This window comes from Labrys monachus (genome assembly GCF_030814655.1).
Taxonomy (GTDB): Bacteria; Pseudomonadota; Alphaproteobacteria; order Rhizobiales; family Labraceae; genus Labrys; species Labrys monacha.
Genome location: NZ_JAUSVK010000001.1, coordinates 3068738 through 3522053, shown reverse-complemented (window position 1 = coordinate 3522053; position 453316 = coordinate 3068738). Strand labels below are relative to the sequence as shown.

The following is a 453316-nucleotide window of genomic DNA, read 5'->3' as shown; positions in this document are numbered from 1 at the left end:
CCAGGGCGGTGTAATCCTCACCCGCGTCCGGCGCCCGCGCCGCGACATAGACGAGAGCCGAGACCTTGGGATGCATGCCTGCCTCGGTGACGATCATGCCGGAGAAGGAATGCCCGACCAGCACCGTCGGGCCGTCCTGCCGATCGAGCACGCGCTGGGCCGAGGCGACGGCTTCCGGCAGCGTCGTCAGAGGATTCTGCACCGCGGTGGCGTTGAGCCCCGCCGCCTGAAGACGCATGATCACCTCGGACCAGCAGGAGCCATCGGCGAACAGCCCATGCACGAGGACGATGTTGCGCGCCTTGACCGGCGCAGGGATGGCCGCTCTGCCGCGGGTGGAGATCAGGGAGGCGGCCGCGCCCGCAACGAGGGCGGTCGAGAAAACGCGTCTGTTCAACATCATGATATGTCTTCCTCGGTTTCCGATGGGGTGGGTCGATCTGCCCGCGAATCGTGATGTGCAGATGTCGACGTGCTGGCGGCTTCGCAATTGGATCCTTGTCCTCATGCAAAAACCCGGATCGCGCGCGGCGATGACCGCGCGAGATGTGGAGCGCCGTTCCCGGACGGACTTTTTCGAGAGCGCCATCCGGGAACGGGCATCATCGCTATTTCGCGGTTTCTGCCGCAGCCTGTTCGATGAGCTCGGCGACAATGCCCGGATGGGAGACCATCACGACATGGGAGGCGCCCTTCACGACGATTGCCTCGCGTGCCCCCGCCCGCTGCGCCATGAAGGCGTGCACGGCCGGCGGGATGACCTTGTCGGCGCTCCCGTAGACGAACCACGACGGGATGGTCTTCCAGGCCGGTGCCCCCGAGGCCTCCTTGAGCGCGACATCCGTCACCGGGCGCTGGGTAGCGCCCATGAGCCGGGTTTGCCTTTCCGGAACATCCGCCGCGAATACGGGTCGGAACTTGGCCTGCTGGACGTAGAGATCGTGGGCACCGCCCGCCAGGGCGATCGGCGGCGCCAGCGCGGCGGGAAGGATGCTTCCCGGGAATTTGCCGGTGAGATCGAAGGCGCTCTCGCCGTCGTCCGGAGCATAGGCCGCGACATAGACCAGGGCCTTGACGTTGTCGGCGCCCGTCGCGGCGTTGGTGATGATCGAACCTCCATAGGAGTGGCCGACCAGGACCACCGGCCCCCCGACGTTCTTGACGATGCCCGAGACATAATCCGAATCGCTCTTGAGGCTGCGAAGCGGATCGGCAGCGGCGACGACGACATATCCGTCGGCCTGGAGCCTGGCGATGACGCCGTTCCAGCTCGAGGAATCGGCGAGCGCTCCGTGGACCAGGACAATGGTGGCCTTCGCCGATGCGGGCGCGGCGGCCGAAGCCGTACCCGCCGCCATGCTCGACATGCCGGCGGCACCGAGCGCCAGAAGGACGACGGAAGCCGCCCGTCCCAAGTAAGCCGTGAGTTTCATCGAAATCTCTCTTTCCGTTGGTTGGAGGGGGAAATCAAAGCCGGCGTTCACGGGCGATGGCCCTGCTCGCCAGCTCGCCGACGATGACGCTGGGCGCCATGGTGTTGGCGAGGGGGACCCGCGGCATCACCGAGGCGTCGGCGATGCGCAGGCGGTCGACGCCGTAGACTTTGAGCTGGCTGTCCACGACCGACATGGCGTCCCGCCCCATCTTGGCGGTGCAGCTCTGGTGCCAGATGGTCGTCACGCCATCGCGGATGAAATCGTCCATGGCGGCGGGCGGGAGCGCCGTCGGCATGACTTCCCGCTTCACGAAGCCGCGAAGCGCCTGCGCATTGCCCACCTCCCGCGCGAGTTCGACGCATCGCCGCAAGGCGACCAGGTCGGCCGGATCGGAGAGGATCTGCGAATCGATCTCGATCGGATCTTCCGGTCCGGCGCCGGTGAGGCGCAGACGGCCGACGCTGTGCGGACGCAGCAGCGCCGGAAAGATCCCCCAGGATCCGCCTGGTATCGCGTGGCGCGCCGCGAGCTCGGCGGTCGGAACCGGAAACTGGATCTGGAGCAATTGGATATCGGGACTGTCCAGCTCCGGCGCGCTCTTGGCGAAGATGGTGGCCTCGCCGCCATTGCCGTGCGGGGGAATCGGCTCCGGATATTCCCAGATGCAACTCGAGACCATGATGTGGTCCTGGAAGTTGGCGCCGACCCCCGGCAGGTGCTCGACCATCGGGATGCCCAGCGATGTCAGCATCGCCGCGTCGCCGATACCGGACTGCATCAGCACCTTCGGGGTGTTGATGGCGCCCAGGGACAGGATCACCTCCTGCGAGGCGAGGAAGCGGTGGCTCCGGCCGTCGAGAATGCACGCCACGCCGATCGCCGCTCCGCCTTCGACGAGGACCTGCGTGACCAGGGTGCCGGGCAGCACCGTCAGGTTCGGCCGGTTCGTCAGCGGGTAGGTGTAGGATCGAAAAATCGACTGCCGCCGGCCGTCGCGAATGCGCAGGTTGAAGTAGGAGGCGCCCCCCGGGCCTTCCATCATGGCGCCGTTCACATCGTCGAAGACGGGGATGCCGAGTTCGACGGCGGCGTCGAGCATGGCGGCTGCGACGGGGTGGGGCTCGATCGGAGGCGTGATGTAGAGGAGACCGTCCTGCCCGCGCCGGGCAGGATCGGGCGTTCCCTGCCAGTTTTCGATCTCGCGGTAGATGTCCAGAACCGATGCATAGCTCCAGGCGGGATCGCCGGCCTGGGCGGCGAAATAATCCCAGTCGCTCTTGTGGCCGCGGGCCCAGAGCATGACGTTGATGCTCGATCCTCCGCCCAGCACCTTGCCCATGCTCATGGGAATGGCGCGTCCGTTGAGATGCGGGTTGGGCAGGGCTGAGAAGCCCCAGTCGCGCACGCTTCCCAGATTGAGCGGCCAGGCCGCCGCCATCTCGACCTCCGGCGTATGGTCGCTGCCGCCGGCTTCGATCAGCAGGACCGAAACGTCCGGGTTCTCGGCCAGCCGCCGCGCCACGACCGAACCGGAGGAGCCGGATCCGCAGACGATGAAGTCGTAGGTGGTCCGCAGGGCGCCGCGAAGTCGCAGCTGGTTTTCTTCGGCCTCGCGGGCGAATTCCGCGTCGAGACCCTCAGGAATTGATATTTCGCTCATCTGATACCCCAGAAAGGGAATTCCCCGTCAATGTGGACGGTGCGGCCCGGCCGCTCGGCGGCTGGGCCGAGGCGATGGTGATCGCGGCTAGGCGTCGAGGAAGGTGCGGACGTGGCTCACGAAGAGAGCGTGGTGCTGGAAGAGGGCGCCGTGGCCGGAGTCGGGATAGAGGACCAGCTGGGCGTCGCTCAGAACCTTGAACATCGCGTAGGCGTTCTCCGCCGGCAGCATGGTGTCATTGCTGCCGCTGACCACGAGCGCAGGCTGGGTGATGGCGCGCAGGGTGGCGTGCTCGGGATCGGGCGTCGCGCACCAGGTGATCAGCGCCTTGGCCTGCGGATTGGTCACGTCGCTGCCGCTGTCGGTGTCCCGATCTTCGGTGCGGGCCTTTGCCCGCTTCAGGAACGCCTGGCCCGCGGCCTGGCTGACGGAGGACGGCGTGAAGAACAGCGGCAGGCGCACGTCCGGCGCCTGCTTGTCGGCGAAGGCCTCCTGAAGAACCGCCATCAGATGTTCTTCGCCCCCTTGCGGGGCGGTGCCGACGAGGATCACCTTGCGGACCAGACGTCCGTGCCGGGCCGCGATCAACTGGGCGAGGAAGCCGCCGAGGGAAAAGCCCAGCAGGTCGACTTCGGACAAACCGAGCAGGTTGATGAAGGTCACCGCATCGTCGGCCATCGCCGCGACATTGTCGGGGGTCTGGCCGGTCGAGCGGCCGACGCCGGCATTGTCGAAGACGATCACCGTACGGTCGGCGGCCAAGGCGTTGACGACGGCGGGGTCCCAGGCGTCGATGTTGCCGGAAAAATGCTGCAGCAGGACCAGCGGCGTTCCGTTCGACGGGCCGAGCCGGCGATAGGCGAACCGGATGCCGCCGCCTTCGACGTAACGGGTGGGGGCCGTCTCCAGCGTGGTACCCTCGCAGGCTGCGGCGTTGAGTTCAGTCATGTCATCCTCCAGGTTGCCTGAGTAAATCGCTGGTTCAGGGCGATGAGGCGAAGGATGACAGAGCGATTGTTGGATGGCGTGTTATGTAGCGTAAGCGGATGTAAAGTCCTGTCATCGAGCAGATTTGATGAGAAATTTCCTGATGAACTCTTCCGAAGCAGGAAATGCATCTTCAGCTTGCTGTGGATGGAGCGTTGTTTCTGCCGACATCGGCTCGGCCGATCCATTCCTGCCGGAAGATGCCATTCACGTAATGAAGGAATTTGGGGGAGCATGGCTCGCGGACTTTGCGCTCGCCCCGCCTCGCGCCCGACGCCCGACGGGCCTGCGGCGTGCTCGGGCGTGGATCCCGATGGCCGAACGACGAGACGCGGCGCCCGTCGCGGCCTCTCGCCGCGATCTCGAAATCTTGCATCGCCAGGGCGCCGCGCATGCGCTTCGCGCGTGACGGGGGCAAGCCCGGCAGGACTTTCGGTACCGGCCCGAGCGGGACACGCTAGATGCCGGATTGATTGCGCAGGATGATCAGCTGAACGATCTTGTCGTCGTGAGATGAAAAATAAAACGCGAGCACGAGGGGATCGGGCAGGCCGCGCTTGTCGAACGAGCCGTCGACATGGGCGGTCACGATCGAATGCCCATAATGCTGCACCGTCTTGACGACCTCCAGCGTCAAGCGCTCGCCGATGATATCGCGGGCCGCCCAGGCTGCGATGGCCTGCTTGCCCCAGTAGTCGACAAGCTGGTCATTGACGAGGGCGTCGTCGACGAATGTCGCCAGCAAGGCGTCGAGATCGCCCGCATTCGTGGCGTGGACATAGGCGGCCACGGATGAAGGCAGCGTCGCGATCGACGTGCCCGGAGGCGCAGGCTGCGTCCCGGGCTCCCGCTGCTTATCGAAGTGAGACATGTCAACAAACGCCCCGTCCTGCATTGGCTCGAGCCAATAGTGCCGGAGGAGGCGCGGGGGGGCATGTTATCCGATGTTAAACGGCGTTATCGTCCGAGGTCTGCGAGGAGCTGACGCGCATATTTCAGGTCCTTTGTCTGGCCTCCCTCGCCAAATCGCCGATGGACGCCTTCCAGCAGGTCGGCGGCCTCGGCCGATCGGCCGAGGCTGGACCACTGCCGCGCGAGCCCGATCGCCGATCGCAGTTCGAGGCTGAGGGCCGATTGCTCCTCGGCTTGCTGCAGGGAGAGCCGGAAAGCCCGCTCCGCGCCAGCCGGGTCGGCCGGCACGGTCTGGAGCAATACCTCCCCACGGAGCCTCAGCAGTTCCGGCACGTTCAAGGTTTCGCCGAACGCCTCGCTCAGGGCCAGGCCGGCGTCGACCACCGCCGCGGCCTCCTCAGCCTCTCCCGCCTTCATCAGGCCTTCGGCCAGGGCCCCATGGAGGGCCGGCGTCAAAGCGTGATGCTTCTGCAGGTGCAACACGCCGAGAGAGCGCCGCAGGAGTGCCGCGCCCTCCGCCGGATCGCCGCGGGCAACGGCGAGTTCGCCGCTCAGCGCCATGCCGAGCGTGTGGTAGGGGCCAAGGGAATGCCGCGCCGCATGACCAAGAAGGCGTCGAACGAGCCGTTCCGCCTCGTCGAGGTCGCCTCGCCACAGGAACACGGTCGTCGTGAAGATCAGAGTCATGCACAGATTGACCGGGTCGTCGCGGTGGGTCGCCAGGTCGATCACGCGCCTCGCGGTCTCGGCGGCACGATCCGGAAGCCCGATCAGCCAGTAGCAGCGCGCGAGCGCGATCAGGGCGCGGACCTCATGATCATAGCCGAAGAAGGCCACTTGCCCGGCGCCGGCAGCCTCGGCGATCGCCAGGCCGCGTTCGCAGTGCCGCCGGGTGCCCAGCTGATCTCCAACCAGGTGGCAGGCGACTCCCAGCACCGACTCTGCCGTCGCGACGATGCCGGGCGAGGCGGTCGCCTCCGCGACGGCCATGCCGCGTCTGGCGACCCTGAGCGCGCCCTGGAAATCGCCGATGCGGGTGAGGAAGATGCCGAGGCCGACCAGGAGGTGCATTTGATACACGCGGTCGCCGCGTGTCTCGGCCAAGTTCAGAGCGGCCTCGACGGCTCTCCCCACATCGTCGCCATTGCCTCGGGTGAACATCGCTGCGGCGGGGAGGAAGGCCTGCAGCGTCAGGTGGGTAGCGCTCCCTTCTTCGTCCGCGGGCAAAGCCGCCAGGCCCTGCTCGCACCAGCGGCCGCATTCGATGAACAAGGTGAGATCGAACAGCAACGGGACCGCCGCGGCTGCCAGCTCCACGCCGATCGCCGCTTCGCCGGCAGGCGAAAAGCTCCATTCCAAGGCCGCGCGGATATTGCCCAGATACGGGGCGGCGAATGCCACGTCTTCGATGGTGATCGCCACGCCCTCGCCCGCACCGCTCGACAGTCGATGGGCGTAATAGAGGGCATGCCGTCTGGCGACGGCGTTCGCCTCTTCGGCCTGCGCGAGTTTTTCGGCCGCGAAGGCCAGCGTCGAATCGAGCAACCGATGATGGGTGATCCCATCGAACGGGGCGATCCAGACGAGCGATTTGTCGATCAGGCTGGCAATCGTTTCGACGACATCGCCCGCATCGATCTGGTCGTCGGCCGCGACGGCCTGAGCGGCCTCCAGCGTGAACACGCCGACGAAGATCGAGAGGCGGCGGAGCACGCGCCGTTCCCGGTCGGACAAGAGGTTGAAGCTCCAGTCCAGCATCGCCGCGAGGGTCTTATGACGGGGCGGGGCGCTTCGGCGCCCTTGCCACAGCAGCTTGAAGCGATTGCTGAGCAGGTCGGCCGTGCCCTGCAGCCCATAGGCGCCGACCCGGCTGCCCGCGAGTTCGATCGCGAGCGCGATGCCGTCCAGTCGGCTGCAGATGGCCGCCACGGTCGGCGCATCGGCGTCCGTCAGCGCACCGCTATGGCCGCTGGCGAATGCACGCTCCATGAACAACTGCACCGCGGGTGTGGCCAGGGCTTCGGCCGCGGTCAGGTCTTCCCGCACGGGCGGATGACCCAGCGGCGTCAGGAAGTGGACGTGCTCCCCCTCCGCCCGCAGCGCCTCCCGGCTCGTGGCGAGGATATGCACCCCGGGGGCATCGTTGTAGAGACGCTCCGTCAGCGAAGCCGCGGCGTCGATGACATGCTCGCAATTGTCGAGGACCAGCAGGATCCGACGCCCCGCCAGGAATGCCACGAGGCCGGGAAGAGGATCGTGCGCCTGTACGGAACTGCCCAGGGCGGTTGCGACAGCGCTCAAGACGACGGCTGCGTCGGTGACGGCACCGAGATCGACAAAATAGACGGCGTTGCCGAACGCATCGAGCAGGGCGTGGGCGACGGAGACGGCCACCGTGGTCTTGCCCATGCCGCCCGGGCCGACGACGCTGACGAAGCGCCGGGAGGCGAGCAGCATCGACAACGCCTCGACGGCGTCGTCACGCCCGACCATACGAGGCAGACGGGGAGGAAGCTTGAGCTTCGGCACGGAACGAGCCTCGGGGAGGGGGGGCAGCGGCGCCGATGCCGATGGCTGAGCGGCTGCACGATCAACCGGCGCGACGAAACAATATCCGCGCCCCGTCACATTGGCGACGTACCGCGCCCCGTCCTCGCCGTCGCCGAGCGCCTTGCGCAGACTGGCGATCGTCACTCTCAGGCTGCCGTCGCCCACCATCACGCCGGGCCATGCCCGGGCAATCAAGTCGCGCTGACTGACGACCTCGCCCGCCGTTTCAACGAGCGCGACGAGGACATCGAGCACGCGATTGCCGACGCCGACGGCCTCTCCGTCCCTCAACAGCAGGCGCTCCTCCGGTATGAGCCGGAAGGGGCCGAAGGAAATGACGTCGCCAGCAGCCATGGAGCCTCGACACGATAGCCATTGAAAAGCGCGAGACACCGGGTCTCACAGACTCTCCGCTATCCTTCCTGTCCGTTCGAACGATTCTTCCCTTCGCGACCCGCGCGGCACGGCCCCTCCGCCGCCATCAGGCGAGCGCTCCGGTCGCGAGTTCCGCGATATTGCCGAACTCGGCCTCGAAACGGGTGACGACGTCTTCAAGGGAGCGCTGGCTGACATGCTCGCAATGCTGGACGGTAAAGCTCTCGATCATGGCTGGCTGTCCGTCCGCGGCTGAATTCGGCTGATGGCCCAGAAGGTGTCGGATACGTCGATTTGACATGAGCGCATATACGCCCTTATATGCGCAGTTACCCTTATCTCCTCGGGGCTGTCAAGGTTGCCATGCGGCCCACGTCGCCGGAGCTCTGCACCTGCCTGGCGATCCGCCAAGCCGCACGGCACGTCAGCCAATATTATGACCAGCATTTGGCGCCGTCGGGACTGCGCATCACGCAGTTCTCGATCCTCGCCAAGTTGAAGGCGCGCGGGCCGTTGACGATCAACGGTCTTGCCGACGTCATGGTCATGGACCGGACAACCCTTGGCCGGAATATCCTTCCGCTGAGGCGCGATGGCCTCATCGCGATCGTTCAGGGCGCGGCGGACCGCCGGAGCAAGGACCTTCACCTGACGGACCTCGGTCGGGAACGGCTCGACGCGGCCCGGCCCTATTGGGCGGCCGCCCAGGCCGGGTTCGACGCCGCCTTCGGCAGCCATCAGGGTTCGGAGCTCAGGGCTCTGATGCGAGCCGTGACGTCGACGGATCTCGTGGTCGAAACGACGGAGCCGTGAGCAGGCTGTCGGCTGACGGAAGCGCCGCCGGGACAGTTCCCTCCCCGCGCGAGCAGGGTCGCGGCCTCCCTGAATCGGCTCCAGGCCGCGAGACGTCGGGCCGGCTGCGGGATGCCCCGTCAATTGTCGAAGATCCCGGTTTCGGTCGCGACGCGCCGATAGGCCGCCCCGGCGGTGAAGCCGCCATCGATGACGAAATCCTCGCCGGTGATGAAGCCCGAGGCATCGGAGGCGAGGAAGAGGACCAGTTCGGCGATTTCTTCCGGCTTGCCGCTGCGTTTCATCGGCGTCATCGCGATCATCGGCTTCAGATGCGGGCTCGCGGCGTTGAGGCCGGTGACCACGAGGCCGGGACAGACGGCGTTGACGCGGATGTGCTTGGAGGCCAGTTCCATCGCGGCGCTGCGGGTGAGGCCGCGCAGGCCCCATTTGCTCGCCGTATAGGCCGGATCGTAATGGCCGGAAAAGGCGCTGTTCGAGGAGATGTTGACGATCGAGCCGCCGGTTTCGGCCATCAGGGGGCTCGCCGCGCGGATGCCGAGAAAGGCGCCGGTGAGGTTGACCTTCAGGACCTTCTCCCAGGCGTCGAGCTCGGTGCCCGCGACCGTCGAGCGGTTGATGATGCCGGCATTGTTGACGAGGATGTCGAGCCGGCCCTTCCATTCCCGCGCCTGCGCCACCGTGCCGTCCCAGCTCTCGGGGTCGGTGACGTCGAGATGCACGAAGCGCGCCTCGCCCCCCTCGCTGCGGATGGCTTCGGCGAGCGCGCGTCCTTCCTCGGCGAGGACGTCGGCGATGAGGACGGCGGCGCCGTGCCGCACCAGAAGGCGGGCTTCGGCCTCGCCCTGGCCGCGGGCGCCGCCGGTGACGATGGCCAGCCGGCCCGTGAGATCCGCCATGCTCAATCCCTCCCTACGATGGCGGCCCGGCGCTGGGCGCCGGGGCCGGCGAGACCGGCGAGCAGGCCGGAGAGGACGCGGACGGTGCCGTCCGCGTCGCAAAGGGCGGGCCTTTCGGCGCCCGCCCGGCCGTGGCGCAGGCGTTTCATCAGGCGCGCCTGTAGCCGGCGAGGGTGGAATCGTCGACGTCCGGCAGGTTGACGACGATATTGTCCGGGGTGCGCGTGGTCAGCCAGACGAGTTCTTCCGTCGTCGACATGTTGACCTCGACATGCGGCCAGTTCGGCGGGACGAACACGAAGTCGCCTTCCTCCATGTCGAGATATTCCGAATAGCCCTCGCCGAAATAGATGCGGCCCTTGCCCTTCAGCACGTAGCCGCCCGTTTCCGCCTCGCCGTGATGATGCGGCAGGGAGCGGTAGCCGGGCTCGTTCGACACCTTGCCGAACCAGATCTTGGTGGCAGGGGTGTGCTGCGGGCCGACGCCGCTGATCCTGACGCAGCCGCCGGACTGGCCGGTCTGCCTGTCCTCCTGGCCTTTGCGGGTGACGACGGCTCTGACCGTTGTGTTCATGGTTTCCTCCTCGGGGCATGATATTCGTGGGGCCGGCGGCCTGACGGCCGCCGAGCCCTGGCATTGCGTTCAATCGGGTACGACGGCCAGCGCCTGGATCTCGACGCGGGCGCGGTCTTCCATCAGCGCCACGACCTGGACGGCCGCCATCGGCGGGAAATGCCGGCCGATGATCTCGCGATAGACCGCACCGATGTCCTTCATGCGCGCCTTGTAGGCCGCGCGGTCGGTGAAGTACCAGGTCATCTGGATCAGGTGCTCGGGGCGTGCATCGGCCGCCTTCAGCACGCCGACGACGTTCAGCAGGGTCTGGCGCACCTGGTCGACGAAATCGTCGGAATGGAACCGGCAGTTTTCGTCCCAGCCGATCTGCCCGCCGACCTGTACGATCCGTCCGCGGGCGCTGATCCCGTTCGAATAGCCGACCGGCTTGGCCCAGCCCTCCGGCTGGATGATTTCATGCATCATGATGAGGTTCCAAATAACGCGAGAGGCCGGCCCTGATATCGTCGGGCCAGGGATGGGACTTGTGGTCGGCGAGCGAGGTGAGGACGATCCGCTGGCGCACCGTCCAGATGATGGCGCCGCGGACCGTGACCACGGTTTCGAGATCGAGCGAGGCGCGGCCGATGGCCCGCACATGCACGGCGAAATCGAGCACGTCGCCATAGACGGCCGGCGCCTTGAATTCGAGATGGAGGGTGACGGTCGGCAGGCCGAGCCGGCGCTCGAACATGATCTCCTTCCAGGTGATGCCGAAGGAGGCGAACATCGCCTCGTTGACATCGACGAGCATGGAAAGATAGGCCGGGTGATAGGCGATCCCGGTGAGGTCGCAATCGCCGAACCGCATCGGCTTCGAAAGGGTGAAGGGCATTCGGGCTTTCCTCGCCGTGTTGTTCTCGTCGCAGCCGTTCATCCGGCCATTATTTCGCCGCCCGCGACGGCGATCGCCTGCCCGGTGACCGCTCCCGCAGACGGCGAAGCGAGCCAGGCGACGGTGTCGGCCACTTCCTCCGGCAGCACGAGGCGGCCCTGGGGATTGAAGGCGGTGAATTCGGCAAGCGCCTCCTCCGTCGTCCGTCCGGTCTTCTCGGCGATCGCGGCGATCGAGCGGGCGATGATCGGCGTATCGGTGAAGCCGGGGCAGACGGCGTTGACCGTCACGCCCTTGCCGGCGAGTTCCAGCGCCAAGGCGCGGGTGAGGCCGACGACGCCATGCTTGGCCGCGCAATAGGCGGAAACATAGGCATAGCCCGTCAGCCCCGCCGTCGAGGCGATATTGACGATGCGCGCGCCCGGCCCGTGCGCCTTGAGGTCGGCGAGCACGGCCTGCGTCACGTTGAAGACGCCGGTGAGATCGACCGACAGCACCCTCGACCACATTTCGAGGCTGGTCTTCTCGAAGGACGCGCTCGGGGCCTCGCCGGCATTGTTGACGAGGATCGAGACGGGGCCGAGCGCTGCGCGCGCCGCGGCGAGCCCGGCGGCGATGGCGGCCGGCTCGGTGACGTCGAAGCCGGCAGCGACGAAGACGGCCTCCCGGCCCAACTCGCCCGCCAGCGCCTCGAGCGGCTCCCCGCGCCGGCCCGCCAGCGTCAGGCGGGCGCCTTCTGCCGAGAGCCGCCGGGCGATCGCGGTGCCGATGCCGCTGCCGGCCCCGGTGACGAGCGCGTGGCGATCGCGAAGACGGACGGTCACCACGCCCTCACTTCGCCGCTGCCGCGGCACGGGCGAGGTTCGCCTCGTACTGGTATTTGCCGGACATGTATTGCTTGGGCCACGGCACTGACTTCAACCCGATGCCGGCGGCCTCGTGCAGCACCCAGGCCGGATCGGCCAGATGCGGCCGGGCGACGGCGCAGAGGTCCGCGCGGCCGGCGGCGATGATCGAATTGACGTGATCCGCCTCCGAGATGGCACCCACCGCGATGGTCGGGATCAGGATCTCGTTGCGGATCTTGTCTGAGAAGGGGACCTGGAACAGGCGGCCATAGACCGGCTTTTCCTCCTTCCAGACCTGCCCGGACGAGCAGTCGATGAGATCGGCGCCGGCGGCCTTGAACATCTCGGCGAAGATCGCCGCATCCTCGGGCGTGTTGCCGCCCTCCATCCAGTCGTGGCAGGACAGGCGCACCGAAATCGGCCTGTCGTCCGGCCAGGCGGCGCGGATCGCATGGAAGACTTCGAGGGGATAGCGCATCCGGTTCTCGTGGCTGCCGCCATACGCGTCCTCGCGCCGGTTGGTGAGCGGCGAGAGGAAGCTCGACAGAAGGTAGCCATGGGCGCAATGCAGCTCCAGCCAGTCGGCACCCGCATCCGCTGCCCGCTGGGCGGCCGCGACGAAATCGGCGGTCACCCGGTCCATGTCGGCCCGGTCCATGGCTTTCGGCACCGGGCCATGTCCGAGATAGGGCAGGGCGGAAGCCGACAGCAGCGGCCAGTTGCCGTTTTCCAGCGGCTGGTCGATGCCGTCCCAGGCGCGCTTGGTCGCCCCCTTGCGACCGGCATGGCCGAGCTGGACGCCGACCTTGGCGCCGGTCTCGCCGTGGATGAACTGCACGAGCCGGCGCCAGCCTTCGGTCTGCTCGTCGTTCCAGAGCCCGAGGCAGCCCGGGGTGATGCGGGCGTCGGGCGAGACGCAGGTCATTTCCGCGAAGACGAGCCCGGCGCCGCCGAGCGCGCGGCTGCCGAGATGCACGACATGGAAATCGCTGATATGCCCGTCGATCGCCGAATACATCGCCATGGGCGAGACGACGATGCGGTTGGGAAGCGTCACGCCGCGTACCGTGTAGGGGGTGAACATCGGCGGCATGCAGCGCTCGCCGTCGGCCACGTCGAGGCCCTGCCTGCGGGCGAACCAGCGCTCATAGCCTTCGAGCCAGGCCTTGTCGCGCAGTCTCAGGTTCTCGTGGCTGATGCGCTGCGAGCGCGTCAGCATGGAATACATGAACTGCTCGGGCTCCATCGTGTCGGCATAGCGCCGGCCGACGACCTCGAACCATTCCATGGCGTTGCGGGCGGCGTTCTGGATGCGCGCGACGTCGACGCGGCGGATCTCCTCATAGGCGGAGAGCACCGCGGGGATCGCCTCCCCGCCGTGGCCGAGCCTTTCGAACTGGTTGGTCAGCTCGATCGCATCGTCGATGGCCAGCTTGGTGCCGGAGCCGATGGCGAAGTGCGCGGTGTGGGCGGCGTCCCCCATCAGCACCACGTGCGACTTGCCGTTGAAATGGCTCCAGTGGCCGCAGATCAGGCGGTTGAAATTGAGCCAGGCCGAGCCGCGCAGGTGGCCGGCATTGGTCATCAGCGAGGCGCCTTCCAGCACGTCGGCGAAGACGGTCTCGCAGAAGTCGATCGAGCCCTGCTGGTCCATGCGGTCGAGCCCGTGGGCGAGATAGGCCTCCTCGGTCGTCTCGACGATGAAGGTCGAGGTCTTGTCGTCGAACTTGTAGATATGCGCCTGGAACCAGCCGTGCTCGGTCTTGCGGAAGTCGAAGGTGAAGGCATCGAAAAGCTTGTTGGTGCCGAGCCAGATATAGCGATTGGGCCGGACGACGAGATCGGGCGCGAAGGCTTCGGCATAGCGGTTGCGGATCTTGGAGTTGAGCCCGTCCGATGCGATGACGAGGTCGGCATCGGGAAAGTCGAGATCGCTGTCCACGTCGGTCTCGAAAACGAGTTCGACGCCGAGCGCCTCGCACCGCGCCTGCAGGATGTTCAGCAGCTTCTTGCGGCCGATGCCCACGAAGCCATGGCCGGTGGTGCGCTGGCGCGTCCCCTTGAAGAGAATCTCGATGTCGTCCCAGTGATTGAAGGCGTCCTCGATTTCGGCGGCGCTCTGCGGATCCCAGGCGCGCATGGACTGCATGGTGGCGTCGGAAAACACCACGCCCCAGCCGAACGTGTCATAGGGGCGGTTGCGCTCGACCACGGCGATGTGATGCTCGGGGTGAAGCTTCTTCATGAGAAGGCTGAAATAGAGGCCTGCCGGGCCTCCGCCGATGCAGACGATGCGCATTGTCGTTCCCTTCGCGGTGCCCGGCTTAACCCACCATATATTCTAAGCTTAAAATATATGGCCGGCTGTTGGCCCGTCAAGCCGAAATTCGGCCGATCTTCCATCGGCAGGGGCGGAGAAACCCCGCGCGGGTTCGCCGCGCGGGGGGCGTCCGAGCGCTCAGGCGGCGTCCCTGGCGGCGGCCACGGGGCGGCGGATGCCGCTGGCTTCCAGGATCGGCAGCACGTTGTCGCGGAAATAGGGGAACTCCTCGGCATAGTCGACGAAGGAGAGCGTCGTGCCGCTGAAGCCCGCCTCATGCAAAGCGAGGATGCCTTCGGCCACCTGCTCCGGCGTGCCGACCAGCGGAAAGCCGCCATGCCCGGCGGCCATGCGGTCGCGGATCAGCGCCAGGAGATCGTGGGGGAAGGAGTGGGCATGGGCGAATTGCAGGCGGACGAGGTTGTCGACGGCCTCCCAGTCGGCATTGTCCTTGCCGAAATAGGCGAGATAGTCGAGGGCCTCCTTCTCGGTGGGGCGGCAGACCACATGCGAGAAGGTGAGGACGCCGAGGTTCCGGCCGGCCGCGCTGCCCTGCTGCCTGAGTTCGGCGATCTCGGCCTTGGAGCGTGAAAGGTCGATTGCCGGCGTGAACAGGAAGTCGGCATTGCGCGCGGCGAAGGCCCGGCCCTGGGCGGAGCCCGCAGCGTTCAGGATCGGCACTTTCCGCGACGGCCGCGGGTCGCCAAGCACCTGTTTCAAATGGAAGAACCGGCCCTCATGATCGAAGGCTTCCGTGTTCCGCCACAGCGCCTTCACCACCTCGAACCACTCTTCCGCATAGGCGTAGCGCGACTCGTGATCGGACGGCAATGCGAGGCCGAGCGCGTCATATTCCGGCTGGTTCCAGCCCGCCACGATGTTGAGACCGATGCGGCCTCTGCTGATCTGGTCGATGGTGGCGATCTGCTTGGCGACGACGACCGGGTGGTTGGCCGCGGTGTGGATGGTCGCGAAGACATTGATGGCGCGGGTGCTGGCCAGCAGGCCCGCCGCCCAGGTCATGGTTTCCAGGACGCCGCCGTGGAAGTTGGTCTCGCCGCCATAGCCGATCCAGCGCGCGATCGGCAGCATGAAGTCGATCCCGGCATCGTCCAGGAGCCTTGCGAGCCGCAGATTGTTGTCCCAGGAATTCACCCAGCGTTCCCGCACCTTGGTGACGGACATGCCGCCGGAGCAGTTGGATGCGAAGGTGCCGAGCAAAAACTGCCCGTCGGTGAACATGGAGTTCTCCGTCATGATGGTTCCCCGATTTTATGTTAGAAATTACGATAGAAAATTTATTTGAAATCTAAAGCTTGTCAATTGGAATCCGCCGCGCGACCTTTGCGGCGCTGGAAATGAGGAAGAGCCGATGGGCGCGCACGACGGGGACGCCGACGAGGCGGAGAGGGGGCTGGACCGGCATTGGCATCTTGCCAGGACCGTGCCGGAAATCGACGTGGCGGAGCTCGAATATGCCCTGATGCGCGCTTTCGAGGCGTTCGGGCGGTGGCAGGCCGAATGCCTGGCCACCGTGATCGATCTCGCCGCGAGCGGCCCCGAAAACGCCATGCTGCACATCATCCGCATGAACGACCGGCCGAAGACCATCAAGGATCTGGCGCGGCTGTCGAACCGGGAAGACATTCCCAACATCCAGTACAGCCTGCGCAAGCTCATCGGCGCCGGGCTCGTCGAGCGCCGGGGGAGCGGACGGTCGGGCGTCACCTATTCGGTGACCGAGAGGGGGCGGCAGGTGACCGACCGTTATGCGCAGGTGCGCGCCTCGCTGCTGATCGAGGCCCTGAGCTCCCTGCCCGACTTCGGCGCCAGGCTGCAGGAGGCGACGAAGACCCTCGAGCTGATGACGGGGATCTACGAGCAGGTGGCCCGCACCGCCGCCACCCATCGGCGCGGCTTTCGCTGAGCGGATCGCCGCGGCCGGGCAGGCGGGCCGGCCGTGCGGGGCGGCGGTTCAGGCGGGCTTGCAGGGATGCCAGAGCAGGATCTCGGCTTCCCGCTCATAGGCCATGCCGTCGGGATAGCTGATCGCCTCCAATTGCAGGCCCCAGGGAGCCTGGAAATACAGGATGGTCTGCCCGGCGATCGGCCCGTCGGCGATCGGGATGGGGCCGAGGCGGGTCGCGATGCCTTCCGCGTCCAGATAGGCCTTGGCGGCGGCGATATCCCGGACATAGAGGCACAGATGAAAGGCGCCGATATCGCTGTTCTTCTGCGCCAGCACCTTCTGGTCGGGCGAGGAATATTCGAACAGCTCGAGATTGGAGCCGCTGCCGGTGCGGACCATCGCGACACGCTCGATGCGGGCGCGGGGATGGACCCCGAGCGCATCGGTCATGAAGGACCCCTCGTCATCGGCGATCGGCCCGAAGCCCAGCACCTTGGGGCAGCCGAGCACGCCCGAGAAGAAGGCGACGGCGGCATCGAGATCCGGCACCGTCAGGCCCACATGGTCGAGGCCGACCAGCCCCGGCAGGCGTTTTTCGGTCGATGGAGCGGTCGTCATGCGCAGGTCTCCTTTGGAACGGGCGGCGGGGCAACGGCATCGGCGGTGCCGGGAAACAGCCAGTGCGGATCGACCTCCGGCAGCGGGATCGCATCCAGCAGCAGGCGCGTGTAGTCGGACTGCGGATGGTCGAACACCTGCGCGCAGGGGCCTTCCTCCACCACCTCGCCGAAGCGCATCACATAGACCCGATCGCAGATGGCGCGGATGACGGAGAGGTCGTGGCTGATGAAGGCCATGGCGAGGCCCATGTCGCGGGAGAGTTCCTTGAGCAGGCGCAGCACGAGCGCCTGGGTCGAGACATCGAGGCCGGAGACGATTTCGTCGGCCAGCACGAAATCCGGCCTCAGCAGCGCGGCGCGGGCAATGCCGACGCGCTGGCGCTGGCCACCGGAAAGCTCGTGCGGGCTGCGGTCCAGCACGGCGGCGGGAAGCGAGACGCGGTTCAGCATCGCCCGGATCTGTACTTCGGCCTCGCGGCGATTGCCGGCCACGCCATGCAGGAGGAGCGGTTCGCCCAGGATCCGGCGGATCGAATGGCGGGGGTTGAGCGAGGCCATCGGGTCCTGGAAGATCATCTGCATGCGCCGGCGCAGGGGCCGCATCTCGGCGCCGCCCAGGCGGGTGATGTCCCGGCCGTCGAGGCGGATGGTGCCGGCCGAGACCGGCACCAGGCGCAGCAGCGCCCGGCCCAGCGTCGTCTTGCCGGAACCGGATTCGCCGACGATGCCGACGGTCTCGCCCCGGCCGATGGTGACGTTCACGCCGTGCAGCACTCGAATGCCCGGCTGCTTCGGCCCGAACAGGGGCCTGCCGCCGCCATAGGTGACCTCGACGCCTCTCGCCTCGACCAGCGCCGTCGCTTCGGTGCCGCTCATCTCAGGCCCCCCTTGTCCGCGGCGCCGACGGCGCCGCGCAATTGCTCGAAGACGGCCTCCGGGACCGGATGAAGCCCGGCATCCGGCCGGTCGTAGCGCGGGCTCGCGGCGATCAGCGCCCTCGTATAGGCGTGCTTGGGGCGCTCGATCAGGTCCGCGGTCGGCCCGGCCTCGATCACCTTGCCTGCATAGAGGAGCGTGACGCTGTCGCAGATCTTCGCGACCACGCCGAGATCGTGGGTGACGAAGATGACGGCGGTGCCGTGCGCTGCCTGCATGCGGCGGATGAGGCGCAGGATTTCCTTCTGGACGGTGACGTCGAGCGCCGTCGTCGGCTCGTCGGCGACCACCAGCTTCGGGCCGGGCGCGAAGGCCGAGGCGATCAGGATGCGCTGGCGCATGCCGCCCGAGAGCTGGTGCGGATAGGAAGCCATCACGCGCGCGGGGTCGCGGATCTGCACCTCCTCCAGCAGTTCCAGCGCCCGGGCATGCGCTGCCTTCGCCGAGAAGCCGAGCTTCAGCCGCAGCCCGTCGGTGAGCTGGGCCTCGATCCGGCGGGACGGGTTGAGCGCGGTCTGCGGATCCTGCGGGATCAGCGTGATGTCGCGCCCCATGATGTCGCGCAGCGCCCGCGGCTTCATCGCGAGAAGGTCGCGGCCCTCGAAGCGCACCCAGCCGCCGGTGATCTCGACGGTGCGCGGCAGAATACCGAGCAGGGCCTTGGCGATGGTCGACTTGCCCGCGCCGGATTCGCCGACGAGGCCGCGCACCTCGCCGCGCTCCAGCGTCAGGCTGACGTCGCGCAGGATCGGCTGGCCGGCATCGCGGGTGGAGGCCGCGCTCAGCGCCTCGACGCAAAGCAGGGGAGCGGTCATCGGCGCATCACCGGATCGAGCGCGTTGCGCAGCCCGTTGCCGAGCTGGTTGAAGGCGAGCACGGTGGCGAACAGCGCGAGGAGAGGGAAGACGAGCACCCACCAGGCCTGGTGCACGATTTCGCGGCCCGCCGCGATCATGCCGCCCCATGTGGGCGTGTCGGAGGAGAGCGACAGTCCGACGAAGGAGAGGATCGCCTCGACGATGACGGCGATGCCCATTTCGAGGCTGACGAGCGCCAGCAGCACCGGGGCGACATTGGGCAGGATTTCCTTGAACAGGATCTGAAGGCGGGAGAAGCCCAGCGCCTGCGCCGCCGTGACATAATCGAGCTTGGCCTGGGTCAGCGTCTCGGCCCGCACGACCCGGCAGAAGCGCGTCCAGTCGATGATGACGATCGCCGCGATCACCGAATGCAGGCCGGGGCCGAGCACGGCGACGAGCAGCACCGACAGCAGCACCGGCGGAAAGGCCATCCAGATGTCGACCAGCCTCGAGACGAGCCGGTCGGTCCAGCCGCCATACCAGCCGGCGGCAAGCCCGAGCAGCGTGCCGATGACCGCCGACAGGCCGGCCGCCGTGAAGGCGACGGTGAGGGCGATCCGCGTGCCGAAGATGACCCGCGAGAGCACGTCGCGGCCGAGATCGTCGGTGCCGAGGAAACAGCCGGGCGCGGCATCGGGGGAGGTCATCGGCGGCATGGTGGCGAGCATGAGATCCTGTTCGAGCGGGTCCTTCGGCGCGATCTGAGGCGCGAACAGGGCGAGGATGACGAGCACGAGCAGGAAGCCGCCGGCGATGACCACGCGGGGCTCGCGCAGCAGCGCGCGCAGCGTCCTCGCGGCGGGGCGCGCGGCCGGGAGGAAAAAGGCTGCGTCAGCCATGGGCCTGCCTCGGATTGAGAAGGGCGGCGATGAAATCCACCAGGATGTTGACGGCGATGAAGAGCGCGCCGAAGACGAGGACGATACCCTGGATCAGCGGCAGGTCGCGATTGATCACCGCGTCGATCGCCATGTTGCCGAGCCCCGGATAGGAAAAGATGCGCTCGACGATGACGGTGCCGCCGATCATGAAGGTGAACTGCACCCCGGTCAGCGTCAGCGTCGGGCCGACGGCGTTGCGTAGCGCCTCCTGCAGCACCAGCCGCAGCGACGACATGCCCTTCAGCCGGGCCAGAAGCACGTAGTCCTGCAGCATGGCCTCGACCAGCGCCTCCTTCAGCGTGCGCACGATCACCGCCGCCAGCGGCAGGCCGAGCGCCAGGACCGGCATCGCCATATGCGCGAGCAGGTCTCCCAGAGCGGCCGGATCGAGCGTCGCGACGCTTTCGACGAGATAGAAGGGCGTCCTGAAATGGGTGGCGACCGCGGGATCGAGGCGGCCGGAGATCGGCAGCACGGGCAGGAACACCCCCAGGACCAGCACCAGCGCCAACGCCCAGACGAAATCGGGCACGGCGAGGAACAGGCCGTTGAGAAAATCGAGAACCGGCTCCAGCGGCGTGCGGCGGGCGAGCGTGCCGATGACGGCGATGATCCCGCCGACGAGAACGCCGAAGACGAGGGCCGCGAAGGTCAGTTCCAGCGTCGCCGGCAGGCGTTCGCCGATCACCTCCATCACATTGCGGCGCAGCGAGATCGAGGTGCCGAAATCGCCCTCCGCCACGGCGCGCAGCCAGAGGACGAATTGCTGCGGCAGGCCGAGGTCGAGCCCGTAATGGGCGCGCAGCGCGGCGATGTCGGCGGGGGTGGCGCTCGGCGAGATCATCATGGCGATCGGATCGCCGGGCACGACGCGCAGCAGGCAGAAGATGATGACGCCGACGCCGAACAGCGTGACGAGCGCCATCAGGAGGCGGTTGAAGATCGAGGAGACAGCCACGGTCCGGCCTGCTTTCATCTGTCCGGGCAGCGTCGTTGCCGCCGGGGGCAGGTTTCGCGATCGACGCATCGCCGGGCCGGACGGTCTGGCCGCCCGGCCCGGACGACGTCAGCTTTCGGCGACGTCAGCTCTTGGCGATCAGCGTCGGCTGCAAGGCGCTCGAGACGTTCGGCGTGACCTTGAGAGCCGCCTTGAAGACGATCGGCTGCACATATTGCAGGAGCGGGATGACGTAGCCTTCCTCCGCGATATATTTGTCGGCAGCCTTCCAGCCGGCGATGCGCTTGGCCTCGTCCTTCTCACCCCAGAGCGGGCCGATCTTCGCATCGACGTCGTCGCTCTTCCAGGCCGAGTGCGGCGATTTGGAGAACATCGCGAAGCCGGTCGAGGTCGTCGGATCGCCGATCGCATCGCCCCAATTGTAGAAGGCTGCCGGCGCCAGCTTGTGGGCGGCGCGCAGCTCGAAATGCTTGGCGATCTCGTAGACCTCGATATCGGCCTCGATGCCGACCTTGCGCCACATGCCGACGATCGCCTGGATCATCTCATAGTCCTTGGGCTTCAGCCCGCGGGTGGTCTGGATCTTGAACTTGACCGGCTTGTCCTTGGAATAGCCGGAGGCGGCGAGCAGGCTCTTGGCCTTGGCCGGATCGTAGCCCACCTTGATCGTGGGGTCGAAGGCGGCATATTGCGGCGCCTCCAGCGTGTCGATCGGCACGCCATAGCCGCGCAGGAGCTTCTTGACGATGCCTTGCTTGTCGATGGCATGGTGGGCGGCGAGGCGCACATTCTTGTCCAGCATCGGCTCGACATTGGTGACGAAGATCATGCCGATGTCGGAGATCGGGGTCGAAACGCCCGAAAGGCCGCTCTTTGCCTTCAGCCGGTCGAACTCCTCATAGGGGATTTCCAGCGTCACGTCGGAGGAGCCGGATTCGATTTCCGCCACGCGGCTCGTCGGGTCGGTCACGAATTTGAAGATCACCGTCTCGAAGGCCGGCTTGCCGCCGAAATAATTGGGATTGGCCTTCAGCCGCAGGAAGGCGTTGCCTTCGTAGGCGTCGACCATATAGGGGCCGCTGCCGATCGGCTTCTTCTCGAAGCCTTCGGCGCCCACCTTCTCATAATAGGCCTTCGGCAGCACATAGCCGGTGAGGAAGGCCATCCATTTGAAGATCGTCGGGTCGAAGCTCTTCACGTCGCCGGTGATGCGCTGGCCGTCGATCTTGAAGTTCCCGATGCCAGCCCATACGCTCTGCACGGGATTGCCGGTCTCGGGCTTTGCCGCTCGCTCCAGCGACCAGACCACGTCCTCGGGCGTGAGAGCCGAGCCGTCATGCCAGGTGACGCCGGCGCGCACGTCCATCCAGACCTTGGTCCGGTCGTCGTTCCAGCCCCAGGCGGTCAGCAGGCCGGGCTTGAAGGACAGGTCCGGTGCCTGGCCGATATATTGGTCGAAGATCGACCGGTATATCGCCTGGATGGCCGGGTTGACGCCCGACAGGCCGACGGTGCCGTCGAAGGAGGGCAGGTTGGCGTTGAAGGCGATGACCAGGGTCGATGCATCGGCGGCCTGCACCGGAATGGTGCCGGCCAGGATCCCGGACAGGAAGGTGCAGGCGCCGAGCCCCAGCACCCGGCGGCGTGTCAGTTCTGTCATGTTCGTGGCTCCGTTGTTCCCTGTACGGATGGTCCGGGCATTGCCGGTCGCTGATTTATTCGAAGCTTAAAATGAAAGAACGGCGTTCTGCAAGCTCGTTTTTTCACGCGGTTGCAAAAAGGCGAGGCAGGGCGGCGCGCTGCGGAACAAATGAGCAGGATGGGACGGGAAGTCGCTGTTATATATGCATGAGCATTAAAAAGAGGCGCTCCATGAGAGTAGAAATCCCATTCCCATAGTTCGAACTTTCTCGATTGACAAAAGTCCCGATATCATAAACATGATTTTGCATATAATGCTGCGACCAACCGATGAAGGGGAACCACCATGGCCGAACGGTCATTCGCACGGGAGGTGGAAGATCTGAAGCTCGGCGCCGGCGAAGTCTTCAGCGGCGAGGGCATCCTCGCCATCACCAAGGCGCTGCTGCAGTCCGGCGTGTCCTATGTCGGCGGCTATCAGGGCTCCCCGATCTCGCATCTGATGGACGTGCTGGCCGACGCCAGGGACGTCATGGAGGATCTCGGCGTCCATTTCGAATCCTCGGCCTCGGAGGCGGCGGCCGCCGCCATGCTGTCGGCCTCGGTGATGTATCCGGTGCGCGGCGCCGTCACCTGGAAATCGACCGCCGGCACCAATGTCGCCTCCGACGCGCTCTCCAATCTCGCCTCGGGAGGGGTGACCGGCGGCGCGCTCATCGTCATCGGCGAGGACTATGGCGAAGGCTCGTCCATCATGCAGGAGCGCAGCCACGCCTTCGCGATGAAATCGCAGATGTGGCTTCTGACGCCGCGCCCGAACCTGCCCTCGATCGTCGATGCGGTGGAGAAGGCCTTCGAGCTCTCGGAAGCCTCCAACACTCCCGTCATGCTGCAGGTCGGCATCCGCAGCTGCCACGTCCACGGCCAGTTCGTCGCCAAGGACAACAAACGGCCGGCCTACACGCTCAGGCAGGCGCTGGAAAACCCGGTCCGTGACGTCAACCGTATCGTGCTTCCGCCGGCTTCCTTCCTGCATGAGCGGGAGAAGCTCGAGCGCCGCTGGCCGGCCGCGGTGGCCTATGTCAAGGCGGCCGGGCTCAACGAATTCTTCGGTCCCGCGGAAGGGCAGGTCGGCCTCATCGTCCAGGGAGGCCTCTACAATTCCACCATGCGCGCCCTCCAGCATCTGGGGCTGGCCGACGTCTACGGCACGAGCCGCGTGCCGATCTACGTCATGAATGTCGCCTATCCGATGATCGACGACGAGGTGATCGCCTTCGCCGCCGGCAAGAGCGCGGTGCTGATGATCGAGGAGGGCGCCCCGGAGTATATCGAGCAGGCGCTGCACACGCTGATGCGCCGGCGCGGCATCGTGACCAAGGTGTCCGGCAAGGACGTGCTGCCGCTCGGCGGCGAATATTCGGCACCCGTGCTCGTCAAGGGCTTGTCGGCCTTCCTGGAGGCGAACGCGCCCGCGCTTCTCGGCAACCGGCCGCCGGTGCCGGACCCGGCGCCGGTGCTGAACGATCCCAGGGTGAAGGCGCTCGCCGAGGTGGTGCCGCCGCGTCCGGCGGGCTTCTGCACCGGCTGCCCCGAGCGGCCGATCTTCGCGGCCATGAAACTGGTGGAGAAGGAACTCGGCGTCCATCACGTCGCGGCGGATATCGGCTGTCACCTGTTCTCCATCCTGCCGCCGTTCAACATCGGCGGCACGACCATGGGCTACGGCCTCGGGCCGGCCTCGGCCTCGGCCTTCAACGTCGAGGCGGGCAAGCGCTCGATCTCGGTGATGGGCGACGGCGGCTTCTGGCACAACGGGCTCGCCACCTCCGTCGGCAATGCCGTCTTCAACAAGCAGGACGGCGTGATCCTCGTCGTCGACAATTTCTATTCCTCCGCGACCGGCGGCCAGGACCTCATGTCCTCCCGCGCCCGGAATCCGCGCCGCAAGACCAACAATTCCATCGTCGATGCGGTGAAGGGCATCGGCGCCACCTGGGTGCGCCAGATCGACCGCACCTATGACGTGGCGAAGATGCGGGACACGCTGAGAGAGGCGCTGACCACCGGCGCGAAAGGCCCGAAGATCATCGTCGCCTCCTCCGAATGCATGCTCAACAAGCAGCGCCGCGTGAAGCCGGAATTCGCCAAGGCGGTGAAGGCCGGCAAGCGCATGGTGAAGGAGCGTTTCGGCGTCGACGAGGATGTGTGCACCGGCGATCACGCCTGCATCCGCCTGTCGGGCTGTCCCTCGCTTTCGGTCAAGCATACGGACGATCCCCTGAAGGACGACCCGGTGGCCGCGATCGACAATTCCTGCGTCGGCTGCGGCAATTGCGGCGAGGTCTCCGAAGCCGCCGTGCTCTGTCCCTCCTTCTACCGCGCCGACGTCATCCACAACCCGACCCGGTGGGACGGTATCCTCCACCGGCTCCGCTCGACGGTGATCGGCTGGCTGCAGGCGCGCCGCGCCGCCCGCCGCATCGTCTTCGCCGATTGAGCAAGGAGCGCACGCCATGGACATGACGGTGACCGCCGACACGACGATCCTGTCCGCCGACAAGCCGCTGACGCTCGCCATCCTCGCCATGGGCGGGCAGGGCGGCGGGGTCCTCGCCGACTGGATCGTGGCGCTGGCGGAGCAGCAGGGCTGGACTGCGCAAACGACCTCCGTGCCGGGCGTCGCCCAGCGCACCGGCGCGACCATCTACTATCTGGAGCTGCTGCAGGCCCGCCGGAGCGCGCGGCCGATCCTGTCGCTGATGCCGACGCCCGGCGACGTGGACGTCGTCATCGCCGCCGAGTTGATGGAAGCGGGCCGCTCGGTCATCCGCGGGCTGGTGACGCCGGACAGGACGCTGCTGATCGCCTCCACCCACCGCTCCTATGCCGTGGGTGAGAAGGAAAGGCCGGGCGACGGCATCGGCAATCCGGTCGTCGTGGTCGACGCCACGGATTTCGCCGCCCGGAAGACCATCGCCTTCGACATGGACACGCTGGCGGCGAAGAACGGCAGCGTCGTCTCCTCCGCGCTGTTCGGCGCGCTCGCCGCCTCGAAGGCGCTGCCTTTCGCCAAGGAGGCTTTCGAGGCGACCATCCGCTCCGGCGGCAAGGGGATCGAGGCGAGCCTTCGGACCTTCGAGGCGGCTTACGGGCGGGCGCTGAAGGGCGAGAACGACAGGCTCTCGGCCACGCCCGCCAAATCGCTGCCGCCACTTCCCGAATCGGCCGGCCATCCGGTGCTCGACGGGCTGGTCTCGCGCATCCGCAGCGGTTTTCCGGTCGAGGCGCATGCCATGCTCTATGCCGGCGTGAGGAAGCTCACCGACTTCCAGGACCCCGCCTATGCCGACGACTATCTCTCCCGCGTCGCCGCGCTCCACGAGGCCGACAGGGCGGCCGGCGGCGCGGAGAACCGCTTCGCCTTCACCGTGCAGGCGGCGAAATACGTCGCCATCGCCATGGCCTATGACGACGTGATCCGGGTCGCCGACCTCAAGACACGCGCCATGCGCTTCGAGCGCGTGCGCAAGGAGGTCGGCGTGAAGAAGGAGCAGATCCTCTACACCACCGAATATATGCATCCGCGCATGGACGAGGTGTGCGGTACGCTGCCCCGCAGGCTCGGCCGGTGGATCGAGGACCGCCCGGCGCTGTTCGCGCGGCTCGACCGCATGGTCAACAAGGGCCGGCGGGTGAAGACCGGCACGCTCTTCTGGTTCACCGGCCTCTATCTGGTCTCGGGGCTGCGCCGGTTCCGGCGGGGCAGCCTTCGCCACCACCGCGAAATGGCGCATCTCGATCGGTGGCTCGCCACGGCGCTCGACGTCCTGCCCGGCCATTATGAGCTGGCGGTCGAGGTGCTCGGCAACCGGCGGCTGGTGAAGGGCTATTCCGACACCCATGCGCGCGGCCTGTCCAAGTTCGACCGGGTCATGTCGGCGCTGCCCATGCTGAAGGACCGGGCGGACGGAGCGGCCTGGATGCGCCGCCTGCGGCAGGCCGCCCTTCTCGACGAACAGGGCGTGGCCCTGGAGGGCGCGCTGAAGACGGTGGCGACGCTTTGAGCGACGCCGCGGGCCGGGCGGCCCGGCATCCGTCGTGATGAGGGAGATGCCGGGGCGAGCTTCCGGCGGCCGGCTGCGCGGCTTACAGATCGTGCCTGCGGATGTTGCGCAGGATCTTGTGAAGCGTCGTCAGGAAGGCCCGGTATTCGTCGTCGTCGATGTCCTTGAACATCTGGCCGAGGCCCTCATACATCGTCGGCCAGACGTCCTCGAACAGGGCGCGGCCGTCCTCCGTGATCGAGACGTCGCGCACCCGCATGTCGCCCGGGCGCGGCGTGCGGCTGATGAAGCCCTGTTCCTCGAGCGAATCCACCGTCCGGCTCATGGTCGATTGCTCCATGACCGCGAAGACGGCGAGTTCGTTGATCGTCAGGGACGGGGAAACGCTCAGCACGGCCAGCGCGCGCATCTTGGCCGTGGTCATGTCGCGCGTCTTCAGTTCTTCGGCGAGGTTGGCGTTCCAGCGCGCCATGACGCGGTTCATGATGTAGGGCGCGAAATTGTTGAGGCCGATTTCGCCGAGGCTCGGCAGGCGACCGCGCGGGCTTCGCGCATTGCCCAGAACCTCACCCGAAAAGCCGTTTTCCATCCTGTGATTTTCCTGCCGCTATTTCAGGGATGTCGCCAGCAGAAAGCCCGATCCGCCGGCAAGGCCGGGACCCGGATGGGTTGATGCCCCGATATGGTGGAGCGCCGGCACGTGCGTGCTGTAGTTAGTGGTGGTTTTGAAGGGGCGCCAGAGGAAAAACTGGTCGAGACCGCAAAAACCGCCATAGGGATCGCCGCCGACGAGGTTCATGTTCAAGGCCTCGAGGTCCGCCGGCGAATAGGCGCGGCGCGCGATCACCGTCTCGTCGAAGCCGTCGACATGGGTCCTGAGGACCGCCTCGACGCGGTCGGCGAAGGCCTCCCGCAGCGCCTCCGTCCATCGCCCATCCGGCGGGCAGGCGATCTCGCCGGCCGCATCGCCCTTGACGAAGCGCGGCGTGTCCGGAAGCTGCAGCCACAGGATGGCGCCGCCTTGCGGTGCGCGGCTCGGGTCGAGTGCCGTCGGCTGCCCGACGCAGATGGTGGGCACCGCCGGGAGCATGCCCCGCTCGGCCTCATTGGCGGAACGGGAGACGCCGTCGAGCCCCGGGGTGAGATGCAGGAGCGCCACCTGCCCCAGTTCGCTGCCATGCTTCCAGCGCGGCGGCGCCTTCAGCGCATAATGCATCTGCATGTTGCCCTTGCCGTAGCGGTAGCGCGCAAGGCCCGTCGTCACCTCCTGCGGCGGGGGGGCCGGCCAATCCTTCAGCAGCCGCCCATAGAGCTGGTCCGGGGTGACGGAGGCGATGACGCCCTGCCGGCAGGCGAACCGCCGCCCGTCGGCGAGCGCCACGCCCGCCGCCCGTCCGCCGGCACCGTCGGGCAGAACCCGCTCGACGTCGGCGCCGGTGAGGATCTCGCCGCCCTGGTCGCGGATGAGGCGTTCGAAAGCGCCGAGGAGGTTTTTCGCGCCGCCCTCGACGACCGGGCAGCCCGCGGCTTCGATGGCAAAGCCGATCACCTTGGTCATCTCGGCCGAATAGCTGCTTTCGGGCCCGAGGCCGCAATGCAGCGCCCAGGGCGCCCACAGCGCGCGGACCTCCTCGGACCGGTAGGTGGTTTCCAGATAGGCGCGTGCCGGCGCGAGCGCCTCGCCGAAGAAGGCGGCGAGGCCCTTGAGGCCGCGCTTCCAGGCTTCGCGCGCCACCAGCTTCAGCGTCGCCGAAGACCACAGGCTGCCGCCGAGCAGCCCGAAGACGAAACCGGCATCGGCGCCGAACCGGCGCATTTCCGCGTCGAAGGTCTTGCCGTCACCGGGCGCCAGCGCGTCGAAGCTGGCGATGTTGCGGTCGCGGTCCATGCTGAGGATCGCATGGGAGCCGTCCGGCCTCAGAACGCCGGTCGGAAGGGGCGAGTGGCAGAAGGCGAGCCCCCGCGCCTCCAGGTGCTTGCCGAGGGCGCGATAGGCCGGCGAGGTGACGAACAGCACCATGGTGGTGGCCATGACGTCATGCGCATAGCCGGGCACGGTAATTTCCTCGGTGCGCAGGCAACCGCCGATGCGGTCGCTGCGCTCCAGCACCAGCACCCTGTGGCCCTTCTTGCCGAGAAGGGCGGCGGCGACCAGGGCGTTGATGCCACTTCCGACGATGATGTAACGAAAGTCGCTCATGGGGCTCGCGCTCCGGCTGGTGTCGCGCGGCTCCCGCCCGGCCAGCGGGAGGCCGCGTCAGCCCTGCATCAGGCGATCAGGGCCAGGGCACGCACCGGAGAGCCGGTGCCCTTGACGAATTTCAGCGGTGCGGCGATCAGGATCGCCCCCTTGGCGGGCAGCTGATCGAGATGGCACAGGCTCGCCAGGCCGTATCGGTTGGCCTTGTGCATGAGATTGTGGGCCGGGAAGGGCGGGGTCATGCCGCCGGCGGCGCCGGCATCGGTGCCGATGGTCTCCTGCCCCCAGCCGATGATGCCCTTGGAGAGCAGATATTCGATCGCCTCGGCGGTCGGCCCGGGCGAATGGGGGCCGTTCTCGTCGGCGTTCAGGAACGTCTCAGTCGAGCCGTTGCGCTTGTACCAGTCGGTGCGCATGAGCACCCAGCTTCCGGCTTCGATCTCGCCGTGCTCGGCTTCCCATTCCCTGATGCTGTCGACGGTGAGCAGGTAATCGGGGTTCTCGGCCGTCTCCTTCGAGCGGTCGATGACGTTGGCCGGCGCCACGAAGTTCCGCGGCGGGATGGTGTCGGTGGTGTTTTCGGGGTTATCCTTGCCGGTGATCCAATGGCAGGGCGCATCGAAATGCGTGCCGGTGTGCTCGCCGAGCTCCAGCCAGTTCCAGGCCCAGAACGGGCCGTCCTGGTCATAGGCGGAGATGGTATGGACCTTCACGTTCGGCGTGTTCTTGCCGAATTGCGGCGGCAGGTAGAGAACAGGCGTGTCCGGGCCGAGGGGCGCCGTCAGGTCGACGATCTTGATCGATCCGCTGAGGAGATTGGCGGCGAGGGTGGAAAGCGCGAGAGTGCCGGTCATGAAGTCCCCCTTCTGGTGGCCATTCCCCCGCACCCACGGCGGAAAGGCATCTTTCGCCCGAGCTTAGATGGCGAATATGAGAATGCAACAATTATTGAGGGGTGTCGGATATTATTTTAATCCTAAACCAAATCGCGGAATGCCGCCTATTCCATCCGAAAAGGGATGGTTTTTGCCGGTTTACATCGACTTCGTCAGCGTGTGAGAATTCTCGCTTGAGTGAATTTCGTGAAAATGTATGCATACAAAAATAAATTCACGACAATGAGGGGAAGTCATGTCCACCTATGATGCGCTGGTCCTGGGCGCGGGCCATAACGGGCTGGCGGCGGCCGTGCATCTGGCCAGCCGCGGCTGGAAGGTCGCGGTGATCGAGGCGGCGGCGACGCCCGGCGGCGCGGTGAAGACGGCGGAACTGATCGAGCCGGGCTTCCGGCACGATCTGTGCGCCATGAATCTGTCGATGTTCGCGGGCTCGGCCTTCCACAAGCGCTACGGGACGGAACTCGCGGCGCAGGGCCTGGCTTTCGCGCCGGTTGCCGATTGCTTCGCCAGCGTCTTTCGCGACGGGACCTGCCTCGGGATCGGCACGGATCCCGCGAAGAACCGCGCCGCGATCGCGGCCCTGTCGGCGGCGGATGCGGAGAGCTGGGACGCGATGAGCGCGCAGTTCGGCGAGACGGCGCCGCATCTGTTCGGATTGCTCGGCGCGGCGATGCCCTCCTTCGACACCGTGAAGACGCTCTGGCGCGCCTGGCGGGCGGGCGGCCTGCCGCTGCTCTACGATCTCGGCCAATTGCTGCTGTCCTCGCCGCGCGAGTTCCTCGACCGCCATTTCCGCAGCGAGAAGCTGAAGGCGACGATGGCCGCCTGGGGCCTTCATCTCGACTTTCCGCCGGATATCGCCGGCGGGGCGCTCTTTCCCTATCTGGAATCCATGGCCAACCAGGCGTTCGGCATGGTGATCGGCGCCGGCGGCGCCGATACGATCGTCAACGCCATGACCAGGCTCGTCACCAGCCGGGGCGGGGAGGTGATGCTCGGCAGCGCCGTCGCCGAGGTGGTCCTCGAAGGCGGCAGGGCGACCGGCGTGGTGCTGGCCGACGGCCGCCGGCTGCAGGCGGGCCGCGCCGTGATCTCCAACATCCACCCCAAGCTGCTTTTCGGATCATTGGTCGGCGCCGCCCGGCTTCCCGAACGTTTCAGCCGCGGCCTGTCGCGCTACCGGTCCGGGCCGGGCACCATGATGATCCACCTGACGATGGAGGATCTGCCCGAATGGACGGCCTCGCCGGATCTGAGGCGCTACGCCTATGTCCATATCGCCCCGGACCTGGCGATGATGAGCCGGGTCTATACGGAGGCGGTGTCCGGGCTTCTGCCGGCGGAACCGGCGCTGGTGGTCGGGCAGCCGACGGCCATCGACCCGTCGCGGGCGCCGGCCGGCAAGCATGTGCTGTGGGTGCAGGTCCGCGTGCTTCCGGCGCAGATCCTGGGCGACGCCAAGGGCGAGATCGCATCGAGGGACTGGGATACGGCCAAGGAGCCCTATGCGGACCGGGTCCTCGACCTGATCGAGACCCATGCGCCGGGCCTGCGCGCGAAGATCCGCGGGCGCCGCGTCGTCTCACCGCTGGACCTGGAACAGGACAATCCCAACCTGATCGGCGGCGACAGCCTGTCGGGATCCCATCATCTCGACCAGAACTTCCTGTTCCGCCCGGTCGCCGGCTATTCGCGCTACAAGACCCCGGTCGAGGGGCTTTATCTGTGTGGTGCCGCCACCTGGCCCGGGGCGGGAACCGGCGCCGGATCGGGCTTCCTGCTGGCACGTCGCCTGGCGGGATGAAGCCCGCCTTCTATTTCAGGATTGAAGGAAATACGCTTGACGAACAGGCCGGTCTCCCGCACTTCAAACGTTTTGCGGTTTGACGGAATCGACCAGAATCGCAAAGACGCGTCGGAACAATGAGTTAGAGTGGAAGCGCGTTTCCGCCGAAACACGTTTTGCTTGAGGCTTCGGGGAGGCATCGCGACATGGGAGCAGCACCGATGATGGACCTGGAATTCGTCGTCAGCGATGCTCGGGAAGGCAAGAAGGAGGAGTTGCGGCTGTGGCTCAGGCTTCTCTCCACCACGAAGCTGATCTCGCAGGAAATTCGCCGGCGCCTGCGGCGCGAGTTCGGAGCCACCCTGCCGCAGTTCGACCTGATGGCGCAGCTCTACCGCGAGGAGGACGGCTTGCGCCTGGGCGAGCTTTCCAGCCGCACCATGGTCACCAACGGCAACATAACCGGCCTGGTCGAGCGGCTGGAGGCCGATGGCATGGTGTTGCGCACGCGGCCCGAGGATGACAGGCGCGTCACCGTCGCCCGCCTGACGGCGAAGGGGCGGGCGATCTTCGAGGTCATGGCGGTGGCGCATGAGAACTGGCTGCGGGAGATGATGGCGGACGTCGATCCGATCATCGTCTCCGGCCTGCTGGTCCATATGGGCAAGGTCAAGGAGTCCGCGCGCCGCCACCTTTCCGAGGATGAGGCGGCTTCGGCCCGCAACTGATCGCTGTTCGCGGCCGCCATGCGGGAAGACCCGGCGCCGCCTGCCGCGGCGCACGAGCCGATTTTCTCAGGGTCGCGCAGCGCGTCAGCCCAGCGTCAGGATCCGCTCGGGCGCCAGCCACAGCGGCGGCAGGTAGAGCGGTATTGCCGAGAGCAGCAGCACGTTCGGCCTGACATCGACGCCGATCTGGTCGCGGACGAAGCCGCGGCGGGCTTCGAAGCGCGCCGCCACCGCCGGATGGCGCGCGGCGATCTCCGCACGCAGCGCCGCATCGGCGAAGGTGACGGCATCCTCGCAATTGAGCGCCTGGCCGGCCGGCATCGGCACCGGGATGATATCGATCTGGAACGGCATGCCGGAGGCGAGGCGCTCGGTCGAGCCCGGGCGGATCGGGGAGTGCATCCATTCGTCGTGGCCGGTGAGGTGTCCCGGATTGAGCGCCGAGCGCAGGCCGCCCGCCGCGAGCGCCGAGACGACCGCATCGTGGATGGCGCCGCCCTCGACGCCGATGTCGGCCGTTTCGTACCAGGCGAGCAGACCCTTGAAATAGGCCGAGGCGACGGCGACGAAATCATCGTCGCCGTCGCTCACCAGGCCGGCCCTCGCCGTGAGGCCGCCCCAGAAGCTCACCGCCGCGGTGATGCCGTCGCCGCGGCCGGGCCGGCGCGCCGTCGGGCTCCTGAGCCCGATCACCGGCCGGTCCGGAGCGCCGGACGCCAGCATCGGATGGCAGTTCATCGGCTCGCCGGCATAGCCCATGCGCGAGGCCGCTGTCAGTTCGTCGTCGCCCAGCCTGAAGCCGCTGATGATACGCCAGACGGCGAGCGAGGCGCGGGTCGCGGCCCATTCGGCCTCGGCGATCTGGTCGGCGTCGACGACCGCCCGCAGCCCGGCGGTCGGATGCATCAGGACGGCGGTCGCATCCGTGAGCGTGCCCGCCGCCCCGACGACGAAGGCCAGGCTGTCGACGACATAGGCCGGCACGAAGAATGTGGGACGGGGTCCATCCCACTCCGCCGCCTCCAGATATTTCCAGCCGGCGAGGCCGATATGGTCGCCCTTGGCGATGCCGGCTTCGCGAAGCACGGCCGGGAGGTTCGGCTTCGCGCTGCGGTCCTGCGCCATCAGGCTGAGCGCCTGGCAGAGCCGCACCTCGATCCCGGGCAGCCCCGCGATCGGCACATAATCGAGATTCTCGTTGCCGGTGACGACGATGCGCTCGCCCTTCGGGCCGAGGAGGAGGAGCGCCTCCTCGAAGCGGGGCTCGAAGCCGGTGAGGAAGACGATGTTGGCGAAATGCTCGCGATCGGCATAGACGACGAGCCAGTCGGCGCCCGCGGCTTCATAGGCGGCCCGTATGCGCGCCTCATAGGTCGCGGCGGGGATTTGCGGACGCTCGACCGGCGTGCCGAAATCGGGAAGGGTGACGGGGCGCAGATGGATCGACATGGGTTCTCGCGGGGCTGGTTGATGGGGTGACGGTCGTCACGGGCAAGGTGGATAGGGCGGGGCGGGCCGGACCTCGGCGGCCGCTTCAGTCCGGCAGGAGGAAACCGATGGCATCGGGCCTGACCCGGCATTGCAGCGCCATGCCGATCGTCACCGCGTCGGCGGCGCCGGCCGGCATGACCAGCACCAGTTCCCCGCCTTCGGCGGTCCGCACCGTGACGCGCTCGGTCGCGCCGATGAAGGAGCGGTCGATCACCGTGACCTCGAAGCTCTCCCGGCCGGCCTCCTCGCCGCCGATGGCGATGTCCTCGGAGCGGATCCAGGCGGAGACGTCGCCGTCGCGGCTGTGGAGGGCGGGGGTGAAATGCGCCGGCGCCGCAAGGCTGCGGCCGAGCAGCGACAACTCGCCCCGCTCGGGGGAAAAGCGCGCACGGATCAGGTTGTTGCCGCCGATGAAGCCGGCGACGAAACGCGAGACCGGCTTTCGATAGATGTCCCTGGGCGAGCCGACCTGGATGATCCGCCCGTTCTGGAAGACCGCGATGCGGTCGGACATCGCATAGGCTTCCTCCTGGTCGTGGGTGACGAAGATGAAGGTGACGCCCGTCTCCCGATGCAGGCGCTTCAGCTCGCGCTGCATGGTTTCGCGCAGCGAGCGGTCGAGCGCCGACAGCGGCTCGTCGAGCAGGAGGAGGCGGGGGCTGTAGACGAGGGCGCGCGCGAGGGCGACGCGCTGCTGCTGCCCGCCGGAAAGCTCGCGCGGCTTGCGCGCGGCGAGCGCCCCCAGGCCGACGAGGTCCAGCATCGCCTCCACCCGCTCGGCGACGGCGCGCTTCTGCCATTTGCGCACCTGGAGCGGGAAGGCGATGTTGTCGCGGACGGTCAGATGCGGAAAAAGGGCGTATCCCTGGAAGACCAGCCCGAAATTCCTGTCTTCCGGCTCCATGTCCGTAACGTCGACGCCGGACAGGACGATCCCGCCGGCGTCCGGCTTGACGAATCCGGCGATCGACATCAGCAGCGTGGTCTTGCCCGAGCCCGATGGGCCGAGGAGGGTGATGAATTCACCCTCCTCGACCGAAAGGTCGATGCCGTCGAGCGCGACCACAGAACCATAGGTCCTGCGCAGCTTGCGTATGTCGAGGAATGCCATGGTCAGGCAGGGTCGCGGGCGAGCGGGCCGGTCGAGCAATGGATGCCGCCGCCGCCGAGCTCGACGCACTCATAGTCGAGCGTCAGCACCTCGATGCCGGCCTTGTCGAGCCGGTCGGCGAGGCGCGGCGTGCGGGTCTCGTGCATCAGCACGCGTCCGGGCGCCAGCGCCAGGCAGTTGAGCGAGAAGGCGTTGTCCTCGGGGGGCAGCTCGATCATCTGGATGCCTCGCTTCACCAGTTCCTGGATGAAGATGTAGGGCAGTTCGTTGATGTTCACGATCGCCTTGTCGTGGTCGATCATGATGAAGCTGCCGTCGATATGGATGCGATAGCCCGGCATCGGCACCTTGATGAGCTCGATGTCGAGGCCGTTGAGGATGCGCTCGACCTGGCGGACGCCCTCGGGATTGCAGGCCACCGAAACCGAGCAGACCGCCGTCTTCTCGTCGATGATCGCGAAACCGCCGCCCTCGAAGACGGCCTCGCCGTGCAGCGTGCCGAGGATCGGGCAGCCGGCCTTGGCGAGCGCCTGCGTCACCGCGAGTTCCTCGCCGCGGCGGACCTTGCGTGCGAGGCGGGTGACGATGGCGCCGCCCTTCACGGAGATGACGCTGTCGCGGCAGTAGATCTGCTTCATCGCGCCGGGCGGCGCCTTGTCGATCAGGATGACGTCGACGCCCTCGGCCCGCAGCACCGCCGTGAGCTTGTCATGGGCGGCCTGCATGGCGGGAAGGTCCGGCAGGGTCTTGCCGATCCAGTACCAGCCCTTCTCCGGATCGCCGAAGCCGCCGATCTCCGCCATCGGCTTGTTCTCGACGATGCCGAGCTCCTCGCCCGGCCGGTGCATCAGCACGGCCCGCAGCTTGCCGACGTCGGTGGTGCAGCCCCAGGGGCGGCCCCAGACGCGGGTCTGCTCGTCCGGATCGTGGAAGGCGGGCGTCGGCACCGAACCGAAGGTCTGGAAGAATTTCGCTTCCTTGTATTCGTGCTCGCTCATCGCGGGGGTATGCGCACTCACTGGCGTTTTCCTTTCACAGCAGGGATTTTCGGGTCGATCGGGCAGGCCGGCCTCTTTCGAAGAACAGCACCCGGACGAGAAGGCCGAGGAGCGTCGCCAGCAGCATCACCGAGGCGATGGCGGCGAGGGTCGGATCGACGGAATCGGCGATGCTCGTCCAGATCCGCCGCGGCAGCGTCACCAGCCGCCGGCTGGTGATGAACAGCGTCACCGTGATCTCGTCCCATGAGGTGATGAAGGCGAGAACGGCGCCGGCCCCGATGCCCGAGGCGAGATTCGGCAGGATGACGCGGGCGAAGATCGTCGGCGGGCGGGCGCCGAGCGAACGGGCGGCCTGCACGATGCGCGGATCGAGATTGGAGAGGCTGGCGCCGATCGCCAGCACCGCGAGCGGGATGGCGAGCATGACATGGACGATGACGACGCCGATCCAGCTGTCGAGCAGGCCGAGGCGCGACCACAGACGCACGATGCCGACCGCATAGATGATGGGCGGCACGATCAGCGGCGACAGCAGGACGACGCGCAGGAAGGACGGCCAGCGGCCGACATAGACCCACGCTCCGATCGCATAGGCGGCGGCGACCGTGGTCGCGGCGAAGCTGGCGGCGAGCGCCGTGGTGAAGCTGGTCAGGATGCTCGGCAGCCAGCCGGCGCTCCAGTCGAGCAGCGGGAGGTAATGGGCGAGCGAGAGGCCGTGCTGCGGCAGGGACAGGTAGTCGCGGTCGGTCAGCGACACCGGGATCACCACCAGCATCGGCGCGAAGAGGAAGGCGAGCAGCAGCCATGCCAGCATCCGCGGCAGGCCGACCTGTATCCGTCGCCGGACCGGGGTCATCTGTGGCCTCCCCCGAAGGCGGCGCGGAATGCCGGATGGCGCATCGCGATCGCGACCAGCAGGCCGACCGCGAGCAGCATGAGCGTCGACAACGCCGTCGCCACGCCCCAGCGCAGGGTGCTGGAGATCTGCACCGAAATATATTCGGCGATCATCAGCACGCGCCCGGCGCCGAGGAGGGCCGGCGTCACGAGGAAGCCGAGCGAGAAGATGAAGGTGAAGAGCGTGGCGATGGAGAGGCCCGGCAGGCTCAGCGGCAGCCAGACACGCCAGAACACCGTGGCCGGCTGCGCGCCGAGGGAGCGGGCGGCCTGGATGATGCGGCGGTCGATGTCGTCGAGATTGGCGACGAGGAGGAGGATGGCGAACGGCATCATGTAGTGGACCATGCCGATGACCACGCCGAGCTGGTTGTAGACGAGGTCAAGCGGTTCCTGGATCGCGCCGGCCTCGACCAGCGCGGAATTGAGGACGCCGTTGCGCCTGAGGATGGTGATCCAGGAGAAGGCGCGCACGAGGACCGAGATCCAGAACGGCACCATGACGAGGAAGAGCGCGACGCGCCGCCGCTCGCGCGGCATGTGCACGATCGCGAAGGCGACGATGTAGCTCAGCACCAGGGTGATCGCCGTCGTCAGCGCCGAGACCACGATCGTCGTGCGCACGACGCGGCCGATGGCGGCGTTGCCGAGAAGGCTGACATAATTGCCGAAGCCGGGCTTCGGCTCGAGGAAGCTCAGCGCCAGGACCTGGACGATCGGAAACACATAGAGGGCGATCGCGAGGACCGCAGCCGGCAAGGTGAGGGCGAGCGCCCAGCGCTGGAAATGGGTCATGGTCTGGTCCGCGGGCCGCTCCGGGCTGCCGGCCGTCGGCGGCCGCCCGGAGCGATCGATCAGCGCGAGATGAAGTCGAGGAAGCGGTTCTGCAGCTCGGCCTCGTTGTCGGCGTAATAGGCCGCCTGGATCTTCAGCGCCGTGGCGACGTTCTGAGGCGCCAGCGGATAGACGGCCTTGTCGTCGTCGTTCATCAGCGCGAGCGCCTTCGGGTTGGACGGACCATTGCCCATCAGGCGCAGCAGCGTGACCTGGCCCTCCGGCTGCAGCGAGGAATTGATGAAGTCGAACACCTTCTTGCCGGCCGGGTTGCCCTTCGGAACCGACCAGGCGCTGGAGAACAGGAGCTGCTGCGACCAGGTCCAGGCGAAGTCGTGGTTCTCCTTGTGCAGGAGATTGGCGCGCGTGTGCCATATATTGCCGAGCGTCACCTCGCCGTCGCGGAAGAGCTGCTGGCTCTGCGCGCCGCCCTCCCAGAAGATGATGTGCGGCAGCAGCGGCTCGAGCTTCTTGAAGGCGCGGTCGACATCGAGCGGATACATCTCTTCCGGCTTGACGCCGTCGGCCAGCAGCACGGATTCGAGCTGGCCCTGGATCCATTTGCACATGGTGCGCTTGCCCGGGAACTTCTCGAGGTCGAAGAAATCGGCCCAGCCGGCGGGCACCTTGCCGCCGGTCTTCTTGGCGTCATAGGCGAGCACATTGGCGAAGGTGTAGTTGCAGATGCCGAATTCAGCCGCCATGTCCGGGCCGACGAGGCTCTTGTCGACGATCGAATAGTCGATCGGCTCGACGAAGCCGCCCTTGCCGAGGACCACGGCATCCACCATGCCGCCGTCGGTGACGTCCCAGGTGACGTTCTTCGATTCGACCATGGCGCGGATGGCGCCGGTGGCGGGGCCGGCGCCGTCGACGACGACGTTGATGCCGGTCGCCGCCTTGAAGGGCGCGCCATAGGCCTTCTGGAACGCTTCCAGCGCGGCGCCTCCCCAGTTGCAGATGACGATCTCGCCCGCTGCCGCGGCAGCGGTGGTCGGCCGGGCCGCGACGGCGAGGCCGAGGCCCGCCATGGCGGTGAGGAAGGCGCGGCGATCGATCCGGCCGGCGCGGAACTTATCGAGCGCGATCTGCGCGGTATCGTCAGTGAAGCGTGTTACCGACATGGTGTTCCCCTGTGTTCTGGTGGTGCTTCTGGTGTGGACGTTCTCCCGGGAAAAGGCGTGGCGGGTTCCCCGTCTCTCGCCTTCCGGCCGTCCCGAGCCCCCTATCGGTGCTCCGGACGGACCGGCCGATTTGCCGACGGCATCGATGCCGATGCCTTTCATCGCCTTTCGGTTCTCCGTTTCAGGGCGGACCGCGGGGCGGTCCGGATTCTTGAATTCACCCGGCCGCCGGAAGAGCGTCTCGCAAAACCGCCCGGCGTTCGGCTTTGCGATGGCTCATCGGGAGTCCTCATGGGTGCGGAAATAGTCGGCATTCAGCGCCTTCAGGTCCATCTGATCGATGTCGACGTTGCGGATATGGGCGGCGAGGCGGGCAGCCGCGAGCACCGCGTCGCCGTCGCGCACCGCCGTCAGCACGCCCCTGTGCTCGCCGACGACCGCCTCGATGTGGTCGCGCCGCATGCCGATCAGGAACTGCACCCGCATCATGTCGGCGCCGACATGCTGGCAGGCGGCCCAGGCCCGTTCGACGCCGAAGGCGCGCATCAGGCCGGAATGGAAGCGCATGTCGGCCCGGTGCAGGGCGGCCATGTCGTTCTTGTCGATGGAATGCTCCTGGTCGCGGAGCAGCATCTCCAGCTCGTCGAGGGTCGCCGCGTCGGGCGTCACATCCGTGCGGGCGACGACCGCGCTCTCCAGCGTCGAGCGGATGAAGACCGCCTCGCGCACGAGCTGCGTGTCGATCCGCGACACCAGCGTGCCGCTCTGCGGCGAGATCTCGATCAGCCCTTCGTCGAAGAGCCGGGCGAAGGCCTCGCGCACCGGCGTCCGGCTGATGCCCATCGACTTGGCGACGCCGGTCTCCGAGACATTGGTTCCCGGCTTGAGCCGCCCGGTGACGATCGCCTCGCGCAGCTCGACGCAGGCCCGCGCGGCAATGGTGTCACGCTTGCCGGATTGGGAGGAAATAACGGGCGAATTGAGCTGCAACATGGCTGTATACTGGGATCCAGACGGTGAGGGAGTCAAGCGGCAACTGCGATCAGGCCGTGTCTCGCGTGGCCGCCGCCGCTCGCACCAGGCCCGGCAGCGGCGCGCCGGCGCGGTAGGCGGCGATGGCGGCGGCGAGCGAGCGGGCGGAGCCGGCGGGGGTCGGCAGGCCGCCGACATGCGGGGTCAGGCGAACCCTGTCATGCGTCCACAGCCAGTGCGAGGAGGGCAGGGGCTCTTCGCCGAAGGCGTCGATCCAGGCGCAGCCGATCCGGCCGCTGTCGAGCGCCCCGCGCAGCGCAAGTTCGTCGAGATGGCCGCCCCGGCCGAGATTGGCGACATAGGCGCCGTCGGCGAGCAGGGAGAAGAGCGGCTCGCCGAGCAGGTCCGCCGTCTGCGGGTGCAGCGGCAGCAGGTTGACGAGCACGTCGGCGCTGCGCACGCAGTCCGGCAGGCCCTCGGCGCCCGCGGATGTGTCGATGCCCTCCAGCCGGCGCGGACGGCGCGACCATGCGCGGACGGCAAAGCCGGTCGCGGCGAGCGCGGTCGCGACGTCCGTCCCGATCGGCCCGAGGCCGAGAACCGCCACCCGGGTCGTCGCCCGCGTGCGCTTGAGCGAGGGGGCGGGGTCCCAGAGATGGCGGCGCTGATCGTCGAGATATTTCTGGTCGTTCTGGAGGCGCGCGAAGGCGACATGGTGGGCATAGTCGACGAGCTGCGCGGCCTGGCCGGCATCGAGCAGCCGCACCACCGGCGGGTGGGCGGGCAGTCGCGGATCGGCCAGGAGGTGGTCCGCGCCGGCTCCGAAGCAGAAGACGAGCTTCACGCTGTCGGACACCACGCCGAAACCATCCGGAAGCCGCCATGCGGCGAGGACATCGTATCGCCCGTCCGCCGGCCCGTCCGGCCATCGATAGGTTTCGACATGCGGAGCCAGCTCGGCGAGAACCGCGTCGAACGCCGCGTCATAGGCAAGCGGATCGGCGAGCAGGATGCGCAACATGCCGGGGTGCCGTCTCAGAACGGCATGTCGGCGAGCCGCCGCAACGCCAGCCATTCGAGTTCGGCGGACCCGTCGGGATCGGCGGCATACTGCCCGGCCGTCCGCGCCTGCACGCTCTCCGGCGGCATGAGGAGCCGCGCGCCCGAGGCCTGTGCCGCCAACTGGATCCGGCAGGCCTGCTCGAGGCCGTACATCAGCGAAAACGCTTCGCCCACGGTCCGTCCCACCGTCAGCAGGCCATGGTTTCGCAGGATCATCGCATTGTTGGCGCCGAGATCCGCCACCAGCCGCGCCTGCTCGTCCCGATCGAGCGCGATGCCCTCGAAGGCGTGGTAGCTCAGCCGTCCGTGGAAGAGCAGCGCCGTCTGGTTGAGCGGCAGCAACCCCTCTTCGAGGCAGCTCACCGCGACGCCCGCCACCGTATGGGTGTGGGCGACGCACATGGCGTCGGGCCGCGCGGCGTGGATCGCCGTATGGATGACGACGCCGGCGGTGTTGACCGGCGCCTGCGTGCCGCGGACCTGGTTGCCGTCATGGTCGATGACGAGCAGCGACTCCGGCGAGACCTCGCGGAAGAGGTCCCCGTAGCGGTTGATGAGCAGCAGGTCGGGCTCGGCGGGAAGGCGCGCCGAGACGTGGGTATGGATGAGATCGTCCATGCCGAACCGCGCAATAAGCCTGTAGGCGGCGGCGAGGTCCTCCCGTGCCGCCTGCTCCGACCCTGCTCCCACGGATTTCATTCCAGTCTCCTCTGTGCATCCTTGTATACAGGCATAGCGGAGGGCGTTTTCGGATGCAACCCCGGGGCCGCGGGCGCGATGCGGCGCTGTCTGGTAGGGTGGAATATTATCGGTTGGGTTCAAGCCACGGTGGGCATTCGAACGCCTTGACGGCGAAGCGTACCGACCGCTCGCCGATCCGGCCCCCGATCGGCAGGCGGCCCCGAAACGGGACCGCCCGCCCGCCGGTCAGAACGACGTCGCGATATATTTGGCCTCCAGGAATTCGAGCACGCCGTGGGCGCCGCCCTCGCGGCCGAGGCCGCTCTGCTTGACGCCGCCGAACGGCGCCGCCGGATCGGAGACGAGGCCGCGATTGAGGGCGATCATGCCGGATTCGATCTCGGAGGCGACGGCGAGCCCGCGCTTGAGATCGCGGGTGAAGATGTAGCTCGCCAGGCCGTATTCGGTGTCGTTGGACCAGGCGATCGCCTGCTCCTGTGTCTCGAAGCGATAGATCGCCGCCACCGGGCCGAAGATCTCCTCGCGTGCCATTTCCGCGTCCGGGGATACGTCGATCAACACCGTCGGCGGATAATAGAAGCCCTTGCCCTCCGGCCGGCGGCCGCCGAGCACGACCTTGGCGCCGCGGGCGACGGCATCGGCGACCAGGCGGTCGATCTTGTCGACGGCCTTGGCGGTGATCATCGGTCCGCAGGCGGTGGAAGGGTCGCTGCCGGGGCCGACCTTGAGCGCGCCCATGCGCCCGACCAGGCCGGCGACGAAATCGTCGTGGATGCCGGCCTGCACATAGAAGCGGTTGGCGGCGGTGCAGGCTTCGCCGGCATTGCGCATCTTGGCGACCATGGCGCCGTCGAGCGCCGCGTCGAGATCGGCATCGTCGAAGACCAGGAAGGGAGCGTTGCCGCCGAGCTCCATCGAGCTGCTCAGCACGGTCTTGGCGGCTTCGGCCAGGAGCTGGCGGCCGACGCCGGTCGAGCCGGTGAAGGAAAGCTTGCGCACGCGCGGATCGCCGAGCATGGCCGCCGTGACCGGGCCGGGCGTCGAGGTGGTGATGACGTTGACGACGCCGGGCGGCACGCCGGCTTCCTCATAGAGGCCGGCGAGGGCATAGGCGGTGAGCGGGGTCTCGCTCGCCGGCTTGAGGATGACGGTGCAGCCGGCGGCGAGCGCCGGCGCGATCTTCCGCGTCGCCATCGCCGCGGGGAAGTTCCAGGGCGTGATCAGCACGGCGATGCCGATCGGCTCGTAATCGACGAGAATGCGGTTGCCGCCGGACGGGGCCCGGCCGAGCTCGCCGGGTATGCGCACCGCCTCCTCGGCGTTCCAGCGGAAGAATTCGGCGGCATAGGCGATCTCGCCGCGCGCGTCGGGCAGGGCCTTGCCGTTCTCCAGCGAGACCAGCCGCGCCAGCATGTCCGAGCGCTCGATCATCAGCCGATAGCAGGTGCGCAGGATTTCCGAGCGCTGGCGCGGCGATGTCAGCCGCCATGCCCTGGCCGCCCCGGCGGCGGCATCGACGGCGCGCCGGGCGTCGTCGACCGTGGCGTCCGCCACCTCCGCCAGCAGATCCTCGGTGGCGGGATCGATGACGGGGATGGTATGCGCCTGCGACGCCTTCTGCCAGCGGCCGTCGATATAGAGCCCCTTCGAAAACGGCCGGCAGTCGAGTGAGGCCGCGGGGTCCGCAATGGCGCCTTCGGCATTGGCGGCTCTTGGCATCGGTGTTGCGCTCATGGTCGGGTTCCTCTGTCGATAGGGTGTCAGTGCAGGGCCTGCCGGTTGCCGGAGAAGGCGGCATTGACCACCTTCGTCATCGCGGCCAGATCGAGGGGGCGCGGATTGTTCTTCACCAGCCGGTCGATGCCGAGCGCCTGCTCGGCGGTCCAGGCCAGATCGCCGGCGGAGAGGCCGAGGGCCTGCAGGGTGGTGGGGATGCCGATCCGCTCGAACAGTTCGGCCAGGGTGCGGATGGCGGCGTCGGCGAGGGCTGCATCGCTGGCGCCGGCGAGGCCGATGGTGCGGGCGATCTGAGCGAACTCGCCGATCGAGCTGTCCCGGTTATAGGCCATGACATAGGGCAGGAGGCAGGCCACGCCGAGGCCGTGCGGGGTGTGGGTCACGGCGCCGACTGGATATTGGATGGCGTGGGCGATGGCGGTGCCGGCGGTGCCGAAGGCGAGGCCCGCGGCGAGCGCGCCCATCATCACATCGGCCCGGGCAGCCTCGTCGCTGCCGTCGGTGCAGGCCTTTTCGAGGCTCCTGGCCAGCAGCCCGATGGCCATCAGGGCATAATGGTCGGTCAGGGCGCTCTTGCCGACGAAGACCCGCTGCTGGGCGAGGTCGGCGCTCGGCTCGCGGCGGATGGCCGTGAAGGCCTCGATGGCGTGGGTCATGGCGTCGGCCCCGGCGATCGCCGTGAGCGAACGCGGGCAGGTGAGCGTGAGGTCGGGATCGCAGATGGCCGCCAGCGGGATCAGATAGGGGCTGGAGATGCCGACCTTGAGGGTGCGGTCGGGGTCGGACAGCACGGCGACCGGCGTCACCTCGGAGCCGGTGCCGGCGGTGGTCGGCACGGCGATCAGCGGCAGGATCGGGCCAGGCACCTTGAACTCGCCATAATAGTCCTGCGGCGCGCCGCCATGGCTGAGGATCAGCGCGGCGCATTTGGCCATGTCGAGGCAGCTGCCGCCGCCGATGCCGATGACGAGGTCGGGCTCGAAGCCGCGGGCCGCCTCGACGCAGACGCGGACGGAGTCGCGGGGCACGTCGGGCTGCACGCTGTCGTCGACATGCACGGCGAGGCCTTCCTCGCGCAGCAGCGCCATCATGTCGAGGAACATCGGGTCACCGGCGAGCCGGGCATCGGTGCACACCAGGGCCCGCTTCCCGAGCCGCCGTGCAACCCTGCCGAGGGCCGCCCGCTGGTTCTTGCCGAAGAGCACCTCGCGGGGCATGCGGATGGCGGAATAGAGGGACATGGGGTTTCCTGTCGGTTGACCGCGGGGAGAGGCGTCGGGCTGGTGCGGAGCGCTGCGAAACGCAGGGCCGGGATCGGCGGTGTTTCGCAGCGTATTTGATTTCAGATCCTATAGGATATTTGATTGAATATCGCGAACCATCGTGCTATCAGCGCTGAAATGTCAAGAGGCAAACATGGCAAAGCAGCGCGCTGAAGTCGCGGGAGGCAGGGAGGGCGGGGGCGATTCGACCCCGCCTCACATTCAGCGCCCGAGCGGTCTGGCCAATGAGGTCTATGAGAATATCTATGCCCAGCTGATGTCGCTCCGGATCGCGCCGGGGTCGCGCATCACCGTCGACAATCTCGTGCGCGAGCTCAACGTCTCGCAGACGCCGATCCGCGAAGCCCTCGGACGCCTGGAAGGCGAGGGGCTGGTGGTGAAGACCCATCTGGTCGGCTACAACGCGGCGCCCCAGATCACCAGGAAGCAGTTCCAGGAGCTCTACAGCCTGCGTCTGCTGCTCGAGCCCGACGGCGCCCGCCGCGCGGCGCTGGCGATGACGGACGAGCAGCTGGCCGAGCTCGCCGACGCCGCCGGCGTGATGTCCCGCCGCAGCGGCAGCGCCGACGAGCGCGTGCGCTATTCGCAGTTCGCCCGCCAGGATGCCATCTTCCACGACATGATCCACAAGATCGGCGGCAATGAGCTGATCCGCGGGACGCTGGCCCATCTCCATACGCATTTCCACATCTTCCGCCTGCTGTTCCACTCCCGCGTGACCGAGGAGGCGCTGGAGGAGCACGAGGCGCTGCTCGGCGCCTTCAAGGCGCGCGACGGAGAAGCGGCTGCCGGCGCCATGTACAGGCATATCGAACGCTCGCGCGACCGCCTGCTGCCGGTGTTCGAATAGATGACGATCGCCCTGCCTTCCGCAATGCACGATGCCCGCGAAGTCGGCTCGCCCGGCCCGTCCCGCTTCATGCGGGTCGAGGGCCTCGGCAAGGCCTATGGCCCCAACACGGTGCTGGCGGATGTGACGCTCGACATCGTGCCCGGCGAGATCCACGCCATCATCGGCGAGAACGGCGCGGGCAAGTCGACCTTCATGCGCCTGCTCTCCGGCCATGTCAGGCCGACGGCCGGGACGATCAGCCTCGACGGCCGTCCGATCGCCTTCTCCGGCCCGCCCGCCGCCGAGGCGGCCGGCATCGTGCTGGTCCACCAGGAGATCCTGCTCGCCGAGGGGCTGACCGTCGCCGAGAACCTCTTCCTGGGGCGCGAACTCACGCGCAGGGGCATGGTCGACGACCGTGCCATGCGGCGCATCGCCAGCGAGAAGCTCGCGGCGATCGGCTGCACCGTATCGCCCGACATGGCGATCAGGAAGCTCGCCATCGCGGACCGCCAGCTCGTCCAGATCGCCCGCGCCCTGCTGGACGACCACCGGCTGGTGATCTTCGACGAGCCGACGGCGGTGCTGACCAACGAGGAGGTCGGGCGGCTGCTCGACGTCATCCGCGGCCTCAGGGCCCGCGGCGTCGCGGTCCTCTACATCTCGCACCGCCTCGACGAGGTCGAGCAGATCGCGGACAAGATCACGGTCCTGCGCGACGGCCGCATGATCGGCAGCTATGTCGGACATACCCTGACGCAGGCCGACATGGCCCGCCTGATGGTTGGCCGCGAATTGTCGATGCTCTACCCGCCCAAGCGCGGCGTCTGCGGCGGCGCGCCGCTGCTGGAAGTCGAGCATGCCCATGTCCCCGGCTTCATCGAGGACGTCTCCTTCACCCTGCGCGCCGGCGAGGTGCTCGGCTTCGGCGGCATGATCGGCGCCGGCCGTTCCGAACTGTTCGAGGCTCTTCTCGGGCTGCGCCCGGGCAAGGCGGGCGCCGTCCGCGTGTCGGGCAAGCCCGTCCGCATCCGCTCGCCCCTGGACGGCATCGAAGCGGGCATCGGCTACCTCACCGAGGACCGCAAAGGCAAGGGCCTGCTCCTGAAGGAGAGGCTCGCCCCGAACCTCACGCTCTCGGCCCTGTCGCGGTTCCACCGGCGGCCCTTCCTGGAGACGCGGCGCGAAGACGCGGCACTCGGCGCGGCCATCGAGCGCTACGACATCCGCCTGCGCAGCCGCCATCTGGTCGCAGGCCAGCTCAGCGGCGGCAACCAGCAGAAGCTGCTGCTCGCCAAGGTGCTGATGACCGATCCGGCCATCGTCATCATCGACGAGCCGACGCGCGGCATCGATATCGGCAACAAGCGCCAGATCTACACCTTCATCCAGGACCTTCTGCAGGCCGGCAAGGGCTGCATCGTGATCTCCTCCGACCTGCAGGAACTGATCGGCCTGTGCGACCGCATCCTGGTGATCCGGGCCGGACGGATCGCCGCCGAACTCAGCGGCGAGGCGATGACGGAGCACAATGTGATCCTCGCGGCGACCGGCAGCCGCGAACCCCTGGCATCCCCGCAGGAGACCCCACGATGAGCGACACCACCGTCCCGGTTCTGCGCGAGGCACGGCGCTGGCGGATCGACTGGGTCGATGCCGGCCCGTTCATCGCGCTGATCGCCCTCGTCCTGATCGGCTTCCTGATCAATCCCGATTTCCTCTCGCTCACCAACATCACCAATGTCGTCACGCGTTCGGCCTTCATCGCCATCATCGCGGTGGGCGCGACCTTCGTGATCTCGTCGGGCGGCCTGGACCTGTCCGTCGGCTCGATGGCGGCCTTCGTGACCGGCATCATGATCATGGCGATGAACCATCTGGCGCCGAGCATGGGCCACGGCGCCATCCTCGCCGGCATGGCGCTGGTGCTCTGCGCCGGCGCCCTGTGCGGGCTCTTCAACGGGCTGATCGTCACCATCGGCCGCATCGACCCGTTCATCGCGACCCTCGGCACCATGGGCATCTTCCGGGCCCTGATCACCTTCCTGGCCGATGGCGGCACCATTCCGCTCGCCCGGGATCTGCGCGACACCTTCCGCCCGGCCTATTTCGGCACCGTGCTGGGCGTGCCGATCCCGATCCTGGTGTCGGCGGCGGTGGCGCTCGCCGGCGCCTTCGTGCTCTATCGCACCAAATATGGGCGCCGCTGCGCCGCCGTCGGCGCCAATGAGGACGTGGCGCGCTTCTCCGGCATCTCGGTGGCGCGCATCCGCACCATCGCCTTCGTCATCCAGGGCGCATGCGTCGCCATCGCCGCCATCTGCTACGTGCCGCGGCTCGGCGCGGCCACGCCGACCACCGGCCTGCTGTGGGAGCTGCAGGTGATCACCTCCGTCGTCATCGGCGGCACGGCGCTCGGCGGCGGCAAGGGGCACATCTGGGGCACCATCGCCGGCGCCGTCATCCTGGAGATGATCGCCAACCTGATGGTCCTGTCCGATTTCATCTCCGAATATCTGGTGGCCGCAGTCCAGGGCGTCATCATCATCATCGCGATGCTCATCCAGAGATTCTCCAGATAACCCGTGCAAGAGCCGCACGGCACCTTACGAAAAGGCTCATTTTGGGAGGACTACATGATTAAAATCAAGAGCTTGGCGATAATGGGCGCCATAGTGGCACTGGCCGCCGCGCCGGCCTTCGCCCAGGACAAGAAGACCATCGCGGTGTCGATCCCCGCCGCCGACCACGGCTGGACCGCCGGCGTCGTCTACCATGCCAAGGCTGCTGCCGATGAGATCAAGAAGGCCTTCCCGAATATCGACGTCATCGTCAAGACGTCGCCCTCGGCCGAGGCGCAGGTCAGCGCCCTCGAGGATCTCTCGGCCTCCCGTCACATCGATGCGCTGGTCATCCTGCCCTATTCCTCGCAGGAACTGACCGAACCGGTGAAGGCGGTCAAGAAGGCGGGGGCCTTCATCACCATCGTCGATCGCGGCCTCACCGACCCCACGGTCCAGGACCTCTATGTCGCTGGCGACAACATCGCCGTGGGCGCCAACACCGCCAAGTTCATGGTCCAGAAGCTCGGCGGCAAGGGCGATGTCGTGGTCATGCGCGGCATCCCCACCGTCATCGACGACGAGCGCATCAAGGGTTTCCAGGACGTGGTGAAGGGCACCGGCGTCAAGGTGCTCGATATCCAGTATGCCAACTGGAACAGCGACGATGCCTTCAAGCTGATGCAGGACTATCTCGCCAAGTTCCCGCACATCGACGCGGTCTGGGCCAATGACGACGACATGCTGATGGGCGCTCTCGAAGCCATCAAGCAGTCCGGCCGCACCGACATCAAGCTCGCCCTCGGCGGCAACGGCATGAAGGAGGTCGTCAAGAAGGTCATCGACGGCGATGCGCTGACGCCGATCGAGACCCCTTATCCGCCCTCGATGATCAAGACCGCCATCTACATGACGGCTGCCCAGTTCAACGGCCAGGCGCCCATCCGCGGCGCGCTCAAGCTCGATGCGCCGCTGATCACCAAGGACAATGCGAAGGAATTCTATTTCCCCGATTCGCCCTTCTGACGACGACCGGAGGCGGCAGGATCGAAGCCTCGCCGCCTTCGGCTGATTTCCCTCCAAGCAGAGAAGAGCCGATGCCCGCCAAGAAAATCCTGATGCTGTGCGGTGAGTTCACCGAGGAATATGAGATCTTCGTCTATCAGCAGGCGATGGAAGCGGTCGGCCATACCGTGCATGTGGTATGCCCCGACAAGAATGCCGGCGACACCATCGCCACCTCGCTGCATGATTTCGAAGGCCACCAGACCTATACGGAAAAGCTCGGCCACAGGGTGCTGATCAACAAGACCTTCTCCGAGATCAAGGTCGAGGACTATCACGCCGTCTATTGCGCCGGTGGCCGCGGGCCGGAATATATCCGCACCGACAAGCGCATCCAGGCGCTGGTGCGCCATTTCCACGAGACCGAAAAGCCGATCTTCACCATCTGCCACGGCGTGCAGATCCTCGTCGCCGTCGACGGCGTGGTGCGCGGCAAGAAGGTGGGCGCGCTCGGGGCCTGCGAGCCGGAAGTGACCCTGGCCGGCGGCACCTATATCGATCTGTCGCCCACCGAAGCCTATGTCGACGGCACCATGGTGTCGGCGAAGGGCTGGACGGCGCTGGCCGCCTTCATCCGCGAATGCCTCAAGGTGCTGGGCACCGAGATCCGGCACAACTGATCCGCTCGCCGCCGGGCTTTCAGCACGAAATCATATCCCGACGCATATAGGCATGCACGCACAAGGCCGGGCAGGGCGCTTTTCTCGGAAAGGCGTCCTGCCCGGCCGCGGTTTGGGATTTCACGCCGATGGCCTGACGCCATCGGGCGCCGGCGTCGCTCCGGACATCTCCGTTGACCGTTTCCGTAGCTGAGGAGAGAATGGCGGACGCCCGGCGTTTTCGCCTGCGGGGGACGGTCCTTCGTTCGTCCCGTCAGCCTTCTCCAGACTCCATGGAATAATGTCATGCTGCCGTCAGGGCGTCCTGCGCCTCGCTCCGGTAAGAAGATCCTGAGCTTCAATCTCCTCGACATGCCGACGGTCAGCCACAACAATTACGGCCTGTGGCGCCACCCGCATAATCGCAAGCGCTACAACGACCTGAAATACTGGACGGACTTCGCCCAGTCCTGCGAGCGGGCCCTGTTCGATACGCTGTTCTTTGCCGATGTCCTCGGCGTGGCGGCGGGCTATGGCGGCAACAACGACATCGCGATCCGCGAAGGCATGCATGTGCCGCTGAACGATCCGCTGATGGCGATTTCCGCCATGGCCGCGGTGACGCGCCATCTCGGCTTTGCCGCGACCGTCTCCACCACCTATGAGGCGCCCTTCGCCCATGCGCGGCGCATGTCGACGCTCGACCACCTGACCGACGGGCGCATCGGCTGGAACGTCGTCACCTCCTACCTGCCGAACGCCAACGAGAATTTCGGCGTCGCGCCCGACAGATACACCCATGACGAGCGATACGATCTCGCCGAGGAATTCATGGCGGTCTGCTACAAGCTGTGGGAGGGCAGCTGGGCGGACGACGCGGTCGTCCGCGACATGACGGCCGGCGTCTATGCCGACCCGGCCCGGGTGCGCCGCATCGACCATCTGGGCCCGTATTTCCAGGTTGCCGGCCCCCATCTGGTCGAGCCTTCGCCCCAGCGCACGCCGGTGATCATCCAGGCCGGGAGTTCCGGCCGCGGCAAGGCGTTTGCAGCCAGGCATGCCGAGGCCGTCTTCATCGGCGGCCGGTCGGCGGAGGCCTACCGGCAGAACGCCGCCGACGTCCGCGCCGAAGTGGTCCGCCAGGGCCGCGCGGCGGCCGACGTCAAGATCCTCGCCGAAATGGGCTTGATCGTCGCGCCGACCCAGGCCGAAGCGGAGGCCAAATTCGCGGATTTCCAGGCGATGAGCAGCGCCGACGGCTATCTGGCCCATCATTTCGGCTCGGGTGCGGACCTCCTGAAATATGATCGCTCGAAGACCATCGAGGAGATCGCGGCCGAAGGCGGTCCCGGCGCCGGCTTCCTCAGCCGCTATACCTATCCGCCGGGCACGACGGTCGGCCGGGTCATCGACCAGGCGACGCGGCTCGACTCGTCCCGGTCCCTGTTCACCTGGGGAACGCCCGAGCGCGTGGCCGACAAGATCGAGGAATGGGCGGAGACGCTCAGCGTCGACGGCTTCCTGATGCGGCAGATGATCTCGCCGCGCTCGGTCGACGATTTCGCCGATCTGCTGGTGCCGGAAATGCAGAAGCGGGGCATTTATCGCGAGCGCTATGAGGCCGGCACGCTGCGCGAGAACATGTTCGGCACGCCGACGCCGCGGGTGCGCCCGAGCCATCCGGCGGCCGCCTTCGCCTTTGCCGCGCCGTGAACGGGGATGGCAGGCCCTTCGGGAAGGGCCTGCCGGAGGGCTTCAGGGCAGCCTCGCCAGGCGCTCCAGGAGCAGGGCGTAGAAGCCGTCATTGTCGAGGTCGCGAAGCACCATGCAGTTCGGCGGCTTCTTGGTGACGTTCCACCAGTCCACCACCGTCATGCCGGCGGTGAGCGGCGAGACCAGGTCGATCGCGACATGGCACATCCGGCCGCCGAAGAGATCGGGGCGGAGGAGATAGCCGATGACGCAGGGATCGTGCAGCGGATAGCTGTCCGTCCCGAATTTCTCGTTGCCGAAACGCTGGTAGAACTCGGCCATCCCGGCAGACTGGATCGCCGTATTGGACCCGACAGTCCGTAATTCGGCGAGCCAGCCCGGGGTCAGGATGGCTTTATAGGTGCAGTCGATCGGCACCATCGCCAGCTTCACGCCGGAAGTGAAGACGACATGGGCGGCATGCGGGTCGACGAAGATGTTGAACTCGGCCGCCGGCGTAGTGTTGCCGCCCTCGAAGAAGCCGCCGCCCATCAGCACGACTTCGGCGATGCGCGGCACGATGGCCGGCTGCTTGACCATCGCCATGGCGAGGTTGGTCATCGGGCCGAGCGTGCACACCGTGACGGTGCCGGGCGGCGCCGCCATCAGGCTGTCGATGATGAAATCGACGCCGTGCTTCTCCCCGAGCGGTGCCGAGGGCGCCGGCAGGTCGCAGCCGTCGAGGCCGGAGTCGCCATGGACATATTCGGCCGTGAAGAGGGAGCGGACCATCGGGCGCTCGCAGCCCGGATAGACGGGGATATCCGCGCGGCCGGCCAGTTCCAGCACCATCTGGGCATTGAGCGTGGTGCGGGCGAGCGGCACGTTGCCGGCGACGGCGGTGACGCCGATCACCTCCAGCTCGTCCGGCGAGCCGAGCGCCAGGAGCATGGCGAAGGCGTCGTCCTGGCCCGGGTCGGTGTCGATGATGATCTTGCGGGGCGTCGCCATCACGGCATGCCCTCGGCGGTGAAGAGCGGCTTGGCGCGCTGCCACACGCTCTCGGCGACGATCTGCGCCTCGCGGATCGCCTCGGCCTCGTCCATGCGGGTGAGGCGCTGGTCGTCCACCAGGCATTCGCCGTCGACGAACACATGCGTCACGTCGCGGCCGCAGGCGTTGTAGACGATGTTGGTGATGAGGTTCTCGACCCGGAGCGGATTCATCCAGGAGGTCGACACGTCGAGCAGCATGACGTCGGCCCGCTTGCCGGGCTCGAGCGAGCCGATCTGGCTTTCGAGGTTGAGGCAGCGGGCGCCGTCGATCGTCGCCATGCGCAGGACATCGCTCGCCACACGTATGCCGACCTCGCCGTAGAGCACGCGCGCGATGACGATCGCCGAGCGCATGACGTTGAACATGTCGTTGGAGAGCCAGTCGGTGCCGAGCGACACCTTCATGCCGGCGTCGTAGATCTTCTTCATCGGCGGGTAATAGGCGCGCTTGCCGACCAGGAAGGCCGTGTGGCTCATGCAGGAGCCGGTGTCGACCATCATGCCGATGTCTTCATCGTCCATGTAGACGCAATGGGCGCCGATGAAATCGGGCCCGAGCATGCCGAGTTCCTGCAGCAACGGGATCGACTTCTTGCCCCACAGCTTCACCATGAACTCGTTCTCGCCGGGAACAGCGCACAGGTGGGTGTGGAGCCCCACGCCGTATTTGCGGGCGAGTTCGCCGAGCCGGCCCATGCTCTCGGGCTTCAGGCGGTCGGGGCCGTCGGGCGCGACGCGGCAGGTGATGCGGCCATTGGCCTTGCCGTGCCAGTTCTCGATAAGATCGATCGCCTCGTCGAAGCCCTTCTCGAGCAGATGCTCGTCCCAATTGCGCTCGAACCGGCCGAAGCCGATCTTCGAGGAATCGACTTCGCGGACCTCAGCCGCCACGATGCCGCGCAACCCGACGGCCTCGATGATGCGTGCCGATTGCGGCTGCTGCCACCAGCATTCGTTGATGGTGGTGGTGCCGGTCTTCAGCATCTCGATGCCGTGCACGATGCCGGGGAGATAGACGTCGTCGAAGGTGATGATGTTCTCGTGCATGCCGAGCGCGATGTTGAACGGGCCGCCGAACGTCGGCACGTCCTCCGTCAGGGCCTTGGTCAGCGCGCCGGCCAGATGGGTGTGCGTGTTGACGAAGCCGGGCAGGATGGCGCGGCCCCTGGCGTCGATCACGCGGTCCGCGGTTTCCTTCTGCGGGGCGAGATCCGCCGCCGGCCCGACCGCCAGGATCCCGGTCTCGTCGAACAGGATGGCACCGTCGCGGATCACGGCGGTTCCGTCGCCGCTCATGGGTATGAGGTAGCCGCCGCCTATATAGGTCTGCATCACTGTCTCCGACGTTGGGGATGGGGGGCGTCCGGGCGCCGGGCGCCGACGCTGCCGTTGAGGAAGAGGGCGTGAAGATGGTCGCGCTCGACCGCGCCGACCGGCATGTCGGCGACGGCCTGGCCGCGCACCATGACGACGACCCGGTCGGCGATCGCCAGGCCGCGCGCGACATTCTGCTCGACCAGCAGGACGGGAATGCCGCGTTCGCGCCGGATGCGCTGGATGGCGGCGAAGACGATGTCGATCATGGCGGGGGCGAGGTCGCTGGACGGCTCGTCCAGCAGCAGGACGCTCGGGTCCGACATCAAAGTGAGGGCGATGGACAGCATGCGCCGCTCGCCGCCGCTGAGCGCGCCCGCCGTGGCGCCGAGCCGCTCGCCGAGGCGGGGGAAGAGGTCGAGGACGGCCGTCTGGGCCGCCGCTCTCCTGGCGGGCTGCAGATAGGCGCCCATGCCGAGATTGTCGCGCACGCTGAGGCCGGAGAACACGTTGGCGTTCTGCGGGACATAGCCGATGCCGGCGGCCGCGCGCCTGTGGGGCGCCCAGCCCGTGATGTCGGCGGTGCCCTTGTACAGCCGGCCGCCGCCGATCGCCGTCAGCCCCATGATCGTCTTGAGGAGCGTCGACTTGCCCGAGCCGTTGGCGCCCAGCACCAGGAGGATCTCGTCCGGACGCAGCTCCAGGGTGACGTCGTCGAGGATGGTGAGCGGGCCGTAGCCGGCCGTCACGGCCTGCAGGCGAAGCGAGGGCGGCGCCGAAGCCGTCGGCAGGGTCGTGCTCACGCCACTTCTCCCAGATAGGACCGCATCACCCGCTCGTCCTGCCGGACGTCGGCGGGGGTACCGCGCGCGATGATGGCGCCGGCATCGAGCACCACGACCTCGTCGCAGACATCGGCGATCATCTCCATATTGTGCTCGATCAGCAGCACGGTGCGCCCTTCGCCGGCCATCGCCTTGAGGAAGACGATCTGCTGCTCGACCAGCACCGGATTGACCCCGGCGGCGGGTTCGTCGAGCAGGATGACGCGCGGTTCGCTCATCAGCGCCATGCCCATGGAGAGGAGCTTCTGCTGCCCTCCCGAAAGGCTGCCGGCGGGGTGGTTGGCCAGATGCGCCAGCCCCAGCCGCTGCAGCATGGCATAAGCGGCCTGCGCGCAGGCCGCTTCGGCCCGGCGGCTGACGCCGGGGCGCAGCAGCAGCGTCATCAGGCTCTCGCCCGGCTGGTTTCGCCGGCCGACCATCATGTTCTGGATGACGGTCAGGCGCCGCGCGAGGCGCGAGATCTGGAACGTCCGCGCCACGCCCCGGGCGGCCACCTGGTCGGGCCGGCCGGCCGGCACCGGCACGCCGTCGATGGTCACCGCGCCGCTGTCGGGCGCGATGGCGCCGGCAATGACGTTGAGAAGCGTCGACTTGCCCGAGCCGTTGGGGCCGATGAGGCCGAGGATCCGGCCGGGCCGGGCTTCCAGGCTGACGCCGTCGAGCGCCCGGACGCCCGAGAAGGCGACGGTAACGTCACGGATCAGCAGCATGGATCGTCACCTTGCGTTCGGGAAAGAGGCCCTCCCGGCGGAACAGGAAGACCAGCACGAGGATGAGGCCGAACACGCCGAGCCGGAGATTGGCGACGAGGTCGAAGGGCAGGCCGCTCCAATCCGCGACGAACCGGGTGGAGACGCTGATGATCTGCACGAAGGCGGTGCCGACGACCGCGCCCACCAGCGATCCGGCTCCCCCGAGGATGAGGGCCGTCCAGACGATGAAGGTCTCGCCCACCGTGAAGGAGGATGGCGCGACATATCCCACGATATGGGCATAGAGAATGCCGGCGAGGGCCGCCATCAGCCAGGAGACCAGCGTGATCACGGCCTGGGCGCGGAACGGATTGCGCCCCAGCGTGGCGGCCAGCAATTCGTCTTCGCGCAGCACCCGCAGGAGCCGTCCGAGCGGGGAGCGGTCGATGCGGCGGGCGAGGAGCAGCATCGCGGCCAGCAAGGCCACGGCGAGCACCATCGCGACCACCGGATCCGATACCCGGGGCACCGCCGTGCCGTCCTGCCCGCCGGCGATCGGCGCGACATTGACCATCAGGAGGCGGAACAGTTCGGCCGCCCCGAGGGAGACCAGCGCCCAGTAATCCTGGGACAGCCGGCCGGCGGGAACGAGGACGACCAGGCCGCCCGCCGCCGCGAGGACGAGCCCGAGCACGATGCCCTCCTCCAGCGAGAAGCCGTGGGCGGCGGCGATGGCCGGCCCGTAGGCGCCCAGCGCGAAGGGGAGGATCTGGCCGAAATTGACGAGGCCCGTCAGGCCGAACTGCAGGTCCAGGCTCAGGGCCACGACCGACCAGATCGAGATCATCGTGACGGCGAAGATGAGGAAATCGAGCATGGTCAGCGCACCAGGCTGCTGCGCCGCTGGCGCGGCTTGAGGCATAGCACGAGCACCATCGCCGCCACGGCGATGGTGTCGCGGAACTGGCTCGGCAGATACCAGGGGGTGCCGGTGAACAGCGATCCGAAATCGATCCCGATCGCGATGTTCTGCACCAGCGACAACACGCAGGCGCCGGCGACGGCGCCCGCGAGGCTGCTCAGTCCGCCGATCGTCACCGCCGCGAAGACCGGAAGCAGGATCTGCAGGTCCATGTCCGGCTGCAGGCGGGTTTCGAGAGCGAACAGCGTTCCGCCGAGCGCCGCGAAGGCGCCGGCGACGAACCACATCAGCGCCGTCAGCCGGTCGGGCGGGATGCCGCGGGTCTGCGCCAGGTCGCGATTGTCGGCCAAGGCGCGCAATCCCGTGCCGAGGCGGGTGCGGTGCAGGAGGAGCTGAAGCACGATCATGGCGGCGACGGTGGTGCCGATCACCGTGAGGTCGAGGCTGGTGACGACCGCGTCTCCCAGCAGATAGCTGTCCGTATCGATGTCGAAGACGCGCGCCGCGCCGCCGAACACGGAGGCGACGGCGGAGCGAAGCAGCAGCGCCACGCCCCAGGATGCGATCATCTTGGCTTCGGGCCGCATCGCGCGGAGCGGATGGAAGACCAGGCGTTCCACGGCGATCGCCATCAGCCCGGTCAGGACGGCGGAAACGGCGGTGGCGACCGGCAGGTCGAAGCCCATGCCGCGGACGGTATAGGTCAGATAGCCGCCGATGACCGCATATTGGATATGGGCGAAATTCGCGAAGCGGACGACCGAATAGGCCAGCGCGACGCCAACCGCGATGATTGCGATCTCGCTCGCATAGATGGCCGAGTTCACTAGGATCTGGAGCAATGGATGAGCCGCAATCGACAAAGGAAGGAGGGGGCCTGCCGCCGGGAGCGGCAGGCCCGTTCTCGGGAAACGGCGCGGCTTATTTCTGGCCGACCGTGACGAACTTGCCGTCCTTGTAGCTGATGATGTCGATCGGCGGATCGATCCGCTGGCCGCGGTCGTCCCAGGTGATGGTGCCGGTCGCGCCGTCATAGCCGACGACGCTCTTGCCCATCGTGGCGGATGACAGCCCGCCGGGCGCGGCGGCCGCCCTGGCGATCAGCATGAGGGCATCATAGCCATAGAAGACGTGGGGCAGGGGCTGTTCGTCCTTGCCGTATTTGGCGGCATATTCCTCGCCGACCTCCTTGGCGACTTTGCCGGTCAGGCCGCCATTGTCGACCCCCGTCAGGCGTCCGTTCATCCACGCCTCGTTCTCGACGGTGAGGATCGAGGGATAGCCGGCATACCAGATCTGCTTGAGGCCGAGGCCGCGCGCATTCTTGAACACGGTGCGGGAATCGTCGCCATAGCCGGTGGTGACGATCGCGTCGGGCTTGGAGGCGACGAGCTGCTGGAGATCGGCGCGATAGTCGGGCTGGCCTTCGCTATAGGCGATCTTGGCGACGATCTTGCCGCCCTTGGCCTGGAAGGCGGCCGCGGATGCGTCCATCAGGCCGGTGCCGAAGGTGTTGTTGGGAACCACGAAGGCGGCGGATTTCACGCCCTGGCTCGCCACCCATTCGCCGAGCGCCTTGCCGACGATGTCGTCGAGCGGCAGCACGGAGTAGACGGTGCCGGCAAAGTCGCCGAGCTTGGCGGAACTCGACGACGTGTTGACGATCATCTTGCCCTTCTGCTTGGCGATCGGGGCCACCGCCAGCTCGATGCTCGACCCGCCGAACATGATGATGGCCGTCACCTTGTCCACGTCGTAGAGCTTGGTGGCGGCGTTGAGGGCCTCCTGCGTCTTGTATTGCGCATCCTCGATGATGAGCTTCACCGGGTGGCCGTCGACGCCGCCGGCCTTGTTCACGGTGTCGGCGGCGATCTGGATGCCGCGCACCATGTCCGTGCTGGTCTTGACGTCCATACCGGTGAGGTTGGCGATCACGCCGACCGGGATTGGCTCCTTCGTCTGCGCCTGCGCCGGCTGGCACCCGATGGCCGTCAACGCCGTCAGGCCGGCGCCGACCATCGCCTTAAAGAAACGCCTCATGGAAGCTCCTGTTCTCATCTGAATGGATACGCTGTGTTTTCGTCAGTCGTTTTCCCCGCCCGCTTCGGAGGGGCGGCTGTGATGTGTGACGCGACGCCGCGCGGACGCGGCGTCAGGCCGACGCCTTGGCGGTGTCGTCCCCGACCTGCGCCACGAGCGTGGCGCGGATCATCTGCCAGGACCGCGTCACGAGGTCCTGTGTCACCGAACTGGCCTGCTCGGGGGCTCGCGACTTGATGGCCGCCAGAAGCGACGCATTGGCTTCCGTGCTGGCGAGGACGAGATCCCGATTGTGGCGATAGCAAAAAAGGCGGTAGCGCAGCGCCTGCTTGTCGAGCCCCGAAAGGATCTGGCGCAGCGTCTCGTTGCCGCATTCGGCATGCAGCTTGTCGGTCAGGGCGACGTTGGCGGCGAAGGCCCTGTCCCTCTCGTCGGCCTCGATCGCCTTGCCCATCTCGGCCACGAGCGCCGCGATCGACGCGATGGTTCGCGGGCTCGCCCGCCGGGCCACGCCCGCCGACGCCATCGCTTCCAGGGAGACCCGGCAGGCATAGACTTCGTCGAGCTTGCGGGCCGTCAGTTCGGTCACGAAGATGCCGACCCGCGGCTGCCGCTCGACCAGGCCGTAGGAGGCCAGGATCTGCAGCGCCTCGCGCACCGGCGAGCGGCTGACCCCGAAGCGGTTGCAGATCTCCTCTTCCACCAGGCGCGCCCCGGGGGCGAAGCGAAGATGGATGATGTCGTCCTCGAGGCGGCGGATCAGATCCTCCCCGAGGAGCCTGGGCCGCCGGAGATGCTCGTTCGCCGAATGATTGGCCGCCATGGGATTCTGTGCCTCCGAGGATGGTTGCAACCGACGGTCCCGGCAGGAAAGGGGCTCCCGCCGGCATGTGCAAGAAGGGACTGGACAAGGGCGGCCCTTCTCTGCTTTCCTGTATACTGTCGACCGTATATTAGAACGAGTCAAGTCCTGTAGGCAGTCGTTTTCCTCACATGCAAGGGTCAGGCCATGGTAGCGACGAGCAAGGATTCAGGGGAGAAGAAAGCCGTGGAGACGCCGGATGACCGGCTTCCGATCGTGGATCTCCGGAATTTCGCCTTCGACGAAGCCGGGGCCGAGAGCATCGCCCGCGAGGTGGATCGCATCTTTTCGGAGACGGGCTTCTGCTATCTGTCGAATACCGGCGTGCCGGACGAACTGATGGTGGAGATCTTCGAGGCCTCCAAGGCCTTCCATGCCCAGCCGCAGGCGGACAAGGAGGCGCTGGCGATCAATGCCTATCATCGCGGCTATATGGCGCCAAAGACGTCACTGATCGTCACCTCGTCGGTGGCGAACGTCACCAAGCCGAACAACAGCGAATCGCTGCTGATCATGCACGAGGTGCCGGAGGACGATCCGCGCTTCGGGCAGGACCTGCAGGGCCCCAACCAGTGGCCGGCGAAGCTGCCCGAGTTCCGCGAGACCGTCACCCGCTATATCGACGCGCTCGAGACGCTGGCGCGCCGGTTCACGCAGATCATCGCCCGGGCCCTCGGGCTGGATCCGCATGCGCTCGACCACCATTTCAACCGTCCCACGACATTCCTGCGCCTGCTCCATTATCCGCCGCAGCCGGACGCCGCCGACGACGAATTCGGCTCGGCGCCGCATACCGACTATGGCTTCATCACCATCCTGCTGCAGGACAATGTCGGCGGCCTCGAAGTGCGCCGCCGCGGCGGCGGCTGGATCCGCGCCGTGCCCGTTCCCGGAACCTTCGTCATCAATGTCGGCGACATCCTGTCCCGCTGGACGAACGGACGCTGGCAGTCGACGCCGCACCGCGTGCAGAACAAGAATGTCGTCGACCGCTATTCGGCGCCGTATTTCTTCGACCCGGACATGGCGGAGACGATCACCTGCCTCCCGGCCTGCGTGCCTGCCGGCGAAGCCCCGCGCTTCGAGCCTGTGCTCTACGGCGACTATCTGATGGAGCGCATCGACAAGAATTATCAATATCGCAAATCGGTTTCGGGCGGCGCCTGATCCGGCGGGCGCCCGAGGGTTCGGCACCGCGCGGCCGCCGAAGGCGGCGCGGCGCTTTCGGCCGTGCCGCTCATTCGCGCTGGGCCTGAACGAGGCCGTGCCGGTGCCGGTGGGCCCAGCCCGCCAGGCCCGTTCCCAGCAAGGCCGGGATGCCGAGGAGGGCGAAGGCATGGACATAGGAGCCCAGCCAGGAATAGACGAGGGCGAACGTCGAGGGCCCGAGCACGACGCCGGCGAAGGTGTAGACGAGCACGTCGCCGGTGAGCGTGCCGGAACCGCCCGCGGCGCTGGACGGGCTCAGCCGCGCCGTCTCGGCGAGCATGACGCCGTTCCAGCCGACCGAGCACAGTCCGGTCACGCAGAGGAAGGCGATCTCGGCGCCGACGGGCATCGACGGACCGAGGGCGAGCGCCACGCAGCACGACGCCGTCGCCGCGCCGAGGAAGGACAGCACCAGAAAGCCGGCGTCGAGGAGGTCGGCGACGATGCCCCATAGAATACGCCCGCCGGCGCCGCACAGCTGCACCGCGGCGGCCATGCCGGCCGCCGAGACCGGCGTCCAGCCCAGTTCCTCGACCAGCATAGTCACCACGAAAGCCGAGACGCAGAGCTGGATGGCCGAATAGAACAGGCCGAGCAGCGACAGCACGACAAGCCCCCGGTGCCGCCAGACGATCGACTGGCCCCGCCAGACGGTCTTGAGGTCCACGGCCGTGGCCGGCTTGCGGTCGTCGTCCCACCATTCGCGCAGAACGAAAAACAGCAGGGCCAGCGCCAGGCTCGGCAGAGCCCCGGCCAGGACCGCCCCCTGCCAGCCCAGTGCCGAGGCGAGGTGAGGAAGGCTGACGGCGGCGAGCATGCCGCCGGCCGGTACGCCCGCCTGCTTGACCGAGAAGATCGCGTTTCTCAGCCGCGCCGGTGTCACCCGGTTCAGCATGTGCGAAGAGCAGGGGTTGTTGAAGGCATAGCCGATGCCCAGCAGCAGCGAAGAAGCCAGCATCAGCCACAGCAGGCCGCTGGCGAGGCCCGCCATGCCGCCTCCGGCGCAGACAAGGGCGACGGCGTTGAGGCGCGCCGCTCCCCAGCGCTTGACGAGGCTGCCGGCGACCGCGGACGCGAAGATGCCGGCGAAATAGATCAGGCTGACCTGATAGCCGATCCAGGAAGGCTCGATGGACAGGCTGGAGGCGACCAGCGGCGCGATGCCGGCGAGGCTGAGGACCGATGCCGTCGCCAGCATCTGCGATGCGGTGCAGATGGCGAGGGTGCGGCCGAGGCCCGGATGGCGGCGTGACGGCGCGCCCGGCTCCCGCCCGGCGGCCGGAAAGAGGGGGGCGGCCGGGGACGCGAGCGTACCGGCCCCGTCGCTGTCGAACTCGTGCATGCCATTCATATGTACGAACTTATGCGAAAGGAATTTCGATGACAATCCTTCGAAAGGGCGTGTGAATGTACATATCGATGGTTGTGGACCTCGCCGCCTCACGCGCTGTCGTCCGCCTCCGGCGGTCCTTCGGAAGCGCTCGGCGCAGGGCGGAAGAGGCGGGTGATCTGCGGCCCGTCTCGCACGAGGGATCGTATCGCGAGCGGCGAGCCTTGCCGCCCCGGTCGTCGGTCTAATCGCGCTTCAGCGACACCGAATAGAAGAAGCGGTCGGACGGCAGGATATTGATGGACATCATCAACAGCCGCCGTCCCGTGCCGAAATAGCGGCGGGTGATCTCGAGCGCCGGCTCCCCCTCCACAGCGGAGAGTTCGGCAGCCATCCTGCCGTCCACGATCGTGGCGCGGATTTCCTGGTGGATTTCCGTCAGCGCCTCGCCCGACTGCTTTTCGACCAGCACGAAGAGCGCCTGGCGGACGACCTTCGGCAATTTGAGGGAGGAGGCGAAGCGCCAGTCGATATAGACGTCGATCCAGGACAGTGGCTGCGGCTCGCCGTCGATGCGCCGCTGGCAGCCGAGATGGAGCCAGCGGTGATTGGCGCGGCAGCCGAGCTCGGTGGCGAGCCGGCCCTTCGCCGCCACGATTTCGGAACTCTGGACCAGCAATTCCGTGCCCTCGGCGATCTCGACGAGATCGGTGGCCGACATCACCGAATAGCTGAAGCGCTTCTGGGTCTGCCGCGCCTCGACGCGCGTGCCGATACCTTTGCGCGCGCTCAGCAGGCCCTGCTGTCGGAGCTGGCCGATGGCCTGGCGTATGGTCTGGCGGCTGACGCCATGTTGCTCGGCCAGCGCCAGCTCGGTGGGCAGGAGCGAGCCGACCGCATATTTGCCGCTGCGGATATCCTCCTGGAGGGCCTTGGCGACCAGCAGATAGAGCGGCGTTCCCGGGCGGGTCCGGGCGTCGGGCAGGGACGCTTCGGAGGCCCGCTCCGTTCCCGCAGCCAGATCGATCATGTTTCGACGCTCCCCTGAAGTTCGGCGGCCGCCGCCCCGTCGACGTCGCCTTCCCCTCGGACTGCTGTGCCGCTGATCGGGAAGCGGCATAAATATTGTGCAGTCGCTCTTTTGGAAACCTCTACCCTGCTTTCTCGCGGGCGGCCACCCTTTAATGTACGGACAAAGACCCGCCTCCATCCCTCGTGGTCATATGGCACGCTCCTTGCTTGATGTTCGGCGCTAGTCCGAACTTATGACAAGGTTGCGGGACTGCCAGGCAGGCAGCGACCTGCTCTTGTCCGGGCGGCACGGCCCTGATCGGAGAGATTCATGTCGCGCAAGTCCACCTTGGTGTCCGTCGTCCTCTCAAGCTGCTTTTTCTCTGTGCTCGCTTATGGGCCGGCCTCCGCCGCCGGCCCGGATCTCGACCATGCCAAGTCGGTCGTCGAGGCGCATTCGCGCATTCCGGACTTCGTGCCGCCCGGCCCGCCGTTCAAGGCCAGGGAATGCATGGCGGGCAAGAAGCTCCTCTCCATTCCCACCTCGAGCGCCATCCCCTTCGTCGACGGCATCGAAAGCTCGATGACGGCGGTGGCCAAGGATGTCGGCTTCACCTTCCAGCAGTGGAAGAACCAGGGACGCCCGACCCAATGGGTCCAGGGCATGGATTTCGGCGCCAACAACAAGTTCGACGGCATCGACCTGATGGGCGGCATCATCCCGTCCTCGCTGGCGCCGCAGGTGGCGGCGGCCAACAAGGCCGGGGTGAAGGTGTTCGCGTCCCATTATTCCGACACCAGCCAGCCGGCGGATCCCGGGGTCGCCGTCACGCTGAAGCTGCCGTTCCACGAGGTCGGCGAAATCATCGGCAACTGGATCACCCTCAAGACCGGCGGCAAGGCCAATGTGCTGATCATCGGCTCGGACGACGTCATCCCGAGCCGGCCCTATTCGGCCAAGCTCGCCGAGACGCTCGATACGGTCTGCGGCGCCGGCTGCAAGCATCGCTACGTCAATGTGACGCTGGCCGACTGGTCGAGCAAGATCCAGACGACGGTGCAGTCGGCGCTGATCGCCGATCCCACGATCAATTACGTCGTGCCGCTCTATGACAGCATGGCCCAGTTCGTCCTGCCCGCCCTCACCATCACCGGCCACAAGAAGGACGTGAAGATCGCCACCTTCAACGGCACCCCCTTCATCGTCGACATGGTGCGCAAGGGCGACGTCGAGATGGATGTCGGCGAGAGCCTGGGCTGGATCGCCCGCTCAACCCTGGACGGGGAGATGCGCAACCTCTGCGGCCTGCCGTCCGGCGATACGCTGAACGTTCCCCTCTACATCTTCAGCAGCGACAACGCCAAGGATGCCGGCGTGCCCGCCACCTTCGACAAGGGCTATGGCGACAAGCATATCGGTGGCTTCGCCAAGCTCTGGGGGCTCGAATGACGGAGCCGCTGCCGCGCCGCTATCCGGGCGAGGCCCCGGCGATCTCGATCCGGCACCTGTCGAAGCGCTTCGGCTCCTCGCTCGTGCTCGACGACGTGGCGCTCGACGTCATGCCGGGGGAGGTCCACGGCCTCCTCGGGCAGAACGGTTCGGGCAAGTCGACGCTGATCAAGATCCTCGCCGGCTTCCACGATCCCGAGCCCGGCGCCGAGCTGCTGATGCATGGCGAGAATGTCGGCCTGCCGCTGCCGCCGGGCGCGGCGCGGCGTCTCGGGCTCGCCTTCGTCCACCAGCATCTCGGCCTCGTCCCGTCGCTGACGGTGCTCGAAAACCTGCTGATCGGCGACATCGCCTCGAAGACGCGCTGGCGGGTCGACTGGCGCCGGGAGGCGGCGAAGGCGCGCGACACCTTCGCCCGCTTCGGCCTGACGATCGATCCGATGGCCAAGATTGGTGACTTGCCGCAGGTCGAGCGGGCGCTGGTGGCGATCGTCCGCGCCTTCGAGGATATCCGCACCTCCGCCAAGGGCGGCCAGGGCGTGCTGGTGCTCGACGAGCCGACACCCTTCCTGCCCAAGGTGGGTGTCGACCAGCTGTTCGCCCTCGTCCGCACCATCGTGAAGGAGGGCGCGGCGGTCATCTTCGTGTCGCACGACATCGACGAGATCCGGGAGATCACCGACAGGGCCACGGTGCTGCGCGACGGCCATCTCGCCGGCACGGTCGTCTCCAGGAACGCGACGGCCGACCGCTTCGTCGAGCTGATCATCGGCCACCGGGTGAGCCTCCACAAGACCGCGACCAAGTCGCTCGCCGGCAGGCCCGCGGCGGTATCGGCCGAAGGGGTGACCGGCGCCATCGTCCGGGATGTCTCGCTCACCGTCCGCCGCGGCGAGATCCTGGGCCTCACGGGCCTGATCGGCTCGGGCTTCGACGAGATACCCTATCTCCTCTACGGCGCGAGGCCGGGGAAGGCCGGCACGCTGGTGATCGACGGCCGGAGGCTGGCCGTCAGCCGGATGTCGCCGCCGGCCGCGCTCGCCGCCCGCCTCGCTTTGCTGCCGTCCGACCGGCTCGGCGCCGCCGGCGTCGGCAGTCTCTCCATCGCCGACAACATGCTGCTGCCCGCCCTTGCCGATTTCATGCGCTGGTTCGGGCTGGACGGGGCGGCGATCGGGCGCCGCGCCTTCGAGCTCGGCAGCGCCTATGACGTGCGTCCGAACCGGCCGGAGCTCACTCTCGTCTCCCTCAGCGGCGGCAACGCCCAGAAGGCCCTGATGGCGAAATGGCTCCAGACCTCGCCGCGCCTGCTGATGCTCGACGAGCCGACGCAGGGCGTCGACGTCGGGGCGCGCCAGCAGCTCTTCGCCGCCCTCGAGCACGCGACCACCCAGGGGACCTCGATCCTCGTCGCCAGCACAGACTACGAGCAGCTCGCCCAGATCTGCGACCGCGTCCTGGTCTTCGCCCGGGGACGCGTCATCCAGACGCTGGAAGGCGCGGCCATCAGCAAGGATGCCATCGCCGAGCAATGCCTGCGCAGCGTGGGCGCGGCCGATGCGGATTCCATATCGGAGGCTACAGCAGCATGACGAACGCATCCGAAACAGCCGGTGCCAAGCATTCGGCATCCGCCCCGCGCGGCAGAGCCGCTGTCGCTGGGGTGAACTGGGCTCGCTTCGCCGAAGCCTATGCACTTCTCGCCGCCACCATCGCGCTCGGCGCCTTGTTCGGCCTTCTGGTGCCCGGCATCTTCCTGTCGTGGAACAACATCTCCACCATGCTCGGCTCCCAGGCGGTCCTGGTTGTCCTCGGCCTCGCCTTGATCATCCCGCTCACCGCCGGGGATTTCGACCTGTCGATCGCCAGCAACCTGACGCTCTCCGCCATGATCGTGGCGGTGCTCAACGCCCAGCTCGGATGGCCTCTGCTGGCCGCCATGGCGGCGGCCCTCGCAGCCGGCGTGGTCGTCGGCATCGTCAACGCCGCCTTCATCCTCTATTTCCGCATCCCCTCGCTGATCGTCACGCTCGGGACCAGCACCTTCATCGGCGGCATCGTGTTGTGGATCAGCGATTCCAACACGATCAGCGGCATCGACAACGATCTCGTCGACTGGGTGGTGGTGCGCCATCTGTTCGGCATTCCGCTCGCCTTCTATTACGCGCTGCTCCTGTGCATCGCGATCTGGTATTTTCTCGGCCATACGACGGCCGGACGCCGGCTCCTCTTCGTCGGCCGCGGCCGCGAGGTGGCGCGCCTGTCGGGGATCCGGGTGGAGCGCGTGCGCTTCCTGTGCCTGATCGCTTCGGGCGTGATCAGTTCGGCAACGGGCATCCTCTATGCGGGGACGATCGGCGCGGCCGACCCGATGTCCGGGCAGACCTTCCTGCTGCCGGCCTTCGCCGCCGCCTTTCTCGGCGCGACAAGCATCACCCCGGGCCGCTTCAACGCGTGGGGCACGCTGATCGCCGTCTATTTCTTGGTGATCGGCATCACCGGCCTGACCATGCTCGGCATCCAGACCTTCGTGCAGAACCTGTTCTATGGCGGCGCGCTGGTTCTCGCCGTCGCGCTGTCCCAGCTCGTGCGCAAGCGCGAGCCGCAGGAGTTCAGCTGAAGCGGGAAGAAGGAGGCCTCGCGGCCTCTATCCCCGCCGCCGCAGCGCTTCGAGATGCAGATCGAAGACATGAGCCGGTTCGAGGAATTTGTCCGCCGTGCGCGGCAGCCGGGCCGTGGTCCGCCGCACGATGGCGGCGATGACGGGGTAGCGGCTCTTCTGCTCGGCGGTGAGGCAGGCCGGCAGGCCGGGAATCTCCGGGGCGGGTTCGGTTTCCTGCATGTCCATCGGTCCTGCCTCAAGTCAGCGTCGGAAAGCGTTCGCGCCAGGGGGTGGCGCTTTCATAGGCGAAGGCGGCCCGCAGCAGCGTCGCCTCCTCGAACCACCGGCCGACGAGCTGGATGTTGGTCGGCATCCCGTCTTCGTCGAAGCCGCTGCACAGCGTCATCGCCGGGTGGCCGCTGATGCTGAAGGGCGTCATCGCGGTGTCGCCGGTGAAGGCCGCGACGCGCTCGAAATCACCGGCCGGCGCGGCGACGTGAAAGGCGCCGGGCATCAGCAGCAGGTCGAGATCCGCCATCAGCCCGGCATTGGCCTGCGCGAGCAGCCGTCTTTCCCGCAGCGCCGCGATGTAGTCGGACGCGCCGACGCTCAGGCCCGCCATCATCTTGTCGCGCAGGGCCTGCCCCATCTCGCCGCCGCGCTCGCGGAAGTCGCGCTCGTGGATGGCGAAGGATTCGGCCCAGTTGATCACCGAGGCGGCGTTGCGGTAGCGGATGACGGGCGCGGGCAGGGCGACCGGCACGATCCTGGCGCCGGCCCGCGCCAGCGTCTCCGCGGCGGCGGCGAGCTGGGCGAGATTGGCGGGGTCCGGATGGACGCCGTCGCAGTCGCAGTCGGCGATCAGACCGATCGTCAGGCCGGCCACGCCGTCTTCAAGCCCGGCGGCATAGTCGCGGGACGTGCCGGCGGAGATCGGATCCATCGCGTCGAAGCCGGCGATGGCCTGCAGCACCACCGCACAGTCCCAAACGTTCCAGCACAACGGCCCGGCGGTGTCGAAAGCCCAGCAATTGGGCAGGATGCCGTGTCGGCTGACGAGGCCGTAGGTCGGTTTCAGGCCCTGCAGGCCGCAGGCCGCGGCCGGCAGGCGCACGGATCCGCCGGTATCGCTGCCGAGCGCGAACATCGCCGTCCTGGCCGGGACGGCGGCACCCGCACCGGTCGAGGATCCTCCGGTGAAGCGGGCGGGGTTCCAGGGATTGCGTGCGGGGGCGTAGGGCAGGTCGTCATAGACCGGTCCCATGCTGGTGCCGTATTCCCAGGTGTTGAGCTTGCCGAGCAGCACGGCGCCCGCATCGGCCAGGCGGGTCAGGGCCGTGGCGCTGAACGAGGGCACATGCTCGATCAGCAGGCGCGAATTGGCGCAGGTCCGCACCCCCTTGCTGAAATAATTGTCCTTCACCGCGAAAGGCAGGCCGTGCAGGGGCCCGCGCCAGCGCCCGGCCGCGATGTCGGCCTCCGCCTCCCGGGCGGCGAGGCGGGCCTGCTCGGCCGTGACCAGGATATAGCTGCCGATGCGGTCATCGACGGCAGTGATCCTGGCGAGACAGGCCTCCACCAGCTCGACCGGCGACAGGCGGCGGCTGCGTATCGCCTGCGAGGCCTCCCGCATGGTGAGATGCAGCAGGTCCGCGGTCCGCGCGGATGGCGCCGTGCCGTCAGACATTCGGGCCCTGCCGGATCTCGTCGGCAATCTTGCGCGGGATGAAGGCGCCGTCCGACAGGTCGCCGTTGAACTGGCCGCCCTCGACCATGACCTTGCCGCGCAGCACCGTCATGCTCGGCCAGACCGAGACGTCCCAGCCGTCCCAGGGCGAGTAATCGGCCGAATGCAGCGCCGTACCGTCGATCTTGTGCGCGAGCTTCGGGTCGAGCAGGACGATGTCGGCATCCGAGCCGACCGCCAGCACGCCCTTGCGCGGATAGAGGCCCATGATCCTGGCGGCGTTGGTGGAGATCAGCTCGACGAAATGCTCCAGCGAATAGCCGCGCTTGTCCACCATCTGGGTGTACATCAGCGAGACGCGCGGCTCGACGCCGGAATTGCCGCCGGTCGTGTCGTCGATGCGGTTGCCGAGCAGCTTGACGTCGAGCGAGCAGCAGACCTCGTCGGTGGCGACGCATTGCAGCGCGCCCGATTCCATCGCGCCCCACAGCGCCTTCTGATCCTCGGGATATTTGAGGGAAGGGTAGGTGTGATAGATCTGGCCGTTGGGCCGCTTATAATCCTCGGCCGTGTAGAGCATGTATTGGTGCAGGGATTCGCCGTAGATCGGGAAGCCCTTGGCGCGCGAGCGGGCGATGGCCTCGACGCCGGTGCGGGCGCTGGTATGGACCATGTACATCGCGGCGCCCGGCACGTTCTGGGCGAGCGCGATCACGCGGTTGAAGGAGAGTTCCTCCGAGAGCACCGTATGCGCCTCGGCGAGATATTCGAAGCCGACCTTGTCCTCGGCGATGAGCTTTTCGTACATGTGCATGACGAGGTCGTTGTCCTCGGCATGGATCAGGGCGAGGCCGCCCTCGCGCGCCAGGATCTTCAGCACCTCCCAGATCTCGCCGAAATGGGTCAGATGCGCCATGCGGCCCGGCGTGATGTCGGTGGTGAACATCTTCACCGTCGGGTAGCCCGCATGGACGAGGTCGGGAATCTCGCCCAGGATCTCGGCCGACATCGGGCTCTCCACCGCCAGATGCAGCGCATAGTCGCTGAAGCATTTGGCGTCGAACAGGGTGCGGCGCGCATCCACCGCCTCGTGCAGCGTGGTGCCGTTCTGCCAGAAGACGAAGTCGCACATCGTCGTGGTGCCGCCGAACAGGCAGGCCTTGCTGATGACCTCCGGGGTGTCGCTGGTCACCGTCAGGCCGCGGGGGCCGGGCATGGTCAGGCCGCAATGGATATGCGGGTCGATGCCGCCGGGGATGACGATCTGGCCGGTCGCGTCGACGATGCGCGCTGCGCCGACGCCCGCCAGGGTGCCTGGCCCGCCGATGGCGGCGATGGTCTGGCCGGAGACGGCGATATCGACGGTGGCCGCGCCGCCGGGGAGCACGGCCAGGCCGTTGGTGAGGACGAGATCGAACATCTTGGCATTCTCCGATGTCAGGCGGCTGCGGTGAGGCTGGATCCGATCTTTGCCGTATCGCCGGGGACGGGTGTCCAGGCGACCGGCGCGAAGGCGGCAAGGCAGGCGAGGATCTCGTCCGGCTCGATGTCGCGGACGATGAAGACGAGGCGGCTGCGCCGGTCGGCATCCGGCCAGGCGTCGAGCCATTGCGGGCGATAGATCGTGTGCTGCACGGCATGGATCACGGCGATCCCGTCAGGCCGGTCCGAGAAGGCGATCAGGCCCTTGGCCCGCAGCAGGTCCTCGCCGCGCCGGGTGGCGAGGCCGCCGAGCGCCCGGGCGAAGTCGAAACGCGTCGGCGGCCGGGTGAGCACGAGGGAGAGGGTGCGGATCCCGGCCGTGTGCGCCGGCCCGCCCTCGGTGACCGGCTGGGCGGCGAAGCGCCGCGCCGCAGTGGATGACAGCCCGTCGAAGAGGAGCGCCGCCGGTTCGTCGCCGCCCGGCAGCATGCGCCGGTCGGCCCAGGCATTGAGGCCGTCGAGCCGGCCGAGCAGGGCGCTTCCGGGCTGGGCGACATCGGTCTTGGTGAGGAGGATGCGGTCGGCGACCGCCACCTGCGCGCTCGCTTCCGGATGGCGCTCGATCGTACCGAGCCCGGCGAGCGCGTCGACCAGCGTCACCACGCCCTGGAAGGCCAGGACATGGCCGAGCATCGGGTCGGCGGCGAGCGTGTAGAGGATGGGGGCGGGGTCGGCGAGGCCGCTGGTCTCGATGACGAGACGGCGAAACATCGCGATTTCGCCGCGGTCGCGCTGCTCGATCAGGCGGCGAATGGTGGTGGCGATATCGAGGCGGCGGATGCAGCACAGGCAGCCGCCCGGCATCTGGAAGGCCTGCTCCTCGACGGCCTCGACGAGGAGGTGGTCGAGCCCCATCTCGCCGGCCTCGTTGATGATCACGGCGGTATCCGCCATGCCGGGCGAGCGCAGCGCCTTCTGCAGCAGCGTGGTCTTGCCGCTGCCGAGGAAGCCGGTCAGCACCGTGACGGCGAGCTTTTCCGGAGCGGCGGACAGCATGGACCCTCTCATGTCACGGTGGGATCGGCGGGAGCCCGCCTGTGATGCTCCGTCACGTCCTGGAACAGGCTGCCCAGGCTCAGACAGAGCGCGTCGTCATAGGGTTTGCCGACGATCTGGATCGCCACCGGCAGGCCCGTCCTTCCCGTGCCGGAAGGCAGCATCAGGGCCGGCAGGCCCGCATAGTCGAAGATCATGGTGTTGCGCGGAATGATCATCTGCAGCGGGTGGCGCGTCCGGTTCACCTCGACCGTCATGTCCTCCAGGAAGGCCGCTTCGCCGCCGAGTCCCGGCGTCACCAGCACGTCGACGCCGTCGAGGGCCTGCAGCATGCGCCGGATCACCAGCGGGCGCCGCCTCAGGGCGCGCAGGTAGTCGGCGGCGGTGAAGACGAGGCCCTGCTCGATGCGGGCGCGCGCGCCGGCGTCGAACTCGGCGATCCTCTCCAGCACCGGCTCCTGCAGGCTGGCGAGTTCCGACATCAGGATGAGGTAGCCGTCGGCATGGGCGGTGGCGATGTCGCCGAGATCGACGGGCACGAGCCGGGCGCCGAGCTTCTCGAAGACGGCGAGCGCCTCGCCCCAGGCCGAGAGCACCGCTTCGTCCTGCATCTCGACCAGCCAGCCCTCGGGCACCCCGATGCGCACGCCGCCGAGGTCGCTCACCGCCCGTTCGGCCGCGTAGCCGCCGGCGGCGGTCGGGTCGACGCCGTCCGGTCCGGCGATGAACGGGATGACGCGCCTGAGATCGTCCACCGACCGGGCCATCGGGCCGATATGGTCGAGCGTCCAGGAGAGCGGGATGACGCCGGTGCGGGGCACGAGGCCGCGCGTCGGCTTCATCCCGCAAATGCCGCAGAAGGCGGAGGGCACGCGGATCGAGCCGCCGGTATCGGTGCCCAGCGCCAGCGGCAGCAGGCGGGCCGCCAGCATCGCGCCCGAGCCGGTCGAGGATCCGCCGGTCCAGCGCGACCGGTCCCACGGATTGAGAACGGCGCCGTAGCGCGGATTATGGGCCGAGCCGCAGGCGAATTCGGTGGTCGCCAGCATGGCGAGCGGGATGGCGCCCTGCGCCCGCAGTCGGGACACGACCAGCGCATCCGACTCGGCGACCCGCTCGCCCGGCAGGAACGAGCCGCCGGTGACGGGCGCGCCCGCGACGTCGATGATGTCCTTGACGCCGAAGGGGATGCCTTCGAGCGGCCGCCCCTGGCCCCTGGCGATGCGTTCGGCGCTCTCCTTCGCGGCGGTCTCGGCACCCGCGATCATCGCCAGCACGGCATTGGCACCGGTCGGATGGGCCTCGATCCGGGCGATCAGGGCCTCGATCGTCGCGACCGGATCGGTGACGCCCTGCGCATAGGCGGCCTGGAGTTCGCCGACGCCGAATTCATGGACCGTCATGCCGTCGGGCACCTGCACGGGGGCGGGGGCCGCGGCTGTCGACGGCGGCGGGGCGAGCGCGAGAAGGTCGCGCTCCGCCCATCCGGGCTCCGGCGTGTCCGACCAGGCCGGCGGCAGTTCGCTCGGCCGCTCCGGCTTCGCCGCGATGGTGCCGGCCAGGATGGTGGCGCGCAGCACCTCCGGCGGGACGGGCCGGTTCATGCGGCGGCACGCTTCTGCATGGCGGTGCGGGACGCCATCAGCGGCTGGACCCTCTCGCCGAACTTGTCGAGGCCGGTGAGGAAATCGTCGAAGGTGAGCATGATGCCCTTGGCGCCGGGAATGGCGGCGACCTCGTCGAGCATGCGGGCGACGCTGGCATAGGAACCGACGATGGTGCCCATGTTGAAGTTCACCGCCCCCTCGGGCAGGTTGATGTGGCGGGCGGTGCCGGTCTCGCCGGCGGCCTTGTCCTTGCCGCCCTGGTCGGCCATCCACGACAGGGCGCCGACGTCGGCGCCGTCGCGGTAGTGCTTCCATTTTGCCAGCGCGAGCTCGTCGGTCTCTTCGGCGATCATCATGAAGAGCAGGTAGGAGCCGACGTCGCGGCCGCTTTTGGCGGAGGCTTCGATGAGGCGCTGCGCGGTCGGCGCGCAGGCGGTGGGCGTGTTGACGCCCACGCCCATGACGAAATTATAGTCGGCATATTCGGCCGCGAATTGCATGCCCCGCCCGCTCTGGCCCGCCGCGACGATCGGGATGTCGGCCGAAGGGGTCGGCTTCATCATGCAGTGGTCCATCTGGAAGAACCGGCCCTTGTGGTTGGATTCGCCGGTGGCCCAGAGCTCCTTCATCACCTGCACATATTCGGTGGAATAGTCGTAGCGCTGGGCGAAGTAGTCGTCGCCCGGCCAAAGCCCCATCTGGTCGTATTCGGCGCTCTGCCAGCCGGAGACGATGTTCACGCCGAAGCGGCCGGGCGCGATGGAATCGATCGTCGTGGCCATGCGGGCGACCAGCGCCGGCGGCAGGGTCAGCACGGCGGTGGAGGCATAGAGCTTGATCCGTTCCGTGACGGCGGCGAGGCCGGCCATCAGGGTGAAGGATTCCAGATTGTAGTCCCAGAATTCGGTCTTGCCGCCGAAGCCGTGCAGCTTGATCATCGAGAGGGCGAATTCGAAGCCATACCCCTCCGCCTTCTGAACGACGGCTTTGTTGAGGGCGAAGCTCGGCTTATATTGCGGCGAGGTTTCGGAGATCAGCCAGCCATTGTTCCCGATCGGTATGAAGACGCCCATATCCATCGTCGCAACTCCATTGCATTGCGCCATCGTGTCCGATGTCGAAGCAAGATCGGTGCCAAGTCGTACGGATAAGTCCGGACATGGAAAGGCATGGGCAAGGCGCGAGTACGACGATCGCCGGACGGATCCCGGCGTGGCTCGCCGCCGCCGAGGCGCGGGGCCTGCCGCGCCTGTGGGCATTTCCCTGATGTCTGATTAGGCATATGTACGAACATATAAGCTTGCATGGCCGCCCCGCGTGCCTATGGTTGCGGACCAGGGCGGTCTGGTCCATGTCGTGAAGAAGGAAGGTATGATGACCCGGATCGGGGATGCGGCGCTCGAAACCCTGTTCACCCGCGCCCGCACGTTCAGCGCCTGGCGGACGGAGCCGGTGTCGGACGATCTATTGCGCGAGCTCTACGGCCTCGTCCGGCTCGGGCCGACATCGGCCAATTGCAGCCCGGCCCGGTTCGTCTTCGTGCGCACGCCGGCCGGCAAGGAAAAGCTGAGGCCGAGCCTGTCCAAGGGCAATCTCGACAAGACGATGGCGGCGCCCGTGACGGTGATCGTCGCCTATGACACGGCGTTCTACGAGCAGTTGCCGAAGCTCTTTCCGCATGGGGATGCGAGATCCTGGTTCACGTCGAGCCCCGAACTCAGCCGGGAGACGGCCTTCCGCAACGGCTCGCTCCAGGGGGCCTATCTCATCGTCGCGGCGCGCGCGCTCGGCCTCGACGCCGGCCCGATGTCCGGCTTCGACAATGCCGCGCTCGACGCGGCCTTCTTCGCGGGAATGACCTGGAAATCGAATTTCCTCATCAATCTCGGCTATGGCGATCCGGCTGGCCAGTTCGGCCGCCTGCCGCGCCTGGAATTCGAGGAGGCCTGCCGCCTGGATTGAGACGTCCAGCCGGCGGAGCGCGGCGGAAGGAGAGTGGGCATGCAGATGCAGCCGGCCAGGAATGCCGCCGGGGAAGGCGTGGTCGAGGATGCGGCGCGCCGCGAATTTCGCGACGGGATGGCGCGCCTCGCCGCGGCGGTCAACATCGTCACCACCGACGGGCCGGCAGGGCGCGCGGGCTTCACCGCCTCGGCGGTATGCAGCGTCTCGGACAGCCCGCCGAGCCTGCTCGTCTGCCTCAACCGCTCCGCCTCCGTCTATCGAACCTTCAAGGCCAACCAGGTCCTTTGCGTCAACACCCTTGCCCACGGCCAGGAGGATCTGGCCCTGCTGTTCGGCGGCAGGACGCCGATGGAGGAACGCTTCGCCGCCGCCTCCTGGTCGTCGCTCGAGACGGGCGCCCCGGCGCTCGCCGGCGCCCTCGCGACGTTCGATTGCCGGATCACCGAGATCGTCGAGAGCGGCACGCATGATGTGATGTTCTGCGAGGTGCTCGCGGTCGGGCTCGGCGAGAGCCTGCCGGGCCTGATCTATTTCGCGCGCCGTTTCCACGGCGTGGCGATCCCCGGCTGAGGACGGCGCGATGGCGAGCGGCTTCGTCGGCGGCGAGGAGGAAGGCGGAGCCTCGTCGCCAGCGGACAAGGTGGATGCCTGCCTGGCGGCGATCGGGCGATACAATCCCGTCATCCGTTCGATGATCACCGTCCTCGGCGAGGAGGCCCGGCGCGCGGCGGCGGCGCGGGGACGCGGCGCCGGAGCGCTCCAGGGCCGGGTCGTGTCGGTGAAGGACAATGTCGACACGGCCGGCATCCGGACCACGCGCGGCTCGGCCTGGTTCGCCGACCGCGTGCCCAATGGCGACGCGACGGTGGTCCGGCGCCTGCGGCGGGCCGGGGCGATCCTGATCGGCAAGGACAATCTGCACGAATTCGCCTTCGGGGCGACTTCGCAGAACCCGCATCACGGCGCCTGCCGCAATCCGTGGAACGTCGAGGCGATTCCCGGCGGATCGAGCGGAGGTTCGGGTGCATCGGTCGCCGCCGGCTTCAGCGAAATATCCCTCGGCAGCGACACGGGCGGATCGATCCGCATCCCGGCGGCGCTGAACGGCGTATCGGGGCTGCGGCCGACCGTCGGCCGCGTTTCCAATCACGGCGTCATGCCGGTGAGCGCCGCCTACGACACCGTGGGGCCGCTCGCCCGGCGCGTCCGCGACGTGGCGGCGGCCTATGAGGTCATCGCGGGCCATGATCCGCAGGATCCGTTCAGCGTCGCCAGGCCGGTCGAGAGCTGGGCGGGGCTCCATGCCCGCGGTCTCGCCGGCCTCAGGATCGGCGTGCCCACGAGCGTGATCGCGGCCGAGGCGGAGGCCGGGGTGGCGGCCCTGGTTCGCGACGCAGTGGACGTTTTCGCCGACCTCGGCATGACGTCGTCTTCCATGGAGATCGACGGCTTCGGCGAGGCGCAGCTCGCGCTGCAGACCTGCGCACAGGTCGATGCCGCCGCGGTGCACCAGGAGCGGATGGCGCAGGATCCCGCACGCTTCGGCGCCGATGTGGCGCGCCGGCTGCGCCTGGCGGCGGCGATCCCAAGCGTCGCCCTCGCGCAGGCCCAGGCCCGCGGGCAGGCCTGGAAGCGCCAGGTCGAGACCCTCTTCGGGCGCGTCGACCTGATCGCCATGCCGACGGTCGGCTTTCCCGCTCCGCTGGCCTCGGACGCTCCCGACATGATCGCCGCCACCTACCGGCTGACGAGGCTGTGCGGTCCCTGGTCGCTCGCCGGCGTGCCGGCGCTGTCGATACCCTGCGGCTTCGAGCGGGGCATGCCGGTCGGCCTGCAGCTGATCGGCCCGCAATGGTCGGAAGCCCTGCTCCTGGCCGCCGGGGTGGCGTTCCAGGAGGTCACGGATTTCCATCGCAAGACGCCGCCTCTCGGCCAGTTGAAGGATGCACCATGAACAGGCAGGCAAGGCCGTTCGCCGCGCTCTCGGCCGTGGAGCTCGCGCAGGCGATCCACGCCGGGGACCTCGATCCGGAGACGCTGGCCCGCGCCTGCCTCGACCGGATCGCCGAGCGCGAGCCGCTCCTGAAGGCCTGGGCATATCTCGACCCCGCCGAGGTCCTGCGCCGGGCGCGCGAACTCGCCAAGCGGCCGAGCCTCGGGCCCCTGCACGGGGTGCCGGTCGCCATCAAGGACGTGATCGACACCGCCGACATGCCGACCGATCACAATTCCCCGCTCTACAACGATCACCGGCCGGGGGCGGACGCGCCCTGCGTCGAAACCCTGCGGGCGGCGGGCGCCCTCATCATCGGCAAGACCGAGACCACCGAATTCGCGGCCGCCGGGCGCAATCCGTGCACGCGCAATCCTCATGACGCCACCCGTACGTCGGGCGGGTCGTCCGCCGGTTCGGCAGCGGCCGTCGCCGACGGCCAGGTGCCCCTGGCGCTCGGCACCCAGACCGGCGGCTCGACCATGCGGCCGGCGTCCTTCTGCGGCGCCTATGCGCTCAAGCCGACATGGGGGACCGTGAGCCGCGAGGGCGTGAAGCTCTATTCCCTGAGCCTCGACACCGTGAGCTGGTATGGCCGGTCGGTCGCCGATCTCGACCTCGTCGCCGCCGTCTTCGGCATCGGCGCGGAGCCGGTGCCGCCGCCGCCCGTCGCGGGCCTGCGCATCGCCCTTTGCCGCTCGCCCGAATGGCAGGTGACCGAGCCCTCGATGCGGGCCGCGTTCGACCGCGCCGGCCGGGCCCTGGGCGAGCTCGGCGCCGGCATCTCCATGCTCGATCTGCCCGACGCGTTCTCGCGCCTGTCGGCGGCGCATAAGGTCATCCTGTTCAGCGAGGGGCGGGCCGCCTTCCTGAACCTCTATCGCAATCGCTACGACCTGCTGCACGAGGACTTCCGGCATCGCGTGGAGAACCGCGACGGCTTCTCGAACGAGGATCTCGTCGCCGCCTACGACCTCTCCGCCCAATGCCGCATGGCCTTCGACGGGATCGCGGCGGACTATGACGCGATCCTCACCCCGAGCGCGCCGGGCGAGGCGCCGGTGGGAACGGGTCCCGGCAATCCCGCGCTCAACCAGATCTGGACGCTGCTGCACGTGCCCTGCGTCAATCTCCCGCTGTGGCGCGGCGAGAGCGGCCTGCCGCTCGGCCTGACGCTGACCGGGCCCCGTTTTGCGGATCGCCGGCTTCTGGGCGTGGCGCGGGCGATTGAAGCCGCGCTGGCGCCGGAAATGTGACGACGGCCTTCCGGCCGTTTCGCCCCATGCGATGAAGGGAGGACGAGGAACGATGGCAGAGGATCTCGATGCCAATTATGCCAGGGCCGGCTATCACCACCGGCTGGGATTCGGCGCGCGGCCGGCCCTCCTGCTCATCGATTTCGTGCAGGCCTATTTCGAACCCTCGTCGCCGCTCTATGCGGGCGTCGACGCCGCCCTGGAACAGGCGCTGCTCGTCCTCGAGGCGGCGCGGCGGCGCGGCATCCTGGTGGTCTTCACCAACGTGACCTATCGGATCGGCGCCGTCGACGGCGGCATTTTCCGGCGCAAGGTGCCGGCGCTGGCCTGCATGGAAGAGGGCAACCCGCTCGGCGGATGGCCCGCCGGCCTCGCGCCGCGGGCGGGCGAACTGGTGCTCTCCAAGCAATACCCCTCCGCCTTCTTCGGCACGTCCCTCGCCTCGACGCTGACGGCGAACCGGATCGACAGCGTGCTGCTCACCGGGCTGACGACGAGCGGCTGCGTCCGCGCGACCTGCGTGGACGCCATGAGCCACGGCTTCATCCCGATCGTGATCGAGGACGCCTGCGGCGATCGCGCCATCGAGCCGCACAAGGCCAACATCTTCGACATGAGCGCCAAATATGCCGACGTGATCGACGCCTGCGCCGCCATCGCGTATCTGGGCGAGCTGTGACGACGGACATGGTCGCCGAGGGGCGCGATGCGCGGTGTTGAAGCGCGGCGCCGGCTGCTCCCCGGCACGAACCATGGCTGCGAAGCCGAATCCGGGCCCTCGATCGGCGCCCGGCCATGATCACGGAAGGAAACCGAATGGAAAAGATCCTCGTCACAGGAGCCGGCGGCCTCGTCGGCCACGCCGTCTGCCGCATGCTGGCGGCGGCCGGGCGGCCGTTCACCGCCATCGACGTCGGCACCGGCGAGGAGGAGGGCTTCCGGATCGCGGCCGTCGACGTGCGCGACGTGCACCGGCTCTATGCCCTGGCCGACCGCGAGGGGCCGTTCGGGGCCGTCATCCATTGCGGCGCCCTGTCGGGCCCGATGCTCGCCCGCGACAACCCCGTCCTCGTGCACGACATCAACGTCACCGGGACGGTCAATCTGCTCGAGTTCGCACGGGTGAAGGCTCTCAGGCGCGTCGTGTTCTGCTCCTCGGTCAGCGCCTATGGCAGCACGCCGCCCGGCCTTTCCCCCGTCACCGAGGATGCGCCGCTGCGCCCCTCGACCGTCTATGGCGCCAGCAAGGCGGCCTGCGAGGCGCTCGCCCATGGCTATGCCCTGCAGCACGGCGTCGATACCGTCAGCCTGCGCATCGGCTGGGTCTACGGCCCGCGCCGCAAGACGGCCTGCGACCTCCACGACATGATCGTGGCCGGGCTCAAGGGCGAGGTCTTCCGCCGTCCCTGCGGCGCGGCGACCATGCGCCAATATGTGCATGTCGACGACATCGCCCGCGCGCTGCTGCTGGCCACGGATGCGGCGGCGACGCCGCGGCGGGCCTATACGATCACCGGCGACAGCTTCCTGTCGCTTCCGGAGGTCGCCGCCATCGTCAGGGATTGCGTGCCGTCCCTCGTCGCCGATATCGGTCCCGGCATCGATCCGCAGGAGGACGTCCAGGCTCGCTTCGACCTGTCGGCCGCCGCGGACGAGCTCGGCTATCGCCCGGCCGTCCCCGTCGAGGAGGGAATCGCGCGCTATGCCGACTGGCTGAGGCGCCGGGAAGAGGGCTGAGGGCCCATCCGCGCCGCCTCTGCGGCCTCGGCATGCCCCCTGTCGGAGCAAGGGAAGGCCGGAAGGCCCTCACGCCTTCCCGGCCGATGCGCTGACGGCGAGCTTCTGGCGGACGAATTTCGCGACCTCGGCGCGCCCGCGATCGAAAGCCGAGAAGATGCTTTCGCCGCCAGCGATGCCCTCGGTGACACCGGCCATGAATCCCAGCCTGATCTCCGTCCCGACATTCAGCTTCTTCATGCCGAGGGCGAACGAGCGCCGGAGGGAAGCCTCGGGAATGCCCGATCCGCCATGCAGCACCAGCGGCGTGCTGGTGATCTTCGTCAACTCGGCGAGAAGGTCGAAATCGAGCTTCGGCTCCGCCTTGTAGACGCCATGGGCGCTGCCGATGGCGACGGCGAGCGCGTCGACTTCGATGCCGGCGATGAATTCCTCCACCGTTCGGACGTCGACCTTGTTGGCCTGGTCCTCGGCGACCGTGACGTCGTCCTCCATGCCGGCGATCCTTCCGAGTTCGGCTTCCACCGAAATGCCGACCGGCGCGCAGAGCGCGATCGCCTGCCGGGTGAGCGCGATGTTGTCGGCCAGGGGCAGGGCCGATCCGTCCACCATGACGCTGCTGAAGCCCGCCCGCACGGCCTGGACGATCTGGCGCGGCTCTTCGGAATGGTCGAGATGCAGCACGATGGGCAGTTTCGAGCGGAAGGCGTAATCGCGCACGACGGCCGCCAGGGCCTCGATCTTGCCGTCCCTCGCGGCGCCCTGGCCGACGCCGAGGATGACAGGCGCTCTTTCCTCCTCGGCGGTACGGAAGACCGCCTGGGCGACCTCCAGGCAGTCGGCATTGAACTGGACGGCCGTGTAGTCGCGCTGCACGGCGTCGTGGAGAAGGTCCCTGAGCGTGACCAGAGGCATGTCTCTTCTTTCTCTCTTCATGGGCACGACCACGGCGCGGCGATCGGTACGGGCGGCGGACGGGCCTCCGAATTTCTTCTAGTTGGCCGGTGGTTGGGCGGAGCCGCCCTTGCCGACGGCGGAGGCCATGAAGCGCAGCACCGCGTCGGTGAAGGGCTGCGGCGCCTCCATGTTGACCAGATGGCCCGCGTCGGGGATCGCGCACAGCTCGGCGCCGGGGACGCCGTCGGCGATGATTTCCGCCAGCTCGCGATACGCATCGATGTCCAGGCCGCCGGAAACGACGAGCACGGGCCGCTCGATCCCGGGCAGGCGCGGCTGGAGCGCCGGGATCCCGGCCTGCGGATCGTCGTGCGTCCAATGCCAGGCGCCGTAATCGGCCGTCATCCGTGCCAGCCGCGCCGCGATTTCAGGGTTTCGCGTGGCGGATCCGAACAGGGAGTGGCCGCTCCAATAGGCCTTGGCCGCCTCGACGCCGGCCGTTCTCGCCAGCCTTCCCGCTTCTTCCCGCGGACGGTCTCCCTGCCAGCGCCAGGGATAGCCGGGCAGGCTGGGCGAGGCGAGAATCAGGCCGAGGGTGCGGTCGGCATGTTCGGTGGCGAAATGCAGGGCGACGTTGGAGCCCAGCGAGAGGCCCGCGACGACGGCCCTTTCGATATCCAGGGCGTCGAGGATCGCCAGCAGGTCGCCGGCGTGGCTGTAGGGCCTCTCGCCCGGTACCGGCGACCGGCCGAAGCCCCTGAGGTCGTAGCGCACCGTGCGGTGCCGCCGGGAAAAGGCGTCGAACTGGTCGTCCCACATTCGGAGGTCGAGCGCGAAGCCGTGCAGCAGGACGAGGGGCGTGCCGGTACCGGCCTCCTCGATGTTGAAGCGGCCATTCGCCGTTTCGCGGAGATGGGCGGCCGAGTCCGTCATGGCTGCACCGCTCCCTTGCCGAGGGCCAGCTTCGCCAGTTCCCGGAAGCGTCCGTAGCGTTCGTCGAGAATGGCGGCCTTGCCGGGGTCGGGACGAAAATCGGCGCGTATGCCGGCGATCGAGGCCGCATCCTCGAAGCCGTCATAGATGCCGACGCCGATGCCGGCGGCCATGGCCGCGCCGAGAGCGCCGGATTCACTGCTGGCCGCCGTCTTGACGTCGATCTGGAGCACGTCCGCGAAGATCTGCGGCCAGGTGCTGCTGCGGGCCGCGCCGCCGGACAGGAAGGCGGTCGACATGGCGGCGCCCGCCGCCCGAAGCTTCTCGACATGGTAGCGGTGCCCGAAGGCGACGCCTTCCATGACGGCATAGATGATATGGGCGCGGCCGTGCCAGCCGGCGATGCCGAAATAGGAGGCGCGGGCTGCGCTGCTTTCCGGCGAACCGTAGAGATAGGGCAGGTAGAGCGGAAGGTCCAAGGCGGGCGTGACCTCGGCCGCCAGGGCGCTGCAGAGCCGGAGCGTCTCGCTCCGGCCGGCGGCAGCCAGGCTGTCGGCCATGAATTCCTTGAGGAACCATTCGAGATTGGTGGCGGAGGTGGCGCTGGCCTCGACCGCCATGAAGCGGTCGGCCCGATAGGTCGAGGACAGGAAGACGCTGGGATCGCAGAGCGGGCTGTCGGTGAGGACCTGGTTGATGCTCCAGGTCCCCGCCACGATCGAGGCGTCGCCGGGCCGCGCGACGCCGGCGCCGATCGCGCTCGCGATGATGTCGACCAGCCCTGCGACGACGGGCGTGCCCTCTGCCAGGCCGGTGCGGCGGGCGGCCTGCGCCGAGACCCGGCCGACCACGTCGGAGGGCTCGGCCAGCGGGCAGAGCTTCGCGCCGCATTCGCGCAGGCCGAGCGCATCGAGCAGCGCTTCGTCGTAGCGGCGCGCCGGCACGTCAAGGATGCCGCCGCAACTCGCATCGGAGTAGTCGCTTGTGTAGCGGCCGGTGAGGAAATGGACGATGACGTCCTTGCAGAACAGGACATGCGCGGCGCGGGCGATCAGATCCGGCTGGTTGCGGCTCAGCCAGGAGAGCAGCGTTCCCGTCTGTGCAGGCCAGGGCTTCTGCAGCGCCAGCGGGTAGAGCGCGTCACCCGTCCCGTCGGCGAGCATCCGCGCCGACAGCGAGGCGGCGCGGGCGTCCAGCGACTGGATGCCGAGGAGGGGGGCATCCTCTCCGTCGAAGAGGTAGATGCCGTTGCCGTGGCCGGTGCAGCCGATCGCGGCGATGTCGGCCGGATCGATGCCGGCCTTGCCGAGGCAGCCGCGGATGGCGTCCGCGGCACATGCCCACATCTCGCCGATGTCGCGCTCGACATGGCCCGGTTCGGGATGACGCGAATTCCCCTCCCTGTGCTCCGACGCGACCTCGGTTCCGTCGGTGCGGAAGAGGACGGCCTTGACCAGGGTGTTTCCGGCGTCGATGCCGAGGAGGAACTGCGTCATCGCTGTGGCTCCGTCGGCGTTCAGGCCGCGCGCTGGTAGATGTCCCATGCCTCATCGGCATCGACATCGTCATGGATGACGGCCATCAGGGCGCGAACGATGCTGCTGGGATTGGCATGCTGGTAGACGTTGCGGCCATAGACCATGCCCTGCACACCCTGCCGCATCAGCTGGACCGACTTGGCCAGCACGTTCTTCAGGTCTTCCTTGCCGCCGCCCCGCACGAGGATCGGACAGCGCGCGGCTTCGACCACCTTGTGGAAATCCTCGGCGTTGGTGGTGGGGTCGGCCTTGATGATGTCGGCGCCGAGTTCCCGCGCCAGCCGCACCAGCGTCGTGATGCGCAACGCATCGCCGTCGACGGCGTAACCCTTGCCGCCGTTGGGGTCGCGCATCACCAGCGGCTCGATCATCAGCGGCATGCCGTATTTCTCGCAATCGTTGCGCACGCGCGCGATGTTCTCGACGCATTGGCGAAAGATGCCGGGTTCGTCCGGGATCATGAACAGGTTGACGACGACGCAGGCCGCATCCATCTGCACCGCCGGCAGGACGGGATCCTGCGCGTTCTGGAGCACCGCCCACATCTCGCGGTGCCGGACGGGATTGTAGGCGTTGCCGAGGTCGAGCCTGAGGACGAGCGCCGGCTTGTCGCGCTCGGGCCGCGCCTGCAGGAGGTCCGCCTGTCCGTAGCTGAGCTGGATGGCATCGGGCCTGGCGGCCACGAGCTGTTCCGTCACGCCGGCGACGTCTTCGAGGCCGACGAGCATCGAGGGCTCGTTCGCCACGCCATGGTCGATGGCGACATCGAGGCAGCGCCCATTGCGGAACAGGCGGTTCATACGGACCTTCTTGGAGTGGAACATCACGCTATCCTATTTCTTTCGACGTCCTGGAGTGATCGGGAAGGAGGAACGAAGCCGTGCCTGGCGCTCAGCGACGCCACGGTGTCGCGCAGCGCCTTCTCGCGCTCCGCCTCGGCCCATCGGCGATCCTCGGCGAGAATACCGGTGACCTCCTCGACGACCGCCAGGGTCAGACGGCCTGCGATCGCCACCGCGGTGCGCCGGACCAGGATGTCCTCGGGCGTCTCGACGTCCTCGTGGCGTATGATGCGGAGGATCTCCCGGCGGCTGTAGTCGGGGAGGGTGGCGAGCGGTGCGTCGGCCCCGGCGGCGATGAAGGCCGCCACCTCGCGCGCGGCGCTTCCGTAGCGCGGAAGGAGCTCTTCGATCCGGTGCGGCGCCAGCCCGGTTTCCTGCGACACCCGCCGGATCCACTCGCCGCGCGCCTCGGGCGTGCGGGGAAACTCCCGCCCGCCGCCGATGGCGAGTTCGCGGGTGCTCCGGCGGCGCGCCATGTCGAGGTCCTTCAGCACCTGGTCCGCCGCCTGTTCGCCGAAGGCGCGGAAGGTCGTCCATTTGCCGCCGATGAGGGAAAGGATGGGGAAGGGGCACTCGGCCGTCGCCGCCCGGCGATGGAAGGAGTGGTCGCGTGAAATGGTGCCGGTGGCGCCGCCTTCGCGATAGGGCAACGGGCGCACGCCGCTATAGGTGTAGAGGATCTGCTCGGGCGCGATGCGGATATTCGGGAAGACGGTACGCACGGATTCCAGCATGTAGGCCTGCTCGTCCGCTTCGCAGCGCACCGTCTCCGGATTGTCGACGCGGATGTCGGTGGAGCCGACGAGCACGTTGCCGAAATGGGCGAACATGATGCAGACGCGGCCTTCCTGGTTCTCGTAATAGACCATGTTGTCGCCGAGCTCGCGCAGCAGGCGCTCGTTGCGCACGACGAGGTGGGAGCCCTTGGTGCCGCCGATCAGCCGCTTCTCGGCCCGCCCCCCCAGCATGCGGCCGTTGACGCCGTCGATCCACGCGCCGGCGGCGTTGACGACATAGGCCGGCGACACGGCGAAGCGCTCTCCCGTCAACATGTCGCGGACGACGACCTTGCCGCCCTCGATGGCTTCGACGCCGGCATAGTTGAGCGCCGAGGCGTCGGGGCAGGCCGAGAGGGTATCCTGGACGAGTTCCAGCCCCAGCCTCTCGGGGTAGCTGATATGCGCGTCGTAATAGGTGGCGGAGCACTTGATCTCCGGCGCGAAGTCCGGCCAGCGCCGCCGCGTCTCGCGGGAACCCGAGAAGCGGTGCGTCGGCATCAGGCGGTTGTGCCGCGTCAGGATGTCGTAGAGCGTGAGGCCGAGCTTGATGACGAGGGCGCCGCGGCGCGCATTGCCTTCCGACAGGCCGACGAAGCGCGCGGCGGCGCCGAGCGCGCCCGAGAGATAATCGAAGATCGGCACCGTGGTCGGCAGGGGCGATACGTAATGGGGCGCATTGGTGAGCAGGCGGTTGCGTTCCAGCAGCGATTCGCGCACCAGCGAGAATTCGCCGTTCTCCAGATAGCGCAGGCCGCCATGGATCATCCGGGACGGTGCGCTGCTGGCGCCCGAGCAGAAGTCGCCCTTCTCCGCCAGCAGGACCTTCACGCCCTGCAGCGCCAGTTCGCGGAAGGTGCCGATGCCGTTGATGCCGCCGCCGACGACCAGCACCTGCGGCGAGGGATCGGCGCGCAGGCGCGCCTTTCGCTGCTCCCGTGTCGATGGCGATCGTCGAAACTCGGTCGAGCCAGTCTGTGTCATGATTTTTCTTGCATGCTGTCCAGGACCGCGGACGCGGTCCGTTCATCGGTGACCAGCGTTTTGAGATAGCCTCCGCGCAGGACGCTGCAGATGGGAGCGACCTTGGCGGGGCCGGCGGCGACGCCGATCGTGCATGGGATCCGCCTGAGATCGTCGGGCGCCAGGCCGACCAGCAGCGCGTTGCGCGGATAGGGGGCGAGGGCGCCGGTCGCATCCAGGAGATTGGCGATGACCTCGCCCTGCGCGCCGGCGTTCGAGATCATGGCCCTATCCTTCGGACTCCAGGTGCGCAGCGCGAAGTCGAGATAGCTCGACCCCGCCGCCAGGACGGACCCGATGCCGACCAGCGCGATCGAAGCCTTTCGCGCACGGTCCAGGACGTCGGCGACCGCGCTCACCCCGCGCAGCATGTCCCGCTGCTCGTCGGAATCGGCGAACATCGGCGCATGGATCTGATAGGCCGTTCCCCCCAGACGGCCGGCGAGTTCGGACGCGACGTGGTTGACGTCGATGTAGTGCCGGCCCTGGACGAGACCGGTGGCGGGCACCACGCTCGCCTTGTAGGAGCGGGTGGTCCTGAGGCCTTCGACCACCGCGGAGACGCCCTTGCCGCCGCTGATGCAGATGGTGTCGCCGTCCTTGAGCCGGGACAGGAGGTAATGGGCCGCGGCCTGCCCCACCGCCCTCAGCACGAGATCCTGGTCGTCGAATTCGGCGGGGACGACGAGCGCCTCCTCCAGGCCGGTCTCCGCCGTGAGGCGCCGTTCCAGTTCATGCTGGAAATCGAACAGGGGCGAGATGGTGATCTCCACCATGCCGGCGTCGCGGCCCTGCTTGATCAGTCGGTTGACCGTCGCGGCGGACTGGCCGATGATCTTGCCGATATCGGCCTGCGTGCGCTGCTCCTGATAATACATCAGCAGGACCTTGTAGATCGTTCGGGCGACCGCATAGTCCAGGGCCCGGGGGGCGGCGTCCTTGCTACCTTCGATGCGCATACGGCTCACGCTTTGCGTTTCTGCATGAAATGATCTGCTGCGACGGCCGCGAGCAGAATGCAGCCGCGGATCATGTCCTGCCAGTAGACGGATACGTCGAGAAGAAGGAGTGAAGAAGAGACGATCGACAGGAGTGCCACGCCCAGGACGGCGCCGAGGATAGAGCCCGATCCGCCGTTGAGGCTCGCGCCGCCGATGACGGCCGCCGCGATGACGTTGAGTTCCATGCCCACCCCGAATGTCGGCGTCGCCGATCCGAAGCGCGCCATGTAGATCACCCCGGCGAGGCCGGCCAAGCCGGAGCAGAGCACCGTCGCGCCGAATTTGACACGCTTGACGTTGATGCCGGAATAGCGGGCGGCCTGTTCGTTGCTCCCCGTATAGAGGAATCGGCGGAACACGGTGGCGCGCCGCAGCAGCACGTCGAAGATCAGCGCGATGACGACGAAGATGACGATGACGAAGGGGACGCCCTCGATGGTGCCCTGGCCGATGAACTTGAACGTCGGGGGCAGCGTGAACAGCGAGAGCGGCGTGCCCTGGGTGATGAGCATGCTCAGGCCGCGGGCGATGACCATGAACGCCAGGGAGGTGATGAAGTAGCTCAGCCCCACCATGGTGACGCACAGGCCCATGCACACGCCGACCAGCGCAGCGGCGGCGATGCCGCCGATGCTCGCCAGCCATGGCGCGGCGCCGGCGAGGAAGAGCGAGCCGCTCACCGTCATCGAAAGACAGACCACCGAACCGACGGAAAGGTCGATGCCGCCGACGATCAGGAGGATCGTCATGCCCACCACGACGATGCCGTCGACCGCAAAGGACAGCATCATCGCCTTCACGTTGCCCCATGTCATGAAGTAGGGCGAAGCGAAGGACATCGCGATGCAGATCGCGAGGATGATGACGATGAGGCCGCCCTCGCGCATGCTGTGCAGGTTCATCCGGCGCGCCTTCGGTTCAGTCGATGTGATGGGCATGTCGCCAACGGCCATGCGCGTATCCTCCTGTCGCATTTCAGGCCGCACGGGCATTCGGGCTCAATCCCGATGCGAGGCGGATGATGGTTTCTTCGGTCATGTCCTCGCCTTCGACCGTGCCGGCGATGCCGCCTTCGTGAACGACGAGGATGCGGTCGCACAGGCCGATCAACTCGGGCAGTTCGGAGGAGATCACGACGACTCCGACGCCGGCATTGCACAGATCGCGCAGGATGCGATGGATTTCCGACTTGGCGCCGACGTCGACGCCCCGCGTCGGCTCGTCGAGAAAGACCAGGGCGGGGTCGACCGACAGCATCTTGGCGATGGCGACCTTCTGCTGGTTGCCGCCGCTGAGCGTCGAGACGGGATCGGAGAGGCTGCCCGCCTTCAGATTGACGCGGCGTCCCAGCAGTCGGGCCTGGTTCGTCTCCTTGCGGAAATCGAGCGCTCCGAGCCGGCTCGACACGCGGCCGAGATCCAGCGCGGAAATATTGGCGGCGATGGACAGATCGAGGAAGACGCCCTCGGTCTTTCGATTCTCCGAGAGATAGACCACGCCTTCGGCCACGGCATCCGCGTAGCCGTGGAACGCAACCGGCTTGCCACGCAGGGTCAACGTGCCGGCGCTGCGCGGATAGAGACCGCAGACAGCCTTGACGATCTCGCTGCGTCCGGCGCCGATGAGGCCGGCAAAACCGACGATCTCCCCGATACCGACATCGAAATCGACGCTTCGGAAGCGGTCGCCGGCCAGGCCGCGCACTTCGAGGAGGGGCGCGCCGGGCGGTGCGGCGGATTTGGGGGGATAGAGGTTCTCGATCTGCCGGCCCACCATGCGGGTGACGACCTGCTCCGGCGTCGTCGAGGCGATGTCCTCCGTGCCGATGTAGCGGCCGTCGCGGAACACAGTGATGCGGTCGCACAACGCGAAGATTTCCGCCATGCGGTGGCTGATATAGATGATCGCCACGCCCTCGGCGCGAAGCTCGCGCAGGATGGCGAAGAGGCTGTCCGTCTCGCGTTCGGTCAGCGCCGCCGTCGGCTCGTCGAGGATGAGAATCCTGCAATCGAGAGTGAGCGCCTTGGCGATTTCGACGAGTTGCTGGTGCGAGATGGGCAGGGAACCCACGAGCGTGTCCACGGGAATGGGAGCGAGCCGGTTCATCGCCTGCCGCGCCCTGGCTTCGAGCGCGCGGTAGTTCATGAACAGGGTCCGCCGGCGCGCGGTCGCGGCCATCAGGATGTTTTCGGCGACGGTGACGTCCGGACACAGGACGATTTCCTGGTGCACGAGGCCGATCCCGAGCGAGAGGGCCTTCGCCGCGCTGTCGAGCACAACCAGTTCGCCGTCGATGCGGATCTCGCCCTCGTCGGGGGTGACGATGCCGCTGATGATCTTCATCAGCGTCGACTTGCCGGCGCCGTTCTCGCCGGCGAGCGCGTGGATCTCGCCGGCCCGCAGGTCGAATTGCACGTCGCTCAGGGCCCTGACGGGCCCATAGGCCTTCGAGAGCGAGCGGATGCTGAGGAGGGAGTCTTGTGGCATGGCTGTCGCCTCGACGGGGAACCGGCATGGGCCGAGGGATACGGCCCATGCCCCGAAGCGTTTTGCGATCCGCCCGAATCGGCGAGAATGGCAAGACGCTTGAAAACAAGGAGTTGGAGCAAGATGCGTCTCCGCGGAAACGCGCTTTGCTCCGGGGAAGGGCTCTATTCCTCGATGCCCTTGGTGCCGCGACGCTTCAGATAGGCGTCCCAGCGGAAGTCATCGGCATTGTCCTTCGTGACGATGGCGAGGCCGTTGTCGATGATCGGCAGGGTGAAGGGATTGACGCCCGTGCGCTTGTAGTCGTTCATCGGGTCGATGAGCTGGGGATGCGCCGCCAGGAACAGCATCATGAAGCCCATATAGCCCTGCACGCCCTGGTTCGGATCGATGGCGCCCAGCATCTGGCCCTGCTTGACGAGGTCGAGGACCTTGGCGTTGACGTCGACGCAGAACACCTTGATCTGGCCGCCGGTCTCCAGGGCCGCCTGTGCCGCGCCGATGGCCGAGCTGGCCTCCGGCATGAAGACGGCCTTCAGATTGGGATGGGCCTGGGCCATGCTCTGGACGGCGGTGTAGGCCTTGGTCGGGTCCTGGTTGGTGGCGGCCCGTGCGACCAGCTTCATCTTCGGATGCTTCTGCGTCATCTCCTCGATGAACGCGGAGACCCGGCGGTCGTGGTTGTCCTGGCCCGGATTCTCCAGCACGGCATATTCGCCCTCCTCGCCCACCGCCGTCGCCACCGTGTCGGCCGCGATATGGCCCTCGCGGAAATTGTCCGACGTCACATAGGCGACACGCTTGCTGTTCGGTGAATCCGCGGCGAAGGTGACCACGGGAATGCCCGCGTCGGCCGCCTGGTTGATGGGTTCGATGAAGGGATCCGGATTCATGGGGTGAAGCAGGATGCCCGCCGGATGGGTGGCCAGCACCTGCTGGAAGCTGGCGAGCTGCTTGGTCACGTCATATTCGGGTGTGCCGGTATAGACCGTCTTGCAGCCCATCTCGTGGGCGGCCTGCTTGAACATCTCATACACCGGAAACCAGTATTCGACGCCGGTCACCATGACGTTCATCACATAGGTCTCGCCCGGCTTGCACCGGAACGCCGACTCCTGCGGTGTGTCCTGGGCCATGGCCTGAGACGCCGAAGCGGCGACGCCGAGCGCCAGCAGCGTACCGCACACGGCATGTCTGGACTTCATTCGCATTGATTCCTCCCTGTTGTTCTTCGGACCGCCGGCTGCCCGGTTCGGCCGTCTTTGCCGGCGGTATCGAGGCCTCCCCGAGGGTCGACCTGAAGGGGACGGCCCCTCCAGTCCGACCGGGTGTGAAATATATTTCAGTACCTGAAATATACACCAAACTTTGGTAGACGGAGCCGTCGGCGCTGTCAACACGAGAAATCGGGGGGCGAGAACGCGCATCGCGGCGCTGTCGGTCCGGGGGGGCGAGGCGCGTTGCTGCAGAGGGCAGGCGCCCCGGCGAGCCGTGCCTGCGACAGGATCAGCATTGCCGTCGATCCGGCGTGCGGTCTCCGGAGCCTCGCAAAACCTCGGTATTCGGGCCTCCGGTCCGGCACGGAACATGCTCGGCTCGGCGAAGCGACGATCGGGGAGGGCGGGGGGGGCGCGCGAATCCCGCGTATACCGTCCGTGGATGCCGGCCCGGCAGCGGTGGGGGCGATTGTCGATCGAAACCGCGGGCTTTTCGGCAGGCTGCCGTTCGGAGCGCCTCGGATGCCGGTTTCAAAGGGTGGAAGGGCGCGATTTTCCGCTTGTTGACAAAGTCGGGCCGATTCCGGGCAGCCTCGATGCACGTCTGGACAGGGAAAAGCCGCGAACGTTCGAAGCTCCGGCCGAACGTGGCGCCGGGGCGGGAACGCCGCTTCTTTACTTGTTCACGTCATGGCCGGGAGGGCCTTGTCGGGACAGGTCTTCGACGGCCCGCGAGGCGCCGAACCCGTCGGACTTCCGCTTGATTGCTCAAGCCATGGAAGCGTAGGCGCCGTTGAGTTGCATGCGCATGAAGAAGACGTCGATCTCGTTCTCGGCGAGCGTGTCGAGCATGCTGTGGAGATCCTCGCAGATCTCGTGCAGTTCCTGGGCGCCGATCAGGTCACGGCGGCCAGCAAAAGCCACGATGTCCTCGGCGATCATGCTGTGCATGGCGGCACGCTGGCGAGCATCTAGCTGAAGCATAGGTCCCGTCTTTCCTTCCGGTATATTCTATCCATCGGCAGGCACCTTGAAGTATACGAAGGTTACACGGTCTCTGGCAAAGATCTGTCGGGCATTCGGCGATTTCGATGCGGCCGGCGTGAAGCGCTGAAAAATCATTTCGTTCACGGCGGACCACAGCGCGAGGAATGACACCTCACTTACCACCGGCCGGGCTGAAACGCCAGAGTGGAAGCACCAGTATAAAGGCTTAATTCTGGAGAAGGGATCGTGGCTTCGAGCATCAATACCGTCCGGTTGCCGCGATCTGTCGCCCGGCCGGTCCGTTCGGCAGTTCGGCCGGGCCGGCGAGCCTCTCCTCGGCAGTCGAGAATCGCGCCGATACTCCACGGGATCATGATTCGACCACCTTCAGGCTGCCGGTCCCGCCTTCGAAGTGGCAGGCGGACGGGATAGATGATCAAGGCTTCGCCGCCGCAGCGGCTCGCGAGAGGATCGGAATAGGGGCCGGAAGCCTGATTGAAAAGCTGCGGAAGATCATTCCATCCCCTCTCCCGTTGGACCCGCGCCGGGTAACGCTACTCTCGGCATGATCGCGGCACAATCAGGATGTGCGGCTTCTGTATGCGAGGCTTGGGCGCGTCCGGCCCTGCCGGCGCGGCGAGCCGGCGGCGATCGACCGCCGGCCCGGCCGCTCGCAGCGCCGTCGACGCATGCCTTGCCCGCTATCGCTCCGGCGCCGTGCGCGCGCGGCCACGCTCGGCGATGATCCTGTCGGCGACGCGCCAGGCATTCGCCATGATGGTGAGCGTCGGATTGGCGCCGGTGCCGGTCGGGAAGGGGGAGCCGTCGACGGCGTAGAGATTGGCGACCTCGTGCGCCCGGCACCACCGGTCGAGAACGGACGCGTCGGGATCCTTGCCCATCCGCGCCGTGCCGTGCTGGTGGGAGCAGTTGCCGGTGACGCGATCGGCATAGACCTTGGTGATGCCCTTGGCTCCGCTGGCCTGGAGGATGTCGGCGCCGCGGTCGATGAGGTAGCGGCCCTGGTCGAGATCGTTCCTGTGCGGCTTCAGCGTCACCCGCGCCACCGGCAGGCCCCAGGCGTCGACGACCTCGTCGTCGAGGTCGACGCGGTTGTCGTGCTGCGGCATGTCGTGCAGCACCATCGCCACGGCGAGCGAATGGCTGAAATAGTCGCGGTCGATCTTCTTGGCCTCGGCGCCCCAGGACGGCGCGCCCGGAAGGTGCCAGTTGATCGGCAGGGGGATGCCGACGCCCGCGACGGCAACATGGCTGCCGCTGACGAAACCGCGGGACTCGTCGTGGCCGTAATGCTGGAACGTCGAGGCGCTGACATAGCCGCCCCCGGCCCAGGCATAGACCGGGTCGTCATAGGTGCCGACGGCGGCCGAATATTCGTGGAACGTCGCGTTGCGGCCGACGAGGTCGCTGCCGTTGGCGAGGCCGTTGGGGAAGCGGCCGGACCGCGACAGCAGCAGCAGCCGCGCCGTCTCCACCGCGCCGCAGGCCAAGATGAAGATGTCGGCCTCCTGCTCGAAGGTCTCGCCCTGCGCATCCTCATAGACGGCGGCCCTGATATTGCCCTGGCCGTCGAGCACCAGTTCCCGCACATAGGAATCAGGCCGCAGGTCGTAATTGCCGGTCGCGACGGCGTCGGGCACGAACACGTTGAGCGCGGAGGAGCGCGTGCCGGTCGGGTCGCCGTGCTGCTGGGCGAAGGCGCTCACAACCGTGGCGCGGCGGCCGTTGAAGGGGCGGGAGAGGGCGGCCTGCGGGGTCGGGAAGGCGTTCCAGCCCAAGGCCGCGCAGCCCTGGTGGAATTTCTGGGCGTAGCGGGACATCGGCATGGGCGGGCAGGGATAGCCGCCCGATCGCGGCCCCTCGAACCGGTTGGCACCGGCCTGGCCGGACACGCCGAAGGCCCATTCGACCTTCAGATAATAGGGCTCGAGCTCGTCATAGGTGATGGGCCAGTCGGCGAGGGTGGCGCCCGGCAGGTCGCCCGCCACGGTGCGCATGCGGAAATCGTCCGGCGTGAAGCGCGGCAGCCAGCCCTGCCAGTGGACGGTGCCGCCGCCCACCATCTGCGGCACCGGGCAGAACAGGTCGACCCGGGCCTCGTCCGAGGTGTCCCGGCGCCAGGTGCGGGGATTGAGCAGCGGATCGGGCCACAGACTGTAGCGGTTGATATTGGCGAGTTCGTCGCCGCCAAAGGATTCCTTCCGGCGCCAGGGGCCCTTTTCGAGGGCGACGACCTTGACGCCGGCCTCGCACAGCACCTTGGCTGCGGCAGCGCCCGAGGCGCCCGCACCGATGATGACGGCGTCGGTTCGCGCCGGCTTGGACATGCGCCGCTCAGAGGCCATCGTGGAACTCCTTCACTTTCTCGGCCTCGCCGTCGGCAAAATAGGGCAGCGTGGTGTAGCGCCCGGCATGCACCTCGGCGAGCGAGGCCGGACCGGGAAAGCCGATGGTCTTCCAGCCGGCCTGGTTGCGGTTGCCGCCATAGATCGGATCCGCATAGAAGCCCTGGCGCGTATGGGTGACGAGCAGCGGCAGGAAGGGCAGCTCGACCTCGGTCGAGGTCTGCTGCAAAGCGGGCTGGTCCGCCGGCGCGGACGGCGCATCGTCGCCGCCGGACGTCTCGATGGCGCGCAGCACCGCATCCTGGCGCTCCGGCGGCAGGGCGATGAAATCGACGCCGTCCATCGCGCGGGCGCGGGCATCGAGTTCTTCGATGCCGGAGCGATAGGTCTGGCGCATGATCGTCACGCGCCGCATCCAGGCTTCGGCGCTGCGGCCTTCGAGGGTCTCGAAGCCCGAGCCGTCGGGCTTGGCGAAGATGTAGCCGAGCCCCGACAGGTAGCGTTCGAGGAAATCGATGCAGCCGGCCTCGCGGGCGCCGGGGGTGTCGTCGGTCGGGATGATCCGCGCCATCGCCGCCTCGACGGTGGCGCGCTGATGCGCATCGAAGAAAGTATCGGGCATGAAGTCGTCCTTGATACGGGAGTGCTGGAGCGGGAGGAGCTCAGGCTGAGGCGCATGATGCGTCGTGCCCTCGCGGGCGGGGCGGAAGGCCGGCCCGCTCGGACGCATCGCCCTAACGCCGCCGGCGCGTCTGGCTCATCGCCACCGCGACGATGATGATGGCCCCGCGCGCGATGAGCTGCTGGCTGAATTCGAGGCCCATGAGCACGAGACCGTTGTTGATGAGGCCGATCATCAGCGCGCCCATGACGGAGCCGACCACGGTGGCCGTGCCGCCGAACAGGCTGGAGCCGCCGAGGACCGCGGCCGCGATCACCGAGAGTTCGTCGCCTTCGCCGAACTGGAAGCGCCCGGAATGGAGGCGGCCGGCATAGAGCATGCCCGCCAGCGCCGCCGCCAGGCTGGAGAGCATCAGCACACGGAACTTCACCGCGGCGGTGTCGACGCCGGAATAGCGGGCCGAGGTCTCGTTGCCGCCGGTGGCCAGCACGCGGCGCCCGAAGGTCGTGCGCCGCAGCGCGACATGGCCGGCGAGGCCGAGCAGCGCCATCCAGATCAGCAGGCTCGGGACCGGACCGAGATTGCCGCCGCCGAAGATCGCCGCAAAGGTCTTGTCGAGGATGGGGATGGCGGCGGTGCCGCTGATCCACATCGCGACGCCGCGGGCGATCCCCATCATCGCGAGGGTGGTGAGGAAGGAGGGGATGCCGAGGCCGGTGGTCAGCCAGCCATTGGCGGCGCCGACGATCAGCCCGGTACCGAGGCCGCAGGCAATCCCGCCCGGCAGGCCGTAATGGTCGATGCCGATGGCGGTGGCGACGGAGGCGAGGCCGGCGACCGCGCCGACCGACAGGTCGATCTCGGCCGTGCCGAGCACGAAGGTCATCGAAACCGCCATCACCGCGATGATGGCGCTCTGCCTGACGATGTTGAGCAGGTTGTTCGGATCGAGGAAGCCGCGCTCCCCGAGCGTCGCCGCGAAGATGACGAAGATCGCGACGAAGCCGATATAGATGATGAAATCGCGCCAGTTGCGCAGCGCCGATGGCATCTTGCGTGCGCCCAGCCCCGTTTCGGTCATGGTTCGTATCCTCCCCGGGCCTGCTGCATGGCTTCGTTCAATCTCTGCTCGGCGTGGAGGAGAGCGTCGGACGTCCCCGCCGTCGCGGGATCGTCGAGGGCGGCCCGCGCGATGTCGCGCAGGATGCGCCCGTCCGACATCACCAGGATGCGGTCGCAGGCGGCGAGCAGTTCCTGCAGTTCCGACGATATCACCAGCACCGCCTTGCCGGTGCGGGCGAGGTCGCGGATCAGCGCCACGATCTCCGATTTGGAGCCGATGTCGATGCCGGCGGTGGGTTCGTCGAGGATCAGGATGTCCGGGTCGGCGGCGAGCCATTTGGCGATCACCACCTTCTGGGCGTTGCCGCCGGAAAGGCTCGACACCGGCGCCTCGCGGCAGGCGGCCTTGATGCGCAGGCGCCCGATCGAGCCCTCGGCCAGGCGGGCGGAGCGGCGGCGGTCGATCCAGCCTCTCCGCGACAGGCGGCCGAGGTTGGGCAGGGCGATATTGGCCTCCACCGAGTGGAAGGCGACGAAGCCCTGGCGGGCGCGGTCTTCCGGCACCAGGGCGATACCCGCCCGGATGGCGTCCTGCGGACCGGCAATCGATACCGGCGCGCCCCTGACGCGAATCTCGCCCGACACCGCCGGCTCGATGCCGCAGAGCAGGCGCGCGAGCGACGAACGCCCGCTGCCCAGCAGCCCGGCCACCCCCACGACCTCGCCGCGATGCAGGGAGAGGTCGACGCCGGCCGGCTTGAAGCGGCCGGAGAGGCCGCGCGCCTCCAGCAGGATCTCGCCTCGCTTGCCGGTGTCGCGCGTGGCCTCCGAGAACCCGCGCGAGCGCCGCCCGATGATATGGGCGATCATCGATTCGAGGGTGAAATCGGCGAGGGGGGCGGTGACGATGTGCCGGCCGTCGCGCAGGATGGTGGCGCGGTCGGCGATGCGGAAGATCTCGTCCATGCGGTGGGAGACATAGATCACGGCCACGCCCCGTTCGCGCAAGTGCCGGACATAATGGAACAGCCGGTCAACTTCGTTCGACGAGAGCGCGGATGTCGGCTCGTCCAGCACGAGCACCTTGCAGGGCTGGGATGTCGCCTTGACGATCTCGGTGAGCTGGCGCTGGCCGGCCGGGATGTCGGCGACCTTCAGGGCGGGATCGATGGCGACGCCCATGGCGGCGAAGAGTTTCCGCGTCTCGGCGATCGCCGCCTTGTCGTCGATGAGGCCGGAAGCGGTCTTGATCTCGCGTTCGAGGAAGACGTTCTGGGCGACGGTGAGCGTCGGCACCAGGCTCATTTCCTGGAAGGCCATGGCGACGCCGGCCGCACGCGAGGCCTCCGGCGTGAAGGCTGCGAGCCGGACGCCGTCGATCTCGACGGTGCCCGCGCTCGGAGGCTGCACGCCGCGCAGGATTTTCAGGATGGTCGACTTGCCGGCCCCGTTCTCGCCGAGCAGGGCATGGATCTCGCCGGCCCTGACTTCGAGGCTCACCCCGTCGAGCGCCCGCACGGCGTCGAAATGCTTGCTGACATTCGTCATGCGGACGGCTTCGGGAGCGGGAACCATGGGCGTCGCGATTTGCTGGTGGTCAGGGGGTGGTGGGCTCGACGCCAGATTGGAGGGTCGATCACCGATCGACCTCTTCCTTTCGGCAGCCATGGTTCCAGGAAGGGCGATCGGTGATCGCCCTTCCATTCGCGCTCGTTCGTCCATCCCCGCCGCGATCACATGCTCTTCTTGATCTTGTCGGTGACGGGCTTGTGGTAGACCTGCTGCCAGGCGTCGGCGAGGTTGGCCTTGGTCACCGGAAGCGCCGGCAACGCCACATAGGCGGGGGCCTGCTTGCCGAGAAGGCCGTATCCCGCCAGCAAAGCCTCGGTCACGCCCTGGTCGTAGGGACGCTGGGCCGACAGGCCCTTGATGACGCCGTCGCTGGCCATATTGATCGCGACATTCTCGCCGAGGTCGCAATTGGTCACCACGAGGTCGTCCCGGCCATTGGTCGCCGCGGCGGCGATCACGCCTTCGGCGGGCACGTCCCAGACGGCCCAGATGCCCTTGATGCTGCGATGCGACACCAGCATCGCGCCGGCGGCCTTCTCGGCATCGCCCGAAAAGTCCGGGCCGCCGATGCCCTGCTCGGCGACGATGTGGATATCGGGATAGTCCTCGGCGAGCGTCTTCTTCATGGCGTCGTAGCGCTGCCTGGTGACGAAGAAGTCGGCGGCATGGAAGACGACGCCGACGTCGCCCTTGCCGCCGAGGGCCTGCGCCAGGAGATGGGCGGTGGCGACGCCGTTGCCGTAATTGTCGGCGGAGACGACGCTGACATAGTCCTTCCCGGCGACGAAATCCTTCGGCACGTTGTCCATGAAGACGAGCTTGACGCCGGCCGCGGCCGCGGCTTTGTATTCGTTGGCGGTGGCGACCGGATCGGTCGGGATCGAGACGATGATGTTAGGCTTCTGCGCCAGCACCGTCTCGATGTCCGATACCTGCTTGTCCGGCTTGAAGCCGGCATCCGTGGTGGCGATCACCTCGATGCCCATCTTGTCGAACTGGGCCTTCAGCCCTTCGATCTGGGCCTGCGACCAGTCATTGCCGGCATAATGCATGACGATGGCGGCCTTGGCGTGCATGGCCTTGATCTTGGCCAGTTCATCGTCGCTGAGCTTGACCACCGATGCCGATTCCGGCTTTTCACCGTTCGGGCCGAGGCTCATGACGCTCTTGCCGATATTGTCGATGGCGGCCTGGGAATCGAAGGCCTGCGCCGTCGTGGCGGCGAGGCCGGCGCCCAGTGCCAGGCAGAACGCCGTGCCGTGAAGCAGTGCGGATATCCGCATGATCGTTTCTCCCTTATATTGTTTTTGTCGTCGATCTCGCGCGGGCGAGGCCGCCCGCATCCGGTATTACGGATCAGTTTTCATCGCCTCGACTTCGACGAAGGCCCGGCTCTGGCGTGCCGCCCCGGCCGGATCGGGCCAGCTGTCGAGTTCGTTGCAGATCCATCCCTCGTAGCCGACATCCCTGAGCGCCCGGATCACCGCGCCATTGTCGCAGTCGCCGAGGCCGACGGGCGTGAAGGCGAACGGCTCGCGCTGCCAGCCCTTCAGGTGGACATAGGAGATGCGGGCGGCGTGCTCGCGAACCATGGCGGCGACATCGCCGCCGGCCGCGGCCAGATGGGCGGTGTCGGGACAAAAGCCGATGCCGGTCTTGGCGAAGATGGTGCGGACCTCGTCGGGAGTCTCGACGATGGTGGACAGATGCGGGTGATAATGGGCGGCGAGGCCGTGCGCCTGGGCGATCGCCATGACCTCGTCGAGGCCTGCGGCGAGCGCGTCGTAATCGCCCGGCCGGGTGCCGTCGAAGCGCCGCGCGCCGCCACCGACCACGAGATGTTCGGCGCCCAGCGCCTCGGCCGCTGCGGCGGCTCGGGTGACGCGCGCGAGTTCCTCGGGCAGGATATCGGCAAAGATGAAATTGCAGCCGCTGTACAGCGCCACGAGCCTCAGCCCGCTCCGGTCGAGAACGCGGCGCATGGCGGCATAGCCGTCGCCTTCGCCGTCCACCACATTGCCGTCGAAGAATTCGATGCCTTCATAGCCGGCCTCGGCGATCTCGCGGGCCGCCTTCTCCATGTCGCCGAAGGTGCGGTAGGCCAATCGCGTGATCGAGGTCACGCCGACGGCGTCGCCGCCGAGGGGACCCCAACAATTGGCATGATAGGCCAATTTCCACCGGGCCATCGCGCGTTCCCTTCCTCGTCGAGCCGAATTTTTCTTTTGTTTTCTTGAGTCGAACTTATGTTGGTAAAAAACATAAGTCAACGCAGATCGGCATTTTTGCACCTGCGAAACCTTGCGTTATAGTCCGCGCCGTCTCGTCGGGACGCGGATGAAAGGCGGATTCACCGTGGCGAAAGCGGAGTTGCGAAGCGGGCTGCGTATCGGTCGGCGCGCGCCGGACGATGCGGGCCCGGCGGTCTCCGGCACGACCGATCGCGTTCGCGCCCTGGAATCCGAGCGGCAGAGCCTGGCGGCCCTCCTCGACATCCTGCGCAAGGCGGAGGCGGCCACCCGGCTCGACCTCGAACGCGAGGCGCGGCTGGGGCGTGCGGTCGTCGCCGACCGGCTGGCGACGCTCGCCCGTTTCGGCCTGGTCGACGAAGGCGGCGTCGGGCGCTCGATCGGCGGCCGCGCCCCGCGCCTCCTGCGCTTCCGTGCGGAGGCGGGCAGGCTCCTGGTCGCCAACATCCATCGCGGCACGATCGGCGTCGGCCTGGCCGACCTGGGCGGCAGGCTGATCACCGAGCATTACGAGGATATCGATCTCGCCATTTCCGCCGATGCGCTGTTCGAGCGGCTGGAGCAGCTCTTCAGCTGGCTCCTGGACCAGGTCGGCATGCCCGATCTGTGGGGCATCGGCCTCGGCATTCCCGGCCCGGTCGAATCCCAGGAGGGGCCGCCGCTGGCGATCCCCAGGCTGGGCGCGACGCCCGAATGGGAGAGCGCGCGGCTGATCGAGCGTCTCGTCTGTCGCTTCGGCGTGCCCGCCTGGGTGCGGGGCGCGGTGCAGATGGAGACCATGGGCGAGCTCGGCACCGTGGCGCCGGAGCTCGGCCGCGACATGGTGTTCGTGGATCTTGGCACCGAGATCAGCGCCGGCGTCGTCTCCAACGGTCGTCTGCATCGCGGGGGGCAGGGGACTGCCGGCCAGATCGGTCACGTCTATGCCGGCGAGGGCCATATGGCGATCTGCGGCTGCGGCAATACGGGCTGCCTGGAAACGGTGGCCGGCTGCGAGGCGGTGGTCGTACAGGGCCTGCAGGCCGCCCGCCGGGGACATAGCCGCGCGCTCGCCGACATCCTCGAACGCAATGGCGGCATCACGGTGGCCGATATCGGCACCGCCGCCCGCCTCGGGGACCCGTTCTCGGCCGATCTCCTGGCGCGATGCGGCCGCCTCGTCGGCACCGTGCTGGCGACGCTGGTGAACCTGCTCAACCCCTCAATGGTCGTCGTCGGCGGCGAACTGGCGCTGACCGGCGACATCTGCATCGCCGCCATCCGCGAAGGCATCTATCGCCACTCGCAACCCTTGCTGACGCGCGATCTCGGCATCGTGCGATCCCGCATGGGCCGCTCCTCCGGGTTGGCCGGCGCCACCAAGGTGGTGGCGGAGGAGATCTTCGCGCCGGCCTTCATGGAGGGGTGGATCACCGCCGGCTCCCCCCTGGCGCATCCCGACGTCCTCCGCCTCCTCGAGGCGGCGCGAAAAGCCTTGACGGCAGGGAGCGGGAGAACGGGGCCGGCGCCGTCCGCGCGGACCTTCCCGATCGGCGCGCCGAGATGACCTTGGCCGCGCATGCATTCCCAAGGATCGAGGTGTCCTCTAGGCTTGCGGCCGAGGCTGTCGCACAGAACGCAGCCAGCACGGGGCGGAACAGCATGCAGGACAAGGGCAGGGACGGGCCGGCGCCATCGCCTTTCGCCGGGGAAAGCCCGTCCGCGCAGCAGGCCCCAGCGGTCGCCGGCCTCGGTCCGCATGGCGAACGGCCGGCCACGCCGGACCAGATCGACCTGTCGCCGGAAGCCCTGGCGCGCGCCCGGACGGGCGGGCTGCGGGTTTCCATCGTGCTTCACACCATAACGTCGGACTGGTCCCGCCGGCAGATCGCCGGGATCGAGGCGGAACTGCGCCGGGTCGGCGCAGTCGTCGACGACGTCGTTGGCTGCTCCTACGATGCGTCGACCCAGGTGGCGGCCATCGAGCGGGTCATCCGCCGGCGGCCCGATGCGGTGATCAGCATCCCCGTCGCCGGTGCCGCCGTTGCGCAGGCCTTCCGCAAGGTGTCGTCGGCCGGCATCCGGCTCATCCTGCTCGACAACGCGCCCTCCGGCCTCCTGCCCGAGATGGATTACGTCACCGTCGTCTCCTGCGACAATTTCGGCCTGGGCCAGATCGCCGCCGGCCTCCTGTCACCCCATGTTCCCCAGGGCGGGGCGGTCTGCGTCCTCGCCTACAAGCTCGATTTCTTCGCGACCGCGCAGCGCGAGATCGCCTTCAATCGATGGATGCGGCGCGAGCGGCCCGACGTCGCGCTGAGCCAGCTGAAGTTCGAGAGGCCGTCGGAGGCCGGGGCCGTGATCGCGCCGCATCTCGACCGGCATCCCGGCCTCGACGGTCTCTTCGTCGTCTGGGACGAGCCGGCGGTGGAATCGCTCGCCGTCCTCGAGGGCAGGCCGCGGCGGCCGGTGATGACGACCGTCGATCTCGGCGCCGGCGTGGCGGCGGCGCTGGCCGCCGGCCGTATCGTCAAGGGCGTCGCTGCCCAGCGTCCCTACGAGCAGGGAAGGGCGGCCGCGACGGCCGCCGTCGCGTCCCTCTGCGGCCACGCCGTGCCGCCCTGGATCGTGCTGCCGGGCCTCGGGGTGACGGCCGGGAACGTCGCGCAGGCCTATGAGATGGTCGGCGGCGCACCGACCTCGCCGGAACGGCTCGCGGTCGGCCGGGAATAGGCCGGCGCAGGGCACCGCGGCGCTTCTGCAGCCGCATCGGACGCCCGGCGTCGCGAGACCGCGTGACCATATCTGGCTCGGAGCCGACGCCACCGATCCTCTCCTCACCCGGCTATCGCAGCATGAGGGCACCATTCGCGGCTGCGTTTGATGCAGATCATTGCGGCTCGCGACGCGCCGTCGTCCCTTCGCGGCTCCGGGAGCTTCCGTGCCGATCGGCTATTGCCGGCTTCCGGATGCACAATGGCAGGAGGATATCATGAAGGCCCTTGTTTACCGTGGTCCCGGATCGAAAGCGCTCGAGGACCGTCCCAAGCCCGAGATCCAGGCGCCGAGCGATGCGATCGTCAGAATGGTGAAGACCACGATCTGCGGCACCGACCTCCACATCCTCAAGGGCGATGTCGCCACCTGCAAGCCCGGGCGCATTCTGGGCCATGAGGGCGTCGGCGTCGTCGAGGCGGTCGGCGCCGGGGTCACGGCCTTCCGGCCGGGAGACCGGGTGCTCCTTTCCTGCATTTCCTCCTGCGGCAAATGCGAATATTGCCGGCGGGGGATGTATTCCCATTGTACGACCGGCGGCTGGATCCTCGGCAACGAGATCGACGGCACGCAGGCCGAATATGTCCGCACGCCCCATGCCGACACCAGCCTCTATCCCATCCCGGAAGGGGCGGACGAAGAGGCGCTGGTCATGCTGAGCGACATCCTGCCCACCGGCTTCGAATGCGGCGTCCTCAACGGCAAGGTGGCGCCGGGCTCGACGGTGGCGATCGTCGGTGCCGGACCGGTGGGCCTGGCCGCGCTGCTGACGGCGCAATTCTATTCGCCGGCGCAGATCATCATGATCGACCTCGACGACAACAGGCTCGGCATCGCCCGCCAGTTCGGCGCGACCCATACCGTCAACAGCGCGGACGGCAAGGCGGCGGAAACCGTCAAGGCGCTGACCGGCGGCAAGGGCGTCGATGCGGCGATCGAGGCCGTCGGCGTGCCCGCGACGTTCCTGATCTGCCAGGACGTGGTCGCGCCCGGCGGTATCATCGCCAATGTCGGCGTGCACGGCCAGAAGGTCGACCTGCATCTGGAGACGCTGTGGTCGCAGAACATCGCCATCACCACCCGGCTGGTCGATACGGTGACCACGCCGATGCTGCTCAAGACGGTCGAAGCCCGGAAGATCGATCCGACGCGGCTGATCACCCACCACTTCAAGCTGGACGAGATACTCGATGCCTACGACACCTTCGGCCGCGCCGCCCAGACGCAGGCGCTGAAGGTGATCATCAGCATGTAGGAGATCGAACCTTCCGAGGCGTGGTCGAGGTGATTGCTGCAAGCGCCTCGACCACGCCTCGTCCGTCATGTGAGATCCGACCGCGGGACATCGATCGGCGGCGAAAGCTTCGGCGAGGCGCCGGCGGAAGTCGTCGCCGCTTCCGGGCGGATGAGGCTGCGGGCGCAAGAAGCATCCCAAGAAGCATCCCCGGTGGCGGCCTTCGTCCTCGAAGGGCGCGCACGGGACCGTCGGCGGAAGCGGCTTCTTCCTCCTCTTCCCGCGGAGGGATCCCGGATCTGCGATGCATCACGCAGGTTGCATCACGCAGGTGCTGCATCGCCTCCGGAATGACCCGTCGTTTCCAAATGCGATTGCCCCGCACCGCCGGGATGCGATGGAACCCAGCCGTCGAGGCGCGCCGAGCCGTAGAGACCCGACCGGGCAGGGGCCTCGACTATTCGCCGGCCTTGGGGTTCGGCGTGATGTCCTGCTCCGGCAGCTCGCGGGTGACGGAGAGCGCATCGCTCGCCGGAAAGGTCTCGTCGAGCCTCGCCTCCACGCGCTCCCTCTCCCTGGCTGCCTCGAGCTTGGCGGCGGCGTTCCGGCGCAGGACGATGATCTGCTCCAGAAGGCCGTCGCGCCAGCGCTCCAGTTCGGCGATCGACTGTCCGTCCGCTTCCTCATCGACGCCTTCCACCAGGCGGCGCTGCAGGTCGTCCGTCATGGTCGGAGAGCCGAGATCCGTCCACCAGCTTTCGACGGCGGGAAGGAGATGACGGAGGAAATGGTTCATGCCGCCGGCGCCGCCGCCGAGATGAAACGTCATATGGGGGCCCATCAGGGCCCAGCGGAGCCCCGGACCTTCGCTGACCGCCGCATCGACGTCCGCCACCGATGCCACGCCCTCCTGGACGAGATAGATCGCTTCCCGCCAGAGAGCCGCCTGGAGCCGGTTGGAGACGTGACCCGGAACCTCCTTGCGGATTTCGATCGGATGCTTGCCGGCCGCCCGATAGAAGGCCATCGCCCTGTCGATCGCCGCGCGGCTCGCCTTCGTCCCGCCGACCACTTCCACGAGGGGAATGAGATGGGGCGGATTGAAGGGATGGCCGATGATGCACCGTTCGGGGAAACGGCATCCTTCCGAGAGCCGGCTGACGAGGAGGCCGGACGAGCTGGATGCGATGACGACGTCCGGCGACAGGACGGCATCGATCAGCGGCAGCAGCTTCTGTTTCACGTCATACCGTTCGGGCGTGCTCTCCTGGACGAAGTCCACGCCGGCGACCGCGGCGGCCGGATCGGCCTCGAAACGCCAGGCCGTCGGGTCGGCGTTCGGCGAGGTGCCGAGCGCCGTCAGCGCCGGCCACGCCTCCGCAATCATTCGCCGCACGCCGTCGGCCGCTCCCGGCGCCGGATCGCTCACCACGACATCCAGCCCCCGTGCCAGGAAGCAGGCGGCCCAACTCGCGCCGATGGTGCCGGCCCCGATCACGGCGACACGCCGAACGTCGGCATTGGATGTACTGTTCATCGCGTATTCCTCGATCCGAGCCCCCCGGGTTGCATCCTCGTTCGAGAGCGTCGCGGCGGCTCTCCGCGTTCCGACGAGCTAGACGCCGCGGCGTGCCGCTCGGCGTTGATTTCCATCAAGGTCCGGTCGCGTTCGATGGGGAAGGGCAGCCGGATCGCTCGAGGAAATCAGAGTGCCCGGAGCGGCATCCGTGCCGAGAGCTCCGCGGATTCCCCGCCTTGACGCAGATCAAGAGAGGACTTCGGGAATCCGGGCATCGTGGCTCGAATTGGGAATATGGAGCCCCGCTCATGACCGATCCCTCCTCCGTCACTGCTTCGTCAGGCTATATTCGCTGGTTCGACAGTCTTCGACTCGAGGATGTTCCGCTGGTCGGGGGGAAGAACGCGTCTCTCGGCGAGCTCTATCGCGAGCTCGCGGCTCGAAATGTCCTCGTGCCGAACGGCTTCACGCTGACCGTCAAAGCCTATTACGACGCGCTCCAGAGCGCGGATGCCTGGCCTGCCCTGCATGCCTTGCTGGACGGACTGGACCTCGGCGACATCGCCCTGCTGGCCAGTCGTGCGGAGGAGGCCCGCCGGATCGTCTATCGGGCGACCGGCAGCGAGGCGCTCCGCGCGCAGATCGCCGCCGCCTATCGCCAGCTCGAGGCGCAGTACGGGCCGGGCGTCGCCGTGGCGGTGCGCAGCTCGGCAACGGCGGAGGACCTCCCGACGGCGAGCTTCGCCGGCCAGCACGAAAGCTTTCTCAACATCTCCGGCGCCGACGACCTGTTCGAGGCTTGCCGCCGCTGCTTCGCCTCGATCTTCACCGACCGGGCGATCGTCTACCGGGTCAACAACCAGTTCGATCACTTCAAGGTCGGCCTTTCGGTCGGCGTGATGAAGATGGTCCGGTCGGACCGGGCGTCGAGCGGCGTCATCTTCACGCTCGATACGGAATCGGGGTTTCGCGACGTCGTCTTCATCACCGGCTCCTACGGTCTCGGCGAGAACGTCGTGCAGGGCAAGGTCGATCCGGACGAGTTCTTCGTCCACAAGCCGACCTTCCGGCAGGGGCATCGCGCCGTGCTGCGCCGCGTTCTCGGCACCAAGCAGCTCACGATGACCTGGAAGCAGGGACATACGGGCTCGACGACGCAGGACGAGCCGACGCCGCCGGAGCGCAGGGAGCGTTTCTGCATCGCCGATGACGACGTCCTCTCCCTGGCGGATTACGCCCTCGCCATCGAGGATCACTATTCCCGCCGCGCGGGCCGCCCGACCCCGATGGACATCGAATGGGCCAAGGATGCCGATGACGGGAAACTCTACATCGTCCAGGCCAGGCCGGAGACGGTCGCCTCGCGCAAGTCCGGCACCGTTCTGGAGACCTACACGCTGACCGGTCAGGGACGGGTCCTGGCGAGCGGGAAGGCGATCGGCGAGAAGATCGGGCAGGGCGTGGTCCGCGTGGTCCGCTCCGCCGCGGACCTCGCATCCTTCCAGCCCGGCGAGATCCTGGTGACCTCGTCCACCAGCCCCGATTGGGAACCGGTGATGAAGATGGCCTCGGCGATCGTCACGGACCGGGGCGGGCGCACCTGCCACGCCGCCATCGTCGCGCGCGAACTGGGGGTGCCGGCCGTGGTCGGAACCGACACCGCGACCGCCGTTCTCCAGACCGGCGCCCGCGTCACCGTATCCTGCGCAGGCGGGGAGGCGGGGGCGGTCTATGAGGGCGATGTCGCGTTCGAGGTCGCGCGGGCGGACATGCGCGATCTCACCCTGCCGCGTACCGGCATCATGGTGAATCTCGGCAATCCCGATCTCGCCTTCCGGACCGCGATGATGCCCAATGCCGGCGTGGGCCTCGCCCGGATGGAGTTCATCATCGGCGAGCATATCGGCGTTCACCCGATGGCGCTGGCGCATCCCGAACGCGTGTCGGCCGACGATCAGGCGCGCATCGCCGCGCGGGCCGTCGCGTTTTCCTCGCCGCGCGACTATTTCGTCCGGACCCTCGCCGAAGGGATCGGCACGATCGCCGCCGCCTTCCACCCCAGGCCCGTGATCGTCCGCCTGTCGGATTTCAAGACGAACGAATATGCCCGCCTCCTCGGCGGTGCGCCGTTCGAGCCGCAGGAGGCCAATCCGATGCTGGGCTTTCGCGGTGCGTCCCGCTATGCCCATCCGGCCTATGCCGACGGCTTCGCGCTCGAATGCGAGGCCCTCAGCCACGTTCGCGAGGTCATGGGGCTGACCAATCTGGTCGTCATGGTGCCGTTCTGCCGCCGCGTGGCGGAAGCCCGCCAGGTGCTGGACGCAATGGCGCGCAATGGCCTCGCGCAGGGGAAGAACGGACTCGAAATCTATGTGATGTGCGAGATTCCGAACAATGTCGTCCAGGTCGACGCCTTCGCCGCCGTGTTCGACGGCTTCTCGATCGGCTCCAACGACCTCACCCAGCTCACGCTCGGCGTCGATCGCGACTCGGACATGCTCGCCTTCGATTTCGACGAGCGCGATCCCGGCATGCTCCAGATGCTGCGCCTTGCCGTCGAGGGGGCCAGGCGCAATCACCGCAAGGTCGGCATTTGCGGGGAGGCGCCCGCCAATTTTCCCGACCTTGTCGGCTTCCTGGTCGAGATCGGCATCGACTCGATCAGCGTCAACCCGTCCAGCCTGCTGCGCACCATCGGCGTCGTGCAGAAGGCGGAGGAAGAGCGCGCCAGGCGGGCGGCATAGGAGCGGGTCTGCGGCGCGCCCGGCCTGTCCCATCGGAGGACGGTGCGGCCCCCGCGCGAGACCGAAAGGCCCTATGCGCCGCCTCCCGGCTGCGGATGATCCGCGCGTGCCTCCGGCTCGGCCTGCAGCCGCCTCCGGAACTCCTGGAGCCGGGCACGATAGCCGTCGGCATCGCCATACTCGAGGAATTCATGGTAGCGCCGGTGCGGATCGGTGATCCGCAGGGCGTGCTTGATCGGGCACCAATATTGCTCTGTGCGGCTGGCGATCTCGCGGATATAGGCGATCAGGCCGTTGACATAGCCGCAATAGAGACAATTCGCGGCCTCGATCCAGTTGAGATAGCGCAGGTGCTGGCGATCGAACGCGATATAATCCGACCGTCTGACCCTCGGGATCCCATAGGCCCTGAAGCAAACCGCCTGATAGAGGCTGACCCACGCGTCGATCACCAGGAACGGCAGGATCAGCGAATAGATGACGGGCGCCGTCAGGATGGTGGCGAGCGAGGATCTCGCCAGGAAGCTCACGATTCCGGTGCGCAGGCGGCGATGCTCGATGGCGACGCCATGTTCGAACTCGACGATCCGTTCCTTCAGCGTCCAGCCGAGCACCTTGCGGCGCCTTTCGATTTCCTGGTCCAGTTCGGCCTGAAGCCGCACGATTTCGCTCGCCAATGCCTGCATGCGGTGTGTCATCGCCCGGCTTCCCCTTTGTGCATCCCAGAGAGGTGCACGGCGAAGGCGCAGGGACATTGATGCCGCGCAAGGCACCGGAGGGAATGGCCGCCGTCACGCGAATCGCCCCCTTGCGATGCATCAAGATGCCGTCCGCGCTTTCATCCAGACTGACGGCACGTCGACCATAATTGCGAGGGATGGGCCATGGACCTGATGGAAGCTTTGAAGACGCGGCGCGCGGTCCGGGACTTCACGGACGAGCCGGTCACTGCCACCGCCATCGAAGGCCTCGTCGCCGCGGCGGTCCTGGCCCCGAGCGCCATGAATCGGCAGCCATGGGCCTTCGCCGTCGTGCAGGGGACGGCGCGGCTGCGCGACCTCTCGGAGCAGGCCCGACGCCACGCGCTCGCGCATGTCGCGCCGGGATCGCCCATGGCCGGCCATCTCGCCGACCATAGTTTCGAGATCTTCCACGGGGCGGCGGCGCTGGTGATCGTGTGCGCCGCCGGCGGCGATCGCCAGTCGGCCGAAGATTGCTGTCTCGCCGGCGAAAGCCTGATGCTGGCGGCGCATGCCGAAGGGCTCGGAACCTGTTGGATCGGCCTGGCGCGCCCGTGGCTCGCGGAGGCTTCCGTCAAGGCGGAACTCGGCATTTCCGCGGATCTGACCCCGGTCGCACCGATCATCGTCGGCCATCCCCGTGCAAGGCCGGCCGCCACGCCCCGCAGGCCGCCCGCCATCACCTGGTGCCGGTGAGGGCGGACGGGCGCACACGAGGCGGGCGGCTCCGTGACGGCCCGTCCCGCCTCTTCCCGGCTGCGTCGCCGTACAGGCGTGGCGGCTGCCGCAGCAAGCCGATTCACGGGCGGATCAAAGCCGGGAGGTTACCGTCATGCAGGAACTGCCGCTGTCCAAGGTGTATCAATGGCTCGAACCGGGGCCAGTGGTGCTGCTGACGACGGCGCGCGGAGGGCGCCGCAACGTCATGACGATGTCCTGGCACATGATGGTGGAATTCACGCCGCCTCTGGTGGCCTGCGTCGTCAGCCAGGGCGACTACAGTTTCGCGGCCCTGCGGGCGACGCGGGAATGCGTCATCGCCATTCCCACGGTCGACCTCGCGGCCAAGGTGGTCGCGGTGGGCAATTGTTCCGGGCGGGACGTCGACAAGTTCGGCACGATCGGGCTCAGCCCGCTTCCCGCCCAGCATGTCGCGGCGCCGCTGATCGCCGAGTGTCTCGCCAATCTCGAATGCCGGGTGGTGGAGACGCGCCTTGTGAACCGATATGATCTGTTCGTGCTCGAGGTGGTGAAGGCCTGGACCGATCCGGCGCGGACCGAGCGCCGCACCATCCATCATCGCGGCTATGGCACCTTCGTCGTCGACGGCGAAACGATCACGCTGAAATCGAAGATGCCGTAGAGCGCTCCGTGCTCTTAAAACAGGCCCATGCGGCGGCCCGGCCCCATCGCTAGCGGCGCCGGTCGCCGGTGAATTTCAGCAGCATGACGAACAGATTGACGAAGTCGAGATAGAGCGTCAGAGCGCCGATCACCGCCTTCTTGCCGGCGACGAGTTCGGAATCGCTTTCGAGATAGACATCCCGGATACGCTGCGTGTCGTAGGCGGTGAGGCCGGTGAACAGAACGACGCCGACGACCGAGATGGCGAACTGGAAAGCCGAGGAGGCGAGAAACAGATTGACGAGGCCGGCCAGGACGATGCCGATCAGCCCCATGAAGAGGAAGGAGCCGAAGCGTGTCAGATCCTGCCCCGTCGTATAGCCGTAGAGGCTCATGGCGCCGAAGGTGGCCGCGGCGATGAAGAAGGTGAACGCGATGCTGGTGCCCGTATAGACCAGGAAGATGCCGGCGAGGGACAGGCCCATCAGAACGGCATAGATCCAGAAGATGGCCTGGGCCGCGCCCAGGCTCAATCGCTCGATGCGGATGGTCAGGAAGAAGATGGCGACAAGCGGGGCGAGCATCACCAGCCAGATGGCGAAGGTGCCGGCGATCTGCTGATAGAAGCCCGTGGCGATCGCGAGAGAGGCGGCGAGCCCGCTCAGGACCAGCCCGGCGACCATGAAATTGTAGACCTGCAGCATGTATTGCCGAAGTCTCTGGTCGCTGCCGGGATCGTGCGAGGCGAAACTGTCGCGAAGAGCCGAACGGTCGGGCGGGTTCTGGAATTGCTGGGACATGCCTTTGCTCCTGACGATTGATCCGCCTCCGACGCCGACGGGGAAAGGTCAGGAAATGAGGCTGCCTGACCTGTCGCGATCGCAGGATGGCAGCCTGCCGGGGCCGGGCATTGATTCCCATCAAGCACGGGAGTTGGACTCCCGGGCTTCGAACCCGGGTCGATGTTTCAGTGCTGAATGGGCATCCGTGCCGCTTTCCGGCCCGCGGGCAGATCGACCCGGGTCCGAACCCCGATCCGTTCTATCCGCCGCGGCCGGGCATGCCGAGAAGCGCGAGCGTCGCCCCGTCCATGCGACCGCCGCACCAGCGATCGAGCGCGGTGGAGAACGGGGCTCGGTCGTCGCCCGTAGCGACGGCGAAGAGCGTCATCGACGAGTGGAACTTGATGTCGTCGGGCGAGCCGAAGATCGCGTTCAGCGACCGCCCGGCTATCCGCAGCGTCGTGTCGGTGGCCAGGTGCAGTCGCGGGCCGAGCAGCGCATGCCCGAGATAGGCTCGGGCCTCGTCGAGCGAGGCGATGCCGTAGAACGTCGCGGTCGGCGATCGGCCGAGGCCGCGCAATTGCGGAAAGACGAACCACATCCAGTGGCTCCGCTTGCGGCCGCCTTTCAGTTCCTCGATCGCCGTATCGAAGACGGAGGCCTGCGCCGTCACGAAGCGTTCGAGATCGAAGGGGTCGCTGTCCGTCATGGGATCGCCTCGCCGCATTGGAGCCTGTCCCGCCTCAACACGCAAGGTGCGTGCCGGGTTCAGCGGGAGGGTGCGCGGCTCAGTCGGCCGGTGCTGCAGGCGCGGCGCCGTCCTGCGGGCGTGCGGGAGCGGTCTCCCGGGCGTCGATCAGGACAAAGGCGAGCAGCGCAGCCGCGACGGCGATGGCACCCGCGGCCAGCAGCACGGTGGCGAAACCCGAGGCGAAGCTCCGGCGCGCGATCTCGGCGATCGCGAGCCGTGCCGGGGCGGCGACCTGCGCCGCCGCGCCTTCGATATCGCCGGCGACGATGCGCGACACCATCGAACGGGCCGCCGCCTTGCCGATATCGGCAAGGCCGGAGGCGGCCGACGCCCGGGCGAACTGCCGCCCGGTCTCGCCCGCGAGCACCGCGCCGAGGCCGGTGATGCCGGTGACGAGGCCGACGAAGCGCAGCGTGCCGCCGATGCCGGAGGCCATGCCGCTGCGTTCCGGCGGTATGACGCTCATCGAGACCTTGGCGGTCTCGCCATTGAGCAGGCCGGCGCCGCACCCGGTCAGCAGCATGCCGGCGGCGATGACGGCATAGGGCAGGTGCATCGCCACCATCGCCGCGGTGGCGAGGTTGCCGGCCGCGACGACGGCGAGGCCGGCCGCCAGCAATGTCCGGCCGGAGACGCGCATCGCCAGCCCGGCGGCGATGCGGGGGCAGAAGAACAAGGGAAGGGCGAAGGGCAGCATGCCGAGCCCCGCAAGGGCCGGGCTGAGCCCGAAGACGTTCTGCAGATAGAGCGGCAGATAGGTCATCATCACCTGCGCGGCCGAGGCGAAGCCGAGCATCGCGACGCTGCTGCCGAGGAAGGTGCGCCGCCGGAACAGCCCGAAATCGACCATCGGCCGCCGCTGGACCGTTTCGGCGACGGCGAAGAGCGCCAGCAGCGCGGCGGCCGCGGCGAGCTTCATCGCCGTGCTCTCGCCGGACCAGCCGTCGGCATTCGCCCCGATCAGGGCCCAGACCAGGCAGAACAGGCCGCTGCCGAGCAGGATGATGCCGGCGATGTCGAGCCGGCGGGCATCGGGATCCTGCGATTCCCCGACCGCGGACGCCGTCAGCGCGACGAGCGCCCCGCCGATCGGTACATTGACGAGGAAGGCCCATCGCCAGCCGAAGGCGGAGGTGATCAGCCCGCCGAGGGGAGGGCCGGCGGCGACCGCCACGCCGATCACCGTGCCCCAGAAGGCGAAGGCTCTGGCCCGTTCCGGGCCGCGGAATTCATGTCCGAGCACGGCCAGCGCCGCGCTGAGCTGGATGGCGGCGCCGACCCCCTGCAAGGCCCGGGCGGCGTTGAGGACGAGGACGGTCGGCGCCAGGCCGCACAGCAGCGAGGCGAGGGTGAAGACCGCGAGCCCGGCGATCAGCAGCCGGCGGCGGCCGAAGCGGTCGGCCAGGGCGCCGGCGGGCATGAGCAGGGCGGCGAAGGTCAGCACATAGGCGCTGACCACCCATTCGATATCGGCGAAGACCGCGCCGAGGTCGCGGGCGATGGCGGGCAGCGACACCGCGACGATGTTGGAATCGAGCATGATCATGAACGACACGCCCGAGGCGCAGAGCAGCACGCGCGCACGGCGTCCCGTCACCCACCGCGCGGATCCGGCACGAACGGCCGCACCGGTGGCGGCATCCTGTTGCGTCATGACAGAGATATCCTGCAAAATGGCCGCCGGGGACGGGTTCTCAAAGCGCCGGCTCCGAGGATTCCCGCCCGGGGAGCGCGAACTCGGTTGCCGCCACGCGATGGAGCTGGGCCCGCAGGGCCGATGCGGTCTGCGCGCCGATCTCGTCCTCGAAAGCCTGCTGCGCCTTGCGCCACGGGCTCCGCGCTTCGGCCAGCAGGCTGCGTCCCGCCTCGGTGAGCGACAATTCGCGGCTTCGGCGGTCCTCGCCCACATCCAGCCGGACAAGCCCGCGCGCTTCGAGGGGGCGCACATTGTGGCCGAGCGTCGCCCGGTCCATCACCAGCACCTCGGCCAGCCGGTTCAGGGCGATCGGGCCGAGCGCCTCGGTCCGGCTGAGAAGCGAATACTGCGTCGCACGCAGGTCGAGCGGTGCCAGCGCCAGGTCGTAGAGCTGGGTCACCCGCCTGGCGGCCTGCCGCAAGGCAAGGCAATTGCACGGCGTTTCCATCGATGGTCTCCTCGGCGCAGCCGACTGCGGCACGATATGCGCTTATATGCCCTTGATGCATCGGCCGGTTTCGCTGCACCCGGCCGAACGCCCCGCAAAGGAGGGGCCGCTCAATGCGCTTATATGCGCATAATTCGACGAGGTCGGTCAAGCATGGCCGGGCTTTCGCCGGGATGGCGTTTCGGTGCGATACGCTCTTCGGTAAAAATCGCCTGCGCTATTCCGTCTGGCTCAGGATGCGCAGCCGCCGCGCGCCGACGAGACCGTTCATGGCGATGGCGAAGAGCAGGGCCGCCGTCGCGATCAGCATGGCGCCTTCGAGCGCCCTGTAGACGAGCACGCCGACAATGCCGCCAGCGAAGAAGGAAAGCACGGTCATGCCGTGAAGCCGGAGTTTGTCCCGGTAGTGGCCGGCGTTCGCCCCCGATTCGCGGCCGCTGGCGATGTCGATCAGCATGCCCAGCTCGATGCCGATATCGGTCGACATGCCCGAGACGTGGGTGGTGCGGACGCGGGCGTCGGATATGCGGGTGACGACCGCGTTCTGCAATCCCATCAGGAAGCTCAAGCCGAGCACCAGGACTGGCGTGCGGTCGCCCACGGGCAGCCAGAGATCGGCACATCCGAGCAGCGCGAGGAGGCCCGCCTCGAGCAGGATGCTGTAGGCATAGATGCCGTTGATTCCCTTGCGCCGGCCGGCGTTGATCAACAGCGTCGACACCGCCGCACCGGCGACGAAGGTCGACACGATCATCAGGAAGAACAGGCCCACGACGATATTGCCGAGGGCCAGATTGTTCGAGAAGGACGAGACGTTGCCGGTCATGTTGGCGGCAAAGAAGCCGACCGCGTAGAAGGCTGCCGTGTTCAGCGCGCCGGCTATCGCCGCCAGGGTACAGGCCAGCTTCTGATCGACGTCGTTGCTGCGCTCCTCGCCTTCGCGGACTAGCATTTCGATTCCGATTTCTCTGCGCAGCACATGACGATTACGGGATCGAAAACCTTTATTCCGCAATGATTTGATTTATCGCTCAACCACGGGCGCCGTCAATGCCCGCTCGGCGATGCCCTGCCATGCGCGAGGGACATCGGGCATTGACGGCGAGCACGTCACGCCGCATGGCCCTTGGCGTCCTCCTCCGGCGCCGGTCCGCTGATGCCGGAATAGGGGTCGACCCAGGTCATGCGGTCGTGCACCGTCTTGACGCCTTCCACATTCTCCGCGAGGACGCGGATCGCGTTGCGCAGCGTCTCGTCGGTGATGATGCCTTGCAGCTCGACGACGCCGTCCTGCACGTCGATCGTCACCGTTCCGACCGGGGCCCAGGGCTCCGCCCGCAGCTCGGCCTCGATCGCCGCCTTGATCTGCCGGTCGCCGACCAGGGAATCCGTGTAGGATTGGCGCACGAAGCTCGCGAGCGCACGCACGAAGTCGGCGCGCGAGATGATGCCGACGACCTTGCCCTCGCGCACGACCGGCAGCCGCTTGACGCCGTGCCCTTCCATCAGGGCGACCGCCTCCTCGAGCCGCATGTCCTCGCCGATCGAGATCGGCTCGCGCGTCATGATCTCTTCGACCACGCGTCCATGGGTATGCGCATAGGCTTCGGCGACCTTTCCCGAGTGGAACAGGCATTCCAGCCAGTGCGCGCGCGGCTTTTGGGTGCCGAGTTCCGGACGGCGCAGGAGATCGCCCTCGCTGAGAATGCCGACGAGCGCACCGCTCGCATCGACGACCGGCAGCCCGCTGACATTCGAGCGCACCATGAGATCCACCGCATCGGCGATGGTCGCCTCGGGCGATATGCCGATGACTTTCCTGGTCATTACATCCCTGACACGCATGAAGCTCTCCATCGCTCGCAATCGTCGGCCACGCGGCCGTTCTGTCATCAAAAGCATGATTGGACGCGGGGGAGTTTGACCTGCCTCAAACCCGCCGTCCCCGCCGCCTTTGACATGATCCAGATCAAAGCGCAGCGGCGGAGCCGGTCCGATAACCGTTGCATGCCGAAGCATTCGCTCACCCGGGACGTATTCATCGTGATCACCATCAAGCTGATGGTCGTGATCGGCGCAGCCATCTTCATATTCGGCCCGGGACAACGTCCGAAGCTCGATGCCGGCAGTATCGAAACGCGGCTGATCGGCACTCCCGATCACGGCCCACAATCGAGGAATATGACGCCGTGACCATCGCCATGGATGTCGTGCAGCTTTCCCGGCTGCAATTCGGCCTCACCGCCATGTACCACTTCCTATTCGTTCCCCTGACGCTCGGGCTTGCCGTCCTTCTCGGCATCATGGAAAGCGTCTACGTCATGACCGGCCGCGACATCTGGCGGCAGATGACGAAATTCTGGGGAGTCCTGTTCGGCATCAACTTCGCCATGGGCGTCGCCACCGGCATCACCATGGAATTCCAGTTCGGCATGAACTGGGCCTATTACAGCCACTATGTCGGCGACGTCTTCGGCGCGCCCCTGGCGATCGAGGGCCTGATGGCCTTCTTCCTCGAGGCGACGTTCATCGGCCTGTTCTTCTTCGGCTGGGATCGGCTGTCGAAGGTCGCCCATCTGGCCGTGACGTGGCTCGTCGCGCTGGGGTCGAACCTCTCGGCCTTGTGGATCCTCATCGCCAATGGCTGGATGCAGCATCCGGTCGGCGCGAGCTTCAATCCGGACACCATGCGCATGGAAGTCACCGACTTCTCGGCGGTGATCTTCAACCCGGTGGCGCAGGCCAAGTTCGTGCATACCGTCAGCGCCGGCTACGTCACCGGCGCGGTGTTCGTCCTGGCCATCTCCGCCTTCTACCTGCTGCGCGGGCGTCACGTCGAGCTCGCCAAGCGCTCGATGACGGTGGCCGCCAGTTTCGGCCTTGCCGCCGCGCTTTCGGTGGTCGTGCTCGGTGACGAGAGCGGCTACACCGCCGGCGAGAACCAGAAGATGAAGATCGCCGCCATCGAATCGATGTGGAACACCGAGCCGGCGCCCGCGTCCTTCACGCTGTTCGGCCTGCCCAACCAGGAGACGCATCGGACCGACTACGAGATCAAGGTGCCGTGGATGCTGGGGCTCATCGCCACCCGCTCGATCAGCACCGAGGTTCCCGGCATCAACGACCTCGTCGCCCGCACGCAGACCCGCATCCGTTCCGGCCTCCTCGCCTATGATGCGCTGGAGAAACTGCATGCCGACCGCACCAGCACCGACGCCCGGACCGCCCTGGCCGCCCATGCCGACGACCTCGGCTATGCCCTGCTGCTGAAGAAGATCCGTCCCGACATCGCGAATGCGACGGATGCCGACGTCCAGCAGGCGGCGTGGAACACCGTGCCGGCGGTATCGCCGCTGTTCTGGAGCTTCCGCCTGATGGTCGGGCTGGGCTTCTTCTTCATCCTGCTCTTCGCCGTCGCCTTCTACCTCGCCTCGAAGCGCCGGCTGCTGTCGTCCCGAGCCTTCCTGTGGGTCGCGCTCTGCACCCTGCCGCTGCCGTGGATCGCGGCCGAGCTCGGCTGGTTCGTCGCCGAAGTCGGCCGCCAGCCCTGGGTCATCGAGGGCGTGCTGCCGACCTTCATGGCGGTGTCCAGCCTGTCGGCGGCCAATGTCCTGACCACGCTCATCGGCTTCATCGCCTTCTATTCGATCCTGCTCGTGGTCGACATCTATCTGATGGTGAAGGCGATCCGTCTCGGCCCGGAGCCCAGCGCCACGAAACCCACGGTCCAGCCGGGACCGTCCGCCATGCCGCTCCCCGCCGAATAGCCTCCTGAAAGGTTCGCACCATGCTCGACTACGAAACGCTGCGCCTGCTGTGGTGGGCGCTCCTGGGAATTCTCCTCATCGGCTTCGCCATCATGGACGGCTTCGACCTCGGCGCCGCCATGCTGCTGCCCTTCGTCGGGCGGACCGACGCCGAACGGCGCGTCGTCATCAACACCGTCGGCCCGGTGTGGGAAGGCAACCAGGTCTGGTTCATCCTCGGGGGAGGAGCGATCTTCGCGGCCTGGCCGCCGCTCTACGCCGTGGCCTTCTCTGGCTTCTACCTCGCCATGTTCCTGGTCCTGTGCGCTCTCATCCTGCGGCCGGTCGCCTTCAAGTTCCGCTCCAAGCTTCCCGGTCCGACCTGGCGGAGCGTGTGGGATTGGCTGCTCTTCGTCGCCGGCCTCGTTCCCTCGCTGATCTTCGGCGTCGCCTTCGGCAATGTCCTGCAGGGCGTGCCGTTCCACTTCGACGACACGCTGCGCATGACCTATGAGGGCACACTGTTCGGCCTGCTCAACCCCTTCGCCCTCCTGTGCGGGCTGGTGAGCGTGGCCATGCTGGCGATGCATGGCGGCACCTATCTGGCGCTCAAGGCCGATGAGCCCGTGGCTGCCCGGGCGGCCTCCGCGACCCGCTGGGCTGCCATCGCCATGGTCATCCTGTTCCTGCTGGCGGGCGTCTGGGTGGCGATCGGCATCGACGGTTACCAGCTGGCCGGCACCGTCGCTCATGACGGCCCGTCGAACCCGCTGCTGAAGACCGTCATACGGGCGCCCGGCGCGTGGTTGGCCAATTACGGCCTCGCTCCCGCGACGATCGCTGCACCGCTGCTCGGGGTGGCTGGGGCGCTCGGGGCCGCGGCCCTGCTCGGCGGACGCCGGTATGTCCTCGCCTTCGTCGCCAGCGCGCTCAGCGTCGCCGGCGTGATCGCGACGGCGGGCCTCAGCGTCTTCCCGTTCCTGCTGCCGTCCTCGCTCGATCCCAATGCCAGCCTCACGGCCTGGGATGCCTCTTCGAGCCGCCTGACGCTGATGATCATGCTGGTCGTGACCGTGATCTTCCTGCCGATCATCCTCGTCTATACCGCATGGGTGTACCGGGTGCTGCGCGGCCGCGTCACCCTGGCGGCCATCGCCGACGTCTCTTCCCACCATTACTGATCAGGAGCACCCGATGTGGTATTTTGCCTGGATACTCGGAGTCGGCTTTGCCGGAGCATTCTCCATCCTCAACGCGATGTGGCTCGAGCTCCACGAGACGACGCTGGTCGAGGTCGACCGTGATGACCGAAGGGTTTGACCTCGCTTCTGCGGCCCGCAGCCTGGCCAGGGGATTTTCCCTGGCCATCGCCGGCGCCGTCAGCCTCCTGCTGCTGGTCTATCCCTATATCCTCGCCGGCATCCCCGCATGGAGCGTCCATGCCGGGCTGCCGCTGATGATGTCGGGCGCGGCGGGCCTCTTCATGCACGGCCTCGGCTTCGAGCCGAGGAACGGCGTGCTTCGCGTCGTCTTCCATCCCGCCAGCGCCTGGCTTCTGTTCCTGGGCGGCCTGGCGGTCCTCGTCGGTGTGCGCTGACGACGGCGGCCGCGTGGTTCATGATGCGGGCGTTTTCAACCGAGGCCGCGCGATGTCCGACCCCACGCTTCCCTTGATGTCCCAACGGGACGAGGATCCGGAGGATCCGAGCCCCGTCGTCGGCCCGACGAGACCCCGGCTGCTCAAGGTGCTGGGCCCCGGCCTCGTTACCGGCGCCTCCGACGACGATCCGAGCGGCATCGCCACCTATTCGCAGGCGGGGGCCCAGTTCGGCTACGGGCTGGCCTGGACGCTGCTGCTGTCCTATCCCTTCATGGCCGCGGTGCAGATGATCAGCGCCCGTATCGGCCGGACGACGGGGCACGGCATCGCCGGCGTGCTTCGCCTGCATTATCCGGGATGGATGCTGCAGATCGTCGTCATGCTGCTGCTCGTCGCCAACATCATCAATCTGGGCGCCGATCTCGGCGCCATGGCCGACGCTTTCAGCCTCGTGCTGCCGGCACCGCATTTCCTCTACATCCTGCTGTTCGCGGCAATCTCGATCTTCATGCAGCTCTTCCTGCAATATACCCGCTACGTCGCGGTGCTGAAGTGGCTGACCCTCGTGCTGTTCGCCTATTTCGTCACGCTGACCGTGGTGCATGTCGATTGGGCCGCGCTCGCCTATCGGCTGGTGGTGCCGCCACTGCGATGGGATTCGGGCTATCTCTTCACCCTCGTCGCCATCTTCGGCACGACGATCAGCCCCTATCTCTTCTTCTGGCAGGCGGCCGAGGAAGTCGAGGACATGCACGTCCATCCTCGCCGGATCGATCTGTTCGATGCTCCCGGCCAGGGCCGCGCCGCCCTTCACCGCATCGAGATCGACACGCTGGTCGGCATGGCCTTCTCCAACATCGTGGCCCTCGCGATCCTCGTGACGACGGCCGCGACGCTGAACGTCGCCGGCATCACCTCGATCGAGACGTCGGCGCAGGCAGCCGAGGCCCTGCGGCCGATCGCGGGGAACTTCGCCTTTCTCACCTTTTCGCTCGGGGTCGTCGGCACGGGGCTGCTGGCGGTGCCCGTCCTCGCGGGATCCGCCGCTTATGCGATCGGGGAGGCGCGCCAATGGCCGACGGGGCTTTCGCGCCGTCCCAAGGAAGCGCAGGCCTTCTATGCGACGCTCGTCCTGGCGACGCTGGTCGGCATGATCCTCAACTTCACGCCGATCGATCCGATTCGGGCCCTCTATGGCAGCGCGGTGATCAACGGCATCGTCGCCGTGCCCGTGATGGCGGTCATGATGCGGATCGCTTCGCGCACCGACATCATGGGGGAATTCGTGCTGCCGCGGTCGCTGACATGGCTCGGCTGGGGCGGCACTCTCCTGATGACGGTCATCGTCGTCGGGATGCTGCTGTCGCTGGTTCCCGGCTGAGCGCATTGCCGGGCATTTCCTTCGGCCCGGCCGCCGTGTTGAGACAGATCAAGGCGACTCGCCCGGCGGGGCAGAGGATCGAACCCAAGGCCGGCAACGATTCCGGCAACCTCTCACGGAGACCGCCATGAACGACATATCCCCGTCCGTCCGCTCTCTGGCCGTCGACGCGCGGCGCCGTGCCGCCGGCTACCGGGACGTGATGGTTCATCTCGACGGCGGCGAGGAGGATGAAAACCGCCTCGCCCATGCCGAGGCGATCGCCGGCCTTTCAGGCGCGCATCTGACCGGCCTCTACACCAACATGCTGCCGGACAGTGCCTTCTATGCGGAGGGAGCGGGAGCCGCGGCCTTTGCGGAAATCACCTGGGATGTCCTCGACCAGGGTGCCGCCACCCAGGCGAGCATGGAGGCCCGGTTCGCCCGCCTGTCGGTCACGGGAGATGTGCGCAGGGTCGAGGACGTATCCGGGCTCCTGCCGCGCCTGGTCGCCACCGAGGCACGCTGGGCCGATCTCTTCGTCGTGTCCTGCCCCTATCATTTCAGGAGCCTTCACGACTGGGACAGCATGGTCGAGGCCGTGATGTTCGAGGGCGGGCACGGCCTTTACCTCGTGCCGCGCGGGGTGAAGCCCCGAGCGCGCATCGAGACGGCGATGATCGGCTGGGTCGATACGCGCGAGGCGGCCCGCGCCGTCGCCGAGGCGCTGCCGCTGCTCAGGCTGGCGACGAAGACAGAGCTCGTCGGCGTGCAGGAGCCGGCCAAGGGACGGCTCGGCGGCGGGGAGGCGATGGCGGACATCGCCACCCATCTGGCGCGGCACGGCATCGAGACCACGGTCACCGTGATGCCGTCCGGCGAGAACGTCGCCGCGGCGCTGCTCGACCGGGCGCATCATATCTCGGCGGACCTGATCGTGGCCGGCGCCTATGGCCATTCGCGCATGCGGGAATGGATCCTCGGCGGCGCGACGCAGGACCTCATCCGCACCAGCGACCTGCCGCTCTTCATGGCCCATTGAGCGATGCGGCGCGAGATCGCTCGAATGAGATCGTCGGGCCCCGCCGATCGAAGCCGGCGGCGGGCCATCCGTTCAGATATTCATGCCGTGGAGGCGCTGGCGGTTGCGCAGGACGATGTGGCGAGCGCCGGAGAGGCCGAGGACGCCTTCCTGCTGGAGCTGGGAGAGGACGCGTGAGACGGTCTCGAGGGTGAGGCCGAGATAATCGCCGATGTCTCGGCGGCACATGGGCAGGTCGAGCATGCCGGCGACGGTGAGGCGGCGGTCCATTTCGAGGAGGAAGGCGGCGACGCGTTCCTTGGCGGTCTTGCGGCCGAGGAGGAGCATGTGGTCCTCGGCGTGGCGCAGGTCGCGGGCGGTGGTGGCCCAGAGGGCATTGGCGATGCGCACATCGCCCTGGGCAGCGGCCTCGAGGCTCCTGCGGCGGACGAGGCGGACGGTGGTGTCGACGATGGCGTCGGCGGTGAGGCGGTGGGCGGGGCCGGATTCGAGGCCGAAGACGTCGCCGGGCAGATGGAAGGCGCCGATCTGGCGGCGGCCGTCGTCGAGGAGCTTGCAGGTGCGGACGGCGCCGCTCACCACTTCGTAGACATAGTCGGCGGGCTCGTCGTCACCATAGATCTCCTCGTCCTTGCCGTAGGAGGCGAGGGTGCCGAGCAGGCCGGGATGGGCGGTGGAGAAGAAGCGGCTGTCGGCTTTGGGAGGCAGGGTCGGCAGGAGGCCGGTGCGCATGTCGGGGGTGGGAGCGATCATGGTGCGGGAAAGCATCGGAGCCATCTCCTTGGCGGTGCGGATGGCCAAGTGGTAGAGGCGATCGCCCCGCCGCGAAATTTCGGTCGATGCCTTAAGGGCTCCCCCCTAAGGGGTTTCCCGGAGGTCGGCGGCCGCGGCCGCGCTCAGGGCGGCACGCACATGCACCACGAGGCCTTCCTCGACATGCGGCTTCAGCACGACGTGATGCACGCCCACGGCAGCAGCCCGCTTCGGGATGGTTTCGTCGGGATAGCCGGTGATCAGCACGACCGGCGCGTGGACATCCCGCCCGCGCAGGGAGCGGATGAGGTCGATCCCGTTCATCTCCTCCATCTTGTAGTCGATGATCACGCAGTCGGACCAATGGTCGACACCGGCGGCCAGAAATGCAGCGCCGCTGGCAAAGGTCCTGACCTCGAAGCCTTCGGTTTCCAGCAGGAAGCGGAGGGAGCCGAGAACATCGGGATCGTCGTCGATGACGTCGACGGTGATGGGGGCGGGGACAGTGCTCATCGAATCCTCGGCGCACCCCCACTCGGGCAGATCTGGCGGAGCCGTGCGATTGTCAATAATGGGCGTTGTCGGCAAGCCGCGCGTTGATCCACCACAAAAGGCGCGGCGGGAGCGAATGCCGCCGGCGGTCGCTCTCTCGGAAAGCGGGTGACGGAGCGCCGGGGGCGCGAGCAAGGCGCTGCCGTCAGGTGTCGAGGACGCCGCTGCGGATCGCCAGCTTGACCAGTTCCGAGATGTTGGAGGCCTGCATCTTGGTCATCAGATTGGCGCGGTAGACTTCCACCGTTCGTGGGCTGATGTCGTATTCCTGGGCGATCATCTTGTTGGAGAGGCCGGCGACGAGGCCATCCAGGACCTGGCGCTCGCGCGGGCTGAGGGACGCGATGCGTGAAACCAACGCAGTCTGCTCCCTGGACGTCCTGTCGCTTTCGACGGCCTGCCTGAGAATGCTGCCGATCATGCCGATGAGGCGTTCGTCCTCGAAGGGCTTTTCCACGAAATCGGCGGCACCGAGCTTCATGGCCTCGACGGCGAGCGGGATGTCCCCGTGCCCGGTCATGACGATGGTGGGCAGCCTGCTGGCCGCCGATCGCATCTGCCTGAGCAACTCGATCCCGTCGGTGCCGGGCATGCGGACATCGGTGAGCACGCAGCCGAAGCCGAGCTCCGGGAGAGCCTGTAGGAACTGCGATGCGGAATCGAACAACATCACGGCGAATCCGGCGGTGCCGAGCAGGAAGTCGAGCGAATCGCGCATGGCCGGATCGTCATCGATGACATAGACGCGTGCATTACCGGGCATCGGAGACATTCTCCCGATCCTCCGCGTCATCTCCAGCCGAGGCAGGCGGCAACGTGAAGCGGAAGGTAGCGCCGCCCAGCTCGTTGGCCTCGGCCCACATCTGCCCGCCATGGGCCTCGATGATCGTTCGGCTGATGGAAAGACCGACACCCATGCCCGTCTTCTTGGTGGTGAAGAAGGGTTGGAACAGGCTCGACCGGACTTCCTCGGTAAAGCCGTGGCCCGTATCGGCCACGGAAATGCGGACCAGGCCCTCCTGCGTGCGGCTGCTGGCGACGACGAGTTCGCGGCGGTCGGCGGACTGCATCGCCTCGATGGCGTTGCGGTAGAGGTTGATGAGCACCTGCTGGACCTGAACACGGTCGGCGAACACGAGGTCGCAGGCGGGATCGAGCTCGAAACGCAGCGCGACGCCTTGTTCCCTCGCACCGACGAGGCCGAGGGAGCCGGCTTCCTCCACCAGCTTGGAGAGGCTTTCGACATGCCGCTCCGCCTCGCTCCGGGACACGAAGCTGCGCAGACGGCGGATGATCTGGCCGGCCCGGATGGCCTGCTCGGCCGCGCGGTCGAGAGCCGATTCGATCTTCTCGGCGTTCGGGTCGCGGCTGGCTGCGAGCAGGCGGCGCGAGCCTTTCATATAGTTGCTGATGGCCGCGAGCGGCTGGTTAAGTTCGTGGGCGAGGGCGGACGCCATCTCGCCCATCGCGCTCAGGCGCGAGATATGGACGAGCTCGGCCTGAAGCTCGAGAAGCCTCGCCTGCGTCTGGTGCTGCTCCGTCAGATCGCGGACGAAGCCGGTGAAGTAACGCTGGCCGCCCGATCTCATCTCGCCGACCGACAGGTGCATGGGAAAGGTGGAGCCGTCCTTGCGCTTGCCGGTGACGACCCGGCCGATGCCGATGATGTGGCGGTCACCGGTGCTGCGGTAGCGGGAGAGATAATTGTCATGGCGCGACCGGTCCGGCTCCGGCATCAGCATGCTGACATTCCTGCCGATCGCCTCGCTCTCGGTAGCGCCGAACAGGCGTTCGGCGGCCCGGCTGAAGAACTGGATGATGCCGGCTTCGTCGATGACGACCATGGCATCGGGAATGGTATCGAGGATGGACCGAAAATGTTCCTCGCGCGTCCGCAAGGCCTCTTCGAGCTTCTTTTCCTCATCGATGTCGAGCGCGATGCCGCTCAGCCGGCCGATCGAGCCGCCTTCGTCGCGGACCGCTCCGCCGCGCAAACGCAGCCAATGGCCCGCGCCCGACGGCATGCTGACCCGGATCTGCACGTCGAAGGGAGCGCCGGTCTCGATCGTCCGGTTGACGGCCTCGATCGTGACCTCGCGCTCCGGCGCGGCGAGCAGCGACAAAAGGAGGTCATAATCGACCGGCTGGTCGGCGCTGATGCCGAAAAGCCTCCTCGTCGTCGCCGACCAGACCAGCCGCCGCGTGGAGAAGTCGAAGTCCCAGGTGCCGACTCCCGCGCTCTCGATACCGCTTCGCACGCGCTCTTCATGCGACATGCCGGCTGGCCGGGGCTGATGGACGTCGTTCACATCGGACCTTCCGCTTGATTCACGCTCAATTCAATGCTGGTCGATAGCGGGTTTCAAGCGGAAATCACAAGCGGCGAATCGCCGTAGCGCCCCGGCGCCGCAAATAGGGGCGATGACCGACCGGCGCGGCCGCCGAACGGGCCGCTCGCGCCTCGGGCCCGGCTTCGGCTCTTGGGATGCGTCTTTGCGCTTCCCGCCGGGTCCGGCGAATGCTTCAGGCCAGCATGCCGCCGTCGACGAGGATGTCCGAGCCGGTGATGTAGGCCGCCTGTTCCGAGGCGAGGAAAGCGACGGCGGAGGCGATGTCGGTCGGCTTGCCCAGGGCTCCCAGCGGGATCGATTCGAGGAACTGGTTCAGCAGCGCCGGGTCGTTCTCGTAGAACATCGGCGTGTCGATCACGCCGGGGCAGACGGTATTGACGCGGATCCTGAGGGGGGCCAGTTCGCGGGCGGCCGAGCGGGTCAGGCCGCGCACGGCCCATTTGGTGCCGGCATAGCCGAAGGTCCCCTTGTAGCCGACCATGCCGCCGATCGAGGACAGGTTGATGATCGACCCGCCGAGCGTCATCAGCGGCACGGCGCATTTCATGCCCCAGAAGATCGAGAACTGGTTGATCTCGAACAGCCGCCGGAAGCCGGCCGCGGATTCGTCCTGCAGCGAGGCCGGTCCGTAGATGCCGGCATTGTTGACGAGGATGTCGAGGCGCCCGGCCTCGCGCGCGATGCGCTCCATCATCGCCGCCCATTGGGCCTCGTCGGTGACGTCGAGCCGCTGGAAGGCTGCCTGCGGCCCGAGCCGCGCCGCAAGGGCGCGGCCCTCCTCTTCCAGGATGTCGCCGGCATAGATCTGGGCGCCGTCGGCGGCCAGGCGCGTCGCCACGGCGGCGCCGATGCCGCGGGCGGCGCCGGTCACCAGCGCGATGCGTCCGGCCAGAGGCCGGCTCTCGGTTTGATCGGTCATGAGACTGTGGACCTATTGCGCGGTATAGCCGCCGTCGATCGGCAGGATGGCGCCGGTGATGAAGGAGGCGTCGTCGCCGGCGAGGAAGACCACCCCGGCGGCGATCTCCCGGGGAAGGCCGATGCGGCCCATCGGCGTGAGGGCCAGCGTGGCGGCGTTCATTTCCGGCTTCTGGACGCGCACCATGTCGGTATCGATCAGGCCGGGCAGGATGGCGTTGACGCGGATGCCCCGCGAGGCATAGGTCACGGCGGCGTTGCGGGTCATGTTGATGACGGCGCCCTTGCTGGCATGATAGGCGATTTGCCCGCTGCCGCCGACCTGTCCCCAGATCGAGGAGATGTTGACGATCGAGAGGGGACCGCGTCCGAGCATCATCGCCGTCGCCATGCGCATGCCGAGCAGCACACCGGTCTGGTTGACGCGGAGGATGTCGTCCCAGTCGGCGAGGGCGACGTCGTGCGCAGAAGCCTTGGTGGGGGCGATGCCGGCGGCGCAGACCAGGATGTCGATGCGGCCGGGATCGGCGGCGAGGGTGTCGGAGAGGGCCTGCCAGTCGCCTTCCGATCCGACATCGAGCTTGCGATAGGCGATGGCATCGCTGGCATAGCCGGGGCTGTCCGGGAAGATGTCCGCCGCGATCACCCGCGCGCCTTCGCCGGCGAGCGCTTCGGCGCAGGCGCGGCCGATCCCGCGATAGCCGCCGGTCACCACCGCCAGCCTGCCTGTGAGCTTCATGATGCTTTCCTTTCGCTCCTCGCGCGAACTCTCTCGTCGCAGCATGATAGGGCGTCCCGCCGCACGGGCGCTTGACATCTCGATACTGCGTCAGGGCGCCTGCGTTCGAAGCAGGCCTTCACGGACCCTGGAGGGCGGGGCGGCGAACCAGCGCACGCAGGCCCGGCTGAAGGCGCTCAGCTCGGAATAGCCGAGGATGTCGGCGATCTCGCGGATCGGCATGTGGGCCTGGCCCAGATGAAGTTCCGCCAGCCTCTGCCGCGTGGTCTCCACGAGGTCGGAAAACACGCGGCCATGGTCGGCGAGGCGGCGCTGCAGCGTCCAGCGCGTCATCTGCAGGGCCTCGGCGACGTCCTCGATATGCGGATAGCCGGAAGGCAGCCGCGAGCGGATCTCCCCCGTCACCTGATCGGTGAGGCTGAGCGTGCCGGTGCTGCCGGTGAGCAGCGTCAGTGCCTGGCACAAATCGCGCATGCGGGCCGGATTGCCGCCGGGCATCGATGTCGCCAGCTGCCCGTCGCGGAAGACGAGGGCGTTGGTCGCCATGCTGAAATAGACCGGCGCGTTGAAGACGCTGCGATGCGTCGCGATCCCGCCGGGGCAGGGATGTTCGAAATGGACCTCGTCCGCCGTCCAGGCCGGGCCGAGACAGCTGCGGATGACGTTCAGATACATGGCCATCGTCATCTCCGCATAGTGGCGCCCCTGCAGGATGCGTCCGTCGAGGATGCGGAATTCGAGGCGCCACAAGCCGCCCGAGCGGCGGAAGGCCGTGGCGGTATTTTGCTGGTGATAGGGGAAGAAGCGGGCGAGGTTCTCGAGCGAGGCCCCCAGCGTCGGCGAGGCGAGGACGATCTCTCCGATCAGGCCGAGCCGTTCCGGGCTGAAGTCGCGCCCGAATTGCAGGCCGAAATCGTCATTCTTCGTCACGCGGGCGGCGAGCTCGATCATCTCGCAATAGCGCCGCAGATCGAGGCTGCCGCGATCGGTGCGGACGATGCGCTCGTCGATGCCGGCGGCCCGGAGCACGACGCCGGGATCGGCGCCGTTGGCGACGATGAATTCGGAAATGCCGTTGGCGGCGGAGGACAGGATCCTCGCGTTGCTCGCCGTCGCTGCGGCCGGCAGGTGGTCCGCCCCGGATGTCGGCTGACTCATGCTCTCGCCCTCTTGCTTGCACTCCTCGTCAGCGGGAGCATGGCGCAAGCCTAGTGGCGGGAGCCGGCTGCGAAATACGTAAACCGACCGATGGCGCGACAGGGCCGTTTCCGTCATCCATGGTTGGCGGGCGGAGACGGCCTATGTTCCCGGCATGGAATTTGCTACGGTCGAGGCACGATGATGCTTCCTCGCAACAAGGTGAGAGCCCTTTGATCGCCAAAGAGCCCACGGGCTCTCTTCTCCTGGAAAGCCGGAAGGCATCCGCGGCGGCCGGCGTGACCGAAGAGCGGCCGCACGGGCCGGAGGCCGGCGCGCCGCTCGTGACCCACCGCCTGGCCGTCACCGAGGACGGACAGATCGAAACGATCGAGGGCCGCGGCGCCGAAGCCTTCATCGTGGCCCGGCCGGACCTTGCCGCCTTCGCGGTGGCGCTGATGGACAGCGGCCGCGATCTCGTCCGCTTCGTCTGGATCGACGGCGACCGCAGCTGGCATTCGGTCCGCATCGACGTCGAACACCGGGCCGATGGCAGGCGGGCGATCGTGGCGGCCACGCGGGTATCGCCGCCTTTCGGGCTGACGGTCCGCGAGCTCGACGTCCTCACCCTGATTTCGGGCGGCCTGGGCAACCGGGAGATCGCGGCCTGCCTGGAGGCGAGCCTGCGCACGATCACCACCCATGTAGAGCGCATTCTCGTCAAGCTCGGCCAGATGAGCCGCACCGGCGCCGCGACCCTGGCGACCGATCTCGGCCTGCTTCGGCTGCCGACGCCCGGCGGCGGGCGCAACCTCATGCCGCTGACGGCCGGGCTCGTCGACCACAAGGCTTCCTGGTCGGGACGGGCGCGCCAGCCCTCTCTGTCCGTGCAGCGGCGCCCGATCCTGATCGGCATGCCGCTGTCCCTCAACGGACTGGCCTCGACCGACGCGACCGAGATGCTCAACGGCACCCGCCTGGCGATCGACGAGATCAACCGTCGCGGCGGCGTCGCCGGACGCAAGCTGGAGCTGCGCGTCGCCGATTGCGACGTCAGCGACGATCGAGCCGTGCTGGAGGCGGTCCGCAACCTGATCGATTGCGAGGTGGACGCCATCACCTCGGGCTATACCTGTTCGGAGGAGGGGGTCCAGGACCTCGTCGCCGACTATGGCGCGCCCTACCTGCATTGCGCCACGATGGAGGCGATGGTGGACCGCGTGCGCCTCGATCGGTGGCGGCTGCGCAATGTCTTCCAGATCTGCCCGAGCGACATCCATTACGGCCCGCGCTTCATCCAGTTCATCACCGAACTGGAGAAGACGAGGGCCTGGACGCCCGCGACGCGGCGGGTCCTGGTGATCCAGCCGCGCTGGTCGCGCATGAATATCGGGTTCCAGAACCTGGAACGCCTGGCGGCGAGGACCGGCTGGAAGATCGATCTGCTCGACGACCTGCCGCTGCGCAACATCGACTGGGGCACGGTGATGGACAAGGTGCACAGCCTGGCGCCGGCTGCCATCTTCCTGGCCTATTACTTTCCCGAGGAAAACATCGCCTTCCTTCGGCAGTTCCTCGACAATCCGGCCAATGCGCTGGTCTACACGCTGTACGGTCCCTCGATCCCCGCCTATCGCCAGCAACTCGGCGGCGATGCGGACGGGGTGATCTGGGCGACGACGACCGGCCTTTACGGCGACCATCTCGCCCGCGGCTTCGCCGAGCGCTATGAGCGGATGCATGGTGTCAAGCCCGGCCACTCCCATGCCGGCCTCGCCTATGACCGCGTCAACATCCTGGCGACGGCCTGGACCCGCACCGACAACCCCCGGGCCTTCGACCGCGTGGTGCCGGAGATCCGCACGGTCATCCATCGCGGCGTCAACGGCGCCTATTGCCTCGACAATCCCGGGCAGGTGGCGGAGGCCTATCCCGATACCTCGCGCGACCCTTCGATCAGCCAGGCCCATCTCATCTTCCAGATCCAGGACGGACGCCAGCGCATCCTCTCGCCCTCGCCCTACGGGGAATGCGCCTTTCGCCTGCCGCCCTGGCTCAACCGGGGGTGAGAAAAGCCGCAGGCTTTCCCGGGATAAATGCGAGATGGGTCGATCACCGATCGACCTCTTCCTTTCCGGCGGGCTCTGCGTTTCCAAGAGGGGTGATCCGATGATCGCCTCTCCACGCGTGCCTTTTCCCGCCGCACGCTGCGATTGTGTTCAAGTGGTAACTCGAAAATCCGGGCGCCGCCGATAATCACCCCAATCCAGACCGCGCCCGCGCCTTGGTGGCCGCCGGCGGCATGATCCGGAAGGGAGCCATGACGACCATGTTCGCTAAACTTCGCTTCGGCCTGTTCGCAGGCACGGCTTTCGCCCTCGGCACGGCGCTGCTGGCGGGGGCGGGCACGACGCCGGCCCGCGCCGACGACTGCAAGCCTCACGCCATCGATCTCGGCGAGGGCAAATCGGTGATGGGCGGCTGCGGCCAGCTCCACATCGCCTTCCTCGTCGCCGCGACCAACAACACACATCTGCAGGCGGCCATCAAGGGCGCCAAGGAAGCGGCCCAGAAGATCGGCGCGACGCTGGACGTGTTCGACCCCAACTGGAGCCCGACGGTCCAGTACAACCAGGCCCAGAACGTGATTTCGAGCGGCAAGTACAATGCCATCCTCGGCGAGATCAACGACGGCAACCAAGCCTGCAAGATCCTGAGCGAGACCGCGCGCGAGCACAACGTCCTCGTGGCGATTGCCAACGAACCGATCTGCGACCGCGCCGCCAATGAGGGCGACGCGCTGTGGGCGCCGGGCACGCTGAACTTCGTCGGCGGATCGCAGGGTCGCGGGCCTTTCCGCGACTGGATCATGAACGTCGCCAAGGACAATCCCGGCAAGCAGAAGGTCGCCGTGGTCACCGGGCCCGACCTCAATGCCAACACGATCAACACCGACCTCGCGCTGAAGGACGTCAAGGCCAAATATCCCGACTTCGACGTCGTCGCCGTGGTCAGGACCGACTATTCCATCGTGCAGGGCAATTCCAAGACGCTGCCTTTGTTCCAGGCCCATCCCGACCTGACGATCCTGATCTCGAACTATTCCGACATGACCCGCGGCGCGGTGCAGGCCGCCAAGCAGACCGGCGCGCTCAACAACGGCCATCTCAAGATCTACGACAGCGGCGGCAACATCTGGTCCTTCCAGGCCGTCAAGGCCGGCCAGATCGAGGGCACCCGTACCCTGCTGCCCTATACGGAGATGTACGAGGCCGTCATCCAGCTCGGCGACGCCTGGGCCGGCAAGCCGGTGCCCCGCACCACGCCGCTGGAAGTCCACGACATCACCAAGGACAATGTCGACAAATATGAGCCCCAGTACTGACGCGGCGGGGACGGCGATCGCACGCCGGGGGATGGGATCCATGCAGCACGCGACTGTGACGGCGAGCACCCCCCGGTCCGGTTTCGCCCTCCAGGCCACCGGCGTCGAGATGAGCTATAGCGGCACGATGGCGCTCAAGGGCGTCGACGTCGAGGCCCGCACCGGCTCGATCCACGCGCTTGTCGGCGAGAACGGCGCCGGCAAGTCGACCTTCCTCGGCATCATCGCCGGGCGGGTCGTCCCCACCGGCGGCGCCGTGAGGATCTTCGGCCAGCCGCATGCGTTCGGCGCTCCGCGCCAGGCGCGGCGGCTCGGCATCGCGACGATCTACCAGGAACTGACCATCGTTCCCGCCCTGTCGGCGCAGGCCAATGTCTTCCTCGGCCAGACATTGTCGCGCGTCGGCCTCCTGGAAGAGCGGCGCATGCGCGCGCGCTTCGAGGAGCTGGCGGCGCAGATGTCCGTCTCGATCCGGCCCGATGCGGTCGCCGGGCGGCTCTCCGTCGCCGACCAGCAGATGCTGGAGATCATGCGCGGCGTCCAGTCGGGCGCCAGGCTGCTGCTCTTCGACGAACCGACGACCTCCCTCGCGCCGCCCGAGCGCGAGGCGCTGTTCCGCCTGATGCGCCAGATGCGGGCGGAAGGCACCACGATGATGTTCGTCAGCCACAACCTCGAGGAGGTGCTGGATATTTCCGACGTCGTCACCGTGTTCCGGGACGGCGCGCTGTCCGGATCGGCCCCGCGCGCCGACTGGACCAAGCCGGCGCTGATCCGCGCCATGGTCGGCCACGACGTCGTCGAGAACCGGCGCATCGAGGGCGCCCCGCGCAAGCCGGGCGCGGCGCCCCTTCTCATCGCGAAGGGCGTGGGCGTGCCGGGAGCGATCGAGAATGTCGATCTCGAACTCCAGCCGGGCGAGATCCTCGGGGTCGGCGGCCTCGTCGGTTCGGGGCGCACCTCGCTGCTGAGGGCGCTCGCCGGCCTGGAGCCGCGCAGCACCGGCGATCTCGTGGTCGACGGCGTGGCGGTCTCCTGGCCGCGATCGCCGCGCGAAGCGCTGAAATCGGGCATCGTGCTGGTGCCGGAAGACCGCAAGACGCAGGGGCTCGTCCTCGGCATGAGCGCCATGGACAATATCGCGATCTCCCGCTTCGGCGAGGTCTCGCGTTTCGGCGTGATTTCCAACACGGCGATGCTGCGCAAATCGCGGGCGGTGGCGCGCGAATTCGGCTTTGCGGAGAACCGCGTCGGCACGCTGGTGCGCCATCTTTCCGGCGGCAACCAGCAGAAGGTGCTCCTGGGCAAGGCGCGCTTCCGCGGCCCGAGGATCCTTCTCGTCGACGAGCCGACGCGCGGCATCGACGTCGGCGCGAAGGACGAGATCATGATGACGCTGCGCCGCCTCGCCGACGAAGGCCTCGGCATCATCGTGGTGTCGTCGGACCTCGAAGAGGTCATTGCCGCCAGCGACCGCATCCTGGTGATGTCCGAGGGGCGCAAGGTCGCCGAATTCGATCAAGGGGATACGCCGGTGACCGTCCAGGACATCCTGACTGCCGCCTTCAAGGTAATGACGCATGACTAATGTCCCGCTTTCCCGGCCTGCCGCGCCCCGGCGCAGATTCCCGATCCGCGATGTCTTCCTGCAGTTCGGCGTCGTCTGGGCCTTCGTGATCCTGCTGGTCGCCAGCGCGATCCTCTATCCGCGCGTCTTCGATCCGACCAACGTCAAGAACATCCTCAGCCAGGCCGCGCCTGTCGGCATCGTCTCGGTGGGCATGACCTTCGTAATGATCGGCGGCGGCTTCGACCTGTCGGTCGGCGCGATCTTCGCGCTCGGGGCCGTGGTCTTCGCCCATCTCACCGACCCTCTCGGGCTGTGGGGAGCGGCCGGCGTCGTCCTCATCGCGAGCACCATTTGCGGGGTGATCAACGGGCTGATCGTCACCAAGCTCAGGGTGAACCCCTTCGTCGCGACGCTCGGCACCGGCTCGGCCTTCGGCGGCTACGCCTTCATCTATTCGGATGCCGCGCCGCAGGTGCCGAACGATTTCAACTTCCAATATCTCGGTACCGAGGCGTGGTTCGGCTGGCCGATCTCGATCTACATCCTCATCGCGGTCTTCCTGTTCGGTGCCTTCGTGCTCGCGCGCAGCGTCTATGGCCGGGCGATCTATGCGACGGGCGGCAACACCGAGGCGTCGCGGCTGTCCGGCATTCCCGTCGACGTGCTGCGGGCGAGCACCTATGTGATGACGGCGATCTGCTCGGGCATCGGCGGCATGATCCTGGCCTCGCGCCTCGGCGTCGGCCAGGCCGACATGGGCGGCAGCATCGCCCTCGATTCCATCGCCATCGTGGTGATCGGCGGCACCTCGCTGCTCGGCGGCGAGGGCGCGATGTGGCGCACTGCGATCGGCCTCCTGATCATCGCCACCCTCACCAATGTCTTCGACTCCCTCGCCATCAACAACAACTACCAGCTGGTGGCCAAGGGCGTCATCGTCATCGGCGCCGTGGCGCTCGACATCTATGCGCGGCGCATCCGCAACTGATCCGCCGCTTCCCTTTCAGCACGGAGGAATAATCATGAGCCAGGCCAAGGATGTGGGCGTTGCCCTGACATTCGACTACGACGCGGTTTCGCTGTGGATCGGCACGTTCGGAGCGAAGTCGCCGAGCATGCTGTCGCGCGGTGAATTCGGACCGATCGGGGTGCGCCGCATCCTGTCGACGCTGGAGCATTACAAGATCCCGGCGACCTTCTACATTCCCGGCCACACCGCCTATGCCTATCCGCGGACGGTGCAGGACATCGCCGCCGCCGGGCATGAGATCGGCCACCATGGCTGGATCCACGAGAACCCGGTGACGGTGTCGCCCGAGCGCGAGCGCTGGATCCTCGAAAAAGGCTTCCAGGCCCTCCACGAGGTCGCCGGCGTCAGGCCGGTCGGCTATCGCTCGCCGGCCTGGGACAACAGCCCCGAGAGCATTCCGCTGCTGCTCGAATATGGCTTCGAATATGAGAGCAGCATGATGGGATCGGATTTCGAGCCCTATTGGTGCCGCCTGGGCGACACGTTCACCATGGACGATCCCTACAAGTTCGGCACGCCGGTCAATCTCGTCGAGATGCCGGTCGCCTGGCATCTCGACGACTTCCCGCAGTTCGAATATGTCGTCGGCAAGACTGGCATCAATCAGGGCGTGATCACGCCGCGCGACTTCCTGCAGATGTGGAAGGACGAGTTCGACTATCTCTACGACCGCATCGGCACCGGCCTGTTCAGCGCCACCATGCATCCGCAGGTGATCGGGCGGGCTCATCGCATGCTCATCCTCGAGCAGTTCATCGAGCATGTGAAGGACAAGCCGGGCGTCAGGTTCACCACGATGATCGACTATTGCCGCAAATGGCGCGAAGGCAAGACGCCGTCCCTTCCGGTCGAGGCCGCGCAGGGGTGATCCCGCCGGGTGCACGCATGAGGCGCTCATAGGGTGCCGGATAAGGCGATTTTGACTCGTAACGGTTCAGGATTTGTCATTGCCGGGCTTGTCCCGGCAATCCGGCGGGCCGCGAGCCCTCGTTCCGGACGAAGTCCGGATACCCTGGACAAGCGCGGCTATGAAAAAATCGCGCCTCTTCCTCATATCTCGGCGCATAGGGGCGGGGTATCCGCGTTCCCGCGAGCGATCCGTGGATCGATGCCGTCGCGCCGGGAAGGGTGGAGATTTTTATCCGTCCCGGGTCTATCGATTTCCTGAAAGCCATTTTGAAGAGTCGGGGTAGCGAGAATGCAGGTGCAGGAGATGATGGTGCCGGGTTTGTCGGCGCCGGCGGAAATCACCATCGATCGATGGGGCATTTCCCACCTCAAGGCCGAGAACCTGACGGATCTCTTCTTCCTCCAGGGCTACAACGCCGCCCGCGACCGGCTCTGGCAGATCGACCTGTGGCGCAAGCGCGGTCTCGGCCAGCTCGCCGCCGATTTCGGGCCCGGCTATCTCGCCCAGGACAGGGCCTCGCGCCTGTTCCTGTATCGGGGCGACATGCAGGCCGAATGGGCCGCCTACAGCGACGATGCCCATGACATCTGCCGGGCCTTCGCCGCCGGCATCAACGCCTTCATCGACGGGCTCGACGCCCATCCCGAGTGGCTGCCGATCGAATTCAAGCTGATGGGAACCCGGCCCGCCCGATGGGAGGCCGAGGACGTGGTGCGGGTGCGCAGCCACGGCATGATGCGCAACGCGCTTTCCGAGGTCATCCGCGCCAATGTCGTCAGCGCGGCCGGGGAGGGGATCGACCTGCTGCGCCAGCAGCTCGATCCGCCGAAGACGCCGTATCGCGCCGAGGGGATCGATCTCGCCGCGATTCCGTTGGCGGTGTTGGACGTGTTCAAGCTCGCGCTGGCGGCGGTGACCTTCGAGGACGGACGGCTCGCCTCCTCGATCGAGGAGGCGCCCGTCTGGTCCAGGGTCGCCGCGACGGGCGACGTCGTCCGCGATGCCGCGGCGCAGGGCTCGAACAATTGGGTCGTGCATGGCAGCCGGACCGCAAGCGGCCGCCCGATCATGGCCAACGACCCGCACCGGGCCCACGCCGTTCCCTCGCTGCGCTATCTCGTGCATCTCACCGCGCCGGGCCTCGACGTGATCGGCGCCGGCGAACCCTGTCTTCCCGGCATCTGCATCGGCCATAACGGCACCATCGCCTTCGGGCTGACGCTGTTCTTCGGCCCGGACCAGGAAGACGTCTATGTCTATGAGACGTCGCCGGACGATTCCGGCCTCTATCGCTTCGGCGAAGGCTGGGAGGCGATGCGCGTCGTCGAGGAACGCGTCGCGGTCAAGGGCGCCGAAGACCAGGTGCACCGGCTCAAATTCACCCGCCACGGGCCAGTCGTCTACGAGGATCGGGCGCGCCGGCGCGCCTATGCCATCCGCACCGTCTGGTCCGAGCCGGGCACCGCCCCCTATTTCGCCAGCATTGCCTCCATGCGCGCCCGCAATTTCGACGAGTTCCGCACCGCGATGAAGCGCTGGGGCGTGCCGGCGACCAACCAGGTCTATGCCGACACCAGCGGCAATATCGGCTGGCTGCCGGCCGGGTTCAGCCCGGTCAGGCCGAACTGGGACGGCCTGCTTCCCGTGCCGGGTGACGGCCGGTACGAGTGGAACGGCTTCCTCGGCGACCTGCCGGAAGTGCTCAATCCCGAGGCGGGCTATTTCGCCACCGCCAATGAGCCGAACCTGCCGCCGGACTGGCCGCACGACACCAGGCAGGTCGGCTATGAGTGGATCGAGCGCTCGCGCATGAACCGCATCACCGAAGTGTTCGCCGCCGGCGGGCGCCATGACGTCGCCGATTCCTGCGCCTTGCAGACCGACGACCTCTCGCTCCCGGCCCGCCGTCTCGTCGCCCTGGTCGACAGGCTGCGCGCCGAAGGCCGCGTCGGCGAGGCGAAGGCATTGTTCGCCGGATGGGATTTCCGCATCGCCGCCGGCAGTGCGCCCGCCGCGCTTTTCGAGGTGTGGTGGAGCAAGCATCTGAGGACGGGGCTCTTCGCGCTCCTCGTCGAGGACCCCGCCATCCGCGCGCTCCTTCTGCCCGGCGACCCCGAGAGCGTGCTCCTCCTCATCGAGACGCCGGATGCGCGGCTGGGCGAGGATCCGTCGCGCGCCCGCGACGAACTTCTCGCCCGCACGCTCGCCGACGCCTGGGCCGAATGCGCAGGCCTGATGGGCGCAAATCCCTCCCTGTGGCGCTGGGGCAGCCTGCACAAGGGCTATTTCGCCCATGCCATCAGCGCGACGGCGCGTGTCGGCAGCGCGTCCGATCTCGATGTCGGGCCTTTCGAGAAGGGCGGCAGCGATTCGACGCCGATGAACGCCCTCTACCGGACCAGCGATTTCCGGGTGATGCTGGGTGCGTCCGTGCGGGTCGTCGTCGACGTCGGCAGCTGGGACAACAGCGTCTGCATCAATGCACCGGGCCAGTCGGGCGACCCGACCTCTCCGCATTACGGCGATCTCGCCCGCAAATGGGCGGAAGGCGGCTATGTGCCGCTGCTCTACAGTGCGGAACGGATCGAGCAGGCGGCCGAGCGGCGCCTGGCGCTGAAACCGGCCTGACAGGCTTCACGGGACCGCGGCCGATTTCGTCCAATAGCGATGGGATCGGCCGATCAGCATCCTTCTCCCATTCGGGAGAAGCAAAGTTGCGCTATTTCCCGTAGACTTGGCACATGGGGGCGAGGCGTCCGCCTCCGGGATGGTCGGGTGGCGTGCCGGCCCGAGACCGGCACCCCTCCCTCATTCGCCGTAGGGCACCCAGATGTTCTTCACCTGGGTCGCATGGCGCAGATAGTCGGCGCCCTGGGCCTGGACGTCGGCGAGCCAGTCGAGGCTCTTGCCCTGGTTGCTCCACACCGGCTTGAGGTTCCCGGCCGAGCCCTTCTCGGTCGCGGCGCCGCCGCTCTTGGTGCCGTGATACCAGAGGGCGGCGACATCGTCGTGCTCGGCCAGGGTCTTGGCGAGTTCGTCGCGGGCGCCGGTGACGATGTTGACAACGCCGCCGGGAACGTCGGAGGTGTCGAGGATCTGGTAGAAGTCCGTCGCCGCGAGCGGATGGACCGGCGAGGGCACCACCACCACGCGGTTGCCCATGGCGATGGCCGGCATCACCAGCGAGACGAAGGCGAGCAGAGGCGCCTCGTCCGGGCAGAGGATGCCGAGGATGCCGAAGGGCTCGTTCATCGCCAGCGTCACGTGGCGCGACCGGGTCGAATGCACGCGCCCGTCATATTTGTCCGCCTGGGCGGCGTAGAAGAAGATACGCCGGATCGATTTCTCCACCTCGGCCCGCGCCGTTTCCGCGCTGTGGCCGAAGCCCTGCAGGCGCTGCTCGAACTCGCCGGCACGGGAGGCGAGGTTCTCGGCGACATAATAGAGCACCTGCGCCCGGTTGTGCGCGGTGGCGCCGCCCCAGCCGCCCGCCTTGGCCGCTGCCTCCACCGCGTTGCGGATATCCTTGCGGTTGCCGAGGCCGGCCTGGCCGAGGCTCGCCCCGCTCGTGCTCCTGACGGTGTAGCTGTAGCCCGAATCGGGCCGCGCCTGCTTGCCGCCGACATAGAGCTTGGCGGTGCGGTCGATGCTCGGCAGCGCGTTGCCCGTCGGCGCGTCGGCGGGGGCGGCGCTGAGCGGCGCCGCCTTGGCGTCCGCCGCGTCGGCGAGGCCCTTCTCCCACGCCGGCTTGAGATATTCGTAGAGGCCCTCGCGTCCGCCCTCGCGTCCGAAGCCGCTCTCGCGATAGCCGCCGAAGCCGGCCGCCGCGTCGAAGAGGTTGGTGGAGTTGACCCACACCACGCCGGCCTTCATCCGCGCGGCGGTGTCGAGCGCGCGGTTGATGTTTTCCGACCAGATCGACGCGGCGAGGCCGTAGCGCGTGTGGTTGGCGAGCTGTATCGCTTCGTCGGGCGTGCGGAAGGTCATGGCGACGGCAACCGGCCCGAAGATCTCGACCTCCGACACCGTCGAGGACGGTTCGACGTCGATGAAGATCGAGGGCGGGAAGAAATTGCCCTTCGAAGGCAGGTCGCATGGCGACTGCCACAGCGTGCCGCCCTCCGCCTTGCCCTTGGCGACGAGATCGCGGATGCGCTGCAGCTGCACCGGGGCGACGATCGCGCCCATGTCGACGGACTTGTCGAGCGGGTCGCCGACGCGCAGCGTCTCCATGCGGCGCTGCAGCTTGCGCAGGAAGAGATCGGAGACGCCCTCCTGGATCAGCAGGCGCGAGCCGGCGCAGCACACCTGGCCCTGGTTGAACCAGATGGCGTCGACGACGCCTTCCACCGCACCGTCGAGATCGGCATCCTCATAGACAATGAAGGGAGACTTGCCGCCGAGCTCCAGCGACAGCTTCTTGCCGGATCCGGCCGTCGCCTGGCGGATAAGGCGCCCGACTTCCGTCGATCCGGTGAAGGCGATCTTGTCGACGTCGGCATGGGCGACGAGCGCCGCGCCGGTGGCGCCGTCGCCGCAGACGATGTTCACCACGCCTTCGGGCAGGCCGACTTCCCGGCAGATCTCGGCGAAGGCGAGCGCGGTCAGCGGCGTGAACTCGGCCGGCTTGAGCACGACGGTGTTGCCGGCTGCGAGCGCGGGGGCGATCTTCCAGGCCAGCATCAGCAGCGGGAAGTTCCAGGGGATGATCTGGCCGCAGACGCCGACCGGGCCGTAGCCGGCGAACTCGCTGTCGATCAATTCGGCCCAGCCGGCATGGTGATAGAAATGGCGGGCCACCAGCGGGATGTCGATGTCGCGGCTCTCGCGGATCGGCTTGCCGTTGTCCATCGTCTCCAGCACGGAGAGGAAGCGCTCGCGCTTCTGGACATGGCGGGCGATGGCATAGAGGTAGCGCGCCCGCTCATGGCCGGGCAGGGCGGACCAGGCGGGAAACGCCTTGCGCGCCGCCTTCACCGCGGCGTCGACATCCTCCGCGGTGCCCTCGGCCACCTTGGCGAGCAGCGTGTCGCGGGCGGGATTGGTGACGTCGAAGGTGGCCTTGCCGCTGGACCGAACGAAGGCGCCGCCGATGAAGTGACGAAAGCCCTTCTCGTGCTGGGCGAGCCAGGCCGCAACATGGTTCTCGGCTTCCGGGGCAGGACCATAGTCCATGGTTTGCAGGATTTCCTTGACGGTGGGCATGGTGTGTTCCTCCAGAGGGGAGAAGAGGGCGGTGTATCATCCTCCCCTGGAGGGGGAGGGCCGACGCGGAGCGTCGGGGTGGGGCGAACGGCGCGGCATTTTCGGATGCGGACTCCCGAAGAGGCGATCTCTGCGCAAGAAGTCACCCCACTCCGGCCTTGCGGCCGACCCTCCCCCTCAGGGGAGGGTGAAGGCCGCCACGCGCATCCTCTAGGCCATCGCGTGATGGGTGAGCGCCGAATAGCGGCCGGTGACATAGTGCTCGAGCTGGCGCTCGATGTCGGCGAGCAGCGAGCTGGCGCCGATGCGGAAGAGGTCCGGCTCCAGCCACGGGCGGCCGAGCTCCTCCTTCATCAGCGCGAGCCAGGCGAGCGCGTCCTTGGCGGTGCGCAGGCCGCCGGCCGGCTTGAAGCCGATCATCTCGCCGGTGAGATCGCCATAATCGCGCAAAGCGCGGATCATGGTCAGGCTGACGGGAAGCGTGGCGTTGACGTCCTCCTTGCCCGTCGAGGTCTTGATGAAGTCGGCGCCCGCCATCATCGCCACCATGCTGGCCTTGTAGACGTTGCGCAGGGTCTTGAGGTCGCCGGTGCCGAGGATGGCCTTGAGATGCGCCTCGCCGCAGGCCTCGCGCATCGCCTTGACCTCGTCATAGAGGGCATTCCAGTCCTGCGTCAGCACCTGGGCGCGGTTGATGACGATGTCGATCTCTCCGGCGCCCTGGTCGACCGCGTAGCGGATCTCGGCGAGGCGCTGGGGCAGGGGCGTCAGGCCGGCGGGAAAGCCGGTCGCCACGGAGGCGACGGGAATGCCGGAGCCCGCCAGCGCCTTCACCGCGGGCGCGACCATGGTCGGATAGACGCAGACCGCGCCGACCGTGGGCGGCGCGTCGGCGAGGCCGAGCGCCGCGACGATGTCCTCGCGCAGCGGGCGGCGTGCCTTCATGGCGAGGCGATGGACGCGGCCAGGCGTATCGTCGCCGGCCAGCGTCGTCAGGTCGATGCATTGCACCGCCTTGACCAGCCAGGCGGCCTGATATTCCTTCTTCACGGTGCGGCGCCCGCCCAGCGTGCCGGCGCGCCTTTCGGTGGCGGTGAGATTGACCTGCACCGTTTCGAACCATTCCGGACGCAGCGGCGTGCCCTTGTTGCGGGCATGGCCGCCATGGGACACCACCGTCAGCGCCGATCCCGTCGGGGCGCCTGCCGTGGGCACGGCGGCCAGGGCCGGTGTCTTCGCGACCTGCTGCTTGGCAACGGGCGGCTTGGCGGCTTGCGCGCGAGTTTCTGTCTTATCCATGGTGGGCCTCATCCAGGAGGAAGCGTGCGGTCTGCTCGTCGGTGACGAGCACGTTGAGATAGCCGGCCCGGAGGCAGGCGAGGGCGATGGCGTGCTTGGACTTGCCCGCTGCGACCCCGATCGAGAATTTGCGCTCGCGGCAGGAACGCAGATCCATGCCGATCGTGCGGGCGTCGAGGCCGGGGTCGACGATGTTGCCATAGGCGTCGACATAGCGGCTGAGGATGTCGCCGACGGCGCCCCGCGCCTTGAGCGCCGCGGTTTCCGCCTCTGAGACGAAGCCCGATTGCACCAGCACGGAATCCGGACTGATGGTGCCCATGCCGAAGCAGATCACCGGCGCGCGGCGGGCGAGGTCGAGCACGCTGGCGATCGTCGGGTCCTGCTCCAGGGCGACGCGGGTGGCGGCATGGCCGAGAATGGCCGGCACCGGCAGCAGCGTCGCCGTGCCGTTGGCCGAGCGGGCGAACAGTTCGGCGGTGTTGTTGGTGCGGATCGAGGGCGAGCGGATGTTCATGGCGCCGTTGAGCAGCACCACTTCGACGCCCTCGTTCCAGAACGGGGGCAGGCGGTGGGCGACGGCGCTCATCGTCCGCCCCCAGGACACGCCGATCAGCGGCACCTTGCCGAGGCCCGCCAGCATGCGGGCCGCCGCCTGCGCCACGCTCTCGAGCAGGAGGCCTTCGTCCTCCTCCCCGCTATTGGGCACCACCACCGCTTCCTTGAGATTGTAGCGGCGCTGGAGCCTCGCCTCGATGTCGGGGCTGCGCGGGGCGCGGGGAACGATCTCGATGCGCACGATGCCGGCCTCGCGTGCATCGCTGAGCAGCCGGCTCGCCTGCCAGCGCGTCAGATTGAGCTCCTTGGCGAGCTCGCCCATGGTCATGTCGAGCTCGTAATAGCGCTTGGCGACCTGGATCATCAGGAGCTCGCGCTGTTCGCCGGACAGGGTACGGAACTGGACGTCGTGATCGATGCTCTCGACGCTCATGCGCTGGCTCCCCCAAGCTGCCGTGCCGCGAGGCGATGCAGGAGCGGCGTCAGCAGTTCGGTGGCTTCGAGGTAGTCCTGCAGCAGTTCACCATAGCGCATATGGGCACGAAGGTCAGGCTCGATGATCGTCGCCGGCTGGGTGACGGCGTCGGCCGCGGCGAAGAGGTCGGGGAAGATGCCGGCGCCCGCCGCCGCCGAGGCCGCGGCGCCGACGATGGTGAGGTTGGTGCCGCCCAGAAGCTCCATCGGCAGGCCGATGGCATCCACCGTCGCCTTCAGCCACAGCCTGTTCCTGGCATAGCCTCCGGAACTGACGATGCGGTTGCAGGGAATGCCCAGCTCTTTGATGCGCTTGAGGACGTTGGCCGACCCCAGCGCCACGCCCTCGACGGCGGAGCGGTAGAGATCGGCCCGGCTGTGGCTGAGCGAGAGGCCGAGGATGGTGCCGCGCAGCAGCGGGTCGCGGTAGGGCGTACGGTTGCCCATGAAATAGTCGAGCGTGAGCAGGCCCGTGCCGCCGACCGGCAGGGCTTCGGCCTCCTCCCACAACGCAGTGAGCCCGGCCCGGTCGAGATCGAACATGTCCTTCGACGTCCAGGAAAGCACCGAGCCCGCCGAGACCTGCCCGGCTTCGACGAGGAAGTAATCGTCCACCAGCGCATGCGGGTAGGGGCCCCAGAAGCCAGTGACGGGGGCCTCGGCGGCGAGCTGGAACAATTGCACCACGGAGGTGCCGCCGATCATCAGATGCTCGCCCGGCCGCAGCGTGCCGGCGCCGACGATGCCGATATGCGCGTCGATGCCGCCCTGCGCCAGCATCGGCCGGTTGGCGAGGCCGAGATGCTCGGCCGCCGCGGCGCTGAGCGGGGCGATCGGCGCCCCCACCGCCTTGATGTCGTGCGGCAGCTTGCCGGCGAGGCCGGGCACGCCGAACTCGGCGAAGAGGTCCTCGTGGAAGCATCGGCGGACGGAATCATAGTTCCATTTGCAGGTCGCGTTCATGCGCGAGCCGACCCACAAGCCCGTCAGCTTGAAATTGATGTAGTCGAGGCATTCGCAGATGATGTCGGCCTCGGCATAGACCGAGGGTTCGTGCCGCGACAGCCACATCGCCTTGGGCACCAGCCATTCGGCCGCGTCGCCGCCGCCGGCATAGGCCAGCACCGGATGGTCGGAGCGGGCGGTGGCGGCCGCCTCCTCGGCGGCGCGGCAGTCCATCCACAGCAGGGCCGGGCGCAGCGGCGTGCCGTCCCGCCGGCAGGCGACGACGGTGGAGGCGGTGGTGGCGGCGCAGATGCCGTCGATCTCAGGCGAGCCGAGGTCCCGCATGAGGCCTCGCGTCGCCTCGCCCAGAGCCGTCCACCAGTCCTGCGGCGACTGCTCGGCCCAGCCGGGCCGCGGGTGGCGGGTGGGATATTGGACTTCCCGTTCGCCGAGCATGGCGCGGCTGTCGAGGTCGAAGACCCCGACCCTGATGCCGCCCGTGCCGAAATCGAGGCCGAGAAGACGCGCCATATCGGTTTTCCTGGGAGCGCGGACAGGCTGTCCGCATCTTTGTGTGCTTGCAGGGCGGGGAAGCGGACAGGCGACATGGCAGGCCATGCGCCCGGAGATCCGCGCTCCCGATCCTACGGCCTGAACATCACCTTGGAGAAGAAGTCGTTCTTGCGGCGGAAGGTCTCGAACATGCCCGGCAGCGCCTCCAGCTCCAGTTCATGCGTGATCATGAACTCCCATTTCAGGGCGCCGGAGGCGAGGGCTTCGAGCGCCACCGTCCATTGCTTGCCGGGGAAGGGAGCGCCGAAGGAATTCCAGGCGCCATGCAGCGAAACCTCCTGGCGGAGGAAGTGCTGGAAGGTCTTGTTCTCCAGCGTGACGTCGCCGACCGGGATGCCGATGAACACGACATGGCCGCCGGGGCCGGCGAGCTTGGCCGCGAGGTTGATCGAGGACGGATGGCCGGCGGCCTCGACGATGAGGTCGCAGGTGAGGCCGGCCGGCACCTCGTCCGTCACCAGGAAGGTCTGGGTCGCGCCCGCCTCGCGCGCCTGGTCGAGTTTCTGCTGCGAGACGTCGACGGCGACGACCTCGGTGCAGCCCATCAGCTTCATCCACTGGATGGCGAACAGGCCGATCGGCCCGCAGCCGATGACGCCGCCGCGCTGGCCCATGGTGGGCGGCGCCTTCCAGACGGCGTGCAGGGCGATGGATGCCGGGTCGGTCATCGCCACGGCGCGCGGATCGGCGCCTTCCGGCGCCTTGAGCAGGTTGCCGACCGGCACCGCCACGAATTCGGTGTAGGCACCGTCGCGCCGGCTGCCGAAATAGTCATAGTTGCGGCAGCGCGAGAAATTGCCCGTCGCGCACTGGTCGCAGACCCGGCACGGGATCAGCGGCGCGACGCCGACGAGTTCGCCCTTCTCGAAGCCGGTGACGCCCTCGCCGATCTCGGTGATGTGGCCGGAGAACTCGTGGCCGCAGATGATCGGCATGCGATGCGCGCCCTTGACGAGCATGCGCGGCAGGTCGGAGCCGCACACGCCCACGGCCGCCACGCGCAGCAGGACCTCGCCGGTCGCGGCGCTGGGCTTGGGAACGTCCTCCAACCGGATGTCACCGGGCGAATACATTACGGCTGCACGCATTGTCGTCATCCTTGGATCAGCAGAAGCGCGGCCCGCCCCAGACGGGCCGCCAGGTCAGTTCGCGGTGTCGAGCGAAGAGGTGAAGGCGTCGAGGGCGAGGATCGCGTCGCGCACGATCTCGACCGAGAGCGGCACGGCGACGCGCCAGGTCGTCGCGCCCTCGCGCAGGGCCGAGCGGGCGACCCGTTCGATGTCGTCGGCGGTCGCCCGTCCCAGCTTGAGGTCGGCGAGGGTGGTCGGCAGGCCGACCGAGCGGCAGAAGCGGGTCGTGGCCTCGATCTCGGCCAGCGGCCGGCCCTCCAGCATCAGCAGGCAGAGCACGCCGAAGGCGACCTTCTCGCCGTGGAAGAAGCCGTGGGTTTCTTCCAGCACGGTCAGTCCGTCATGGATGCCGTGCGCCGCCGATACCCCGCAATTCTCGAAGCCGAGGCCGCTGAGCAGCGTATTGGCCTCGATGATGTTCTCGACCGCCGGCGTCAGCAGGCCCTTCTCGACGGCGATCTTGGCCGCGAGCGCATCGCGCATCAGCACGTCGTGGCAGGCCTTCGCGATGGCGATGCCGGCCCGCGGGGCGGGAAAGCCTCCGGCGACGAAATTGCCGGCATGCGATTCCAGGTTGGAGCGCGCTTCGAACCAGGTGGAAAGGGCATCGCCGATGCCGGCGACCAGGAAGCGCGCCGGCGCCTTGGCGATCAGCGCGCTGTCGACGATGACGACGTCGGGGTTACGCGAGAGACGGAAGGCCTCGTTGAAGATGCCCTCCGGCGTATAGGTCACCGCGATGGCGCTGGTGGGCGCATCGGTGGAGGCGATGGTCGGCACGATGGCGATGCGCGCATCGTTGGCGATCGCCGCGAGCTTGGCGGTATCGATCGTCTTGCCGCCGCCGATGCCGGCCACGACATCGGCTCCCTCCGCCTTCACCAGGGCGGTGACGCGGTCGATTTCCTCACGGCAGCATTCGCCGTTGAATTTCTCCATGGCGACGGCGAGGCCGCTGCCGTCGAGGGAGGCCAGGATCGACGCTCCCATGCGGTCGAAGACGAAGCCGTCGACGAGCAGGAACACCTTGCGGCCGAGGCTGGAGAGGTGCGAGCCGAGCCGGTCGATCTCGCCGGCGCGCTGGATATATTTGCCGGGACCGCCGAAGGCGCGTCCGGACGCCGAGCGCGAACCCTGAATTTCCGCCATGGTCGGGTCTTTCCTGGTCTGCGGCACCTCTTCCGGTGCCCGATATTTCACAAATGTGAAATATGATCATTTATGTGAAAATATAGGCAAGCTGCCATCGGCTGTCAACGCGACAGACGGCGGAGCTCGATCGTCACGTATCGGGACACGCCGCTCAGGGGCGGCGTGCCGGGCTCCGGGTCAGCGCTTCAGCGTGCCCGTCGCATATTGCAGCAGCATCGCGACCATGATGATCAGGCCGGTATAGAGCTGCTGGCTGTAACCGGGCACGCCGGCGAGATTCATGATGTTGGCGATGATGCCCATCACCAGCGTGCCGAGCAGCGTGTTGATGACGTCGCCGCGGCCGCCCATGAGGCTGGCGCCGCCGATGACGACGGCGGCGATGACGTTGAGCTCCATGCCGACGCCGACCTGGGCGGAGCCGATGGTGGTCCGGCTGGCGGAGATGATGCCGGCGACGCCGGCCAGCGCGCCGGAGATCACGTAGACGGAGAGGATGTAGCGCGGCACCGCGATGCCGGAGAGGCGCACCGCCTCCTCGTTCGAGCCGATGGCGGTGATGATGCGGCCGAAGCGCGTGAAGGTGAGGACGATGCCGCCGACGATGAACACGGCGAACATCAGGATCACCGGCTGCGGCATGCCGAGCCAGTAGCCCGAGCCGAAGCTGGCGAGCGCGGCGCCCTCGTCGCCGATGGAGATGGGCCGTCCCTCCGAGATCATGAAGGACAGCGAGCGGGCGATCGCCATCATGGCGAGCGACATGACGAAGGAGGGCAGGCGCATATAGGCGACGAAGAAGCCCGTCACCAGGCCGCAGGCGGCGCCCGAAAGGACGACGAGGACGAGGCTGACAGGCAGGCTGTAGCCGAGATTGGTGATGAAATAGGCGGTCAGCACGCAGCCCAGCGCCAGGATGGAGCCGACCGACAGGTCGATGCCCCGCGTCAGGATGACGAAGAGCATGCCGACGGCCATGATGCCGGCGCCCGAGGCGACCTGGCGCAGGACGTTGAGGATGTTGGTCGTCGTCAGGAAGCTGTCCGACCACAGGCTTGCAACCACGACCAGCACCAGGAAGATGCCGAGCGTGGCGAAACGCTGCACGATTTCGCCGAAATCAGATCCGCGCTTCTTGTCGCCGCGGTTATCGCTGAGTGCCGTCATTCTTTTTCACCGCTTTGGGTCGCCAGGCCTCCCGCGAGGCCGTCGGTCGTCTGGGAGCTTCGTGTCATCGCCAGCGAGAGAAGGTTCTCCTCGCTGTAGCGATCGGGGCTCAGCTCGCCGCGAATCTCGCCTTCGCCCATGACCAGCACGCGGTCGCACAGTCCGAAGAGTTCCTGATGCTCCGAGGAGATCACCAGCACGGCCTTGCCCGATTCCGCCAGCCGGTTGACCAGGCTGTAGATTTCCGTTTTCGCGCCGACATCGACGCCGCGCGTCGGCTCGTCCAGGATGATGATGTCGCCGTCGGCATGAAACCATTTGGCGAGCACGATCTTCTGCTGGTTGCCGCCCGAGAGGCTGGAGACGGGCGCATCGACGCTCGAGGCCTTGAGCCGCAGGCTCCTGCCGAGTTCGGTCACCACGCGCCGCTCCAGTCCCTGGCGCAGGAAGCCGAGCACGTTCACCACCGAGGAGAGCCGCGCCATGGTGGCGTTCACCCGGATGGGCTTGTCGAGGATCACGCCCTGGTGCTTGCGGTCCTCGGGCACGAGCCCGATGCCGGCCGCCACCGCGTCGCGGGGCGAGCGGAAATGCACGGGCTTGCCCCGCAGCTTGACGGTGCCGCTGTCGAGGCGGTCCGCCCCGAAGATCAGGCGTGCCACCTCGGTGCGGCCCGAGCCGACCAGGCCGCCGAGGCCGACGATCTCGCCGGCCTTCACCGAAAGGCTGACATTCCTCACCTTCCGCCCGGCATTGAGGCCGGAGACGCCGAGGAGCTCCTCGCCGATCCGGCGGGCGCCCTTTTCGGGGAAGAGCGCCGCAAGCGGGCGCCCGACCATCATGCGGATGACGTCGTCGATGGTGACGTCGCCGGTGGCGACGGTGCCGACGAGCTGGCCGTCCTTCATCACCGTCATCCGGTCCGAGATGCGGAAGACCTCCTCGAGCCGATGGGAGATATAGACGATGCCGACGTTCCGGGCGCGCAGGGCGGCGATCACCTTGTGGAGCCGCTCGGCATCCTGGGCCGAGAGCACGGCCGTCGGCTCGTCGAAGATGATGATCTTGACCTCGCGCGACAGCGCCTTGGCGATCTCGACCACCTGCTGGTGCGCCACCGCGAGATTGCCGACCCGCTGGGCGGGATCGATGTCGAAGCCGAGACTGCGGATCAGTTCGCCCGCCCGCTTCTTCAGGCCCGGGCCGGCGAACACGCCGGGCAGCTCGCCGAGGAAGATGTTTTCGGCGACGGACAGGTCGGGAGCGAGCGCCAGTTCCTGGTGGATGACGGCGATGCCGAGCGAGCGGGCGAGCCTGGGATCGCGGAAGTCCACGAGCTGGCCGGCGATCCAAACCTCGCCGCTGCTCGGGTGGGTCTCGCCGCCGAGCACGCGCATCAGCGTCGACTTGCCCGCGCCGTTCTCGCCGAGGAGCGCGTGGACCTCGCCGCTCTGGACGTCGAAATCGACCCCCTTCAGCGCGTGGACGCCGCCGAAGGACTTGGTGATGGCCGTTAGCCTCGCGAGTTCAGACATTCACACCCTCGCGCGATAAGACAAGAGGCGGCGGGCCGATATCCCGCCGCCGGTGTTCTTGCTGGTCGTTGTTCTTGCAGGTCGTCGTTGCGGATCAGCTCCGAGCCGGGCTCAGAACACGGCGTCCTTGCGGTAGTACTTGTCGACGTTCTCCTGCGTGATCACCGCGGGCGTCGTCAGCTCCAGCTTGGGGAAGTCGGCCGGGAGCGTGCCTTCCAGGGCCTTCACGCCGATATCGACCGCCGTGCGGGCGACGAGGTCGGGATCGTTGAGACCGGTGGCGCCGTATTTGCCTTCCTTGATCAGGGCGAGCGCTTCCTTCTGGCCGTCGGCCGCGGCGAGAACCAGCACGTCGGACTTGCCGGCGGCCTGCAGGGCCTTCATGCCGCCCAGCGCCATCGAATCATTCTCGGCGAGCAGCACGTTGACGTCCGGATGGGCCTGCAGCAGGTCCTCGGCGGCCTTCAGGCCGTCTTCCGTCGCCCAGTTGCCCCAGCCCTGGCCGAGCACTTCGAAGCCGGCCTTGCCGTCGTTGACGAGCTGGCCTTCCACGAGGCCCTTGAAGACGCCGAGGCGGCGGTCACGGCCGACTTCGTTGCCCTGCGAGCCGGAGAGCAGGATGATCTTGATCGGCTTGCCCTGCATCTTCTTGGCGAGCCACTGGCCGACCAGGAAGCCGTTCTGGTCGTTCGACGAGCGGACCTGGGTGATGACGTTGGCCTTGGTGTTGATGCTGGAATCCATCACCACGACCTTGACGCCGGCCGCGGTGGCGGCATTGGCGGCGGCGACGAGGCCTTCCGGGTCGCGCGGATTGAGAATGAGCAGCTTGACGCCCTTGGCAACCATGTCCTCCACGTCGGAGATCTGCTTGCCCATGTCGTTCTGGCCGTCGGAGGTGGTGACTTCGCAGCCCTTCTTCTTGCCCTCGTCGATGGCGGCAGCCTGCTGGGCGGCGAAATAGGGGGCGCTGAGCGTGTACATCGCCACGCCGATCTTGCAGTCGGCGGCCTGCGACGAGGCCGTGTGCGCCAGGCTCATCGTGCCGGCCAGCAGGGCCGTGGCGACGGCGCTGGCCGTAAGGGTTTTCTTCATGCTTCTCTCCTCCTGAGTCAATCCGGCAGGGCGTTTCTCCGAAGCCCATTCTTGTAGCTTAAGTACATTACCGTGAGCCGGTCAAGCGGTGCTTTCTCCAAAAATTTGAGAGCGGATCACATTAGTGAAATGCTGCGCTGCAATATTGCGCCTCTCCCCGCAGTTTTGACCAAAAACTTTCCGCTGGTCTTGTGTCGCGACGGTGAGAAATGTAGTGTGACTACATAATTGGCGATGCCTTCGCCTGTCTCCATTGCCTTTGAGAGGTTGGTCGAAATGCCTATGCGCGAACCGGGTATTTGCGTGGTGGACGTTGCAAAGGGCGAATTGCGCGGCGCCACGAACCGTTACACCAAGACTTTGGGGGATCTCGCCGGCCTCTATGAGGACGAAGAGGCCTACCGGGCCTTGCTTGCCGAGATGGGCGACAAGGTCGTCTACGAGGTGACGGACTACAAACCGTCCGCCGACGCCGGCGACATGATCATCGGCGTCACCCGCATGCTGCCGGGCAAGGTCGGCCGGGAGTTCTTCCTGACCCGGGGCCATATCCATGCGAACCCCAACCGCCCGGAGATGTATTACGGCGAGAGCGGGCACGGCCTCATGCTGCTGGAATCGCCGGCCGGCGATATCCGCACCGTCGAGATCGGCCCGCGCAGCCTGTGCTACGTGCCGCCCTACTGGATCCACCGTTCCGTCAATGTCGGCCCGACCGAACTGGTGATGACCTTCGCCTATCCCGCCGATTCCGGGCAGGACTACGACATCATCGCCAAGGCCGGCGGCATGCGCAGCCGCATCGTCGATGACGGCCGCGGCAGCTGGGTGGCGGTCGACAACGAGAGCTATCGTTTCCGCCCGGCCGAACTGGTGGAAAGCATTTTCGCCAAGGCCCGGTGAGCGGCGCGCGGATCGCCTCCCTGCGTCACGGCACCGTCGGCCGATCGCCGCCGGCCTGCCGGATGGCCCGGCGCAGCACCTCCAGGGCTTCGGCGATCGCCGGCGCCTGAAGGGCCGCGGCATCCGGTGCGAAATGGCGTGCGACGGCAGCGGGTACCGTTTCGGCAGCGGGCGCGCCGTCATCGGGCCGGGGCTGCGTCCGGTCGAGCCAGGCGGACAGCAGGGCGATCTCGATCTGTTCGGATCGCAGTTCCGCGGCCTTGATCTCGCTCCGCAGCCCGTCCGTCAGCGGCGACGGCGCGGGGTCCGGACCGGATTTGAGCTGGAGGCGCAGCCGCCGCAGGGCGTGCACGACGCCCGTCCGCCAGTCGCGGACGAGGGCGTCGGCCGCGGCGAGGTCCCTCGGCCCGAGCGCCGCGCCATGCCGGATCTGTGCAAAGACGGCGAGGAGCAGGATGTTGACGTCGACCCCGAGCCCGTCCTGCAGCGCGAGGCAGGCGGGGGCAACGCCCTCGCGGCCGTAGAAGTCGAGCGCGAAGTGCCACAGCCGATTGTCCAGCGATATTTCGCGCGAATCGGTCGAGCCCGCCTGCCGGTCGTCGCCACCCATCGATACGCCCTTCCATCCGTCCGGCATCATGCGGACGATCCTTTGAATCGCGAACGCCGCACATTTCGGGGCGGCACGGCTTGTGCCTGCGCTTCGGTCATTCCGTGGTCAAGACCGAAAACAAGGCGAGAAAGGCTGCCCGCCGGCGCGCCCGCATGAGGGCGGAGCGTCGCCGGCAGCGCGTCGGGGAAATCATTCGCAGCCTGTTGACAATGCCATTTTCCAGTGAGAAGGTTCTCTGAGAACGTTCCCATCGCCCGTGGCGTTGCGAGGGACGGCGAGGGAGGAATGCTTTTGGGCGCGGTCGCAACCCACCGCCTGCTGGCGTCGTCGATCACCAAATCCTATGGCGCGACCATCGCGCTGGAGCAGGTGACGCTCGCGCTCGAGCCCGGCCAGGTGCACGCTTTGCTCGGCGAAAACGGGGCGGGAAAGTCGACGCTGGTCAAGATCCTCAGCGGCGTCCTCAGGCCGAACAGCGGTTCGATCGAGATCGACGGAAAGCCCTATGCGCCCGCATCGATTCTTGCGGGGCGCAGGGCGGGCGTCGCCACCGCCTTCCAGGAACTCAGCCTTCCGCCGAACCTCTCCGTCGCGGAGGCCCTGCTGCTGCCGGCAATGCGCAAGGGCGTCCTGGGCCTGATCTCCGGCCGTCGTACCGTCGACGAGGCCGCCGCGATCCTCGCCCGCTACCGGCTGACCGATGTTTCGCCCCTGCAGTCGATTGCTGCGCTTTCGCTGGCCCAGCGTCAGCGCCTCGAGATCGCCCGCGCCTTGCACAATGCCGGCAAGGTCCTGGTGCTCGACGAACCTACGGCGGCGCTGACCGATGTCGGCTGGCTCTTCGATCTCGTGCGCGAGAAGACGGATGCCGGCGTGGCCGTCCTCTATATTTCCCATCGCCTGGCCGAGGTGCGCCAGCTCTGTCCGCGGGCGACGGTGCTGCGCAACGGCCGCTCGGTGGCCAGCGTCGATCTGTCGGACGCGACGGATGCGGACATCTTCCGGCTGATGGTCGGCCGCTCGGAGGCGGCGGCGAGCCGTCGTTCCGCGGTCCGCAAGGAACCTCGCAAGCCCGTGCTGCAGCTCAAGGACCTGACCGGCAGCAAGCTGCGCGGCGTCTCCCTCGATCTGATGCAGGGCGAGATTCTCGGCGTCGCGGCCCTGGAGGGGCAGGGGCAGCGGGAACTCTTCCGCACCCTCGTCGGCCTGGAGAAGCTCGTTTCGGGCGACATCGTCGTCGACGGCCGTCCGGTTCAACCGAAGAACCCGCGTGACGCTCTTGCCGCCGGTCTCAGCTTCCTGCCGGAAGAGCGCAAGGTCGAGGGCATCTTTCCCAGCCTGTCCGCGGCCGGCAACATCGTGCTGCCGATCGTCGAGCGCATCAGCCGAGCCGGCATCGTATGGCCCGCTCTGGAGCGCCGCGGCGCGGCGACGGCCTCGCAGGCGGTCGAGCTCAGCCCCCGCTATCTCGACTTCCGCATCGCCGACCTCTCCGGCGGCAACCAGCAGAAGGCGCTCCTCGCCCGCGCCATGATGACCGGGGCGCGCACGCTGCTGCTCTATGATCCGACACGCGGCGTCGACGTCGGCACCAAGCAGGCGATCTACGCCGCGATCCAGGCCTTTGCCGCCAAGGGAGGCTCCGTGCTGCTCTATTCCTCCGAATTGCCGGAACTGACGCGGCTGGCCGATCGCTGCCTCGTCGTCTACGGCGCCCGCATCTTCGCGCAATTCGAAGGCGAGGCGATCGAGGAGGGGGCGTTGGTGGCGGCCTTGACCGGCCATGCCGACGGCCTGCCGGCGCAAGAGCGGGCGGGTGCGGCATGAGCATGCAGCAGGCCCTTCCCTATCGGCGTCACACGCTGCCGCTCGCCGTCCGCCTCCGCCGCCTGGCGGCGAGCGGCGCCGGCATCATCGCTGCCCTCTACGTCATCCTCTATCTTCTCTATGCGGTCTGGGATCCGACGGCCCTGACGGCCGATACCGTGCTCAGCCTGACCAACAACGCCGCGCCCCTGGCGATTTCCGCGGCGGGGGAAACCTTCGTGGTGCTATCGCGCGGCTTCGACCTGTCCGTCGCCGGCGTCATCTCCCTCACCAACGTCGTCATGGCCGCCTATCCCCTGGACGGGCCGGCGGGCGCGGTGGAAAGCCTGCTGATCTGCCTGGCCATCGGCGCTGCGGTCGGCATGGTGAACGGCTATCTCGTCGCGATCCTGCGCCTGCAGTCGATCGCCGCGACGCTGGCGACGATGATCATCTGCCAGGGGCTCGCCTTGGTGGTGCTCGATGCCCCCGGCGGCACCGTCGCCGACTTCGTCAGCTACGAGCTGACGGATACCCTGATGGGGGTGATCCCGATCTCCGGCCTGATCATCGCCGCCGTCGTCGTGCTGTGGCTCGTCTTCCGGCGTACCGATACGGGCATCGCCCTCTACACCGTGGGCGCCGACGAGACGGCCGCGCAGCTCTCCGGCATCTCGGTCGTGCGGACGCGCTTCGTCGCCTTCGTCGCCGCCGGCATGCTCTACGGCCTCGCGGGCTTCATGCTGAGCGCGCAGACGGCGACGGGCGATCCGAACGGCGGCAGTTCCTTCCTGATGCTGACCTTCGCCGCCGTGGCGCTCGGCGGCACCTCGCTCTCCGGCGGACGGGGAGGGCTGGTCGGCAGCGTCATCGGCGCCGCGACTCTGATGCTCCTGCAGAAGGTGCTCTTCGCCGGCGGAGTCTCCTCCTTCTATACCGGCATATTCCAGGGCGCGGTCCTGGTGGCGGCGGTCGTCTTCGGCGGCCTCGTCACCCACCTCATCGATCGACGGGGCGCAGCATGAACGATCCTCTCCTCGCCCCCGAGCAGAACCGGCCGGCCCGGCCGATGCCGTCGATCGAAGCCGCTGCCGACCGGCGCGGGACCGCGCGCCTGCGCCCGGAGACGATCACCATCCTTTGCGTCTTCGGCCTCAGCATCCTGCTGATCCTGCTGTCGCGCTTCGTCAGCCCGGCGCTGGGGTCCTGGGAGCAGGTCAACACCGTCCTGCTGCTCGCCTCCTTCCTGATGGTGGTCGCCTTCGGGCAGGGGCTCGTCATCCTCATCGGCGGCCTCGATCTGTCGATCCCGGCGCTGATCACCATCGGCGGCGTGCTGTCGACCTACTGGATCGGCGCGACCGGGGAGGGGAGCTGGTACCTCGTGCCCGCCATCCTGCTCATCTGCGCCGGCATCGGCGCCGTCAGCGGCCTCGGCGTCACGGCGCTCGGCATCCCGCCCTTCATCATGACCATGGCGACCGGCATCATCGTCGCATCGGCGGCGCTGGGCTTCACCAGCGGAACGCCGCGCGGCGCCTCTCCGCCGGTGTTCGTCGACCTGATGAAGGCCGATTGGATCGGCATCCCGCTCATTCTCGTCTTCATCGTGGCGTTCTGCCTGCTCGCCTCCGCGCTGCAGGGACGCACCTCCTTCGGGCGGCGCCTGACCGCGATCGGCTCCAATCCGGTCGCGGCCCGCGTCGCCGGCATCGCGGTGTGGCGCTCCATGGTCATGGCCTACATGATCAGCGCCGCCGCCGCGGGCTTCGCCGGCATGATGCTGGTCGGCTACGCCAACGGGGCGACCCTGCGCATGGGCAGCGACTATCTGCTGCCGAGCATCGCCGCGGTGGTGATCGGCGGATCCTCCATCCTCGGCGGCAGCGGCACCTTCGTCGCCACCATCGGCGGGGCCGTGCTGCTCACCACGCTGAGCACCGTCATTTCGGCGCTCGGCGTTCCCCAGGGGTGGCGCACCGTCATCGAGGGATCGATCATCCTGCTCGCGCTCCTGCTGCTGCGCGAAAACGTCTTTGCCATCTTGAAGCGCCGGACCACGCGACAATGACCGCTCGCGCTCCACGCTTCGGTGCGTTCCTCGCTGGGAACGTTCCCATAACAAGCGGTCAGACAACGAGGAGATGAAAATGCCGACCTGGAGAAAGGCTTTGACGACGCTGGGGGCGACGCTCTGCGCCTCGGTCATGGGGCTGGCGCTCGTGGCCAACACGGCCTCCGCCGAGGACAAGAAGCTCAAGATCTATCTGAGCCTGAGCTATAGCGGCAATTCCTGGCAGTCGGAGGCGGCGAACATCGTCAAGGCCCTCGCCAAGACGCCGCCCTACGACAAGACGGTCGAGCTGACCGAGGTCATCTCGGGCACCGACCCGCAGGCCCAGATCGCCGCCTATGAAAGCATGATCGCGGCCAAGGCCGACGGCATCATCAGCTTCCCGATCTCCTCGACCGCCCTGAACCGCGTCATCAAGCGCGGCTGCGAGAAGGGCGTGAAGTTCTTCATGTACGACGCCACCGTCACCGAGCCCTGCGCCTACAATGTCAGCTACATCACCGCGGGCTTCGGCGAGAACACCGCCCAGGCGCTGGTGAACGCGCTCGGCGGCAAGGGCAAGATCTTCCTCAGCCGTGGCGTGCCAGGCAACTCCGTCGACAAGCGCCATACCGACGGCGCCATGGCGGTGTTCAAGAAATATCCGGGCATCCAGGTGGTGGCGGAATATTATTCCTTCTGGGATGACCGCACCACGCAGCAGGAGACCGCGAAGGCCCTCGCCGCCCATCCCGATGTCGACGGCATCTGGGCCCAGGCCGGCGAGTATGGAGCCATCCAGGCGCTGACGGACAAGGGCAGCAAGCTGGTGCCGATGACCGGCGAGAATTCCAACGGCTTCCGCCTGGCGCTCGCCAATCCGGACGACCAGAAGCGCGGCCTCAAGGGCGTCTCGGCCGGCTCGCCGCCGGCAACGGCCGGCTATGCCTTCAAGCTGATGATGGAAGTGCTCACCGGCAAGCGCAAGCTCGAGCCCGAGAACATCGAATATCCGCTGCCCTGGGTTCCCGCCGACAAGGTGAAGCTGTGCAAGGGCCAGACCTTCGAGGACGGCTGCAACACCTTCCCCGACGGTGTCGTGCCGAGTTCCTTCGTCACCGAGGTCTTCAGCCCGACCCTGCTGCCTGAACTCTCGCTGCAGTCGGCGCTGGAAGGCAAGCCGACGCCGGGCGCCACCATCCAGCCTCTGCCGGCCGACGTGCCGAAGGCCGGCAACGCTCCCGGCATCAACTGCCAGAAATGCGAGCCCGGCCCGGACCTCTACAAGCTGACCAAGGTCGAGCCGACGGTCAATCCGTAACAATGCTGCGGACGGCGGCCCGGATCCGATGGGATCGCCGTCCGCTCCCCCGAAAAGGCGAGGACGATTATGGCCAGATATCTCAAGCGCGGACAGGACGCGAGCACGGTCGCTGCCGTCGATGCAAGGACACGTGCGACCGTCGAGGCGATCCTCGCCGACGTCGAGGCGCGCGGCGACGAGGCGGTACGCGAACTGTCCGAGAAGTTCGACAAATGGTCGCCCGAGAGCTTCCGCCTGTCCGAGCAGGACATCGAGAAGGCTCTGTCGGCCGTCTCCCGGCGTGACCTCGACGACATCCGCTTCGCACAGACGCAGGTGCGCAATTTCGCCCAGCATCAGCGTGACGCCCTCAAGGACATCGAAGTCGAGACGATCCCGGGCGTCGTGCTCGGCCATCGCAACATACCGGTCAACGCCGTGGGCTGCTATGTGCCGGGCGGCAAGTACCCGATGGTCGCCTCTGCCCATATGAGCGTGGTGACGGCCCGCGTCGCCGGCGTCAAGCGGGTGATCGCCTGCGCGCCGCCCTTCCATGGCGGCCCGCATCCGGCCATCGTCGCCGCGATGCATCTCGGCGGCGCCGACGAGATCTATGTGCTCGGCGGCGTGCAGGCCGTGGCCGCGATGGCGCTGGGCACCGCCACCATCGCGCCTGTCGACATGCTCGTCGGCCCCGGCAATGCCTTCGTGGCCGAAGCCAAGCGCCAGCTCTTCGGCCGCGTCGGCATCGATCTCTTCGCCGGGCCGACGGAGACGCTGGTGATCGCCGACGACAGCGTCGACGCCGAGATCTGCGCCACCGACCTGCTCGGCCAGGCCGAACACGGCCCGACATCCCCCGCCGTCCTGCTGACGACCTCCGAGAAGCTCGCCCATGCCACCATCGCGGAGGTGGAACGGCAATTGAAGACCCTGCCCACGGCCGAGCTCGCAGGCAAGGCATGGGCGGATTATGGCGAGGTCATCGTCTGCGACGACGATGCGGAGATGGTGAGGGAGGCCGATCGCATCGCCTCCGAGCATGTGCAGGTGATGACGCGCGACCCCGATTATTTCCTGAAGAACATGACCAATTACGGCGCGCTCTTCCTCGGGGTGCGGACCAATGTCGCCTATGGCGACAAGGTCATCGGCACCAACCATACGCTTCCCACCAAGAAGGCCGCCCGCTACACCGGCGGGCTGTGGGTCGGCAAGTTCCTGAAGACATGCACCTATCAGCGGATCCTGACCGACGAGGCCAGCGCCCTGGTCGGCGAATATTGCTCCAGGCTCTGCATGCTCGAGGGCTTCGCGGCGCACGCCGAGCAGGCGAATATCCGGGTCCGCCGATTCGGCGGGCGCAACGCTGCATGACGGCGAGTCGCGGCCTGCCGGGCGCGGGAGCCGGCGGATAGGGAGTACGGACAGGCAATGTCGGACGCGACCGTCGACAGGGGGCGAATCCCCCGGATCACCGTGAAGGACCTGGCGAGGCAGCTCGGCATGTCGGTTTCGACGGTCTCGCGCGCCTTCTACGACGACGCCGTGATCGCTCCCGAGACGCGGGAGAAGGTGCTGCGGCGGGCGGTGGAGATCGGCTACCAGCCCAACCCCCTTGCGCGCGGGCTGATCACCAAGAGCAGCCGGATCGTCGGGCTGGTGGTCTCCGACATCACCAACCCCTTCTATCCCGAGGTCATGGTCCGGCTGACCGAGCAGTTCCAGGCCGAGGACTTCAACGTCATGCTGGTGGTCGCCAGCCCGACGCGGAACGAGGAGGAGGCCGTCAGGGTGCTGCTGTCCTACCATCCGGACCTGGTGGTGATGCTGGCGACGACGCTTTCCTCGGCTGCCTCGGCGTCGTGCCGCAAGGTCGGCACGCCCGTCGTCTTCTTCAATCGCGTCGGCTCGGACGAGAATTCCTATGCCGTGACCTGCGACAACGTCCTGGGGGGCCGGCTGATCGCCGACCACCTGATCGACCGGGGGCACCGGCGGCTCGGCTTCGTGGCGGGACGTCCGGACGCCTCGACCAATGTCGATCGCTGGCACGGCTTTCAGGCCCGCTGCGCCGAACGCGGCGTCGCCCCGCCGGCCAGCACCGGCGGCGTGGCCTTCAGCTACGAAGCGGGTTTCGCGGGGGCGCTGGACCTTCTGAACCGGGAGGAGAAGCCGACGGCCCTGTTCTGCGCCAACGACATCCTGGCCATCGGCGCCATGGATGCGGCGCGGCGCGGCCTCGGGCTGTCGATTCCGGCGGACCTCTCGGTGATCGGTTTCGACGACATCGGCATGGCCTCCTGGTCCTCGCATGCGCTGACGACCGTCCGCCAGCCGATCGCCCGCATGATCGACCGCACCACCGCCCTGGCGCTGGCACTCGCCCGGGGCAACGCCGTCCAGCCCGCCGTGGAGCGCCTGCCCGGCGAACTGATCGATCGCAACACCACGAGGTTCATCGATGGCCAATAGGTCCGGATCCCTGTCGCTTCTCGATGCCGCCGCGCCCGTTCACCGCCCGGACTGCGCCAGCCTGGCGGCCGAGCCGCCGATGGCCGACGGTCTGCCGGAAAAGGTGAGCGACGAGGTCATCGCCTACGGGCTGGAGGCGCGGCGGATCTACGCCGACCTGAAGCGCGTCATCGGCCAGACCGCGGGGCTGCTCATCCTCGCTCAGGCGAGCGGCCGCCGCGAGGCCTTCGACCTGCCTTCGCTCGCCGGGGCCCGCGAGACGTGGCTCGAATGCCGCGACCGGCTCGGATCGCTTTCGGCCCCCTCGCGCCTCGACGCCAATCTGCGCCGCATGGCAGCCGCCCACCGCCTCGTCGGCGCCTGCCTGGCCGCGCTTCAGTCCCCGCGCATGGCGGAGGGGGATCCGGACCTCACCGTGTCGCTCGACAATCTGTCGGCGGCCTACCGGCAGCTTCAGGCCGCGTCCGAGCACCGCTTCGGCATGACGATGGTCGATTTCCGGTATTCCTGCTGCAATTGCGGCATCGAACTTCAAAAATAGCCAAAGGGAGAAGGAAATGTCCGATTATTCGATCTGGGTTCTCGAATATTCATACGTCGCCAAATACCACAAGAGCGGCGTGCTCTACGGTGCCCACAATCAGGGCTATGTGAAGCTTCCCTACTGCTATGCCGTCATCAAGGGGAACGGCCATGTGGCCATGGTCGATGTCGGCTACAACGACAAGGACTATGGCAAGCATCTCGGCGACAAGTTCGGCGTCGAGAATTGGCGCTCGCCCAAGGAGGTGCTCGCCGGCATCGGGCTGAAGCCGGAGGATGTCGACACCGTCTTCATCACCCACGCCCATTTCGACCATTTCGGCAATGTCGAAGATTTCCCGAACGCGAAGTTCTACATCCAGGAACGCGAGATCGCGAAATGGACCTGGGCGATGTCGCTGCCGGACCGCCTGCGCTGGATGCTGGTCGCCGTCGATCCCGGCGACATCGTGCGCGGCGTCGAGCTGGCGCGGCAGAAGCGGCTCGTCTGCATCGACGGCCCGCTGTCCAACGTGCTGCCGAACATCGACCTGCACGTCGCCTATGACAGCCACACCTTCGCGTCGATGTGGGTCGAAGTGCGCAACGACGGCAAGACGGCCTCGGAGGATGCCTGGGTGCTCGCCGGCGACCTCGTCTATGTCTTCGACAACATCGAAGGACCGGGCGGGGTGGTCGACCTCGACAAGATCTACGTGCCGGTCGGCCTGGCGCTGGGAAGCCAGCAGAATCTCGTCATGGCGACGGAAGCGATGATGAAGCAGGTCAATTACGAGGCCCGCCGTGTCATTCCGATCCATGAGGAGCGCCTGAAGGACGCATTCCCCTCCCGCATCAGGCCGGACGGGCTGCGCATTTCGGAGATCTGTCTCGCCGATGGCGAGACGTCGAAGGTCCGGTGAGCATCATGAAGTTCGTGAATGCCGCCGTCGTCGGCGCGGGGTTGGTCGGCTCGGGCTGGGCGATCGTCTTCGCCCGCGCCGGCCTCTCGGTGAAGCTGTTCGACGCCAGCGGGGATATCCGCGCCGGCGCGCTCGCCGGCATCCGGCGAAGCCTGGCCGACATGGCCGACCATGGCCTCGTCGAGGATGTCGAGGCGATCGCCGGCCGGATCGAGGTGGTCGACAGCCTGGTCGAAGCCGTCCGCGATGCCGACTATGTGCAGGAGTCTGTGTTCGAGCGCGTCGACGTCAAGCAGGCGATCAGCCTCGAGATCGGCGCCGCCATCCGGGACGACGCGGTGGTGGGAAGCTCCAGTTCGGGCATCCCGTCCTCGGCCTTCACCGAAAAGGCGCCGCGCCGCTCGCGCTTCCTCGTCGTGCATCCCGTCAACCCGCCGCATCTCGTGCCGCTGGTCGAGCTCGTGCCGTCGGCCTGGACCGACCCCGCCATCCTGCCCTGGCTTCGCGAGGCGATGGAGGGGCTCGGCCAGGTGCCGATCGTCGTCAACCGGGAGATCGAGGGGTTCATCCTCAACCGGCTGCAGGGCGCGCTGCTCAACGAGGCATGGGCGCTCTTCGAGGCGGGGCTGGCCAGTGCCGCCGATATCGACCGGACCGTGGCTCACGGCCTCGGCCTGCGCTGGTCCTTCATGGGACCGTTCGAGACCATCGACCTCAATGCGCCGGGCGGCGTCGACGATTATGCCCGGCGCCTCGGCCCACTCTATCATTCCATCGCGCAGGATCGGCACAACCCGAAGCCGTGGTCGGAGGACCTGATCGCGCGGGTCGCCGGGGAGCGGCGTGCCGCCCTGCCGGCGTCCGAACTCCCGGCCCGCTCGGAATGGCGCAACCGCCGGCTGATGGCGCTGGTCTCCCATCGCCGCGGCCAGCCGGAAAAGTGAGCCTGCCATGAAGGACATGAACGGAAAGGTCGCGATCGTCACCGGGGGCGCCGGCGGCATCGGCAGCGAGATCTGCCGGGCGCTGGCCGGGGCCGGCGCGCAGGTCGTCGTCGGCTATCACACCTCCGCCGCCGCGGCGCTGGCGCTGGCCGGCACGCTCGAAGGCACGGGGCACATCGCCGCCCCGGCGCCGGTGGCCGACAGCGAGGCGATGAACCGCCTGGCCCGGCAGGTCGACAAGGCGTTCGGCCGCGCCGACGTCCTCGTCAACGCGGCCGGCATGACCCGCTTCGTCGCCCACGCCGATCTCGACGCCCTCGACGACGACCTGATCGACCGCATCCTCGCGGTCAATGTCCGCGGCGTCATCGCCGCCACCAGGGCTTTCCGGCCGCTGCTGGCGCAAAGCGGCGAGGGTCTCGTGGTCAACATCTCCTCGATCGCCGCGGTCACCGCCATGGGCAGCAACATCGCCTATTGCGCCTCCAAGGCGGCGGTGGACAACCTCACCCGCTCGCTCGCCAGGGCGCTCGCGCCGCAGATCCGTGTCGTCTCGGTCTCGCCGGGCCTGGTGGATACCGAATTCGTGCGCGGCCTCGACGAGAGCTGGCGCAACCAGCAGGCGGAGCGCACGCCCCTGAAGCGCCTGGCTCTTCCGGCGGAGGTCGCGGACGCGGTGATGGCGGTCGCCCTGCATCTGCCCTTCACCACCGGCAGCATCATCCCCGTCGACGGCGGACGGCCCCTGGCGTAGACCCGGGAGCGCGGATATCCGCGCTCCCGCCTGCCTATTTGATGATGCCGATCTTCTTGCGGTCGATGGTGGCGAAGACGGCGCAGATCAGCACGGTGCCCTTGACGATATTCTGCAGATAGGGATCGACGCCGGTCATGTTCATGCCGTTCGACAGCAGCGTGATGATGAGGACGCCGAGGATGGTCCCGAAGATGCTGCCGACGCCGCCGGTCAGCGGCGTGCCGCCCACCACGACGGCCGCGATCACGTCCAGCTCCAGCCCCTCGCCGAGCTGCGCCGTCGCCGCCATGGCGCGTGCCCCCTGCAGGAGGCCGGCGATGCCGCAGAGGGCGCCGAGCAGCACATACATGCAGATCTTCACGCGGGCGACGCGGATGCCGGTGAGGATCGCCACCCGCTCGCCGCCGCCGATCGCCCTGACTTCCCGGCCGAACACCGTGCCGTTCACGACCGCATAGGCGAGGAGCGCGAGAAGAAGGCCGATCGCCACCGAATGGGGAATGCCCCAGGTCCGCGCCGCATAGGCATCGAGGAAATGCTCGTCCTCGATCGAGACGGGGGCCCCGCGCGTGAACAGCAGCACGATGCCGCGATAGACGACCATCGCGCCCATCGTCGCGATGAAGGAGGGCACCTTGCCCTTGGCGAGGAGGACGCCGTTGACGAGGCCGGCGGCAGCGCCGACCGCGATCGCCGGAATGATCGCCGCCGCGCCGAGCGTGTTGGCGGTCAGGGCCGTCACGAGGGCCGCGAGCGCCACGATCGAACCGACCGAAAGGTCGATCGATCCGGCCATGATGACGAAGGTCATGCCGAGCGAGGCGACGAGGAGCACGGTTCCCTGCTGCAGGACGATCAGCAGGTTGGAGACCGTGAGGAAGCGCGGCGAGGCGAGCGAGAAGACGACGCACAGAAGCACCAGCACCGCCAGCGGGAAGGCGCGCCGCAGGAGGGCCGTCCTGCTCGATGCCTGGATCTGGCTGTCCGCCTTGTTTTCCGGGGCCGTCATGGGCTTGGGTGTCTGGTTCATTGTCCCCGTCTCAGGTCATGTGCCGGACGATTTCGTGCTCGGCGAGATCGGCGGTCGCGTTGAAGGAATGGGCGATTCGGCCCTGGCGCAGCACCAGCAGGCGGTCGGCAAGGCCGATCAGTTCCGGCATGTCCTCCGAGGAGAGGATGATGGCGAGGCCTTCCGCCGCCTTCTGCCGGATGACACGATAGATCTCCATGCGCGCGCCGACGTCGACGCCGCGCGTCGGATTGTTGAGCAGCAGCAGACGGGGGCCGGTGGCGAGGCATTTGCCGATCACCACTTTCTGCAGGTTGCCCCCGGAGAGCGAGGTGCAGGGCGCATCGATGCTCGCCGTCTTGATGCCGATCCTCGCCACGAGATCCCGTGCGATCGATGCGGCAGCCCGGCGGTTGAACAACGGGCCGCGGCGGGGCGGGCGCGCCATCACGAGATTGTCGAGCACGCTGAAATCGGCGATCAGGCCTTCATTGCCGCGATCGCCCGGCAGATGAGCGACGCCGAGGCTCCACGCCGCGCCGGGATCGGCCGGCGCATAGGCGTTGCCGCCGAGGCGCATGGTCCCGCGGCGGACCTGCTGGTCGCCGGCGATCGCCGCGAAGAGGCCGTCGGCCCCGGCCCCCTTCAGCCCGGCGAGGCCGACGATCTCGCCGGCCCGGACATCGAGGCTCACGCCGCCGAGGTCGCGTCCGGCGGCGACGTCGGTCGCCTCGAAGACGAGCGGCGGCGCGTCGCCGGTGGCCCTGGCCGGCCGTTCCGGATAGATGCCCTGCGAGAGGTCGCGTCCGACCATGCGGCGGTGGATCTCGTCGGGTTCGATCTCGTCGGCGCGGAAGGTCCCGGCACCGTGGCCGTCCTTGAGGATGGTGAGCTCGTCGGCGACGGCGCGGACCTCATCGAGATGGTGCGAGACGAAGGCGATGGTCATGCCCTCCGTCTTCAGCTGCCGCATGGCGGCGAGGACGGACTCGACCTCGATATGGTCGAGATAGGCCGTGGATTCGTCGAGGAGGAGGACCTTGGGGCTGGTGGACAGGGCCCGGGCGATCTCGATGCATTTCCATTCGCCCAGATTGAGGCGCTCGATGTCGGCGGAAACCGAGATCCTCACCCCGAGCCGGTCGAGGATCGCCTGAGCCGCGTCCCGCATGCGCCGCCGGGCGATGAAGCCGAGCGGGCCGGCAAAGCTGCGCAGGCGGTCGATGAAGATGTTCTCGGCGATGGTCAGCGAGCGGTTGACGGTGATTTCCTGAAAGACGAGGGCGACGCCGCGGGCCGAGGCCTCGGCCGTGCCGGCCGGAGCATAGGCGACGCCGTCGAGGCTCATGGTGCCGCCGTCGGCCCGCGCTGCGCCGCCGAGCATGCGCAGCAGGGTCGATTTTCCTGCCCCGTTCTCGCCGACCACGGCGTGGACGGCACCGGGACTGAGCGTCACGGAAACCCCGTCGACGGCCCGTGTCCGGCCGAAGCTCTTGCTCATATGGCTGGCGACCAGGGTCATGGAACAGCCTCCGCGATCGAAGAGGGGAAGGCAGCGCATCCCGGCCGGCGGCCGAAGGATGCGCTGCGGGGGCGTGTCAGTTCGCGTAATGCATCTCGAAGAAGGCGGGCTTGGCCTCCTTGTTGTAGAAGCGCGAATGCTGCTTGAAGTCATAGGGCGGCACCCCGCCGGGGAAGTCCTTCTGGAACTCGGCGACCCGGTCCTGCGTGAGCGGCAGCAGCTTCAGCTTGACGTTGTCGGCATCGGCCGGAACCGGGATGCCCTTGATGGCATCGTACATCATCACCAGCGCGAAGCCGCCCTGCAGCCAGTGGCCGCCGATGTCGAACAGGAGGTCGCCCGACTTCACGGCCTCGACATTCTCGGGGTTGAGATCCATGCCGACGACGACGACGTCCTTGCCGGGGACCTTGCCGCGATTCTTGATCGCAGCCAGGACGCCGGTGGCAGTGCCGCCATTGGCCGCCCACACGCCGGTGATGTCGGGATTGCCCTGGTAGAGCGATTCGAATGCGGTCTGCGAAGTGTCGCGCACGAAATTGCCGTCGACCTCGCCGGCGACGCGCACGTCGGGCGATTCCTTCAGCGCCTTTTCGAGGCCCTTGCGGCGATCGATCGCCACCGAGGTCCCCGCCGTGCCGTTGACGACGCCGATCACCTTCTTGCCGTCCGCTCCCGGCTTGATCTTGGCGAAGAGGGCCTCTGCCATCTGGTAGCCGGCATCCTCGTCGCTCGGGCCGATGAAGGCGAGATAGTTCGGAAAGCGCGAGCTCTGCGGCGAGAAGTCCGGATAGCTGTCGGTGAGGATCACCGGGATGTCGGCTTCCTTGGCGAGGGTGAGCCCGCGCGCGGCCGTCGCCCAATAGGGCGTGAAGATGATGCCGTCGACCTTCTGGGCGACGAGATCCTCGAGCGACTTCACCATCTGGTCCGGCTTGTTGTCGGCATTGAGCACGACGAGATTGACGCCGAGTTCACCGGCGCCCTTCTTCATGAAATCGACATAGCTGTTCCAGAACTGGGCATCCAGGGTCGGCACCACGACGCCGACGGTGGGCTGGTCGGCGGCCGCGGCCGCCGTGGAGACCATGGCCGCCACGGCGATGCCGGCAGCCACCGTCTTCAGCTTCGACAAGAAAGACATTGTTCCTCCGATCGCTTCGCAAAGGGCGACCTGTGCGGCAGATTCGTCTCACCTTCGCTTATCTTTGACGAGAACGCGCGCCTCCCGCTTCTCTTTGACGGGCGTTGACCATATTTGAATATCATGCTCGTTCAAAATACGTCAAAATAATTCTTGTCATGTCACGGGGTTTTGGTGCGTTTCGAAAATGGGTGAAAAGCTGTGGGGTCGCACGGGCGATTATGGTATCGCCTGAGCGAGTTCATGATCGCGCGGCCGGATGCAGGCGTGCTGCCGGCTTTTGAGGAGGTAGCGATTTGGCCAGGCTTCCCAGGAAATCGTCTTCCGAAGACAGGGGGGACGCCGTCCCGGCAACGAGGGACGAAGAGGGCGGGCGGGGGCGTGTCGAACTGATCCCGGCCAAGCGGCGGGCCCTCATTCTCGAATGCCTGAAGCGGGAAGGGGCCGTCGGCGTGCAGGAACTGATCGACGTCATCGGCGCCTCGCCCTCCACCATCCGCCGCGACCTCGAATATCTCGAGCAGCAGGGCGCCCTCGGGCGCACGCATGGCGGCGCGATGCTCCAGCGCACCGAGCTCGCCACTTTCGAGCCGGATCTGGCCACCGCGGCCCATTTCTCCCGGGCGGAGAAGGAAGCGATCGGGGCCGCCATGGCCTCCGAATTGCGGGCGGGGCAGAGTGTGATCTTCGACGCCAGCACGACGGTGCTGGAGGTGGCCCGCGCCATCGCGGCCGCGCCGATCCGTCTCACCGCCGTCACCAACAGCCTGGCGGTGGCGCAGGTGCTCGCCGGCGTGCCGGAAGTCCGGCTTGTCGTCATGGGCGGCACCTGCAAGCCGGGATCGCTGACCCTCGCGGGCCACCCGGGCGAGAATTTCCTGCGCACCATCTATGCCGACGTCGCCATCATCGGCACGCATGCCATCACTGGCGGGCGCCTGACGGAAACCTCGCTCGAGGTCGCGGCGATGAAGCAGGCGATGATCAAGGCCGCCCGCCGCGTCGTCGTGCTCGCCGACAATTCGAAATTCACCACGCCGAATTTCTGCACGATCTGCGACCTCTCGGAGATCGACGAGATCATCACCGATGACGGCATCGATCCGGCCCAGCTCACCAGCCTGCAATCGTCGGACGTGGCGGTGCGGGTGGTGAAGGTCGTCCGGAATGCCGCCTCCAGCCGTTCATGACGCCATGAATATCCGTATTCTCGCCGACGACCTGACCGGCGCCCTCGACAGTGCCGTCGCCTTCGCATCGCCGGGGCAGGGCATCGACGTGACCTGGCGCCTCGACGCACGCCCCGCTCAGGCGGGCGCCGTCGATGTCGCGACGCGGGAAATCTCCGAGGCCGAGGCGGTTTCCCGCCATGCCGCGTTCGCGCCCTGGCTCGCCGCCGGCGAGATGCATTTCAAGAAGATCGACAGCCTCCTGCGCGGCCATGTCGCCGCCGAGATCGAGGCCTGCATGGCCGGCCAGGCCTATGACCGCGTCGTCATCGCGCCGGCCTTTCCGTTCCACGGCCGCGTGACGCGCGCCGGCCGGCAATGGCGGCTCGGCCCCGATGCCATCGTCGGCCCGGATCTCGCCGCCGCGCTCGGCGCCCGCCATCGCCTCGCTCTCGCCCGGCCCGGCGAGGCGCCTGCCGGCGGCATCACCGTCTACGACGCCGAGACCGACGCGGATCTCGGCCGCATCGTCGAGGATGTCGGCGTGGCCGGCGGCCGGACGCTGTGGATCGGCACCGGCGGCCTCGCATCTGCGCTCGCCGCATCGCTCGGCCTGCAGCCTTCCGCCGCCGTGGCGGCGGGAGGCCCGTTCCTCGGCCTCGTCGGGACCGACAACGCGGTGACGGCAGCGCAGGTCAGCGCCTTCGCGGCGCGGCATCCCGACGGCCATATCGTCGTCGGCGAGGATGTCGGCGCGGCAGCCGCGCGGCTGCTGCAGCGGACGGGTCAGGGAGCGCCGTCCGTCGTCAGCGTCGCGGCGGCGGGGGAACGGCATGCCGTCGCGCGCCATATCGACCGGGTCTTCGCCGCGCTTCTCGACGGATTGCCCGCGCCCGGGATGCTCCTGGTCACGGGTGGCGAGACGCTGAGGGCGGTATGCGACAGCCTCCGGGCCGAACGGCTCGTGGTCGAATCCGCCATCGAGCCGGGCCTGCCGCTTTCGCGCATCGGCGGCGGCCGCTTCGACGGTGTCGCCACGATCTCGAAATCCGGCGCCTTCGGCGATGCCGGCCTCTTCGTCAGGCTCTGCGGCGGCGATTCCGAAGGGCTGGCCGGCGCGGTTTGAGCGCCATCGCGGCTGCGCGGAGACGGCCTTCGGCCGGCAAATGAGCAATCCTGCGCGTCGTCCAAGAATTCTCTTGCGCGCGCATGACGCAAACAGATAGATATTGGTTCGAATTGATCAGCGAGGATGGCAGTCAATGAATGGTACGCGGCTTGCGGTTACCATGGGAGATCCGGCGGGAATCGGTCCCGAGATTATCGCGAAGGCGTGCGCCAGGCTGCGCCCGCGGCTCGAATCCGGCTCGCTCTCGCTGCTGATCGTGGGCAGCGTCGCCGCGATGCGCGCGGTCGAGGGAATTAGCGGACCGATTCCGGAGGAGATCGCCTCCGGCGCCGCCAATTTCTCCTATCCGCCCCTCGCCATCCTCGAAGCCGGGCCGGAACGCGAGCCGATCCGCACCGGCGTGATGTCGGCCGAAGGCGGGCGCCTCGCTTATCTCGCCATCGAGAAGGCCGTCGGCCTCGCCAAGACGGGTGCCGTCGCCGGCATCGTCACCGCGCCGCTCAACAAGGAGGCCCTCAATCTCGCCGGCTACGCCTATTCGGGTCACACCGACATGCTGGCGGACCTGACGGGTGCGCGCGATTCGGTGATGATGCTCGCCCATGGCGATTTTCGCGTCAGCCATGTCTCGACCCATGTCGCGCTCGCCCAGGTTCCCTCGAAGCTGACGGAGCCGCGGCTGCGCCGCGTCATCCAGCTCACGGTCGAGGCGCTGCGCAGCCTCGGCATCGCGCGGCCGCGCCTTGCGATCGCCGCGCTCAACCCGCATGCGGGCGAAGGCGGCATTTTCGGGCGCGAGGATATCGACGTCACCACGCCCGTGGTCGCCTCCTATGCTTCCGCCGATTTCGACGTCTACGGGCCCGTGCCGGGGGATACCGTCTTCGTGAAGCTGCGCGCCCGCCAATATGACGCGGTGGTGGCGATGTACCACGACCAGGGCCATGTCCCGGTCAAGCTGCTCGGCTTCAACGTCGATCCGGTCACCGGCGAGTGGAAGGCGCTGTCGGGCGTCAACGTCACGCTCGGCCTGCCGATCATTCGCACCTCCGTCGACCACGGCACCGCCTTCGACATCGCCGGCAAGGGCATCGCCAACGAGGACAGCCTCATCGAGGCGATCGACTTCGCCCTGCAGCTGGCGGCCGCCAGGACGGCATGATTTTCGCGGCGAGGCCGCGTGGCCTCGCCCGTCCGACAACAAAGCAAAAGGTGGAACGCCATGGCAGCGTCAGCAGAAGGCCATTATCGCATGCTGATCGACGGGAAATTCGTGGCCGGCGACGCCGGCACGCGCGCCGTCGTCAATCCTTCCGACGGCAAGCCTTTCGTCGATGTTCCCGAGGCGAGCGCCGACCAGGCGCGTGAGGCCATCGCAGCCGCGCGCAAGGCGCAGAAGGCGTGGGGCCTGAAGGCGCCGCTGGAACGTGCCGGCATCATGAAGCGGATCGCCGGCCTGGTGCGCCGCGATGCCCGCCGCCTCGCCGAGATCATCGTCCGCGAGCAGGGCAAGCCGATCAACGAGGCGGTTGGCGAAGTCGGCGGCACCGCCGAATTCTTCGATTATTACGCCGAATTCGCCCGCCGCATCCAGGGCGAGATCCTGCCGTCGGATTTTGCCGGCGAGCAGGTGTGGATCCAGCGCGTGCCGGTCGGCGTCGTCGCCGCCATCATCCCCTGGAACTATCCGAGCGCGCTCGTCAGCCGCAAGGTGGCGCCGGCGATGATCGCGGGCGACACCATCATCCTGAAGCCGCATGAGGATACGCCGCTCTCCGCCCTCGAAATGGCGCGGATCTTCGACGAGGCGGGCGTGCCGGCCGGCGTCGTCAACGTCGTCACCGGCCGCGGCGAGACGATCGGCGAGGTCCTGTGCACCGAGCCGGGCATCGACCTGATCACCATGACCGGCAGCGTGCCGACCGGCAAGCGCATCATGGCCAACGCGTCGCGCAACCTCACGGCCGTCTCGCTCGAACTCGGCGGCAAGGCGCCCTTCATCGTGATGGGCGATGCGGATATCGACCTCGCCGTGCGCTCGGCCGCAACCTCGCGCTACATGAATTGCGGACAGGTCTGCATCTGCAACGAGCGCACGCTGGTGCACCGTTCGATCTACGACCAGTTCGTCGAGCGCTTCGTCGCCTTCTCGAAATCGCTCGTGGTCGGCGATCCCATGCTGGCGACGACCGACATCGGGCCCAAGGTCAGCCGCGAGGAGCTCGAAAAGGTCGAGAAGATCCTAGCCGAGGCGGTTGCCGGCGGCGCGCAGCTCGCCCTTGCCGGCGGGCGCCCCGAGCGGGCTCCGATCGAAGGCGGCTATTGGCTGAACCCCACGGTTCTGACCGGCGTCACGCGGGACATGCCGATCATGACCCGGGAGATCTTCGGACCGGTGGTGCCGATCATGCCGTTCGACGACTTCGAGGAGGCGGTTTCCATCGCCAATTCCAGCCATTACGGCCTTTCCGCCTATCTCTTCACCAACGACCTCAGCCGCGTGATGAACGCGGTGAACGAAGTCTCCTTCGGTGAGATCTACGTCAACCGCATCGGCCCCGAGATGCTGCAGGGCTTCCATGTCGGCTTCCGCGAAAGCGGGCTCGGCGGCGACGACGGCATCCACGGGCTCGAAAGCTACCTGCGCAAGAAGACCGTATACGTGAACTATTCGGGCGCAGCCACGGCCGCCCTGATGCCCTACGGGCGCTGAGGGGCACCCGCGCCGGCCGGTTGCCGGGCGGGAAGACGAGACGCTGCAAAGGCGTCCTTTCATTCTGTTTGGAGGAAGATCATGAAGCACAAGGCATTATGGGCGGCCGCGCTCACCCTCTCGATGGCCGGTACGGCGCTCGCTTCGGCCGGCGCCGCCGACTACAGCTGGCCGAACAACATTCCGCCGGAAGCCAAGGCGCTGCTGGAGCCGCTGCCGCTCTCGCCGACCGGCCAGCCGGTCCCGGGGTATCCGAAGGGACCGCCGGCGGTGTCGCCCGACGTCCTCAAATTCTCCGAGGCCGACGTCGCCAAGCTCAAGGCGGGCAAGTTCACGGCCGGCCTCGTCATGCACACCATGGATGCGGGGTGGCCGCAGCTCCAGGTGGCCGGCATCACCAACACGCTGAAGGAATTCGGCATCGACGTGGTCGGCACCACCGACGCCAAGTTCCAGCCCGGGCAGCAGATCAGCGACCTCGAGCAGATGATCGCCCGCAAGCCGGACGTGATCTTCTCGATCCCGATCGATCCCAAGTCGGAGGCGGCGGCCTATAAGAAGGCGGCGGCAGCCGGCATCAAGCTGGTCTTCATGGACAATGTCCCGGTCGACATGGCCCCGGGCAAGGACTACGTGACGGTGGTCGCATCCGACAACGAGAAGAACGCCTATTTCGCCGCGCAGGAGCTGGTTTCAGCCATCGGCGGCAAAGGCGAAGTCGGCGTCATCACGCTGGTCTACGACTATTACTACTCCGTCGCGGCCCGCAAGGTCGGCGCTCTCAAGGCCTTCGCCGAACATCCGGACATCAAGGTCGACGATGTCGGCACCTTCACCGCGCCCGAAAAGGCCTATGAGGTGGCGACCGCCATGCTGACCGCCCATCCCGACCTGAAGGGCATCTTCGTGGCCTGGGACACGCCGGCCCAGCAGGTGCTCGCCGCCGCGAAGACGCTCGGCCGCGACATCGTGATCACCACCAACGACATCGCCGCCGACAGCGCTCTGAACGTCGCCCGCGGCGAATTCCTCGCCGTCGGCGCCCAGCGCCCCTACGATCAGGGCGTGGCGGAGGCCAAGGCCGCCGCTCTCGCTCTGCTCGGAAAGGACGTGCCGCCCTATGTTTCCGTCCCGACGCTGCGGGTGAAGAAGATCGATCTCCTCAGCGCCCTCAAGGACGTGACCAAGGAGGATCCGCCGAGCTCAGTCATCAAGATCTGCAAGGGCGAGTGCTTCTGACGACGCCTCCCGGCGGACGGCTTTCGCTCCGCCGGGATTTTCGCTGACGGTCAATCGAGTGTTGGACATGTCCGAACCTGCGAGCGCGCCGACGCGGCGCGCCATCGTGTCGATGCAGAACATCGGCCAGTCGTTCGGGGCCAATCGCGTCCTCGACGATATCTCCTTCGACGTGATGGCCGGCGAGACCCATGCGCTCCTCGGCGAGAACGGCGCGGGCAAGTCGACGCTCATGAAGGTGCTCATGGGCGTCTACCGGGCCAGCGAAGGCAAGGTCGTCTTCGACGGCGAGGACGTCACGATGCTGTCGCTGCGCGAGCGGCTCGACCGCGGCATCGCCATGATCTTCCAGGAACTGAGCGTGCTGCCGAACCGGTCGGTGGCGGAAAATCTCTTCGTCCTGCGCGAACCCAGGGCCTTCGGCCTGCGCGTCGACGGTGCCCGCATGGTGCGCGAGGCCAGAGCGCTGATCGAACGCTTCGGCTTCGCGCTGGACGCGACCGCCCGGGTGGGAGACCTCGCCTTCGCCCAGCGCCAGATGGTCGAGATCCTCAAGTCGATCTCCCGCGGTGCCCGGCTTCTCGTCATGGACGAGCCGACGTCGTCCCTCACGATCCATGAGGAAGAGACGCTGTTCCGCACCATCGGCCAGCTCAAGGCCGCCGGCATCGGCATCGTCTATATCAGCCATCGCATGGCGGATGTGCTGCGCCTGTCCGACCGCATTTCCATCATCAAGGACGGCAGGCTGGTGGGGCCGCTCGATCCGAAGGAGACCTCGATCGAGGCCATTGCCGCCCTGATGTCTCGGCCGAAGGCGGAGGGGGCGGTGCCGGCAGCCAAGGCGCCGCCGCGGCCCGCGCCGGTGGCCGCCGCCGCGCCGGTTCTCGACGTGCGGGACCTCGGCACGGCGCGCAAGCTGTCGCAGATCTCCTTCTCCATCGCGCCGGGAGAGATCGTCGGCCTCGCGGGCCTCGTCGGCAGCGGCCGGTCGACGCTCGCCAAGGCGCTGTTCGGCATCCTTCCCGACACCAAGGGCTCCGTCGGGGTCGCCGGCAGGCCGATGCAGACCGGTAGCGTCAGCCGCGCCATCGCCGCCGGCATCGGGCTCGTGCCCGAGGATCGCAGGCTCGAAGGCCTCGTCGGCGGCCGCTCGCTGCAGGAGAACCTGGCGCTGCCCAGCCTTTCGGAGCTTTCCCTGGCAGGCCGGTTCGGCCCGATGGCCTCCGGGCGCATCGGCGCGCTCTTCAAGCGCTACCGCGAGGATCTCAGCATCCTGTGCCGCGGCCCCGGCCAGACGGCGCAGGAACTCTCGGGCGGCAACCAGCAGAAGATCGTCTTCGGCAAATGGCTGGCGACCAAGCCCAAGGTTCTCATCCTCGACGAGCCGACCTCGGGCGTCGACATCAATGCCAAGCGCGACATGCGCGACCTCGTGCGGCGAACCGCGGCCGAGGGCGTCGGCGTGCTTCTCATCTCTTCGGAACTCGAGGAACTCATGGATCTTTCGGATCGCATTCTCGTCATGGCGGAAGGCCGAATCACACGCAGCGTCCAGCGCATCGACGATGAGACGGAGCTTCGCGCGCTGCTGCAGGCCGAGGCAGCCAGGCAGGCCGCCACACGGGCCGGGGGAGCGCTGCAATGAGCGCGCCTTCCTCGACGTCGACGGGCGGGCGCCTCGCCGGCTTCCTGCGCGACCACATCACCTATGTGATCTTCCTCGCCATCACCCTCTATTTCGTGCTGTTCGCACCGCATTTCGCCTCGCTCTCGACGGCGAGCGCCGTGTTGCGCATCACGGCCATCGTCTCGGTGATGGCGATCGGCATGACCTTCGTGATCATCTGCGGCGAGATCGATCTGTCTGTCGGCTCGGTGGCGAGCTTCGCCGGCATGATCGGCGCGCTGCTCCTCGACCGGGACGTGCCGGGCTATGTGGCCTCCCTCATCGTGCTCGCGGCCGGTGCCGGCATCGGCGCCGCCTCCGGGCTCCTGGTCACCAAGCTGCGCATTCCCTCCTTCCTCGTGACGCTGGGCATGCTCTCGATCTTTTCCGGCCTCGCTTTGACGATCACCGGCACGCGCCCGGTGCCGATCGTCGACGATGATTTCTCCAACCTGTTCTGGAATGGCGGCTTCGCCGGCATCCAGGCGCCGATCTGGTGGACGATCGTCCTCACGCTGATCGGCTATTATCTCCTGCACCAGATGGCCTATGGCCGTCGGGTGTTCGCCACCGGCGGCAATCCCGTGGCCGCGCGTTTTTCGGGCGTGAGGACGGACGGCGTCAAGATCGTTGCGTTCATGCTGTCGGGCATGACCGCCTCGCTCGCCGGCCTGATGCTGGCCGCCCGCTCGACCGCCGGCAATCCCAGCCTCGGCGCGGGGCTCGAACTGGACGTCATCGCGGCGGTGATCATCGGCGGGACGAGCCTGTTCGGCGGTTACGGCTCGATCGTCGGTTCGGTGATCGGCGCGATCTTCATCGGCATCCTCGGCTTCGGCCTCCTGGTGCTCGGCCTGTCGACCAGCATCCAGGAGGTCATCAAGGGCGCGATCATCATCATCGCCGTGTCGCTGAACCGGCGCTGAGGCGCGGCCGCGGGCCCGGTCTGCGTCAACCGCTTCGAAAGACGTTGCCGTCTATCAATCGCTTCAAGGCGGCTTTGCCGGCCGACCGGGGGCGCGAGGGCGGATTGAGCCTCGACGCTCCGGCATGGAAAGGGAGGGGCGAGACGTGGCGACCGGGCTCTATGATTTTTCGGAACAGCGGGTGCTGGTCGTGGGCGCGAGCCGCGCCGGCATCGGGGCGGCGATCGCCGACGGCTTTGCGGATGCCGGCGCGACCGTGACCATCACCGGCAAGGAAGAGCAGCCGATCCAATCCTATCTCGGCCGCTATGCCTATCGCCAGCTCGACGTCGCCGACGAAGAGGCGGTTCGGACGCTCGCGGCCGAAACCGCCGGGCTCGACATCCTCGTCAATTGCGCCGGCATGGCCGACCGCGATACCGAATGGACCCATGCGGGGTTCAAGCGCGTGATCGACGTGAATCTCGTCGGCATGTTCAATCTCGCCAATGCCTTCAGGCCGCATCTGGCCCGCAGCAGGGGCGCCGTCGTTGCGATCGCCTCGATGTATTCGCTGATGGGAAGCCCCTTCGTTCCCGCCTATGGCGCCAGCAAGGCGGCCCTGGCACAACTCGTGCAGACGCTGGCGATCGCCTGGGCGGCGGACGGCATCAGGGTCAATGCGATTGCGCCGGGATTCATCGTCACCGAACAGACCACCCGCGCCCGCGCCGATGCCGTTCATTACAACCGCGTGCTGGACCGTACGCCGATGGCACGCTGGGGAGAGCCGGGCGATCTCGTCGGCCCCGCGCTGTTCCTGGCCTCCGACCACGCCAGATTCGTCACCGGCATCCTCATGCCGGTCGACGGCGGCCTGACCGCCAATCTCTAGAGCGACGCCGTCGCACGAAAGCGCTGTCGGCGCGTCAGCGCATGAATTTCGGCAGGCGGCGCTTCCAGCGTTCACCGCGCGGGAGGTCCCGTTCCCGCAGCGGGCGGCTGCGCGGCTTGGCCGGGTCGGAGGCCGGCTCCGCCGAAAACGAAAAGACATTTTCCGCCTCGGCGACGGCGAACGCCCGATCCTCGTCCGCATCCGCCGGCTCCGAGGTGTCGAATGCCAGGAATTCGATTTCCGGCTCTGCAAAGCCGGCCGCCGGTTCCGCGAAGCCGGGCATCGGATCCTCGACGGCCGGTGCCCTCACTTCGCGGCGAGGACGCGGGCGTTCGATCCGCGGCGGTTCCATCTCGAGGGTTTCGCCCCCGAAGGGCTCGGCTTCGGTGGCCACGACGGGCAGGATGCGGCGCTCAGGCTGGGGCGCGGCGGGCGTCCCGTCGCTGCTGTTGGTGCGGAAAAGGGCGGACGCCGCGATTTGCGACGGCTTGGAATGAGCATCGGCTTCCGCGGAGGACAGGAGTGCCGCCACGTCCCAGATGGGGGGCGTCGCGACACCGGACGCCTTCTTGGAACTGCGCTTGATCTCGACGACGAAAGGCTTCGGCTGACGTTTCATTAATTTGTTCTTCAGAATTGTTGTTGACTTGGCTGCCGACGAAACTGCTGGAATCAGGCGCGCATCAAAACATATCCGCGCAATATCGCAACAGACGATTTAACGCCTGTCCGCACAATAAATATCATCGGAGCGCGTACTGGCCATGTCCGCTAAACGCAAGACTCCGGGTTCGATTCTACAATGGAACGATTTCGGCATTTCGACACGATCGGTCAAAAACGACTGGAAAGGATGTTTCGGGATCCTGGGAAGGCGGCCCGATCCCGGAAAAGGGAGCCCGGAACTCGAACCGACCGGAAAAGATGGAGCGACGAGCGCCCTCGTCTATTTCCTATAGAGACCTAGTGAGGGGCTTCCTGAAGTTCAAGCCCACCCATGCGCAATTTCGATCTTTCCTCCGCCCTTCACGCTGGGCAGATCGAGCGATCTACTTTGTGGGCGAACGGGGGACCTCACGCAGAGCTCCTACAAGGGCAGCAACGCACCAGATTTAAAGTGTGGCTTTGGCACCACAGACGTCACATCGGACCAAAAGCCCAGTACGAATTAAAGTAAAATTTGAACAGTTCGGGCAAGAATCTCCCTCATGCGGCTGAGGAGTGGGTGCATACAGAGGCGGTCGTTTATATTTTCTATTTACTTTCTGTAACCGTTCTATCGCAATTTCGTCGTCTATATTGCATCGAAACATGATAGATGGCGCATCTATAAAATTCAACACTATAGAATCAGGGAGGATAAAATATTTCGCGAATGTGTGCGCCTGCCACTCGGCCGTTTGCTCCTCAGGCAGTGATTTGAAGTGTCGGAAATTCGTACTTGAGAAGGAACTCGGCATATAATCATGGAGATATATATGACCTATCTCGTGAGCAATAATATATCGCGCTCGCCCCTCTCCCTTTTTGGCGTCCAGCCATATTTCTTGATTGATATGTAAAATTACGTTCTGCGTTTTTTGATCGGTATGTTTCTTGAATTCGACCCAGGCATAGATTTCTTTCCCGTCTGCGCCATAAAGCGGTGCAAGGAATATATCCAGGGAAATCTCCCCCTTGGCCTTGTACTGTGGATTAACGTTTCTTCAACAAAGCGCGTTATGTCAAAGGTCTCAGAGTTGCTGATGCGGCCAAGTCGCCGCATCAGCAGAGCATCCTGCTCAATGAAAGCCTCACTTCTGAATGAGACTACATAGTCGATGCCCATATGAATAAATCCCGGTCAGGAGCATCCCGTTGTTCCACCGCAAGTGTCACACTTCAGACAAGTTCCGTTACGGACTAGCGTGAAGTTCGCGCATTCGGGACAAGCCTCTCCTTCATAGCCTCGCAATCTTGCTTCCGCGCGCCTAGCGGATGTGGGTTTATTATCTCCCCACGCGCCTGGAGCAGAAAAAGCAAGGTTAGTGGTTGGATCTTCCTCCTCCTTCAGCGCCGTGGCGCCGAGGGTTGCGCCGGGGCCGGCCACGACGCCGCGGGTCAGGCCCGCAGTGGTCACCGCCGTCGAGAGCGCGGTGATGGCGCCGCGGGCTTCGGTCGAGACCGGGGCGAGCGAGGCGCTGCTTGCCGAAACACCGCCCGGCATCACCACGAAACGCTCGGTCTTGGAGCGCACGAGGCCGCGGGAGACGGGGGCGATCATCGGTCCCGAGCGGCTCTTGCCTTCGCCCTGGCCGGTGCCGAGCGCGTCGTGGCTGAGATCCTCCGGCGTGACATGGGCGAGGTCGTAGCGGCCGATATAGGAGATCGCGAGCTCGCGGAACACATAGTCGAGGATGGACGTGGCGTTCTTGATGGAATCATTGCCCTGCACGAAGCCGGCCGGCTCGAAGCGGGTGAAGGTGAAGGCCTCCACATATTCTTCCAGCGGCACGCCATATTGCAGGCCGAGCGAGATCGCGATGGCGAAATTGTTCATCATGGCGCGGAAGGCGGCGCCCTCCTTGTGCATGTCGATGAAGATCTCGCCGAGGCGTCCGTCGTCATACTCGCCGGTACGCAGATAGATCTTGTGGCCGCCCACCGTCGCCTTCTGGGTATAGCCCTTGCGGCGGTCGGGCATCTTCTCGCGCTCGCGTGCCACTTCCACGCGCTCGATGATGCGCTCGACGATGCGTTCGGCCACCTGCGCCGCACGCGCGGGCGCGGGCCGCTCCATCAGTTCCTCCACCGCATCCTGCTCGTCCTCGTCGGCGAGGAGCTGCGAATTGAGGGGCTGCGACAGCTTCGAGCCGTCGCGATAGAGCGCATTGGCCTTGAGCGCCAGCCGCCACGACAGGGTGTAGGCGGCCTTGCAGTCCTCCACCGTCGCGTCGTTGGGCATGTTGATGGTCTTGGAGATCGCCCCGGAGATGAAGGGCTGCGCCGCCGCCATCATGCGGATGTGGCTCTCGACCGAGAGGTAGCGCTTGCCGATCCGTCCGCAGGGATTGGCGCAGTCGAACACCGGCAGGTGCTCGGGCTTGAGATGCGGCGCGCCTTCCAGCGTCATCGCACCGCAGACATGCACATTGGCCTTCTCGATGTCGGCCTTGGCGAAGCCGAGGAAGGTGAGGAGGTCGAACGAAACATCGTTGAGCTTCGCCGGGGGCACGCCGAGAGCCCCGGTGAGGAAGTCCTCGCCCAGCGTCCACTTGTTGAACACGAATTTGATGTCGAAGGCGGAGGCGAGCGCCTTTTCCACCTGCGCCAGTTTCGCCTCGGTGAAGCCGCGCGAGAGCAGCGAGGTGTGGTTGATCACCGGCGCCTGGCGCAGCGAGGCATGGCCGACCGCATAGGCTTCCATCTCCGCGATGTCGGCTTCCGAATAGCCGAGCGTGCGCAGCGCCTCCGGCACGGCGCGGTTGATGATCTTGAAATAGCCGCCGCCGGCGAGCTTCTTGAACTTCACCAGCGCGAAATCGGGTTCGATGCCGGTGGTGTCGCAATCCATGACGAGGCCGATCGTGCCCGTCGGGGCGATCACCGTCGCCTGCGCATTGCGGTAGCCATTGGCCTCGCCGAGGGCGAGCGCCTTGTCCCACGCCGCCCGGGCATGGGCCGCGATGGCCGCGCCGTTCTCGCCCAGGCCGGCGAGCGTGGCGTGGTCGAGCGCCACCGGCACCGTCGCCAGCGCCTCATAGCCAGAGGTCTCGCCATGGGCGGCCCGGCGATGGTTGCGCATCACCCGGAGCATGGCCTCGCGGTTGGGCTCGAAGCCGGGGAAGGGGCCGAGTTCGCGGGCCATCTCGGCCGAGGTCGCATAGGCGACGCCGGTCATGATGGCGCTGAAGGCGCCGCCGAGGGCGCGACCGGCATCGGAATCATAGGGAATGCCGGAGGTCATCAGCAGGCCGCCGATATTGGCGTAGCCGAGGCCGAGCGTGCGGTAGCGATAGGACAGTTCGGCGATCGCCTTGGACGGGAACTGCGCCATCGTCACGGAGATCTCGAGCACGATCGTCCACAGGCGGACGGCGTGTTCGTAGGAGGCGAGGTCGAACGTCCCGTCCGGCCGGCGGAACTGCAGCAGGTTCAGCGACGCCAGGTTGCAGGCGGTGTCGTCGAGGAACATGTATTCCGAGCACGGATTGGAGGCGCGGATCGGCCCCGACGCCGGGCAGGTATGCCAGTCGTTGATGGTGGTGTGGAACTGGATGCCCGGATCGGCCGACGCCCAGGCGGCATGGCCGATCTTCTCCCACAGCTCGCGCGCCTTGAGCGTCTTGGTGGTCTTGCCGGTGATGCGCGCCTTCAGCGCCCAGTCGCCATCGGCCTCGACGGCATTGAGGAAGGCGTCGTCGACACGCACCGAATTGTTGGAGTTCTGGCCGGCGACCGTGAGGTAGGCTTCCGAATCCCAGTCGGTGTCGTAGATGTCGAAGGAAATGTCCTTGTAGCCCTGGCGGGCGAACTGGATGACGCGCTTGACCAGGTTGTCCGGGACCATGTCGCGGCGTGCCGCCTTGATCTCGCGCTTGAGGGCGGGGTTGCGTTCCGGATCGAAGCAATCCTCGCCCGGGCCCTCGCAGTTCACGCAGGCGCGCATCACCGCCTTGAGGTGCTTGTGGACGATCTTCGAGCCGGTGACGAGCGCGGCGACCTTCTGCTCCTCCTTCACCTTCCAGTCGATATAGGTCTCGATGTCCGGATGGTCGGCATCGACCACCACCATCTTGGCGGCCCGGCGCGTGGTGCCGCCCGACTTGATGGCGCCGGCGGCGCGATCGCCGATCTTGAGGAAGGACATCAGGCCGGAGGAGCGTCCGCCGCCCGACAGGCGCTCGCCCTCGCCGCGCAGGGCGGAGAAGTTCGAGCCGGTGCCCGAGCCATATTTGAACAGGCGCGCCTCGCGCACCCACAGGTCCATGATGCCGCCGTCATTGACGAGATCGTCGGCGACCGACTGGATGAAGCAGGCATGCGGCTGGGGATGTTCATAGGCCGAGGTCGACGACGTCAGCTGGCCGGTCTTGAAGTCGACATAGAAATGGCCCTGGCCGGGGCCGTCGATGCCGTAGGCCCAGTGCAGGCCGGTGTTGAACCATTGCGGGGAATTCGGCGCGACCATCTGCATGGCGAGCATGTAGCGGTGCTCGTCGAAGAAGGCGCGCGCATCCTCCTCGCTGTCGAAATAGCCGCCCTTCCAGCCCCAATAGGTCCAGGTGCCGGCGAGGCGGTCGAAGACCTCGCGCGAATCGGTCTCGCCGATGACGCGCTCGCCCTCGGGGAGGGCGGCGAGCGTTTCCTCGTCCGCAACCGAACGCCACAGCCATGAGGGAACGGCGTTCTCCTCCACCTTCTTCATGCGGGCGGGCACGCCGGCCTTGCGGAAATATTTCTGGGCCAGGATGTCGGCGGCGACCTGGCTCCAGGCCTCGGGCACGGCGATGTTCTCAAGCCGGAACACGACCGATCCGTCCGGATTGCGGATTTCGCTCGTGGTGTTCCGGAAGGCGATGGACGCGTAGGGCGATTGCCCGCTCGTCGTATAGTGCCGTTCAATCCGCATGCGCTCTGCCTCAAAATTGAAGACGCAAAAGCCCCGTGCCGCGCGAGCGCGGCACGATTCAGATGCAGTCCGAGACCTAATTGTGACGTCGAGGGCGTCGTACCCTGTCCGTAGTTCAGGTGCCGGGTCTGCAACCCGGCTTACGGCACCCGGAATTTCTCCCGCCGCCGACGCTTCGACCATAGGGCAAAAGTATGCCTGAGCGGTAAACGCGTCAAGATTTGGTGTCGCTAAAATATTGTCTAGCTAGATGTGGTAGGGCGCTGTGGATAACGGGCGTAGTGTGAGGGACGCTCGGCAAATCCCCGGAATCGTTTGCGATTTTAAACGGGGGTGGTTGTCGTCAAAGTGCAATGTTCCCGTCATGTCTCGTTTACCATAATTGGCGCTCGTCCGGACGCCGTTCCCGCCGCCCGCCATGCCGCAGGGCGGCACTGCACCGAGATACCTACCAGAGGTTGAATTGGAGCGAGAATCGGCCATGCCCGATTCTTCGGCGGACGGCATCGGCGAGCGGCTTCCCCGCGGAGCCGATATGGGACTGCCCCGCAGTGGCTTGCCTGCCTGGCTAGCGCCGGTCCATGGTCCGCGCGCAACCCATCAAGCGGATGACCATGCCCCGTTCCATCATCATCGATACAGATCCCGGCCAGGACGACGCCATCGCGATTCTGCTGGCCCTCGGCAGTCCGGAACTCGACGTCGTCGGCATCACCGCGGTGGCCGGCAATGTCCCGCTGGCGCTGACCAGCCGGAATGTTCGCGTGATCTGTGAACTTGCCGGCCGAACCGACGTGACGGTCTGCGCCGGGGCGGACCGGCCGCTGATCCGCCCGCCGGTGACGGCCGAGCATGTCCACGGCAAGACCGGCCTCGACGGCGCGGACCTGCCGGAGCCCAGCATGGCGCTCGATCCGCGCCACGCCGTCGATTTCATCGTCGAGACGCTGATGGAACGGCCGGCCGGCAGCGTCACCCTCTGTCCACTCGGGCCGCTCACCAATATCGCGCTCGCGCTCGCGCGCGAGCCGCGCATCGTCCCGCGCATCCGCGAGATCGTGCTGATGGGCGGGGGGTTCTTCGAAGGCGGCAACATCACGCCGGCGGCCGAGTTCAACATCTTCGTCGATCCCCATGCCGCCGCGAGGGTTTTCTCGTCGGGCGTGCCGATCACCATGGTGCCGCTCGACGTCACCCACAAGGCGCTGACCTCGAGGGCGCGCATCGGCGCCATTCGCGCCCTCGGCACCAAAGTCGCAGAGGCGGCAGCCGGTTGGCTCGACTTCTTCGAGCGCTTCGATGTGGAGAAATACGGTTCGGAGGGCGGCCCCCTGCACGACCCCTGCGTCATCGCCTGGCTGCTGGAGCCGCATCTGTTCGCCGGACGCGCCTGCAATGTGGAGATCGAGACCGGCTCCGAACTCACCATGGGGATGACGGTCGTCGACTGGTGGGGCGTGACGGCGCGGCCCAAGAATGCGTTCGTCCTGAACCAGGTCGACGCCGAGGGCCTCTACGCGCGGATCCGCAGGGCCGTCGCGCGACTATAAAACGCGGGCGAATCGGGGTGTGAGAGTGGACATCGCGGCGCCCCTTGGCCATAAGACGTCAGATGCGAGAGACGGGACGGCTGCCGCGATGAAAACTTTGCTTCAGATGTTCACCTGGTGGAACGGTTCCACGATCGGGACACGTTTCTTCACCTGGCGCAAGGGCGAGCGCGTGGGCGAGGACGAGTTCGGCAACGTCTATTACCGCACCCGCGGCGGCGCGGTGGATCCGACCATCGGCGTGCAGCGCCGCTGGGTGCAGTATAATGGCTATGCCGAAGCCAGCGCGATTCCTCCGGGCTGGTGGGGCTGGATGCACCATCAGGTCGACACCCCTCCGAGCGAGATGGGCTATACGCCCCGGCCATGGCAGAAGCCGCATCGCCCCAATATGACCGGCACGGTCGGCGCCTATCATCCGAAGGGCTCGATGGTGTCGCCGGGACCTCGCCAGGCAGCGACGGGGGACTACAAGGCCTGGTCGCCTGAATAGCACCGAACGCTCGCCCGCCAGCGGGCCGGCGCCGTCCGCGGGCCGCAGCGGCGCTGGCCGTGTTTTGGCCGTGATGGAGCGATATGCGCAGCGGCGACGCTGCCTGTGCCTGCTTCCTACGGAGACCGTCCGATCTTGAAAATCCGTGTCCTGCAGCCTTCGGCCCGCCGCTGCGCCCGCCTTGCATGGGCGGCGGCGCTCGCCTGCGCCGGTCTGGCCGGCGGCCCGGCATGGGCCGAGCGCATCACCAACCCGGTGGCGGTGTTCAGCGGCCTCGACAAGATCTCCGGCAAGATCAGCACCTTCGACGTCCCGATCGACCAGACCGTGAAGTTCGGGGCGCTCAGCATCACGCCGCGCGTGTGCTATTCGCGCACGGCGAGCGAAGACCCGCTGACCACCAGCTTCGTGCAGGTCGACGAACTCAACCTGAGCAAGCAGACGCAGCGCATCTTCAGCGGCTGGATGTTCGCCGCCAGCCCCGGCCTCAACGGCATCGAGCATCCCGTCTACGACGTCTGGCTGAACGACTGCAAAGGCGGCAAGAGCACCGAACCCGTGCCGCCGCCGGTCGCCACCACGATCGCGCCGCCGCCGAAGCATGGCAAGGGGCGCAGCAAGACGACGATGCCCGACCAGATGCCGCCCGACGCAGGCAACGACGGTGATCTGTTCGACCAGCCCATCGACCCGACCGCGCCGCAGGATTGACCGGGCGGGCCGCCTGTATTCTGCCGGCGTGGGTGTTTCGCTGTCCGGCCCGCAGCCGCTAAGGCGTCACCGAGGCAAGCTCGGCCAGGACCTCGGCGCCGCTGACGACGCGCTCCTTCGGCCATGCCAGATAGTTCCCGTCGATCGCCAGCGCCTTGTCCAGGAGCCCGTGATAGCGCGCACGCGGCATCTCGACGGCGCCGAGGCTGATCAGGTGATCGGTCACGAACTGGGTGTCGAGCAGGCGATAGCCGCCATGGCGCAGCCGCGCCACGAGATGAGCCAGCGCGACCTTCGAGGCATCGCGCTCACGGTGAAACATGCTTTCGCCGAAGAAGGCGCCGCCGAGATCGACGCCGTACAGGCCGCCGACCAGTCGCCCCTCGCGATAGGCTTCGACCGTATGGCAGTGGCCGAGGGCGAAGAGCTCGCCATAGAGGCGGCGAATGGGCCGGTTGATCCAGGTTCTGCGCCGCCCCGGGGCCGGCGCGGCGCAGGCGTCGATCACGGCCTCGAAGTTCCGGTCGACCGCGATCTCGAATCGGTCGGACCGGATGGTGCGGGCGAGACGATGCGAGACGATCAGGCCGTCGAGGGGAACGATGCCGCGGACCTCGGGCTCGATCCAGTAGAGACCTGGATCGTCGGCGCTTTCGGCCATCGGGAAGAGCCCGCAGGCATAGGCCCTGAGAAGGATCTGCGGCGTGATCTCCAAGGGGGGCACCGCCACGCGCGACACGCGACATCACGCGCCTTCGCGCATGCCTCCAGCTTCGAGGAAGTTCTCAAGCCAATGAATGTCGTAGAGGCCGTTCTGCATGTCGGGGTTGCGCACCAGCGTGCGGAACAGCGGCAGGGTGGTGTCGACGCCGTCCACCACGAATTCGTCGATGGCGCGGCGAAGCCGCATGAGGCATTCGGTGCGTGTGCGTCCATGCACGACGAGCTTGCCGATCAGCGAATCATAATAGGGCGGAATCCTGTAGCCCTGGTAGACGGCCGAATCGACCCGCACGCCGAGACCGCCGGGCGGATGATAATAGGTGATGGTCCCCGGAGAGGGGCGGAAGGTCGCTGCGTTCTCCGCGTTGATGCGGCATTCGATGGCATGGCCTTCGATCTGCACGTCGGACTGGGCGATGGAAAGCGGTGAGCCCGCCGCGATCTTGATCTGCTCGTTGACGAGATCGATGCCGGTGATCATCTCCGTCACCGGATGCTCCACCTGGATGCGCGTGTTCATCTCGATGAAGTAGAATTCGCCGTTCTCATAGAGAAACTCGATGGTTCCGGCGCCGACATAGCCGAGGTCCCGCATGGCCTTGGCGACGGTCTCGCCGATTCGGGTGCGCTGGGCCGCGTTGAGAGCGGGCGAAGGCCCTTCCTCCCACACCTTCTGGTGCCGGCGCTGCAGCGAGCAGTCGCGCTCGCCGAGATGGATGGCGTTGCCCTTGCCGTCGCCGAGCACCTGGATCTCGATGTGGCGCGGCTTCTGCAGATATTTCTCCAGATAGACGGCGTCGTCGCCGAAGGCGGCGAGGGCCTCGGCGCGCGCCGTCGCCAGCGCGTCGGACAGATCGGCCGGGGTGAGCGCCACCTTCATGCCGCGTCCACCGCCGCCCGCCGCCGCCTTGACCAGGACGGGATAGCCGATTTCGGCGGCGACGCGCGCCGCGTCGATATCGTTGGAGATCCCGCCTTCCGAGCCCGGCACGCAGGGAATGCCCAGGCGCTTGGCGGTGCGCTTGGCCTCGATCTTGTCGCCCATCATGCGGATGTGCTCGGCCTTGGGGCCGATGAAGGTGATGCCGTGCTGATCGAGAATATCGGCGAAGCGGGCGTTCTCCGACAGGAAGCCGTAGCCGGGATGCACAGCCTCCGCACCGGTGATCTCGCAGGCCGCGATCAGGGCGGGGATGTTGAGATAGCTCTCGCGGGCCGGCGGCGGGCCGATGCACACGCTTTCGTCGGCGAGCTTGACGTGCATGGCGTCGGCATCGGCCGTCGAATGGACGGCGACGGTCGCGATTCCCAATTCCTTGCAGGCGCGCAGCACGCGCAGGGCGATCTCGCCGCGATTCGCGATCAGGATCTTGTCAAACATCCGCGTCACTCGATGATCATCAGAGGCTGGCCGTATTCGACCGGCTGCTTGTCCTCGATGAACAAGGCGGTAACGGTTCCCGATCGGGCGGCGACGATGTCGTTGAACGTCTTCATGGCCTCGACGATCAGCACGCGGTCACCCTGGTTGACCTTGGAGCCGATCTCGATGAACGGCTTGGCGCCCGGTGCCGCGCCGAGATAGGCGGTGCCCACCATCGGGGACTTCAGGACGCCCGGATGGTTGGCGGGATCGACGGCGACCGGCACGGCCGGCGCCACGGCGACGGGAGCGGCCACGCTGGCGGGCGCGAGCGGCACCGTCGCGGTGACATTGATCTGGCGGGCCACGCGGATGCGCAAATCCGCCTGCTGCACCTCGATTTCCGTCAGATCCGTCTCGGTGAGGAGATTGGCGAGTTCCCGGATAATCTCGGGATCAATCCCCGACTTGGTTCGCGACATCGTCATGCCTTGCGTTTCCGAGGGGCAGAGGCCCCGTCATTATTGAGCCGATACGCTCGAAGCCAGTGCTTCGAGTGCAAGTTCATAGCCCTTGGGGCCAAATCCACAGATCACGCCCTTGGCTGCAGGCGAAACCCAGGAATGGTGCCGGAAGCTTTCACGCGCGAAGACATTGGATAGATGCAATTCGATTACCGGCAGGCTAATGGCCTTGATCGCGTCGTGAAGCGCGATCGACGTATGGGTCAGCGCGCCCGGATTGATGACCATGCCGACCGCACCCCGCGCGTGGGATTCGTGCACCCAGTCGAGCAGCACGCCTTCGTGGTTGGTCTGGCGGAACTCAGCCGTCATCCCGAGGCGCTCGGCGCGCGCATGCACGAGCTTCTCGATGCCGGCCAGATCAATCGTGCCGTAGACCGATGTTTCCCGGACGCCAAGCATATTGAGATTGGGGCCATTCAGAACGTAGACGAGCGCCATGCTTTCCAATCGAACGATATAACAAGCCAAAAGCCCGATGCAGCGAAGCGCCGGGCCTTCTCGGTTGCCCCTTATAGGGCGGTGTCATGCGGAAGGCAAAGCCGGCGGCAAATCATCCACGGCCCGCGTGGGCGAGGCGAACCGACAGCCGCCCCTCCCGTCAGCCGCAGACCGTCTGCCCGCATTTGCGCACGGCATCGATCTTGTCCTTCAGCGCATCATAGCCGATCGCACCCGGAACGATCTCGTTGCCGATGACATAGGAGGGGGTGCCGTTGATGCCCAGCGTCTCGCCGAGCTGCAGGTTGCCGGCGAGGTCCTTGCGCAAGGCGGGGTCCTGCATGTCGGCCTGCAGCTTCTTCATGTCGACGCCGACGCTCTGGGCGACCTCGAGCGCGCGGTCCTTGCCGACTGCGCCGCGCGAACCCAGGAGCGCCTGGTGGAAGGCGAAGAACTTGTCGCCCTGGAGCTGGTTCTTGACGGCCAGCGCCACGTCGGCGGCTTCGATCGAGCCGGGTGTCAGGATCGGATAGTCGCGCAGGACGACCTTGAGCTTCTTGTCGGTCTGCAGGAGCTTCACCATGTCGGCGAGGCCGCGCTTGCAGTAGCCGCAATTGTAATCGAAGAACTCGACCACGGTGACGTCGCCCTGCGGATTGCCGACGACGGCATTCTGCGGTGCGTTGAGAATGGCATTCTGGTTGTCGGCGACGGACTTCTTCTGGCGGTCGGCGGCGTCGGCTTCCTGCCTGGCCTGCATCGCGTTGAGGGCATCGGTGATGACCTCGGGATGCTTCATCAGATAGTCCTTGACGATCGCTTCCACGGCCGGACGGGTCATCTGCTCGTCGGCATGGGCGGCCGGCGTCACCGCGGCGACGCATAGGACGAGCGCCAGACCGGTCAGAAGTCGCTTCAAGAACATGCCTGTCTCCAAAAGATGGCGAGCGCCCTGCCGCTCAGCGGGGTGGATAGAATGCGCCGGCAAGACGGTCAATCAATCGGTCCGTCCTGCTCCTGCCTTCTCACGGCATCGTGTTCAAGGTGAGGCGAAGCCCGATTATTCATCGTTGCTTTTCAGTGCCTTGAGGGCCGCGAAAGGCGAAGAGGCGGGATCTTCCTCGCCTCGGCTGAATTCAACGCCCGGCTTGCGCGGATAGGGATCGAGGGCCAAAGCAAGAAATTCGGTGATGACGCTGCCGAGATCGATCTGGCCTCCGACGAGCAGGTCCGGCGGATCCTCGGCATAGGGATCGGTCAGTTCGGCCAGGTCCAGCTCGGCGTTGGGGTCGACGCCGTCGGTGGAAAAACGGATGTCGACCGGCGCATCCAGCGTGCTTTCGAATTCGTCGAGCGAGACCACGCATGTCTGCGTGACGCGAGCATGGATGGATCCGCCGACGGCGAGGCCGTCCCGGCCGAACGGCGTGACTTCCAGCTTCGCCGTGAGATCGGCGACAGCGGGAAGGCCGAGCAGCCTGGCGACGGCGTCGCGCTCCTCGGGCGTGGTCGTGATGGAGAACCGGCGGCCGGCATTGGGAATGTCGCCGACGCGAACGGGCCGCGAGAAGAGGGGCGTGTCGTTGCTCATGGGTCCGATGTAGGCATGAGGGAAGGAGAAGGAAAGGGAATTGCGCCGTTTACGAGCTCTTCCGCCGGTCTTTTCGCCAGGGCGGCCGAGGCGCGGCGCACATAATCGGCGAGGAGGCCGGCCTGCTTCCGCCTGTCCTCGCGCCGGGCATGGACGTTGCGCATCAGGGCCTCCGCCAGCTCCTTATCGTCGGGGCTCCCCAGCGCTTTGCCATAGGAGGAGGCGCAGCCGGCGTAGATATCGGCGATCTTGCGCATGCGCTTGGGCACGGCGAGGTCGCTCACCCCCATCTCCCGCATGGCGCGGTCGAGTTCGGCGAAGAAGCGGTCGCACAGATCGCGCGCCACGGCGTTGATGTCGCCCGTCTCGTCGTTGAGCCGGTGCATCAACAAAAAAAGATGAAGGAGCATCATGTCGGTGCGGCCTTCGACCGTATCCGGGACCCGACCGGCAACATAAAGGCTGGGATCGCGCGCCTGCGCCAGAATTTGATCGTAAAGGCGCGATATCTGCGCTTCCCGCGCCTTGCTGCGAAACAGGCCCAACATGCTTTCGTTCACCGACCATGAGGCGCAGGCGAGCGCCAAGGTTGAATTTCACGCGAGAGCGGGTTACGCCAGAACCTGCGCGACGGCAAGGCGAACGAGCCCGTGCGCCCTATGGAGGCCAAAGTGAGTGCTGTTGTGTCGACCCCCCGTTTGCGTTCCCATGCGCTGGCAGTCGCGCTCGTGATTTCTGCCGCCGGTCTGCTGCAGGGGTGCGGATCGATGGGCGAGACCAATGTGCATGGCATCGTGGTGACCGAGAGCACGCTCTCCGCCATCAAGCCCGGCACGCCGCAGTCTCAAGTCATCGCCGAGCTCGGTACGCCCTCGACCGAATCGGCGATCGGCGGCGAAGCCTATTATTACGTGTCGCAGACGACCTCGCGCCCCGTCGCCTTCATGTCGCCGCACATCGTCGACCGCAACGTGCTGGCGGTCTATTTCGACAAGGGCAAGGTGATTCGCGTCGCCAATTACAGCCTGCAGGACGGTAAGGTCTTCGATTCCATCACCCGCACAACGCCGACCGCCGGCGGCGACCTCAGCTTCATCACTCAGCTGGCCCGCGGCATGACTGCCGGCGTTCCCGGCTTCAGCCACTAGAGACCTCATGTCGCCGGCGGAGTGGCCGGCGGCCGCATGAGGCGTGGAAACGAAGGTCCGGTGCGGACCGGCAATGGCGCGGGATCGCGTCCTTGCCCGGCCTTTCGCGAGCCTCGCTGCGCCGCCGGCCCCTATCGACGCCGGCGGAGGAAGACGACCTTCAGATAGGCCCAGAAATTGATCGCCATCGAGAGGCCGGTGGCGATCGCCACCGCCAGCACGGGCCACGCCGCAAAGAAGCGGCTGGCGGAAACCAGAAGCATGAACGCGCCGAGGTTGATCAGCCCGGCGATGCTGCTGGCGAGCGCATAACGCAGGAATTCGCCGAGCGCCGGAGCACCCGCCCGGTCGCCGAAGGTCTGCGAGCGATTGATCAGCCAGGTGACGGTCAGCGCCGCGAGGAACGAAGCGAGGCGCGCGGGGCGCGCGTCGAGGCCGGACCGGACGAGAAGGGTGAGGATGCCGGCATCGGCTGCAAAGCCCGCGACGCCGGCGACCGCGAACCACAGAATGCGGTCGCGAAGGCGCATCGCCCTACCAGACCGGGGCATGGCTGAGATAATGGAGGCGCTTGAGCTCCTGCCGGCCGCGCGTCACCGTATCGAGGATCATCCCCGAGAAGAAGGCGATGATCGCCGAAAGCATCAGGCCCGTGGCCAGGACGGCCGACGGCAGGCGCGGCACCAGGCCGGTATGGATGAAGTCGACGACGACCGGCGTGGCGATGGCGAGCGACAGCACGACGAGGATCGCCGCCAGCAGGCTGAAGAAGAGGAAGGGACGTTCCTCCTTCACCAGCCTCGTGACGAGACGCAGGATGCGCATGCCGTCCCGCACCGTCCTGAGTTTACTCCGCGAGCCGGCGGGCCTTTCCTTGTAGGGCGTATCGATCTCCGCGATCGGCAGCGAGAGGTCGAGCGCGTGGACGAGCAATTCGGTTTCGATCTCGAACCCCGTCGAGAGGGCGGGGAAGGATTTGACGAAGCGGCGGGACATCGCCTTGTAGCCCGACAGCATGTCGCGTGACGCCGCGCCGAAGATCTTCGTCACCAGCGCGGTGAGCAGCCAGTTGCCGAAACGGTGCCCCGGCCGATAGGCCGCGATGTGGCTGCCGATGCGGGCGCCGTTGACGAGGTCGAACGGCCCTTGCCGCAGCGTCGCGACCAGAGCCGGCGCGCTGGCGGCATCGTAGGTGGCGTCGCCGTCGACGATCAGATAGATGTCGGCCTCGATGTCGGCGAACATGCGCCGCACCACATGGCCCTTGCCTTGACGCCTCTCATGCCGCACCAGGGCGCCCGCCGCCGCCGCCAGCGTGGCCGTGCCGTCCGTGGAGTTGTTGTCGTAGACATGGATGGCGGCCAGCGGCAGATGTTTCCGAAAATCGGCCACGACCCGCTCGACCGTGACCGCCTCGTTGCAGCACGGGATCAATATCGCGATCGTCGGTTCCGGTCTTGTCGATGCCATCGGCGTATGTGTCCTTAGCCTGTCCGGCATCAGCGGGCGCCGGGGTCGCCGGGGAGGATAGGGGGCGGCGGCCGGCCTGGCGACATCCGCGGCGACGCGCATGCCACAATCGAGGCCGAGGCAAGCCGCGTCGTCAGGTCGGCGTCAAGCCGGTGCGGACTGGCGCAGCCTGGGGGAGCAGGCCTCCTCTACAGTTTTGATCGTCCGCGTCTTCCTGCCGGAGCGGTCCGCCTCTCCCCGGGGATCGTCGCGGCCGGCTTTTGCGGGAACGTTGTTGGCGTCGCATGGTATAGGTGCTCGCGCAGCGGGTTCGTAGGGGAAAAAGTGGTCGAAGGGACCGAACTATTGTTCCCTATGTTGTGAAAAAAAGATTTATTTTCGTTTGTTGCAGCCTGAATGACAGCCTCGTCTTGACCGTTCGAATTTTGTGAGGCAGGCTGAGGCATCGATTTTAGGCCGAACGACTTGGCCCCGCGCGATGGCTCCGCCGTTGGCGGAGGCTGACCAGCTCTCCCCCGAATTCGACAATCGCCGGTTCCGTGTGTTGGTGCGCGGCAATCTGCTTACTCTACGTTTAAGGAAAAGGCTCACGATGAGCACTGGTACCGTAAAGTGGTTCAACACCCAGAAGGGTTATGGTTTCATTCAGCCTGACGACGGTTCGAAGGATGTATTCGTTCACATCAGCGCTGTCGAGCGTGCCGGTCTGTATGACCTGCGCGAAGGTCAAAAGGTCAGCTATGAGCTGGTGCAGGACCGCCGTTCGGGCAAGCTCGCTGCCGACCAGCTGAAAGCCGCCGCCTAAGCGAGATCGGCCCGCCTGCGGCGCTCCGCCGGCGGGCTCGAAGAAGGCCGGTGCAACCAAGCGCCGGCCTTTTCGCTGGCGCGCCTTCCCGCCGCGATGTCTCAGATCGGATCGGCGATATCCGCCTCGTTGTATCGGGGATTTCCGACCTTGCTGGATATCGGCCACATCTCCATGAGCCCGGGCGGATAGGGCGCCATCAGGTCGGCGGGGTCAGGCTCGATATTGGCGAGCCAGCGCTCATGGTCTCCGGGCGCGACGATGACGGGCATGCGGTCGTGGATCTGGCCGACGAGGGAATTGGCCGGGCAGGTCACGATCGCAAAGCTGCGCGTCACCTGGCTCGTGGCCTTGTCCGTCCAGCTTTCCCACAGCCCCGCGAGCGCGAATTTCGACCGGTCGGCCATGGCGATCGCATAAGGCTGCCTGGGGCCTTTCGACGGCTTGCCGCCGCCGGCCGTCTTCATCCATTCGAAGAACATGTCGACGGGCACGAGGCAGCGTCGGCTTCGGTAGGCGGCCTTGAACGTCACCTTGGACTGGATGCCCTCGCATCGGGCGTTGATGCTTCGCTGGATGCCGTGCGGGTCCTTGACCCAATGAGGCAGCAGGCCCCATTGCAGCAGATCATGGACATTCCGGCCCGTACCGGGTTCCCGACGGATCACCCACAGCCATTGCGCGGGCGCCCCGTTGTGGTGCGCGCGCCAGGCACGAGCCAGATCCTCTTCCGCCGTGCCGGGTTCGGAGATCAGGCCCGGCAGCCCGGGACCGGATTGGCGAATGCGTCCGCACATGCCGGATCAACCTCGATTGGTGGTTTCGGCCGGGGGAGGGGCAGGAAAGTGCGGCACCGGATGCGGCGGGGCTTGCCGCTCGCGGCGGCTCGAGCCGGCACGCCGACGAGTCGCGACCGCGAGCAAGAGATCAAAGCTGTGATCGTGCTTTGGAAAAATGGTCGGAGCGAGAGGATTTGAACCTCCGACCCCTAGTCCCCCAGACTAGTGCGCTAACCGGGCTGCGCTACGCTCCGACACCCATTGGGCGCTGATCCATTAGGAAAAATCGCCGTGCGGCGCAAGCCCTGATTTGGCTCCGATGACCATAGCGGACACGAAATGCACAGGCTGGTGCGGCGAGTCACGGAAGCTGGGCTCCGTCATCACAGATGTGGAGCAGCGCTTCGTCGAAGCCATCGGCATCCGGCGGATTTCCGCCGGCCCGGACAAGCCGGCCCGTGCCGAAGCCCTCGGGTCGGTGACGCAAGCCATTCAGGGGCTGCAGTCCGGTTTTCACATTGGCGGCCATACCTACGGTTTGCCAGTCTGGCACGGGGTCGACGGAGCACCGATCCCGGCGCATGGCGCTCGTCGCTCCCGCCCGTTCATTTGCCGGCTCCGCCCCGTCGCCGACGGACGTTCGGCGAGCCGGAAAGAAAGCGGCTCCACGGTACGCCGCAGGGGAGGACGGTGGGACCGTGGAGCCGGCGCGCTTCGTGAGCCGCGACAACCACAAGCTAGGCCATCGCGGCCTCGCAGCAAATACGCCAAATCTGACGGGTTCTGCGGCCGGGAGCGGTGCTCGATGACGGAGGGGGGGCTGACGGCTGCGTCGTTACGATCAAGTCTCGCGACAGCCGCAGAGATACATGATACTGTGCGTAAGCGAATTGGACAGCACAGCGACGGGCGCGATATTCAACGGAAGGACGGCATTAAAGATTTTATGTTTGCTTCCGAAGGAACTTTTTCGCGAGTGCCGCGTCTTCTGCCCAACCAAACTGGAGGAACTGCCGATGAAATTGATTCTTGCCACCGCGCTTGCCGCGGCCGGTCTTGCCATGACGGTCGGAGCGTCATCGGCCATGACGATGGCGCCGAACGTGGCGAGCGGAAACGCGCTGGTGCAGGACGTCGCCGGTGGCTGCGGCCCTGGATGGCATCCCAATCCGTGGGGCCGCTGCGTACCGAACAGGGGCGTGTATCGGCCGGCCCCGCGTTATGCCCCCGCGCCCTATTATCGGCCTGAGCCTGGCTACGTGCCTCGCCGCGGATGCCCTCGCGGAATGCACCCGGGCAATTCGGGCCGTTGCGTTCCGAATTATTGATCGGGCTCGGTTGAAGCCAGGCCGGAAGGCCCCGACATTCGTGCAGGCGCCGCGTTGCGCCTGCATACGAGGCACGGTCTATCCTGTCGCGTCGAAGAATCAGCGTCGGATCTCATTGTCGCCGGATTGCCCTCGCGAACGCTCGCGATGGACGGCCGCCCGGGATCAGCTCGCGGAGCTGTTGCCGGACATGTGTGGGCCTTGGCCGCGGCGCACATTTTCGAGGACGAAGAGCCTCAAGGTCGAAGACAGGTTGAAATGAGGATATTTAGCCTCGATGTCCGTGACCAATTGATAGGCCGTCAGATTCCAGTCGCGCGCGATTCTCTTGAGTTCTTCCCAGAAAGCATCTTCAAGGGAAATGCTCGTGCTGCGCCCATCTATCACGATGGAACGCTTGACGATGTTGCTTTTCATCGCGATACCCCCGTCAATGGTGCTCCTTCAGTGGTACTGGACTGGCTGTAGAGGGTCTGTGCCGAAAGACACGCTCCCTCGGCAAAGGATGTACCGAATGGCGACGGGGCAACCGACCATCGGCATTGCCGCTCGATCCAGGACACCTGTTGTCTTGGGATCATAGTGGAATCGTCCGTTTTGATAAGCGCGGGATGACCGCCCTGTTGGGTGCCCGATGCGATTTTCGCCTGCTGTTGCCGTAGGGCAACTCATGGCCGGGAGGTCCCCGCAGGCGGCGCCGCCGATACCGATCGGCACGACGGGATGGAGGGGCGAAGATGCGGGGCAGGGGCCCGAATCTCGCCTTGTCCGGCTCAGTCCCCACCATGCGTGCCGGCCGGGTCCGCAGGGGCACCGACGTCGCCACGCCTCGCTTCGGACATGGCCCAGCCCAGCAGGATGATGCACGGCCCGTCCAGCGCGTGCTCGGCGAAGACGGATGCCATGGCGCCGACGGTGCTGTGAAAACGGCGCTCCCGCTTCAAGGTCGCATTCTCGACCACGACGGCCGGCGTGGCGGGGTTCATGCCCGCCGCGACCAGGCGGGAAGAAACCTCCGCGACCACGAGCTTGCCCATATAGATCGCCGTGGTTGCGGCGGGATCGGCCAGGGCCGTCCAATCGAGGTCGTCGGGCAATTTGCCGTTCTTGGCATGGGCCGTGATATATTGCAGCCGCCGGGCATGGTCTCGATGGGTGAGGGAGACTTCGAGGCTCGCGGCGGCACCGGAAGCGGCGGTGATGCCCGGAATCACCTCGACGTCGACGCCCGCCTCGCGGCAGGCGGCGATCTCCTCGCCGGCGCGGCCGAAAACAAGCGGGTCGCCGCCCTTGAGCCGGACGACGTGCTTGCCGGCGGCGGCGAGCGAGACCATCAGGGCGTTGATATCGCCCTGTTTGCAGGAGGGACGGTGGCCACGTTTGCCGACGATGATGCGTTCGGCTTCCCGCCGCGCGAAGTCGAGCACTTCGGCCGAGACGAGGCTGTCATAGAGGATGACGTCGGCCGACTGCAGCGTCCGCACCGCCTTCAGCGTCAGCAATTCGGGGTCGCCCGGTCCGGCTCCGACCAGGCTGACGCGCCCGCGGCCGGACGCGCTCCCGGCGTTGGCGGCCGAGGCGAGCAAGGCCTGCCTCTGGGCTTCGGAGGGGGCGTGGTCCGGGCTGCGGAACGCCGCGTCGACGAAGCGCTCCCAGATGCGGCGTCGGCCCTGCAGCGGAAGCCCGAGGGATTGCACCAGAGGTCGCCATTCACGGGCCGCTTCCGCCCATCGCCGGAAACCGTCGGGGAGCAGCATCTCGATGCGGGCGCGAATCGCCTGACCGAATACCGGCGCGGCACCATCCGTCGAAATGCCGACCACCAGGGGCGAACGGTTGACGATGGAACCGAACTGGAAATCACAAAAGGCGGGGCGGTCGATGATGTTGGCGGGAACGCCGGCCTCGCGGGCCGCTGCCGCCAGTCTCGCAGCTTCCGCGTCGTCGTCGACGTCGGCGACCACCAGCGCCATGCCGAGAAGATCCTGCTTTTCCCATCGGCGGGCAAGGGTGCGGACGGCGGGTTCCGGCGCGACCGCTGCGGAGGGCGGGGGATCCGAGGCGGGGGGGGCGATCACCGTCACCCGCGCCCCTGCCGCAGCCAGGAGTTCCGCCTTCCACGCTGCGGCCTGCGTCGCGCCGATGACCAGCGCATCCTTGCCGCCGAGGCGATAGAAAACGGGCAGTACGGCGAGCGGAGCGATCCGCTCGGGCTCGTGGAGAGATGGGGTCATGGATCAAAGGCTCAACGCGCTCGGGCCTGATTTTCCTGAGGAAGCGCCGAAAAACTGGCGGCCGACCGACCTCAGCTTGTTGCCGCACGTCACACAGCGCAAAAACGCTACCGCAATTCCCGGGACTTCTCAATCATCTGCGTGAAATTGCATATCCGCCGGGAGATTGCGTCGGGTACAACGGCAAGTAAAAAAGCGAGGCTCTTTCGAGCCTCGCTTCATTCTAGACCTCGTCCCAACCCATCTTCCCGAGACTTCCTTCATACATCTGCGTGTCGTTTGAAGTGTCGGGCCGGCTGCTCTGCACGGTACCTACCGGCGGCGCCCGCGGGCTTCCTCCCAAGACTTGGACCCTGACTTCCTTGCTGCTCAGTGCCGAGCTCCGGAAGTCCTGTCGTTGACAAAACGGACGCTAGACTAAGTTTTTTTGCTTGTCACGCCTTTGTGCAGCAAACGGCGCAAAATTAATATCTTTGCTCAAAATTTGAGCGCGTCGCTTCCGTGGGCGCTGGCGCGCGCCAGGCGAAGAGGTGGATGCCTCGATTCCAGCCCCTTCTTGCGGAGCGGACTCCGGGCACCATTGAAAATGCGCTATTTGCGCCAGGTCGCTTGTCTTTTCGCCGACAATCGGGTCAATCTGCCGCCAACTTGCGGAATGCCTGTCCGAGTGACCGTTGCGCTCGTCGGATCTCGACGCCGCACTCATCTGTCTGGCCGCAACTATCCCCGAGTCGGCAACACTTCCGATTCCGCCCTTGAGAAGGTCTGTCCTATGCGTCTGAGTCGTTATTTCCTGCCTATCCTTCGCGAGACGCCGAAGGAAGCGGAAATCGTTTCCCACCGCCTCATGCTGCGCGCGGGCATGATCCGCCAGGAAGCGGCCGGCATTTATGCGTTCCTTCCGCTGGGGCTGCGGGTGGTGAACAAGATCACCGCCATCATTCGCGAGGAGCAGAATCGTTCCGGTGCGATCGAGCTGCTGATGCCGACGATCCAGTCCGCGGACCTGTGGCGCGAGAGCGGCCGCTATGACGACTACGGCAAGGAAATGCTCCGCATCAAGGATCGGCAGGAGCGGGAGATGCTGTATGGGCCGACAAACGAGGAGATGGTGACGGAAATCTTCCGCTCCTATGTGCGGAGCTATAAGGATCTGCCGCTCAACCTCTACCATATCCAATGGAAGTTCCGCGACGAGATCCGCCCGCGCTTCGGGCTGATGCGCGGGCGCGAATTCCTGATGAAGGATGCCTATTCCTTCGATGTCGACCAGGCCGGTGCCCGCCATTCCTACAACAAGATGTTCGTGGCCTATCTCAGGACGTTCGCCCGGCTCGGCCTGACGGCGATTCCGATGGTGGCCGATACGGGGCCGATCGGGGGTGACCTCAGCCATGAATTCATCATTCTCGCCTCGACCGGCGAGAGCGAGGTGTTCTGCCATCGCGACTATCTCGGCATGGCGCCGCCTGAGGCGGACACCAATTTCGATGACGCCGCGGGCCTGCAGGACATCGTCGACAAGTGGACGTCGCTGTATGCCGCGACATCGGAAAAGCACGATGCGGCGGCCTTCGGGGCGCTGCCCGACGACATGCGGGTGTCCGCGCGCGGTATCGAAGTCGGCCATATCTTCTATTTCGGTACGAAATACTCCCTGCCCATGAACGCGGTGGTGGCGGGACCGGACGGGACGCTCAAACCGGTGCATGGCGGCTCCTACGGCATCGGCCCGACGCGCGTGGCGGCGGCGGCCATCGAGGCCGGGCATGACGAGGCCGGCATCATCTGGCCGGAGGCGATTGCGCCGTTCAAGATCGGGCTGATCAACCTCAAGCCCGGCGACAGCGCCGTCGATGCGGCCTGCAACAGCCTCTATGCCCGCTTCCAGGGCCGGGGCGTCGACGTGCTCCTCGACGACACCGACGAACGCCCCGGCGGCAAATTCGCCAAGATGGACCTGATCGGCCTGCCCTGGCAGATCATCGTCGGGCCAAAGGGTCTGGCGGACGGCAAGGTCGAGGTGAAGAACAGGCGCAGCGGCGACCGCCAGCTCATGAGCCCGGACGACGCCCTGGCCTTGCTCGGCTGAAGCGTTCCGCTTCGGCGCGTGGATCGGGGCCCGAACCGGCGGCATCGCGCCGCAGGGGCCGCGTCTCGGTCTCTATCCAGACCGCCGTGTCCGAGCGTCATCCGGACAGGCGAATTTTATCGAGGGAGAATTTCATGACGAAATCGCAATGGATCAAGCTCAAGGCCTCGGACGGCGTCGAGATCAGCGCTTACGAGGCCCTTCCCGACGGAGCGCCGCGCGGCGGGCTCGTGGTCGTGCAGGAGATCTTCGGCGTCAACGGCCATGTCCGCCGGGTTGCCGACAGCTATGCGGCCGACGGTTACCGGGTGATCGCGCCGGCGATCTTCGACCGGGCCGAGCCCGGCTTCGAGGTCGGCTACGATGCCCAGGGACGGGACAGGGGCGTCGCGCTGATGCAGAAGATACCGGGCGCCAAGTCGATGCTCGACATCGCCGCCGCGGTCGAGGCGCTGCAGGGCGTCGGCAAGATCGGCGTGATCGGCTATTGCCTGGGCGGGAGCTATGCTTGGCTCGCCGCATCCGAACTGCCGATCGACGCTTCGATCGTCTACTATGGCGGGCAGATCGGCAAGACGTGGGACCATAAGCCGAATAGTCCGGTCCAGGGGCATTTCGGCCTGCTCGATACGCATATTCCGCAGTCGGACGTCGACAAGGTCCGCATCTATCCGAATGTCGAGATCTTCACCTACCAGGCCGATCATGGCTTCAATTGCGACGAGCGCTCGTCCTATGAGCCGGCCAGCGCGGCACTGGCGCGCGAGCGGGCGCTCGCCTTCCTGCGGCGTCACATCGGGTGATGGTCTGAGGTGGTGGATGAAATATTGATGCCATCACCTTGATATACCACGGAAACGAGAGTCATTGAGCAGCTCCGGTGATCGTATCGATCGCCGGGGCTTCGTCGTTCGTGCCCGCAAAAAGGCGTGCTCAATACACCCGCCATGGAATTTTTGCCGTGCAAACGCCGCGATTCTCGCGGAGTAAGGTGCGACGTTTCCCGCCTGGAACAGCATGACCGTCTCTTCTTCAGCCAAGACATCGCCGGAACCTACGGGAACCATGCCCTTTGCCAGCTTCGAGTGGCTGGTGGCGATGCGGTATCTGCTGCCGCGCCGCAAGGGCGGTTTCTCCTCGCTGATCGCCATCATCTCCTTCCTGAGCTTCGTCATCGGCGTCTGGGCCCTGATCGTCGTCATGTCCGTCATGAACGGATTTCGCGTCGAATTGCAGTCCAAGATCCTCGGGTTCAACGGCCACATCATCGTGACGCCGAGCGAAACGCCGCTGAGCGACTTCGATGCCGTCGCCAAGCGGATCAGCGGCGTCGAGGGCGTCAAGCTCGCCATTCCCTTCGTCGAGGGGCAGGTCCTGGTTTCCTCGCCCTTCTCGGCCAGCGGCGTGCTGGTGCGCGGCATGCGCCTGGAAGACCTGCAGAAGCTGCCGGGGCTCGCCAAGAACATCAAGGACGGCACGCTGGACGGCTTCGACCAGGGGCAGGGCGTCGTCGTCGGCACGCGGCTGGCGACCTCGCTGGGCCTGCAGATCGGCGACAAGATCACCATGATCTCGCCGAAGGGAGACCAGACGGCATTCGGCACCACGCCTCGGATCAAGGCCTATCCGATCGCAGCGACCTTCGAGGTCGGCCTGTCGGATATCGATTCCAGTTTCGTGATCATGCCGCTCCAGGAGGCGCAGGCCTATTTCTCGCGGGACAATGACGTGACGGGCATCGAGGTCTATCTCGACGACCCCGATTCCGTCGATACCGCGCGCCAGGCCATCCAGAAGGCTGCGGGCCGCCCGGTCGCCATGGTCGATTGGCGCCAGCGCAACGCCTCCTTCTTCACCGCGCTGCAGGTGGAGCGCAACGTGATGTTCATGATCCTGCTGCTGCTCATCGTCATGGCGGCGCTCGGCGTGGTGTCGAGCATGGCGATGCTGGTGCAGTCGAAGCAGACCGACATCGCCATCATGCGCACCATGGGAGCGACCCGGGGCGCCATGATGCGGGTCTTTCTCATCACCGGCATGTCGATCGGCATCATCGGCACCGTGGACGGCCTGATCATCGGGCTGGTGTTCTGCCGCTACATCGAGAATATCCAGGAGTTCATTTCCTGGGCGCTGAATACGCAGTTGTTCTCCTCGGAAATCTATTTCCTGTCGCGCCTGCCGGCCAAGGTCGATCCGACCGAGGTCACGGTGGTCATCGTCACGACGCTGGCGCTGTGCTTCCTGGCCACGCTCTATCCGGCATGGCGGGCGGCCCGGCTGGATCCGGTCGAAGCGTTGCGGGGAGGATAAGAGGATGGCCGCTCCCGCATTGGAACTGCGTGGCATCAGGCGCCGCTACCGGCAGGGCAACACCGTGCTCGAGATCCTGCGCGGTGCGGACCTGAAGGTGATGCCGGGCCAGTCGGTGGCGCTGATCGCACCTTCCGGCGTCGGCAAATCGACCTTGCTGCATATCGCAGGCCTTCTCGAAAAACCCAATGGCGGCGACGTGCTGATCTCGGGCGAGCCGACGGCCGCGCTGAACGATACGGGCCGCACCAGGGTGCGCCGGGTTTCGATCGGCTTCGTCTATCAGTTCCATCATCTCCAGCCGGAATTCACGGCGCTGGAAAACGTGATCCTGCCCCAGATGATCCGCGGGCTGGGGCGCAGCGAGGCACGCCGGAGGGGGGAGGAGCTGCTGACCTTCCTCGGGCTCGGCCGGCGCCTGACCCATCGCCCGAGCGAACTCTCCGGCGGCGAGCAGCAGAGGGTGGCGATCGCCCGCGCGGTCGCCAACGCGCCTCACCTCATTCTCGCCGACGAGCCCACGGGCAATCTCGACCCGGGAACCTCGGAGCATGTCTTCGGCACGCTGACGGCGCTGGTGCGGGCTTCCGGCCTCGCCGCACTGGTCGCGACCCATAATCTCGATCTCGCCTCGCGCATGGATCGGCGCGTCACGCTGCGGGAAGGGCGGGTCGTCGAACTCGACTGAGCCGGACCGAGCGAGTCGGCGCGGCGGCATCCTGATATGGTAAACGAAGCGCCGCGCCTTGCCCGGCTGCGCGGCAGCTTTCTTCCAACGCCCTGGAATCACTGAAATATTCGACGATTCCCTACGGAGCATGCGATGGCGATGTAGCCGGCGTGGGGCTGCGGGAGGAACAGAAGCGAGACGTAACGTGGCAATTTGATGATAGGCGGGCTTGACCTGGAACAAAACATGAACATTATCGAGGGGCACGCAAGAGGAGGGAACCCATGCTCGCCCGTTTCGTCGAAGATATCGCTGCCCTGGCTTCCGTCAGCCTGTTTCTGATCATGTTCGCCATGTGGTCGGGCTTCTTCAGCGGCGTTTGAGGGTATTTATCCACATTTGTCCACAGGTCGTCCGCAGGCTCGGGGCCGCGCCACGGGCGTATCGCGGATGAGCTGGGGATCGCCGCGCCGGGACGATGGCTGGCCTTGCGGTCCCGTCGGAGGCATGGTTGCGTCCTGCCGTCGACGGGGCGCGGCGAATCGGATGACGGTCCGCCGCGGCGTGCCCCTCGATGTCACGCATGAGCGTCCGCCGGCGGGAGATGCCGGCCGGGCGCGGGGAATGCGGCAGCGGGCGAACGGAGGCATGATGGCGGACGACAAGGCTAGGCGCGGACCGGGCTTCGTGCATCTGCATGTCCGTTCCTCCTACTCTTTGCTCGAAGGGGCGATGAAGGTCGGGAAGATTTCCGATCTCGCCAAGGCGGACGGCATGCCGGCGGTGGCGCTGACCGATTCCAGCAACCTGTTCGGCGCGCTCGAATTCTCCGAAAAGCTCGCCGGCAGCGGCATCCAGCCGATCATGGGCCTGTCGCTGGCGGTGGATTTCGCCGATCGCGAGGACGCGGCGGACCGCCGCCCGATGCATCAGCGCCGCCTGCCGCGCCTCGTGCTGCTCGCGCAGAGCGAGGAGGGCTACGGCCATCTGATGGCCCTGTCCTCCCACAGCTACATGGACGCGGGGAGTGGGGCAGAGGCCCATGTCTCGTTCGACCGCCTGAGCGGCCTGGGCGGCGGCCTGATCGCCTTGACCGGCGGTCCGGGGGGGCCGGTGGACGGCGCCCTGCGCGACGGGCAGGATGCGCTCGCCGGGCTGAGGCTCGAACGTCTGGCCGGCCTTTTCGGCGACCGGCTCTATGTCGAGCTGCAGCGGCACGACACCGCGGAGGAACAGCAGGTCGAGGGCAGCCTCGTCGATCTGGCCTATGCGCGCGGCTTTCCGATCGTGGCGACCAACGAGGTCTATTTCGCGGCGCGCTCGGATCATGAATCCCATGATGCGCTCCTGGCCATCGCCGAGGGCCGCATCCTCGCCGAGACGGACCGGCGCCGGGTGACCGCGCAGCATTATTTCAAGACCCGTTCCGAGATGATGTCCCTGTTCAGGGATTTGCCGGAAGCTATCGACAACACGATAGAAATCGCCAAGCGCTGCGCCTTCCGGGTGCGCACGCGCAAGCCTATCCTGCCGCGATTCTCGACCAGTGTGGACGAGAACGGGCAGCCGGTCGACGAAGCCGTCGAATTGCGCCGCCAGGCCGTGGAGGGGCTGCAGGCCCGCCTTGCGGCGCACGGGCCGGCCGCGGGGCTCGCCGTGGATGACTACTCGAAGCGCCTCGACTTCGAACTGTCGATCATCGAGCGCATGAAGTTTCCGGGCTACTTCCTCATCGTGTCCGACTTCATCAAGCACGCCAAGTCCAAGGGCATCCCGGTCGGTCCCGGACGCGGCTCGGGCGCCGGTTCGCTCGTCGCCTACTCCCTCACCATCACGGACCTCGATCCCCTGCGCTTCGGGCTGTTGTTCGAGCGTTTCCTCAACCCCGAGCGTATTTCGATGCCGGACTTCGACATCGATTTCTGTCAGGATCGGCGCGACGAGGTCATCCGCTACGTGCAGGAGAAGTACGGCGAGGACCGGGTGGCGCAGATCATCACCTTCGGTTCGCTGCAGGCCCGCGGCGTGATGCGCGACGTCGGCCGGACGCTCGAGATGGGCTATGGCCAGGTCGACAAGCTCTGCAAGCTCGTGCCGCAGAACCCGGCCAATCCGGTGACCCTTTCGAAGGCGATCGAGGACGAGCCGAAGCTGCGCGAATCGGCCAAGGACGACCCCACCGTCGAGCGCATGCTCGGCATCGCCCAGAAGCTGGAGGGGCTCTATCGCCACGCATCCACCCACGCCGCCGGCGTGGTGATCGGCGACCGGCCCCTGATCGAGCTGGTGCCGCTCTATCACGATCCGAAGACCGCGATGCCGATGCCGGCCACCCAGTTCAACATGAAATGGATCGAGCAGGCCGGCCTGGTCAAGTTCGACTTTCTCGGCCTGAAGACGCTGACGGTGCTGCAGCGCGCCGTGATGTTCCTGGCCCAGCGCGGCATCACGCTCGATCTCGCCAGCGTACCGCTCGACGACGTGCGCAGCTACCAGATGCTCGGGCGGGGCGAGACGGTCGGCGTGTTCCAGGTTGAAAGCGCGGGCATGCGCAAGGCCCTGCTCGACATGAATGCGGACCGGTTCGAGGACATCATCGCCCTCGTGGCGCTCTACCGCCCGGGCCCGATGGCCAACATCCCCGTCTATAATGCCCGCAAGAAAGGTCTCGAAGAACCCGACTATATGCTCGACCAGCTCAAGCCCGCGCTGGAGGAGACCTATGGCGTCATCATCTATCAGGAACAGGTGATGCAGATCGCGCAGATCCTGTCGGGCTATACGCTCGGCGAGGCAGACATGCTGCGCCGCGCCATGGGCAAGAAGATCAAGGCCGAAATGGATGCGCAGCGCGCCCGTTTCGTCACCGGCGCGGTCGAACGGGGCACCTCCAAGGCGAAGGCGGACGAAATCTTCGACTATCTCGCCAAATTCGCCGATTACGGCTTCAACAAGAGCCACGCCGCGGCTTATGCGCTGGTTTCCTACCATACCGCCTATCTTAAGGCGAACTACCCGGTCGAGTTCATGGCCGCCTCGATGTCGCTCGACATGTCGAACACCGACAAGCTCGCGGAGTTCCGCCTCGAGGCCCGGCGGCTCGGCATCAAGGTCGAGCCGCCCTCCGTCAACCGTTCGGGCCCCGATTTCGAAGTGCATGACGGAGCCATCCGTTACGCGCTGGGGGCCGTGAAGGGCGTCGGCATGGCGGCCATGCAGCGTCTCGTCGAGATCCGCGGCGACCGTCCCTTCTTCGATCTCGGGGACTTTGCCAGGCGCATCGATCCCAAGGCCATCAACAAGCGCATCCTCGAAAGCCTGGCGGCGGCGGGCGCCTTCGACGAGTTCGACCGGGACCGTGCCCGCGTCACCGCCTCGATCGACGCCATCATGGCGCAGGCGCAGCGCGCCCATGCCGAGAAGCATGACGGCCAGTCCGACATGTTCGGGGCTTCCGCGGCGCCGGAACCGCTGAAGGGAACCGTCGTCGAGCCGTGGGAGCCCTCCGAGCGCCTCCAGCGCGAATTCGATGCCATCGGGTTCTTCCTGTCGGGCCACCCCCTCGATTCCTATACGACGGCGCTGGAGCGGCTGCAGGTGCCGTCCTGGGCCCAGTTCGTCCAGAAGGTGAAGCAGGGCGCGACGGCAGGGCGTCTTGCGGCGACGGTGCTCTCGAAGTCCGAACGCAAGACCCGCACCGGGTCGAAGATGGGAGTGATCCTCCTGTCGGATGCGTCCGGGCAGTTCGAGGCGGTGATCTTCTCGGAGGGGCTGGCGCAATATCGCGATCTCCTGGAGCCCGGCACGGCGGTGCTGATCACCGTGCAGGCCGCCTATGAAGGGGACGATGTGCGCATCCGCATCGTAACGGCCGAGAGGCTCGACGCCGCCGCCGCCAAGACCCAGCGCGGCATCAAGGTCTTCGTACAGGGGGAGCAGGCCCTGGAATCGGTCGCCAAGCGCCTCGGCCAGCGCGGGGAAGGAGAGGTGTTCCTGATCCTGCAGATCGAGGCCGGCCAACGGGAGGTCGAGCTGAGATTGCCCGGCCGCTTTCTCGTCACGCCCCAGATCGCCGGCGCCATCAAGGCCATTCCGGGCGTCGCGACCGTGCAGCAGCTGTAGCCTTCGGGGAGGGAACGCGTTTTACTCGCATCGCGGGCGTCAGCCCATAGGCGCTGCGATTAAGAGGAAGAGGCCCAGTTTTGTCATATCCGGGGCTTGGTCCCGGGTATCCAGACTTGGTGCAGAATGGGGACAGGCGGCCCGAGTGGATTGCCGGACAAGCCCGGCAATGACAAACCCCGAACCGGTACGGGCCCAGAATCGCGTTGTCTTACCGCATGGGCGTCTCGCCGCCTCTTTCTCTCCGTCCCGCGCCGAAGGCCGTGCGCCAGGAGGCGGAAGCCCCCGAAATCGGTGCGTTTCATGTTCCGGGCTTGCGCATTTGCTCCGCTGCCCGTATAGAGCGCGCCATTCCACACGCGGACGAAGCGGCTAGCCGCTCCGGTGCCGTGTCTTGCTTTGCCCGGAACCGTCCGGGAGGCAGGCACGGTGGATGTCCGCGGAGGTTCTTCAACCGGGGTCAAACCAACATGGCATTGCCAGATTTCTCTATGCGCCAGCTGCTCGAAGCCGGCGCCCATTTCGGCCACCAGTCGCATCGCTGGAATCCGAAGATGAGTCCGTATCTCTTCGGCGTCCGCAACGGCATTCACATCATCGATCTCGCCCAGACGGTCCCCGCGCTGCACCGCGCGCTGCAGGCGGTCTCGGACACGGTCGCGCGTGGCGGCCGCGTGCTCTTCGTCGGCACCAAGCGCCAGGCGCAGGACGCCGTCGCCGATGCGGCCCGCCGTTCGGCGCAGTATTACGTCAATTCGCGCTGGCTCGGCGGCACGCTGACCAATTGGAAGACGATCTCCAATTCGATCCAGCGGCTTCGCAAGCTCGACGAGCTTCTGTCCGGCGGTGCGCAGCAGGGCTACACCAAGAAGGAACGCCTCGACCTGACCCGCGAGAAGGACAAGCTCGAGCGGGCGCTGGGCGGCATCAAGGACATGGGCGGCACGCCCGACCTCATCTTCATCATCGATACCAACAAGGAAGACATTGCGATCAAGGAAGCGCGCCGCCTGAACATTCCGGTGGCCGCCATCCTCGATTCCAACTCGAATCCCGACGGCATCACCTTCCCGATTCCGGCCAATGACGATGCCGGCCGCGCCCTGTCGCTCTATTGCGACCTCGTCGCCCGCGCCGCCCTCGATGGCATTTCGCGCGCCCATGGCGACCTCGGCATCGATATCGGCGAGGCGGCCGAGCCGGTCGTCGAGGAATTGCCGGCCGTCGACGATACGGTCTCCGGCGAGGCGTTCGAACTGCTCACCGCTCCCCGCGGCGCGCCGGACGATCTCTCCAAGCTGACGGGCGTCGGCCCCCAGCTCGAGAAGAAGCTGAACGAAGGCGGGTTGTGGCATTACTGGCAGTTCGCCGCCATGACGCCCGAGGACGTGGCCAAGGTCGATGCGGATCTCAAGCTCAACGGCCGCATCGAGCGCGATGGCTGGGTGGAGCTCGCCCGCAATCTCGTCGCAGGCGCCTGATCCCTGCAAGCCTGCGCTGCAGGCCTGGGGGCCTGCGCTTCGGCGCGGGCCTTCCTATATGATACAAACACGGCCCGGCCGCTCGCCTTCCGATTGTTACATTGGAATGGTAAGCGCCGGGCCGCTTCCCATCACCGGACTCCGTCCGGAATTCCGAACGAGGTATCGTCCTATGTCGAACATTACCGCCGCCATGGTGAAGGACCTGCGCGAACAGACCGGCGCGGGCATGATGGATTGCAAAGCTGCGTTGACCGAAACGGCTGGCGATCTCGAAGCTGCCGTGGACTGGCTGCGTAAGAAGGGGCTTTCGAAGGCTGCCAAGAAGGCCGGCCGCGTGGCTGCCGAGGGCCTGGTTGCCGTCGTCGTCGACGGTGCCCGCGGCGTGGCCGTGGAAGTCAATTCGGAGACCGATTTCGTCGCGCGCAACCCCGAATTCCAGGATCTCGTGTCCGGTATCGCCGGCGTCGCCCTGAAGGTCGGCAGCGATGTGGAAGCCATCAAGGCCGCTGCATGGAGCGATGGCGGCTCGGTTGCCGACAAGATCGCCAGCACCGTCGCCAAGATCGGCGAGCACATGTCGCTGCGCCGCGCCGCGCTGCTGTCGGTGGAGCAGGGCGCCCTGGCGACCTATGTCCATAACCCGGTTGCGCCGAACAAGGGCCGCATCGGCGTGGTGGTCGCCCTCGAATCGGCCGGCAATACCGAGAAGCTGGCGGAACTCGGCCGGCAGATCGCCATGCATGTGGCTTCGGCCAATCCGCTGGCCGTCGACGCCTCCGGGGTCGATGCCGCGACGGTCGAGCGCGAGAAGACCATTCTCGCCGAGAAATACCGCGAGCAGGGCAAGCCTGAGGCGGCGATCGCCAAGATCGTCGAGAGCGGCATCAAGACCTACTTCAAGGAAGTGACCCTTCTCGACCAGCCCTTCATCTTCGAGCCTTCGAAGTCCGTCGGGCAGGCGATCAAGGAGAGCGAAGGCGCCGCAGGCGGGCCGATCAAGGTCGCCGGCTTCATCCGCTACGCCCTCGGTGAGGGCATCGAGAAGCAGGAGAGCGATTTCGCCGCCGAGGTGGCCGCCCAGGCGGGCCACGCGGCCGCCTGAGGCCTGCTCAGGACAATCATCCCGCCGGCCATGTTTTGGCCGCGCGGATGATGGAGACGGAGAACAGGCGGCGTGGAGCCGCCTGTTCTGTGAGAAGCAACCGAATCGGAGTGGGACCATGGTGGCGCTGCCCTATAAACGCGTGCTGGTGAAACTGTCCGGCGAGGCGCTCATGGGGAACGAGCCATTCGGCATCGACCGGGCGACCGTCCGGCGCCTTGCCGAAGACCTGATCGAGGCGGTGAGGCTCGGCGTCGAGGTTGCGGTGGTCGTCGGCGGCGGCAACATCTTCCGCGGCTCGCAGATTGCGGGCATGGGCCTGTCGCGCCCCGCGGCCGATTCGATGGGCATGCTGGCGACGGTGATGAATGTGATCGCCCTCGAGGCCCAGCTCGCGTCGCTCGGGCAGTCGGCCCGCGCGATGTCGGGCGTCGCCATGCCCTCGGTGGTCGAAACCTATACGCGCCAGCAGGCGATGGAGCACCTCGCCAAGGACCGCGTCGTGCTCCTCGCCGGCGGCACGGGCAATCCCTTCTTCACCACCGACACCGGTGCGGCGCTGCGCGCGGCGGAGCTGGAATGCAATGTGCTGATGAAGGGCACGCAGGTCGACGGCATCTATTCCGCCGACCCGAAGAAGGACCCGTCGGCAACCCGCTACGAGCGGATTAGCCATGACGAGGTGATCCGCAAAGACCTGCGGGTGATGGATACTGCGGCCTTTGCGCTTGCCCGCGAAGCCCGCTTGCCCATAATCGTTTTTTCGATTCACGAAGCGGGATCGATGGCGGCCGTGCTGCGCGGGGAAGCCCGGTGCACGCTGGTGGCAGCCTGAGCACGGCCGCTGGTCGGTCTCGTCCTGCTTCTGTCGAAAAGGTAGAAGCGCGAAGTTTTGATCCTGTGGTATAAATCTTGCTGGCGGGTCACACCTGTCTGTCGGTGGGGTTCGTCCCACCAGCCTGAAATCCCGCGAGGGGAAGAATATGTCTGCGTCATTCGATATCGCCGAGGTCAAGCGCCGCATGGAAGGCGCGTTGGGTTCTCTCAAACATGAGCTGGGCGGCCTGCGGACCGGCCGGGCTTCGGCCTCCATGCTCGAGCCCGTGCATGTGGAGGCCTATGGTGCCAGCATGCAATTGTCCCAGGTGGCGACCGTCTCGGTGCCGGAGCCCAGGCTGATCAGCGTGCAGGTCTGGGATCGCGGCATGGTCGGAGCGGTGGAGAAGGGTATCCGCGAATCCAATCTCGGCCTGAACCCCCAGACCGAAGGGCAGGTGATACGCCTGCGTATTCCGGAGATGACGCAGGATCGGCGCAAGGAGCTCGTCAAGGTCGCCCATAAATATGCCGAGGCGGCACGCGTCGCGGTCCGGCACGTCCGCCGCGACGGCCTCGATCTCCTCAAGAAGAGCGAGAAGGACGGCACGATCAGCGAGGACGAGGAAAAGCGCCTGGCGGATCAGGTCCAGAAGGCGACGGATTCCATGATCTCCGAAGTCGACAAGACGCTGGCGGCCAAGGAAAAGGAGATCTTGCAGGTTTGATGGAGCCCCTTCGCAGGACCTATGCAAGGGAAAGTTCATCGTCCTGTTTCGACACGGTTTTTCCACTGTCCATCTGATCATCGTTCGATAAAGTCCGTGCCGGCCGGTTTTCGGCGGACGACGTTTCGAGGCACCTATGTTTGGCAAGGATGTGACTGGTGATGGAGCGACGACAGCGCCGCCGACGCATGTTGCGATCATCATGGATGGCAATGGTCGCTGGGCCTCGAAGCGGCTCCTGCCGCGGTTCGAGGGCCATCGGCGTGGTGTCGAGGCCCTTCGACGCACGGTGCGCGCGGCCTCCGATATCGGCATCCGCTATCTGACGGTCTATTCCTTCTCCTCGGAAAACTGGTCGCGTCCGCGGACGGAGGTCGACTATCTGATGGGCCTGGTCAAGCGGTTCGTCCGCAACGACCTTGCCGAGCTTCACGCCAGCAATGTCCGCGTCCGCATCATCGGCGAAAAGGACGGACTGGACGGCGAACTGGCAGGACTTCTGCGCGAGGCGGAAAACCTCACGGAAGGCAATAGCGGCCTGACGCTGGTGGTGGCTTTCAACTATGGTTCCCGCCAGGAGGTCGCCAACGCGGCGCGGCAACTCGCCGAACTGGTCGCCGCCGGACGCCTCCAGCCATCCGACATCACCCCGGAGCGGATCTCCTGCCATCTCCATACGAGCGGCATTCCCGACCCCGATCTGGTGATCCGCACATCTGGCGAGCAACGGCTCTCCAATTTCATGATGTGGCAGGCGGCCTACGCCGAATTCATCTTCATGCCGCTGCTTTGGCCCGATTTCGACCGGACCGCGCTGGAGGCCGCCCTGGCGGAATACGCCGCCCGCGAGAGGCGGTTCGGCGGCGTCACCGCGTCGGCTCCGCCGAGACAAGCGACCTCGGGCTAGTATGGCGAGCGCGAGCAAGGCCAACTGGTCCGATCTGGCTGTCCGCCTTGCCTCTGCAATCGTGATGGCGGGCTTGGCCTTGCTGACCAACTGGCTGGGCGGGCTTGCCTTCGCCCTGTTCTGGCTCCTGGCCAGCCTGGCGGTGCTAGCCGAATGGCTGGCCCTGGTGACGCCGGGAGAGACGGATCGGCTCGCCATCGGCGTGGGGGCGGCAGTGCTCGCCGGGTCGGCGTGGCTTGCCTATGCCGGCGGGGGCGTCGCCGCGATCTTGTCCCTGCTCGCCGGTGCTGCCGCCCTCTGGGCTCGTGCCGCCGCTTGCCGGCGTCGGCATCCCGGGCTGATCGCCGCCGCCTTGCCCTATGCCGGTGCGGTCGTGCTGCCGGCGGTGCTCCTGCGCCACGACGGCGAATTCGGAATGCGCGCGATTCTCGTCCTGTTCGCCATCGTGTGGGGATCGGACGTGATGGCCTATTTCACCGGCAGAACGCTGGGCGGTCCGAAACTCTGCCCGCGCATAAGCCCCAAGAAGACATGGTCCGGATTCGTCGGCGGCGTGGGCTTCGGCGGCATCGCGGCCGGGCTGGTGGCGCAGTCTTTCGCGCTGGGTCTGCTCGGCGCGGCGCTGGCTGCGATCTCGCAGGGCGGCGATCTTCTCGAATCGATGCTCAAGCGTCGTTTTGATGCCAAAGACGCGAGCCATCTTATTCCGGGCCATGGCGGCGTGATGGACAGGCTCGATGGCTTCGTGGCGGCGGCGTTGGCGGCGCTGGTGATCGGCTGGCTTCATGCCGGCCTGCATCCGGCCCGCGGCTTCCTGATGTGGTAGGCAGGACTGGTGCGCGGCAGGCGAGGGCCTTCGGCGTGCAGCCCTCTGAGAGGAATGGCGATGCATCTTCTGGACAGCTTCGGTCTCGGCTTCTTGGGATTCGTTCCCTTTGTCGTGATCATCTCCGTTCTGATCTTCTTCCACGAACTCGGGCATTTCCTCGTCGGACGCTGGTTCGGCGTGAAGGTGATGACGTTCTCGATCGGATTCGGACCGGAACTGCTCGGCTTCGACGACCGCAAGGGAACGCATTGGCGCGTGGCGGCGATTCCCCTCGGCGGGTATGTCCGGTTCTTCGGAGACGCCAACGCGGCGTCGATGCCCGATGAGGAGAAGAACAAGCTGATGACGGCCGAGGAGCGCGGCTTCAGCCTGTTCCACAAGCCGGTATGGCAGCGCATCGCCGTGGTGGCGGCCGGTCCGATCGCCAATTTCATCCTCGCCGTCTTCGTCTTCGCGGCAGCTTTCTCCATTTATGGTTACCCAACCTCTGACGCGGTCGTCGGAGCGGTCCAGCCCGGTTCCCCCGCCGAGAAGGCCGGCCTCCAGAAGGGGGACCGAATCGTCGAGGTCGACGGCACCAGGGTCACGCTGTTCCGGCAATTGCCGCCTCTGATCGGTCCGGCGTCCGGCCGTGCGGTGAAGATGGCGATCGAGCGGGGCTCGACGACGTTCGATGTCGCCATCGTGCCGCAGATGCAGCAGGTCATGGACGAGAACGGCAAGCCCGTCACCAGGGGTACGATCGGCGTTGCGCCGGGGGGGCTGGTCCGCCTCGATCCGGCAACCGCGTTGTGGACCGGTGCGAAGGAAACCGCCCAATCGATTGAAACATCGACGGTTTTCTTCGCCAAGCTCGTCGTGGGCCAAGGGGATGCCAGGCAGGTCAGCGGCATTGTCGGCATTGCCGTCGCCTCCAGGAACATCGCGCAGGATGTCGGGCTCGGCGGACTGATCGTGCTGACCGCCGCTCTCTCGGTCTCGATCGGCTTCATCAATCTCCTGCCGATCCCGGTTCTCGACGGCGGACATCTGGTATTTTATCTGATCGAGGCCGTGCGCGGACGCCCGGTGGGTGCTCGCGCGCAGGAACTTTCCTTCGGCATCGGCCTGATGCTGATCGTGACGATGACCGTTCTCGTGTTGGGGAATGATCTGTCGCATTTATTCGGCGGCAAGTAGGAAGTGGAGCGTGGCGGATTCGCAACGCTCTCCCAAAAAAGGACAGGGGCACAGCGTGGCTCAGTTGCATGTGTCCTGAATCCCTGTAGAAGCTTTTTCAATGAGCGCAATGCGGGCCCATATGGTTGGCACTGTCGCTATGGTGGTTCGGTATAAAGAGTGGGAAGACCCGATGGCATCAGCCGTGTACAAGTTGAAGCTGGGCGTCGCCCTTGCCGCCGTCGCGGTTCCGTCGCTGTTCTGCGCCCTCGTGGCATCCCCGCTGATCGAGCAGGCTTATGCAGCTCCGAAGCGGCAGGTGGCGGCACGTTCGGCACCGATCATCAACCGAATCGTTTTCGAGAAGAACAAGAAGGTCAATTCGGACCAGCTTACGGCGGTCATCGAGTCGAAGGCCGGTTACGCCTATAATCAGGCGACCGTGAATTCCGACATCGACCGCATGAAGGAAGCCTATTCGCGTGTCGGCCGCTCGACGGTCGAGATCTCCTACCGGACGGTGGCGCTACCGAATAACCGCGTCGACCTCGTCTTCACCGTCGCCGAAGGTGTGAAGATCGGCATCGACGAGATCCGTTTCGTCGGCAACGAGAATTACTCGGACTGGCGCCTGAAGCGGCAGATGGCGACGACCGAATCGGGCTGGCTCTCCTGGCTGCGCACCACGGATACGTTCGATCCTGACCGGCTTGCCAATGACGAGGAGCGCCTTCGCCAGTTCTATGTGAACCACGGCTATCCGGACTTCCGGGTCGTCTCGGTGGTGCCGTCGCTCAATGACGAGAAGACCGCCTACATCATCACCATCACGGTGGACGAGGGGCGCTATTACAAGTTCGGCCCTTCCAGCGTCCAGTCGACGATTGCCGACGTCAATTCGGCCGACCTCGATCACAATATCGAGTCCTGGCAGAACTGGTCGTATCGCGGCGAGGATGTCGACAAGACCGTCGAGCAGATGACGGTGCAGCTGGCCGGCTCCGGCCATCCCTTCGCCGTGGTCCGTCCGCGTGCCGAGCGCGACGAGGCGAACGGCACGGTCGGGGTGTCCTATGTCGTGGAGGAAGGCGCCAAGGTCTATATCGAGCGGATCAACATCCGGGGCAACACCCGTACACGTGACTATGTGATCCGCCGCGAGTTCGACATCGGCGAAGGCGACCCCTACAACAAGGCGATGATCGACCGGGCGGCGCGGCGCCTGCGCAATCTCGGCTATTTCCAGAGCGTCAAGATCACCAACGAGCCGGGCTCGCAGCCCGACCGGGTGATCGTGGACGTCGACGTCGTCGACCAGTCGACCGGTGAGTTCTCGGTCGGCGGCGGCTATTCGACCTCCGACGGTATTCTCGGATCGGTGACGCTGTCGGAACGCAACTTCCTCGGCCGCGGCCAGTATGTGAAGGTCTCGGCCGAATATGGCCAGCGCACCCAGGGCTATGAATTCTCCTTCACGGAGCCCTATTTCCTCGGGCAGCGCATCGCAGCCGGCTTCGATCTGTTCTCCAAGACCACCGATGCCGACAGCTACAGCTATTATAAGGATCAGAACACCGGCGGCACCATCCGCCTGTCCTTCCCCGTCACCGACGAGTTCGCGGTGGGTGTGAACTACACGCTCTACCAGGAGAAGGTCACGATCCCGGACGCGCAGTTTACCGACGGCAATTTTGCGAACGGCGAAGCGTCCGAGGCGATCAAGGAACTCAACGGCAAGTCTCGTATCGTGTCGATGGTCGGCTATTCGCTGACCTACAACACGCTCGACGACCTCAAGCAGCCGAGCGAAGGCATCTATGCCAAGTTCAAGCAGGATGTCGCCGGCCTTGGCGGTGACGCGCATTTCGTGCGTGAGACGGTCGACTCCAGGTACTATTATCCGCTGACCGACGATTTCACCCTGATGGCACGTGCGCAGGGTGGTTACATGACCGCCCTCGGTGGCGACAAACTGGCGATCGTCGACCAGTTCAGTCCCGGCCCGGATCTGGTGCGCGGCTTCGCGCCGGGCGGCATCGGACCGCGTGACCTCGCCGGCGGCGGCAAGGGCAACGGTCTCGGCGGCACCACCTATTTCGGTGGTACGGTCGAAGTTCAGTTCCCGATCTTTGGCCTCCCGCGTGAGGTTGGATTGCGCGGCGCCCTGTTCGCGGATGCCGGTACCGTCTACAATTACGGGGGCGACAAGCATTTCTTCAATTCCGATGGATCGGCCGCCACCTTCCAGTTGCACGATTCCTCGAAGATCCGCTCGTCCGTCGGTGCCAGCCTGCTGTGGGCTTCTCCGCTCGGGCCCCTGCGCTTCGACTATGCTTTCGTCCTGACCAAGGACAAGTATGACGACAAGCAGGCCTTCCACTTCGGTACGATCGTCAATTATTGATGCTGCGCCCTGTTGGGCTTGAGCCGGCCGGTCCCGAGGGACCGGCCGTTTTCATATGTTCACATCGATCCTCGACGGAACGGAATTGCGGAAATGCTTTGCAATGTTCGGTGTTTTGCCTGAGCCCGCGCAAATCGTGTAACTGAGGTCGGCAAGACGAAGCCCTTGGGAGCGAGGAACGGCGAATTCGCCCGGTCGCCCTATGGCTGGAAACATCCGGATAGCGGCGTGAGACAATGACAGAGCCTGTTTTTTTTACGCACCATGGCCGGCTTACGGTCGCCGAAATCGTCCGCCTCACGGGAGCAGAACCGACCGGGGCCGTCGCGTCCACCATCACCATCGGACGGGTGGCGCCGCTCGACCAGGCGGGTGAGGGCGACCTGACCTTCCTCGAAAATCCGCATTATCTGCCGCTGCTCGCCTCGACGCAGGCGGATCTCATCCTCATCTCGCCGAAATTTCTGGACAAGGCGCCGGCCGATGCGCCCCTGCTGGTGGTCCGCGAGCCCTACCGCGCCTTTGCCCAGGTCGGCATCGCGCTGTTTCCCGAGGCGGCGCGCCCGCAATCCTTCTTCGGTGCGAAGGGAATTTCCCCCGGAGCGGTCGTTCACCCCGAAGCGCGCCTCGAGTTCGGAGTGACTGTGGACCCCGGAGCGGTCATCGGCCCGCGCGCTGAGATCGGTGCCGGCACCATCATCGGGGCCAATGCCGTGATCGGCCCCGATGTCCGCATCGGCCGCGACTGCTCGATCGCGGCCAATGCCGTCATCCAGCATTCCTTGATCGGAAATCGCGTCATCATCCATCCCGGAGCCAATCTCGGGCAGGACGGCTTCGGCTTTTCGATGGGCCCGCGCGGGCACCTCAAGGTGCCGCAGGTCGGACGGGTCGTCGTTCAGGACGATGTCGAGATCGGTGCCGGCACGACGGTGGATCGTGGCGCCAATCGCGATACCATCATCGGCGAGGGCACCAAGATCGACAACCAGGTGCAGATCGCCCACAACGTCGTCGTCGGGCGCCATTGCGTGATCGTCGCCAAGGTCGGCATATCCGGCTCGACCATCCTCGAGGACTTCGTCGTCATGGGCGGCGCGTCTGCGACGGTCGGTCATATCCGGATCGGCATGGGTGCCCAGATCGCCGGCGCCGCCAATGTGAAGGACGACGTCCCGCCAGGTGCGCGCATGGGCGGTTCTCCGGCGCAACCTTTCAGCGACTATGCACGCGAATTGGCTCTGCTCAAGCGGCTGGTGAGGGAGTCCCGTTCCAGGCCGGGGACGGGGAAAAATTAGCTCTTTCCTTTCCCCGATAAGGAAGTACAGCATCGGCCATGCGATTTGACGCCTCCCCTGGGAGCTCGATCAGGTCAGGAAATGAGGTTGTGATGAGTGACAGCAAACCCGCAACATTGGAATCCGTCGATATCGGCAAGCTGCTGACCTTGCTGCCGCATCGTTATCCGTTCTTGCTGGTGGACCGTATCGTCGAGATCAACGGGGATGATTCTGCGGTCGGCATCAAGAACGTTACGGCCAATGAACCGCATTTCACGGGGCACTTCCCGGAACAGCCGGTCATGCCCGGCGTCCTGGTGATCGAGGCGATGGCCCAGACGGCCGGCGCGATCTGCGTGCTCAATGCGATGGGAGATGCCAAGCCGAAGGTCGTGTATTTCATGACGATCGACGAATGCCGCTTTCGCAAGCCGGTCATACCCGGCGATCAGATCCGCCTGCACATGACCAAATTGCGCAACCGCCGCAACATGTGGTGGTACAAGGGGGAGGCCAAGGTCGACGGCATCGTTGTCGCCGAAGCCACTGTTTCCGCCATGGTGGTCATGGAATGACGGCTTTAGCGGCAGCTTCCGTCCACCCGACGGCGATCATCGCGCCGGGCGCCAGCCTTGCGGCGGGGGTCTCGATCGGCCCCTATTGCGTCGTGAGCGAGCACGCCGTTCTGGAAGAGGGCGTCACCCTCCACTCCCATGTGGTGGTGGCCGGCCATACCAGAATCGGCGCGCGTACCCAGGCCTATCCCTTCGCGGTGCTCGGCCATCCGCCGCAGGACATGAAATTCCGCGGCGAGGTCTCTCAGCTCATCGTCGGCGCCGATTGCGTGATCCGGGAAGGCGTGACGATGAATCCGGGTACGGCCGGGGGCGGCCTCGTCACGCGGACCGGCGATCATTGCTGGTTCCTGACGCAGAGCCACGTCGCGCATGACTGCACCATCGGCAGCCACGTCATCTTTTCCAACAACGTCATGATGGCAGGGCATTGCCAGGTGGGCGACTATGCCATCATCAGCGGTGGGGCGGGCGTCCACCAATTCGTCCGCATCGGCGCGCATGCCTTCGTCGGCGGCCTCAGCGGCGTCGAGAACGATGTGATTCCCTATGGCATGGCGCTTGGCAACCGCGCCCATCTCGCCGGGCTCAACATCGTCGGCCTGAAGCGGCGGGGTTTCGACCGCGAGCAGATCCACGCGCTTCGCCGCGCGTATCGCATGCTGTTTGCGTCCGAGGGAACGCTCAAGGAGCGTGCCGAGGCGATCGCGCAGGAATTCGCCGATCAGCCGGCCGTCATGGAGATCATCGATTTCGTGCGCGCGGGTGGCGAGCGAGCCATCTGCACGCCCCGCGACGTGGCGGGCGGCGACGCGTGAACGGCATGGCGGCCGCCGGCACGGGACCGCTGGCGATCATCGCCGGGGCCGGCAGGCTGCCGGCGGAGATCGCCGCCGAGTTGTCGCTCCGGGGCGTGCCGTTCGCGGTTCTCCCCCTCAAGGGCGTTGCCGATGCCGATTTCTCGGCCTTTGCGTGCTACCCCGTCGGCATGCTGGATCCGAACGGCGTGCTGGAGCAGCTCGGCCGCCTCCAGGCCCGGGCCGTGATACTGGCGGGGGCCGTGCATCGCCCGGGCATCGGCATGGTCATGGCGGGCTGGCAGGCGGTGCGGCATCGCGAGGAGATTCGCCGGGTCGTGCAGGGCGGCGACGACAATCTCCTGCGCGGGGTCGTCGCGTTTCTGGAGGAGCACGGCTTTCCCGTCCTCGGGGTACGCGATGTGGCGCCGCGGCTGATGGCTGGAGCCGGGCCGCTCGGCCGCCACACGCCTGGGCCGGACGATCTCGCCGACATCGCCTGCGGCCATAGAGCCCTGCTGGCGATGGGGCCGAGCGATATCGGCCAGGGCGTCGTGGTGGCCCAGCGCCGTATCCTCGCGGTCGAGGCCGCCGAAGGCACCGACAACATGATCCGGCGGGTCGCCACGCTTCGCCGCGCCGGTCTCGTCGGGCGCCTGCAGCGCTGCGGCCGGCCGGTGGTGTCGGAGCGGGCAGGGGGCGTTCTCGTCAAGGCCGCCAAGCCGGGGCAGGATTTTCGCGTCGATCTTCCGGCTGTCGGCCCGCGCACCGTGAGGCTCGCCCGACGGGCCGGCCTGTCGGGCATCGCAGTCGAAGCCGGTGCCGTGCTGGTCGTCGACCGCAAGGCAACCCTGAAAGCGGCTGATGATGCCGGGCTGTTCATCGTGGGGATGCCGGCATGACCTCTCGTCCGCTCCAGATCGCGCTGGTGGTCGGTGAACATTCGGGCGACCAGCTCGGCTTCAAGCTGATGCAGGCCCTGCGGGCCCTGTCGGACCAGCCGATCGTCTTTCGGGGAACCGCCGGGCCGGCGATGACGCGCGAGGGCATGACCAGCCTGTTTCCGCTCGACGACATCGCGGTGATGGGCATTGCCGCGGTTCTCGCCCGCTTCCGCACCCTCTATGCCCGGGGCTGGCAGGTGATCGATGCGGTGGTCGCCGATCCTCCCGATGCGCTGGTGATCATCGACAGCCCCGATTTCACCCACGCCGTCGCCCGCAGGGTGCGCAGGCGGCTGCCGGATCTGCCGATCATCGACTATGTCTCGCCGAGCGTATGGGCGTGGCGGCCGGGACGCGCCAGGGCGATGCGCGCCTATGTCGATCATGTCCTCGCCTTGCTGCCGTTCGAGCCGGCTGCCTATGAGCGCCTGCAGGGGCCGCCCTGCAGCTATGTCGGCCATCCCCTCATGGAGCGGCTCGACGAACTGCGGCCGGATGCGCGGGAGGCCGCCCTGCGCGACGGCGCAAGGCCTCAGCTTCTGGTCCTGCCGGGCAGCCGCACCAGCGAAGTGACGCGGCTCACCGATATCTTCGGCAAGACCCTGATGCGCCTCGCATCCCTGATCGGCCCGTTCGATGCGGTGCTGCCGACGGTGCCGCGCCATGCCGAGAGGCTGCGGCAGGCCACGGCCGGCTGGGAGCAAAGGCCGCAGATCGTCACCGACGAGGCCGACAAGTTCGCGGCCTTCCGGCGCGCCCGCGGCGCGCTGGCGGCCTCGGGCACGGTGACGCTGGAGCTTGCGCTGGCGCAGGTGCCGATGATCGGCGCCTACCGCTTTCCCGGCTGGGAAGCCTTCCTGGCCAAGCGCCTGGTGAAGGCACCGTTCTTTTTGCTGCCGAATCTCATCCTCGGACGCGAGGCCGTCCCGGAACTGTTCCAGGAAGAGGTGACGCCGGACAATCTGGCGGCCTCCCTTGCCCCGTTGCTCGGGGATACGCCGGCCCGCGCCGCCCAGCTCGCCGCCTTCGCCGAGATCGATCGGCTGATGCGGGTGCCCGGCGAGACGCCCTCGCAACGCGCGGCAGGGATCGTGCTGGAGACGATCGCGGCGAAGCGGAAAGCACGGGGATGACCGCCCGTCAGCGGGCGGCCGGGCTCCGGGCGGGAAGCTGCCCGCTCACATAGGCTACCGCCTCCCCGATCTGCCGTTCGAACGATTCGTTCCAGCTGGAGGGCGCGGCTCCCAGCAGGAGCCGCAGAAAGGCCGGGCCTTTGACCATTTCGAGGAAAGTGGCGGCGAGTTCCTCGGCGCGGCTGTCGCTGATGCCGGTCTCGCGCAGAAGGATCGCCGCGACATAGGTCGTCGGGGCCGTCGCACCGGCGGCATGGAAGCGCCGTGCCAAGCCCGGAAAGCGCTCGGCCTCGGCGACGACGATGCGCAGCAGCGCGAGATTGGCCGGCGCGGTCATCGTCCGCACATGGCTCTCCCCGATCGCGCGGAGCGCATCACGCAGGCTGCGGCCCTCCGGGGCCAGCGGCTGGAAGAGGCCGGCGCACATCTCGCCGAGGAGGCTTTCGAACAACGCTTCCTTGGTACCGAAATGGCGATAGACCGTCTGTTTGCCGACACCGGCGGCCTGCGCGACCTCGTCCATATTGCTGCCGCCGAAGCCCTCGCGCAGGAATACCGCGCGCGCTCCCTCAAGGATGGCGGCACGCTTGCCGGCCCGGAGCGGCGAGAGAGAATCGACGGCAGACGGATCCATGAACCGGATCGTAGCAGCAGGCGCATCGGCGCTGAAAGGGGCGGCCTTCCGGAAATGAAATTGCCGGGACGAGCCCGGCAATCGCAAGAAGGTCCGAGAGGGCCGCGCGAGGCGTCAGCGACGCTGGGCGGGCGAGACGTAGTCGCGGCGGGTGGCGCCCGTATAGAGCTGACGCGGCCGGCCGATCTTCTGGGACGGATCCTCGATCATTTCCTTCCACTGCGCGATCCAGCCCACGGTACGGGCGAGGGCGAACAGCACGGTGAACATGGAGGTGGGGAAACCCATCGCCTTCAGGGTGATCCCGGAATAGAAGTCGATGTTCGGATAGAGCTTCTTCTCGATGAAATACTCGTCGTGCAGGGCGATGCGCTCGAGTTCGAGCGCGACCTCGAGCAGCGGATCGTCCTTGTGGCCGAGTTCGTTGAGGACCTCGTGGGTCGTCCGCTGCATGATCTTGGCGCGGGGATCGTAGTTCTTGTAGACACGATGGCCGAAGCCCATGAGGCGGAACGGATCGTTCTTGTCCTTGGCCTTGGCGATATAGGCGGGGATCCGGTCCACGGTACCGATTTCCTGCAGCATCTTCAGCGCCGCCTCGTTGGCGCCGCCATGGGCGGGGCCCCACAGGCAGGCGATGCCGGCGGCGATGCAGGCGAAGGGATTGGCGCCGGAGGAACCGGCGAGGCGCACGGTCGATGTCGAGGCGTTCTGCTCGTGATCGGCATGCAGGATGAAGATACGGTCCAGGGCGCGGGCCAGGATCGGATTGGGCTTGTATTCCTCGCACGGCACCGAGAAGCACATGCGGAGGAAGTTCGAGGGATAGTCCAGGTTGTTCTGCGGATAAACGAAGGGCTGGCCGATCGTGTATTTATAAGCCATCGCCGCCAGGGTCGGCATCTTTGCGATCAGGCGCATGGAGGAGATCATGCGCTGGTGCGGATCGGAAATGTCGGTGGAGTCGTGGTAGAAGGCCGACAGCGCGCCGACGGAAGCCACCATCACCGACATCGGATGGGCATCGCGGCGAAAGCCCTGGAAGAAGCGGGCCATCTGCTCGTGCACCATGGTGTGGCGCCCGACGCGATAATCGAAATCCGCCTTCTGGGCTGGCGTCGGCAGCTCTCCATAGAGGAGCAGATAGCAGGTTTCGAGGAAGTCTCCGTGCTCGGCCAGCTGTTCGATCGGATAGCCGCGATAGAGCAGCACGCCTTCGTCGCCGTCGATATAGGTGATCTGGGATTCACAACTCGCGGTCGAGGTGAAGCCGGGATCGTAGGTGAACATTCCCGAATGCTTGTAGAGCGGCGCTATATCGACGACGGAAGGGCCGACGGAGCCGCTTCGGGTCGGCAACTCGATCGTTTTTTCGCCTATTGTCAGAGTTGCCGTATCACCGCTCATGCCTGTCTCCTTTGCGGAAAACGCGCGGCTGCGCTTGCGCCCGATGTTGGGCCGTGACCTCTTTTTGGGGCCTGCGCATCCGTCCATCCGATGATGTTGGGTAGACCATTTGCTGCAATGCCGCAAGAATGACAAAGAAGGGAAACGCCGGTTCGGTTGTTTCCTCACCGCTGCGACTCTACACGATAAATTGAAGCCGCCGCGGCTCGGCCATCGACGGGAAACCCGCAGCCGTCGCGGGCCGCGGCCCTGTTGACCGGTATGATGGTGGGGTTCGGCCTGCGCTTCCAAAGGGCGCCGCCGCCCTCCGGTCAGTCGGCCTGATCCCTCAGCCGCGCGAGGCTCTCCTGCCGGCCGAGCACGGCCAGCACGTCGAAGACCGGCGGGGAGGTCGTGCGACCGGTCAGGGCGGCTCGGAGCGGCTGGGCGAGATTTCCGAGCTTGACGCCGGTCTCCTCCGCGGCGGCGCGCACGATCGCCTCGGTCGAGGAGGCACTCCATTCAGGCAGTTCCTCCAGGCGCGGCAGGAGGCTGGCGATCGTCGTGCGGGCTTCGGCGGTCAATATCGCCTTGGCCTTGTCGTCGAGCGGCAGGGGGCGCGATGCGAACAGGAAATTGGCGCCGTCGAGCAGTTCGAGCAATGTCTTGGCCCTCTCCTTCAATCCAGGCATGGCGGCGATCAGCTTCGAGCGCATGCCGGCGTCGAGCCGCGCCGCGAGGGCCGGGCCTTCGGGAATATGCGGCAGGAGCTGGTCGATGGCCGCCATCAGATCCTCGTCCGTCGAGGAGCGGATATAGAAGCCGTTGATGTTCTCGAGTTTCTTGAAGTCGAATCGCGCGGCCGACTTGCCGATGGCGCCGGTGTCGAAATTAGCGATCATCTCCTCGGTGGAGAAGATCTCCTGGTCGCCATGGCTCCAGGAGAGGCGGACGAGATAGTTGCGCATCGCCGCCGGCAGATAGCCCATGGCGCGGTAGGCATCCACGCCCAGCGCGCCGTGCCGCTTGGAGAGCTTGGCCCCGTCCGGGCCGTGGATGAGCGGGATATGGGCCATATGGGGCACGTCCCAGCCCATCGCCTCGTAGATCTGCTTCTGCCGCGCGGCGTTGGTCAGGTGGTCGTCGCCCCGGATGATATGGGTCACGCCCATGTCGTGATCGTCGACGACGACGGCGAGCATATAGGTCGGCGTGCCGTCCGAACGCAGCAGTACGAGATCGTCGAGATCCTTGTTGGCCCAGCGCACCGTGCCCTGCACGTCGTCCTCGATGACCGTCTCGCCCTCGGTCTGGGCCCGCAGGCGGATGACCGGCCTGACATCCTTGGGGGCGGTCGCCGGATCGCGATCGCGCCATCGGCCGTCATAGCGCGGCGGACGGCCTTCCTTGCGGGCGAGTTCGCGCATCTCCTCCAGTTCCTGGGGCGTGGCGTAGCAATGATAGGCCTTGCCCCGGGTGAGCATCCATTCGGCGACCTCGCGGTGGCGCGCGGCGCGCGCGAACTGGAAGATCGGATCCCCGTCCCAATCGAGGCCGAGCCAGGACAGCCCGTCCATGATGGCGGCGATGGCCTTGTCCGTGGAGCGCTCGCGATCGGTATCCTCGATGCGCAGAAGCATCTTGCCGCCTTTCGCCTTGGCATAGAGCCAATTGAACAAGGCCGTGCGACCGCCGCCGATGTGGAGAAAGCCGGTCGGCGAGGGGGCGAAGCGGGTGATGACGGGCAAAGACATCGGTTGTGACAAATCCCAATGAAGTTCTTGGCGAGCGGCACTCACCCAAATAAGCTTGGGCGTTTAGCATAGGGTTTCATCGGGCGGTAGAGCGGGCGGGGGCGCCTTTGCCGGAGAATGAGCGCAGCCGCATTTTTGCAGGCGTGCCGGGCCGCGCGCCGGGGCAGGCCGTTCTCGTCTGGCCCGGCGCGGGTGCCGGCCGGTGGATGGCCGCCCGTCTGCGGGCATGGCTGGCCGGTGCCTTGTCCGAGGAGGTCGCGGGCTTCGATCTCGCGCTGGTCGTCCCGGTCTTCCTCGGCATCGGCGTCATCGCCTATTTCGCGGCGCCGGAAGAGCCCGGTCTCGCCGGCCCGCTCCTGGCCACTTCCCTCGCCGCCGCAGCCGCCGTCGCGATGCGGGGCCGGTGGGGTCTCCACGTCGTGCTCGTCTGCGTGGCCGCGATCGGCGTGGGGTTCTGTGCCGCGCGGCTCCGCACGATCAGCGTGGCTGCGCCGCAGCTGGTCCGCCCCCTCGCGGCAGACGTCACGGGCCTCGTGCTGTCGGTCGACGCAAAGCTCGGCGGCGGCGCCAGGATCGTCCTGCGCCCGGGCCGCATCGACGGCCTGGCCGGCGACGCCGTGCCGTCCAAGGTGCGCCTGACCGTCCGCAGCGCCGGCGACCTCGCGGCCGGCGACACCGTGACGGTGAAGGCGCTGCTGCGCCCGCCGCCGTCACCCGCCGTGCCCGGCGGCTATGATTTCGCCCGGGACGCCTTCTTCGACGGCATCGGCGCCGTCGGTTTCGTCGCGGGCAAGGTGACGCGAGCGGCCAGGCCGATCGAGCCCGGCTTTCTCGAAGACCTCGGCATCCGCATCGACAGGCAGCGCAATGCGCTCACCGCGCGGATCGTCGATGCCATCCCCGGCGAGGACGGCGCGATTGCGGCTTCCCAGGTGACCGGCAAGCGCGGCCAGATTCCCGATTCGGCCAATGATGCGCTGCGCGCCTCCGGCCTCTATCACGTCGTCTCGATTTCCGGCCTGCATATGGCGCTGTTCGCCGGCGGACTGTTCTGGCTGATCCGTGCGATCCTCGCCTTGTCGCAGCGCATCGTGCTCTATCGCGGGGCCAAGGAACTGGCGGCGGTCGCATCCCTTCTGCCGGCCGCGGCCTACACGCTGTTCTCGGGGGCGGAAGTGGCGACGGTGCGCTCCTTCATCATGACGGCGATCGTGCTGGTGGCCACGGCCTTCGGCCGCAGCGCGATCACCCGGCGAAACGTGGCGCTCTCCGCCAGTTTCATCCTGTTGACGACGCCGGAGCAGGTGCTCGGTCCCAGCTTCCAGATGTCCTTCGCCGCGGTCGCCATGCTGGTCGCCGGCCATGAATGGTGGGGCAGGAGGCGCAAGGCGAAGCCTGTCACGGCGTGGGAGAGGGCGCTGGGGGCCGTCGTCACGATCGTGCTGGCGATGATGCTGACGACGACGGTCGCCTCGCTCGCCACCGCTCCTTTCTCCGCCTTCCATTTCCATCGCCTCACCCTGCAGTCCCTGGCTTCCAACCTGGTGGCGACGCCGATCGTGTCGTTCATGATGATGCCGCTGGCGCTCGTGGCCCTCGTCGCGGAACCTTTCGGCTATGGCGCGCCGGTCTGGTGGGCGATGGGCGTGACGGTCGGCTGGTTCATGGACATTGCACGCTTCGTCGCGACATGGCCCGGCTCCGACCTGGTGCTGCCACAATTCTCCGCAGCGGCGCTGGCCTGCTTTGCCGCGGCACTGGTGCTGCTCGCCATTCTGCGAAGCCGCCTCGCGCTGGTCGCCGTCCTGCCGTTGGGGTGCGGACTGTGCCTCGCCGCCGCCGCGCAGCGGCCGGTGGCCCTGTTCGGCGCCAACGGTCATGCGGCCCTGGTCCGGGACGGCGACGTGCTGACCGCCCTGGCGAACCGATCCGACAAATTCGCCATGAAGGAATGGCTGCTCGCCATCGGCGATCGCCGCCAGCCGGACGATGCCAGCCTTGCGGAACGCCGCCTCTGCGACAAGGAAGGATGCTCGGCGCCGCTGCAGGGCGGCGGCATCTTCATGCTCGATCACACCGACAACGCGGTGGAGGAGGATTGCGGCAACGTGACCGTGCTGGCCGGCCCGCTGCCGATACCGCCGCATTGCGCCGGCGACGGTGTCGTCCTCGGCCGGGACGCGGTCTACCAGGCCGGCTCGATCGCGCTCTACGAGGACCCGCCGGCACCCGGCACGAGGGTCCCGCAATGGCGCGTGGTGATGGCGCGCGAACCGGCTTCGTCACGGCCCTGGGCGCCGGCCTATCGGCCCGCCAGGCGACCGGCGGCCGCCGTCCCGCCCGCCGCTCCCGAAGCCGGCGATACAGCGGTATCGGAGGAGACACCGCCGCCGCAGCCGGAGGACTGAACCCGGCGTGGCCGAGCGGAGGACAAGCTGCTACGAGGAAATGCTGCGGTCCCTCCCTCCACCCAGCTGCCGCAGCTCGATCAGGAAGGAACCCGTGATGAAACTCAGCGCGCGCAATCAGATCAAAGGGACGATCAAATCCGTAACCAAGGGGCAGACGACGGCCCATGTGCAGATCGAGGTCAACGGCGCGATCATCACGGCCTCCATCACCAACGAGGCGGTGGATGAATTGCAGCTCGTGCCGGGCAAGGCGGCCTATGCCGTGATCAAGGCGTCGGATGTGATGGTTGCCGTCGACTGAGGTCGCTCTGGCGCCTCCTCTTCCTGCCCGATCGACGCTTTCTGCGCGGCGCATGGCATTTGCGTCTCGTCTGTCGGGCGCCCTGCGCCGCCGGCCTCAGCCGATCTTCAGGCCGAATGCCGCAAGCAGCGCGTCCGCCTGCCCGCGCGAGATCGTCGCGCCGCGAAAGCGGGCGGTGTCGAGGAGCTGAAGGCCGCCGAGTGCGGCGCCGCGTAAATCGGCCCCTTCGAAACGGGCATCGGCCGTGTCGGCTTCGTGCAGGCTGCAGCCCTTGAAGACGGCGTGGCGGAAATCGGCCTTGTGCAGGTCGGCCTGGCTGAAGTCGACGCGGTCGAGCACCATTTTCCGGAACGAGAAGGAAGGCAGCTTGGCAGCGACGAGCAGCGTCTCCTCGAAAATGGTGCCGAGCGTGCGCACCTCCGACAGGTCGCAGCCCGTCAGCTTGCAGCTGCTGAATCTCGCGGACGACATCAAGGCGCCGTGAAAGCTCGCATTGTTGAGATCGCAGGAGCGAAAGGCGGCATCCGTGAGCGAGGCGCCGCCGAAACCGGCGAAGGCCCCGCGACAGCCCGTCCATCGGGATGCCTCGAGCTTCGCGGCGTTCAGCTTCGTCTGTCGGACGAGGCACTGGTCGAACACACAGCCGGCCAGGTCGAGTTCGGAGAGATCGACACCTCCGAAATCGCAATCGACGAACCGCACCGCCGCTCGCCGGCGGGATAATTCCTCGACTTCCCGGCGCGTGAGAGCACGCCCGGAAATTGCCATGGAAGAGGGATCGTCTGCGGACATGACGGGGATCACGGGATAGCGGTCGGTCGAAGCGCTACCCGCAAACACGGGCTCCAGCAGCGGCTTCCGCCGCCATCAGTAGCGCCGGAAAAGCCCGACCAGCTTGCCCTGGATACGGACCCGGTCCGGTCCGAAAATACGGGTCTCATAGGCCGGGTTTGCCGCTTCCAGCGCGATGGAGGCGCCACGGCGCCGAAGGCGCTTCAGCGTCGCTTCCTCGTCGTCGATCAGCGCCACCACGATGTCGCCGGTGTCGGCGTGATCCTGCCGGCGGATCAGCACGGTGTCATTGTCGAATATACCCGCCTCGATCATCGAGTCGCCGCGAACCTCCAGGGCGAAATGCTCGCCCGAGGTGAGCATTTCCGGCGACACGCTGATGGTGTGGCTCTTGGTCTGGATCGCCGAAACCGGCGTACCCGCCGCGATACGGCCCATGACGGGCACCAGGACCGGCCGAGCGGCATCGTCGTCGCCATCCGGGCGGACGGGCCTCACCTTGCCGAGATTGCCTTCGATCACGTTCGGCCGGAAGCCGCGCTGCGAGGAGGCGAGCGACAGGCCCGGGATCGAGGATTCCGGCATCCGCACCACTTCGAGCGCACGGGCACGGTTCGGGAGCCGGCGGATGAAGCCGCGCTCCTCAAGCGCCATGATCAGGCGGTGGATCCCGGACTTGGACCGCAGGTCGAGCGCCTCCTTCATCTCGTCGAAGGAGGGGGGGACGCCCTGCTCTTTCAGCCGTTCATGAATGAACCGAAGCAACTCATGTTGTTTCTTGGTGAGCATCTGGGGGAATCCCGTCCTGGAAGGCGCGAATCACGATCAAATCGGCAAACAAATCATGAACAGTGCTACATGTTCATACTGTGTTCCGCAAGGATGAACTTCGCGTGAAGAAAGCTCAATATCCGGCCGCGCGCAGGTCGATGATCTCGCACGCATCCCCCGCCTTCGCCGCGGGAGCGTGAGGCGGGCGGATGACGAGACAATCGGCCTGCTGGAGGACGCCGACCAGCGACGAATCCTGGGGCGTGGACGGCACCACCCTCGGCGGGCCGGATTCCCCGTCGGCCACGAAGCGGGCGCGCAAATAGTCTTCGCGCAGGTCGTTGGCCGGCCAGGCGGTGGCAAAGACGGCCCTGCGGCGCGGCACGGCGGCGTCGATGCGGCCGAGCAGGGCGCGCAGCAGCGGCGCCAGGAAGAGGATGCCGCAGACGACCGCCGAGACGGGATTGCCGGGCAGGCCGAGAATATGCATGCCCTGCAGCCTTCCGTGCAGCAGGGGCTTGCCCGGCCGCATGGCGATCTTCCAGAAGCCGAGGGTCATGCCTTCGCGGGTGAGGGCGGTCTGGATCAGGTCGTGGTCGCCGACCGATGCGCCGCCGATCGTGATCAGGACATCCACCCTTTCGTCGCGCGCCCGGCGTATCGCCGCTTCCAGCGCGGGAAAATCGTCCGGCGCGATGCCGAGATCGAGCACCTCGCCGCCTTCGGCTTCCACCAAGGCCGCCAGCGCGAAGGAATTCGAGGTGACGATCTGGTCCCGGCCGACGGCCTCGCCGGGGAGGACCAGTTCGTCGCCGGTGGCGAGGATGGCGACCTTGGGCCGGCGGCGCACCGGCACGGCCGGGTAGTTCATCGCCGCCGCGAGCGCCATGTCGCGCGGCCCGAGGAGGGAGCCGGCGGCGAGGGAGGCCGCCCCTTCAATGAAGTCGAGGCCGCGCCGGCGGATGTTCCGGCCGGCGACGGCGCCCATCTCGATGGTGACGCGATCGCCCTCTCGGCGGGTGTTTTCCTGGATCACCACGGCGTCCGCGCCGTCGGGAACGGGCGCGCCGGTGAAGATGCGGATCGCCTCTCCCGGGCCGAGACGGCCGTCAAAGCCGTGGCCGGCGGCGGATTCGCCGATCAGCGTCAGGCAGGCGCCTGCCACCGCATCCTGCGCCCGGACCGCATAGCCGTCCATGGCGGAGGCGTCGAAGCCGGGCTGCGTTCGCAGAGCCGGGAGGGAGGCGGCCAGGACCCGTCCCCGGGCGGTGCCGAGCGGCACCTGTTCCTCGGTCAAGACCGTGACCCCGGACAGGATCTGCGCAAGGGCATCCGCGACGGGTAACAGGGCCATCACTCTTGCTCCGCGTGCCAATCGCCGGATTTGCCGCCGGACTTCTCGACCAGGCGGATGGCCTCGATGCGCATGCCGCGATCGGCGGCCTTGACCATGTCGTAGACCGTCAGGCAGGCGACCGAAACGGCGGTCAGCGCTTCCATCTCGACACCTGTCTGGCCCGTCACCTTCGCCAGGGCGCGGACGCGAAGGCCCGGCAGGTCTTCATCGGGCTCGATCTCCACGGCGACCTTGCTGAGCATCAGGGGATGGCACAGGGGAATGAGCTCATGCGTCTTCTTGGCGGCCATGATGCCGGCGATGCGCGCGGTCGCCCGGACATCCCCCTTCTTGGCGTCGCCCGCGAGCACCAGCCGCAGGGTCTCCGCCCGCATGACGACCCGGCCTTCGGCGACGGCGGTCCGCATGGTCGCCTTCTTCTCGGAGACATCGACCATGTTGGCTTCGCCGGAGGCGCCGAGATGGGTCAGTCCGGGCGCGCTCATGCGGCGGGATCCGGAGAGAGCAGCGCCCGGGTCGCGGCGGTCACGTCGGCCTGGCGCATCAGGCTTTCGCCGACGAGGAAGGCATCGACGCCGGCCTTTTGCAGCCGGCGGATATCGGCCGGGCCGAAGATGCCGCTCTCCCCGACGATGAGGCGATCCTGCGGCACCAGCGGCGCCAGTTCCTCCGTGGTCTCGAGCCGGGTGACGAAGTCGTTGAGATTGCGGTTGTTGATGCCGATCATGTTCACGTCGAGGACCAGCGCGCGGGTCAGTTCGTCGTGATCGTGGATCTCGCAGAGCACGTCGAGCGACCAGTCGCGCGCCGCCGCGACGAGGGCCTGCGCCTCCGCATCGGTGACGGAGGCCATAATGATCAGGATGCAGTCGGCGCCCCAGGCGCGTGCCTCGACGACCTGGTAGGGATCGTAGAGGAAATCCTTGCGGAGGGCCGGCAGGGACACCGCTTCGCGCGCCGCGGTCAGGAATTCCGGCCGACCCTGGAAGGAAGGCGTATCCGTCAGGACGGAGAGGCAGGCGGCGCCGCCCGCTTCATAGGCCCTGGCCAGCGCCGGCGGATCGAAATCGGCGCGAATCAGTCCCTTCGAGGGGCTGGCTTTCTTGATCTCGGCGATGAGACCGGTCCGCCCCGCTGCGAGCCTGGCCTCCAGCGCCCGCCGGAATCCCCTGGGGGGACTGGCCTGTTCGGCCAGTCTGATCATCTCCGGCAGCGGATGCCGGACCTTGGCAGCCTCGATCTCGCGACGCTTATAGGCTTCGATCTTTTGGAGAATGGACGGATTTGACATGGCTTCAGGATCTACCGGTGGCGTTGGAGACGGCGATCAGCCGGTTGAGCGTGGCGAGGGCCCATCCTCTGTCGACCGATTGGGTTGCGAGCGCGACGCCGTCCGCCAGCGAGCCGGCCTTGCCCGCCACCAGCAGCGCAGCACCGGCATTGAGGATGGCGATGTCGCGATAGGGGGTCTTCTCGCCTTCGACGACGGCTCGCAGCGCCACCGCATTGTGTCCGCTGTCGCCGCCCTTGAGGTCCTCGGGCCTTGCGACGCGCAGCCCGACCTCTTCGGGGGTGATCACCCCGTGGCTGATGACGCCATCCTCCAGCGAGACGATCTCCGTCGGGCCGGTGGTGGTGATCTCGTCGAGGCCGTCGCTGCCGTGCACCGCGATCACGCGCGTCGAGCCGAGCGTCTTCAGGACCTCGACCATGGGCCGGAGCCAGCCGCGCGCATAGACGCCCAGCAATTGCCGCCGCACCCCCGCGGGGTTCGACAGCGGGCCGAGCAGGTTGAAGATGGTGCGCGTACCCAGTTCGACCCGTGTGGGGCCGACATGGCGCATCGCGCCGTGATGGGACGGCGCGAACATGAAGCCGACTCCTGCCTCGGCCACGCAGCGGGCGATGGCTTCCGGCGACAGTTCGATATTGACCCCGAGCGCCGTCAGGACGTCGGCGGCGCCGGATTTCGAAGACAGCGCCCGGTTGCCGTGCTTGGCGACCTTGACGCCGGTTCCGCCGACAATGAGGGCCGCGGCCGTCGAGACGTTGTAGGACCCGGATGCGTCGCCGCCGGTGCCGACGATGTCGATGGCATCGCTCGTGGTGGTGACCGGCAGCATCTTGGCGCGCATGGCGCTGACCGCGCCGGCGATCTCGTCGGGCGTCTCGCCGCGCACGCGCAAGGCCATCAGGAAGCCGCCGATCTGCGACGGCGTCGCCTGGCCGGAGAGCAGGAGATCGAAGGCCTCGGCGGCCTCGGCCCGGCTGAGCGGACCGGCGGCCGCCTTGCCGACGAAGGGCTTGAAACCTTCCATCAGGAGCGCCCCCGATGCCCGCGGTTCCAGTCGGCCGCAAGGTCGAGGAAATTGCGCAGGATGTGGTGGCCGTGATCGGACATGATCGATTCAGGGTGGAACTGCACACCGTAGACCGGCGCCGTCCGATGCTGCAGGCCCATGATGACGCCGTCATCGGTCTGCGCAGTGACCTCGAGATCGGTCGGCAGGCTCTTCGGCTCGACGACGAGCGAATGGTATCGCGTGCCCATGAACGGCCCGTTGAGTCCGCGGAACACGCCGCGTCCCTGATGGTCGATCGAGGAGAGCTTGCCGTGCATCGGCACGGCGAGGCGCACGACGTCGCCGCCGAAGACCTGCCCGATCGCCTGATGGCCGAGGCACACGCCGAACAGCGGAATCCTGTCCGCCGCCTTTTCGATCAGCTCGCAGCAGATGCCTGCTTCCGTCGGCGTGCAGGGGCCCGGCGACAGCACGATGGCGTCCGGCTCCTCCGCCATCACGGCGTCGGCCGTCACGACGTCGTTGCGATGCACCGTGACCTCGCATCCGAGCTGGCCGAAGTAATGCCAGAGGTTCCAGGTGAAGCTGTCATAATTGTCGATCAGCGTCACGGTCATGGAACGGTCGGTCGTCACGGCTCGAGCCTCCTTGGAAGGGAAGAGGGGTATGGGTTCCGATCCTGCCGGTCAAGCAGGATGATGCATCGGCCGCGCCGACAGGCACCCCGCCGCCCGATTCAAGCGGTCGTCGGGCGCCGCGGGCCTTGTCGGACAGCGCCGGCGCGGGACGAGGCGTCGCCCGTCAGCCGGCCGCCGGCCGGGCGGCCGCCGCCCGCAGGCCCGTGCGCTTGCCTGCCCAGCAGCAGAGCATGCACAGGGGAAACCACAGCGCGATATTGAGGCCCGTGATGGGTTCGAAGAATTCGACCAGCGCCTTCTGGCCGGTCCAGAACGGCAGGAGGACATGCAGGGCCGTCAGCACCAGGCGGTTCTGCGACTGCTCCGGTCCGAGCGAGGATGCCAGCACGTCCACCACGCTGTCGGTGATCGCGTAGACGAGGCCGAAGAGGATCGCCGAATAGAACAGCGAGACCACGGCCGAGACGAGCCAGATGAAGACGCCATAGTCCGGGTAGGGCGCGGCGCGGCCGCTTTCGAACATCCAGTGGAAGAAGAACACGCCATAGGCGGCGCCGATGCCCGGCACCAGCAGCGCGGCGAGGAGAGCCGGCGTCAGCGTCTGCGCATAGTCCGCGCCGGTGAGGTGGATGTCGAGGACCACCAGCACATAGGTGGCGACGAGGGTGAGGAGGCCGGCCGTCTTCGATCCGGCCAGCCGTCCCGTCACTGGCCGCGTCCCGGCTGGCCGGCGAAGCGCACCGCTTCCTCCGCCGCGCGGAACAGCGCCCTGGCCTTGTTGATGCATTCGGCCTGCTCGCTCGCCGGCACGCTGTCATAGACGATGCCGGCGCCGGCCTGCACATGCATCATGCCGTCCTTGACCAGGGCGGTGCGCAGCACGATGCAGGTGTCCATCTGCCCGTCGGCACCGAAATAGCCGATGGCACCGGCATAGAGCCCGCGCTTGTCCTTCTCCAGCTCGTCGATGATCTGCATCGCCCGCACTTTCGGCGCTCCCGAGACGGTGCCCGCCGGAAAGCCGGCGGCCAGCGCATCGAGCGCATCCTGGCCCGGCCTGATATCGCCCTCGACGTTGGAGACGATATGCATGACGTGGCTGTAGCGCTCGATGAAGAAGCGGTCCGTCACGCTGACGGTGCCGATGGCCGAGACATGGCCGACATCGTTGCGCCCGAGGTCGAGCAGCATGAGGTGCTCGGCCAATTCCTTGGGGTCGGCGAGCAGGGAGGCGGCGAAAGATTCGTCCTCGGCCTTGGTCCTGCCGCGGGGGCGGGTCCCTGCGATCGGGCGGACCGTGACCTTGCCGTCGCGAAGCCTCACGAGGATCTCGGGGCTCGAACACACCACCGAGAAATCCGCAAATTGCAGATAGACCAGGAACGGCGCCGGGTTGATCCGCCGCAGCGCCCGGTAGAGCGAGAAGGGCGGCAACTGGAACGGCGCGCTGAAACGCTGCGACAGCACCACCTGGAAGACGTCCCCGGCCCGGATATATTCCTTGGCGCGCCCCACCATCGCCAGATAGTCGGCCTCGCTGGTGTTGGAGACCTGCGCCGCGTGAAGGGCATCGAGGTCGATCGTCTCGGCGAGTTTCGGCGTCGGGCGGTCGAGCCCGTCGACGATCGCCATCAGCCGCTCCTCCGCGCGCAGATAGGCCTGCCGGGCGGTGACCCCCTCCTGCGGACGCACCGGCGTCACCGCCGTGATGGCATCCCGCACCGCGTCGAATACCACCATCACCGTGGGGCGGAGGAGGATCGCGTCGGGCACGCCGATCGGGTCGGGCTTGTCGGCGGGCAGATGCTCGACGAGCCGGACCATGTCGTAGCCGAGATAGCCGAACAGGCCCGAGGCCATCGGCGGAGCGCCTTCGGGCAGTTCGATCCGGCTCTCGGCGATCAGGTCGCGCAGGGTCTGCAGGGGATGGCCCGGCAGCGGCTCGAAGGCGCCGCCCGCCGGTTTGCGATTGATCGAGGCCGCTCCGTCCTGGCAGCGCCAGATCAGGTCGGGCTCCAGGCCGATCATCGAATAGCGACCGCGCGTGGCCCCCCCTTCCACCGATTCGAGGAGGAAGGCGTTGGGGCGGTTGCCGGCCAGCTTCATGAAGGCGGAGACCGGCGTCTCGAGATCGCCGACCAGCACGATGGAGACGATCTGGGCCTTGCCTTCGGCATAGGCTGCCGCAAAGGCGTCGAAGGACGGTTCAATCTGCATGGAACTCAGAGCCCGCTTCCACCACCGACGACGCGGTCGACAGCGGTCTGGTTGATGGTCGTGCCGAGGTCGGCCTGCACCTTCCTGACATACTCGCTCATCAGGTCCTCGCCGACGCCCTGCGAAATATGCTTGGCCTGCGCGACGGTCTCCGGCGCCTTGAGGTCGACATCGGGGATGACGTTGTCCTCGACATGCAGCACGATGCGGTCGGTCCCGTTGGCTGCGAGCGAACTCGCAAAGCCCTTGAGCGGCGTGGCGAAGACCACCGAGACGGTGGCCGGGGGCACCGGCTGGTTTTCCCCGTTGCGCACGAGGTTCCATGCCGGCATCACCTGCAGGTTCAGGCCCTTGGCGACGTCCTCCAGCGCCTTGCCGCCGTTCATCTGCTTGACGAGGTCGTCGGCCTTGTCCTTGAGCCGCTGCACGCGCTGGTCGGCGGCCCAGGCGGCGATCACGTCGCTCTTGGCCTCGTCCAGGCTGCGGTCGCGCGAGGGGACGACATTGTCGAGGGAGAACCACATCAGGCCGCCTTCGCGGCCGTCGATCGCCTCGGGGTCGGAGCCCTGTTCGGTGCTGAAGAGCGCCGGCAGCACCTGCGCCTGCAGCGGCACGTCGACCGGCTTGCCGGCCTGGTCGCGCCCCTGCCTGTCGATCCCCGCTGCGGAAGCGACCGGCAATTTGAGCTTGGCGCCGATATCCTTGAGCGACGTGCCCCCCATGCGCTCGTCGTCGATTTCATCACGGAGCTTGCGCAGCACCTCGCCGGAGCGTTCGGCGACCAGGGCCTGCCGGATCTCTTCCTTGACCGAATCGAACGCCGCAACGTTCGCCGGCTCGACCTTGGTCACCTTGAGGATGACATTGGTCAGCGCGCCCTGGATCGGCGCGGAGGTGGCGCCTTCCTTCAGCGAAAAGGCGGCATCGGCGATCTTCGGATCGCTGATCTGGGTCTTCGCGAGGGTTCCCAGGTCGACGTCCTCGGGCTTGAGCTTGCGTTCGGTCACCAGCGCATCGAAGGTGGTCTGGCCGGAGCCGATGCGGTCCGATGCGGCTTTCGCCTCGGCCGGCGTCGGGAAGCTGATCTGCTCGATCGCCCGGGTTTCCGGCTTGCTGTAGCTTGCAATCCGGCTGTCATAGGCCGCCTTGAGGTCGGCGTCGGTGACATTCGCCTGCTTCGCCAGGTCCGCCGGCGTGACGAGGAGATAGGTCAGCCCCCGCAATTCCGGCGTCCGGAACGATCCCTTGTTCTCGTCGTAATAGCTCTGCAGGGCCTTTTGGTCGGGCTGGCCGACATCGCCCACCGAGCTCTGCGGCAGAACGAAATAGGAGATGTTGCGCTTCTCCTGGCTGTAGCGCGCGACGGCCTGCTGCAGCGCCACGGGCACGGGGCCGCCTTCGGCGAAGGCCTGGTCGAGCTGTCCGCGCACATAGACCTGGCGCTGGCGGTTGAAGAATCCCTGCTCGCTCAGGCCGTTCTCCTGCAGCAATTGCCGGAAGGCGACGGGATCGAACACCGGCGGTTGTCCCGGCGTCCGGCTGACCTGGAAGTTGGGATCGTTGACGACGGCCTGCACGGTCTTCTGCTGGTCGAGCCCGAGACCGTATTTCACCGTCCGGTTGTCGAGCGTCGCATCGGCGAGGAGAGCGTTCAGCACCTGCTTGTCGAGCCCGAAGGCGCGCGCGATCTCTGGGGTGATGCCCTTGCCGGTCTGCCGCGTGATCGCGGCGGTGCGCTGGCGATAGGCTTCCATATAGGCTTCCGACGAGATCTCGGTGTTGCCGACGGAAGCGACGTTGGACGAACCGCCGCCGCGGAAAACGTCCTCGATCCCCCAGAGGGCGAAACTGCCGATCAGGAGGGCCATGACCACGCCGGTGACGACCTTGGCGGGGCCTTTGGACATTGTCGTGCGAAGTGAGCTCAGCATAGGCGGTTCGTTCTGTTCCGTGGAGCCCGGCCGGCGCGGATGGCCCCGGGGCGAAAAGGGGCGCATCATAGGGATGGGGATGAAGCGCCGCAATGGCGAGTCTACGAGTTTCCTGCCGGGGCGGATCGGGGGCTCGGGGCGATCGCGGTGGGCAGCGCGACGGCATTGATCCTTGCCGATGCCGGACGAGGTTGCTAATCACGCGAAAACAACAAGAGGATGATCGCGATGACGGCAATTCGGCCCCGCCCGCTGGTTGCGGGAAACTGGAAGATGAACGGCCTCGTGCTGGGGGTGAACGAGTTCGACGCCATCGCCACCGGTGTCGCGGCCCGCGAGGTCGGTCGCGCCGAGGTCCTGATCTGCCCGCCTTTCACGCTCATCTCCCGCTTTGCGGCCGCGGCGGCCGGCCAGCACATCAAGATCGGCGCGCAGGACTGTCATCCCAAATCCTCGGGCGCCCATACCGGGGACGTCTCGGCGGAGATGGTGAAGGACGCCGGCGCGAGCTACGTCATCGTCGGCCATTCCGAGCGGCGGGTCTGCTACGGGGAGTCGGATGCGCTCGTGCGGTCCAAGGCGGAAGCGGCGCGCCGCGCCGGGCTGGTCGCCATCATCTGCATCGGCGAGACGCAGGCCGAACGCGAGGCCGGCAGGACGATCGATGTCGTCGGCACCCAGCTTGCCGGCTCTCTGCCGGCCGGTGCCACCGGCGCCAACACCGTGATCGCCTATGAGCCGGTATGGGCGATCGGCACGGGCCTGACGCCGACGGTCGACGACGTCAAGGTGGTGCACGACTTCATCCGCTCGCGCCTGGTCGAGGCCCTTGAGGGCGAAGGCCATGAGTTGCGCATTCTCTATGGCGGTTCCGTCAAGCCGTCCAATGCGGCCGAACTGATGGCGGTCGACAATGTCGACGGCGCGTTGGTGGGCGGCGCCTCGCTCAAGGCGACGGATTTTCTCGGGATCGCCGCAGCCTATCGCTGAGGCCGTGCAGACAATGGGCACAATGGGCATCGCTGTCCGCAGGGTGGAGGGGGCGGAGGATCTCGGCTTCATGCTGGGCCTCGGCGCCCGTCTGGCCGCGGGGATCCGGACGGCTGGCCATACGGCCGCGGAGATCGGCGCGTTCCAGGACGAATATTCGGCCGCCAATCTCCGGGATCCGCCTCCCGAGGCTCTGACGGTCATCGCGGTCGACGGCGAGGGCGCGAAGCTCGGCTTCCTGCACGCTTTGCCGGGCCATGACGGCATCACCGGCGAGGCCAATGGCTATGTCGCCCTGCTCGCCGTCGTGGACGCGGCCGAGGGCCGGGGGGTGGCGCAGGCCTTGCTGCGGTCCGCTGAGGAATGGGCGCGGGAGAACGGCTACCGGTCGCTCTCGCTCGACGTGTTCTCGAGCAACGGCCGCGCGCTCCACTTTTACGAGAAGAGCGGCTTCGCCGCTGAAAGCGTCCGCATGGTGAAGCCGCTCTAGAAAGGATGGCGCGCCGGCCGCCGATCGGCACGGCCCGCTCAGGGAACGGGAAGGTCCGGCGAGTCCTGTCCGCCGACCCTTGGGCTCACGTCCTGAAATGCTTGGAGAGCTTCAGCGCCTGGCCCTGATAATTCGAGCTGAGGCCGGCGCCGTAGAGGACGGAGGGGCGCTCCTGCATCCGCTCATAGATCAGCCGCCCGACGATCTGGCCGTCCTCGATGATGAAGGGCACTTCGCGCGAACGCACCTCCAGCACCGCCCGCGCCGCCTCCAGCCCGTCCGGCGAATAGCCGAAGCCGGGGTCGAAGAAGCCGGCATAATGGACGCGGAATTCGCCGACCAGCGGGTCGAAGGGCACCATCTCGGCGGCGAAGTCCGGCGGAACATGCACGGCTTCCTTCGATGCGAGGATATAGAATTCGTCGGGATCGAGGATCATCTCGTTCTTGCCGCGATGGCGGATGGGCTCCCAGAAATCGAGCAGGTCGAAGGCGGCGCGCCTGTCGATGTCGACCACGGCGGTATGGCGCTTGGCGCGATAGCCGACGATGCCGTCCTCGATGCCCGAGAGATCGACGGACACGGCGACTCCGCCGGCGATGTCCGGGTCGGGCGTCGACACGAGGTGCATGCGGCGCTGCAATTCGCGCAACTCGGCGTCGGCGATATGCGCGTCGCCGCGGCGGAAGCGGATCTGCGACAGGCGCGAGCCGGTGCGCACCAGCACGGGGAAGGTGCGCGGGCCGATCTCGGCATAGAGCGGGCCGTCATAGCCCGCCTCGACCTGGTCGAAGGCGCGGGCATGGTCGGTGATCACCCGGGTGAAGACGTCCAGGCGCCCGGTCGAGCTCTTCGGATTGGTCGACGCCAGCAGGCCGTCCGGCATGGCGATGCTCTCGATGAGCGGCGCGATATAGACGCAGCCCGTCTCCAGGACGGCCCCCTCGGTCAGGTCGATCTCATGCAAGGCGAGGTCGGCGATGCGCTCGGCGACGGTGTTGCGCGGGCCCGGCAGGAAGCTCGCGCGCATGCGATAGGCCTTGGTGCCCAGCCGCAGGTCGAGGCTCGCGGGCTGGATCTGGTCGTCGGCGAGCGGACGGTCCATGCGGATCGCCCCCTTCTCGACGAGCGCGGAAATCGCCTGGTAGGGCAGGATGCCGGAAGAGTGCATGGAAGCTGCCTGTCGAGAAATCATATGTCCGTTCCGCCCTGCGGGAGCGCGATGATGTTGGTTCCGGATCTTCACCGTTTCCCGGTGACCGGCCTCCGGCGAAATCCACGTTGCGACGGCCGCCCCGGGCGGCATGCAGGGCCGTGCGGACGAAGAGGCGCCGCCCGAACGGCATCGAGGCTCCCCGCGGGCTTTCCCGGAAAGTCCTCCCGCCGCGACGCCTCGTATCGGCCCTTCCCGTCGAGGGAACGGCGACACGCGGTGCATCGTCCTGCCCGGTCCTGCGAACCTTGACTCACAACGCTCTAGACGAAACCTTCCGTTGACGCCATGGATGCTTGGGGCTAATCACAGGCTTCGTCGTGGTGAATTTGGGCCGGCCGGCTTGCAGCCACGTAAAACAACTTGCTAAAGGGGCCGTGGGGAAGAGCGTTCGCGCTCGACTGCGGCTACAGGAATGCCGCAAATGAACGATCCCTCATCGAAGTCCGCATCCCCCCGCAACTGGCGCCCTGCAACGCGCCTGGTCCATGCGGGCACATCCCGCTCGCAGTTCGGGGAGACGTCCGAGGCGCTGTTCCTCACGCAGGGCTTCGTCTACGACACGGCCGAGGCGGCCGAGGCCCGGTTCAAGGGCGACGAAGCGGGCTTCATCTACAGCCGCTTCTCCAATCCCACCGTCGCCATGTTCGAGCGGCGCATGGCCGAGCTGGAGGGTGCCGAGGCCGCCCGAGCCACCGCCTCCGGCATGGCCGCCGTCACCGCGGCGCTGGTCGGGCAGGTCAAGGCCGGGGATCACATCGTTGCGGCGAAGGCTCTCTTCGGGTCCTGTCGCTATGTGATCGAAGAGCTGCTGCCGCGCTTCGGCGTCGCTTCGACGCTGGTCGACGGCACGGATCTCGACCAGTGGCGTGCGGCCGTGCGGCCGGAGACCAAGGTCTTCTTTCTCGAGAGCCCGACCAATCCGACCCTCGAAATCCTCGATATCGCGGCGATCGCTGCCATTGCCAGGGATGCCGGTGCCTCCCTCGTCGTCGACAACGTCTTCGCCACGCCGATGCTGCAGAGCCCGCTGGAACTGGGCGCCACCTGCGTCGTCTATTCCGCCACCAAGCATATAGACGGGCAGGGCAGGTGCCTGGCCGGCGTGATCCTCGCCTCCGAGAAGTTCATCGCCGACCACATCCAGACCTATCTGCGCCAGACCGGGCCTTCCATCTCCCCGTTCAACGCTTGGGTGATGCTGAAGGGCATCGAGACCCTGCCGCTGCGGGTGGAAAAGCAGGTCGCCAATGCCGCGCGGGTCGCCGATGTCCTGGCGGCGCACAAGGCGGTCGAGCGCGTGATCTACCCCTTCCGGGACGACCATCCGCAGGCGGCGCTCGCCCGCCGCCAGATGAAGGCCGGCGGCACGCTGGTGACCTTCGAGGTGGCCGGCGGCAAGCAGGGTGCGTTCCGGGTCGCGAACGCGCTCAGGGTGACCCGGATCTCCAACAATCTCGGCGACGCCAAGAGCCTGGTGACCCATCCCTCGACCACGACGCATCAGCGCTTCGACGAGGACCAGCGCCTCGGCATGGGCATTCGCCAGGGCATGCTGCGCTTCTCCGCCGGAATCGAGGATGCCGACGACCTCGTCGAGGATTTCCTCCAGGCGCTCGATCAGGCTTGAGGAGCAGCGGATCGGGGGAGGCCCCCCTCCGGACGGCCGGGGCGGCCCACCGATCGGCATCTTTGCTTCGAGTAACGGCCGGCCGGCGGGCCAAATCTGCAAGCGTCGGACGAATATTCTGCCGCCTCCTCTTTTCGCCGCCGCCAAAAGAGGCAAATATGACGTTGCTCCGATTTGAGGCGTTCGATGGCAGGCCGTTTGACGACACATGTCCTGGACACCAGCGCCGGCAGGCCCGCCGCCGGCCTGAAGCTGACCTTGCGCCGCCTCGCCGACGGCGCGGTGCTCGCCGAATGCGTCACCAATGCGGACGGTCGGGTCGACCGGCCGCTTCTCGCGGACGATGATTTCGCCGCGGGCAGCTACGAGATCGTCTTCGAAGCGGGCGACTATTTTCGGGCCAATGGCGTCGTGCTGCCGGAGCCCGCCTTTCTCGACGCCATACCGATCCGCTTCGGGCTGGCCGAGCCGACGCATTATCACGTGCCTCTGCTGGTCTCGCCCTATGGCTACTCAACCTATCGAGGCAGCTGATGCGCCAGTCGATTCGCTATCTGCGCAAGGGCGTCATCGAAACCGTCGAAGGGCTCGATCCCAAGGAGACCCTGCTCGATCACCTGCGCCTGACCAAGCGCGCCGTCGGGACCAAGGAAGGCTGCAACGAAGGCGATTGCGGCGCCTGCACGGTGGTGCTCGGCCGGATGCGCGACGGAGCGCTGCATTATGAGCCCGTCAACGCCTGCATCACGCTGACCGGCATGGTCGACGGCTGCGAACTCGTCGCCGTCGAGGATCTGGCCGAGGGCGACGCTCTGCATCCGGTCCAGCAGGCCATGGTCGACCACCACGGCTCGCAATGCGGCTTCTGCACGCCGGGCATCGTGATGTCGCTGTTCTCGCTCTACCAGGAGGGGACGCGCCCGGTCTCGCGGCAGACCGTGACCGACCAGCTCGCCGGCAATCTGTGCCGCTGCACCGGCTACCGGCCGATCATCGATGCTGCGATGTCCGTCTGCGCCGGGCTGGCGACGGACGCGTTCGCCCGGGAGAAGGCCGGGACGGTGCGCTCGCTCGCGGTCCTCCATGACGGCGTCGACGTCTTCGTCGGCGATGAGCAGCGCTTCTTTGCGGCACCCGCCTCGGTGGATTCGCTCGCCCGACTCTATCTGCGCCATCCCGACGCGACGCTGGTGGGCGGCGCCACGGATGTCGGCCTGTGGATCACCAAGCAATTGCGCGACCTCCGGAAAATCATCTGGCTCGGCCGCGTGGAAAAGCTCGATCGCCTGTCCGTCAATGCCGAGGGCATTTCGATGGGAGCCGCGGTGACGCATGCCCGGGCGCTGGACGTGCTTGCCGGCGTCGACCCCGATCTCGGCGAGCTGATGCGCCGCTTCGGCTCCACGCAGGTGCGGGCGTCCGGGACGGTCGGCGGCAACATCGCCAACGGCTCCCCAATCGGCGACCTCGCGCCCGCTTTGATCGCGCTCGGCGCCAAGCTCTATCTGCGCCGCGGTGACGACGGCCGGTCCCTGCCTCTGGAGGACTTCTTCGTCGCCTATGGCAAGCAGGATCGGCTTGCCGGCGAATTCGTCGTCGGGCTCGCCCTGGCGAGGTTGCGGCCGGACGAGGCCTTCCGCTGCTACAAGATCTCCAAGCGCTTCGACGAGGACATCTCGGCGGTGATGGGCGCGTTCAAGTTCACGCTGGAGGACGGCCGCATCGCCGGCGCCCGCGTGGCGTTCGGCGGCATGGCGGCGACGCCGAGGCGCGGCAAGCAGACCGAGGCGGCGCTCGCCGGCATCGATCTCGACGACAGTTCGACCTGGCCGAAGGCGCTCGATGCGCTCGGCCGGGATTTCCAGCCGATCGCCGACATGCGCGCCTCCGCCGAATATCGCCAGGAGGTGGCGCGTGCGCTGCTGATGAAGGCGCTGGTCGAGGTCGCGGGCGCCGAAACCACCGAGACGCGATTGCTGGGCCGCCGGGAGCGTGCCGATGCTGCATAAACCGTCACTGCCGAGCGAAACGACGGCGGCCGGCCGGTCGCGACCGCATGATTCGGCGACGAAGCACGTCGCCGGCGCCGCCCTCTATGTCGACGACGTGCCCGAACCCGCCGGCACGCTGCATGTCGTTCCGGTGGGCTCGAAGATCGCGGCCGGGCGGATCCTCGTCATGGACCTGGAGGCGGTGCGCGCGGCGCCGGGCGTGGTCGCCGTGCTGACGGCGGCCGACGTGCCCGGCCGCAACGACGTCTCGCCGGTCGATTTCGACTGCGACCCGTGCCTGGCGGAGGAGAGCATCGAGTTCCATTCCCAGGTCGTGTTCGCCGTCGTCGGGCGCAGCCGGGAGCAGGCGAGGCGCGCCGCCGCTCTCGCCAGGATCGAATACAGCGAGACGATCCCGGTCGTGACCGTCGACGAGGCTCTCGACCAGGACGTGGTGGTGATGCCCGATTATGCCTTCGCGCAGGGCGAGCCGGACGAGGCGCTCGACGGCGCCGCCAACCGCCTGCACGGCTCGATCCGCATCGGAGGCCAGGAGCATTTCTATCTCGAAGGGCAGGTCGTCCTCGCCGTTCCCGGCGAGGACAGCGACATGTATGTGCTGTCCTCGACGCAGCATCCGACCGAGGTCCAGCATGTCGTCGCCCGCGTGCTGGGCGTCGCCGATCATGCGGTGGAGTGCGAGGTCCGACGCATGGGCGGCGGCTTCGGCGGCAAGGAGAGCCAGGCCAGCCAATGGGCTGCGCTGGCGGCGCTGGCCGCCCGCGTCACCGGCCGGCCCTGCAAGCTGCGCCTCGACCGCGACGACGATATGGCGATGACGGGCAAGCGCCATGATTTCCTCGTCAATTACGACGTCGGCTTCGACGAGGACGGCGTCATCACCGGCTATGACGTGCTCTATGCCGCCCGCTGCGGCTATTCGGCGGACCTGTCGCTCGGCATCTGCGACCGGACCATGTTCCACGCCGACAACGCCTATTTCCTCGGGGATGCGCGCATCGCGACGAGGCGCATGAAGACCAACACGGTGTCCAACACCGCCTTTCGCGGCTTTGGCGGCCCGCAGGGCATGATGGGCATGGAACGGGCCATCGATGCGATTGCCTGGACGCTCGGTCTCGATCCGCTCGACGTACGCAAGGCGAATTTCTACGCCGGCGGGCGCGACCGCACGCCCTATGGCCAGACGGTGGAGGACAACATCCTCCTCGAACTGGTCGAGACGCTGGAGGCGAGCGCCGATTACCGCGAGCGCCGCAGGCGGATCGCCGCATTCAACGACAACAGCGCCATCCTGAAGAAGGGCATCGCGCTGACGCCGGTGAAGTTCGGGATTTCCTTCACGCTGATCCAGCTCAACCAGGCCGGCGCGCTCGTGCACGTCTATTCGGATGGCTCGGTCCATCTGAACCATGGCGGGACCGAGATGGGGCAGGGCCTCTACATGAAGGTGGCGCAGGTCACGGCCGACGTCTTCGGCATCGACGTCTCCGCGGTGAAGATCACCGCGACCACCACCGCCAAGGTGCCCAACACCTCGCCCACCGCGGCTTCCTCCGGCACCGATCTCAACGGCCAGGCGGCGCGCGCCGCCGCCCTCGCGATCCGCGACCGCATGGCGGCCGTGGCCGCGAACGAGTTCGGCGTCGCCGCCGAATCGATCGCATTCGAGGGCGGGCGCGTCGTCGCCGGCGGTCGGAGCCTGTCCTTCGGCGAACTCGCCAAGATGGCGGTGCAGGCCCGGGTCTCGCTGTCTGCGACGGGCTTCTACAAGACCCCGAAGATCCATTGGGACAGGGCAGCCGGCCTCGGCCGTCCCTTCCTGTATTTCGCCTATGGCGCGTCCTGCTCCGAAGTCACGATCGACACGCTGACGGGCGAGATGAAGGTCGACCGCGTGGACATCCTCCACGATGTCGGCCGCTCGCTCAATCCGGCGATCGACATCGGCCAGATCGAAGGCGGCTTCGTCCAGGGCATGGGCTGGCTGACCACCGAGGAACTGGTGTTCGATGCCCAGGGGCGCCTGCGCACCCACGCCCCCTCGACCTACAAGATCCCGACCGCCGGCGACGTTCCCGAGGATTTCCGCGTGGCGCTGTTCGAGCGGCAGAATCGCGAGGAGACGGTCGGCCGGTCGAAGGCGGTGGGCGAGCCGCCGCTGATGCTGGCGATTTCCGTGTTCTGCGCCATCGCCGACGCCATCCACAGCCTGGCGCCGGGGGCTCGGGTCTCGCTCGATGCGCCCGCGACGCCGGAGGAGATCCTGAAGTCGATCAAAGCGGCCATGCGGGCATCCTGACAGGCGGCCGGAAAGCACCATGGGCATTTTCGCCACGCTGGAGAGGATGGTCGAACGGGACGGCGGCGCCGTCCTCGTCACGGTCATGGCCGTCAGCGGTTCGAGCCCGCGCGAAGCCGGAACCCGCATGGCCGTGCGGCCCGACGGCGCGTTTTCCGGCACGATCGGCGGCGGCGCCCTGGAGTGGCAGGCCCTGGCCGAGGCACAGGCGCTGCTCGCCAGCGCCGCCGGGAGCCGCATGCGCATGACGGATAGGGCGCTCGGTCCGGATCTCGGCCAATGCTGCGGCGGCCGCGTGCGGCTGATGCTCGAACGGTTCGATCGGACGGACCTGCCCTGGCTTGCGGCCCTGTCGGCGCGGGAAGACGGAGCGGAGATGATCACGATCGGCCTGCCGCAGCCCGGCGGCTCCTTCTCGCGCCGGCCGGCGGGTGAGACCGAGGCGGCGCTTGCCCCGTCCGCCGCGCCCGTGCTGCTGGCCGACGGGCGGCTGGTCGAGCGGTTCGGAAGTCGCAACCCGCCGGTCTATCTGTTCGGAGCCGGGCATGTCGGCCGAGCGCTCGTGATGGCGCTGGCGCCGCTGCCCTTCGAACTCTTCTGGTTCGATCCGCGGACCGACGCCTTTCCGGCCCATGTGCCGCGGCAGGTCAGGATCATGCGCGATCCCCAGCCGGAGCGGAGCCTGGGCCAGGCGCCGGACGATGCCCGCATCCTGATCATGACGCATAGCCACGCGCTGGATCTTGCCATCGCCCTGGCGGCGCTCGCCGCGGGGCGCTTTGCCTATGTCGGCGTGATCGGCTCGCAGACCAAGCGCGCCCGCTTCCTGTCGCAGATGCGCCAGGCGGGCCTCGACGAGGAGCGCATCGCCCGGTTGACCTGCCCGATCGGCATTCCCGGCATCGAAGGCAAGGAGCCGGCGGTGATCGCAGCCTCGGTCGTGGCGCAGATCTTGCTCCTTCCGGCATATGCGGCGGCGGGGGCCGGCCGCGAAGAAAGCCGCCTTCCGGCGGAACGCCGTTCTGTTGGGGGAAAAGCGGTTTCATGATGTTTGTGTGCTTCGCAAGCAGGGTGGCGCTGCCTATAAATTGGGCATGTCCATGAAGGCGGCTTCAGTTGCGGAAAATTCGGTGCCCCTGATCGAGGCGCGCGGGATCGTCAAGATTTTCGGAACGCTGAGAGCCAATGACGGCATCGACCTCAAGATCATGCCGCACGAGATCCATGCGCTGCTCGGCGAGAACGGCGCGGGCAAGTCGACCTTCGTGAAGATCCTGTACGGCCTGCTGCAGCCCAATGAGGGGCAGTTGCTCTGGCAGGGCCGGCCGGTCCATCTGCCGCGCCCGGCCGCCGCCCGGGCGCTCGGCATCGGCATGGTGTTCCAGCATTTCTCGCTGTTCGACAATCTCACCGTGGCGGAGAACGTCGCGCTGGCCCAGCCGCCGGGCACCAGGCTGCGCGAGGTGGAGGAACGCATCGCCGCCGTCTCCGCCGCCTATGGCCTGCCGCTGGAGCCCCGGCGCCCGGTGTATACGCTGTCGGTCGGCGAGCGCCAGCGCATCGAGATCGTCCGCTGCCTGATGCAGGATCCCAAGCTCCTGATCCTGGACGAGCCGACTTCGGTGCTGACGCCGCAGGAGGCGGACCAGCTCTTCGTCACGCTGGAGCGCATCGCCGGCGAGGGGCGGGCGGTGCTGTATATTTCCCACCGCCTCGACGAGGTCAGGCGCCTGTGCCAGACGGCGACGGTGCTTCGGCACGGCAAGCTCGTGGCGACCTGCGATCCCCGCAAGGAGACCGCGGCGAGCCTCGCGCGCTTGATGGTGGGGGCCGACATCGGCGTCGTCGGCCTCGGCCGCCCGGCCGACGAGAGCGGTCCGGTGAGGCTCGAAGTCCAATCCCTCTCGCTGCCGGCGGAGGACCTGCACGGCGTTGCGCTCAAGGATATCTCGCTTGCGGTCCGCAGCGGCGAAGTCGTCGCGATCGCGGGCGTGGCAGGCAACGGCCAGTCGGAACTCTTCGCCGCGCTTTCGGGCGAGCGCGTCGTCGGCGCCGCCGCCGCCGTGAAGATCGATGGCAAGCCCGTCGGCCGGCTGGGCGTCACGGGTCGGCGCCGCCTCGGGGCTGCCTTCGTGCCGGAGGAGCGGCTCGGCCACGCCTCGGTGCCGCGCATGCCGCTGTCGCGCAATGCGCTGCTTACCGGCCATGCCACCGGCGGGCTCGTCTCCTATGGCCTGATCGACATGGGCAAGGCATCGCAGCAGGCCGACACGATCTCGCGGATCTTCCAGGTCCGCAAGGGCAAGGCGGATCCGGAGGCGGGGGCTCTGTCCGGCGGCAATCTGCAGAAATTCGTGGTCGGCCGGGAAATGCTGCGCGAACCGAGCCTTCTCATCATCAACCAGCCGACCTGGGGCGTCGATGCCGGCGCGGCCGCCTTGATCCACCAGGCCCTGATCGACCTGGCGCGCAGGGGTTCGGCGGTGATCGTCATCAGCCAGGATCTCGACGAGATATTCCAGATCGCCGACAGGATATCGGTCATCCACGATGGCCGGCTGTCCCAGCCGGAGCCGGCGAGGGGAATGAGCATGGAGAGGATCGGGCTGCTGATGGGGGGCGCCGCCCATGCGCATTGAGCTGGAAAAGCGCGCCGAGCGCTCGCGCCTGATGGCGCTCGTGTCGCCCCTGATCGCGATCCTGCTGACGGTGGTCTCGGCCGCGGTGATCTTCAGCCTGTACGGCAAGGCGCCGGGCGATGCGCTCTATGTCTACTTCGTCAAGCCGCTGACCAGCCTGCGCACGGCGCAGGAACTGGTCGTCCGCGCGACGCCGCTCGTGCTGATGGGGGTGGGCCTCTCCCTCTGCTACGTCTCCAACAACTGGAATATCGGCGCGGAAGGGCAATACATCATCGGCGCCACGGTCGGCGGCGGCATCGCGCTGCTCTTCCAGGGACAGACGCCCTTCTACGCCGTGCCCTTGATCATGGTGGGCGGCATGGTCGGCGGGGCGCTGTGGGGCCTCATCCCGGGCCTGCTCAAGACGCGCTTCAACACCAACGAAATCCTCACCAGCCTCATGCTGGTCTACATCGCCGAGCGCATCATCGATTATTTCGTGCGCGGGCCGTGGCGCGATCCCGCCGGGCTCAACTTTCCGCTGACCGCGAATTTCGACAACACCCTGCCGACGCTGTTCCGCCGCAGCCCCATCCATCTGGATTCGATCTTCGCGGTGCTCGTGGTGATCGCCGCGGCCATCCTGCTGTGGCGCAGCCTCAAGGGCTTCGAGATCAGGGTGCTCGGCGAGGCGCCGCGCGCCGGCCTGTTCGCGGGCTTCTCCCCGCAGCGCACGACGCTGGTCGTCTTCGCCGTCTCGGGCGCCCTGGCGGGCCTCGCTGGCGTCAGCGTGGCGGACGGCACCATGGGCATGCTGCAGATTCCCTTTGCCTCGGGCTACGGCTTCACCGCCATCATCGTTGCCTTTCTCGGCCGCCTCAATCCTGTCGGCATCCTCCTTGCCGGCCTGCTGCTGGCCCTGTCCTATCTCGGCGGCGAAGCGGCGCAGATCTCCCTGAAGGTGCCGATCGGCATCACCAGCGTGATCCAGGGCCTGCTGCTCTTCTATGTCCTGGCCTGCGACACGCTCATTCTCTATCGCCTGCGCGTCACCCGGTCCGAAGCGAAAGTGGTCTAAAGCAAAATGCGTTCAAGCCGGAGCGGACCACCAATTCAACGCATTGGTATTGAAAGCATTTTTCGATTCTCGTTGAGTCGATCCGAAGATGGAACGCGCTAGATGAATTTCACCGAAGCCGTCATCCTCACCATCATCGCCTCGTCGACGCCCTTCGTGCTGGCCGGCATCGGCGAACTGGTGGCGGAGCGTTCCGGCGTGCTCAATCTCGGCGTCGAGGGCATGATGATCATGGGCACGATCACCGGTTTCGCCACCGCCTACGTCACCGACAGCGCCACGCTCGGCTTCATTGCGGCGATCGCGGCGGGCATGGTGTTTTCCTCGCTCTTCGCCTTCATGACGCTCGGCCTCGCCGCCAATCAGGTCGCTTCCGGCCTGGCGCTGACCATCCTCGGGCTCGGCCTGTCGGACCTCGTCGGCACCGGCTTCGTCGGGCTCAACCGGTCGAAGATCCCCTCGCTCGACATTCCCGGGCTGACGGACCTGCCGATGGTCGGGCCGATTCTCTTCGGCCAGGATGCGCTGGTCTACCTGTCGATCGCGCTGGTGGCGGCGGTGTGGTGGTTTCTCTATCGCAGCCGCGGCGGGCTGATCCTGCGGGCCGTCGGGGAGAGCCATGTCTCCGCCCATGCCCTCGGCTATCCCGTGCGCCTGATCCGCTTCGGCGCGGTGCTGTTCGGCGGCGGCTGCGCGGGGCTCGCCGGCGCCTATCTGTCGCTCGCGGACACGCCCTTCTGGGGCACCGGCATGACGGCGGGCCGCGGCTGGATCGCGCTGGCGCTGGTGGTCTTCGCCTCGTGGCGGCCGTGGCGGCTGCTGCTGGGCGCCTATTTCTTCGGCGCGATCTGGATCGGCAACCTGCATATCCAGGCGCTCAGCGGCTCTTTGCCGCGCTGGCTGGTGTGGCCGCCTCAATTCTGGACGGCCTTGCCCTATCTTGCCACTGTGATCGTTCTGGTGATGATTTCGAGCGGCAAGGACAGGAGCGGCGCCGCGCCCGCCTCGCTCGGCACGCCATTCGTGCCGGATCGCTAAATCGGTTTCGCGCCGGGTGCGGGCCGTCGCCCGGCGGACAGGATCTTACGGTTCACGACGAGGGGTACTGCAAATGAAAAGAACAATTCTCGCCGCCTTGAGCGCCATCGGACTGGCCGCGACCGTCCTGGCCGCTCCGGCCCTGGCCGAGGACAAGCTCAAGGTCGGCTTCATCTATCTCGGGCCGGTCGGCGATTATGGCTGGACCTATCAGCACGAGGTCGGCCGCCAGGCTGTCGTCAAGGCGCTCGGCGACAAGGTCGACACCACCTATGTCGAGAACGTGCCGGAGGGGCCGGATGCCCAGCGCGCCATCGAGAACCTCGCGGCCGACGGCAACAAGCTGATCTTCACCACCTCCTTCGGCTATATGGACCCGACCATCAAGGCGGCGAAGAACTATCCGGATGTCGATTTCGAGCACGCCACCGGCTTCAAGCGCGCCGACAATGTCTCGACCTATGCCGCCCGCTTCTACGAAGGGCGCTACATCGAGGGCGTGATCGCCGCCAAGATGTCGAAGTCCGGCATCGTCGGCTATGTCGCGCCGTTCCCGATTCCCGAGGTGATCTCGGGCATCAATTCCTTCATGCGCGGCGCCCAGTCGGTCCGTCCGGACCTCAAGATCAAGATCGTGTGGGTGTCGACCTGGTACGACCCCGGCAAGGAAGCGGACGCCGCCAAGGCGCTGATCGCCCAGGGCGCCGATATTCTCGCCCAGCACACCGACAGCCCGGCCGCCATGCAGGCCGCTGCCGAGAAGGGGATCTATGCCTTCGGGCAGGATTCCGACATGATCAAGTTCGGCCCGAAGGCCCAGCTCACCGCCATCGTCAACAATTGGGGCGACTACTACATCGAGCGCACCAAGGCGGTGTTGGACGGCACCTGGAAGTCGACGGATACCTGGCAAGGCCTCGACAAGGGCATGGTGAAGATGGCTGATTTCACCAACATGCCGGACGACGTGAAGAAGCTCGCCCAAGATACTGAGGACGGGCTCAAATCCGGCAAGATCAACCCGTTCTCCTGCCCGGTCGTCAACCAGGACGGGCAGACCGTGGAGTGCAAGGGCGGCGACCATCTCGATGCCGGCCAGATCCTCGGCATGAACTGGTATGTGAAGGGCATCGACGACAAGTTCCCGAACTGAGGCGTTCGCGCGAGGGACGACGGCCCCGCCCGGGGGCGTCGTCCCGGCGTGCCGCTCTCCGATCGGCGACCCGGTCGGGGGCCCTCCGAAAGCGCGCTCTCGATCCACCCTCAAGCTCAGCGGACGACATGGCCGGTTTCTTCATCGATTGGTTCAACCTGCTGCTGCGCTGGGGGCACATGACCCTCGGCATCGCCTGGATCGGCGCGAGCTTCCACTTCGTCTGGCTCGATTTTTCGTTCCGCAAGCGCGAGCGCATGAACCAGGGCGTCTACGGCACGTCGTGGATGGTGCATGGCGGCGGCTTCTACCATGTCGAGAAATATCTCGTCGCCCCGGCCACGCTGCCCGGCGACCTGCACTGGTTCAAGTGGGAGGCCTATCTCACCTGGATGAGCGGCATGTTCCTGCTCGCCGTGCAATATTACTGGAACGCCGACGCCTATCTGATCGACGCCTCGGTGATGCCGCTCAGCCAATCGGGCGCCATCGCGATCTCCCTCCTCACGCTCGCCGGCGGCTGGATCGTCTATGACGGCCTGTGCCGGTCGAGGATCGGGCGCAGTCCCGGCCTGCTCGTCGCCTGCGTGTTCGCGCTCGTGGTCGGCGCGGCCTATCTCTTCACCCACATCTTCTCGGGCCGCGGTGCGCTGATCCATGTCGGTGCGTTCATGGGCACGATCATGGCGGCCAACGTTTTCATGGTTATCATCCCCAACCAGAGCGTCATGGTCGGCCAGCTGATGCGCGGCGAGGTGCCGGACGGCGAATTCGGCCGTATCGGCAAGCAGCGCTCGCTGCACAACAACTATCTGACGCTGCCGGTGCTGCTGATGATGATCTCGAACCATTATCCTTTCCTGACCGGCAGCGGGCAGGCCTGGATCGTGGTGGCCCTCGTGCTGGTGATCGGCGCGCTGGTGCGGCATTTCATCAATCGCGGCGACGCGGGAGACCCGTTCGAGAAGCATGCATGGGCATTGCCCGTGGCGGCGGTCGCGCTGCTTGCGGCGATCTTCGTCAGCCTGCCGCGCGAGGCGCCTGCCATGGTGGGCGGGCCGGTGAGCGACGACCGCGTCCTGGCGATCACCGGCACCCATTGCATCGCCTGCCATTCGGCCAAGCCGACCAACAGCGCCTTTGCCGCGCCGCCCAAGGGTGTCGTCTTGACGACTCTGGACGGCATCCGGCAGCATGGCGACCAGATCAAGCAATTCGCGGTGATCGGGCGGGCGATGCCGCTCGGCAACACCACCCATATAACGGATCTCGAGCGCGCCGAACTCGGCGCCTGGATCGATGCCCATAAATGACCCTCGACCAAGTCAATTCCCTCGATCCCACCGCTTTCGTGGAGGCGTTCGGCGATATCGCCGAGGACACGCCCTGGGTTGCGGCGGGCGCGGCGCTCTCGCGCCCCTATGACAGCCGCGCCGCGATGGTGGACGCCTTCCAGGCGGCGGTGTCGAACGCATCCCGGGCGGACCAGGAGGCGTTGATCCGCGCCCACCCGGATCTCGCAGGCCGGGCCATGCTCGCTCCCGCCTCGCGGGACGAACAAGCGGGCGCCGGCCTCGACAGCCTGTCGGCGGATGAGCTCGCCCGCTTCACCACCCTCAACCGGCATTATCGCGCGAAATTCCGCTTTCCCTTCATCCTCGCCGTCAAGGGCGCATCGAAGCACCAGATCCTCGACACCTTCGCCGCCCGCATCGACGGCGGCCGGGAGGAGGAGTTCCTCACCGCCTTGGCCCAGGTCATGCGCATCATCCGCTTCCGGCTCGAGGATCGCATCGATGGCTGACGACGCGTTCCTGGCGCTCGGCCGCGAGGCCGAACGCATGATCCGCGACCTCGCGCAGATCAGCGCGGAGGAGGGGCGCCTCATCCGCCTCTACCTCACCCCGGAACATCGGCACGCCGCCGATCTCGTCGGCCGCTGGATGTCGGAAGCGGGGCTCGACGTCACCGAGGATGCGCTCGGGACCGTCAGGGGCCGCCTCGATCCGGCCGGCGGCGGCCAGAACGCCGCGAGACGCCTGCTGATCGGCTCGCATATCGATACCGTCATCGATGCCGGCGCCTATGACGGCACCCTCGGCGTCATCGCCGGCATCCTGGCGGTGCGCGAGGTCGTCAGGCGCCACGGGCGGATGCCTTTCGGCATCGACGTCCTCGCCTTCGGCGACGAGGAGGGCTCGCGCTTCCCGGCGACGCTGCTGTGCTCCGAAGCCGTGGCGGGGCATTTCGATTCCGCCGCCCTCGCCGTCGAATCCGTCGACGGCGTGCGCCTCGACGACGCCCTTCGGCGCTATGGCAAGGATCCCGCCCGCATCGGCGAGGCCGCCTATGATCCGGAGGAAGCCGCTGCCTATGTCGAGGTGCATATCGAGCAGGGCCCGGTTCTCGAGCAGGCCGGCGAGGCGCTGGGCGTCGTCACCGCGATCGCCAGCCAGTCGCGCCATACGGTGACGGTGATCGGCGAGGCCGGGCATGCCGGGACCGTGCCGATGGCGCTACGCCGCGACGCGCTCGCCGCCAGTGCCGAGATCGCGCTGGCGCTCGAAGGCCTCGCTTTGGGCAACGCCGATGATTTCATGGTCGGCACCGTGGGCAAGATGAGCGTTCTGCCCGGAGCCACCAATGTCATTCCGGCCAGGGTGGTGTTCACCGTGGACCTGCGTTCGCAGACGGATGCGCGGCGGCTCGAGGCGCTGGCCCGACTGCGCGACGAGATAGCCGCCATCGCCGACCGTCGCCGGGTGACGGCCTGGATGGAGAGGACGCATGAGGTGGCGGCCAAGCCCTGCGATCCCACGCTGCAGGCGGGCTTTGCCGGTGCCATCGCCGGGCAGGGCGGCCGGGCGATCCGCCTGCCTTCGGGCGCCGGGCATGACGGACAGGCGGTCGGCGCCCTCTGCCCGATCGGCATGCTGTTCGTGCGCTGCCGCGGCGGCATCAGCCATAATCCGGCCGAGTTCACCTCGGTCGAGGATATGGGGCGGGCCGTCGCAGCGCTGATCGGATTCATCGAAAACTTTGATCGGTCGTTCCTCGCCGCCTGAACCCAACCTCTGGTACAAGGCCGGAGGGCGAGGAAACGTCTTGGAAAAGAATATGTTCGATGGGGCGCGTGCCGCCGGACCGCGTTCGCAGGCCGGCATCGCCGTCCTCATGGCCGCCGGCTCGATGGTCTCGGTGCAGTTCGGCGCCGCCTTGGCCAAGCCGGCGATGGATATGTTCGGCACGCTCGCCACCACATGGGGGCGGCTCGCCTGGGCGGCGCTCCTCCTGGCCATCCTCGTGCGGCCGGATCCGCGCCGCTATGGCCGCCGGGCGATCGTCGGCGCCCTCGCGCTCGGCGTCGCCATCGCCGTGATGACGGTGACGTTCTACGAGGCGATCGTCCGCGTTCCCCTCGGCCTCGTGGTCGCCATCGAGTTTCTCGGACCGCTCAGCGTCGCCACCTTCGGTTTCGGGCGAAGCTGGCGCCTGGTCTGGCCGCTGGTCGCATTGGCCGGCGTGCTCTGCCTGGTCCGGGATCGCGAAGGCTGGAGCATCGACCCCATCGGGCTGGGCTTCGCGCTGGCCGCCGGCGTGGGATGGGGCTCCTACATCCTGCTGTCGAAGCGAACCGGCGCGGCCTTCAAGGGGTTGGACGGGCTTGCGATCTCCTTCATCGCGGCGGCCCTCGTCACCACGCCCTTCGGCCTCGCCGAAACCGGCTTGCACATGCCGATCCGTTTCGTGGCGGAGACGGCGGGTCTCGCTTTGCTGACGCCGCTGATCCCCTATGCGCTGGAGATGATGGCGCTGCGGCGGCTGCCGTCGCACAGTTTCGGCATCCTGATGAGCGCCGAACCGGCCATCGGCGCCCTCGCGGGCTTCTTCATCCTGAGCCAGCCTCTCAGCCTGCTGCAGATGGCCGGCATCGGCCTCGTGATCGCCGCCAGTATCGGCGCGATCACCAGCGCGAGCGAGCGCGCTGCCGCTTGAAGTCCATCCGGCGTTCCCGGCCGGTCAGACTGCCACGCCGTGCAGGTCGTAGGCGTCGGAACGCTCGATCCTGACCGTGACGATATCGCCCACCCGCAGCGGCCGCCGGCTGGCGACGAACACCGAGCCGTCGATCTCCGGCGCGTCCGCCATCGACCGGCCCCTGGCGACGCTCGGCCCGGTCTCGTCGATGATGACGGACAGGCGCTTGCCGACCTTGTTCTTCAGCTTGCGCACCGAGATCTGCTGCTGGGTTTCCATGAAGCGGCGGTGGCGCTGCTTCTTGACCTCGTCGGGCACGGGGGCAAGGCCGAGGTCGTTGGCCGTGGCGCCGGCGACGGGCTCATATTCGAAGCAGCCGACGCGATCGAGCTGGGCTTCGCGAAGCCAGTCGAGCAGGAGTTCGAAATCGGCATCGGTCTCGCCGGGGAATCCGACGATGAAGGTCGAGCGCAGCGTGATGTCCGGGCAGATCTCGCGCCAGCGGCGGATGCGTTCCAGCACCTTGTCCTGGTTCCCCGGGCGGCGCATGGCCCTGAGCACCGTGGGCGAGGCGTGCTGGAAGGGAATGTCGAGATAGGGAAGGATCTTGCGTTCCGCCATCAGAGGGATGACGTCGTCGACATGCGGGTAGGGGTAGACATAGTGCATGCGCACCCAGACACCCAGCTCGCCCAGCGCCTTGGACAGATCGTAGAACCGCGCCTTGAGCGGAGCGCCCTGCCACGGGCTTTCGGCATAGCGGATGTCGACGCCATAGGCGCTGGTATCCTGGCTGATGACGAGGAGTTCCTTGACGCCGGCCTTCACCAGCCGTTCCGCCTCGCGCATGACGTCGGCCGCCGGCCGGCTGACGAGATCGCCGCGCAGCTTGGGGATGATGCAGAAGGAGCAGCGATTGTTGCAGCCCTCGGAGATTTTCAGATAGGCGTAATGCCGCGGCGTGAGTTTGAGGCCCTGCGGCGGCACCAGGTCGACATAGGGATCGTGGGCGGGCGGTGCGGCTTCGTGCACGGCGGCCACCACGCTCTCATATTGCTGCGGGCCGGTGACGGCGAAGACATTGGGAAAGCGTTCGAGGATCGGGTCCGGTTCGGCGCCCATGCAGCCGGTGACGATGACCTTGCCGTTCTCCGCCATGGCGTCGCCGATGGCGCCGAGCGACTCGGCCTTGGCCGAATCGAGGAAGCCGCAGGTGTTCACGATGACGAGGTCGGCGCCCTTGTGGTTGCGCGTGATGCCGTATCCCTCGGCGCGCAGCTGCGTAAGGATGCGCTCGGAATCGACCAGCGCCTTCGGGCAGCCCAGCGAGACATAGGACACCGTCGGCGCGGTCTTGCCCTCAACCGTCTCTCGCGCTGCTTCGATCGCGGCCATTCGGACCCTCGCTGACTGTTGAAAGGGCAGTCCTTTGCGCCAAGACGCGCCGGAAAGCAATTGCGGAGTGCGCAAATCCGGACAGCGACCGCAGTGAGGCGGGTCGCCGCCGGGCTGCCGGAGCTTGGCGGGATCGGCATCGGCGACGGCCGCCCCATTGTCGGGCAAAGGCGGCTAGCTCTGCCTAGCGCGTCGACCAGCAGCGATCGATAAAACGAGGTAGGACAGATCAAAGCCCCTTCAGATGATGACGTCCTGAAAGCCGACCTTCGTCACTTCGTTGTCCCGCAACTGTACGCCAAGGCCATGTTCGATCTCCCACGTACACTCGAAGAGAAAACCGATTTCTCTGTCGCTGGGAGCGACGATAATCTCCTCCAATGTGACCAGATCGTTCAACTCGTTCACGGTTGAAATGATTGGCATCACCTCATCGGCATCTTCTTCCAGGTCGGCTCGTACCTCTTCGAGAATGGAATTATAATAATTAAAAATGGCCTTTTCGATATTATTGATACAGGCTTGTTTGTGTTGTTCGAACTTCAGGAATGTCGATTGCTGCGCTTCGGTCGGCTTTGCGGTGTAGGTAACAGCGAGGCGCACGGATTTGCGCTCTCCGAATAGGTCAATTTCGTACCAGCGGTACCAATCGCCGGCTTCGTCGCGGTCGATCAACTCACCAAAGATCGGGTCGTTCAGGGGTTCCATTTCTCTTTCTCCTTTTTTATGCGGCGGCGAGCAGCCTTGATTTCACCGATGCCGCCGAGATGGGGATAGTTTTGATTGATGATCGAACGAACAAGCTGAATGGTTTTCAAGTCGCTTTTCTCGTGCCACAGATATCCATTCACCTCGCGCCACTTTTTAACGTCGGCGGGCGTGACGCTGCGTTAGCGGAGCGGCATTGCCGAAAGACCTGCCGCGGCGTAGCGGGGTAGAGCTATTTCGTGCATGGGGAACGTTACCGTATGCTCGATCGGCTGCCTCATGTCCTCCACGTCCAATGCCGTGAGCGGGGCCGGGAGGCGAGTCCGGCGGTCGCGATCATCGACAGCCTGAGCGCGGAAAAGGGGCTTGGACTCGCCTCGCTGCAATGCGGGCATACGGTCAAGAGCAAGAAAAGGGTCTCGTCGTCGATCCGCAGGCAGGCCATCGTCCATTCCACCGATGTCCAAGACCGTGGCGGCGCCTGACTCAATCGCCGCCGCTGGCTTACCAAGGACTGTCAGTGCCTCAAAGGACGATGTCTTGCTGACCTACGCCCGTCACCTTGTTATCCGTCAATTCGACACCAAGCCCATGGCTGTCATCCCAGGTGCAACCAAACATAAACCCCATAATATTGGCTTCGTAATAATATGGGTCTCTGATAATTATTTTCTCCAGTGGAACTAGAGCTCCCAATTCGTTTATATTTGATACAATAGGCATTTCTTCATTGGCGACATCTCCCAAATCAGATCTTGTTTCTTCCAGAATTGAAAGATAATATGCGTAAATTGATTTTTCAATATCCTTAATGCATTTCTCTTTGTGTCTATCGAATTTAATAAAAATCTCTTGTTGCTGGTGTGTTGGCTTGTCATCGTTATCGACTAGTAAGGTTATATTCCTGTTTTCGCTAAATATGAGTACATCATAGTTGCGTGCCAAATATCTGCCGCGCGGTTGTAGTTTTCCAAAAACAGGATCTTCTATCGTTCCCATCGTCTTATCTCCTCATTATAAAGCCGTCGCGCGGCGTTTATTTCACCGACTCCACCGAAGTGAGGGTGATTGTTGTTGATAACGCTGGGAATTAGCTGCAAAGTTCGCAGGTTGTGATGCTCATGCCAGGTATAGCCGTTAGCTTTGCGCCAAATTTCAACATCCCTTGGTGTTACGCCGACGGATTTGTTTTTCGCCTGGATGCCCAGCTTTTCTATCAATGCTGGGTTCTTGGAAATCAAAAGGTCGCCATTGTCAAAATTTATGTCCCTATCTGCCGACATATTCTCGAGCTCGACATCAGCAAGGGAGTGGGGGTCGAATTTGCCCGACCCGTCGATGTATTCTACACCTCTACCGTTTGTGGCAGCTCTCGCTGCCGGGTTGTTGGAAAGAAAGGAGCCATTGCCTCTTTCGCCGGATATCCATGTTCCCGATTTGTTCCCAGATTTATCTAGCCTTTGCTTGAGGCTTGTATTGATCCTTGTCACGCTGCCTGTCTGCTCGTCAAACGAAAATGCCATGGTCCGGGAGCGATTGAAGTAGATTTTCGCCTGGGGGGCTACCTTTGCTAAAGGGCCCCACGGGCCAAGAATGGTGGTGTCACCGGCCTTGCGGTACCCGTCCGTCAGAGCGCCGGAATAGTCGGGACGAGCGGAATAGTATGATCCTGTTTTGTTCTTGTCAACGGAGGCGCCAGTGGCCGCCTCCGGCTGCGGATTCTCTGGCGGCCCGGCAGATTGCTGTGGCGATGGGCTTGGTGTGTCTGCTTTGCCTTTCGCCGGAACGGGCGTATTGGCCTCAGCGGCCCGCTGTCCGGCCTGCCGGAACATGGCGGGATATTTGTCCGCCAATGATCGGCCCAGGCGCGAGGCTGCCCGGCCGGCGAGGGGGGCTGCGGCGCCCATGACTCCGCCGACCGCCGCGCCCCAAGCGGCGGCTTCCATGCGGTTCCGGAAGCCGCCTTCGCCGCGCATGAAGCCATCCGCTCCGCCGATGGCGACCCCCATCGCGGCGCTGCCGCCAAGCGACGATGGCGCGCCAAATGCCGCCGTCCCGGCGACGGTGCCGGCGAACTGGAGGGCGTTGGAGGTCCAGGGATAGTTCTGGTCGAAATAGCTGTCGCGGGCGCGCTGATAGTCGAGCGCCTCCTCATAGGCCTTGCCGTCGCCGATGACGGCGGAGAGGGGCGCATTCAGTCCGGCTTCAAACTCGTCGGCGGCCCCGCCGACGATGGGAATGCCGCGAGACACGGCACGAGCCCTGTCGTCGAACCACATCCAGGTGGGACTTTGCTGATGTTCCTTGGCGACATAGGCCATGGCGTAGCTTCGCTGAGCCGCCCTGTCGCCCCGCGCCTGCGCATCCCGATAAGCCTGCTGGATATCGTCGAGAGACTGGTCCTCCGCCCATACCGCCCGGAGATAGTCGGGGTCGGTCATCCATGAGGGGTTGAGGTAGTGTGACGGACCGTAGGGATCCTGGTTTGCGAAGGTGATGTCCGCCCGATAGGAGTGACTACCGGCAGGGATCGCCGGTGAAGCGGAGGCGGCTCCGGCCGCCTGGGTGTCTGCGGCACCGCTGTTGATGGCAGATCCGCCATCCTCCGGTGCCTGGGGCTTCGGAACGAGGATGCCGGATTGGCCCGGTCCGCTTTTGTCGGTGCGCAGCAGGTAGGCGTAGCGGATGGGAGCATCGCTGCCGCCGGGTTTGCGCAGGTCGGCGGCGGCGAGGGCGTTGGCGGCGGGGATGTCGCCGCCATTGGTCTTGAGGTTGTTGCGCACCAGGCGCGGGAAGAGCGCCTGCGCGATCGGGGACGGGTCGATGCCCGCCATGCCGGCGGTGTGGGCGATCTGGCTCGCCGCCGACGCGGACAGATCGATGTCCGTGCCGGCGCCGGGGCGGGGCGGCGCCGGGGGAATGGCGGCGTTGTCGAGCGCGACGGGGCTCGCCGGTGCGGCGGCACCGATGGCGCTGGTCTGTCCCGGATCGGACAGGACGGCCGCGAACAGCCGGCCGGCGGCGGCATTGTCGCCGCGCGCATAGGCGGCGACGGCCGGTTCGAGCAGGCGGGGGATGCCGCCATCGACGAGTTGCCGGAACAGGGCATATTGCCGGGCGGGATCGCGGATCGCCGCGATGGTGTCGCGCAGCGGGCCGATGCGCTCGGCCATCGGCCTGCTCGTATCGGCGAAGGCCCCGACGATGGCGGAGGCCATGGCCCGGGGCAGATAGCGCCGCTCGCCTGCCGGCACGCCGGCGGCGTCCATCAGGGCGGCCGTCCGGTCGACGAGGCCGGGCAGGTTCTGCCGCAGCGTGGCGGGATCGGCGCCTTCGAGGGCCTGCCAGCTTCGGGCGAGGGCGGGATAGAGTTTGCCGAGGGTGCCGACCGGGTCGGCGGCGCGCGCGGCCCGGTAGCGGGCGACGGCGGCGGCGGCGTTGGCGAGGAAGCGCTGGCCGTCAGAGGCGGTGGTGGCGGCGTAGTGGGCAAGCGCGGCGTCCTGGGCGCGGTCCGGCTGATGCAGCAGCGCGGTGATCGCCGGCGCATCCTTGCTGACGAAGGCATCGGCCTCGTCGAAGCGCCGGGTACCCTCCTCGGGGCCATAGGCGGCGATGAAGGTGTTTCGGTCCGGCGGCGGGCCCTGGAGCGTGCCGGCGAGCGGCATGTCGGCGAGGCGCTGCTGCAGCCCGGCGATATCGGCCTGGGCGGCGGCCTGCTTCTGGGTCTGGTTCGTTTGCCAGTCGAGGGCGAGCTGCCGGCGCTGCGCCGGGGTGAGGGTGTCGACGCTGGGATCAACCGGCCCTTCGTCCATCATGAGCGGCAGGACGGCCCGGTCCTCGGGCGAGAGCGTCATCCCGAGTTCGGCGAGGCCCCGGCCGGAGGGATCGTCGCCATGGCGGCCCTGCCAGCCGGCGGTCTGCAGGGCCTGCTGCGTCGCCGTCCACTGCGTCGCACGGACCGCCGGCGGCACGCTCGACTGGTTGGCCTGCTGCGCCTTCAGCACGCCGAGGGCGGAGGGCAGCAGGCCCGGGCTGACGCGCACCTGGTCGGCCATGGCGGCGGCCGACTGGCCGAAGGCGGCCTGCTCATAGGCGCCGCGTCCCTCGAATTCCATGCGGGCGGCGGCGAGGGAGGTGCGGTCGCGGTCGAGGGTGAGCAGGCCGGCATAGGTCTGGCGGTTGGCGGGCGAGACGGTCTTGAGGAACGCATCGTCCGCCTGGGCGCGGCCGGCCATGACGGCGTCATGGAAGCCGGTCGCCTCGGGCGCCATGCCGGCCCGGGCCTGCTGCAGGGCCTGGTCCTGGGCGAGGGTGTGGCGCTGGAAGGCGACCTGGTCGTCGAAATCGGCCTGCTGCTTCTGGCGCGCCAGCCAGCGGGCGGCGACGTCGCCGACGGTCTGGCCGAGCTGCTGCAGCGCCTTGGCGGCGTCGTCATAGGCCTGGATCTGCGGCGCGGCGGGCACGGCAAGGCCCTCCTGCGCCACGTAATCGGGAAAGCGGGGCAAGGCTTGCTCCAAACAAAAGCCCGCCGGTGAGGGCGGGCCGGGTGGGTTCGGGAGCGGGCCGGGCAGTCAGTGCGGATCGGGATCGGGACAGGGGGCGACGCCGGACCTGTGGGCGCGCGGGCCATGCCCGCGCGAAGACGACGAAGGCGTCCGAAAATGCAAAACGCCCGAAGCAAAGCTCCGGGCGCCAGATGTCGTCATGCTTTCTTATCCCACGGGCTGCGGGACGACGTCAAGATTTGTTCTCTATTTGTTCTTGTTTTTCGTGCCGCGCTGATCCAACCGCGCTGCCGTGATCGCGCCATCCCGGCACTTGACATCCGGCAGGGAGCGGAAATAGTCAGATGTCAGACCAATTCGTCTCGCTGAGATACGTCCTTGCGCACCGCCGTTCCCGGACTCTCGCCGTTGCCATCCGCCGACAGGGCGGATGACGTGATGCGCGCGATCGCCGGCTTCATCGCAAGCTCGGGCATCCGGCCCGGCGATCGCCTGCCGACCGAACGGCAATTGATGGAGACGCTCGCCGTCGGCCGCTCCACCGTGCGCGAGGTGATCCGCAAGCTCCAGGCGCTCGGCGTGGTGGAATCGCGCAAGGGCAGCGGCACCTATCTGCTCAAGGCGACGTCGGCCGACGCCATCCACATGCCGCTGGTGATCGACACCGCGCTGCTGCGCGACCGCCTGCTGCAGACGCTCGACGTCCGGCGCGGGCTCGAAAGCGAGGCCAGCGCTCTTGCGGCCCTGCGCGCGACACCCGACGACATCGCTGCCATCGAGGCGAAGCTCGATGCGATGGAGGCCGTCCATCACGAGAAGGGGACCGCCGGCCTGGAAGACCTCGCTTTCCACCTCGCCATCTACGACGCCAGCCACAACCCGCTGTTCGGCCAGCTGCTCGAGCAGATGCGCGGCGCCTTCGAGAGTTTCTTTGAAAAGCCCTTCGACCGGCCCGATTTCGCGCGCCGGTCCTTTCCCTTTCATCGCGAGCTGTTCGACGCCATCGCCCGGCACGATCCGGACACGGCGCGGCAGAAGACGCTCGCGATCCTGCAGATTGTCGAAGAAGACATAAAGGACATGTCCCGATGAACGAAGCATTCGACGACTACGCACATGCGAGCCTGGTCGTCGCGCATGACGGCGACCATGCCTTCGACGCCGTGGTGCCGCCGATCGTGCAGTCCTCCCTCTTCACCTTCCGGACCTTCGAGGAAATGGCGGCGACCTATCGCGGCGAGAAGTCCCGCCCGGTCTATTCGCGCACCACCAATCCGACGACCCGCGCCTTCGAGCAGAAGATCGCCGAACTCGAATGCACCGAGGATGCCATCGGCTTCGCCAGCGGCATGGGGGCGATTTCCTCCACCGTGCTCGCCTTCGTCGAGCCGGGGGACCGCATCGTCTGCGTGGAGCATGTCTATCCGGACGCCTATCGCCTGTTCGAGACGCTGCTGAAGCGCTGGAACGTCGACACCGTCTATGTCGACGGCAAGGATCACGATGCGGTCGCCAGGGCCCTGCCGGGCGCGCGGCTCTTCTACATGGAGAGCCCGACGAGCTGGATGATGGAGGCGCACGACGTCCGTGCGCTGGCGGCGCTCGCCAGGGGCCATGGCGTCATCACCGTGATCGACAACAGCTGCGCCTCGCCGGTGTTCCAGCAGCCGATACGCCTCGGCGTCGACCTCGTCGTGCATTCGGCATCGAAATATATCAGCGGGCACAGCGACGTGGTTGCCGGCGTGGCGGCGGGCCGGCGCGAATTGATCGACGTCGTCCGCAAGACCATCACGCCCTATCTCGGCGCCAAGCTGGCGCCCTTCGAGGCCTGGCTGCTGCTGCGCGGCCTGCGCACCCTGCCGACCCGCATGAAGGCGCATGAGGCCTCGTGCCTGACGATCGCCCGCCGGCTGAAGGAATTGGCGGTGGTGACAGCCGTCTACCATCCGGGGCTCGGCAACCAGCTTCCGCCCGGCATGAGCGGGACGTCGGGCCTGTTCTCCTTCGCCTTCGACGAAAGCATCGATATTCCCGCCTTCTGCAACGCGCTGCGCCTCTTCAAGCTCGGCGTCAGCTGGGGCGGGCATGAGAGCCTGGTGGTGCCGGCTCTCGTCTCGCGGGCGCAGAATGCCGGCCCGAACTCGGCGATCGACTTCGGCGTGTCCGAGCGCATCGTCCGTCTTCATGTCGGCCTGGAAGGCGCCGACGTGCTCTGGGCGGATATCGCCCAGGCCATAGGCAAGGCCGGAGGCTAGGACCGCCGGCTCGGGCGGGGTCGAACGGACCCCGCCTTCTAGAGCGTTTTGTGTTTTGACGGCATCGGCAAAACGCAAAGACGCGTCGAAAAACAAAGAGTTGGAGCAAAGCGCCGTTTCTGCCTAAACGCGCTTTGCTCCAGGAAACGCAGATCGTAAAAAAAGAGGGGAGTTCCAATGCTTGGAAAATTGCTGCTGGCCGCCACGGCTTCGCTTGCGGTCACCATCGGCGCAACGGCCGGGCCCGCCTTCGCCGACACCACGCTCAAGCTGACCGAGGTCATCACCAGTCCGGAACGGACCGAAACGCTCAAGCAGATCGTCAAGATGTTCGAGAACGCCAATCCCGGCGTGCATGTCGAGATCACCTCGCTGCCCTGGGGCCAGGCCTTCGAGAAATTCGCCACCATGGTCTCGGCCGGCGATACGCCCGACGTGGTGGAGATGCCGGACCGCTGGCTCTCGCTCTATGCCAACAACGGCATGCTCGAGAGCCTCGAGCCCTATCTCGCCAAATGGGAGCATACCAAGGAGCTGAACGACCGCGCCCTGCAGATGGGACGCACGGTCGCCAACACCGCCTATGGCCTTCCCTACGGCTTCTACCTGCGCGCGCTCTTCTACAACAAGAAGCTCTTTGCCGAGGCCGGCATCGCCGCGCCGCCCAAGACGGTGGACGATTTCGTCGAGGACGCCAAGAAGGTGTCGGCGCTCCCCGGCAAATATGGCTACTGCCTGCGCGGCGGCCCCGGCGGGCTCAATGGCTGGATGATGTTCGGCGCCACCATGACCGGCGACGCCACCTTCTTCAGGCCCGACGGCACCTCGACCATGGAGGATGCCGGCTGGGTCAAGGGCATCACCATCCTCACCGATCTCTACAAGAACGGCTATGCGCCCAAGGACAGCGTCAACTGGGGCTATAACGAGATCGTCTCCGGCTTCTATTCCGGCACCTGCGCCATGCTCGACCAGGACCAGGATGCGCTGATCGGCATCGCCGGCCGGATGAACAAGGACGATTACGACGTCGTGCCGATGCCGAAGGGTCCCGCCGGCAAGGCCTTCCCGACCATCGGATACGCGACCTGGTCGATGTTCTCCAATTCGGCCAACAAGGACCTCGCCTGGAAGCTGATCGCCACGCTCGACGGCCCGGAGGGCAATCTCGCCTGGAGCAAGAAGAACGGCACGCTGCCGATCTACAAATCGGCCGAGAGCGACCCGTTCTATGCCGATCCGAAGTTCAAGGGCTGGTTCGCCGAACTGGGCGATCCCGACGTCGTTCCCCTGCTGATGCCGATGTATCTCAAGGAATTCGGCGTCTTCGCCGATTCGATCGCGGTGAAGACCACGCAGCAGGCCCTGCTCGGCCAGCTTTCGCCGGGCGACCTCGCCAAGCAATGGGCCGCCTATCTGACGAAGGCGCAGAAGAAGTTCCTGGCCAAGAAATAGCGCCGACGGAAAGCGCCCGGCTTGCCGATCGAAGCGTCGGCGCCGGGCAATCCGGCCGGTCTTGGGACCGGCCCCCCTTTTTCAACGGACGACCGCATGGCTCTGGCCGACACCGCCTATCGATCCCAGCGAAGGGGGCGCCGCTTCAGGCTGGCGGTCGAGCCCTGGCTCTATGCCGCTCCCTCGATCATCCTCATCGCCGCCATCATGCTGGTGCCCCTCGCCATCGGCATGTCCTATGCCTTCCGCGACATCCAGCTTCTCGATCCCGCCAGCGGCGACTATATCGGCCTCGATCATTTCACCGATCTGTGGGACGATCCCAATTTCTGGAACGCCCTGTCCAATACGATCTGGTGGACGGTGCTGTCGGTGGCATTCCAGTTCTTCCTGGGCCTGATCCTCGCTCTGCTGCTCAACCGTCCCTTTCCGGGGCGTTCGGCGGTCCAGGCGCTGGTGTTCCTGCCGTGGGCGGTGCCGAGCTTCCTCTCCGGCCTCAACTGGGCCTGGATGCTCAATCCCGTCGTCGGCCCGGTCCCGCACTGGCTGGTGTCGCTCGGGCTGATGTCGACGCCGGACAACATCCTGTCCAGTCCCACCCATGCGCTGTGGGGGCCGATCATCGCCAATGTCTGGTGGGGCTTTCCCTTCTTCGCCATCATGCTGCTGGCGGCCCTGCAGTCGATCCCGCAGGACATCTACGAAGCGGCGGAGATCGACGGGGCGGGGCCGATCCAGCGCTTCTTCTCGATCACCGTGCCGTTCCTCGCCCCCACCGTCGCCATCACGGTGCTGCTGCGGGCGGTCTGGATCGCCAATGCCGCCGACCTGATCGTGGTGATGACCCGGGGCGGGCCGGCCGACTCGACCCAGATCCTGGCGAGCTACGTCTTTCTGCAGGCGTTCCAGCATCTCGATTTCGGCTATGCCTCGGCCATCGCCCTGGTGCTGCTGGTGCTGATGCTCCTCTATGCCGGCACGCTCATCGCGCTCCGGCAATTCCTGATCCGGAAGGGGTAAGCCATGGCCATGCGCCGCTCCACACGCCGTCTCGCCTATTGGACCTTCCACTACGCGCTGGTGGCGTTCTTCCTCCTCATCGCCCTGTTCCCGCTGTTCTGGATCTTCAAGGTCTCGGTCACGCCGAACGACCTCCTCTACACCGAAGGCGTGCGCCTCTGGCCCTCGCGCATCGGCTTCGACCATTACGCCTCGGTGATCGGCCACACCGATTTTCCCGTCTATTTCGAGAACAGCGTGATCGTCGCCACCACGACGGCGATCCTCACCACGCTGATTTCGGCAGCGGCCGGCTACAGCTTCTCGCGCTTCGTCTATCGCGGCAAGTTCTGGATCATCGGCCTGATGCTGATCACCCAGATGTTTCCGCTGGTGATGATCATCGCGCCGATCTTCAAGCTGTTCGCGCCGTTCCACCTCAACAACAGCCTGACGGGCCTCGTCATCATCTACACCACCTACAACGTGCCCTTCGCCGCCTTCCTGATGCAATCCTTCTTCGACGGCATTCCCAAGGACCTGGAGGAGGCGGCGATGATCGACGGCGCCACGCGTTTCGGCGCCCTGCGCCAGATCATCCTGCCGCTGACCCTGCCGGGCATCGCCGCCACGCTCGGCTTCGTGTTCACGGCGGCCTGGAGCGAGCTGCTCTTCGCCCTGATGCTGAATTCGAAGGACAGCGTCGTCACCTTCCCGGTGGGGCTGCTCAACTTCGTCTCGAAATTCTCCGTCGATTTCGGGCAGATGATGGCCGCCGCCGTGCTGGCGCTCATCCCGGTCTGCCTCTTCTTCTTCCTGATCCAGCGCTATCTGGTCCAGGGATTGACGGCCGGCGCCGTGAAAGGCTGAAAGGAACCACGATGGCAACGATCGACATCAGGGCCGTCCGCAAGAATTACGGCGCCGTACCCATCCTCAAGGGCATCGACCTGTCCATCGCCTCGGGCGAGTTCGTCGTGCTGGTCGGCCCTTCCGGCTGCGGCAAGTCGACCCTGCTGCGCCTGGTCGCCGGGCTCGAAGACACGTCCGAAGGCGAAATCCTGATCGACGGCGCGACGGTCAACGACCTGCCGCCCAAGGACCGCGACATCGCCATGGTGTTCCAATCCTATGCGCTCTATCCGCATATGAGCGTGCGCGACAATATGAGCTACAGCCTCAAGCTCAGGCGCAAGACGCGCGATTTCATCGCCGACGCGGTGTCGCGCGCCGGCAGCAAGCTCGGCCTCGACGCGCTTCAGCACCGCAAGCCCCGGCAGCTCTCGGGCGGACAGCGCCAGCGCGTGGCAATGGGGCGGGCGATCGTGCGCCAGCCCAAGGCCTTCCTGTTCGACGAGCCGCTTTCCAATCTCGATGCACGCCTGCGCGAGCAGATGCGCTTCGAGATCCGCAAGCTTCACCGCGACCTCGGCGCGACCTCGGTCTATGTGACGCATGACCAGATCGAGGCGATGACGATGGCCGACCGCATCGTCGCCATGCAAAGCGGGGTGATCCAGCAGGTCGGCTCGCCGCTGGAACTCTATGACGATCCCGCCAACATGTTCGTCGCCGGGTTCATCGGCTCTCCCGCCATGAACTTCCTCGAGGCGGAAGCGCAGGCCGGGGAGGGCGGCGTCACCCTCAGCGTCGGCTCCACGCCGGTGGCGATTCTGCCGGGGCAGGTGCTGCCCGCCAAGGTGATCGTCGGCATCCGCCCGGAACGGGTCGTGCTCTCGGGGCAGGGCACGGTGCCCATGCGCGTCGACCTCGTCGAGCCGACGGGGCTCGGCACGGTGGTCCATCTCGAACTCGGCGGGCAATCCCTCAAGCTGTTCACCACCGACCGGCCCGTGCTCGTGCCGGGCGAGACGGTGACGCTCGCGATCGCGCCCGAGGACCTGCGCCTGTTCGACCCGGCGAGCGGCGCCCGCATCCGGGGCGCTTAAATCGATCGCGATTGCATCGGAGCGCGATTTCCTCTCCGGCTTGTTGTTCCCACGCCTTTTCTCCGGCGGCCTTGCCGAAGGGCGGGGCCGGACGACGCGTTCGTCCCGGCCCGACATATGTCCGGGCTGCAACGCTGCGTCCCGCCTCGCGCGGGGACGCCGGGCCTCGCCATGGCTCCGCCCTGCCGCTACTATCGGACAACCGCCGCGTCGGCGCACCTTGTTCCCGGCGCCTTCCCTCGCGGGAAGGCCTTCATCCATTCCTTTGCGAGATTTCATGTCGGATATTGCCTCGACCGATCATGCCCTGGCGGCGCCGGCGACGCCTGCCTGGATTACCCTGCTGCTGGCGACCGCCTGCGGTCTCATCGTCGCCAATCTCTATTACGCCCAGCCCCTGATCGGCCTGATCAGCGCGGATCTCGGCATGACGCCGGGAGCCGCCGGCCTGATCGTCACCATGACCCAGATCGGCTACGGCACCGGCCTGCTCCTGCTGGTGCCGCTGGGCGACCTCGTCGAGAATCGCAAGCTGGTGCTGTGCGTCATGTCGGTGGCGACGATCGCGCTCGTCGGCCTGCTGCTCGCCCGCAACAGCGTCCAGTTCCTGGCCTGCGCGCTGTGTATCGGCCTCGGCTCGGTGGCGGTGCAGATCCTGGTGCCCTATGCCGCCCATCTGGCACCGGAAGCCACGCGCGGCCGCGTGGTCGGCAACGTCATGAGCGGGCTGATGGTGGGCATCATGCTCGCCCGTCCGGTCTCGAGCCTGATCACCTATGTCTCGTCCTGGCACGTGGTGTTCGCCCTCTCGATCGCCGTGATGATCGCGCTCGGCATCGTGCTGGCGCGGGCCCTGCCGGCGCGCCAGCCGGCGCCGGGGCCGAGCTATGGCGGCTTGCTGCGGTCGATGGTGCATCTGGTCAGGACGACGCCGGTGCTGCGCCGCCGGGCGCTCTACCAGGCCTGCATGTTCGGCGCCTTCAGCCTCTACTGGACGACGTCGCCGCTCTGGCTGGCGAGCCCGACCTTCGGCCTGTCGCAGTCCGGTATCGCCTGGGTGGCGCTGGCCGGGGTTGCCGGGGCGATCTCGGCGCCGCTCGCGGGCCGCATCGCCGATCGCGGCTGGAGCCGCCCGGCCTCGGGCATCGCCATGGCACTGGCGGCCATCGCCTTCCTGCTGACCCATATCGCGACGCCGGGCTCGACCCTGTCGCTCGCCCTCCTCATCGCCGCCGCGGTCGTGCTCGATTTCGGCGTTACCGCCAACCTCGTGCTCGGCCAGCGCATGATCTATGTGCTCGGCGCTGAATATCGCAGCCGCCTCAACGGGCTCTACATGGCGACGTTCTTCGTCGGCGGGGCGATGGGCTCCGCCGTCGGGGCCTGGGCCTTTGCGCATGGCGGCTGGACGATGGCCTCATGGATCGGCTTCGCCCTGCCGGTGATGGCGCTGCTCTATTTCACCACGGAGCGCAGGCCGGCCTGAACGGGGGCGGCTTCAATCGTCGTTCTCGGCGTTGAGCTCTTCCGGCCGCATGCCGGGGGTGCGCTGGCCGGCCCGCAGCCTCAGGCCCGGACCGTTGCCGTCGTCGTCGAGGAAGGTGATGCCCGCCTCCTCGAAGACGCGCCGGATCGCGGCGAGATCCTGATTCTGGGGCTCGCTGCCCTTGTTTTCGAATTCGGCGATGACGCTGCGCGGCACGCCGGACTTCTTGACGAGACCGGCGATGTCGAGCGCCAGCAGGGCGCGGGAGGCGCGGCAGAGGGCAGGGGACATGATCATGGAAGGGCGCCTTACGCTTTCGATATCCCGGCGAGCGTAACACGCCCCGCCGCCGATTTCAGCGCCGCCGCACCGAAACGGTTGACAATCCCTTGCCCTGTCCGGCGGGGGGCGTTTTCGTCTATGGTCGGAGGATACGCCGATTCCGCATGCGCAACTGCCGGGAGTTTCCGATGACCGCGAGTTCCTTCAACCAGCCGCTCGGCGGCAACGACATGCCGCGCTTCGGCGGCCCGGCGACGATGATGCGGCTCCCGGTGCAGGCGACGTCGGCGGGGCTGGATGCCTGCTTCGTCGGCATCCCCCTGGATATCGGGACGTCGAATCGCCCCGGCACGCGTTTCGGGCCGCGGCAGATCCGCACCGAATCCTGCATGATCCGCCCCTACAACATGGCGACCCGCGCGGCTCCCTTCGACAGCCTCCAGGTCGCCGATATCGGCGACGTCGCCATCGACACCTTCAACCTGCCCAAATGCGTGGACATCATCACCGACGCCTATCGGGCGATCATCGCGGAGGGCTGCCGGCCGCTCACGCTGGGCGGCGACCATACGCTGACCTTCCCGATCCTGCGGGCGATGGCCGAGAAATACGGGCCGGTCGGGCTCGTCCATGTCGATGCCCACGCCGATATCAACGAGCACATGTTCGGCGAAGCCATCGCCCACGGCACGCCGTTCCGCCGCGCGGTTGAAGCCGGCGTGCTGGACACCAGGCGCTGCGTCCAGATCGGCCTGCGCGGCACCGGCTACGCCGCCGACGATTTCGACTGGCCGCGCCGGCAGGGCTTCCGTGTCGTCCAGGCCGAGGAATGCTGGCACAAGTCGCTCTCGCCGCTGATGGAGGAGGTGCGTGCGCAGATGGGCGAGGGGCCGGTCTATCTCAGCTACGACATCGACAGCCTGGATCCGGGCATCGCCCCCGGCACCGGGACGCCGGAAATCGGCGGTCTCACCACCATCCAGGCCCTGGAGATCATCCGCGGCTGCTGGGGCCTCGACCTCGTCGGCTGCGATCTCGTCGAGGTCTCGCCGCCCTACGATCCCTCGGGCAACACGGCGATCACCGCGGCCAATCTCCTGTTCGAGATGCTCTGCGTCCTGCCCGGCGTGAGGCGGCGCTAGGCAGCGATCCCGCGAACAATTTCGAGCGGGACCGCTGACGATCCGTCGCCGGCCTGCTAGAGCGGTGCCGGACTTCAACCACGAGGATAGATCCATGATCAAGCGTCTCAATCCCGGCAAGCGTTTCTGCCAGGCCGTCATCGTCAACGGCATCGTCACCACGGCCGGCATCACCGCCCGCGACACCAGCGTGGGCACGGCGGCGCAGACCGCCGATATCCTCGCCCAGATCGACGCTCTTCTCGCCGAGGCCGGCACGTCGAAGTCGAACCTGCTCAGCACCAGCATCTGGCTGCGCGACATCTCGCATTTCGACCAGTTGAACCAGGTCTGGGACAAGTGGGTCGATAGGGACAACCTCCCCGTCCGCGCCACGGTGGAGGCGCGCCTCGCCGCCCCGGACCTGCTGGTCGAGATCCAGGTCACCGCGGCCGTCTGATCTTCGCGATCATTCCCGCCGTGCCGGCAGGGACCGGCGCGGCGGAACGTCCGTTTCCTCGTCCCGCGCGATTCCCGCCACGAGATGGTCGGCCAGGAGAGCCGCCGCCCTGGAAAGTTCCGGGGCGCGATGCAGGCGGATATCGGCGGCGGGGAGGGCCGGCATGCCTTCGCGTTCCGATAGAGCGCGCAGGCTCGCCGGAAACGTGCCGGCCTTGACGACCGTCACGGCGAGGCCCTGGGCCGCGACCGCCTCCACGGCGGCGAGGCTGTGGCTGACGAAGGCGAGGCGCCATGGGCGGCCCGCCGCGTCGAGGGCTTCCATCGCCCATTTGCGAAACAGACATCCCTGGGGGTAGAGCGCGACGGGAAGCGGATCGAGATCCTCCGTCGCATGCGCGGCGCCGGCCGCCCAGACGGCCTGCTCGCGCCGCAGAAGCGTCCCTCCGCCATTGCCGGCCGGATGCATGGCGACGACCAGGTCGAAGGCCTCGCCGAGGCGCGCCGGCATGCCCGCGGTCAGCCCGGTTTCCATCTCGACCTCGATGCGCGGATAGAGCCCCAGGAAGCGCGCGAGCAGGCTTGGCAGGATATGGGTGCCGTAATCGTCCATGACGCCGATGCGCACCCGGCCCTCGATGCGATGCTCCCTCAGGCGGCCCACGGCCTCCTCCCCGAGCACCAGGATGCGGCGGGCATAACCGAGCAGGCGCTCGCCGGCGGCGGTGAGATCGACATGGGTCGTGCTGCGGTGGAAGAGGTCCGTCTCCAGGCGCTCTTCCAGGCGCTTGATCTGCATGCTCACCGCCGACTGGGTACGGTTGAGCAGCGCGGCGGCGCGGGTGAAGGAGCGGTTGTCCGCAACGGCGACGAACGCCTTGAGGAGATCGGGGTCAAGAACCGGCATGGTCATCACCAATCATGATGATGGAGATCACCAAAAGTCGATTCCTTTATGTGCGGCGGTGCCTACGCTTCGTCCATTGGCCAGCGGAGACACGGCATTGACGGAAATATGGGGTGTCCTGGCGGCGATCCTGTCGAGCGGCATCGGCGGCACCGCCGTCGCGGCGACGCGGTCGGTTGCCGGGCGGGTCGATCCGCTGACGCTGGGTGCATTCCGCTTCGGCGTGGGGTTCGTTTTCCTGCTGCCCGTCGCGCTCCTGCAGCCGGGGCGCTGGCCGGCAGGCCGCGACCTTCCCCGCATTGCGGGGCTGGGAATCCTGTTCTTCGGAGTGTTTCCGGTGCTCTTCAACGCGTCCCTGGTATTCACCACCGCGGCGCGGGGGGCGCTGGCGCTGTCCACCCTGCCGCTCCTGACCTTGCTCGCCGGTGCGGTCCTGAAGGTCGAGCCGATGACCGCCCGCAAGACAGGGGGCGTGCTCATCGCTATGGTCGGCGTGGCCCTCGCCTTGCTGTCCGGCCTCGACGCCGCTCCCGCCGGCGCCTGGCGCGGCGATCTCCTGATGATCGGCGCCGCCTTCTGCATGGCGCTCTACACGGTGTGGTCGCGCCCGTTCATCGGGCGTTGGGGGGCCATTCGCTTCACCACCATGGCCATGGGGATCGGCGCGCTGGGCCTGGCTGTCATCGCCGCGCTGCGCGGCGGTTTCGCCGCCGCTGCGGGCTTCGGCGCCGCGCAATGGCTGGCCGTCGCCTATCTCGGTATCGTCGGCAGCGCGTTCGTCTTCATCCTCTGGTCCTTCGCGCTCACCCGCACGACGCCGACGCGCGTCGCCATTTCGGTCGCCGTCAATCCGATCACCGCCTCGGTCGCCGGGGCGCTGTTGCTGGGCGAGCCCCTGCGCTGGAACATCGTAGCCGGGCTGGTCGCCGTCATGGCCGGCATCGGCCTCGCCACGGCCGCTCCGCGTGAGGGCAGGGGGCGGCGGAGCCGTCCCGACCCTTCAGGCTAACGGGACAGATCGCTCTCGGTGCCGAGCACGACGCCGCTGCCGAGCTGATAATTGTAACCGGCATGGGCGCCGAAGGTCCCGCCGCTGGCACCGAACGACGGGGTTGCGCTGGAAGGCGGTTCGTTGCTCCATTGCGAGTCGGAGCGGGCATAGCCCCCGTGCACACCGGCATAGAAGCCGCTCCAGTCATGCGGGCCGGCGGCGGCCTTCTTCTCCGGCGCCGGCAGCAGCGGCTTGTCGGCCGCATGAGCCGGCATGCCCGCCAGGCACAACAGCGCCGCGAAGAGGCTGGGAACGCGCGTCATGACTTCGCCTCCGCAAGATATCGGACGACACCGGCAAGACGCGACATCACCAGACAAATGCGACTGAATGAAGATCGGCCTGCGGTAGCGCTTGCTGCCCCGGCGATACCGAAAAGGTATGGGCGGAGCGCGAAGTCAGCATTGGCTTATATCGAGACGGGCGGTTACGGCTTGACCGTCGCATCCGTCCGGTCGTTTCCCGATGTTTTCCACCTTCATGGTCGTCCTTCCGATCTTCGCCTTGATCCTGGCGGGCTTCCTCGTGCGCCGGCTCGGCGTGCTCGGGCCCGCCGCGACGACGGAACTCAACCGTTTCGTCGTCTATCTGGCGCTGCCGGCGCTGCTCTTCGACATCATCGCCCATACCCGTTGGGCCGATGTCTGGCAGCCCGGCTTCATCGGCGCCTTCGGCCTCAGCAGTTTCGCCGTCTTCGCCCTGACCGTCGCGGCCCGCCGGCGCGGGCCCCGTCATCTCGCCGATGCGGCGATCGACGGCCTCAATGCCGGCTATGCCAATACGGGGTTCATCGGCTTCCCGCTGGTGCTGGTGGCGCTCGGCCGCGAGGCGCTGGCCCCCGCGGCCGTCGCCACCATCATCACCGTCTGCGTCCTGTTCGCCGTTGCGATCGTCCTGATCGAAACGGGCCTGCAGACCGAGAAGCGGCGCGGCCGCCTCGCGATGAAGGTCGCACGATCGCTCGCACGCAACCCTCTGCTCGTCGCGCCGCTTCTCGGGGCACTCGTCCCGATCTGCGGGCTGGCAGTGCCGGATCCGGTCGAGGCCTTCCTGAAGCTGCTGGGCGGCGCGGCCGCGCCTTGCGCACTCGTCACGCTCGGCCTGTTCCTCGCCCAGAAGCGCGCGCAGAGCGCGCCAGACACGGGATCGACGGCGGCGCTGGTCGGGCTGAAGCTGGTGCTGCAGCCGGTCCTCGCCTGGGGACTCGCGACCTTCGTCTTCGGGCTGTCGCCGCTTTTGACCCACACCGCCGTGCTGCTGGCCGCCCTGCCGACGGGGACCGGCCCCTTCATGCTCGCGGAGTTCTACCGGCGCGAGGCGCAGGTGACGTCGCGCGTCATCCTCGCCTCCACCGTCGTCTCGATCCTCACGGTTTCCGGCTATCTCGCCTGGGCAGGGTGAGGGACCTGGGGGGGAAGGCACAGGTCGGCTCGCGAGCCCGCGGTCAAATTCGGCGCCGTGTGAACCAGCCGCCCCAGAACAGGCTGGAGAAGAACAGGTCCGGCCGCTCGAAGCCGGCGCCCGCGAGCAGGCGGGCCACGTCCTCGTCGGATTGCGGAGGATCCGCGCCCTGCAGGATCCTGCCCAGCCTGGCTTCGATCTCGCTCCCGTCGCTGCCATGCATGCGCCAGCGTTCGCCCCAGGCGGCGAGGAACAGCGGCTTGCCGGCATAGGAGTGCCGATTGCCGGCGAGGATGAGCGGCGCACCCGGCTTGAGCCGCGCGGCGAGCGCCGCGAGGATCGCCTGCTTGGCCTCGTCGCCGGGCAGGTGATGCAGCACGCCGACGAGCGTCGCGGCATCGAAGCGCCAGTCCGCCGGCAGGTCATGGACATGGCCGAGCACGGAGGTCGTGCGCTTCGCCAGGCCGGCCTGTTCGACGGCCGCCGCCGCGAGATCCAGCATCGGCCTGGAAGGATCGACGGCGGTGAAGTGCCAGCCCGCTTCGAGCCGCCCGGCCGTGACGATCTCCTGCGCCGTGCCGCCGGCCCCGGCCACCAGGATGTCGGCTCGACCTCCCGAGCCGAGCGAGGCGGCCAGCAGGCAGGCGGCCAGTTCATGGCAGGCGTCGTAGCCGGCGAGGGCGATCCGGCTCTGGACAGCGTACTCGCCGGCCCGCGAGGCGTCGAATTTGCGCGTTGCGCCGTCATCGCTCGTGGTCATGCCGGGGGCTCCCTTTCGAAGCCCTTGTGGCCCATGCCCGGCACGCGATGAAGGTCGGTCTTTATGCTGGTATCGGGAGTGACAGCCTGCGTCAGGGTTTGGCGAAGCTTTCGTCGAGCCACTGGCGCATCAGCGCATAGGAGCGCGCCGCAACCTCCGCGTTGTAGCGGCAGGGACCGGTCGCGCTGGTTGCCTCGGTCTCGGTGAAGCAATGGACGGCATGGCCCATGACGGCGAACTGCCAGTCCGCCGGGCTCATCCGCATCTCCTCCGTGAACTTGCCGGCATCCGGCATCGTCAGCGGGTCGTCGGCTCCGTTCATCGCCAGCACGCGCGCCTTGATCTGCTTGGCCAGTTCGGGCCGATCGGTTCCGAGCTGGCCGTGGAACGAAATGACCGCCTTGACGTCGGCCCCGCTCCGCGCGAGGTCGAGCACCGCGCCGCCGCCGAAGCAGAAGCCGATGGCGGCGAGGCGGGCCGTATCGATGGGCGCATCCCCGGCCTGCGCCTTGAGTTGAGCGAGCGCATAGTCGATGCGCTTGCGCATCAGCGACCGGTCGGCGAGGAGCGGCGATACCGCCGCCTTCGCCTGGGCGTCGGAAGCCGGACGCACCGTGGCGCCATACATGTCGGTCAGCAGGATCACGTAATCCTTGCCGGCGATCATCTTGGCCTTGTTCACCGCGATATCGGTGAGGCCATACCAGTTCGGCACCATCACCAGGCCGGGACGCCTGGCTTTCGACGCATCGTCGAAGATCAGCATGCTGTGGAAGGCGGTGCCGTCCAGCGTCCAGTCGACAGGCCTGGCGACCATCTCGGCCGATGCGGGGCGGGACGAGAAGGCGAGCCCGCAAAGGGCGAGCAGGCAGATCAGGCGGATCGTTCGCGTGGCAAGTCGCATGGCGGCACCTCGAGCTGGGGATGTCCGAAGGCAGGAATCCGCGCCGGATCCTGCTTCCGCGGATAGGTTCGGCGAGAAGACAGGGCCCTGGCCTTCTCCACGCGGCGGAGGTCGCAATCCTGCGCCGGCTCGTTCCGCCAGCAGCGGCCCGAACCCGCTCCTTGCGGTGAACACCGGAAGGGAAGGAAAATTCGGGCCCTCTTCCGGCCGGCGGAAATATCGGCATATCGTCCGCGGGAAGCGAATGCTTTCCACTCACTTCTTCGCGAGCACCGGACTGCTTCCCCGGCATTCCGTCCTCGCCGCGCCGGCGCTGGAGCGATTGCGGGCGGTTTGGGCCATCTTGTGACTTTCGTGCCACAGACTCCACCGCGAGGAGATGGCATAAGAAGGCGGTATTTGGGGCCTGTGACTGATGAAGATTTTCGCTCTGGCCATCGCCGCCGCGCTGTCCCTCGGCTCGACCGCAGCGCTCGCCGCCGATCTCGCCGCTCCGCCCGCGGAGCCCCAGGCGCCGGTCGTGATGCCCTATACCTGGACTGGCTTCTATGTCGGCGCGCATGCCGGCTACGGCTGGGGACGCGAGCGCGACGACCAGAGCCATCTGTTCTCCCAGACCCCTCCTCCGCCGCCCCCACCGGACAAGCTCGACCTCGAGGGTTTCATCGGCGGTGCCCATGCCGGCTACAATTATCAGGTCGGCCCATTTGTCCTCGGTGCCGAAGGCGATATCGATTATGCCGCGATCACCGCCAGCGGGCCGTTCAGCTATAATGGCGGCACCGTGGTCGGAAATCTCCGGCTGAGGACCGACCTGCAGGGATCGGCCCGGGTGAGGGCCGGTTATGCGATCGACAAGCTCCTGATCTACACTACGGGCGGCGTCGCTTTCGCCAACGCCAAGCTGAGTACGAACGGCGCCGGCCCGAGCAACACGCATGTCGGCTGGACGATCGGCGGCGGCTTCGAATACGCTTTCACCGACAACTGGATCGGCCGTGCCGAGGTCCGCTACTCCGACTTCGAGAAGAAGAATTACGAGACGCTGTACGGCCCGGTGAAATCGGGTTGGAACCAGACCACGACGGAGCTGGGCGTCAGCTACAAATTCTGACCGTTCCTGCGGGACGGGCGTCTCCGGCGCCGCGATATCGTGTGGCCGTTCGATGTGCCCCTGCGGGACGCTTTCCCTTGCTGTTCAAGGAGTTCCGGCGATTTGATATCTCGCCGGATTAAGAAAACGTTCAGCAATCGTTCAGCCTGAAACCCTTAGAACCAACATACGGGTTTTGGGCAGGCTTCGAGAAGCTTCGTCAGGAGTCGATCATGTTACGGAAGATTGTTGCATCGGCGTTGGTTCTGGCCACGATCGCCGGCGCTTCGCTCGCGACGACGGGGAGCGCGGAGGCGCGCTACTGGCACCGCGGCTATGGTGGCTACGGCTACCATCACGGCGGATATGGCGGCAGCCTCGCCGGCGGCCTCGCGGCCGGGCTGGTGGGGGGCGTGCTCCTCGGCGGCGTGCTGGCCTCGCATGACCGCTATTACGACGACGGCCCGGTCTATTACGACGAGCCGCGCCCGATCTATGGCTGCCATATCGAGCGGCGCAGCGTGCCGAACGAATACGATCCCGGCTGGCATGTCGAGCGCATGCGCGTCTGCGACTGAGATTGAGTGCCGGCATCGGCGGCGATATCTCGCCGCCGCGCTGTGACGGACGGTTTCCGACAGTTCCCGTTTTGAGGAGAGGCTCCGCGGCATCGTTGCGGGGCCTCGTGCCTTCTGTGGACCCGGCCGCCATGTCGGGGCGGCGCGAGGCCTATGAAGGATAGAGACTCTCGATTTGCGCGAGGTCGACCAGGTCCTTCTTGCGCTGCAGGACCCTGCGCTCATAGCTCGCCTGGTTCTTGGTGCAGACCAGCGTATGGGGCGAGCCCTGCCGGAGCGTGGTGACGTCGACGTCGTAACGTCCCTCGCGGATCGTGCTCTCCACATGGCTGCGATCGGCCTGCACGGCCTTGTAGCTCCACGTCTGGAGCCTGGGATCGGCGAGGAAGCGGCGGAACAGGCTGCAACGTTCGCAGGAGCATTTTACCGCGCTGGGACGCCTCCAGTCGGCGGGCGGCGCCAAAGGTTCGGCGATCCGGGCGCCGAGATGAAGGGCACAGGCCGTGCGCAGACGCATCATCGCCGCCGAGCTTGCCGACCGGTCCAGCTTCAGGACGACAGGAACCAGCACCTCGTCGAGATCGTATGTCTTGGGCCAGGCGAGAAGAGTATCGACCGCAGCGCCCGCGAGCTTCGAATCGATTTGCGCAAGCGCCGTCACCGCATCCACGACGACGTCCGGTTCGATCGGAGCGGGCCATTGCCAGGACGGTATTGGCGGCTCCTCCGCGGGATCGCCGGGCAAGGCCGCGAGCAGACCGGCCGCTGCCGGCAGAAGATCCGCAGGTGGCAGGTCAAGGCTTCCATCTTCCGCCGCCCGGGCGGCCTGTACCAGCAGGTTGGCCGCGATATCGAGTGCGGACGGCGCGCTTTCCGTGACGATGCGCGTCAGCAACTCGATCCTGCGGCTGCGCGGCAGCCGGCGAACGGCCTGCAGCACGGCTTCGTTGTCGCCCCGCGAGAGCGCGCCGACGGAGACCTCGGCGAGAAAGCGATCGATATGCGCGACGTCGTCGAGCCTGCCGAGCAGGTTCAGCATCGTGGTGGCGTCGCTCGGCCCCTTGGCCGTGCTCCAACTCCGCTTCGGCCAGGTCGCCAGCATGTGCCCGGACAATTCATGTGCGAGCGCCCATGAAGGCGATTGAGGATCGCCGCCGCCGGCTGCCCACTGCTCGGTGAGATCGGCGAGATAGTGCAGGGTGTCCCCCAGGCTTCCCTGGTTGACGATCGCGAGCCGCCGGCTGTTCGGCCAGACCACCAGCGCGGCCTTGCGGTAGCTGCGTTCGAACGAAGCGCCTTCGTTGCCGGTGGCCTCGAAGAAGCTCTGCTTGTCCGGCACGAGGTCGTCGAGGGCGTCGGGCGGCGATACTTCCTCGGGATTGACGGGAAGGACGCCGAGCGCCGGAGCGCTGCCGTCAGGCCGACGCCACTCCGACAGGGTCTCGTGGCTCTCCATGACCTCGATGACGTCGAATTCGTCCTCTTCCGTTTCGTCGTCGTAATGTCGTCCTCGGCTGCGGATGCCGTAGCCGGTATATTCGGCGCTGCCGCTCTCCTCGATGGACAGCACGGCGAGATGCAGATCGCAGTGAGCGGCGCGGGCCGCCGCCAGAAGCGTCGCCGCTCTCGCAGCATCGGCTCCCTTCAGGGCATCGAAGGACAGGCTGGCCGTGGTATAGACGTGTTCGAGCGGGTAGATCAGCTTTGCTGGCGGACCGTCTTCCTCATCGCCCTCGCCCTCATCATCCTCGCCCTCGTCGTCCTCGTCACCATAGGCGTCTTCGTCCGACGGCTCGTCGTCGCGCCGGCGGACCGGGCTTTCGTCCTCGCTCCATCGGCGCAGCAGATCGGCCAGGCTGTCCCGTTCGGCCTCGTGGCTCGGCGGCCTGGGCGCATCGCCGGTACCCTGGCGCAGCAGGTTATAGACGAGGGCGAGCCGGCAGCCCGAGGTCACCGGCAGCAATTCATGCAGGCAATCGGCATAGAAGGCGGCGAAGGCCACTTCGGACGGGTCCTGGCCGTGCGGGTCGAAGCGGATTTCGCGGTCGCGATGGCGAACGACAAGTTCGCCGCCCGTATAGGCCGAGGGGAGCACGATGATGAGCGTCGCGAACATGCCGGGCGCTTTCTCGGTGTCGCGGTGGCTTACGAAAAAGCCGCCTTCATCATAGGCCAGGAGCTTGTAGAGTTCCGGCTTGATCGGGTCGCTCACGCCGAGGCCCGCAGCGACCCGGTCGACGATCTCCTGCAGGCTCCTCGCCCATGCCTTGCCGTGAATGTGGACCTTGCCGGCATCGATCTGCCAGCTCCGGCGTATATCGGTGTCGACCAGGGTCTGGTTGCCTCGGCCGTAAGGAGCCTGCTCGGCCGCGGCGATCAGAGCCTCGAGTTGGATCCTGGGAAACGGCAGCGAGATCGGCCCCACCCCTTCGATTTCCAGACCGGGCGCGAAGATGGTGGCGACGCCGGTGGTGCAGAAATCGCCGGGGCGCTGGACCCCGGCCAGCAACTTCGCCAAGTCGGCGGCAATTGATGACACGCGACAACTCCCTCCATGAGGCCGGCGGCAATCGAAGCCCTCGACGAACCCGGCGGCACGCGAATTGAACCCGGGAGGAGATATGACACGGCCGCGCCGATTCCGTCAGCGGCAGATCGTCGATGCCGCGCGGCCCGCGGTGACGTGGCAAGGCCGCGCCGGAGGCCGTTCGCGATGGCGTGCGGGGATGCATCCTCCGGGGACGAGGCCTATATGCAGAGGCGCGCCGCCCCGATCGGCGCTTCCTCACCTGCGCCGAAGCTGCCATGGCCTTTCACGCCGACCTGCACGTCCATTCGAAATACTCCCGCGCCACCAGCCGGGACCTCGATCTCGAGCATCTCGCCTGGTGGGCGGCGCGCAAGGGCATCGGTGTCGTCGGCACCGGCGACTGCGTGCATCCGGCCTGGCTGGCGGAAATCAAGGATAAGCTCGTTGCGGATGGCGGCGGCCTGTTCCGCCTCAGGCCCGATATCGAGGCGGATGTCTTCCGGACATTGCCGCCCTCCTGCCGCATGCCCGTCCGTTTCATGCTCTCCACGGAAATCTCGACCATCTACAAGAAGGGCGAGAAGACCCGGAAGATCCATCATTTGATCTACGCGCCCGATTTCGCCTCCGCCGACCGGCTGGCGGCGAGCCTGGGGCGGATCGGCAACATCGCCTCCGACGGACGGCCGATCCTCGGACTCGATTCGCGCGACCTGCTCGAGGTCGCGCTGGAATCGGGGCCGCATTCCTATCTCGTGCCGGCCCATATCTGGACGCCGTGGTTCGCCGCCCTCGGCTCGCAGTCGGGCTTCGATTCGATCGGAGACTGCTATGGCGACCTCGCCGAGCACATCTTCGCGGTGGAGACCGGACTTTCCTCCGATCCGGCGATGAACTGGCGGGTGTCCTCGCTCGACCGCTACCGGCTGACGTCCAATTCCGATGCCCATTCGCCCGGCAAGCTCGGCCGCGAAGCGACGCGCTTCTCCTGCGAGCCGGACTATTTCGCCATCCGCAGGGCCCTGGAGACGGGGGAGGGCTATGACGGCACCGTCGAGTTCTTTCCCGAGGAGGGCAAGTACCACATGGATGGCCACCGCGCCTGCGGCGTGCGGCTCGATCCCCGGCAGACCCTGGCGCTCGACGGCCGCTGCCCGGTCTGCGGCTCCCGCGTCACCGTGGGGGTGGCCCACCGCGTCGAGATGCTCGCCGACCGCAGCGAGGCGGATGCCGCGCCGCCGGCGACTGCGGGCGAGGTGTCGAGCCTCGTGCCCCTGCCGGAGATCCTCTCGGAGATTCTCGGCAGCGGCGTCGCCTCCAAGGCGGTCGACCAGGCCTATGCGCGGACCAGCGCCGCGCTCGGCCCGGAGCTTGGCATCCTCGGCACGGTGCCGGTGGAGGAGATCGAACGCGCCGATCCGCTGCTCGGGGAAGCCGTCTCGCGGCTGCGCGCCGGCACGGTGATCCGGCAGGCCGGCTATGACGGCGAATATGGCGTGATCCGCCTGTTCGAGGAGGGCGAGCTCAGCCGCTTCACGCGCGGCGAGCGCCTGTTCGAGGCGCCGGTGCACCGCCGGGTGCGCGCGCCGAAGGCGCCGTCCGGCGAACCGGCCCGGGTGGAGGCAGCCCTGCCGGCGGAGCCCCTTGCGCCGCCGCGGCCCTCCGGACGGTCCGGGCTCCTCGCCGCGCTCGACGACGACCAGGCCCGCGCGGCCGCGATGGTCGACACGGCGCTGGCCGTCGTCGCCGGTCCCGGTTCGGGCAAGACGCGCATGCTCACCCACCGCATCGCGCATCTGGTCGCCGAATGCGGCGTGGCTGCCGCCTCCTGCCTCGCCATCACCTTCACGCGCCGGGCGACGGAGGAATTGCGGGCCCGGCTCGCCCTGCTGCTGCCCGGCGAGGCCGCGGCGGTGGCGGTGCACAGCTTCCATTCCCTCGGGCTTTCGATCCTGCGTGCCCATGGTGCGGCCCTCGGCCTCGATCCCGGCTTCCGCATCGCCGACGAGGCCGAGCGCAAGGCGGCCCTGGCGACGGCGCTGGGCCTCGGCGACACCCGTGCCGCCCGCCTCGTCCGCGCCGTATCGGTGCTCAAGCGCACGGGCGCGGGAGGGGAGCCGGAGGAAATGCAGGCCCTCGCCACGCTCGACCGGCTCGGCCGGGAGCAGGGCTGGCTCGATTTCGACGATCTGGTCGCGCTGCCGGTGAAACTCCTGGAAGAGCATGCCGGGATCGCGGCGCTGTGGCGCGCGCGCTTCGCCCATATCCTCGCCGACGAGTTCCAGGACGTCGACGAGCAGCAATATCGCCTGCTGCGCCTCATCGCCGGTCCGGCGGGCAGGCTCTGCGTCATCGGCGATCCCAACCAGGCGATCTACGGCTTCCGCGGGGCGGACGCGACCTGCTTCGAACGCTTCGCCCGCGACTTCCCCGCCGCGCCGACGGTGCGCCTGGCGCGCAACTACCGCTCGAGCGGCACCATCGTCACCGCGGCTTCGCAACTCGTCGGCATGGCGCCGGACGGCATCACGCGCCCCATGGATGAGCCGATCGTGCTCCATGCCGCCGTCTCGGAGCAGGCGGAGGCCGACTTCGTGGCGAGGACGATCGAGGAGATCCTCGGCGGCCACGACCTGCTGGAGGCCGGCAAGGGGAAGCATCGCGGCCGGGGCGGCCAAGCCTCTCTCGAGCATGCCTCTCTCGACCAAGCCTCTCTCGGCTTTGCCGATTTCGCCGTCCTCTACCGCACGGACATGCAGGCGGCGGCGCTGCGGGACGCCTTCGACCGCGCCGGCATTCCCTACCGGAAGAGCTCGCCGGCGCGCCTGGCCGACCATGCGGGGGTGGAGGCGATCCTCCATCTGCTCGCCGAGCAGGGCGGGGAGGCCGAGGGGCCGGATCTGCCGGCACGCATCGCCGCCACCGCGCAGGCGGCGCGCTCGCGGGAGGAAGCCGGCCCTGCGGTTGCCGAGGCCAGGGCATGGCTCGCGTCGCTCGCGGCTTCGGCGGCCGTCGCGGGCGACGAGGCACGCCTGAGGGAGCAGGTCGCGCTTTCGACCGAGGCCGATTTCTACGATCCGCGTGCCGACCGGGTGCTGCTCGCCACCATGCATGCCGCCAAGGGACTGGAATTCCCGGTGGTCTTCGTCGTCGGCATGGAGGAGGGCCTCATGCCGTTCTCCTGGGGGCCGGCGGAGGAAAGCGGGGAGGCCGGTGCCGAAGAGCGGCGGCTGTTCTATGTCGCCATGACGCGGGCGCGGGACAGGCTGTTCCTCACCCGCGCCGCCGACCGGTTCTGGCGCGGCGCGAGGCGAGCGCTGCCGGCTTCGCCCTTTCTGCGCGACATCGGCGCCGAATTGACCGTGGTCCGCGCCGCGCCGCCGGCAAGGCGCAGGCCCCAGCAGTTCAGCCTGTTCTGAAGCGCCTCGGCCAGACCGGGTACCGTCCCGAGACGATCGAACGCGGCCGCCGGACGCCGCGTTTGACCCTTTGACTCTTCCGTCTTCCCTGCTAGACAGGCCTTCTTGCGCCACGGTGCCGACCCTGTCTCGCCCGTCCGGTGCCGGAAGGGTGGCCGAGTGGTTTAAGGCAGCGGTCTTGAAAACCGCCGTGGGTGCAAGCCCACCGTGAGTTCGAATCTCACCCCTTCCGCCAGTCAGTTCATCGAGACTCTTGATAAGGCGTAGCTATTTCAGCCTAGGCATTGACGGTCCTGACAATTACCTCACCAAGGTCTCGCCGCTAGCGCAACGGGGGGCACGATCTGCTCACTTCGTTGAAGACGGGAGAAGGCCATGCCATTCAGCGACGAAAACCATCCCCTGCGGGAAGCGCAAAATCTCAAGCGTGCCCTGAATGCCGCGGGCGTGGCGCTGTGGTCGTGGACGGTTGAAACCGACGCTTTTGCAATGGACGAGCGAGGTTTTGCTCTTTGGGGCCTGCCGCAAACAAAAAATGTGACGTTCGAGGACCTTTCTTCTCGCATTCATCCCGCGGACCGGGACAGGGTGCGCGCCGCGTTCGCCGCCACGCGGGCCATGGTGGGCGCGTATGAGATCGACTTTCGCATCCTCCTGGATGAAGAAATTCGATGGATTTCATCTCGCGGCCTCGGCAATGACGAAGGGCTGCACAAGGGGCAGATGTCGGGTGTTTTCCTCGACGTGACAGGACGCAAGCAGGCAGAAGAGGGGCACGAGCTTCTTGCCGGTGAGATGAGTCACAGGGTCAAGAATCTCCTGGCCATCGCGACCGGTCTTACGACGATAACCTCGCGCTCGACCACGACCGTCCATGAAATGGCGAAGGAGCTGACGGAACGCCTGGCCGCGCTCGGCAGAGCGCATGACGCTGTCCGCCCGCTGCCGGGCCATCAGGGCCGGGCCGCCTTGCTGGGTGATATCATCTCGTTGGTCCTGGCTCCCTACGACGATTCCGCTGCTTTCAGCGGGCGCGTCCGCGTTGCGGTTCCCCGGATGGGGGTGGGCGAACGTGCCGCCACGACCCTTGCGCTCGTCATGCATGAGCTTGCAACGAATTCGCTGAAATATGGCGCCCTCTCGATTGGTGCGGGTATGCTCGATGTTTCGGGGACGAACAGCGACGGTCACTTGTGCATCGTGTGGACAGAGCGCGGCGGCCCGTCGGTCGAGCCTCCGGCCGGCGAAGGCTATGGCAGCAAGCTGCTTAACCGCATCGTGACCGGCCAGCTTGGCGGTGTCATCAAAACGGACTGGTCCAGTGACGGAATCATTGTGACGCTGACGATCGACTCTGGAAAACTTTCGACTTAGGCCATGCCAGCCGAGAATTTACCCGTCTCGTAGACCCGCGCTGTCACACCGAGATTGGTGGCGTCTCGGGGATCACGGCGTTTGTTCACGTTCGCCTCCGCACTTCAAGACGAGCGAAAGGCATGAGCCTTCGGAGGCCGGCCGAAAGCGCGCTTGAAAGCGTGGCCGAATGCGCTCTGCGACGTGTAGCCGACCTGGCCGGCGATGCTGGCGACCGTGTCGTCTCCACGCGCCACCGCCACCCGAGCGATGGTGAGACGCCACGCGCGCACATAGGCGAGCGGCGGCTGTCCCACCCGGCGCGTGAACGCCGCGGAGAAGGCAGCACGCGACATGCCGGCCACGCCGGCGAGCCGGGCCACCGTCCAAGGCTGCGCGATATCCCCGTGAATGACGCGAAGCACCCGGCCCAGCCGAGGATCCGAGAGAGCGCCAAGCCATCCGATCTCGACCTGCCCGACACTCCCCGCATAGGCGCGGATCGCCTCCACCAGCAACACATCGGCGAGCCGGGCACTTACGATCCCGCTGCCGATGATGTCCCGCTTGGCCTCGTCATCCATCAACCCGAGGATCGTCGAAATCGCGCCGGACGCAGCCGAGGATCGCGGAACGAACAGGAAATCCGGCAGCATGCCGAGCAGGAAATCCGCATGCCCCGGGGCGAAGGTGACGGTTCCCCCGATCGAAACCGTCTCGTCGCCTCCGAGACGTGCCGTATCGCAGCCAGCGCCGTAGAAAGGCTGGCCATCGAGGGGCGGCAGCGCCGGGTCGCTGGCTATCGTATAGGCCGTGCATCCGAGCAGGCAGACATCGCCTGCGCTCAACAGTTGCGGCGGCCGCCCCGGCAGCATCATCCAGCCGGCTCCCCGCACGAGCGCCACGAATTTGAGGCGCTCGAGAGCGGGAAATGCGAGGGCCCATCGTCCCGCGGCTTCCAGCCGGGTGCGGCGGGTCACCCTTGCGCCGAGAACGTTGAGAACATCCGACAGCGGATCAGTCATCACTTTGGACGTTCACGACAAATCCATGGGCGTCTGAGCATAGTTCATCTTGGACCGGGTTGATATGCTCTTGGCTCAGTTCGATGAAGGAGAATGGCATTGGGCATTGAGGGCAAGGTTGTCGCCATCACCGGCGCAAGCAGCGGGATCGGCCAGGCGACGGCGAAGCTGCTTGCAGAGCGCGGGGCTTTTGTCGTGCTCGGGGCCCGGGGCGAGGAAGCGCTCGCGGCGACCGTGGACGACATTACCGCCGCAGGCGGCAAGGCCGCCTATAGGGTGACCGATGTCCGCCACCGGAGCCATCTTGAAGCTCTCGTCGCAGTGGCGATCGAGCGAGGTGGCCGGCTGGACGTCATCGTGAACAATGCGGGGATCGGGCCGATATCCCGTTTCGATGCGTTGCGCGTCGAGGACTGGGACGCCATGATCGACGTCAATCTGCGGGGCACGCTTTACGGCATCGCTGCCGCATTGCCCGTCTTCAAGCGTCAGCAGTCGGGCCACGTCATCAACATCGTCTCGACCGCGGGGATCAAGATCCTCCCGACCATGGGTGTCTATGCGGCGACCAAGAACGCCGTGCGGACCATCAGCGAAGCGTTGAGACAGGAAGCGGGACCACATCTGCGGGTCACCGAGGTTTCGCCGGGGATGACCTCGACCAACTTTGCAAGCTCGATAACCGATCGCGCCGTGAAGGAGGCGATCGGAGAACGCGTTGCCGATATCGGAATCCCGCCGTCTTCGATCGCCCGTGGCGTCGCCTACGCGATCGAGCAGCCTGCCGATGTCGACGTCGGCAGCATCGTCATACGGCCGACAGCCCAAGATTGAACGTCCGATCTCGGGTGACACCCGCCGATTGCCGCACGCCAGCAGGCGGAACAGGAAACCGCCGAAGCCCCGCCGCTGCTCTTGTTCGACCGGGCGGCGTCGGGATGTCAGGTCGCCGCCTTGGAGGGGGGGGACATCGTGATCCGGTTCCGGACGCTGGGACGCTGCTGCATCCGGGCGTACCAGGCACGCAGCGCCTCGCATTCGGCCGGCACGGGGAGGCCGACGAGTTCCGCGAAGATAAGGCCGCCGATGACGGCGATATCGGCCATCGAGAAGGCGTGGCCGGCAATGAAGGGCCGCTGCCGGAGCACGCTGTCGAAGTAGCGCATGCCGCGCACCGCCTTGTCGCGCTGGCGAAGCCCCCATTCGGCGTTCTGGTAGATCTCGACATCGGGGCCCAGACCCGGCGTGGCATGATGGAAATAGACGCTGATGGCATCGAGCAGCTCGATCTCGGCGCGCTTGCTCATCATGTGGATCACGCCCTGTTCGAGAGGCGTCATGCCGGTAAGGAGGTGGTCGCCGTTCAGCGCGTCGAGATATTGGGTGATCGCGGTGCATTCGGCGATCAGCGTCCCATCGTCGAGCTCCAGCACCGGCAGCGTGCCGGAGTAGTTCTTGGCGAGAAACGCAGGCGTCTTGTGTTCGCCCTTCCACAAGTCGATCGAAACGAAACGGACCTGCGATTGCAGCCTCAGCTCTCCGAGAGCGATACGGACGCGAGCCGGATAAGGCCCGGTATGCCAGTCATAGATCGTCATCAGCACTTTTCCAGATCCTCTACCTGCCACTTGATAGGCGTTGTATAGGCCTTCCATTCGGCCGGCACAACCTCTATCTGTCACTTGGTAGGGGCGAGCGGGGATTTGGCAGATGAGTTCGAATGCGAAGGAAGCGATCCTGTCGGCGGCCCGCAATGCCGCGCAGGCGCATGGGTATGGCGGCCTGAATTTCCGCGATCTGGCGGCTGGGGTCGGAATCAAAGCCGCCAGCATCCATTATTACTTCCCGAGCAAGGCCGACCTCGGCGCGGCCGTGGCCAGGCGCTATTGGGAAGACACCGCGGCCGAGTTGGAGAAGATGCTGGCCGAGACGCCGGATCCGCTCGCCTGCCTGCATCGCTATCCCGCGATATTCCGCCGAGCGCTTGAAAACGGCAATCGGATCTGTCTATGCAGCTTCATGTCCGCCGAATATGACGACCTGCCGGAACCGGTGAAGGTGGAAGTGCGGACTTTCGCCGACATCAACGTCGCGTGGCTGGGCAAGGTGCTGATCGCCGCGGACGGGGGGGACGTATCGGCGAGCAAAGCCCGCGCTCTCGCCATTTTTGCCGCCGTGTCCGGCGCCCAACTCCTGGCGCGGAGCCGGGCGGATGTCGGTCTCTTCGACAGCCTGATCGGCAGCTATCGCGATATGGGGCTCCTGCCGGGATGACGGGCAGAACGTCGCCAAAGAGTCGCGTCGACACTCGCTCACTGCAGGGCGAACTCTATTTGGGGCGCGCATTCGCTATGTCAAAGCGGGTGGCGGCATATGGCCGTCTCGGTAAGACTTGGGTGACCTGCGGTTCCACCGCTTGAACGCATGGCTGAAAGCGCTTTCGGACGTATAGCCCACCGAGCGCGCGATCGATGCCACCGGTCTTCCCGTCTCGTCCCGCAGGGCCTGCTCGGCCAGTCGCATGCGCCATTGAGTTAGATAAGCGAGGGGCGCGACGCCGGCGACGGTGCGGAAGCGCCCGGCGAACGTCGTCCGCGACATGGCACAAGCCGCCGCGAGATCTTCAAGGTGCCATGCGCGCGCGGGATCGTCATGCATCAGGCGAATGGCCGGGGCGATGCGCGGGTCGCCCAACGCTCGAAGCCAGCTGGCGCCCATGACGTCGGCCCCGGCGAGGTGAGCGCGCAAGATCTGGATGAAGAGCAACTGCGCGAGTTGGGCGGACGCGAGCTCGGTGCCGGGGAGATCGGACGTCCGCTCCTCTGCAAGGCGGTCAAGCAGCCACCGGAAGGTCACGGCCTGCGGTGAAGCCGCCCGCACATGGATCCAAGGCGGCAGAACGTCGGCCAGCAGCCGTCCGCTTGTGGGATCGAGCAGGACGTGGCCGCCTATATGAGTGAAGTCGCTGCCGTCGCCGAGCTGGACAGTCGCCTTGCCGGCGCTGGAGAACAGCGCCATTCCGTCGACGGGAGGGACCCCCGGCTCGCTCCCCAGCACGAAGGCCCGTGGCGCCGACAGCAGACCCACATCCCCGGTTTCAAATCGGATGGGCGGCTCCCCGTCGAGGGTCACCCAGCAATCACCCTTCACCACCGCAAAGAACTTGATCGTCTTTGGGACGGGAAAGCGAATCGCCCAGGGACCGCCCGCCGTGAATCCGCCGGTGACCAGCGTTTCGGCCCGCGCAAGTCGGAGAATATCGGAGAAGGGATCCACGCTCATTCCGTACTATCGAACAAGCATGGCGGACGCACAAGCATTCTAAGTACGAAGCGCTTTGCCTATCTTGAGGGCCATGCGGGCGCCGGAAGGGCAGGGTTCGATGATATTGAGCAAGCGGCAACTTGGACGTCAGGGCCTCACGGTCGGCGCGATCGGTTTGGGCTGCATGGGCATGAGCCAGTCCTATGGGCCGGCGGACGAGGCTGAATCGATCGCCACGCTTCATCGCGCCATCGAGCTCGGCGGCGATTTCTTCGACACGGCGGAAGGCTATGGCCCCTACACCAACGAGGAGCTTCTGGGGCGCGCCTTCCGCGACCGGCGGGAGAAGGTGATCCTCGCCACCAAGTTCGGCTTTCGCTTCGAGAACGGCCGCCAGCTCGGCGCTGAGACCGACAGCAGCCCCGCCGCCATTCGCCGGGCGGTCGAAGGATCGCTGCGCCGGCTGCAGACCGACCATATCGACCTGCTCTATCAGCACCGCATCGACCGCAAGGTACCGATCGAGGACGTGGCCGGCGCTGTCGGCGAGCTGGTCAAGGAAGGCAAGGTGCGCTTCCTCGGCCTGTCCGAGGTCGGGGCCGCCACGCTGCGCCGCGCCCATGCCGTTCACCCGGTCTCGGTGCTGCAGAGCGAATATTCGCTGTGGGAGCGCAATCTCGAAGCGGACGTGATCCCGGTCCTGCGGGAACTGGGTATTGGGCTCGTGCCGTTCTGCCCGCTCGGGCGCGGCTTCCTGGCCGGCGGGGTGAAGCGGGCGGAGGACTATCCCGAGGGCGATACCCGCCGCATCGACGAGCGCTATCAGGGTGAGAACTACGACGCCAATGTGCGGGCCGCGGAAGCGGTGTTCGACATCGCCCTAGCCAAGGGCGCCAAGCCCGCCCAGATCGCGCTCGCCTGGCTGCTGCACAAGGGCGACGGCATCGTGCCGATCCCCGGCACCAAGCGCCGCGCCTATCTGGAACAGAATGTCGCGGCGGACACCCTCCGGCTGACGCCTGCCGAAATACAGACGCTCGATGAGGCGCTGGCACCGGGCACCGTCTCCGGCAACCGCTACCCGGACTGGGTGATGGCGGGAATCGACCGCTGATCCGCAGGCGGCAACTTTGGAGATCACCATGGCTGACGAACGGGTGCTCGTGACCGGCGGAAGCGGCTTCATCGCGCAGCATTGCATCCTGGCGCTGCTGCAGGCCGGCTATCGCGTGCGGACGACGCTTCGATCATTGTCGCGCGAGGCGGAGGTTCTGAGCAATCTCAGGACCGGCGGCGCCGAGCCGGGCGACCGGCTGTCGTTTATCGCCGCCGATCTCACCGCCGACGATGGATGGGCGGCGGCGGCCGCCGGCTGCGCCTATGTGATCCACGGCGCCTCGCCGACGCCATCCGGCGATCAGGTGCGCGAGGAAGACTGGGTCCGGCCCGCGGTCGACGGCAATCTGCGCGTGCTCCGCGCGGCACGGGATGCGCGCGCGAAGCGCGTGGTGCTCACCTCGGCCTTCGGGGCCATCGGCGTCGGCCACGCCCCGCGAAGCCGCCCCTTCGACGAGACCGACTGGAGCGACCTGAACGGCCGTGTCGCGCCCTATCAGCGGTCGAAGACGCTGGCCGAGCGGGCATCGTGGGACTTCATCGCCCGCGAGGGCGGCGGGCTGGAACTTGCGGCCGTCAACCCCACCACCGTGCTCGGGCCCGCGCTCGGACCTGATTATTCGCACTCGATCCGGCTCATCAAGAACCTGCTGGACGGCCAGCCGGGCTGCCCCAGGATCAACACCTGCGTCGTCGACGTACGCGACGTCGCCGACCTGCACCTGCGTGCGATGACCGACCCGGCCGCCAAGGGCGAGCGCTTCCTCGCCGCGTCGGGCGGGAGCCTGTGGATGGTCGAGATCGCGAAACTGCTGAAGCAGCGTCTGGGGCCGGGCGCGGCCAAGGTTTCGACGCGTGTCCTGCCCAACTGGTTCATCCGCCTCATGGCGCTGGCGAACCCGGCGATGAAGGGCATCGTGCCGCTCCTGGGCGTCGACATGAACGCCAGCGGCGAGAAGGCCAAACGCCTGCTCGGCTGGAAGCCGCGCTCGCGCGAGGAGGCCATCATGGCGACCGCCGAGAGCCTCATCCGCCTCGGCCTGGTCAACACTCCGAAATAGAGTTGGGAGACGGTCATGAAGATCCTCGATCAAAGCTTCCGCGTCTATGCGGCAGCCGAGGCGCTTGAACCGACGATCGCCTTTTACGAGCAGCTTCAGGGCGTCCCCTGCGCGCGCCGGGTGACGATCACGGAAACGAACGTCGTCGCTGCCCGCGTCGGCAACGTCCTGATCCTGGCCGGCGACGGCGAGGCCATGACGGCCGCGCGGCAGGTGCACGGCATCTTCTACGTCGACGATCTCGACGCCTATGCCGGCTGGGTCCGGGAACAGGGCGGCACGCTGCTGCACGAGCCGCGCACCGTCACCAGCGGCCGCAACTTCACGGCCAGGCATCCCGACGGCCTGATCATCGAATATTTCGAGGCACGGTCGTAAAGCCCCGGAGAAGGCGGGCACCCTTGGTTGCGGCGTGCGCTGCGCCCGTGATGCCGGCGGTCGAACCGATATTGATGGCACTGCCGCGACGGGCCGCGAGAAGATCGCCCTGCGGGTCCGGCCGATGTGGCGCTCAAAGATGACGTTCTTTCCTCGCAAGGGGCGAGCACCGCATGGTCCGCCTTTCCGAGCCAAGGGGCAGGGGCGATGATCGAGTTCAGGGATTCCGATGGCGGCGGCCGCCGGCCCCGGCCGGTCGCTACCCGGATAAACATCGATCGTTGCTCAGGCGTAAGGGGTGCCCGCCATTGCAGCCTTCAGGCCGAGGGTGCCCCGATCGACGATGGCGAGGAAAGCCGCTTGCGCGCGCTCTGAATTCTCCGTCCGCCGAAAGATCCGGTGCGCCTCGAGAAAAGCCGTCGCCCAGGTCGCCAGCAGCAGGGCGGCCGCCAGGCGCGCGTCGGGATCGCCGGGATCGCGACCCGCGGATTCGGCGAGTGCCACCTCCACGACCGCCGCGAGTTCGTCGCGGATGGCCCGTGCCCGCGCCTTCAGCGTCTCGCTGCCCTCGATCGTCCCGACGAAGCTTTGGCTTTCGGCCGAAAAATCGACATAGGGCGTGCGCTCCGCGACGAGCCGATGCGCGAGCAGACGCAACGTCTCGATGGGCGCGACGTCGTGATCGCGCTGCCGCAGGGCGTTGCGCAGCATCGTCCGGCCTTCCTCGTCGCGATCGAAGAACATGTCCTCCTTGCGGGGGAAATGATTGAACACCGTCATCCGTCCGACGTCGGCGGCCTGCGCGATCTCGTCCACCGTCACCGCGTCGAAGCCCCGCTGCCAGAAGAGGCGCGTGGCGGTGTCGGAAATCGCCTGCCGGGTGGCGAGGCGCTTGCGGGTTCGGCGGTCGATCGGCTCTGACATGCGGCCTCGATAGCATAATTCATATACTGGGTACATATTTGTATTGACCTATCGCTGCCGGCGAGGTAGCCCAATATGTACCGAGTACATAAAATGATGAGTATGATCATGCATGCCGATCGCGCGATACGCCGGGCAGGAGAAACCCATGAAAGCCGTTGAGTTCAGCCGGTATGGTGGGACGCAGGTCCTGCGTGCCGGCTGCGGCCCAGGCGGTCGGCGCCGGAGGGTGCGCCGCCGACAGGCTCGTCCTTTCCACTGCCTGACGCCCGACCTGCCATGAAGCGATCCCTGGTCGTCATCTATGCCGCAATCTGCCTCGACGCAGTGGGAATCGGCCTGATCTTCCCCATCCTGCCGCGCCTGCTCGCGGAGGTGACGCATGCTTCTGATGTCGCGCCCCTTGTCGGCATCATGGCCACGCTCTATGCGGCGATGCAGTTCCTCTTCGCGCCCGTGCTCGGCGCCTTGAGCGACAGACTCGGCAGGCGGCCCATCCTTCTCGTTTCCCTGGCGGGCGCGGCGATCAACTATGGTGTCATGGCCTTTGCCCCGCAATTGTGGCTGCTGCTGCTCGGCCGGGCCATCGCGGGGCTGACGAGCGCCAACGTGTCGGTGGCGACCGCCTATCTCACCGACGTTTCGCGCGAGGACCAGCGGGCTCGCCGCTTCGGCCTCCTCAATGCCATGTTCGGCGCAGGCTTCATCGTCGGGCCTGTTCTCGGCGGAATGCTCGGCGATACCTGGATCAGGCTGCCGTTCATCGCCGCAGCCGCGCTGAACGCGGCCAATCTCCTGCTCGCGCTGTTCGCCTTGCCGGAATCGCATAGGGCGGCCCGCCGGAAGATCGATCTCGCCGCACTGAACCCGCTCGGCCCGTTGCGCTGGCTCGCCTCGATGAAAGGGCTTTTGCCGATCGTCCTCGTCTATTTCATTCTGGCCGGCGGCGGAGAAGCCTATGGTGTCTGCTGGGCCCTGTGGGGCGCGGACGCCTTTCAGTGGAACGGCTTGTGGATCGGCCTGTCGCTCGGCGCATTCGGTGTCTGCCAGACGATGGCCCAGGCGCTCCTGCCCGGCCCGGCGACCAGGCGGCTCGGCGAACGCGGGGCGATCCTTGTCGGGATCGCCTGCGCCTGTATCGCGCTTGTGGGCATGGCCTTCGTCACTCAGGGCTGGATCGTCTTCGCCATCATGCCGGTCTTTGCGCTCGGCAGCATCGGCATGCCGGCTTTTCAGGCGCTCGCCACCCGGCACGTCGACCCGACGCGGCAGGGCCAGCTCCAGGGCGTGCTGGCATCGACGGTGAGCCTCGCCTCCATCATCGCTCCGCTTGGCTTTTCGACCTTCTATCTGGCCGTCCACCTGCATTGGCCCGGCGCCATCTGGCTTTCGGTGGCCGCCCTGAACACGGTCGCGATTCCTCTGATTTTTCTGGGTACCCGCGCGCCGGCCGTGTAAAGTTCTGCTTAAGTCTTGGCCAGCATCCTGCAAAGGGAGACGAGCTGGGCGTCGTAATAGGCCGCCGAAGCCAGGACAGAAGCGCATCGCTTCTTCACCGCCGATCGGTCGGCGCCATTGACGCCGGTAAACCGGCCGACCGCGCTGGCCGCGTCCCCGGCATTGGTGGTCGAGCCCTGGCCGCCGGCCCCTGAACTCGATCCGCTGCTACCGACGCCGCCGACCCCGCTGCCCGCCGCGCCCCCGACCGCACCGCCCGCCGTGCCGCCCAGGCCGCCGACGGCTCCTCCCAGTCCGCCAACCGCACCGCCGACGGTGCTGCCGACACCGCCGACGGCGCCGCCGAGGCCCCCGACGGCACCACCCACCGCGCCGCCGACGGCACCACCGATGCCATGCTGCTGCGCCAGCGCGGGGCCAGCCGTGATGAACGCGATGGCCAGGCCGCCGAGGATCGCCCTGTTCCGATAATGACCCCGAATGGCATTCGTCATATCTCGGACTTTCCTTGTTTGAAACGGGAGCGCAATCTACGTCCCGCAGGGGAGGGCAAGAAATTAACACTCAACCGGACAGGACAAGTCTCGTGGCCGACTCAAATCCCAGCGTGAGCGGGACGAAGTTTCGTGACACGACAGTCATAACTCTAAGGAACGTATAAAGGACGCAGCCTTGCGACGGGAAACGCGGCTGCCCGCCGCCGGTTCCAGGCGATTTCGAAAGATCCTTCCTGGCGTTCGCGTCCGAAGCATCGAGCCGCCTGCCAAGCAAAACCGAGGCGGTTCCGGCGCAAACGGGCCGGCTGCCGGTCTGATATCGGGGCGGGCCTTCTCGGTCCCGACCGCCTGCGCACTTCTCCCGGCTTGCGGATTGCGGCGCCCGCGGAGCTTGGCGCTATCAGGCTCGTCCGTCGATATACCAGGTGGTCGTACTGCCGCCGTCGACGACGATGTTCTGGCCCGTCACATATCCGGCCGTGCTGAGATAGGCCACGGCCTGCGCGACATCCTGCGGCGTGCCCACGCGCTTCAGCGGAATGCGCTGGACCTCGGCGGCCAGGCGGGGCTCGGCCGTTCGCCAATCCTCGTCGACCTCCCGGATCGGACCCGGAAGAACCGCGTTCACTCGGATCTCGTGCCCGGCCCATTCCACCGCCATCTGCCGTACCGTCGCGAGGACTGCGGCCTTGGACGGGCCATAGGCGCCGTTGCCCGGATAGCATCGCAGCGCCGAGGCGCCTGCGATCGCGATGATCGAGCCGCCGCCGCCTTGCGCGATCATCTGCCGGGCTCCCGCGACGGCGAGATGAAGGAAGCCCAGGGTCTGGACGGCAAACACGTGGTTCCAATCCTCAGAGGCGAGATCGAGGAGCCTGCCGCGGCGCGAAGCTCCGGCGTTGTTGACGACGATGTCGAGGCGGCCCAGCCGTTCGACAACCGCCCCGACCGTGGCGTCCACCGAATCCCTGTCGGTCAGATCCATCGCGAAAGCCAGAGCCTTCGAACCCGAATCCGCCAGTTCCGCCGCCGTCCGTTCGGCGCTGCGGACATCCTGCGCGCCGGTGAGGGCGATCGAGGCGCCGAGCTCAGCCAATTGCCGGCAGATGGCGTTCCCGATTCCCTTGGCGCCCCCCGAGACCAGGGCGACCTGGCCCGACAGAGGCTTGCGCCCCGATGGAGATCCGGCATCGTCGTGGCACCTCACTGCGGCCGCTCCTTCCGTCACGGGTGGGGTCGGGACTTTTCCTGATATTTTACGGGGCGTCCATTTAAAATATCAGACGGCGGCGGGCGGGATCTTCCGCGCTTGACGCAGCCGCGGAGAGCAATGCAATATCTAGAAAGATAAATTGTGATATTTCACAATGCATCTGATTTGCGGCGGATCTGGCGGGAGATAGAGGATGCCCTTAATGTCGAGTTCGATGCGCGGCGTGATCGCGGCTCTTCTTGTGTGTTCGAGCGCTGTCCTCGCCTGCGCGCAGGACGGAAAATTGCCGGCCGATGCGCTGATCACGCCGGGCAAGATCCAGTTCGCCGCCGATTTCGCGGCCGCGCCCAATCAGTTTCTCAAGCCGGACGGAAGCAAGGACGGCCTCGATGTCGACATGTGCGGCGGCGTCGCCGCCAAGATGAAGCTCGATATCGACTGGACGAACCTGTCTTTCCCCGGCCTGGTCCCGGGCCTGCAGGGCAAGCGCTATGATGCGCTGTGCACCGCTATCTTCATCACGCCGCAGCGGCTCGAGGTCATGAACATGATCCCCTATGTGCAATGGGGCGAGGGGCTGATGGTGCCGGCCGGCACCCCCCTCGGCATTGCCTGTCCGTTCAAGCTGGGCGATGACGGCTCCTACAGCGCCTGCTTCGACAAGCTCGCCGGCAGGACCGTCGCGGTGGCGGCGGCCGGGACGACCAACAAGAACCTGAAGGCGCAGAGCGACCGCATGGCGGCCAAGGGCCTCGCCTCGATCGATATCCGGGCGTTCGACACCAATTCGGATGCGATCCAGGCCCTGGAGAGCGGGCAGGCGGACGCCGCCTATCTGAATGATCCGCAGGCTCACTTCTATATGACGGCCCATCCCGGCAAGTATCGCATGGCCTTCGAGAACAACAAGGCCAACAGGCTCGCGATCGCCACCCTCAAGGATGATCTGCCCCTTGCCGTCGCCATCAAGGCGGCGCTGGACGCCATGAAGGCGGACGGTTCCTACCAGGCGATCATCCGCAAATGGGGGCTGGCGGAAGTGAGCGACTTTTCACTCGCGGCCGCACCGTAACGGCCCGGGGCGATGGCCTGGTCCTGGCACATCTTCTTCACCTATCTGCTCGACCCGACTTTCGCGCGGGCGGCGCTCGTCACGCTGGCGATCGCCGCCGTGGCCCAGGCGATCGGCGTGGCGATCGGCCTCGTGCTGGCCCTGTTCAGCCTGTCGCATCTTGCGGTCCTGCGCTGGCTCGCGGCCGCCTATATCTGGCTCTGGCGCGGGACCCCTCCGCTGATCCAGCTCGTGCTGCTCTATTTCGGCCTGCCGCAGCTCGGCATCCGGCTCGGCGTTCTCGAGGCGGGTCTGATCGGGCTCGGCTGCTATTCGGCCTCCTATATCGCCGAAATCATCCGGGCGGGGGTCCAGTCGATCGACGCGGGGCAGACGGCAGCCGCCCGCTCCATCGGCTTCAGCCGGCTGGGCACCCTGCGGTGGATCATCCTCCCGCAGGCGGTCCGCGTCATCCTGCCCCCCTTCGGCAATGAATTCGCCAGCATGATGCGCTCCACGTCGCTGCTTTCGGTGATCTCGTTCGAGGAATTGCTGCGCGTCACGACACTCGCCATCAACGATACGTTCCGGCCGATCGAACTCTATTCCGTCGCCGCCTGTTATTACCTGCTGCTCTACACGAGCTGGACCCTGATCCAGCAGCGCCTCGAGGGTGCCGCCGCTTTCGGTGCGGTGCGCCGGCCCCAAAGCCTCTCGATCATCCCCGACCCCGCCTGAACCGACGCGAGATTGCCTGTGATCATCCAGCCTGAACCATCCTCCCGTGCCACCACCATCGTGCTGTTCGGATTGGGGGCGATGGGCTCCCTCGTGATCCGCTGCCTGATGCTCGACCATCCCCGGCTGCGCGTCGTCGGCGCCGTCGATCACGCGCCCGAGAAGGTCGGCCGCCGCCTCGGCGATCTCTATGCGGGGCTCGACAACGGCGCGGACGTCGCGGTGGCGCGGACACTCGACGAATGCCTGGCAGCGCTGCCCGAGATCCCCGATCTTCTCCTGCACATGACGGAATCGGGCCTGGACGTCATCGAGGAGCAGCTCATGGCGCCGCTGCGTCGCGGCATCAACGTCGTTTCGGCCTCGGAAGCCATGTGGCATCCGCTGCTGCGCTTTCCCCAGATATCGCAACGCCTGGATGCGGCGGCGAAGGCCGGCGGCGTCACCATCACGGGCTGCGGCATCAATCCGGGCTTCGTCTATGACAGCCTGCCGCTGCTGCTGTCGCGCGCCACGGGCGCCGTGCGCTCGATAAGGATCACCCGCACCATCGACGTGACCGGTACCGGACCGGGCGATATCGAGCATGTCGGCTATGGCCTGACCTTGGCCGAGTTCGAAGCCGGGATCGCGGCAGGCCGGATCGTCGGCCACATGGGAGCACCCGAATCCGTGGCCATGCTGGCCGAGCGGCTCGACATGCCCTTGGACCGCATCGAGGAACATTGGGATACGGAGGCCGCCGATTTCCCGGTGGAGTCCGGCTCCGAGGCGCTCGGCATGATCGAGCCCGGCCGCGTCATCGGCATCACCCAATATTGCCGCGGCTTTGCCGGCAGCCGCGAGATCATCTCGACACGCCTGCAGATGTATTACCAGCCGGAGCGATTCGGGCTGGTCGAGGCGGATGAGATCGTCATCGACGGGTCCCTGCCGATCCACATGACGATCAAGCCCGCGCTGGCGTCCCTCTTCGGCGCGGCCAACGTCATCGTCAGCGCGGTGCAGAATGTGGTCGATGCGGCTCCCGGCCTGGTGAACGTGCTCGACCTGCCGGTCGCCGGAGCCCGGCGGGCAGGCTGGCAGGCCATCCTCGACCCCGCCAAATCCGGCCGGCCCGGCAAGGTCTGGATCGCCCGGCAGCCCAGCGGCCGGGCGTGAACGGTGGGCGCCTTCGACCCGCACCTGTTCCTGGCGCTGGTCCTCTCGCCGCTGCTCGTCCGTGCTGCCTGGGTGACGCTATGGGTGGCGGCGGCATCGCAGGCGATCGGCATAGCGATCGGGCTCGGCGCAGGTGCGATGCTGCTGGCCGGGCATCGCCTGCCGCGCGCCGTCGCCTGGACCTATTCCTGGCTCTTCCGCGGAACGCCGTTGCTGGCGCAGATCTTGTTCTTCTATGCCGTGCTGCCCCAGCTCGATGTCCACCTCGACATCGTGGCGACGGGATTGCTCGCCATGGGCCTCAACGAAGGCGCGCGGATGGGCGAGATCGTGCGCGCCGGGCTGATGTCGGTGCCGGGAGAGCAGCGCGAGGCCGCCGCCGCCCTCGGCCTGCATCGCTGGCAGGGCTTCGTGTTGATCGTGGTGCCGCAGGCGCTCCGGGCCGCATTGCCGGCGGTCGGCAATAATTTCAGCTACATGATCAAGGCGACGTCGCTCCTGTCGGTGATCGCCTTCGCGGAATTGCTGCGAACTTCGCAGCAGCTCGCGCAGTCGCTGTCGCGGCCCCTCGAAGTCTATTGCGCGGCCGCCGCCTGGTATCTGGTGCTGATCTCGGCCTGGACCACGATCCAGCACATGATGGAGCGGCGTCTGGCACGGGCGGACGCCGGCGGGCGGGCCGCGCCGACAGCGCGGCGCGGCACCGAGCATTCGCAGCTCGCCGCCGGGCGGCTTCTCCCGCGCGAGGAACCGGGCGGCCCGGCACGCGATGCCGTCATCGCCGCGCGCGGGCTGTCGAAGCGCATGGGCGGGATGCCGGTGCTGGACGGGATCGATCTCGTCGTCCGGCGGGGAGAAGTGGTCGTGATCGTCGGTCCGTCCGGCTCGGGCAAGAGCACGCTGCTGCGCGCCCTCAACTGGTTGGATCCGCCCGACAGCGGGCGGGTCGAGATCGAGGGCCGCGACATCGCGTTCCGTTCAAGCCGGTCCGGCCGGCCGGTGCCGAGACGGGCGGCGGAGATCGACCGCCAGCGTCAGCGCATCGGCATGGTGTTCCAGCGCTTCAACCTGTTTCCGCATATGACGGCCTGCGACAACGTGGCCGTCGGCCTGCGCCGCCTTCGCGGCACGAAAATGCAGGCGGCACGGGCCAGGGCTCTCGACTTGCTGGCGCGGTTCGGCCTGCAGGACAAAGCCGCCGCTTTCCCGCACGAGCTTTCGGGCGGCCAGCGCCAACGCGTGGCGATCGCCCGCGCCCTTGCGATGGACCCCATTGCGCTGCTCTTCGACGAGCCCACCTCCGCGCTCGACCCGGAGACCGTCAAGGAAGTCCTCGATGCGATGGAAGACCTGGCGCGGACGGGCACGACGATGATCGTGGTGACGCATGAACTCGGCTTCGCCCGCCGGGTTGCCGACCGTATCGTCGTGATGGAGCAGGGGCGGATCGTGGCTGAAGCCTCCCCGCGCAGCGATCGGCGGAAGGGGGATGAGGCCGCCGCAGCCCCCGGCGCGGCCGCGATCGCCGTCGGCCCGGCGAATCCGGGGCCGTTGCCCGGCAGGATCTGAGCGAGCCGCCGCTCTCTCTTCAGCCCGGCATATTCCATTTGGACCGATCGGAGGATCGTTTTAGGTATCACTGTCCGGCGAAGACTTGTTTTCGGTGAAAAATATGCTGTTCGCCGGGACTTAGACTTGTGCAAGCATTCCAGTTTTATATATGGTTATCAGGAGTAATACTGAGGTCTTTGACAGAGGAAATTCATATGGATGACAAAATCATCAGCATTGTGGCGGATGTCGTTTCCGCCTATGTATCGAACAACAGCGTGTCGCACGCCGATCTTCCCAAGCTCATAGCCCAAGTGCATATGAGTTTGACAAAGCTGTCTCAGGGCGGCGTGCTCGAAGAGCCTGAGGTCGTGAAGTTGACACCTGCGGTTCCGATCAAAAAATCGGTCACGCCGGACTACATCATCAGTCTTGAAGACGGCAAGAAATTCAAGTCGCTGAAGCGCCATCTGGCGACGTCCTTCAACATGACGCCCGACGAGTACCGGGCGAAATGGGGCCTGGCGGACGATTATCCGATGGTGGCGCCGAACTATGCCAAGGCCCGGTCAGACCTGGCCAAACAGATGGGGCTCGGCCACGCCCGAAAGGTGCCCCGCCCCAGAAAGGCCGCCGGAGTGCGCTGATCGCTTTCCGGTCCGCATCGGCTCTGCTCGCTGTCGTCGCGGGCGCGCTTTCCATGACGTCGGCGCGGCCGGCATGGGGGTTGGGGGAATTCGTCACGTCCGATGCCGGCGGCGCAAGAGGCCGCGGGCCGCGACGGATGTCGGCACGGCGTTCAGTCGCCGCCATAGTCCCCGTTGTCGTAACCGCCGTCCCCGCCGTCGCCATCGTCATAATCGCGGTAGCGCGGCCCGTCATAACGGTCGGGATATCTCGGCCGCGGCGGACTGTAATCGTTGTTGGGATTCTGCTCCGGATGATGACGCAAATAATGACTCAGCTTGCAGCCGCCATGGCTCGTGATCTTATACCCGGGCGGGCAGGGACTGTACTGGATCGGTGACGCCGACATCGCGTCGAGCGCTGCAACCGCCGCCGCCGGTGCTGCCGAGGCGCCTGGTGCGCCGGCGCATCCGATCATCGCCGCAAGACTGAGAAGCATCGTACGTGACATTGCCGCCTCCGGGTTGACCTACGCGCATAAGTAGCGCCCCGGAAGGTGAATGCTGTGTGAATTGATCGCGACTCTCGGTCACGGCGCGAAGGGCCGCTGCCCGGCGGCCTCGTGGCAACGGGCGGGTCCGAAGGGACGAGGTCTCCTGTCGGCGCCTCAGGCGGGCCGGGCGGAGATCGCCGATGGGCGATCGTCCTGTCTCCCTCGCGGGAGCGCACGAAAGATATCCGGCCGCCCCCGGCGAAGCCGCATGCGAGCCTGATCGGCGCAGGGCCGGCCCGCGCCGCGCGCCATCGTTCAGGGCGTTATCGCGCGCTGGCGACCTTCTTGGGCGCCATCCTTCCGCGTCCCTGGCCAAGGCCCATCTGCCTGGCCAGTTCCGACCGGGATTTCGCATAATTCGGCGCCACCATCGGATAATCCGCAGGCAGGCCCCATTTGGCACGGTACTCGTCCGGGGTCATGTTGAAGGCGGTCGCCAGATGGCGCTTCAGCGATTTGAACTTCTTCCCGTCCTCGAGGCTGATGATGTAGTCCGGCGTGACCGACTTTTTGATCGGGACGGCGGGCATCAACTTCACCGGAGCGGGTTCTTCTACCGAACCGCCCTGAGCCAGCCGCGTAAACGCCCGGTGAACCTCCGCGATCAGGCTAGGCAAATCCGCTTGCGCTACGCTGTTGTTGGACACGTAAGCCGAAACGATATCTGCCACAATGCTGATGTGCTCGTTGTCCATTATGAATATCCCTGTTTTTTCTGTGATATTTATTGTGGGCTACTTATATAGTAAGGTTGGTTATTCACGCAAGTTGATCCTTGTAAACAGAGCGATTCTAACCTGGAATTAATGCGACCAGATGGTCAATCGAGTGAAATGCGGAACGCCGCAGGCTTGAACCCAAGCGACGGGCCAGGTTTCCGGGAATGATTTCTTGAAATCGGAAGGTATCGTTCGCCGGCAGCCGCCGTGATTCGGCGGCCACGAATCGTTTCCAGCCGCCAGCCTTGGTTTCTTCCAGCCTTGGTTTCTTCGACGCGGACAGGCGCCCGGCACGAGGAGCGACGCGGGGCGGCGGCGAAAGGGCCGATCAGGAGGGCTCGGCCGCCGGCGGCGTCCCGGCGGATCCCGCCCGATGCGGCTTCACGCTCAGGAACCGGTGCAGGCCGGAGAGCATGAGATAGATCACGGGCGTCGTATACAGGGTCAGGATCTGGCTGACGATGAGGCCGCCGACGATCGTCACCCCGAGCGGGCGGCGCAGTTCGGTGCCGGGGCCGGTCGCCAGGATGAGCGGCAGGGCGCCGAGGATGGCGGCGAGCGTCGTCATCATGATCGGGCGGAAGCGCTTCAGGCAGGCTTCGAAGATCGCATCGCGCGAGGAGAGGCCATGGTCGCGTTCGGCCTCCAGCGCGAAGTCGACGAGCATGATGCCGTTTTTCTTCACGATGCCGATCAGCAGGATCAGGCCGATGAAGGCGACGAGCGTCAGCTCCATATTGGCGAGCTGGAGGGCGATCAGGCCGCCGAGGATGGCGGAGGGGAGGGTGGAGAGGATCGTCAGCGGATGGGCGAGGCTTTCGTAGAGGACGCCCAGAACGATGTAGACCGCCAGGATCGCCGCCAGGATGATGAGCGGCAGGCTGCCGCCGATCTGCGCCGCCTGCCGCGCGTCGCCGGCGAATTCCGCGTGGACCGAGGCCGGCAGATGCATGTCGTCGACGGCTTTCAGGATCGCATCCGACGCGTCCTGGATCTTGGTCCCCGGCGTCAGGTTGTAGGACAGCGTGATCGCCGGATATTGCCCCTGATGGTTGACGGTGAGGGGAGCGAGGCCGCGCTCGACATGGGCGATGGACGACATCGGCACCAGGCCGGAGCGGCCGGGAACATAGAGATCCGTCATGTCCTCGGGATCGCGGCTGCGGTCCGGCGGCGTCACCATCACGACGCGATACTGGTTGCGCTGCGTATAGATCGTGGAGATCTGGCGTTGCGAGAAGGCGTTGTTGAGGGCGCTGTCGATATCGGTGATGGCGACGCCGAGGCGGGCGGCGATGTCGCGGTCGATCACGAGATTGGCCTGCAGGCCGTTGCGCTGGCGGTCCGAATTGACGTCGGTGAGCCCGGGTATGGCCTTCATCCGGTCCATCACCTTGGGCGCCCACTCCACCAGCGTGTCGAGGTCGGGGCTCCACAGCGTGAACTGGTATTGCGACTGCGACTGACGTCCGCCGGCGCGCACGTCCTGCGGCGAGAACATGAAGATGTTGAGCCCGGCGATCGGGCGGACGCGGCGGCGCAGGTCGGCGATCACCGCGTCCGTCGAAGGCCGCTGGTCGGGAGGAACCAGGGAAATGCTGAACTGGCCGCTGTTGGCGCCGCCGAAGTTGTTCTGGCCGATCGAGGAGCCGACGCCGGTGACGTAAGGGTTCTGCTTGATCGCGGCGGCGGCCTGCGCCTGCCAGGCGACGACGGCGTCGTAGGAGGCGTCGCTCGAGGCCTGGCTGAAGCCCTGGATGAAACCGCCGTCATCCTGCGGCACCAGCGCCTTAGGCAGGGAGTAGATCAGATGGACGGTCAGCCAGATGGTGCCCGCCATCACGATCAGCGTGAGGAGGCGATGATGGAGCACGCCGCGCAGCGAACGGCCGTAGAGGCGCACGACCGCGCTGAGCGCACCCTCCACCATGCGGTCGAAGAGGGTCTGGCGGTCGCGCTTCTCGGCATGGCCGCGATGGGCGAGGATCATCGGCGTCAGCGTCAGGGCTATGACGGTCGAGGCGATGACCGCGAACGACATCGTCATCGAGAATTCGAACAGGAACATGCCGGGGATGCCGCCGATGAAGAAGAGCGGCATGAACACGGCGAGCAGCGACAGGCTGATCGAGATGACGGTGAAGCCGATCTGCCGCGCCCCCTCGATCGCCGCCTGCATCGGCGCCATGCCGGCCTCGCGCTTGGCGTAGACGTTCTCCACCATCACGATGGCATCGTCGACCACGAAGCCGACCGAGACCACCAGCGCCATCAGCGAGAGGTTGTCGATGGAGAAGCCCGCGATCCACATCGCGCCGAAGGTGGCGGCGAGGGAGAGGGGCACCGTGACGCCGGCGGCGAGCACGGGCGTCGAGCGGCGCAGGAAGACGAACACCACGAGGATGACGAGGATGATCGAAGCCATCAGCGTCCACTGCATGTCGTCGACGCTGGCCCGGATCGTATTGGTGCGGTCGGTGAGGACGGCGATGTCGATGCCCTGCGGAATGCGGCCCTTGAAGGTCGGCAGCAGGGCCTTGATGGCGTCGACCGTGTCGATCACATTGCCGTTGACGTCCTTGGTGATGGTGAGCAGCACGGCGGGCTTGCCGTTGTAGCTGGCGCTCGAATTGGAATTGCGCACGCCTTCTTCCACCCTGGCGATGTCGCCGAGGCGTACGGCCGTTCCGTTGCCGGCCTTGATGACGATTCTCGCATAGTCCTCCGGCCTCGTCATCTGGCCGCCCGTATCGAGCATCAGGAAGGTGTCGGGGCCGTTGAAGGAGCCGAGCGGGCCGATCGCATTGGCGGCGATGATCGACTGGCGCACCGCGTCCATGGACAGGCCCATCGCGGCGATGCGGACGGGATCGAGAGTGACGCGGATCGCCGGCTGGTCGGCGCCGCTGACCGTGACTTCGCCGACGCCGTCCACCTGCGAGATGCGCTGCACGATCACCGTGTCGGCGGCGTCGAACAGGTCGCTGGCGCTGACGGTATCGGAGGTCATCGCCAGGATGAGGATCGGTATGGCGTTGGGGTTGAACTTGCGCAGGCTCGGCGTCGAGGCGAGGTCGGAAGGCAGGTCCGCGGCCGAGGCGTTGATCGCCGCCTGCACGTCCTGGGCGGCGCTGTCGACGTTGCGCGAGAGGTCGAACTGGATGGTGATGTTGGTGGTGCCGAGCGAGGAGGTCGAGGTGAGCTCCGTCACGCCCGCGATCGAGCCGAGCTGACGCTCCAGCGGAGCCGCGACGCTGACCGCCATCGTCGAGGGATCCGCTCCCGGCCGGCTGGCCGTGACGCGGATGGTCGGCAGGTCGATCGCCGGCAGGCTGGCGACCGGCAGCAGGCGATAGGCGACGAGGCCGATCAGCAGGAGCCCCATCGACAGCAGGATGGTGCCGATGGGCCGGCGGATGAAGGGCTCGGAGATCGTCATCCCTGGGGGGCCGCCTGCGGCCGATGGCGCGTGAGGCGTTCACGCAGGCGCTCGAAGCCGAGATAGATCACCGGCGTCGTGTAGAGCGTCAGCAACTGGCTGAGCAGCAGCCCGCCGATGATGGTGATGCCGAGCGGGATGCGCAGCTCCGAGCCCATGCCGTGGCCGAGCGCCAGCGGCAGCGCGCCGAACAGGGCGGCGAGCGTCGTCATCATGATCGGGCGGAAGCGGAGCGCGCTGGCGGTGACGATCGCCTCGTGCGGGTCCATGCCGTGCTCGCGCTGCGCCTCGATGGCGAAGTCGATCATCATGATGGCGTTCTTCTTCACGATGCCCATCAGCAGCACGATGCCGATGAGCGCGATCAGCGAGAGTTCCTGGCCGGTGAATTCCAGCGCCAGCAAGGCGCCGACGCCTGCCGAGGGCAGCGTGGAGAGGATGGTGATGGGATGGATCGCGCTTTCGTAGAGGACGCCGAGCACGATGTAGATCGTCACCACCGCCGCCAGGATCAGCCAGGGCTGGTTGGCGAGCGAGCTGGAGAATTCGGCCGCGTCGCCGGTGAAGCGGGTGGTGATCGAGGAGGGCATGCCGATGGCGCGCTGGGCCCGGTCGATCGCCGTCACCGCGTCGCTGAGCGACGCGCCCGGGGCGACGTCGAAGCTGACCGTGGCCGAGGGAAACTGGTCGTCGTGCTCCACCACCAGCGGCGCGGTCTGGTAGCTGACGGTGGTGAAGGCGCTGAGCGGCACCTGGTTGTCGGTGGCCCCGGTGTCGAGCACGGGATTGTTGGTGGCCCCGCTCGCGCCGACCGTGCCGGCCTGCGGGTTGCTCGTCGTCGCGACCCCCGAGGCATTGGTCGAACTGGAGACATAGACCCGGTTGAGCACGCTGGGGCCGATCTGGTCTTCGGGCCTGGCCTCCAGGATGACGCGGTACTGGTTCGCCTGTGCGTAGATGGTGGCGATCTGGCGCTGGCCGAAGGCGTCGTTGAGCGTGTTCGAGATGTCCTGCATGGAAACGCCGAGCCGCGAGGCGGTGTCGCGATCGACCTGCACGAACAGGCGGGCGCCGCCGTTCTGAACCTCCGAGGCGACGTCGCGCATCAGGCGGGTATGCTGCAATTCCTCGGCGAGCGTGTCGGCCCAATGGTCGACCTCGGCGGCGTCGGTGCCGGTGAGCGTGTATTGATAGGGCGCGCGTCCCGCCCGGGCGGTGATGCGGATGTCCTGCACGCTCTGATAGGTCACGCTCACGCCGGGCAGGTCCGCGGTCCGGGCCTGCAGCCGCGCGATGATGTCGGTGGCGGCGGCGGCGCGCTGGTTGCGCGGGCGCAGCACCAGCGTCAGCGAGCCGGTGTTGGAGGTCAGGTTGGTGGGGGAGACGCCGACGGTGGAGACCACGGAGGCGACATCGGGGTCCTTGCGGGCGATGTCGGCGACGCGGGCCTGCGCCCTCTTCATGGCGTCGAAGGAGGTCGTCGGCTCGGTCTGCGTCACCGCCGTGATCAGGCCGGTGTCCTGCTGCGGCAGGAAGCCCTTGGGTATGGCGATGTAGAGCCAGATCGTGGTGGCGAGCGTGCCCAGCGTCAGCAGCATCATCAGGAAGCCGTGCCGCAGCACCCATACGAGGCTGGTCCGGTAGCCGTGGATCACGCGATCGAAACCGGTGTCGACCCAGTCGAGCAGGCCCTTGCGCTCGCCATGATTCGCGGTGAGGAGGCGCGCGCACATCATCGGGGTGAGCGTCAGCGAGATCACGGCCGAGACCACGACGGCGATGGTGAGCGTCAGCGCGAATTCGCGGAACATGCGGCCGACGATGCCGGTCATGAACAGGAGAGGGATGAACACCGCGACCAGCGACACGGTCAGCGAGACGATGGTGAAGCCGATTTCCTGGGCGCCCTTCAAGGCCGCCTCGAACGGATTCTGGCCTTCCTCGATATGGCGGACGATATTCTCGATCATCACGATGGCATCGTCGACGACGAAGCCGGCGCCGATCGTGAGCGCCATCAGCGAGAGGTTGTCGAGGCTGAAGCCGCAGAACCACATCACGCCGAAAGCGGCGATCAGCGACAGGGGCAGCGCCACCGCTGCGATGATGGTCGCCCGCACGGTGCGCAGGAAGACGAACACGACGAGGATGACGAGGCCGACGCTCAGTGCCAGCGTCATCTCGACGTCGTCGATCGAGGCCTGGATGGTCTGGGTCCGGTCGTTGACGACCTCGAGCGTGACGTCGGCGGGCAGGCTGCGGCGCAGTTCCGGCAGGGCGGCGAGCACGCTGCGCACGGTCGAGATCACGTTGGCGCCGGGCTGGCGCATGATGTCGATGACCACCGCCGGCTGGCCGTTGTAATAGGCGCCGACGCGGGAGTTCTCCAGGCCCTCGACGACGCTGGCGAGGTCCTTCAGCCGGACGGGGGCGCCGTTCTTATAGGCGACGACGACATTGGCGAAGGCATCCGCCTCGCTGATCTGGTCGTTGGCGGAGATGGTGTAGGACTGCGCCGCGCCGTCGAGAGATCCCTTGGCGCCCGCGACGGTGGAGGAGGTGATGGCGGTGCGGATATCCTCCAGGCCCAGGCCGTAGGCCGCCACGCGGGCGAGGTTCGCCTGCACGCGCAGGGCCGGCCGCACGCCGCCCTGCACGTCGACATGGCCGACGCCGCTTACTTCGGCGAAGCGCTGGGCGAGCAGCGTGTCGGCCATGTCGCTGAGGTTGCGGATGGTCTGGGTCTTCGAACGCAGCGCCAGCGTCACGATGGGCGTGTCGGCCGGATTCACCTTGGCATAAGTGGGCGGGTAGGGCAGCCCCGAGGGCAGCGTCGCCGCCGAAGCGTTGATCGCCGCCTGCACGTCCTGCGCGGCGCCGTCGATGTCCCGGCCGAGGTTGAACTGCAGGGTGATCTGGCTGATGCCGAACGCCGACGACGAGACCATGGTGGCGATGGAGGGGATCTGGCCGAGATTGCGCTCCAAGGGCGCCGTCACCAGCGACGCCATCGTCTCCGGCTCGGCGCCGGGAAGCTGCGTGGTGATCTGGATGGTGGGAAAGTCCACCTGCGGCAGAGGCGCCACAGGCAGCGAGAAATAGCCGATCAGGCCGCCGAGCAGCACGGCCACGCCGAGGAGCGCGGTGGCGATCGGCCGCAGGATGAAGGGGGCGGAAATGCCGTTCATGGTGCCGGCGGCGGGTTGGCCGGCGCGGCGCCGTCCGACGGGGCGTCCGCATCGTTGCGGCGATGGCCCTTGTGGCCGCCTTTCCGGTCGGCCCCATTCGCCGGCGGATTGGCGGCGGGCGCCGTCTGCGGAGCGGTGTCGGAGGTCGTGCCGCCGACGCCGGCATCGACGCCGGCCCCCGCACCGCCGGGGACGGCCGCTCCCGGTGCGGCGATCTGCACGCTGGCGCCGTCGGAGAGACGGGCAAAGCCCGTGGTGATGACATGCTCGCCGACCTTGAGGCCGGTGGCGACGACCGCCTGCTGGTCGTCCTGCTGCTGGATGGTGACGGGGCGCATCTGCGCCTTGCCCTCATCCGACATCACATAGACGAACGTGCCGTTCGGCCCCCGCTGAACGGCGGCCGTGGGTATCACGATCACATCCTTGAGCGTGCGCAGCAGCAGGCGCGCATTGACGAAGGCACCCGGCCACAGCTTTTCGGCCTCGTTGGGAAAGATCGCCTTCAGGCGAATCGTGCCGGTGGTGGAATCGACCTGATTGTCGATCACGTCGAGCTGGCCCGTGTCGATGACCTTGTGGCCGTTGCCGCCGAGCGCGGAGACCGGCAACTGCCCGGCGCCCGCCGCTTTCGAGATCTGCTGCAGGGCCTGCTGCGGCAGGTTGAACACGACGGCGATCGGCTGGACCTGCGTGATGGTGACGATGCCGGTGGTGCTGGAAGCCTGCACGACATTGCCGACATCGACATTGCGGATGCCGGTGCGCCCGTCGATCGGGGCGGTGATGGTGGTATAGGCGAGGGTCGCCTTCGCGCTGGCGATCGCGGCATCGTCCGACTTCACCTGCGCCTCGTTCTGGGCGACGGTGGCGCGCTGGGTGTCCGCGGTCTGCTTGGTCACCGAATTATTGGCGACGAGGCCGATATAGCGCTGGAGGTCGAGTTTCGCGTTGTCGAGCAGGGCCTGGTCCTGCGCCCGCTTCGCGATCGCCTGGTCGAGCGTGGCACGATAGGTCGAATCGTCGATACGGGCGATCACGTCGCCCTTCTTGACGTCCTGGCCTTCCCGGAAGGGCAGATCGATGAGCTGGCCGCCGACCTGCGGCGTGATCGTCACGGTGTTGAGGGCCTTGACCGTCCCGACCCCATCCATGGTGACGGGCACGTCCGCCGTCTTCGCATCGGCGGTCAGCACCGGGATCGGTCCCGCATCGAAACTGCCCCGCCGGCCGCCGCGCTGACGTGCGCCGCCGCTGCCGCCCTGGGCATTGCCCTGCTGGCCTGGCGCACCGCCGGCGGCAGGAGCGCCGTCGGCGGGCGGCAGATAGGCATTCAGCCATTGCGGCGCGTAGCTCTGCCATTTGTCCCGCGTCAGATAGGCCGCACCGCCGGCAACCAGCAGCACCGCCAGGGCGGTGAGGCTTCGCGAGAATTTCGCCATCAGCAATCCAGTCGATTCATCGAAAAAGCTTCAATACCGCCCAACGCGCTACGCATGACGGCGTTCAGTCCGGCGGCGTGAGCGGGGCGGGGGCGGTCCAGCCGCCGCCGAGCGCCTGATGCAGGCTGATCAGCGCCTGAAGGCGGGAGAGCTTGATCTGCGCCAGCGAATCCTGGGCGCTGAAGAGCGTCTGCTCCGTCTGCAGCACCGTCACGAGGTCGACCGTCCCGCCGCGCAATTGCTGCTCGGAAATGTCGTAGGCCTTGCGCGAACTGTCGACGACGTCCTGCTGCAGCGCCTGCTGCCGGGTGAGCAAACGCACCCCCGCCAAGGCGTTCTCGACATCCACGAAGGCCTGCACGACGGCTTTGCGATAGGCCGCGAGCGAGGCGTCCTGCACCCCGTTCGCATGTTCCACCGCGCTGCGCAGCGTGCCGCCGTCGAAGATCGGCTGGGTCAGGCCTGCGGCGGCCGAATAGAAGCCGGCGGCCGGATCGAACAGGCTCTTGAGGGCCGTGCTCTCGACGCCGCCCTGTCCGGTGAGCGAGATCGAGGGAAACTGCGCGGCGTAGGCGGAGAGGGCGCTCTGATGGGAGGAGATCAGCGTCGCCCGGGCCTCGGCGATGTCCGGACGCCGCGTCAGCAACTGCGAGGGCAGCCCCGCGGAAATCCTCGGCGGATGGATGCGCGCCATGCCGCCGCCGCCGATCTTCACCAGAGCGGGCGGCCGCCCGACCAGCAGCGCGATGGAGGACTTGTTCTCCTCGATACTCAATTCCAGCGGCGGAATGCTGGCCTTCTGCTGGGCGAGAAGGCTCTGCTGCTGGGCGACGTCCAACCCGCTGGCCGTGCCTGCTTTGAACTGGTTGTCGATCAGCGTCATGATATGGCTGGCGCTGGCGACGTTGTCGCGGGCGATCGCCAGGCGATCCTGTGCCGCCAGGATGGCGAAATAGGCGTTGGCCACGCTGGCGATCGTCGTCAGTTCCACCGTGTCGCGGTCGAACTGGGTGGCGGCGGCCGCCGATCTGGCGCTTGCCAGGGCCTGGCTGTTCTTGCCCCAGAAATCGAGCTCGTAACTCGCGCTCGCCGAGAGCGAGAAGAGATTCTGCCCGCGGCCGACATGCCCGTCGCTGCCGGCCTGCCGGGATCGCTGCGCCGAGGCGTCGCCATTGATCTGCGGGTAGAGCGCCGCGCCGGCCGAGACAATGTTCGCCCGCGCCTGCTCGATATTGGCGATGGCGGTGGCGATGTCGAGATTGCCGATCCGCGCCTGCTCGATAAGGGCGCTCAATTCCGGCGAACGGAAGCTGCGCCACCAATCCTGGCGCAGCGGCTCGGCCGGCTTGGTGCTGCCGCCTTCGCGATAGCCCGCCGGCACGCTCACGGCGGTGACCAGCGGGCGCACGTCGGCGCATCCGGCGAGCAGCAGCAGGATTGCAGGACCGCCCCAAAGCCGATGATGCCGCCGTCTATCGGAAGGGAGTTGCACTGTCACATCCTGAATCAATCGAACGCCATATCCATCAGGCTTGTGGCAAGCATGTGTTGGCCGGAGGCAAATCATCTACGAAATGGAGCATGCGGGCAACGCCCGAGCCCGAAGTGAATCATGTCATGCCCGTGTTTCCGCCCCATGTGTCGGTAGGTAAAGATTTGTGAACAGCGGTTTCGGCTGTTGGCGGCAGGCTGATCGTCATCTTTCGTTAATGATGCTCTTCTCTTTGATATTTCAACATAAATTCCGATCCGGCAGGGGCTTTCGGCCCCTCGCCCCGTGGCCGGATGCCGCAATCGGGCGCCCTGGGGGTTTCCTTTCTCGCCGTCCTGGTCTATCCGCTATTTACGGTTTGGAAACCTTGCCGCAATTCGGTCACAATATTTGGGCGTTCTTGCGGCCTAAGTTTGATGGTTTCTAAACTTGGTGGAACGGTGAAGGACGGCCGTTCCATCGGAATGTAACAAGCGGGGAAGTGCTTGCACGGGCCCGCCGCGACGTCGGTTCGACGCCATGGCGACCCAGGCATCCGCCTCTCGGCTTTACTGGAAGGAATCTGAGATGGCGGAAAACCTCTCGGCTGTTCAAAATAGTGTCGAGTTGCGTATTTCCGGTACCTCCCCTGTCTCGTGGGCCGATGGCCGTATTGTTGTTCTCGCCCGATTGGCCGTGACCGCCATGGGCTGTGCGGCGCTGGCAAGCTGTGCCAGTAGTCCGGTCTCCTTTCTTCAGCCGCCGATCCGGGCCACCGCCGAGCAGGCATCGGGCCCCGCCGTGGCGATGCCGCCGGTCAGGAGCCGGAACGGCACCAACAAGCCCTATGTCGTCGGCGGAAAGCGTTACGAGCCCCGCGCCGATCCCTCCTATGCCGCTGTCGGCCTCGCCTCCTGGTATGGCGGAGGGTTTCACGGCCGCATGACCGCGGATGGCGAGCGTTTCGACATGATGGGACTGACGGCGGCCCACAAGACGATGCCGCTGCCGAGCTATGCCCGCGTCACCAATATGGACAACGGCATGTCGATCGTGGTTCGCGTCAACGATCGCGGCCCCTATGTGCATGGCCGGCTGATCGACGTCTCCCGCCGGGCCGCCGACCTGCTCCAGTTCAAGGACAATGGCGTCGGCAAGGTGAAGGTCGAATATGTCGGCCGTGCGCCGGAAGAAGCGACCGATACCAGGATGCTGCTGGCAACCTTGCGCACCGACGGCACGCCGGCGCCGACGCCCTCGGGCGCGCCCGGTACCATGTTCGCCGATGCAACGCCGCCGACGCCGCCCCAGCCGGTCCCGGTGCAGGGTGACGATGTGGTGGCGCAGGAGGCGCCCGCGCCGCAGGCTGCCCCCGTGGCGGTACCGCAGCTTGCCTCCGCCGATGGCTCTCAGCTTGTCGCCGAGGCCAAGAGGGTCGCCGCCAAGCCGGAAACCCCGGCCCGCCAGGTCGTCGCCTTCAATCTGGCGAGCCTGCCCTTGCCGCCGGAGCGCCCGACGAGTTCGGACGGTATTCTCGGGGAGACCGCCCGCGCCGGTTCCGTGGGCCAGGCCCATCTCCACCGGCTTCCCGCCTCCAAGCAGGCCTTGCCGGACGGACCCGCCCAAGTCGCGACCGTGGTTGACGGCACGAACGGGTCGTTCGATCCGGCATCCACCGGCGCCCTGCCGACACTGGCGCCGACGCCCGCGATCAACGCCTCGATGGTGCCCGGCCAATAGCCTCGCGGAACTGCGAAACGCGCAGCTCTACCCCTGCAGGAAGGGCGATCGGTGATCGCCCTCTCTCATGCCTGGCGGGTAGATCGGCACGGTTTTTCCCTGTTTCCAGACATCCTTGGGCGGCCTGCCGATAGCGTTGATTCGCAGGACGCCTCGAGCGCCTGAGGTCCGCCTGCTCGGGTTCACTCTCCCGTGGCCACCGGAAGGTCGTGGCGAGAGCCCCATTCGGTCCATGATCCGTCGTAGAGTCCCTCGACCGGCTGCCCCGCGGCGTCGAAGGCCAGCGCCAGGATGGCGGCGGAGACACCGGAGCCGCAACTGGTGATCAGGGGTTTGGTGCGATCGATACCCGCGGCATCCATGGCTTCGAGGATCCTTGCCGCAGAGGCGAGGCGGCCATCCTCGACGATCTCGGTGAAAGGCAGGTTCTTGGACCCCGGCATATGCCCGGCACGCACCCCGGGCCGGGGTTCGGGCGCTTCGCCGCGGAAGCGGTCGGCGGCACGGGCATCGACGATCTCGGCGGAACCCTTCGCGAGGAGCGACTGGATGTCGGCGGCGGTCTTGACCTGCGCGGCGTCGAGCGCGGCGTGAAACACGGCAGTCTTTGCGGCCGGCGGTCCGCTTTCGACCGGCCGCCCTTCCGCGCGCCAGGCCGGAAAGCCGCCGTCGAGGATATAGACGTTTCGGGCGCCGAAGACCCTGAAGGTCCACCAGACGCGCGGCGCCGAGAAAAGGCCCGTACCGTCATAGACCACGATGTCCTGGGCATCGCTGATTCCCATGGCACCTACGACGCGGCCGAACGTCTCCGCATCGGGCAGCATATGCGGAAGGCCGCTGCTGCGGTCCGCGATGGCGTCGATGTCGAAGAACACAGCGCCTGGGATATGGGCGGCCAGATATTCCCGATAGCCGTCGCGCCCGGCGGCGGGCAGGTGCCAGGACCCGTCGACGACCGCGAGGCCGGGGTCGCCCAGCCGCGCGGCCAGCCATTCGGTCGAAACGAGAAAGCGCGACGATGCCATGTCATATCCATCCAGTGAGAGACGCCCACCCGAATGTAGCCATCCGGCATATGTGGCGCCAGCTTCGACGAGGGATCAGGCCGAGATCGCGGCGGTCTTGACCAGGAGGCAGCCCGCGATCTTCCAGGTGCCGTCGTCCTGGCGCACCAGCGTGTAGAGCGCCTCCCAATAGGTGCCGTCCTGGCCCAGGATCTCGACGCCCTGGATGAATTTGCCCTCCGCCGTCCTGAAGCCGTCGAAGCTGTAGCTCTTCGGCCGATAGATCGGCGAGTAGCCGCTGCGCACGCTCGCCATGAAGTCTTCCGGCGTCGGGAAGGCCTGTCTGAGCACCGGCGCGGCGAAGGAATAGGCGGCGGTGCTGTCGTCATGCTCGAAGGCTGCGATCTGCCGGCTGATGATGGTGCGGACCTGCGTCTGGTCCTCGTCGCTCTGCGCATGGGCGCAGAGGGGGGAGGTGAAGGCCAGGCACGCGAGGATACAGGGGCTTGCGGGAATGCGCATGGCGAAATCTCCTTCGCCCGAGCAACGCACGTCGCCCCCACCCGGATCTCGCGCCCCCATCACGCCTGCGTGATCGGCGGCCCTGCCGGGGGCTGCCGCCGATGCGCCGATTCGTATGCGGGCGCCCGGTTCCCCGTCAGCGCGGCATCGCCGCCTCGTCGAGGAACCAGTGGACAGGCCCCGCGCACGCCACCCGGCCCGAGGGCAGATCGGCTCCGGCGAAGACGCGCTCCAGGATCAGGCGCTTGTCGGCGCCGCTGGCGAGAAAGGCGACGGCGCGGCTCGATGCGATGGCGGAGAAGGTCAGCGTCACGCGCGGGACGAAGGGCTCCAGGCCCGGCTCCGACGCCACCGCCCACCGGTCGGTCACCTCGAGCGAGGGCTTGCCGGGAAAGAGCGACGCCGTATGCCCGTCCGAGCCGATGCCGAGCAGCATGACGTCGAACAGCGGGCGGGCCGGATCGGGCAGATCGGCGCGGTAGAAGCGCTTGAGTTCCGCCTCATAGGCGAGAGCGGCGTCCTCCGGCGCCATCGGATCGGCGGCGATGGCGTGGATGTTCGCCGGCGGCACCGGCACATGGTCGAGCAAAGCGTGCCGGGCCATGAGGGCGTTGCGCCGGTCGTCGCCTTCCGGGACGATGCGCTCGTCGCCCCAGAACCAGTGGATGCGGTCGAAGGGCAGGGCAGAGCGCCAGGGGTCGCGCGCCAGCCTTTCATACAGGCGCTTCGGCGTCGAGCCGCCCGACAGGGCGACGGCGATCGGCCCGGGCCGGGCGGCGATCTCGGCGACGAACCAGTCCGCCGCACGGTCGGCCAGCGTTTCCGCGTCGGCCGCAACATCCAGGATTCGTTCCTGATCCATCGACGCCCCCGTCACGAGATCGATCGCCAGGCCCGGCCGTCGCGCTCCAGCAATTCGTCGGCAGCGGCCGGGCCTTCCGAGCCCGCCTCATAGGTCGCCAGACCGGCCTGGCCGGCCGCGGCCCAGGCGTCGAGGAAGGGCTGAACCGCGCTCCAGCCGGCTTCCACGCCGTCGGCACGCTGGAACAGCATGGCATCGCCGATCATGCAGTCATAGATCAGCGTTTCATAGCCCGTGCTGGCGGCAGCCTCGAAATAGTCCTTGTACTTGAAGGCCATGCCGACCGGGGCGAGGTCGACCGAAGGGCCGGGAACCTTGGCGTTGAAGTGCAGGGTGATGCCTTCGTCGGGCTGGATGTCGAGCACCAGCACGTTCTGCGCCATGCCTGAGAGCGCGGTGTCGCGGAACATCGAGATCGGCGCATCCTTGAACTTGATGGCGACCTCGGTCTTGCGCTTGGCGAGCGCCTTGCCGGTGCGCAGATAGAAGGGCACGCCCGCCCAGCGCCAATTGTCGATGCCGAATTTCAGCGCGACATAGGTGGGCGTGGTGCTGTCCGGCTTGACGTCCTGCGCCTCGCGATAAGGGATGACGCCCTCGCCCTTGATCGTGCCAGCGCCATATTGGGCGCGCACGGAATTGGCGATCGCCTCCTCGGGCGTGTAGTGCGTGATGGCGGCGAGCGCCTCGGCCTTTTCGGAGCGCACTGAATTGGCGGAATATTTGGCCGGCGGTTCCATCGCGATCAGCGACAGCAGCTGGCACAGATGATTCGGCACCATGTCGCGCAAGGCGCCGGTGTTGTCGTAGAAGGCGCCGCGGCGTTCGACATTCACCGTCTCCGCCACGCTGATCTGCACGTGCTCGATATGGTCTCTGTTCCAGATCGGCTCGAACAGGCCGTTGGCGAAACGCAGGATCATGATGTTCTGGACCGTCTCCTTGCCCAGATAATGATCCATGCGATAGATCTGGTCTTCGGAGAGCACGCTCAGCAGCTGCCGGTTGAGCGCCTGCGCGGAAGCCAGATCGGTGCCGAACGGCTTTTCGACGATGACCCGCCGCCACGGCCCGCCCGGCTCTTCCTGGGTGAGCCCGACCTCGGCAAGCTGATGGGTGATCGGCGCAAAGCCGGTGGGGGGCGTCGCCAGGTAGAACAGGCGGTTGCCGCCGGTGTTGCGCGCCTCTTCTATCTTCGCCAGGTGATCGGCCAGGTCCCGGAAGCTTTCCGGCTTGTCCGGCTGAGCCACCACGCTGCTGACGCAGCTGAAGAGCTTGTCGGCCACGGCCTGTTCGACCGGGCGCGTGGCGAACTGCTTGAGGCCGTCGACGAGCATCTGCCTGAACTCGCCGTCCTCCGTCGGCCGGCGCATGACGCCGACGATGGCGAAGTTCTCCGGAAGCAGGCCGGTGGCCGCGAGATTGTAGAGCGCCGGCACGAGCAGGCGCTTCGTCAGATCGCCGTTCGCGCCGAAGACGACGAAGCAGCACGGCCCGGCAGGGCCGCCCTTGTTGATCTTGTAGGCGTTCATGGGTTCAGGCCTTCGGTTCCGTCGTCTTCGGTTCGATATGTCCGCCGAAGCCCTTGCGCATGGCCGAGAGGATCTTTTCCGCGAAAGTGTGCTCCTGCCGGGAGCGGAAGCGGGTGTAGAGCGCCGCCGTCAGCACCTCGGCCGGCACGGCCTGGTCGATGGCCGCTTCGATGGTCCAGCGGCCTTCGCCGGAATCCTCGACATAGCCGGAATATTCGCGGAGGTCCTTGTCCTCGGCGAGGGCCGAGGCCGTGAGGTCGAGCAGCCAGGAGGTGACGACGGAGCCGCGGCGCCAGACCTCGGCGATGTCGGCCATGTCGAAGTCGAAGCTCTCGCCTTCGGGCCGGCCTTCGTTTCCGGCGGAGCGCAGGATATCGAAGCCCTCTGCATAGGCCTGCATCAGGCCGTATTCGATGCCGTTATGCACCATCTTGACGAAATGGCCGGCGCCGCAGGGCCCGGCATGGATGTAGCCCTGCTCGGCGCGCGGATCATGGCCGCCGCGATTGGGCGTGCGCGGGACCTCGCCGATGCCGGGCGCGAGCGTGGAGAAGATCGGGTCGAGGCGGGTGACCGTCTCCGCCTTGCCGCCGATCATCATGCAATAGCCGCGCTGCAGCCCCCACACGCCGCCGCTGGTGCCGACGTCGACATAGTCCAGGCCCTTGGCCGCGAGGTCCTTGCCGCGCCGCACATCGTCCTTCCAATTGGTGTTGCCGCCGTCGATGATGACGTCGCCGGGGGAGAGCAGGCCCGCGAGCGTGTCGATGGTGGCCTGCGTGATGGCGCCGGCCGGAAGCATCACCCAGACGGCGCGGGGCGGGGTCAATTTGCTGACGAGATCGGCGAGATCGGAACTGCCTACGGAGCCTTCTGCAACGAGCGCCTCCACGGCCTGCGCGTTGCGGTCATACACAACGGTGCTGTGGCCGTTCAACATGAGCCGGCGCACGATGTTGCCGCCCATCCGGCCAAGGCCGATCATTCCCAATTGCATGTTGATCTCCTTTGTCGCCACGCGCCAGCGCGGCGTAATATCCGCTATGTGCTTAACACCGTTTTCGGCGCCCGCAAGCTTCGGCGTTCAACACCGCGTGAACGCGACAGGGCGATGACGGACCGCTTTTACGCCCGGGATTGGTGCGAAAGAGTGGCGGGATGACGCATGGGAATCGGGCAGGGGATCGTCTGCCCCGACGCCCGGGGCTCTGGCGCGCAGATGCCCGGGCGTCGAGCGCGACCGGCGAGGCCGCCTCCGCCGTTCACCTGGCCTGTGCGGCCTTCTCGATCACCGCGGCGACCTGCTGCGCGTGGACGACGAGCGAGGCGTGGCTGCCGTTCACTTCCGTGACCTTGGCCTTGATGCGGGCGGCAAACATCTTCTGGGCGTCCGGCGCGAGCAACCTGTCCTTGGTGCTCACGACATAGAATGTCGGCTTGTCGTGCCAGGCCGCCACGTCGACCGGGGCCTCGAAGGCCGTGTGGTTCAGCGGAAGCTGCGAATTCGCCAGGGCCTCGGCGACCTTGGGCGGCAGATCGGCGGCGACCGCGGACGGGAAGACCTTGGGGTCAATAGAGAGATAGCCCTTGTCGTCCGGGCGGATGGCGTTCGTGCCCTCGGTGCCCGGGCCGCCCTTCGAGAGCGAGGCAAGGGATTCGCCGACGTCGGGGGCGAAGGCGGAGACATAGACGAGAGCCGAGACCTTCGGGTCGTTTCCGGCCTCGGTGATCACCACGCCGCCCCATGAATGGCCGACGAGCACGGTCCGCCCCGTCTGGGCGGCGAGTGCCTTCCTGGTGGCATCGACGTCCGCGGCGAGCGACGTCAGCGGGTTTTCGACGAGAGTGACGTGGTAGCCCCTCTTCGTGAGGATATCGGCCACCGGCTTCCAGCTGGTCTGGTCGACGAAGGCGCCGTGCACCAGCACGATGTTGTGGGCCGTTCCGCGGGGCAGTTCGCCGGCCTGGGCGGTGGCGGAAAGGGCGGCGGCGGCGAGAAGGGCGGCGGCCGAGAGCATGAGATTTCGCATGGTGTCATTCTCCTGTCGATCGAAGGGTTCATTGCCGTCCCGGAGTCGGTCTGGCGTTCCTGCAAAGTCGCAATTCCCCGGCGGCCGTTTTGCGCTATGGTCCGGGCTGGTGCATCCCAGCTCCGAGGTGGGCTCGGAGCGGCGGGACACCGCAATTGCTTGAGCCGGAAACTAGGGGATGCCGCTTTGAAACCCCATGACAGCGACCACGGAGTTCTTGCTCCGGCGTCCGATTTTCGACCGTCGAACGACCTGCTGTCGGACGTCCTCCGCTTCGTGCAGCTGAGCGGGGAGCGTGTTTTCACCGCCGAGCTCGGACCAGGTTTCGACGTGCTGTTCCAGCCCGGCGCCGCCTGCATCCATGTGATCCAGCAGGGCTCGATCGACATCGAAGCCGAAGGGGGATCGCCGCTGAGGCTTTCGGCGGGCGATATCGCGGTGTTGCCGCATGCGGTGCAATACACCCTGTCCGACGGCCCACGCCGCGGGCCGAACGAGAGGACGACGCTCGAGGTCGGCCCCGCCGGCGTGCAGGCCGCCGTTCTCAGGCACGGCAGCGGCAGCCCGGTGGCCCGCACGATCAGCGCCACATTCCAGTTCGAAAACAAAGGCGGGGTGTCGCCCCTGCTCAAGCTGCTGCCGGACATCATCCACATCGCGAGGGACGCCGATCAATCCGCGGTCCTGATCCGGGACGTGGCGCAGTTCCTCGTCCTGGAGACGACGGAGCAGGAGCCCGGCGCGGCCTTGATGATCTCCCGCGTCATCGACATCCTGATCATCCGCTCCCTGCGGACATGGGCCAGATCGCTGGGAACCCGCCAGGGCTGGATCGGCGCGCTCGCCGACGCACGCGTCAGCCGGGCCGTGGCGGCGCTTCACCGTGACCCTACGCGGAGCTGGACGGTCGAGGACCTGGCCTCCGTGGCCGGCATGTCCCGCTCCCGCTTCGCCGAACTCTTCCTGGAGGCCGTGGGCGAGCCTCCGCTGCGCTATCTGCATCGCTGGCGTCTCGCCATGGCCTCGGATCTCCTGCGCCGATCGACCCTGCCGGTGGGAGAGATCGCCCATTCCATCGGCTACGAATCCGAGGCGGCCTTCAGCCGGGCGTTCAAGACGATGTTCGGAACGACGCCGCGCGATGCGCGATCGGCCCATTGAGCGAGCCCCTCAGGCGCTTCTCGGGCACAACCCGAGCGCTGTGCCCCAGGCGAGGGCAATGAAGCCTTGACCCGTCGGCGCTTGACGCTTAGACACACCGCCATCGCGGGCGGAATGCCCGTCTGGTGGGAGCTCGTAGCTCAGTCGGTAGAGCACGTGACTTTTAATCATGGGGTCATGGGTTCGAATCCCATCGAGCTCACCATATTTCCCAAGCAAACTCAGGCCGGGGCCAGCTTGTAGAACCCGGATCAATGGCGTCCCAGCCTGTGCATTTTGCGGGATGACGACATGCTCCCAAGCCACCCATGCGAGGAATAACCATGAAGCTGATCATTGTATTCGGCGCCGCAATCGTCTTGACGGCATGCGGTTGGCAGCACCAGACGCCGGATCATCTGCCGCCGCCGCCGAATATGTCCGCGCCGAGCGGACCGCCCCCTCCCGTTCCGCCGCCGGAGGATACGGGGACGTCGCAGCAGTAGAAGGGATCGCGTCTCGTCGTGCCATTTGCTTGCGGTATTCGTCCGATTTGGCGCGGACAGCTTGTGCGAGTCGAGCAACGCGTTGCTGGCCATGATGGGGCAGTGACGCGCCGCTCCCACACTTTCGACGCCATCGCCTTACTGCCGCCAACCGAGCCCGCTTCACGATGACAACGCTGCTTGCTATCATCCTGCTCTTCTACTTCCTCCCGTGGGTCATCGCGTTGCTCCGCGGCCACCGGAATTCGACGGCTATATTCGTCCTGAACCTCTTCCTTGGATGGACCTTCATCGGCTGGGTCGTCGCCCTGGTGTGGTCGTTCACCATCTGACGATTTTGCGAGCCGTCTCTATGCTTGGAGAAGGCGATGCGTTCGATGCGCGCCATGAAAGAGCCGCCGCCGGGCGACAAGCCGGTGGCAGGTCGCACCCGGCCCCTCACCGCCACATGCCGCGCATCCTGTCCTTGAGGTCGATGGCCGCGGTGCCTCTCCATGCCGGGCCGGGCGCGGACGCCGTCGCCATCGGCCACATCGTCTGCTCGAAGAAGCCGAGAATTCTCGCGGGAATGAAGCGGGTGCGGTTGGCATAGACGTGGCGGTCGCCCTGGGCGTGCTGGCCATGGGTGAAGAAGCGCTGCGGCATCATGAGGTGCAGGCTGTCCTTGGCGCGGGTCATCGCGACATAGAGGAGGCGGCGTTCCTCCTCCAGCTCCGCCGGCGAACCGGCGGCGACGTCGGCCGGCATGCAACCGTCGACCGCATTGAGGACGAAGACCGATTTCCACTCCTGGCCCTTCGAGGAATGGATGGTCGAGAGGATGAGGTAATCCTCGTCGCGCGTCGGTGCGCCGGCCTCGTCGCTGGTGGCGCTGGGCGGGTCGAGCGTCAGTTCGGTGAGGAAGCGCTCGCGCGAGGCGTAGCCCGCGGCGATCTGCTCGAGCTGCAGCAGGTCCGCCCGGCGGGTGACGGCATCCTCGTGCATGCGCTCCAGATGCGGCTCGTACCATTGGCGGACATGGCCGATCTCGGCAGGCCAGGGGCTCAGGGCCGAGCGCAAATGGCCGGTGAGCTCGGCGAAGGCCGGCCAGTCCGCGCCCGCCCGCGGCGGCGCCGGCAACTCCGCGATATCGCCTGTCCCGGCCGCATCGAGCACGCGCGCGGCGCTCGTCGGGCCGACGCCCGGCAGCAATTGCAGGACGCGGAAGCCGGCCACGCGGTCGCGCGGGTTCTGGGCCCAGCGCAGGATGGCCAGCATGTCCTTGACATGGGCGGCATCGAGGAATTTCAACCCGCCGAACTTGACGAAGGGGATGTTGCGCCGGACGAGCTCGACCTCGAGCGGGCCGCTGTGATGCGAGGTCCGGAACAGCACGGCCTGCGCCTTCAGCGTCATGCCGGCCTCGCGATTTTCGAGGATGCGCGTCGCCACGAAATCGGCCTGGCCCGCCTCGTCCTTCACGGTCACCAGTTGCGGCAGCTCCGACGATTGCCGGTCGGTCCACAGGTTCTTGGTGAAGCGCTCGCTCGCCAGGCCGATCACGGCGTTCGCCGCGTTCAGGATCGGCTGGGTGGAGCGGTAGTTGCGGTCGAGGGTGACGATCTCCGCCGGCGGCGAAAAATGGCCCGGGAAATCCAGGATGTTGCGGATGGTGGCGGCCCGGAACGAATAGATCGACTGGGCATCGTCCCCGACGACGGTCAATCCGCGGCCATCGGGTTTCAGCGCGAGCAGGATCGAGGCCTGCAGGCGGTTGGTGTCCTGGTATTCGTCGACGAGGACATGGTCGAAGCGCGCGCCGATGTCGGCGGCGATCATTGGCTCGGCCACCATATGGGACCACCACAGCAGGAGGTCGTCATAGTCGAGCACATTGTTGCCGAGCTTGGCCTCGACATAGGCCGAGAACAGCGAACGCAGGTCCTCGGCCGCGCCGAGACACCAGGGAAAGGCCGATTTCAGCACCGCCTCCAGCTCGTCCTGCGCGTTCACCACCCGCGAATAGATGTCGAGGCAGGTATTCTTGGTCGGAAAGCGCGTCTCCTTCTTCGACAGGCCGAGCTCGTGACGCACGAGGTTCATGAGGTCGGCGGCGTCCTCGCGGTCATGGATGGTGAAGGTGGGATCAAGCCCGATCTGGAATGCGTGCTCGCGCAGCAGCCGGGCGCCGACGGCGTGGAACGTGCCGGCCCATGAAAGCCCCTCGCCGAGCACGGCGCCGTTCGGCCCCATGACGCGGGCGGCGAGCCGCTCGACGCGCCGGATCATCTCCGACGCGGCCCGGCGCGAAAAGGTGAGGAGCAGGATGCGCCGCGGATCGGCGCCGGAGGCGATGAGATGCACGACGCGATGGGCGAGCGTATTGGTCTTGCCCGATCCGGCCCCCGCGATCACCAGCAGGGGGCCGCAGCCGGCGCCGACGCCATGCTCGACCGCCCGGCGCTGCCCCTCGTTCAGGGTGGCGAGGTAGTCGACGGGCTCGGCCGGGGCGGCGGCAGCGTGCATGTTCATGGTCCGGCCTCGTGGAGCGAGCAGGGCGGCGCAGGCCGGCCGATTCGGTTCGTGATGGTCGACCCTAGCGGCTAAAACTGAACGAATATAGAACAAAGTCGCGCGTTCGCTCCCTCGGCCACGGTGGGACGAAGAGAACCGAGAGGGGGGCTACGCGACGGAGGCGACGTCGCCGTCGCTGTCGGCTTCCTCGTGGAGCCTGCGCAGGGCGTCATAGCTCACCGCGAGCGTCACGCCGCTGAAGGCGAGGTAGACGAGCGAGACCGCCTCGTCGCCGATGGCCTGGAAGGCGGACATCGGCACGCGCGGGCTGAAATCGCCCAGCACGGCCGAAGCCGCCAGCATCGGCAGCGTCGATATCGCGAACAGGGCGAAGATCGTCCAGCGGCGGCCCCTGGTGAGGGCGGCGGCGCGCTCCATGCTGTCGACGCTTCCCCGCTCCTCGATGACGCAGACCGGCAGCACGACATAGAGCGCGCAGACCGCCATCAGGCCGGGAACCACGAAAGCGGCCAGGCCGACCATGATCAAGAGCCAGCTCAGGATGCTGGCGCCGAGCAGCGGCAGGAAGCGCCTCACCGCCCGCCGCACGCCTGCGCCGGTGAAGAAGCGCCCGCCATGCAGGCGCCGATAGGCGCCGTCGGCGGTGAGGCCCGCCGCGAGCAGGGAAAGAATCGGGCAGAGCAGCGTCGGAACGAGGTCGAGCAGCGGCGCCGCCGCGGACGGGCGCCCGGTTGCCGCGAGGATCGCGAGGGCGGGCAGGCTCGGCACCGCATTGACCGCCAGGATCGGACCGGCGTCGCGCAGGAACGCGCGGATGCTCCCTGCCAGCAGGATGTCGACACGGAAAGGGTATGAAGGCGGCCCGTCGACCATTGCTGCTTCCCCGGAACATGCCGCAGCTTCCTACGGAAGGGCAGGGCGGGCAATAGGGCGGTGTCATCGTCGATTGATGCGGCCATGCCATGCTGCGCCGCAACCGCGTTCCGCGCTGCCGGTCACCCGGCCGGAACGGTGCAGGGGAAGCCGGAAAGCCGGGGCAGGGGCATGACGAGGACGGCGATCATCATCGCGGGCGATCGCGCCTATCGGCGGCAGGACGGCTGGGGCGCGGCCTTCGCGGCCGGCCTGCGCCGCCACGGCTGGACGGCCGTGCTGTCGCGCCATCCGGCGCCCGCCGACATGCTCGTGCTGTGGGGCGTGCGCCGGCAGGGCGCCATCGCGCTCCAGCGCCGGCACGGCGAGGTCTGCATCCTCGAGCGCGGCTATGTCGGCGACCGCTTCGCCTGGACGTCGGTGTCCTTCGGCGGCGGCCTCAACGGCCGGGCCACCTTTCGCGGCCCGCTGGACGATTCCAGCCGATGGCAAACGCATTTCGCGCCTCTCATGCGGCCCTGGCGGCGCCGGGACGGCTATGCCCTCATCATGGGCCAGGTGCTCACCGACATGAGCCTGCGCGGCCTGAAGCCCCTGACGATGTGGAACGATGCGGCACGCGCCCTGAAGGCGGGCGGCTTCGACGTGCGCTTCCGCCCGCACCCGCTCTCCAACGGCGCCGGCCTGCCCGGCATAGGCACGCTGCCGGCCTCGCTGTCCCTCGCCGAGGCCTTGGCCGGCGCCGCCCTGGTGGTGACGATCAATTCCAACGCCGGCGTCGACGCGGCGGTCGCGGGCGTGCCGACGGTCACGCTCGACGGGGGCGCCATGGCCTGGCCGGTGGCCGGCCACCGGCCGGAAACGCCGCCGACGCCCGATCGCGCGGCATGGGCGACCGCGCTCGCCTGGAAGCAATGGCGCATGGAGGAGATCGCCTCCGGGCATGCCTGGGCCCTCGTCGGCGGCGGAACGGGCTGAGGGGCGGAGGGGGAGAGCGCGGCGACGAAGTTTTCAGGAAAACGGCCCGCCGGCCCTTGCATTGGCAAATCGATTTGCATATGAAGCGAAACGCAACGAGGCCTCCACGCCGACGATGTCGACGGGGTTGGTTGATGTCACTGTCAGGGTGATCGACCGATCTGGCACTTGTTCGGGGATAGTTCAACGGTAGAACAGCGGACTCTGACTCCGTCAATCTTGGTTCGAATCCAGGTCCCCGAGCCATTCTTGCGCCCCGCCTGCGGAAGCCGGGCTTGTCGTGACGTTTCCCAAAGCGCCTTTCGAGTTGCGCGACGACCTTGACGATGTCGTCGCCGATCATCGTGCGAACAGGCTTGCCGCGCTCGTCCCCCTTGAATGTCGTGACTCTGCGGGATTGGCGTCACGGCTCCATCCTCTCCGGAAGCCGGGTCCGCCGTCCTCGGCAGTTCAGGGAAAAGACACGGCGCTGGTCGCTCCCTCCGACACCGGCGATCGACGGGATCGAGCGTGCGATACCGGCCTTCGCGCCCGGACGATGACCTCGTCAGTCGCCCGGAAGGGCGCCGAGCTCCTCGTCCGGCAGGAGCACCACGATCAGCACGATGCCGATCATGCCGATAAAATCGAAGGCCTTCTGCTGGCCGTTCCAGATCTGCGACTGCCACATGGCGAACCATTCGCCGCCCACCGCGACGAAGCCGACGGCGTAAAGGAGGATGCCGAGGGTCAGGCCCGCCGCCGCCAGGCCGACTGCGCGGCGAAAGCCGGTGGAGCCGGCAGAGAAGAGCATCGCCGCCGCCGCGATCCACAGCAGCGCCGCCGCCGCGATTTCACCGGCGATGATCAGCCAATAGAAGGCGGTCTGCAGCACCGGATCGGTGATCGCGCGCCAGTGCAGGGCCGAGGTCGGGAAGGTCGTGTCCATCGACAGGACATGCTGCACGAACAGCCAGTTGCTGTCGTAGTCGGTGATGTTTCCGAACGCGACCAGCGTGAAGAAGAAGGCGATCGCCGCCACCAGGGCGGTCTTGCTGAGCCGAACTGCGATCATGGTCCCCCCTCGGATCGGCCGCGAACCCAGGCCAGGCTCGTGCCGCATGCCCCTGGAGCCTCGTGCCCCCATCCCGCGCAGACTGTCCCGAACCGGCGCGGACTTCAATCGATGTCGGCATCGATTGGCAGCTCGCGGCGAATTTCCTGTCCGGCCCGCAAGGCAAGGACCCTCGCCCGCCGAGGTGGCCGACCAGGCGGTGCCGGCCGGGCGAGCTTCGCGCACCGTGCGGAGAGGCCATGTCAGGAAGACGGGCCAGCGGAGGTCGAGGATTGGATGGATTGCCGGCGCCGGGTCACCGAGCCGACCAGCAGCGGATAGATCTCCCCGCCGTCCTGGCCTTCCTTCAGGACGACGAAGCGGGGGGCTTCGGCCCCGCCGTGGACGATGCCCACGACCCGGCATGGCCATCGGTCCTTGCCGTCACCTGCAAAGGCGTCGAATGCTTCGATGGGCAACATGGTGCACTCCGTTGTCTGTGAAGGGGAATCAGGCCGCATCGCAGGATGTCCGCCTTTATTTTCTGGTGGCAAGCATCGCGGAAGGGCAGGCGTCGAAGATATCCGCCGCCCCTTATGTACCTTCGGCGCCTCCTTGGCCAATCCCGGGCGGCGTCGGGGCGAGACGGCGCCGGAACCCTTCCGAAAACGGACCAGGAACAATCTTCGGCCTGCCGCAGTTTGCATCTCGCAACGCTCTCGGCAGCAGGGGCGGCATGATGGCCACGACGATCAAGGACGGCAACGACCCGCAGGCGATCCTGGGCGGGACGACCGAACCTGCCCTCGCTCCCGACTATGCGAGGGCGCGGGAAACGGGGCGCGGGCGACATGCCGAAAACCCTGCGCAGATCCCGGCCGAAGGGTGGAAGGACATCCTTCTCCGTTTGCTGCTCTCCGTGCCGCAGAACCGCCTGATGACGCTGTCGGGCGGCGTCGCCTTCTTCGCGTTGCTGTCGATCTTTCCCGCCATCGCCACGGCGGTGTCGCTCTACGGCTTCGCCGCCGACACGGTGACGATTACCGACCATCTCAACCTCCTCGTGGGCCTTCTTCCCTCCGCCATTCTCGACCTCATCCGCCAGCAGATCCTGAGCGTCGCCGCCAAGGGCAACGGAACGCTCGGCCTGGCCTTCGGCATCAGCCTCGCCGTTGCGCTCTGGAGCGCGAATTCAGGGACGAGCGCTCTCTTCGACGCCCTCAACGTGATCAATGGCGAGCGCGAGAAGCGCAGCCTCGTCCGGCTCTACGCGACCACGCTGGCGGTCACGCTCGGCTCGATCCTGTTCGTCGTCTTCAGCCTGTTCTGCATCGTCGTCCTGCCGTCGATGGCGCGCTTCTTCGGCGTCGACTCGCCGACGGAGACGCTGATCCCCTTTCTGCGCTGGCCGGTGCTGTTCCTGGTCGTGATGGTGATCCTTTCCATCCTCTACCGGGTCGGGCCGAGCCGGCGCGAGGCGAGATGGCGCTGGCTCACCTTGGGGAGCGCCTCCGCCGCGCTCCTGTGGATCGGCGCCTCCATGCTGTTCTCCTGGTATGTGGCGGAGTTCGACAGCTACAACCGTCTCTACGGATCGCTCGGCGCCATCATCGCCTTCATGACATGGACCTGGCTGTCCATCTTCATCATGCTGCTCGGTGGCGCCCTCGACGCCGAGACCGAGCACCAGACCGCCCGTGACAGCACGCTCGGACCGCCAAAGCCGCTCGGCGCCCGCGGGGCCAATATGGCCGACCATGTCGGCAGATCGGCGGCCGAACTCTGATCAGCCGGCCGGTTCGCAGCGGTCGCTCGGATCGCATTCGCGCGATTTCCCCGGCGATCGCAGGAGGGTACCGCCGGCGCCCCCATTACATTTTCTCCATGTCGCGAAAAAACACTGAAAACGTCGCGGATCCGCTTTCGATCGCCATTGTTGGATGGTCTCATCGGCGACGCCGGGCGAACTGCCGGCGCCGTGCCGCCGGCTTCGATCGGCTGCCGTCCATGTCGGTTTTGGTGATGGGTCTCGATGAATCTGCCCGGTGCGTATCTGCGATGCCTCGCCTGTCTGGTCGGTCTGCTCGTCCTGCCGGGAATGGCCCGATCGGGCGGCTTCGAGCGCGATGCGCTCAAGCACGTCGTTTCCGCCTGCGCCCTCACCAAGCGGACCGTCGGCGTTTCCTTTCCCTGCCTCGACGTGAAGACCGGCAAGCCGGGAGCCGAAGACTATGCCGTCATCCGCGCGCCGCAGTTCAGGACGGAGGTGCTGGTCGTTCCCGTCGATGCGATCGCCGGTATCGAGGATCCGGCCCTCCTGACGACGTCCTCCGCCCATCTGTGGGAGGCGGCCTGGGCCGCCCGCCATTTCGTCGCGGATGCCCTCGGGCGCGACCTGCCGCGCAATGCCGTCGGCCTCGCGGTCAACTCCGTGGCCGCGAGAAGCCAGGACCAGTTCCATATCCACGTCGATTGCCTGGACGGCGCCGTGCAGCGGGCGGTCATCGCCGGCAAAGCCAGGATCGGCGACACGTGGCGCCGGTTTCCCCTGCCGCTCGGCGGCGCCGGCTACTGGGCGCGGTCGATCGCGAGCGCCGATCTGAAGGGCGTCAACGTGGCGGCGCTCCTGTTCAAGGGCTTGCCTGCGGGACGCGGGACGATGGACCGCATGAGCGTCGCCGTCGTCGGTATGACCATGAGGGACGGAAGAGACGGCTTCCTCCTGCTGGCCCATGACGGCAGCCGGACCGCCGAGGCGCTGCTGGATCATTCCTGCCGCGCCTTCTGATCCCTTCGGCTTCCGGCCGGCCGCGGCCGGCATACGATGGGTTCACGGTGATCGATATACAACCCGGGGCGTCCGGCGGCCGTCGCGCTGTGCCAATCGGCATAGCGTAGCGATCTTCGAGTACCTATATCGAAACAACACTCATCCACGAGGCGTTTCAGTCCGTCTCTTCCCCTTACACCATGTGGCACGCCATGCGCATCCCGCTCGAACCCACCGCACTTCTCGCTCTCCAGGATCAGCGGACCAAGGTCCTGGTGACATGGGGCCTTCGGATCGTCGTGGGGCTCGTGTTCTTCGTGCCGGCGGTCATCGCGCTGAGCGGCCAGACGATGGTGGTCAGGGAGTTCGATGCCGTCCCGTTCGGACAGGGACTGCGCATCGCCACCGCCTGCCTCCAGATCGCCGCCGCGCTCCTCGTGCTGGTGCCGGCCGCGAGCCTCCTCAGCGCCGTCGTTTTGCTCGTCATCGACGCCGGCGCGCTGATCTTCCAATTGTTCTTCCTGCACGGCGACTTCGTGCATGTGATTCTCCTCGCCTTGCCGCTGCTGGCATTGCTCTTCATCGAGAGCGGCTGCTTCGACGAGAAACTGGCCGAACTCGACGAATAACAGCAGGGCTCGCGGCTGGCGGGGGAGGCTTACGCCATCTCGAAGTTCCAGGGCGGGTCGGCGCCTTCGCGCGATACGGTGATGGCCGCCGTGCGTGCCGCGTAGTCCATGGCTTCCTGCGCGATTGCCTGGTCGATCTGCCCGACCCTGTCGATGGACACCACGCCGCGCCGCTGGAGAACCGTCAGCAGGCCGCTCGAATAGCTGTCGCCGGCACCGACCGTGTCGACCACGGTATCGACGGGCACGACGGGGCTCTTCGCCTCGAAGCCGCGGCCATATCCTTCGGCGCCGTTGGCACCATCCGTGAGCACGACAAGGCTGGCGCCGCCGCCGACGAGATCCCTGGCCCAGGCGGCCGGATCGATGCCGGGATATAGCCACAGCAGGTCCGCCTTGGAGACCTTGACGATCTCGGCGGCCTCGGTCATGCGCTTCATGCGGGCGCGATAGGCGGCGGCGTCGGTGACGACCGTCGGGCGGACATTCGGGTCCATGCCGAGCACGCGCCGGCCCTTGTTGTCGAAATAGAGCTTCTCATAGGCGGACGCGATGGGATCGTTGATCAGCGCGACCGAACCCGTCCAGATCATCGAGACTTCCTCGCCGATGGGCGGCGCGTCGCGCTCGGGCGAGAAGAGCCGGCCGGCCGAGGCATCGTCGATAAAGGCGTATTCCGGCTCGCCGTCGCCCATGGAGACGAAGGCGAGCATGGAGGAGCGCGGCGCCCGCACGACATAGTTCAGCGAGACCTTGGAGCGCTCCAGCGCCTCGGCGAGCCTGTCGCCGAAGAAGTCCGTCGACAGTGCTGCACAGAAGCCGACATCGCCGCCGAGCCGTCCTATCCCGACGGCGGTATTGAACGGACTGCCGCCGACGACCGGCCGATAGGCCTCGCGCCCATCCGCGCTCTTCACCGGCAGGAAGTCGATCAGGGCCTCTCCGCACACGAGGATCATGGGTTTCTTCACTCCAGGGCTTTGCCGCCGACGGGTCCGCGGCTGGAGGCCGGAACCGGTTGTTTCGCCTGACGATGGTGCCGGCGACTGCGGATCTGACGTAGCAGAAGCGGATCGAAACGCAACAGAGCTGAAGGCGGGCGCCAGGGCCTTCGTTGCCCTCGTCAGGCGGGCGCGGTGGACGCCGGGCCGATCGCCTCGACGGTCGCGCCGGCGAGCCACTCCACCAGCGCGGCGATCGCGGTCGCGGGCGGTTTGCCCTGCGAGAGCTGCTCCCCGTAGACGGCGAGCTGGCAGTCGGCGCTGGTGCCCCGCTGGAGGATCACGTCGATCCCGGCGAGGGCCGCTTCGCATTCCAGCACCCGGCTGTCCTCCCGGACGAGGGCGCGTAGCGCCCCCACGAGCTCCGGCACCGGCTGCGCCTCTCCGGAAGCCAGGTCGATCAGCGATCCGTGGATGCCGTAGCGCTCGGCACGCCACTTGTTCTCCTCGACGATGGCGCGGCCGGCGGCCGTCATGTCCCGATTGAGTTCGGGATGGCGGCACAGGTGCCGCACGAGGCAGCGGTAGAGCATGGCGATGGCGAGGGCATCCTCGACCCGGGTGCATGCATCGGCGATCCGCAGTTCCATGGTGGGAAATCGCAGGGAGGGGCGAAGGTCCCACCACAGGAAGCTGGCATCGGCGATGATCCGGTTACCGACGAGCGCGGCGACATAGGACGCGTAGTCCTGCTCGTCGGCGAAGAGATCCGGCAGGCCGGAACGCGGCAAGGCGGCGTAGACGGCCTGCCGGTAGGCCATCAGGCCTGTCCGCCGCGACTGCCAGAACGGCGAGGAGGCCGAAAGGGCAAGGAACAGCGGCAGATAGGGCAGCGTGCGGTTCATCAGCGCCACGCGCGAGAGGCCGGAGGGGATCTCGACATGGACATGCATGCCGCAGATCATCTGGCGGCGGGCGAGGATCTGCAGGTCCTGGGCCACCTTGTCGTAGCGCGGCAGTTCGGTCGGGCGCTGTTCCGACCATTCGGCCGAGGGATGGGTGCCGGCGGCGAGGATGCCGAGGCCGTGCTCGCCGGCAAGCGCCTGCAGGGTGCGGCGGAAATGCAGCAATTGTCCGCGCGCATCCGCCACGGCGCTGGAGGGAGAGGTCGCCACCTCGATCTGCGATTGCAGCAATTCGTGGCTGACGCTCTTGCCCAACGCCTGCCGGGCAGCTTCGAAGAAGCCTGGCGGCACCGATTCGCCTGCCTTGCCGCTCCGTCGCTCGAAAACGAAATATTCCTCTTCGATGCCGAAGGTGTAATCCCCACCCATGGTCCTGCCCCGCTCGACCCCGGGGCGGCCGGAATGCCCGCTACCGGCTCTCCCCGCAGCAATGAAGCAGGCACGGTTTTGTTCAGGCCCCGGCAATGTAAAAAGCCGGGGCTTGCGCCCCGGCTCCTCGATCTTGCCCCTCTGGAATAGGCTTTTTAGACCGAATAGTACATTTCGAACTCGACCGGATGCGGCGTCTGTTCGAAACGATGGACCTCGCCGATCTTCAGCTCGATGAAGCTGTCGATGAAGTCGTCCGTGAAGACGCCGCCCTTCTTGAGGAACTCGCGGTCGGCATCGAGCGAGGAGAGCGCCTCACGCAGCGAACCGCAGACGGTCGGGATCTGCTTCAGCTCCTGCGGCGGCAGGTCGTAGAGATCCTTGTCCATGGCGGCGCCGGGGTCGATCTTGTTCAGGATGCCGTCCATGCCGGCCATGAACAGGGCGGCGAAGGCGAGATAGGGGTTCGCCGCCGGATCGGGGAAGCGAACCTCGACGCGCTTGGCCTTCGGGTTGGTCGTGTAGGGGATGCGGCAGGAGGCCGAGCGGTTGCGCGCCGAATAGGCGAGCAGGACGGGCGCCTCGAAGCCCGGGACCAGACGCTTGTAGGAGTTGGTCGACGGGTTGGTGAAGGCGTTCAGGGCCTTGGCATGCTTGATGATGCCGCCGATGTAGTGAAGGCAGGTCTCCGAGAGGTCGGCATATTTGTTGCCGGCGAAAACCGGCTTGCCGTCCTTCCAGATCGACTGGTGCACATGCATGCCCGAGCCGTTGTCGCCGAAGATCGGCTTCGGCATGAAGGTCGCCGTCTTGCCGTAGGTGTGGGCGACGTTGTGGATCGCATATTTGTAGATCTGCAGATGGTCGGCCATCGTCACGAGCGTGCCGAACTTCATGCCGAGTTCATGCTGGGCGGAAGCCACTTCGTGATGGTGCTTTTCGACGACGACGCCCATCTGCTGCATGGCAGCCAGCATCTCGGAACGCATGTCCTGCGCCGAATCCATCGGCGGAACCGGGAAATAGCCGCCCTTCTTGGCGATGCGGTGGCCGAGGTTGCCGCCTTCATATTCAGTGTCGAAGTTGCTCGGCAGTTCGAGCGAATCGAGCTTGAAGCCCGTGTTGTAGGGATCGGCCTTGAAGCGGACGTCGTCGAACACGAAGAACTCGGCTTCCGGACCGAAGAATGCGGCATCGCCGATACCGGTCGACTTCAGATAGGCCTCGGCGCGCTTGGCGATGCCGCGGGGATCGCGGCTGTAGCCTTCGCCCGTCGAGGGCTCGATGACGTCGCAGGTGATCGACATCGTGGCGGCCGAGAAGAAAGGGTCCATCGTCGCGGTGGTCGGGTCCGGCATCAGGCACATGTCGGATTCGTTGATCGCCTTCCAGCCGGAGATCGAGGAACCGTCGAACATCGTGCCTTCGGTGAAGATTTCCTCATCCACCATCGAGACGTCGAAAGTCACATGCTGCCACTTGCCGCGCGGGTCGGTGAAACGGAAGTCGACATATTTGACATCATTATCCTTGATCGCCTTCAGGACGTCACTGGCGGTCTTCATGTTGTGCAAACCTTTCCTTCGTTTTAGCACAGTATTCTGGCACGGACGGCGGACCGTCCGGCATCAAATCGCGTCGAGGCCGCTCTCGCCGGTACGGATCCGGATGGCTTCCTCGATGTTGAGGACGAAGATCTTGCCGTCGCCGATCCGGCCCGTCTGGGCGGCCTTGCGTATGGCGTCGATGGCGCGTTCGACCCGTTCATCCGGGACCACCACTTCAATCTTCACCTTGGGCAGAAAATCAACAACATATTCGGCGCCGCGATAGAGTTCGGTATGGCCTTTCTGCCGTCCAAATCCTTTCGCCTCCGTCACCGTAATGCCCTGCAGGCCGACTTCCTGCAGCGCCTCTTTCACCTCGTCCAATTTGAAGGGCTTGATGATGGCTTCGATTTTCTTCATGGGGTCTCCTCGATTTCAGCGCATTCTCGCGCAGAAACCTTGTCGCTGGTAGCAGTTCGCATGCCAAACCGCCAATAGGAAAAATATTGGGCATTTTCAATGCGTTATGGCGATGCGTGCTGAAATTTGGGCATATGGTACCGAAAGATTGCCCAATTTATTTGCAACTAGCCAATAAAATATGCGCCACGACGGCAGGAGATTGCCGGAGGAGGGCGTTCCCCTGGACTTTTCCCGCCCGATGCGACGAGGTGGCGCATGCAGCGGCGGAAAAGAGGCGTTGGAGAGAATCTTGAACGAACTGCTCAGTCCATCCGAGATGGCGGACGCCGACCGGCTGGCGATCGCCGCGGGCATGACGGCCGACGCGCTGCTGGAGCGGGCCGGGCGGGCGGTCGCCGACGTCGTGGCGCGGCGCCCCTTCAACACGCCGATCCTGGTCTTGTGCGGCACGGGCAACAATGGCGGCACCGGTTTCGTCGCGGCGCGGGTGCTGCGGGAGCGGGGCTATCGCGTGCGGCTGGCGATGACCGCCGCGTCCTCCTCTCTCGGCGGGGAGGTGGCCTATGCCGCCGAGCAATGGGGCGGGCCGATCGAGGATGCCTTCGCCGCGACGCTGCCCAAGGGCGGGCTCCTCGTCGACGCGATGCTCGGGGCGGGCCTCTCCCGCGACGTCGACGGCCGACTCGCCCGCCTGATCGAGCGCATCAATGCCGCCGGCCTCGGCGTCGTCGCCGTCGATCTTCCCTCGGGCATAGAAGGCGCCGGCGGGCAGGTCCGCGGCGTCGCCGTCAAGGCGCAGGAGACCGTCGCCTTCTTCCGGCGCAAGCCGGGCCATCTCCTGCTGCCCGGCCGGCTCTATTGCGGGGCGTTGCGCCTCGCTGACATCGGCATTCCCGACGACGTCCTGCGCACCATCGCGCCGCGTACCCATGCCAACCAGCCGGACCTCTGGCTCGCGCGCTTTCCCCATCCCGCCGCCGAGGGGCAGAAATACGGGCGGGGGCACCTCGTGGTGCTTTCGGCCGGCATCGAGGGCACGGGGGCCGCGCGGCTGGCGGCCAAAGCCGGGCTGCGGGCGGGGGCGGGGCTGGTGACCGTCGCCAGCCCGTCCGACGCGCTCGCCGTCCACGCCGCGGCCCTCGATGCGGTGATGGTGCGCCGCTGCGACGGCCTGGAGGGATTTTCCCGCATCCTGGAGGACAGCCGTCGCAATGCCGTCGTGATCGGTCCGGCGCTCGAACCGGGCGAGGAGACGCGGGCCCGCGTCGAGATGGCGCTGGCCGCTTCCCGCGCGGTCTTGCTCGACGCCGGCGCCCTGACGGCTTTCGCGGCGGACCGCTTCCGCCTCATCGCCGCCTTGCGTGCGGCGGCCGGCCCCGTCGTGCTGACGCCGCATGAGGGGGAGTTCGCCCGCCTGTTCGCCGACATCGCCGGCAGCGGCGCCTCCAAGCTCGACAGGGCCCGCGCCGCGAGCGAGACGACGGGCGCCATCGTGGTGCTGAAGGGGGCCGATACGGTCGTCGCGGCAGCGGACGGCCGGGCGGCCATCAACACCAACGCCCCTCCGACCCTGGCGACAGCGGGGTCGGGGGACGTGCTCTCCGGCCTCGTCGGCGGTCTGCTGGCGCAATCGATGCCGGCCTTCGAGGCCGCCTGCGCCGGCGTCTGGCTGCATGGCGAGGCGGCAGGCCGGTTCGGCCCCGGCCTCACCGCCGACGACCTGCCCGGCGCGCTGTGCGGCGCGCTGGTGGCGCTCACGGAGGAGGGGGGCGCCGCCTGACGGCGCCTGTCCGCGGCATGCGAGGGATGGCGTTTTCTCTGCAGATGGCGGGTGCGGATCCATGCTCCGCGCACCCGCGGCACCGGCATCCGTGCGGTCTGCCGCCGCCGACGGCCAAACAAGGCCGAAATAGACAAACTTTTTTGCTGCATCGTTTTCATGACATGCTATATGGCGCCACTCATTTGCGGGGCGCGGGTTCCGCGAAAGAGAGCCCTTTGCGGGCGTGGCGGAACTGGTAGACGCGCTGGATTTAGGTTCCAGTGATGAAAGTCGTGGGGGTTCGAGCCCCTCCGCCCGCACCACGACCGGTCGATAAGATCAAGCTCTGACGGGCGGCGAAACGAACTCACGGATTCGGGACAATAATATGCAGGTGACCCAAACCCTGGCCGACGGCCTGAAGCGGGAATTCAAAGTGGTGGTACCGGCGGCGGAAATCGCCTCGCGTGCCGACGCCCAGCTCGAAGATATGAGGGGCAAGGTCCGTGTGAACGGCTTCCGTCCGGGCAAGGTGCCGGTGGCTCACCTGCGCCGCCTGTATGGCCGCTCGGTCGTGGCCGACGTCGTCAACGACTATGTCGGCGAGGCCAACCGCAAGATCGTCGACGAGAACCAGATCAAGCTGGCCATGGAGCCCAAGCTCGATTTTGGCGCCGGCGAGGAGGGCGTTGCCCAGGTTCTCGAAGGCAAGGCCGATCTCGCCTGGACCGTGGCGGTGGAAGTGCTGCCGACCTTCGAGGTCGGCGACGTCTCCGGCATCAAGATCGAACGGCCGGTGGTCGAGGTGACCGATGCCGACATCCAGGAGCGCCTGGAGAACCTGGCGCGCCGCAATGTCAGCTACACCGACAAGGAGGCCGGCGCCAAGGCGGAGAAGTTCGACCGCGTGATCGTCGACTTCACCGGCAAGATCGACGGCGAGCCGTTCGAGGGCGGCACGGGCACGGATATCTCGGTCGATATCGGCTCCAACACCTTCATTCCCGGCTTCGAGGACCAGCTGATCGGCGTCGCCGCGGGCGAGGAGAAGACCGTCGAGGTCAAGTTCCCGGTCAACTACCTGTCCGAGACGCTGGCCGGCAAGGACGCGGTCTTCGACGTGAGCGTCAAGGCGGTGCAGGCGCCGTCCGAGCTGGTGGCCGACGACGAACTCGCCAAGTCCGTCGGGCTCGAATCGCTCGACAAGCTCAAGGAAGTCATCAAGGGCACGGTCGAGCGCGAATATGCGAACGTCGCCCGCAGCAAGGTGAAGCGCCAGCTTCTGGACGCGCTCGACGCCAAATACACCTTCGACCTTCCGCCGACCCTGTTCCAGCAGGAGTTCGACAATGTCTGGCAGCAGGTCGAGCGCGAGATGCAGCAGACCGGCCGCACCTTCGAGGACGAGAAGACCACCGAGGAAGAGGCCCGGGAAGAGTACCGCAAGATCGCGGCGCGCCGGGTCCGTCTCGGCCTGGTGCTCGCCGAGATCGGCGAAAGCAACAAGATCGTCGTCTCCGACGACGAGACGACCCGCGCGATGGTCGAGCGCGCCCGGCAATTCCCGGGCCAGGAACGCCAGGTCTGGGAGTTCTACACCAAGAACCAGGGCGCGATCGCCGAGCTGCGCGCGCCGATCTTCGAGGACAAGGTCGTCGACCACATCCTCAGCCTCGCCGAGGTCACCGACAAGCCGGTGAGCAAGGAGGAGTTGTTCAAGGAAGAGGACGAGGAAACGACCGAGGAGAAGTCCGAGGCGTAAGGCTTCCTCATCGTCCCCGAACGACATTGGATGGCCGGGCTGGTTCCCGGCCATTCTCGTTGAGGCGGGCGGCGGAGCGCTTCGGCCCGGTTCGTGGCCGGCGCATCTTGCAGAAGTGCCCTCGACGACACATTTGCGATGGGTGGTTCCGCAGGCATCCTCTCGACGCCGGCGCGGAACGATCCCAGTCACCCTTGTTTCAGTCGTATGGCCTTCAGCTCTGCGGCTTTTGGCAGCCGGTGCACTTGACAAAATTGCTGGCAATCTCTGCCCTGCCAGAGACATTGTTGCCGAGATTCGCCCTCTGGAGAATGACCGATGAGAGACCCCGTCGATACCTTCACCAACTACATCGTTCCCAGCGTGGTCGAGAGCACCAACCGGGGTGATCGGGCTTGGGACATCTATTCGCGCATGCTGCGCGAGCGCATCATCTTCGTGACCGGGCCGGTCGAGGACAACATGGCCTCGAGCGTGGTGGCCCAGCTCCTGTTCCTCGAGGCGGAGAACCCCAAGAAGGAAATCGCGCTCTACATCAACTCGCCGGGCGGCGTCGTGACGTCGGGCATGTCGATCTACGACACCATGCAGTTCATCCGCTGTCCCGTCTCGACGCTGTGCATCGGGCAGGCGGCTTCGATGGGCTCGCTTCTCCTGGCTGGCGGGGCCAAGAATATGCGTTTTGCCTTGCCGAACGCCCGCATCATGGTGCATCAGCCTTCCGGCGGCTTTCAGGGGCAGGCGACCGACATCCTCATCCACGCTGAAGAGACCAAGCGGGTCAAGCAGCGCCTCAATGAGATCTACGTCAAGCATACCGGGCAGGATATCAAGGCCATCCAGGAAGCGCTCGAGCGCGACAATTTCATGGATGCCGAGGGCGCCAGGGAATTCGGGCTCGTCGACCAGGTGATCGAAAAACGCCCGGACGACGGTGCCGCAAAAGCGTAAGAGTTTCGACACAGTTCATTGCGATGGTGATCGTTAATGCTCTGTTGACGGGGTAAAGCCTAGATTCCACCATTGCTTAAGATGGTGGATGAGGCGATGTTGAGAAGCGGCGGGGATCGGTGTTCTGGCACGGTCCTTGCTGGGAGTTGCGACTAGGGCGGGCCAGGAGGTTCGCCCAAAGAGAGCCCGAAAGGGGGACGCCATGACCAAGGCCGGCAGCGATTCGAAGAATACGCTCTACTGCTCATTCTGCGGCAAGAGCCAGCACGAAGTTCGCAAGCTGATCGCCGGCCCGACAGTTTTCATCTGCGATGAATGTGTCGAGCTGTGTATGGACATCATTCGCGAGGAGAACAAATCCTCGCTCGTGAAATCGCGCGACGGCGTGCCGACGCCGCGCGAGATCTGCAAGGTGCTCGACGACTATGTGATTGGGCAGTTCCAGGCCAAGCGCGTTCTGTCGGTCGCCGTCCATAACCACTACAAGCGCCTCAACCATGCGGCGAAGCACAGCGACGTCGAACTCGCCAAGTCGAACATCCTGCTGATCGGGCCGACCGGCTCGGGCAAGACCTTGCTGGCGCAGACGATGGCGCGCATCATCGATGTGCCCTTCACCATGGCCGACGCCACCACGCTGACGGAAGCCGGCTATGTCGGCGAGGACGTCGAGAACATCATTCTCAAGCTCCTCCAGGCGGCCGACTACAATGTCGAGCGTGCGCAGCGCGGCATCGTCTATATCGACGAGGTCGACAAGATCAGCCGCAAGTCCGACAACCCCTCGATCACGCGGGATGTTTCGGGCGAAGGCGTCCAGCAGGCGCTGCTGAAGATCATGGAAGGCACGGTGGCGAGTGTTCCTCCGCAGGGCGGGCGCAAGCATCCCCAGCAGGAATTCCTGCAGGTGGACACCACCAACATCCTGTTCATCTGCGGCGGTGCCTTCTCCGGACTCGAAAAGATCATTTCGGGCCGCGGCAAGGGAAGCTCGATCGGCTTCGGTGCCCGCGTGGCCGCGCCGGAAGACCGCCGCACCGGCGAGATCTTCCGCGAGGTCGAGCCGGAGGATCTCCTGAAGTTCGGCCTGATTCCGGAATTCGTCGGCCGCCTGCCGGTGATCGCCACGCTGGAGGACCTCGACGAGCCGGCGCTGATCAAGATCCTGACCGAGCCGAAGAATGCGCTCGTCAAGCAGTATCAGCGCCTGTTCGAGATGGAGGGCATCGACCTGAGCCTGCAGGAGGAGGCGCTGTCATCGATCGCCAAACGTGCGATCGAGCGCAAGACCGGTGCTCGCGGGCTTCGTTCGATCATGGAGAGCATCCTGCTCGATACCATGTTCGAACTGCCGGGCCTCGACGGCGTGGAAGAGGTGGTGATCTCGAAGGAAGTCGTGGACGGCCAGGCCAAGCCCCTGTTCATCTACTCCGACAAGCAGGAAGTCTCTTCGTCCGCCTGACGAGGCCTGTATCCGGCCGGGGTGGGCCAGGAATGCGGCTCCGGCTGTCATTCCCCCCAGAAGAATCCCGCCGCATTCTGGCGGCGGGGCGGCACGGCGGAACGTGATCCGGCGCGGTTGCGGCATTTCCACGCCGCGCTGCCTTCCCATGTCCCGTCATCGATCTTTGATCGAGCGCCCGGGTGACGGAATGGAGCAGCCGGGCCGCTATGTGCCATCGGGAATGACTGACGGCATCGACGTTCTCCTGCAAGGCGATGTCAGCTGGCACAAATTGGCATAGCGGCTTGGCTTGACACGGCGCTCCTCCCCCCCACCTATTCATTGTGAAGCAATCGCGCCCATTCGGGGCGATTGGAATACCCCCGAGGCCCACCTCGTTGGTCGAAGGGGATAGCGCTTGTGGCACGGCTATTGCAGCGTGGTGCGGCGCAGGAAAGGATATGCAATGACAACGAATAAACAGCGTCCCGCGGTGCCCCCGGGTACCGTCGATACTTTCCCGGTGCTGCCGCTGCGCGACATCGTCGTGTTTCCGCATATGATCGTCCCGCTCTTCGTCGGCCGCGAGAAGTCGATCCGCGCGCTGGAAGAAGTGATGCGCACGGACCGTCATATCCTCCTGGCGACCCAGCTCAACGCGGCGGAGGACGATCCGGCGACGGACTCGATCTACAAGCTCGGAACGCTGGCCACGGTCCTTCAGCTGCTGAAGCTGCCCGACGGCACGGTGAAGGTGCTGGTCGAGGGCGTGGACCGCGCCAAGGTGCTGTCCTATTCGAGCCGCGAGGATTTCTACGAGGCTGAGGCCGAGGTTCTCGGCAATGGCACCGGCGAACGCATCGAGGCCGAGGCGCTGGCGCGTTCGGTGGTTTCCGAATTCGAGAGCTACGTCAAGCTGAACAAGAAGGTCTCGCCCGAGGTCGTCGCCGCGGTCACCCAGATCGAGGACTATTCCAAGCTCGCCGATACCATCGCCTCGCATCTGGCGGTGAAGATCGCGGACAAGCAGGACGTTCTCGAGATCCTGCCGATTCCGGCGCGCCTGGAAAAGGTGCTCTCACTGATGGAGAGCGAGATCTCCGTACTGCAGGTGGAGAAGCGCATTCGCACGCGGGTCAAGCGCCAGATGGAGAAGACCCAGCGCGAATACTATCTCAACGAGCAGATGAAGGCGATCCAGAAGGAGCTGGGCGACGAGGAAGGCAAGGACGAGCTCGGTGAGCTCGAACAGAAGATCAAGGCGACCAAGCTGACCAAGGAGGCCCGCGACAAGGCGCAGGCCGAGATGAAGAAGCTGCGCCAGATGTCTCCGATGTCCGCCGAAGCCACCGTGGTGCGTAACTATCTCGACTGGCTGATCTCCCTGCCCTGGGGCGAGAAGTCCCGGATCAAGAAGGATCTGCCGCATGCGCAGGAAATCCTCGATGCCGATCACCATGGCCTCGAAAAGGTCAAGGACCGGATCATCGAGTATCTCGCGGTGCAGCAGCGCGCCAACAAGCTGACGGGCCCGATCCTGTGCCTCGTCGGACCGCCCGGCGTCGGCAAGACCTCGCTCGCCAAGTCCATCGCCAAGGCGACGGGCCGTGAGTATGTGCGCATGTCGCTCGGCGGCGTGCGTGACGAGGCCGAGATCCGTGGCCACCGGCGCACCTATATCGGCTCGATGCCCGGCAAGGTCATTCAGTCGATGCGCAAGGCCAAGAAGCAGAATCCGCTCTTCCTGCTCGACGAGATCGACAAGATGGGTATGGATTTCCGCGGCGATCCGTCTTCGGCCCTGCTGGAGGTGCTGGATCCCGAGCAGAACGCGACGTTCAACGATCATTACCTCGAGGTCGACTACGACCTGTCGAACGTGATGTTCGTGACGACGGCGAACACGCTCAACATCCCGCCGGCCCTGCTGGACCGCATGGAGATCATCCGGCTCGCCGGCTACACCGAGGACGAGAAGGTCGAGATTTCGCGCAAGCACCTCGTGCCCAATGCCATCCAGAAGCATGGGCTGAAGCCGAAGGAATTCTCGATCGACGATGAGGCCCTGTTGCTGCTGGTGCGCCGCTATACGCGGGAAGCCGGCGTGCGCAATCTCGAACGTGAGATCTCGAACCTCACCCGCAAGGCCGTCAAGGACATCCTGATGTCCAAGAAGAAGGGCGTGCGCGTGACCCCGGCCGTGCTCGAGGACTATCTCGGCGCGCCGCGCTATCGCTACGGCCTGGCCGAGCTGGAAGACCAGATCGGCGCGGTGACGGGCTTGGCGTGGACGGAAGTCGGCGGCGAGCTTCTGACCATCGAAGCGGTGATGATGCCCGGCAAGGGCAGGATGACCGTGACGGGCAATCTGAAGGACGTCATGCGCGAATCGATCTCGGCGGCGGCTTCCTATGTCCGCTCGCGGGCGATCGACTACGGCATCGAGCCGCCGCTGTTCGACCGTCGCGACGTCCATGTGCACGTGCCGGAAGGCGCGACGCCCAAGGACGGCCCCTCGGCCGGCATCGCCATGGCCACCGCCATGGTGTCGGTGATGACGGGCATCCCGGTCCGCCGTGATGTCGCCATGACCGGCGAGGTGACGCTGCGGGGGCGCGTGCTGCCTATCGGCGGCCTGAAGGAGAAACTGCTCGCCGCGCTTCGTGCCGGCATCAAGACCGTGCTCATCCCGGAAGAGAACGCCAAGGATCTGGCGGATATTCCGGACAATGTGAAGAACGGGCTCGAGCTGGTGCCGGTGTCCCGGATGGAGGAGGTCCTGCGCAAGGCGCTCGTGCGCATGCCGGAGCCGATCGTCTGGGAAGAGGACAAGACCCATCCGCCGGTGATCCCCGGCGACGATGCCGGCGCCGTCGTCGCGCACTGAGCTTCGCCTGAACCCAAGGACGGCCGCACATTCGTTGTGCGGCCGTTTTTTTGAGGTGGGTGCGTCCTTCGGGGAAGGCGCGGCAGTGGCCTCCAGCCCAACGGCGGTGAGGCTCCCCGTGTCCCGAAGGGGCTTGGCGCTGGAGCATGTCTCGGCTGCAGTCTGGCGCAAGATGTCCACAATGGCGGTGACGGAGATTTACGCCGCCGCCGACCCGTTGTATATGCGTGCGGGTCGGACGACTCCGGGACGACTGGTTCGCGCCATTCCAGTGCCGGCGCCGGAACTGAAAAAGTGAAATATCCCGGCACTTTCAGTTGCTTGGGCGGTTAGCTCAGTTGGTAGAGCATCTCGTTTACACCGAGAGGGTCGGCGGTTCGAGCCCGTCACCGCCCACCATTCGAATCAAACACTCACAGGCGACGACGACAGTCACGCCAACGATATCAGCGTTGGGTGGTCCGTTCTTGAGAGGCATGTTCTATAGACACCTGACGAGGCGCGCCGGGCTCCAGCGTGATCTGCACCCGCTTGGCGGTGACGGAGCCGGCGATGCCGTAGCTGGCGCTCCACTCGATACGGAAGCAATCGCCAGTTTGGGCCGCAGGGCGCGAGGGGCCTCGGAAACCTGAACAGGTCCGATCCCCCAATGGAAGCGGCCCCATTTATCCTCTAAAACCAGATAATTTTCTGAATTATCAAGTACTTATACCCTATCAGGATACCATGTGAGCCATCCCGAAGAAAATGCCGAATGAAGATGAGGGGCATGGCTCGCCTTCCTGTTCAGCACCGTGGCAGGAAACACTTTCCGGATGCGCTGCCGTTAACGATTTTCGTTCAAGCAACGTTCATACGGCGCTGCTACTGTTACGGAAGCGCTGGGGGGTGCAATGAATAGGGACTTTGTCGGACCATGAAGAAAATCATTTTGGCTGCCGTTGCGTTGTCGCTCGCCACGGTTGCATTCGCTCCGGTTGCCGCTTCCGCCGCGCCCGTGCGCGAGAGGGCGTCGGTCGGCGCCGTCATGATCAAGCGCGGCCCGCATTGCACGGTCGTCAAGCGTAAGGCCCGTATCCATGGTCATTGGGTCGTCAGCACCCGCAGGGTCTGCCGTCGCTGAACTTGAGGGGCGCTGCCGGCATGTTGCGCCGGCAGCGCCTTCCGCCAGGCCATCGGCGTGCCGCAGGATCGGCGCCGGGCAGGCTCAGTTCGTTTCCTTGAGGACGTCGATGAAGGCCCGCAGGGCCGGCGGTACATGTCGATGGCCTGGATAATAGAGGAACAGGCCGGGAATCGGCGGACACCAGTCATCCAGCACGGTCACGAGGGCGCCCCGATCGATGTGGGCGCGGGCGCAGCGGTCCGAGACATAGGCGATTCCCATGCCGCCCGCCGCCGCGTCGGCCATCAGGTCCATATGATCGAGTGTGAGTCTGCCGGGGACGTCGATCGACAGTTCCTGGCCGTGCCTTTCGAATTCCCAGCGATAGGGCTTGCCGCTCGGCAGGCGAAAGCGGATGCAGGCATGGTCGTGCAGGTCGTCCGGCACCTTCGGGCCCGCGTGATCGGCGAGATAGCCGGGCGACGCCACGGCGACGAAGCGCGCGCTTCCCCCGAATCGCACCGCGACCATGTCCTGCGGCACGGCCTCTCCGAGGCGGATGCCGGCATCGAAACCCTCGGCGACGATATCGACCAGCCTTCCCTCGGTGACGAGGTCGAGCGAGACCTGTGGATATCGTGACAGGAAGGCCGGCACCGTCGAGGCCAGCAACAGGCGGGCGGCGATCTCGCTCGAATTGATGCGCAGCGGGCCGGCCGGAACGCTGCGGAAATCGTCCACTTCCGACAAGGCCGCGTCGATGTCCCGCAGCAGCGGCTGAAGGCGCCCGACAAGACGCTCGCCCGCCTGCGTCGGCGCGACGCTGCGGGTGGTGCGGTGGAGCAGGCGCACGCCCATCTCCTGCTCCAGCGACCGCATCATATGGCTGAGCGTCGACGGCGACAGGCCGAGATCGTCCGCCGCCTTGCGAAAGCTGCGATGCGAGACGATCGCCGCGAGTGCCTTCAATTCGGGAAGTCCCGGTTTGCCATTCATGGGTATTCTTCAGCACGTCATGGAAGATTGAGTGGATAGTATCACCAATTGGAAGGGCTATCTTGCCGGAAAGCCGTAATCACGCGGCGAGACGAGGACTCTTGCATGAGCAGAACATGGTTCATCACCGGCGCTTCATCCGGCTTCGGACGGCTTCTCACCGAGCGCCTCCTGGCTCGCGGCGACCGCGTGGCGGCAACGGCGCGCAGGCCCGAAACGCTCGCGGACCTCGGCAAAGAGCATGGCGACAGGCTCTGGACGGCGTCGCTCGACGTTACCGACATCCCGGCGATGCGACGCGCGGTCGATCGGGCCTTTCGCGAACTCGGCCGCATCGACGTCGTCGCGAGCAATGCCGGCTACGGCCTCTTCGGCGCGGCGGAGGAACTGGGCGACGAGCAGATCGGCTCCCTGATCGAGACCAACCTCATCGGCTCCATCCAGCTCATCCGCGCGGTGATCCCGCATTTGAGAAACCAGGGTGGCGGCAGGATCCTGCAGGTCTCATCGGAAGGCGGGCAGATGGCCTATCCCGGCTTCAGCCTCTATCACGCGAGCAAATGGGGCATAGAAGGCTTCGTCGAGGCCGTCCGCCAGGAGGTTGCGCCGTTCGGCATCACCTTCACGCTCGTCGAGCCCGGGCCGACGCAGACCAATTTTGCGGCGGGCCTGGTCACGGCCGAGCCGGCGCCGGCCTATGAGAAGACGCCGGTGGGAAACCTCCGCCGCGCCTGGGCCGACGGCTCCTTCACGGCAAAGGGGGATCCGGCGAAGATGGTCGAGGCGATGATCGCCTCCGCCGAGACGGAGAACGGACCGCTGCGGCTGACATTCGGGGCCACGGCCTACGCCTCCATCGGCAATGCGCTCCGAGGCCGGCTCGCCGAGCTCGAGGGGCAGAGGGACGCGGCCTTGTCGATGGACCTCGACGGCTGAGTGGTCAGCCGGGGAACGGCGCCCAGCCGAGGTCCGTCGGCGAAATCGATGCGGGCGCATGGGGCCATTCGATCCCGAAGGCCGCATCGTCGAACCGGTAGCCGCGGGCATGGCCGGGGACATATTTGCGCCCCATGCCGTAAAGCACGTCCGTCGCGGCGCACAAGGTCAGGAAGCCGTGGGCGCAGCCCTCCGGCACGAAGACCTGGCAGGCGTCCTCGCCCGTGAGTTCGACGCCGACCCATTGCCGATAGGCCGGGCTCTCCGGCCGCAGATCCACCACGACATCGAAGATCGCGCCGCGCACGACCTGCACCAGCTTGGCCTCCGCGAGCGGGGGATCCTGGAAATGCAGCCCGCGCAGGGTATGCGCCCTGTCGTTGCGCGAGAGGTTGGTCTGGACGGGCGTGAATTCGATGCCGGCGGCGGTGAATTCGTCCGGGCAATAGAGCCGTGCGAAGAAGCCGCGGCCGTCGCGCCGCAGGTCGGGCTCGATCAGGAAGCAGCCCGGGATTTTCGTGGGCTGGAACCTCACGGCATGATCTTGATCTGCGGCACGGCGACGACGAACCGGGCTTCCGGCGCCATGAGCTCGCGGGCCTGCGCCATCACTTCCTCGGCGATATTCCAGGGCAGGATGACGAGATAGTCCGGCGCGACGTCCGGAATGCTTTCCGGCGGCAGGATCGGTATGCCGCTGCCGGGCAGGAGCCGGCCCTGCTTGGCGAGCGAGCGGTCGAACACCGCGACGATGTCGTCCGGGGTCGCGCCGCAGAAATTCAGGAAGGTGTTGCCCTTGGCGGCGGCGCCGTAGGCGGCGATCTTCCTGCCCGCCGCCTTGGCCTCGGCGAGGAAGGCGAGGAAGCCGCGCTTGACCTCGGCGACCTTGGCCGCGAAGCCTTCATAGCCGGCGAGCGTGTCGAGGCCGGCGGCATGCTCCTTGGCGCGCAGGGCGCCGAGGCGGGGCGAGGGCACGCGGCCCGATCCGGCCGGGGCCGCGAACAGCCGCAGCGAGCCGCCATGCGTCGGCAGTTCCTCGACGTCGATGGCCTCGAGCCCGACCGCGGCGAACACCTTCTCGACCGTCACCAGCGAGAGATAGGAGAAGTGCTCGTGATAGATGGTGTCGAACTGGACCTTCTCGATGAGGTTCAGCACATGCGGAAACTCGAAGGTGACGACGCCCTCCGGTTTCAGCAGAACGGCGAAACCGCCGACGAAGTCGCGGATGTCGGGAACATGGGCGAGCACATTGTTGGCGGCCATCAGGTCGGCCCGCTTGCCCCCCGCCGCCAGGCGCCGCGCGGTCTCGACGCCGAAGAACGCCACCTCCGTCTCGATGCCCTTGGCGCGTGCGGTCTCGGCGACATTGGCGGCCGGCTCGACGCCCAGCACCGGAATGCCGGCAGCCTTGAAATGCTGCAGCAGGTAGCCGTCATTGGAGGCGATCTCGACCACCAGCGATTGCGGTCCGAGACCGAAGCGGGCGACCATCGCTTCGGCGTAGCGCCGGGCGTGGGCGACCCAGCTGTCCGAATAGGAGGAAAAATACGCATAGTCCGAAAAGATCGCATCCGGCGGCACGGAATCGTCGACCTGTACGAGGAAGCAGCTGGGGCACACCCGCGCATGCAGCGGGAAGCTGCGCTCGGGGCTTTTTTCGTCCGGCAGGCGATAGTCGTTCGCCAGCGGCATGGCACCGAGGTCGCACAAGGTGACGGTGAGCGGCGTGGCGCAGAATCGGCAATTGGGAACGGATGTCATGGCTATCGCTTCAGAGCGTCGGGAAACGGTTGATCTGGTCGAGGGTGAAGGCATGCATGTCCGCGCCCGCGGCCTCGGCGGCATACCATTGCGCGGTCCACGCCAGGCCCGGCTTGCCGGCAAGGCGGTCTCGCCAGGCGAGCACGTTCCGGGCCTCGGTCGAATCGACGGCGAGGGCCTGCATCTCGATCGAGCCGGGAACCGGCCGGTGCACCCAGGCCGGCTTTCGCCCCAGCGCCTCGAAGATCGCGTCCGCCACCGCCGAGACGGCGAGCGGCCGTGACGGGTCCGGCCCGAAATTGAGCGCGCGCGGCAGGCCCGGCCGCGTGATCATGGCTTCGGCATAGACAAGGTAGCCACAGATGCAGTCGAGCACGTGCTGCCAGGGACGGGTCGCCTCGGGATGGCGCAGTTCGAGCGTCGCGCCGCTGCGCACGGACCGCACGATGTCGGGCACCAGCCGGTCCGCCGAATGATCGCCGCCGCCGATGACATTGCCGCCGCGCGCTGTCGCCAGGGCGATGCCGGCCTTGTCGAAATAGGATCGCGCATAGGAAAAGGCGACGATCTCGGCGGCCGCCTTGGAGGCGGAATAGGGATCCTTGCCGCCGAGCTTGTCGTCCTCGACGAAGGCGAGGCCCTTCTCCTCATTGGCGTAGACCTTGTCGGACGTGACGGCCAGCACGCCCTTCAATCCGGTCGCGCCCCGCAGGGCTTCGAGCAGGTGGACGGTTCCCATCACATTGGAGGCGAAGGTCTCGACGGGGTCGGCGATCGAGCGGCGCACCAGCGCCTGCGCCGCCAGATGCAGCACGACCTCCGGCCGCGAGGCCTCGACCACCTGCCGGACCGCATCGAGATCGCGCAGGTCGCCGAAGGAGGAGTGGACGGCGAGGTCCACCCGGGCGTCGCGAAAAAGCGTCTGGTCGGCGGCGGGCGGCAAGGCGAAGCCGGTGACCTCGGCGCCGAGGTGATGCAGCCAGAGGGCCGTCCAGCCTCCCTTGAAACCGGTATGCCCGGTGAGGAGGACCCGCCTGCCGCGCCAGAACGCCGCCGTGGGAAGGGCCGCGCTCACGCCCAGACCTTCCAGGGCGCCTTGCCCTCGGACCAGAGCTGTTCGAGATGGTTCTTGTCGCGCAACGTGTCCATCGGCTGCCAGAAGCCGGTATGCCGGTAGACCATCAGCTCCCCGGTTGCCGCGAGGGTCTCGAGGGGCGCCGCTTCCCAGGGGACGGCATCCCCTTCGATGAGCTCGATCACGTCCGGCTGCAGCACGAAGAAGCCGCCATTGATCAGCGTGTTGTCGCCGGGCGGCTTCTCGATGAAATGGGTGACGCGGTCGCCGTCGAGCGACAGCGAGCCGTAGCGCCCCGGCGGGACGACGCCGGTCAGCGTCGCGCGCTTGCCGTGGCTCTTGTGGAAGGCGATGAGCGCCGCGATGTCGATGTTGGCGACGCCGTCGCCATAGGTGAAGCAGAAGGGCTCGTCCGCATCCAGGAAGGGGGCGACACGCTTCAAGCGACCGCCCGTCATGCTGGTCTCGCCCGTGTCCACCAGCGTCACGCGCCAGGGCTCGGCCTTCTTGTTGTGATAGATGAGCTCGTTCTTTTCGGCGTCGATCGTGACATCGGCGTTGTGCAGGAAGTAGTTGGAAAAATACTCCTTGATCATATAGCCCTTGTAGCCGAGGCAGACGACGAAGTCGTTGATGCCGAAGCGGCTGTAGATCTTCATGATGTGCCACAGGATCGGCCGCCCGCCGATTTCGATCATGGGCTTGGGCCGCAGATGCGACTCTTCGGAAATACGCGTGCCCATGCCGCCGGCTAGAATGATGGCTTTCAAGGTCGGACCCGATAGACAGAGAATTTGACCGCGGCTATAGCGGCTCGGCCCCTCATTGGCAATCAAGCGCCGTCGTCGCGGCCAAGAGCAAAGCTTTCCCGCATGGCCCGTGTCAAATCCGGATTTCGCAAGCGCTTCAACATTCGCTATCTGCGCTGGATGCTGGCCCGGGCCACCATCGGCCGCATCCCCGCTTTGCAGCGGCGCTATTCCTTCTATCCGCAGGCAATCCTGCCGGAAGCGGCGGCGACCACCGTGCTCGAAGACGCCCGCATCGACCTGCCGACCCTGTTTTCGGCCGAGGAGACCGATTTCGTCCGGGATCGCTGTTGGCTCTATGACACGCTCGCCGGGACGTGGGAAGGCGGGCCGACGGTCCGCATCGCCCGGTTCTCGGGGCTGATTCGCGACGCCGTGCTGCTCGGCCATGTCAGCCGGATCTTCGTGCCGGAGCGGCATGCCGTGGTCGTCGCCCTGGCGCAGAAGGGGCAGGCCAACTGGAACTTCGCCAAGCCGGGGAAGCTGCGGCCGGCGCCGTCGATCGGCGGACGCAGCTTCTTCCTGATGCGCACCGACAATTACTACCATGCGCTGTTCCATGATCTCGTGCCCATCGTCGACTATCTCGACCGGCTGCATCCGCGGGGAATGCCGCTGACGCTCGTCGTGCCGAAATCCCGCCTGGCGACGCTGGCGCTGGGATGCGAGCTGATCGCGCGACGATTTCCAGGGGTGCATGTCGCCGAACTCGCCGACGATGCCGTCGCCCCGGCGGCGGAGGCACTCTGGCTGTCCTTCGACGGCGGCAATGCGGAATGGACCTTTGCCGATCCTGCGCCGGTCCGGCATTTGGCCGAGATTTTCCGGGACCACTATGCCGTCCCGCCGGGAAGCGGTCGGCGCCTGTTCTTCAGCCGCGGCGGCAGCAAGATCAGGCGGCTCCTCAATGAGGAGGCCCTTTGGGAGATCGCCAGGGAGCACGGCTTCGAGCGCTTCGAGGCCCATGCCGGCAACCACGCCGAGCAGGTGCGCAATTTCTCGCAGGCCGACATCGTCGTCGGCGTGCATGGCGCCGGGCTCGGCAATCTCGCCTTCTGCCGGCCCGGCACGAAGATGATCGAGATCTTCCCGGAGAACTTCACCAAGAGCACCTATCTGTGGCTCAGCAAGCGCCTCGGCCTCGACTATGCGTTCCTGGTCGGCGGCCCGGGCGATTACGACCAGGCTTTCATGCTCGACGAAAACCTGTTCCGCAGCGCCCTGGCGGGAGCCCTCCGCGAACCGATATAGAGCGCGGCGACGGTCCTGGGCGTGCAGGTCTTGCATCCCACTCTTGCGCCGCCCCTCGAAAGAGTTCGGCGAGACGGAGACGGTGCGGGATGATCCCGACGCCGATGTCCCCTCGCCCCGCATCGCGGGGAGAGGATAGAGGTGAGGGGCTGTGCCTGGGGATGGGCATTTTCGCGATGCATCTTCATGTTCGAAGGCGCATGCCTCCCGCTACCGATCGTCGCCTCGCATATCGCTCCCGCCGGAGTCGCCGGCCATGTCACGCCCTTCGGCATGGTTGGCCCGGAAGCGGGCGATATCGAAGAAGTCGGGCAGGCTCTCCCTGAGCCTCTCGTCGCTCCAGGTCCACCATTGCGTCCGCAGGAGTTCCGCCACCGTCGCCTCGTCGAAGCGCATGCGGATCGGCCGGGCCGGCACGCCGCCGACCAGCGTGTAGGGCGGCACGTCCCGTGCGACCACCGCGCCCGCCGCGACGATGGCGCCGTGGCCGAGGGTCACGCCCGTCAGCAGGGTGACGTCGCGGCCGATCCACACGTCGTGGCCGATGACGATCGGCCTGCTCTTCGGGATGATCTCGCGGCTGTCCCGCGTGGCGAGGCCGAACTGCTTCAGATAGAAGAACGGATGCGTCGAGACGCGATCGAGCGGATGATTGCCCAGCGAGAGCTGCACGTTCTGGCCGATCGAGGTGAAGGCGCCGATCTCGGAGACGGTCGAGCGTCTGAAGCAGAGCTTGTCGAAGCCATAGGTGTATTTGCCGACACGAATGCCGAGATTGTTGCGGATCGAGGCGCGCAGCAGGTCGTGCCGGTCACCGTGGCGGGCATGCGAAAGCTTCTTCAATTGACGGGCGAGCAGCTTCGGGAGGCGGCGCCGGGCGAGCATTTCCTCCCAGGAGGCGCCGAGGGCGATGTCGTCGGCGGCGTAGGTCAGGATGGTGTCGCCTTGCATGCCCGAATACTCCGCTTCAGATTTCGATTTCGACGCCGAGCTGGACCACCTGGGGCGCGGGAATGCGGAAATAGGCGGCCGAACGCTCGGCATTGCGCTGGAGCATGGCATAGAGGGCTTCGCGCCACCGCGCCATCCCCGCTGTCCTTTCGCATCGCCGGAGCCCGATGCCGCTGTTGTTGGCGGATCATGGCGCCCCGTCAAGGCGGCGATGCGGGAGGGCGGGCCGTCCGTGGCAAAATGTCTGTTCAGCGCGGCTGCGGTGCCGATATGCTCCGGCCATGCTGAGTCCCGCGACGCTGCCACGCTTCTTCCTCGACGTGCAATCCTCCTTTACCGGCAAGGCCTGGCGCGACCGGCTGGACGGCAAGGGGCAGATGCTCGCCCTCGCCCTTGCCCAGCGCGCCGGATTGCCGGACCTCCTGGCCCGCGTGCTGGCCGGCCGCGGCGTCACGCCCGAGGAGGCCGACGCCTTCCTCGACCCCAGCATCCGGCACTTCATGCCGGATCCGTCCCTGCTCAGGGACATGGACAAGGCGGCCGAGCGTCTGGCGGACGCCGTCATGGCGGGCGAGAAGGTCGCGATCTTCGGGGATTACGACGTCGACGGCGCGACCTCCTCCGCCTTGCTCGCCGGCTGGCTGGCCGAGGCGGGAGCGACGCCGCGCATCCATATTCCCGACCGCATCTTCGAGGGCTATGGCCCCAACGAGGAGGCGATCCGCCAGCTCCGGGCCGAGGGCGCCGGCCTGCTGGTGACGGTGGATTGCGGCACCACCAGCATCGACGTCCTGGCGCTGGCCGCCGCGATCGGATTCGAGACCCTGGTGGTGGACCATCACCAGGCCGGCGAGACCTTGCCCGAGGCGGTGGCCGTGGTGAATCCCAACCGGCTCGACGATCTTTCCGGGCAGGGGCATCTGTGCGCGTGCGGCGTGACGTTCCTTCTCCTCGTGGCGGCGAACCGGGCGCTGAGGCGGCGCGGGTGGTGGACGCCGGCACGGCCGGAGCCGGACCTCCTGTCGCGTCTCGACCTCGTCGCGCTCGGCACGGTCGCCGACGTGGTGCCGCTGAAGGGGCTCAACCGCGCCTTCGTCGCCCGGGGCCTGGCGGTGATGCGCCTGCGCCGGCGGGCGGGCCTGCGGGCCCTCATGGACATGGCACGGCTGGACGGGCCGCCGCGTCCCTACCATCTCGGCTTCCTGCTCGGTCCGCGCATCAACGCCGGCGGGCGCATCGGCGACGCGGCGCTGGGCGCGCGGCTGCTGGTGACGGAGGACGATCAGGAGGCCTCGGCGATCGCGGCGACGCTGGACCGGCTCAATCGCGAGCGCCAGGCGGTCGAGGCGGGCATGCTGGAGGAAGCCCTCGTCGAGGCCGTGGCGGCGCTCGGCGCCGAGGAGAAGGGCGCGGCGATCGTCACCGCCTCCGCGAACTGGCATCCCGGCGTCGTCGGCCTCGTCGCCGCCCGGCTGAAGGAGCGGTTCGGCCGCCCGGCCTTCGCCATCGCCTTCAACAAGGAGGGCGTCGGCACCGGCTCCGGCCGCTCGATCGGCGGCGTCGATCTCGGCCGCGCCGTGCGCCTGGCGGTGGAGCGCGGCCTGCTCGCCAAGGGTGGCGGCCATGCCATGGCGGCGGGAGTGACGCTGGCGCAGGCCGAGCTCGGCGCCTTCCGGGCCTTCCTCGAGGCGGAACTGCGGCACGGCGTCGAAGCGGCGCGGGCCGCGGCGGCGATCGAGATCGACGGGGCGCTTGCGGCCTCGGGCGCCTCGATCGAGCTGGCCGAAATGCTCGAGCGGGCCGGTCCGTTCGGCCAGGGCAATCCGGAACCGGTCCTGGCCTTGCCCGCCCATCGGGTGGCGTTCGCCGACGAGGTCGGCGGAGCGCATCTGCGCCTGCGCCTCAAGGGCCACGACGGCGCCATGCTCGACGCCATCGCCTTCCGTGCCGTGGGGCAGCCCCTGGGCGCGAAGCTGCTCGCCCATCGCGGCAAGCCTGTCCACGTCGCCGGATCGCTCTCCGTCGATCGCTGGGGCGGCCGCGAGCGGCTGCAGTTCCGCGTGCTCGATGCCGCGTCGGCGGATGGCGCGGCCTGAACGGCCGGCCCAGCCGCGCGACGTCAATAGCCGACGGTGAAACGGCTGCGCAGATGCTTGGGCGCCTCGATCTCGTCGATCAGGGCTACGGCGAAATCCTCGTAGGAAATCCAGCTCTTGCCGTCGGCCGCGGTCAGCAGGGTGTCGTCGCCGAGGCGAAACGATCCCGTCCGCTCGCCGGGGACGAACAGCGCGGAGGGGCTGAGCATCGTCCAGTCGAGGTCCGATACGCCGCGCAGGATATCGAGGAAGGCCTTGCCGCGGCTCGCCTCGTCGAAATATGCCGGGGGGAAATGCGGGCTTTCGATCAGGAGCGTGCCCGGTGCGGTTTCGAGGCTGCCGGCGCCGCCGACGACCAGATAGCGCTTCACCCCCGAGCGGCGGACCGCATCGATCAGGAGGTCGGGCTGGCTGCCGCTGAACCGGACGGAACTGACGATGGCGTCGTGGCCGGCCAGCAGCGGAGCGAGAGCGCCCGGCACGTTGGCGTCGGCCGCGACGGGGGTGAGGCCCGCACGCTCTCCGAGCTTCGACGGATCGCGGGCGATGGCAGTGACGGCATGGCTGCGGCGGAGCGCTTCGTCGACGATGCGGGTGCCGACATTGCCGGTCGCGCCGATGATGGCGATCTTCATGGTGATGGTCCTCGGCGTGTCCGGCCCGGAGCTGCGTGCTCCGTCCGACCGCCCTCGATGGATGTGATAGGCGCCTCCGTGCGAATTCCGTCGCGCGCGCCAGGGGCGTCCCATGATAGTCTCGTTTGAAGACCAGCATTGAATAAGAGAGTGCGCCATGGCCGTAAAGAAGGCAGTTTCACATCCCATGGTTACATCGGGGGAACCGGCGCAGGTGCGCGGCGAGGCCAAGGGAGCCTGCGCCATCCGCAATGTGCTCGACCGCATCGGCGACAAATGGAGCTACCTGATCATCACCACGCTGGCGGAGGAGCCCCGCCGCTTCGGCGAGCTGCGCCGTGCCATCGACGACATCTCGCAGAGGATGCTCACCGAGACGCTTCGCAGCCTGCAGCGCGACGGATTGCTGCAGAGGACCGTCTTTCCCACCACGCCGCCGGCGGTCGAATACAGGCTGACGGAGCTCGGCCGTTCCCTGCTGGAGCCGATGCAGGGCCTGATCGCCTGGGCCGACCTCAAGATGCCGTCGATCCTGGCGGCCCGCCGTGATTTCGACGGGGTGGCGGACTGAGATCCGCGCAGCCTGTAGTTGTGCTAAAGTAGATCACAATATATTGAAATTGCTGAACGTTTTTTGGCAGTAGGGTGGCGTATCAATCAGCGATACGATGGAGTTATCGATGATCGATCTGACCATCAACGGCCAGACCCACAGTGCCGATGTGCCGGCGGATATGCCGCTGTTGTGGGTTCTGCGCGATATCATCGGGCTGACCGGCACCAAGTTCGGCTGCGGCATCGCCCAATGCGGTGTCTGCACCGTGCATCTCGACGGCGATCCGGTGCGGTCCTGCGTCCTGCCGGCCGGCGCGGTCGGCAACCGTCCGATCACCACAATCGAGGCAGTCGGCAGGACGCCGGAGGGCGCCAGGATCCAGAAGGCCTGGCTCGATCTCGAAGTGGTGCAGTGCGGCTATTGCCAGTCCGGCCAGATCATGTCCGCGACCGCGCTCCTGGCGCGTGATCCCGCGCCCGACGATGCGGCGATCGATGCCGCCATGGCCGGCAATATCTGCCGATGCGGCACCTATCCGCGCATCCGCGCCGCCATCAAGGACGCCGCCAGGGCGTGACGCCCCCGCTTCCATCGGGACGCACCCGCACCATCGATCATGACGAGAAGGGAGAGGGGCGATGACCAATCACCCATCCATTCGATCCGGGCTCGCCGGGACCTTGCCGCCGGCCGCCACCCGGCGCGGATTCCTGCAGGCGAGCGGCCTGCTGCTGGGCTTCCTGTGGCTCGGCGGCGGCAAGGCGGGCGCCGTCGAGGCCCTGGCGGCCGGCGGGACGTTCGCGCCCAACGCCTTCATCCGCGTCGCGGCCGACGGCTCGATCACCTTCATCATCCCCAACACGGAAATGGGGCAGGGCATCTATACCGCGGAAGCGATGCTGATCGCCGAGGAACTGGAGGTCGGGCTCGACCAGATCCAGGTCATGCCGGCCCCGCCCAACGCCAAGCTCTATGCGGCGAAAGGGAGCCAGATCACCGGCGGATCGACCTCGATCCGCAACACCTGGACGCCGCTGCGCAGGGCCGGGGCGGCGGCGCGCACCATGCTGATCGCAGCCGCCGCGGCGCAATGGGGCGTCGACGCCGGCGAATGCCGGGCCGCGAGGGCCGTGATCACCCATGCGCCGACGGGGCGCAGCCTCTCCTATGGCGCGTTCGCCGATGCGGCCGGCCGGCTGCCGGTGCCGGGGGACGTGGCGCTCAAGTCTCCCAAGGACTTCAAGCTGATCGGCACGCCGGCCAGGCGCGTTGAGACGCCCTCCAAGGTCGACGGCTCCGCGCTGTTCGGCATCGACGTCAAGGTTGACGGCATGAAGACCGCCGCGATCGAGATCAGCCCCGTCTTCGGCGGAAAGCTGAAATCCCTCGACGACAGTGCCGCGCGCGCCATGCCCGGCGTCGTCGACATCCTGAAGATCGACGATGCGGTGGCGGTGGTGGGCGATCACTACTGGGCCGCGCGGCAGGGCCTCGCGGCGCTGAAGATCGAATGGGAGCCGGGCGACAAGGCTTCGATCTCGTCCGCCGGCATCTGGGACGATCTCCGGCAGGCATCGCAGGCGGGCACGCCGATCGAGGGGCGGGCCGAGGGCGACGTCGAGGCGGCGATGAAGGCCGCGGCGAGGACCGTCGAGGCCACCTATGAACTGCCCTTCCTCGCCCACGCGACGATGGAGCCGATCAACACGCTCGTGCATGTCCGCCCCGACGCCTGCGAGATCTGGGTCGGCACGCAGGTGCCGGTCTCGGCGCAGGCCGCCGCGGCGGCCGAGGCGGGCCTGAAGCCGGAGCAGGTCACCATCCACAACTACCTGATCGGGGGCGGCTTCGGCCGCCGCCTTGCGGTGGACACCATCCAGCAGGCGGTCGCCTTTGCCAAGCAGGTCGGGTACCCGCTGAAGATCATCTGGACGCGCGAGCAGGACATCCGCTTCGACCGGTTCCGGCCCGCTTATTACGACCGCATCTCGGCGGGGCTCGACGCCGGCGGCAAGCCCGTCGCCTGGACGCACAGGGTGACCAGCGGCTCGGTGCTCGCCTCGTTCCTTCCCACGGGCCTGCCCGCCGGGAAACTCGACAATGATACGGTGGAAGGTGCCGCCAGGCCGCCTTACGACCTGCCGGTCATCCGCGTCGACTGGATCCGCAAGGACCCGCCGATCGCCGTCAACTGGTGGCGTGGCGTGGGGCCGACGCACAATGTCTTCGTCGTCGAGAGTTTCATCGACGAATTGGCGCACACAGCGGGCAAGGATCCGGTCGACTATCGCCGTGCCCTGCTGACGGGCAATCATCGTGCCCTCGGCGTCCTCGACCTTGCCGCCGAAAAGGCGGGGTGGGGCACCCCGCTGCCGGCCGGAAGCGGGCGCGGCATCGCCCTCCACGATTCCTTCGGCAGCCATACGGCGCTGGTGGTCGAACTCGCCGTCGCACCCTCCGGCGAGATACGGCTGACCCGCCTCGTCGCGGCGATCGACTGCGGCATCAATGTCAACCCCGACACCATCAGGGCCCAGCTCCAGGGCGGGGCGGTGTTCGGGCTCTCGGCGGCGCTCTACAACGGCATCACCTTTTCGGGCGGTCGGGTCGACCAGGGCAATTTCAACGATTACCGCCAGATGCGGATCAACGAGGTGCCGCCCTTCGAGACCTATATCGTGGAGAGCCATGCCGACCCCGGCGGCCTCGGCGAGACCGCGACCGCCGCAGCGGCGCCGGCGCTCGGCAACGCCATCTTCGCCGCGACGGGCAGGCGGCTGCGGCGGCTGCCCTTCGACCGCGACGAACTGCGGACGACCGGCGGCGGCAGGACGGCGAGCCTCTCGCTGTCGGCGGCTTATGCGGCGACATCGTCGTCCGTCGATCGGTGAGTTGCATCCCATGAAACGTTTTGCCCTCGCCTTGCTGGCGATCGTCTTGATCGCCGCCGCCGGCGCCAGTTGGTTCTTCTTCTGGCCGGCCCCGCTCGAGCCGGTTGCCGCCAGCGGCGCCCAGCCAACCGGGGCCGCCCTGATCGCCCGCGGCGAATATCTCACGCGGGCCGCCGATTGCGCTGCGTGCCACACGGCCGGAGGCGGTACGCCCTTCGCCGGCGGCCTCGCCTTCAAGCTGCCGTTCGGCACGATCTATTCGCCCAACATCACGCCGGACGCCGAGACCGGCATCGGCAATTGGAGCGACGCCGAATTCGTCCGTGCCCTGCGCCATGGCGTCGGCCGGCACGGCGAGGACCTCTATCCGGCCTTCCCCTATACCGCCTATGCCTTGCTCTCCACCGACGACATGCTGGCGATCAAGGCCTATCTGTTCAGCCTGAAGCCGGTTTCGGCACGCGCTCCCGCCGATACGCTGCAATTCCCGTACAACCAGCGCTATGCTCTGCGGGCATGGAAGCTCCTCTATCTGCCGGCGCAGCCCTTCCAGCCGGATCCCGGCAAGGCCGATGCGGTCAATCGCGGCGCCTATCTCGTCGAGGCCCTCGCCCATTGCGGCGAATGCCACACGCCGCGGAACGCGTTGTTCGCGCTCGACGACAGCCGGAAATTCGCCGGCGCGCTGACGCAGGGCTGGAAGGCCCCCGACATCACCTCGGACAAGGAGGGCGGACTGGGCGGCTGGAGCGACGACGATCTGGCGGCCTATCTGTCGACGGGGCATGCGCAGGACCATGGCACCGCCACCGGCGGCATGGCGGAAGCCGTCGATCTCAGCCTGCGCCACCTCACGCCCGAGGACATCCGCTCCGTCGTCGCCTATCTCAGGACCGTTCCGCCCGTCGCGGCGGACAGCGCCGGGGATATCGCGGTCAAGCCGGCCGCGATGGCGGCCGCCTCGGCCTATGCGCCTTCGGCTGAGGAAGCCAAGGCAGGTGGCCTCGGCCTCCGGATCTTCCAGAGCGCCTGCGCCAGCTGCCATGGCTGGGACGGCGGCGGCCACCAGACGTCCTATGCCGCACTGCGGGGCAGCCGGACCGTGAACGACCCGGCCGGCACCAATCTCGTCAATGTCGTGCTCGGCGGTGCCCGGATCACCACGCAGCAGGGCAGCATGTTCATGCCGTCTTTCGGCAAGGCCTACAGCGATACCGAGATCGCCGCCGTCAGCAACTACGTGATCGCTCATTTCGGCGGTAAGGCGGGAATGGTGAGCGAGGCGCAGGTCGCCGCCGCACGGGCGAACGGGGGCTGACGCAGCGGGCCGGTGGTCCCCGATGCGCCAGATGCCGCCGGGCTTCAGTTCGACGGCGGTGCCTTCCCGGCCCGCTTCATGAGAACCGCAGCCTCCGTCACCGCCTGGCCACAGGCCGGGCTGAGTTCCCTCTCATGGCTCTTCAGGCAGGCGAGGACGCGCCCGCCGCCCGGCTGGACATGGCTGCAGAACCGCTGGAAGTCGGGGCGGCACGGCTTCATCAGTGCCATGGCCTTGCTCTTGAGCTCCGGCGATGTCTGCGCCTCGGCGAAAGCGGGAGGAAGCAGGACGGCAAGCGCCAGGGCGAGGCTCGCGGCGCGGGGGAGGGGAGAGCGGGACATGGCAGACTCCTTGGGTGGGAAGAATCGGGGGATCAGCGCTTGAGGGGCCCCGGCGGCGCGAAAAGGGCTGCGAAGCGTTCCTTCCAGCCCGCGGCGGCGCGCAGGTCGCGGATCATCGCGGCCCATTCGCCCAGCGCGATGCGCATGGGGTTGAGCGTCGGCGTGCCGCCGGCGAGGCCGTAGCGCAGCCGCTGGCCCTCGGGCGCTTCGACGAAGGTACCGAACAGCCGGTCGAAGACGATGAGGATGCCGCCATAATTCTTGTCGAGGCAGGCGGCGTTGGACGCGTGGTGGACGCGGTGATGCGCCGGCGTATTCAGGATCCATTCCAGCGGCCCCAGCTTCGGGCCGAATTCGGTATGAATGAAGAACTGATAGAACAGGTTGACGCCCAGCATGGCGACGACGGCGAAGGGATGGAACCCGATCCAGACGAGAGGCAGGAAGAAGAGGAAATTGCCGGAGATATTGCCTGTCCAGCCGAGACGGACAGCGGCGGTCAGGTTGAGCCTCGTCGCCGAATGGTGGACGGAATGGGTCGCCCACAGCCAGCGGATGCGGTGCGCCGCCCGGTGGTGCCAGTAATAGAGGAACTCGCTTCCCACGAAGAGGCCGAGCAGCGCCAGCGGGCCTGTCTGGTCGAAGTCGAGCAGCCGATGGGCATGGACGAAAGCGAAGGGCATGGCGACCAGAACCGCCTCGATGCCCCGCATCAGCGTCTGCCCCGCCGCGACCGCGAGGGACGCAGCGCTTTCGCCAAGATCATGGGTGTCGTGCTGCGCGAGGCGCCCGAGCGCATATTCCAGCGCCATGAAGGCGAGCGCCGTCACGACGACGAGGAGGTGAAACGGCCCGAACGGCAGGAAGGGATAGGTCGGCATGGCAACTGCCCCGCGGATATCGATGCGGGGACTCTGCGGCAGCTTTGTTGCCACAGTTTGTGCGTTGCCCGCCGATCGTCAGCCCTTGTGCAACGAAGTGTAACAGCTGCCGGCCGAGCCGGGAATGGCAGCGCGCCGGAGCGTTCCGCGATTCGATGGAACCGTCACCTGATCTGTCGAAAGCTCCATCGATTCCTCCGGAAAGCGCTTCAATCGACCATGACCGGCGACCGGCTGCGTGCGGAGCGCAGCATGGCCTCCACCACCTGCACGGAGCGGATGCCCATCGATGCGTCGCCGCAATTCTCGACATCCCGGCCGAGGCAGAGGTCGACGAAGCGTTCGACCGGCGTGGTGCAGGTATAGGCGCCTTGGCCCGGCTCGATGGGGACATCCTCGTCGCGGCCGTCCCGCCGCCTGAGCCAGAGGCGCTCGCGCTCGACGTCGAGCAGCAACATGCCCTCCGTGCCGAACAGGCGGATATCGACCTGGAAGGGCGAGCCGGGCGGAACCGAGGCCGCCCCCGACAGCGACCCGGTCACGCCGCCTGCGAAGGTCATGGCGAGCGCGTTGTGGATGTCGGTGCCGATCTCCGATTGCCCGACGAGCGCATAGACGGATTCCGGCTCCAGCTCGCTGACGTAGAACAGGCCGCCCAGCATGTGAACCAGCTGTCCCCAGCCATAGCCGCCGCTGCCCGTATGGGTCCAGGTGGCGCTTTCCGGCCGGAACATCTCCTTTTCGGTGCCCTGCAGTTCGCCGCCGGACATCAGGTCCTCGATCGGCGTCGCCATCTGCGCGACGACGTGGCGGATGCGCCCGATGCGGCCGGACTGCACCATGTCCCGCGCCGCCCTGAAATAGGGCTGGAAGCTCCAGCCATAGGGCACCAGGACGTGACGCCCCTGCTTCCGGGCCGTCGCCGCGACACGTCGCGCGTCAGCGACGTTGGTCGCCATCGGCTTTTCCACCATGACGTGACAGCCCTTCTCCAGGGCGGCGATCGCCTGCTCGGCGTGGAGATGATGCGGCGAGGCGATGACGACGCCGTCCATCGGCACCGCCGCCAGCAGTTCCCCATGGGTCTCGAAGGCGTCGGGAATGCCGAAGGCCGCCTGGATGCGCAACAGGGCCTCGCGTCCCGGCCGGGCGACGCCGACCAGTTCGACGTCCTTCCTGCGCTTCAGGACGGGCAGGTGGTTGGCGACGGCCCAGGAGCCGGCGCCTATGATGCCGATCCGAGCCCTTGAAAGCCGTTCCGTTCGGGGCATGGCAGATCCTCCCGCCTTCATGTTTCAGGAGCGCGAGGCACCGGGCACGAAGGGCGTACGGTCCATCAGGGCGCGGAAGCGCTCGGGGACAGAAATCTCCGGATTCCGGAAATAGGCGCGATAGTCCACGCCCGCGACGAGCGCGATGTTGCCCCAGGGGTCGAGCGCGCCGGAGCGGACGATGACCTTGGCTTTCTGCGCCAGCGGGCCGACGGTTTCCTCATAGGTCACAGGCGCGAAATCCCGCTCGTCGAACCAGGTCCGGAGGGTGCGGTAGAGCGGGATATTGTGCTCGGCCACCTCGCCTGCGAACATGATCTTCTCGACGATCAGTTCCGGCGCGATGACTTCGTAGAGCATAGCGAGCGTCGGCAGGTTCGGGCTGATCGCGAGGTCGACGCGCCAGGCGTCGCGGGGAATCGGAAAGCCCGCATCGACGATCATCATGATCTCGCCATGGCCCATCGAGGCGATCGCTTCCGAAAGTGCCTGGTTCAATATGCCGTTACGCTTCATGGTTCTGTCCTTTTCTAGGCCGCCGCGATGGCGCGATCGAGTTCGGCGTGGGTGACCTGCTGGCGGATCTCGGAGACGACGCGGCCTTGCCGGAAGAGCAGGATCCGGTCGGAGAGGCGGGCGAGCTCGAGCGAATCGGAGGAAGTGAATATGACGGCCGCCCCCGCATCGGCGATCCCCCGCAGGATCTGGTAGATCTCGGACTTGGCGCCGACGTCGACGCCGCGCGTCGGATCGTCGAGCATCAGGACCTTCGGGCCCATCACCAGCCATCGCGCGAGCAGGGTCTTCTGCTGGTTGCCGCCAGAGAGCGACGTGATGCGGTTGAAGAGCGAGGCGGTCCGGACGGAAAGCCGCCGGATGCTCTGCAGGGCCTTGCGCCTGCGGAGGGCGGCGGCGGTCGCATGCATCGCTTCATCGGTCGCTTCGGTATTCCGCACGACGTCCATCAGCGGCAGAATGCCTTCGCGCAGGCGGTCGGCGGGAAGATAGGCGATGCCGTGCCCGATCGCCTCGCGCGGGGTAGGCCGGCTCATCGGTCTGCCGGCGACGGTGACGGTACCGCCTGTGGCCCTGTCGAGCCCGAAGATATGGCGCAGCAGCGACGAGGGACCGGCATCCGGCAACCCCGCCAGGGCAACGATCTCGCCGGCCTTCGCGTCGAAGGACACGCCATCGAGATGGCGGCCGGCCATATTGTCGATACGCAGCAGCACGTCCCCGGCCGATCGCAGCTTGACCTGAGCGGGAAAGAGTTCGGCGGGCTGGCGCCCGAGCATGGCATGGACCACCTTGTCATGGTCGAATGCATCGATCGGGCCGGTGGTGACCAGCGTGCCGTCGCGGATGACGGAGATGCGGTCGGCGATCGAGAAGATCTCGCCGAGCTTGTGGGACACATAGATCACGGCGACGCCGGCCGAACGCAAATGTCGGATACGGTCCAGAAGGCGGGCAGCCTCGATGGCGTTGAGGGCCGAAGTCGGCTCGTCGAGGATGATGACGCGGGCTTCCCAGGTGAGGACCTTGGCGATCGCCACCAGCTGCTTGTCGGATGTGGAGATGTCGCCGACCGTCAGGCCGGGCGCGATGCGTTCCTCACCGATGTCGCGCAGGGCCTTGCGCGCCCGCGCCGCCATCGTCGCGGCGGACGGCTTGCGCAGCCCGGCATCGTCGATGCCGAGGGCGATGTTTTCCGCCACCGTGAGATTGTCGAAGAGGTCGAGTTCCTGGTGGACGACGCCGATGCCGCTCTTCAGGGCGTCCCTCGGCGTCTTCAGGCGCAACTCGGTGCCGAGGGGGCCGGTCATGGCCCCCTCGCTCGGATGGTGGACGCCGGCGACCAGCTTGATCAGCGTCGATTTGCCCGCGCCGTTCTCGCCGACGATGGCGTGAACCTCGCCGGGCTGGAAGTCGATGGTCACGTTGCGCAGGGCCCAGAAGCCGCCGAACGACTTGCCGAGGTCACGAAGCTGGAGCGCCGGTGTCACAGGCATCTGTTCTCGATCCGATGGGATTGCGATGTTGCGGACGGGCTACTCGGCCTCGTGCTGCTCGACATTCGACTTGTCGATCACTTCGACGCCGGTATCGGTGTGGGCGGGAGGCATCTTGCCTTGGGCATAGATCTGGTCGAGGACGAGGACCGAATCATGTCCCTGGCGCTGGGGGTTCTGCGTGATCGTGGCGGTCAGCGCGCCGGACTGGATCAGTTCGCGGGTCTGGGGCAGCAGGTCCGAGCCGACAACCGGGATCTTGCCCGACAGGCCGTTGCGTTCGAGGTACTGGCCGATCGCCGGGAAGCTGCAGCAGTCGAGCGAGATGATGCCGGTGATGTCGGGATTGGCGAGCACGGCGTTCTCGATGGCCGCATAGATCTGCTGCGGTTCGTTGGTGGTATTGACGAGGCTGGCGATGGTGATGCCCGGATGCTTGGCGAGCGCCTGGCGCACGCCGTTCTCACGGTCCTTCGACCACTGCGCCGCTGCGTCGACGGTGAAGACGAGGATCTTGCCCTTGTCGCCCATGGCCTTGACGAGCGTGTCGCCCATGACGACGCCGGAATAGACCAGGTCCTGGCCGACGAAGGTGAGGCGGCTGGAGGCGGGATTGTCGGTATTGAAGGTCACGACCGGGATGCCGGCGGCGAGGGCCTTGTTGATCACCGGCGCGAGCGCGTCGGTCGAAGAGGACGAGACGGCGATGCCGTCGACGCCCTTGGTGATCCAGTTCTCCAACTCGGCGACCTGCTTTTCGGCGCCACCGCCCACAGGGCCGGTGAACTGGGCGTCGACGTTCAGTTCCTTGGCGGCGAGCTCGACGCCCTTGCGCATGGGTACGGCCACCGAAAGGGCAGGGTCATGATAGGAGATGATGAAGGTCGGCTTGGCCTTGGCGGCCGCGTGGGCCTTGATGGTCGGCGAGAGGGTAAAGTCAGCCGCCATCGCAGGGGCGGCGATGGCGAGCGACATCAGGCCGGCATAGAGCAGCTTGCATATCATGGGTCTTTCCTCCAGGTCGTTTCGTTCGCGATCGTTGGTGATCGCGATTCTATTTTTTCGAGGTCAGGCCGCCGATCAGGGCGGCTGCCAGCACGACGGCACCGATCAGGGTCGTCTGCCAGAAGGGGGTGACGCCCAGCAGGATCAGGCCGTCGCGGACCACGCCGATCAGCAGCACGCCGAGCAGCGTGCCGGGGATGGAGCCTTCTCCGCCGCCGAGCCGGGTGCCGCCGATGATGACCGCGGCGATGACGTCGAGTTCCAGGCCGATGCCGGTGACCGGCTGGACATTTTCGAGGAAGCCGAAATTGACGATCCCTGCGAGCGCCGCGAGCAACCCTGCAATGGCGAAGGCGACGACCTTGGTGCGGGCGACAGGCACGCCGATGATGCGGGCCGCCCGGTCGTTGCCGCCGACGGCGAAGATGTGGAAGCCGAACGTCGTCCGGTGCAGCAGGTAGAAGCCGAACGCTGCGATGACGATCAGCAGCAGGACCTGGTTCGACAGGCCGCCCAGGAGGCTCTTCTGGGCGATATAGGTGATAATCGGCGCGCCGCCATGGCCATGCGGCAGCGAGACCGGCATACCGTTGCTCATCACCAGCGTGGCCCCGCGGATGAGATAGAGCGTTCCCAGCGTGGTGATGAAGGAGGGGATGCGGCCCACGACCGTGATGGCGCCGTTGAGGGCGCCGATGGCGAGGCCGAGCGCCAGCGTGATGAGGATGGCGAGGATTTCCGGCGTGCCGTCGACGATGAGCATGCCGCCGACCATGCCGGCGAAGCCGTAGAGCGAGCCGACGGACAGGTCGACCTCGGAAATGATCAGGACATAGGTCGCGCCGATCGAGAGCACGCCGAGCAGGGAGATCTGCCGGAGCAGGTTCAGGATGTTCATCTTGGTCAGGAAGACGGGGCTCGCCAGCGCGAACACCACGCACAAGGCGAGCAGCGCGGCGAAGACGCCCGCTTCACGCGTGACGAGGAGCCCGCGCAGGGTCCGCCCCCCACCGCGCCTGTTCCGGATTGTCCGCTGCGGCATCCGTCATCGTGGTTTCCTTCATGGCATCGCTCGCATGGGCCGTCCGCAGGACATAGGTCTTCGCAGGCTCCGGACGGGTCCGGAGCCGCCAGGGCATCAATCGGATGAGGCTGCCGGCAGCCGGCCCGGCCAGACGAGGGCGGGGCGCACCGGGTTCGATCCGGCGCGCGCGCCCCGCCTACTTCACCTCGCCGGCGAACACGCTCTGCTTGATCTGCGGCAGCAGCGCGTCGATGTTGTCCTTGGTTGCCGTCAGGATCGGCAGGACCACCTGCTTGTCCGGCGTGCCGCCTTCCAGTTTCTTGATCACGGTTTCGGCCGCCGTCTTGCCCATGAGGTAGGGCTGCTGCATGCCGCTGGCGACGATGGAGCCGTCCTTGATCAGGGTGATGAACTCCGGCACGCCGTCGAAGGCGGCGACCAGCGTGTCGCCGGCCCGACGCATAGCGTCGACCGCGCGCGTCGCCCCCAGGGTCGGGGTGTCGGTCTGCACGAAGATGCCGCGCAGTTCCGGATTGGCCGTCAGCATGTCCTGGACGTAGCGGAAGGTCTCGTCCGCGGTGTAGAGCTGCATCTCGTTCCGGGCGACGATCGAATGTCCCGCCTCCGTCATCGCCTTGACGAAGCCGTTGGTGCGCTTGACGCCGTTCTGGCGGGCCTGGGAGATCATCACCAGACCGACCTTGGCGTGCGTCCAGCCTTTGTCCGCGAAGGCCTTGGCGAGTTCCTTGCCGACGGCATAGGCGCCGTCCTCGTCATTGGAGGTGACGAAGGTGACGTAGTCCCCGGAGACGGTGCCGATTCCGGCGAAGCTGACGGGGATATTCGCCTTCGAGGCGAGATCGAGCACGGCCGGCGCCGTCGAGGAATCGGTCGGCGACAGCACGATGCCGCTCGCGCCCTTGACGATGGCGTCCTGCGCGTTCTGAAGCTGGCTCTGGGCGTTGTTGCGGGAATCGAGCGCCACGAAGCTGTAGCCGTGCTCCTTGGCTGCGTCGGCGACGCCTTCGGAGACGTAACGCCAGAACGGCGCTTCCAGGCCCGCCGACAGGTAGACGATCTGTTTTTCGGCTGCCCGGACGGGTGAGACGGCCCCCGCCGCCATCAGGCCGATCGCTCCCGCCAGGGTGATGAACTGGCGCTTGTTCAGAGTCATGATGTCCTCCCTCTTCGATGGCTGCTGCGCCATCTTCTTGTTGAGCCTCGGAAATCGCCCAAAGCGTTCTGCTCTACGGCGCTCCGATGACGCCTTCCGAAATCATGCGGGCGATCTCCTCCTCGCCGAAGCCGGCGGCCCCAAGAACCTCCCGGCTGTGCTCGCCCACCAGCGGCGCGCCCCGGTCGACCGTCGAGGGCGTCTTGCTGAAGCGGATGGGGAAACCCGGCGTCTTGAGCCGACCTTCCGTATGGTGCTCATATTCGACGAAGCTGCCGTTGAACTTGACCTGCGGGTCCTCCACCGTCCGGGCGAAATCGTTGACCGGACCGGCCCACAGCCCGAGGGCCAGCATGGCCTCGATCAGTTCGGCGGATTTGCGCTTGCGGCTGTGCTGCATCACCAGCCGGTGGATGAGATCGCGCTTTTCGAAGCAGTCGACCTCGTCGTTCATGCTGGAGAACAGCGGCTCGTCGAAGAGTTCGCCCAGTTTGGCGAGCGGCGGGAAAGCGAGCGCGACATAGCCGTCCTGCGTCTCGTAGACCCCGTAGGGCGCACGGATATAGACGTTGGCGTGCGGCTCGGCGGTACGCTCCTGCGGCTTGCCGTCGATGGTGAACACCGAAAGCTCCTGCATCTGGAAAGCGATGGCTGCGTCGAGCATGTTCACTTCGACGAGCTGGCCTTCCCCCGTGCGTTCCCGGTGCAGAAGGGCGGCGAGGGCGCCCTCGAACGCGGCATAGGCGGTGGTGGCGTCGACGACATACTGGCCGCTCGGCTGGGGCGGGCCGCCGGCGACGCCGGTGCTGTACATGGCGCCGCTCAATGCCTGCAGGAGGAGGTCCTGCCCCGGCCGCGCCGCATAGGGGCCGTCCGTGCCATAGCCCGAGACGGAGACGTAGATCAGCTTGGGATTGATCGCCTTCAGCGTGTCATAGTCGACCGCGAGCCGCTTGGCGACATGCGGGCGATAATTCTGCATGAAGACGTCGGCATCCTCCACCATCCTGTGGAGCACGGCCTGCCCCTCGGCGGATTTCAGGTTGATGGCGACGCTGCGTTTGTTACGGTTGAGCGACAGGAAGGAGGCGTTGATCTTGCGACCGTCACCGCCCCCCGCCGCCATGCGGCGCTGCCACTCTCCTTCGACCGGCTCGATCTTGACGACGTCGGCGCCGAGATCGCCCATGCGCTGCGCCGCGAACGGCCCCGCCATCGCCACCGTGCAATCCAGCACGCGATAGCCCGACAGGATCTGCGCCTTGTTGCGTTCCGCTTGGCTCATCGCTGCTCCCGAAATCGATCCGCTATCCTTCGCGTCGGGTGGTCATTCATTCGACCACCGTTGTGATAGCGCTAACAACATGCTTATATTGCTAGCGCTAACATCAGAGGCTGTCAATGCGCCGCAAGCGATTTGCAAGTAGCGAGAACGCACCGGGCGGTGCGCCGGTCGTCACCATGTCCGATGTCGCCATGCATGCCGGCGTCTCCGCCCAAACCGTGTCGCGCGTCGTCGGCCGGCCGGAGCTGGTGGCGGAGGCGACGCGGATCAAGGTGCAGGAGGCCATTCGCGCGCTGAACTACATACCGAACGAGGCGGCGCGCAACCTTGCCTCCAAGAGCAGCCGCGTCGTCGCCGTCATCATCCCCACGTTGTCGAGCTCGGTCTTCGCTGCGCAGGTGAAGGGCATCATCGACCTCCTCGAGCCACGCGGCATCTCGGTGGTGATCGGCAACAGCGAATATTCGATGCTGCGCGAGGAGCAGATCATCCAGACCCTGCTGGAGCGACGCCCGCTCGGCTTCATCCTTACCGGGCTGCAGCACAGCCCGCGCGCGACGGATCTCTTGCGCCAGAGCGGCATTCCCGTCGTCGAAACCTGGGATACCGATTCCAGGCCGCTCGATCTCGCCGCCGGCTTCTCGAACATCGCGGCGGGCCACGAGGTCGGCTCGCTCCTCGTCGCCCGCGGTTCGCGGAACGTCGCTTTCGTCGGCGGTTCGGCCAAGCAGGATGCGCGTGCGAACGGGCGCTTCGTCGGCATGGCGCAGGCGCTCGCCGAGGCGGGCCTGCCGCCGGCCTTCAGGGTGGAATTGCTGCTGCCGATGAGCAGCCAGGACGGTATCCGGGGGCTCGACGAGGTGCTGCAGCGGGCGCCGATGACGGATGCGATCTTCTTTTCCGCCGACATGCTCGCCCTGGCGGCGCTGCTCGAATGCAACCGGCGCGGCGTGCGGGTGCCGGAGCAGCTCGCGATCTGCGGCTTCGGCGATTACGACCTCGCGGCGCTCGTGACGCCTGCCCTGACCACCGTCAAGATCCAGCCTGACGAGATGGGCATGAAGGCAGCCGAATTGCTGCTCGCCCGGCTCGACGGCGCGCCGGACCGGCAGAAATCCGTCGTCCTCCGGCCCCAGTTGATCCGCCGCGGCAGCGCCTGACGCCGCGGCGGACCGGCGTCAGATGCGGTACCAGCCTTCCGCCGACGTGCGGAACAGGGCGCGCTTCTCATCGTCCGAATAGTCGGCGACGATCTCGCGATAGGCGTTCACCACCGTCGGATAATCGCTGAACAGGCCGTCGAGAGGCCAGTTCGTGCCGAACATGCAGCGCGACGGCCCGAAACATTCGATGCAGGTCTCGATCCATGGGCGGATCGAGGCGACGGTCCATTGATGGTCGACCATGGCGAGGCCCGACAATTTGCAGGCGACGTTCGGCGCCTGCGCGAGCGTGCGGATCGCCTTGCGCCAGGCGTGGAAATAGGGGACCGTCCGCTCCTTCGGAAACCCGCAATGGCCGAGGATGATGGTGGCGCGCGGAAAGGCGCGGGCGAGATCGAACGCCTTGCCCATCTGTGGCCAGCCGGCATCCATGTCGTAGACGAGATCGCGCTTCTGCAGCGCGTCGAAGCCGCGACGGAAATCCGGGGCGTCGAGGAAGTCGAGCCCCATGAAGGACAGCATGCGTGCGCCGCGGAAATTCGCGAACGCCATGTGCCTGTCCAGCTCCGCGGCGGCATCGGGCGCGGCGAGATCGACCCGCGCGATGATGCCGTTGGGCATGCCGTGCTTGTCCGCGACCTCCTGGAGCCATTCCGTCTCGCGCACGGTATCAGTCTCGCCGTCCGCGGTCTCGATGTGGACCGACTTGATCAGATTGACGGCGGCGCCTTCCCTCTGGAGATCGGTGACCAGATAGTTCTTCATGATCGACGAATAGTCGCCGGAAGGATGGCCCGCAAAGGGCTTGTCGGTCAGCCAGCCGTAATAGAGCCGGTTCAGGTCCCACAAATGATGATGCGCGTCGACGAATTCGAAGACGTTGTCCTTGCCGTCCATGATGTCCTCCCTGTTTCTCTTTCGTTTTTCAAGCCGGTCGGGCGATCACCATGGTGGTGAACGAGCCTTCCTGCACGATAGCGTCATGCTGGTTGTGGACCGCGACGTCCCTGACGATGACGCCGCGGTCGCCCCTGCTGGTGCGCCGCGTGCTCGCCACGGTCAGCTTCAGGCGGATGGTGTCGCCGAAGAAGACGGGTTTCGAAAAGCGCCAGGTCACGCCCAGCATGGCCACGGCCGTACCGTCGAGGCCGCCGTCGCGCTCGGCGAGGCCCGCCGAGACGATGAGGGCGAGGAGGCCATGGGCGATCGGCTTGCCGAAGGGGCCGCGCCGCGCGAATTCATGATCGGTATGGGCCGGATTATAATCGCCCGACAGGCCGGCGAATGTCATCACATCCGCCTCTGTGATCGTGCGGCCGGGCGACCAGACCTCCTGGCCCGGTTGGAAATCCTCGAAATAGCGGGGCATTGTTTTCCCTTGTGATCGGATTCGATGAAAGGCGCCGCAGGCTCGGAAAGCGGCTTGCATCGGATTCGACGTTAGCGCTATCATTTTTCCATGACAAGACGATCGATGCCGAGGGGAGGCAGCGCATGACCGGCGGCACCAACGGGGCGGAAACATCCGGCGCATTGTTGAGCGCCCGCGGCATCGAGAAACGCTTCGGCGCTACGCGTGCTCTCAGGGGTGTGGATTTCGAGCTGCGCGTCGGCGAGGTGCATGCGCTGGTGGGCGCCAACGGCGCGGGCAAGAGCACGCTGTCACGCGTCATTGCCGGCATGATTCGGCCCGATGCGGGTTCCCTGTCGGTACTGGGCCGAGAGATCGCTCCGGCGAATCCGCGCGATGCGCTGGAGGCCGGCATCGCCATGGTCACCCAGGAGACCAGTCTGGCGCCGGACCTGACCGCCATCGAGAACGTCTTCCTGCCCGAGCTCGGGCGGTCCGGGCGGCTCGACTGGCGCCGCCTCCGGCAGCGGGCGGGCGCGCTCATCGACGACCTCAAGATCGTCATGCAGTTCTCGCTCGATACGCGGGTGTCCGACCTGTCGATGGCCAACCGACAGATCGTCGAGATCCTGCGGGTACTGGCGCTCGATTCGAGGGTCATCCTGCTCGACGAGCCGACCACCTCCCTTTCACCCTATGAATGCGATCGGCTGCTCGAGCTGACGCAGCGCCTGGCCCACAAGGGGCACGGCCTCGTATTGGTGACGCATCGCATGGAGGAGATCTTTTCCTTCACCGACCGGCTGACCGTGCTGCGCGAAGGCAGCCTCGTCGCCTCTTCGGTCGAGACCGGCTCGATCGACGGCCCTGAACTCATCCGCCTGATGGTGGGGCGCGAATTGCGTGACGTCTATGCGGGGCAGGGGCGGGTCGGAGGCGGCTTCGCCAAAACGGCGTTCCGCGCCCTGAACCTGCGGGTCGGCAATGCCGTCCGGGACGTGTCCCTGCATGTCGGCGAGGGCGAGATCCTCGGCCTCGGCGGCCTGGTCGGCGCCGGGCGGACCGAGGCGGCCGAGGCTATTTTCGGCCTGGTTCCGCGCCGGGCCGGCGAAATGGAACTCTTCGGGCGGTCCTTCGATCCGCGCTCGCCGATCGATGCCATCCGCGCAGGGCTCGGCTTCGTCGGCGAGGATCGCCGGCAGCACGGCTTGGTGCCGCATTTTTCCGTCCGAGAAAATCTGATGCTGGTGCATCTCAGCCTGCAGAAGGAGATCGGTCTTTCCTATGGCAAGGTGGAAAAGCAGGCGATCGCCGTCGTCGAAAGCCTCGGCCTCAAGGCTGCGCGGCTGGCGGACGCCAATATCCTGAAATTCAGTGGCGGGATGCAGCAGAAGATCATCCTGGCGCGCTGGCTCCTCGCAAAGCCGAAGCTGCTCATTCTCGACGAGCCGACCCGCGGGGTCGACATCGAGACCCGCGCCAGCATCTACAAGGCGTTGAGGGCGAGTGCCGCCGCGGGCATGGCCATCATCCTCATCAGTTCGGATTTCGAGGAATTGCTGGGCCTGTCCGACCGGGTGGTCGTCCTCAGCGACGGACGCAGCGTGGCCGAAGTTCCCGCCGCCTATCTCGACATCGAAAGGCTGACGATGCTCGCGGCGCCGCGCAGTTCGGCCGGGCAGATCGGCCAGCTGCTGCGCCAGCTCGCCGAACGCTACGATGCCTGCGCAGTGTGGATCCACCGCGATGCCGACCACATCTTCTGTTTCGACAGTGCCAGCCGGCCGGGTGTGCCGCCGACGCTCGAACGCGGCGCTTTCGCGAGGGCAGGGGACACGCCCTTCGCCGACGGCGCCACGCCACCGACCGGCGATCCCGCTTGCATGCTGGTGCCGATCCTCGGCAAGCGCGGCCAGGGCCTCGGCTTCATCGGGCTGACCGTACCGCCGCCGCGAAGGCTGCCGCAGGCGGCGGAACTGGCCGGGCTGATCCGGCAGGCGCTGCATCCTTCTCAGCCGGCCGCGGCCTGAGCGATGATCCCGCCCGGTATCCGAGGGTGATCGCTTCCGAATGCGGCATCCCGCCGATGATTGGCGGCAAAGCCGGCGCTTTCCCGCTTCATGCCCCAGTCCGTGCTCTCTGAAAGACCTCGCCCATGCCCCAGACGGTTCTGTATCGCCTCGCCGGATCGCTCGAATTCCGAATGCTCGTCCTGACGGCGGTCGTGATCCTGGTGCTCAGCTTCTCGAGCCCCTATTTCATGACCACCAACAACATCCTCAACGTGCTCGACCAATCCGTCGTCGTCGGCATCCTGGCGGTCGGGCTGACGCTCGTCATCCTGACGGCCGGGATCGATCTCTCCGTGGGCTCGACGGTCGGCCTCACGGGCGTCGCCATGGCCACGGCCTTCCCGGTCATCGGATTCGGTCCGGGGCTCGTCGCCGGCCTGCTGACCGGCGCGCTGGTGGGCCTGGTCAACGGTGTCATCATCGAGAAGGGGCGAGTCGCCGCCTTCATCGTCACGCTCGGCATGCTCTCGATCGGGAGAAGCCTGACCTATATCCTCAGCGGCGCTCGCTCGATCATCGACCTTCCCCCGCAACTGCCCAGACTGGCGCTGGCGACCATCGGCGGCATCCCCGTCAACGTCGTCTTCCTCATCGCCCTCTACATCGTCGTCTATTGGGGCCTGACCCGGACCAAGATGGGGCGCACGCTCTATGCCGTCGGCTCCAACCCCGAGGCGGCGCGGGTGGCCGGGCTGCCGATCCAGCGCTACCGCATCGCCGTCTATGTCGTCGCGGGCGCGCTCTGCGCCATCGCCTCGGCTTTCCTCGCCGGCCGCATCCGCTCGGTCGACCCAACGAGCGGCACCGGCCTGGAGCTCGACGCCATCGCGGCGGTGGTGATCGGCGGCACCAGCCTGTTCGGCGGCCGGGGGTCGATCGTCGGCACCTTCTTCGGCGTCATCATCATGGTGTGCATCCGCAACGGCCTCAACCTGCTCGGCATCGATCCCTATTGGCAGGGTACCGCGATCGGCACCATCATCATCGCCGCCGTCCTGGTGGAAAGGGCGCTGAGTTCGCATCGATAGGCGCGGTTCCCCTGTTTCCGTGGCGTCACTCGGCGGCTGCCGACAGTTCGGGCTCCTGCACCACCTCCAGGACGCGCTGGGCGAATTCCGCCCGCACCGGTCCGGCCTCGGCGGAGGCGGTCCAGGCCTGGACGGAGATCTCGATGCCGGTATTGGTCAGGGACGACACCGTGATGCTCGGCGACGGCGACGGCAGGACGCGCCGATCGCTTTCGAGATAGTCCTGCAGGCGGCCGGAGATCGCCTGGAGGTTCTTTCCGTACGGCACGGGAAACTTGATGCTCACGATCCGGGTCGAATAGGCCGAGAGATTGGTGATGGCGGTTCCCCACACCTGTCCGTTCGGGATGAGCACCTGGACATTGTCGCCGCTGGCGAGTTCCGTCATGAACAGGTTCAGGTTCTTCACCGTCCCGCTCTTGCCCCCGACCTCGATGCTGTCGCCGAGGTGGAACGGGCGGAACAGCAGCAGCATCACGCCGGCCGCCATGTTGGAGAGCGTTCCCTGCAGGGCCAGTCCGATGGCGAGGGAAGCAGCCCCGAGCACGGCGACGAGGCTCGTCGCCTGGACGCCGATCACCTGAAGGATGAGGACGAAAGTCAGGACGAGGACGCCGTAATAGGCAAGACTGGCCAGGAAGACACCGACGGTGGCATCCATATGGGCGATCGACATCAGCGCACGGCGCGTGAGCCGCTCGAACAGGCCGGCCGTCCACCAGCCGATGGCGGCGATGGCGACGGCGCCGAGGACATTGATGCCATAGACGACGAGTAGGTTTCCCAGATTGTGCAGATCGAAGGACATGCAGGCTCCCGCGAGGTTCCGGTGCCTAACGAAACCCCGCGGTGCCGGTTCCTTCCCGGCCGCCCGTGCACTCACCGCATGCCTGGAGGCCTATCCGCACAGAACCTTGCCGTGTTGCGGCGGCCGGAGCGTATCCTGGCCGGAGGAGCCAAGCCTGACGACAGCCGGCTCGCCCGAAGGTTCCGCGACGTGATGCTCGGCGAGATAGAGCAGCATGGCCGCGGTCTGGTGGAGCTGGAAGGCCGCGAAGGGGCGGCCGAACTCACGCATGCCCGAGCCGGCATCGGGACGGAGCCCGGCAGCCGGCAGCCCCGCGGGAGCGGCGAGGGCACCGAGGAAGGGCAGCACTGAGGGCGCTATAAATCCGGCTTCGACGGCAATCTGGAGCAGCCTGCCCGGCGGATCGCTCTCCCTTGCCGTCCATCCCCTTTGCCTGGCGATGGCCCGGAGCGTGTTTTCGATCGCCAGGCGGCAGTGCGAAAGACAATCTTCGAGCCTCCCCCGCCGATACGCTTCATGCGCATTGCGATAGTTCTGGTTCGCATCCGAATAGGCAGGACCCTCCAGCAGGGACAGCGCCGGAACAATCAAGGTGTCGTGGATGTGCTCGGAGTCCACGCGGATGATCTTCTGCGATAGATACCGATACCCGATGCCGGATTCCTGCATCCTTGCATTGAATTCATTGATGACGTCATCGGGCGGCCTTCTGACATGCGTCCTGTAAGGCAGGTTTGATCGGCTTCGGACGGTCGTGTCGATGGCCGTCAGGCTCAACTCCACAGCGTCCAGCCACGCATCGATATCGTCCGTCGCCTGCATCCAGACGAACAGTTCATCGCGCTTGTCGCTGCTCGTATTCTCGACGAGTTTATGGACCCCGATCTCGCGGCACAGCGCTTTGACGATCGCATCATAATATTTGGCCGTCGGTGAATAATTACCCCTATGCCAATATTCTCCCAGTCCATCATCGATTATCTGAACGGTCTGCACCTTCAAATGCGAAGGGATTGAGATAATCTTATGAACAGCTAGGGTATCTTGGCCCGATAGTCTTTTGCGCCGAGAATAAATCGGAGGCAGAGCCATGGGATTCGTCACTCAAAGCGGTGGAATGAGTGACCTTTATACAGTTTACAAAATCGGAAACAACAGATGAGAGCTTGCAGAAATGCCGATGTGTAAGGCCGGATATGAGGGGCGGGGCTGGGCTGGGCCAGCATGGCTGCGGGGAGGGGGGACCGGACGGGACAGGCTGCCAGGAGCGCGGCGGCTGTCCTCCCAAAGTCTGGTCGCCGAGTTTTACGACGCCAGCGTCGGGCACCTTGGAAACCGGGGGCTCTAGCGTATATCGACGCCGCAGGGTTTCAGATCCATGTCCACCCAAAGGGATTGATCTTGCCCCTCCATCTTCAGGCATGCCGTCGCTGACGGCATGACTAAGGCAGGTCGCCTTTTACCAATGCAGGGGTTACCAATGCAGGGGGAACGAGGGGCGTCCGGAGGTGATTTAGCGTTCTCACCGCCGGGGTCTCCGGCCTGGCGTGATCATGCATGACGCCGACCGTCTTATCGGCCGCCAGATTACCGCCAACCATGGGCTTGCAACCTCGGGCTTGACTTAGAAAGGTATCAGCGGCTGCGACGGGGGACGGCCTCGTTGAAAAACCCGGACCAACTATTGGGGGAAACATCGGGGGATAGCTGGGGGACACGTCGGTTTTTGTGTAACCGATTTCTCTTTAGTTTCAGCTACTTAGCATGGGTCCGAAATGCTGGCGCGCCCTAGGGGAATCGAACCCCTCTCTCCACCGTGAAAGGGTGGCGTCCTGACCGATAGACGAAGGGCGCGGCGGCGCGGACATATAGAGGGGTGGAGGGAAGGCGGCAAGTGGAATATGCCGCCTTTTTGCATTTCGATGAAAACAGGCGATTCAGGCCGGTTTCAGGGCGTTTTCGCGCCGATCACCACACGCCGGTGTTCGGCATCGAGGCCCAGGGCTCGGCCGGCGGCAGGGAATCGCCCTTCTGCAGGATCTCGATCGAGATCAGGTCGGGCGAACGTACGAAGGCCATGTTGCCGTCGCGGGGCGGGCGGTTGATGGTCACGCCGGCCGCCTGCAGCTTGGCGCAGAAGTCGTAGATGTTGTCGACCTCATAGGCGAGATGGCCGAAGTTGCGGGCGCTGCCGTAGTCCTCGGTGTCCCAGTTGTAGGTCAACTCGAGGGCGGGCGCCTTGCCGGACCGGAATGCCTCCAGGTCTTCCGAGGCGACGAGGAACACCAGGGTGAAGCGGCCCTTCTCGTTCTCGATGCGGCGCGCCTCGACAAGGCCGAAGACATCGACATAGAATTTCATCGATGCGTCGAGGTCATGCACGCGCACCATCGTATGCAAGTACTTCATGGCCAGTCCTTTCAATGACTTAGCGTAAAATGCGGACCTCCGGAGGCATCTGGAGGCTCGCGGCTTTATAGCGGGCCGGCCGGTCGCTCGCCAGCGGCTCGCCGGCCTTGCGGCGATAAAATGTCATATCATCATATCACCGGGAAGGCAGAGACGTCGCGGCCGTTCGCCTGGCGGCGCCGGGAAAGCCTTTCGGTTCGCCGCTGCCGGTACCATATCCCCTGCGTGGAGCCGTGTCGGCCCGGCGGACGGCGTGATCATGGCGGGGGCAATGCGAAACGGGGCGGACGACGGGCAGGCTGCGCCGGACGAGGATTTCGCCCGCTTCGAGGCGATGCTGGGACGGGCAGGGCGCGTGGTCGCCTTCACGGGCGCGGGGCTCTCAACCGAGGCCGGCATTCCCGATTTCCGCTCACCCGGCGGGCGGTGGACGCGCACGGCGCCGATCCCGTTCGGGGATTTCCTCGCCGACGAGGAGGCGCGCAGGGAAACCTGGCGGCGGCGCTTCGCCATGGACGGGGAACTGCGCCAGGCCCGGCCGACGCGCGGCCATCGGACGATCGCCTCATGGGTCCGGGCCGGCATCAGCCCGGGGGTGATCACCCAGAACGTCGACAACCTCCATCAGGCCTCCGGCGTTCCGGCCGCCGCCATCGTGGAAGTCCATGGCAACGCGACGTATGCGGCATGCCTCGACTGCCGGAGGCGGTATGAGATCGAGGCCCTGCGGCTCCGTTTCGAGGCGAGCGGCGAGGCGCCGCTCTGCGCGGCATGCGGCGGATTCGTGAAGTCGGCGACCATCGCCTTCGGACAACCCATGCCGAAGGAGGCGATGACGCGGGCGGTGGAACTGGCGTGTTCCTCCGATCTCTTCGTGGTCGTAGGGTCGTCCCTGCTGGTTCATCCGGCGGCGGGCCTGCCCCGCTTGGCCCGCCGGAACGGGGCGCAACTCGTCATCGTGAACCGCGAGGCGACGCCCTGCGATGACGACGCCGACCTCCTCCTGCGCGGCGAAATCGGCGACATCCTCTCCCATTTCGAGCGTTAGGTCCCTTGCGCCGCAGGGCCGCGCAGCTCCCGCTTTCCATTCTACAGTGTCGGCAGGCATTTTTGCGGTGCGCCGCGGCGCCGCCCACAAATTTATTAAATCGGGCTTTCCGTGTCGCGCGTCGGTGCTATCGTATGCTTCATTAAGAATCGCGCGGTTGCCCGATGCGTGGGCCGATGTGTTGGATGGCGTAGATGGGTACGAACGATTTTGAAGCCAGGTTCGGGCTGGGGCGGGAGGCAAGTGACCATCCCGACGAAAGCCCGGCCGGCCTGATCGAGATTGCCGGCGCCATCAAGTGGTTCGACGTCGCCAAGGGCTATGGCTTCATCGTTCCCGACAATGGCGGGCAGGACATCCTGCTCCATGTCAGCGTTCTTCGGCGGGATGGATTCCAGGCCGCCTATGAAGGGGCCCGGGTCGTGGTCGAGGCCACCCAGCGCGCCAAGGGCCTGCAGGTGTTCCGCATCCTGTCGATGGACGAGTCGACGGCGGTGCATCCTGCGCAGATGCCGCCGCCGCGCACCCATGTCCAGGTGACGCCGTCGGGCGGCTTCGAGCCGACCACGGTAAAATGGTTCAACCGCCTGCGCGGCTTTGGTTTCGTATCGCGCGGCGACGGCACGCCGGACATCTTCGTTCATATGGAGACGCTGCGCCGTTTCGGCATCATGGATCTCAAGCCCGGCCAGATCCTTATGGTCCGCTTCGGCAACGGCCCCAAGGGGCTGATGGCCGCCGAGCTCAAGCTCGCGGACGGGCCCTCCGGTCCGCAGTCCCATTGACCGCCATGTCGACGAGACATCCGCTCGCAGCGGCCTTTTCCGCCCTGTTCGCCGCGCTGTTCCTGCTGCTCGCCGGGCTGCCGGGCCTAGCGGAAGAGGGGGTGTTCGAACCCCTGTCGATCACGACGCAGAGCGGAAAGCACGACTTCCAGGTCGAGGTCATGCGCACCGACGAGGAGCAGCAGCGCGGCATGATGTTCCGTCGCAGCCTGGCGGACGACAAGGGCATGCTGTTCCCCTTCAAGGACGTGCAGGTGGCGACGTTCTGGATGGAGAACACCTACGTCTCCCTGGACATGATCTTCATCAGGGCGGACGGCACGGTACAGCGCATCGAGAAGAGGGCCGAGCCGCTTTCGACGCGAACGATCTCCTCCGGCGCACCGGTGCTGGCGGTGCTGGAGGTCGTTGCCGGCTCGGCCGACAGGCTCGGCGTCAAGCCGGGCGACAAGGTGTCCTACCCCTTGTTCAAGACGCAATAAGCGGCGTCCCGGCGTGGTGACCTCTTGCAGTTCGCGCCTGCGCCCCTTACTAAGCAACCACTCACCGTGCAGCGGGGTATGGCGCAGCCTGGTAGCGCGACAGTTTTGGGTACTGTAGGTCGTAGGTTCGAATCCTGCTGCCCCGACCATGGTGAGTATGTGACGCTAGGAAAGCGGACGGCGGACGATGACAGCGAAGATCTACAAGCCGGCTCGTACGGCCATGCAGTCGGGCTCGGCGAAGACCAAGAACTGGCTGCTCGAATTCGAGCCGGAAGAGCCGCGTTCGGTCGAGCCGCTGATGGGCTGGACGTCTTCAGGCGACATGAAGCAGCAGATCAAGTTGCGTTTCGCCACCAAGGACGAGGCGATAGCCTATGCCGAGCGCAACGGCATCGCCTATCAGGTCTACGAGCCGCATGATGCGGCGACCAAAGTCCTTTCCTATTCCGATAATTTCAAGGTCTCGCGCATCGGCCAGTGGACGCATTGATGTGTTGCCGCCGGCGGGGGCGCTGCCGATGCCGGCCTTGGCCCCATAGCTCAGCTGGATAGAGCGAGCGCCTTCTAAGCGCTAGGTCGCAGGTTCGAGCCCTGCTGGGGTCGCCAATCCGAGGATATTTGAATGGCGGTCGTCCTGAAGGCTCCGGCATCGCAGACCGGCTGGGCCGGACCGCTGCTCGATCGTGTCGCGGCGTCGAACCTGCTCGCGGTCCTCGTCCTGCTCGTGGTTTCCGCTCTCGCCTTCGCGCCCGGCTTCGCCACGCTGCCGCCGATGGACAGGGACGAGCCGCGTTTCGCGCAAGCGTCCAAGCAGATGCTGGAAAGCGGCGATTTCGTCAGCATCCGCTTCCAGGACGAAGCCCGCTTGAAAAAGCCGGTCGGTATCTACTGGCTGCAGGCGACAGCGGTGACGGCCGGCGCCAGGCTCGGCATTCCCGAGGCGCGGACCACGATCGCGCTCTACCGCGTTCCCTCGCTGGTGGCCGCTTTCGGCGCGGTATTGCTGACGTGGTGGACGGCCCTGCCGCTGGTCGGCCGGCGGGCCGCCTTGCTTTCCGGGCTGATGATGGCGGGCTGCGTCCTGCTCGGCGTCGAGGCGCGGCTGGCCAAGACGGACGCGACGCAGCTCCTGGCCGTCATGGCCATGGTCGGGGTGCTCGCTCGCCTCTACATGGCCTCGCGCCGCCGGGAACAGCCGCCCTCCGGCCTCGCGCTGCCCGCCATCTTCTGGCTGGGCATGGCCGGCTCGATCCTGGTGAAGGGGCCGATCGGCCTGCTGCTGGTCGCCCTCACGGCTCTGGGGATCTTCGCGGCGACGCGGGAATGGCGCTGGCTCGCCGGGCTGCGCTGGATCTACGGCATCGCCTTCACGCTGGTGCTGGTGTCGCCCTGGTTCATCGCCATCATGCTCCAGACGAAGGGGGCCTTCCTCCAGCAATCGGTCGGCCAGGATATGCTGGGCAAGGTCGCGGGCGGCCAGGAATCGCACGGCGCCTGGCCCGGCACCTACCTCGCCGTATTCTGGGCGACGTTCTGGCCCTTCGCGCCCCTGGCCGCGCTGGCGGTTCCCTGGGTCTGGGCGCGGCGCCGGGAACCCGCCATCGTCTTCCTGCTCGCCTGGCTCGTGCCGTTCTGGCTGGTGTTCGAGTTCTTCCCGACCAAGCTGCCCCACTACGTGCTGCCGGCCTATCCCGCCATCGCCATGCTGGTCGCGGCGGCCGTGACGGCAGACGGCCTTGCAAGGGCGCCATGGGCGCGTCTCGTCGGGCTGCTGATACCGCTCATGGCCGCCGCCCTCGCGCTCGGTGGTCTCGGTGGGGTGTGGTTCTACGATCGGCAGGTCGCGTGGCTGGCTCTGCCCTTCGTGCTGGTGGCGATCGCCGCCTCGATCTGGGGCTTCGATCGCCTGCGCCGGGGGCGGGCGATCGAAGCGGCCCTTGGCTGCCTGCTGACCGGTGTCGCACTCTATTGGGGCGTCTATCAGGGCATGGTTCCCAATCTTCAGGTCTTCGCCATCAGCCCGAGGCTGGCCGCCGCGGCCCGCAGCCCGCAATGCCCTGAAATCGATGCGGCGACGGTCGGCTACCGCGAGCCGAGCCTGGTCTTCCTCGCCGGTACCGGCCTGCGCATGCCCACGGCCCAGGGCGCGGCCGATTTCCTTGCGGGCGGGGCGTGCCGCACGGCTTTCGTGGAGCAGGGGGCCGAGCCCGCCTTCCTGGTGCGGCTCGCCGCGGGCGGCACCAAGCCCGATTTCGTCGGCCGGGTCGCGGGTGTCAACATCAATGGCGGCCACAAGCTCGATATCGGCGTCTATCGCATGCCGGCTGCCGCCGGAGCGCCGTGAAGCGGCAGGGGGCTACCCGCTTTTGCCGGGCTTGAACGCGATGCCCTTCTGGACAGCCGCCTTGCCGAACTTGGCGCGGACGGCGTCGATGGCGTCCTCGGCGGCGACGAGGCGGCGTGCCTGCGGATCGGCCAGATCGCCCCTGTCCGCGTCCGACATGTCGACCAGCCCGGTCACGCCGATGCCGATCAGGCGGTATTGCGTGCCGTCGGTTTCCTTGGCGAGGAGCGATTTGCCGGCTTCGAAGATGCGGGCGGCCAGGCGCGTCGGCTCATGCAGAGCCTTGGCGCGCGTCCGGATCCTGAAATCGGCCGATTTGAGCTTCAGCGTCACCGTCGAGCCGGCGATGGAAGCCTTCTTGAGGCGCTCGGAGACCCGTTCGGACAGGCGCCAGAGAATCGGCAGCAGGCTTTCGCCGCTGGCCAGGTCATGCTCGAAGGTGGTTTCCGCCGATACCGATTTGCGGTCCCCTTCCGGATCGACGCCACGGGAATCGCGTCCGAACGCCAGGCGTGCGAGCCGCAGTCCCTCCGCGCCGTAGCGGCGCATGAGGTCGGCCTCGCCGGCACGCTGCAGATCGGCGATGGTGCGCAGGCCGTCCCGCGCGTAGCGCGCGGCGCCGGCCTTGCCGACGCCCCAGATGAAGGAGATCGGGCGCGGCGCGAGGAAGGCGGGAGCCTCTTCCGGCGACAGCACGGCGAAGCCGCGCGGCTTCTCAAGGTCGGAGGCCGTCTTGGCGAGGAACTTGTTGGCGGAAAGCCCGATCGAGATGGTGATTCCGACCTCGCTCTCGACGCGGCGGGCGAAGTGCAGCAGCGTCCGGGCCGGGCTGGCGCCGTGCAGGCGTTCGGTTCCCGTGAGGTCGAGAAAGGCCTCGTCGATGGAAAGCGGCTCGACCAGCGGCGTGAGGGCCAGCATCATCTCGCGAACCTCGCGGCCGACTCGCACATATTTCTCCATGTCGGGCCGGATCACGGTGGCATGGGGACATAGCCGCAGGGCTTCGAACATCGGCATGGCGGAGCGCACGCCAAAGGTGCGCGCGACATAGCAGGCAGTGGAGACGACGCCGCGCCGGCCGCCGCCGATGATCACGGGCTTGTCGATGAGGGAGGGCTCGTCGCGCTTCTCCACAGCCGCGTAGAAGGCGTCGCAGTCGATATGGGCGATGGCGAGGCGCTCCAGCGCGGGGTGGCGCACGATGCGCGGCGACCGGCAGGACGGGCAGCGATCCAGCGCGCCGGCCTCCGTCAGGCAGTCGCGGCACAGGGCGCTCATGGCCTGCCTAGTCCTGATAGACGCCGAGGCGATGGGCCGCGCGCCGGAGGGCCTCGGGGGACAGGTGATTTTCCGTGGCGAAGGCCGCGGCGGTCGCCTCGTCGGACATCACGTGCTGCAGGACGGAAGCAAGAAAGCCCGCCTGCGAAACGGCGCGCCGAATATCGTCCGGCGCAAGGCCGGTGAGGTCCAAGAAATGTCCGAGGCGATCCTCGTCGGCCGCAATGAAGCCGAGGGCCGCTACCGCGACCGCCTGTGCTTCTTCCTTTTGAGCGGCCTCGCCCTTGCTGTTTGCGAGCATCGATTCTCCGTTTGGTAAGAAGTGAGTGCTAGTTTTGTCCGGCGCGAAGGACGACAGGACCCGGCAGTGTCCGTAGCGAGTTGTCGCAAGAACTCGGATGCTGCAACTTAATTGTTTTCCAGGCAATGCCGCAGGCAAGAGGTACCATGGCGAAGAAGGTCCTGATCGTGGAGGACAACGAGCTCAATATGAAGCTCTTCCACGACCTGTTGGAGGCGCATGGCTACGACATCGTCGAGACGCGCAGCGGCATCAACGTGATGAATTTGGCACGCGAGCATCGGCCGGACCTGATCCTGATGGATATCCAGTTGCCCGAAGTGTCCGGGCTCGAAGTGACGCGCTGGCTGAAGGACGACGACGAGCTGAAGTCGATTCCCGTCGTGGCGATCACGGCCTTCGCCATGAAGGGGGACGAGGAGCGTATCCGGCAGGGCGGGTGCGAGGCCTATCTGTCCAAGCCGATATCGGTGGCGAAATTCCTCGAGACCGTGCGCAGCTTCCTCGGCGAGGCGTGACCGCCTTCCACCCGTCGGTGCTCGCGCCCACCATCCTACCTAGTCTCGATGCCGGGGGCAATTCAGGCAACATCCAGGCACTGGCTTTACGACAGATTATTGCTCTGGTGGAATTTTCCTGGCCGAGAAGTCTATCGACTTATCGGAAAGAGCTTCTGGAAGCGTTTTTTGCAAAATATCGAAACCACTGTCCGCAGAGGAGAGTTCGACGATTCGTTCGCGGTACGACAAGAGAAGGAATTTCCGCTCTTTGGTCGCTTCAGGGACTCGCGGGGTTTTCCTGAGAAGTCAGATCGGTTGCAATGAAGCCCCCGGTGATACCGACACCGAGGCCAGCGGCAATGAGAGCATCGGCTGGAAGGCCCGACGACCCGGCCTCGAGACCGGAGGCCTGCCCCGTTGAGTCGGGATTTGCAGCCTGACCGAAGGCACAAGGCGAGACGCTCTCGACGGTGGTTACGGTACCGGGAATGATGTCGACCTTACAGCCGTCCACATAAGTCAGCGTAGCCCGGCCGTGCGGCCGGGCCATGACTGTATCGCCCACAGCGACGGGTCCGTCAGCAGCCATGAGGACAAAACCGTTGCCGTGATTCACCAGCACGTTGCCCTTCATGTTGTTGACGCTCTGGGCGGATGCTGCGCCTGCGAACAACAGCGGTACTAATGCAAACATAGCTCTCGTGAACATTTCGACGGCCTTTCGCAGCTCGCTTCCACATGTGCACTATATGATTATTATATACATAATCTATATGCCGATTTTGGTGTCTGGCGCAACCTGTCGGCCGGCTAATCGCCGGGATAAGCGCAAAATTACGATTTATTACTTCCGAGATACCGGGATTTGGCGATGCCTAGGCATGGCCGCCATCTTGAAGATGGTATGTTTCGACAAAAAGATGGAGCACCATGGCCAACGAAACACCGAATCGGAGGGCATCGCGAGATGAATCAAGCGGGCATCGTCTAGCCTCGCGCCGCCAGGGGTCGGAATCTGACTGATTTAGGTTAGGGCGTTCCATCTTCGGATCGAATCACGAGAATCGCAAAATGCTTTCAAGACCAAAGCGTTGAAGCGGTGATCCGTTTCTGCTTGAACGCATTTTGCTTTAGCTTTCTTGGCCGATGAGGGCTTCGGCGAGCCTGTTGACGTCCCAGCTGGCGAATTTTCTTCTCAGCTTGGGGGACTTGGGTCGGGGCGGCTTGGTCGGCCGCCGGCAGGGTTGAGGGGGAAGGTTGGGCAGGGCGCTGATGCTGGTGGTGGCGCGGAGCATGTCGAAGGCGAATTTACTCAGGATGACCATGTTCTGAGGCCATCCCCTGTGCGCACGCGCGAGAACTCTTCCTGGACGATCACGTCGAGGGTCCGATGCGGCGTGTTCCCGATACTCCAATGGCCGCGGATGGTCTTTGCGAGGGCGGCGGCGGAGAACGCACTGAGGTAACTGAGGTAATAGAATAGCGGACGTGGTACCGGAAGCGATCCTTCAATTCGGTCAGCGCATCCACCTGATGACGGCGCGTGCGTCGAGGAAGCGGGCTTCGCTGGGGAAGCGCCGGTCGCCGTCGAGCCGGTCGACCTGATGCAGGACCGAGATGGCGCGGGTTTCGATGCGGCCATGGCCCTTGTCGACGTCGATGTCGGCTTGGCCGGCGTCGGCGGCTTCGAAGGCGGTCTGCAATGTCGGCTGGTTGCCTTTGACGGCAAGCAGGTAGTCGGCTCCGACGGCCGGGATGGATCGGGCGATGCGGGGATTGCAGGCGATGGCGTCGATAGTGAGCGGCGCGCCTCCCGCGAGCGACTCATGCGAAAAGCGCGGTACGGATGCGGCGGCTTGCGAGGACGTTCGGCTGGGTGAAGCCGTCAAGGGCTGGCGGAATTGTCCTCCGAAGAGAGAGTGGTTCCGATGACACCGCCGGCAATGGCGCCGCCGAGGCCCGCCGCGACCAGGGCATCGACCGGGAAGGTGGAGTCGCCAGGGGTGGTGTTGGAATTGGTCGTCTGGCCGGTCGCGTCGCTGGTGGATCCTGTCGTGTCCAGGAAGGCGCAGGGCGAGACGTTCTCGACGGTAAGGACCGTGCCGGGGATGATGTCGACCTTGCAGCCATCGGCATAGCGAAGGACGGCGCGGGCGCCGGGGCGGGCCATGACAGTATCGCCGATGGCGAGCGGGCCGGCGGCAGCCATGAGGATGAACCCATTGCCATGGTTGACGAGTACATCTCCCTTCATACTGCCAATGCTTTGGGCAGACGCAACACCCGCAAACAGGATGGGTATCAATGCCAACGCGATTCTTGGGAACATGTTGGTGGCCTTTCGCTGACGTCTCCGATAAATATCACATATTTATGATCTATAACTCTCTTTGATCCGTTAGCGCAACCCACCCGTTCAGCAAATCGGAGAGCTTAAATCCGCGTCAATGATTTATTACTGGCTGTTCCGGACCATACCCTGGTATCCGGGTGTTCTGCTCGTTGAGGATACGCTATCGTTACTGCGTGGAGAGAGCCGAAGGGTATGCCTATGCGCCCGACCGCGGCGCAGGCGGCATTCGGTAGATTGACCGGCAGCGGCTGTCCGTCGGGTCCTCGGGCGCCCAGGATGCTGGACGATGCCCGCCCGACCTGTTACAAGGTGGAGAGGCTGCGGCCAGGCGGGTGGGCGATGGTGAAGGGACCCATATGGTCGTCGCCAAGCCTCTGTGCATTCTCGCGAATGACGTGCCGCCCAGCATGCCGGATCCTTGTGTCGCTGGTGTGAACGCAGAGTTGTCGAATGAGAAGCTGGCCAGTCCCCCGCCGCGCCCACCGAGGCCTCGCCCGGTGTCCGACGCGCGGTCCGGTGCGGGCGGGAATGCTGGCGCTGGTTTGCGGTCTTTCTTTGACGGGGTGCGCCGGCTCTTCCGGCACCGGGACCGAAGGCGGCCTGGCGACCGGCGCTGCGGCGCCGGTGGACGAGGCGGCGCTGTCCAGCGCGGCGGCGACCTTCGTGTCGGCCTCGACCCCAGGCAACACCGCCTACAAGATCGGCCCGCTCGACGTGCTCGACATCTCGGTGTTCCAGGTGCCGGAACTGACGCGCAGCGTGCAGGTCGCCGACAACGGCACCGTCAACCTGCCGCTCGTCGGCACCGTGCCGACCACCGGCAAGACGCCCCAGGACATGGAGCGCGACCTCGCCCAGCGCCTCGGGGCACGCTATCTGCAATCGCCGCAGGTGTCGGTGTTCGTGCGCGAATACAACAGCCAGCGCGTGACGGTCGAGGGCGCGGTGAAGAGCCCGGGCATCTATCCGCTGCGGGGCAAGACCTCGCTGCTGCAGTTCATCGCGCAGGCGGGCGGCCCGAACACGGACACGGCCTCGGACACGGTGCTGGTGTTCCGTCAGGAAGGCGGCCGGCGCTCGGTGGCACGCTTCGACATCGACGCCATCCGGGACGGCAAGGCGGCCGATCCGGCGATACAGGCGGGGGACGTGATCGTCGCCGACGCTTCGCAGACGAAGACGGCGTTCTCGCTCTTCCTCAAGGCCCTGCCGGCAGCCACCACATTTAAGAGTTTCTAGATGACGGGTTGGGTGCCGGGAAGAATGACATATCGCATGAAGGAGCTTCCGAGGGAGCCGGTGGCGGCGGATCGGTCCGCCGAGGCCGCGTGCCGGGCTGGGGCGTTCTTTCCTCGCGCCGCGGAGCCGGCCGCGTGAGCGCCGCCGACGACAGGCTCCTGGAGGGAGATGCGGCGCGCCAGCTGATCGCGGCCTCCGGCCTGCCGGCCTCGCGGGGCTACGGACAGGGCGGCTATGCGAATGCGGCGCCGAGCGGCACCGAATCCTTCTTCGTCACCGTGCACGACTATCTGCGCATCCTGCGCAAGTACAAATGGGTGATCCTGTGCGTCGTCCTGGGCTTCACCGCCATCGGGGCGGTCCGCACGCTGATGACGACGCCGCTCTATACCGCGACCGTGCGGCTGCAGATCGACCGCAACGTCGCCCGGATCCTGGACAGCGGCAGCATCACGCCGGTGGAGGCGGGCGACAACGAGTTCCTGCGCACCCAATATGTCCTGCTCGAGAGCCGCAGCATCGCCGAGCGCACGGCGGCGGCGCTGAAGCTGGCCGACGATACGGACTTCCTGCAGACGAACGGCTTCTCGATGATGGCGATGATCGGGCGCCTGTTCGCCGGCGCCGGCGCGGTGGCCGCCCCCGAGACGGTGGTCAACCGGCGCGTGCTCGACCGGGCAGCGGCCTCGCGCATCCTGGGCAACCGCAAGGTGGTGCCGGTGACCGGCTCGCGCATGGTCGACATCACCTATACCGATCCGCAACCCGCCCGGGCGCAGTCGATCGCCATGGGGCTCGCCAACGGCTTCATCGCCGCCAATCTCGACAAGCGCTTCCAGGCCAATGCCTATGCCAAGACCTTCCTGGAAGACCAGCTGCAGCAGGCCCAGGCCCGCCTGCAGGAATCGGAGAAGGTGCTGCTCGACTTCGGCCAGAAGGAGCAGATCATCAACACGGCCGACAAGTCCTCGATCGCCGAGAGCAATCTGGCGGCCGCCAACGACGCCCTGACCAGGCTGGTCTCCGACCGCATCCACAACGAGCAGATCTACAAGCAGGCCCAGTCGGTCGACGCCGCCACCCTGCCGCAATTCCTCGGCGACAGCACGATCCAGACCCTGCGCGACAAGCGCAACGGCCTGGTGACCGACTACCAGGACAAGATCGCCACCTTCAAGCCGAGCTATCCGGCGATGGTGCAGATCAACAACCAGATCAAGGAAGTCGACCGCCAGCTCGCCGCCCAGATCACCACGATCAAGTCCTCGCTCAAGGGCGCCTACGAGGCATCGCTGAGCCAGGAGGGGGAGATGAAGCGGCAGATCGACATCCTGCGGGGGCAGGTGCTCGACCTGCAGAAGCGCTCGATCCAGTACAACATCCTCAAGCGCGAGGCGGACAGCAACCGCGCCCTCTATGACGGGCTGCTGCAGCGCTACAAGGAAGTCGACGTCGCCGGCGGCATCGGCGCCAACAACGTGTTCATCGTCGACCGGGCGGAAGTGCCGGGCAGCCCGTCCTCGCCGCAGGTGACCAAGGACATCCTGTTCTCGCTGGCGCTCGGCCTGGTGGCCGGGCTCGGCGCCGCCATCCTCCTGGAGCGGCTCGACAACACCGTCACCACGCTGGAGGAGATGGAGCGCCTGACCGGCATCGCCACGCTCGGGGTGATCCCGCGCCTGGGCACCGGACGGGTCCTGGAAGACGAACTGGCGGACGGGCGCTCGGAATTGTCCGAGGGATACCGGACGCTGTGCACCTCGCTGCATTTTGCCACCGACAACGGCCTGCCGAAATCGCTGCTGTTCACCAGCGCGCAGCCGGCGGAGGGCAAGTCGACCTCGGCGCTGACGGTGTCGCGCCACTTCGCCGCGATGGGGCTGCGCGTGCTGCTGATCGACGGCGACCTGCGCAAGCCCTCGCTGCACACCAAGATCGGGCTGAGCAACCTCAAGGGGCTGACCAACTACCTGACCGGCGCCACCACGCTGCCCGCCTCGCTGCAGAAGACCAAGATCGACAATCTCGTGTTCATGGCCTCCGGGCCGCTGCCGCCCAACGCCGCCGACCTCCTGGCCTCGCCGCGCCTCCTGTCGCTGCTGACCGCCAGCGACGAGATCTTCGACCTCGTCGTCCTCGACGGCCCGCCGATCATGGGCCTGGCCGACGCCCAATTGCTGTCCAACGCCGTGGCCGCCACCGTGTTCATCGTGCGCGCCGGCCATACCTCCAAGCACGCGGTCCGCAGCGGCCTCAAGCGCCTCCAATTCGCCCGCAGCACCATCATCGGCGCCGTCCTCACCCGCTACGATTCCCGCCATGAGAGCTATGCCTATGGCTATGGATACGGCTATGGTTACGGCTACGGATATGGCCTCGGCCCGGACGAAGCCGAAAACACCCGCATCGAGAGCCAGCCCGCCACCCCGAAGATCCCGTCATGACAGTGCCGACCGCCCTCCAATCGGCCATCGCCCTCTTCCGCGAGCCCACACGCGTCAAGCACAGCAGAAGTCGCGACCTGCCGGACGACATTTCCTTTCTGCTGCGGGTGGTCTCGGGCGACGAGCAGGCTATCGAGGAGGCCGCGCTCCTCTCCCAGCGCTCCACCGATTTCGTCATCGCGGCGTCCGAATTCTTCATCGAGCAGATCCTGTTCGCTCCGAACGCGGACAGCTATCGCTGCCTCGGCGCTACGCCCGATGCCTCGCGGGAGAAATTGCGGTGGCATATGGTCATGCTGCTCAAATGGCTGCACCCTGATACCCAGCCGGAGGAGACCCGGGCCGTACTCGCCGTCAGGGTCACCAAGGCCTGGAACAGCGTGAAGACGCAGGAGCGGCGGACCGCCTATGACGACGACCGGCCGGAGGCCTCTGCACGGGTTCTCCTGCGGCGAGCAGCCTCCATCCGCAGGGCTCACGACCTGCGGGTGGCGAGGCCGGGCGGGAGGGCGCCGCACCCCAAACAGCCCGATATGCAGCAGCCGAATCCGACCGGCACCGCTTCCGGGAGCATGCCGGTGCCCGCTACGCGGCGCACCGAATCGCATGGCCTGCTCGCCCTTGTCCTGAGCTTCTTCCAAACCAAGCTGAAAGGCGTCTGACCGGCGCGCCGCTCCGAATGCCGATCGGCCGGCATGGGCACGAGAGCATTTTCCGGAAAAGCTGATCGACTTTTCGATTATGAAAATGCGTCGAAACAATAAGCCAGAGAAGAATTGCGATTCGATGGAATCGCAATTTGCTCAGCCACGTCAAAAATAAAGGGCGCCGCAAGGCGCCCTCTCATATCGTTCCGGCAACCGGAACTACTTGATCTTGGTTTCCTTGAACTCGACGTGCTTGCGCGCGACGGGATCGTATTTCTTCATCGAGAGTTTCTCGGTCTTCGTACGGGTGTTCTTCTTCGTGACGTAGAAATAACCCGTGTCAGCCGTCGAAATCAGCTTGATCTTGATGGTTGCGGCCTTGGCCATGGTGATGCTCCGAACAATGCCGCCGGCCAAAGAAAATGGAGGCGGCCAAGCCACGCAACGGCGCGGCCCGCTTGAATCTGGCCGCACACTACTCACGGGCGCGCTGAAGTCAATCGGAAAGCGGCTGGACGCCCTAACTTGCACGCGTTCCAAGGCGGGAAAGCACCAGGAGCGCATAGGCGCCGCAGATGAAGGCGAGGCCGAAGGCAAACCCGTGCGGACGGACAGTATCGACCACGATGCCGAGCACCGGCGCGCCTGCCGTCATGCCCAGCCCATACAGCATGATGAAGGCGGCGTTGGCGGTCGCCAGGGCCCTCCCGGAGAAATGGGCGCCGAGATGGGAGAGGCCGACGGTGTAGAGGCCGCCGGCCATTCCGCCGGTCACGAAGATCACGGCCATCAACAAAGGCAGGTCCTCGGCAAAGAGCGGCATCAGCAAGGCGCCGGCCGTCGAGACCAGCGCGCAGGCCAGCAACAGCAGGGGACGGCTGTACCGGTCGGACAGCAGCCCGAGCGGGACCTGGGAAATGACGTTGCCGAGGCCGAACAGCGTGAGGAGCCAGGCCGAGTCGTTCTGGCTCAATCGGATCGCCTCGCCGTACAGGGTCAGAAAGGAGAAGCTGCCTTGCTCGATGGCGCCATAGACGAAGGCTGCAGCGGTCGCCACCGGGGCGACCAGCACGAAGCGCCAGACCGACAAGGTGGATTTGCCCTCCAGCGCCGGCACAGCCCTCCCGGCGAAGAGAATCGGTATGGCTGCGACGACGAAGAAGGCCGCGCCGACGACGAACAGCACCGATGTCGCGCCGCCGGCGACGATGAGCAGTCCCGGGCCGACGGCAAAGCCGATCGAGAGTGCCGTGGCATAGATGCCCATGACCAGGCCTCGCCTGGCGCTCGGCGCTGCCGCATTGATCCAATATTCCGACAGCACGAACAGGCTGCCGACCGCGATGCTGAACAGGAAGCGCAGCACGAACCAGGCCGCGAGTGATTGAAGCAGCGGAAACAGGCACAGCACCACCGTGGCGAGCGCCAGATTGAGCAGGACGAAATTGCGCAGGCCGAACAGCACGGCCAGCCGCGGCACGAACGGGCTGACAGCGATGCCGGCCAGACTGCCGGCGGCCATGATGATGCCGATCGTCGTGGCGCTGATACCCCGTGCCGAAAGCAGCAGGGACATCAGCGGCGTCACCAGCGACAGACCGATGCCCGCGACTGAAATGCAGGTGATCGCCGCCGCGATGGTCACGACCTGCGTCCGTCCGGGTTTCCGCTCCCCGAGCAGGGACGCCCGGCTATCGGACATCAGATTTCATCGCGCCGCCAGGTGCCGCGCCGTTCATGGAAGAGCGGTACGGGCAGGTCTCGTTCGAGCCCCTCCGCCAGCCGCCGCACGACTTCGGAGAGGATTTTGCGCGTGATGTCCGCGAGATTCTCGTCCTGCGTTTCGTCAAAGCCCAGCCATTTCAGTTCCACCAGCTCGGTGTCAGGGCCTATCACGCCGTCGGTGCGGCCGGCAATATTCGCGGCATCCGCCACGAAGAAGCGCGTGTCGAACCGCCGCGGGTGACGGGGCGGCGTGATGGCCCTCGCCACGAAATGCAGGGCTTCCGGCGCGGGGTAGACCTCCCGGGCGGCAAAGGCCCGCCAAGGGGCGCTGGTCGCCGGAGGCGCGCCGAGCCCCGTTTCCCCCAGCAGAAGGCCGGTCTCCTCGAATGTTTCCCGGATGGCGCACAGTGCGAGGGCCCGTGCCTTGCCCGGCGAAGGCCGGCTGACACGGGCGAGGAGATTGCGTTCGGTATGAGGGGCGAGGGAGCCGTAGACGCGCATCGAGCGGTCGGCGGCCTCGACGCGGCCGCCCGGAAACACCATGAAGCCGGGCATGAAGACGTGGCCGTGATGCCGGCGCCCCATCAATACTTTCGGCACACGACCGCTGCGGTCGACGAGAATGAGGGAGGCGGCATCGCGGGGCGAGGCGGCCCGGGTTCGTTCGGGCGGCACGAGGCTCATGATTCAGTAATGCGATATGGCATCGGGATCATGATCCGATGCAAACCCGTGCATGCGATTGGCCCATTGCAGGCCAACGATGCTGCCCTTGATCACCGGCAGCAACGCCAGGGAGAGGATCACGGTCAGCGGCAGCCAGATCAGCATGTGAAGCCAGATGGGCGGATGCCAGCCTATTTCGAGGCTGAGCACGCCGGCCACGATGACGTGCCCGACGATCAGCATGGTGAAGTAGGGAGGCGCGTCGTCGGCCTGGTGATGGAAGAGCTCTTCGCCGCACGCCTCGCAACGGTCGACGACCTTCAGATAGGATGAAAACAGGTGGCCCTTGCCACAGTTCGGGCAGCGCAGCGTGAGGCCGCGCCGCATGGCGAGGGCGACGTCGCGCTGGCCTGGGGAATATTCGATCATCGCCGCCATTCTCATCCCTTGCTCCATTGGCTCCTGGCCTTGCGCCGGGCGCCGCTGCCCTTGCGGTCCGTGATGCGCGGGCGCTTGACCATGCCTGTCCGGCGGCCCGGCGGGCGCTGGCGGCCTCCGTCCGAGACGATCTCGAAACGCAGGGCGCCGGCGAAGGGGGCGGCTTCGACCAGCTTCACCGACACCGTGTCGCCGAGTTGGAAGGATTCGCCCGTCGCCGCACCGACGAGTTGATGTGCCTCTTCCTCGAAGCGATAATAATCGTGACCGATCGTCGCGGCCGGTACGTAGCCGTCTGCGCCTGTTTCGAGGAGCTTGACGAACAGGCCGGATTTGATGACGCCGGAGACGCGCCCCTGGAAGATCTCGCCCACCTTGTCGGCGAGGAAATGCGCGATCAGCCGGTCGATGGTCTCCCGTTCCGCCGTCATGGCGCGGCGTTCGCAGGCCGAGATCCGTGCGGCGACCTCGTTGAGGGCGGCCGGCGTCATGTCGGCCGGCAGCCCGTCGTCGCCGAGATGGAGGGCACGGATCAGCGCCCGATGCACGATCAGGTCCGAATAGCGGCGGATGGGTGAGGTGAAATGCGCATAGCGCCGCAGATTGAGGCCGAAATGGCCGATATTGTCGGCCGAATATTCCGCCTGGCTCTGCGAGCGCAGCACGACGTCGTTGACGAGATGGGCATTGTCGGTCCCCTCGACCTGCTGCAGGACGGCATTGAACTGGGATGCCCGCATGGCGCCCTGCTTGGAAAGCGGGATGTCGAGCGTGCGAAGGAACTCCCGCAGCGCGATGACCTTCTCCATCGAGGGCTCGTCATGCACGCGATAGACCAGCGGGGTCTTCTTCGCCTCGAGGGTCTCGGCGGCCGCCACATTGGCGAGGATCATGAATTCCTCGATCAGGCGGTGCGCGTCCAGCCGCTCGGGCACGAGGACGCGGTCCACCATGCCGCTCGGCTTCAACAGGATCTTGCGCTCGGGGAGATCGAGATCGAGCGGGCCTCGCTCGCCGCGTTCCAGCTTGAGCGCCGCATGGGCGGCCCAGAGCGGGCGAAGCACCGGTTCGAGCAGCGGTCCGGTGATCTCGTCGGTGTCGCCGTTGACCGCACGCTGGGCCTGGGCATAGGAGAGCTTGGCCGCCGACCGCATCATCACGCGATGGAAGCTGTGGCGCAGCTTGCGGCCGTCGGCGGCGATGATCATGCGCACGGCGAGCGCCGGACGGTTCTCGTCGGGGCGCAGGGAGCAGAGGTCGTTCGAAATGCGTTCGGGCAGCATGGGCACGACGCGATCGGGAAAATAGACCGAATTGCCGCGGATCAGTGCTTCGCGGTCGAGGGGCGAATCCGGACGGACATAGGCGGCGACGTCGGCGATGGCCACCGTGAGGACATGGCCGCCTGGATTGGCCGGATCGGCATCCGGCTCGGCATGGACGGCATCGTCGTGGTCCTTGGCGTCGGCGGGATCGATGGTGATCAGCGGCAGGCGCCGCCAATCCTCGCGGCCCGACATCGTCGCGGGGCGGGCGGCTTCCGCTTCCTCGAGCGTATCCTTGCGGAAGACATAGGGGATGTCGTGGGCATGGATGGCGATCATGCTGATCGCCTTTTCGCTGCCGACCTTGCCGACCCTCTCGACGATGCGGGCGAGGGGCGGCCCGCCGCGCGAGCCCCGCAGCGGCTCGATGGACACGAGGTCTCCGTCCTCCACGCCCGAGGCATCGTCGGCGCGGACCGCCAGCTTGCGGTCGGCGTTGCGCTTCTCGATCGAGACGACCTCGCCCTCGCCGTTGGGCAGGCGGCGGAACACGCCGAGAATGCGCTGGCGCAGGCGCTCGATCAGCTTGATGACGCGGCCGGTGGGACGATGGTCCGATGCGCCATCGGCCATGCGCAGCAGCACGCGCGAGCCGACGCCGGGTGCGGCCCCGCCGAAACGCTTGGGGACGACGACGAGAATGCTCGGTGGCTTGCCGGCGTCCTCGTTCCAGTCGGAGGGCACGGCGACCAGCTCGCCGTCGCGATCGCGGCCGGTGATGTCGGCGACGAGGGAGGAGGGCAGAGCGCCGGGGGCGTTGAAGCCCTTGCGCGTGCGCTGCACCGCACCTTCCTCGGCGAATTCGTCGAGCAGGTGCTTCAGTGCGATCTTGTCCGCGCCGCTGAGGCCGAATTCACGGGCGATCTCACGCTTGCCGACCCGGCCGCGCGAACGGGCGATGAAGGCGACGATGTCGTCGCGACTGGGGAGGGACGGCTCCGATGCTGCGGTATTTCTAGGTTTGCGGGGCACGAGGGAATTCCGATTTTGGCGTCGGGAGCCTGGATGAGGCATCATAGACCAACGCACAGGGTGTTTGTCGAAGCCAATCGCCGGCACGCCGCATTTGGCTGGACGTTCGCCGGGCTGGCGGGATGTCTGTCGGGATGATCCGGGCCTGCGCGCCTGCACCGGCGACGCTTGTCATCGGTAAGGGAGCAGGAAGGCCGCAGATGTCGGGGTGCCCCGGACAGACCGTCTGAAATCGATCGCGACCGGCTGGCACAGGCAGCGTCGCGGCAGCGGTTCGATGGAACCGGACAGGAGGCATATAGGGAGAGTGCGACATCGTGTCAATGTCTATGCCGCGCTGCAGCACGGCGTTCCCGGCGAAGATGGGGTGTCGAATGTCGTCGACGAGCTTCACAGCCGCGGATCGCCCATGCTTCCCAAGCTCACGGTCTGGTATAATACGCGCTGCCCCGTCTGCGAGGCCGGCATCCGCCACCAGCAAGGCAGATCGCTGGCGGCGGTGAAGGCCGGCCGGCTGGCCTTCCTCGACATCAATCTGGAGCCGGACGTGCTGGCCCGGTACGGCGTGACCGTCGACGACGTCCGCCGCCGCCTGCACGCCGTCGACGAAGAGGGCCATCTCCTGGCGGGAGCCGATGTCGCGCTGGCGATCTGGCGACTTACGCCGGGCCAGAACTGGCTCGCCCGGCTGTTCGGCGCGCCGGGCGTCATTCTTGTCACCCGCCTGGCCTATGACCGTTTCGCCGACCTCCTCTTCGCCTGGAACCGGAGCAGGGGACGGTGGTGAGGCGCCCGACGTTCGCGCTTCCGGTCAGTCCACGTCGAAAGGCACGTCGTCCGAATCGAGGATAGCCTTGCCGGCCTTCTTCGGCGCGGCCTTTCCGGCGACCCGCTTGGCGGCGGGGGCGGCCGTTTCCGTCGCCTCGGCTCCAGCCGCTGCCGCCTTTTTCGCGGGCGCCTTCTTCACCGGGCCGTCCTTTGCCGCGCTCTTGGCGGCGGCCGTCTTGGTTCCGGCCGTCTTGGAAGCAGCCGTCTTGGTACCGGGCGCCTTGGTGGTACGGGCCTTCGCGCCGGCGGCCTTGGCTCCGCCTCCCTTGGCGGCGATCATCTCGATGGCCTGCGCCAGCGTCACCGCATCGGCTTCCATGCCTTTGGGCAGGGTGGCGTTGACCTTGCCGTTGGTGACATAGGCGCCGTAGCGGCCCGGCTTCACCTGCACCTCGCCGCCGCCCGGATAGTCGCCGAGGACGCGACCTGCGGCGGCCGCCGCGCCGAAGCGCCGGCCGGGACCCTTTGTCTCCTTGGTGACGATGAGATCGACGGCGCGATTGGCACCGATCGCCAGCACGTCGTCGTCCTTCTCCAGATTGGCGTAAGTCTTCTCGTGCTGGACATAGGGCCCGAAGCGGCCGATGCCGACGACGATCGGCTTGCCGGTGTCCGGATGGGTGGCAACTTCCTTGGGCAAAGCGAGCAGGGCGAGCGCCCGTTCGAGATCGATGGTGCCGGGACCGATTCCCTTGGGCAGGCTGACGCGCTTGGGCTTTTCGCCCTCGCCGAGCTGGACATACGGTCCGAAGCGTCCGTCGCGCACCGTGACGTCCTGGCCCGAGACGGGATCGGCGCCCAGTTTCTTGGTGCCGGCCTCGCCGCCATTCTCGCCTTCGCCGCCATTCTCGGTGCCGGCGGAAAGCTGGCGGGTATAGCGGCATTCCGGATAGTTCGAGCAGCCGATGAACGCGCCATATTTGCCGAGCTTGAGCGAGAGCGTGCCGGTGCCGCAGACGGTGCAGACGCGCGGGTTCGAGCCGTCGCCCCGGTCGGGGAAGATATGAGGGCCGAGAAGCTCGTTCAGCGCATCGAGGACCTGGGTGGTGCGCAGGTCCTTGGTGTTTTCGAGCGCCGCCGAGAAATCGCGCCAGAAATCGCGCAGCACCTGCTTCCAATCAAGCTCATGATTGGAGATGCGGTCGAGTTCCTCTTCGAGGGCGGCCGTGAAGTCGTATTCGACGTAGCGGGCGAAGAAGCTCTCGAGGAAGGCCGTGACCAGCCGCCCCTTGTCCTCCGCCTTCAGGCGCTTCTTGTCGATGGAGACGTATTCGCGGTCGCGCAAGGTGGCGAGGGTGGCGGCGTAGGTCGAAGGACGGCCGATGCCGAGCTCTTCCATGCGCTTGATCAGCGTCGCCTCGGAGAAGCGCGGCGGCGGCTCGGTGAAATGCTGGGTCGCGGCGATCGCCTTCTTGGTCAGCGGCTCTCCGGCGGACATCGCGGGCAGGCGCTTGGAATCATCGTCGTCGCCGTCGTCGTCGCGGTCCTCGTTGTAGAGCGTCAGGAAGCCGTCGAACTTGACCACCTGGCCGCTGGCGCGGAGATCGAGCTTGCGGCCGCCCGCCTCGACGAGGATATCGACCGTGGTGCGTTCGAGTTCGGCGCTCTCCATCTGGCTGGCGACGGTCCGCTTCCAGATGAGCTCGTACAGCTTGGCCTGCTCGGGCTCCAGGAAACGGGAGACCTGCTGTGGCGCGCGGGTCGGATCGGTCGGACGGATCGCCTCATGCGCCTCCTGCGCATTCTTCGCCTTGGTCGTGTAGCGCCGCGGCGCGCCGGGCAGATAGGGCGCCGCGAAGCTGTTGCCGATCATCTGGCGGATGGAAGCGATCGCTTCCGGCGCGATTTCGACCCCGTCGGTCCGCATATAGGTGATGAGGCCGACCGTCTCGCCGTTGACCGCGACGCCTTCATAGAGACGCTGGGCGATCTGCATCGTGCGATTGGGCGACATCCCGAACTTGCGGCTCGCCTCCTGCTGCAGGGTCGATGTGGTGAAGGGCGGGAAGGGATGGCGCTTGGCTGGCTTGGCTTCGACGCTCGTAACGACATAGCGCCCCTGGTCGAGCGCGGCACGGAAGGCCAGCGCCTCCTGCTCGGTGCCGACGTCGAGCCGCTGGATCTTCTTGCCGTCGGCACCGACGAGACGGGCGTCGAACACGTCGCCGCGCGGTGTCGCCAGCGTCGCCACCAGCGACCAGTATTCCCGGGCCACGAAGCGTTCGATTTCGAGTTCCCGGTCGCAGACGAGGCGCAGCGCCACCGACTGCACCCGGCCGGCCGACCGTGCGCCGGGCAATTTGCGCCACAGCACCGGCGACAGGCGGAAGCCGACGAGATAATCGAGGGCCCGGCGGGCCAGATAGGCATCGACGAGGCCTTCATCGATGTCGCGCGGCGACTTCATCGCCTTCAGCACGGCATCCTTGGTGATGGCGTTGAAGGTGACGCGCTCGACGGGAATGTCCTTGATGGCGCGCTTTTCCCGCAGGATCTCCAGCACGTGCCAGGATATCGCCTCGCCCTCGCGGTCGGGGTCGGTCGCCAGGATCAGCTTGTCGCTCGCCCTCACCGCCTTGGCGATCTCGGACAGGCGCTTGGAGGCCTTGGCGTCGTTTTCCCAGATCATGGCGAAATCGGCGTCCGGCTCGACGGACCCATCCTTGGCCGGCAGATCGCGGACATGGCCGTAGGAAGCGATCACCTGATAGCCGGGACCGAGATATTTGTTGATCGTCTGCGCCTTGGCGGGCGACTCAACGATGACGACAGGCATGGGCAGGCCGTTCAATGCGCGGAAACGAAACGATTCCCGGCTGCCCGACACGTTTCCGAGGGAACGCGGCAGGGAGCAAGGCGCGAAATGGGCTTGGTCTTCCACAACCCGCAAGGGGTGGCGGACAGCTGCCAGATAAGGATAAATCCGATATTTACAATCGAACCCATTCTCATATGACCCCGGCCGGGACGTCCGGCAAGGCTGCTGGACAGGCTGCATCATCTCCGCCGATGGTCGGAGGAGAGGGGTGCGAGCCTGCCGGGGGCGGGGCGCGAAGATGGGGAAAAGGCGGGGGCAAGTCAATTCGGCCGGAGGAAATTCACCCGCGTCATAAGGTCGAGGCCGTTTTCGTCGCGCCTGGCGAGCGCTTCAGAGCAGCGACACCATGCCGTTGCCGTGGCGCTCGATGCGGCCGGCGAGATCGAGATCCAGCAGGATCAGCTGCACCTGCCGCGGCGCCAGCCCGCAGGCGCGCACGAGATCGTCGACGCTGACAGGGGAGGGGCCGAGGACGGCGATCAGCCGGTCCTGGTCCTCGTCGCCAATGCCGGCGAGGCCCGCTTCGGCCGGAGGCGCCTGTCCCCATGCCGCCGCGCCGCCGGATGCATTGAAATCAAGACGCCCCTGGCGGGGGGCCGCACGGCCGCCGAGCGGGAAGCCGCCGCGCTCGACCAGAGGCGAGAGGACTTCGAGCACGTCCTCCACGTGACGGATCAGCGTCGCGCCCTGGCGAATGAGGTGATTGCTGCCGTCATTGCGCGGATCGAGCGGCGATCCGGGGGCGGCCATGACCTCCCGTCCCTGCTCGAGCGCGAATCGGGCCGTGATCAGCGAGCCGGACTTCATCGCCGCCTCGACGATGACGACGCCGAGCGACAGGCCCGAGACGATGCGGTTCCGCCGGGGAAAGTCCCGCGCTGTCGCGACACGGTCGAACGGCATTTCCGAAACCACGCAGCCGGCGGCGGCGAGGTCCCTCGCCATCTGTTCATGCTGCGGCGGATAGATTCGGCCGAGCCCGCCGGCGACAACCGCCACCGTGCCGGTCTTCGCCGTCGCGGCATGCACGGCGCGGTCGATGCCGCGGGCGAGGCCCGAGACCGTGGCGAAGCCTGCGGCGGCAAGGCCGGCGGCGAGCCCTGCGGCAAAGCTCTGGCCCAGCGCGGAGGCGTTGCGGGCGCCGACGATGGCGACGGTCGGGCGCGACAGCACGGCGGCAGAGCCATGGATCGCCAGCAAAGGCGGGGCCGATTCGATGCTTTCCAGCGCCGCCGGGTAATCGGGCTCGCCGAAGGCGACCAGCCGGGCGCCGAGCGCCTGCAACGCGTCGAGCTCGCGTTTCAGGCCGCTCTCAGCCGGCAGCCGCAGCGAGCGCCCGCTGCGCCGGGAGATTTCCGGCAGAGCTGCGATCACCGCCGCGGCGCTGCCATGGCGTTCGAGGAGACCCCTGAAGCTGATGGGGCCGATTCCCTCGCAGCGGATCAGCCGCAGCCAGTCGAGGCGTTCCCCGTCCGACAGGCTGCGGCGCGGCGGCGATGTCACGCCTTCTTCCCGATCCGGCTTTCCGTGCCGGCGAGCAGCCGGCCGATATTGGCCCGGTGCATGATCCAGAGGATGGCGGAGAGGACGGCGAACAGCATGGCTTCGCGCGGATAGCCGAACAGCAGCAGGGCGATCGGGCTGAGCAGGCTGGCGGTGAGGGCCGAGAGCGAGGAATAGCGGGTGATGAAGGCGACCGAGACCCAGAGCACCATGAAGAACAGGGCGACCGGCCAGGCGAAGGCGCCGAGCAGGCCGAGATAGGTCGCCACGCCCTTGCCGCCCTTGAACCCGAGCCAGACGGGGAAGAGATGGCCGAGAAAGGCGGCGAAGCCCGCCACGATGGCGGCCTCTCCGCCCCAAGGGGCAGCGATGAGCACGGCAGCCGTTCCCTTGAGCGCGTCGAGCACCAGCGTCGCCGCCGCCAGGTCCTTGCGGCCGGTGCGCAGCACGTTGGTGGTGCCGATATTGCCCGAACCGATGGCGCGGATGTCGCCGAGGCCCGCCAGCCGGGTCAGCACCAGGCCGAAGGGGATCGAGCCGAGGAGATAGCCCAGGATCGCCGCGGCGATCAGCACGAGCGGGGAGGCGAGGAGGGGGCCATCGGGCATGGTGGGTACTTCGCTTGATCGGGGCCGGATCTATTCATATCAGATTTGATGGACCGTGCTTCCGCCCACGATCGTCCTCGAGACCTGTCCCTGCAGCCGGGCGCCGTCGAAGGGCGAGTTCCTGCATCGCGATTTGAGCCGGGCGGCATCGAGCACGAAGGGCACGTCCGGATCGAAGACGATGATGTCGGCGGGCGCGCCCTTCTCCAGCCGGCCGCCGGGCAGGCGCAGGATCTCCGCCGGCCGCGTCGACAACGCCCGCAGCAGCGTGACCAGGTCGAGCGAGCCGTCGTGCACGAGGCGAAGGCCCGCGGCGAGCATGGTCTCGAGCCCGATGGCCCCGTCCGCGCTCTCGGCGAAGGGCTGGCGCTTGGTCTCGACGTCCTGGGGATTGTGATCGGAGACGATGGCGTCGACGACGCCGTCCTTGATCGCCTGCACCAGGGCGATGCGGTCGTCCTCGTGCCGGAGCGGCGGCGACACCTTGCAGAAGGTGCGGAAGCCGGCGACGTCGTTCTCGTTCAGCGTGACGTGATTGATGGAGGTCGACGCCGTCACCGCGATGCCGGCCGCCCGCGCCCGGCGCAGGATGTCGAGCGAGGCTCGGCAGGTGACGGTGGCGGCGTGATAGCGCGCGCCGGTCAGCGCCACGAGGCGCATGTCTCGTTCGAGCAGGATCGCTTCCGCCTCGACGGGAATGCCGGGCAGGCCGAGGCGGCTGGCAAATTCGCCCTCGTTCATCACACCCTCGCCGGCGAGGTCGCTGTCTTGGGTGTGGTGGATGACGAGAGCATCGAAATCGCGGGCATAGGTCATCGTCCGACGCAGCACGCGGGCATTCATGATGCTGCGCGCACCATCGGTGAAGGCGAGGGCGCCGGCTTCGGACAGCAGCCCGATTTCCGTCATTTCCTGGCCCTTGAGCCCCTTGGTGAGGGCGGCCATCGCATGGATGCGGACGATGGCGGTATCGCGGGCCCGCCGCAGCACGAAGTCGACCACGGCCGGATCGTCGATCGGCGGATGGGTCTCGGGCGTGCAGACGATGGTGGTGACGCCGCCGGCCGCGGCGGCCTGCGACGCGGTGGCGAGGGTCTCGCGGTGCTCGGCGCCCGGCTCCCCGGTCACGGCGCGCATGTCGATCAGGCCGGGGGCGACGACCTGCCCCCCGCAATCGACGACCTCGACGTCAGGACCGGCCGAGGCCGGCGTGACGGCGGCCCCGATCTCGGCGATGACCCCCCATGCGATCAGGAGACCACCGCGCGACTGTGTGCGCGAGGCGGGATCGGTCAGCAGGGCGTTGGCGAGGAGCAGGGGACGATGATCTTTCTCGGACATGGCGCCTCAGACGTTCGGCAGGTTGCGCGCGAGCGCTTCGAGCACGGCCATGCGGACGGCGACGCCCGCCTCGACCTGTTCGCGGATCAGCGAGTGGGCGCCGTCCGCCACGGCGGTGTCGATCTCGACGCCGCGATTCATCGGCCCGGGATGCATCACCAGCGCGTCGGGCTTGGCGTAGCGCAGCTTTTCTTCGTCGAGGCCGAAATAGCGGAAATATTCCTTGGTCGAGGGAATGAAGGCGCCCGCCATGCGCTCGCGCTGCAGGCGCAGCATCATGACGATATCGGCATCCTTCAGTCCGTCCTTGATGTTGCGGTGCACGGAGACGCCGAAGCGCTCGACGCCGGCGGGCAGCAGAGTCGATGGCGCGATCAGCCGCACCTGCGCGCCCATCGTGCCCAGCAGCAGGATGTTGGAGCGGGCGACGCGCGAATGCAGGATGTCGCCGCAGATGGCGACCGTCAGCCCGGCGATGCGACCCTTGTTGCGGCGGATGGTCAGGGCGTCGAGGAGGGCCTGGGTCGGATGCTCATGGGCGCCGTCGCCGGCATTGACGACGGCGCAGTCGACCTTGCGGGCAAGAAGATGCACCGCGCCGGCCTGGCTGTGGCGCACGATGATCACATCCGGGCGCATTGCGTTGAGGGTGATCGCGGTGTCGATCAGGGTCTCGCCCTTCTTCACCGAAGACGAGCTGACCGACATGTTCATGACGTCGGCGCCTAGGCGCTTGCCCGCCAGTTCGAAGGAGGATTGCGTGCGGGTCGATGGTTCGAAGAAGAGATTGATCTGCGTTCGGCCGCGCAGGGCGGAGGATTTCTTCTCGACCTGGCGGTTGAAGGCGATGTGCTCGTCAGCCTCGTCGAGGAGGGCGACGATGTCGCGCTCCGTCAGGCCTTCGATGCCGAGGAGATGGCGGTGCGGATAGGATGTGGCTGGCTTTGTCATCAAAGCCGAGTTGATAGGCCCTGCGGGCCGCCGCAGCAAGAACCGCGAGCGGCGGAGCGGGCTTATCCACTCCCGGCAGCACGAATGCCCCCGGGACCGCAGGCTTCCGGCCTGCTTCTTCCTGAAACGCCGAGGCTCCAAGAGCGGGCGGACGGGTCTCTCTCAATGTCCCGGCGACGGAGGGGCAATGACCGGAGAGATCTCTTCCATCGTCAAACCGTATTTTTTGGCCAAAGCGAGATGCTGGTCCGTGCCCAGATACTCTGCAAGATAGGCGTCAACAGCGTCTTTCAGGGCTCTGCTTTCCTTCGCATAGGAGAATGCGCCCAGCGGAGCTGTCCCCGCCTGTGACTCCAGCTGAACCACTTCCACGCCATCCGCTCCCGTGGCCTCGATAAAGCCTCTATGAGCCAAGGCGGCTCCAGGATAGGCGTCGATCCGGCCCGACCGGATCTCCGCGATGATGTCATGCTGACTTTCGAACAGTCGCATTCGCTCGGCCGGGACACCCGCTTTGAATGCGCTGTCGACCTGGACATTGCCCCGTACGCCCGCGAGCTTGACCGACGGATCACGCGCGGCATCGGCGTATGAGCGGAGTCCCTTGGGATTTCCGGCTTTGACGACGAAGCCGTCGACGAGAGCCCAGATCGGACGGCTGAATGCAACGCTTTGCGAGCGCTCGGGCGTCACGAACATACCGGTATTCATGGTCCAGCGCCCGCTCATCACGCCGCCTATCAAGTCCGGAAACTTAACAAGAACGACATCGATGTGCGTCACTCCAACGGCGTGCAGCACGTTCTCGGCTAACTCGGCATCGTAGCCGATCGCGCCACCGTCCGGTCCGGGCGCGCCGAATGGCGGCTCGTCCAGATAGGCATAGACAATGCGATGCGGGATGTCTGTGACGACGTATCGTTCTGTCATGCTTCGGCTCATGGTTGTGCTCCACTCGGGTGAACTCAGAAAGCGTCGAATCGCACGCGGAGTTGTCGCGACACTGCGGCCGGATCTGCCAGAGGCGGTTTCGAGGCATGACGCTTTGGCGAGCGCTTCTTCTTGCGCATAAGAGAGCGCTTCAGAACCGAAACTCCGCGCCCATGGGCGCGGACGCCGGCTCTCCCGGGGGATCAGTGAATACGCGCTCCCTGCCTCACCAATTCCTTCTGCACGAGGCCGATGTCGACCTCGTCGAAGGAGCGGCCGGCCTTCAGCGACAGCGCGGCGGCGACGCCGGCGCCCTGGCCGGAGACGGCGCAGCACATCATGTTGCGCACGGCGGCGTGCGAGACCCGGTCGCCGCCGATGCAGCGGCCGGCAACGATCAGGTTGGCGACGTTCTTCGGCAGCATGGCCCGGTAGGGCACCTGGAAATAGCGCCCGGTGGTGGGCAGGATCAGGATGCCGTAGCCGTCGATGAATTCGGGGAAGATGCCGATCGAATCCTCGAAGCGTCCCTGCTCGCGCACATCCGAGCCAACCATGTTGTAGCGGGCGTCGATCTTGCGGGTGTCGCGGATGCCGATCGTCATGCCGAAATTGCGCAGCTTGGCGTCCTCGCAGCCCGGCATGAAGCGCCGGAGGGCGTCGATGGCCATCACGGCCTGGCGCCGGCCCTCGATCTCGCCGGCGGTGAGGTCGGCCGGATCGGTGCCGTCGCACTGGGCGAGATGGACGAGATTGAGGTAGGTGAGGTCGCCCTGATCGGAAATGGCGCCCCACGTCCCGCAGATCGTGTTGAGATTGGGCGGGATGAGGCCAGCCTCCATCGCCTTGCGGAAAGGCTTGCGCAGGAAGGGCGAGAACATCGCGTCTTCCTTGCCGGTGGTCTCGATCGTCCACTCGCCGCCCTCCCAATCCTTGTAGGTCTGGGGATCGGCCCTCACGGTCTCGATGAAGCGGCGCTTGTCGACCCCGGTCATCGAGAACATCACGGAGGCCGCCATCATCGTTTCCCGCGGCGTCTTGGCGGTGGGCGCGCCGGCCCGCATGGCGATATCGGCATCGCCCGTGGCGTCGATCACGCGCCGCGCGAGGATCGCCTCGCGGCCGGCCTTGCTTTCGGTGATCACGCCCCTGATCTCGCCGTCCTCGACGATCGTGCCGACGACGAGGCGGTGCAGCATCGGCCGGATGCCGGCCTCCCCGACCATGACGTCGGCCACATATTTGAACAATTCCGCATCGAGCGCATGGCTGGAGGACTGCGGCTCGGGCTGGGCCGCGCCCATCGCCTTGGCGCGTTCCTCGAACTCGACGCCGATGCCTTCGCTGTCGATCGTGCCCTCATGCCGGTACCAGGCAAATCCCTCGACGCCGACCTGCGTGATGTTGCCGCCGAAGCAGCCGTTGCGCTCCAGAAGCGTGGTCTCAGCCCCGGCCCTCGCCGAGGCGAGGGCGGCGGCCAGGCCGGCCGGGCCGCTGCCGACGACGAGCACGTCGGTCTCGAGGATCACGTCGATGTCGCGTGCCGGTTCTCTGATCGTCTTCATCATCTTGACTGCGCTGGAGGGAAGGGGGCCGGACGTCCGTAGCCGAGCCGGTCGAGGGCGCCCTGCAGGATGAAGGAGGCCGCCATCTTGTCGACGAGCTCGGCCCTGCGCCGGCGCGAGGTGTCCGCCTCGATCAGCGTTCGGGTGACGGCCGCTGTCGACAGCCTTTCGTCCCAGAGCGCGACCGGCAGGTCACTGAGGCGGGCGAGGTTGCGGGCGAAGCTTTCCGAGGCCTGCGCCCTCGGCCCGCGGCTGCCGTCCATGTTGAGGGGATAGCCGAGGACAAGGCCGCCGACACCATGCCTGTCGGCGATGGCGAGGAGTTCCCGGGCGTCCTGCGTGAATTTGGTGCGCCGGATCGTTTCCAGCGGTGAGGCGATGGTCAGCATCACGTCGGAAAGCGCCAGCCCGATCGTCTTGGTGCCGAGATCGAGACCGAGCAGGCGCTGGTCCTGCGGAAGGCTTTCGGCGAGGTCGAACAATTCAACGATCAAGAGACGATTCCATCGGGTGAGTCTCAGCCGGCCACCATTCCGCCCGGCATCGAAGCGGTATTTGTCGAATTCGCCCCATTATGTCCCATTCGGCGGTACCTCGGGCAAAACACGCAGTTTTTACCGGCCGGGCGATGCCGTCCCGGCCGAACCGAGGCGAAGGCCATGGCAGGACGGGCCCAGGCCGGCTAGTCATATCGCCGCGGTTCGACCGCGCTACAACATTTTCAGGAACCGGTCCGGCGGCGCGACACGCCGGCCCGGCTCAAGCCCTTTGCTCACGGAGTTACACCATGCGTATTACCTGGCTCGGCCATTCCGCGTTTCGCGTCGAATTCGACGATCGGGCCATCCTGATCGATCCGTTCCTGACCGGAAATCCCTCCTTCACCGGCGATCGCGCCGCGGTGAGCGCCGGCGTCAGCCACATCCTGCTTACCCATGGCCATGGCGACCATGTCGGCGACACCATCGACCTTGCCCGCGAGACCGGCGCCGTCGTGGTCTCGAATGCCGATCTCGTCACCTTCCTCGCCGGCAAGGGCGTCGCGAAGGTCGAGCCGATGAACACGGGCGGCACCATCGATCTCGGCGGCTTCACCGTCACCATGGTGCGCGCCGACCATTCGGCCAGCCTGATCGACAACGGCATCAGTATTGCCGTCGGCAATGCCAACGGACTGATCGTCAAGGCGCCCGGGCAACCGGTGCTCTATCATCTCGGCGATACCGACATCTTCTCCGACATGGCGCTGATCGCCGAGTTGCACGAGCCCAAGATCGGGCTGGTGCCGATCGGAGACCGCTTCACCATGGGGCCGAAATCCGCGGCGCTGGCGGTGCGGCGCTATCTCAATCTCGATGTCGTCATGCCCTGCCATTACGCCAGCTTCCCCGGCCTGGAGGCCAATGCCGACGCGTTCGCGGCCGCGCTTGAGGGGCACCCGACCCGCGTTCTCGCGCCCAGGCCGGGCGAGACTGTCGAGGTGAACTGAACGGAATCGTCCCGCCGCCGCCCCGTGTGCGGCCGGCAATCGGCTGGCGGCGCGCCGATCAGCGGTTGCGCCGCCAAGTTTCGGCATGATAGACCCGCGCCATTCCGTGTTTTCGCGCAATCCGAGGGCTTCATGTCTGTCGACGCCGCCACGGTGAAGCGTATTGCGCGTCTCGCGCGCATTGCCGTCACCGACGAAGACGTTCCGCATCTGCAAGGGGAACTGAACGCCATCCTCGACTTCGTCGCCCAACTGGACGAAGTCGACGTCACCGGCGTCGAGCCGATGACCTCGGTGACGCCGATGGTGATGAAGAAGCGCCAGGACGGCGTGACCGACGGCGGCATCGCCGAGAAGATCGTCCTCAACGCCCCGGCGACCGAGGACAATTATTTCCTGGTGCCCAAGGTCGTGGAGTGAGCCTGGACACCGCCGCCTGTCCTCCTGGGCAGGCCGGTGTCTCTCGCGTCGTGACGCGCCGCCCGCCGGCCGATGCCGGCGCCCCGCTTTCTCGTTCAGGATCGTTTTCGTGAGCCATATTCCAGATCTCACCCTCACCGATATCCGCGATGGCCTGCGCCGGAAGGCGTTTTCCGCCACCGAGGCGGCGAAGGCCTATCTCGACGCCATGGAGAAGGCCCGCGGCCTCAACGCCTATGTGCTGGAGACGCCCGAGGAGGCGCTCGCCATGGCCGCCGCCTCCGATGCGAGACTTTCGAAGGGCGAAGGCGGCGTGCTCGAGGGCGTGCCGCTCGGCATCAAGGACCTGTTCGCGACCGAAGGGGTGCGCACCACCGCCTGCTCGCGCATCATCGACAATTTCAAGCCGCCCTATGAATCGACGGTGACGAGCCGGCTCTGGCGCGACGGCGCCGTCATGCTCGGCAAGCTCAACAACGACGAATTCGCCATGGGCTCGTCCAACGAGACGTCGGCCTTCGGTCCCGTCGTCTCGCCCTGGCTGCCGCCGAACTGGGATGCCGGGCAGGCCCGCGAGAGGCTCGCCAAGGCGCGTGCCGACGGCGCTACACCCCGCGGCTTTCTCGTTCCGGGCGGATCCTCCGGCGGCTCTGCCGCCGCGGTCGCCGCCCGGCTGTGCCCCGGCGCCACCGGCACCGACACCGGAGGATCGATCCGCCAGCCGGCAGCCTTCACCGGTATCGCCGGCATCAAGCCGACCTATGGCCGCTGCTCGCGCTGGGGCATCGTCGCCTTCGCCTCCTCGCTCGACCAGGCCGGCCCCTTCGCCGCGACGGTGCGCGACTGCGCCGTCCTGCTGAAGTCGATGGCGGGGCACGACCCGAAGGACACCACGTCCATGGACCTGCCCGTCCCCGACTACGAGGCGGCGATCGGCCGCTCGGTCAAGGGCATGGTCATCGGCATCCCCCGCGAATACCGCGTCGACGGCATGGCCGAGGAGATCGGTGCGCTCTGGCAGAAGGGCATCGACTGGCTGCGGGACGCCGGCGCGACGATCCGCGAGATCAACCTGCCGCATACCAAATACGCGCTGCCCGCCTATTATATCGTGGCGCCCGCGGAAGCCTCCTCCAACCTCGCCCGTTATGACGGCGTGCGCTATGGCGAGCGCGTCGGCGGCCGCGACATCGTCGAGATGTACGAGAAGACCAGGGCGGCCGGCTTCGGCAGCGAGGTCAAGCGCCGCATCCTGATCGGCACCTATGTGCTGTCGGCCGGCTATTACGATGCCTATTACGTCAGGGCCCAGAAGATCCGGACGCTGATCAAGCGCGACTTCGAGGAAGCCTATGCCTCGGGCGTCGATGCGATCCTCACGCCGGCCACCCCTTCGGCCGCCTTCGGCATCGGCGAGAAGGCGGGCGCCGATCCGGTCGAGATGTATCTGAACGACGTCTTCACGGTGACGGTGAACATGGCGGGCCTGCCGGGCATCGCCGTTCCCGCCGGTCTGTCGTCGGAGGGGCTTCCGCTCGGCCTCCAGCTGATCGGCCGCGCCTTCGACGAGGAGACGCTGTTCACGCTCGGCCATGCCGTCGAGCAGGCGGCCGGCCCCGCGCCCCGTCCCGCCGCCTGGTGGGCTTGAGCGATGGCAGGCGGGCCGGTCACCTCCGAAACGCTGCCCGGCCTGCGCTGCGAGATCGATGACCTCGACGCGCAGATCGTGCGGCTGCTGGCCGCCCGCCTGCAGGTGGTGGAGCGGGTCGTCCAGGTCAAGCAGCGCGACGGCCTGCCGGCGAACATTCCCGAACGGGTCGAGGAGGTCGTCGCCGCCGCCCGGCACAGGGCGGAGGCCGAAGGCGTCCCGCCCGACCTCGCCGAGCTGCTGTGGCGCGACCTGGTGAGCTGGACCATCGCCTATGAGGACCGGCATCTGGCGATCGAGGGTAATGACGGGCTCTGATTCGCCGCGGCGCCACAAATCCTTGTTTACAACAACGCATATGTTAAACACTGTGTGTTTGTTGTGCACGTGAGGGTGCCATGAGCAAATATGCCCGACTGGGTGATCATCTGCGCCAACAGAAATTTGCGGAAGTGCCGATGACCTTCGCGGAAATCGAGCGGGTTACGGGAGTGCCGCTGCCTCCGACGGCATTGCAGCACCGGGCTTGGTGGAGCAACAATCCGTCGAACAACGTGATGACCAAGGTCTGGCTCGAAGCCGGCTTTTCTTCGGAGCGAGTGGACCTGGCTGACCGTAAACTGGTCTTTCGGCGCATGGCTGCTTCGCCGCATTCGGTTCCGGCCGGCAAGCCCTCTCCGGCCGCGCGCGGATCGTTCCCTTTCGGCGTCCTGAAGGGCCAGGTGCGTGTCGGCGACGGGGTTGACCTCACCGAGCCGGCCGATCCCGAATGGGGCCCGAGATCCTGACATGGCGTCGGCTCTGCTCCTGGATACATGCGCCGTGATCTGGGCCGCCGAGGGAGCGCCGATCGACGAGGCCGCGACCAGAGCGCTGAACGAGGCGGCGCTGCGGGGCGACCCCGTCCGCGTTTGCCCCATCACCGCTTGGGAGATCGGGCTTCTCGTCTCTCGCGGGCGGCTGAAGATGACGATGTCGCCCCACGCATGGTTCAGGGGCGTGCTCACAGGCCTGGATCTCCACCTTACGGACATGCCGCCCGATCTCCTCATTGCATCGTCCTTCCTGCCGGGCGATCCTCCGCGCGATCCTGCGGACAGGATTATCGCCGCGACCGCGCGCGAATATGGCTGCACATTGGTCACGCGCGATCGATTGCTCTTGGCCTATGCCGAACAAGGACATATGCAGGCGCTTGCCTGCTGACATTCGATCCATGCTTGCTATTCCGAGGACTTTGACATGAACGCCACGGTTGATCCCAAGAAGCTGATCAGGGGCGCCACCGGCGATTGGGAAGTCGTCATCGGCATGGAGATCCATGCTCAGGTCACCTCCGAGGCCAAATTGTTCTCGGGCGCCTCGACCCGGTTCGGCGGCGAGCCCAACAGCCACGTCTCCTTCGTCGACGCCGCCATGCCCGGCATGCTGCCCGTGATCAACGAGGAGTGCGTGCGCCAGGCCATCCGCACCGGCCTCGGCCTGAAGGCGCAGGTCAATCTGCGGTCGGTGTTCGACCGCAAGAACTACTTCTATCCGGATCTGCCGCAGGGCTACCAGATCTCCCAGTACAAGCAGCCGATCGTCGGCGAGGGCGTCGTCCTCGTCGAGGTGCCCGAGACCGGCGAGACGCTGCAGGTCGGCATCGAGCGCCTCCATCTGGAGCAGGATGCCGGCAAGTCGCTGCACGACCAGCATCCCTCGCTGTCCTTCGTCGACCTGAACCGCTCGGGCGTCGCGCTGATGGAGATCGTGTCGCGGCCGGACCTGCGCTCGGCCGACGAGGCGCGGGCCTATGTGACGAAGCTGCGCACCATCCTGCGCTATCTCGGCACCTGCGACGGCGACATGGACAAGGGCAATCTGCGCGCCGATGTCAACGTTTCCGTGCGCAAGCTGGGCGCGCCGCTCGGCACGCGCTGCGAGATCAAGAACGTCAACTCGATCCGCTTCATCGGACAGGCCATCGAGGTCGAGGCCCGCCGCCAGATCGGCATCATCGAGGACGGCGGCGTCATCGATCAGGAAACGCGGCTCTACGACCCCGGCAAGGGCGAGACACGCTCGATGCGCTCGAAGGAAGAGGCGCATGACTACCGCTATTTCCCCGACCCGGATCTCCTGCCGCTCGAATTCGACCAGGCCTATGTCGATGCGCTCGCAGCCCATCTGCCGGAACTGCCCGACGCCAAGAAGGCACGCTTCATCGCCGAATACGGCCTCTCCGCCTATGATGCGAGCGTGCTGACGGCCGAGCGCGAATCGGCGGACTTCTTCGAAAGCGTGGCGACGGGCCGAGACGGCAAGCTCGCCGCCAACTGGGTCATCAACGAATTGTTCGGCCGGCTGAACAAGGAGGGCCTCGACATCGCCGCTTCGCCGGTGACGGCCGATCAACTGGGCGGCATCGTCGACCTGATTTCGTCGGCCGTGATTTCGGGCAAGATCGCCAAGGACCTGTTCGAGATCGTCTGGGTCGAAGGCGGCATTCCCGCCGCCGTCGTCGAAGCGCGCGGCATGAAGCAGGTCACCGATACCGGGGCGATCGAAGCCGCCATCGATGCGGTGATCGCAGCCAATCCCGACAAGGTCGAGCAGGTCAAGGCCAAGCCGACCATGCTCGGCTGGTTCGTCGGCCAGGTGATGAAGCAGACCGGTGGCAAGGCCAACCCGAAGGCGCTCAACGAGCTCCTGAAGGCGAAACTCGGCATCGAATAGGTCGGCGGCAGCGGACCGAATCAGGTTGTGCCGGGTCGGTGCGGCGTGCTGCGGGTTCGAAATCGAGATGAGGCGGGAGCACGCCAGCCTTGCATCCGTGTGACGCGCCTCATGCGTTGCTCGTTTTGGGGGCATGCTTGTTTTGCAGGCGCTTACCCCTTGATACAAAGTGGGCGAGTGGTTAAGTTGTAGGCATAGAGGAGTTCTGCATCTATGCTGGGCAATGACGCGGCTGCCTTGGCGCGAGAGCCGGAAGATACGGTCCTGCGCATAGGTCCCCTGCAACTGGCCAATCGCGTCATTCTCGCGCCGATGTCGGGTGTGACGGATGCGGTGCTGCGTCGCATCGCCCGTCGCTGCGGCGCAGGCCTCGTCATCTCGGAAATGGTGGCGAGCGACCGGCTTGCCGCGGGCGACGAGGAAGCCCGCTTGCGGGCGGAAGGGCCCGGCGGCGGCCTGCATGTCGTCCAGCTCGCCGGATGCGATGCCCGCTGGATGGGGGAGGCGGCACGCGTCGCGGTCGGCTCCGGCGCCGACGTCATCGACATCAACATGGGTTGCCCTGCCAAGCGCGTCACCGGCGGCTGGTCGGGTTCCGCGCTGATGCGCGACCTCGACCATGCGCTGACGCTGGTCGATGCGACGGTGTCCGCCGTTTCCGTGCCCGTGACGGTGAAGATGCGTCTGGGGTGGGACGAGACATCCCTCAACGCGCCGGAACTCGCCCGCCGGGCGGAACATGCCGGCGCCGCGATGATCACCGTGCACGGACGCACCCGCATGCAGTTCTACAAGGGGCGCGCCGACTGGGGCGCGATCCGGGCGGTCAAGCAGGCCGTCACCATTCCCGTCGTCGCCAACGGCGACTGCCGCGATCTCTCGGACGCGCTGGCGATGCTGCAGCATTCGGGCGCGGATGCGGTGATGGTGGGACGCGCCGCCCAGGGACAGCCCTGGTTGCCGGGCCATCTTGCCCGCGAGCTTGCCGCCGGGCACGCCCTGCCGGCACCGTCGGCGCAGGCCCAGAAGGAACTGGCGCTGGAGCATTACGAAGGACTGCTGGGGCTTTACGGTTCCCGGCAGGGCGTGCGGCATGCCCGCAAGCATCTGGCGTCCGCCATGGATACGGCGCGGGCACGCTTCGGGGGCGGCAGGGAAGCGCTGCGCCACGCCGCCTTGACGGGCGAGGATCCCGGCGCGGTCGCTGAAAATTTCATCGCGTTTTTCGCAAGTCTCGAACGGATGGCGGCATGACGGCCTTGCCCTCGAATATGCCCAATCACGAAGCGGTGCTCAACGCGCTGCCGCATGCAATCCTGTCCGTGGACGGGCAGGGCCGCGTCGTCGACGCCAATATCGCGGCCGAAGCCTTCTTCGACATCAGCGCCCCGATGATGCGGCGCAATTTCCTGCGCGACCTCCTGCCCTTCGGCTCGCCCCTGCTTGCCCTGATCGACCAGGTTCGCATCCGCAACGCGCCGGTCAACGAATATCGCGTCGATCTCGGCTCCCCCCGGCTCGGCAGCGAACGGCCGGTCGACATCCAGGTCGCACCGATGCAGGACCAGTCCGGCGGCGTCGTGATCATGCTGCAGGAGCGCACCATCGCCGACAAGATGGACCGCCAGCTGACGCATCGCGGCGCGGCCCGCTCGGTCACCGCGCTGGCGGCGATGCTGGCGCACGAGATCAAGAATCCGCTGTCGGGCATTCGCGGCGCGGCGCAGCTGCTCGAACAGTCCGTCGACGATCCCGATCGCGCGCTGACGCAGCTCATCTGCGACGAGGCCGACCGCATCGTCAAGCTGGTGGACCGCATGGAAGTCTTCTCCGACGAGCGGCCCGTCGCGCGCAGCCCGGTCAACATCCATGTCGTGCTCGAGCACGTGAAGAAGCTCGCCCAGTCCGGCTTCGCCCGCAAGATCAAGTTCGTCGAGGATTACGACCCCTCCCTGCCGCCCGTCCATGCCAACAAGGATCAGCTGATCCAGGTGATCCTCAACCTCGTCAAGAACGCCGCCGAGGCGATCGACGGCGCCCCGGACGGCGACATCGTGATGACGACGGGGTTCAAGCCCGGCGTCCGCCTGTCGGTGCCGGGATCCTCGGCCCGCGTCAGCCTGCCGATCGAGGTCTGCATCAAGGACAACGGGCCGGGGGTCGCCCCGGACCTCGTGCCCTATCTGTTCGACCCCTTCGTCACCACCAAGACCAGCGGCACCGGTCTCGGCCTTGCCCTGGTGGCGAAGATCGTCGGCGATCATGGCGGCATCGTCGAATGCGAGAGCCAGAACCGGCGTACCGTCTTCCGTATCCTTCTCCCGATGTATCGCTCCGAGCGCAGCGCATAGGAACACCCAGCATGCAGGCAGGCAGTATTCTTGTTGCCGATGACGATGCAGCCATCCGTACGGTGCTGAATCAGGCCCTGTCGCGCGCGGGCTATGAGGTCCGCTCCACCGGCAATGCGACGACGCTGTGGCGCTGGGTCAGCCAGGGCGAAGGCGATCTCGTCATCACGGACGTGGTGATGCCGGACGAAAACGCCTTCGACATGCTGCCCCGCATCCGCAAATTGCGGCCGGAGCTGCCGGTCGTCGTGATGAGCGCGCAGAACACGCTGATGACGGCGATCCGGGCCTCCGAGAAGGGCGCCTACGACTATCTGCCCAAGCCGTTCGACCTCAAGGAACTCATCGCCATCGTCGGCCGGGCGCTCAGCGAGCCGAAGGGCAAGCCGCCGTCGCGCTCGACGGACGAAGCCGAGGCGATGCCGCTGGTCGGCCGCTCGGCGGCCATGCAGGAGATCTACCGCGTCCTCGCGCGCCTCATGCAGACCGACCTGACGGTGATGATCTCCGGCGAATCGGGCACCGGCAAGGAACTCGTCGCCAAGGCACTGCACGATTACGGCAAGCGCCGCAACGGCGCCTTCGTCGCCATCAACATGGCGGCGATCCCGCGCGACCTGATCGAGTCGGAGCTGTTCGGCCACGAGAAGGGCGCCTTCACCGGGGCCAATGCCCGCTCCGTGGGGCGGTTCGAGCAGGCCGAGGGCGGCACGCTCTTCCTCGACGAGATCGGCGACATGCCGATGGAGGCGCAGACGCGTCTCCTGCGCGTCCTGCAGCAGGGCGAGTACACCACCGTCGGCGGCCGCACGCCGATCAAGACCGACGTGCGCATCGTCGCCGCCACCAACAAGGACCTGCGCGTCCTCATCCAGCAGGGCCTCTTCCGCGAGGATCTGTTCTTCCGCCTCAACGTGGTGCCGCTGCGCCTGCCGCCCTTGCGGGAGCGCGCCGAGGACGTGCCGGACCTCGCCCGCCACTTCTTCAAGCTCGTGGAACGTGAAGGGCTGCCGCCCAAGCATCTCGATGCATCGGCGGTCGAGCGCCTCAAGCGCCACCGCTGGCCCGGCAATGTGCGCGAACTCGAAAACCTGATTCGCCGGCTGTCCGCGCTCTATCCCCAGGAGACGCTGACGTCCGCGATCATCGAGCAGGAGCTGGCGACCTCGGAAACGATGCCGCTGGAATCGGAAAGCCCTGCCGACGAAACCCTCTCGGCATCGGTCGAGCGGCACATGACCCGCTATTTCGGCAAGTTCGGCGAGGATCTGCCCCCGCCCGGCCTCTATCACCGCATCCTGCGCGACATCGAGGAACCGCTGATCGGTGCGGCGCTGGCGGCCACGCGCGGCAACCAGATCAAGGCTGCGGAGCTTCTCGGCGTCAATCGCAATACGCTGCGCAAGAAGATCCGGGACCTCGATATCCAGGTGATCCGCTCCATTCGCTGAGGCGGATATCTTCAAGGCTCTTTGCGACGTGAAGGGCCGGCGTCCGGGCGCATCACACCAGCGCGCCGTGCAGGCAATGACGGCCAAGGCGATTGCCCTGCCGCTACGGAACCGCGAACTCCTCTGCAGGGAGGCGCGTGTTGCATCCTGCATGCCGCTACGGTATCAGCGGCCTGTTGCCATTGTGTTTCTGGCGCGCAAGCGAGATGTCGCCGCGGCGGTGGCCGCCACGGAAGCGACGGTGCGGACCCGAGCGCAATTGTGCAGTTTCAGCGCCTTGATTCTGTTACAATTTGGCAACAGGGATGCACGAATAAATCACGGTTCGCGTCGTATGGGGGCGGCGCGGCACCGAGGGCCGCCCCGATCGAGCGAAGGCGGATCGGCTGTGGGCGGCTTCCCCGCCCCGGCGCCGCTTTGGCGAAGCTTATGGAACCGGTGCTGATGGCAATCGTCGAACGAGCCAGTGCTGCCTTGTCTCAGCCCGCTCCCATGCCCGCTCGGCGGTTGGGCCTGCTCGGCTTTGGCCTCGTGATCCTGTCGGTCGCCTCGGCCATCGGCACGTTTCTCGTGCTCGTCGACGTCGAGCCGATCGCCTCCCTTCTCCGGAACTGGGTGGCGCAGGCCCGCTTTGTCCTGAAGCTGGACCCGGCGCCGCTGCCGGCGGCGAGCGATACCGCCTACAGCAACGCCATCGATGCGCTGTTCGTCGTCAACGCCTCCTTCATCGTCGCTCTCCTCGTGCTGCTCGCGGTCGAGGTAGGCAGCCTGATCGCCGCGCGCCGCCGCGGCCAGGCCGGCGCCGCCCTCCACATGCGGGTGATCGGCCTGTTCTCGATCGTCTCGGCCATGCCGGTGATCCTGCTGGCGACGGTCGCGATCATCTCGCTCGACCGCGGCCTCGACAATCTCTTCTCGACCCGCGTGCACGACATCGTCACCAATTCGGTGAAGGTGGCCCAGACCTATGTCGACGAGCAGGGCATCCTGATGCGGGGCGAGGCGCTGGCCATGGCAGCCGACCTCAACCGCATCGAGCCGATCTACGTCACCGATCCCGGCAAGTTCCAGCAATATCTCAAGGCGATGGCGACCTATCGCGGCCTGCCGGGCGTGATGCTGCTCACCCATGACGGCCGGATCACCGACCGGTCGGACATCCTGGTCGCCCCCAATTTTCCCTTGCCGCCGCCGCCGGCCATCGCCAGCGCCGATAGGCAGGACGCCGTCTTCATCGAGCCGGGATCGCGCGACGTGATGGGCATCGTCGTCAAGCTCACCGCCTACGACAACCGCTACCTGTTCTACATCCGCCCCTTCGACAAGCAGGTCTCCGGCTATCTGCGCACCACCGAGGAATCGGCGGCCCGCTTCCAGGATCTCGAGGCGACCCGCTTTCCGACGCAGGTCAATTTTGCGCTGCTCTACGCCATCATCGCCCTCAACATGCTCCTCGCGGCGATCTGGATCGGCCTGTCCTTCGCCAACCGGCTCGTCGATCCGATCCGCCGCCTGATCGCCGCGGCGGACCAGGTCGGCAGCGGCAACCTCTATGTGCGGGTGCCGGTCGCGCCCGGCTCGGGTGATCTCGGCAAGCTTGGCGACACCTTCAACAACATGACCGACACGCTGCGCACCCAGCGCAACGAGCTCCTCGGCGCCAACGACCTTCTCGACAGTCGGAGGCGCTTCATCGAGGCCGTGCTGTCGGGCGTCTCGACCGGCGTCATCGGCATCGACGAGGAAGGCCGCATCACCGTCGTCAATCCGCTCGCGGCGCGCTGGATCGGCTCCCGCCAGTCGCCGCTCGGCCGTCCGCTCGCCGAGCTGATGCCGGAGCTCGCCGTCTTCCTGCACGACGCCATGGCCGTGCGCTCGCGGCTGGTGCAGGGGCAGATCACCCTCAACCGGGAGGGGCGCGAGCGCAACATCACCGTGCGCGTCACCAGCGAGCAGTCGAACATGCGCGAGCACGGCTATGTCGTCACCCTCGACGACATCACCGAGCTGGTGGTTGCGCAGCGCAGCTCCGCCTGGGCCGACGTGGCGCGCCGCATCGCCCACGAGATCAAGAATCCGTTGACGCCGATCCAGCTGTCGGCGGAACGCATCCGGCGCAAATACGGCAAGGTGATCGTCGAGGACCGCGAGGTGTTCGACCAGTGCACCAACACGATCGTGCGCCAGGTCGACGACATCAAGCGCATGGTCGACGAATTCTCCTCCTTCGCCCGCATGCCGAAGCCCTCGATCGAGCGGGAGGATTTCGGGGAGATGGTCAGGCAGGTCGTCTTCATGATGCGCATCGGCTATCCCGACATCGCCTTCACCTTCGAGCCGCCGCAGGAACCGATCCTCGCCCGCTTCGACCGGCGGCTGCTCTCGCAGGCGGTGACGAACATCGTGAAGAATGCCACCGAAGCGATCACCGGCCTGCCGGAGGCGCTGCGCGAGCCGGGGCAGATCACCGTCTCGGTTGTGCGTGACGGCACAAACGTTGCGGTGCAGGTGATCGACAATGGCATCGGCCTGCCGAAGGAGAATCGGCAGAAATTGCTCGAACCCTATGTCACCACTCGTGAAAAGGGCACCGGCCTTGGTCTGGCCATTGTCGGCAAGATCATGGAGGAGCATGGCGGCGGCATCGAACTGCTGGATGCCCCGTCCGTCGCGAGCGGCGGCCACGGCGCGATGATGCGTCTGTGGCTTCCGACCGACGACGACAGCAGCGTGGCGGCGTGACACGCCGCTGCAACGTCATTTGAGCCCGTCGCCGTGCGGATAGGTGTCCGCGCGGAGACGGAGAGAACAGAGGCTGGACGATGGCGACCGACATTCTGATCGTTGACGACGAGGCCGATATCCGTGAGCTCGTCGCCGGCATCCTCGAAGATGAGGGACACGGCGCCCGCACGGCCCGCGATTCGGACGACGCTCTGGGGGCCATCGCCCAACGGCGCCCGCAGCTGATCTTCCTGGACATCTGGATGCAGGGATCGCGCCTCGACGGGCTGCAATTGCTGGAAGTGCTCAAGGCCGAGCATCCCGAAGTTCCGGTGGTGATGATTTCGGGGCACGGCAATATCGAGACCGCCGTGGCGGCGATCAAGATGGGCGCCTACGACTTCATCGAGAAGCCCTTCAAGGCGGATCGCCTGGTGCTGGTGGCCGACCGCGCCCTCGAGACCTGGCGCCTGCGCCGCGAGGTGAACCAGCTTCGGCAGATATCCGGCAGCGCCACCAAGATGATCGGGCGCTCTTCGGCGATCAACCAGCTCAAGATGGTGATCGAGAAGACGGCGCCGACCAACAGCCGCGTGCTCATCGCCGGGCCGCCCGGGTCCGGCAAGGAGCTGACCGCCCGCAGCATCCACCAGGCTTCGGCCCGGGCGAAGGGACCGTTCGTGGTGCTGAACTCGGCCTCGATCGTGCCGGAGACCATGGAGATCGAGCTTTTCGGGGTCGAGGGCGGGGAAGGGCGCACGCGCAAGATCGGGGCTTTCGAGGAGGCCCATGGCGGCACGCTCTTCTTCGACGAGATCGCCGACCTCCCGCGCGAGACGCAGAACAAGATCCTGCGGGTGCTGATCGACCAGAGCTTCAGCCGCGTCGGCGGCGCCACCAAGGTCCATGTCGATGTGCGCATCATCACCTCGACCTCCCGGGACCTGACCGAGGAAGTGGCCGACGGGCGGTTCCGCGAGGATCTCCTGCACCGCCTCTCGGTGGTGCCGATCCGCGTGCCCGGCCTGTCGGAACGGCGCGAGGACATTCCGGAGCTGGTGGACTATTTCCAGGGCCAGATCGCCCAGGCGACCGGCCTGCCGCGCCGCGTTGTGGGTCCCGACGCGATGGCGGTGCTGCAATCGCATGAATGGCCCGGCAATGTGCGCCAGCTGCGCAACAACATCGAGCGGCTGATGATCCTGGTGGGCGGCGACCCGAACGCCACCATCACCGCCGAGATGCTGCCGCCGGAGATCGGCGCGCTGATGCCGACCCGGCCCAACGGGCAGGGGGGCGAGCAGCTGATGGGCCTGCAACTGCGCGATGCGCGCGAATTGTTCGAGCGGGAATATCTGATCGCGCAGATCAATCGCTTCGGCGGCAACATCTCCCGTACGGCCGAGTTCGTGGGCATGGAGCGCTCGGCCCTCCACCGCAAGCTCAAATCCCTCGGCGTCGGTGCGTAGAGACCGGAAGACGGCATGATCCCGGCAGCGCGGGCCGAGGCGCCCAGGCTGCCGGAAATGTCCTCACTCCGCCTTGGCCGCCGGCGCGTGCAGATGCGACAGCATGGCGATGAGGGAGCGGTCGTGCAGCGCCACGAAGCGCTCCTTGGCGGTCAGCCAGCGGCAGGCCTCCTCGATCGTGCCCGCCTCGGCGATCTTGGCCTGCGCCATCACCCTTTCAGGCTCGAACTTGCCGCGCTCCCGTCCGGCCGGCGCGGGCAGCATCGTCTCGTGCAGGGAGCGGAAGGCCTCGTCCTCGTAGAGAACGCGCAGGGCGTCGTCCTCGTCCTCGCCTTCGGCCGCCAGTTCCTCGCTCAGACCGTTGGCGCGCAGCGCCACTTCCGGCGGGTTGGTCTCTTCCGGGGTGGCCAGGAAGCCGCGCCGGCGCAGCCACATGCCGATGGACAGCTGGCCCGAGGCCCAGGACAGGGGGATGGCGAGCAGGAGCCCGAGGATCGTCGGCGACATCCAGGCGAACAGATAGGGCGACATCACATAGGCCGCGACGCCCGCGAAGGCGCCGAGGATGGTATGCGAACGGTGGCGCCGCACGATGTCGCCCAGAGGAATCGACCCGTCGTCGCGGCGCTGCGGCTTCCAGCCCGAATCGCGGCCGAGCAGGATCTCGAACACCGAACCCGACTGGATCAGCATCATCACCGGCGCCAGCAGCGCCGAGAGGATCATCTCGAAGAGCACCGACAGGAACAGCCTGATGCCGCCGCCGCAGGCCCGGCGGCTCGGGCCGTCGAGCAGGATGATGATCATGCCGAACAGCTTGGGCGCGAGCAGGATGCCCATGGTGCCGGCGAACAGCGCGAGGGCTCGCTCGGCGTCGAACAGCGGCCAGGCCGGAAAGAGCGAGAACTCGTCGGTGAAATATTCCGGCCGGATGAAATGGGCCTGCAGGGCGAGCGTCAGGCCGACCAGCAGCTGCAGGAGCCAGAGCGGACTGGCGAGATAGGAAAAGATGCCGTTGGCGAAATGCTGCCGGGTGCAGGGATGGAAGCCCTTGGCCGAGATCACTCGCATGTGCTGCAGGTTCCCCTGGCACCAGCGCCGGTCGCGCGCCGACAGATCGATCAGCGAGGGCGGGCTTTCCTCGTAGGAGCCGGTGATGTCGTTGAGCATGTAGACGGCATATCCCGCCCGCCGGACCAACGCGGCCTCGACGAAGTCATGGCTGAGGATATGCCCGCCGAACGGTGGCTTGCCCGAAAGGTCGGGCAAGCCGCAATGGGCCGCGAAGGCGCGGGTGCGGATGATCGCGTTGTGGCCCCAGTAATTGCCGTCATGGCCCATCCAAAGGGACAGGCCCTCGGCGATCACCGGCCCGTAGACGCGGGCCGCGAATTGCTGGATGCGGGCGAACAGCGTGTTGCGGTTGATGATCAGCGGCAGGGTCTGGATGATGCCGGCGTCGGGATCGCGCTCCATCGCGGCGGCGAGCTGCACGATGGCGGCGCCCGTCATCAGGCTGTCGGCGTCCAGCACCAGCATGTGGTCGTAGGCGCCGCCCCAGCGCGTCACCCAGTCGCCGATATTGCCGGCCTTGCGGTTGGTGTTGCGCGGGCGGTGGCGATACCAGATGGCGATGTCAGGGCCCATGCGCTCGCGGATCGCCAGGAAGGCACGCTCCTCGGCGATCCAGATGTCGGGATCGGTGGTGTCCGAGACGAGGAAATAATGGAACGCGGCCCCGAGGCCGGTGGCTTCGACCGATTCGATGATCGCCTGCATCGCCGCGAAGACGCGGCTCGGCGCCTCGTTGTAGATCGGCATCAGCACCGCCGTGCGCGCCGTCAGTTCCTTCGGCAGGGGCTGGCTGCGGCGGCGGTGGAACAACAGATAGACGAAGCCGGCGATCCCCGCCGTGAAGGCGAGGGCGATCCATGAGAAGTTCAGCACGAACAGGGTGACGAGGGCCCATTCGAGCGCGGTGACGCCGCCGACGTCGACGACCTTGTACATCTCCCAGCCGCCGAACACCGTCAGAGCCAACATGCCGCCGAAGACGAAGAAGCGGGCCGGCCAGGCGCCATGGTGGAGGGCCGGGTGGATCCAGGAGCGTCTCTCCCGCCGGCTCCACGTCGTCAGCGACTGGACGGGCATGGCGAGCCGGTCCTCCGGCGGCATGGCGGGAGGCCCCTGCATGGCTTCCGCCACAGGCGGCTCGGAATGCTGGCCGGTCTGGTCCGCTACGGTGTCCATCGATAAAGCCACGTCTCGCTTATGGGTTTGCCGTCCTTGGTGAGGACGGCCCTCATTTCGGAATAATTCTCGCTCTCCGGATCGAGGCCGAACGTCAGCCGTCCGATCCGGCGCTGGGTATCGAGCGTCAGGCTGATATCGCTGATCTTGCCGGGATTGCCGGCGATATTCGGCGCGACCCCCTTCATATTGTTCGGGTCGGCGAAAATGTCGCCCTGGAAGTCGATCACGAACAGGCGCCGCTTGGCGCCGAAGGCGCCGATGCGGGTTTCGTGGGCGAGCGCCATCTGGGGCTGCTCGGGCGGCGTCCAGCACCAGTTCGTGCGATAGTTGAAGGAATATTCCTGCCCCGCCTCCAGCGCATTTTTGGGGCGCCAGTAGCAGATGATGTTGTCGTGGATCTCGGCATCGCTGGGGATTTCCACCAGCTGGATCGAACCCTCCCCCCAGTCGCCCTTCGGGGTGATCCAGACGCTCGGCTGCACCTCGTAACGGTGCTGGCTGTCCTCGAAGGCGGCCGGGTCGCGATTGCGCTGCAGCAGCCCGAAGCCCTTGGGCGTCTTGTCGACGAAGGCGGAGATCTGCAGCGTCTCGGGATTCTGCAGCGGCCGCCATATCCATTCGCCGCCGCCGGTCAGCATCTGCAGGCCCGATGATTCGTGGACGGAGACGCGAACGTCGTCGACGCCCTTGTGGTCGTTCGCGCCGAACAGGTACATCGAGTTGAGGGGGGCGATGCCGACATGCTCGATCTTGGCTCGCGGATAGAAGGTCGATTCGACGTCGATGATGGTGCTGTCACCCGGATGCAGCGTCAGGCGGAAGGCGCCCGTCGTCGCCTCCGAATCGAGCAGAGCATGCACCACGAGCGTGTCGGAACTTTGCTGGGGCCGCTCGATCCAGAACGCGCGGAAGAACGGAAATTCCTCGCCGCTGGCTTCGCCGGTGTTGATGGCGAGCCCGCGCGCCACCGCGCCATAGATCTGGTTCTTCGCGATGGCGCGGAAATAGCTCGCGCCCTGAAAAATGGCGAAGTCGTCGAGGCGGTCAGGCGCATCGATCGGGGATTTCAGCCGGAAGCCGGAAAAGCCGAGCCGCGAATCGGCGGCCGGCGGCGCGATCGAGCCGAAATCGAACATGTCCGGTTCGTAGGGAACCACGAGCACGCGTCCGTCCTCGATGGTGAACAGGTCGACCAGCGCGGCATAGATGAAGCCCCGGTGCAGCGGCTCGATGACGAAGTCGCGATGGTCGGTGCTCCAGATCGCCCGCTCGGGCCGGAAGCGAATGGAGACGTATTGCTCGTAATTGAGGCTCTGCAGGGATGCCGGCAGGGTCGAATCCGGCGCGACATAGGCGTTTTTGGCGAGGTTCTTGGCGTATTCCAAGAGCTTGTCGCGCGAGAATATCTCGCCCTCCTTGAGGCCCGGCGCATCGATGGCGGCCTGGCCGCGCCCGGGACCCGCCAGCACTCCGGCGGCGATCGTCGCAAGTCTAAGGAAATCGCGTCTGTTCATGGCTTCTTAACGCGCGTTCGAAGGGCGCATTCAATGGAGGACGGATGGGGCGCAGCAGTTGCGTCCCTTCTAGAACGGCGTTGGAGATTCTTTGCCGGTCATCATAGGTTATACGATGTACGGCAACAACACTCGGACATGAGCGGCCTTCTTTCTCTGCGGTGTAGTGAAGAACACTCGGCCTGCCGGCAGGCGCGGAATCGAGAGGTCGTGATGGTGCGGCAAGGAGATTTCCAATTCCTTGTCGCCGCCGCTCGTCCCCCATTTTCCAGGCCCCGGCTTTCGAAAGTAAGGCTTGCGTGAGAATTGGATTCTAGAACGATGCGAAGTCCTCCCCTGTTCCGGATAGATCCATGCCCAGACCGACCCTTGCAGTAATCCTTGCCGCCGGCGAAGGCACGCGCATGAAATCCGCCAGGCCGAAGGTCCTGCACGAGATCGCGGGCCGTTCGATGCTGGGCCATGTGCTGGCCAGCGTCACCGAGGCCGGCATCGACGAGATCGCCGTCGTGATCGGCCCCGGCCGCGAGGATGTGGCGATCGCGGCCCGCAAGGCCGCGCCCGGCTGCCTGGTGTTCACGCAGGCCGAGCGCAGGGGCACCGGGCACGCCGTCCTCGCCGCACGCGAGGCCCTCGTCGACGGAAAGGACATCATCGTTCTCTATGCCGACACCCCCCTGGTGCAGCCGGACTCGATCCGGCGGCTCAAGGAGGCCCTGCAGCGCGGCGCCGATGTGGCTGTGCTCGGGTTTCACGCCGCCGATCCCACCGGCTATGGCCGGCTGGTGGTCGAGGACGGCGCCCTGACCGCGATCGTCGAGGAGAAGGACGCGAGCCCGGCGCAGAAGGCGGTCGATTTCTGCAATGGCGGGCTGATGGCGCTGCGCGGCGAGGAAGGCCTGTCCATCCTCGACACCATCGGCAACGACAACGCCCCCGGCGAATTCTACCTGACGGAAGCGGTGGTGATCGCCCGCGACCGCGGCCTGCGGGCCGTCGCCGAGACGATCGACGAGGAAGAGGTACACGGGGTCAACGACCGGGCGCAGCTCGCCGCCGCCGAAGCCATCATGCAGGGGCGGCTGCGACGGGCGGCGATGAAGGCCGGGGTGACGCTGATCGCGCCCGAAACGGTGTTTCTGTCCCATGACACCCGGATCGGCAGCGACGTCGTGGTCGAACCCAATTGCTGGTTCGGGCCCGGCGTCGCCATCGAGGCCGGCGCCGTCATCCATGGCTTTTCCCACATCGAAGGAGCGACCATCGCCGCGGGCGCGTCGGTCGGCCCGTTCGCGCGGCTTCGTCCGGGCACGGAATTGGGAGAGGACGTCAAGGTCGGCAATTTCGTCGAGGTGAAGGCCGCCCTGGTGGAACGCGGCGCCAAGATCAGCCATCTCAGCTATATCGGGGATGCCCGGGTCGGCGCCGAAGCGAATATCGGCGCGGGAACCATCACCTGCAACTATGACGGATTCCTCAAGCATGTCACCACCATCGGGGCGGGGGTCTTCGTCGGGTCCAATTCGGCCCTGGTCGCCCCCGTCACCATCGGCGACAACGCCAATATCGGCGCGGGCTCGGTGATCACGCGCGACGTCGCGCCCGATGCCCTGGCGATCGCGCGCGGCCGCCAGACGGAAGTGGCCGGCTGGGCCAAGGCCTACCGGGCCCGGAAGGCGGCCGAGAAGGCGGCAAGACCCAAGAAATAAGGGACGGTTCGAATCGCTGCGCCCGCGCCGCGGAAAGGCGGGGCGGGCCTCCGGGCAGCTTTCGATTTTTCGATAGATTATTTTTATCGCCTATATCCCGAGTGCGAATTGGACTTGCCCTCCGCTCCTGCGTGAAATGCCGGTGTTACAACCGGAATGAACCGAAATGAGCGATAAAAAGCTGTATTTGACCTTTGTGGATGCCGATGTGAAGGGGATAATCTCCCTTTATTGGGACGTCGCTCCCGAGACCTGCAAGGCCCTGTGGGGCGCGCTGGAGAAGCCGATCCGCTGGCCCGCTTCGCATGCGATGTTCTCCGGTCCCGAAATCATGATGGGCCTGCCCGAAGAGGCCCGGAACTTCGATCCCAAGGCGCTGCCGCCCGAGAACCAGACCATCCAGCCCGAGGTCGGCGAACTGCTCTGGTTCTACCAGCCCAAGAACTTCTTCAAGATCGATCCCAGCGAATTCTGGGAAATCGGCATGTTCTACGGCGTCGGCGGGCGCACCTTCGGTCCCACCGGCTGGATTCCCTGCACCTATTTCGGCCGCATGACCGAAGGGCTCGAAGCGGTGGCGGAACAGTGCCGCCTCATTCGCCGCGAGGGCGTCAAGACCGTGGAAATCGGCCGCCTCGCGTAATCATCCCAGCCGCCAGAAGGAAACACCATGAAGACCCGTTTCGGTTCGGCGATTCTCGGCACGCTCGTCCTCGCGCTCATGGCGGGAACCGCCATGGCCCAGGACAAGACGCTGAAGATCAATTCGTTCGGGGGCGCCTACGAGCAGGCACATCGCAAATGTGTCATCACGCCCTTCGAGAAGGAAACCGGTGCGACCGTGCAGGTGGTCACCGCCTATTCGGCGGATGCCTTCGCCCAGCTTCGGGCCCAAAAGGCCGCCCCGCAATTCGACGTCGTCCATTTCTCGGGAGGGCAGGAAATCGTCGGTGCCAAGGAGGGGCTGCTGGCGCCGATCGACCCGGGCAAGCTGACGAACATCGCCGACATCTACGACTTCGCCAAGTCGGGAATCGCCAGGGGTGAAGGTCCCGCCTATTCGATCGCGGCGATCGGCATGATCTATGACAGCAAGGCGATGTCCGAGGCGCCCAGGAGCTGGAAGGACCTGCTCGATCCCAAGACCAGCGCCCATCTCGTGCTGGCCGACATCTCCAACGGCTACGGCATGCTCGGCTTCCTGATGCTGAACAAGGTCGAGGGCGGCGATCTCGCCAATATCCAGCCCGGCCTCGACGCGGTGAAGAAACTGCTCGACGGCGGCGCCACCGTCGTCTCGACCTCGCCGGAAATCCAGCAGGAATTCGCGCAGAACGGCGCCTGGCTGGCGCCCTATGCCTCCGACTACGCCTTCACGCTGGCCAAGGCGGGCCTACCCGCCAAATTCGTCCAGGGCGCCGAAGGCACGCCGGCGAGCTATATCACGGTGAACCTCGTCGCCAACCGCCCCAACCAGGAGCTGGCGCTCAAATTCATCGACATGTCGCTGTCGAAGAGCGCCCAGGAATGCTTCGCCAACGAATTGCGCTACACGCCGACCAATGCCAAGGCGGTGCTGTCGCCGGAGGTGGCCGCCGGTGTCGCCTATGGGGCGGAAGGCGTGAAGGGCCTGCTGCGCTTCGACGCCGCCACGATCGAGGCCAACCGCGCGGCCTGGGTCGAGAAGTGGAACAAGACGATCGCCCATTAGGGTCTTCGATCCGGACCGTGACCCCGCGTGGCGCCGTTTCCGGCGGCATGGCGGGGTTTCGGCCCGGATCCTCCAGTCGCATGAGCCCCGGCGTTTCCCTGCCGCGAACCCCGGATCCCGATGACCGACCGTACGGAAAACCTGCTGCTCGCCCTGCCGGGACTGCTCCTGCTCGCCGTCGCATTCTTCGTGCCGATCGCGCGGATGCTCGCGCTCAGCGTATCGGGCCCGGACGGCGTGACCCTCGATCATTTCGCCCGCTTCCTCAGCGACCCGTTCTATCTGGGCGTGCTGTGGCGGACGGTTAGGCTTGCCGCGGTCATCACCCTGATCTGCGCCCTGATTGGCTTTCCCTTTGCCTATATCATGGCCCGTGTCGGCCCCCGGCTGCGCCTGTGGATGGTGATCGCCGTCATCCTGCCGCTGATGACCAGCGTGGTGATCCGCACCTTCGGCTGGATGGTGCTCCTCGGCCGCAGCGGACTCGTGCCGCGCATCCTGCGCGACCTCGGCCTGGCGGATCGCGGCTTCGGCCTGATGCAGACGGAGACGGCCATCGTGATAGGCATGGTGCAGGTCCTGCTGCCGTTCATGACCCTTTCCATCCTCGGCGTCATCAGCCGGCTGGATAGGCGCCTCGAGGAGGCTGCGCGAACGATGGGATGCAGCTTCGCCGCCACGATCCGCACCGTGGTGCTGCCGCTGGCCATGCCCGGCATCGTCGCCGGATCCCTCCTGGTGTTCACGCTGTCGGCCAGTTCCTTCGTCACGCCCAACCTGCTGGGCGGCACGCGGATCCAGGTGCTCGCCGCCTCAATCTACAAATCGGTCACGCAGACGCTGGACTGGCCGTTCGCGGCGGCGCAGGCGGTGATCCTCTTCGCGGGTGTCCTGCTGGTGCTCATACCCTATGCCAAGATGACGGCGCGCCGCGATGGTTAGGGCTGTTCCGGCGCCGCTGCGCATCCTCGCCTGGATCTTCGTGATCCTGACCATCCTCCTGCTGCTCGCGCCGCTGGTGGTCGTGGTCGGCGTCTCGGTCTCGCAGAGCGAGTTTATCGCCTTTCCGCCGGACGGGCTGAGCCTGCGCTGGTACCAGGACGTGCTGTCGTCCGGCACCTATCTGGCTGCAGCCGCCGCCAGCCTGCAGATCGCCATGCTCGTGACGGTCCTCTCGACGCTGGTCGGGGGCGCGGCGGCCATCGCGCTCCATCGCGGCCGGCTGCCGTTTTCAGGCCTGGTGGAGACCGTGTTCCTGTCGCCGCTGGTGCTGCCCACCATCATCTATGCGATCGGCGCGCTGATGCTGTGGAGCACATTTTTCGGGCCGGTCTCGACCGCCACCCTGTGGATCGGCCACACGGTCGTCGCCCTTCCCTATGTGGTGCGCACGACGCTGGCGGTGCTGTCCGAGGCCGATCCCTTCCTGGAGGAGGCCGCCCGCACCATGGGCGCCGGACGCCTGCAGCGGCTGTGGTTCGTGGTGGTGCCCCAATGCCTTCCCGGCCTGGCCGCTGGGGCGTTCTTCGCCTTCAACATCTCGTTCGACGAGGCGGTGCTGTCGCTCTTCCTGCGCAAGCCGGACATGGTCACCTTGCCCGTGCAGATCTACAGCCGGCTCGAATTCAGCCCCGACCCTTCGGTTGCCGCCGTCTCCACCATCATGATCGCCCTGACGATCCTGCTGATCCTGGTGATCGACAGGATACTCGGGCTGCAACGTTTCGCGAGTAGCTGACCGATGGCCAATGTCCGTCTCGACTCCATCCGCAAATCCTTCGGTCCGGTCGACATCATCCACGGCGTTTCGCTCGACATCGCCTCGGGCGAGTTCGTGAGCCTGCTCGGCGCCTCGGGCTGCGGCAAGACCACGCTGCTGCGCATCGTTGCCGGCCTGGAGAGCGTCACCTCAGGGACGGTTGAGATCGACGGGCGTCCCGTCACCCCTCTTCCGCCCGAGCGGCGGGACATCGCCATGATGTTCCAGTCCTATGCGCTGCTGCCGCACCTCACCGTGGCGGAGAATGTCCGCTTTCCGCTCCGGATGCGCCGCATCGGCTCGCGCGCGGAGCAGCAGGAGAAGGTGAAGGCGGCCCTGGAGACCGTGCAGCTCGGGCATCTGGCGGAACGCCGTCCGCGCCAATTGTCGGGCGGCCAGCAGCAGCGGGTGGCGCTCGCCCGAGCGATCGTCTCCCGCCCGAAGGTGCTGCTGCTCGACGAGCCGCTCTCCAACCTCGATGCGCGCCTGCGCGAGGACATGCAGGTCGAGCTGATCGAGATTCACCGGCGGCTCGGCCTCACCACACTGTTCGTCACCCACGACCAGGAGGAAGCCCTCAGCCTCTCGGACCGCATCATCCTCCTCAATGGCGGGCGCATCGAGCAGCAGGGCACGCCCGCCGACATCTATGCCAGGCCGGCCAGCGCCTTCGCCTCGAGCTTTCTGGGGTCCGCCAATCTCGTCCCGGCGACCGTCGAGGAAAGGGGCGGGCGGGCGACGGCCGTGCTCGCCGACGGCCAGCATCTCGGTCCGCTGCCGGCGGGAACGGCGCGTGGCCCGGTCACCCTGGCCCTGCGGCAGGAGGATCTGGCGGTGGCTGCCGGCGGAAGCGGAGGGCTGCAGGTGCGGATCCGCACCCGCGTCTATCTCGGCGCCCGCATCCGCTACATCGCCGAGCTCGCCGGCACCGAGATCAGGGTCCTAACCGCCAATGACACGGTGTTTTCCGGGGGCGATGCCGTCACGTTCGCCATCGATCCCGAACGCATCCGCGTGATGCCCCGCTAGAGCATGTCCCAGACAAGGCGCTTGGCCTTTCGATTATGAAATATAATAAAAACCAATAAGTTATAAAAAAATTTTGATGCGATGGAATCGCAATTGCTCCAGCTGGAGCGTTTCTCGCGAAGGGACCCGGCCCGCAAAAATGCCGTGCAGCCATGGCAATGCTGATAGAGGATACGCCATGCGCATCCTCGACATGATGACCTTCGTTATCCTCGCCCGCAATCGGCATTTCGGGCGGACGGCGGAGGAAATGAACAGCACCCAGCCCGCGATATCCTCGCGCCTCGCCGCGATGGAGCACGAGTTCGGCTGCCAGCTCGTCCATCGCGGCATGCGCGACTTCCGCCTCACGGCCGAGGGCGAGAAGGTGCTGCAGGTGTTCCAGACCGTGCTCGGCAACATCGATGCCCTGAAGACGTCCCTGAAAAGCCCCGCTAGCACGTCGCCGGCCGTGGTGCGCATCGGGGCGATCGACTCGGTGGCGGCGACCTGGATGCCGGACGTGATCGATTCGCTCCACAAGACGCTGCCCAACCTCAAGATCGAGCTGACGGTCGAGGGTACCAAGCTGCTGGTGCACGGCATGAACAAGGGCGAGTTCGACCTGATCTTCGCGATCGATCCGGCCATCGGCGACGGCTTCCGCAGTTTCGTGAGCTGCGTGTGGCAGATGATCTGGGCCGGCTCGCCCAAGATCATCGATCCCGACCGGGTCTACAGCGTCGACGACCTCTCGCGCATGCCGCTCGTCACCTTTCCCAAGGATACGCCGCCCTACCGGCAGATCGCGCCCTATTTCCAGGACGAGCAGGTGCTGGCATCCAAGCTCACGAGCTCCAACTCGCTGTTCGCGATGATCAGTCTCGTCATCGACGGCTTCGGCGTCGCCCCGATCCCCAGCGTCATCATCCGGCGCGAGCTGCGGATGGGGCTGCTTCACCCCATCAAGGTCTCCAAGCGCTTCCCGCCGATGACAATCATCGCGACATACCAGTCCTCCACCCACCAGGACATCATCCGCGGGGTCGTCGAGCAGGCGCGCAAGAGCGCGGCGATCTTCTGTGCCAGTGTGGATCCGGCGACGGCCTGGACGGTGTAGGCTGGCGCCTGGCCGATATGCGCTTGTTCCGTTGACCGCTTGTTCCGTTGACTTGGGCCGGCTGTTCCTGTCACTAGCGGCAAAATGGAGCCGCAAGGCTCGCAGATGTCAGCGTTGCCTGAAAGAACACCATGATCGCGACCACCTTTGATCCCGCCAGCGCCGAACCGCGCGTGTCGGCAGCCTGGGACAAGGCCGGGGCCTTTCGCGCCGGCCGCCCGGACCGCCAGAACGCCGCCCCCTATTCGATCGTGATCCCGCCGCCCAACGTCACCGGCTCCCTGCATATGGGCCATGCGCTCAACAACACGCTGCAGGACATCCTCTGCCGCTTCGAGCGCATGCGCGGCAAGGACGTGCTCTGGCAGCCGGGGACCGACCATGCCGGCATCGCCACGCAGATGGTGGTGGAGCGCCAGCTGCAGGAACGCCAGATCCACCGGCGCGACATCGGCCGGGCCGCCTTCCTCGAGCATGTCTGGGCCTGGAAGAACGAATCCGGCGGCGCGATCGTCAACCAGCTCAAGCGCCTCGGCGCCTCCTGCGACTGGTCGCGCGAGCGCTTCACCATGGATGAGGGGCTGTCCAAGGCGGTGGTCGAGATCTTCGTGCGCCTGCACGAAGCCGGCCTGATCTACAAGGACAAGCGTCTCGTCAACTGGGATCCGAAGCTGCTGACCGCGATCTCGGATCTCGAGGTGGTGCAGGAGGAGCGGCGCGGACATCTGTGGCATTTCGCCTATCCCGTCGTGGACGAGGCGGGCGAGGAGACGGGCGAGACCATCACCGTCGCCACCACCCGGCCCGAGACCATGCTGGGCGACACCGCCGTCGCCGTCCACCCCAAGGACGAGCGCTATGCCCATCTGGTCGGCAGGAGAGTGCGCCTGCCGCTGGTCGGCCGTCTCATCCCGATCGTCGCCGACGACTATTCCGATCCCGAGAAGGGAACGGGCGCGGTCAAGATCACGCCGGCGCACGACTTCAACGATTTCGAGGTCGGCCGCCGGCACGACCTCGAGGTGATCAACATCTTCACCGCCGAGGCCCATCTCAACGAGAACGTGCCCGAAGCCTATCGTGGGCTCGAGCGCTTCGAGGCGCGCAAGCGCATCGTCGCCGAGATGGAGGCGCTCGGCCGCCTCGTGCAGGTCGAAGCCCACACCCACCAGGTTCCGCATGGCGACCGGTCCGGCGTGCCGATCGAGCCGTGGCTCACGGATCAATGGTATGTGAACGTTCGCCCGCTTGCCGACAGGGCGCTCGACGCCGTGCGGCGCGGCGAGACGCGCTTCGTGCCGCAGAACTGGGAGAAGACCTTCTTCGACTGGCTGGAGAACATCCAGCCCTGGTGCGTGTCGCGCCAGCTGTGGTGGGGACACCAGATCCCGGCCTGGTACGGCCCCGACGGCGATTACGTGATCGCCCGCGACGAGGCCGAAGCCCGCGCCAAGGCGGATGCGAAATGGGGCGCGGGCACCGCGATCACCCGCGACGAGGACGTGCTGGACACCTGGTTCTCCTCTGCCCTCTGGCCCTATTCCACCTTCGGCTGGCCGGACAAGACGCCCGAGCTCGCCAAATATTATCCGACCTCGGTGGTCGTCACCGGCTTCGACATCATCTTCTTCTGGGTTGCCCGCATGATGATGACGGGCCTGTTCACCATGAACGAAGTGCCGTTCCGGGACGTCTACATCCACGCCCTCGTCCGCGACGAGAAGGGCGCCAAGATGTCGAAGTCCAAGGGCAACGTCATGGACCCCCTCGACATCATCGACGGCATCGACCTGGAGCCGCTCGTGCTCAAGCGCACCGCGGCCCTCGCCAACAAGGCCGACGTCGCCCACGTGACCTCGGAGACACGCAAGGCCTACCCCAACGGCATAGAGCGCTACGGCGCCGACGCGCTGCGCTTCTTCCTCGCCGCGATGGCTGCCCCGGGCCGCGACGTCAAGCTCTCGATCGACCGCGTCAAGGGCTACCGCAATTTCGGCACCAAGCTGTGGAATGCCACCCGCTTCGCCGAGATGAAGGGCTGCGTGCGCGATCCGTCCTTCGATCCGAAGACGGCAAGGATCGCCTTGAACCGGTGGATCGCCGGCGAGGCGGAGAAGGCGGCGGGCGAGATCCAGCGCGCGATCGAGGCCTATCGCTTCAACGACGCGGCCGGCGCGGTCTACCGCTTCATCTGGAACGTGGTGTGCGACTGGTATGTCGAGCTCGCCAAGCCGATCATCGAGGGCGGCGACGAAGCGGCGGCGAGGGAGACGCAGGCGATGGTCGCCTTCATCCTCGACCAGGCGACGCTGCTGCTCCACCCCTTCATGCCCTTCATCACCGAGGAGCTCTGGTCGGTCACGGCCGGCGCCGCGCCGCGCGAGACCCTCGCCGCTCTGACGCCATGGCCGGATCTTGGCGGCTTCCTCGATGCCGCCGCGGACGAGGAGATCGGCTGGCTGGTCGAGATCGTCACCGAGATCCGGTCGATCCGCACCGAGATCGGGGTTCCCGGGGGCGCCCAGGTACCGCTGGTGATGGTGGCCGCCACGCCGGCGATCGAGGCGCGCGTCGCCGGGCATGGCGACACGCTGAAGCGCCTCGCCCGCATCAGCGAGATCAGCTTCGCTCCGGCCGCGCCGAAGGGATCGATCCAGGTGATCGCCCGCGGCGCGACGGCAGCGCTGGCGCTCGAAGGGATCGTCGACATCGCCGCCGAGAAGGCGCGCCTCGTCAAGGAGATCGGCAAGGTCGACGGCGATATCGCCAAGATCAACGCCAAGCTCGGCAATCCCGACTTCATCGCCCGGGCGAAGGAGGAAGTGATCGAGGAGCAGCGCGAAAGGCTGGAGGACGCCGCCGCCCGCCGCGCCAAGATGCAGGATGCCCTGGCCGGCCTGTAGGCCGCCGTTCCGGAACGGCCCTCGGGCATCGGCCCGCGCTACCGGCCCTCGATCTCGTCGATCAGGGCCGGGAGCCGGCCCAGCCGCTCGATCTGCCGGAAGCGGGGCTCGTGCAGCGGCGGCTCGGCATGTTCGAGCGCCCAGGTGAGGTCATGCGGCACGTGGACGCCCCAGCTGCCGGCCTCGATGGCCGGAATCACGTCCGACTTGAGCGAATTGCCGATCATCATGCCGCGGGCGGGGCCGGCGCCGTGGCGCGCGAAGACACGCTCATAGGTGGCGGTGTTCTTGTCGCTGACGATCTCCACCGCCTCGAACATCGGGGCGAGGCCGGATTGCGCGAGCTTGCGCTCCTGGTCGAAGAGGTCGCCCTTGGTGACGAGGATCAGCCGGTAGGACCCTGCCAGCCGCTCCAGCGTGTCCGCGACGTCCGGCAGCGTTTCGACGGGGTGGCCCAGCATGTCCCGTCCGGCTGCGAGGATGCGGGCGATGAGCTCCGCCGGCACGTTGCTGCCGCCGACCTCGATGGCGGTCTCGATCATCGAGAGGGTGAAGCCTTTGATGCCGAAGCCGTAGAGCCGCAGGTTGCGCCTTTCCGCCTCCAGCAGGCGACGGGCGATGTCGGCGCGGTCGCCATGGTCGGCGAGCAGCGAGATGAAATGCTCCTCCGTCTGCCTGAAGAATTGTTCGTTCTGCCAGAGGGTGTCGTCGGCGTCGAAGCCGATCGTGGTGAGGTGCGGGGGAGGGGTCATGCGCAAACATCCGGGAACGAAAGGCCAATAAGCGCAAAAAAGCCGGTCTGGCTAGACCGCGTCGGATGCGGGCAAGGCCGACCCGGCCGCTCTTCCGACAATCGGTGCGATCGCAGGCCAGAACGAATCCAGATCCCCGTCGAGTTCCGCAGATGACGCAAGTCCAGCCCAACATCCTCATCATCATGGTCGACCAGCTCGCCCCGGCCTTCCTGCCGGTGCACGGCTTCGATCTGGTCAAGGCCCCGAACATCGCGCGCCTGGCCGAGCGTGGCGTGGTCTTCGACAGGGCCTACTGCAACTCGCCCCTGTGCTCGCCCTCGCGGGCCGTCTTCATGAGCGGCCAGCTGCCGTCGCGCTCCGCCGTCTACGACAATGCCGCCGAGTTCCGGTCGGACATTCCGACCTGGGCGCATTACCTGCGCCGGGCCGGCTACCAGACCATCCTGTCCGGCAAGATGCATTTCTGCGGTCCCGACCAGCTGCACGGCTTCGAGGACCGGCTCACCACCGACATCTATCCGGCCGATTACGGCTGGACGCCCGACTGGGACCGGCCGGAAGAGCGCCCGAGCTGGTATCACAACATGTCGTCGGTCACCGATGCGGGCCTGTGCATCCGCACCAATCAGCTCGATTTCGACGACGAGGTGGTGTTCGCCGCCGAACGGGCCCTTTACGATCATGTCCGCAGCCCGGACAAGCGGCCTTTCTGCCTCGTCGCCTCGCTCACCCATCCGCATGACCCTTTCGCCATCACGGCGGACTATTGGGATCTCTACAAGGATGAGGAGATACCGCTGCCGCGGCACGTCCTGCCCCCGGCCGATCTCGATCCGCATTCGAAGCGCCTGCGCCATGTCTGCGACATGGACAATGCCACCATCGGCGTCGATCATGTCCGCAAGGCCCGGCATGCCTATTTCGGGGCGATCTCCTATGTCGACAGCAATGTCGGCAAGCTGATGCGCGCGCTCGAGGCGACCGGCCTCAACGACAATACCATCGTCCTGTTCACGGGCGACCACGGCGAAATGCTGGGGGAACGCGGCCTCTGGTACAAGATGAATTGGTTCGAGGGCTCGGCACGCGTGCCGCTGATCATCTCGGCGCCGCACCTCTATCGCCCCCGCCGGGTCGGCGCCAATGTCTCTCTGGTCGACATCCTGCCGACGCTGGTCGAGATGGCGGATCCGCACCAGGCCGCCACGCTCGCCAATGTCGACGGGCGCAGCCTGGTGGCGCATTGCGCGGGGGAGGGGGGGCATGACGAGGTGGTCGGCGAATATCTCGCGGAAGGGGCGATCGCGCCGCTGGTCATGATTCGCCGCGGCCCCCTGAAATTCGTGCATTCCCCGGCCGATCCCGACCAGCTCTACGACATCGCCGGCGATCCCGACGAGCTCGACAATCTCGCCGGCAAGCCGGCTTTTGCCGAGATACTTGCCGGGTTCCGCGCCGAGGTCGCCGAACGATGGAATATGGCGGCACTCGACAATGCAGTGCGCGAAAGCCAGCGGCGGCGGCGTGTTGTCGACAGCGCCTTGACCTTGGGTAAGGCGGAGCCTTGGGATTTCCAACCTTTCAAGGATGCTTCAAAACAATATATGCGCAACACCATCGATCTAGATGATCTTGAGGCGATGGCACGCTATCCGCGGGTCCGCCCGTAATTCACATGGTTAATGTTGCGCCGATCATTGTGGCAATCCAGCAACACGGATTTTAAGTCTCGCAGGGCCGCCGCCACGCGGGCGATTTGGCCGCGATCCTGCCACAAAGTGACCGCTGAATTCATTCCGCACAAAGAATGACAAGTGTCGTTCGAGGTGCGGAAAGCGGCGTCTGCAGCCCGGTCTCGCCGAGATCGAAGCAATGGAATGCCGGTTATTTCGGTTCGATGGCGGTCGCACTTTGGATATCGTTTTTCACATGGGTGATGTGGGCCTTGATCTCATGGCCTGCAATTCCGGCAGCGGCAGGACAGGCGTCGAGCCGACGTCGGCCGATGTCGTGAAAAAGCCATCAAACCCGGCGTTTCGCAGGGTAAGAAGCCCCGAAGCGGTCAAAGATTCGGCAGAACTCTCGATTATAGCCGTGATCATGAACGGCTTTACTCTTCCGACAGACGAGTCTTGTTCCGTCGTCGCCCGGATACGCGGCGCCGTTCGGCGCGCGTCGAGGCATGCGTTGCTGTTTTCTCTCTTGCGGGCGAGTGGGTTCAGCATGCTGCTGTCGCTCGGCTGCCTGTCGGCTCACGCCTTCGACGGCACCAAGACCCCGGCCGACGATCCCACCCCGATGCAGGCCTTCCGGCAGGGTACGCAGGCCTACAAGGCGGGAGACCTCGCCGGCGCGTCGCGCGCGCTGGAATTTGCTGCCGGCAAGGGACATGCGCTGGCGCAATGGAAGCTCGCCCGCATGTATTCGGAAGGCGACGGCGTCCCCCATGACGACCTGAAGGCTTTCGACTACTATCAGGCCATCGTCGATGCCCATGGCGAGGACAGCCCGGATACGCCGCAGGCGCGTTTCGTCTCGAATGCGCTGGTGGCGCTCGGCTCCTATTATCTCACCGGCATTCCGAACACGCGCATACGGCCGGACCAGAAGCACGCCACCGAGATGTTCCAGTATGCGGCGACCTATTTCGGCGACAGCGACGCCCAGTACAATCTCGGCCGCATCTATCTGGACGGCAATGATTCCGAACAGCGCGATACGGTGACGGCGGCGCGCTGGCTTCGCCTGGCGGCGGACAAGGGCCAGCACCAGGCGCAGGCCGTCCTGGGCCACATCCTGTTCACGGGCGACGACATGCCGCGCCAGGGCGCGCGCGGCCTGATGTATCTGACGCTGGCGCGCGACGGCGCCAATGGCGACCGCGACCAGTGGATCGTCGATCTCTACCGCGAAGCCTTCGCCAAGGCGACGCCCGAAGAGCGTGACATGTGCCTGACCTATCTGGCGCAGTTCCTCAAGGAACATTCCTGACCGCGCCTTGCGCCGGAGGTCCCCGTCTCCCCGCTGCGCATGCAGGGGTGGACGGACCTCCATACGCCTGCCGTTTCAGATCGACCGTCAGAGCTGGTTGATGCCTTGCCAGTCGGGCCTGGGATCGGCCCGCAATGTTCCGATCGTCCGCCTGTAATAGGCGCGCAGACGGGCATAGGCCTCGCCATAGGCCTCGGCATTGGCTTCGAGGATCTGGACGGCCTGGTCGAAAGCGCCGGCCCTGTAGGCGGCCAGCATGTCCGCCTGCACGCTCTGCAACAGCTTGAAGCTCTGGTCGTCCGTTCCGGTATGGAGAGCAAACAGGCTTATGGCCGCCTGGCGCCCCCGGACCGTGACGCGGTCGATCTCCAGAAAAGGCAGCGAGCGGACCGCCGTCCTGGTATCCTCGGTGACGATGATGGCAACGCCATAGACCTTCGTCAGCTGCTCGACGCGTGACGCGAGGTTCACCGAATCGCCCAGGGCGGAATATTCCAGCCGCTGGGCCGAGCCGAGATTGCCCACGCAGGCCTGTCCCGTATGCAGGCCGATGCCGATCTCGATCGCAGGGTCGACGAAGGTGTCGGCCATGGCCGCGATGTCCAGCGCCGCCAAGCAGGCGAGCGTCGCGTGCTCAGCGATGTCGAGCGGCGCATTCCAGAACGCCATCATGCCGTCGCCGATGAACTTGTCGAGCGTGCCGTTGTGGCGAAGCACGGCATCGGTGGCCGGCGTGTGGATGCGGCGGATGAGCGAGACCACGCCCTCCGGCGTCTGCCTCTCGGCGAGGCCGGTGAAATCGCGGACATCGGAAAACATCACGGTGAGCTCGCGGATTTCGCCGCCGAGGACGATGCGGTCGGGCGCTTCCACGAGGCGCTCCACCACGGCGGGGGTCACGAAGCGCCCGAACATGCTGCGCACTTCGGCGCGGCGATGCTCTGCCTCCTGGTAGTGATAGAGCGTCCCGGCGATGAAGACGCCGAGGACGCCGACGCTCGGCATCACGGCATCAAGGAGCACGTCGGCCCGCACGAACAGCAGCCAGCTCGTGCCGGCGATCATGAGAGGGATCGCGAGGCCGGCCGCGGTCGAGACCAGCGGCATGTTGCGCGTCCTGCGCAGGATCCAGGCGAGCAGGCCGCCCAGCGCCAGGATGAGGAAGGCTTCGACGCCCCGCATCCAGTCGGGACGCACCAGATTGGCGCCGGCCAGGATCTGCTCGACGATCTGCGCATGGACCTCGACCCCCGGGATCGAGGTCTCCACCGGCGTGGAACGCCAGTCGCTGATGCCGATGGCGGCCGTGCCGACGAAGACGATCCGGCCCCTGACCTCGTCCGGCGAGAAGCTGCCGTCGAGGACCGAGGAGGCGGAGATCCAGGAGGAGGGATCGGCCTTGCGGGCAATGAGGCGTATCTCGCCATTGGCCTCGGTCTGGACCACGAGATCGCCGACCTTGATCGCGTTGATGCCGGATTCGGAACCCAGCGCCGTCTGCCCGCTGGCATTGGAGGCGCGCACGACGATGGTATCCGCGCCGAGAGCGATCCTGACCGCCTCCAGCGACAGCGTGGGAACCAGCTTGTTGCCGGCGCTGACGAGGGTCGGCACCTTGCGGATGACGCTGTCGCCGTCGGGAATCCAGTTGACGGCGCCGAGCCCCTTGGCGGCGGCCATCAGGAGGGGGACCGGCACGATGCCGGCCTTGAACCGGGGCAGGAAGTCCGCCGGGTTGTCGCCGGCAAAGGCAAAGCCGCTCTTGGCCTGGATCGGCACGCCGTCCTCGCCGCCGACGACGCCGAGGACGGCGGGCGCATCCTGCAGCGCCCGGGCGAAGGTGGCGTCATGCGAGACGTCGCTGGCGCTCATCGCCCGCTCGAGCGCCGTCCGCTCCTCGCTCGTCGGCAGTTTCCTGACCAGGAGGTCGGGCGAGCTCTGGTCCGGCTCCCCGAAGACGATGTCGAAGGCGATGGCGGCCGCACCGGCTTCGGTCAGCTTCTGCGTCAATTTCGCAATCGTGTCGCGCGGCCACGGCCATTGTCCGACCGCGGCCAGCGACTTCTCGTCGATGGCGACGATGCGGACCGGCGAATCCGGATCGCGCGGCTTCGCATTCCAGCGCTGATAGCTGTCGAAGACGATTTCGCGCAGACGGGGCAGGGGGGCAGGCTCGAACATCGTGAGGAGGGCGGCAGCCACGAGCGGCAGGACCACCGTGAGCGGATATCCTAGGGAGCCTCTCATGCGCATGACTGGATTCAGACCTGGCTTTTACATCGAATTCGCACGTCCATGCCCTTGGATAGCTTGATCGATTGCGCCATGATACAGCAACGCAGCAATTTCAGGCGGAACTCTCCCGGCGTCAGCGCCGGCCGCCAGACAGGTGTGGGGCCGCCGTCATGCTCGAACTGCATCTCTCCCGCCTCCGCGTTGCCGCGGTCGCCATGGCCATGCTCGCGCCCCTCCTGCCCGCGCATGCGGCGGAAACGATCGGCAGCGCCGTCGGTGTCACGCCGGCCGCCATCGGCACGGTTGCCGGAGAACTGGGCGTCAACCTGCATGTCTACCGCGACGAGACGGTCAGGACCGGGCCGACGGGCATTCTCGAGATCGAATTCCTCGACCAGACGAGGCTGGCGCTGGGCACATCGTCGTCGGCCAAGCTCGACCGGTTCGTCTATGCCGGCAGCGGCCGCGCCGACGACGTCGTCATCGGGCTGACGCGCGGGGTGTTCCGATTCGCCACCGGCATATCCTCCAAGAAAGCCTATTGGATCCATACGCCCCTGGCGGGCATCGGCGTGCGCGGCACCAACTTCACCGCCGAAATCACCGATACCTATGAGCGCTACACGATCTGGGAAGGGGCGATCGAGGTCTGCCCCCACGAGAGGGGGATGTCGATCGAGGAGGAGAGGCGGCGTCACTGTCCCGTCATCCACAAGCCCGGAGAGACGATGACCCTGTCCCGCGACGGCAGGAGCCGGCCGGGCGGCACGCCGGTCATCTTCACCGCCTATTGCGCCGAGACGAGCGCGGGATCACGGCTGTGCGGCCATTACGGCGGCGGCAATCCGAGCCATGACGGGCAGATTCCGCCCTTCCACTTCCCCAACCTGGTTCCGCCCCCGCGGTCGATCGGCACCGATAGCGGCGGTGGCGGCGATCGGTAGCCGCTCGTCCGCAGCACATCTGTTCCAACCGCAAGGGTGGGAATCCTGGTGCTCGCCCGGCCGGTCAGATCGCCAGGTCGCAACGGACCGGCACGTGATCGGACGCTTTTTCCCGGCCGCGAATGCTCTTGTCGATGACACAGCCATGCAGGCGGGAGGCGGCCTGCGGGGACAGCAGCAGATGGTCGATGCGGATGCCGTTGTCGCGCTGCCACGCGCCGGCCTGGTAGTCCCAGAAGGTGTAATGGCCCGGAGACGCCTCGCAGGCGCGGAAGGCGTCAGTGATGCCGAGCGCCATCAGTTCACGAAACTTGGCGCGGCTCTGCAGCAGGAACAGAGCATCGGACACCCAGTCGGCCGGGTTGCGCGCGTCCTCCGGCGCCGGGATGATGTTGTAGTCGCCGGCGAGCACGAAGGTTTCCTCCAGCGCGAGCAGTTCGGCCGTCCGGGCCTTCAGCCGGTCCATCCATCGCAGCTTGTAGGGGTATTTTTCGCTGGCGACGGGATTGCCGTTCGGCAGATAGACCGAGGCCACGCGCAGGGCGCCTTCGGCGGTTGAAATCACGGCTTCGATATAGCGCGCCTGCTCGTCGCTGTCGTCGCCGGGCAGGCCGGCGGCGACGTCCTCGAGCGGATATTTGGAGAGGATCGCGACGCCGTTGAACGTCTTCTGCCCGTGGACGGCCACGTTGTAGCCGACCGCCTCGATATCGGCAGTCGGGAACGCCTCGGCGAGGCATTTGATTTCCTGCAGGCAGACCACGTCGGGGGCGGCGTCGCCCAGCCATTCGATCAGGTGCGGCAGCCTTTGCCGAATCGAGTTGACGTTCCAGCTCGCGATGCGCAGCACGGCGTCAAACCGTGAAGCTGGTGCCGCACCCGCAGGCGGCGACGGCTTGCGGATTGCTGATCTTGAAGGCCGAACCGATCAGGTCCTCGACATAGTCGAGTTCGGCGCCCTCCATATATTGCAGCGAAGTCTCGTCGATCAGCACCGTCGCGCCCTCGCCGGCGATGACGACATCGTCCGCCTGCCGTTCGGTGACGAATCCGAATTTGTACTGGAATCCGGAACAGCCGCCACCCTCGACGCTGATGCGCAGCATCGATCCGGATGGCTCGCCCTGCAGGATTCTCGCGATGCGGCGGGCGGCGCGTTCGCTGACGGAAACGGAACTGGTCATGGCAACACCTATCTTCTTGTAAAAGTAGGCACGAAATGATTTGCGTCAATGGCGAAGACAGGGGGCGAGGCGATGGATGAGACGGTGCCTGGGCTTGAGATCCCCGACTGCGTGATCAGGCCGCGCGGCCCTTGGGCGGTCGCGCCCTATTCCCGCGGCCGTCTCCATCCCGAGCCGGCATCGCCGACCCGCACCGATTTCCAGCGCGACCGCGACCGCGTCATCCATTCCACGGCCTTCCGCAGGCTCAAGCACAAGACTCAGGTCTTCGTCGCCCATGAAGGCGACCATTACCGCACCCGCCTCACCCACACCATCGAGGTCGCGCAGATCGCCCGGTCTCTCGCCCGGTCTCTCGCGCTCGACGAGGATCTGGCGGAGGCGCTGGCCCTCGCCCATGATCTCGGCCACACCCCCTTCGGCCATACCGGCGAGGATGTGCTCGACGACGTCATGCGGCCCTATGGCGGCTTCGACCAAAACGCCCAGTCGCTGCGCATCGTCACCCGGCTCGAGCGCCGCTATGCCGAATTCGACGGCCTCAATCTGGCCTGGGAGACGCTGGAGGGGCTGGTCAAGCATAACGGCCCGATGCTCACCGCCGCCGGCGAACCGGTCGAGCGCTATCGCCTGCACGGTATCCCCGCCGCCATCCTCGAATATCAGCAGCGCCAGGACCTCGAGCTGCGCTCCTTCGCCGGCGCGGAGGCGCAGGCCGCCGCCATCGCCGACGACATCGCCTACAACGCCCATGATATCGACGACGGCCTGCGCGCCGGCCTCTTCGAGCTGGCGGACCTCGGCGAGGTACCCCTGCTGGGGGAATTGCTGGCCGACATCGCACGCCGATATCCCGGTCTCGACCGCAGCCGGACCACGCACGAACTCATGCGCCGCATCATCACCAGGCTCGTCGAGGACGTGATCGCGCAGGGCAGGGCGGCCTTCGCCTCGGGCGCCTATCGTTCGAGCGACGACGTTCGCAATGCCGGCAAGACCCTGATCCGCTTTTCCGAGGCGATCGGCTCGGCGGACCGGGGCATCAAGGGTTTCCTCTATCCCAACATGTATCGCCATGAGCGGGTGATGCGGGTCAGGGCGCAGGCCGCCGACGTGGTGCGGCGCCTGTTCCGGCGCCTGTTCGAGGATATCGGCCTGATGCCGGCCGAGTGGCGCGAAGGCATGGCGGACGCGGGCGAGGACCGGCGCGCGCGGCGGGTGGCCGACTATATCGCCGGCATGACCGACACATTCGCCATCGAGGAGCACCGTCGACTGTTCGACACTGCGCCCGACTTGCGATAAAGCTCCGCGCGTTTTGCAGGCTAGGTTGGACGATGAATCTCTTCACTGTGTTCGAAGCCCATGTGCGCGGGGCCGTAGCCGCGCTGGTCGCCGACGGCGTCTTTGCCGCCGTGCCGGATGTCGGCCGCGTGGTGGTCGAGCCGACGCGCGATGCGAGCCATGGCGACATCGCCACCAACGCCGCGATGGTGCTTCAGAAGGAGGCGGGGCTGAAGCCGCGCGACCTCGCGGAGAGGATCGCGGGGAAACTGCGGGCACTGCCGGACATCCAGGCCGTCGCGGTCGCGGGGCCGGGCTTCATCAATTTGACGGTCGCGCCGGCCTTCTGGACGCGGGTGCTGGCATCGGTCCTGGAACTCGGCCCGGATTTCGGCCGGAGCCGGCTCGGCGGCGGCGAGAAGATCAATGTCGAGTTCGTCTCGGCCAACCCGACCGGGCCGATGCATGTCGGCCATTGCCGGGGCGCGGTGGTGGGCGATGCCCTGGCCGGGCTGCTCGATTTCGCCGGTTTCGACGTCACAAGGGAATATTACATCAATGACGGCGGCGGCCAGGTCGACACGCTCGGCCGCTCGGCCTTCCTGCGCTATCGCGAGGCCCTCGGCGAGGTCATCGCCATCCCCGAGGGCTATTATCCCGGCGACTATCTCAAGCCTGTCGGCGAGGAGCTGGCCCGCAGGCATGGTGCCGCATTGGCCGACATGCCGGAATCGCGCTGGCTGCCGATCGTCCGTGAGGAGGCCATCGAGGCGATGATGGCGCTGATCCGCGCCGATCTCGCCCTTCTCAACGTGCATCACGACGTCTTCTCCTCGGAAAGGGCGATGCAGGCGCCGGTCGACCGGGTCGGCGAGACCATCGCCTTCCTCGAGGCCCGCGGGGACGTCTATCAGGGGCGCCTGCCGCCGCCGAAGGGCCAGAAGGACGAGGATTGGGAAGACCGCGAGCAGACCCTGTTCCGCGCCACCGCCTTCGGCGACGACATCGACCGCCCGCTGATGAAATCGGACGGCTCCTACACCTATTTCGCCTCGGACATCGCCTATCACAAGGACAAGTTCAACCGCGGCTTCGCGTCGATGATCGACGTGCTCGGAGCCGACCATGGCGGCTATGTGAAGCGCATGCAGGCGGCGGTGCGCGCCGTGACCGGCGGCAAAGGCGAACTGGACGTCAAGCTGTGCCAGCTCGTCCGGCTGCTGCGCGGCGGCGAGCCGGTGAAGATGTCGAAGCGGTCCGGCGACTTCGTCACCTTGCGGGAAGTGGTGGAGGAGGTCGGATGCGACGCCACGCGCTTCATCATGCTGATGCGCAAGAACGACGCCACCCTCGACTTCGATCTCGCCAAGGTCGTCGAGCAGAGCAAGGACAATCCGGTCTTCTACGTGCAATATGCCCATGCCCGCTGCAAGTCGGTTTTCCAGAAGGCGCGCGAAACCTTCGGTGACCTCGCCGATTCGGAATACACCTCCGGCGCGGCGCTCGACGCGTTGTCGGACGAAGGCGAGCAGGGGATCCTCAAGCGGATCGCTCAATTTCCCCGCCTCGTCGAACAAGCCGCGCACGCCCATGAGCCGCATCGCATCGCCTTTTACCTTTATGAACTGGCAAGCGAACTGCACGCACAATATAATCGGGGCCGGGACCTGCCGCATTTACGCTTCATTAGGGACGATAATAGATTGTTGACAGGCGCCCGCTTGGCATTGGTGCGTGGAGTTGAGACGATACTCAAGTCTGGACTCTCCTTGCTCGGCGTTTCCGCGCCGAACGAAATGCGCTGACGTGATACAGCGGTCTTCCTGACGACAGACCGTCTCAGCGATCGGCCAGCCTGGTCAGGAACGACTGATGATTGAATCGGATGCACGCCGTAAGGGGCAAGACGATCGCGAAAATCGTGATGAATGGCTCGCCGATCTTGCGGGAATGGGTAGCAATCGCGATGTTCATGCCGAGACGCGTGGTCCGGAGAGATTCGAACTGTCCGGCGTGTCACCGTCGCGGGAGGCAAACATGACAGGGCGTTACGATCGGGGCGGGCCCGACGGCCGGCAGGCCTATGACGACGCGTCGTATGATCCTGCCCAGCCGCATCTCGACGACCGTTATTACGAGGATCCCCGATACGCCGCCCTGGCGTATGACGAGGCGCGCGATCATCCCCAGGGCGAGGGCGCCTATGAGGAGCCCTATCCCTATGGCGACGAGCAGGACGCCGGGAGCGGCCCGGAATGGACCTATGACGAGAGCCGCAAGGCCTGGGTCGATCGCGATGGCCATCCCTATGTCGAGCCTGCCGGCGACGGTGACGAAGGCGGCTACGCGCCGGCCTATGAGGAAGACGAATATCTCGCTCCGCAGGAAGATGCCCAGCTGCCGCAGCGCCGGTCCCGGAGCGGCGTTCTCGGCCTGGCCGCGCTTGTGCTGGTCGCTTCGATGGGCGGCGGCCTCGCTTATGCGTGGAAGAAGGGCGCCTTCATCGGCAGCGACATTCCCGGCCTCGGGGGGCCGCCGCCGGTGATCCGTGCCAGCACCGATCCGGTGAAGATCAAGCCTGCCGAAACGACTGCAGCGGTGGACCAGCCAAATCCGCAGATTTTCGGCCGCAAGGACGACACGCCTTCGATCGGGCAGGAGAAGCTCGTGTCCCATGACGAGCAGCCGGTCGCGGAGGTTCCCGTGCGGACCGATGCAGTGCCGGTGCGCACCGCCTCGATCAACCCCGCGACCATGCCCGCGACGGGCGCCTTGCCGGCGCCGGCCAACGACAATACGGCCTCCACCCCCACCCGCAGCGTCTCTACGAGCAACATCACCCTGCCGGCGCCCGCCGCCGGCGACACGGGCGATACGCCCGAGGGCGACGTGCCCGACGGCCCGCGCCGGGTGAAGACCATCAAGATCATGGGCGACAACACGGTGGTGACCGGCGAGGCGCCGATCGCCGGCCCGAATCCGGCGCCCTCGACTGCCCGTCCGATCGACATTTCAGGAATCACGCCGACCGCCCCCCTGACGCAGGCCGAGCAGCAGGTCCCGGATCCTGCGGCTGCCGCACCGGCCGATTCCGGCCAGGCGGCAACCGTCGCCACGCCATCGGCCGACAAGCCCGCCGACACGACGGCGAACGATGGTGACGGGGGCGACAGCGCCGACGCCACCACCGTCGTCACGCCCACCCGTTCGGCCGAGACCGCAGTTGCGCCCGTGCATCCCGCCATCCCGCCGGTGCGGCCGCGCAACATCCCGTCCGCGCCCGCGCCCGTGGCGGCGCCGGCAAAGCCGACGCAAGTCGCATCCGCCGAGCCGGTAGCCTCGCCGATCGCCGGAACCGGCTTCGTGGTACAGGTCTCCTCCCAGAAGACGCCGGCGGACGCGCAGACCGCCTACCAGGCGCTGCAGCGCCGGTTTCCTGCCGTCATCGGTGGGCTGAAGCTTTCGGTCCGCAAGGTCGATATCGCGGATCGCGGCACCTATTATCGTGTCCGGGTCGGCCTGTGGGCCTCCAGCAACGAGGCGCAAGCCTTCTGCGCCAAGCTGAAGGCGGCCGGCGGCGATTGCGTCGTTGCCCGCAACTGACGAATCGATCGGCGACAGGCCCGGCTTCAGCCGGGCCTTTGCTATTTTCGGTCCGCCTTCAGCTTCATGACGCGAGCGCAAGGCCGCGCCTCCGGGGCGTTGTCGCCATTGCTTCATCCGCCGATGGAGCCTCTCTTTCAGGAAGAACCGTCGATGCCCGTTTCGGCACTTGTTCTGGGCTGTGCCGGCCCTTCGCTCTCGCAGGACGAGAAGGCTTTCTTTCGCGATGCCGATCCCTGGGGCTTCATCCTGTTCCGGCGCAATATCGGCGCGCCTGCCGACGTCCTCGCTCTGACGGCCGCGCTGCGCGAGGCGGTGGGCCGCGACGCGCCGGTGCTGGTCGACCAGGAAGGGGGACGCGTGCAGCGGCTGACCGCGCCGAACTGGCCGAAATATCCGCCAGCGCGGCGATATGGCGAGATCTATGCCAACGATCCCCTGACACGGCGCGAGATCACCCGCCTCGGTGCCCGGCTGATGGCGCATGACCTGCTGGCGGTGGGAATCAATGTCGATTGCATGCCGGTGCTCGACATTCCCGTGCCCGGCGCCCATGACGTGATCGGCGACCGCGCCTATGGCATGGACGCGGAGACGGTCGGCACGCTCGGGCGCGCCGCCGCCGAGGGGCTGGTCGCCGGGGGCGTCCTGCCGGTGATGAAGCACGTGCCGGGGCACGGCCGGGCGGGGGTGGACAGCCATCTGGCGCTGCCGGTGGTGCAGGCCTCGCGGGCGGAACTCGAATCGCTCGACTTCATGCCCTTCCGCATGCTGGCGGACCTGCCGGCCGCGATGACGGCCCACGTGGTCTACACCGCGCTCGACCCGTCATCCCCAGCCACGACGTCGAGAAAGGTGATCCGCAGTGTCATTCGCGGGGCGATCGGCTATGATGGCCTGCTGATGAGCGACGATCTCTCCATGCAGGCTCTTGCCGGAACGCTCGCGGAAAGGGCCGCCCGCGCCTTCGCGGCGGGCTGCGACCTCGGGCTGCACTGCAACGGGAAGATGGACGAGATGATCGGGGTTGCCGCCGCCGCGCCGCGCCTCGCCGGCAAGGCCCGGCGGCGGGCCGACGCGGCGCTCGCCCGCATTCGCCACCTGCCGGAGCCGATCGACGTCGATGAGGCCCGGGCGCGGCTCGCATCGGCACTGGCAACGGAAAGGGTGGGTTGAATGTCGGCATTTCCCGACCCGGCGGATACCGGCAGGATGGCGGCGGACCCCACGCTCGTCGTCGACGTCGACGGCTTCGAAGGCCCGCTCGATCTGCTGCTCGAACTCGCCCGGCGGCAGAAGGTGGACCTCACCCGCATTTCCATCCTGGCCCTCGCCGAGCAATATCTCCTGTTCGTGGAGGAGGCGCGCAAGCTGCGGCTCGAACTTGCGGCGGACTACCTGGTGATGGCGGCATGGCTCGCCTATTTCAAGTCGCGCCTGCTCCTGCCGGAGCCGCCGAAGGGCGAGGAGCCACCGACCGCCGAACTCGCTGCGGCGCTTGCCTTCCGCCTGCAGAGGCTCGACGCCATGCGCGTCGCGGCAGGCCGCCTGCAGGAGCGCAGCCTGCTCGGGCGGGATGTGTTCTTTCGCGGCATGCCCGAAGGCGTGCGCCTCACCAAGCGCGGCCGTTTCGAGGCCACCCTGCACGACCTGCTCTCCGCCTATGCGGGCCAGCGCCAGCGCCATGCGCATGTCCGCATAAGCCTGCCGCAACGCAAGGTATGGACCCTCGCGCAAGCCCGCGAATGCATCGAGAAGCTCCTCGGGCGCGACATGGGCTGGCTGCGGCTCGATGAATTTCTGGTGGATTACCTCGGCGAACCCTCGACAAGTGCGACGGTGCGGGCGTCAAGCTTCTCCGCAAGCCTCGAACTCGTCAAGGAAGGCAAGCTCGCTCTGCGCCAGGAGGCACCGTTCTCGCCGATTTATCTGCGATCGTGCGAGACCGGCGAGGCCGGAACCGGGCAGCAAGGGAAATAGATCGTGGGCAAGATGGCGTCTCTACAGCCGGCAACCGACGGACGGACGGATCTGCGCGAGCACATGCGCCTCGCCGAGGCCCTGCTTTTCGCCGCGCTCGAACCGCTGGACGAGGCGACGCTGGCGGCCCGCCTGCCGGAAGGCGCCGACGTGCCGGCGGTCCTCCTCGCACTGCAGGCCGACTACGCCGTACGGGGCGTGAACCTCGTCCGCCTCGGCGGGCGCTGGGCCTTTCGCACGGCGGACGACCTGGCCTGGCTGCTCTCGCGCGACGCCTGCGAGACGCGCAGGCTGTCACGCGCCGCCATGGAAACCCTGGCGATCATCGCCTATCACCAGCCGGTGACGCGGGCGGAGATCGAGGACATCCGCAGCGTCTCGACCTCCAAGGGCACGATCGACGTCCTCCTCGAGACCGGATGGATTCGCCTGCGGGGCCGTCGCCGCACGCCCGGCCGCCCGGTGACCTATGGCACCACCGCGGCCTTCCTCGACCATTTCGGCCTCGACGGCATCACCGACTTGCCCGGTCTCGACGAACTCAAGGGCGCGGGCCTGCTGGAGGGGCGGCTTCCGCCCGGATTCACCATCCCCACGCCTTGCGACGACAGCGCGTTGACGCCCGACGAGGAGCCTCTTGACCCCGGCGACCTGTCCTTCGCCTTCCCGGAAGCGGACGCGGAGACGGGGATTTGAGACATTTTCGTGAAACTGTCCGGTGCATGTCCGAAAACGGGCGGCAGTAGTTCTTGTTTTTGCCGCTATGGGCGCATAGATTCCAGTTGATCATCGGGTCCAGCGCGGCGCCGCTGATGTCATCCACATCCGGCTTGGCTGCTAGGGGAGGTTATTATGGGTAGCATGAGTATCTGGCATTGGCTTCTGCTTCTTGCCGTCGTCGTCCTGCTGTTCGGCGGGCGTGGCAAGGTGTCCGAGCTGATGGGCGACGTCGCCAAGGGCATGAAGGCCTTCAAGAAGGGCATGGCCGAGGACGAGACGCCTGCCGCGGCGTCTGTGAAGACCATCGACGGCAAGAATGGCGTTCCGATCACCTCGACGGAACAGAGCAAGGTCGGCTGAACCCAGCCTCACTTGTCTGAAGCCTTGCCTTTTGTGTGCTCCGCGTCCAAGTACGTCGGAGCGCTTTCTTTTGCCGGACTGAACGCCCCATGTTTGACATTGGCTGGAGCGAGCTCCTGATCGTCGGCGTGGTCGCCGTGGTGGCCATCGGCCCGCGGGAGCTGCCAAACACGATGCGCTCCCTCGGCCGTGGCTTGAACAAGGTGCGGCGCATGGCCGGCGAGTTTCAGGGCCAGTTCAACCAGGCCCTGAAGGAAGCCAATCTCGAGGACGTCAAGAAGGAATTCGACGTCCTGCGGCAATCGGCTGCCGGCATCTCCAGCGTGATGAACCCGCTCGGCGTCGCGCGAAACGTGCTGTCGGGCTCGATGTTCCCGGACGATCCCTCGCAAAGCGCGGCTCCCGTGCCGAGCGCGGTCGCCCAGGAAGCGCCGGCACCGTCGATCGGGGGCGGGCGGCTGTCGCCGTCCCTGCTGGGCAGCGATCTGGACGGCGTCGACATCCCCTCCGCCTTTGCTCCCCTGGCCGTATTCCGGCGATGAAGAAGGGGACGATTTCCCGCTTCGGTTCGCCGAATCTCCCATCCTTCCGGGCCCCGGCCCCGGAGGCGATCCGCAACAGCGCGGTTGCCGGACGATATTGGTGCCTTGTATGAGTCAGGACGACATCGAAGCCTCCAAGGCCCCGCTCCTCGATCACCTGCTCGAACTGCGAAACAGGCTGCTCAAATCGGGCATCGCCTTCATCGTCCTGTTCGTCCTGTGCTTCGCCGTGTCGAAACACATCTATAACGGCCTGCTGTGGCCCTATCAGTGGGCGGCGTCCAGCTTTCCAGACGCCGACGTCAAGCTGATCTACAACGCGCCTCTCGACTTCCTGTTCACGCAGATCCGCGTGGCGCTCTTCGCCTCCGCCTTTATCGGCTTTCCCTTCTTCGCCATCCAGATCTATCGTTTCGTGGCACCGGGGCTCTACAAGCACGAGCGTGACGCCTTCCTGCCCTATCTCGTCGCCACGCCGATCTTCTTCTTCCTCGGCGGTCTCCTGGTGTTCTTCCTCGCCATGCCCATGGTCATGCATTTCGCTTTGGCCATGCAGCAATCGGGCGGGCAGGGCGAGGCGTCGATCCAGTTGCTCGCCACCGTCGACGCCTATCTTTCGCTGGTGATGAACCTGGTGTTCGCCTTCGGCATCGTCTTTCAGCTGCCGGTGGTGCTGACGCTGCTCGGACGCATGGGCATCATCGATTCCACCTTCCTGAGGACGAGGCGGCGCTACGCCATCGTCATCGTCTTCATCGCCGCCGCCATCCTCGCCCCGCCGGACCCCTGGAGCATGTTGGCGCTTGCCGTGCCGGGCGTGCTCCTTTACGAACTCTCGGTCTTCTCGGTGAGATGGGTGGAGAAGAAGCGCGCGGAAGCCCAAGGCGACGGCAACCCCTGAGCGGCGCGCGCCCGGCGTGACGATGGCCGGGATACCCCGTGGTCTGGAGTTGGTCTCATGTATGACGTGAAGTGGATCCGCGACAATCCGGGTCTCTTCGATGAAGGCCGAGGCCGCAGAGGCCTCGCGCCTCTTTCGGCGACCATACTCGAGCTCGACGACCGCCGCCGCGGGCTCGTCGGCAAGCTTCAATCTTCGCAGGAGAGACGCAACGCCGCCTCGAAGGAGATCGGGCAGGCCAAGGCGCAGAAGGACGAGGCGAGGGCCCAGGCGCTGATGGCCGAGGTCGCTTCCCTCAAGGCGTCGATGCCCGCCGACGAGGAGGCGCTGCGCGAGGCCGAGAAGGCGCTGTTCGACCAGCTGTCGTCCATTCCGAACCTGCCGCTCGACGATGTGCCTGTCGGCGCGGACGAACATGCCAATGTCGAGCGCCATCGTCACGGCGTCGCCCCTGCCTTCACCTTCCCGCCCCAAGAGCATTTCCAGCTTGGCGAGGCGCTCGGCCAGATGGATTTCGAAACGGCGGCCAAGATCTCCGGCGCCCGTTTCGTCGTCCTCAGGAAGCAGCTGGCGCGCCTCGAACGGGCGCTCGGCCAGTACATGCTCGATCTGCACACCGGCGAGCATGGCTATACCGAGGTCAATCCGCCCCTGCTGGTCCGCGACGACGCCGTGTTCGGAACCAACCAGCTGCCCAAATTCGCCGAGGACCTGTTCCGTGTGCAGCCCGGCGATTTCTGGCTGATTCCGACCGCCGAAGTGTCGCTGACCAACCTCGTGCGCGATCAGATCACCGGCGAGGAGGAACTCCCCCTGCGCCTGACGGCCCTGACGCATTGCTTCCGCGCCGAGGCAGGCTCGGCCGGACGCGACACCCGCGGCATGATTCGCCAGCATCAGTTCCAGAAGGTCGAGCTCGTTTCGATCACCACCCCCGAGCAGAGCAGGGACGAACATGAGCGCATGCTCGCTTGCGCCGAGGCGGTGCTGAAAGGCCTGGACCTGCATTATCGGGTGATGACGCTGAGCACGGGCGACATGGGCTTCGGCGCCCAGAAGACCTACGATATCGAGGTCTGGCTGCCGGGACAGGACCAGTTCCGGGAGATCTCCTCATGCTCGGTGTGCGGGGATTTCCAGGCGCGGCGGATGAATGCGCGCAGCCGTCCGAAGTCCGGCGGCGCCCCCCGCTTCGTCCACACCCTCAACGGGTCGGGCGTTGCCGTCGGCCGCGCTCTGGTGGCGGTGATGGAGAACTACCAGAACGAGGACGGCTCGATCACGGTGCCGGATCGTCTCGTTCCCTATATGGGCGGCGTGACGCGTATCGAAAAGCGATAGGCGGCGGTCCCCTTCATTGCGGCACGGCTCAGACAGGAAGGCCCGATGCGAATTCTCATCACCAATGACGATGGCATCCATGCTCCCGGCCTCGTCAGCCTGGAAAGGATCGCCCGGGCTCTGAGCGAGGATGTCACCGTCATCGCTCCCGAGACCGATCAATCGGGCGTGTCCCACTCCCTGTCGCTGAGCACGCCGCTGCGGCTGCGGCACATCGGCGAGAAGCGCTACGCCGTCAGCGGGACGCCGACCGATTGCGTCATCATGGGCGTGCAGCATGTGCTCAAGGGCAAGGCGCCCGACCTCATCCTGTCCGGCGTCAATCGCGGGCAGAACATTGCCGAGGACGTCACCTATTCCGGCACCATCGCGGCGGCGATGGAGGGGACCTTGCTCGGCATTCCCTCCATCGCCTTGAGCCAGGCCCTCGGCATCGGGGGCGGGGAGGGACTCCGCTGGAACTGCGCCGAGCAGCACGGCCCCATGGTCATCCGCAAGCTGCTGGCGCACGGCTTCTCCAAGGGGGTCCTGTTCAACGTCAACTTCCCGGACTGCGAACCGGATGAGGTCGCCGGCGTCTCGGTCACCACCCAGGGCCAGCGCAACCAGTCCGCGCTGATCGATGTCGTCGAGCGCGAGGACTTCCGCGGCGGGTCCTATTATTGGCTCGCCTTCCGGCGGGAGACGCCGACGCGCGTCGAAGGCACCGACCTCTGGGCGATGTTCCAGAAGCGGATCTCGATCTCGCCGCTTCATCTCAACCTCAGCGACGTCGCTGCCCTGCAACGTCTCGCGGATGTCTTCGAAGCCGTATCATGACGGATGGACGGGCGGTGCCGGAGCGGGAGGAGCAGCACGCGGAAGCCATGA

General features: G+C 66.7%; 409 protein-coding genes, 9 tRNA genes, 1 pseudogene and 1 riboswitch (2 of these 420 cut by a window edge). Of the genes and pseudogenes, 205 read left to right on the top strand and 214 right to left on the bottom strand.

What is annotated here, in order from left to right; all coding sequences use genetic code 11:
• From J3R73_RS15945 to J3R73_RS15930, 4 genes are all read right to left on the bottom strand, one after another.
• Positions 1-403, bottom strand: partial view of an alpha/beta fold hydrolase gene (locus J3R73_RS15945; protein WP_307428709.1) — the 5' portion only. The gene continues 377 nt to the left of window position 1, outside the view; the window shows 403 of its 780 coding nt (coding positions 1-403); its start codon is at positions 401-403; its stop codon lies beyond the left edge, outside the window.
• A gap of 205 nt (positions 404-608) precedes the next feature.
• Positions 609-1433, bottom strand: a complete 825-nt coding sequence (locus J3R73_RS15940) for an alpha/beta fold hydrolase (protein ID WP_370879934.1) — start codon at positions 1431-1433, stop codon at positions 609-611.
• Between the two features lie 34 nt (positions 1434-1467).
• Entirely contained in the window at positions 1468-3096 is a 1629-nt protein-coding gene (locus J3R73_RS15935) for a GMC family oxidoreductase (RefSeq protein WP_307428707.1), read from the bottom strand.
• A gap of 87 nt (positions 3097-3183) precedes the next feature.
• Positions 3184-4044 (bottom strand): alpha/beta fold hydrolase, encoded by an 861-nt coding sequence (locus J3R73_RS15930; RefSeq protein ID WP_307428703.1) that lies wholly within the window; start codon positions 4042-4044, stop codon positions 3184-3186.
• A gap of 142 nt (positions 4045-4186) precedes the next feature.
• Between J3R73_RS15930 and J3R73_RS15925 the strand changes: the two genes are divergently transcribed.
• Positions 4187-4492, top strand: a complete 306-nt coding sequence (locus tag J3R73_RS15925) for a hypothetical protein (protein ID WP_307428700.1) — start codon at positions 4187-4189, stop codon at positions 4490-4492.
• A 48-nt stretch (positions 4493-4540) separates the two neighbouring features.
• Here J3R73_RS15925 and J3R73_RS15920 read toward each other — a convergent pair whose 3' ends face one another.
• The 3 genes from J3R73_RS15920 to J3R73_RS15910 all read right to left on the bottom strand — a co-directional run bounded on the left by J3R73_RS15920 (position 4541) and on the right by J3R73_RS15910 (position 8152).
• Complete coding sequence (locus J3R73_RS15920) at positions 4541-4954, bottom strand: nuclear transport factor 2 family protein (RefSeq protein WP_307428697.1); 414 nt, start codon at positions 4952-4954, stop codon at positions 4541-4543.
• Between the two features lie 86 nt (positions 4955-5040).
• On the bottom strand, positions 5041-7899 hold the full coding sequence (locus tag J3R73_RS15915; RefSeq protein WP_307428694.1) for an ATP-binding protein: 2859 nt from the start codon (positions 7897-7899) through the stop codon (positions 5041-5043).
• Positions 7900-8026: 127 nt separating this feature from the next.
• Positions 8027-8152 (bottom strand): hypothetical protein, encoded by a 126-nt coding sequence (locus tag J3R73_RS15910; RefSeq protein WP_307428692.1) that lies wholly within the window; start codon positions 8150-8152, stop codon positions 8027-8029.
• Between the two features lie 131 nt (positions 8153-8283).
• Between J3R73_RS15910 and J3R73_RS15905 the strand changes: the two genes are divergently transcribed.
• Entirely contained in the window at positions 8284-8733 is a 450-nt protein-coding gene (locus J3R73_RS15905) for a MarR family winged helix-turn-helix transcriptional regulator (RefSeq protein ID WP_307428689.1), read from the top strand.
• Between the two features lie 119 nt (positions 8734-8852).
• Here the strand turns inward: J3R73_RS15905 and J3R73_RS15900 are convergent, their stop codons facing one another.
• The 8 genes from J3R73_RS15900 to J3R73_RS15865 all read right to left on the bottom strand — a co-directional run bounded on the left by J3R73_RS15900 (position 8853) and on the right by J3R73_RS15865 (position 15508).
• Entirely contained in the window at positions 8853-9632 is a 780-nt protein-coding gene (locus J3R73_RS15900; protein WP_307428686.1) for an SDR family NAD(P)-dependent oxidoreductase, read from the bottom strand.
• A 2-nt stretch (positions 9633-9634) separates the two neighbouring features.
• Complete coding sequence (locus J3R73_RS15895; protein ID WP_307428683.1) at positions 9635-9781, bottom strand: hypothetical protein; 147 nt, start codon at positions 9779-9781, stop codon at positions 9635-9637.
• Positions 9781-10206, bottom strand: a complete 426-nt coding sequence (locus tag J3R73_RS15890; RefSeq protein ID WP_307428680.1) for a cupin domain-containing protein — start codon at positions 10204-10206, stop codon at positions 9781-9783. The genes J3R73_RS15895 and J3R73_RS15890 overlap by 1 nt, the downstream gene beginning before the upstream one ends.
• Before the next feature lie 69 nt (positions 10207-10275).
• Entirely contained in the window at positions 10276-10671 is a 396-nt protein-coding gene (locus J3R73_RS15885; RefSeq protein WP_307437397.1) for a RidA family protein, read from the bottom strand.
• Entirely contained in the window at positions 10664-11083 is a 420-nt protein-coding gene (locus J3R73_RS15880) for an acyl-CoA thioesterase (protein WP_307428677.1), read from the bottom strand. The genes J3R73_RS15885 and J3R73_RS15880 overlap by 8 nt, the downstream gene beginning before the upstream one ends.
• A gap of 38 nt (positions 11084-11121) precedes the next feature.
• Entirely contained in the window at positions 11122-11907 is a 786-nt protein-coding gene (locus J3R73_RS15875) for an SDR family NAD(P)-dependent oxidoreductase (protein WP_370879933.1), read from the bottom strand.
• A 7-nt stretch (positions 11908-11914) separates the two neighbouring features.
• A complete protein-coding gene (locus J3R73_RS15870; protein ID WP_307428672.1) occupies positions 11915-14230 on the bottom strand; it encodes a bifunctional salicylyl-CoA 5-hydroxylase/oxidoreductase in 2316 nt (771 codons plus the stop codon).
• 159 nt (positions 14231-14389) lie between these two features.
• Positions 14390-15508, bottom strand: a complete 1119-nt coding sequence (locus J3R73_RS15865) for an LLM class flavin-dependent oxidoreductase (RefSeq protein ID WP_307428669.1) — start codon at positions 15506-15508, stop codon at positions 14390-14392.
• A gap of 115 nt (positions 15509-15623) precedes the next feature.
• On the opposite strand from J3R73_RS15865, the gene J3R73_RS15860 reads away from it, so the two are divergent.
• The gene (locus tag J3R73_RS15860) at positions 15624-16178 is read left to right on the top strand and encodes a winged helix DNA-binding protein (RefSeq protein WP_307428666.1); all 555 of its coding nucleotides are present in this window, start codon (positions 15624-15626) and stop codon (positions 16176-16178) included.
• Positions 16179-16226: 48 nt separating this feature from the next.
• Here the strand turns inward: J3R73_RS15860 and J3R73_RS15855 are convergent, their stop codons facing one another.
• The 6 genes from J3R73_RS15855 to J3R73_RS15830 all read right to left on the bottom strand — a co-directional run bounded on the left by J3R73_RS15855 (position 16227) and on the right by J3R73_RS15830 (position 22075).
• The gene (locus J3R73_RS15855; protein WP_307428662.1) at positions 16227-16778 is read right to left on the bottom strand and encodes a VOC family protein; all 552 of its coding nucleotides are present in this window, start codon (positions 16776-16778) and stop codon (positions 16227-16229) included.
• On the bottom strand, positions 16775-17656 hold the full coding sequence (locus J3R73_RS15850; RefSeq protein ID WP_307428660.1) for an ATP-binding cassette domain-containing protein: 882 nt from the start codon (positions 17654-17656) through the stop codon (positions 16775-16777). The genes J3R73_RS15855 and J3R73_RS15850 overlap by 4 nt, the downstream gene beginning before the upstream one ends.
• Complete coding sequence (locus tag J3R73_RS15845; RefSeq protein WP_307428658.1) at positions 17653-18531, bottom strand: ABC transporter ATP-binding protein; 879 nt, start codon at positions 18529-18531, stop codon at positions 17653-17655. Before J3R73_RS15845 ends, J3R73_RS15850 begins: the two co-directional genes overlap by 4 nt.
• Positions 18528-19415 (bottom strand): ABC transporter permease, encoded by an 888-nt coding sequence (locus J3R73_RS15840; protein WP_307428656.1) that lies wholly within the window; start codon positions 19413-19415, stop codon positions 18528-18530. Before J3R73_RS15840 ends, J3R73_RS15845 begins: the two co-directional genes overlap by 4 nt.
• Complete coding sequence (locus J3R73_RS15835) at positions 19408-20415, bottom strand: ABC transporter permease (RefSeq protein WP_370879932.1); 1008 nt, start codon at positions 20413-20415, stop codon at positions 19408-19410. The genes J3R73_RS15840 and J3R73_RS15835 overlap by 8 nt, the downstream gene beginning before the upstream one ends.
• A 124-nt stretch (positions 20416-20539) precedes the next feature.
• Positions 20540-22075, bottom strand: coding sequence for an ABC transporter substrate-binding protein (locus tag J3R73_RS15830; RefSeq protein WP_307428650.1), 1536 nt, complete (start codon positions 22073-22075; stop codon positions 20540-20542).
• A 327-nt stretch (positions 22076-22402) separates the two neighbouring features.
• Between J3R73_RS15830 and J3R73_RS15825 the strand changes: the two genes are divergently transcribed.
• Positions 22403-24556: a ferredoxin family protein gene (locus J3R73_RS15825; protein ID WP_307428647.1), complete on the top strand. Its 2154-nt coding sequence runs from the start codon at positions 22403-22405 to the stop codon at positions 24554-24556.
• Between the two features lie 16 nt (positions 24557-24572).
• Positions 24573-26123: an indolepyruvate oxidoreductase subunit beta family protein gene (locus J3R73_RS15820; protein WP_307428645.1), complete on the top strand. Its 1551-nt coding sequence runs from the start codon at positions 24573-24575 to the stop codon at positions 26121-26123.
• A gap of 82 nt (positions 26124-26205) precedes the next feature.
• On the opposite strand, the gene J3R73_RS15815 is transcribed toward J3R73_RS15820, so the two are convergent.
• The 3 genes from J3R73_RS15815 to J3R73_RS15805 all read right to left on the bottom strand — a co-directional run bounded on the left by J3R73_RS15815 (position 26206) and on the right by J3R73_RS15805 (position 29177).
• Positions 26206-26712: a MarR family winged helix-turn-helix transcriptional regulator gene (locus tag J3R73_RS15815; RefSeq protein ID WP_307428643.1), complete on the bottom strand. Its 507-nt coding sequence runs from the start codon at positions 26710-26712 to the stop codon at positions 26206-26208.
• Positions 26713-26730: 18 nt separating this feature from the next.
• Positions 26731-28323, bottom strand: coding sequence for a phytoene desaturase family protein (locus J3R73_RS15810; protein ID WP_307428640.1), 1593 nt, complete (start codon positions 28321-28323; stop codon positions 26731-26733).
• Positions 28324-28391: 68 nt separating this feature from the next.
• Positions 28392-29177, bottom strand: coding sequence for a cyclase family protein (locus J3R73_RS15805; RefSeq protein WP_307428637.1), 786 nt, complete (start codon positions 29175-29177; stop codon positions 28392-28394).
• 277 nt (positions 29178-29454) lie between these two features.
• Here J3R73_RS15805 and J3R73_RS15800 point away from each other — a divergent pair, with 277 nt between their 5' ends.
• Entirely contained in the window at positions 29455-31026 is a 1572-nt protein-coding gene (locus J3R73_RS15800) for a phytoene desaturase family protein (RefSeq protein ID WP_307428635.1), read from the top strand.
• A 206-nt stretch (positions 31027-31232) separates the two neighbouring features.
• On the top strand, positions 31233-31736 hold the full coding sequence (locus J3R73_RS15795; RefSeq protein WP_307437394.1) for a MarR family winged helix-turn-helix transcriptional regulator: 504 nt from the start codon (positions 31233-31235) through the stop codon (positions 31734-31736).
• Positions 31737-31820: 84 nt separating this feature from the next.
• Here the strand turns inward: J3R73_RS15795 and J3R73_RS15790 are convergent, their stop codons facing one another.
• The 11 genes from J3R73_RS15790 to J3R73_RS15740 form a co-directional block, all read right to left on the bottom strand.
• The gene (locus J3R73_RS15790) at positions 31821-33185 is read right to left on the bottom strand and encodes a M24 family metallopeptidase (RefSeq protein WP_307428633.1); all 1365 of its coding nucleotides are present in this window, start codon (positions 33183-33185) and stop codon (positions 31821-31823) included.
• 85 nt (positions 33186-33270) lie between these two features.
• The gene (locus J3R73_RS15785; RefSeq protein ID WP_307428631.1) at positions 33271-34338 is read right to left on the bottom strand and encodes an ABC transporter ATP-binding protein; all 1068 of its coding nucleotides are present in this window, start codon (positions 34336-34338) and stop codon (positions 33271-33273) included.
• A gap of 2 nt (positions 34339-34340) precedes the next feature.
• Positions 34341-35357, bottom strand: a complete 1017-nt coding sequence (locus tag J3R73_RS15780) for a dimethylarginine dimethylaminohydrolase family protein (RefSeq protein WP_307428629.1) — start codon at positions 35355-35357, stop codon at positions 34341-34343.
• A gap of 13 nt (positions 35358-35370) precedes the next feature.
• Positions 35371-36195 (bottom strand): ABC transporter permease, encoded by an 825-nt coding sequence (locus J3R73_RS15775; RefSeq protein WP_307428624.1) that lies wholly within the window; start codon positions 36193-36195, stop codon positions 35371-35373.
• Positions 36192-37031 carry an ABC transporter permease gene (locus J3R73_RS15770; protein ID WP_307428620.1) on the bottom strand — a complete coding sequence of 280 codons (840 nt, stop codon included), beginning with the start codon at positions 37029-37031 and terminating at the stop codon, positions 36192-36194. Before J3R73_RS15770 ends, J3R73_RS15775 begins: the two co-directional genes overlap by 4 nt.
• Before the next feature lie 59 nt (positions 37032-37090).
• On the bottom strand, positions 37091-38194 hold the full coding sequence (locus J3R73_RS15765) for an ABC transporter substrate-binding protein (protein ID WP_307428617.1): 1104 nt from the start codon (positions 38192-38194) through the stop codon (positions 37091-37093).
• Positions 38195-38470: 276 nt separating this feature from the next.
• A complete protein-coding gene (locus J3R73_RS15760; RefSeq protein ID WP_307428616.1) occupies positions 38471-39187 on the bottom strand; it encodes a GntR family transcriptional regulator in 717 nt (238 codons plus the stop codon).
• 49 nt (positions 39188-39236) lie between these two features.
• Positions 39237-40187: an NAD(P)-dependent oxidoreductase gene (locus J3R73_RS15755; protein WP_307428615.1), complete on the bottom strand. Its 951-nt coding sequence runs from the start codon at positions 40185-40187 to the stop codon at positions 39237-39239.
• Positions 40188-40201: 14 nt separating this feature from the next.
• Positions 40202-40927 carry a class II aldolase/adducin family protein gene (locus J3R73_RS15750; protein ID WP_307428613.1) on the bottom strand — a complete coding sequence of 242 codons (726 nt, stop codon included), beginning with the start codon at positions 40925-40927 and terminating at the stop codon, positions 40202-40204.
• A gap of 228 nt (positions 40928-41155) precedes the next feature.
• A complete protein-coding gene (locus tag J3R73_RS15745; RefSeq protein ID WP_307428611.1) occupies positions 41156-42664 on the bottom strand; it encodes an NAD-dependent succinate-semialdehyde dehydrogenase in 1509 nt (502 codons plus the stop codon).
• A gap of 26 nt (positions 42665-42690) precedes the next feature.
• Complete coding sequence (locus J3R73_RS15740; RefSeq protein ID WP_307428609.1) at positions 42691-43908, bottom strand: iron-containing alcohol dehydrogenase; 1218 nt, start codon at positions 43906-43908, stop codon at positions 42691-42693.
• A 175-nt stretch (positions 43909-44083) separates the two neighbouring features.
• Between J3R73_RS15740 and J3R73_RS15735 the strand changes: the two genes are divergently transcribed.
• From J3R73_RS15735 to J3R73_RS15710, 6 genes are all read left to right on the top strand, one after another.
• The gene (locus tag J3R73_RS15735) at positions 44084-44800 is read left to right on the top strand and encodes a GntR family transcriptional regulator (RefSeq protein ID WP_370879930.1); all 717 of its coding nucleotides are present in this window, start codon (positions 44084-44086) and stop codon (positions 44798-44800) included.
• A 24-nt stretch (positions 44801-44824) separates the two neighbouring features.
• On the top strand, positions 44825-46378 hold the full coding sequence (locus J3R73_RS15730) for a sugar ABC transporter ATP-binding protein (RefSeq protein WP_307437386.1): 1554 nt from the start codon (positions 44825-44827) through the stop codon (positions 46376-46378).
• A complete protein-coding gene (locus J3R73_RS15725) occupies positions 46375-47364 on the top strand; it encodes an ABC transporter permease (protein ID WP_307428606.1) in 990 nt (329 codons plus the stop codon). Before J3R73_RS15730 ends, J3R73_RS15725 begins: the two co-directional genes overlap by 4 nt.
• Before the next feature lie 54 nt (positions 47365-47418).
• A complete protein-coding gene (locus J3R73_RS15720; protein WP_370879929.1) occupies positions 47419-48369 on the top strand; it encodes a substrate-binding domain-containing protein in 951 nt (316 codons plus the stop codon).
• 71 nt (positions 48370-48440) lie between these two features.
• Positions 48441-49028, top strand: coding sequence for a DJ-1/PfpI family protein (locus tag J3R73_RS15715; RefSeq protein WP_307428604.1), 588 nt, complete (start codon positions 48441-48443; stop codon positions 49026-49028).
• Positions 49029-49313: 285 nt separating this feature from the next.
• Positions 49314-50720, top strand: a complete 1407-nt coding sequence (locus J3R73_RS15710) for an NtaA/DmoA family FMN-dependent monooxygenase (RefSeq protein ID WP_307428601.1) — start codon at positions 49314-49316, stop codon at positions 50718-50720.
• Positions 50721-50762: 42 nt separating this feature from the next.
• Here J3R73_RS15710 and J3R73_RS15705 read toward each other — a convergent pair whose 3' ends face one another.
• From J3R73_RS15705 to J3R73_RS15670, 8 genes are all read right to left on the bottom strand, one after another.
• A complete protein-coding gene (locus J3R73_RS15705; RefSeq protein WP_307428598.1) occupies positions 50763-51710 on the bottom strand; it encodes a nucleoside hydrolase in 948 nt (315 codons plus the stop codon).
• The gene (locus J3R73_RS15700; protein ID WP_307428594.1) at positions 51710-53086 is read right to left on the bottom strand and encodes an amidohydrolase family protein; all 1377 of its coding nucleotides are present in this window, start codon (positions 53084-53086) and stop codon (positions 51710-51712) included. The genes J3R73_RS15705 and J3R73_RS15700 overlap by 1 nt, the downstream gene beginning before the upstream one ends.
• Positions 53086-53871 (bottom strand): ABC transporter ATP-binding protein, encoded by a 786-nt coding sequence (locus tag J3R73_RS15695; RefSeq protein ID WP_307428591.1) that lies wholly within the window; start codon positions 53869-53871, stop codon positions 53086-53088. The genes J3R73_RS15700 and J3R73_RS15695 overlap by 1 nt, the downstream gene beginning before the upstream one ends.
• Positions 53868-54623, bottom strand: coding sequence for an ABC transporter ATP-binding protein (locus J3R73_RS15690; protein ID WP_307428589.1), 756 nt, complete (start codon positions 54621-54623; stop codon positions 53868-53870). The genes J3R73_RS15695 and J3R73_RS15690 overlap by 4 nt, the downstream gene beginning before the upstream one ends.
• Complete coding sequence (locus J3R73_RS15685; RefSeq protein ID WP_307428587.1) at positions 54607-55482, bottom strand: branched-chain amino acid ABC transporter permease; 876 nt, start codon at positions 55480-55482, stop codon at positions 54607-54609. The genes J3R73_RS15690 and J3R73_RS15685 overlap by 17 nt, the downstream gene beginning before the upstream one ends.
• Positions 55483-55484: 2 nt before the next feature.
• Complete coding sequence (locus J3R73_RS15680; RefSeq protein ID WP_307428585.1) at positions 55485-56369, bottom strand: branched-chain amino acid ABC transporter permease; 885 nt, start codon at positions 56367-56369, stop codon at positions 55485-55487.
• A 79-nt stretch (positions 56370-56448) separates the two neighbouring features.
• Positions 56449-57567 (bottom strand): ABC transporter substrate-binding protein, encoded by a 1119-nt coding sequence (locus tag J3R73_RS15675; protein WP_307428583.1) that lies wholly within the window; start codon positions 57565-57567, stop codon positions 56449-56451.
• Between the two features lie 112 nt (positions 57568-57679).
• Positions 57680-58390 carry a GntR family transcriptional regulator gene (locus tag J3R73_RS15670; RefSeq protein WP_307428579.1) on the bottom strand — a complete coding sequence of 237 codons (711 nt, stop codon included), beginning with the start codon at positions 58388-58390 and terminating at the stop codon, positions 57680-57682.
• Positions 58391-58576: 186 nt separating this feature from the next.
• Between J3R73_RS15670 and J3R73_RS15665 the strand changes: the two genes are divergently transcribed.
• Complete coding sequence (locus J3R73_RS15665) at positions 58577-59596, top strand: isopenicillin N synthase family dioxygenase (RefSeq protein ID WP_307428576.1); 1020 nt, start codon at positions 58577-58579, stop codon at positions 59594-59596.
• A gap of 70 nt (positions 59597-59666) precedes the next feature.
• Here J3R73_RS15665 and J3R73_RS15660 read toward each other — a convergent pair whose 3' ends face one another.
• Both J3R73_RS15660 and J3R73_RS15655 read right to left on the bottom strand, forming a co-directional pair.
• On the bottom strand, positions 59667-60980 hold the full coding sequence (locus J3R73_RS15660) for an MFS transporter (RefSeq protein WP_307428573.1): 1314 nt from the start codon (positions 60978-60980) through the stop codon (positions 59667-59669).
• A 232-nt stretch (positions 60981-61212) separates the two neighbouring features.
• Positions 61213-61998, bottom strand: coding sequence for a GntR family transcriptional regulator (locus J3R73_RS15655; protein WP_307428570.1), 786 nt, complete (start codon positions 61996-61998; stop codon positions 61213-61215).
• Between the two features lie 312 nt (positions 61999-62310).
• On the opposite strand from J3R73_RS15655, the gene J3R73_RS15650 reads away from it, so the two are divergent.
• The 3 genes from J3R73_RS15650 to J3R73_RS15640 are packed head-to-tail and all read left to right on the top strand — an operon-like array spanning position 62311 to position 66049.
• Positions 62311-63429 carry a sugar ABC transporter substrate-binding protein gene (locus J3R73_RS15650; RefSeq protein ID WP_307428567.1) on the top strand — a complete coding sequence of 373 codons (1119 nt, stop codon included), beginning with the start codon at positions 62311-62313 and terminating at the stop codon, positions 63427-63429.
• Positions 63426-65021, top strand: coding sequence for a sugar ABC transporter ATP-binding protein (locus tag J3R73_RS15645; protein WP_307428564.1), 1596 nt, complete (start codon positions 63426-63428; stop codon positions 65019-65021). Before J3R73_RS15650 ends, J3R73_RS15645 begins: the two co-directional genes overlap by 4 nt.
• Positions 65018-66049 carry an ABC transporter permease gene (locus J3R73_RS15640; protein WP_307428561.1) on the top strand — a complete coding sequence of 344 codons (1032 nt, stop codon included), beginning with the start codon at positions 65018-65020 and terminating at the stop codon, positions 66047-66049. Before J3R73_RS15645 ends, J3R73_RS15640 begins: the two co-directional genes overlap by 4 nt.
• 27 nt (positions 66050-66076) lie before the next feature.
• Here J3R73_RS15640 and J3R73_RS15635 read toward each other — a convergent pair whose 3' ends face one another.
• The 6 genes from J3R73_RS15635 to rutA are packed head-to-tail and all read right to left on the bottom strand — an operon-like array spanning position 66077 to position 72882.
• Positions 66077-66271, bottom strand: a complete 195-nt coding sequence (locus J3R73_RS15635; protein WP_307428558.1) for a hypothetical protein — start codon at positions 66269-66271, stop codon at positions 66077-66079.
• A gap of 16 nt (positions 66272-66287) precedes the next feature.
• Complete coding sequence (locus J3R73_RS15630; protein WP_307428555.1) at positions 66288-67718, bottom strand: amidase; 1431 nt, start codon at positions 67716-67718, stop codon at positions 66288-66290.
• Positions 67711-69138 carry an amidohydrolase family protein gene (locus J3R73_RS15625; RefSeq protein ID WP_307428553.1) on the bottom strand — a complete coding sequence of 476 codons (1428 nt, stop codon included), beginning with the start codon at positions 69136-69138 and terminating at the stop codon, positions 67711-67713. The genes J3R73_RS15630 and J3R73_RS15625 overlap by 8 nt, the downstream gene beginning before the upstream one ends.
• Before the next feature lie 17 nt (positions 69139-69155).
• Positions 69156-70196 carry a CobW family GTP-binding protein gene (locus J3R73_RS15620; RefSeq protein WP_307428551.1) on the bottom strand — a complete coding sequence of 347 codons (1041 nt, stop codon included), beginning with the start codon at positions 70194-70196 and terminating at the stop codon, positions 69156-69158.
• A gap of 8 nt (positions 70197-70204) precedes the next feature.
• Positions 70205-71800 (bottom strand): amidase, encoded by a 1596-nt coding sequence (locus J3R73_RS15615; protein WP_307428548.1) that lies wholly within the window; start codon positions 71798-71800, stop codon positions 70205-70207.
• Positions 71797-72882: a pyrimidine utilization protein A gene (gene rutA / locus J3R73_RS15610; protein WP_307428546.1), complete on the bottom strand. Its 1086-nt coding sequence runs from the start codon at positions 72880-72882 to the stop codon at positions 71797-71799. The genes J3R73_RS15615 and rutA overlap by 4 nt, the downstream gene beginning before the upstream one ends.
• A 292-nt stretch (positions 72883-73174) precedes the next feature.
• Here rutA and J3R73_RS15605 point away from each other — a divergent pair, with 292 nt between their 5' ends.
• The 6 genes from J3R73_RS15605 to J3R73_RS15580 all read left to right on the top strand — a co-directional run bounded on the left by J3R73_RS15605 (position 73175) and on the right by J3R73_RS15580 (position 78754).
• A complete protein-coding gene (locus tag J3R73_RS15605; RefSeq protein ID WP_307428545.1) occupies positions 73175-73765 on the top strand; it encodes a malonic semialdehyde reductase in 591 nt (196 codons plus the stop codon).
• Positions 73766-73810: 45 nt separating this feature from the next.
• A complete protein-coding gene (locus tag J3R73_RS15600) occupies positions 73811-74338 on the top strand; it encodes a flavin reductase (RefSeq protein ID WP_307437381.1) in 528 nt (175 codons plus the stop codon).
• Between the two features lie 10 nt (positions 74339-74348).
• Positions 74349-75722: an amidase gene (locus J3R73_RS15595; RefSeq protein ID WP_307428542.1), complete on the top strand. Its 1374-nt coding sequence runs from the start codon at positions 74349-74351 to the stop codon at positions 75720-75722.
• Positions 75719-77017, top strand: coding sequence for an amidase (locus tag J3R73_RS15590; protein WP_307428539.1), 1299 nt, complete (start codon positions 75719-75721; stop codon positions 77015-77017). The genes J3R73_RS15595 and J3R73_RS15590 overlap by 4 nt, the downstream gene beginning before the upstream one ends.
• Before the next feature lie 52 nt (positions 77018-77069).
• Complete coding sequence (locus tag J3R73_RS15585) at positions 77070-77696, top strand: isochorismatase family protein (RefSeq protein ID WP_307428536.1); 627 nt, start codon at positions 77070-77072, stop codon at positions 77694-77696.
• 137 nt (positions 77697-77833) lie between these two features.
• The gene (locus J3R73_RS15580; protein ID WP_307428533.1) at positions 77834-78754 is read left to right on the top strand and encodes an NAD-dependent epimerase/dehydratase family protein; all 921 of its coding nucleotides are present in this window, start codon (positions 77834-77836) and stop codon (positions 78752-78754) included.
• Between the two features lie 69 nt (positions 78755-78823).
• Here the strand turns inward: J3R73_RS15580 and J3R73_RS15575 are convergent, their stop codons facing one another.
• The 16 genes from J3R73_RS15575 to J3R73_RS15500 all read right to left on the bottom strand — a co-directional run bounded on the left by J3R73_RS15575 (position 78824) and on the right by J3R73_RS15500 (position 98266).
• On the bottom strand, positions 78824-79669 hold the full coding sequence (locus J3R73_RS15575; RefSeq protein WP_307428530.1) for a class II fructose-bisphosphate aldolase: 846 nt from the start codon (positions 79667-79669) through the stop codon (positions 78824-78826).
• A 78-nt stretch (positions 79670-79747) separates the two neighbouring features.
• The gene (locus J3R73_RS15570) at positions 79748-80584 is read right to left on the bottom strand and encodes an alpha/beta fold hydrolase (protein ID WP_307428527.1); all 837 of its coding nucleotides are present in this window, start codon (positions 80582-80584) and stop codon (positions 79748-79750) included.
• Positions 80581-82080: an FGGY-family carbohydrate kinase gene (locus J3R73_RS15565; protein WP_307428524.1), complete on the bottom strand. Its 1500-nt coding sequence runs from the start codon at positions 82078-82080 to the stop codon at positions 80581-80583. Before J3R73_RS15565 ends, J3R73_RS15570 begins: the two co-directional genes overlap by 4 nt.
• Positions 82081-82100: 20 nt before the next feature.
• Positions 82101-82946, bottom strand: coding sequence for a class I fructose-bisphosphate aldolase (locus J3R73_RS15560; protein ID WP_307428520.1), 846 nt, complete (start codon positions 82944-82946; stop codon positions 82101-82103).
• Positions 82946-84724 carry a glycerol-3-phosphate dehydrogenase/oxidase gene (locus tag J3R73_RS15555; RefSeq protein ID WP_307428518.1) on the bottom strand — a complete coding sequence of 593 codons (1779 nt, stop codon included), beginning with the start codon at positions 84722-84724 and terminating at the stop codon, positions 82946-82948. Before J3R73_RS15555 ends, J3R73_RS15560 begins: the two co-directional genes overlap by 1 nt.
• The gene (locus tag J3R73_RS15550; protein WP_307437379.1) at positions 84721-85722 is read right to left on the bottom strand and encodes a sugar-binding transcriptional regulator; all 1002 of its coding nucleotides are present in this window, start codon (positions 85720-85722) and stop codon (positions 84721-84723) included. The genes J3R73_RS15555 and J3R73_RS15550 overlap by 4 nt, the downstream gene beginning before the upstream one ends.
• A 5-nt stretch (positions 85723-85727) precedes the next feature.
• Positions 85728-86702, bottom strand: a complete 975-nt coding sequence (locus tag J3R73_RS15545) for an ABC transporter permease (RefSeq protein ID WP_307437377.1) — start codon at positions 86700-86702, stop codon at positions 85728-85730.
• A 37-nt stretch (positions 86703-86739) separates the two neighbouring features.
• Complete coding sequence (locus J3R73_RS15540; RefSeq protein WP_307428515.1) at positions 86740-88251, bottom strand: sugar ABC transporter ATP-binding protein; 1512 nt, start codon at positions 88249-88251, stop codon at positions 86740-86742.
• 164 nt (positions 88252-88415) lie between these two features.
• Positions 88416-89456: a substrate-binding domain-containing protein gene (locus J3R73_RS15535; RefSeq protein ID WP_370879927.1), complete on the bottom strand. Its 1041-nt coding sequence runs from the start codon at positions 89454-89456 to the stop codon at positions 88416-88418.
• Between the two features lie 780 nt (positions 89457-90236).
• Positions 90237-90452: a hypothetical protein gene (locus J3R73_RS15530; RefSeq protein ID WP_307428512.1), complete on the bottom strand. Its 216-nt coding sequence runs from the start codon at positions 90450-90452 to the stop codon at positions 90237-90239.
• Positions 90453-91156: 704 nt separating this feature from the next.
• Positions 91157-92821 carry a GMC family oxidoreductase gene (locus J3R73_RS15525; protein ID WP_307428510.1) on the bottom strand — a complete coding sequence of 555 codons (1665 nt, stop codon included), beginning with the start codon at positions 92819-92821 and terminating at the stop codon, positions 91157-91159.
• A complete protein-coding gene (locus tag J3R73_RS15520; protein ID WP_307428508.1) occupies positions 92811-93443 on the bottom strand; it encodes a gluconate 2-dehydrogenase subunit 3 family protein in 633 nt (210 codons plus the stop codon). Before J3R73_RS15520 ends, J3R73_RS15525 begins: the two co-directional genes overlap by 11 nt.
• Positions 93444-93555: 112 nt before the next feature.
• On the bottom strand, positions 93556-94524 hold the full coding sequence (locus tag J3R73_RS15515) for an ABC transporter permease (protein WP_307428505.1): 969 nt from the start codon (positions 94522-94524) through the stop codon (positions 93556-93558).
• The gene (locus J3R73_RS15510; protein WP_307428502.1) at positions 94521-96053 is read right to left on the bottom strand and encodes a sugar ABC transporter ATP-binding protein; all 1533 of its coding nucleotides are present in this window, start codon (positions 96051-96053) and stop codon (positions 94521-94523) included. The genes J3R73_RS15515 and J3R73_RS15510 overlap by 4 nt, the downstream gene beginning before the upstream one ends.
• 185 nt (positions 96054-96238) lie before the next feature.
• Complete coding sequence (locus J3R73_RS15505; RefSeq protein ID WP_307428499.1) at positions 96239-97360, bottom strand: substrate-binding domain-containing protein; 1122 nt, start codon at positions 97358-97360, stop codon at positions 96239-96241.
• Positions 97361-97426: 66 nt separating this feature from the next.
• Positions 97427-98266 (bottom strand): sugar phosphate isomerase/epimerase family protein, encoded by an 840-nt coding sequence (locus tag J3R73_RS15500; RefSeq protein WP_307428496.1) that lies wholly within the window; start codon positions 98264-98266, stop codon positions 97427-97429.
• A gap of 166 nt (positions 98267-98432) precedes the next feature.
• Between J3R73_RS15500 and J3R73_RS15495 the strand changes: the two genes are divergently transcribed.
• The 3 genes from J3R73_RS15495 to J3R73_RS15485 all read left to right on the top strand — a co-directional run bounded on the left by J3R73_RS15495 (position 98433) and on the right by J3R73_RS15485 (position 102335).
• Positions 98433-99872, top strand: a complete 1440-nt coding sequence (locus tag J3R73_RS15495; protein WP_307428493.1) for an ROK family protein — start codon at positions 98433-98435, stop codon at positions 99870-99872.
• A gap of 95 nt (positions 99873-99967) precedes the next feature.
• Positions 99968-101038 (top strand): substrate-binding domain-containing protein, encoded by a 1071-nt coding sequence (locus J3R73_RS15490; RefSeq protein WP_307428490.1) that lies wholly within the window; start codon positions 99968-99970, stop codon positions 101036-101038.
• Between the two features lie 259 nt (positions 101039-101297).
• Positions 101298-102335 carry a zinc-dependent alcohol dehydrogenase family protein gene (locus J3R73_RS15485; protein WP_307428487.1) on the top strand — a complete coding sequence of 346 codons (1038 nt, stop codon included), beginning with the start codon at positions 101298-101300 and terminating at the stop codon, positions 102333-102335.
• A gap of 436 nt (positions 102336-102771) precedes the next feature.
• Here the strand turns inward: J3R73_RS15485 and J3R73_RS15480 are convergent, their stop codons facing one another.
• A complete protein-coding gene (locus J3R73_RS15480; protein ID WP_307428484.1) occupies positions 102772-103851 on the bottom strand; it encodes a 3-hydroxyacyl-CoA dehydrogenase NAD-binding domain-containing protein in 1080 nt (359 codons plus the stop codon).
• 290 nt (positions 103852-104141) lie between these two features.
• Here J3R73_RS15480 and ppsA point away from each other — a divergent pair, with 290 nt between their 5' ends.
• The gene (ppsA, locus tag J3R73_RS15475) at positions 104142-106577 is read left to right on the top strand and encodes a phosphoenolpyruvate synthase (RefSeq protein WP_307428482.1); all 2436 of its coding nucleotides are present in this window, start codon (positions 104142-104144) and stop codon (positions 106575-106577) included.
• Between the two features lie 71 nt (positions 106578-106648).
• On the opposite strand, the gene J3R73_RS15470 is transcribed toward ppsA, so the two are convergent.
• Positions 106649-107275 carry a hypothetical protein gene (locus tag J3R73_RS15470; RefSeq protein ID WP_307428480.1) on the bottom strand — a complete coding sequence of 209 codons (627 nt, stop codon included), beginning with the start codon at positions 107273-107275 and terminating at the stop codon, positions 106649-106651.
• 186 nt (positions 107276-107461) lie between these two features.
• Here J3R73_RS15470 and J3R73_RS15465 point away from each other — a divergent pair, with 186 nt between their 5' ends.
• Both J3R73_RS15465 and J3R73_RS15460 read left to right on the top strand, forming a co-directional pair.
• A complete protein-coding gene (locus tag J3R73_RS15465) occupies positions 107462-108013 on the top strand; it encodes a nitroreductase family protein (protein WP_307428478.1) in 552 nt (183 codons plus the stop codon).
• Positions 108014-108149: 136 nt separating this feature from the next.
• Positions 108150-108680, top strand: coding sequence for a flavin reductase family protein (locus J3R73_RS15460; RefSeq protein WP_307428475.1), 531 nt, complete (start codon positions 108150-108152; stop codon positions 108678-108680).
• A gap of 49 nt (positions 108681-108729) precedes the next feature.
• On the opposite strand, the gene J3R73_RS15455 is transcribed toward J3R73_RS15460, so the two are convergent.
• The 6 genes from J3R73_RS15455 to J3R73_RS15430 all read right to left on the bottom strand — a co-directional run bounded on the left by J3R73_RS15455 (position 108730) and on the right by J3R73_RS15430 (position 114165).
• Complete coding sequence (locus J3R73_RS15455; protein WP_307437372.1) at positions 108730-109365, bottom strand: Bax inhibitor-1/YccA family protein; 636 nt, start codon at positions 109363-109365, stop codon at positions 108730-108732.
• Between the two features lie 337 nt (positions 109366-109702).
• On the bottom strand, positions 109703-110152 hold the full coding sequence (locus tag J3R73_RS15450; RefSeq protein ID WP_307428472.1) for a DUF1810 domain-containing protein: 450 nt from the start codon (positions 110150-110152) through the stop codon (positions 109703-109705).
• Positions 110153-110231: 79 nt separating this feature from the next.
• Entirely contained in the window at positions 110232-111848 is a 1617-nt protein-coding gene (locus J3R73_RS15445) for an MFS transporter (protein ID WP_307428470.1), read from the bottom strand.
• Positions 111849-111888: 40 nt separating this feature from the next.
• A complete protein-coding gene (locus J3R73_RS15440; RefSeq protein WP_307428467.1) occupies positions 111889-112338 on the bottom strand; it encodes a MarR family winged helix-turn-helix transcriptional regulator in 450 nt (149 codons plus the stop codon).
• Between the two features lie 217 nt (positions 112339-112555).
• Positions 112556-113290: a YoaK family protein gene (locus tag J3R73_RS15435; RefSeq protein WP_307428465.1), complete on the bottom strand. Its 735-nt coding sequence runs from the start codon at positions 113288-113290 to the stop codon at positions 112556-112558.
• Between the two features lie 158 nt (positions 113291-113448).
• Entirely contained in the window at positions 113449-114165 is a 717-nt protein-coding gene (locus tag J3R73_RS15430) for a CBS domain-containing protein (RefSeq protein WP_307428462.1), read from the bottom strand.
• A gap of 180 nt (positions 114166-114345) precedes the next feature.
• Here J3R73_RS15430 and J3R73_RS15425 point away from each other — a divergent pair, with 180 nt between their 5' ends.
• From J3R73_RS15425 to J3R73_RS15395, 7 genes are all read left to right on the top strand, one after another.
• Positions 114346-114531: a hypothetical protein gene (locus J3R73_RS15425; protein ID WP_307428459.1), complete on the top strand. Its 186-nt coding sequence runs from the start codon at positions 114346-114348 to the stop codon at positions 114529-114531.
• An 8-nt stretch (positions 114532-114539) separates the two neighbouring features.
• Positions 114540-116105 (top strand): cytochrome ubiquinol oxidase subunit I, encoded by a 1566-nt coding sequence (locus tag J3R73_RS15420; protein ID WP_370880092.1) that lies wholly within the window; start codon positions 114540-114542, stop codon positions 116103-116105.
• A 20-nt stretch (positions 116106-116125) separates the two neighbouring features.
• On the top strand, positions 116126-117265 hold the full coding sequence (cydB, locus tag J3R73_RS15415; protein WP_307428458.1) for a cytochrome d ubiquinol oxidase subunit II: 1140 nt from the start codon (positions 116126-116128) through the stop codon (positions 117263-117265).
• A 13-nt stretch (positions 117266-117278) separates the two neighbouring features.
• Positions 117279-117404: a cytochrome bd-I oxidase subunit CydX gene (gene cydX / locus J3R73_RS15410; RefSeq protein ID WP_307428455.1), complete on the top strand. Its 126-nt coding sequence runs from the start codon at positions 117279-117281 to the stop codon at positions 117402-117404.
• The gene (locus tag J3R73_RS15405) at positions 117388-117681 is read left to right on the top strand and encodes a cyd operon YbgE family protein (protein WP_307428452.1); all 294 of its coding nucleotides are present in this window, start codon (positions 117388-117390) and stop codon (positions 117679-117681) included. Before cydX ends, J3R73_RS15405 begins: the two co-directional genes overlap by 17 nt.
• Before the next feature lie 52 nt (positions 117682-117733).
• Positions 117734-119065 (top strand): NRAMP family divalent metal transporter, encoded by a 1332-nt coding sequence (locus tag J3R73_RS15400; RefSeq protein WP_307428450.1) that lies wholly within the window; start codon positions 117734-117736, stop codon positions 119063-119065.
• A 127-nt stretch (positions 119066-119192) separates the two neighbouring features.
• Entirely contained in the window at positions 119193-120086 is an 894-nt protein-coding gene (locus tag J3R73_RS15395) for a universal stress protein (RefSeq protein ID WP_307428448.1), read from the top strand.
• Between the two features lie 72 nt (positions 120087-120158).
• On the opposite strand, the gene J3R73_RS15390 is transcribed toward J3R73_RS15395, so the two are convergent.
• From J3R73_RS15390 to qhpR, 7 genes are all read right to left on the bottom strand, one after another.
• Positions 120159-120818, bottom strand: coding sequence for a helix-turn-helix domain-containing protein (locus J3R73_RS15390; RefSeq protein WP_307437367.1), 660 nt, complete (start codon positions 120816-120818; stop codon positions 120159-120161).
• 126 nt (positions 120819-120944) lie between these two features.
• A complete protein-coding gene (locus J3R73_RS15385; protein ID WP_307428446.1) occupies positions 120945-121352 on the bottom strand; it encodes a response regulator transcription factor in 408 nt (135 codons plus the stop codon).
• Between the two features lie 184 nt (positions 121353-121536).
• The gene (gene fixJ / locus J3R73_RS15380; RefSeq protein WP_307437364.1) at positions 121537-122154 is read right to left on the bottom strand and encodes a response regulator FixJ; all 618 of its coding nucleotides are present in this window, start codon (positions 122152-122154) and stop codon (positions 121537-121539) included.
• Positions 122144-123667 (bottom strand): sensor protein FixL, encoded by a 1524-nt coding sequence (fixL, locus tag J3R73_RS15375; RefSeq protein WP_307437361.1) that lies wholly within the window; start codon positions 123665-123667, stop codon positions 122144-122146. The genes fixJ and fixL overlap by 11 nt, the downstream gene beginning before the upstream one ends.
• Before the next feature lie 247 nt (positions 123668-123914).
• A complete protein-coding gene (locus tag J3R73_RS15370) occupies positions 123915-124661 on the bottom strand; it encodes an SDR family NAD(P)-dependent oxidoreductase (RefSeq protein WP_307428444.1) in 747 nt (248 codons plus the stop codon).
• Positions 124662-124673: 12 nt separating this feature from the next.
• Positions 124674-125399 (bottom strand): SDR family NAD(P)-dependent oxidoreductase, encoded by a 726-nt coding sequence (locus J3R73_RS15365; protein ID WP_307428442.1) that lies wholly within the window; start codon positions 125397-125399, stop codon positions 124674-124676.
• A gap of 90 nt (positions 125400-125489) precedes the next feature.
• The gene (qhpR, locus tag J3R73_RS15360) at positions 125490-126557 is read right to left on the bottom strand and encodes an AraC-like transcriptional regulator QhpR (RefSeq protein ID WP_307428440.1); all 1068 of its coding nucleotides are present in this window, start codon (positions 126555-126557) and stop codon (positions 125490-125492) included.
• 278 nt (positions 126558-126835) lie between these two features.
• On the opposite strand from qhpR, the gene J3R73_RS15355 reads away from it, so the two are divergent.
• The 6 genes from J3R73_RS15355 (at position 126836) to J3R73_RS15330 (ending at position 136059) form a co-directional block, all read left to right on the top strand.
• Positions 126836-128605: an ABC transporter substrate-binding protein gene (locus tag J3R73_RS15355; RefSeq protein ID WP_307428437.1), complete on the top strand. Its 1770-nt coding sequence runs from the start codon at positions 126836-126838 to the stop codon at positions 128603-128605.
• A 251-nt stretch (positions 128606-128856) separates the two neighbouring features.
• A complete protein-coding gene (locus J3R73_RS15350; protein WP_307428434.1) occupies positions 128857-129921 on the top strand; it encodes a sugar ABC transporter substrate-binding protein in 1065 nt (354 codons plus the stop codon).
• A gap of 40 nt (positions 129922-129961) precedes the next feature.
• Entirely contained in the window at positions 129962-131509 is a 1548-nt protein-coding gene (locus J3R73_RS15345; protein WP_307428431.1) for a sugar ABC transporter ATP-binding protein, read from the top strand.
• Positions 131502-132479 (top strand): ABC transporter permease, encoded by a 978-nt coding sequence (locus tag J3R73_RS15340; RefSeq protein ID WP_307428429.1) that lies wholly within the window; start codon positions 131502-131504, stop codon positions 132477-132479. The genes J3R73_RS15345 and J3R73_RS15340 overlap by 8 nt, the downstream gene beginning before the upstream one ends.
• A gap of 34 nt (positions 132480-132513) precedes the next feature.
• Positions 132514-133389, top strand: coding sequence for a polysaccharide deacetylase family protein (locus J3R73_RS15335; protein WP_307428424.1), 876 nt, complete (start codon positions 132514-132516; stop codon positions 133387-133389).
• Positions 133390-133719: 330 nt separating this feature from the next.
• A complete protein-coding gene (locus J3R73_RS15330) occupies positions 133720-136059 on the top strand; it encodes a penicillin acylase family protein (RefSeq protein ID WP_307428421.1) in 2340 nt (779 codons plus the stop codon).
• A gap of 180 nt (positions 136060-136239) precedes the next feature.
• On the opposite strand, the gene J3R73_RS15325 is transcribed toward J3R73_RS15330, so the two are convergent.
• From J3R73_RS15325 to J3R73_RS15285, 9 genes are all read right to left on the bottom strand, one after another.
• Complete coding sequence (locus J3R73_RS15325) at positions 136240-138636, bottom strand: aldehyde dehydrogenase family protein (RefSeq protein WP_307428418.1); 2397 nt, start codon at positions 138634-138636, stop codon at positions 136240-136242.
• A 210-nt stretch (positions 138637-138846) separates the two neighbouring features.
• Positions 138847-139935: a deoxyribose-phosphate aldolase gene (deoC, locus tag J3R73_RS15320; protein WP_307428415.1), complete on the bottom strand. Its 1089-nt coding sequence runs from the start codon at positions 139933-139935 to the stop codon at positions 138847-138849.
• Entirely contained in the window at positions 139928-140926 is a 999-nt protein-coding gene (locus J3R73_RS15315) for a sugar-binding transcriptional regulator (RefSeq protein ID WP_307428412.1), read from the bottom strand. Before J3R73_RS15315 ends, deoC begins: the two co-directional genes overlap by 8 nt.
• Positions 140923-142443, bottom strand: coding sequence for an FGGY-family carbohydrate kinase (locus tag J3R73_RS15310; protein WP_307428409.1), 1521 nt, complete (start codon positions 142441-142443; stop codon positions 140923-140925). Before J3R73_RS15310 ends, J3R73_RS15315 begins: the two co-directional genes overlap by 4 nt.
• Before the next feature lie 113 nt (positions 142444-142556).
• Positions 142557-143573: a galactitol-1-phosphate 5-dehydrogenase gene (locus J3R73_RS15305; protein ID WP_307428405.1), complete on the bottom strand. Its 1017-nt coding sequence runs from the start codon at positions 143571-143573 to the stop codon at positions 142557-142559.
• Between the two features lie 54 nt (positions 143574-143627).
• Positions 143628-144764 carry a glycerol dehydrogenase gene (locus J3R73_RS15300; protein WP_307428400.1) on the bottom strand — a complete coding sequence of 379 codons (1137 nt, stop codon included), beginning with the start codon at positions 144762-144764 and terminating at the stop codon, positions 143628-143630.
• Positions 144765-144944: 180 nt separating this feature from the next.
• Entirely contained in the window at positions 144945-145934 is a 990-nt protein-coding gene (locus J3R73_RS15295) for an ABC transporter permease (protein WP_307428399.1), read from the bottom strand.
• Entirely contained in the window at positions 145931-147469 is a 1539-nt protein-coding gene (locus tag J3R73_RS15290) for a sugar ABC transporter ATP-binding protein (RefSeq protein ID WP_307428395.1), read from the bottom strand. Before J3R73_RS15290 ends, J3R73_RS15295 begins: the two co-directional genes overlap by 4 nt.
• 111 nt (positions 147470-147580) lie before the next feature.
• Positions 147581-148510 (bottom strand): sugar ABC transporter substrate-binding protein, encoded by a 930-nt coding sequence (locus tag J3R73_RS15285; protein WP_370880091.1) that lies wholly within the window; start codon positions 148508-148510, stop codon positions 147581-147583.
• Positions 148511-148840: 330 nt separating this feature from the next.
• Between J3R73_RS15285 and J3R73_RS15280 the strand changes: the two genes are divergently transcribed.
• Complete coding sequence (locus J3R73_RS15280) at positions 148841-149467, top strand: glucose-6-phosphate isomerase (RefSeq protein WP_307428388.1); 627 nt, start codon at positions 148841-148843, stop codon at positions 149465-149467.
• Between the two features lie 25 nt (positions 149468-149492).
• Here J3R73_RS15280 and J3R73_RS15275 read toward each other — a convergent pair whose 3' ends face one another.
• Complete coding sequence (locus tag J3R73_RS15275; protein ID WP_307428385.1) at positions 149493-150107, bottom strand: TIGR02444 family protein; 615 nt, start codon at positions 150105-150107, stop codon at positions 149493-149495.
• Between the two features lie 258 nt (positions 150108-150365).
• On the opposite strand from J3R73_RS15275, the gene J3R73_RS15270 reads away from it, so the two are divergent.
• From J3R73_RS15270 to J3R73_RS15225, 10 genes are all read left to right on the top strand, one after another.
• The gene (locus J3R73_RS15270; protein WP_307428382.1) at positions 150366-151907 is read left to right on the top strand and encodes a sugar ABC transporter ATP-binding protein; all 1542 of its coding nucleotides are present in this window, start codon (positions 150366-150368) and stop codon (positions 151905-151907) included.
• Positions 151904-152911, top strand: coding sequence for an ABC transporter permease (locus J3R73_RS15265; RefSeq protein ID WP_307428380.1), 1008 nt, complete (start codon positions 151904-151906; stop codon positions 152909-152911). Before J3R73_RS15270 ends, J3R73_RS15265 begins: the two co-directional genes overlap by 4 nt.
• Positions 152908-153957, top strand: coding sequence for an ABC transporter permease (locus J3R73_RS15260; protein WP_307428377.1), 1050 nt, complete (start codon positions 152908-152910; stop codon positions 153955-153957). Before J3R73_RS15265 ends, J3R73_RS15260 begins: the two co-directional genes overlap by 4 nt.
• 79 nt (positions 153958-154036) lie before the next feature.
• A complete protein-coding gene (locus J3R73_RS15255; RefSeq protein WP_307428372.1) occupies positions 154037-155260 on the top strand; it encodes a sugar ABC transporter substrate-binding protein in 1224 nt (407 codons plus the stop codon).
• Positions 155261-155329: 69 nt separating this feature from the next.
• Positions 155330-156619 carry a histidinol dehydrogenase gene (hisD, locus tag J3R73_RS15250; RefSeq protein WP_307428369.1) on the top strand — a complete coding sequence of 430 codons (1290 nt, stop codon included), beginning with the start codon at positions 155330-155332 and terminating at the stop codon, positions 156617-156619.
• A gap of 57 nt (positions 156620-156676) precedes the next feature.
• Entirely contained in the window at positions 156677-157717 is a 1041-nt protein-coding gene (locus tag J3R73_RS15245) for a LacI family DNA-binding transcriptional regulator (protein WP_307428366.1), read from the top strand.
• Positions 157707-158258: a hypothetical protein gene (locus J3R73_RS15240; protein ID WP_307428363.1), complete on the top strand. Its 552-nt coding sequence runs from the start codon at positions 157707-157709 to the stop codon at positions 158256-158258. The genes J3R73_RS15245 and J3R73_RS15240 overlap by 11 nt, the downstream gene beginning before the upstream one ends.
• 16 nt (positions 158259-158274) lie before the next feature.
• Complete coding sequence (locus tag J3R73_RS15235) at positions 158275-159162, top strand: N-acyl homoserine lactonase family protein (protein WP_307428358.1); 888 nt, start codon at positions 158275-158277, stop codon at positions 159160-159162.
• Between the two features lie 5 nt (positions 159163-159167).
• Positions 159168-160106, top strand: a complete 939-nt coding sequence (locus J3R73_RS15230; protein WP_307428355.1) for a 3-hydroxyacyl-CoA dehydrogenase — start codon at positions 159168-159170, stop codon at positions 160104-160106.
• Positions 160107-160122: 16 nt separating this feature from the next.
• A complete protein-coding gene (locus J3R73_RS15225; protein ID WP_307428352.1) occupies positions 160123-160860 on the top strand; it encodes an SDR family NAD(P)-dependent oxidoreductase in 738 nt (245 codons plus the stop codon).
• A 34-nt stretch (positions 160861-160894) separates the two neighbouring features.
• Here the strand turns inward: J3R73_RS15225 and J3R73_RS15220 are convergent, their stop codons facing one another.
• The 3 genes from J3R73_RS15220 to J3R73_RS15210 form a co-directional block, all read right to left on the bottom strand.
• Positions 160895-161893 carry an ABC transporter permease gene (locus tag J3R73_RS15220; RefSeq protein WP_307428349.1) on the bottom strand — a complete coding sequence of 333 codons (999 nt, stop codon included), beginning with the start codon at positions 161891-161893 and terminating at the stop codon, positions 160895-160897.
• Between the two features lie 10 nt (positions 161894-161903).
• The gene (locus tag J3R73_RS15215; RefSeq protein ID WP_307428345.1) at positions 161904-163394 is read right to left on the bottom strand and encodes a sugar ABC transporter ATP-binding protein; all 1491 of its coding nucleotides are present in this window, start codon (positions 163392-163394) and stop codon (positions 161904-161906) included.
• A 76-nt stretch (positions 163395-163470) separates the two neighbouring features.
• Positions 163471-164538 carry an ABC transporter substrate-binding protein gene (locus J3R73_RS15210; RefSeq protein ID WP_307428342.1) on the bottom strand — a complete coding sequence of 356 codons (1068 nt, stop codon included), beginning with the start codon at positions 164536-164538 and terminating at the stop codon, positions 163471-163473.
• 296 nt (positions 164539-164834) lie between these two features.
• On the opposite strand from J3R73_RS15210, the gene J3R73_RS15205 reads away from it, so the two are divergent.
• The 8 genes from J3R73_RS15205 to J3R73_RS15170 all read left to right on the top strand — a co-directional run bounded on the left by J3R73_RS15205 (position 164835) and on the right by J3R73_RS15170 (position 174257).
• The gene (locus tag J3R73_RS15205) at positions 164835-165728 is read left to right on the top strand and encodes a DeoR/GlpR family DNA-binding transcription regulator (protein ID WP_307428339.1); all 894 of its coding nucleotides are present in this window, start codon (positions 164835-164837) and stop codon (positions 165726-165728) included.
• Between the two features lie 4 nt (positions 165729-165732).
• On the top strand, positions 165733-166833 hold the full coding sequence (locus J3R73_RS15200) for a four-carbon acid sugar kinase family protein (protein ID WP_307428337.1): 1101 nt from the start codon (positions 165733-165735) through the stop codon (positions 166831-166833).
• Positions 166834-166969: 136 nt separating this feature from the next.
• Positions 166970-167998, top strand: coding sequence for a 4-hydroxythreonine-4-phosphate dehydrogenase PdxA (gene pdxA, locus J3R73_RS15195; protein WP_307428335.1), 1029 nt, complete (start codon positions 166970-166972; stop codon positions 167996-167998).
• A 60-nt stretch (positions 167999-168058) separates the two neighbouring features.
• On the top strand, positions 168059-169549 hold the full coding sequence (gene aldA, locus J3R73_RS15190) for an aldehyde dehydrogenase (RefSeq protein WP_307428332.1): 1491 nt from the start codon (positions 168059-168061) through the stop codon (positions 169547-169549).
• An 81-nt stretch (positions 169550-169630) separates the two neighbouring features.
• Positions 169631-170788 (top strand): substrate-binding domain-containing protein, encoded by a 1158-nt coding sequence (locus J3R73_RS15185; RefSeq protein WP_307428329.1) that lies wholly within the window; start codon positions 169631-169633, stop codon positions 170786-170788.
• 67 nt (positions 170789-170855) lie between these two features.
• On the top strand, positions 170856-172436 hold the full coding sequence (locus J3R73_RS15180) for a sugar ABC transporter ATP-binding protein (RefSeq protein ID WP_307428326.1): 1581 nt from the start codon (positions 170856-170858) through the stop codon (positions 172434-172436).
• The gene (locus J3R73_RS15175) at positions 172433-173383 is read left to right on the top strand and encodes an ABC transporter permease (protein ID WP_307428324.1); all 951 of its coding nucleotides are present in this window, start codon (positions 172433-172435) and stop codon (positions 173381-173383) included. Before J3R73_RS15180 ends, J3R73_RS15175 begins: the two co-directional genes overlap by 4 nt.
• 145 nt (positions 173384-173528) lie before the next feature.
• On the top strand, positions 173529-174257 hold the full coding sequence (locus tag J3R73_RS15170; protein ID WP_307428321.1) for an SDR family NAD(P)-dependent oxidoreductase: 729 nt from the start codon (positions 173529-173531) through the stop codon (positions 174255-174257).
• Between the two features lie 34 nt (positions 174258-174291).
• On the opposite strand, the gene J3R73_RS15165 is transcribed toward J3R73_RS15170, so the two are convergent.
• The 3 genes from J3R73_RS15165 to J3R73_RS15160 form a co-directional block, all read right to left on the bottom strand.
• On the bottom strand, positions 174292-174876 hold the full coding sequence (locus tag J3R73_RS15165; RefSeq protein WP_307428318.1) for a hypothetical protein: 585 nt from the start codon (positions 174874-174876) through the stop codon (positions 174292-174294).
• A gap of 493 nt (positions 174877-175369) precedes the next feature.
• Positions 175370-175822: an ImmA/IrrE family metallo-endopeptidase gene (locus tag J3R73_RS31535; protein WP_503128789.1), complete on the bottom strand. Its 453-nt coding sequence runs from the start codon at positions 175820-175822 to the stop codon at positions 175370-175372.
• A gap of 278 nt (positions 175823-176100) precedes the next feature.
• Complete coding sequence (locus J3R73_RS15160; RefSeq protein ID WP_307428315.1) at positions 176101-179868, bottom strand: vitamin B12-dependent ribonucleotide reductase; 3768 nt, start codon at positions 179866-179868, stop codon at positions 176101-176103.
• 608 nt (positions 179869-180476) lie between these two features.
• Between J3R73_RS15160 and J3R73_RS15155 the strand changes: the two genes are divergently transcribed.
• The 3 genes from J3R73_RS15155 to J3R73_RS15145 all read left to right on the top strand — a co-directional run bounded on the left by J3R73_RS15155 (position 180477) and on the right by J3R73_RS15145 (position 182622).
• A complete protein-coding gene (locus tag J3R73_RS15155) occupies positions 180477-181418 on the top strand; it encodes a nucleoside hydrolase (protein ID WP_307428311.1) in 942 nt (313 codons plus the stop codon).
• Between the two features lie 88 nt (positions 181419-181506).
• Positions 181507-181911 carry an NADH:ubiquinone oxidoreductase subunit NDUFA12 gene (locus tag J3R73_RS15150; RefSeq protein ID WP_307428308.1) on the top strand — a complete coding sequence of 135 codons (405 nt, stop codon included), beginning with the start codon at positions 181507-181509 and terminating at the stop codon, positions 181909-181911.
• A 135-nt stretch (positions 181912-182046) separates the two neighbouring features.
• Complete coding sequence (locus J3R73_RS15145) at positions 182047-182622, top strand: DUF2155 domain-containing protein (protein WP_307428305.1); 576 nt, start codon at positions 182047-182049, stop codon at positions 182620-182622.
• A gap of 58 nt (positions 182623-182680) precedes the next feature.
• Here J3R73_RS15145 and aat read toward each other — a convergent pair whose 3' ends face one another.
• From aat to J3R73_RS15110, 7 genes are all read right to left on the bottom strand, one after another.
• Complete coding sequence (gene aat / locus J3R73_RS15140; RefSeq protein ID WP_307428302.1) at positions 182681-183361, bottom strand: leucyl/phenylalanyl-tRNA--protein transferase; 681 nt, start codon at positions 183359-183361, stop codon at positions 182681-182683.
• Between the two features lie 6 nt (positions 183362-183367).
• Positions 183368-184726, bottom strand: a complete 1359-nt coding sequence (gene accC / locus J3R73_RS15135) for an acetyl-CoA carboxylase biotin carboxylase subunit (protein ID WP_307428300.1) — start codon at positions 184724-184726, stop codon at positions 183368-183370.
• Between the two features lie 5 nt (positions 184727-184731).
• On the bottom strand, positions 184732-185190 hold the full coding sequence (gene accB, locus J3R73_RS15130; protein ID WP_307437359.1) for an acetyl-CoA carboxylase biotin carboxyl carrier protein: 459 nt from the start codon (positions 185188-185190) through the stop codon (positions 184732-184734).
• 39 nt (positions 185191-185229) lie between these two features.
• Positions 185230-185673: a type II 3-dehydroquinate dehydratase gene (aroQ, locus tag J3R73_RS15125; protein WP_307428297.1), complete on the bottom strand. Its 444-nt coding sequence runs from the start codon at positions 185671-185673 to the stop codon at positions 185230-185232.
• A 160-nt stretch (positions 185674-185833) separates the two neighbouring features.
• The gene (locus J3R73_RS15120; RefSeq protein WP_307428294.1) at positions 185834-186598 is read right to left on the bottom strand and encodes a DsbA family protein; all 765 of its coding nucleotides are present in this window, start codon (positions 186596-186598) and stop codon (positions 185834-185836) included.
• A 135-nt stretch (positions 186599-186733) separates the two neighbouring features.
• Positions 186734-187264: a YceD family protein gene (locus J3R73_RS15115; RefSeq protein ID WP_307428292.1), complete on the bottom strand. Its 531-nt coding sequence runs from the start codon at positions 187262-187264 to the stop codon at positions 186734-186736.
• On the bottom strand, positions 187261-187851 hold the full coding sequence (locus J3R73_RS15110; RefSeq protein WP_307428287.1) for a ubiquinol-cytochrome C chaperone family protein: 591 nt from the start codon (positions 187849-187851) through the stop codon (positions 187261-187263). The genes J3R73_RS15115 and J3R73_RS15110 overlap by 4 nt, the downstream gene beginning before the upstream one ends.
• Positions 187852-187935: 84 nt before the next feature.
• Between J3R73_RS15110 and J3R73_RS15105 the strand changes: the two genes are divergently transcribed.
• A complete protein-coding gene (locus J3R73_RS15105) occupies positions 187936-188412 on the top strand; it encodes an outer membrane protein assembly factor BamE (protein WP_307428284.1) in 477 nt (158 codons plus the stop codon).
• 131 nt (positions 188413-188543) lie between these two features.
• Here J3R73_RS15105 and J3R73_RS15100 read toward each other — a convergent pair whose 3' ends face one another.
• Both J3R73_RS15100 and J3R73_RS15095 read right to left on the bottom strand, forming a co-directional pair.
• Positions 188544-188942 carry a GtrA family protein gene (locus J3R73_RS15100; protein ID WP_307428282.1) on the bottom strand — a complete coding sequence of 133 codons (399 nt, stop codon included), beginning with the start codon at positions 188940-188942 and terminating at the stop codon, positions 188544-188546.
• A gap of 4 nt (positions 188943-188946) precedes the next feature.
• Entirely contained in the window at positions 188947-189882 is a 936-nt protein-coding gene (locus J3R73_RS15095; protein WP_307428278.1) for a glycosyltransferase family 2 protein, read from the bottom strand.
• 592 nt (positions 189883-190474) lie between these two features.
• Between J3R73_RS15095 and J3R73_RS15090 the strand changes: the two genes are divergently transcribed.
• Positions 190475-190687, top strand: coding sequence for a cold-shock protein (locus J3R73_RS15090; protein ID WP_307428275.1), 213 nt, complete (start codon positions 190475-190477; stop codon positions 190685-190687).
• Between the two features lie 101 nt (positions 190688-190788).
• Here the strand turns inward: J3R73_RS15090 and J3R73_RS15085 are convergent, their stop codons facing one another.
• From J3R73_RS15085 to J3R73_RS15075, 3 genes are all read right to left on the bottom strand, one after another.
• Positions 190789-191484 (bottom strand): SOS response-associated peptidase, encoded by a 696-nt coding sequence (locus tag J3R73_RS15085; RefSeq protein WP_307428272.1) that lies wholly within the window; start codon positions 191482-191484, stop codon positions 190789-190791.
• A 158-nt stretch (positions 191485-191642) separates the two neighbouring features.
• Positions 191643-191720: transfer RNA gene (locus J3R73_RS15080), tRNA-Pro, on the bottom strand.
• Between the two features lie 107 nt (positions 191721-191827).
• A complete protein-coding gene (locus J3R73_RS15075; protein ID WP_307428266.1) occupies positions 191828-191995 on the bottom strand; it encodes a hypothetical protein in 168 nt (55 codons plus the stop codon).
• Between the two features lie 487 nt (positions 191996-192482).
• Here J3R73_RS15075 and J3R73_RS31530 point away from each other — a divergent pair, with 487 nt between their 5' ends.
• Positions 192483-192794: a GCG_CRPN prefix-to-repeats domain-containing protein gene (locus tag J3R73_RS31530; RefSeq protein ID WP_370879924.1), complete on the top strand. Its 312-nt coding sequence runs from the start codon at positions 192483-192485 to the stop codon at positions 192792-192794.
• Positions 192795-192959: 165 nt separating this feature from the next.
• On the opposite strand, the gene J3R73_RS15070 is transcribed toward J3R73_RS31530, so the two are convergent.
• Together J3R73_RS15070 and cysG are read right to left on the bottom strand one after the other, a co-directional pair.
• Complete coding sequence (locus tag J3R73_RS15070) at positions 192960-193211, bottom strand: ribbon-helix-helix domain-containing protein (protein ID WP_307428263.1); 252 nt, start codon at positions 193209-193211, stop codon at positions 192960-192962.
• A gap of 356 nt (positions 193212-193567) precedes the next feature.
• Positions 193568-195028 (bottom strand): siroheme synthase CysG, encoded by a 1461-nt coding sequence (gene cysG, locus J3R73_RS15065; protein WP_307428261.1) that lies wholly within the window; start codon positions 195026-195028, stop codon positions 193568-193570.
• Between the two features lie 772 nt (positions 195029-195800).
• Between cysG and proS the strand changes: the two genes are divergently transcribed.
• From proS to lpxB, 18 genes are all read left to right on the top strand, one after another.
• Entirely contained in the window at positions 195801-197120 is a 1320-nt protein-coding gene (proS, locus tag J3R73_RS15060) for a proline--tRNA ligase (protein WP_307428258.1), read from the top strand.
• A gap of 134 nt (positions 197121-197254) precedes the next feature.
• Positions 197255-197923, top strand: a complete 669-nt coding sequence (locus J3R73_RS15055; protein WP_307428255.1) for a dienelactone hydrolase family protein — start codon at positions 197255-197257, stop codon at positions 197921-197923.
• 262 nt (positions 197924-198185) lie between these two features.
• On the top strand, positions 198186-199433 hold the full coding sequence (locus J3R73_RS15050; RefSeq protein WP_307428252.1) for a lipoprotein-releasing ABC transporter permease subunit: 1248 nt from the start codon (positions 198186-198188) through the stop codon (positions 199431-199433).
• Between the two features lie 4 nt (positions 199434-199437).
• Complete coding sequence (locus J3R73_RS15045; RefSeq protein WP_307428249.1) at positions 199438-200121, top strand: ABC transporter ATP-binding protein; 684 nt, start codon at positions 199438-199440, stop codon at positions 200119-200121.
• 630 nt (positions 200122-200751) lie between these two features.
• Entirely contained in the window at positions 200752-204225 is a 3474-nt protein-coding gene (dnaE, locus tag J3R73_RS15040) for a DNA polymerase III subunit alpha (protein ID WP_370880089.1), read from the top strand.
• Between the two features lie 470 nt (positions 204226-204695).
• Positions 204696-205706, top strand: coding sequence for a 30S ribosomal protein S2 (locus tag J3R73_RS15035; protein ID WP_307428242.1), 1011 nt, complete (start codon positions 204696-204698; stop codon positions 205704-205706).
• Between the two features lie 172 nt (positions 205707-205878).
• Complete coding sequence (tsf, locus tag J3R73_RS15030; RefSeq protein ID WP_307428239.1) at positions 205879-206811, top strand: translation elongation factor Ts; 933 nt, start codon at positions 205879-205881, stop codon at positions 206809-206811.
• 118 nt (positions 206812-206929) lie between these two features.
• Positions 206930-207646 carry a UMP kinase gene (gene pyrH / locus J3R73_RS15025; RefSeq protein ID WP_307428236.1) on the top strand — a complete coding sequence of 239 codons (717 nt, stop codon included), beginning with the start codon at positions 206930-206932 and terminating at the stop codon, positions 207644-207646.
• Between the two features lie 148 nt (positions 207647-207794).
• A complete protein-coding gene (frr, locus tag J3R73_RS15020; RefSeq protein ID WP_307428233.1) occupies positions 207795-208355 on the top strand; it encodes a ribosome recycling factor in 561 nt (186 codons plus the stop codon).
• Positions 208356-208557: 202 nt separating this feature from the next.
• Positions 208558-209262 (top strand): isoprenyl transferase, encoded by a 705-nt coding sequence (locus J3R73_RS15015; protein WP_370879923.1) that lies wholly within the window; start codon positions 208558-208560, stop codon positions 209260-209262.
• The gene (locus tag J3R73_RS15010) at positions 209153-210088 is read left to right on the top strand and encodes a phosphatidate cytidylyltransferase (RefSeq protein ID WP_370880088.1); all 936 of its coding nucleotides are present in this window, start codon (positions 209153-209155) and stop codon (positions 210086-210088) included. Before J3R73_RS15015 ends, J3R73_RS15010 begins: the two co-directional genes overlap by 110 nt.
• A gap of 60 nt (positions 210089-210148) precedes the next feature.
• Positions 210149-211270 (top strand): RIP metalloprotease RseP, encoded by a 1122-nt coding sequence (rseP, locus tag J3R73_RS15005; RefSeq protein WP_307428226.1) that lies wholly within the window; start codon positions 210149-210151, stop codon positions 211268-211270.
• A gap of 172 nt (positions 211271-211442) precedes the next feature.
• Complete coding sequence (gene bamA / locus J3R73_RS15000; RefSeq protein ID WP_307428224.1) at positions 211443-213653, top strand: outer membrane protein assembly factor BamA; 2211 nt, start codon at positions 211443-211445, stop codon at positions 213651-213653.
• 236 nt (positions 213654-213889) lie between these two features.
• Positions 213890-214951 carry a UDP-3-O-(3-hydroxymyristoyl)glucosamine N-acyltransferase gene (gene lpxD / locus J3R73_RS14995; RefSeq protein WP_307428221.1) on the top strand — a complete coding sequence of 354 codons (1062 nt, stop codon included), beginning with the start codon at positions 213890-213892 and terminating at the stop codon, positions 214949-214951.
• A 92-nt stretch (positions 214952-215043) separates the two neighbouring features.
• Positions 215044-215508 carry a 3-hydroxyacyl-ACP dehydratase FabZ gene (fabZ, locus tag J3R73_RS14990; RefSeq protein WP_307428217.1) on the top strand — a complete coding sequence of 155 codons (465 nt, stop codon included), beginning with the start codon at positions 215044-215046 and terminating at the stop codon, positions 215506-215508.
• On the top strand, positions 215505-216326 hold the full coding sequence (lpxA, locus tag J3R73_RS14985) for an acyl-ACP--UDP-N-acetylglucosamine O-acyltransferase (RefSeq protein ID WP_307428214.1): 822 nt from the start codon (positions 215505-215507) through the stop codon (positions 216324-216326). Before fabZ ends, lpxA begins: the two co-directional genes overlap by 4 nt.
• Positions 216327-216331: 5 nt before the next feature.
• Positions 216332-217207, top strand: coding sequence for an LpxI family protein (locus J3R73_RS14980; protein ID WP_307437356.1), 876 nt, complete (start codon positions 216332-216334; stop codon positions 217205-217207).
• A complete protein-coding gene (gene lpxB / locus J3R73_RS14975; protein ID WP_307428211.1) occupies positions 217204-218382 on the top strand; it encodes a lipid-A-disaccharide synthase in 1179 nt (392 codons plus the stop codon). Before J3R73_RS14980 ends, lpxB begins: the two co-directional genes overlap by 4 nt.
• A gap of 7 nt (positions 218383-218389) precedes the next feature.
• Here the strand turns inward: lpxB and J3R73_RS14970 are convergent, their stop codons facing one another.
• From J3R73_RS14970 to gltX, 3 genes are all read right to left on the bottom strand, one after another.
• Positions 218390-219016: a TetR/AcrR family transcriptional regulator gene (locus J3R73_RS14970; protein WP_307428208.1), complete on the bottom strand. Its 627-nt coding sequence runs from the start codon at positions 219014-219016 to the stop codon at positions 218390-218392.
• Between the two features lie 114 nt (positions 219017-219130).
• Entirely contained in the window at positions 219131-220423 is a 1293-nt protein-coding gene (gene gltA / locus J3R73_RS14965; protein ID WP_307428205.1) for a citrate synthase, read from the bottom strand.
• Between the two features lie 311 nt (positions 220424-220734).
• The gene (gene gltX, locus J3R73_RS14960) at positions 220735-222156 is read right to left on the bottom strand and encodes a glutamate--tRNA ligase (RefSeq protein ID WP_307428201.1); all 1422 of its coding nucleotides are present in this window, start codon (positions 222154-222156) and stop codon (positions 220735-220737) included.
• A gap of 107 nt (positions 222157-222263) precedes the next feature.
• Between gltX and J3R73_RS14955 the strand changes: the two genes are divergently transcribed.
• Positions 222264-224564 (top strand): ComEC/Rec2 family competence protein, encoded by a 2301-nt coding sequence (locus J3R73_RS14955; protein WP_307428199.1) that lies wholly within the window; start codon positions 222264-222266, stop codon positions 224562-224564.
• Positions 224565-224661: 97 nt separating this feature from the next.
• Positions 224662-224868: a TOBE domain-containing protein gene (locus J3R73_RS14950; RefSeq protein WP_307437353.1), complete on the top strand. Its 207-nt coding sequence runs from the start codon at positions 224662-224664 to the stop codon at positions 224866-224868.
• 96 nt (positions 224869-224964) lie between these two features.
• On the opposite strand, the gene J3R73_RS14945 is transcribed toward J3R73_RS14950, so the two are convergent.
• The 10 genes from J3R73_RS14945 to J3R73_RS14900 all read right to left on the bottom strand — a co-directional run bounded on the left by J3R73_RS14945 (position 224965) and on the right by J3R73_RS14900 (position 234877).
• Positions 224965-225570, bottom strand: coding sequence for a pentapeptide repeat-containing protein (locus J3R73_RS14945; RefSeq protein ID WP_307428197.1), 606 nt, complete (start codon positions 225568-225570; stop codon positions 224965-224967).
• 165 nt (positions 225571-225735) lie between these two features.
• Entirely contained in the window at positions 225736-226449 is a 714-nt protein-coding gene (gene lexA, locus J3R73_RS14940; RefSeq protein WP_307428194.1) for a transcriptional repressor LexA, read from the bottom strand.
• Between the two features lie 115 nt (positions 226450-226564).
• Positions 226565-227785, bottom strand: coding sequence for a molybdopterin molybdotransferase MoeA (locus J3R73_RS14935; protein ID WP_307428192.1), 1221 nt, complete (start codon positions 227783-227785; stop codon positions 226565-226567).
• Entirely contained in the window at positions 227785-228273 is a 489-nt protein-coding gene (moaC, locus tag J3R73_RS14930; RefSeq protein WP_307428190.1) for a cyclic pyranopterin monophosphate synthase MoaC, read from the bottom strand. The genes J3R73_RS14935 and moaC overlap by 1 nt, the downstream gene beginning before the upstream one ends.
• Positions 228270-229079 carry an indole-3-glycerol phosphate synthase TrpC gene (trpC, locus tag J3R73_RS14925; protein ID WP_307428188.1) on the bottom strand — a complete coding sequence of 270 codons (810 nt, stop codon included), beginning with the start codon at positions 229077-229079 and terminating at the stop codon, positions 228270-228272. The genes moaC and trpC overlap by 4 nt, the downstream gene beginning before the upstream one ends.
• A 4-nt stretch (positions 229080-229083) precedes the next feature.
• Positions 229084-230106, bottom strand: a complete 1023-nt coding sequence (trpD, locus tag J3R73_RS14920; RefSeq protein WP_307428186.1) for an anthranilate phosphoribosyltransferase — start codon at positions 230104-230106, stop codon at positions 229084-229086.
• Positions 230106-230708: an anthranilate synthase component II gene (locus J3R73_RS14915; RefSeq protein ID WP_307437350.1), complete on the bottom strand. Its 603-nt coding sequence runs from the start codon at positions 230706-230708 to the stop codon at positions 230106-230108. The genes trpD and J3R73_RS14915 overlap by 1 nt, the downstream gene beginning before the upstream one ends.
• Before the next feature lie 184 nt (positions 230709-230892).
• Positions 230893-231438, bottom strand: coding sequence for a hypothetical protein (locus J3R73_RS14910; protein ID WP_307428184.1), 546 nt, complete (start codon positions 231436-231438; stop codon positions 230893-230895).
• Positions 231435-232946 carry an anthranilate synthase component I gene (gene trpE / locus J3R73_RS14905; RefSeq protein WP_307428183.1) on the bottom strand — a complete coding sequence of 504 codons (1512 nt, stop codon included), beginning with the start codon at positions 232944-232946 and terminating at the stop codon, positions 231435-231437. The genes J3R73_RS14910 and trpE overlap by 4 nt, the downstream gene beginning before the upstream one ends.
• A 5-nt stretch (positions 232947-232951) precedes the next feature.
• Positions 232952-234877, bottom strand: coding sequence for a peptidyl-prolyl cis-trans isomerase (locus tag J3R73_RS14900; protein WP_307428181.1), 1926 nt, complete (start codon positions 234875-234877; stop codon positions 232952-232954).
• A gap of 228 nt (positions 234878-235105) precedes the next feature.
• Here J3R73_RS14900 and tpiA point away from each other — a divergent pair, with 228 nt between their 5' ends.
• Entirely contained in the window at positions 235106-235867 is a 762-nt protein-coding gene (tpiA, locus tag J3R73_RS14895; RefSeq protein WP_307428179.1) for a triose-phosphate isomerase, read from the top strand.
• Positions 235868-235889: 22 nt separating this feature from the next.
• Positions 235890-236357, top strand: a complete 468-nt coding sequence (locus J3R73_RS14890) for a GNAT family N-acetyltransferase (protein WP_307428177.1) — start codon at positions 235890-235892, stop codon at positions 236355-236357.
• A gap of 85 nt (positions 236358-236442) precedes the next feature.
• Here the strand turns inward: J3R73_RS14890 and J3R73_RS14885 are convergent, their stop codons facing one another.
• The gene (locus tag J3R73_RS14885) at positions 236443-237528 is read right to left on the bottom strand and encodes a 2'-deoxycytidine 5'-triphosphate deaminase (RefSeq protein WP_370879922.1); all 1086 of its coding nucleotides are present in this window, start codon (positions 237526-237528) and stop codon (positions 236443-236445) included.
• A gap of 352 nt (positions 237529-237880) precedes the next feature.
• Positions 237881-237961, top strand: a riboswitch (SAM riboswitch).
• A gap of 33 nt (positions 237962-237994) precedes the next feature.
• Between J3R73_RS14885 and J3R73_RS14880 the strand changes: the two genes are divergently transcribed.
• From J3R73_RS14880 to J3R73_RS14820, 13 genes are all read left to right on the top strand, one after another.
• The gene (locus tag J3R73_RS14880; protein WP_307428171.1) at positions 237995-239200 is read left to right on the top strand and encodes an O-succinylhomoserine sulfhydrylase; all 1206 of its coding nucleotides are present in this window, start codon (positions 237995-237997) and stop codon (positions 239198-239200) included.
• A 186-nt stretch (positions 239201-239386) separates the two neighbouring features.
• The gene (gene uraH, locus J3R73_RS14875; RefSeq protein ID WP_307428168.1) at positions 239387-239734 is read left to right on the top strand and encodes a hydroxyisourate hydrolase; all 348 of its coding nucleotides are present in this window, start codon (positions 239387-239389) and stop codon (positions 239732-239734) included.
• Positions 239734-241209 carry a xanthine dehydrogenase small subunit gene (xdhA, locus tag J3R73_RS14870; protein WP_307428166.1) on the top strand — a complete coding sequence of 492 codons (1476 nt, stop codon included), beginning with the start codon at positions 239734-239736 and terminating at the stop codon, positions 241207-241209. The genes uraH and xdhA overlap by 1 nt, the downstream gene beginning before the upstream one ends.
• Positions 241199-243514 carry a xanthine dehydrogenase molybdopterin binding subunit gene (gene xdhB, locus J3R73_RS14865; RefSeq protein ID WP_307428163.1) on the top strand — a complete coding sequence of 772 codons (2316 nt, stop codon included), beginning with the start codon at positions 241199-241201 and terminating at the stop codon, positions 243512-243514. Before xdhA ends, xdhB begins: the two co-directional genes overlap by 11 nt.
• Before the next feature lie 19 nt (positions 243515-243533).
• Positions 243534-244562: a xanthine dehydrogenase accessory protein XdhC gene (gene xdhC, locus J3R73_RS14860; protein ID WP_307428160.1), complete on the top strand. Its 1029-nt coding sequence runs from the start codon at positions 243534-243536 to the stop codon at positions 244560-244562.
• Positions 244563-244608: 46 nt separating this feature from the next.
• On the top strand, positions 244609-246153 hold the full coding sequence (locus tag J3R73_RS14855) for an ABC transporter ATP-binding protein (protein ID WP_307428157.1): 1545 nt from the start codon (positions 244609-244611) through the stop codon (positions 246151-246153).
• The gene (locus tag J3R73_RS14850) at positions 246143-247213 is read left to right on the top strand and encodes an ABC transporter permease (protein ID WP_307428154.1); all 1071 of its coding nucleotides are present in this window, start codon (positions 246143-246145) and stop codon (positions 247211-247213) included. Before J3R73_RS14855 ends, J3R73_RS14850 begins: the two co-directional genes overlap by 11 nt.
• 102 nt (positions 247214-247315) lie before the next feature.
• Positions 247316-248251: an ABC transporter permease gene (locus tag J3R73_RS14845; RefSeq protein ID WP_307428151.1), complete on the top strand. Its 936-nt coding sequence runs from the start codon at positions 247316-247318 to the stop codon at positions 248249-248251.
• Positions 248252-248324: 73 nt separating this feature from the next.
• The gene (locus J3R73_RS14840) at positions 248325-249404 is read left to right on the top strand and encodes a BMP family ABC transporter substrate-binding protein (protein WP_307428149.1); all 1080 of its coding nucleotides are present in this window, start codon (positions 248325-248327) and stop codon (positions 249402-249404) included.
• Positions 249405-249532: 128 nt separating this feature from the next.
• Entirely contained in the window at positions 249533-250717 is a 1185-nt protein-coding gene (locus J3R73_RS14835; RefSeq protein ID WP_307428147.1) for a urate hydroxylase PuuD, read from the top strand.
• Positions 250714-251208 (top strand): 2-oxo-4-hydroxy-4-carboxy-5-ureidoimidazoline decarboxylase, encoded by a 495-nt coding sequence (uraD, locus tag J3R73_RS14830; RefSeq protein WP_307428145.1) that lies wholly within the window; start codon positions 250714-250716, stop codon positions 251206-251208. The genes J3R73_RS14835 and uraD overlap by 4 nt, the downstream gene beginning before the upstream one ends.
• Positions 251201-252469, top strand: a complete 1269-nt coding sequence (locus tag J3R73_RS14825; protein WP_307428142.1) for an allantoate amidohydrolase — start codon at positions 251201-251203, stop codon at positions 252467-252469. The genes uraD and J3R73_RS14825 overlap by 8 nt, the downstream gene beginning before the upstream one ends.
• A gap of 52 nt (positions 252470-252521) precedes the next feature.
• A complete protein-coding gene (locus tag J3R73_RS14820) occupies positions 252522-253400 on the top strand; it encodes an EamA family transporter (RefSeq protein ID WP_370880087.1) in 879 nt (292 codons plus the stop codon).
• Between the two features lie 24 nt (positions 253401-253424).
• On the opposite strand, the gene rimO is transcribed toward J3R73_RS14820, so the two are convergent.
• The 3 genes and pseudogenes from rimO to J3R73_RS14805 form a co-directional block, all read right to left on the bottom strand.
• Positions 253425-254777, bottom strand: a complete 1353-nt coding sequence (rimO, locus tag J3R73_RS14815; protein ID WP_307428137.1) for a 30S ribosomal protein S12 methylthiotransferase RimO — start codon at positions 254775-254777, stop codon at positions 253425-253427.
• A gap of 240 nt (positions 254778-255017) precedes the next feature.
• Entirely contained in the window at positions 255018-255485 is a 468-nt protein-coding gene (locus tag J3R73_RS14810; protein WP_307428135.1) for a DUF6985 domain-containing protein, read from the bottom strand.
• Positions 255473-255634 (bottom strand): annotated as a pseudogene (locus tag J3R73_RS14805) (HNH endonuclease); the annotation flags it as partial. The gene J3R73_RS14810 and the pseudogene J3R73_RS14805, both read right to left, overlap by 13 nt.
• Positions 255635-255745: 111 nt before the next feature.
• Between J3R73_RS14805 and J3R73_RS14800 the strand changes: the two are divergent.
• A complete protein-coding gene (locus J3R73_RS14800) occupies positions 255746-255970 on the top strand; it encodes a hypothetical protein (RefSeq protein ID WP_307428132.1) in 225 nt (74 codons plus the stop codon).
• A 40-nt stretch (positions 255971-256010) separates the two neighbouring features.
• On the opposite strand, the gene J3R73_RS14795 is transcribed toward J3R73_RS14800, so the two are convergent.
• Positions 256011-256484, bottom strand: a complete 474-nt coding sequence (locus tag J3R73_RS14795; protein ID WP_307428129.1) for a DUF6985 domain-containing protein — start codon at positions 256482-256484, stop codon at positions 256011-256013.
• Complete coding sequence (locus J3R73_RS14790) at positions 256472-259990, bottom strand: HNH endonuclease (RefSeq protein ID WP_307428126.1); 3519 nt, start codon at positions 259988-259990, stop codon at positions 256472-256474. Before J3R73_RS14790 ends, J3R73_RS14795 begins: the two co-directional genes overlap by 13 nt.
• A gap of 438 nt (positions 259991-260428) precedes the next feature.
• Here J3R73_RS14790 and J3R73_RS14785 point away from each other — a divergent pair, with 438 nt between their 5' ends.
• The 7 genes from J3R73_RS14785 to J3R73_RS14755 all read left to right on the top strand — a co-directional run bounded on the left by J3R73_RS14785 (position 260429) and on the right by J3R73_RS14755 (position 268137).
• The gene (locus tag J3R73_RS14785; protein WP_307428123.1) at positions 260429-261082 is read left to right on the top strand and encodes a FadR/GntR family transcriptional regulator; all 654 of its coding nucleotides are present in this window, start codon (positions 260429-260431) and stop codon (positions 261080-261082) included.
• Positions 261079-262248 carry a PLP-dependent transferase gene (locus J3R73_RS14780; protein ID WP_307428120.1) on the top strand — a complete coding sequence of 390 codons (1170 nt, stop codon included), beginning with the start codon at positions 261079-261081 and terminating at the stop codon, positions 262246-262248. Before J3R73_RS14785 ends, J3R73_RS14780 begins: the two co-directional genes overlap by 4 nt.
• 177 nt (positions 262249-262425) lie before the next feature.
• The gene (locus tag J3R73_RS14775) at positions 262426-263703 is read left to right on the top strand and encodes an ABC transporter substrate-binding protein (protein ID WP_307428117.1); all 1278 of its coding nucleotides are present in this window, start codon (positions 262426-262428) and stop codon (positions 263701-263703) included.
• Between the two features lie 96 nt (positions 263704-263799).
• Positions 263800-264723: a carbohydrate ABC transporter permease gene (locus tag J3R73_RS14770; protein WP_307428114.1), complete on the top strand. Its 924-nt coding sequence runs from the start codon at positions 263800-263802 to the stop codon at positions 264721-264723.
• A gap of 9 nt (positions 264724-264732) precedes the next feature.
• On the top strand, positions 264733-265572 hold the full coding sequence (locus J3R73_RS14765; RefSeq protein ID WP_307437347.1) for a carbohydrate ABC transporter permease: 840 nt from the start codon (positions 264733-264735) through the stop codon (positions 265570-265572).
• Between the two features lie 11 nt (positions 265573-265583).
• Complete coding sequence (locus J3R73_RS14760) at positions 265584-266651, top strand: ABC transporter ATP-binding protein (protein WP_307428111.1); 1068 nt, start codon at positions 265584-265586, stop codon at positions 266649-266651.
• 277 nt (positions 266652-266928) lie between these two features.
• Positions 266929-268137, top strand: coding sequence for an MFS transporter (locus J3R73_RS14755; protein ID WP_307428109.1), 1209 nt, complete (start codon positions 266929-266931; stop codon positions 268135-268137).
• 12 nt (positions 268138-268149) lie between these two features.
• On the opposite strand, the gene J3R73_RS14750 is transcribed toward J3R73_RS14755, so the two are convergent.
• A complete protein-coding gene (locus tag J3R73_RS14750) occupies positions 268150-268434 on the bottom strand; it encodes a hypothetical protein (protein ID WP_307428106.1) in 285 nt (94 codons plus the stop codon).
• Positions 268435-268607: 173 nt separating this feature from the next.
• On the opposite strand from J3R73_RS14750, the gene speB reads away from it, so the two are divergent.
• Complete coding sequence (speB, locus tag J3R73_RS14745; RefSeq protein WP_307428104.1) at positions 268608-269561, top strand: agmatinase; 954 nt, start codon at positions 268608-268610, stop codon at positions 269559-269561.
• A 94-nt stretch (positions 269562-269655) separates the two neighbouring features.
• On the top strand, positions 269656-270000 hold the full coding sequence (locus J3R73_RS14740) for a RidA family protein (protein ID WP_307428101.1): 345 nt from the start codon (positions 269656-269658) through the stop codon (positions 269998-270000).
• 9 nt (positions 270001-270009) lie between these two features.
• Here J3R73_RS14740 and J3R73_RS14735 read toward each other — a convergent pair whose 3' ends face one another.
• Complete coding sequence (locus tag J3R73_RS14735; RefSeq protein WP_307428098.1) at positions 270010-270912, bottom strand: LysR family transcriptional regulator; 903 nt, start codon at positions 270910-270912, stop codon at positions 270010-270012.
• A 91-nt stretch (positions 270913-271003) separates the two neighbouring features.
• On the opposite strand from J3R73_RS14735, the gene J3R73_RS14730 reads away from it, so the two are divergent.
• Positions 271004-271915, top strand: coding sequence for a DMT family transporter (locus J3R73_RS14730; protein ID WP_307428095.1), 912 nt, complete (start codon positions 271004-271006; stop codon positions 271913-271915).
• On the opposite strand, the gene J3R73_RS14725 is transcribed toward J3R73_RS14730, so the two are convergent.
• Entirely contained in the window at positions 271912-272220 is a 309-nt protein-coding gene (locus tag J3R73_RS14725) for a hypothetical protein (protein ID WP_307428092.1), read from the bottom strand. The genes J3R73_RS14730 and J3R73_RS14725 overlap by 4 nt on opposite strands.
• A gap of 202 nt (positions 272221-272422) precedes the next feature.
• Between J3R73_RS14725 and J3R73_RS14720 the strand changes: the two genes are divergently transcribed.
• Positions 272423-273358 (top strand): AEC family transporter, encoded by a 936-nt coding sequence (locus J3R73_RS14720; protein ID WP_307428089.1) that lies wholly within the window; start codon positions 272423-272425, stop codon positions 273356-273358.
• A 43-nt stretch (positions 273359-273401) separates the two neighbouring features.
• Here J3R73_RS14720 and J3R73_RS14715 read toward each other — a convergent pair whose 3' ends face one another.
• Both J3R73_RS14715 and J3R73_RS14710 read right to left on the bottom strand, forming a co-directional pair.
• Complete coding sequence (locus J3R73_RS14715; RefSeq protein WP_307428085.1) at positions 273402-274118, bottom strand: SAM-dependent methyltransferase; 717 nt, start codon at positions 274116-274118, stop codon at positions 273402-273404.
• 91 nt (positions 274119-274209) lie between these two features.
• A complete protein-coding gene (locus J3R73_RS14710; RefSeq protein WP_307428082.1) occupies positions 274210-275022 on the bottom strand; it encodes a dienelactone hydrolase family protein in 813 nt (270 codons plus the stop codon).
• Between the two features lie 415 nt (positions 275023-275437).
• On the opposite strand from J3R73_RS14710, the gene J3R73_RS14705 reads away from it, so the two are divergent.
• Both J3R73_RS14705 and J3R73_RS14700 read left to right on the top strand, forming a co-directional pair.
• The gene (locus tag J3R73_RS14705; protein ID WP_307428080.1) at positions 275438-276136 is read left to right on the top strand and encodes an outer membrane protein; all 699 of its coding nucleotides are present in this window, start codon (positions 275438-275440) and stop codon (positions 276134-276136) included.
• A gap of 212 nt (positions 276137-276348) precedes the next feature.
• Positions 276349-276693: a hypothetical protein gene (locus tag J3R73_RS14700; RefSeq protein WP_307428078.1), complete on the top strand. Its 345-nt coding sequence runs from the start codon at positions 276349-276351 to the stop codon at positions 276691-276693.
• A 151-nt stretch (positions 276694-276844) separates the two neighbouring features.
• Here the strand turns inward: J3R73_RS14700 and J3R73_RS14695 are convergent, their stop codons facing one another.
• A complete protein-coding gene (locus J3R73_RS14695; protein WP_307428075.1) occupies positions 276845-279232 on the bottom strand; it encodes a 2OG-Fe(II) oxygenase in 2388 nt (795 codons plus the stop codon).
• A 266-nt stretch (positions 279233-279498) separates the two neighbouring features.
• Between J3R73_RS14695 and J3R73_RS14690 the strand changes: the two genes are divergently transcribed.
• The 3 genes from J3R73_RS14690 (at position 279499) to J3R73_RS14680 (ending at position 284016) form a co-directional block, all read left to right on the top strand.
• Positions 279499-282642, top strand: a complete 3144-nt coding sequence (locus J3R73_RS14690) for a UvrD-helicase domain-containing protein (RefSeq protein WP_307428071.1) — start codon at positions 279499-279501, stop codon at positions 282640-282642.
• Positions 282643-282787: 145 nt separating this feature from the next.
• Positions 282788-282877: transfer RNA gene (locus J3R73_RS14685), tRNA-Ser, on the top strand.
• A 140-nt stretch (positions 282878-283017) separates the two neighbouring features.
• A complete protein-coding gene (locus J3R73_RS14680; protein WP_307428068.1) occupies positions 283018-284016 on the top strand; it encodes a sensor histidine kinase in 999 nt (332 codons plus the stop codon).
• Between the two features lie 104 nt (positions 284017-284120).
• Here the strand turns inward: J3R73_RS14680 and J3R73_RS14675 are convergent, their stop codons facing one another.
• Positions 284121-285020: an AraC family transcriptional regulator gene (locus J3R73_RS14675; protein ID WP_307428064.1), complete on the bottom strand. Its 900-nt coding sequence runs from the start codon at positions 285018-285020 to the stop codon at positions 284121-284123.
• A 93-nt stretch (positions 285021-285113) separates the two neighbouring features.
• Here J3R73_RS14675 and J3R73_RS14670 point away from each other — a divergent pair, with 93 nt between their 5' ends.
• Positions 285114-285854, top strand: a complete 741-nt coding sequence (locus J3R73_RS14670; RefSeq protein WP_307428062.1) for an SDR family oxidoreductase — start codon at positions 285114-285116, stop codon at positions 285852-285854.
• A 107-nt stretch (positions 285855-285961) separates the two neighbouring features.
• Here the strand turns inward: J3R73_RS14670 and J3R73_RS14665 are convergent, their stop codons facing one another.
• On the bottom strand, positions 285962-286618 hold the full coding sequence (locus J3R73_RS14665; protein WP_307428059.1) for a glutathione S-transferase: 657 nt from the start codon (positions 286616-286618) through the stop codon (positions 285962-285964).
• Positions 286619-286730: 112 nt separating this feature from the next.
• On the opposite strand from J3R73_RS14665, the gene J3R73_RS14660 reads away from it, so the two are divergent.
• Positions 286731-287294, top strand: a complete 564-nt coding sequence (locus J3R73_RS14660) for a TetR/AcrR family transcriptional regulator (RefSeq protein WP_307428056.1) — start codon at positions 286731-286733, stop codon at positions 287292-287294.
• 75 nt (positions 287295-287369) lie between these two features.
• Here the strand turns inward: J3R73_RS14660 and J3R73_RS14655 are convergent, their stop codons facing one another.
• On the bottom strand, positions 287370-288302 hold the full coding sequence (locus J3R73_RS14655; protein ID WP_307428053.1) for an AraC family transcriptional regulator: 933 nt from the start codon (positions 288300-288302) through the stop codon (positions 287370-287372).
• Between the two features lie 100 nt (positions 288303-288402).
• On the opposite strand from J3R73_RS14655, the gene J3R73_RS14650 reads away from it, so the two are divergent.
• Genes J3R73_RS14650 through J3R73_RS14640 form a run of 3 tightly spaced genes read left to right on the top strand, consistent with a single transcriptional unit; the run spans position 288403 to position 290839 of the window.
• A complete protein-coding gene (locus J3R73_RS14650) occupies positions 288403-289398 on the top strand; it encodes an aldo/keto reductase (RefSeq protein ID WP_307428051.1) in 996 nt (331 codons plus the stop codon).
• 28 nt (positions 289399-289426) lie between these two features.
• On the top strand, positions 289427-290461 hold the full coding sequence (locus J3R73_RS14645) for an NAD-dependent epimerase/dehydratase family protein (RefSeq protein ID WP_307428048.1): 1035 nt from the start codon (positions 289427-289429) through the stop codon (positions 290459-290461).
• Between the two features lie 15 nt (positions 290462-290476).
• A complete protein-coding gene (locus J3R73_RS14640; protein ID WP_307428046.1) occupies positions 290477-290839 on the top strand; it encodes a VOC family protein in 363 nt (120 codons plus the stop codon).
• 285 nt (positions 290840-291124) lie between these two features.
• Here the strand turns inward: J3R73_RS14640 and J3R73_RS14635 are convergent, their stop codons facing one another.
• A complete protein-coding gene (locus J3R73_RS14635; RefSeq protein WP_307428043.1) occupies positions 291125-291763 on the bottom strand; it encodes a TetR/AcrR family transcriptional regulator in 639 nt (212 codons plus the stop codon).
• Positions 291764-292042: 279 nt separating this feature from the next.
• Here J3R73_RS14635 and J3R73_RS14630 point away from each other — a divergent pair, with 279 nt between their 5' ends.
• Positions 292043-293221, top strand: coding sequence for a TCR/Tet family MFS transporter (locus J3R73_RS14630; RefSeq protein ID WP_307428040.1), 1179 nt, complete (start codon positions 292043-292045; stop codon positions 293219-293221).
• A gap of 8 nt (positions 293222-293229) precedes the next feature.
• Here the strand turns inward: J3R73_RS14630 and J3R73_RS14625 are convergent, their stop codons facing one another.
• Together J3R73_RS14625 and J3R73_RS14620 are read right to left on the bottom strand one after the other, a co-directional pair.
• On the bottom strand, positions 293230-293715 hold the full coding sequence (locus J3R73_RS14625) for a hypothetical protein (protein ID WP_307428036.1): 486 nt from the start codon (positions 293713-293715) through the stop codon (positions 293230-293232).
• 403 nt (positions 293716-294118) lie between these two features.
• Entirely contained in the window at positions 294119-294925 is an 807-nt protein-coding gene (locus tag J3R73_RS14620) for an SDR family NAD(P)-dependent oxidoreductase (protein ID WP_307428033.1), read from the bottom strand.
• 208 nt (positions 294926-295133) lie between these two features.
• Between J3R73_RS14620 and J3R73_RS14615 the strand changes: the two genes are divergently transcribed.
• The 5 genes from J3R73_RS14615 (at position 295134) to J3R73_RS14595 (ending at position 300079) form a co-directional block, all read left to right on the top strand.
• Positions 295134-296003 (top strand): ABC transporter substrate-binding protein, encoded by an 870-nt coding sequence (locus J3R73_RS14615; protein WP_307428030.1) that lies wholly within the window; start codon positions 295134-295136, stop codon positions 296001-296003.
• 12 nt (positions 296004-296015) lie between these two features.
• Positions 296016-296720, top strand: coding sequence for an amino acid ABC transporter permease (locus J3R73_RS14610; RefSeq protein ID WP_307428027.1), 705 nt, complete (start codon positions 296016-296018; stop codon positions 296718-296720).
• Positions 296721-296738: 18 nt separating this feature from the next.
• The gene (locus J3R73_RS14605) at positions 296739-297881 is read left to right on the top strand and encodes an NAD(P)H-dependent amine dehydrogenase family protein (RefSeq protein ID WP_307428024.1); all 1143 of its coding nucleotides are present in this window, start codon (positions 296739-296741) and stop codon (positions 297879-297881) included.
• Positions 297882-297884: 3 nt separating this feature from the next.
• Positions 297885-299450: an amino acid ABC transporter permease/ATP-binding protein gene (locus J3R73_RS14600; protein ID WP_307428022.1), complete on the top strand. Its 1566-nt coding sequence runs from the start codon at positions 297885-297887 to the stop codon at positions 299448-299450.
• Positions 299451-299647: 197 nt separating this feature from the next.
• On the top strand, positions 299648-300079 hold the full coding sequence (locus J3R73_RS14595) for a Ros/MucR family transcriptional regulator (protein WP_307428019.1): 432 nt from the start codon (positions 299648-299650) through the stop codon (positions 300077-300079).
• Positions 300080-300231: 152 nt separating this feature from the next.
• Here J3R73_RS14595 and J3R73_RS14590 read toward each other — a convergent pair whose 3' ends face one another.
• The 6 genes from J3R73_RS14590 to J3R73_RS14565 form a co-directional block, all read right to left on the bottom strand.
• The gene (locus J3R73_RS14590; protein ID WP_307428016.1) at positions 300232-300570 is read right to left on the bottom strand and encodes a hypothetical protein; all 339 of its coding nucleotides are present in this window, start codon (positions 300568-300570) and stop codon (positions 300232-300234) included.
• Between the two features lie 305 nt (positions 300571-300875).
• Complete coding sequence (locus J3R73_RS14585) at positions 300876-301307, bottom strand: Ros/MucR family transcriptional regulator (RefSeq protein WP_307428013.1); 432 nt, start codon at positions 301305-301307, stop codon at positions 300876-300878.
• A 352-nt stretch (positions 301308-301659) separates the two neighbouring features.
• Positions 301660-304770, bottom strand: coding sequence for an efflux RND transporter permease subunit (locus tag J3R73_RS14580; protein WP_307428010.1), 3111 nt, complete (start codon positions 304768-304770; stop codon positions 301660-301662).
• Entirely contained in the window at positions 304767-307958 is a 3192-nt protein-coding gene (locus tag J3R73_RS14575; protein ID WP_307428006.1) for an efflux RND transporter permease subunit, read from the bottom strand. Before J3R73_RS14575 ends, J3R73_RS14580 begins: the two co-directional genes overlap by 4 nt.
• Complete coding sequence (locus J3R73_RS14570) at positions 307955-309400, bottom strand: efflux RND transporter periplasmic adaptor subunit (RefSeq protein ID WP_307428003.1); 1446 nt, start codon at positions 309398-309400, stop codon at positions 307955-307957. Before J3R73_RS14570 ends, J3R73_RS14575 begins: the two co-directional genes overlap by 4 nt.
• Positions 309401-309464: 64 nt before the next feature.
• Positions 309465-310892: an efflux transporter outer membrane subunit gene (locus J3R73_RS14565; protein ID WP_307428000.1), complete on the bottom strand. Its 1428-nt coding sequence runs from the start codon at positions 310890-310892 to the stop codon at positions 309465-309467.
• A gap of 684 nt (positions 310893-311576) precedes the next feature.
• Between J3R73_RS14565 and J3R73_RS14560 the strand changes: the two genes are divergently transcribed.
• On the top strand, positions 311577-312611 hold the full coding sequence (locus J3R73_RS14560; protein WP_370880086.1) for a septal ring lytic transglycosylase RlpA family protein: 1035 nt from the start codon (positions 311577-311579) through the stop codon (positions 312609-312611).
• A gap of 182 nt (positions 312612-312793) precedes the next feature.
• On the opposite strand, the gene sseA is transcribed toward J3R73_RS14560, so the two are convergent.
• The 6 genes from sseA to J3R73_RS14530 all read right to left on the bottom strand — a co-directional run bounded on the left by sseA (position 312794) and on the right by J3R73_RS14530 (position 318564).
• Positions 312794-313639: a 3-mercaptopyruvate sulfurtransferase gene (gene sseA, locus J3R73_RS14555; RefSeq protein ID WP_307427994.1), complete on the bottom strand. Its 846-nt coding sequence runs from the start codon at positions 313637-313639 to the stop codon at positions 312794-312796.
• A 75-nt stretch (positions 313640-313714) separates the two neighbouring features.
• Positions 313715-314140: a DUF4864 domain-containing protein gene (locus J3R73_RS14550; RefSeq protein ID WP_307427991.1), complete on the bottom strand. Its 426-nt coding sequence runs from the start codon at positions 314138-314140 to the stop codon at positions 313715-313717.
• A 136-nt stretch (positions 314141-314276) separates the two neighbouring features.
• Positions 314277-315002, bottom strand: coding sequence for a 6-phosphogluconolactonase (gene pgl, locus J3R73_RS14545; RefSeq protein WP_307427987.1), 726 nt, complete (start codon positions 315000-315002; stop codon positions 314277-314279).
• An 11-nt stretch (positions 315003-315013) separates the two neighbouring features.
• Positions 315014-316534 carry a glucose-6-phosphate dehydrogenase gene (gene zwf, locus J3R73_RS14540; protein WP_307427984.1) on the bottom strand — a complete coding sequence of 507 codons (1521 nt, stop codon included), beginning with the start codon at positions 316532-316534 and terminating at the stop codon, positions 315014-315016.
• A gap of 4 nt (positions 316535-316538) precedes the next feature.
• Positions 316539-317531: a phosphogluconate dehydrogenase (NAD(+)-dependent, decarboxylating) gene (gene gnd, locus J3R73_RS14535; protein ID WP_307427981.1), complete on the bottom strand. Its 993-nt coding sequence runs from the start codon at positions 317529-317531 to the stop codon at positions 316539-316541.
• A gap of 265 nt (positions 317532-317796) precedes the next feature.
• On the bottom strand, positions 317797-318564 hold the full coding sequence (locus tag J3R73_RS14530) for an alpha/beta fold hydrolase (protein ID WP_307427977.1): 768 nt from the start codon (positions 318562-318564) through the stop codon (positions 317797-317799).
• Positions 318565-318750: 186 nt separating this feature from the next.
• On the opposite strand from J3R73_RS14530, the gene J3R73_RS14525 reads away from it, so the two are divergent.
• The 4 genes from J3R73_RS14525 (at position 318751) to J3R73_RS14510 (ending at position 320542) form a co-directional block, all read left to right on the top strand.
• Entirely contained in the window at positions 318751-319725 is a 975-nt protein-coding gene (locus J3R73_RS14525; RefSeq protein WP_307427975.1) for an AraC family transcriptional regulator, read from the top strand.
• Between the two features lie 129 nt (positions 319726-319854).
• Positions 319855-319930: transfer RNA gene (locus J3R73_RS14520), tRNA-Lys, on the top strand.
• A gap of 118 nt (positions 319931-320048) precedes the next feature.
• Positions 320049-320210 carry a hypothetical protein gene (locus J3R73_RS14515; RefSeq protein WP_307427971.1) on the top strand — a complete coding sequence of 54 codons (162 nt, stop codon included), beginning with the start codon at positions 320049-320051 and terminating at the stop codon, positions 320208-320210.
• A 167-nt stretch (positions 320211-320377) separates the two neighbouring features.
• A complete protein-coding gene (locus tag J3R73_RS14510; RefSeq protein WP_307427967.1) occupies positions 320378-320542 on the top strand; it encodes a superinfection immunity protein in 165 nt (54 codons plus the stop codon).
• 106 nt (positions 320543-320648) lie between these two features.
• Here J3R73_RS14510 and J3R73_RS14505 read toward each other — a convergent pair whose 3' ends face one another.
• Positions 320649-322715, bottom strand: coding sequence for an ATP-dependent helicase (locus J3R73_RS14505; RefSeq protein WP_307437344.1), 2067 nt, complete (start codon positions 322713-322715; stop codon positions 320649-320651).
• Between the two features lie 156 nt (positions 322716-322871).
• Complete coding sequence (locus J3R73_RS14500) at positions 322872-323597, bottom strand: hypothetical protein (RefSeq protein WP_307427964.1); 726 nt, start codon at positions 323595-323597, stop codon at positions 322872-322874.
• Between the two features lie 171 nt (positions 323598-323768).
• Here J3R73_RS14500 and J3R73_RS14495 point away from each other — a divergent pair, with 171 nt between their 5' ends.
• Positions 323769-324575 (top strand): hypothetical protein, encoded by an 807-nt coding sequence (locus J3R73_RS14495; RefSeq protein WP_307427962.1) that lies wholly within the window; start codon positions 323769-323771, stop codon positions 324573-324575.
• A gap of 172 nt (positions 324576-324747) precedes the next feature.
• A tRNA-Gln gene (locus J3R73_RS14490) sits at positions 324748-324821 on the top strand.
• A gap of 301 nt (positions 324822-325122) precedes the next feature.
• On the opposite strand, the gene J3R73_RS14485 is transcribed toward J3R73_RS14490, so the two are convergent.
• Positions 325123-325629: a DUF2165 family protein gene (locus J3R73_RS14485; RefSeq protein WP_307427959.1), complete on the bottom strand. Its 507-nt coding sequence runs from the start codon at positions 325627-325629 to the stop codon at positions 325123-325125.
• Between the two features lie 242 nt (positions 325630-325871).
• The gene (locus J3R73_RS14480) at positions 325872-326090 is read right to left on the bottom strand and encodes a hypothetical protein (protein ID WP_307427958.1); all 219 of its coding nucleotides are present in this window, start codon (positions 326088-326090) and stop codon (positions 325872-325874) included.
• Between the two features lie 254 nt (positions 326091-326344).
• Here J3R73_RS14480 and J3R73_RS14475 point away from each other — a divergent pair, with 254 nt between their 5' ends.
• From J3R73_RS14475 to J3R73_RS14465, 3 genes are all read left to right on the top strand, one after another.
• Positions 326345-327394 carry a YihY/virulence factor BrkB family protein gene (locus tag J3R73_RS14475; protein ID WP_307427956.1) on the top strand — a complete coding sequence of 350 codons (1050 nt, stop codon included), beginning with the start codon at positions 326345-326347 and terminating at the stop codon, positions 327392-327394.
• A 246-nt stretch (positions 327395-327640) separates the two neighbouring features.
• A complete protein-coding gene (locus J3R73_RS14470; protein WP_307427953.1) occupies positions 327641-328396 on the top strand; it encodes a CDP-diacylglycerol diphosphatase in 756 nt (251 codons plus the stop codon).
• 194 nt (positions 328397-328590) lie between these two features.
• Positions 328591-329007 carry a hypothetical protein gene (locus J3R73_RS14465; protein WP_307427950.1) on the top strand — a complete coding sequence of 139 codons (417 nt, stop codon included), beginning with the start codon at positions 328591-328593 and terminating at the stop codon, positions 329005-329007.
• Between the two features lie 29 nt (positions 329008-329036).
• Here J3R73_RS14465 and J3R73_RS14460 read toward each other — a convergent pair whose 3' ends face one another.
• From J3R73_RS14460 to J3R73_RS14445, 4 genes are all read right to left on the bottom strand, one after another.
• On the bottom strand, positions 329037-329966 hold the full coding sequence (locus J3R73_RS14460) for a carbohydrate kinase family protein (protein WP_307427949.1): 930 nt from the start codon (positions 329964-329966) through the stop codon (positions 329037-329039).
• 164 nt (positions 329967-330130) lie between these two features.
• A complete protein-coding gene (locus J3R73_RS14455) occupies positions 330131-331282 on the bottom strand; it encodes a carboxylate-amine ligase (protein ID WP_307427948.1) in 1152 nt (383 codons plus the stop codon).
• A 155-nt stretch (positions 331283-331437) separates the two neighbouring features.
• Positions 331438-332847 (bottom strand): type I glutamate--ammonia ligase, encoded by a 1410-nt coding sequence (gene glnA, locus J3R73_RS14450; RefSeq protein WP_307427944.1) that lies wholly within the window; start codon positions 332845-332847, stop codon positions 331438-331440.
• Positions 332848-332910: 63 nt separating this feature from the next.
• Complete coding sequence (locus J3R73_RS14445) at positions 332911-333249, bottom strand: P-II family nitrogen regulator (RefSeq protein ID WP_068296275.1); 339 nt, start codon at positions 333247-333249, stop codon at positions 332911-332913.
• A gap of 292 nt (positions 333250-333541) precedes the next feature.
• On the opposite strand from J3R73_RS14445, the gene J3R73_RS14440 reads away from it, so the two are divergent.
• The 8 genes from J3R73_RS14440 to J3R73_RS14405 all read left to right on the top strand — a co-directional run bounded on the left by J3R73_RS14440 (position 333542) and on the right by J3R73_RS14405 (position 343181).
• Positions 333542-335032 (top strand): NAD(P)H-hydrate dehydratase, encoded by a 1491-nt coding sequence (locus J3R73_RS14440; RefSeq protein WP_307427936.1) that lies wholly within the window; start codon positions 333542-333544, stop codon positions 335030-335032.
• Positions 335033-335252: 220 nt separating this feature from the next.
• Positions 335253-335337, top strand: a tRNA-Leu gene (locus J3R73_RS14435).
• A gap of 65 nt (positions 335338-335402) precedes the next feature.
• A complete protein-coding gene (gene tig / locus J3R73_RS14430) occupies positions 335403-336776 on the top strand; it encodes a trigger factor (RefSeq protein WP_307427934.1) in 1374 nt (457 codons plus the stop codon).
• 318 nt (positions 336777-337094) lie between these two features.
• Complete coding sequence (locus J3R73_RS14425) at positions 337095-337727, top strand: ATP-dependent Clp protease proteolytic subunit (protein ID WP_307427932.1); 633 nt, start codon at positions 337095-337097, stop codon at positions 337725-337727.
• A 202-nt stretch (positions 337728-337929) separates the two neighbouring features.
• Complete coding sequence (gene clpX / locus J3R73_RS14420) at positions 337930-339189, top strand: ATP-dependent Clp protease ATP-binding subunit ClpX (protein ID WP_307427929.1); 1260 nt, start codon at positions 337930-337932, stop codon at positions 339187-339189.
• Positions 339190-339637: 448 nt separating this feature from the next.
• Positions 339638-342058 carry an endopeptidase La gene (gene lon / locus J3R73_RS14415; protein ID WP_307427928.1) on the top strand — a complete coding sequence of 807 codons (2421 nt, stop codon included), beginning with the start codon at positions 339638-339640 and terminating at the stop codon, positions 342056-342058.
• 323 nt (positions 342059-342381) lie between these two features.
• Positions 342382-342457, top strand: a tRNA-Val gene (locus J3R73_RS14410).
• Positions 342458-342974: 517 nt separating this feature from the next.
• Complete coding sequence (locus J3R73_RS14405; protein ID WP_307427926.1) at positions 342975-343181, top strand: hypothetical protein; 207 nt, start codon at positions 342975-342977, stop codon at positions 343179-343181.
• Between the two features lie 84 nt (positions 343182-343265).
• Here J3R73_RS14405 and J3R73_RS14400 read toward each other — a convergent pair whose 3' ends face one another.
• Positions 343266-344159, bottom strand: a complete 894-nt coding sequence (locus tag J3R73_RS14400) for a LysR family transcriptional regulator (protein WP_307427924.1) — start codon at positions 344157-344159, stop codon at positions 343266-343268.
• 105 nt (positions 344160-344264) lie between these two features.
• Here J3R73_RS14400 and J3R73_RS14395 point away from each other — a divergent pair, with 105 nt between their 5' ends.
• Positions 344265-345095, top strand: coding sequence for an SDR family oxidoreductase (locus J3R73_RS14395; RefSeq protein ID WP_307427922.1), 831 nt, complete (start codon positions 344265-344267; stop codon positions 345093-345095).
• Positions 345096-345099: 4 nt separating this feature from the next.
• Here J3R73_RS14395 and J3R73_RS14390 read toward each other — a convergent pair whose 3' ends face one another.
• From J3R73_RS14390 to rfbF, 4 genes are read right to left on the bottom strand one after another with little or no spacing between them, the layout of a single operon-like run.
• Positions 345100-345630 carry a dTDP-4-dehydrorhamnose 3,5-epimerase family protein gene (locus tag J3R73_RS14390; protein WP_307427920.1) on the bottom strand — a complete coding sequence of 177 codons (531 nt, stop codon included), beginning with the start codon at positions 345628-345630 and terminating at the stop codon, positions 345100-345102.
• Positions 345627-346859: a class I SAM-dependent methyltransferase gene (locus J3R73_RS14385; protein WP_307427918.1), complete on the bottom strand. Its 1233-nt coding sequence runs from the start codon at positions 346857-346859 to the stop codon at positions 345627-345629. The genes J3R73_RS14390 and J3R73_RS14385 overlap by 4 nt, the downstream gene beginning before the upstream one ends.
• A gap of 10 nt (positions 346860-346869) precedes the next feature.
• Positions 346870-347934 carry a CDP-glucose 4,6-dehydratase gene (gene rfbG / locus J3R73_RS14380; RefSeq protein WP_307427916.1) on the bottom strand — a complete coding sequence of 355 codons (1065 nt, stop codon included), beginning with the start codon at positions 347932-347934 and terminating at the stop codon, positions 346870-346872.
• Entirely contained in the window at positions 347931-348704 is a 774-nt protein-coding gene (gene rfbF, locus J3R73_RS14375) for a glucose-1-phosphate cytidylyltransferase (protein WP_307427914.1), read from the bottom strand. The genes rfbG and rfbF overlap by 4 nt, the downstream gene beginning before the upstream one ends.
• A gap of 102 nt (positions 348705-348806) precedes the next feature.
• Here rfbF and J3R73_RS14370 point away from each other — a divergent pair, with 102 nt between their 5' ends.
• Positions 348807-349994 (top strand): glycosyltransferase family 61 protein, encoded by a 1188-nt coding sequence (locus J3R73_RS14370; RefSeq protein WP_307427913.1) that lies wholly within the window; start codon positions 348807-348809, stop codon positions 349992-349994.
• 210 nt (positions 349995-350204) lie between these two features.
• Here J3R73_RS14370 and J3R73_RS14365 read toward each other — a convergent pair whose 3' ends face one another.
• Together J3R73_RS14365 and J3R73_RS31525 are read right to left on the bottom strand one after the other, a co-directional pair.
• Positions 350205-350945, bottom strand: a complete 741-nt coding sequence (locus tag J3R73_RS14365) for a CatB-related O-acetyltransferase (protein WP_307427911.1) — start codon at positions 350943-350945, stop codon at positions 350205-350207.
• A gap of 16 nt (positions 350946-350961) precedes the next feature.
• Positions 350962-351081: a KUP/HAK/KT family potassium transporter gene (locus J3R73_RS31525; RefSeq protein WP_370879918.1), complete on the bottom strand. Its 120-nt coding sequence runs from the start codon at positions 351079-351081 to the stop codon at positions 350962-350964.
• 145 nt (positions 351082-351226) lie between these two features.
• Here J3R73_RS31525 and recJ point away from each other — a divergent pair, with 145 nt between their 5' ends.
• The gene (recJ, locus tag J3R73_RS14360) at positions 351227-353041 is read left to right on the top strand and encodes a single-stranded-DNA-specific exonuclease RecJ (protein WP_307427910.1); all 1815 of its coding nucleotides are present in this window, start codon (positions 351227-351229) and stop codon (positions 353039-353041) included.
• Positions 353042-353064: 23 nt separating this feature from the next.
• On the opposite strand, the gene J3R73_RS14355 is transcribed toward recJ, so the two are convergent.
• The gene (locus J3R73_RS14355) at positions 353065-353676 is read right to left on the bottom strand and encodes an NAD(P)-dependent oxidoreductase (RefSeq protein ID WP_307427908.1); all 612 of its coding nucleotides are present in this window, start codon (positions 353674-353676) and stop codon (positions 353065-353067) included.
• Between the two features lie 187 nt (positions 353677-353863).
• Between J3R73_RS14355 and J3R73_RS14350 the strand changes: the two genes are divergently transcribed.
• The 4 genes from J3R73_RS14350 to J3R73_RS14335 all read left to right on the top strand — a co-directional run bounded on the left by J3R73_RS14350 (position 353864) and on the right by J3R73_RS14335 (position 358441).
• The gene (locus J3R73_RS14350) at positions 353864-354247 is read left to right on the top strand and encodes a winged helix-turn-helix transcriptional regulator (protein ID WP_307427906.1); all 384 of its coding nucleotides are present in this window, start codon (positions 353864-353866) and stop codon (positions 354245-354247) included.
• A gap of 109 nt (positions 354248-354356) precedes the next feature.
• Positions 354357-354809 (top strand): (2Fe-2S)-binding protein, encoded by a 453-nt coding sequence (locus tag J3R73_RS14345; RefSeq protein ID WP_370879917.1) that lies wholly within the window; start codon positions 354357-354359, stop codon positions 354807-354809.
• Between the two features lie 61 nt (positions 354810-354870).
• The gene (locus J3R73_RS14340) at positions 354871-357123 is read left to right on the top strand and encodes a xanthine dehydrogenase family protein molybdopterin-binding subunit (RefSeq protein ID WP_307427902.1); all 2253 of its coding nucleotides are present in this window, start codon (positions 354871-354873) and stop codon (positions 357121-357123) included.
• 10 nt (positions 357124-357133) lie between these two features.
• The gene (locus tag J3R73_RS14335) at positions 357134-358441 is read left to right on the top strand and encodes a c-type cytochrome (protein WP_307427901.1); all 1308 of its coding nucleotides are present in this window, start codon (positions 357134-357136) and stop codon (positions 358439-358441) included.
• 44 nt (positions 358442-358485) lie between these two features.
• Here J3R73_RS14335 and J3R73_RS14330 read toward each other — a convergent pair whose 3' ends face one another.
• The 9 genes from J3R73_RS14330 to J3R73_RS14290 all read right to left on the bottom strand — a co-directional run bounded on the left by J3R73_RS14330 (position 358486) and on the right by J3R73_RS14290 (position 367434).
• On the bottom strand, positions 358486-358782 hold the full coding sequence (locus J3R73_RS14330) for a cysteine rich repeat-containing protein (protein ID WP_307427899.1): 297 nt from the start codon (positions 358780-358782) through the stop codon (positions 358486-358488).
• A gap of 32 nt (positions 358783-358814) precedes the next feature.
• Entirely contained in the window at positions 358815-359663 is an 849-nt protein-coding gene (locus J3R73_RS14325) for a sterol desaturase family protein (RefSeq protein WP_307427897.1), read from the bottom strand.
• 209 nt (positions 359664-359872) lie between these two features.
• Complete coding sequence (locus tag J3R73_RS14320; protein WP_307427895.1) at positions 359873-360934, bottom strand: Gfo/Idh/MocA family protein; 1062 nt, start codon at positions 360932-360934, stop codon at positions 359873-359875.
• 24 nt (positions 360935-360958) lie between these two features.
• A complete protein-coding gene (rbsD, locus tag J3R73_RS14315) occupies positions 360959-361450 on the bottom strand; it encodes a D-ribose pyranase (RefSeq protein ID WP_307427893.1) in 492 nt (163 codons plus the stop codon).
• A gap of 14 nt (positions 361451-361464) precedes the next feature.
• A complete protein-coding gene (locus J3R73_RS14310; protein WP_307427891.1) occupies positions 361465-362946 on the bottom strand; it encodes a sugar ABC transporter ATP-binding protein in 1482 nt (493 codons plus the stop codon).
• Positions 362947-362985: 39 nt separating this feature from the next.
• Complete coding sequence (locus J3R73_RS14305) at positions 362986-363951, bottom strand: sugar ABC transporter substrate-binding protein (RefSeq protein WP_307427888.1); 966 nt, start codon at positions 363949-363951, stop codon at positions 362986-362988.
• 49 nt (positions 363952-364000) lie between these two features.
• Positions 364001-364993: an ABC transporter permease gene (locus J3R73_RS14300; protein ID WP_307427886.1), complete on the bottom strand. Its 993-nt coding sequence runs from the start codon at positions 364991-364993 to the stop codon at positions 364001-364003.
• Positions 364994-365171: 178 nt separating this feature from the next.
• Positions 365172-366149: a substrate-binding domain-containing protein gene (locus tag J3R73_RS14295; RefSeq protein WP_307427884.1), complete on the bottom strand. Its 978-nt coding sequence runs from the start codon at positions 366147-366149 to the stop codon at positions 365172-365174.
• 73 nt (positions 366150-366222) lie between these two features.
• Positions 366223-367434 carry a CaiB/BaiF CoA transferase family protein gene (locus J3R73_RS14290; RefSeq protein ID WP_307427881.1) on the bottom strand — a complete coding sequence of 404 codons (1212 nt, stop codon included), beginning with the start codon at positions 367432-367434 and terminating at the stop codon, positions 366223-366225.
• Positions 367435-367550: 116 nt separating this feature from the next.
• Between J3R73_RS14290 and J3R73_RS14285 the strand changes: the two genes are divergently transcribed.
• Positions 367551-368594, top strand: coding sequence for a LacI family DNA-binding transcriptional regulator (locus J3R73_RS14285; protein WP_307427879.1), 1044 nt, complete (start codon positions 367551-367553; stop codon positions 368592-368594).
• An 18-nt stretch (positions 368595-368612) separates the two neighbouring features.
• On the opposite strand, the gene J3R73_RS14280 is transcribed toward J3R73_RS14285, so the two are convergent.
• Both J3R73_RS14280 and J3R73_RS14275 read right to left on the bottom strand, forming a co-directional pair.
• Positions 368613-369494, bottom strand: a complete 882-nt coding sequence (locus J3R73_RS14280) for an amidohydrolase family protein (RefSeq protein ID WP_307427877.1) — start codon at positions 369492-369494, stop codon at positions 368613-368615.
• Between the two features lie 28 nt (positions 369495-369522).
• Positions 369523-369966 (bottom strand): MaoC/PaaZ C-terminal domain-containing protein, encoded by a 444-nt coding sequence (locus tag J3R73_RS14275; protein ID WP_307427874.1) that lies wholly within the window; start codon positions 369964-369966, stop codon positions 369523-369525.
• A gap of 125 nt (positions 369967-370091) precedes the next feature.
• Here J3R73_RS14275 and J3R73_RS14270 point away from each other — a divergent pair, with 125 nt between their 5' ends.
• Positions 370092-371978: a sugar ABC transporter ATP-binding protein gene (locus tag J3R73_RS14270; RefSeq protein WP_307427872.1), complete on the top strand. Its 1887-nt coding sequence runs from the start codon at positions 370092-370094 to the stop codon at positions 371976-371978.
• A gap of 125 nt (positions 371979-372103) precedes the next feature.
• A complete protein-coding gene (locus J3R73_RS14265; protein WP_307427870.1) occupies positions 372104-373048 on the top strand; it encodes an ABC transporter permease in 945 nt (314 codons plus the stop codon).
• Between the two features lie 25 nt (positions 373049-373073).
• Here the strand turns inward: J3R73_RS14265 and J3R73_RS14260 are convergent, their stop codons facing one another.
• From J3R73_RS14260 to J3R73_RS14245, 4 genes are all read right to left on the bottom strand, one after another.
• Positions 373074-373856, bottom strand: coding sequence for a mechanosensitive ion channel family protein (locus J3R73_RS14260; protein WP_307427868.1), 783 nt, complete (start codon positions 373854-373856; stop codon positions 373074-373076).
• Positions 373857-373946: 90 nt separating this feature from the next.
• On the bottom strand, positions 373947-374948 hold the full coding sequence (locus J3R73_RS14255; RefSeq protein WP_307427866.1) for an abortive infection family protein: 1002 nt from the start codon (positions 374946-374948) through the stop codon (positions 373947-373949).
• Positions 374949-375635: 687 nt separating this feature from the next.
• Positions 375636-375710 (bottom strand) — tRNA-Glu (locus J3R73_RS14250).
• A 114-nt stretch (positions 375711-375824) separates the two neighbouring features.
• Positions 375825-376265 carry a VOC family protein gene (locus J3R73_RS14245; RefSeq protein WP_307427864.1) on the bottom strand — a complete coding sequence of 147 codons (441 nt, stop codon included), beginning with the start codon at positions 376263-376265 and terminating at the stop codon, positions 375825-375827.
• Positions 376266-376599: 334 nt separating this feature from the next.
• Here J3R73_RS14245 and J3R73_RS14240 point away from each other — a divergent pair, with 334 nt between their 5' ends.
• From J3R73_RS14240 to J3R73_RS14210, 7 genes are all read left to right on the top strand, one after another.
• On the top strand, positions 376600-377313 hold the full coding sequence (locus J3R73_RS14240; RefSeq protein ID WP_370880085.1) for an SIR2 family NAD-dependent protein deacylase: 714 nt from the start codon (positions 376600-376602) through the stop codon (positions 377311-377313).
• A 194-nt stretch (positions 377314-377507) separates the two neighbouring features.
• Positions 377508-378098: a cold-shock protein gene (locus J3R73_RS14235; RefSeq protein ID WP_307427860.1), complete on the top strand. Its 591-nt coding sequence runs from the start codon at positions 377508-377510 to the stop codon at positions 378096-378098.
• 5 nt (positions 378099-378103) lie between these two features.
• On the top strand, positions 378104-378580 hold the full coding sequence (locus J3R73_RS14230; protein ID WP_307427858.1) for a DUF192 domain-containing protein: 477 nt from the start codon (positions 378104-378106) through the stop codon (positions 378578-378580).
• Between the two features lie 72 nt (positions 378581-378652).
• Positions 378653-378729: transfer RNA gene (locus J3R73_RS14225), tRNA-Pro, on the top strand.
• A gap of 38 nt (positions 378730-378767) precedes the next feature.
• Positions 378768-379073: an ETC complex I subunit gene (locus tag J3R73_RS14220; RefSeq protein ID WP_307427856.1), complete on the top strand. Its 306-nt coding sequence runs from the start codon at positions 378768-378770 to the stop codon at positions 379071-379073.
• A gap of 39 nt (positions 379074-379112) precedes the next feature.
• Positions 379113-379189, top strand: a tRNA-Arg gene (locus J3R73_RS14215).
• A gap of 16 nt (positions 379190-379205) precedes the next feature.
• A complete protein-coding gene (locus J3R73_RS14210) occupies positions 379206-380927 on the top strand; it encodes an ArnT family glycosyltransferase (RefSeq protein ID WP_307427854.1) in 1722 nt (573 codons plus the stop codon).
• 12 nt (positions 380928-380939) lie between these two features.
• Here J3R73_RS14210 and J3R73_RS14205 read toward each other — a convergent pair whose 3' ends face one another.
• Both J3R73_RS14205 and J3R73_RS14200 read right to left on the bottom strand, forming a co-directional pair.
• Positions 380940-382205, bottom strand: coding sequence for a DNA polymerase IV (locus J3R73_RS14205; RefSeq protein ID WP_307427852.1), 1266 nt, complete (start codon positions 382203-382205; stop codon positions 380940-380942).
• A 7-nt stretch (positions 382206-382212) separates the two neighbouring features.
• Entirely contained in the window at positions 382213-382506 is a 294-nt protein-coding gene (locus J3R73_RS14200; protein ID WP_307427850.1) for a DUF3572 family protein, read from the bottom strand.
• A gap of 146 nt (positions 382507-382652) precedes the next feature.
• Between J3R73_RS14200 and J3R73_RS14195 the strand changes: the two genes are divergently transcribed.
• Positions 382653-383024, top strand: a complete 372-nt coding sequence (locus tag J3R73_RS14195) for a response regulator (protein ID WP_307427847.1) — start codon at positions 382653-382655, stop codon at positions 383022-383024.
• 259 nt (positions 383025-383283) lie between these two features.
• On the opposite strand, the gene J3R73_RS14190 is transcribed toward J3R73_RS14195, so the two are convergent.
• From J3R73_RS14190 to J3R73_RS14175, 4 genes are all read right to left on the bottom strand, one after another.
• On the bottom strand, positions 383284-383700 hold the full coding sequence (locus J3R73_RS14190) for a hypothetical protein (protein WP_307427845.1): 417 nt from the start codon (positions 383698-383700) through the stop codon (positions 383284-383286).
• Positions 383701-384136: 436 nt separating this feature from the next.
• A complete protein-coding gene (locus J3R73_RS14185; RefSeq protein WP_307427843.1) occupies positions 384137-384331 on the bottom strand; it encodes a hypothetical protein in 195 nt (64 codons plus the stop codon).
• A gap of 192 nt (positions 384332-384523) precedes the next feature.
• Positions 384524-384895: a hypothetical protein gene (locus tag J3R73_RS14180; protein WP_307427841.1), complete on the bottom strand. Its 372-nt coding sequence runs from the start codon at positions 384893-384895 to the stop codon at positions 384524-384526.
• The gene (locus J3R73_RS14175) at positions 384892-385260 is read right to left on the bottom strand and encodes a hypothetical protein (protein WP_307427839.1); all 369 of its coding nucleotides are present in this window, start codon (positions 385258-385260) and stop codon (positions 384892-384894) included. The genes J3R73_RS14180 and J3R73_RS14175 overlap by 4 nt, the downstream gene beginning before the upstream one ends.
• Before the next feature lie 627 nt (positions 385261-385887).
• On the opposite strand from J3R73_RS14175, the gene J3R73_RS14170 reads away from it, so the two are divergent.
• The 3 genes from J3R73_RS14170 to J3R73_RS14160 all read left to right on the top strand — a co-directional run bounded on the left by J3R73_RS14170 (position 385888) and on the right by J3R73_RS14160 (position 389704).
• Positions 385888-386598, top strand: coding sequence for a polysaccharide biosynthesis/export family protein (locus J3R73_RS14170; RefSeq protein ID WP_307427837.1), 711 nt, complete (start codon positions 385888-385890; stop codon positions 386596-386598).
• A gap of 134 nt (positions 386599-386732) precedes the next feature.
• Positions 386733-389042 (top strand): GumC family protein, encoded by a 2310-nt coding sequence (locus J3R73_RS14165; RefSeq protein ID WP_307427835.1) that lies wholly within the window; start codon positions 386733-386735, stop codon positions 389040-389042.
• Complete coding sequence (locus J3R73_RS14160; RefSeq protein WP_307427833.1) at positions 389039-389704, top strand: hypothetical protein; 666 nt, start codon at positions 389039-389041, stop codon at positions 389702-389704. The genes J3R73_RS14165 and J3R73_RS14160 overlap by 4 nt, the downstream gene beginning before the upstream one ends.
• Before the next feature lie 204 nt (positions 389705-389908).
• Here J3R73_RS14160 and rpmG read toward each other — a convergent pair whose 3' ends face one another.
• The 5 genes from rpmG to rnr form a co-directional block, all read right to left on the bottom strand.
• Positions 389909-390076 carry a 50S ribosomal protein L33 gene (gene rpmG, locus J3R73_RS14155; RefSeq protein ID WP_307427831.1) on the bottom strand — a complete coding sequence of 56 codons (168 nt, stop codon included), beginning with the start codon at positions 390074-390076 and terminating at the stop codon, positions 389909-389911.
• Between the two features lie 133 nt (positions 390077-390209).
• The gene (locus tag J3R73_RS14150) at positions 390210-391391 is read right to left on the bottom strand and encodes an MFS transporter (protein WP_307427829.1); all 1182 of its coding nucleotides are present in this window, start codon (positions 391389-391391) and stop codon (positions 390210-390212) included.
• Positions 391391-392098 (bottom strand): NUDIX hydrolase, encoded by a 708-nt coding sequence (locus tag J3R73_RS14145; protein WP_307427827.1) that lies wholly within the window; start codon positions 392096-392098, stop codon positions 391391-391393. Before J3R73_RS14145 ends, J3R73_RS14150 begins: the two co-directional genes overlap by 1 nt.
• Positions 392099-392101: 3 nt before the next feature.
• Positions 392102-392518, bottom strand: coding sequence for a DUF983 domain-containing protein (locus tag J3R73_RS14140; protein ID WP_307427825.1), 417 nt, complete (start codon positions 392516-392518; stop codon positions 392102-392104).
• A 2-nt stretch (positions 392519-392520) separates the two neighbouring features.
• Positions 392521-394857: a ribonuclease R gene (gene rnr, locus J3R73_RS14135; RefSeq protein ID WP_370880084.1), complete on the bottom strand. Its 2337-nt coding sequence runs from the start codon at positions 394855-394857 to the stop codon at positions 392521-392523.
• A 367-nt stretch (positions 394858-395224) separates the two neighbouring features.
• On the opposite strand from rnr, the gene J3R73_RS14130 reads away from it, so the two are divergent.
• A complete protein-coding gene (locus J3R73_RS14130) occupies positions 395225-395602 on the top strand; it encodes a thiol-disulfide oxidoreductase DCC family protein (protein WP_307437341.1) in 378 nt (125 codons plus the stop codon).
• 24 nt (positions 395603-395626) lie between these two features.
• Here the strand turns inward: J3R73_RS14130 and topA are convergent, their stop codons facing one another.
• From topA to ruvX, 8 genes are all read right to left on the bottom strand, one after another.
• A complete protein-coding gene (topA, locus tag J3R73_RS14125; protein ID WP_307427821.1) occupies positions 395627-398419 on the bottom strand; it encodes a type I DNA topoisomerase in 2793 nt (930 codons plus the stop codon).
• A 372-nt stretch (positions 398420-398791) separates the two neighbouring features.
• Positions 398792-399964 carry a DNA-processing protein DprA gene (gene dprA / locus J3R73_RS14120; protein ID WP_307427819.1) on the bottom strand — a complete coding sequence of 391 codons (1173 nt, stop codon included), beginning with the start codon at positions 399962-399964 and terminating at the stop codon, positions 398792-398794.
• Positions 399961-400572, bottom strand: a complete 612-nt coding sequence (plsY, locus tag J3R73_RS14115; RefSeq protein ID WP_307427817.1) for a glycerol-3-phosphate 1-O-acyltransferase PlsY — start codon at positions 400570-400572, stop codon at positions 399961-399963. Before plsY ends, dprA begins: the two co-directional genes overlap by 4 nt.
• Positions 400573-400611: 39 nt before the next feature.
• Positions 400612-401913: a dihydroorotase gene (locus J3R73_RS14110; RefSeq protein WP_307427815.1), complete on the bottom strand. Its 1302-nt coding sequence runs from the start codon at positions 401911-401913 to the stop codon at positions 400612-400614.
• A 6-nt stretch (positions 401914-401919) separates the two neighbouring features.
• The gene (locus J3R73_RS14105; protein ID WP_307427813.1) at positions 401920-402864 is read right to left on the bottom strand and encodes an aspartate carbamoyltransferase catalytic subunit; all 945 of its coding nucleotides are present in this window, start codon (positions 402862-402864) and stop codon (positions 401920-401922) included.
• A gap of 162 nt (positions 402865-403026) precedes the next feature.
• Complete coding sequence (locus J3R73_RS14100) at positions 403027-403806, bottom strand: transporter substrate-binding domain-containing protein (protein WP_307427811.1); 780 nt, start codon at positions 403804-403806, stop codon at positions 403027-403029.
• Between the two features lie 191 nt (positions 403807-403997).
• Positions 403998-405359, bottom strand: coding sequence for an FAD-dependent oxidoreductase (locus tag J3R73_RS14095; protein ID WP_307427808.1), 1362 nt, complete (start codon positions 405357-405359; stop codon positions 403998-404000).
• On the bottom strand, positions 405359-405853 hold the full coding sequence (gene ruvX, locus J3R73_RS14090) for a Holliday junction resolvase RuvX (protein WP_307427806.1): 495 nt from the start codon (positions 405851-405853) through the stop codon (positions 405359-405361). The genes J3R73_RS14095 and ruvX overlap by 1 nt, the downstream gene beginning before the upstream one ends.
• A gap of 293 nt (positions 405854-406146) precedes the next feature.
• On the opposite strand from ruvX, the gene J3R73_RS14085 reads away from it, so the two are divergent.
• The 12 genes from J3R73_RS14085 (at position 406147) to ntrX (ending at position 419629) form a co-directional block, all read left to right on the top strand.
• On the top strand, positions 406147-406848 hold the full coding sequence (locus J3R73_RS14085; RefSeq protein ID WP_307427804.1) for a metal-dependent hydrolase: 702 nt from the start codon (positions 406147-406149) through the stop codon (positions 406846-406848).
• Between the two features lie 132 nt (positions 406849-406980).
• Complete coding sequence (gene gatC, locus J3R73_RS14080) at positions 406981-407268, top strand: Asp-tRNA(Asn)/Glu-tRNA(Gln) amidotransferase subunit GatC (RefSeq protein WP_307427802.1); 288 nt, start codon at positions 406981-406983, stop codon at positions 407266-407268.
• 109 nt (positions 407269-407377) lie between these two features.
• Entirely contained in the window at positions 407378-408916 is a 1539-nt protein-coding gene (locus J3R73_RS14075) for an amidase family protein (RefSeq protein ID WP_307427800.1), read from the top strand.
• 3 nt (positions 408917-408919) lie between these two features.
• On the top strand, positions 408920-409234 hold the full coding sequence (locus J3R73_RS14070) for a chorismate mutase (RefSeq protein WP_307427798.1): 315 nt from the start codon (positions 408920-408922) through the stop codon (positions 409232-409234).
• Between the two features lie 80 nt (positions 409235-409314).
• Positions 409315-409704, top strand: a complete 390-nt coding sequence (locus J3R73_RS14065; protein WP_307427796.1) for a DUF7662 domain-containing protein — start codon at positions 409315-409317, stop codon at positions 409702-409704.
• A gap of 1 nt (position 409705) precedes the next feature.
• Entirely contained in the window at positions 409706-410122 is a 417-nt protein-coding gene (locus tag J3R73_RS14060; protein WP_307427794.1) for a type II toxin-antitoxin system VapC family toxin, read from the top strand.
• A 36-nt stretch (positions 410123-410158) separates the two neighbouring features.
• Positions 410159-411634: an Asp-tRNA(Asn)/Glu-tRNA(Gln) amidotransferase subunit GatB gene (gene gatB, locus J3R73_RS14055; protein WP_307427792.1), complete on the top strand. Its 1476-nt coding sequence runs from the start codon at positions 410159-410161 to the stop codon at positions 411632-411634.
• A gap of 213 nt (positions 411635-411847) precedes the next feature.
• Positions 411848-412888: a tRNA dihydrouridine synthase DusB gene (dusB, locus tag J3R73_RS14050; protein WP_307427790.1), complete on the top strand. Its 1041-nt coding sequence runs from the start codon at positions 411848-411850 to the stop codon at positions 412886-412888.
• Positions 412885-413985 carry a two-component system sensor histidine kinase NtrB gene (locus tag J3R73_RS14045; protein WP_307427788.1) on the top strand — a complete coding sequence of 367 codons (1101 nt, stop codon included), beginning with the start codon at positions 412885-412887 and terminating at the stop codon, positions 413983-413985. The genes dusB and J3R73_RS14045 overlap by 4 nt, the downstream gene beginning before the upstream one ends.
• Before the next feature lie 11 nt (positions 413986-413996).
• Positions 413997-415436 carry a nitrogen regulation protein NR(I) gene (gene ntrC / locus J3R73_RS14040; RefSeq protein ID WP_307427786.1) on the top strand — a complete coding sequence of 480 codons (1440 nt, stop codon included), beginning with the start codon at positions 413997-413999 and terminating at the stop codon, positions 415434-415436.
• 444 nt (positions 415437-415880) lie between these two features.
• On the top strand, positions 415881-418178 hold the full coding sequence (locus J3R73_RS14035; protein ID WP_307427785.1) for a sensor histidine kinase NtrY-like: 2298 nt from the start codon (positions 415881-415883) through the stop codon (positions 418176-418178).
• A gap of 80 nt (positions 418179-418258) precedes the next feature.
• The gene (gene ntrX / locus J3R73_RS14030; RefSeq protein ID WP_307427783.1) at positions 418259-419629 is read left to right on the top strand and encodes a nitrogen assimilation response regulator NtrX; all 1371 of its coding nucleotides are present in this window, start codon (positions 418259-418261) and stop codon (positions 419627-419629) included.
• A gap of 63 nt (positions 419630-419692) precedes the next feature.
• Here ntrX and mdoH read toward each other — a convergent pair whose 3' ends face one another.
• Together mdoH and J3R73_RS14020 are read right to left on the bottom strand one after the other, a co-directional pair.
• Entirely contained in the window at positions 419693-421879 is a 2187-nt protein-coding gene (gene mdoH, locus J3R73_RS14025) for a glucans biosynthesis glucosyltransferase MdoH (protein WP_307427781.1), read from the bottom strand.
• Positions 421867-423396, bottom strand: a complete 1530-nt coding sequence (locus tag J3R73_RS14020; RefSeq protein WP_307427779.1) for an OpgD/OpgG family glucan biosynthesis protein — start codon at positions 423394-423396, stop codon at positions 421867-421869. Before J3R73_RS14020 ends, mdoH begins: the two co-directional genes overlap by 13 nt.
• Before the next feature lie 353 nt (positions 423397-423749).
• Between J3R73_RS14020 and glmU the strand changes: the two genes are divergently transcribed.
• The 8 genes from glmU to J3R73_RS13980 all read left to right on the top strand — a co-directional run bounded on the left by glmU (position 423750) and on the right by J3R73_RS13980 (position 433606).
• Entirely contained in the window at positions 423750-425105 is a 1356-nt protein-coding gene (gene glmU, locus J3R73_RS14015) for a bifunctional UDP-N-acetylglucosamine diphosphorylase/glucosamine-1-phosphate N-acetyltransferase GlmU (RefSeq protein WP_307427777.1), read from the top strand.
• Positions 425106-425271: 166 nt separating this feature from the next.
• Positions 425272-425748 (top strand): DUF3830 family protein, encoded by a 477-nt coding sequence (locus tag J3R73_RS14010; RefSeq protein WP_307427775.1) that lies wholly within the window; start codon positions 425272-425274, stop codon positions 425746-425748.
• A gap of 27 nt (positions 425749-425775) precedes the next feature.
• Positions 425776-426816 (top strand): ABC transporter substrate-binding protein, encoded by a 1041-nt coding sequence (locus tag J3R73_RS14005; RefSeq protein ID WP_307427773.1) that lies wholly within the window; start codon positions 425776-425778, stop codon positions 426814-426816.
• 120 nt (positions 426817-426936) lie between these two features.
• Positions 426937-427758, top strand: coding sequence for an ABC transporter permease (locus J3R73_RS14000; RefSeq protein WP_307427770.1), 822 nt, complete (start codon positions 426937-426939; stop codon positions 427756-427758).
• Complete coding sequence (locus J3R73_RS13995) at positions 427751-428554, top strand: ABC transporter permease (protein WP_307427768.1); 804 nt, start codon at positions 427751-427753, stop codon at positions 428552-428554. The genes J3R73_RS14000 and J3R73_RS13995 overlap by 8 nt, the downstream gene beginning before the upstream one ends.
• 3 nt (positions 428555-428557) lie before the next feature.
• Entirely contained in the window at positions 428558-429604 is a 1047-nt protein-coding gene (locus J3R73_RS13990) for an ABC transporter ATP-binding protein (RefSeq protein ID WP_307427766.1), read from the top strand.
• A gap of 178 nt (positions 429605-429782) precedes the next feature.
• Positions 429783-430703: a LysR family transcriptional regulator gene (locus J3R73_RS13985; RefSeq protein WP_307427764.1), complete on the top strand. Its 921-nt coding sequence runs from the start codon at positions 429783-429785 to the stop codon at positions 430701-430703.
• Positions 430704-430834: 131 nt separating this feature from the next.
• Positions 430835-433606, top strand: a complete 2772-nt coding sequence (locus tag J3R73_RS13980; protein ID WP_307427762.1) for a valine--tRNA ligase — start codon at positions 430835-430837, stop codon at positions 433604-433606.
• Positions 433607-433644: 38 nt separating this feature from the next.
• Here the strand turns inward: J3R73_RS13980 and J3R73_RS13975 are convergent, their stop codons facing one another.
• Positions 433645-434358, bottom strand: coding sequence for an HAD family hydrolase (locus tag J3R73_RS13975; RefSeq protein WP_307427760.1), 714 nt, complete (start codon positions 434356-434358; stop codon positions 433645-433647).
• Between the two features lie 152 nt (positions 434359-434510).
• Between J3R73_RS13975 and betC the strand changes: the two genes are divergently transcribed.
• Positions 434511-436031: a choline-sulfatase gene (gene betC / locus J3R73_RS13970; RefSeq protein ID WP_307427757.1), complete on the top strand. Its 1521-nt coding sequence runs from the start codon at positions 434511-434513 to the stop codon at positions 436029-436031.
• 255 nt (positions 436032-436286) lie between these two features.
• On the opposite strand, the gene J3R73_RS13965 is transcribed toward betC, so the two are convergent.
• Entirely contained in the window at positions 436287-436586 is a 300-nt protein-coding gene (locus tag J3R73_RS13965; RefSeq protein ID WP_307427755.1) for a hypothetical protein, read from the bottom strand.
• Here J3R73_RS13965 and J3R73_RS13960 point away from each other — a divergent pair.
• Positions 436585-437352: a tetratricopeptide repeat protein gene (locus tag J3R73_RS13960; RefSeq protein ID WP_307427753.1), complete on the top strand. Its 768-nt coding sequence runs from the start codon at positions 436585-436587 to the stop codon at positions 437350-437352. The two genes, J3R73_RS13965 and J3R73_RS13960, sit on opposite strands and share 2 nt — an antisense overlap.
• Positions 437353-437439: 87 nt before the next feature.
• Here J3R73_RS13960 and J3R73_RS13955 read toward each other — a convergent pair whose 3' ends face one another.
• On the bottom strand, positions 437440-439569 hold the full coding sequence (locus J3R73_RS13955; protein WP_307427751.1) for a CHASE2 domain-containing protein: 2130 nt from the start codon (positions 439567-439569) through the stop codon (positions 437440-437442).
• A gap of 44 nt (positions 439570-439613) precedes the next feature.
• Positions 439614-439772 carry a hypothetical protein gene (locus J3R73_RS13950; RefSeq protein WP_307427749.1) on the bottom strand — a complete coding sequence of 53 codons (159 nt, stop codon included), beginning with the start codon at positions 439770-439772 and terminating at the stop codon, positions 439614-439616.
• On the opposite strand from J3R73_RS13950, the gene J3R73_RS13945 reads away from it, so the two are divergent.
• Positions 439758-440531 (top strand): FecR family protein, encoded by a 774-nt coding sequence (locus J3R73_RS13945; protein WP_307427747.1) that lies wholly within the window; start codon positions 439758-439760, stop codon positions 440529-440531. The two genes, J3R73_RS13950 and J3R73_RS13945, sit on opposite strands and share 15 nt — an antisense overlap.
• Before the next feature lie 64 nt (positions 440532-440595).
• On the opposite strand, the gene xth is transcribed toward J3R73_RS13945, so the two are convergent.
• Both xth and J3R73_RS13935 read right to left on the bottom strand, forming a co-directional pair.
• Entirely contained in the window at positions 440596-441378 is a 783-nt protein-coding gene (xth, locus tag J3R73_RS13940) for an exodeoxyribonuclease III (RefSeq protein WP_307437339.1), read from the bottom strand.
• 7 nt (positions 441379-441385) lie between these two features.
• Complete coding sequence (locus J3R73_RS13935) at positions 441386-441715, bottom strand: HesB/IscA family protein (protein ID WP_307427745.1); 330 nt, start codon at positions 441713-441715, stop codon at positions 441386-441388.
• 72 nt (positions 441716-441787) lie between these two features.
• Between J3R73_RS13935 and J3R73_RS13930 the strand changes: the two genes are divergently transcribed.
• Both J3R73_RS13930 and argS read left to right on the top strand, forming a co-directional pair.
• Positions 441788-443020 (top strand): deoxyguanosinetriphosphate triphosphohydrolase, encoded by a 1233-nt coding sequence (locus J3R73_RS13930; RefSeq protein ID WP_370880083.1) that lies wholly within the window; start codon positions 441788-441790, stop codon positions 443018-443020.
• A 32-nt stretch (positions 443021-443052) separates the two neighbouring features.
• Positions 443053-444804, top strand: a complete 1752-nt coding sequence (gene argS / locus J3R73_RS13925; protein WP_307427741.1) for an arginine--tRNA ligase — start codon at positions 443053-443055, stop codon at positions 444802-444804.
• A gap of 34 nt (positions 444805-444838) precedes the next feature.
• Here argS and J3R73_RS13920 read toward each other — a convergent pair whose 3' ends face one another.
• Complete coding sequence (locus J3R73_RS13920) at positions 444839-444973, bottom strand: hypothetical protein (protein ID WP_307427739.1); 135 nt, start codon at positions 444971-444973, stop codon at positions 444839-444841.
• 63 nt (positions 444974-445036) lie between these two features.
• Between J3R73_RS13920 and J3R73_RS13915 the strand changes: the two genes are divergently transcribed.
• From J3R73_RS13915 to J3R73_RS13870, 10 genes are all read left to right on the top strand, one after another.
• Entirely contained in the window at positions 445037-446602 is a 1566-nt protein-coding gene (locus J3R73_RS13915; protein ID WP_307427738.1) for an SPOR domain-containing protein, read from the top strand.
• Between the two features lie 153 nt (positions 446603-446755).
• A complete protein-coding gene (gene nagZ, locus J3R73_RS13910; RefSeq protein WP_307427736.1) occupies positions 446756-447778 on the top strand; it encodes a beta-N-acetylhexosaminidase in 1023 nt (340 codons plus the stop codon).
• Positions 447779-448582 (top strand): segregation and condensation protein A, encoded by an 804-nt coding sequence (locus J3R73_RS13905; RefSeq protein WP_307427735.1) that lies wholly within the window; start codon positions 447779-447781, stop codon positions 448580-448582. It abuts the gene before it with no gap.
• A gap of 12 nt (positions 448583-448594) precedes the next feature.
• On the top strand, positions 448595-449278 hold the full coding sequence (gene scpB / locus J3R73_RS13900; protein ID WP_307427733.1) for an SMC-Scp complex subunit ScpB: 684 nt from the start codon (positions 448595-448597) through the stop codon (positions 449276-449278).
• A gap of 156 nt (positions 449279-449434) precedes the next feature.
• Complete coding sequence (locus J3R73_RS13895) at positions 449435-449662, top strand: twin-arginine translocase TatA/TatE family subunit (protein ID WP_307427732.1); 228 nt, start codon at positions 449435-449437, stop codon at positions 449660-449662.
• A gap of 89 nt (positions 449663-449751) precedes the next feature.
• Entirely contained in the window at positions 449752-450204 is a 453-nt protein-coding gene (tatB, locus tag J3R73_RS13890) for a Sec-independent protein translocase protein TatB (RefSeq protein ID WP_307427730.1), read from the top strand.
• 109 nt (positions 450205-450313) lie between these two features.
• Entirely contained in the window at positions 450314-451105 is a 792-nt protein-coding gene (gene tatC / locus J3R73_RS13885) for a twin-arginine translocase subunit TatC (RefSeq protein WP_307427728.1), read from the top strand.
• 57 nt (positions 451106-451162) lie between these two features.
• Positions 451163-452446: a serine--tRNA ligase gene (gene serS, locus J3R73_RS13880; RefSeq protein ID WP_307427726.1), complete on the top strand. Its 1284-nt coding sequence runs from the start codon at positions 451163-451165 to the stop codon at positions 452444-452446.
• 45 nt (positions 452447-452491) lie between these two features.
• On the top strand, positions 452492-453265 hold the full coding sequence (surE, locus tag J3R73_RS13875; protein ID WP_307427724.1) for a 5'/3'-nucleotidase SurE: 774 nt from the start codon (positions 452492-452494) through the stop codon (positions 453263-453265).
• A protein-coding gene (locus tag J3R73_RS13870; protein WP_307427722.1) for a protein-L-isoaspartate(D-aspartate) O-methyltransferase crosses the window boundary here: on the top strand, positions 453262-453316 show its start. The gene runs 620 nt beyond the window's last position; the window shows 55 of its 675 coding nt (coding positions 1-55); the start codon lies at positions 453262-453264; its stop codon lies beyond the right edge, outside the window. Before surE ends, J3R73_RS13870 begins: the two co-directional genes overlap by 4 nt.

Excerpts from the sequence above, each read along its gene's own strand:
- J3R73_RS14780 (WP_307428120.1), top strand. The coding sequence starts at position 261,079 with ATGAACGAAGCATTCGACGACTACGCACATGCGAGCCTGGTCGTCGCG.
- J3R73_RS14295 (WP_307427884.1), bottom strand. The coding sequence starts at position 366,149 with ATGACTCTGAACAAGCGCCAGTTCATCACCCTGGCGGGAGCGATCGGC.
- J3R73_RS14280 (WP_307427877.1), bottom strand. The coding sequence starts at position 369,494 with ATGGACGGCAAGGACAACGTCTTCGAATTCGTCGACGCGCATCATCAT.
- J3R73_RS15905 (WP_307428689.1), top strand. The coding sequence starts at position 8,284 with ATGCGGCCCACGTCGCCGGAGCTCTGCACCTGCCTGGCGATCCGCCAA.
- J3R73_RS15400 (WP_307428450.1), top strand. The coding sequence starts at position 117,734 with ATGTCCGACCCCACGCTTCCCTTGATGTCCCAACGGGACGAGGATCCG.
- J3R73_RS14020 (WP_307427779.1), bottom strand. The coding sequence starts at position 423,396 with ATGAACAGACGCGATTTCCTTAGACTTGCGACGATCGCCGCCGGAGTG.
- J3R73_RS14255 (WP_307427866.1), bottom strand. The coding sequence starts at position 374,948 with ATGGCTCTGCCTCCGATTTATTCTCGGCGCAAAAGACTATCGGGCCAA.
- J3R73_RS14370 (WP_307427913.1), top strand. The coding sequence starts at position 348,807 with ATGGCCCGTGTCAAATCCGGATTTCGCAAGCGCTTCAACATTCGCTAT.
- J3R73_RS14775 (WP_307428117.1), top strand. The coding sequence starts at position 262,426 with ATGCTTGGAAAATTGCTGCTGGCCGCCACGGCTTCGCTTGCGGTCACC.
- J3R73_RS15935 (WP_307428707.1), bottom strand. The coding sequence starts at position 3,096 with ATGAGCGAAATATCAATTCCTGAGGGTCTCGACGCGGAATTCGCCCGC.
- J3R73_RS15315 (WP_307428412.1), bottom strand. The coding sequence starts at position 140,926 with ATGAGCGTCGAGAGCATCGATCACGACGTCCAGTTCCGTACCCTGTCC.
- J3R73_RS15200 (WP_307428337.1), top strand. The coding sequence starts at position 165,733 with ATGAATATCCGTATTCTCGCCGACGACCTGACCGGCGCCCTCGACAGT.
- J3R73_RS15900 (WP_307428686.1), bottom strand. The coding sequence starts at position 9,632 with ATGGCGGATCTCACGGGCCGGCTGGCCATCGTCACCGGCGGCGCCCGC.
- J3R73_RS14310 (WP_307427891.1), bottom strand. The coding sequence starts at position 362,946 with ATGCCTGTGACACCGGCGCTCCAGCTTCGTGACCTCGGCAAGTCGTTC.
- J3R73_RS15930 (WP_307428703.1), bottom strand. The coding sequence starts at position 4,044 with ATGACTGAACTCAACGCCGCAGCCTGCGAGGGTACCACGCTGGAGACG.
- J3R73_RS14085 (WP_307427804.1), top strand. The coding sequence starts at position 406,147 with ATGCGTATTACCTGGCTCGGCCATTCCGCGTTTCGCGTCGAATTCGAC.
- J3R73_RS15760 (WP_307428616.1), bottom strand. The coding sequence starts at position 39,187 with ATGTTGCAGCTCAATTCGCCCGTTATTTCCTCCCAATCCGGCAAGCGT.
- trpC (WP_307428188.1), bottom strand. The coding sequence starts at position 229,079 with ATGTCAAATCCGTCCATTCTCCAAAAGATCGAAGCCTATAAGCGTCGC.
- J3R73_RS14275 (WP_307427874.1), bottom strand. The coding sequence starts at position 369,966 with ATGCCCCGCTATTTCGAGGATTTCCAACCGGGCCAGGAGGTCTGGTCG.
- J3R73_RS15225 (WP_307428352.1), top strand. The coding sequence starts at position 160,123 with ATGAACGGAAAGGTCGCGATCGTCACCGGGGGCGCCGGCGGCATCGGC.
- J3R73_RS15640 (WP_307428561.1), top strand. The coding sequence starts at position 65,018 with ATGACGAACGCATCCGAAACAGCCGGTGCCAAGCATTCGGCATCCGCC.
- J3R73_RS15260 (WP_307428377.1), top strand. The coding sequence starts at position 152,908 with ATGAACGATCCTCTCCTCGCCCCCGAGCAGAACCGGCCGGCCCGGCCG.
- J3R73_RS15370 (WP_307428444.1), bottom strand. The coding sequence starts at position 124,661 with ATGACCGATCAAACCGAGAGCCGGCCTCTGGCCGGACGCATCGCGCTG.
- J3R73_RS15775 (WP_307428624.1), bottom strand. The coding sequence starts at position 36,195 with ATGACCCCGGTCCGGCGACGGATACAGGTCGGCCTGCCGCGGATGCTG.
- J3R73_RS15600 (WP_307437381.1), top strand. The coding sequence starts at position 73,811 with ATGCAGCCGGCCAGGAATGCCGCCGGGGAAGGCGTGGTCGAGGATGCG.
- J3R73_RS31530 (WP_370879924.1), top strand. The coding sequence starts at position 192,483 with ATGAAATTGATTCTTGCCACCGCGCTTGCCGCGGCCGGTCTTGCCATG.
- J3R73_RS15755 (WP_307428615.1), bottom strand. The coding sequence starts at position 40,187 with ATGTTGCGCATCCTGCTCGCCGATCCGCTTGCCTATGACGCGGCGTTC.
- J3R73_RS15520 (WP_307428508.1), bottom strand. The coding sequence starts at position 93,443 with ATGCCCGATACTTTCTTCGATGCGCATCAGCGCGCCACCGTCGAGGCG.
- cysG (WP_307428261.1), bottom strand. The coding sequence starts at position 195,028 with ATGACCCCATCTCTCCACGAGCCCGAGCGGATCGCTCCGCTCGCCGTA.
- J3R73_RS14465 (WP_307427950.1), top strand. The coding sequence starts at position 328,591 with ATGCGCATCCCGCTCGAACCCACCGCACTTCTCGCTCTCCAGGATCAG.
- J3R73_RS15655 (WP_307428570.1), bottom strand. The coding sequence starts at position 61,998 with ATGATCGATCTGGCTGCGGGAACGGAGCGGGCCTCCGAAGCGTCCCTG.
- J3R73_RS14820 (WP_370880087.1), top strand. The coding sequence starts at position 252,522 with ATGTTCGATGGGGCGCGTGCCGCCGGACCGCGTTCGCAGGCCGGCATC.
- trpE (WP_307428183.1), bottom strand. The coding sequence starts at position 232,946 with ATGCAGATTGAACCGTCCTTCGACGCCTTTGCGGCAGCCTATGCCGAA.
- J3R73_RS15715 (WP_307428604.1), top strand. The coding sequence starts at position 48,441 with ATGCCCGCCAAGAAAATCCTGATGCTGTGCGGTGAGTTCACCGAGGAA.
- tpiA (WP_307428179.1), top strand. The coding sequence starts at position 235,106 with ATGACGGCAATTCGGCCCCGCCCGCTGGTTGCGGGAAACTGGAAGATG.
- rnr (WP_370880084.1), bottom strand. The coding sequence starts at position 394,857 with ATGCCTCATCCAGGCTCCCGACGCCAAAATCGGAATTCCCTCGTGCCC.
- J3R73_RS14670 (WP_307428062.1), top strand. The coding sequence starts at position 285,114 with ATGGCATTGGGCATTGAGGGCAAGGTTGTCGCCATCACCGGCGCAAGC.
- J3R73_RS15450 (WP_307428472.1), bottom strand. The coding sequence starts at position 110,152 with ATGACGGACAGCGACCCCTTCGATCTCGAACGCTTCGTGACGGCGCAG.
- J3R73_RS15825 (WP_307428647.1), top strand. The coding sequence starts at position 22,403 with ATGGCCGAACGGTCATTCGCACGGGAGGTGGAAGATCTGAAGCTCGGC.
- J3R73_RS15095 (WP_307428278.1), bottom strand. The coding sequence starts at position 189,882 with ATGGCATCGACAAGACCGGAACCGACGATCGCGATATTGATCCCGTGC.
- tig (WP_307427934.1), top strand. The coding sequence starts at position 335,403 with ATGCAGGTGACCCAAACCCTGGCCGACGGCCTGAAGCGGGAATTCAAA.
- dusB (WP_307427790.1), top strand. The coding sequence starts at position 411,848 with ATGCTGGGCAATGACGCGGCTGCCTTGGCGCGAGAGCCGGAAGATACG.
- cydX (WP_307428455.1), top strand. The coding sequence starts at position 117,279 with ATGTGGTATTTTGCCTGGATACTCGGAGTCGGCTTTGCCGGAGCATTC.
- J3R73_RS15740 (WP_307428609.1), bottom strand. The coding sequence starts at position 43,908 with ATGTCCCTCTATTCCGCCATCCGCATGCCCCGCGAGGTGCTCTTCGGC.
- J3R73_RS14675 (WP_307428064.1), bottom strand. The coding sequence starts at position 285,020 with ATGACTGATCCGCTGTCGGATGTTCTCAACGTTCTCGGCGCAAGGGTG.
- J3R73_RS14445 (WP_068296275.1), bottom strand. The coding sequence starts at position 333,249 with ATGAAGAAAATCGAAGCCATCATCAAGCCCTTCAAATTGGACGAGGTG.
- gatB (WP_307427792.1), top strand. The coding sequence starts at position 410,159 with ATGAACGCCACGGTTGATCCCAAGAAGCTGATCAGGGGCGCCACCGGC.
- J3R73_RS15480 (WP_307428484.1), bottom strand. The coding sequence starts at position 103,851 with ATGAACAGTACATCCAATGCCGACGTTCGGCGTGTCGCCGTGATCGGG.
- J3R73_RS15580 (WP_307428533.1), top strand. The coding sequence starts at position 77,834 with ATGGAAAAGATCCTCGTCACAGGAGCCGGCGGCCTCGTCGGCCACGCC.
- J3R73_RS15590 (WP_307428539.1), top strand. The coding sequence starts at position 75,719 with ATGAACAGGCAGGCAAGGCCGTTCGCCGCGCTCTCGGCCGTGGAGCTC.
- J3R73_RS15705 (WP_307428598.1), bottom strand. The coding sequence starts at position 51,710 with ATGGCGACGCCCCGCAAGATCATCATCGACACCGACCCGGGCCAGGAC.
- fabZ (WP_307428217.1), top strand. The coding sequence starts at position 215,044 with ATGAGTGACAGCAAACCCGCAACATTGGAATCCGTCGATATCGGCAAG.
- tsf (WP_307428239.1), top strand. The coding sequence starts at position 205,879 with ATGTCGAACATTACCGCCGCCATGGTGAAGGACCTGCGCGAACAGACC.
- J3R73_RS15810 (WP_307428640.1), bottom strand. The coding sequence starts at position 28,323 with ATGAGCGACTTTCGTTACATCATCGTCGGAAGTGGCATCAACGCCCTG.
- qhpR (WP_307428440.1), bottom strand. The coding sequence starts at position 126,557 with ATGAGTCAGCCGACATCCGGGGCGGACCACCTGCCGGCCGCAGCGACG.
- J3R73_RS14345 (WP_370879917.1), top strand. The coding sequence starts at position 354,357 with ATGATCGATCTGACCATCAACGGCCAGACCCACAGTGCCGATGTGCCG.
- J3R73_RS15620 (WP_307428551.1), bottom strand. The coding sequence starts at position 70,196 with ATGCTGTCCGCCGCTCCGGAAAAGCTCGCCGTCACGGTGCTGACCGGC.
- plsY (WP_307427817.1), bottom strand. The coding sequence starts at position 400,572 with ATGCCCGATGGCCCCCTCCTCGCCTCCCCGCTCGTGCTGATCGCCGCG.
- J3R73_RS15885 (WP_307437397.1), bottom strand. The coding sequence starts at position 10,671 with ATGCATGAAATCATCCAGCCGGAGGGCTGGGCCAAGCCGGTCGGCTAT.
- J3R73_RS13895 (WP_307427732.1), top strand. The coding sequence starts at position 449,435 with ATGGGTAGCATGAGTATCTGGCATTGGCTTCTGCTTCTTGCCGTCGTC.
- J3R73_RS15045 (WP_307428249.1), top strand. The coding sequence starts at position 199,438 with ATGGCCGCTCCCGCATTGGAACTGCGTGGCATCAGGCGCCGCTACCGG.
- J3R73_RS14610 (WP_307428027.1), top strand. The coding sequence starts at position 296,016 with ATGGCCTGGTCCTGGCACATCTTCTTCACCTATCTGCTCGACCCGACT.
- J3R73_RS14590 (WP_307428016.1), bottom strand. The coding sequence starts at position 300,570 with ATGTCACGTACGATGCTTCTCAGTCTTGCGGCGATGATCGGATGCGCC.
- J3R73_RS15505 (WP_307428499.1), bottom strand. The coding sequence starts at position 97,360 with ATGCGGATATCCGCACTGCTTCACGGCACGGCGTTCTGCCTGGCACTG.
- J3R73_RS14760 (WP_307428111.1), top strand. The coding sequence starts at position 265,584 with ATGGCAACGATCGACATCAGGGCCGTCCGCAAGAATTACGGCGCCGTA.
- J3R73_RS14240 (WP_370880085.1), top strand. The coding sequence starts at position 376,600 with ATGCTGGGACGGGCAGGGCGCGTGGTCGCCTTCACGGGCGCGGGGCTC.
- mdoH (WP_307427781.1), bottom strand. The coding sequence starts at position 421,879 with ATGGACACCGTAGCGGACCAGACCGGCCAGCATTCCGAGCCGCCTGTG.
- J3R73_RS14615 (WP_307428030.1), top strand. The coding sequence starts at position 295,134 with ATGTCGAGTTCGATGCGCGGCGTGATCGCGGCTCTTCTTGTGTGTTCG.
- J3R73_RS14230 (WP_307427858.1), top strand. The coding sequence starts at position 378,104 with ATGTCGACGAGACATCCGCTCGCAGCGGCCTTTTCCGCCCTGTTCGCC.
- J3R73_RS14400 (WP_307427924.1), bottom strand. The coding sequence starts at position 344,159 with ATGAATGGCAAACCGGGACTTCCCGAATTGAAGGCACTCGCGGCGATC.
- argS (WP_307427741.1), top strand. The coding sequence starts at position 443,053 with ATGAATCTCTTCACTGTGTTCGAAGCCCATGTGCGCGGGGCCGTAGCC.
- J3R73_RS15700 (WP_307428594.1), bottom strand. The coding sequence starts at position 53,086 with ATGCAGACCTATATAGGCGGCGGCTACCTCATACCCATGAGCGGCGAC.
- J3R73_RS15240 (WP_307428363.1), top strand. The coding sequence starts at position 157,707 with ATGGCCAATAGGTCCGGATCCCTGTCGCTTCTCGATGCCGCCGCGCCC.
- pgl (WP_307427987.1), bottom strand. The coding sequence starts at position 315,002 with ATGGATCAGGAACGAATCCTGGATGTTGCGGCCGACGCGGAAACGCTG.
- J3R73_RS15500 (WP_307428496.1), bottom strand. The coding sequence starts at position 98,266 with ATGGCCCGGTGGAAATTGGCCTATCATGCCAATTGTTGGGGTCCCCTC.
- J3R73_RS14725 (WP_307428092.1), bottom strand. The coding sequence starts at position 272,220 with ATGACGCGCGTTCCCAGCCTCTTCGCGGCGCTGTTGTGCCTGGCGGGC.
- J3R73_RS15435 (WP_307428465.1), bottom strand. The coding sequence starts at position 113,290 with ATGCTAGTCCGCGAAGGCGAGGAGCGCAGCAACGACGTCGATCAGAAG.
- recJ (WP_307427910.1), top strand. The coding sequence starts at position 351,227 with ATGCTGAGTCCCGCGACGCTGCCACGCTTCTTCCTCGACGTGCAATCC.
- xdhB (WP_307428163.1), top strand. The coding sequence starts at position 241,199 with ATGCTGCATAAACCGTCACTGCCGAGCGAAACGACGGCGGCCGGCCGG.
- J3R73_RS15405 (WP_307428452.1), top strand. The coding sequence starts at position 117,388 with ATGACCGAAGGGTTTGACCTCGCTTCTGCGGCCCGCAGCCTGGCCAGG.
- J3R73_RS14855 (WP_307428157.1), top strand. The coding sequence starts at position 244,609 with ATGTCCATGAAGGCGGCTTCAGTTGCGGAAAATTCGGTGCCCCTGATC.
- J3R73_RS15210 (WP_307428342.1), bottom strand. The coding sequence starts at position 164,538 with ATGTCTTTCTTGTCGAAGCTGAAGACGGTGGCTGCCGGCATCGCCGTG.
- topA (WP_307427821.1), bottom strand. The coding sequence starts at position 398,419 with ATGCCTGTCGTCATCGTTGAGTCGCCCGCCAAGGCGCAGACGATCAAC.
- xdhC (WP_307428160.1), top strand. The coding sequence starts at position 243,534 with ATGGGCATTTTCGCCACGCTGGAGAGGATGGTCGAACGGGACGGCGGC.
- J3R73_RS15465 (WP_307428478.1), top strand. The coding sequence starts at position 107,462 with ATGGACCTGATGGAAGCTTTGAAGACGCGGCGCGCGGTCCGGGACTTC.
- J3R73_RS14305 (WP_307427888.1), bottom strand. The coding sequence starts at position 363,951 with ATGATATGCAAGCTGCTCTATGCCGGCCTGATGTCGCTCGCCATCGCC.
- J3R73_RS15675 (WP_307428583.1), bottom strand. The coding sequence starts at position 57,567 with ATGAGGCGTTTCTTTAAGGCGATGGTCGGCGCCGGCCTGACGGCGTTG.
- J3R73_RS15490 (WP_307428490.1), top strand. The coding sequence starts at position 99,968 with ATGCAGGACAAGGGCAGGGACGGGCCGGCGCCATCGCCTTTCGCCGGG.
- J3R73_RS15895 (WP_307428683.1), bottom strand. The coding sequence starts at position 9,781 with ATGAAACGCCTGCGCCACGGCCGGGCGGGCGCCGAAAGGCCCGCCCTT.
- J3R73_RS15180 (WP_307428326.1), top strand. The coding sequence starts at position 170,856 with ATGTCCGAACCTGCGAGCGCGCCGACGCGGCGCGCCATCGTGTCGATG.
- J3R73_RS14810 (WP_307428135.1), bottom strand. The coding sequence starts at position 255,485 with ATGGAACCCCTGAACGACCCGATCTTTGGTGAGTTGATCGACCGCGAC.
- J3R73_RS14510 (WP_307427967.1), top strand. The coding sequence starts at position 320,378 with ATGACAACGCTGCTTGCTATCATCCTGCTCTTCTACTTCCTCCCGTGG.
- J3R73_RS13995 (WP_307427768.1), top strand. The coding sequence starts at position 427,751 with ATGGTTAGGGCTGTTCCGGCGCCGCTGCGCATCCTCGCCTGGATCTTC.
- J3R73_RS14195 (WP_307427847.1), top strand. The coding sequence starts at position 382,653 with ATGGCGAAGAAGGTCCTGATCGTGGAGGACAACGAGCTCAATATGAAG.
- rimO (WP_307428137.1), bottom strand. The coding sequence starts at position 254,777 with ATGGCCGCGATCGAAGCAGCGCGAGAGACGGTTGAGGGCAAGACCGCG.
- J3R73_RS15530 (WP_307428512.1), bottom strand. The coding sequence starts at position 90,452 with ATGCTTCAGCTAGATGCTCGCCAGCGTGCCGCCATGCACAGCATGATC.
- J3R73_RS14325 (WP_307427897.1), bottom strand. The coding sequence starts at position 359,663 with ATGCCGACCTATCCCTTCCTGCCGTTCGGGCCGTTTCACCTCCTCGTC.
- J3R73_RS14300 (WP_307427886.1), bottom strand. The coding sequence starts at position 364,993 with ATGCCGCAGCGGACAATCCGGAACAGGCGCGGTGGGGGGCGGACCCTG.
- deoC (WP_307428415.1), bottom strand. The coding sequence starts at position 139,935 with ATGGATAAGACAGAAACTCGCGCGCAAGCCGCCAAGCCGCCCGTTGCC.
- J3R73_RS14210 (WP_307427854.1), top strand. The coding sequence starts at position 379,206 with ATGGCGGTCGTCCTGAAGGCTCCGGCATCGCAGACCGGCTGGGCCGGA.
- J3R73_RS14720 (WP_307428089.1), top strand. The coding sequence starts at position 272,423 with ATGTTTTCCACCTTCATGGTCGTCCTTCCGATCTTCGCCTTGATCCTG.
- J3R73_RS15365 (WP_307428442.1), bottom strand. The coding sequence starts at position 125,399 with ATGAAGCTCACAGGCAGGCTGGCGGTGGTGACCGGCGGCTATCGCGGG.
- J3R73_RS15120 (WP_307428294.1), bottom strand. The coding sequence starts at position 186,598 with ATGTTCTTGAAGCGACTTCTGACCGGTCTGGCGCTCGTCCTATGCGTC.
- J3R73_RS15575 (WP_307428530.1), bottom strand. The coding sequence starts at position 79,669 with ATGCCTCTGGTCACGCTCAGGGACCTTCTCCACGACGCCGTGCAGCGC.
- J3R73_RS14150 (WP_307427829.1), bottom strand. The coding sequence starts at position 391,391 with ATGTCCGATAGCCGGGCGTCCCTGCTCGGGGAGCGGAAACCCGGACGG.
- dnaE (WP_370880089.1), top strand. The coding sequence starts at position 200,752 with ATGATGGCGGACGACAAGGCTAGGCGCGGACCGGGCTTCGTGCATCTG.
- J3R73_RS14735 (WP_307428098.1), bottom strand. The coding sequence starts at position 270,912 with ATGACCATGCCGGTTCTTGACCCCGATCTCCTCAAGGCGTTCGTCGCC.
- J3R73_RS15770 (WP_307428620.1), bottom strand. The coding sequence starts at position 37,031 with ATGACCCATTTCCAGCGCTGGGCGCTCGCCCTCACCTTGCCGGCTGCG.
- J3R73_RS14660 (WP_307428056.1), top strand. The coding sequence starts at position 286,731 with ATGAGTTCGAATGCGAAGGAAGCGATCCTGTCGGCGGCCCGCAATGCC.
- J3R73_RS13950 (WP_307427749.1), bottom strand. The coding sequence starts at position 439,772 with ATGCAGTTCGAGCATGACGGCGGCCCCACACCTGTCTGGCGGCCGGCG.
- J3R73_RS14260 (WP_307427868.1), bottom strand. The coding sequence starts at position 373,856 with ATGTCCTTCGATCTGCACAATCTGGGAAACCTACTCGTCGTCTATGGC.
- J3R73_RS14350 (WP_307427906.1), top strand. The coding sequence starts at position 353,864 with ATGGTTACATCGGGGGAACCGGCGCAGGTGCGCGGCGAGGCCAAGGGA.
- J3R73_RS13975 (WP_307427760.1), bottom strand. The coding sequence starts at position 434,358 with ATGACCCCTCCCCCGCACCTCACCACGATCGGCTTCGACGCCGACGAC.
- J3R73_RS14580 (WP_307428010.1), bottom strand. The coding sequence starts at position 304,770 with ATGACGATCTCCGAGCCCTTCATCCGCCGGCCCATCGGCACCATCCTG.
- sseA (WP_307427994.1), bottom strand. The coding sequence starts at position 313,639 with ATGGCATCGTCGCGCTTTCTCGTTTCGACCGAATGGCTGGCCGCGCGG.
- trpD (WP_307428186.1), bottom strand. The coding sequence starts at position 230,106 with ATGGAAGGTTTCAAGCCCTTCGTCGGCAAGGCGGCCGCCGGTCCGCTC.
- nagZ (WP_307427736.1), top strand. The coding sequence starts at position 446,756 with ATGCCCGTTTCGGCACTTGTTCTGGGCTGTGCCGGCCCTTCGCTCTCG.
- J3R73_RS14460 (WP_307427949.1), bottom strand. The coding sequence starts at position 329,966 with ATGATCCTCGTGTGCGGAGAGGCCCTGATCGACTTCCTGCCGGTGAAG.
- J3R73_RS14405 (WP_307427926.1), top strand. The coding sequence starts at position 342,975 with ATGAAGAAAATCATTTTGGCTGCCGTTGCGTTGTCGCTCGCCACGGTT.
- J3R73_RS15335 (WP_307428424.1), top strand. The coding sequence starts at position 132,514 with ATGAGCCAGGCCAAGGATGTGGGCGTTGCCCTGACATTCGACTACGAC.
- J3R73_RS14560 (WP_370880086.1), top strand. The coding sequence starts at position 311,577 with ATGGGCTGTGCGGCGCTGGCAAGCTGTGCCAGTAGTCCGGTCTCCTTT.
- J3R73_RS13920 (WP_307427739.1), bottom strand. The coding sequence starts at position 444,973 with ATGAACATCGCGATTGCTACCCATTCCCGCAAGATCGGCGAGCCATTC.
- glmU (WP_307427777.1), top strand. The coding sequence starts at position 423,750 with ATGCCCAGACCGACCCTTGCAGTAATCCTTGCCGCCGGCGAAGGCACG.
- J3R73_RS14005 (WP_307427773.1), top strand. The coding sequence starts at position 425,776 with ATGAAGACCCGTTTCGGTTCGGCGATTCTCGGCACGCTCGTCCTCGCG.
- J3R73_RS14800 (WP_307428132.1), top strand. The coding sequence starts at position 255,746 with ATGCTCGATCGGCTGCCTCATGTCCTCCACGTCCAATGCCGTGAGCGG.
- J3R73_RS14455 (WP_307427948.1), bottom strand. The coding sequence starts at position 331,282 with ATGGGTGGGGATTACACCTTCGGCATCGAAGAGGAATATTTCGTTTTC.
- J3R73_RS14160 (WP_307427833.1), top strand. The coding sequence starts at position 389,039 with ATGACAGTGCCGACCGCCCTCCAATCGGCCATCGCCCTCTTCCGCGAG.
- J3R73_RS15735 (WP_370879930.1), top strand. The coding sequence starts at position 44,084 with ATGGCAAAGCAGCGCGCTGAAGTCGCGGGAGGCAGGGAGGGCGGGGGC.
- J3R73_RS15515 (WP_307428505.1), bottom strand. The coding sequence starts at position 94,524 with ATGACCGAAACGGGGCTGGGCGCACGCAAGATGCCATCGGCGCTGCGC.
- J3R73_RS13980 (WP_307427762.1), top strand. The coding sequence starts at position 430,835 with ATGATCGCGACCACCTTTGATCCCGCCAGCGCCGAACCGCGCGTGTCG.
- J3R73_RS14130 (WP_307437341.1), top strand. The coding sequence starts at position 395,225 with ATGCTTCCCAAGCTCACGGTCTGGTATAATACGCGCTGCCCCGTCTGC.
- rbsD (WP_307427893.1), bottom strand. The coding sequence starts at position 361,450 with ATGAAGCGTAACGGCATATTGAACCAGGCACTTTCGGAAGCGATCGCC.
- J3R73_RS14915 (WP_307437350.1), bottom strand. The coding sequence starts at position 230,708 with ATGACCGTGACGCTGATCGACAATTATGACAGCTTCACCTGGAACCTC.
- J3R73_RS14495 (WP_307427962.1), top strand. The coding sequence starts at position 323,769 with ATGACGAGGACGGCGATCATCATCGCGGGCGATCGCGCCTATCGGCGG.
- scpB (WP_307427733.1), top strand. The coding sequence starts at position 448,595 with ATGGCGTCTCTACAGCCGGCAACCGACGGACGGACGGATCTGCGCGAG.
- J3R73_RS14500 (WP_307427964.1), bottom strand. The coding sequence starts at position 323,597 with ATGGTCGACGGGCCGCCTTCATACCCTTTCCGTGTCGACATCCTGCTG.
- J3R73_RS15795 (WP_307437394.1), top strand. The coding sequence starts at position 31,233 with ATGGACCTGGAATTCGTCGTCAGCGATGCTCGGGAAGGCAAGAAGGAG.
- J3R73_RS14320 (WP_307427895.1), bottom strand. The coding sequence starts at position 360,934 with ATGCCCCGAACGGAACGGCTTTCAAGGGCTCGGATCGGCATCATAGGC.
- J3R73_RS15605 (WP_307428545.1), top strand. The coding sequence starts at position 73,175 with ATGATGACCCGGATCGGGGATGCGGCGCTCGAAACCCTGTTCACCCGC.
- J3R73_RS14885 (WP_370879922.1), bottom strand. The coding sequence starts at position 237,528 with ATGCACTCTTCCGGCATCCTGCCCTACCAGGCGATTTCCGCGCTCGTC.
- cydB (WP_307428458.1), top strand. The coding sequence starts at position 116,126 with ATGCTCGACTACGAAACGCTGCGCCTGCTGTGGTGGGCGCTCCTGGGA.
- gltX (WP_307428201.1), bottom strand. The coding sequence starts at position 222,156 with ATGTCTTTGCCCGTCATCACCCGCTTCGCCCCCTCGCCGACCGGCTTT.
- J3R73_RS15860 (WP_307428666.1), top strand. The coding sequence starts at position 15,624 with ATGGGCGCGCACGACGGGGACGCCGACGAGGCGGAGAGGGGGCTGGAC.
- J3R73_RS14100 (WP_307427811.1), bottom strand. The coding sequence starts at position 403,806 with ATGAGCCGAAGCATGACAGAACGATACGTCGTCACAGACATCCCGCAT.
- J3R73_RS14190 (WP_307427845.1), bottom strand. The coding sequence starts at position 383,700 with ATGTTTGCATTAGTACCGCTGTTGTTCGCAGGCGCAGCATCCGCCCAG.
- J3R73_RS15015 (WP_370879923.1), top strand. The coding sequence starts at position 208,558 with ATGGATGGCAATGGTCGCTGGGCCTCGAAGCGGCTCCTGCCGCGGTTC.
- J3R73_RS15940 (WP_370879934.1), bottom strand. The coding sequence starts at position 1,433 with ATGAAACTCACGGCTTACTTGGGACGGGCGGCTTCCGTCGTCCTTCTG.
- J3R73_RS15535 (WP_370879927.1), bottom strand. The coding sequence starts at position 89,456 with ATGAAGTCCAGACATGCCGTGTGCGGTACGCTGCTGGCGCTCGGCGTC.
- J3R73_RS15710 (WP_307428601.1), top strand. The coding sequence starts at position 49,314 with ATGCTGCCGTCAGGGCGTCCTGCGCCTCGCTCCGGTAAGAAGATCCTG.
- J3R73_RS15840 (WP_307428656.1), bottom strand. The coding sequence starts at position 19,415 with ATGGCTGACGCAGCCTTTTTCCTCCCGGCCGCGCGCCCCGCCGCGAGG.
- J3R73_RS15310 (WP_307428409.1), bottom strand. The coding sequence starts at position 142,443 with ATGGCGCGTCTTCTCGGCCTCGATTTCGGCACGGGCGGCATCAGGGTC.
- glnA (WP_307427944.1), bottom strand. The coding sequence starts at position 332,847 with ATGAAGACCGCCAGTGACGTCCTGAAGGCGATCAAGGATAATGATGTC.
- J3R73_RS15300 (WP_307428400.1), bottom strand. The coding sequence starts at position 144,764 with ATGGCGGAAATTCAGGGTTCGCGCTCGGCGTCCGGACGCGCCTTCGGC.
- J3R73_RS14970 (WP_307428208.1), bottom strand. The coding sequence starts at position 219,016 with ATGGATCCGTCTGCCGTCGATTCTCTCTCGCCGCTCCGGGCCGGCAAG.
- J3R73_RS15160 (WP_307428315.1), bottom strand. The coding sequence starts at position 179,868 with ATGCGGATTGAACGGCACTATACGACGAGCGGGCAATCGCCCTACGCG.
- J3R73_RS15915 (WP_307428694.1), bottom strand. The coding sequence starts at position 7,899 with ATGGCTGCTGGCGACGTCATTTCCTTCGGCCCCTTCCGGCTCATACCG.
- J3R73_RS15280 (WP_307428388.1), top strand. The coding sequence starts at position 148,841 with ATGCCTATGCGCGAACCGGGTATTTGCGTGGTGGACGTTGCAAAGGGC.
- surE (WP_307427724.1), top strand. The coding sequence starts at position 452,492 with ATGCGAATTCTCATCACCAATGACGATGGCATCCATGCTCCCGGCCTC.
- J3R73_RS15665 (WP_307428576.1), top strand. The coding sequence starts at position 58,577 with ATGGTAGCGACGAGCAAGGATTCAGGGGAGAAGAAAGCCGTGGAGACG.
- J3R73_RS15425 (WP_307428459.1), top strand. The coding sequence starts at position 114,346 with ATGCCGAAGCATTCGCTCACCCGGGACGTATTCATCGTGATCACCATC.
- J3R73_RS13905 (WP_307427735.1), top strand. The coding sequence starts at position 447,779 with ATGTCGGCATTTCCCGACCCGGCGGATACCGGCAGGATGGCGGCGGAC.
- J3R73_RS15635 (WP_307428558.1), bottom strand. The coding sequence starts at position 66,271 with ATGCAGGAAACCGAACCCGCCCCGGAGATTCCCGGCCTGCCGGCCTGC.
- speB (WP_307428104.1), top strand. The coding sequence starts at position 268,608 with ATGACCGCGAGTTCCTTCAACCAGCCGCTCGGCGGCAACGACATGCCG.
- gnd (WP_307427981.1), bottom strand. The coding sequence starts at position 317,531 with ATGCAATTGGGAATGATCGGCCTTGGCCGGATGGGCGGCAACATCGTG.
- J3R73_RS14710 (WP_307428082.1), bottom strand. The coding sequence starts at position 275,022 with ATGCGACTTGCCACGCGAACGATCCGCCTGATCTGCCTGCTCGCCCTT.
- tatB (WP_307427730.1), top strand. The coding sequence starts at position 449,752 with ATGTTTGACATTGGCTGGAGCGAGCTCCTGATCGTCGGCGTGGTCGCC.
- ntrX (WP_307427783.1), top strand. The coding sequence starts at position 418,259 with ATGGCGACCGACATTCTGATCGTTGACGACGAGGCCGATATCCGTGAG.
- J3R73_RS14060 (WP_307427794.1), top strand. The coding sequence starts at position 409,706 with ATGGCGTCGGCTCTGCTCCTGGATACATGCGCCGTGATCTGGGCCGCC.
- J3R73_RS15690 (WP_307428589.1), bottom strand. The coding sequence starts at position 54,623 with ATGCTGCTGATCCGTGACGTTACCGTCGCCTTCTCGGGCGTCCGGGCG.
- J3R73_RS14175 (WP_307427839.1), bottom strand. The coding sequence starts at position 385,260 with ATGAAGGGAGATGTACTCGTCAACCATGGCAATGGGTTCATCCTCATG.
- J3R73_RS15910 (WP_307428692.1), bottom strand. The coding sequence starts at position 8,152 with ATGATCGAGAGCTTTACCGTCCAGCATTGCGAGCATGTCAGCCAGCGC.
- J3R73_RS14470 (WP_307427953.1), top strand. The coding sequence starts at position 327,641 with ATGAATCTGCCCGGTGCGTATCTGCGATGCCTCGCCTGTCTGGTCGGT.
- J3R73_RS14890 (WP_307428177.1), top strand. The coding sequence starts at position 235,890 with ATGGGCATCGCTGTCCGCAGGGTGGAGGGGGCGGAGGATCTCGGCTTC.
- J3R73_RS14755 (WP_307428109.1), top strand. The coding sequence starts at position 266,929 with ATGTCGGATATTGCCTCGACCGATCATGCCCTGGCGGCGCCGGCGACG.
- J3R73_RS14655 (WP_307428053.1), bottom strand. The coding sequence starts at position 288,302 with ATGAGCGTGGATCCCTTCTCCGATATTCTCCGACTTGCGCGGGCCGAA.
- J3R73_RS14515 (WP_307427971.1), top strand. The coding sequence starts at position 320,049 with ATGAAGCTGATCATTGTATTCGGCGCCGCAATCGTCTTGACGGCATGC.
- J3R73_RS14640 (WP_307428046.1), top strand. The coding sequence starts at position 290,477 with ATGAAGATCCTCGATCAAAGCTTCCGCGTCTATGCGGCAGCCGAGGCG.
- J3R73_RS14140 (WP_307427825.1), bottom strand. The coding sequence starts at position 392,518 with ATGGCGGCGATGATCGAATATTCCCCAGGCCAGCGCGACGTCGCCCTC.
- rpmG (WP_307427831.1), bottom strand. The coding sequence starts at position 390,076 with ATGGCCAAGGCCGCAACCATCAAGATCAAGCTGATTTCGACGGCTGAC.
- J3R73_RS15585 (WP_307428536.1), top strand. The coding sequence starts at position 77,070 with ATGGCAGAGGATCTCGATGCCAATTATGCCAGGGCCGGCTATCACCAC.
- J3R73_RS15275 (WP_307428385.1), bottom strand. The coding sequence starts at position 150,107 with ATGATGCCGGACGGATGGAAGGGCGTATCGATGGGTGGCGACGACCGG.
- J3R73_RS14750 (WP_307428106.1), bottom strand. The coding sequence starts at position 268,434 with ATGATCATGTCCCCTGCCCTCTGCCGCGCCTCCCGCGCCCTGCTGGCG.
- J3R73_RS15055 (WP_307428255.1), top strand. The coding sequence starts at position 197,255 with ATGACGAAATCGCAATGGATCAAGCTCAAGGCCTCGGACGGCGTCGAG.
- lpxA (WP_307428214.1), top strand. The coding sequence starts at position 215,505 with ATGACGGCTTTAGCGGCAGCTTCCGTCCACCCGACGGCGATCATCGCG.
- lpxD (WP_307428221.1), top strand. The coding sequence starts at position 213,890 with ATGACAGAGCCTGTTTTTTTTACGCACCATGGCCGGCTTACGGTCGCC.
- J3R73_RS14045 (WP_307427788.1), top strand. The coding sequence starts at position 412,885 with ATGACGGCCTTGCCCTCGAATATGCCCAATCACGAAGCGGTGCTCAAC.
- lon (WP_307427928.1), top strand. The coding sequence starts at position 339,638 with ATGACAACGAATAAACAGCGTCCCGCGGTGCCCCCGGGTACCGTCGAT.
- pyrH (WP_307428236.1), top strand. The coding sequence starts at position 206,930 with ATGGTGGCGCTGCCCTATAAACGCGTGCTGGTGAAACTGTCCGGCGAG.
- J3R73_RS15650 (WP_307428567.1), top strand. The coding sequence starts at position 62,311 with ATGTCGCGCAAGTCCACCTTGGTGTCCGTCGTCCTCTCAAGCTGCTTT.
- J3R73_RS15220 (WP_307428349.1), bottom strand. The coding sequence starts at position 161,893 with ATGAACCAGACACCCAAGCCCATGACGGCCCCGGAAAACAAGGCGGAC.
- J3R73_RS15420 (WP_370880092.1), top strand. The coding sequence starts at position 114,540 with ATGGATGTCGTGCAGCTTTCCCGGCTGCAATTCGGCCTCACCGCCATG.
- J3R73_RS14095 (WP_307427808.1), bottom strand. The coding sequence starts at position 405,359 with ATGAAGACGATCAGAGAACCGGCACGCGACATCGACGTGATCCTCGAG.
- J3R73_RS14570 (WP_307428003.1), bottom strand. The coding sequence starts at position 309,400 with ATGGCGAAATTCTCGCGAAGCCTCACCGCCCTGGCGGTGCTGCTGGTT.
- J3R73_RS14795 (WP_307428129.1), bottom strand. The coding sequence starts at position 256,484 with ATGGGAACGATAGAAGATCCTGTTTTTGGAAAACTACAACCGCGCGGC.
- J3R73_RS15050 (WP_307428252.1), top strand. The coding sequence starts at position 198,186 with ATGCCCTTTGCCAGCTTCGAGTGGCTGGTGGCGATGCGGTATCTGCTG.
- J3R73_RS15440 (WP_307428467.1), bottom strand. The coding sequence starts at position 112,338 with ATGGAAACGCCGTGCAATTGCCTTGCCTTGCGGCAGGCCGCCAGGCGG.
- accB (WP_307437359.1), bottom strand. The coding sequence starts at position 185,190 with ATGTCGCGAACCAAGTCGGGGATTGATCCCGAGATTATCCGGGAACTC.
- J3R73_RS14650 (WP_307428051.1), top strand. The coding sequence starts at position 288,403 with ATGATATTGAGCAAGCGGCAACTTGGACGTCAGGGCCTCACGGTCGGC.
- J3R73_RS15670 (WP_307428579.1), bottom strand. The coding sequence starts at position 58,390 with ATGGCGGCCAATCATTCGGCGAACGAGCATCTCCGGCGGCCCAGGCTC.
- J3R73_RS15430 (WP_307428462.1), bottom strand. The coding sequence starts at position 114,165 with ATGACCAGGAAAGTCATCGGCATATCGCCCGAGGCGACCATCGCCGAT.
- J3R73_RS15510 (WP_307428502.1), bottom strand. The coding sequence starts at position 96,053 with ATGACGAATGTCAGCAAGCATTTCGACGCCGTGCGGGCGCTCGACGGG.
- ppsA (WP_307428482.1), top strand. The coding sequence starts at position 104,142 with ATGACCGATCCCTCCTCCGTCACTGCTTCGTCAGGCTATATTCGCTGG.
- J3R73_RS14385 (WP_307427918.1), bottom strand. The coding sequence starts at position 346,859 with ATGACATCCGTTCCCAATTGCCGATTCTGCGCCACGCCGCTCACCGTC.
- J3R73_RS15725 (WP_307428606.1), top strand. The coding sequence starts at position 46,375 with ATGAGCGACACCACCGTCCCGGTTCTGCGCGAGGCACGGCGCTGGCGG.
- J3R73_RS13960 (WP_307427753.1), top strand. The coding sequence starts at position 436,585 with ATGCTGCTGTCGCTCGGCTGCCTGTCGGCTCACGCCTTCGACGGCACC.
- J3R73_RS15265 (WP_307428380.1), top strand. The coding sequence starts at position 151,904 with ATGAGCATGCAGCAGGCCCTTCCCTATCGGCGTCACACGCTGCCGCTC.
- J3R73_RS14900 (WP_307428181.1), bottom strand. The coding sequence starts at position 234,877 with ATGCTGAGCTCACTTCGCACGACAATGTCCAAAGGCCCCGCCAAGGTC.
- J3R73_RS15790 (WP_307428633.1), bottom strand. The coding sequence starts at position 33,185 with ATGTCGATCCATCTGCGCCCCGTCACCCTTCCCGATTTCGGCACGCCG.
- J3R73_RS14200 (WP_307427850.1), bottom strand. The coding sequence starts at position 382,506 with ATGCTCGCAAACAGCAAGGGCGAGGCCGCTCAAAAGGAAGAAGCACAG.
- J3R73_RS15395 (WP_307428448.1), top strand. The coding sequence starts at position 119,193 with ATGAACGACATATCCCCGTCCGTCCGCTCTCTGGCCGTCGACGCGCGG.
- J3R73_RS14770 (WP_307428114.1), top strand. The coding sequence starts at position 263,800 with ATGGCTCTGGCCGACACCGCCTATCGATCCCAGCGAAGGGGGCGCCGC.
- proS (WP_307428258.1), top strand. The coding sequence starts at position 195,801 with ATGCGTCTGAGTCGTTATTTCCTGCCTATCCTTCGCGAGACGCCGAAG.
- rseP (WP_307428226.1), top strand. The coding sequence starts at position 210,149 with ATGCATCTTCTGGACAGCTTCGGTCTCGGCTTCTTGGGATTCGTTCCC.
- J3R73_RS15230 (WP_307428355.1), top strand. The coding sequence starts at position 159,168 with ATGAAGTTCGTGAATGCCGCCGTCGTCGGCGCGGGGTTGGTCGGCTCG.
- J3R73_RS14950 (WP_307437353.1), top strand. The coding sequence starts at position 224,662 with ATGAAACTCAGCGCGCGCAATCAGATCAAAGGGACGATCAAATCCGTA.
- tatC (WP_307427728.1), top strand. The coding sequence starts at position 450,314 with ATGAGTCAGGACGACATCGAAGCCTCCAAGGCCCCGCTCCTCGATCAC.
- J3R73_RS15545 (WP_307437377.1), bottom strand. The coding sequence starts at position 86,702 with ATGCCCATCACATCGACTGAACCGAAGGCGCGCCGGATGAACCTGCAC.
- clpX (WP_307427929.1), top strand. The coding sequence starts at position 337,930 with ATGACCAAGGCCGGCAGCGATTCGAAGAATACGCTCTACTGCTCATTC.
- J3R73_RS15235 (WP_307428358.1), top strand. The coding sequence starts at position 158,275 with ATGTCCGATTATTCGATCTGGGTTCTCGAATATTCATACGTCGCCAAA.
- J3R73_RS15830 (WP_307428650.1), bottom strand. The coding sequence starts at position 22,075 with ATGACAGAACTGACACGCCGCCGGGTGCTGGGGCTCGGCGCCTGCACC.
- J3R73_RS15765 (WP_307428617.1), bottom strand. The coding sequence starts at position 38,194 with ATGTCGGTAACACGCTTCACTGACGATACCGCGCAGATCGCGCTCGAT.
- J3R73_RS15485 (WP_307428487.1), top strand. The coding sequence starts at position 101,298 with ATGAAGGCCCTTGTTTACCGTGGTCCCGGATCGAAAGCGCTCGAGGAC.
- J3R73_RS14705 (WP_307428080.1), top strand. The coding sequence starts at position 275,438 with ATGAAGATTTTCGCTCTGGCCATCGCCGCCGCGCTGTCCCTCGGCTCG.
- J3R73_RS14185 (WP_307427843.1), bottom strand. The coding sequence starts at position 384,331 with ATGGTCATCCTGAGTAAATTCGCCTTCGACATGCTCCGCGCCACCACC.
- J3R73_RS15720 (WP_370879929.1), top strand. The coding sequence starts at position 47,419 with ATGATTAAAATCAAGAGCTTGGCGATAATGGGCGCCATAGTGGCACTG.
- J3R73_RS15750 (WP_307428613.1), bottom strand. The coding sequence starts at position 40,927 with ATGAAATCCGTGGGAGCAGGGTCGGAGCAGGCGGCACGGGAGGACCTC.
- J3R73_RS14595 (WP_307428019.1), top strand. The coding sequence starts at position 299,648 with ATGGATGACAAAATCATCAGCATTGTGGCGGATGTCGTTTCCGCCTAT.
- J3R73_RS14145 (WP_307427827.1), bottom strand. The coding sequence starts at position 392,098 with ATGAGCCTCGTGCCGCCCGAACGAACCCGGGCCGCCTCGCCCCGCGAT.
- J3R73_RS14205 (WP_307427852.1), bottom strand. The coding sequence starts at position 382,205 with ATGAGCGCCCTGTGCCGCGACTGCCTGACGGAGGCCGGCGCGCTGGAT.
- J3R73_RS13935 (WP_307427745.1), bottom strand. The coding sequence starts at position 441,715 with ATGACCAGTTCCGTTTCCGTCAGCGAACGCGCCGCCCGCCGCATCGCG.
- J3R73_RS15460 (WP_307428475.1), top strand. The coding sequence starts at position 108,150 with ATGCAGGAACTGCCGCTGTCCAAGGTGTATCAATGGCTCGAACCGGGG.
- J3R73_RS14065 (WP_307427796.1), top strand. The coding sequence starts at position 409,315 with ATGAGCAAATATGCCCGACTGGGTGATCATCTGCGCCAACAGAAATTT.
- J3R73_RS14330 (WP_307427899.1), bottom strand. The coding sequence starts at position 358,782 with ATGTCCCGCTCTCCCCTCCCCCGCGCCGCGAGCCTCGCCCTGGCGCTT.
- bamA (WP_307428224.1), top strand. The coding sequence starts at position 211,443 with ATGGCATCAGCCGTGTACAAGTTGAAGCTGGGCGTCGCCCTTGCCGCC.
- J3R73_RS15470 (WP_307428480.1), bottom strand. The coding sequence starts at position 107,275 with ATGACACACCGCATGCAGGCATTGGCGAGCGAAATCGTGCGGCTTCAG.
- J3R73_RS15890 (WP_307428680.1), bottom strand. The coding sequence starts at position 10,206 with ATGAACACAACGGTCAGAGCCGTCGTCACCCGCAAAGGCCAGGAGGAC.
- J3R73_RS13965 (WP_307427755.1), bottom strand. The coding sequence starts at position 436,586 with ATGCTGAACCCACTCGCCCGCAAGAGAGAAAACAGCAACGCATGCCTC.
- J3R73_RS15445 (WP_307428470.1), bottom strand. The coding sequence starts at position 111,848 with ATGACGCAACAGGATGCCGCCACCGGTGCGGCCGTTCGTGCCGGATCC.
- J3R73_RS14365 (WP_307427911.1), bottom strand. The coding sequence starts at position 350,945 with ATGCAAGGCGACACCATCCTGACCTACGCCGCCGACGACATCGCCCTC.
- J3R73_RS15565 (WP_307428524.1), bottom strand. The coding sequence starts at position 82,080 with ATGACGCAGTTCCTCCTCGGCATCGACGCCGGAAACACCCTGGTCAAG.
- uraH (WP_307428168.1), top strand. The coding sequence starts at position 239,387 with ATGGCAGGCCGTTTGACGACACATGTCCTGGACACCAGCGCCGGCAGG.
- J3R73_RS15350 (WP_307428434.1), top strand. The coding sequence starts at position 128,857 with ATGACGACCATGTTCGCTAAACTTCGCTTCGGCCTGTTCGCAGGCACG.
- moaC (WP_307428190.1), bottom strand. The coding sequence starts at position 228,273 with ATGAGCGCGCCCGGACTGACCCATCTCGGCGCCTCCGGCGAAGCCAAC.
- J3R73_RS14680 (WP_307428068.1), top strand. The coding sequence starts at position 283,018 with ATGCCATTCAGCGACGAAAACCATCCCCTGCGGGAAGCGCAAAATCTC.
- J3R73_RS15865 (WP_307428669.1), bottom strand. The coding sequence starts at position 15,508 with ATGACGGAGAACTCCATGTTCACCGACGGGCAGTTTTTGCTCGGCACC.
- J3R73_RS14355 (WP_307427908.1), bottom strand. The coding sequence starts at position 353,676 with ATGAAGATCGCCATCATCGGCGCGACCGGCAATGTCGGCACCCGCATC.
- J3R73_RS14625 (WP_307428036.1), bottom strand. The coding sequence starts at position 293,715 with ATGACGAATGCCATTCGGGGTCATTATCGGAACAGGGCGATCCTCGGC.
- J3R73_RS14700 (WP_307428078.1), top strand. The coding sequence starts at position 276,349 with ATGTTACGGAAGATTGTTGCATCGGCGTTGGTTCTGGCCACGATCGCC.
- J3R73_RS15035 (WP_307428242.1), top strand. The coding sequence starts at position 204,696 with ATGGCATTGCCAGATTTCTCTATGCGCCAGCTGCTCGAAGCCGGCGCC.
- J3R73_RS13930 (WP_370880083.1), top strand. The coding sequence starts at position 441,788 with ATGGATGAGACGGTGCCTGGGCTTGAGATCCCCGACTGCGTGATCAGG.
- J3R73_RS15090 (WP_307428275.1), top strand. The coding sequence starts at position 190,475 with ATGAGCACTGGTACCGTAAAGTGGTTCAACACCCAGAAGGGTTATGGT.
- J3R73_RS15595 (WP_307428542.1), top strand. The coding sequence starts at position 74,349 with ATGGCGAGCGGCTTCGTCGGCGGCGAGGAGGAAGGCGGAGCCTCGTCG.
- J3R73_RS14575 (WP_307428006.1), bottom strand. The coding sequence starts at position 307,958 with ATGAACGGCATTTCCGCCCCCTTCATCCTGCGGCCGATCGCCACCGCG.
- J3R73_RS31525 (WP_370879918.1), bottom strand. The coding sequence starts at position 351,081 with ATGGCGCGGTGGCGCGAAGCCCTCTATGCCATGCTCCAGCGCAATGCC.
- J3R73_RS14765 (WP_307437347.1), top strand. The coding sequence starts at position 264,733 with ATGCGCCGCTCCACACGCCGTCTCGCCTATTGGACCTTCCACTACGCG.
- J3R73_RS15295 (WP_307428399.1), bottom strand. The coding sequence starts at position 145,934 with ATGACGGCACTCAGCGATAACCGCGGCGACAAGAAGCGCGGATCTGAT.
- J3R73_RS15270 (WP_307428382.1), top strand. The coding sequence starts at position 150,366 with ATGCTTTTGGGCGCGGTCGCAACCCACCGCCTGCTGGCGTCGTCGATC.
- J3R73_RS15570 (WP_307428527.1), bottom strand. The coding sequence starts at position 80,584 with ATGACGGACTCGGCCGCCCATCTCCGCGAAACGGCGAATGGCCGCTTC.
- J3R73_RS14000 (WP_307427770.1), top strand. The coding sequence starts at position 426,937 with ATGACCGACCGTACGGAAAACCTGCTGCTCGCCCTGCCGGGACTGCTC.
- J3R73_RS15785 (WP_307428631.1), bottom strand. The coding sequence starts at position 34,338 with ATGGCATTCCTCGACATACGCAAGCTGCGCAGGACCTATGGTTCTGTG.
- J3R73_RS15800 (WP_307428635.1), top strand. The coding sequence starts at position 29,455 with ATGTCCACCTATGATGCGCTGGTCCTGGGCGCGGGCCATAACGGGCTG.
- J3R73_RS14505 (WP_307437344.1), bottom strand. The coding sequence starts at position 322,715 with ATGCACGCTGCCGCCGCCCCGGCCGAGCCCGTCGACTACCTCGCCACC.
- J3R73_RS15820 (WP_307428645.1), top strand. The coding sequence starts at position 24,573 with ATGGACATGACGGTGACCGCCGACACGACGATCCTGTCCGCCGACAAG.
- J3R73_RS14035 (WP_307427785.1), top strand. The coding sequence starts at position 415,881 with ATGGCAATCGTCGAACGAGCCAGTGCTGCCTTGTCTCAGCCCGCTCCC.
- J3R73_RS14630 (WP_307428040.1), top strand. The coding sequence starts at position 292,043 with ATGAAGCGATCCCTGGTCGTCATCTATGCCGCAATCTGCCTCGACGCA.
- J3R73_RS15255 (WP_307428372.1), top strand. The coding sequence starts at position 154,037 with ATGCCGACCTGGAGAAAGGCTTTGACGACGCTGGGGGCGACGCTCTGC.
- J3R73_RS14740 (WP_307428101.1), top strand. The coding sequence starts at position 269,656 with ATGATCAAGCGTCTCAATCCCGGCAAGCGTTTCTGCCAGGCCGTCATC.
- hisD (WP_307428369.1), top strand. The coding sequence starts at position 155,330 with ATGGCCAGATATCTCAAGCGCGGACAGGACGCGAGCACGGTCGCTGCC.
- J3R73_RS13915 (WP_307427738.1), top strand. The coding sequence starts at position 445,037 with ATGACAGGGCGTTACGATCGGGGCGGGCCCGACGGCCGGCAGGCCTAT.
- zwf (WP_307427984.1), bottom strand. The coding sequence starts at position 316,534 with ATGAACGCCTACAAGATCAACAAGGGCGGCCCTGCCGGGCCGTGCTGC.
- J3R73_RS14340 (WP_307427902.1), top strand. The coding sequence starts at position 354,871 with ATGACCAATCACCCATCCATTCGATCCGGGCTCGCCGGGACCTTGCCG.
- J3R73_RS15385 (WP_307428446.1), bottom strand. The coding sequence starts at position 121,352 with ATGAGCACTGTCCCCGCCCCCATCACCGTCGACGTCATCGACGACGAT.
- J3R73_RS15615 (WP_307428548.1), bottom strand. The coding sequence starts at position 71,800 with ATGAACCGGCCCGTCCCGCCGGAGGTGCTGCGCGCCACCATCCTGGCC.
- J3R73_RS15285 (WP_370880091.1), bottom strand. The coding sequence starts at position 148,510 with ATGAGCCTGGCGCACACGGCCTCGTCGCAGGCCGCCGACTGCAAGATC.
- J3R73_RS15855 (WP_307428662.1), bottom strand. The coding sequence starts at position 16,778 with ATGACGACCGCTCCATCGACCGAAAAACGCCTGCCGGGGCTGGTCGGC.
- J3R73_RS14840 (WP_307428149.1), top strand. The coding sequence starts at position 248,325 with ATGAAAAGAACAATTCTCGCCGCCTTGAGCGCCATCGGACTGGCCGCG.
- ntrC (WP_307427786.1), top strand. The coding sequence starts at position 413,997 with ATGCAGGCAGGCAGTATTCTTGTTGCCGATGACGATGCAGCCATCCGT.
- J3R73_RS15165 (WP_307428318.1), bottom strand. The coding sequence starts at position 174,876 with ATGAAACGTCAGCCGAAGCCTTTCGTCGTCGAGATCAAGCGCAGTTCC.
- J3R73_RS15870 (WP_307428672.1), bottom strand. The coding sequence starts at position 14,230 with ATGCGCATCGTCTGCATCGGCGGAGGCCCGGCAGGCCTCTATTTCAGC.
- J3R73_RS15330 (WP_307428421.1), top strand. The coding sequence starts at position 133,720 with ATGCAGGTGCAGGAGATGATGGTGCCGGGTTTGTCGGCGCCGGCGGAA.
- J3R73_RS14645 (WP_307428048.1), top strand. The coding sequence starts at position 289,427 with ATGGCTGACGAACGGGTGCTCGTGACCGGCGGAAGCGGCTTCATCGCG.
- rutA (WP_307428546.1), bottom strand. The coding sequence starts at position 72,882 with ATGGATATGGGCGTCTTCATACCGATCGGGAACAATGGCTGGCTGATC.
- J3R73_RS14220 (WP_307427856.1), top strand. The coding sequence starts at position 378,768 with ATGACAGCGAAGATCTACAAGCCGGCTCGTACGGCCATGCAGTCGGGC.
- J3R73_RS15850 (WP_307428660.1), bottom strand. The coding sequence starts at position 17,656 with ATGAGCGGCACCGAAGCGACGGCGCTGGTCGAGGCGAGAGGCGTCGAG.
- gatC (WP_307427802.1), top strand. The coding sequence starts at position 406,981 with ATGTCTGTCGACGCCGCCACGGTGAAGCGTATTGCGCGTCTCGCGCGC.
- J3R73_RS14845 (WP_307428151.1), top strand. The coding sequence starts at position 247,316 with ATGAATTTCACCGAAGCCGTCATCCTCACCATCATCGCCTCGTCGACG.
- fixL (WP_307437361.1), bottom strand. The coding sequence starts at position 123,667 with ATGTCGCATGAAGAGCGCGTGCGAAGCGGTATCGAGAGCGCGGGAGTC.
- J3R73_RS13945 (WP_307427747.1), top strand. The coding sequence starts at position 439,758 with ATGCTCGAACTGCATCTCTCCCGCCTCCGCGTTGCCGCGGTCGCCATG.
- J3R73_RS15920 (WP_307428697.1), bottom strand. The coding sequence starts at position 4,954 with ATGTCTCACTTCGATAAGCAGCGGGAGCCCGGGACGCAGCCTGCGCCT.
- J3R73_RS15390 (WP_307437367.1), bottom strand. The coding sequence starts at position 120,818 with ATGCGCACCGGCCTCCTGCCGACCCTGCCTCCCAAAGCCGACAGCCGC.
- J3R73_RS15745 (WP_307428611.1), bottom strand. The coding sequence starts at position 42,664 with ATGAGCGCAACACCGATGCCAAGAGCCGCCAATGCCGAAGGCGCCATT.
- J3R73_RS14480 (WP_307427958.1), bottom strand. The coding sequence starts at position 326,090 with ATGTTGCCCATCGAAGCATTCGACGCCTTTGCAGGTGACGGCAAGGAC.
- J3R73_RS15075 (WP_307428266.1), bottom strand. The coding sequence starts at position 191,995 with ATGGCCGCCAATGTGAAAACCGGACTGCAGCCCCTGAATGGCTTGCGT.
- accC (WP_307428300.1), bottom strand. The coding sequence starts at position 184,726 with ATGTTTGACAAGATCCTGATCGCGAATCGCGGCGAGATCGCCCTGCGC.
- J3R73_RS14550 (WP_307427991.1), bottom strand. The coding sequence starts at position 314,140 with ATGCGCATTCCCGCAAGCCCCTGTATCCTCGCGTGCCTGGCCTTCACC.
- lexA (WP_307428194.1), bottom strand. The coding sequence starts at position 226,449 with ATGCTCACCAAGAAACAACATGAGTTGCTTCGGTTCATTCATGAACGG.
- J3R73_RS15345 (WP_307428431.1), top strand. The coding sequence starts at position 129,962 with ATGCAGCACGCGACTGTGACGGCGAGCACCCCCCGGTCCGGTTTCGCC.
- J3R73_RS14635 (WP_307428043.1), bottom strand. The coding sequence starts at position 291,763 with ATGTCAGAGCCGATCGACCGCCGAACCCGCAAGCGCCTCGCCACCCGG.
- aldA (WP_307428332.1), top strand. The coding sequence starts at position 168,059 with ATGGCAGCGTCAGCAGAAGGCCATTATCGCATGCTGATCGACGGGAAA.
- aroQ (WP_307428297.1), bottom strand. The coding sequence starts at position 185,673 with ATGGCGCTCGTCTACGTTCTGAATGGCCCCAATCTCAATATGCTTGGC.
- J3R73_RS15560 (WP_307428520.1), bottom strand. The coding sequence starts at position 82,946 with ATGTTCCACTCCAAGAAGGTCCGTATGAACCGCCTGTTCCGCAATGGG.
- J3R73_RS15175 (WP_307428324.1), top strand. The coding sequence starts at position 172,433 with ATGAGCGCGCCTTCCTCGACGTCGACGGGCGGGCGCCTCGCCGGCTTC.
- J3R73_RS14395 (WP_307427922.1), top strand. The coding sequence starts at position 344,265 with ATGAGCAGAACATGGTTCATCACCGGCGCTTCATCCGGCTTCGGACGG.
- J3R73_RS15155 (WP_307428311.1), top strand. The coding sequence starts at position 180,477 with ATGACCATGCCCCGTTCCATCATCATCGATACAGATCCCGGCCAGGAC.
- J3R73_RS14110 (WP_307427815.1), bottom strand. The coding sequence starts at position 401,913 with ATGTCCGAGAAAGATCATCGTCCCCTGCTCCTCGCCAACGCCCTGCTG.
- J3R73_RS14715 (WP_307428085.1), bottom strand. The coding sequence starts at position 274,118 with ATGACCACGAGCGATGACGGCGCAACGCGCAAATTCGACGCCTCGCGG.
- fixJ (WP_307437364.1), bottom strand. The coding sequence starts at position 122,154 with ATGCCCGGTAATGCACGCGTCTATGTCATCGATGACGATCCGGCCATG.
- J3R73_RS15630 (WP_307428555.1), bottom strand. The coding sequence starts at position 67,718 with ATGTCTGACGGCACGGCGCCATCCGCGCGGACCGCGGACCTGCTGCAT.
- J3R73_RS14425 (WP_307427932.1), top strand. The coding sequence starts at position 337,095 with ATGAGAGACCCCGTCGATACCTTCACCAACTACATCGTTCCCAGCGTG.
- J3R73_RS15115 (WP_307428292.1), bottom strand. The coding sequence starts at position 187,264 with ATGAGCAACGACACGCCCCTCTTCTCGCGGCCCGTTCGCGTCGGCGAC.
- J3R73_RS15290 (WP_307428395.1), bottom strand. The coding sequence starts at position 147,469 with ATGTCTGAACTCGCGAGGCTAACGGCCATCACCAAGTCCTTCGGCGGC.
- J3R73_RS15150 (WP_307428308.1), top strand. The coding sequence starts at position 181,507 with ATGAAAACTTTGCTTCAGATGTTCACCTGGTGGAACGGTTCCACGATC.
- J3R73_RS15925 (WP_307428700.1), top strand. The coding sequence starts at position 4,187 with ATGAACTCTTCCGAAGCAGGAAATGCATCTTCAGCTTGCTGTGGATGG.
- J3R73_RS14980 (WP_307437356.1), top strand. The coding sequence starts at position 216,332 with ATGGCGGCCGCCGGCACGGGACCGCTGGCGATCATCGCCGGGGCCGGC.
- gltA (WP_307428205.1), bottom strand. The coding sequence starts at position 220,423 with ATGAGCGGTGATACGGCAACTCTGACAATAGGCGAAAAAACGATCGAG.
- betC (WP_307427757.1), top strand. The coding sequence starts at position 434,511 with ATGACGCAAGTCCAGCCCAACATCCTCATCATCATGGTCGACCAGCTC.
- J3R73_RS14105 (WP_307427813.1), bottom strand. The coding sequence starts at position 402,864 with ATGACAAAGCCAGCCACATCCTATCCGCACCGCCATCTCCTCGGCATC.
- J3R73_RS14245 (WP_307427864.1), bottom strand. The coding sequence starts at position 376,265 with ATGAAGTACTTGCATACGATGGTGCGCGTGCATGACCTCGACGCATCG.
- J3R73_RS15685 (WP_307428587.1), bottom strand. The coding sequence starts at position 55,482 with ATGCTCGATTTCCTCATCTTCGCCGTCACGATGATCTCGATCTGGTCG.
- J3R73_RS15085 (WP_307428272.1), bottom strand. The coding sequence starts at position 191,484 with ATGTGCGGACGCATTCGCCAATCCGGTCCCGGGCTGCCGGGCCTGATC.
- J3R73_RS15340 (WP_307428429.1), top strand. The coding sequence starts at position 131,502 with ATGACTAATGTCCCGCTTTCCCGGCCTGCCGCGCCCCGGCGCAGATTC.
- J3R73_RS14285 (WP_307427879.1), top strand. The coding sequence starts at position 367,551 with ATGCGCCGCAAGCGATTTGCAAGTAGCGAGAACGCACCGGGCGGTGCG.
- J3R73_RS14475 (WP_307427956.1), top strand. The coding sequence starts at position 326,345 with ATGATGGCCACGACGATCAAGGACGGCAACGACCCGCAGGCGATCCTG.
- J3R73_RS15625 (WP_307428553.1), bottom strand. The coding sequence starts at position 69,138 with ATGTTCGATCTCGTCCTCACCAACGGCCTGGCCGTGCTCCCCGGCGGC.
- pdxA (WP_307428335.1), top strand. The coding sequence starts at position 166,970 with ATGAATGGTACGCGGCTTGCGGTTACCATGGGAGATCCGGCGGGAATC.
- J3R73_RS14290 (WP_307427881.1), bottom strand. The coding sequence starts at position 367,434 with ATGAGCCAAGCGGAACGCAACAAGGCGCAGATCCTGTCGGGCTATCGC.
- J3R73_RS15100 (WP_307428282.1), bottom strand. The coding sequence starts at position 188,942 with ATGCGCCTTCGCGACCGCATTCTGTGGTTCGCGGTCGCCGGCGTCGCG.
- uraD (WP_307428145.1), top strand. The coding sequence starts at position 250,714 with ATGACCCTCGACCAAGTCAATTCCCTCGATCCCACCGCTTTCGTGGAG.
- J3R73_RS13990 (WP_307427766.1), top strand. The coding sequence starts at position 428,558 with ATGGCCAATGTCCGTCTCGACTCCATCCGCAAATCCTTCGGTCCGGTC.
- J3R73_RS15455 (WP_307437372.1), bottom strand. The coding sequence starts at position 109,365 with ATGCTGCAGGTCTACAATTTCATGGTCGCCGGGCTGGTCCTGAGCGGG.
- J3R73_RS14270 (WP_307427872.1), top strand. The coding sequence starts at position 370,092 with ATGACCGGCGGCACCAACGGGGCGGAAACATCCGGCGCATTGTTGAGC.
- J3R73_RS14235 (WP_307427860.1), top strand. The coding sequence starts at position 377,508 with ATGGGTACGAACGATTTTGAAGCCAGGTTCGGGCTGGGGCGGGAGGCA.
- J3R73_RS15550 (WP_307437379.1), bottom strand. The coding sequence starts at position 85,722 with ATGCGCATCGAAGGTAGCAAGGACGCCGCCCCCCGGGCCCTGGACTAT.
- J3R73_RS15070 (WP_307428263.1), bottom strand. The coding sequence starts at position 193,211 with ATGAAAAGCAACATCGTCAAGCGTTCCATCGTGATAGATGGGCGCAGC.
- xdhA (WP_307428166.1), top strand. The coding sequence starts at position 239,734 with ATGCGCCAGTCGATTCGCTATCTGCGCAAGGGCGTCATCGAAACCGTC.
- J3R73_RS14010 (WP_307427775.1), top strand. The coding sequence starts at position 425,272 with ATGAGCGATAAAAAGCTGTATTTGACCTTTGTGGATGCCGATGTGAAG.
- lpxB (WP_307428211.1), top strand. The coding sequence starts at position 217,204 with ATGACCTCTCGTCCGCTCCAGATCGCGCTGGTGGTCGGTGAACATTCG.
- J3R73_RS14850 (WP_307428154.1), top strand. The coding sequence starts at position 246,143 with ATGCGCATTGAGCTGGAAAAGCGCGCCGAGCGCTCGCGCCTGATGGCG.
- J3R73_RS14665 (WP_307428059.1), bottom strand. The coding sequence starts at position 286,618 with ATGACGATCTATGACTGGCATACCGGGCCTTATCCGGCTCGCGTCCGT.
- J3R73_RS15815 (WP_307428643.1), bottom strand. The coding sequence starts at position 26,712 with ATGGAAAACGGCTTTTCGGGTGAGGTTCTGGGCAATGCGCGAAGCCCG.
- J3R73_RS15325 (WP_307428418.1), bottom strand. The coding sequence starts at position 138,636 with ATGCCCACCGTCAAGGAAATCCTGCAAACCATGGACTATGGTCCTGCC.
- J3R73_RS13985 (WP_307427764.1), top strand. The coding sequence starts at position 429,783 with ATGCGCATCCTCGACATGATGACCTTCGTTATCCTCGCCCGCAATCGG.
- J3R73_RS15555 (WP_307428518.1), bottom strand. The coding sequence starts at position 84,724 with ATGACACAGACTGGCTCGACCGAGTTTCGACGATCGCCATCGACACGG.
- J3R73_RS14880 (WP_307428171.1), top strand. The coding sequence starts at position 237,995 with ATGAACGATCCCTCATCGAAGTCCGCATCCCCCCGCAACTGGCGCCCT.
- J3R73_RS15880 (WP_307428677.1), bottom strand. The coding sequence starts at position 11,083 with ATGCCCTTCACCCTTTCGAAGCCGATGCGGTTCGGCGATTGCGACCTC.
- J3R73_RS14070 (WP_307427798.1), top strand. The coding sequence starts at position 408,920 with ATGGCAGGCGGGCCGGTCACCTCCGAAACGCTGCCCGGCCTGCGCTGC.
- J3R73_RS14335 (WP_307427901.1), top strand. The coding sequence starts at position 357,134 with ATGAAACGTTTTGCCCTCGCCTTGCTGGCGATCGTCTTGATCGCCGCC.
- J3R73_RS15805 (WP_307428637.1), bottom strand. The coding sequence starts at position 29,177 with ATGACCGGCACTCTCGCGCTTTCCACCCTCGCCGCCAATCTCCTCAGC.
- J3R73_RS14935 (WP_307428192.1), bottom strand. The coding sequence starts at position 227,785 with ATGGCCCTGTTACCCGTCGCGGATGCCCTTGCGCAGATCCTGTCCGGG.
- J3R73_RS14585 (WP_307428013.1), bottom strand. The coding sequence starts at position 301,307 with ATGGACAACGAGCACATCAGCATTGTGGCAGATATCGTTTCGGCTTAC.
- J3R73_RS14530 (WP_307427977.1), bottom strand. The coding sequence starts at position 318,564 with ATGCGAAATCTCATGCTCTCGGCCGCCGCCCTTCTCGCCGCCGCCGCC.
- J3R73_RS14825 (WP_307428142.1), top strand. The coding sequence starts at position 251,201 with ATGGCTGACGACGCGTTCCTGGCGCTCGGCCGCGAGGCCGAACGCATG.
- J3R73_RS14690 (WP_307428071.1), top strand. The coding sequence starts at position 279,499 with ATGGCCTTTCACGCCGACCTGCACGTCCATTCGAAATACTCCCGCGCC.
- J3R73_RS15845 (WP_307428658.1), bottom strand. The coding sequence starts at position 18,531 with ATGACCGCTCCCCTGCTTTGCGTCGAGGCGCTGAGCGCGGCCTCCACC.
- serS (WP_307427726.1), top strand. The coding sequence starts at position 451,163 with ATGTATGACGTGAAGTGGATCCGCGACAATCCGGGTCTCTTCGATGAA.
- J3R73_RS15305 (WP_307428405.1), bottom strand. The coding sequence starts at position 143,573 with ATGCGTGCAGCCGTAATGTATTCGCCCGGTGACATCCGGTTGGAGGAC.
- J3R73_RS14485 (WP_307427959.1), bottom strand. The coding sequence starts at position 325,629 with ATGATCGCAGTTCGGCTCAGCAAGACCGCCCTGGTGGCGGCGATCGCC.
- J3R73_RS14835 (WP_307428147.1), top strand. The coding sequence starts at position 249,533 with ATGGCCGGTTTCTTCATCGATTGGTTCAACCTGCTGCTGCGCTGGGGG.
- J3R73_RS15215 (WP_307428345.1), bottom strand. The coding sequence starts at position 163,394 with ATGACCCTGGTCGCCAGCCATATGAGCAAGAGCTTCGGCCGGACACGG.
- J3R73_RS14265 (WP_307427870.1), top strand. The coding sequence starts at position 372,104 with ATGCCCCAGACGGTTCTGTATCGCCTCGCCGGATCGCTCGAATTCCGA.
- J3R73_RS15525 (WP_307428510.1), bottom strand. The coding sequence starts at position 92,821 with ATGGCCTCTGAGCGGCGCATGTCCAAGCCGGCGCGAACCGACGCCGTC.
- J3R73_RS15645 (WP_307428564.1), top strand. The coding sequence starts at position 63,426 with ATGACGGAGCCGCTGCCGCGCCGCTATCCGGGCGAGGCCCCGGCGATC.
- J3R73_RS15540 (WP_307428515.1), bottom strand. The coding sequence starts at position 88,251 with ATGCCACAAGACTCCCTCCTCAGCATCCGCTCGCTCTCGAAGGCCTAT.
- frr (WP_307428233.1), top strand. The coding sequence starts at position 207,795 with ATGTCTGCGTCATTCGATATCGCCGAGGTCAAGCGCCGCATGGAAGGC.
- J3R73_RS15245 (WP_307428366.1), top strand. The coding sequence starts at position 156,677 with ATGTCGGACGCGACCGTCGACAGGGGGCGAATCCCCCGGATCACCGTG.
- J3R73_RS14170 (WP_307427837.1), top strand. The coding sequence starts at position 385,888 with ATGCTGGCGCTGGTTTGCGGTCTTTCTTTGACGGGGTGCGCCGGCTCT.
- J3R73_RS15730 (WP_307437386.1), top strand. The coding sequence starts at position 44,825 with ATGCACGATGCCCGCGAAGTCGGCTCGCCCGGCCCGTCCCGCTTCATG.
- J3R73_RS14785 (WP_307428123.1), top strand. The coding sequence starts at position 260,429 with ATGCGCGCGATCGCCGGCTTCATCGCAAGCTCGGGCATCCGGCCCGGC.
- J3R73_RS15660 (WP_307428573.1), bottom strand. The coding sequence starts at position 60,980 with ATGCACGAGTTCGACAGCGACGGGGCCGGTACGCTCGCGTCCCCGGCC.
- J3R73_RS15185 (WP_307428329.1), top strand. The coding sequence starts at position 169,631 with ATGAAGCACAAGGCATTATGGGCGGCCGCGCTCACCCTCTCGATGGCC.